The organism is Amycolatopsis sp. w19 (assembly GCF_051373225.1).
GTDB classification, from domain to species: domain Bacteria; phylum Actinomycetota; class Actinomycetes; order Mycobacteriales; family Pseudonocardiaceae; genus Amycolatopsis; species Amycolatopsis japonica.
The window spans coordinates 230,687-668,567 of the sequence record NZ_JBPQFM010000002.1 but is presented as its reverse complement, the minus strand read 5'-3'; the positions used below and the strand labels follow the sequence as shown (position 1 = coordinate 668,567).

Genomic DNA, 437,881 nt, shown 5'->3' with positions numbered 1-437,881 from the left:
GCACCGAGTACAGCCCCGGACAGGCGGGCTCCGGAACAGGCCGTCCCTCCGCCGCCCCCCGCGCCGCAGCGGCGGTCCCCCCAGCCGGGTGACCGGGGTATTGGCATGCCCGCCTACGCCCAGGACGAGACCCCCCGTCCCGGCCGCCGCAGGCGCCGCGAGGACGACGGTCCGCTTCCGGACGAGCGGCCGACCGACGTCCTCCCCGCGATCCAGGAGGCGCCGCTGGCCCGGCGCCCCGGCGCGGCTCCTTCTTCGCCGCCTCAAGGCAGCGAAGAGGAATACAACGAGATCTTCGGCGACGACGCGTATGACGACTATGACGAGTACGACGACTACGAAGATTACGAAGATTACGAGGAATACGACGACGAGGACCGTGCCGAACCGGAACGCATCGAGGACGAGCGCCCGGAACGTCAGGGGCCGCCGCCCAAGAAGCGCAAGAAGAAGCGCGCGCTGGGCTGGATCGCCGCGCTGACGGTGCTCGTCCTGCTCGCCGGCGGCGCCTACTACGGCTTCACCGAGATCTTCGGCTACGACGACTACGAGGGCACCGGCGAGAGCGACGTCCTCGTCCAGGTGGAGAAGGGCGACTCGACGTCGGCGATCGGCAACCGGCTGCAGGCGGCCGGGGTGGTCGCCAGCGGCAAGGCGTTCGTGAAGGCGGGCGAGGACAACACCGCCGTCTCGCGGCTCCAGCAGGGCTACTACGTCATGAAGACGAAGATGTCCGGGGCCAGCGCGGTCGAGAAGATGATCGCCCCCGCGTCGAAGGTCGGCCAGGTCGAAATCCGGCCGTACACCCAGTTCCACGACATCACCCAGCCCGACGGCAAGGTGACGCCCGGGGTGTACACGTTGCTGTCCAAGGCTTCCTGCGCCGACCTGAACGGCACGAGCACCTGTGTGCCGGTCGAGGAACTGCGCAAGACGATCGAGAACGCGGACCTGGTGAAACTGGGCGTCCCGGCGTGGGCCATCGAGCCCGCGACGAAGGCCGAGCACAAGGACCGCCGCCTCGAAGGACTGATCGCCCCGGGTATCTACGACATCAAGCCCGGCTGGACGGCCGAAGAACTGCTCACCTACGTCGTGAAGACGTCGGCGGACCGCATCCTCAACGCCGGGCTGAGCGAGCAGTCGAAGGGCGAGGGGAAAACGCCGTACGAGACGCTCGTCATCGCGTCGATCATCGAACGCGAGGCGGTGAAGGCCGACTTCGGGAAGATCTCGCGGGTCATCTACAACCGGATCGACGAGAAGATGCGGCTCGAGATGGACTCGACGATCAACTACGTCCTCGACCGGCCGACCCTGCTCACCAAACCCGAAGAACGGGAAAAAGCGGGCGCCTACAACACCTACAAGTCGGTCGGCCTGACCCCGACACCGATCGCGGTCCCGAGCGCGGAGGCCATCCAAGCCGCGCTGAAGCCGACGGCGGGGGAGTGGCTGTTCTTCGTCAAATGCGAGAAGAACGGGCTTTCCTGCTTCACGGTGACGAACGACGAGCACAACAAGGCCAAGCTGGACGCACAGAGGCGCGGTGTCTACTAAGCGCAAGGCCGCGATCCTCGGGAAACCGGTCGAACACTCGCTCTCGCCCGTGCTGCACGGTGCCGCGTTCCGCGCGCTGGGCCTGGACGGCTGGACCTACGAGCGGGTCGAGATGGACGGTCCCGGGCTGCCCGCGTTCGTCGACGGCCTCGGTCCGGAGTGGACCGGGCTCTCGGTGACGATGCCCGGGAAACGGGCCGCGCTGGACCACGCCGACGAGGTCACGCCACGCGCGGCGGCGGTCGGCGCGGCGAACACGCTGGTGCGCCGGGAAACCGGCTGGCTGGCGGACTGTACCGACGTCGACGGCGTCACCGAGGCGTTGCGGATCGCGGGGGAGTACTCGCCCGGCCCGGACGACGCCGGTGTCGTTCTCGGTGCCGGCGGGACGGCCGCCGCGGCCGTCGTCGGACTGGCTTCGCTCGGCGTGCGCACGGTCCGGCTCGTCGTGCGGGATCCGGCGCGGGCGACGGAAACTGTCGAGGCGGCTCAGCGGGCCGGGCTCGACGTCGAGGTCCTGCGCTGGGCCGAAGCCGACTTCGGGAAGCTCGCGGCGGATTCGGCGGTGCTGGTGAACACCGTGCCCCCGGACGCCGTCCGGCCGCATCTGGCGGAGCTGTCCGGGATCGCGTGCGTCCTCGACGTCATCTACCACCCCTGGCCGACCGCGCTCGCCGAAGCCGTCGCCGAGCGGGGCGGGCGGCTCGCGACCGGGCTGGACATGTTGCTGCATCAGGCTTTCGGGCAGTCCGAGTACTTCACCGGACGGCCCGCGCCGCGGGCGGAGATGCGGGACGCGCTGCGTGAGGCGACCGGCGGGATCCTCTCCCTGCCGATCGGCTGAGCGGACCACGGGAACCAGGTCGCACGGCTCGGCGGGTGGTGAAGGCCTCCTTGAGGGACTTTGGATTCGTTGATGAAGGATTGGGGACAGTGAACGTCCCCAATCCTTCATCGACAACGCTCCACCCGGTCTGGAACGGAGCGAATCCCGCCCCCGCGCACAGGCGTTGCGAGCGGGTCACGTTTGCGCAGGTAGCGGGCGAGGTGTCGGCCCGTCGTGAGTGATTTGGGTCGTTCTAACGACCGAAATCACTCACGACTCCCACGACCCGGACGGCTGGGGTACATGAAGGCCCCCTTCCTTGCGCTAGACGCAAGGAAGGGGGCCTTCATGTACCCCAGAACAGGACCGGTGAGCGGAACCTTCTTCGGTGAAAGCGCCTGACAAGATCGCCTGGGTTCGATAATCTGGCCGACTGCCTTGAGGAAGGAACAAGGGGTCGATGCCTAAACCAGATCGAGACCACTACACCGAAGAAGACATCAACAACTCGTGGGTCGATGAGGCTCCGGTCATGAATTCCACCGTCACCCTGGCCGAGTACGACCCGGAGTGGCCTGAGCTGTTCGACCGGGAAGCCAAGCGCATCAGGGGGATCCTGGGGGAACGCGCGCTGGTCCTGGAGCATGTCGGCTCCACGTCGGTGCCGGGACTGTGCGCGAAACCGATCATCGACATCATGCTGATCGTCGCGGATTCGGACGAGGAGGAAACCTATGTGCCGCAGCTGGAGGCCGAGGGCTACAAACTCGTCATCCGCGAGCCGGAGTGGGAGAAGCACCGCTGCTTCAAAGGGCCGGACACGAACATCAACCTGCATGTCTACTCGCCGGACAACGGCCAGACCGAGCGCTACCGCCTCTTCCGCGACCGGCTCATCGCGCACGAGGACGAGCGGAAGCTCTACGAGGCCAAGAAACGCGAACTGGCGTCGCGCACCTGGAAGTACATCCAGCACTACGCCGACGCCAAGAACGACGTGGTCGACGCGATCATCGAGCGGGCTCGCGCGGCCCAGTACGACGGGTTCGCGCGGCTCTACGCGGCGCACGCCGAGACCAGTAGCACCAACGCCCACTACGACCGTCCCGCCATCGTGGAGCTGGCCGGGGACGTGGCGGGCAAGCGGGTGCTGGACGTCGGCAGCGCGGCGGGACACTTGAGCGCCCTGCTCGCCGAGAAGGGCGCGGACGTCCTCGGCGTCGACGCCAGCTCGGGCATGGTCGCCGTCGCCAGGGAGAAGTTCGGGCACGTCGCGAAATTCGAGACGGCGGACGTTTCGCGGCCGATGCCCTTCGTGGAGGACGCCTCGATCGACGTCATCACGGCGTCGCTGGTGCTGCATTACCTGAAGGAGTGGGCGCCGGCGCTGGCGGAGTTCCGGCGGGTGCTCAAACCGGGTGGGCTCCTGGTGTTCTCGGTGCATCATCCGGGCGAGGACTGGCGGTGGTTCGAAAAGCGGAACTACTTCCAGCTCGAACTCCTGGAAGACGAGTTCCCGGCGGGGCAACAGGTCCGCTTCTACCGGCGGCCGTTGAGCTGGACGTTCGGCGCGGTGCGGGACGCCGGGTTCGCCGTCGACAGGCTGGTCGAGCCGATGCCGGACGAGGCGATCGCCGAATCGGACCCGCGGTGGTACGCGAAACTGCGGACCGAACCGCGGTTCCTGTACTTCCGGACCGTCCGGGAGTCCTGACCCCACGCCGCGTTTAGTCCTCTGGATGCGGTTTTCCCTATCGCATTCAGAGGACTAAATGCGTGTCAGGCGACGTCGTCCCGCTTCGACAGGTCCCTGATCAGCGAAACGATCTCCCGGCTGACCGGCCGCAGCACCCGCAACCGCGAAAGCCCCACCAGCCGCGCGATCAGCGGCACCGTCCGTTCCACCAGGATCCGGCTGCGTTTCTGCCCGGCGGACCGGTCGTGGACCCAGAACAGCACGACCCCCATCTGGTACAGCCACAGGAGATCGGGCAGGTCGTCGCGCAGATCCGGGTCGAGTTTGACGTCGGAGTCGGCGATGACGTCGCGCATCAGGCCGACGGAGGCGTCCCGCGCCGGCGAAGACTCCTCGCTGAACGGGCTCAGCGGCGAGTCCGGGTCGGCGGCGTTGACGAAGAACTGGGTGCCGAAGCGGTGGTACGGCTCGGCGACGTCGAGCCAGGTGAGCAGGACGGTCTTGAGGCGGGCGCTGAAGTCCCGCTCACCTTCGATCGCCTGGCGCGCGTCCGTCAGGTGCGCCTTCGCGATCTCGTCGTAGAAACCCTGGATCAGCTGGTCTTTCGAGGCGAAGTAGTAGTAGGCGTTCCCGACCGACACGCCCGCTTCGGCGGCGATGGCCCGCATGGTCGTGCGGTCGTAGCCGTTCTCCGCGAACAGCCGCAACGCGGTCGCCACGATCAGTGACCTGGTTTCCTCACTCTTCGCCACCACTGCACGTTATCCGGTCAGGGCGCCGGGTGCGGAGCGGGCGCCGGGTAGCCGGGGTAGGGCGGCGGCACCGGCGCGGGCCGTTCGGTGGCGTGGCTGAGGTGCTTGCGCCGGATCCCGTTGAACACCAGCACGTTCCCGACGTGCATCACGCCGAGCACGAGTGCCACGGTGCCGACCTTGACCGACAGCATCTCGAAGACGTCGCGTGCGTCGAGGACGGTGTCGTCGCTGGTCAGGAACAGGGTCACGAAACCCAGGCTGACCAGGTAGAACCCGACGACGAGCAGCTGGTTCACCGAATGCGCCAGCGCTTGTTTGTCCTGGAAGACGTCTTCCAGGAACGTCTTGCCGTGCCTGCTCAGCGTGCGCGCGACCAGCACGGTCAGCGGCACGGTGATGACCAGGTAGAGCGCGTAGGCCATGACTACGGGTTGCATGGGGGCCTCCTTTTGAACGTGTTCAAGAAGAACCGTAGCCCAGATTTTGAACGTGTTCAAGAGGCGCTGTTCACCTGAACCTCACCCCACCGGTCACGACGGATGCGTAAGGTCGCCTCGAACTCTGGGAGGTAAGGAACGTGAAACGCATCGCCGCCGTGCTCACCTCGGGCGCCGTGCTCGCCGGGACGCTGCTGGCCGCCACACCGGCGGAAGCCGCCGCCGGGCAGAACGTCCGCTTCGCGACGTACAACGCTTCGCTCAACCGCGGGGCCCCCGGTCAGCTCGTGACCGACCTGTCGCAGCCGGGCAACGCGCAGGCGAACGAGGTCGCCGAGGTGATCCAGCGCAACCGGCCCGACGTGCTGCTGATCAACGAATTCGACTACGTGCCCGGCAACCGCGCCGCGGACCTGTTCCGCGAGAACTACCTGATGCGCGGCCAGAACGGCGCCGCCCCGATCGATTACCCGTACGCCTTCACCGCGCCCTCGAACACCGGCGTCGCGACCGGTTTCGACCTCGACCGCGACGGCAAGGTCGGCGGCGGCAACGACGCGCACGGCTTCGGCCTCTTCGAGGGCCAGTACGGCATGCTCGTGCTGTCGAAGTACCCGATCGACACCAAGAGCGTGCGGACGTTCCAGAAGTTCCTCTGGAAGGACATGCCGGGCGCGCTGCTGCCCGACGACCCGGCCACCCCCGCGCCGAACGACTGGTACTCGCCGCAGGCACTCGACGTGCTGCGCCTGTCGTCGAAGTCCCATTGGGACGTTCCGATCCGGGTCGGCCGCTCGACCGTGCACTTCCTTGCCGCGCACCCGACGCCGCCCACCTTCGACGGTCCCGAAGACCGCAACGGCACCCGCAACAACGACGAGATCCGCTTCTGGGCGGACTACGTGACCCCGGGCAAGGGCCGCTACATCCACGACGACCGCGGCCGCCGCGGCGGGCTGGGCGCGCACGAGAAGTTCGTCATCGCCGGCGACCACAACTCCGACCCGCTCGACGGCGACAGCGTCCCAGGCGCCATCTCACGCCTGCTGAACGCGCCGCGCGTCATCGAGACCCGGCCGGGGAGCGAAGGCGGCGTACGGGCCGCTCAGGACCAGGCGGGCGCCAACATCGGCCAGAAGGGCGACCCGTACTTCGACACCGGCGACTTCAACGACAAGGCGCCGGGGAACCTGCGGATCGACTACGTCCTGCCGTCGAAGGGCCTGATCCCCTGGCGTGCCGAGGTCTTCTGGCCGCTGCCCGATTCACCGCTGGCCCGGCTCAACGACGCCTCGGACCACCACCTGGTGCGCGTCGACGTGTTCGTCCCGCGCCGGTAGGGCTCAGCGGGCGCCGAGCAGCGCCGCGCCCGGGCCGGTCAGGGTGGCCAGCCCGGTGCTCCGGCCACTCACGGACAGCAGCAGGTCGACGAGCGGGCCCCGGACCTCCTCGGGGCCCGTTCCGCCGGTCCAGTCGGCGTCCGTGGCGATCAGCCGGAGATCCTTGCAACGTTTCTTCGCGCCCCAGAACGGACTGACGAGCAGGTGCTCCAGTGCCGCGATGGCGGGTTTCTCCGGCATCGGGCGCGCGATACCGAGCGGGCGGGCGACGTCCTGGCCGTGGATGAGCACGTCGGCGAGCGGGTCGATCGGTTTGGCGCCGGGCGAGCGGCGGGCCGATCCGGCGTCCTCGCGGATCTGGGCGACGAGTTCGGCGGGGGAGAACCGGGCGGCGTAGGCGATGGCCTGGCCGGTGTTCATCCGGTCCCAGTTCCCCTTGGCCTTCACGATGCCGGTGAGGGTGTCCTTGAGCCGGTTCCTGGTGGTCTGCGCGAGATGTCCCGCCATCGCGTGGACCGTCCACTCCGGACAGAGTGTCTTGGTGGACCAGTCCTTGTCGTCGAGCCCCTCCAGCAGTTCGGCGAAGCTCAGCCGCTCCGCTTCGGTCCAGGCCAGGATCCCGCCCTCGTGCATCCCGTTCCTCCGGTCACCGTTGTCCGAGCGCCTTGACCGCCTCTTCGGAGGTCTCCATGACGATCGTGTGGTAGCTCTCGATCCGCGAGACGATCGCCTCGCGCGGGCCCGTCAGCCAGGCCTCACTGCCATAGAACTCGCGTTCCTGCCGTTCGTGTTCTTCGAGAGAGCCGAATGCGCGGATCAGGTAGGCCTCCTCGTTTCCGTCCTCGGCGACCAGCGACCGTCCGAAGTCGACGACCCGCAGCCCCGCGCGCTCCAGCAGGGGAACGGACTCGTCGCGCATCACGCGGAGGAATTCCCCGCTCGTCCCGGGTTTCAACCGGTAGGTGCGGACTTCCAGGATCATGGTGGCCTCCCCGGGCATGGTTCCGGCGCCGACTCTAGCCTGGGGAGCATGAAGATCGCGATTCTCGACGACTACCAGGAAGTGGCGCTCGGTTTCGGGGACTGGGACTCCCTCGGCGCCCAGATCGAGGTGTTCACGAAGCCGTTCGCGGATCCCGCCGACGTGGTGGGCCGCCTGCGTGACTTCGAGGTCGTGGTGGCGATGCGCGAACGCACCCGCTTCCCCGCCGAAGTCCTCGACCGGCTGCCCGCGCTCAGGCTGCTGGTGAGCACCGGCCACCGCAACGCCGCGATCGACGTGGCCGCCGCCCGGCGCAACGGCGTGGTCGTCTCGTCCACCGGGTACATCGCGGCCCCCGCGGCCGAGCACACCTGGGCGCTGATCCTCGCCGCCGCGCGGAACGTGCCGGTGGAGTCGCGGAACATGCGCGAGGGCGGCTGGCAGACCACCGTCGGCACGATCCTGGCCGGCAAGACGCTCGGGCTGCTCGGGCTCGGCAGGCTCGGCGCCGGCGCGGCCAAGATCGGCCAGGCGTTCGGCATGGAGACCATCGCGTGGAGCCAGAACCTCACCCAGGAGAAGGCCGACCCGCACGGGGTGACCGCGGTGTCGAAGGACGAACTGTTCGCCCGCGCGGACGTCCTGTCCGTCCATCTGGTGCTCAGCGGCCGCAGCCGCGGGCTGGTCGGCGCGGCCGAACTCGCCGCGATGAAGCCGACGGCGATGCTGGTCAACACCTCGCGCGGACCGATCGTGGACGAAGCCGCACTAGTGGACGCTTTGCGCCGCAAGGAGATCGCGGTCGCCGCACTGGACGTCTACGACGTGGAGCCGCTGCCGTCTGAGCATCCGTTGCGGACGCTGGACAACGTCGTGCTCACCCCGCACATCGGCTACGTCACCCGGGAGGCCTACGAGATCTTCTACCGCGACGCGGTCGAGGACATCGCGGCCTTCCAGGCGGGTTCGCCGATCCGTGTCATGGAGTAGAGCCGCGCAGCTCCGCCAGCACGGCGTCGGTGTAGGGCGGCCAGACCTCGGCCGCCCACGGGCCGAAGGCGCGGTCGGTGAGCGCGACGCAGGCCGCGCCGGCGTCGGGGTCGACCCAGAGGAAGGTGCCGGACTGCCCGAAGTGGCCGAAGGTCCGCGGCGAGCTCGACGAACCGGTCCAATGTGGACTCTTGTGGTCGCGGATCTCGAAGCCGAGGCCCCAGTCGTTCGGCTTCTGGTGGCCGAAGCCGGGCAGGACACCGGAAAGGCCGGGGAAGGTCACGGAAGTCGCCTCGCGCACCGTTTCGGCGGCGATGAGCTTCGGGGCCTGCAGTTCGGCGGCGAACGCGACCAGGTCGTCCACAGTGGACTCCGCGCCCGAAGCGGGGGAGCCGGTCAGCTTGGTCGCCGTCATGCCCAGCGGCTGGAAGAGCGCCTCCGCCTGATAGTCGGCGAAGGGGATGCCGGAATGCTCGGTGAGCGCGTCGGCGAGCTGTTCGAAGCCGGCGTTGGAGTACAGGCGCCGGTTGCCGGGCGCGGCCATCGCCTTGTGCTCGTTGAAGGCCAGGCCCGAGGTGTGCGCGAGCAGATGCCGGATCGTGGAGCCCTCCGGCCCGGCGGGGGTGTCGAGTTCGACGACGCCCTCTTCGATGGCGATCAGCGCGGCGTAGGCCGTGAGCGGTTTGGTCACCGACGCCAGCCGGTACACCTTCGTCGGGTCGCCGTGCGTGCCCAGCACGTCACCGGCGGCGGTCACCACGGCCGTGGCGGCGTTGTCCACCGGCCACTGTTCGATCCTGCGCACGCTTTCCATGCCAACACCCTACGAAGCCCGGGCCGGTCGGGGCGGCCCGGGCTTCGCAGGGATGGGATCAGGCGTCGAGGTCGGTCGCCACCAGCTCGGCGATGGCGTCGACGGCCGCCTCGGCCCCCTCACCCTCGGCACTGATGATGACCTCGTCGCCGTGACCGGCGGCGAGCGTCATCAGGTTCAGCACGCTGCCGGCCGCGACCGGGTCACCGCCCGCCTTGGCGATGTGCACCGCGACGGGCTGCGCCGCGGCCGCCTTGGCGACCGTCGCCGCGGGCCTGGCGTGCAGGCCCACCTTGCTGGCCACGGTGACGCGTTTCTCCGGCATGTTCTTTCCCTTTCGTGCCTTTGGTTCTGCTGAGCTGAAACTACTTGACGGGCTTCGCCGCGGTGGCTTCGAGATCCGCCTCGATGGCGTCGTCCTCGCGGCCGGGGGTCCGCAGGTTCCACTTCTTGATCACGAACCGGAAGATCACGTAGTAGACGACCGCGTAGGCGAGACCGATCGGGATGAGCAGCCAGACGTTGCCGCTCGCCGCCGGGAGACCGCTGTTGAGCGCGAAGTCGATCGCACCGGCCGAGAAACCGAAGCCGAGGTGGATGTCGAGCGCGTTCACCAGTGCCAGCGACGTACCGGTCAGGACCGCGTGGATCAGGTACAGCGGCCACGCGACGAACATGAACGAGAACTCGATCGGCTCGGTGATACCGGTCAGGAACGAGGTCAGCGCACCGGCGATCATCACACCGCCGACGATCTTCTTCTGGCTGGGCTTGGCGCTCTGCCAGATCGCCAGCGCCGCGGCGGGGATGGCGAACATGAAGATCGGGAAGAACCCGGTCATGAAGGTGCCGCGGGTCGGGTCGCCCTCGAAGAACTTCGTGAGGTCACCGCCGTCGAAGATGAACCACACCGGCACGTTCAGCAGCTGGTGCAGACCGACCGGGATCAGCAGGCGGTTGAGCACACCGTAGATACCGCCACCGACCACCGGGGCGCCGGTGACCGCTTCGCCCGCGGCCTGGATGCCGTCGTTGACCCAGTGGAAGACCAGGCCCAGCGGCACCGCGAGGACCATCAGGGTCACCGCGGTGATGATCGGCACGAACCGGCGGCCGCCGAAGAAGGCCAGGTACGGCGGCAGCTTGATGCGGTAGAACTTCTGCCACAGCAGGGCGGTGACCAGGCCGACGATCACACCGGCCAGCACGCTGTAGGGCCACTTCATCGGGTTGAGCATCAGGCCCGCGGGCTTCTCGGGGTTCCAGCCGGGCAGCTCGGAGAACGGCGCGAAGACCTGGAGGACGCTGGTGAACACGAAGAAGCCGACCACGGCGGCCAGCCCGGTCGCGCCGTCGCTCTTCCGGGCGAAGCCGACGGCGATACCCACCGCGAACAGGAGCGGGAGCCAGCTGAACAGCGAGTTGCCCGCCGCGCCGAGCACTTCGGCGACCTTGTCCCAGCCGAGGCCGTCCTTGCCGAGGAGGTCGGGTTGGCCGAACCTGTTCAGGAGCGCGGCGGCGGGCAGGGCGGCGATGGGGAGCATGAGGCTACGGCCGAAGCGCTGAAGCCCGGCCAGTCCCTTGCCTTTGCCCTTCGCCCCCTCCGCGGTGGTGGAGCTCATCGGGTACCTCCGTAGTGAGGATGGTGACCGGAATCCGGGGTGTTCCGGTCCAGCTGCATGGTGACCTGGTAGTGATCGCCCCGGTACCAGGAAGTCATGTCTTCGATCGGTTCCCCGTTGACGCTGGAGACCCGGCGGAAGACAAGAAGCGGACTGCCGGCGCGCATGCCGAGCAGGCGTGCCGTTTCGCGGTCCGCGGATTCGGCCCAGACCGTCTGCCACGCGTGATCCGGGCGCAGGTCGTACGACTGGGCGAGTTGGACGTACAACGATCGGGTGAGATCGAGGTCGAGCAGACCGGGCATCCGGCCCGCGTGATACCAGCCGCGTTCGACCGCCAGTGGCACGCCGTCGGCACGGCGGAGCCGGACCAGGTGGTGCGCCGGGGTCCCGGCGGCCAGGCCGAGGGCGTGCGCCGAGGGGGCGGGCGGGACCTCGGTGGCGGTCTTGACGACCTCCGTGGTCGGCGTCATCCCGCGACGGCGCATGTCCTCGGTGAAGGACATCAGGTAGAGCTGCAGTTCCATCCGCCTCGCGGCGGTGAACGTCCCCTTGCCGCGCACCCGCGACAAGAGCCCTTCTTCGACCAGCTTGCCGATCGCCGAGCGGACCGTGAGCCTCGACACCTGGTAGGTCTCGGCGAGGTCACGTTCCGAGGGGATCGGCGAGCCGGGGGGTAGCTCACGCTCCACCGTGCGGCGCAGAATCTCCCGCAGCTGGGCGTGCTTGGGCGTCGGTCCGTTGATCACACGGTCGGACGGCGGCAGCTGCGCCGAAGCGCTCATGACGGTCACCGTCCTTTCGGGCCGGTCTGTTCGGGTAACCCGTACTCGCATCTGGTCCGGAAGATTGGTACGTTCCGGTCTAGACCAATGATCCGATGGGGCAGGATGCTCCGTCGCACGAGCGGGTGTCAACCACCGTTACGCGTTCGTGGCCAGGGATCGGGTGCGAGTCGGCGAACGGCGTAGTACAGCTGGTTCGCATGTGGGAAACCGACAGGGAACAGGGAGACCGCGATGGCGGATGACAGGGCGGAAAAGATCCTCGCGGGGCTCGGCGGTGCCGAGAACGTCATCGAGGTCGAGGGGTGCATCACCCGGCTCCGGTGTGAGCTCGAAGACATGAGCCTGCTCGACGAAGCGGCGCTGAAGGCCGCCGGCGCGATGGGCGTCGTGCGCATGGGGGCCGGTGTCCAGGTCATCGTGGGCCCCGAGGCCGACAACATCGCCAGTGAGATCGAGGATCTGCTGTGAGTCTCGAGATCCTCAGCCCGGTGAGCGGCAAGACGACCGCTATGACCGAAGTGCCCGATCCGGTCTTCGCGCAGGCGATGGTCGGCCCCGGCATCGCGGTCCTGCCCTCGGGCGGGCGCCAGGACGCGGTCGCCCCGGTGGACGGGACGGTCGTCACGCTGCACCCGCACGCGTTCGTGGTGGCCACCGAGGACGGCCGCGGCGTGCTGGTCCACCTGGGGATCGACACGGTGAAGCAGAAGGGCGAGGGGTTCACCCTCCACGTCGTCAAGGGCGAGGCCGTCCGTGCCGGGCAGCCGGTCGTCGGCTGGGACCCCGACGCGGTCAAGGCCGCGGGCTACTCGCCGATCGTGCCCGTGGTGGCGCTCGACGCGAAGGCGGAAGTCCTTTCCGGACTGCTCACCGGCGGTGACGTCGAGGCGGGCGACCCGATTTTCACCTGGGACAGCTGAAAGCTCACGAAAAGGGTCCCTTTAGGACGGTGACAACGTCCTAAAGGGACCCTTTTTCGTGTTTTAGGCCGTGACGACCTGGCCGTTGGTGACCTTGACCGCGATCGAGGGCAGCGGCTGGTCCGCAGGTCCCTTTTTGACCGCGCCGGTCGCGGCGTCGAAGATCGAGTTGTGGCAGGGACATTTCAGCTCCGCGCCCTCGGGGACGACCGCGCACCCCTGGTGCGTGCAGATCGCGCTGAACGCGGCCGCCGTGCCTTCGGCGGTCCTGGTGACGATGACGTCCTTGCCGTCGGCCGTCTTGGCGGCCTTCGCCTGGCCGACCTGGAGGTCGGAGAGCGCGGTCAAGGTCTCGCCCGGCGCCGCGGCGGGCGGTGCGGCGGTCGAACCGGACGGCGTGCTGTCGCTTCCGCAGGCCGTGAGGGCCACGGCCCCGGCGGCGGCACCGGCGACGGCGGCGCCGGTGGTCAGGACCTTGCGGCGGGAATGGAGTTCGGCAGTCATGCCCATACACACGGTCCGGGCACCCATCCGGTTCAATTTCGTCGGCCATCGGGTGCCGGATTGAACCGCGAGGCCCTCTTTTCCGTGTTCAAAGGCATAGGGGAACCGAACACGCGGGAAAGAGATACGGACATGATCCGGTGGTTGTTACGGGCGGTGGTGGCGGCTGGCCTCCTCGGCTCGGCGTGGGTGCATTACGTCGTATGGCAGGACTGGGCCTCGGAAACGGCTGTGGTCGGCCCGCTCTTCCTGGTGAACGTCGTGGCGGGCGTGGTCATCGCGATCGCCGTCCTGGTCTGGCACCACTGGCTTCCCGCGCTCGCGGCGGTCGGCTTCGGCCTGGCCACGCTGGGCGCGTACGTGCTCTCGCTGACCACAGGGTTCTTCGGCGTCTCGGAACGCTTCACCACCCAGGCCGAGCTCTGGGGCCTGATCACCGAAGTGGCTTGTGTGGTCTTCGCCCTCCCGCTGCTCCTCAACCGCGAAAGCACGGATCGGTGAAGGAATTCGCGGAGGACCGGCTGATGCGGGCTCTGCACGACGAGCACGCGGCGGCACTCTGGTCCTACGCACTGCACCTCACCAGCGGCGACCGGGTCCGCGCGGAGGACGTCGTCCAGGAGACCCTGCTGCGGGCCTGGCGCAACGCCAAGGTGCTCGACCAGACCGAGGGCTCGGCGCGGGGCTGGCTGTTCACCGTGGCGAGACGGATCGCCATCGACGACTGGCGGGCCGCCGAGGCGCATCCGGAGGTGGTGACCGGCCAACCGCCCGAAACGGCGGTCACGGACGGCACGGAACGGGCGGTCCAGGGCTGGCTGGTCGCCGAAGCGCTCGGTGAGCTCTCGCCGAGGCACCGGGACGTCCTGGTCCTGTGCTATTTCCAGGGTTACTCCGTCGCCGACGCTGCGAAGCGGCTGGGTGTGGCCGAAGGGACGATCAAGTCGCGGACGCATTACGCGTTGCGGGCGCTGCGGCTGATATTGGAGGAAAGAGGGGTGACTCAATGACCGACCCCTTCGCCACCTACGACGCGGCCTACGTGCTCGGTGCGTTGTCCCCGGAAGACCGGTTCGCCTACGAGAAACACCTTCGCGTCTGTGACCGGTGCGCGGCGTCCGTGCGCGACCTGGCCGGGATCCCCGGGCTGCTCGCCCAGGCGGGCGCTCCCGCCCTGCTGGAGGACGAACCGGCGCCCTCGCCGGAGCTGCTGCCGACCGTGCTCAAACGGGTCCGCCGGGGAAGGCGGATCCAACGGGCGATCACCACCACCGCGGCCGGGTTGGCCGTGGCCGCCGGCGTCGCGCTCGTGGTCGTCCTGACCGGGCCGATGGCGGAGGCGGGCGACCCGATGACCCCGCTCGGCGACTACCCGGTGACCGCCGAAGTCGCCATGTCCGCCACGGACACCGGCACGAAGGTCGACATGACGTGCAGCTACGGCGGCAACCGCACCGGGGACTACATCCTGGTCGCCGTCGGCGCCGACGGCGGCACCAGCGAGCTCGCGTCCTGGCGCGCGATGCCCCAGGACACCGCGCATATCGTGGTCGGCACCGCGATGCGGACCGGGGACATCAAGGCGCTCGAGATCCGCACGCCCTCGGGTCTGCCGCTGCTGCGGATGAACCCCTGATCCCGGTGTCATGACAGGTCTTCGGTGCCGGGCGCGGGATGGATTGCCGCTCGCGCGGAAACTTCGGGCGCCCGGTACCGCTTCGGTCTCCCAAGTACATGAAGGCCCCCATCCTTGCGCCTGGGTACATGAAGGGGGCCTTCACGTACCCAGGCGAACGGCCGCTCCGCGCGCTGCCGTCGGCCGGGCTGAAGGACGCTTCCCCGCATCCCATGCGACGAAAGCTCCCTTCACCGCGTGAGACGCCGTGAAAGCTCCCTTCGGCCCACCCTCCCGCATCCGTGCGTGAACGGTCCGTTCATGACTTCCGCACCCTCGCCCCACCTGTCGAAAGTGCGTGAAAGTCCCTGTCACGAAAAGAAAATCTTGCCGCCCGCGCACCACCGGACGCACTCTTGATCTCGTGTTCACGCCGATCGCCTTCGCAGTGGCGGGCGCCGGATCGGCGCTCGTCACACGCTCCTGCCTGCGCCGGGCCGGAGCGCCGATCACGGCGTGGGCCGCCGCCCTCACCGCCGTGGCGCTCGTCGCGGTCTGCCTCAGGTACCAGTCGGGAGCCTGGCCGTCGTGGTGGCTCGCGGTCCCCGCCGTGCTGACCGTCTTCGCGGTCCCGCTCGCGCTCGCCGACCTCAAGTACCGCCGCCTGCCCGACATCCTCACCTTGCCCGCGTACCCGGCACTGGCCGCCGCGCTGGCGATCGCCGCGCACGGGGGAGGGGCCGCCATCGCGTGGCGGGCGGTGCTGGGCGCGCTGGTGTTCGGCGGGGCGCACGCGCTCGTGCACGCGGTGTCGCCACGCTCGCTCGGCGCCGGGGACGTGAAGCTCGCCGGGAGTCTCGGCGCGGTCCTCGCCGCGACGGGCTGGCCGTCGATCGTGCTCGGTGCCGTCGCCGCCGCGTTACTGAGCGTGGCGCTCGCGGTGGGCGGGCCCCGGCATCCGACGGTGCCGCACGGGCCCGGTCTCCTGGTCGCGGCGTGGGCGCTCGCCGTCTTCGCCGGACCGGGTCCTGGATAGCCCGGCCTGTACCGGGACTTCGGAGGAGGTTGTGACAGGATCTGTCAGGTGTTGCGCTGGATAACCGCAGGGGAATCGCACGGACCCGCCCTCGCCGCCATCCTGGAAGGGATGCCCGCCGGGGTCGAGGTCACCACCGCCGAAGTGGGCGAGCAGCTCGCGCGCCGGAGGCTCGGCTTCGGCCGCAGCCCCCGGATGGGCTTCGAGACCGACCACATCGAGTTCACCGGCGGTGTCCGGCACGGGCTCACCCAGGGCGGCCCCGTCGCGGTCCAGATCGAGAACGCCGAGTGGCCCAAGTGGGAGAAGGTCATGTCGGCCGATCCCGTGCCCGCCGAGGAGCTGGAAGGCCTCGCGCGCAACGAGCCGCTGACGCGTCCCCGGCCCGGCCACGCCGATCTGCCCGGCATGCAGAAGTACGGCTTCCCCGAGGCCCGTCCGGTGCTGGAGCGCGCGAGCGCCCGCGAGACGGCGTCCCGCACGGCGCTCGGCACGGTGGCCCGTGCGTACCTCAAGCAGCTGCTCGGGGTCGAGATCCTCAGCCACGTCGTGTCCATCGGCGGCGCCTCGGCGCCCGAGGGGCCGCTCCCGGTGCCGTCGGACCTCCCGGCCATCGACGAGAGCCCGGTCCGCGCCTTCGGCCAGGAGGGGACCGACGCGATGGTCGCCGAGGTCGACGCCGTGCGGAAGGCGGGTGACACCGTCGGCGGCGTGATCGAGGTGATCGCCTACGGTCTGCCGCCGGGCCTCGGCTCGCACGTCCACTGGGACCGCAGGCTCGACGCCCGCCTCGCCGGCGCGCTCATGGGCGTCCAGGCGATGAAGGGCGTGGAGGTCGGCGACGGCTTCACCACGGCCAAGCGCTGGGGCAGCCAGGCGCACGACGAGATCGACCGCGGCACCGGCCCGGTCGGGGTGACCCGCCGGTCCAACCGCGCGGGCGGGCTCGAAGGCGGCATCACCAACGGCGAGCCGCTGCGCGTGCGGGTCGCCATGAAGCCGATCTCGACCGTCCCCAAAGCACTGTCCACTGTGGATGTCACTACCGGCGAACCCGCGGTGGCCATCCACCAGCGTTCCGACGTCTGCGCGGTACCCCGCGCCGGGGTCGTGCTGGAGTCGGTGGTCGCGCTCGTGCTCGCGGACGCCGCGCTGGAGAAGTTCGGCGGCGACTCGCTGATCGAGGGCAAGCGCAACGTCGAGGCCTACCTGAAGGCGCTCGAGGAGCGCTGGTGACCCCTCGCGCGGTGATCATCGGGCCACCGGGCTCGGGCAAGAGCACGGTCGGCCCGGCGCTCGCCGCCCGGCTCGGTCTCGCCTTCCGCGACAGCGACGACGACATCGTCGCGAGCGCGGGCAAGCCCATCACCGACATCTTCGCCGAGGAGGGCGAGCCCGCCTTCCGCGCGCTGGAGGAGGAGATGGTCGCGAAGGCGCTGGCCGAACACGAAGGCGTCCTCTCCCTGGGCGGGGGAGCGCCGATTACGCCGGGCACCCGGGAACGGCTGGCCGGGCACACCGTGATCTTCCTGAACGTCGGGATGGCCGCGGGTGTCCAGCGCGCCGGGCTCTCGACCGCGCGCCCGCTGCTGGCCGGGGTGAACCCCCGCGCCACCTACAAGGCGCTCCTCGACGCGCGCCTGCCGGTGTACCGCGAGGTGGCCACGTTCGAGATCGAGACCGACCGGCTGACCGCCGACGAGGTCGTCGAGGCCGCCCTCATCGGGCTGACCGAGATCAGCAAGGAACGAGCATGAAACGCACCATCGCCGGTGTCCTGCTCGCCGTCGTGGCCTTGAGCCTGACCGCGTGCGGCGAGGAGAAGCAGCCTGCGGGCGCCGACGTCGTCCAGACCGGCGCGGCCACCAGCCCCGCGCCGGAGACGGATGTCGCCGCCGACGTCAAGGTCACCAAATGCGACAGCGACAGCTACACCCCGAAGATCACCATCGAGGTCACCAACAGCACGGGTGAGGACGCGCGGTACGCCGTCACCATCGCGATCAAGGACGCCGAGGGCAAGGCCGCCGGTGAGGCGCTGTTCGCGAAGAACCGGATGACGCCCGGCCAGAAGGTGACCGAAGAGATCCCGGGGGACACCCCGGTCAAGGGCAAGATCACCTGCGAGGTCGCGAGGGCCAAGCGGCTTCCGCCGAAGTGAGGGGAACGATGACCGAGCCGGTCCGCATCACCGTCAACACCGCCAAGCCCTACGACGTCGTCATCGGTCGCGGCCTGCTCGGCGAGCTCACCGAGCAGCTCGCCGACGCCTCCAAGGTCGCGCTGATCCACCCGCCGACGCTGACGACCACCGCCGAGGCCATCCGCGACGAGCTGGCCGAGGCCGGGATCGACGCGCACCGGGTCGAGATCCCCGACGCCGAGGACGGCAAGGCGCTCACCGTCGCCAGCTTCTGCTGGGAGGTCCTCGGCCGCATCGGCCTCGACCGCCAGGGCGTGGTCGTCGGGCTCGGCGGCGGCGCCGTGACCGACCTGGCCGGTTTCGTCGCCGCCACCTGGATGCGCGGCGTCCGGCTGGTCAACGTGCCCACCACGCTGCTGGGCATGGTCGACGCGTCCCTCGGCGGGAAGACCGGCATCAACACCGAGGCAGGCAAGAACCTGGTCGGCGTCTTCCACGAGCCGAGCGCGGTCCTCGTCGACCTCGCGACGCTGGAAACGTTGCCCCCCAACGAACTCGTCGCCGGAATGGCCGAGGTGGTCAAGGCAGGCTTCATCGCCGACCCGCGGATCGTCGAACTCGTCGAGCAGGATCCCGCCGCGGCGCTGGACACCACCGGCGAGGTCCTCGGCGAGCTGGTCCGCCGCTCGATCCAGGTCAAGGCCGACGTCGTCGCCGCGGATCTGCGCGAATCGGATCTGCGCGAGATCCTGAACTACGGGCACACGCTCGCCCACGCCATCGAACGCCGTGAGCGGTACCGGTGGCGTCACGGCGCGGCGGTCAGTGTCGGCCTGGTGTTCGCCGCCGAGCTGGCGCGGCTGGCCGGCCGTCTCGACGACGCCACCGCCGAGCGGCACTCCAGGGTGCTCAAGCTGCTGGGCCTGCCGACCACCTACGACCCCGACGCGCTCCCGCAGCTGCTGGAGACGATGAAGGGCGACAAGAAGACCCGTTCGGGCGTGCTGCGGTTCGTCGTCCTCGACGGGCTCGCGAAGCCCGGCAGGCTGGAAGGCCCGGACCCGTCGCTGCTCGCCGCGGCGTACTCGGTGGTGGCGGGGGACGCTCCCAAGCCCGGCGGGAGTGTGCTGCTGTGAAGGTGCTCGTCCTCAACGGCCCCAACCTCGGCAGGCTCGGGCTGCGCGAACCCGGCATCTACGGTTCGGCCACGCACGCGGATCTGGCCGCCACCTGCGTCGAAACCGGCAAGGAACTGGGGATCGACGTCGAGGTCCGGCAGACCGACCACGAGGGCGAGATGGTCGGCTGGCTGCACGAAGCCGCCGACGCGGGCTGGCCGGTGGTGCTCAACGCCGCCGCGTGGACGCACTACTCGATCGCCGTCCGCGACGCCGCCGCCCAGCTCAAGGCGCCGCTGATCGAACTGCACATCTCCAACGTGCACAAACGCGAGGCGTTCCGGCACCACAGCGTGCTGTCGGACATCGCCACCGCGGTGATCGCCGGGCTCGGGGTCGACGGCTACCCGCTGGCCCTGCGCTGGATGGCCGCGAACGCGGCGTGAACAACCCTCCCGAGCTCAAGACCACGAGGCTGCGGCTGCGCGCGCTGACCGAGGCCGACACCGACGCGATCATCGGGCTTTTCGCCGACCCGGCGATGAGCGCGCATTTCGCGGTGCCGCTCACCGAGCCGGACCGCGTTCGCGAAATGGTCGGCCGCAGGCTGTCCTACGAAGGCCCGGCGGGCATGGGGCACTGGGCGATCGAACGCGACGGCGAAGTGATCGGGCTCGCGCATCTGCGGCCGTCGCAAGAACTTCCCGGCGACGTTCCGGAGCTCGGGTACTACCTGTCGCGGGCGCACGGCGGGCAAGGTCTGGCGACCGAGGCCGCCAAGGCGCTGCTGGAGCACGGACTCGTCGGGCTCGGCCTGTCGTCGGTGTGGGCGCTGGTCGGAGAGTCCAATGTGGCCAGTCAGAATCTGGTACGGCGCTTGGGTTTCCTCGATGTCGGCGGCGGTGACCACTACGGCAGCGGGCCGCATCGCGTCTTCGTCGCGCTGCCTTCGGACCACGGCCGCGCGCACCACATCGAGCTGTGGGTACCCGATCTCGGCCGCGCGGAGGAGAGCTGGGGCTGGCTGCTGGGCGAACTCGGCTGGCGGGAGTTCCAGCATTGGCCCGTCGGGGTCAGCTGGAAGCACGGCGCGACCTACCTCGTCGTCGAGCGTTCTCCGGCCCTCAGCGGGGAAAAGCACGACCGCACCGCGCCGGGCCTGAACCACCTCGCCCTGCATGTCGAGTCACGCGATCGGGTGGATGAACTGGCTTCGAAAGCCGTCGAACACGGCTGGTCGCCGATGTTCGCGGACCGCTATCCGAATGCGGGCGGTGACCATCACTACGCCGCCTACCTCGAAAACGCCGACGGCTTCGAAGTGGAATTGGTCGCCCTCCCGGGTACTGACGTCACCCGGCTGGGTTAAGCCTCGCTACACTCGGCCATCATGCGCCTTTTTCGTGGGGGTCGGCGACCCGCCCGTGCCGTGGTGGCCGTCGTCGCGGCGGGCGCGGTCCTCGCGGCGTGCAGCGACGGGAACGTGCAGTCCCAGGCCGACGGCAAGGGCGGCGGGATCGGCGGGGCACAGCAGGCGCCCCAGGAGAAGCCGCGGCCGATGGACGTCGTACTCGCGACGAGCGATCCCCGGGCCAGCGGAGGCGTGGTCGCCGCGGGCGAGCAGGACGCGGTCTACAACTACAGCCCGACCGTGATGCGGGACGGCGGCAAACTCAAGATGTGGTGGTGCAGCCAGTACGGCAGCGCCCAGCCGCCCGGTGACGACGTCCTCTACGCGCAGTCGCCCTCGCTCGACGGCCCCTTCACCGGCCCGTCCGGTGGCGGCCCGGCGGCGGTGTTCTCCGGCGCGCCCGGCGGTTTCGACGGCATGCACACCTGCGACCCGTCGGTGATCAAGGTCGGCTCGACCTACTACATGTATTACACCGGCGCGGCGGGCGATCACGCGCTCGGCAACTCGATCGGCCTCGCGACCAGCCCCGACGGGCTCACCTGGACCCGTGCGGCGGGCGGGCGGCCGATCATCGGACCGGCGCACGACGTCCACCGCGCCAACGTCTACGGCGCGGGACAGCCCTCGGCGGTGTACCTCGACGGCTGGTTCTACGTGCTCTTCACCGACACCACGGCCAAGGCCGCCGGGTGGAACGGCGCCGGGCAGTTCCTGCTCCGCGCCAAGGACGCGGCGTTCACCCGGGGCGTGGAGACGCTGGGGGAGCAGGGCTTCGTCGCCAAGCCCACGACGATCTCGCCGCGCACCCGCTCACTGGTCGACGGATTCAGCACCGACCTCATGTGGGTCGGTTCGCTCGACGCCTTCGTGATCGCGCACGAGACCGACGCCGGCACCACGCTCACCTTCTGGACCAGGGACTTCACCGCGCAGCCGTACCGGCCGGCGCTCATCCCCGGCGCGTGGAAGGAAGGCCCCGGCCTGGTCCGGCGGCCCGACGGGCACGCGCCGCTCACGTCGGGCGACGTCTGCGATCGGGTGCCCTTCGACGTCGTCCGCGCCACGATCATCGGCGGCGCGGGGGCGCCGACCGACCTCAAGCATTTCGGTCTGGACGTCCGCGGTTCGCGGGCGTGCGACGGCGACGCCCGGCTCCGGACCTCGTTCGAAGGCGTCGCGATGCCGTCGCCGCAGCGGACCATCGACCTGGTCGCCGACGGCAAGCTGGTGCGGGTCGATCGGCGCTCGGTGGCGGCGGCGCTCGCGGGCGAGGTGCTGGACCAACGGCTCAAGGTCGTCGACAAGTTCCCGCAGGCCGCGCGGCTGAGCGCCGGCGCGAAGACGGTGCACGCGCCCGGTCGCGGGTACGGCGTGGTGCTCGACGGCAAGCTGTACGCGGTGCCGGACGCGGGGACGGCGGCGCTGAACGACTCGGCCGTCGAAGAGATCGGCGATCAGGCCTGGGACGGCTTCCCGGCCGGTTTCTCGCTCGCCGGCTGATCCTCGTCGTCGCCGGTCCTGGTGATGCGGCCACCGACGAACAGGCCGATCCCGGCCGGGATGAGCACCAGCAGGGCCGAGAAGGCGGCGCCGCCGGTGAGCGCGCCGCCGAGTTCCGAAGCTCCGGTCTGGTCGACGAACACCGCGCGGCCGATCACGTACAGCACGCCCGAGACCGGGCCGGCGATGAGCGCCGCGATGAACCAGTTCTTGCCGCGTTCGGGCCTGCCCTGCCAGGCGTCCACGGCGCCCCAGCCCGCCGCCGCGCCGACCAGGACGGCGAGGGCGAGGGAGGTGACGAGGGTCTTGTCGGTGGGGTTGAAGACCTCGTACTTGGCCAGCACGGTGACGGCCGCGCCGTGCAGCAGCGCCATCACGAGTCCACGAGTCAGCCACGGTGCCATTGGAGAAGCTTAACTCGCCAGTAGCGACCCACGCGCCCACGTGCCGGTGGGTGTTCGGTCCTCCGGTCCGTGAAGGCCTCCTTGCCTACCCTGAAGGTAGTAAAAGGAGGCCTTCACGGACTGGACGACCGCCACATTCGCCCCAGATACACCAGTAGCCACGATGAATGCGCGTGAAGGCCTCCTTCCCTCGGCTCAGCCGCGTGAAGGGGGCCTTCACGCGACGATGCTGTGACTGGTGCCGGTGGGACGTGCGTGGCGGGCCGCAAGTCCGTGAAGGCCTCCTTGGTGAACCCGTATTTGCTGACCCGCTGGTGTGGCCGGGGCCGAGTGGGGAAGATTCCGGCCGTCCAACGTCCGGGATCTTCCCCACTCGGTCGTCCGCCCCACGGCGTGACCGGCACGATCAACGTTCAAAGACCAGGACGACCACCGCGACGACAACCGGACTCTCGCTCCCACGCAGGTCGGACGTAGGTACACAAATGAAGGCCTCCTTGAGGGACCCAGAGTCCCTCAAGGAGGCCTTCACGGACCGGTATTCGGTGATCTACGTCCGAACTGGGCGTGAGCGGGATTCGTTCCAGACAGGGGCGAGCGTTGTTGATGAAGGATTTGGGACGTTCACCGTCCCAAATCCTTCATCAACGAATCCCTGTGTGGAGGAGTCAGGACGTTCGACGTCCCGAACCGCTCAGGCTCGGCCCGAACCCGTGGTCAAGTAAAAGGAGGCCCTCACGGACCACCGCACCCCACAGCGAACGCAAGCAGCAGGCGAAACGCGTGCCGCGGGCGGCCCACCCCCTAAACTCCATGACGTGCGTGAATACTTCTCTCGCCGCCGCGCGGCGCTGCGTTCCCTGCTGGCCGACTCCGGAGTGGACGCGCTGCTGGTCACGGACCTGCTCAACATCAGGTACCTGACCGGCTTCACCGGGTCCAACGCCGCCCTCCTCGTCCACGGGAGCGGCGACGACAAGACGATCTTCTGCACCGACGGCCGCTACCAGGTCCAGTCGGCGACGGAGGTGCCCGACCTCGAACGGGTGCTGGACCGCGCGAGCGCGGCGAAGCTGGCCGATCTGGCGGCAGAGAAGAAGCTCGGCAAGACCGGCTTCGAGAGCCAGCACGTGAGCGTCGAGCAGCACGAGGACCTCAAGGTCCGCTTCGACCGCGTCGAGCTGGTCCGGACGCCCGGGCTCGTCGAGCAGCTGCGGCTGGTCAAGGACGAGCAGGAGATCGAGGCGCTGCGCCAGGCGTGCGCGGCGGCCGACCGGGCGCTGGAGGATCTGGTGTCCGCCGGCGGGCTCCGCCCGGGCCGCACCGAGCTCGACGTCGCCCGCGACCTCGAGAATCGCATGCTCGGCCACGGGTCGACCGGGCCGTCGTTCGACACCATCGTCGCGGCGGGCGCGAACTCCGCGATCCCGCACCACCGGCCCACCTCGGCCGTGCTCGCGACCGGCGGGTTCGTCAAGATCGACTTCGGCGCCACGGTCGACGGCTACCACTCCGACATGACGCGCACGTTCGTCATCGGCAAGCCCGCGGCGTGGCAGGAGGAGATCTACGAGCTGGTCCAGCGCGCGCAGGCGGCGGGCTGCGACGCCGTACTGCCCGGCGCCGAAGTGTCCGAAGTGGACAAAACGGCCCGTGGCGTGATCGTCGAGGCGGGGCGCGGCGAGGAGTTCGGCCACGGCCTCGGGCACGGCGTCGGACTGCAGGTGCACGAGGCGCCCAGCCTCGCCACCACCGGCGTCGGTACACTGTCCGCCGGTATGGCCGTCACCGTCGAGCCTGGTGTGTATCTGCCCGGACGCGGAGGCGTGCGCATCGAGGACACGCTGGTCGTGCGGGAAGGTACGCCCGAACTCCTCACGCTGAGCACCAAGGAACTCGTGGTCGTCTGACGACGGCCCGGAAGATCGACACAGGAGACTGCACACTCGTGGCCACCACCAACGACCTGAAGAACGGGCTCGTCCTCAACCTCGACGGCCAGCTCTGGACCGTCACCGCGTTCCAGCACGTCAAGCCGGGCAAGGGCGGCGCGTTCGTCCGCACCACGCTCAAGCACGTGCTCACCGGCAAGGTCGTCGACAAGACCTTCAACGCGGGGACGAAGGTCGACACGGCCACCGTCGACCGCCGCAACATGACGTACCTGTACAAGGACGGCGCGGACTTCGTGTTCATGGACGCGGAGACCTACGACCAGATCACCGTCCTGGCCGAGACCGTCGGCGACAACGCGAACTACCTGCTCGAGAACTTCGAGGTCCAGGTCGCGGTGCACGAGGGCACGCCGCTGTACATCGAGCTGCCGACCTCGGTCGAGCTCATCGTCCAGCACACCGACCCCGGCCTGCAGGGCGATCGCTCCACCGGTGGCACCAAGCCCGCCACCCTGGAGACCGGCGCCGAGATCCAGGTGCCGCTGTTCCTCACCACCGGCGAGAAGATCAAGGTCGACACCCGTGACGGCCGCTACCTGGGCCGCGTTTCCAGCTGATGGCCGACTCAGCCAAATCGGGCAAGTCGCCGAACCGCGGCGGGCCGATCAGCCGTCGTCAGGCCCGTAAGCGTGCCGTCGAGATGATGTACGAGGCCGCCCAGCGTGGCGCCGACGCGGTGACGCTGCTGGCGGACAGGGTCGGTTCGGTCGAGGTCGACCCGATCGCGGACTACACGATCTCGCTGGTCGAGGGCGTCACCGGCCGCAAGACCCAGATCGACGAGCTGCTCTCGGAGCATGCTCAGGGCTGGACGCTGGACCGGATGCCGCCGGTGGACCTGGCGGTGCTGCGGGTCGGCGTCTACGAGCTGCTGTGGGCCGAGGACGTGCCGGACCCGGTCGCCATCGACGAGGCCGTCGGGCTGGCGAAGGAGCTGTCGACCGACGATTCGCCGCGTTTCGTCAACGGCGTGCTCGGCCGGATCGGCACGATCGCCGACAGGCTCCGCGCGGTCCTCTAGAAGACGTACGACAACGGGCCGTGTCCTCTGCCGAGGGCACGGCCCGTTCTCGTGCTCGGTGGTGCCGGTTGGCGTTTCCGGTCCCCCCGGACCGAAAACGTCGCCATCTCTAGTCCTCTTTGGACGGTCGAGCCTCGGGCGGCAGCACACCCCAGTCGATCAGCTGCTCGGTGAGCTCACCGGGGGTCATGTCGTAGATGATCGCCAGCGAACGCAGGTCCTCGGTGCGGATGGAGAGCACCTTGCCGTTGTAGTCGCCGCGCTGGCTCTGGATGGTGGCGGCGTAGCGGGCGAGCGGCCCGACCTTCTCCGCCGGGAGCTGCTGGAGCCGCTCCAGGTTGATGACGATCTTCGTGGCGGGCTCGGCGCCCGACGGCACCCGGCCCTCCGGCAGCAGCTCGACCACCGGGACGCCGTAGAAATCGGCGAGCTCGGCGAGCTTCTGCACGGTGACGGCGCGGTCGCCGCGCTCGTACGAACCGACGACGACGGCCTTCCAGCGGCCTCCGGACTTCTGCTCGACCCCGTGCAGGGACAGGCCCTGCTGCTGGCGGATCCCGCGGAGCTTGGCCCCGAGCGCCTTGGCGTAATCGCCCATCTGGTGGTTCTCCGTTTCCTCACCCCCAACCGGTCGGGGTGACCGGTCCAGGGGACTCCTAGAGTCGAATACTCAGAGTAATGGTTACGCATAGTTGTCACCAGGTCAAGCGGGTGCTTTCGGGAGGCCTTCGTCACCTGGGGCGCGCCACTCGTAAGAATGAGCCATCGCTCCTGCTAGTGTCGGGGGGATTTCCTCGCTACGCAGGAAGTCGACGTCCTTTAAGGACCCGTCCAGAGAGGCGGGGAAGGAGGTCCGCCTTGTCGTCACGCCCGCGTGGCGCGGCGGAACCGGCGGGAGAGCGCGAGCTGCTCTCGTCCGGCGATGTCGCGCGCACGATCGCCCGAATGGCCCACCAGGTCATCGAGAAGACCGCTCTCGGTGCCGGTGGCTCGACTCCGCCCGTGTTGCTGGGCATCCCCACCAGGGGAACGCCGCTCGCCCTGCGGCTCGCGGACAAGATCGCCGAGTTCTCCGGCATCCGTCCGCCGACCGGCGCGCTGGACATCACGCTCTACCGTGATGATCTCCGCCGCCGCCCGCCCCGCGCGCTCGAACATTCGCAGCTGCCGCCGACCGGTATCGACGACGCGGTGGTGATCCTGGTCGACGACGTGCTGTTCTCCGGCCGCACCATCCGCGCCGCCCTCGACGCCCTGCGCGACCACGGCCGCCCGCGCGCGGTCCAGCTGGCCGTGCTGGTCGACCGCGGTCACCGCGAACTGCCGATCCGCGCCGACTACGTGGGCAAGAACGTGCCCACCTCGCGCGCCGAGGGGATCGAGGTCCTGCTGTCCGAAGTGGACGGACGGGACACGGTTCTGCTTCGCGCGCAACCAGAAGGAGATCGATCGTGAAGCACCTGCTCGCCACCGACGGGCTCGACCCGGCGCTCGCGACAGCCGTGCTGGACACCGCCGAAGAGCTCAAGCACACCTTGCTGGGCCGCGAGGTCCGCAAACTGCCGACGTTGCGCGGCCGCACCGTCATCACGCTGTTCTACGAGAACTCCACCCGCACCCGCGTCTCGTTCGAGATCGCGGGGAAGTGGATGAGCGCCGACGTGATCAACGTCTCCGCGTCCAGTTCCTCGGTCAACAAGGGCGAATCGCTACGGGACACCGCGCTGACGCTGGCCGCGGCCGGCGCCGACTGCGTGATCATCCGGCACCCCGCCTCCGGTGCGGCGCAGCGGCTTTCGGGCTGGCTCGCCGAAGCGGGGACGGCGGTCGTCAACGCCGGGGACGGCACCCACGAACACCCGACGCAGGCGCTGCTCGACGCGGCCACGTTGCGGGAGCGCCTCGGTTCGTTCGAGGGCCGCCGCATCGGGATCGTCGGCGACGTCCTGCACAGCCGGGTCGCGCGGTCGAACATCCACCTGCTGTCGGCGCTGGGCGCGGAGGTGGTGCTCGTCGCGCCGCCGACGCTGCTGCCTGCAGGCGTGGAGAGCCTGCCGGTGACGGTGTCGCACGAACTCGACGCCGAACTGCCCGCGCTCGACGCGGTCATGATGCTGCGGGTCCAGGCGGAGCGCATGCACGGGGGCTTTTTCCCGAGCGCGCGCGAGTACTCGATCGCCTACGGCCTCAACGAACGGCGGATGAAGCTCCTGCCCGAGCACGCCGTCGTCCTGCACCCCGGCCCGATGCTGCGCGGGATGGAGATCGCCTCGGCGGTCGCCGACTCCCCGGCCTCGGCCATCACCGAACAGGTCCGCAACGGCGTCCACGTGCGCATGGCGGTCCTTTACCACTTGCTCGCCAGCGAAGGAGCCGCCGCGTGACCACCGTCCTGATCAAGGGCGCCCGCCCCTACGGCGAGGGCGATCCGGTCGACGTGCTCGTCGAGGACGGGGTCATCACCGACATCGGTTCGCTCGACGTTCCTGACGACGCCGAAGTGATCGAAGCGGGCGGCCAGGTGCTGCTCCCCGGTTTCGTCGACCTCCACACCCACCTGCGCGAACCCGGCCGCGAGGACACCGAGACCATCGCCACCGGTTCGGCCGCGGCCGCGCTCGGCGGCTACACCGCGGTGTTCGCCATGGCCAACACCGATCCGGTGGCCGACAACGCGGTGATCGTCGACCACGTGTGGCGCCGCGGCCAGGAGGCCGGGCTGGTCGACGTGCACCCGGTCGGCGCGGTCACCGTGGGTCTCAAGGGCGAGAAGCTCGCCGAACTGGGCACCATGGCGAAGTCCGAAGCCCAGGTGAAGGTGTTCTCCGACGACGGCCTCTGCGTCGCGGACCCGCTGCTCATGCGCCGCGCGCTGGAGTACTCGACGGCGCTGGGCGTGGTCATCGCGCAGCACGCCGAGGAGCCGCGGCTGACCGTCGGCGCGCAGGCGCACGAAGGCGAGCAGGCCGCCCGCCTGGGCTACACCGGCTGGCCCGCCTCGGCCGAGGAGTCGATCGTCGCCCGCGACTGCCTGCTCGCCGAGCACGCGAACGCGCGGCTGCACGTCTGCCACGTTTCGACCTCGGGCACCGCGGACATCCTGAAGTGGGCCAAGGACCGCGGTACCAAGGTCTCGGCCGAGGTCACCCCGCACCATCTGCTGCTGACCGACGAGCGGCTCGCGACCTACGACCCGGTCAACAAGGTCAACCCGCCGCTGCGCACGGAATCCGACGCCGAGAAGCTGCGTACCGCGCTGGCCGAGGGCGTCATCGACTGCGTCGCCACCGACCACGCGCCGCACGCGGTCCAGGACAAGGACTGCGAGTGGAGTTCGGCCCGCCCCGGCATGCTCGGGCTGCAGACCGCGCTGTCGATCGTGGTCGAGACCATGGTCCGCACCGGCCTGCTGGACTGGCGGGGCGTCGCCAGGGTGATGAGCGAGCGGCCCGCCGAGATCGGGAACCTGACCGACCACGGCCGCCCGATCGAGGTCGGCGAACCCGCCAACCTGACGCTGGTGGACCCGGACACCGAATGGACCGTGCGAGGCGCCGAGTTCGCGAGTATCGCGGCCAACACCCCGTACGAAGGAATGCGGCTCCCCGGCGTGGTGACGGCGACGTTGCTGCGCGGGCGGATCACCGCGCGGGAAGGGAAGATCACGCAATGAGTGACCGGATCCTGCTGACCCTGGCGGTCTTCGCCTTCTTCCTCTTCTGCGTGTTCCTGATGTGGCGCGGCTGGCGGCGGAAGTCACGGGCGCAGAGCGTCCAGGTCCCGCCGTTCGCCGAAATCCCTGCCGAACCCGGCGAGGCGTCGCTCGAATCGACCGGTCTCTACGTCAGCACGACCACCGCCGGGCACTGGCAGGACCGCGTCGTCACGCGCGGCGCCGGTCTGCGCACCGGCGCGGTCTGGCGCCTGCACGAAGACGGTATCGCCATCGAACGCGGCGGTGCCCCGGACTTCTGGATCCCGCGCGCCTCGGTCACCGGCGTCCGCAAGGACAAGGGGATGGCCGGGAAGGTGATGGGCATCGACGCGCTGCTCGTCATCACCTGGCTGGCCGGCGACGCCGAGCTGGACACCGGCTTCCGCGGCGACGACGTCGACGACTATCCACAGTGGATCGAAGCTTTGCAAGACATTCCCAACGACATCAAGGGAGGTGCCTGATGAGCACCGCGAACGGCATTAGGACCCCCGCGGCACTGGTCCTCGAAGACGGCAGGGTGTTCCGCGGTTCCGCGTACGGCGCCCGCGGCCGCAGCTTGGGTGAGGCGGTGTTCTGCACCGGGATGACCGGCTACCAGGAGACGCTGACCGACCCCTCCTACCACCGGCAGATCGTGGTCCAGACCGCGCCGCAGATCGGCAACACCGGCTGGAACGACGAGGACGACGAGTCCTCGCGCATCTGGGTCTCGGGCTACGTCGTCCGCGACCCCGCGCGCACCCCGTCCAACTGGCGCTCGAAGCGCACGCTGGACGAGGAACTGGAGCGCCAGGGCGTCGTCGGGATCTCCGAGGTGGACACCCGCACGCTGACCCGGCACCTGCGCGAGCAGGGCGCCATGCGGTCCGGCGTGTTCTCCGGTGACGCGCTGGGCACCGACGAGGAGATGCTCGCCGAGGTGAAGGCCAGCCCGCAGATGAAGGGCGCCGACCTCGCCGGCGAGGTCACCACGAAGCAGCCGTACGTCGTCGAGGCGCAGGGCGAGCGGAAGTTCCGCGTGGCCGCGCTGGACCTGGGCATCAAGTCCAACACCCCGCGCCTGATGGCCGCGCGCGGCATCGAGGTGCACGTGCTGCCCTCGTCGTCCACTGTGGACGATCTGCTCGCGGTCGAGGCGGACGGCGTGTTCCTGTCCAACGGTCCCGGCGACCCGGCGACCACCGCGCACGCCACCGAGCTGACGAAATCGGTGCTGCAGCGGGAGATCCCGCTGTTCGGCATCTGCTTCGGCAACCAGATCCTCGGCCGCGCGCTGGGGCTGGGCACGTACAAGATGCGCTACGGCCACCGCGGGATCAACATCCCGGTGATCGACGTGGCCACCAAACGGGTCGCGATCACCGCGCAGAACCACGGTTTCGCCCTCGAAGGCGAGCCGGGCCAGCGGTTCGAGACGCCGTTCGGCGCCGCGCAGATCTCGCACTACTGCCCGAACGACGACACCGTCGAAGGTGTCCGCGCGTTCGACGTCCCCGCGTTCTCGGTGCAGTACCACCCCGAGGCCGCCGCCGGCCCGCACGACGCGGCCCCCCTGTTCGATGAGTTCGTGAGTTTGATGAGCAAGAGCGCGGGGCGGGGAAATGGCTGACCAGGTGACCGGCCACGACGGCGCGCACCGGCCGAAGGCCTCGCGAACGCGGAGGCGGGCCGCCTTCAGTGCGGACTGCAACGGAATTCAAGAACTCACGGCCCGGCTACGCGTTCGTCGACCGCGCGCCATGATCAACACGGAGAAGGCGAAGTAATGCCGAAGAGGACAGACATCCAGCACGTGCTGGTGATCGGCTCCGGGCCGATCGTGATCGGCCAGGCGGCGGAGTTCGACTACTCCGGCACCCAGGCCTGCCGCGTACTCCGCGAAGAGGGACTGCGCGTCTCGCTGGTGAACTCGAACCCGGCGACCATCATGACCGACCCCGAGTTCGCCGACTCGACCTACATCGAGCCGGTCACCCCGGAATTCGTCGAGAAGGTCATCGCCGAGGAGCGCCCCGACGCGATCCTCGCGACGCTGGGCGGACAGACGGCGCTGAACTGCGCCGTCGCCCTGCACGACCGGGGTGTCCTGGAGAAGTACGGCGTCGAGCTGATCGGCGCCGACGTCGACGCCATCCAGCGCGGCGAGGACCGGCAGAAGTTCAAGGACATCGTCCGCACGATCGGCGCCGAGGTGCCGCGTTCGCGGGTCTGCCACGACATGGACGAGGTCCGCGCGACCGTCGCCGAGGTCGGCCTCCCGGTGGTCATCCGGCCGTCGTTCACCATGGGCGGGCTCGGCTCGGGCATGGCGCACACCGACGAGGAGCTGGAGCGGCTCGCTTCCACCGGTCTCGACGAGTCGCCGGTCACCGAGGTGCTCATCGAGGAGAGCGTCCTCGGCTGGAAGGAGTTCGAACTCGAGCTCATGCGCGACCGGCACGACAACGTGGTGGTCGTCTGCTCGATCGAGAACATCGACGCGATGGGCGTGCACACCGGCGACTCGGTCACCGTCGCGCCCGCGATGACCCTGACCGACCGCGAGTACCAGCACATGCGCGACGTCGGCATCGCCGTGCTGCGCGAGGTCGGCGTCGACACCGGCGGCTGCAACATCCAGTTCGCGATCAACCCCGAGGACGGCCGCATGGTCGTCATCGAGATGAACCCGCGTGTGTCCCGCTCCAGCGCGCTGGCGTCGAAGGCGACCGGGTTCCCGATCGCCAAGATCGCCGCGAAGCTCGCCATCGGCTACACCCTCGACGAGATCCGCAACGACATCACAGGCGAGACCCCGGCGGCCTTCGAGCCGACGCTGGACTACGTCGTGGTGAAGGTGCCGCGGTTCGCCTTCGAGAAGTTCCCGGGTGCCGACCCGACGCTGACCACGACGATGAAGAGCGTCGGCGAGGCGATGTCGTTCGGCCGCAGCTTCCCCGAGGCGCTCGGCAAGGCGCTGCGGTCCATCGACACCAAGGCCACCGGCTTCTGGACCCGCCCCGACCCCGAGGGCGCGACGCTGGAATCCGTGCTGGAGGCACTGCGCACCCCGCACGACGGGCGTCTCTACGAGGTGGAGCGCGCGCTGCGGTTCGGCGCCACCGTCCAGCAGGTGCACGAGGCCTCGGGCATCGACCCCTGGTTCATCGACCAGATCGCCCTCATCGGCGAGGTCGGCGCCGAGGTCCGCGACGCCCAGGTGCTCGACGAGCCGCTGCTGCGGCGCGCCAAGCGGATCGGCCTCTCCGACCGCCAGATCGCCTCGCTGCGGCCGGAACTGGCGGGGGAGGACGGCGTCCGCGCGCTGCGCCGCCGTCTCGGGGTGCGGCCGGTGTACAAGACCGTCGACACCTGCGCGGCCGAGTTCGCGGCCAAGACGCCGTACCACTACTCGGCCTACGAGACCGACCCCGCGGCGCAGTCGGAGATCACCGCGCAGACCGAGAAGCCGAAGGTGCTGATCCTCGGCTCCGGGCCGAACCGCATCGGGCAGGGCATCGAGTTCGACTACTCGTGCGTGCACGCCGCGATCGCCTTGCGCGAGGCCGGTTTCGAGGCCGTCATGGTCAACTGCAACCCCGAGACCGTCTCCACCGACTACGACACCTCGGACCGGCTCTACTTCGAGCCGCTGTCGTTCGAGGACGTCCTCGAAGTGGTCAACGCCGAGCAGGAGTCGGGCACCGTCGCCGGGGTCATCGTGCAGCTGGGCGGCCAGACGCCGCTCTCGCTCGCGAAGCGTCTCGCCGACGCCGGTGTGCCGGTGATCGGCACCTCCCCGGACGCGATCCACCTCGCCGAGGACCGCGGCGCGTTCGGCGAGGTCCTCACCGACGCCGGGCTGCCCGCGCCGAAGTACGGCACGGCGACCTCGTTCGAGGGCGCGAAGCGGATCGCCGACCAGATCGGCTACCCGGTCCTCGTGCGGCCGTCCTACGTGCTCGGCGGGCGCGGCATGGAGATCGTCTACGACGAGGAATCCCTCGCCGGCTACATCCACCGCGCCACCGAGGTCACCCCCGAGCACCCGGTGCTCGTGGACCGGTTCCTCGACGACGCCATCGAGATCGACGTCGACGCGCTGTTCGACGGCGACGAGCTCTTCCTCGGCGGCGTCATGGAGCACATCGAGGAGGCCGGGATCCACTCCGGCGACTCCTCGTGCGCGCTGCCGCCGATCACGCTGGGCCGGACCGACATCGAGACGGTGCGCCGCTCGACCGAGGCCATCGCGCGCGGCGTCGGCGTCCGCGGGCTCCTGAACGTCCAGTACGCGCTCAAGGACGACGTCCTGTACGTCCTGGAGGCCAACCCGCGCGCGTCGCGGACGGTGCCGTTCGTGTCGAAGGCGACCGCGGTGCCGCTGGCGAAGGCCGCGGCGCTGATCATGACCGGCTCGTCGATCAAGGACCTGCGCGAGTCCGGCGTCCTCCCGGCCGAGGGTGACGGCGGCCACATGCCCGCCGATTCGCCGGTCGCGGTCAAGGAGGCGGTCCTGCCGTTCCACCGCTTCCGCACCCCCGAGGGCCACGGCGTCGACTCGCTGCTCGGCCCGGAGATGAAGTCCACCGGCGAGGTCATGGGCGTGGACGTCTCCTTCGGCAAGGCGTTCGCCAAATCGCAGGCCGGTGCCTACGGTTCGCTGCCGACTTCCGGCAAGGTGTTCGTCTCCGTCGCCAACCGCGACAAGCGTTCGCTGGTCTTCCCGGTGAAGCGGCTGGCGGATCTCGGGTTCGAGATCCTCGCCACCTCGGGTACCGCGGAAGTGTTGCGGCGCAACGGGATCGGCTGCACCGTCGTGCGCAAGCACTACGAGGGTTCGGCCGAGGGGGAGCAGAACGTCGTCGACGTCATCCTCAGCGGTGAGGTGCAGATGGTGATCAACACCCCGTACGGCAACAGCGGTCCGCGTATCGACGGCTACGAGATCCGCACCGCCGCGGTGTCGCGGGACATCCCCTGCATCACCACGGTGCAGGGCGCGGCGGCGGCCGTGCACGGGATAGAGGCCGTCATCAAGGGCGACATCGGCGTGCGGTCGCTGCAGAGCCTGCAGGCGGCGCTGAAGGCCAAGGCATGAGCGAGCGGTTCGGGGCGAGGCTGGCGCGGGCGGTCGCGGAGAAGGGACCGCTCTGCGCCGGGATCGACCCCCATCCCGGGTTGCTCGAAGCGTGGGGTCTGCCGGCGGACGCGGGCGGACTGGAGAAGTTCGCCCTCACGGCCGCTGAGACGCTCGCGCCCGAGGTCGCGGTGATCAAGCCCCAGTCGGCCTTTTTCGAGGCCTACGGGCCTCCTGGGGTCGCCGTTCTGGCCAAGACGATGAAGGTGTGCCGGGAAGCGGGCGCGCTCGTCCTGCTGGACGTCAAACGCGGCGACATCGGTTCGACGATGGCGGCGTACACGGCGGCGTTCCTGCCCGCCGGCGCGGAACTCGAGGCGGACGCGATCACGGTGTCGCCCTACCTCGGTTTCGGTTCGCTGGCCCCCGCGCTGGAGGTCGCGCAGGCGCAGGGCAAGGGTCTGTTCGTCCTCGCGCGCACCTCCAACCCGGAGGCGCAGGGATTGCAGAACGCCTTGCTGCCCAACGGAAAGACCGTCGCGCAGGACATCGTCGACACGGCGGCCGGGTACAACGCGGGCGTCGGCCCCCTGGGTGACATCGGTGTCGTCGTCGGCGCCACCATCGCGCCGGGACAGCTCGACCTGAGCGGGTTGAACGGTCCTGTCCTGGCACCCGGTTTCGGGGCACAGGGGGCCACTCCGGCCGATCTGCGGGCCCTTTTCGGCCCGGGACTGCCGGGTGTGCTCCCCGCGTCGTCCCGCGACGTCCTCAGGCACGGGCCGGACCCCGAAGCGTTGCGTGCGGCCGTTCGGCGGACCCGGGATTCCCTCGGTCCCCTGGAAAAAGGCCAATAGCAGGCCCGGGAATCCGTCATGACCGGCCACCCCCGCATTGTGGGCCGAGGTAACGGGTGGGTACCGTCGCCACACCCACCCAGATTTGAGAACTACCGGAGGAAAACGTGGCACTTCCCCAGCTGACAGAGGAACAGCGCGCTGCGGCGCTGGAGAAGGCCGCCGCCGCCCGCCGCATCCGTGCTGAGCTGAAGGAGCGGCTGAAGCGGGGCGGTACCACTCTGGTCGACGTGTTGAAGCAGGCCGAGGAGAACGAAGTCCTCGGCAAGATGAAGGTCTCGGCTCTGCTCGAGGCTCTTCCGGGCGTCGGCAAGGTCCGTGCCCAGCAGACCATGGAACGACTGGAGATCGCACCCAGCCGTCGTCTTCGCGGCCTCGGCGACCGGCAGCGCAAGGCGCTGCTGGCCGAATTCAGCGGCGAGTGAGCGGCACCGGTCAGGACCACCCGGTGAACCCGGGCGCTGACCGCGGCGGTGAGCCGGTGGCGGGAGTCGAATCCCGGCACCGGCTCACGGTCGTCTCGGGGCCTTCGGGGGTCGGGAAGTCGAGCGTGGCGGGGGAGCTGCGCAAGCTGGATCCGAAGATCTATTTCAGCGTCTCGGTGACCACCAGGAAGCCGAGGCCGGGTGAGGTGGACGGCGAGCACTACCACTTCATCGACCGGGCCGAGTTCGACCGCATGGTCGCCGACGGCGAACTGCTCGAACACGCCGAGTTCGCGGGCAACTGCTACGGCACCCCGCGCGGGCCCGTGGAGCGGGTGCTGGCCGAGGGCCGCAACGCGATCCTGGAGATCGAACTCCAGGGCGCGCGGCAGGTCCGCAAGGCGATGCCGGAGGCCCGGCTGGTGATGCTGATGCCGCCGTCGTGGGACGAACTGGTCGGCAGGCTGACCGGTCGCGGCACCGAGAACGAGGCCGCCGTGAAGGCCAGGCTGGCCGAGGCCGAACGCGAACTCGCCGCCGCCGGGGAGTTCGACGAGCGCGTCGTCAACGCCGACGTGCGAGAGGCCGCCGAGCAGTTGCTAAACTTGATAACCGGCGACAAAGTAAACCGAAGATTCGGAGCACCACGAGTGACGACTCAGGCCACGCTGCACGAAGAGCTCGAAGGCATCACCAACCCGCCCATCGACGACCTCCTCGAGAAGGTCAGCTCGAAGTACGCGCTGGTGATCTACTCGGCCAAGCGCGCTCGCCAGATCAACGACTACTACGCCCAGCTGGGCGAGGGTCTCCTGGAGTACGTCGGCCCGCTGGTCGAGCCGGGCCCGCGCGAGAAGCCGCTGTCCATCGCCCTGCGCGAGATCCACGGCGGCCTGCTCGAGCACACCGAGGGTGAGTAAACCCAGGGTTGTTCTGGGCGTAGGGGGCGGGATCGCCGCCTACAAGGCCTGTGAGGTCCTGCGCGGGCTGACCGAATCCGGTCACGACGTCCGCGTGGTCCCCACCGAAGCCGCGCTGAACTTCGTCGGCGCGGCCACCTTCGAGGCACTCTCCGGGAACCCGGTGCACACCGGCGTGTTCACCGAAGTGCCCGAGGTCCAGCACGTCCGCGTCGGCAAGGAAGCCGACCTGGTGATCGTCGTGCCCGCCACGGCGAACCTGCTCGCCAAGGCCGCGCACGGCATCGCGGACGATCTGCTGACGAACACCCTGCTCACCGCCCGGTGCCCGGTCGCCTTCTTCCCGGCGATGCACACCGAGATGTGGGAGCACCCGGCCACCCGCGACAACGTGGCGCTGCTGCGGTCGCGCGGCCTGGTCGTCGCCGAACCCGCCGCCGGCAGGCTGACCGGCAAGGACACCGGCAAGGGACGGCTCGCCGACCCGGCCGAGATCGTCGACCTCGCCCGGCTCCTGCTCGCCGTGCCGAAGGCCCTCACGCGTGACCTCGAAGGCGTGCGCGTGGCCATTTCGGCGGGCGGCACCCGTGAGCCGCTGGATCCGGTCCGGTATCTGGGCAACCGTTCGTCGGGCAAGCAGGGTTACGCGCTGGCCCGCGTCGCCGCCCAGCGTGGCGCCGAGGTCACCCTGGTCACCGCGCACACCGTCGCGCTGCCGGAGCCCGCGGGCGCGAAGGTCGTCCACGTGTCGACCGCCGAGGAGATGCGCCAGGCCATGCACGCCGAGGCCGCCTCCGCCGACGTCCTCGTGATGGCCGCCGCCGTCGCCGACTTCCGGCCTTCGAACCGGGCCGATCACAAGATCAAGAAGTCCGACGACGCGCCGGATCCCGTCGTCGAACTCGCGCGCAACGCGGACATCCTGGCCGAACTGGTGCGGAATCGGACCCCTGGCCAGGTGGTCGTCGGGTTCGCCGCCGAAACAGGGGACGATAAGGGTGGCGTCCTCGACCACGCCAGGGTCAAACTCAAGCGCAAGGGCGCGGATCTGCTGGTGGTGAACGCCGTCGGTGAAGGGAAGGCCTTCGGCACCGAGGACAACTCGGGCTGGCTGCTCGGGGCCGACGGCGCCGAAATCCCGATCCCGCTCGGCGCCAAGGCCGAACTCGCGTCCACATTGTGGGATGCTGTTGTGACCTTGATGAAGCGTTGAGAGCCCCCAAAGCGATAGTCAGTAGGCTTGAGTTCAAGCTGAGGGGTGCCTAACTTTCTAGGCATCAGACGTCTAGGTGAGGGAGTGACGGGCACCGTGACCGCGTCCACGAGCAGACTGTTCACATCGGAATCGGTGACTGAAGGTCATCCCGACAAAATTTGCGATGCCATCAGCGACTCGATCCTGGACGGCCTGCTGGCCAAGGACCCGCGCAGCCGGGTGGCGGTCGAAACCCTCATCACCACCGGGCAGGTGCACGTCGCCGGCGAGGTGACCACCGAGGCCTACGCGGACATCCCGACCATCGTCCGCGACGTGATCCTGAAGATCGGCTACGACTCGTCGGCCAAGGGTTTCGACGGCAACTCGTGCGGCGTCAACGTCGCGATCGGCTCCCAGTCGCCGGACATCGCGCAGGGTGTCGACACCGCGTACGAGTCCCGTGTGGAATCCGACGAGGACGAGATCAACCGCCAGGGCGCCGGCGACCAGGGCCTGATGTTCGGCTACGCCTGCTCGGACACCCCCGAGCTGATGCCGCTGCCGATCGCGCTGGCGCACCGGCTCTCGCAGCGGCTGACCCGGGTCCGCAAGGAAGGCGTGCTGCCGTACCTGCGCCCGGACGGCAAGACCCAGGTCACCATCGAGTACGCCGGCGACCAGCCGGTGCGGCTCGACACGGTGGTCGTGTCCACCCAGCACGCGGACGGCATCGACCTGGAGCAGATGCTCGGCGTCGACGTCCGTGAGCACGTGGTCGCCCCGGAGATCGCCGAGCTCGGGCTCGACACCTCCGACGTGCGGCTGCTGGTCAACCCGACCGGCCGCTTCGTCATCGGCGGACCGATGGGCGACGCGGGCCTGACCGGCCGCAAGATCATCGTCGACACCTACGGCGGCATGGCCCGTCACGGTGGCGGCGCGTTCTCGGGCAAGGACCCCTCCAAGGTGGACCGCTCGGCCGCGTACGCGATGCGCTGGGTGGCGAAGAACGTCGTCGCCGCCGGGCTCGCTTCCCGCGCCGAGGTCCAGGTCGCGTACGCGATCGGCAAGGCGGCCCCGGTGGGCCTCTTCGTCGAGACCTTCGGCACCGAGACGGTCGACCCGTCGAAGATCCAGGCCGCCATCACGGAGGTCTTCGACCTGCGTCCGGCCGCGATCATCCGCGACCTCGACCTGCTTCGCCCGATCTACGCGCCGACGGCCGCGTACGGCCACTTCGGCCGTCCCGAGCTGGCGCTCCCGTGGGAGAGCACGGCGCGGGCCGCGGACCTGAAGTCGGCCGCGGGCGCCTGATCCGTCGTTGCGTTCCGTTCCGTGAAGGCCTCCTTGCCTACCTTGAGGGTAGGGAAGGAGGCCTTCACGGCGTTTGGGGTCGGAGCCAGGTTGCGCGTGTGCCGTCCATCCAGTCACGCGTGTCGTCCGCCGGATCACGCGTGTCGTCCGTTCGATCACGCGAGGCCGCCAGGTTGAGACCCCGGCGTGCGTGGTGCTGGCGCGTCGCTGCTTGCCGGAGGTACATGAAGGGGTCCTTCCTGTACCTAGGCGCAAGGAAGGGGGCCTTCATGTACTCGGGAGGCCTTCACGGCACTCCACAGCGAGATGGCTCCAGCAGCCGTGCAATGAAAGGTCCTTTCCTTGCAAATTTCGCAAGCAACGGACCGTTCATTGCACGCGGTGACGGGCACTGGCGACAGCGTCTGGTAGAGATCACCGGGTGAGCAGCAGTCCCGAACCGACCCCTCTGTGGGACCTTCCGGAGCCGAAGGCCGAGCCCGCGCGGAAGGCCAAACCGGCGCGCGCGAAAACGGCCAGCCGTCGTGGGGCACAGAACCCCGCGCCCGAGAACCCGGTCGCGCGGATCGTCGTGGACATCCCGCTCACCCATCTCGACCGCACCTTCGACTACCGGATCCCCGAGAAACTGCACGAAACCGCCGTCCCCGGCTGCCGGGTGCGGGTCCGGTTCGCGGGCCAGCTCGTCGACGGGTACCTGGTCGAGCGCGCCGACACCACGGAGTTCACCGGGAAGCTCGCGTACATCGACAGGGTGACTTCCAGCGAGCCCGTGCTGCCCCCGGCGCTGCTCACGCTCTGCCGGTCCGTCGCGGACCGCTACGGCGGCACGCTCAGCGACGTCCTGCGGCTCGCGATCCCGTCCAGGCACGCGAAGGCCGAGGGCGAACCGCCCGCCGAGCCCGCGCCGACGCCGGAACCGCCCGAAACCACCGCCTGGGAGAAGTACCAGAGCGGTCCGGCGTTCCTGGAGGCCGTCGCGGAACGGCGCCCGGCCAACGCGGTCTGGCAGGCGCTGCCGGGGGAGGACTGGCCGCGCCGCCTCGCCGAAGCGGCCGCCGTCGCGGCTTCCGCGGGCCGGGGTGTGGTCATGGTCGTGCCCGACCATCGTGACCTGACCCGGCTGCACGACGCGTGCGTTTCCTTGCTGGGCGCCGATTCCGTGGTCGCGTTGATCGCGGGGCTCGGCCCCGCCGAGCGGTACCGCCGCTGGCTCGCGGTGCTGCGCGGCGCGGTGCGCGTCGTCGTCGGCACGCGCGCGGCGATGTTCGCGCCGGTCGCCGATCCCGGTCTGTTCGTGGTGTGGGACGACGGCGACGACGTCCACCTCGACCAGCACGCGCCGTATCCGCACGTCCGTGACGTGCTGATGGATCGCGCGCACGCCGCGAAGGGCTCCATGCTCGTCGCCGGTTTCGCGCGCACCGCCGAAGCGCAGTTCCTGGTGGAATCGGGCTGGGCGCAGCCTCTCGTGGCCGCCCGGCCGGAACTGCGGGCGGCGGCGCCAAGGGTCACGCCGGTCGGCGAGGACTTCGACGTCGCGCGGGACGAAGCGGCCAAGGCCGCGCGGCTCCCGTCGGTCGCCTTCGAGGCGGCCAGGCAGTCGCTGGCGGGCGGATTCCCCGTGCTGGTGCAGGTTCCGCGTCGCGGGTACGTCCCGGGACTCGCGTGCGGCAACTGCCGGACGTCGGCGCACTGCCGTCGGTGCGCCGGTCCGCTTTCCTTGCCGGGCGGGCTGATCGACGGCGCGCCGAGGCCGCCCGCCTGCCGGTGGTGTGGCGTCCCCGAGACGAACTTCCATTGCGTGGCTTGCGGTTCGGTGCGGTTGCGGGCGGTCGTCGTCGGGTCGAAGCGCACCGCGGAGGAACTGGGCCGCGCGTTCTCCGGCTTCCCCGTGCGGACGTCGGGCGCGACGGAGGTTTTGGATTCGGTGCCCGGAAAACCGGCGCTGGTCGTGTGCACGCCGGGCGCCGAGCCGGTCGCGGAAGGCGGCTACGGCGCAGCGCTGCTGCTGGACGGCTGGGCGCTGCTGGGGCGGCAGGACCTGCGCGCGGGGGAGGAGACCCTGCGGCGCTGGATGGCGGCGGCGGCCCTGGTGCGGCCGGGGACCGAAGGCGGTCGCGTGTTCGTCGGCGCGGAAGCGGGCCTTTCCGTGGTGCAGGCGCTGGTGCGCTGGGACCCGGGCTGGCACGCGAGCCTCGAACTGGCCGAGCGGCGCGAACTCGGTTTCCCGCCCGCGATGCGGATGGCGAGTATCGAAGGCACGCCGGACGCGGTCGGCGGACTGCTCGACGACCTCGCTCTCCCGGAGACCGGCGAAGTGCTGGGCCCGGTGCCGCTCGGCGAGGTCGACGAGGACGGCAACGCCGAACGGGAGCGGGCCCTGGTGCGCGTCGCGCGTCCGGACGGGAAGGCGCTCGCCGCCGCCGTCCACGCCGCGGCCGCGCGCCGGGACGCGCGCAAGGCGTCCGAGCCCATCCGGATCCAGCTGGACCCGCTGGAACTCATCTAGCGCCCCCGCGTTTCGTCCTCTGAATGCGGTGGTTCGACAGCGAACCATCGCATCCAGAGGACGAAATGCGTGGGGTTAGAGGGTCGTGCCGGGGGTCGCGAGGACGTCGGCGCGGGCCGAGGCGCCCGGAGCGGGCGAAGCGGCCTTCGTGGCGGAGCCACCCAAAGCGGCCGTGAGCAGCGTGACGATCTGCGACGAGATCGCCGCCCGCCGCGCCTCGAAGTCGGCGTCGGTCAGGGCCGAAGGATCGGTGGGTGTGCCGAGGACGGGCGTGTGCAGGTGCCCGCCCGCGATCCCGGTCAGGCCGAGGCCCGTCCGGAGCCGATTGCTGCGATACATGGACTCGTTGCTCAGGTAGTTGCCGCCGCCACCGGAAGCGGCGACCTCACCGGGCTTCGGCGCGTCCGTCCGGCACACCGCGGTCCCCGTCCCCGGTTTCGTACTGTCCGGCCAGACGCAGAACGCCTCGTTGTACAGCACCTGATACGCGCCGGCGGGCGCGGCGAGCATCTTTTCGTACGGCAGCGTGGTTTCGATGAACTGGACGTCCGGCTGCGGCCAGCCGTCGGCGGGCGGGACCGGACCGCGGACGGGCTCGTCGAGGTTGTCCGGCGAACCGCCGCGCCACGCACCCGCCCACCGCTCGATGTCGAAGCGGCCGGGACGACCCTGACTGATCGTCATGATCAGCTCCGGACGGCGGAACCGGTCCTTGAACGCCTGGCCGTAGGCGGCCTCGACGATTCCGGCGTCGAAGTAGCGCCACACCACCGGGAACGACACGGCCTGCACCAGCGCGGGCCCGGTCGGCGTCTGGATGGTCTTGCCGTCGAGATGCAGCGCCGCCGCGCCCGACGGGTTCGCGATGCGGACGCCCGCGCCGTTGAGGGTGAACGGATCGAACCCGCTCACCAGCACCCGGCGCAGCTTCGGGCCGGCGGGGAAGCGGGAATCGTCGAGTCCGCGCGCGCCGAAGTCGAACGTCTTCAGCAGTTTTGCCCGGGCGGGCGCGGACAAGGGGAAACGCGGCGTCCATTGCCGCAACGCCTTGCTCATCTGGAGGCGGGTCCAGTAGAGCGGCCGGTCGTCGGCCTTGTCGATGCTGCCGAGATCCGGACGGCGGCCCTGCGCGCGGTCGACCGCGGTGCGCCAGAGCCCTTCACCGGCGGTCTCGGCGAGCTTCTCGGCCCGCAAAGCGGTCTTCGTGGCGCAGAGACGCGTCGTGAAGTCGGAGACGAGCTTGTCGAATCCGGCGAGCCGGATGAGTTCCGGGCCGACCGCCGGACCACCCGAAGGCATGGTCGCGGTGAGCCGCTTCTCCTCGACGGTGATCGCGGCGGAGTCGTCGAAGCAGGCGCTCGCGCCTTCTGCCTGCGCGACACCGGGGACAGCGAGGACGGGAAGTGCGATGAGCAGCGGGAGGAAGGCGCCCCACCGCCTGCCGGGAGTCTTCATGGCCCGCATTCTGCTCATCCCGCCACGGCCGCACCACCGACGAACGCAGGTCTCGGCGGGTCTTGTCCGGGGTGGACAGGCGGGGCAGACTCGCGCCATGGCCGCGCACAGAAGCATTCCGGTACGCATCACCGCAGTCACCGCGATCGCCGTCCTGGTCGGCACCGCCGCGCCGGGGATGGCGGCGGCAGCGCCACCGACACCCAAATCGCCCACCGCCGTCGGCTATCTGGGCGCGGTGTCGAGTATCGACGCGGACGCGACCGCGATCGGCACGAAGATCCTGCGCGAGGGCGGCAACGCCGTCGACGCCGCCGTCGCGACCGCCGCCGCGCTCGGCGTCACCGACCCGTTCTCCGCCGGATTCGGCGGTGGCGGCTTCTTCGTCTACTACGACGCGCGCTCCGGCAAGGTGCACACCCTCGACGGCCGCGAGACCGCCCCGTCGACCGCGAACGAGAACCTCTTCGTCGAGAACGGCAAGGCGATCCCGTTCGCCGAGGCCGTCACCAGCGGACTGGGCGTCGGCGTCCCCGGCACGCCCGCCACCTGGCAGGAAGCCCTGCGCAAGTGGGGGACCAAGTCGCTGGCGAAGGCGGTCAAACCCGCCGAAGACCTCGCCCGCAAGGGTTTCACCGTCGACCAGACCTTCAACACCCAGATCGCGAACAACGCCGCCCGGTTCTCGGCGTTCCCGTCCACCCGGTCGCTGTACCTGCCCGGTGGCGCGCCGCCCGCGGTCGGCACGACGTTCAAGAACCCGGACCTCGCGGGCACGTACGCGCAGCTCGCCGCGAAGGGCACCGACGTGCTCTACCGCGGCCCGATCGGCGCGGACGTCGTCGACACCGTGCGGAAGCCGCCGGTCGACCCCGCGTCGACGCTGAAGGTGCGCCCCGGTGACATGACCGCGGCCGACCTCGCTAAGTACCGCGTCGTTGAGCGGAAGCCGACGAAGACCCGGTACCGCGGTCTCGACGTGTACGGCATGCCCGCGCCCTCGTCCGGCGGGCTGACCGTCGGCGAGGCGCTGAACATCCTCGAGAACACGAAGCTCTCGAAGCTGGAGAAGGCCGACTACCTGCACTACTTCCTGGAGTCGACCCGGTACGCCTTCGCCGACCGCAACCGGTGGATCGGCGACCCGGCCTTCGTCGACGTCCCGGCGAAGGAACTGATCAGCCAGAAGTTCGCCGACAGCCGCGCGTGCCTGATCGACGCCGCGAAGGCCGGGACCAGTCCGGTCGCGCCGGCGGACCCGCGCAAGCCCACCCCGTGCGTGGCCGGGACGAACCCCGCGCCGACCCCGTACGAGGGCGAGAACACCACGCATCTCACGGTCGCCGACCGGTGGGGCAACGTCGTCGCCTACACGCTGACCATCGAGCAGGAGGGCGGGAGCGGCATCGTCGTCCCGGGCCGCGGCTTCCTGCTCAACAACGAACTGACCGACTTCTCCTTCACCCCGGTGACGCCGGGCGTGCCCGACCCGAACCTGCCGGGCCCGGCGAAGCGGCCGCGTTCGTCGATGGCGCCGACCATCGTGCTCGACCATGGCAAGCCGTTCCTCGCCGTCGGCTCGCCCGGTGGCGCGTCGATCATCACCACGGTGCTGCAGATCCTCACCGGCCGGATCGATCGCGGGCTGAAGCTGGTCGACGCGATCGCCGAACCGCGCGCCTCGCAGCGGAACTCCGCGGCCGCGCAGGTGGAGCAGGCGTTCCTGGACCAGACCGAGGTGCTCAAGGTGCTGAAGGCCAAGGGGCAGGGCTTCTCGACGACACCCGCGGAGATCGGGGCGGCGACCGGCGTCGAACGGCTGCGGGACGGCCGGTGGCTCGCCGCGGCCGAACCGACGCGCAGGGGAGGCGGCTCGGCGGCCGTCGTGCTGCCCTGGCCGCCGCGTTAGGGACGGCCTCGCTCGCGAAGGCCTCTTCGCCTCTCTCGCGCGCTAGGAACGGTCCTTTCCTTGCAAATTTCGCAAGGAAAGGACCGTTCATTGCAGCCGCCGCACCGCAGAGGGAGAGCGAGCGCGCCGGGGTGGTGAGCTCCTTCTAGACTGAGCGGCGATGTTCGCCCAGTCAGAGGTACCCGTCCCCCCGGCGGAGGTGCGTTGATGCGCCTCGTCTTCGCCGGCACCCCCGAACCCGCGGTCCCGTCGCTGCGCGCGTTCCTCGCGTCCGAGCAGCACGAGGTCGTCGCCGTCGTGACCCGTCCGGACGCCCAGGCCGGCCGCGGCCGCCGGGTCGTCCGGTCGCCGATCGGCGCGCTGGCCGACGAGCACGGGATCGAGGTGCTGACCCCGCCGAAGGCGAGCGACCCCGCGTTCCTCGCCCGGCTCGCGGAGATCGCGCCCGACGCGTGCCCGGTGGTCGCGTACGGGGCGTTGCTGCCCCAGGCCGCGCTGGACATCCCGGTGCACGGCTGGGTCAACCTGCACTTCTCGCTGCTGCCCGCGTGGCGCGGCGCCGCGCCGGTCCAGGCCGCGATCCGCGCCGGGGACGAGATCACCGGCGCCTCGACGTTCCGCATCGTCAAGGAGCTCGACGCGGGCCCGGTCTACGGCGTGGTCACCGAGCAGATCGCCGCCACCGACACGGCCGGGGAACTGCTCGGCAGGCTGGCGGAGTCCGGGGCGAAACTGCTCGTGTCCACGATGGACGGAATCGCCGACGGTTCGCTGCGCGCGGTCGAGCAGACCGGCGACGGCGTGAGCTACGCGCCCAAGGTGACCGTCGAGGACGCGCGCGTGTCGTTCGCCGACCCGGCCGCCGCGGTCGACCGGCAGATCCGCGCGGTCACGCCGGAGCCGGGCGCGTGGGCGGAGTTCCGGGGCGAGCGGCTGAAACTCGGCCCGGTGACGGTCGTGGACGAGCCGGGGCCCCCGCCCGGCGAACTCGTCGTGGAGCGCAAGCGGGTGCTGGTCGGCACGGCGTCGAAGCCGGTGCGGCTGGGCGAGGTGCAGGCGCAGGGGAAGAAGCGGATGGCGGCCACCGACTGGGCGCGCGGTACGAGGATCGAACAAGGAGAGCGCCTGCAGTGAACGAGCGTAGGGAACGCCGGCCGTCGAGGCCGCAGCGAGGCCGTCCGGCCCCGCGCAAGGAAGGGCCCAGCCGCCCGCCGCAGATCGACCCGGCCCGGCAGGTCGCCTTCGACGTCCTGCGCGCGGTCCGCGAAGACGACGCGTACGCGAACCTGGTGCTGCCGCAACTGCTGCGCAACCGCCGGATCTCCGGCCGCGACGCGGCGCTGGCCACCGAACTGACTTACGGCACCTGCCGCGCGGTCGGCATGCTGGACGCCGTCATCGCGGCCTGCCTGGACCGCCCGCTGGAGAAGGTCGACGCCATCGTGCTGGACGGCCTCCGTCTCGGCGCGTACCAGCTGCTGCGCACCCGCATCCCCCAGCACGCCGCCGTCGGGTCCACTGTGGACCTCGTCCGCGCCGAAGTCGGTTCCTGGATCGCGGGTTTCGTGAACGCCGTGCTGCGTTCGGTGTCCGAAAAGGACGAAGAGACCTGGCTGAACGAGCTGGCCCCCGACGAGGCCGCCGACCCGATCGGCGCCTACGCCCTGAGGACGGCGCATCCGCGCTGGGTCGCGCGGTCGTTCGCGGAAGCCTTGGGGGACAAGGGTGCGGAGCTGAAGGCGGCCCTGGAGGCCGACGACGACCGTCCCGACGTCCATCTGGTCGCCCGGCCCGGCGAAATCAGCGCCGAGGAGCTGGCCGCCATCACCGGTGGCGACGTCGCGCCGTACTCGCCCTACGGCGTCCGGCTGCCCGCGGGCTCCGGCGACCCCGGCGACCTCGACCCGATCAAGGAAAAGCTGGCCGCGGTGCAGGACGAGGGCAGCCAGCTGTGCGCCTACGCCGTCACGAGGGTCCCGGTCTCGGGCTCCGACGTGCGGTGGCTGGACCTGTGCGCCGGTCCGGGCGGCAAGGCGGCGCTGCTCGGCGCGCTGGCCGTGGCCGCCGGTGCGACCGTCGACGCCGTCGAGAAGGCCCCGCACCGAGCGAAGCTGATCGAGAAGGCGGTCCAGGACCTGCCGGTGACCGTGCACGTCGCCGACGGCCGCGAGACCGGTCTCGAACCGGGCTACGACCGCGTCCTCGTCGACGCGCCGTGCAGCGGTCTCGGCTCGCTGCGGCGCCGCCCCGAGGCACGCTGGCGCCGTCAGCCCAGCGACATCTCGGACCTGACGAAACTGCAGGGGCAGCTGATCACCGCGGCACTGGACCTGGTCCGGCCCGGCGGCATCGTCACCTACGTCGTCTGCTCGCCGCATCTGGCCGAGACCGAAGGCGTCGTGGGGGAGACCGCGCGCCGCGCCGGTGCCCAGATCGTCGACGCGCGGGAGTTCTTCCCCGGTGTCCCGCAGCTCGGCAACGGCCCGTACGTCCAGCTGTGGCCGCACCGCCACGGCACGGACGCGATGTTCTGCGCCGTCCTGCGGAAGCCGGACACCGCCGGGTGAGCAGGGTCCTCGGCCTGGTCGCGAGCTCGTGCGGCGGACTGGACACCCGGTTCGCCGCGCAGCTCGCGAAACCGGCCGCGGACCGCGGCTGGGAGCTCGCGATCACGCTGACCCCCACCGCGGCCCGCTGGCTGGAGACGACCGGCGGGCTCGGCGACCTGGAAAAGTGCACCGAGCTGCCGGTCCGCAGCACCTCCCGGCTACCGGGCGAACCCCGCCCGCATCCGGATCCGGCGGTGTTCCTGTTCGCGCCCGCCTCCGCCAACTCCGTGGCGAAACTGGCGCTGGGCATCGCCGACAACCAGGCGCTGACCCTGCTCGGCGACGTCCTCGGCACGCCGGGCATCACGATCGTGCTGGGCTACCAGATCCAGGACACGCGGGTGCACCATCCGGCGTGGCGGCGCCATCTCGACACGCTCGCCTCCGCCGGGGTCATGACCACGAGGCTCACCCCGGAAACCGCGTGGACCTCGGTGCTGGACCTGCTCCCGGCGGTCTAGCGGGCGCAGAACGCCGTGTCGACCGCGGCCACGAGATGCGCCGACGCCCCGTCCGGCAGCGGGTCCTGGTTGACCACGACGTTCACCTTCTTCCCGTGCGGGACCGCCCCCGAGATGTTCGCGAAGCCGCGGAGGTTCCCGCCGTGGCCCCAGAACCTCCCGCCGCAGGACAGCGGCACCGACGCGATCCCGAGACCGTATTCCGCGCCGGGGATGCCCAGGCCCGCCGGCACGGTCCGCTGCATCTCCGTCAGCTGTGCCCGGTGCAGGAGGCGGCCGTCGACGAGCTCTCCGTAGAAGCGGTTCAGCTCCGCGCCGGTCGAAACGATCCCGCCGGAGGCCCCGGCGAGCGAGGGATCCAGTTCGGTGTAGTCGACGAGACCCGGCGCGTAGCCCCTGGCGTGCGGAAGCGGCAGGCGCTCGTCGCCGCGCGACGGCAGGTAGGTGTGGCGCAGGCCGAGCGGCTCGGCGATCCTCTTCCGGATCTCGGTGGAGACCGAGCGGCCGGTGAGCTTCTCGATGAGCATGCCCGCGATGACGTAGTTCGTGTTGGAGTACTTCCAGTTCGTGCCCGGAGCGAAGTCCGGCGGATGCGCCAGGCCGACCGCCAGCAGCTCCCCGGGTTCGGCGCCGCGATGCCGCCACTCGTCGATGTCGAGATCGCGGACGTAGTTGTACAGCCCGCTCGTGTGCTGCAGCAGCTGCCGGACGGTGATCTTGGTGCCGTCGTTGCCGTTCCCGTGGACGAGACCGGGCAGGTAGCGGTCGATCGGCGCGTCCAGCCGCACCGTTCCCTCGGCGACCAGCTGCAGGACCACGACCGCGACGAAGGTCTTGGTGATACTGGCCGCCCGGAACTTCGAGTCGTGCGGGAACGGTGTCCCGGTCTCGGCGTTCCCGACGCCCTCACGCTCCGACCACGACCGCCCGGATGGGCTCGTCACGGTCGCCTGCGCGCCGGGGACGCCGTCCTGCACCAGTGTTTTCAGCGCTTTGTCGACTTCGTCCCGCGGGTGGGTCACGGCCAGCGCCGGGGTGGCGGTCGTCGCGGCGAGCAGCGCGACCAGTGAACCGACGGCGACGATCTTCTTGCCTGGCAAGGATTTTCGCATGGATTCCACGCTAGGGAGGCTCGGGCGCGGTGGCCATGGGGTGAACCCCCACGCCTTACTGAGGTTTGCCCCACCATGCCGCTCAGCGCAGGCTGTGCCCTGGCGCGACGACGCCGGTCTCGTAGGCGAACACCACCGCCTGGCTCCGGTTGGCCGCGCCCAGTTTCCCGAAGATGTTGCCCACATGGGTCTTGACGGTTTCGAGGCTGATGACCAGCTCGGCCGCTATGTCCACATTGGACTTACCGGTGGCGATGAGCCGCAGCACCTCGGTCTCCCGTTTCGTCAGCGACGACGGGCGGGGAGCGAGGCCGGACGGCGCCGGGCGCGCGGTGACCATCCGGCGGATCGCGTCGGGGAACAGCAGCGTCTCCCCGGCGGCGATCGTCCGGATGGCGTGCGCGAACTCCTCCTTGCGCGCCCGCTTCAGCAGGAATCCGCTCGCCCCGGCCAGCAGGGCGTCGTAGACGTAGTCGTCGTTGTCGAACGTCGTGATCACGAGGACCTTCGGTGGGTCGGGGATTTCGGCGAGCACCCGCCGGGTCGCCTCGATCCCGTCCACGCCGGGCATACGCACGTCCATCAGGACCACGTCGGGGTGTGTCCGCCGCACCAGATCGACCACTTCGCCGCCGTCGCCCGCCTCGCCGACCACGGTCAGATCCGGCTGGTTGTCCAGCAGGGAACGCAAACCGGCTCGCAGCAAGGGTTCGTCGTCGACGATCAGGACGCGCAGTGTCATGAGCGCGACCGTAGCGGGATCGTGGTCACCAGCCGCCACAACGGTTCCCCGTCGACGGCGGGTCCCGCGACGAGCTCCCCGCGCAGGGCCTCGACGCGTTCGGTGAGCCCCGGCAGCCCGTTGCCGCCGCGGCCGGAGGCGGCCGCGTGCTCCATGAGCGGGTTCACGATCTCGATCCGCAGCGCGTCGGCGAGTACCGCGACCCGCACGCTCACCGGGCCGGGATGGGCGTGCCGCAACGCGTTCGTCAGTCCTTCTTGGACGATCCGGTACGCCTCCCGCGAAAGGGTCGTCGGCAGTTCGGCGGCGGGGCCGGTGAGTTCGTAGTCGATCTCCGCGCCGCCCGCGCGGGCCCGTTCGGCCAGCGTCCCGGCCTCGATGAGCCGCCGTTCGGGCTCGCGGGACGACCGGTCGTCCCGCAGCAGGCCGAGTACGTGGTCGAGGTCTTCGAGCGCCGCCCTCGAAGACTCCTCGATGGTGCCCAGCGCCCGGCGCACCAGCTGCGGTTCGGAATCGACCAGTTCGGCGGCCGCGGCGGCCTGGATGGTCGACGTCGTCAGCGTGTGCCCGATCGAGTCGTGCAGTTCGCGGGCCAGCCGGTTGCGCTGCTCGAAGTGGTTCGCGCGGACCTCCGCCGCGGCGACGCGCTCGGCGGCGGACGGGCCCAGCAGGGCGACCGCGGCGTACTGGAACAGCTTGCTGAAACCGGCGAGGACATAGGCGATGACGACGAGCGTGACCAGCGCGATCGGCAGCGTCCACAGCCCGCCGATGCCCGATTCGATCGTCACCCGCTCCCCGAAGAACTCGATGGGGCTGCCGCCGCCTCCCGCCCACACGATGGCGAACACGAAGCCGAGCATCAGGAAACAGCCGAGGCCGAACAGCACCCAGCCGAGCGAGGTGTGCACGAGCAGCCAGGCCGCCGAGCGCCGGCGCTCGGCCCAGGCGACCTTCGTGTGCTGCGGAGGCTGCGCGATCCGGGCGTCCAGCATCTGGTTGGCGAACCAGATACCGGCCCGGCGCATCGGTCCGGGCAAACCGGCGAGCACGACCAGCACGCCCATGGCGAGCACGCCGTAGGCCATCTTCGCCCACACGTCACCCGGGACGAGGACGGCGGGAATGAGCGCGATGGGGAACGGGATCGCCGTCATCGCCATGCCGAGGAGTCCGAACGGGACGCTGCGGTAGCTGCCGATCCGCACGAGGGGCTTGAGTGGGTTGACCATGAGGGGAACGCTATTCGGCGGCGCGTGCGCGCACCTCCCACTGCGGTGCCATTTCGCGTCATACTCCAGACCGGGTCGACGGTCACAGCCGGTTAGCGGGTGTTAGCGGCGTCCTCCTACACTCGGGCGCGTGGCTCACCGACCTTTGATCGCACCCAGCATCCTCTCCGCGGACTTCGCCCGGCTCGGCGACGAGATCCGTGCCGTCGCGGGGGAGGGCGACACCCGCGCGGACTGGGTCCACGTCGACGTCATGGACGCGCACTTCGTGCCGAACCTGACCCTGGGCCTGCCCGTGGTGCAGTCGCTGCTCAAGGCCACCGACGTCCCCATCGACTGCCACCTGATGATCGAGAACCCCGACAAGTGGGCCATCGGGTACGCCGAAGCGGGCGCTTACAACGTCACCGTGCACGTCGAGGCCGCGCACGACCCGATCGCGCTGGCGAAGAACCTGCGCGCCGCCGGGGCGAAGGCCGGCCTGTCGATCAAGCCGAACACGCCGATCGAGGACCACCTCGAGACCCTCAAGCACTACGACACGCTCCTGGTGATGTCGGTCGAGCCCGGTTTCGGCGGCCAGTCGTTCATCGAGGGCGTCCTCGACAAGGTCCGCACCGCGCGGCGCCTGGTCGACACCGGCCACCTCAAGCTCGTCGTCGAGATCGACGGCGGGATCAACGCCGACACCATCGAGCAGGCCGCCGAAGCCGGAGTGGACTGCTTCGTCGCCGGTTCCGCCGTCTACGGCGCCGAAGACCCTGGTAAGGCCGTCGCGGCGCTTCGCGAGCAGGCGGCCCGCGTCCGCGGCTGATCCCGCCTCGTGATCCGCCGTCGGGTCAGGAGAAGGAATCGGCCGCGAGGGGTGTTGGATGAGGGGAGCACCGTTCCCAGCGGCGGTGCGAGCCAGGAGGAGGGCAGCAGGAGTGTTCACCGGCATTGTCGAGGAACTCGGCGAGGTCACCGCGGTCGAGCAGGTCCCGAACGCCGCGAGACTGACCGTTCGGGGGCCGCTGGTGACCAGCGACGCCGGGCACGGCGACTCCATCGCGGTGAGTGGCGTGTGCCTCACCGTGGTCGCGGTGGCGGGCGGTGAGTTTACCGTCGATGTCGTGCACGAGACCCTGCAGCGCTCCAGCCTCGCGAAGGTGCAGGTCGGCGACGTCGTCAACCTCGAACGCGCGACGCCGGCGGGCGGCAGGCTCGGCGGGCACATCATGCAGGGCCATGTCGACGGCACCGGCGTCTTCCTCAAACGCGACGAGCAGGGACTCACCACGTTCGCGCTGCCGAAGAAGCTGTCCCGGTACGTCGTCGAGAAGGGGTCGATCGCGGTCGACGGCGTCTCCCTCACGGTCGCTTCGGTGACCGACGAGGAGTTCTCCGTCGCCCTGATCCCGACCACCCTCGAACTCACCACGCTCGGCCGGAACACCCCGGGTGACCTGGTGAATCTCGAGGTGGACGTGGTCGCCAAGTACGTCGAGAAGCTGGCCATGCCGCACCTGCGCGCGCAGGGGGACAATGGCGGTACGGAGGAGCGGGCGTGAGCGAGACGAGTGCGATTCCGGGGTCGGCCGATCTGACCCCCTGTGCGGGCGGGGTGGTGGCAGTGAACGCCGATGCCATCGAGGCGGCGATCGCCGACATCAAGGCGGGCCGTCCGGTCGTCGTGGTGGACGACGAGGACCGCGAGAACGAGGGCGACCTGATCTTCGCGGCGGAGAAGGCCACGCCGGAACTGATGGCCTTCATGGTGCGCTACACCTCGGGTTACGTCTGTGTGGCGCTGACCGAGGCCGAGGCGGACCGGCTCGACCTGCCGCCGATGTACCACACGAACCAGGACCAGCGCGGCACCGCGTACAGCGTCACGGTCGACGCCGCCGAGGGCATCACCACCGGCATCTCCGCGGCCGACCGGTCGCATACCGTCCGGCTGCTCGCCGACCCGGCGTCCAAGGCGTCGGACTTCCGGCGGCCCGGCCACGTGGTCCCGCTGCGCGCCAAGCAGGGCGGCGTCCTGCGGCGCCCGGGGCACACCGAAGCCTCCGTCGACCTGGCCCGGCTGGCCGGCCTTTCGCCGTCCGGTGTGCTCTGCGAGATCGTGTCGCAGAAGGACGAGGGCGACATGGCCCGCCGCGACGAACTCGAGGTCTTCGCCGCGGATCACGACCTCAAGATGATCACCATCGCCGACCTGATCGCGTACCGGCGGCGCACCGAGAAGCAGGTCGAGCGGGTCGCCGAGGCGCGGATCCCGCTTTCGGCGGGTACGTTCCGCGCGGTCGGCTACGACAGCCTGCTCGACGGCATCGAGCACATCGCGTTCGTCTACGGCGAGATCGGTGACGGCGAGGACATCCTGGTCCGCGTGCACTCCGAGTGCCTGACCGGCGACGTCTTCGGCTCGCTGCGCTGCGACTGCGGCCCGCAGCTGGAGGCCGCGCTGGAGGCGGTGGCCAAGGAAGGCCGCGGCGTCGTGCTCTACATCCGCGGCCACGAGGGCCGCGGCATCGGGCTGCTGCACAAACTGCAGGCCTACCAGCTGCAGGACGCCGGCGCGGACACCGTCGACGCGAACCTGCAGCTCGGCGTCCCCGCCGACGCGCGGGACTACGGCACCGGCGCGCAGATCCTGTGCGACCTCGGCGTCCGCTCGATGCGGCTGCTGACGAACAACCCGGCCAAACGTGTCGGGCTGGAGGGCTACGGCCTGCGGGTCACCGGGCGGGTCGCGCTGCCGATCTCGCCGAACCCGGAGAACCTGCGCTACCTCAAGACCAAACGGGACCGGATGGGGCACGACCTGTCCCAGCTGGAGCATTTCGACCAGGTCGGCGCCGAGGTCGACCAGGGCAACGGAGGTGGCACGCGGTGAGCGGCGAAGGCCGTCCGGACGTCGAACTCGACCTGTCCGACTGTAAGAACATCCGGCTCGGGATCGTGGCCACACGCTGGCACACGAAGATCACGAGCGCCCTGCTGGACCGCGCGCTCGAGGCGGCCAAGGCCGCCGACCTGGAAGAGGAGCCGACGGTCGTACGCGTCGCGGGCGCCGTCGAACTGCCCGTCGCCGCGCAGGCGCTGGCCCGCACGCACGACGCGGTGGTCGCGCTGGGCGTGGTCATCCGGGGCGGGACGCCGCATTTCGAGTACGTCTGCGACGCGGTCACCGCGGGCCTGACCAGGGTCGCGCTCGACGAGAGCACCCCGGTCGGCAACGGCGTCCTCACCTGCGACACCGAGCAGCAGGCCCTCGACCGGTCGGGTCTGCCCGGCTCCGTCGAGGACAAGGGCTACGAAGCGACGGTCGCCGCGCTGGACGCGGCGCACGCGCTGCGGAACCTGCGCCAGCCGTGGACCGAGCGGGGATTCGTGTGAGCGTCGAGGCGGATGTGATGACGGAGTCCGAGGTCGTGGTGGTGCGGCCCCGCCGCGCCCTGGTGATGTGCTCCGTGCTGGCGGTGATCCTGCTGGCGACGTTCGTGGTCGTCGCGGTGCTGCTGCGCGGCTCGGACACCGGCGTGATCTTCCAGCCGTCCGACCAGGCGGCGATGATCGGCATCGGCGTCCTGCTCGCCGCGGGCACGATGCTGTTCGCGACCGCGCGCGTGAAGGCCGACGCGGACGGCATCGAGGTCCGGAACGTGCTGATGACCAAGAAGTTCGCGTGGAGCGAGGTGCTCTCGGTGAGCTTCCCGGACGGCGCCTCGTGGGCCCGGCTGGAGCTGCCGGAGGACGAGTACTACTCGGTCATGGCCGTGCAGGCCGTCGATCGGGAACGTGCGGTGGCGGCGGTGCGGGCGCTGCGGCGGCTGCACAAGGCGGCCTGGGAGGGCTGACCGCCTTTTCCCGACCGACCGCGTTTCGTCCTCTGAATGCGATCCTTAGGGTGTGCAAGTACATGAAGGCCCCCTTCCTTGCGCTAGACGCAAGGAAGGGGGCCTTCATGTACTTGAGCCGGAGGCTGACGCCGCGCTCTCCGGGCGCACTCAAGTGTCATGAAAGGGTCGTTCAGGACGAAAAACGTCCTGAACGACCCTTTCATGTCATCCGGCACCCGAAGCGCGCGTTCAGAGCGAAAGATCCACCACGATCGGAGCGTGGTCCGAGGGCCCCTTCCCCTTCCGCGCCTCACGGTCCACATAGGAATCCGTCACCGCGCCGGCCACGACGGCGTCGGCGTACACCAGGTCGATCCGCATTCCCTTGTTGTTCGGGAAGTTCCCGGCCCGGTAGTCCCAGTACGTGAACGGGTGGTCGTACTTCAGCGGCCGAGGGAACACGTCGGACAGCCCGAGGTCCCGCAGCGCGGCGAGCGCCTTCCGCTCCGGTTCGGTCACGTGCGTCGATTCGGCGAACACGCAGATGTCCCAGACGTCCGCGTCGGTCGGCGCGATGTTGAAGTCGCCGAGCACCGCGAACGGCAGTCCGCGCGCCTGCTCCTCCCGCACCGTCGCCTCCAGCGCGGAGAGCCAGGCGAGTTTGTAGCCGTAGTGCGGGTTCTCCAGGTCGCGCCCGTTGGGCACGTACACCGACCACAGCCGCAGCCCGCCGCAGGTGGCGCCGATGGCCCGCGCGTCGGTCTTGTCCTCGAAGGTGGGCTCGCCGGTCAGCCCGCGTGTCACGTCTTCCAGCCCGACGCGCGACAGGATCGCGACGCCGTTCCAGCGTCCGATGCCGTACGCCGCCGTCTCATAGCCCAGTTCCTTCACCGCGTCGAAAGGGAAGGCGTCGGTGCCGCATTTGAGTTCCTGCAGGCACAGCACGTCCGGCTGAGCCGAACCGAGCCACTCCAGCACCCTCGGCAGCCGGGGCCCGATCGAGTTCACGTTCCAGGTCGCGATCCGCATGCCCGCGAGCGTCCCACACCCCACCGACACACCGACGTGAAAGGGGCCCCTGCCGGGACGGGTCACGTCACGACAGGGGCCCCGGCCGGGGTGGAGGTCAGACCCCGGTGGTCGAGCGGATCCAGGAGCGGGCCGAAGCGACGCTGCCGTAGTTGTTGGTGCCGCGGATGTTCGAGCCGCTCTGGTTCTGCACGGTCGAAGCGACACCGACCTGGACGCCGTTGGAGACCTGGGGGCCGCCCGAGTCGCCCTTCCACGCGGAGCCGTTGATGCCGACGCTCTGGATGGCCGGGCCACCGTAGGCGTCGGTCGAGCTGCCCGAGACGCGCACGTTGGCGACCTTCAGCGCCGAGGCGGGCGGGCCGGTCGGGGTCTCGCGGCCCCAGCCGTAGAGCTGGTTGGTGCTGCCGACCGACGGGTTCGAGCTCGCCAGGGTGATCGGCGTGACGCCGGCGTCGGAGGCCAGGTGCAGCAGCGAGATGTCGGAGCCGGCGGGCGAGGACACCTTGCGGTCGACGGCGATCTCACGGCCGCCCTGGAGCTGGTTGCTGCCGACGCGGACCCGCATGCCGGTGCCGTCGGAGTCGAGGCAGTGCTTGGCGGTCAGGACCCAGCGCTGGGCGATGACGCTGCCGGAGCAGTTGAACCCGTCCCACTGACGGCCCGGGGTGTTGACGTAGACCTGGGCGCCCCAGCTCACGGTGGGGGCGGTGCCGCCGCCCACGATGTTGGGCTGGACACCGGTGGGGGTGCCCGCGGAGGCGACCGCGCCCGCGGTCATGGTGAGGGCTGCGGCGGCGAGGGTGGCGGCGCCCAGCGTACGAAGACGGCTCACGGTGCAGGAGTCCTTTCGAGCGTCATCTGACGAAGAACCGAATGAAGTGGAACTGGGACGGAAAGTAATCAACCGATTCACCCGCTAGGAACCAACGAACGTCGGTTACGACGGAAGACCCGACTTAGGTCGGTATGCGTGGTGAAAGACGGACCGGATGGTGGGAATGGCCACTCGAAGGGTTGACCGGACCGCGCCTAAGGACGGGGCCTCGTAAGACTGTCGGTGGTGCCCCATAGGCTTGTCGACGTGGCTGACCCGACCACCTACCGTCCCTCGCCGGGGAGCATCCCGGACGCCCCTGGCGTGTACAAATTTCGTGACGCCACGAAGAGGGTCATCTATGTCGGCAAGGCGAAAAGCCTCCGAAGCAGGCTGAACTCGTACTTCGCCGACATCACGGGCTTGCACCCGCGCACCCGCCAGATGGTGACGACGGCGGCGAGCGTCGAGTGGACCGTCGTGGGCACCGAGGTCGAGGCGCTCCAGCTCGAATACAACTGGATCAAGGAGTTCGACCCGCGGTTCAACGTCCGGTACCGCGACGACAAGAGCTACCCGGTTCTCGCCGTCACGATGAACGAGGAGTACCCGCGCCTGCACGTCTATCGCGGCGCGCGGAAGAAGGGCGTGCGGTACTTCGGGCCGTACGCGCACGCTTGGGCCATCCGCGAAACGCTCGACCTGCTGCTCCGCGTCTTCCCGGCGCGCACCTGCTCGGCGGGCGTTTTCAAACGGCACGGCCAGATCGGCAGGCCGTGCCTGCTCGGCTACATCGGGAAATGCTCCGCGCCGTGCGTCGGCAAGGTCTCCGCCGACGAGCACCGCGAGATCGTCGAGGACTTCTGCGACTTCCTCGCCGGCCGCACCGACGCGCTGATCCGCCGTCTGGAACAGGAAATGGCGGCAGCATCCGAAGAGCTGGAGTTCGAGCGCGCCGCGCGGCTGCGTGACGATCTCGGCGCGCTGCGGCGCGCGATGGAGAAGCAGGCGGTCGTGCTCGGCGACGGCACCGACGCGGACGTCGTCGCCTTCGCCCACGACGAGCTCGAAGCCGCGGTCCAGGTCTTCCACGTGCGCGGCGGCCGGGTCCGCGGGCAGCGCGGCTGGGTGATCGACAAGGCCGAAGAGATGGACGTGAAGGATCTCGTCGACCACTTCATCACGCAGTTCTACGGCGAACAGGCCGAACGCGCGGACGATCCCGACGGCGGCTCGCCGGTGCCGCGCGAGGTGCTCGTCCCCGAGCTGCCCGCCGACGCGGAAGCCCTGGGCGAATGGCTTTCCGGGCTGCGAGGGTCGAGGGTGAGCCTGCGGGTGCCGCAGCGCGGCGACAAACGCGCGCTCGCCGAAACCGTGACACGCAACGCAGGAGAGGCGTTCACTCAGCACAAACTGCGCCGCGCGGGCGACCTCACCGCGCGCTCGGCCGCGCTGGCGGAACTGCAGGACTACCTGGCGCTGGAAACCGCGCCACTGCGTATCGAATGCGTCGACATCAGCCATATCCAGGGCAGCGACGTGGTCGCCTCGCTCGTGGTGTTCGAGGACGGGATACCGCGCAAGTCCGAGTACCGGCGCTTCGCCCTGCGTGAGGCCGCGGAAGAAGGCGACGTCGCGTCGATCGCCGAAGTCGTCCGCCGCCGGTTTTCCCGGTATCTCAAGGAAAACGCCGAAGGGGTCGATCCGGACCGCCCGGGCATCGACCCGGAGACCGGCAAACCGCGCAAGTTCGCCTACGCGCCGAACCTGCTCGTCGTCGACGGCGCGGGCCCGCAGGCCACCGCCGCCGCGGACGTGCTCTCCGAACTCGGCGTCACCGACATCGCCGTGGTCGGCTTGGCGAAGCGGCTGGAGGAGGTGTGGCTCCCGGGCGATCCCGATCCGGTGATCCTGCCGCGCACCTCCGACGCGTTGTATCTGTTGCAGCGGCTGCGCGACGAGGCGCACCGGTTCGCCATCCGGTACCACCGCGAGAAGCGGTCCAAGCGGATGCAGGTGTCCGCATTGGACGGTGTGCCGGGGCTGGGGCAGGCTCGTCGTACCGCGCTGATCAAGCATTTCGGCTCGGTGAAGAAACTCCGCGAAGCGCGGATAGAGGAGATCGAGGCGGTGCCCGGCTTCGGCAGGCGCACCGCCGAAGCGGTCGTCGCGGCACTCGCAGGGGAGACAGCCGCGGCGGCGGGGGAGTCCAGTACGTGATCGGTGAAGGGACCATTGTGAGTGCGCAAGAAGAAGGCCGCGGTTCCGGGATGGAGGTCGCGGTCGTTTCCGGTCTGTCCGGCGCCGGCCGCAGCACCGCCGCGAAATGCCTGGAGGACCTGGGCTGGTTCGTGGTGGACAACCTGCCGCCCGAGCTGATCGCGACCATGGTCGAGCTCGGCGCGCAGGCGCGGGGCGCGATCACCAAGGTCGCCGTGGTGATGGACGTGCGTTCGCGCGCGTTCACCGACGACCTGGCTTCGGTCATCAAGGACCTCGACGCCCGCGGGTACAAGCCGCGCGTCCTGTTCCTGGAGGCCACCGACGCGGTGCTGGTGCGCCGGTTCGAGGCCGTCCGCCGCGGCCACCCGATGCAGGGCGACGGCAGGCTCGCCGACGGCATCACCGCCGAGCGCACGCTGCTGGAGCCGCTGCGGGAAGAGGCCGACCTCGTGCTCGACACGTCGTCGCTTTCGGTGCACGATCTGCGCGCCAAGATCGAGGACGCCTTCGGTTCCGAGGCGAGCACGCAGACCAGGGTCACCGTGCTGTCGTTCGGCTACAAGTACGGCCTGCCGATGGACGCCGACCTGGTGATGGACGTCCGCTTCCTGCCGAACCCGTTCTGGATCCCGGAACTGCGCGACCACACCGGTCTCGAGGGCGAGGTCCGCAACTACGTGCTCAGCCAGGAAGGCGCGGACGAGTTCCTCGACCGCTACCACCAGTTGCTGCGCCTGATCGGCGCGGGCTACAAACGCGAGGGCAAGCGGTATCTGACGCTGGCCGTCGGCTGCACCGGTGGAAAGCACCGCAGCGTCGCCATCTCCGAGGAGCTCGCCCAGCGTCTGTCCAATGAGGACGGTATGGCCGTGAAGGTGGTGCACCGCGACCTTGGCCGCGAGTAGCGCACCGCGCGCGGTGGCACTGGGCGGCGGGCACGGCCTGCACGCCACCCTCACTGCCTTGCGCCGGGTGACCTCGCAGGTCACCGCCGTGGTCACCGTCGCGGACGACGGGGGCTCGTCCGGCAGGCTGCGCCGGGAACTGGGGCTGCTGCCGCCGGGCGACCTGCGGCAGGCCTTCGCCGCGTTCGCCGCCGAAGACGGCGGGACGTTGTGGGCGGAGGTGTTCCAGCACCGCTTCGGCGGTGACGGCGCGCTCGCCGGGCACGCGGTCGGGAACCTGTTGCTGGCCGGGTTGTTCGAGGTGCTCGGGGATCCGGTCGCCGCGCTCGACGAGGCGAGCAGGCTCATGGGCATCTCCGGCCGGGTCCTGCCGATGTCACCCGAACCGCTGGAGATCCAAGGCGAGGTTTCGGGGCTGGACGCCGAGAATCCCGAGGCGCTGCGGCGGATCCGCGGTCAGGTGGCGGTGGCGACGACGCCGGGGCAGGTGCACCGGATCAGTCTTCACCCGACCGGGCAGGCCGACCGCCCGCCGCGTGGCTGTGCCGAGGCGATCGAGGCCGTGCTCGACGCGGACGTGGTGTTCCTCGGTCCGGGCTCGTGGTTCACGAGTGTGCTGCCCCATCTGCTGGTGCCGGATCTGCACGACGCGTTGCTCCGAACGGACGCCACGAAGGTCGTGATCCTCAACCTGATCCCCCAACCGGGGGAGACGGCGGGGTTCTCGCCGGAGAAGCATTTGGACGTACTCTTCGAACACGCCCCGGAATTACGGGTGGACGCGGTCATCGCGGACCGGGACTCGGTGCCCTCACCAGCCCGGTTGCGGGACGCGGCCGGGAGACTGGGCGCGCGGGCGTTGCTGGGGGCGGTGGCTGACCCGGTCGTGACGGGGCGGCATGATCCTGATGCGCTCGCGGGCTGTATGCGAGACGCTCTCGGTCTCACCGGGGGAGGAGCTGAAGGTATGGAGGGGCAGCGATGGCGATGACCGCCGCCGTGAAGGACGAGCTGAGCCGGCTGGAGATCACCAAGATCGGCCCGCGCCGCGCGGAGGTCGCGTCGATGCTGCGATTCGCGGGCGGGCTGCACATCGTGGCCGGCCGCGTCGTGGTGGAGGCCGAACTCGACACCGGTTCGGTGGCGAGGCGGCTGCGCAAGGAGATCCACGAACTGTACGGACACCAGTCCGACGTGCACGTCATTTCCTCCAGCGGCTTGCGCAAGGGCACGCGGTACGTCGTCCGGGTGGTCAAGGACGGCGAGGGGCTCGCCCGGCAGACCGGCCTGATCGACCAGCGCGGCCGCCCGGTGCGCGGGCTGCCCGCCGCCGTCGTGTCCGGTGGCGTCGCCGACGCGGAAGCCGCCTGGCGCGGCGCGTTCCTGGCGCACGGTTCGCTCACCGAACCCGGTCGTTCGTCGTCGCTCGAGGTCACCTGTCCCGGTCCCGAGGCCGCGCTGGCGCTCGTCGGCGCCGCCCGGCGGATGGGCATCCAGGCCAAGTCGCGCGAGGTCCGCGGCGCGGACCGGGTCGTGGTGCGCGACGGCGACGCGATCGGTGCCCTGCTGACCCGGCTCGGCGCGCATACGAGCGTGCTCGCCTGGGAAGAGCGGCGGATGCGCCGCGAGGTGCGAGCCACCGCGAACCGGCTCGCGAACTTCGACGACGCCAACCTGCGGCGTTCGGCCCGCGCGGCCGTCGCGGCGGCGGCCAGGGTGGAGCGCGCGCTGGACATCCTCGGCGAATCCGCCCCGGAGCACCTGCTCGCCGCGGGCAAGCTGCGGCTGTCGAACCGGCAGGCCTCGCTGGAGGAACTGGGCCAGCTGTCCGATCCGCAGATGACCAAGGACGCCGTCGCCGGCCGGATCCGCCGCCTGCTGGCGATGGCCGACAAAAAGGCGAAGGAACAAGGCATTCCGGACACCGAATCGGCCGTCACCCCGGACATGCTGGAAGAAGACGAGGCCTGACCCACCCGCGTTTAGTCCTCTGAATGCGGTACTTGCGTGTGCAAGGACCGCATCCAGAGGACTAAACGCGGTGTTCGCCGAAGACGTCGCACGTGGCCGGGTCGCCGTCGAGGGCGGCGGTCGCGAGGAGGACCGCGCCCGAGGTCCACGTGGTGCGCTCGTCGGGCCAGAATTCCTCGTCCACGAACTGGTAGCCGGTCCAGTACGAGCCGTCGTCGTGGCGTAGCCGGATGAGGCACGCGAGGAGTTCACCCGCGCGGGCACGGTCGCCGCGAGTGGCGAGGGTGAGCGCCAGTTCGGCCGTCTCGCCGCCGGTCGCCCACGGCTCGTGGTGCACGCACCGCACCCCGAGCCCGGGCTCGACGAACCGGTCCCAGCCCGCCGCGAGCCGCTCCGCCGCGTCGGCGCCGGTGATGACGGAGCCCAGAACCGGGTAGTACCAATCCATCGCGTGCGGTTTCGCGGCGAACAGCCCCGGCTCGCCGAGCAAGGCGGAACGCAGCCGGTGCGCCGCGACCCGCCATTGTGGACGGTCCAGCCCCCGCACGGTGGCGAGCGCCAGTGCCTGGGTCAGCGCGTGGTGGATGCTGGCGCAGCCCGCGACCAGCCGGACCTCGGGATCGTCGCGCCAGGAGATGGCGCCTGACGGCTGCTGCCGCCGCAGGACGGCGTCGACGGCCTTGTCCACGACCGGCCACATCCGGTCCAGCCAGGCGTGATCCCCGGTCCGCAGGAAGTGGTGCCGGGTCCCGACCGCGACGTACGCGGTGAAGTTCGTGTCCATGGTGGACAAGTCGACGCGGCCGTCGCGGTACCGGGCCGCCCAGGATCCGTCAGGGCGCTGGTTGCGGAGCAGCCACTCGTACGCGGCTTCGGCTTCCGCGTGCAGCCCGGCGACGTCCAGTCCCATAGCGGCTTCGAGGTGATTCCACGGATCGAGGTGCCCGCCGGGCTCCCAGGGGATCCCGCCGTCCCGCCACTGCACGGCCGCGATGGTGGCGGCGGTGGCCTTCATGGTTTGCGCGCGTAGACGACGAGGCTCTTGCCGAGCACCGGATTCAGCGCCCATTCGGCGAACCGCACCGGCCGGGGACTCCGCATGATGTCCCAGACCAGGAACCGGTGGTACAGAGCGCAAAGCCGGTGCTCCTCGTCGGGGCCGACAGCGCATTTCAGCCACCAGTACGGCGAATGCAGGGCGTGCGCGTGATGGCCGCCGGTCGGCCGCAACCCGGCCTCGGTGAGCTTGCCGAGCAGTTCGCGGCGCCGGTAGATCCGGATGTGCCCGCCTTCGACCTCGTGATACGCGTCCGAGAGCAGCCAGCAGATCCGCTCCGGCCACCAGCGCGGCACGGTCGCCACCAACCGTCCGCCCGGCGCCAGCACGCGGCTCGCCTCCGCGAGCGCCGCGCGGTCGGCATGGATGTGTTCCAAGGTCTCGGCGACGATCACCCGGGTGAACGAGCCGCTCGGGAACGGCAACCGGAGAGCGTCCGCGTGGACGGCCAGCGCCGAAGCCGTGTCGGGCGCTTCGCCCGCCTCTGCCAGGTTGGCGAACATGTCCCGCACATGTTTGAGCGCGGTGTCGTCGAGGTCGGCGGCGACCACGTCCGCACCGCGTTTGTAGGCCTCGTAGGCGTGGCGGCCGTCCCCGCAGCCGAGGTCGAGCACCCGGTCGCCGGGGCCGACGGGGAACCGGTCGAAATCGACGGTCAGCACTCCGCACGCTCCCGGCCGAGGACGCGCCGGTAGTACGCCGCGGTCTCCTCGGCGGTGCGCCGCCAGCTCAGCGCGCCCGCCGTCGCCAGCCCCCGGGCCGCGAGGTCGGCGCGCAGGTGTTCGTCGCCGAGGACCTTGGTGAGCGCTTCCGCGAGCGCCGGTACATCGCCCGGTGGCACCAGGATCCCCGCGTCACCCACGACTTCGGGCAGTGCGCCGCCGGTCGTCGCGACGACCGGTGTCCCGCAGGCCATGGCCTCGGCCGCCGGCAGCGAGAACCCTTCGAACAGTGAAGGGATACAAGCGATTTCGGCCGAACACAGCAGCCGCGCGAGTTCTTCGTCGGTCAGCCCGCTGACGAAGCGGATGCCGGCGCCGGGACCGAGCCGGGCGAGTGCCCGCGCCGCCGGGCCGTCCGGCTTCGGTTTGCCGACGATCACCAGTTCACCTTCGATCCGGTCCCACGCCGCCAGCAGATGTTCGAGCCCCTTCAACGGTTCGTCCGCGCTGGCGGTGGCCACGACCCGGCCGGGGACGCGCGGGATTTCGGGCCGCGGCCGGAAGATCCGGGTGTCCGCGGCGAGCGGGACGACGTGGATCCGGTCGTCCGGAACACCCATCTCCCGGCCGATGGCCGCGCGGGAAGCCTGCGACACGGTCAGCGCGGGCAGCCGCCGTGCGACGCGATGCTGCATCTCCACGAAGCCGTACCACCGCGCGACCCGAGCCGCCTCCCGTCCGGTGACGGTGGCGAGTTTCAGTGCCCGGTCCACGGCGATGGGATGGTGGATCGTGGCGAGTGTCGGCAGTCCACTGTGGAGCATCCCGTAGCCGAGTCCCTGGTTGTCGTGGACGATGTCGAACTCGCCCCGGCGCTTCGCGAGATGGCGCGCGGCACGCAGGGAGAACGCGAGGGGCTCGGGGAAGCCGCCGCGGCGCATGCCGAGGAACTCGACCCACGACGGCAGGTCGCGCAGCTCGTGTGGCCGCGGGGTCCGGAAGGGGTTCGGCTCCGCGAACAGGTCGAGGCCCGGGATCTTCGTCAGCCGCACGCCCTCATCGACCTCCGGATAGGGAGGCCCGGACAGCACCTCGACGCGATGCCCCAGCGCGGCGAGTTCGCGGCTCAGATGCCGGACGTACACGCCCTGACCGCCGCTGCGCGGGTTTCCGCGGTAGGTCAGGAGCGCGATGCGCAGGGCGCTCACCGCTCACTCCCGCGCGCCCCAGTGATCGAGCTGCTCGCGGATCTTCCGGGTTTCGTCGTGCCGTTCGCCGCGAACCTCGACGGAATCGGCGAGCAGCAGGGTCCAGGTCGAGAGCGCCTCGGTGATCTGGCCCGCCTTGGCGAGGGCCCGCGCGAGCCCGAAACGGAGGTCGAGGACGTTGGGATGCCGTTCACTCAGCCGTCCCCGCTCCTCGTCGAGGAGCCGTCGATACTCCAAAACGGCGGGGGGGGGGTGCTCGATTTCGGCGCTCCAGAACGCGACGTTGTGCCGCACGTGGCTGACGATCTCGTCGTCGCCCAGCGCCTGTTTCGCCTGCGGCAGCAGCTCCCGGGAGAGGCGGAGGGACTCCTCCCCGTTCCCGGTCTTGCCCGTCGCCACCGCGAGTAAGTGCCGGGCATGCAGCGTCTCGCGATGATCGGCTCCGAGAGCGTGGGTGGCGTCCCGGACCAGGGCTTCGAACGCCGCCCGGGACTCTTCGAAGCGGCCGAGGTCCATGAGGAGGTAACCGATGTTGTGGCGAATGCTCAAGACCTCTTCGTCGCCACTCGACAGGGCGGCCGTGGCGATCGGCAGCAGGTCTTCGAACCGGGCGAGCGCTCCGGCCGCGTCGCCCGCCTTGCCGGTCCACGTCGCGTGCCGCGCCTTGCAGCGCAAGGTGATCCGGTCGGTGTCGCCGAGCTCCCGAGCCGTGCGGTTCGCCCACGCGGCCCAGCGTTCCCGGTTCTCGACGGGGATGTGGGACGCCCGTCGCTCCAACGCGGCGAAGGCGTCTTCGTGGAGCCCGGCGAGCCAGAAGTGCTCGGCCTCGTTGGCCGCCGCGTAGCTCTGTTCCAGCGTCGGTTCGTCGTCTCCGGCCACGAGTGGCACCTCCGAGGTCGCCGCCGCCAGCCGGGCGCGCAGCCGGGCTGCTGTGTCGGGGGAGAGAACGGGCGGCTCTCCGGTCCACAGGACGGTTTCATCGTCGAGACCCGCCCGCGTCCGGCTGACCGAGTCGCCGAGTCCGGCCAGGAAATCGCGGACGCGCACCCGCCGGTCCGGGCCGCCCGCCGCCGCGCTCGCCGCGGTGAGGATCGCGATCGGGATGGGCCCGCGGGAGGCGGCGAGACCCAGCAGTTCCAGCAGGACGGCGTGACCGGGCCGCGGCGAGGCCACGGCACCGGTGCTCTGGTCGACGTCGGCCTCCTCCTGCGCGACGCTGATGAAGGTGACCGTCGAATCGCCGAGCCGGAGCATGTCACCGTGCCTCAACCCGGCGCTCGGCACCCGCTGTCCGTTGACGAAGGTCCCGTTGGCGGAGTCGAGGTCCGTCAGCCACGCGTCCGTGCCGTCCCAGCGGATCTTGCAGTGGAGCCGGGACACCCGCGAGTCCCCGAGCCGGATCGCGGCGTTCCTGCTGCGGCCGAGCGTCGTGAGCCCGAAGGACAGTTCGTGGTGCGCGGGCGGCTGTCCGGGGACGTCGATGATCAGCGTGGCGGGGGTGATCCTCGGCGAGGTGGGCGACCCCGTGTCCTCCGGTTCCTGCACCACGGGAGCCGGGTCGACGGCAGGCCGTCCCCAGCCGTCGGGCGGCTCGAAACCGCCCGCCATCACCAGGCAGACCTCGACCGCGGGCGGAAGCCGCGCCGGATCCCGCGTGGTCGCGACCGTCTTGATCAGCGCCAGCTCCGGTGCCGTCGACAGGCTCCGGAGAAGACCGCACAGCCGGTCCCGGACATCGGGATCGAGGTCGTCGAGCCCGTCGATCGCGATCCGCACGGGGGCTCCGGTCCACTGTGGAGCGAGGGTTCGCAGCGGACCGAGCAGCGCCAGATCGAAAGCGCTCGCGCCGCTCCGGCCGGCGTCGTCGAGACCGGCGCGGTGCGCCTGCTCGGCGTCGGCGAAACCGGGCACGGTGCGCCGCAACTGGCGGGCGAGTTCGCTCGCGAGCCGCTCGGCCGTGTCGCCGCGGCTCGCGAACAGCACGGCGTGCAGGAAGTCGGGCGGCACATAGGATCCGGCCACCGACGGCCGGGCGAGCGCGGCGAGCATGGTCGACTTCCCCGCCCCCTCCTCGCCGGTGATCGCGACCAGCCGGGCGCCGGTGAGCAGATGCCCGACGGTCTCGCCGAGTTTCGGATCCGGCTGGTAATGCGCGGTCAGCCGTTCGATCGTGGGCGCGGCCGGGTTGCCCGCCAGCGGCGAACGCCGCCAGGCGGGGGAGGAGTTCAGCGCGAGCCACAGGCCCTGATCTGCCTCGGCCACCTCTCGGGTGCCGTCGAAACCCAGGTGGACGGCGGTCTGCGCCGGGCAGAGGCCGGTGATCACCCGTTTGAGATCCGCGCACCGGACGCGCTCGCCGAACTCCGCGTGCCCAGTCCGCAGGACCGAGACCAGCGACCGGCTGAAACACCCGTTCGCGGCGACACGGTCGTCCGAGGCGGTGAGCAGGTCGAACCGTTTGCCCGCCTCGCCGACGATCCGCAGCCAGCGCTGACCCGCCTGCCTCGCCCCGATACCGGCGTGGCAGGTGTCGAGCAGGATCACCAGCCCGTCGAGCATCGAGTAGCGGCCGAGGAGTTCTTTGATCCGCTGCGCGAACAGGAAGGAGCGGCGGCTGTCCACCGGCAAACCGGTGTCCTTGGTGAGGAAGTAGAAGTCGTCGTCGGCGTATTCGCCGTGCCCGACGAGCGAGAGGAAGAGCGTCGCCTCGTCTTCCGACGCGCGCTCGAAGGCTTCCACCAGCGCGTCGTCCAGCTCGACCATCGTCGGGTCGACGAGCAGGCCGCGACCGTCTTCGAGGGCGGGGACGCAGCCGCCGATCTCGGGGTCGAGCAGGGCCGTCGAGACCTGATGGCCCGCGTCGGGGAGGAACGAGAGAAGGTTCAGCGAGTCGCATTGCGACGCGACCACCAACGACCTCCGCTCTCCCACGGAGATCACTTTGTCTCATCGGGCGGCCACCGGCAAGGGCGGCCCGCGATACTGTGCGCCATGGCTCGGATCGTTCTGGTGCACGGCATCGCCCAGGAACAGAAGTCCGCGGACACGCTCGAGGCGGAATGGCTGCCGAGCCTGGCGGGCGGGGTCCGGCTCGCCGGTGACGCCGCACTGGCCGACACCCTGTGGCGCGACGCCCGGCCCGGCGACGCGCGGATGGCCTTCTACGGTGACCTTTTCCGGAAGGACGGCCAGCAGGGCGGCGCGGACGAACTCACCCCGGACGAGTGGGCGCTCGCCGAAGCGCTGGCGGCGGAATGGCTCCGGAACGCGGCTTCTTCGGCGTCCCGCGAGGCGGACCGGAACCGGGCGAAGGCCGAGCTGGACCTGCTCGGCGGCGCGGCGGGGGAGACCCAGGGCGTGCGCGCGGCCGCCCGCCCGGTGCTGAACGCGCTGGTGCGGCTGAAACCGTTCGCGCGGCTCGGGGTGGCGTTCGCCGAACGAGTGGTGGTCAAGGCACTCAAGCAGGTGACGCTGTACCTCACCGACGAGATGATCCGGGAACGCGTGCAGGCCCGCGTCGCCGAGCACATCGGGCCGGAGACCGAGGCGATCATCGGGCATTCCCTAGGTTCCGTCGTCGCTTATGAGGCCGCCCATCTGCACGGCCGCCCGCTGCCGCTGCTGCTCACCCTCGGCTCGCCGCTGGGCCTGCGCACGGTGGTCTACGAACGGACCCGCCCGCAGCCGCCGTCCGTCCCGCCCGGCGTCGCGAGCTGGGTGAACCTGGCCGACCGGGACGACCTCGTCGCCGCCCGGCCCGACCTCAGCGGGCTGTTCCCCGGCGCCGACGGGGTCCTGGACAGCGGCTACACGGTCGACAACGGGGCGAAGCCGCACGAGGCGGCGTTCTATCTCGCCAAACGACGGACGGGTGAGGTCCTCTCCCGGGCGTTAACCTCCGGCGGGCAGGCGTAACGCGGCGGTTTCCGCGGCGACGACGGATGGAAACAGCTTCCCTCGAAGCTCACCGGTGAGGTGATCTTCGAGGGAAGGGGAAGCCATGCGGGTATCGGCGGAGGTCGGCACGTGGCTCGCGCGGCGCAGCAGCCGGGCGGGTGACTGGTGGGCGGCGGAGCTGGTCGCCGCCAAACGCGGGACGCGGGTTTCGGTGGTGATCCCGGCTCGCGACGAGGCGGAGACGGTGGGCGCGATCGTCGGCACCATCCGGCGCGAACTCGTCGAACGCTTCCCCTTGGTGGACGAGATCCTGGTGGTGGACAGCCATTCCACGGACGCGACCGCCGAGGTCGCCGCGGCGGCCGGGGCGGACGTCGTCGCGCAGGACGCGGTGTTCCCGGAACTGGGAAGCCTGACGGGCAAGGGGGAAGCGCTCTGGAAGGGCGTCGCCGAAACCAGCGGGGACCTCGTCGTCTTCGTCGACGGCGACCTCCGCGATTTCACCGCGGACTACGTGACCGGACTGCTCGGGCCATTGCTGACCGACCCGGCGATCGCCTACGTCAAAGGGTTCTACCACCGTCCGCTCGCCGGGGCGGCGGGTGTCGAACCCGACGGCGGCGGCCGGGTCACCGAACTCGTCGCCCGCCCGCTGCTCAACATGTACTGGCCGGAACTGGCCGGTTTCGTCCAGCCGCTCGCCGGCGAGTACGCGGGACGGCGCGAAGTGCTCGAAGGCATCCCGTTCGTCACGCATTACGGCGTCGAGGTCGGCCACCTGATCGACCTGCTCGAACTGCACGGGCTCGACGCGCTCGCGCAGGTCGACCTCGGCCACCGGACCCACCGGCACCAGGGCACGCAGGCACTCGGCCGGATGGCCGCGCAGATCATGCTGACCCTGATGGACCGGCTGGAGCGCGGTGGCCGGGTGATCTCCGCGGCGGCGCCGTCGACGTCGCTCGCCCAGTTCCGGCGCGGCGCGGGGGAGGCCGTCGAGCGGGAACTCGTGCTCACCGACGTGACCCTCACCCAGCGGCCGCCGCTGGAGAGCCTCCCGCCGGAGATCCGCCCGGAGAACTCACCCGCGTTGCGCAGGAGCGCTTAGCGCCTCCTTGGGCTGCCAACCGGGCGGGCCGAACACGTAACCGAGTTTGTCCCGCCACGATCCGGCCGCGCGGACGTCGCGCAGGATCGAGCCGTACTCGTGGAAGCCGACCTTGAGCAGGTTGTAGGACTCGACGTTCTTGGTCAGCCCGTAGGTCGGGCGCTTGCCCTCCGGCACGAAACTGCCGAACATCCGGTCCCAGATGATCAGGATGCCGCCGTAGTTCGCGTCCAGGTACTCCTGGTCGCTGCCGTGGTGCACCCGATGGTGTGAAGGCGTGTTGAACACGTACTCGAACCAGCGCGGCAGCTTCCGGATCTTCTCGGTGTGCACGAAGAACTGGTAGACGAGGTCGATCGACAGGCCGGTGAGGATCATCCACGGCGGGATGCCCGCCAGGGCGAGGATCGACCAGAACGGCAGCTGGAAGTACGGGGTCCACTTCTGCCGCAACGCCGTCGAGAAGTTGTAGTGCTCGCTCGAATGGTGCACCTGGTGGCCCGCCCACATGAGCCGGACGCGGTGGCTCGCCCGGTGGTAGGCGTAGAAGACGATCTCCTGGCCCAGCAGCATCAGGACCCAGGTCCACCAGTCGTGCGGGCTGAACTTCACCGGCGCGAGTTCGTACAGCGCGGCGAACACGAACAGCATGGCGATGCGGAAGACACCGTTGATCACCACCGCCACCGCGCCCATGGACATGCTGGTGCGGGTGTCCTTGACGCTGTAGCCGATGACGTTGTCGTCGTGCCCCAGCACGTGCAGCGCGAGGATCTCGATCGCGACGAACAGCAGGAACACCGGCGTCGCCATCAGCACCGGGTCACTCAGATGGGCAAGAAAATCCGCCACCGCACCTCTCCCTGTCTCGCCCCCGGTTATCTGACCATCAGGTAACTTACCCTAGGGTCATTTACCTCAGGGTAAGATAACCGCCGTGACAGAAGCAAGGGCCGTCGGCACGAAGGGGGTGCCCCGCGAGGAGCGGGAGTCCCAGATCGTGCGCGCCGGGACGGAGGAGTTCGGCAAGAACGGGTACGCCGGGGCGTCGATGGTGGAGATCGCCCGCCGGGTCGGCGTCACGAAACCCTTGCTGTATCAGTACTTCGGCTCGAAGGACGGGCTGTACCTCGCCTGCCTGCACCGGGCGGGGGACAGGCTGACCGAAGGGGTCGCCGAGACGATGGCGGAGGAGGGTGAGCCGCCGGAGCGGATGCCGCTCGCGGTGCTCTCGGCCATCTTCGAGACGTTCGACAACGACCGGTACGCCTGGAAGCTGCTGCGCGACCCGACGGTGCCCTCGACCGGTGAGATCGCCGGTGTCGCGGTCGACTACCGCTACCGGCTCGACGGGTTCGCGCTGGTCGGCGCCGCTCAGTTGATGCACTCGCGCGGACTGGACGACGATCGCGACATCGAGGCGATCGCCCAGGTGTGGACCGGTGTGGTCGACTCGCTGATCAGCTGGTGGATCGACCAGCCGGATCAGGACGCCGCGGCGATGACCGAGCGTTGCTCTCGGATCATGCGGAACCTGTTCGGCTGGTGAGCGATCGCGGTCTCGACTGTCCACAAGGGACGTTGATCCTGCTGTGATCGTGTCGCGAAAGCCACTTTCGGGACATCACACGTCGCGAAAGTGGCTTTCGCGACACGCGCCGGACCGCCGACGGTGTCCCGAGTGCCCTGGTGAAGCCGCATGCGGGCGCCGAAGCCTATTGGCCGCACGAAAACGCCACCCCGCCGGGAAATCCCGGACGGGGTGGCGTTCCTCCAGTCACACTGGATACGGTCGGGGTGCCCGGCGCCGCTCCGGACACCCCGGCCGTGCTCAGGACGCGGCGCTGGATTTGCCGCGCAGCTTGACGTTGGCCGTCGAAGCGTTCTTGATGGCCGTTTCGATCTGCGCCATCGTCGAGGACGAGGACAAGCCCGGCACCGTCGCCGACTTCAGCGCGTAGAGCGTGAACGTGTAGGGATGGCTGGAGCCGCCGGGGCAGGGGCCGAAGTACTTCTGCGAGTTCGCCCCGCTGCCCATGGCCTTCTGCTTGGCGCCGTTCTGGTTCGGGACTGTGAACCCCGACCCCAGTCCTTCCGGCAGCGAAGCCGCGGAGGCCGGGATGTCCCAGATCGCCCAGTGCAGTTTGTTGCCGTTGTTGGCCACGTCGGCGAAGACGATCGCGTACCCCTTGGCGCCCGTCGTCCCGGCACTCCACGCCAGCGGCGGCGAGGTGTCCTGTCCCGCGGTGCCGTCACCGGCGCAGGTGAACTTGTCCGGGATGGACGCGTTGTCGGCGAACGCGGAACTGGTCAGCTTGAACGCTCCCGGCTGCGAGCCACCGGGGAACTTCAGCCGCACCACCACGTTGTCGATCACGCTCGGTGTGCCGCCGTTCTTGTCCGCGTTGGTCGAGGTGACCCACAGCCCGCCGTCCGGTGTCTTGGTGACCGAGCGGAGCCTGCCCCAGCGGCCGGAGAACAGCGACTGCACCGAACCGACGCCGTTGCCCGCCGCGTTGATCTGCGTGGCGAAGAGCTGCTGGCTGGTGACCGCCGCGACGTAGATCCAGTCGTTGACGATCTCGATCCCGCTGGGCCCGCCGGAACTGGTCGGCCACGTCTTCTTCGGCGCGACCGTGCCGCCGCAGGATCCTTCGGTGCCTTCGCACTGGGGCCAGCCGAAGTTGCCGCCCTTCTGGATCAGGTTGAGCTCGTCGAGCTTGCCGTCGCCGAACTCCGATGCCCACAGCTGACCGCGCGAATCCCAGGCCAGGCCCTGCGGGTTGCGGTGCCCGAAGCTCCAGACGTAGCGGGCGTTGCCACCGGTGGAGAAGAACGGATTGTCGCTCGGCGCCGAACCGTCGGGGTTGACCCGCAGGATCTTCCCGTTGAGCGAGCCCTTGTTCTGCGCGGTGTCCTTGTTCTGCCCGTCGCCGACGGTGGCGTAGAGCTTGCCGTCCGGGCCGAACCGCAGCCTTCCGCCGTTGTGGTAACGGTTCTTGGCGATCCCGGTGAGCACCGGCGTCGACGACGAAGACAGCTTTCCGTTGTCGTAGGTCATCTTCACGATCCGGTTGTCGCCGGACGCAGTGTGGTACAGGTAGATCGCGTGATCGGCGGCGTAGTTCGGCGAGATCGCGATGCCGAGCAGGCCGCCCTCGCCGTTGGTGCCGACCGCGCCGGGGACCTTGCCGACCGTCGTCTTCTCGCCCGACGGCGTGATCCGCAGGATCTCGAACCGGTCGCGTTCGGTCGCCAGCGCCGTGCCGTCCGGCAGGAAGTCGACGGACCAGGCGAGGTCCGCCTTCGTGATGTCCTTGTCGTACTCGGGAATCCCGCCGCCCGCGGCGCCGCTCGTCCTCGCGGTCAGCGCGTCGCTCGCGGCCGAAGCGTTGCCGTCGAGGTCACGGGCCTTCACCGTGAACGTGTACGACGTGTTCGCCGTCAGGCCGGTGACGGTGGCTTCGAGAGACGGCGTCGTCGCGACCTTCGTGGTGCCCTGGTACACGTCGTAACCGGCGATGGTGCCGCTGTCGTCCGTGGAAGCGTTCCAAGCCAAGGAAACGCTGTTCGCGGTCACCGACGTCGAGCGTAGATTCCCCGGCACCGTCGGGGGCGTGGTGTCCCCGCTGGACGGCGTGGTGAACTGGACGACATTGCTTTGCTGCGAAGGGTTCCCGGCCGCGTCGAAGGCGCCGACCGAGATGTCGTAGGCGGTGTTCGGCTGCAGGTTGTCGACGGTCGTGGTGAGCGTGTTCCCGTCGACGGATTTGAGGACGTTGCCGCCGCGCATCACGTCGTAGCGGACCACGCCGACGTTGTCGGTCGCGGCTTCCCAGGTGAACGTGGCGCTGCGGGCCTTGATGTCCTTGGCGGCCAGGTTCTTCGGCGGCGTCGGCGCTTCGGCGTCGGTCACTCCGCTCGCGGTGAGCTTGTCCGCGTTGGGGCCGCCGTTCGCGGTGATGGCGGTGGTGCGGATCTTGTTGGCCCCGGCGGCCAGCGCGACGTCCTTCGTGACGGTCTTCCAGGTGGTCCACGCGCCGGTTCCGGGGAACGACAGCGTCCCGGCCGCGGTGCCGTTGACACTGAGGGAGACCGGCCGGTCGATCGTGGTTCCGTTGGCGTAGCGGAAGGTCAGCGTCTGGGTTCCGGCCTGCGCGGCGTTCACCGTGTACTCGACATAGCTGCCGACGACGTTGTCGAAGTTCACGAACCCGGTGCCGGAGTAGCCCGCGTGGTTCTTTTCGACGGCGCCTTGGGAGATCGTGGCGGCTTCGGATTCGTGATCGGTCGGTGCCGCGCCGGCGGGCGTAGCCGGCAGGACGGCGATGGTCATCGCCGTCGCGGCGGCACACGTGAGCAGCGCGCGCCACGGTGGTCGGGGTGCCACTGGAGCCTCCATACGTGAAGTTCGGGGGTCGGGAGGTACAACGGCGGACCGGGCGGGGCCCGGCGGGGATTGGAGTTTTAGTTAGGAAACTTTCCTATCTATGGTTCAGATCACACACCAGTGGGTGCTTCGTGTCAATACTTGACCAACATCAACACGGAGGGTCACGTCCCTGAACGCATTCAGTCCTCTGGATGCGGTACTTGCACACGCAAGGACCGCATCCAGAGGACTGAATGCGAGAGAGGGGGAAGGAGTCAGCCGGCGATGTCGGCGCGGGCGATCACCTTCGTGATCCGCGCGCGTACCAAGGACTCCTCCGGTACGGCGTTGCGCTTGCCGTAGGCCTCGGCCTTGTCCTCACCCATGTACCGGCCACCGAGCCTGGTCGCCCATTCGAGCATCTCGTCGAGGTCGTCGTGCAACACGGCTTCGGCGGTGAACTGCACATACGAGTACGGCGGCTTCTGGTCGTCGACGGCGAGGGAAAGCCGCGGGTCGCGCCGCAGCGCCTTGCCCTTGAGCGTGTCGGTGCCGGTGGTGAAGATCAGTTCGTCCCCGTCGGGGCCCTCGTTCAGCAGGAACCACACCGGCGTCACGATCGCCGCCCCGTTGGCGCGGACCAGGCCGAGCATGCCCGTCCGCGTGCCCTCGCTCGCGAAGGCCCACCATTCGTCCCGGCTCATTTCACGCATGGTCCCGACGGTACCGGGACACCCCGGCGGTGAGCAGCCCCGGTCACCCGGGGGTGGTGCTGCCCGGACCCCCGGTCGCCGGGCAGCACCCCACCTCGGCTACCGGCAGGCGAGCCGGGTGATCTTGACGACCTCGTCGTCGTGGATGCGGTGCCAGGTGCCCGACGCGTACGCGGCGCCGCCGTCGTAGTCCTCGCCGCCCCACCGGTTGACGATCGTGCGCAGATGCGCGGTGCAGCCGACCGGGATCCGCACGCCGTCGATGTCCCGGTTCGGCCCGGTCCGCCCGCCGGCGCTGAGCGGCAGCAGATCGGTGTAGTTCCGGCCGTCGAAGTTCCCGGCCACCGTGACGACGCGCGGAGTGTCGTTGAAGACCCCGCCGCACCAGTGCACGACCGGGGTGCAGTTGCCCTCTTCCGCCGCGGAAGCCCGTGTGCAGGCCGCACCCGAGATGAGCAAGGCGGCGGCCGCGGCCACCGGAACGAGTGAACGTTTCATGGTGAATTCCTCCCTGATCGGTTGTCCGACACGTCCACGACAGCAGCATCACGTGGCGCTGACCAGGGAAAACGATGTCGCGGCGTGTCGCGGTTCGTCCCGCGACACCGTGACCGGCTGCGACACAATGGCGATGGGGAGGGGATGGACCATGTCCACTGCGAAGGACTTCGGCGCGCAGTTGCGCGAGGTGCGCGGAAGGCTCACTCAGGAATGCGTCGCCAAGCGCTCCTTGCTCGGCCAGGACGCGCTGACCCGGCAACGGGTGTCCAACATCGAGAACGGCCTGCTGCCGACGGCGGGGCAGTTGCGCTGCTATCTGCACGGCTGCGGGAAGCCCGAACTGTTCGAGCGCTTCGACCGGATCCGGGGCGAGGTGAAAACGAGCCCGCCCGCCGGACCGTGGCGAAGACGCGTGCTCCGGGTGGGCTCGGCGGTGGCCGCCGGGCTCGCCGCCACCGCCGTGGTGCTCGTGCTGGCTTCGGATCGCTCCGGCTCCGCTCCGGCGGCCACGGTCGTCCCGGAGTGCGCGGAAGGTTTCCTCTGTTTCTGGCCCGAACCCGGTTACGGCGGGGCCAAGGTGCAGCTGCCGCCGGATTGGGCGAGTGACGGACGTCAGTGCGCCGCGTTGCCGTTCCCGGCGAGGTCGATGGTGAACCGCAGCGCGGAGCGGCACTGGGGCTACGCCGGACGGGACTGCGCGGGCGGGGACCGGACGATTCTGCAGCACCGAGGCGGCGCCGAAACCTCGATCCTGATCCAGTCCTACGTCCACACCTGAGCTCCACCCGGTCACCCGTGCGGGGTGAAGGGGACGGCGACTAGCCTGGCCTGCTGTGCGAGACGACGAGCTGACCGGGATGGGGCTGGCCGACGAGGGGCTGACGCGCCGCCTCAAGGCGCTGGCCTGCACAGCGCCCTTGCACGACCTCGACGCGCGCAAGTCGAAGCTGGACTGGGCGGACGCCACGATCTACCAGATGGCCGAGATCGCCCTGCACACGATCGACCAGGTCACCGTGTCGATGGACTTCGACACCGGCGCCGACCACGATCAGGTGATCGCGCGCCTGCTGCCGTTCGTCGCGCTCCAGGCGCCGGGCCGGACGCCGGACGAACACGCCAAGGTCGCCCGGTGGGTGCTCGACAACCTGATCAACGTCGGCACCACCGATCGCGGGTTCCGCCGCGTCTACGGCTCCATCGGCCCCGGCGGCGGCTACCAGCGCCGCCAGTTCGACTTCAAGCTGCTCGTCGAGCTGGCCGCGCCCGACGGCGAGGTCTACCTGCGCGCCACCGACGAGGCGATCAACGTGCTCGTCGGCGCGCTGGACACCGACGTCGAGTCCGCCCAGATCGCGGCCGAGGTCAAACTTGAGAACCTGATCAACCGCGGCCGCCTCGCCGACGCGAAGCTCGCCGCCGAACAGGCCCGCTACCGCACTGTCCAGTACGGCGAGACGCTGCGCGCCAAACTCGACGCCACCCGCCGCGACGTGCGCGCGGTCGACTGGGAGCGCGAGGTCCCGGATCTGCTGGATCAGGCGTTGTCCCATATCGAGTCCCGGTTCCGCGCCGAGAACGCGATCCTCAAGAACATCACCGCGTCGCGGGACGAGACCGAGGACCTCGACCGCAAACGCCGCGCCGCGGAGCTCGTCGACATCGTCGGCGACTGCATCCGCCGCCACACGCGGCTCCAGTCCCGGCTCGCCGACGCCGGTGCGGTGTTCCGCGCCGAACAGGACCGCCAGCAGTTCTCCGGACCGCCGCAGCGTGCCACGATCGACCTGTTCGGCCAGCTCCTGATGCCGACGCTGCGCCTGCCGATCGCCCAGGCCGTCGCGCCGGCCGAGTCGTTCTTCCACGCCGGTGCCGGGATCTCGCCGCCGACCGTGCCGTCGCTGTCCTCGCTGGTGTCGCTGCTGTTGCGGCCCGCCCCCGAACGCGATCAGCTCGTCGGCGAGATCCCCGAGCCCGAGCTGATGCCCGCCGACGTCACCGACAAGTTCGGCGACGAGCAGTGGCGCCTCGCCGACGACCTGCTCGACCTGCCGGAGGTGCCGCGACGGCTGTCCGGGCTGCTCGAAGAGGCCCGCCGGATCGATCCCGCGTTACCCGCCCTGGTCGCCCTGCGGGCGGTGCACGCCTACAGTCCCGAGGTCGGCGCGGCGCTCCGGCTGGGGGAGCGTCAGGTGCTGCTGGCCGTGGACGACGGCACGCTGCTCGAAGATCCCGAGTTCGGCGGAGCGGATCTGCTGCTCTCGTCGGCCACGGTCGATCGCCACGAAGAAGAGGAGGAGGTCGCGTGACGACCAACGGGGACGTCGAATCCGCGGCCCGGCTCGTCTCGTTCGGCATGCGCCCGAAGCAGCTGCCGTCGCGGGACGTCGTGTACGGCGACCTGGTCCGGCGCTACGGCGAGGACAGGGCGTTCAAACAGCTCACGCACGCGGTCGCGGCCGGGCTGGGGCTGATGGTGCTGGAGGTCAACCTCCAGGCCGGTGCCGTGCTGGCGGCGACCGACGAATCCGTCTTCGAGATCAAGATGGACAGCTACGCGCGGCAGAGCAAGATCCGCGAACGCCGCGAGACCGAGAAGGTCCTGCACGGGCTCGTCCACCTGGCCACCGCCGCGCTCGGCTACCCGCGCCCGGACGATCTCGCCAACGACACCTACATCGGTCGCGTCAGTGTCGAGCAGGTGGACGCGATGGTGCGCGAGGCCTGCCGGATCCTCGACGAACGCGCGGCGGAGGCCGAAGCGAACAACGACCCGCTGGCCGACGCGCCCGAACTCGAACAGGCGTGGCGCGCCTACGCCCGGCGTCCGGCGGCCGCCGCGACCAAGGACGGCAGGCTGTCGTCGGACACCACGCGCGGCATGGTCGCGCGGGCCCTGCGGTTCCTCGCCGATCAGGGCTTTCTCGTCCAGGTCAGCGGGGAACAGGGCGGGACCTACCGGACGACACCGCGCTATCAGGTGCAGGTGCGGGAACTCGCCGCCGACGCGGCCTTCGACGATCTGCTCGAGCTGAACGTGGTGTCGGTGGCCAACGGCGGCGGGACGTTGCGCGCGGCCGCTTCGGACACGCTTTAACAAGGGGAGTCGATGTACGAGCTTTCGCGGGTTCGCCTGCACTCGGTGGGCCCGGCAGGCGCGCGGTACCAGGACGTCGTGCTGGACTTCAGCGGCGTCGGCGCCGCCATCACCGCGCCCAAACAGGACGCGTTGTTCAGCGCGGGCATCCATCTGGCGGGGGAGGGGCCGCCGCGGCGCCCGTCGCCGGCGAGCGTGCTGTTCCTGGAGAACGGCGGCGGTAAATCCGTCCTGATCAAGCTGATCTTCTCGGTCATGCTGCCCGGCCGCCGCCAGGTCGTCGGCACGACGAACACCAAGGTGCTGGAGAAGTTCGTCGCCGCCAAGGACGTTTCGCACGTCGTGCTGGAGTGGCTGCAGGTCGAGACCGGTCACCGGGTGATCACCGGCAAGGTGTCGGAATGGCGCGGGCACGTGGTGTCGGCGGACTCGGAGAACCTCGTCGATTCCTGGTACTGCTTCCGGCCGACGCCCTCGCTCGATCTGGACTCGCTGCCGCTGACGTCGGACGGCAGGCTGCTGACGATGTCCGGTTTCCACGACCAGCTCGACAAGGTGCACGGCGGCGAGCCGGAACTGGAGCTGTTCTGGACCCGGCGGCACCACGAATGGACGTCGCGGCTCGATGGTCTCGGCCTCGACACCGAGCTTTTCCGGTACCAGCGCGCGATGAACGCAGGGGAGGGCGAGGCGGCCGACGCGTTCGCCTTCAGCACCGACGAAGCGTTCGTCGAGTTCCTGTTGCGCGCGGTGCTTTCGGAGGAGGAGCCGAAGGATCTCGCCGAGGTCGTCGCGACGTACGCGCACAACCTCGCCCAGCGCGGGGATCTGTTGTCGGAGCGGGACTTCGTCGCGGGCGCGCTCGACCTGCTCACGCCGCTGGCGGACGAGGAAGGCGTCGCCGCCGCGTCACGGAAGCTCGCCGACGCGGCCCGTGCCGAGATGCGGACACTGGCCGGTCAGGTCGCCGCCCGCGACAAGCTGGAGAACGAGCGGCTGAGCGGGCTCGAACAGCACGTCGACGAGGTGAAGTCCGCGGAGAAACTGGCCGAGGGCGACCACCGCCGTCTCACCGCCGGGGTCACCGAACTCCGCCGCCTGGTCGGGAAACTGCGGCTCGACGAGGCGCAGGAGAGCAAGAAGCGGATCGACGGCGAACTGGCCGAGGCCAAGACCGCGGCCGAGGCCTGGCGTGAATGCGCCACCGTGCTCAACCACCTCAACGCCGCCCGTAAGGCCCGCGATTTCCGGGAACTGGTGGGCAATCGCGAGCAGAAGGCGCAACCGGCGCTGCAGGCGCGCAACGCCGCCGCGGGCGCGCTCGCCAGGGGACTGCTGGGGCTGGCCAAGAACGCCACCGAGCAGGCGGCGAAGGCCGAAGCCCATGTGGGCGCCCTGCGGGCCGAAGCGGAGAAGGCGCAGGCGGAACGCGACGAGTCGGCGAACCTCGCGGCCTCACGCCGGGCGGAGGCTCGCGGGCTGGGGACGCGGATCGCCGAAATCCGGGAGGAGATCGCGGAAACCGTCCGCTCCGGCGCGCTCAAGGCCGGGGCGGACGTCGCCGAAGCGGCGCGCGCGGCCAGGGCCGAGGCCGAGACGACCGCCGCGGAACTCGTCCGCCGGGAACAGGAACTCGAGCGTGTCGCCGAGGACCTGCGTGCCGCGCAGGCCACGGTCAACGACGCGCACCGGCTCGCGGGGTCCACAAAGGACCGATTGGAACGCGCCGCCGACGAACTCGACCGCGCCAACCGGCGCACCGACGCGCTCGCCGTCGAGCCCCGGCTGAGCGAACTCCTCGGCGCGGACGACGTCTCGCTGGAGACGGATCTCCCGGTGCTGCTGGAACGGCTCCGCGAGGCGGGTTCGGCCGCGGAGAAGGAACAGACCGCGCTGCGGATGGAGGAATCCGTCGACGAGCGCGCGCTGCACGCGCTCGGTTCCGGCGGCCTCCTGCCCGCTCCCGAAGAGGTCCAGGCCGCGCTCGACGCGCTGGAGGCCGCCGGGATGAACGCGTGGTCCGGCTGGCGCTATCTGTCCACTTTGGACAAGAAGCGGCGGGCGGCCGTGCTGGCCCGCGCGCCCCAGCTGGTCTCGGGGATCCTGCTGAACGAACCGGAACAGGTCCGGCTCGCCGAGAAGGTCCTGGCGGAGCGGCGGCTGCTGCCCAGCACGATCATCCCGGTCGCCACCACCGAGGCCACCACGACCGACCGGCTGCCGGGTGAGGCCGGGATCGAGTTCCTCGTGCCGCCCAATCCGGCGATGTACGACGAGGAGGCCGCCGACGCCGAGCGTGAGGCCATCGCGCTCCGGCACGCGGAACGCCAGCGACGGCTGGAGGCGCTGGCGACGTCGCTGGCCGACGACAGCGCGCTGTCGTGGAAGCTCAAGACCTGGCGCGAGGACTACCCGCCCGGCAGCATCGCGACGCTCGCCGAGCAGCTCCAGAACGCGCGCACCGCGCACGAGACCGCTCGGACCGCCTTGGAGCAGGCCGAAAAGGAGTTCCAGCGGCTCGGCGAGAAGGCGACCGGGCTGCGGGAGCGGATCCCCGAACTTCGCACGGCTTCGGCCGAGGCGGGGGAGCGCGTTCGCGGGCTGGAAGCACTCGCCACGCGTGCCGCGAAGATCCCCGAGTGGACGGACGACGTCGAACGCGCCACCGAGATCGCCGAGCGAGCCGAGGCCACGGCGTCCGAAGCCGCGGTGAAGGCTTCGCGGCTGCGCGAGCAGGCGGGCGAGGAACAACGCACCGCCGACGGGCACCGGCGTACGGCGACGACCGCGAAGGCGGAACTGGCCGAGGTGCCGGGATCGAGCGACGTCACCGAGGACGACACCGTGCCCGCCGAACCGGTGGACGCGTTGCGGCGCACCTTCGCGTCGGCTTCCGAGGCGTACGCGAAGGTGGAGGTCGGCAGCGATCTCCGGGCCGAACTTGACCAGGCCGAGAGCGTCGAGGCGTCCGCGCGGGCGGCACTGGAGGCGTTGGACGACGTCGTCCGCGAGCGGGCTTCGGCACTGCTGGAGACGCCGGACGGCTCCGACGCTTCGGCGCGGGCCGCGGCGCAGGCGCGGGCGAACCGGGCCGTCGCGGTGCTGGAGGAGGAGCGCACCGAGATCGTCGGGCTCGTCGCGACCCGCAAGGCGGAACTGGGCCAGCTGCCGGAACAGCCGTCGGCGCTCGCCCTCGACGCGCGGCCGAAGGACATCGAACACGGCCTGGAGCTGATCGACGAAGCCGGCCTCGAAGTGTCCGCCGCCGCGAGGAAATGGGAGGAACTGCAGGAGCGCCGCGCCGCGGCCGAAGCGACGTTGGAGTCCGCGAAGACGTCCGCGTCCGGCTTCGGTCTGCTCGCCGAATCGATGGCACACCTGTTGTCCAAAGAGGACGACGAGGTGGCCTTCGACGGCGACGTCGAATCCGCGCGAGCCAAGCATTCCCGGCTCAACACCGCGCTCACCGAGGCGCAGGACTCGGCCGACGCGGGCGACCGCCGGGTGCGGGCCGCGGCCGACCAGCTGGCGCAGTACGCCACGGACAAGCGGTTCGAAAAGCTCAGCACACCGGTGCGGCAGCAGGTGATCTCGGTCCGCCGCGACCAGCTGCCCGCCCACGCCGCGGAATGGGCGGAGGCGCTGCGGCCCCGGTTGCGCACGCTCACCGACGATCTCGCGCAGATCGACCGGCACCGCGGCGGCATCATCACCCGCCTGCAGGGCATGGTCGACGGCGCGCTGCGCACCCTCCGTGCGGCGCAACGGGTTTCGCGGCTGCCCGACGGTCTCGGCGACTGGTCTGGCCAGGAGTTCCTGCGGATCCGCTTCACCGAACTCGAAGAGAACGTGCTCGCCGAGAAGCTGGGCGAGGTCGTCGACGAGGCCGCGGTGGGGAAGACCTCCGACGGCCGGGACGTCAAACGGGACGGGCTTTCGCTCGTGCTGCGCGGCGTGCAAGCCGCCGCTCCCAAGGGTTTCCGGGTCGACATGCTGAAGCCGGACTCGGTGCTGCGGACCGAACGGCAGCGGGTCTCCGAGATCCGGGACGTGTTCTCCGGCGGGCAGCAGCTGACCGCGGCGATCATCCTGTACTGCACCCTGGCGGCGCTGCGGGCGAACAACCGCGGCAAGGCCCGCAACCGGCATTCCGGCGTGCTGTTCCTCGACAATCCGATCGGCCGCGCGTCGGCGGGCTACCTGCTGGAACTGCAGCGCGCGGTCGCGGAGGCGCTGGGTGTCCAGCTGATCTACACCACGGGCCTGTTCGACGCCGGCGCGCTGAGCGAGTTCCCGCTGATCGTGCGGCTGCGCAACGACGCGGACCTGCGGGCGGGGCGCAAGTACCTGTCCGTCGACGCGACGATCCGGAACGCGACCGACGAACTCGGCGAGCCGGACGGTGTGGCGCGGCTGTCGGCGACACGCCTGTTCACGCGGCCGTCGGAGGAGCCTGAGCAGGAGGAGACGGCGTGAGCCACAGGGTGGCACGATCTTCGGAACCGGTCCGGCGAGATCATGACGCGGTCGAGCAGAGCGAAACCTTCACCCTGACCCGTGACCGGTTCGCCGCCGGCTCGGCGAACGCTCCGCTGATCGACCTGGACAGGTTCCGTGCGGATCTCGACGACGCTTTCGCCGGGGAAGCGGACGATCGACCGGTCCGGTAGCCCGTGAGTGATTCGGCGCACTCGCTCGCGTGTACATGAAGGCCCCCTTCCTGTACCTAGGCGCAAGGAAGGGGGCCTTCATGTACTGGGGACTCACGCGACAGGCGCGGCCGGTCTGAGACTTTTCCGCGTCGACGTCCGGTACTGCCCGGGCGCTTGGTCGCGGGCGCGCCGGAAGGCCCGGCTGAACGCGTACACCGACGTGTAGCCGACCGAGCGCGCGATGGTGTCCACCGTGTCGTCGGTGTCGCGCAGCCGGACCGCGGCCAGGTCCATCCGCCACAGGGTCAGGTAGTCGCCGGGCGTCCGGCCGGTGGTTTCGCGGAACCGGCGGGTCAGTGTGCTGCGTGAGGTCGCCAGTTCCGCCGCGAGCAGGTCGGTGGTCCAGGGTTTCGCCGGGTCCTCGTGGATCTTGGCCAGCGCCACGCCGATCAGCGGATCGCCGAGGATGCCGAGCCAGGTTCCCCGCGTCTCGGCCGGTTTCTCGGTCCGCCAAGCGCGGAGCAGCTGGACCAGGAGGATGTCGACGAGCCGGTTGAGGACGAAGTCGGTGGCGATCTGCGGGCTCGCCAGTTCCCGCGACAGCAGCCGCACGGTGTCGTCCAGCCCGTCGCGGCCGCGGTTCGCGCGGATGTGCACCAGTTCCGGCAGGGTGGCGAGCACCTGGGTGGACACCGCCGGGTCGTAGTCGTAGGACGCGCCGAGGACATGGGTCTCGACCTCCCCGGAGCCCAGGCGCAGCACGCCGCCGCAGTCCCGTGCCTTTTCCGCCGCGGTGCACAGATTGGGAATGATCGCGACGTCCGGGGCGCTGCGCAGGGTGTGCTCCGGCCCGTTCGGCAGCAGGACGACGTCGCCGGGCATGAGCTGCCGCGGCGGGTGCCCGGCCAGTTCCAGCCAGGCCGTCCCGCAGGTGATCGCGTAGAAGGCGGCGCGGGAGATGCCGTGCCAGAGGATGCCCCACGGCCCGGACGCCTCGATACGTGCTCCGGCGGTGCCCCGGACACCGCCCACGGCGAGCACTTCGGCCAAGAGGTCCATAGCGGCGATGGTAGTGCGACAGACGGATATGTTCATGGCCTTTTCGAGCATCGATACGGTCACTCGGTGCGCCATACGATCGAGGCATGACAGACACCTTCGACTTCGACAAGATCAACCGAAGCGTGATCGCCGAGTTCCGCGAAACGGGCGGCAAGGCGGGCGGCATGTTCGAGGGCTACCCGCTCGTCCTCGTCCACCACACCGGCGCGAAGTCCGGTACCGAGCGGATCGCGCCGCTCGTCCCGCTCCTAGACGACGACCGGATCTACATCTTCGCGAGCAAGGGCGGCGCCGACGACAACCCGGCGTGGTTCCACAACCTGGTGGCCAATCCGGACACCAAGGTCGAGCTCGGCACCGAGACCTTCCCGGTCCGCGCGCGGGTGCTCGCCGGCTCCGAGCGCGACGAGGTCTACGCCAGGCAGTCGGCCCTCATGCCGCAGTTCGCCGAGTACCAGAGCAAGACCAGCCGGGTCATCCCGGTTTTCGAGCTGGAGCGCGTCTAACCCCGCGTGAGACCCGCACTCGCGTGATCGAAGGCGGAACTCGCGTGATCAGAGGCGGAACACCCGAGTCGTGATCAGAGGCGGAACACCCGAGTGCGGCCTCCGATCACGCGAGTCACGTCTCTGATCACGCGAGTCACGCCTCCGCTCGCGGCTCAGTTCGAGGTGATGAGGTAACCGATCACGGCGGCCTCCAAGACGATCACCAGCATCACGATCACCACGAGGCCCAGGTTGCGCTCCCGGCGTGAACGATCCGACTCGGTCACTGTGGGTCGCTCCTTCCGCGCTCTTGGTTCCGGCATCGGTACTTTCTCACCAGAAGTATCGGTATCCCGCACGGACCCCGGCAAGGCCCCGGTAACCTCCCGCGCATGGCGGGCTCCGAAGACTCCCAGCGGTTGATCGGATGGACCGGCGAGCGGTGTGTGCCGTGGGCCGGGGATATCCAGATGATCTACGAGCACTACCACCGATACGCGCTCGCCGCCCGGTTCGTCGCGGGCAAGCGCGTCCTCGATCTCGCCAGTGGCGAAGGATACGGCGCGGCGCTGCTGGCCACGACCGCCGCCGAGGTCGTCGGCGTCGACATCGACGAGCCGGCCGTCGCGCACGCGCGAGCCACCTACGCCGGGCGGAAGAACCTCAGCTTCGTGCAGGGCTCGATCATCGACCAGGGGCTGCTCTCCGACGCCGGCCGGTTCGACGTGATCACCTGTTTCGAAGCCATCGAACACGTCGTCGAGCACGACGATCTGCTGAGCCTGGTCCGGGTCCGGCTCGCCCCCGGCGGGATCTTCCTCGGCAGCACCCCCGACATCCGGGTCTACAGCCACGAACACGGCAACGACAATCCCTTCCACGTCAAGGAGTTGACCGAGGAGGAGTTCCGTGCGCTCCTCGGCGGCCATTTCGGGAACGTGGCCGTGCTGAGGCAGAACGTCGCGGTGGGTTCGCTGCTGGCCGCCGTCCCCGGCGAGCCGCACGCGAGCGGACCGGCGCTGAACCAGAGCCTGACCGGGAACGCCGAGGACGGCTGGACGGTCACCGACGGCAGCCCGCACACGTACCTGATCGGGATCGCCTCCGACGGCCCGCTGGACGCCGTCCCGGCCGTCAGCACCCTGCTCGATCCCCGGCTCTCGTTGCTGGGGGAGATGCGGGACCAGGGTGCGGCGGGGCAGGCCGAGGCGGCGGCGGAGCTGGCCCGGCTGAAGGAGGAACGCGACCGGCTCACGGCCGAGGTCGCCGAACTCCGCCGGGAGGCGGAACTGGACGCGGCGCGGCTCGCGTGGCGGACCGAAACCGCCGAGCGGTACAGCGCCGAGGCGGCCCGCCTCGCCGAGGAGAACGCGGTACTGAGCGACGGGCACTCGGCCGCGGTGAACCGGCTCGTCAAGAAGTACCGGGGCGCCGTCGAGAAGTACGCGCCGAGGGGCAGTGCGGTCCGGGGCGCTTACGAGCGCGTGCTCGGGCGCACCGACGAGGTCCCGCCGGAAGGACACGGGCTCACCCCGGTGGCCGTGAGCACCAGTGCCGAACCGCTGGTCAGCATCGTCATCCCGGTCCACGGTCACTGGGACCACACGCGGCAGTGCCTGGAATCGATCGAGGCGGGACGGCCACGGATCCCGTTCGAGGTGATCGTCGTCGACGACGATTCGCCCGACGCGTCCGCGCGGGTGCTCGCCGAATGTCCCGGCGTGCGGCTGGTCCGCACCGGCACCAACGTCGGTTTCCTCAAGGCCGCCAACCTCGGCGCCGCCGAGGCCCGTGGCGAACTGCTGGTCCTGCTGAACAACGACACCGAACCGAAGCCGGGATGGCTCGACTCGCTGGCCGAGGCGGTCTACCGCGACGACCGGATCGGCATGGCCGGCGCGAAACTGCTCTACCCGGACGGCACCCTGCAGGAATGCGGCGGGATCGTGTGGGCGGACGCCGGTGCGGCGAACTACGGCCACGGTGACGACCCGGACGACGCCCGCTACGCCTCGGTCCGCGACGTCGACTACTGCTCCGGCGCGGCGATCATGATCCGCCGCGAACTCTTCGAACGGCTCGGCCGGTTCGACGAGCGCTACGCGCCCGCGTACTACGAGGACACCGACCTGGCGTTCGCGGTGCGGGCCGCCGGTTTCCGGACCGTGGTCGAGCCTGCCGCGGTCGTGGTGCACCACGAGGGCGTCTCGCACGGCACGGATCCGGACTCGGGCCACAAACGGTTCCAGACGATCAACCGGCCGGTGTTCGCCGAGAAGTGGGCGGACGCGCTCGCCGGGCAGATCGCCGGGCCGAGCCCGGCGGGGCTGTGGCTCGGTCGGCAGCGGATGCCGGGGAAAGCACCACGTGACACCGGAATCGTGCTGATCGCCGATCTCCGGGTGCCCACCCCGGACAAGGATTCCGGCTCGGTCCGGATGCGCAGGGTCGTGGACGAGCTGCTCGCGCTCGGGCAGCGGGTGGTGTTCTGTCCGATGGACGACGGGCAGCCGCCGGAATACGCCGAAGACCTCAGGCGCGCCGGCGTCACCGTTCTCCTCGACCCGGCCGACCGCGAGAAGTTCCTCGACGAGGCGGGCAGCGCCTTGAGCCTGGTGCTGCTGTCCCGGCCGACGGTCGCCTGGCATATGGCCGAGCGGATCCAGATCTGCGCGCCGCAGGCGCCTCTGGTCTACGACACGGTCGATCTGCACTTCGTCCGGCTCGGCAGGGAAGCCGATCTCGTCGAGCGGATCGGTGATCCGGCGATCGCGGTGATGCTGCGGCGGCGGGCCGAGCTGTACCGCGAGCTGGAGCTGGCGCTGGTCCGGTCCGCCGATCGCACGCTGGTGGTGTCCGAGGCCGAACGGGACCTGCTCGCCGAACTCGTGCCGTCGGCCAAGGTCGACGTGCTGTCCAATGTGCACCCGTTCAGCAGCGAACCCGCCGCCCCCGAAGGCCGGTCGGGCGCGATCTTCGTCGGCAGTTTCGAACACGGCCCGAACCGGGACGCCGCGTACTGGCTGGCCGGGGAGATCTGGCCCGCCGTGCGGCGGAAATGCCCGTCGGCCGAGCTGGAGCTCGTCGGCGCCGATCCCACCGGCGAGCTCCAAGCGCTCGCCGGTGACGGTGTCGTCGTCCGAGGCTGGGTCGCCGACCTCGGACCGGGTTACGCCGCGGCGCGGCTGGCCGTGGCGCCGCTGCGATTCGGCTCCGGGGTCAAGGGAAAAGTGGGCGAGAGCCTCGCCTTCGGGGTGCCGGTGGTCGGTACCCCGCTGGCCTTCGAGGGTATGCGGCTGCGCGACGGCGAAGAGGTGCTGACCGGTGAGACGGCCGAGGAGATCGCCGAGAAGATCGTTACCCTGCTCACCGATGACGCCTTGTGGCAACGGCTTTCGGACTCGGGCCGGGTCGCCGTCGCGGACCAGTTCGGGCCAGGGGTGGCTCGCGCGACCCTGAGCGGACTGCTCGCCCCGGTGGTCCATGAGTAGCCGGGGCGCGAAGACCTACGCGAAACCGGACACCGGATTCGCCTGGCTGCGGATGTTCGGGGCGATCCTGGTCGTCTTCGAGCACTGTTTCCCGATCATCGAACCGACCCGGATCACCAGCCTGCCGTCGAGCTGGAACATCTCGCTGGGGTACTTCGCGCTCATGGGCTTCTTCGCCATGAGCGGCTACCAGATCGCGGACAGCTGGCGACGTGACTCCTCGTGGTGGCGCTACCTGCTCAAACGGGTGCTGCGGATCTGGCCGCCGCTGCTGTTCGTGGTCATGGTGACGGCGTTCGTGATCGGGCCGCTGGTGACGGTGCTCAGCCCGCGCGAGTACTGGGGCAACCCCGACACCTGGGGTTACGTCGTGCACAACGCGATGCTGTACCCGTTGCAGCACCTGCTGCCGGGGGTGTTCACGGAGAATCCGTACCCGTATTCGGCGAACGGTTCGATCTGGACGCTCCCGATGGAGACCACCGGGTATCTGATCGTGCTCGTGGTCGGCCTGGTGGGCGGCCTCGCCCGCGGCCGGATCGTCCTGTTCCCGCTGCTGCTGGGGTTCATGGTGGCGGACGGGATCATGGGGGCCTCGGTGGGCTTCCAGGGCGACGCGGGCACCTTGTTCAGCGTGCCGCTGGGGTCGATGGTGGCGTTCCTGGTGGCGTTCGTCCTCGGGATGCTGCTGCACGCCTACCGGGACCTGATCCCGTTGCGCCCGGCCGTCGCGTACGCACTGGTGGCGCTCTACCTCGTCGCGAACTTCACCCCGCCCATCGAACCCGCGACGCGCTTCATCCTGCCCATCGCCGCGGGTTACGGCGCGATCACCTGGGCCTACCACTGGCCGCGCCGGCTGGAGGGCTACGACCAGTGGGTGTATCCCAGTTACGGGATGTACGTGTGGGGAATGCCGGTGCAGCAGCTGTACACCCTCGCCGGGGTGCGCGACTCGTATCTGCTGATCGTGCTCGCGGTGCCCACCGCGTACCTCTGCGGGCTGGTGTCCTGGCGGCTGATCGAACGGCCGACCCAGAAGCTGCGCGTCTACCTCCGGGTGCCGGACGAACGCCGGTCGGGCGACGGAGACCGCGCGCCGAATCCGGACAACGAGATCACCCAGGTGATTCCGGCCGTCCCGCCCGCGTTCCCGACTCGCCCGGGCGTCGGCTCGGGCGGCTGACGGCCGATCCGGCGGTTTTGTCGGGCCCCGGTGATAGAACCGATCCCGTGACCCCCAAGATCGACACCGCGCAGCGCCGCGCCCGGCTCGCGACGCGTCATCGCCTCACCACGCCCGCCGAGTCGGTGCTCGCCGCCGCGGACGCGGTCGTCGCGCTGCACGCCACGGATCCGGCGTCGGTGCACCTTTCGGCGTGGGCGCGCGTGAAGGGCGACGGCGTCGCCGAACTGGAGAGCGCGCTCTACGAAGAACGCACGCTGATCCGGATGCTCGGCATGCGCCGCACGGTCTTCGTCCTCGGGCACGAGAACGCGGCCCTCGTGCAGGCCGCGTGTTCCGCCGACATCGCCAAGAAGCAGCGCCGCCTGCTCGAACAGCATCTCGGCACGCAGGGACATCCGGAGAACGTGCCGGAGCCGGCGCGCTGGCTGGCCGAGGTCGAGGACGCGACGGAGCGCGCGCTGAAGGCCCGCGGTTCCGCCACGGCGCAGGAGCTTTCCCAGGACGAGCCGCGCCTGAAGCAGCAACTCCTGATGGCGAAGGGAAAGCCGTACGAGGCGATCGCCAACGTCACCAGCCGGGTCCTGTTCCAGCTCGCGGTCGACGGCCGGATCGTGCGCGGCCGCCCGCGCGGCAGCTGGATCAGCAGCCAGTACTACTGGGCCCCGATGGAGGGCTGGCTGCCGCAGGGCCTCGACGGCTGGGACGCCGACGCCGCCAGGGTCGAGCTGGCCCGGAGGTGGCTCTATGCCTACGGGCCGGCCCCGATCGCGGACCTCCGCTGGTGGACGGGCTGGACGGTCGGCCAGACGAAGAAGGCGCTCGCGGAGATTCAGCCGGTCGAGGTCGATCTAGACGGCGTCCCCGGCGTGGTGCTCGCCGACGATCTGGAGCCGGTCGCGGAGCCCGAGCCCTGGGTCGCCCTGCTCCCGTCCCTCGACCCGGCGGCGATGGGGTGGATCGAGCGCGACTGGTACCTCGGACCGCACAAGGCGCCGCTGTTCGACGGCACCGGCAACATCGGGCCGACCGTCTGGGCCGACGGCCGCATCGTCGGCGGCTGGGCGCAGCGGCCGGACGGCGAGGTCGTCCATCACCTCCTGGAGGACGTGGGCGCGGACGTCGAACGGGCCGTCGAGGCGGAGGCGAACCACCTGGCCGAGTGGTTCGGAGAGGTGCGAGTCACGCCACGGATGCGCACACCGCTGGAGCGACGACTAGCACAGTGAAGCTGAGAGTTTTCCCAAGACGTCCTGGTAGCGACGCACTTAATCGATTCTTGACCTGACCCACCGAGTGGTGGAAGTCTCGTCAGGGCAAAGAGGGCCGCCCGAGCACGCACGCTAGGGTTGCGCCCGAGTAAAGGACGTCTTACCGGGGCGATCCCGGACGAGTCTCAAGGGAGTGGCAGCAGTGACGGTTCGCGTAGGTGTCAACGGCTTCGGCCGCATCGGCCGCAACTTCTTCCGGGCCGTGCAGGCCGCCGGTCACGACATCGAGGTGGTCGCGTTCAACGACCTCGGCGACGTCGCCACCATGGCCCACCTGCTGAAGTACGACTCCATCCTCGGCCGCTTCCCGGGCGAGGTCAGCGTCAGCGACGAGGGCATCGTCGTCGACGGCAAGACGATCAAGGCCCTCGCCGAGCGCGACCCGGCCAACCTGCCCTGGGGCGACCTGGGCGTGGACGTCGTCGTCGAGTCGACCGGCTTCTTCACCAACGGCGACGCCGCCAAGGCACACATCGCCGGTGGCGCCAAGAAGGTCATCATCTCCGCGCCCGCCAAGGGCGAGGACCTGACCGTGGTGCTGGGCGTCAACGACGACAAGTACGACGGTTCGCAGACCATCATCTCGAACGCGTCCTGCACCACCAACTGCCTCGGCCCGCTGGCCAAGGTCCTCAACGACGCCTTCGGCATCGAGCAGGGCCTGATGACCACGATCCACGCGTACACGCAGGACCAGAACCTGCAGGACGCGCCGCACAAGGACCTGCGCCGCGCCCGCGCCGCCGCGCTGTCCATGGTCCCGACCTCGACCGGTGCCGCCAAGGCCATCGGCCTGGTCCTGCCGGAGCTCAACGGCAAGCTCGACGGCTACGCGGTCCGCGTCCCGGTCCCGACCGGTTCGGCCACCGACCTCACCGTCACGCTGACCAAGAGCGCGACCCTCGAGGAGATCAACGCCGCGTACAAGGCCGCCGCCGAGGGCCCCCTGGCCGGCATCCTGCGCTACAGCGACGACCCGATCGTCTCGGCCGACATCGTCACCGACCCGGCGTCCTGCATCTACGACGCGCCGCTGACCAAGGTCATCGGCAACCAGGTCAAGGTCGTCGGCTGGTACGACAACGAGTGGGGCTACTCCAACCGCCTCGCCGACCTCGTCAAGCTCGTCGGCACCAAGCTCTCCTGAGCCATGGCGCTGAAGAACCTCGAAGACCTGCTGGGCGAGGACGTCTCAGGCCGGTACGTGCTCGTGCGTTCCGACCTGAACGTCCCGCTCGACGGGGACAAGATCACCGACGACGGCCGCGTCCGCGCGGCCCTGCCGACCCTCAAGCGCCTCGCAGAGGCGGGCGCGAAGGTGGTCGTCACGGCGCACCTCGGCCGTCCCAAGGGCGAGCCGGACCCGAAGTTCTCGCTCGCGCCCGTCGCCGCGAAGCTCACCGAGCTGCTCGGCGTCGACGTCCCGCTGGCGGGTGACCTGGTCGGCGAGTCCGCCAAGGCCACCGTCGCCGGTCTGACCGACGGCCAGGTGGCCCTGCTGGAGAACGTGCGTTTCGACGCGCGCGAGACCAGCAAGGTCGAGGCCGAGCGTCAGGAGCTGGCCGCCGAGCTGGCCGCGCTCGTCCCCGGCGGCGCGTTCGTCTCCGACGGTTTCGGTGTCGTGCACCGCAAGCAGGCCTCGGTCTACGAGATCGCGCGGGCGCTCCCGGCGTACGCGGGCGGCCTCGTGCTGGCCGAGGTCGACGTCCTCAAGAAGCTCACCGAGGACCTCGCGCGGCCGTACGTCGTCGTCCTCGGCGGCGCGAAGGTGTCGGACAAGCTGGGCGTCATCGCCAACCTGCTGACCAAGGTCGACAGGCTGCTCATCGGCGGCGGCATGGCGTACACCTTCCTCAAGGCCCAGGGCCACGAGGTCGGGAACTCGCTGCTGCAGGAGGACCAGCTGGACCAGGTCCGCGGCTTCCTCGCCGAGGCGGAGAAACGCGGCGTCGAGCTGATCCTGCCGGTGGACGTCCTCGCCGCGACGGGCTTCGCGGCCGACGCGGAGTTCGACGTCGTCGACGCGACGGCCATCCCGGCCGGCCGCATGGGTCTCGACATCGGCCCGAAGTCGCGTGAGCTGTTCGCGGGCAAGCTGGCCGACGCGGCGACCGTGTTCTGGAACGGCCCGATGGGCGTGTTCGAGTTCGAGTCCTTCGCCGGCGGCACCCGTGCCGTGGCCGAGGCGCTGGTCGAGAGCGACGCCTTCACCGTGGTCGGCGGTGGCGACTCCGCCGCGGCCGTGCGGCAGCTCGGCCTGCCGGAGGACGGCTTCTCGCACATCTCGACCGGCGGCGGCGCGTCGCTGGAGTACCTGGAGGGCAAGGAACTGCCCGGAGTCGCTGTGCTGGGAGAGAACGACTAGTGGCGCGCAAACCGCTCATCGCCGGCAACTGGAAGATGAACCAGAACCACCTCGAAGCCATCGCGCTGGTTCAGAAGATCGCCTTCGCCCTGCCGGAGAAGTACTACGCGAAGGTCGACGTCGCGGTCCTGCCGCCGTTCACCGACATCCGCAGCGTCCAGACGCTGACCGACGGCGACAAGCTGTCGCTCACCTACGGCGCCCAGGACCTGTCGCCGCACGACTCCGGTGCCTACACCGGTGACGTGTCGGGCCCGATGCTGGCGAAGCTGGGCTGCAGCTTCGTCACCGTCGGGCACTCGGAGCGGCGTGAGTACCACGGCGAATCCGACGAACTGGTGAACAAGAAGGTCAAGGCCGCGCTCAAGCACGGCATCACGCCGATCCTGTGCGTGGGGGAGAAGCTCGAGGTCCGCGAGGCCGGGGAGCACATCGCCCACACCACGACCCAGCTGGTCGAGGGCCTCAAGGGGCTCAAGGCCGAGCAGGTCAAGGACGTCGTCGTCGCCTACGAGCCGGTCTGGGCGATCGGGACCGGCAAGGTCGCGACCCCGCAGGACGCCGAGGAGGTGTGCGGAGCCATCCGCGCCACCCTCGCCGAGAAGTACGGTGCCGAGGTCGCGTCCTCGGTCCGGGTGCTCTACGGCGGCTCGGCCAAGGCCAACAACATCAGTGACCTCGTCGCCTGCGAGAACATCGATGGTGCGCTCGTCGGTGGTGCCAGCCTGGATGGTGACGAGTTCACCAAACTCTGCGCACTCGCCGCGGGCGGGCCCCTGCCCTGATCGGGGCACCTACCGGGTAACCTGGGTATCCGGTCCGTCACACAGCAGTGGACGAGTCCAGGAGTACGGTGTGTCCTGGTGGCCAAGAGCCGCCTGTGCACACCGTTTTCCTGCATTCTCCAAGAGCGCAGAGGATGACATGAAGCTGTTCCTGCAAATCCTGTTGATCGCCTCCAGCGTGCTGCTGGTGGTCGCCGTGTTGCTGCACCGCGGCCGTGGTGGCGGTCTGTCTTCGCTGTTCGGTGGCGGTATGCAGTCGAGCCTCTCCGGCTCGAGCGTGGCCGAGAAGAACCTCGACCGGATCACGCTGCTGCTGGGCGCGGTGTGGCTGATCAGCATCATCGGCCTCGGGCTCCTGCTCAAGGTCTGATCGATCCAGGTGTTTCGGCGTGCCTATGGGGGGCGCGCCGCCGATCCCTATAGGTGTGAGGATTCATGGTTGGCGGTAACGCGATTCGGGGCACCCGTGTGGGTGCCGGGCCTTCGGGCGAATCGGAGCGGGGTGAGTCGGCGCCGCGGCGCCGTATTTCCTACTGGTGCGCCAACGGGCACGAGGCACAGCCCTCGTTCTCGATGGACGCCGAGATTCCCGACGAGTGGGACTGCCCGCGTTGCGGGCTCCCCGGTGGGCAGGACGAGAAGAACCCTCCTGCCGCGCCGCGGACCGAGCCTTACAAGACTCACCTCGCGTATGTGAAGGAACGGCGTTCCGACGCCGACGGCGAGGCCATCCTCGCCGAGGCGCTGGAGCGGTTGCGCCAGCGCCGGGAGATCTAGCAGCCGCTCACCGGTCGAGCGGGTACCGGGCACGCACCCGGAACCCGCCGTCCTCGGTGTCGGCGGTTTCGAAGCTCCCACCCAGCAGTCGAGCGCGTTCGGCCAGCCCGGTCAGCCCGTGCCCTCCCGAGGGCAGGGCCGCACCGGGGGTCCGAGCGCGCTCGTTGCGTATTTCGACCTTGAGCGAACCGTGCTCGCCCTGGATCCGGATGGTCGCGGTGGCGCCCGGTGCGTGTTTGTGCACGTTGGTCAGGCATTCCTGCACGGTCCGATAGGCCGCCGCCGAAACCTGGCTGGGCAGCAGATCGGGGATCCGCTCCACGGTGAGGTGCACCGGGACGTCCGAACCGCGGATCAGCCGGTCGAGTTCGTTGATGCCCGGCCGGGGCCCGTCGTCTTCGGAGCCCGAGCGGAGCACGCTCACGAGTGAGCGCAGTTCTTCGAGGGTCTTGGTGCTCAGCTTCCGGATGACCTGCGCGGTTTCGAGCGACCGGGCGTCGGTGGTCTGCGCCTGCAGTGCGCCGGCCTGCATCGCGATCAGCGTGATCTGGTGCGAGACGACGTCGTGCATCTCCCGCGCGAGGCGGGCGCGCTCCTCCGCGCGGACGGCGTCGGCGTGGAAGCGGCGTTCGCGGTCGCGGCTGGCGGCGAGTTCGGAGAGCTTCTGCGAGATCTCGGTCCGCGCTCCGATGAGCAGGCCGATGGCCACCGGCATACCGGCGACGATGACGCCGTAGATACCGTCCAGGACGTGTTCGCGCCAGCTGAGCTCGACGAAGTCGGCCAGCGGCCACTGCACGAACCGGCAGGTGAAGACGAGCGCGAACCCGGTCCAGGTCTGCCAGTGCATCTGTTTGCGGGTGGCGAGGAAACCGAGCGCGATCATCGCGGCCAGCTGCGACCACCCCGCCAGGAAGCCGGGGACGGTGACGATCACCGCGAGGAACGGCAGCTTGCGCCGGAAGGCGAGACCGAGGCACGCGGCGCCGGACAGGTAGATCGAGTACGGCTGGGCCTTCTCGGGGATCACCAGCCAGACGTCGAGCGCGGCCAGGAAGATCGCGAGCGTGTCGATGCCCAGCGCGACCAGCGCCGGACGTTTGATCTTGGCGAACGACATGACCCCGGCGGCACGGCGCATCCGGTCGGCGGCGTCCGCTCCGGAGCCGCCCACCGAGATACCTGGCATCGAGAGACCCTCTGTGCTCATCGCTGGCGACCTCACTCGTCTTGTGGACTTGGATGGTGAGACGTGTTCTTCGCCCGATCGGGACGCGCAGGAACGAACAAATGTGCGGATGCTAACGGGTGGATGTACAAGGGCGGTAAGTTTCCCCCAGTCGGGCTAGCGACTGGGCGGTCACTGTCCGTTCTGCGGACAAGTGCATGAACGTTCGGTCGGTCGAATCCACACCGGACCACCCGGGCTCGGTGGTCCGCTGATCATTTCGACGCGCGAACAAGTCCTCCCTGATGCCGAAGTCCGGGGAAGTTGATCTATGTCACGTTTCGTGCTCGCGCGGTGACCCTGCCGCGCGAGTTCCGTGAAGGCCTCCTTCACTACCTTCAGGGTAGGGAAGGAGGCCTTCACGGACTTCCGCCATGAGGGTGTCAGACCCGGATGCGCGCGAAGGCCCCCTTCCCTCGGCTCAGCCGAGGAAAGGGGGCCTTCACGCGCGAAACGTCAGCCCGTAGGCGGCTGATAGACCTTCGTGAGTTTCGAGGCGGAGCCTCGGTCCAGCAGCCAGAGCGTGCGGCGCGAGCCGCGTGCCCCGGCCACCGGGATCTCGACCTCGCCCGCACCGGCCAGGGCCTGCGCGACGGCGTCGGCCTTGGCGTCGCCGCCGGTGACCAGCCAGATGTCCTGCGCGCGACGGATCGCGGGCAGGGTCAGCGAGATCCGGGTCGGCGGCGGCTTCGGGCAGTCGCGCACCGCGACGACCGAGCGTTCCTTCTCGTGCACCGCCGGGCTGTCCGGGAAGATCGAGGCGGTGTGCCCCTCCCCGCCGAGGCCCAGCAGCATGATGTCGAACGCCGGGACGTCGGCGGTCAGGATCTCCGCGTACGCGGCGGCCGCGGCATCGACGTCGTCGCCGAACTCGCCGTCCGAAGGTGCCATGGCGTGCACCCGCTTCGGGTCGAGCGGGACGTGGTCGAGCAGCGCCTCACGGGCCTGCTTCTCGTTGCGTTCGTCCGAATCCGCCGGGACGAAGCGCTCGTCTCCCCAGTAGACGTCCAGCCGCGACCAGTCGATCGCGTCGCGGGCACTGGAGTCACGAAGCTCCCGCAGGATCGCGATCCCGGTGCCACCGCCGGTGAGCACCACCGAAGCGGAACCCTTGGCGGCTTGGACGTCCACGATCCGGGTGACCAGCCTGGCCGCCGCGGCGGCGGCCAGGAGGTCCGGGTTCTCGTAGACGACGACCTCGGTCTTGCTCATGAGGCGCTCTTCGCGGTCGGAGCCTTCTTGGCGGCCGGAGCCTTTTTCGCCGCCGGAGCCGCCTTCTTCGCCGGAGCGGCCTTGGCCGCGGTGCCCGTCGAGATCTTGCCGAGCCCGTTCAGCGAAGCCTCGTAGACCTCGTCCGGGTCGAGCCGCCGCAGCTCCTCGATCAGGCAGTCCTTGTTGTCCCGCCGCTGCAGGGCGATCCGGCGCGTCGGCTGGCCAGGCTGGGTCAGCATGCCGACCCGCCCGTCCGGCCGGTGCAGTTCCACCGGGCCGGAACGCCGGTCCAGCGTCACCGAGATGATGCCCGCCGCGCCACTGCTCTTGACCCGCTTCACCGGCACCTTGAGGTACTCGGCCAGCCAGCCGGCGAGCAGTTCGGTCGACGGCGAGTCGGCCTCGCCGGTCACCGTCGCGCCGGTGACCTTCTCGTACGGCGGAAGGTCCAAAGCGGACACCAGCTGCGCACGCCACCGGGTCAGCCGGGTCCACGCCAGGTCGGTGTCACCCTCCACATAGGACTTCGCCCGCGTGGTGAGTGCCCTTATGGGCGCCTTTTCCGCCGCCGAGTCGGTGATCCGGCGCTGCGCCAGCTCACCGAGCGGGTCCTTGGCCGGAGCCTTCGGACCGGTGCCGGGCCACCAGGTGACGATCGGCGCGTCCGGCAGCAGCAGCGGCACGACCGCGCTCTGCCCCTGCGAGGCCAGCGGACCGTAGAGCCGCAGGACGATGACCTCGCTCGCGCCGGCGTCGCCGCCGACCCGGATCTGGCCGTCGATCCGCGGCGCGGCGGTCCGCGCGCCCTTGGCCACCACGATCACCCGCGAGGGGTGTTCGCGGCTGGCCTCGTTGGCGGCTTCGATCGCCTCTTCGAGCCGATCGTCGTCGTCGGCCACTATGACCAGCGTCAGCACGCGGCCGAGCGCGACCTGCCCGCCCTGTTCACGGATCTCGACGAGTTTCTTGTTCAGCTGCGACGTCGTGGTCGACGGCAGGTCGATGATCACGGACGCCTCCAGTTCCGGCCGGTACGTTCCAGCATCTCATCGGCGGACGGCGGTCCCCACGAACCGGGCGGGTACGCCTCGGGCGCGCCCTTCTTGGCCCAATGGTCGAGGATCGGGTCCAGGATCTCCCAGGACAGCTCGACCTCTTCGTTCACCGGGAACAGCGACGGTTCGCCGAGCAGCACGTCCAGGATGAGCCGCTCGTAGGCCTCCGGGGACGACTCGGTGAAGGCGTGCCCGTAACCGAAGTCCATCGTGACGTCGCGGACCTCCATCGTGGTCCCCGGCACCTTCGACCCGAACCGCAGCGTGATGCCCTCGTCGGGCTGCACCCGGATCACCAGGGCGTTCTGGCCCAGCTCCTCGGTCGAGGTCGAGTCGAACGGCAGATGCGGCGCCCGCTTGAACACCACGGCGATCTCGGTGACCCGGCGGCCCAGCCGCTTGCCGGTGCGCAGGTAGAACGGCACGCCCGCCCAGCGGCGGTTCTGCACCTCCAGCGTCACCGCGGCGTAGGTCTCGGTGGTCGAGTCCTTCGCGAAACCGCCTTCCTGCAGCAGACCCGGCACCTTCATGCCGCCCTGCCAGCCGCCCGCGTACTGCCCGCGCGCGGTGGTCTCGTCGAGCGGACCCAGGGGCTTCGTCGCCGAAAGCACCTTGACCTTCTCCGCGCGGAGGGCGCGCGGAGCGAACGACACCGGCTCCTCCATCGCGGTCAGCGCGAGGAGCTGCAACAGGTGGTTCTGGATGACGTCGCGTGCGGCGCCGATGCCGTCGTAGTAGCCCGCGCGGCCGCCGAGGCCGATGTCCTCGGCCATGGTGATCTGCACGTGGTCGACGTAGTTGGCGTTCCAGATCGGCTCGAACAGCTGGTTCGCGAAACGCAGCGCCAGCAGGTTCTGCACCGTCTCCTTGCCGAGGTAGTGGTCGATGCGGAACACCGACTCCTCGGGGAAGACGTCGTTCACGATCTCGTTGAGCTCCTTGGCGCTCTTGAGATCGCGGCCGAACGGCTTCTCGATGACGACGCGGCGCCAGGTGTCCTCGCTCGCGTCGGCGAGGCCGGAGCGGGCGAGCTGCTTGGTCACCACCGGGAACGCGCTCGGCGGGATCGACAGGTAGAACGCGGTGTTGCCACCGGTGCCACGCTCGGCGTCGAGGTCCTTGACCGTCTGCGCGAGCCGGTCGAAGGCGTCGTCGTCGTCGAAAGTGCCCTGGACGAATCGGATGCCTTCGGCGAGCCGGTTCCACACCGACTCCTTGAACGGCGTCCGCGCGTGCTCCTTGACCGAGTCGTGCACGAGCTCGCCGAAGTCCTGGTGCTCCCAGTCCCGGCGGGCGAATCCGACCAGCGAGAACCCGGCGGGCAGCAGCCCGCGGTGGGCGAGGTCGTAGATCGCCGGCATCAGCTTCTTGCGGGCGAGGTCACCGGTCACGCCGAAGATGACCAGGCTGGACGGTCCGGCGATCCGCGGCAGCCGCTTGTCGCGCGGGTCGCGCAGCGGGTTGTTCCAGGCTCGTGTCACTCGCCGGCCTCCTGTACCGCGCGGACCAGTTCGGCCAGGCCGGCGGCCCGGTCGGTGAGGTGCAGGCGCAGCACCGGACGACCGTGCTCGGCGAGCACCTGGCCGTCACCCAGCGCCTGCGCGTGCTGCAGGACGCCGAGGGTGTACGGCCGGTCCGGGACGTCGAGATCGTCCTCGACGGCGCCGGTGATCTGCAGGAAGACACCGTTCTGGTGCCCGCCCTTGTGGTACTGCCCGGTCGAGTGCAGGAACCGCGGCCCCCACCCGAAGGTGGTCTGGCGGCCGGTCCGCTTGGCGATCTCGCCGCGCAGGACGGCCGTCGACGCGTCGTCGAGCCGGTCGAGGTACGCCTGCACCGCGATGTAGCCGGTTTCCGGTGCGGAATCGAAGAAAGCCCGCAGGATGTCCGCGAGCTTCCCGTCCGTGGCAACGCCTTCCGAGCCGAACACCTCGACCGCGCCGTCCACAGTGGACGGCTCTTCGCCGCCCTTGAGCTTGTCCGGGTTGTCGAGCAGCGAACGCGCGGCCTTCTTGGCGGCCTCGACGTCGGGCTGGTCGAACGGGTTGATCCCGAGCAGCCGTCCGGCGAGCGCGGTGGCGAACTCCCACAGCAGGAACTGCGCGCCGAGCGAGCCGGTCACGGAGATCTTCGCCGCGCCTTCCGCCTGGCCGACGGCCACCGGGGTGGCGTCGCCCTTGGCGTCGGCGAAACCGGGGGAGTCCGGGCCCTCGACGGCGACCGGCAGGAGACCGGTGCCCTGCTTGCCGGTGGACTCGGCGATGAGCTGCTCCGCCCAGTCGGCGAAGCCCTTGATGCCCGATCCGGTATCGGCGATGACGACCTTCTCGGCGCCCTTTTCGTGCGCCGCGCCCCAGGCCGCCGCGAGCTTGACCGCGGGGTTGTCGACGGAGTCGGCGGCCAGCTCGTCGGCCACCGAAGCGGCCTGGTCGAGCAGGCGGGCGACGTCCGCGCCGGCGAGACCGGCCGGGACGAGCCCGAACGCGGTCAGCGCCGAGTAGCGGCCGCCGACGTTCGGGTCGGCGAGGAAGACCTTGCGGTAACCCTCCTTTTCGGACAGTTCCGCGAACGGGGAGCCGGGGTCGGTGACGACCACGATCCGCCGGGCCGCGTCGATGCCCGCGTCGGCGAAGGCCTTCGCGAAGATCCGCCGGTGGCTGTCGGTCTCGACGGTGCCGCCGGATTTCGACGACACGACGATGACCGTCCGCTCCAGGTCACCGGCGAGCGCGTCGGCGACCTGACCGGGGTCGGTGGTGTCGAGGACCGTCAGCGGGACGCCGTCGGTCGCGGTGATGACCTCGGGGGCCAGCGACGAACCGCCCATGCCCGCGAGGACGACGCGGTCGACGCCCTCGGAACGCAGGTCGGTCCGCAGTGCCTCGATCTCGCCGATCAACGGCCGCGAGGACTTGTGCAGCGTCGTCCACGAGAGACGGATCGACGCTTCGGACTCGGCTTCGGGACCCCACAGTGTGGCGTCCTGGGACGCCAGTTTCGATGCGACCTGGTCGGCGACGAGCCGCTCCGCGAACGGAGCGGCTTCGCCGGCCAGGGCGGCGTCGACGATTTCGACGCCGGTCGTTTCCCCTGCCATGGTCCAGATCAGTCCTTTGCCTTGTCCAGCTGCCCGGTGACGGTCTCGAGAAGCTCGGTCCACGACTTCTCGAACTTCTCCACGCCCTCGTCCTCGAGGACCTTGAACACGTCGTCGATGTCGATGCCGACCACACGCAGCTTGTCGAAGACGACCTGTGCGTCCGGACCCTTGCCGGTCACCGTGTCGCCGGTGATCTCGGCGTGGTCGCCCGCGGCGTCGAGGGTCTTCTCCGGCATCGTGTTGACCGTGTCCTTGACGACGAGCTGGTCCACGTAGCGGGTGTCGGAGTACTGCGGGTCCTTCACGCCGGTGGAGGCCCACAGCGGACGCTGCGCGTTCGCGCCGGCCTCGGCGAGCGCCTTCCAGCGGTCCGAAGCGAACAGCTCCTCGAATGCCGCGTACGCGAGCCGCGCGTTGGCGATGGCGGCCTCACCGCGCAGGGCGGTGGCCGCGTCGGTGCCGATCGCGTCGAGGCGCTTGTCGATCTCGGTGTCCACACGGGACACGAAGAACGACGCGACCGAGTGGATGCCCTTGAGGTCGTGGCCGTTGGCCTTCGCCTGCTCGAGGCCGGCGAAGTAGGCCTCGATGACCGCCCGGTACCGCTCGACCGAGAAGATCAGCGTGACGTTGACGCTGATGCCCTCGGCCAGGGTCTTGGTGATCGCCGGGAGACCCTCTTCGGTGGCCGGGATCTTGATCAGCACGTTCGGCCGGTCCACGGTCTTCCACAGGTCCTGCGCCTCGGCCACCGTCTTGTCGGAGTCCTTGGCCAGCCGCGGGTCCACCTCGATGGACACCCGGCCGTCGACCCCGTTCGTGGCGGTGTAGACGTCGCGGAACAGGTCCGCGGCGTTGCGCACGTCGGTGGTGGTCAGCTCACGGATGGTGGCCTCGACGTCGGCGCCGCGGGCGGCGAGCTCCTTGGTCTGCTCGTCGTACGCCTCGCCCTTCGACATCGCGTTGGCGAAGATCGTCGGGTTGGTCGTCACGCCCACGACGTGCTTGTCGCGGATCAGGTCGGCGAGATTGCCGGTGTTCAGGCGCTCACGGGACAGGTCGTCGAGCCAGATCGACACCCCGGCCTCGGACAGCTGCGCGAGCTTGTCGTTGCTCATCTGCTGTGTCATCCCCTTCAGTTCTCGGTGTTGGCGATCGAGCGACGGGCGGCTTCGACGACTGCCTCCGCGGTGAAACCGAACTCACGGAACAGTGTGGCGGCGTCGGCCGACGCACCGAAGTGCTCGATCGAAACGTTCACCCCGGCGTCACCGGTGAAGCGGTGCCACGACTGGGCGATACCGGCTTCGACGGAGACGCGTGCCTTGACCGACGGCGGGATGACCGAGTCCTTGTAGGACTGGTCCTGCGCGTCGAACCACTCGACACACGGCATCGAGACGACGCTCGCCGGGATACCGTCGGCTTCGAGGGTCTTGCGGGCCTCGACGGCCAGCTGGACCTCGGAGCCGGTCGCGATCAGCACGACCTCGGGGCTGCCGTTGGACGCCTCGGCGAGGACGTAACCGCCCCGCTTGACGCCTTCGGCGCTGGTGCCCTCCAGCACCGGCACGTTCTGCCGGGTGAGCGCGAGACCCGACGGGTGGTGGACGTCCTCCAGGACGGCCTTCCACGCGTACGCGGTCTCGTTGGCGTCCGCCGGGCGGACGACGTTGAGGCCGGGGATCGCGCGCAGCGAGGAGAGCTGCTCGATCGGCTGGTGGGTGGGGCCGTCCTCGCCCAGGCCGATCGAGTCGTGCGTCCACACGTAGGTGACCGGCGCCTTCATCAGCGCGGCCAGCCGGACGGGCGGGCGCATGTAGTCGGAGAAGATCAGGAACGTCGCGCCGTAGGGGCGGGTGCCGCCGTGCAGCGCGATGCCGTTGAGGATCGAGCCCATCGCGTGCTCGCGGATGCCGAAGTGCAGCGTCCGGCCGTACGGGCTGGTCTTCCACATGTCGGTGGAAGCCTTCTCCGGGCCGAACGAGTCGGCCCCCTTCATGGTGGTGTTGTTGCTCTCCGCGAGGTCCGCGGAACCGCCCCACAGCTCGGGAAGCGGCTCGGCGAGCGCGTTGAGCACCTCACCGGAGGCCTTGCGGGTCGCGATGCCCTTGGCGTCCGGCTCCCACGTCGGCAGGTTGTCCGCGAAGCCCTCGGGCAGCGAGCGGGTGGCCATCCGGTCCGCGATCTTCTTGCGCTCCGGGTTGGCGGCGCCCCACGCCTCGAACTTCTCCTGCCATTCGGCGCGGGCGGTCTTGCCGCGGTCGACGGCCTGGCGGGTGTGCGCGATGACCTCGTCGTCGACCTGGAAGGTCCGCTCCGGGTCGAAGCCGAGGATCTCCTTGACCGCCGCGACCTCTTCGGCGCCGAGCGCGGCGCCGTGGGCCTTGCCGGTGCCCATCTTCTTCGGTGCCGGGTACCCGATGACGGTCTTCAGCGCGATGAACGACGGGCGCTCGGTCTCGGCCTTCGCGGCCTTGATGGCCTCTTCGATCGCGACGACGTCCTCGCCACCCTCGACGACCTGGGTGTGCCACCCGTAGGCCTCGTAGCGCTTCACGACGTCCTCGGAGAGGGCGATCTTGGTGTCGTCCTCGATCGAGATCTCGTTGTCGTCCCAGAAGACGATCAGGTTGCCCAGCTCCTGGCGGCCGGCGATCGACGAGGCCTCGGCGGTGACGCCCTCTTCGATGTCACCGTCGGAGGCGATCACGTAGACGTAGTGGTCGAAGATGCTCTCGCCCTGCGGGGCGTCCGGGTCCAGCAGACCGCGCTCGCGGCGGGCCGCCATCGCCATGCCGACCGCGTTGGCCAGGCCTTGGCCGAGCGGGCCGGTGGTGGTCTCGACGCCCTTGGTGTGGCGGTACTCCGGGTGACCCGGGGTCTTCGAGTCCCACTTGCGCAGCTGCTTCAGGTCTTCCAGCTCCAGGCCGAACCCGGCGAGGTACAGCTGGATGTAGAGGGTGAGGCTCGAGTGACCGGCGGAGAGGATGAAGCGGTCACGGGCGGGCCACTCGGGGTCCGCCGGGTCATGACGCAGCGTCCGCTGGAAGAGCGTGTACGCGAGCGGCGCCAGGCTCATCGCGGTGCCGGGGTGACCGCTGCCGCAGTTCTCGACCGCGTCCGCGGCGAGCACCCGAACGGTGTCGACGGCCCGCGTGTCGTTCTCGGTCCAGTCGGCGGGCACGTTGCGCCGGAGGAGTGGGTTCTTCTCGCTGGTAGAGGCGGTTTCGGACACTGAACTCGAACTCCCCGTCATCAGGTTGTGGCTTCTCTTCCCTCGTGGATAACCCACGTGTACCGCTACTAATCTCAATCGATCCGGAAGGGACGATATTCCTGCTCCGGGCCGTTCGCAGGGGCACGCCGCGAGCTACCGCGGCCAGCCTAATGGTTCGGCCGGTCGAGGACCCGCGATCACCCTCTGGAAACAGCACGTCTAACATCGGGGAAGGGTTCAGAACACGGGATCCGGGGCCGCCACATCACCCGGAAGCCTGGTGGGCCCCGCCCCGAAAACTGACGCAGGGAGTGAAATGTCGTTGGTGAACGCTGCGCACGGACGCAGTGACAGCACCAGCGCCGTACATCCGACCGGTGAACGACCGCACGGTGGCCGGCGAACAATCCGCCAGGTCGTCGGCGCGTACGCCGCCCTCGCGAAGCCCAGGGTGATCGAGCTCCTCCTCGTCACCACGATTCCCGCGATGTTCCTGGCGGGCCGGGAGATCCCGTCCCCGTGGCTGGTTCTCGCGACGCTCGTGGGCGGCACCATGGCCGCCGGCAGTGCCAACGCCTTGAACTGCGTCATCGACGCGGACATCGACAAGGTGATGAACCGCACGAAGCGCCGGCCGCTGGTGAAGGAATCCGTTCCCCGGCGCGGCGCGCTGATCTTCGGTCTCGTGCTCGGCGTCCTGTCGTTCGTCGTGCTCTATTTCACGGTGAACCTGCTCTCGGCGATCCTCGCGATCGTGACGATTCTCTTCTACATCTTCGTCTACACGCTGGTGTTGAAGCGGCGTACGTCACAGAACGTGGTCTGGGGCGGCGCGGCGGGCTGCATGCCGGTCGTCATCGGCTGGGCCGCCGTCACCGGCACCGTCGAGTGGCCCGCGTTCGTGATGTTCGGCGTCATCTTCTTCTGGACCCCGCCGCACACCTGGGCGCTGGGCATGAAGTACCGCGACGACTACGAGCGCGCCGGCGTGCCGATGCTGCCGGTGGTCGCCACTCCGCAGCACGTGGCGCGGCAGATCGTCATCTACTCGTGGGTGATGGTCGCGTGGACGCTGCTGCTGGTCCCGGTGACGAGCTGGATCTACACGACGTTCGCCATCCTGGCGGGCGGCTGGTTCCTCTTCTACGCGCACAGCCTGAACGCGGCGGTGCGGCGCGGCGAGGAGACCAAGCCGATGTCGCTGTTCCACCGGTCGAACACGTACCTGATGATCGTGTTCGTCGCGTTGGCGGTGGACTCGGCGATCGGGTTGCCCGCCATCGGGCTGCCTTTCTGATCTTGTAGCGCGTGAAGGCCCCCTTCCCGCGGCTGAGCTGAGCGAACTCCACCTTCCCAAGTACATGAAGGCCCCCTTCCTTGCGTCTAGCGCAAGGAAGGGGGCCTTCATGTACGTCAAGTGAGCAAGGCGGCGGTGGCGTGGTGGGGCGCGTCTCGTGACCAGAAGACCCACCGCAACCCGGCTTCCCACCTGCTGGCGCGCGTTGCCCAGCCGGGTTACCCGTCAGTACCGTCCGGCGGAGTGACTAGCACGACCGAGCGCCCCGCCCCCGTCCGAGCCGGGCGCGCGACCATGGCGGTCGCCTGCCTGATCGTCTTCACGGCCCAGATGGCGACGACGATCTACCTCCCGTCCCTCCCGATGATCGAGCGCGACTTCGCGGTGTCGCGCAGCTTCGCGGCGCTCTCGGTGTCGCTGTTCGTCGTCGGCGCGGCGGCTCCGGTGGTGCTGTGGGGCCGGGCGGCCGACCGGCTCGGGCGGCGGGCGGCGATGCTGGCGGCACTCGGCCTCTTCGTCGCGTCCAGCGCGGTCCTGATCGTGAACACCTCCCCGGCGTGGCTGCTCGTTCTCCGTTCCCTGCAAGGCATCGGCGCAGGGGGCGCGGCCATCATCGCCCGTATCGTCGTGCGGGACCTCGGCGACGGCGACGCGCTCGCCAAACGGCTTTCGGTGCTGTCCATCGCGTTCGTCACCGCACTCGGCGGCGGGCAGTTCGCCGGCGGGCTGATCGGCGGGTGGCAGGGCGGGTTCGTGGTGCTGACGGCGGCGGGCGTGCTGTGCGTCCTGGGCACGCTGACGATTCCGCTCGGCAAAGGCCGGTCCGAGAAGACCGGCATGGTCCGCATCTACCTCCGGATCCTCACCGTTCCGGCGTTCCTGCGGCCGACGATCGCGGCGGGGCTCGGCTTCGCGACGATCGTGCTGCTCCAGGAGGTCGCGCCGTTCGTGTTCCAGCAGCACTTCGGGCTGAGCGCGGACCAGTACGGCGGTCTCGGGCTCCTGTTCGGGCTCGCGTACTTCGCCGGTGCGCTGCTGGTGAACCGGCTGGCCGGGCGCAAGGGGTCGCCGTGGCTGATGCGCGCCGGTGCGCTGGTCATGACGGGCGCGGGCCTGTTGACGATCGTCTTGTGGCTCATACCCGCGATCCCGCTCACGGCCGCTTTCGTGACGTTCGTCGCGCTCTACTGCGGGACCACCTTCGGCCAGGCCGCTCTCTTCCCGAGCAGCATGGCCGTCGCGGTGAGCGAGGTTCCCGGAAACGGCGCGTACGCCGTCGCGCTGTGCGGGTTCGTCGCGCAGTCCATCGCGGGGATCGCGGCCACGTTCGCCGTCTTGCTCCACGAGAACGTCGTGTGGGCGAGTGTGGCGACCGTCCTGTCCCTGTCGGCCTTCCTCCTGGTCCGGGTGAGCGTGCGGGAATGAGATGATGGAGGGCGCCGTTGTACTTCGTTCGGCCCCTGTCCCACCTCTCGAAAGCAGGCTGCTTTTGTCCGTGTCCCCGGACCGGGAACTCGACGCGCTCGAGCAGGACGTCGCGCTCGAGCAGCAGTACGTCACCACCCTCTACCGCAAGCTCGACACCGAACGCGTCGACGCGCAGCGCAGGCTCGACGAGACGCTGCGCCTGACCGGCGGCACCCCGCAGGCGCGCACCGAACGCGACGTCGCCACGACGCTCTACACCGACAGGCTGTCCCAGCTGAGCTCCGTCGAGCAGGGCCTGTGCTTCGGCCGCCTCGACTTCCTGCCGGACCACGCGGAGGAGACCACCTACATCGGGCGGCTCGGGCTGTTCGACGAGGACGACGACTACCGTCCGCTGCTCGTCGACTGGCGCGCGCCGGTCGCGCGGCCCTTCTACCTCGCCACCGCGGCCTCGCCCGAAGGTGTCCGGCGGCGTCGCCACATCCGGTCGCTGAGCCGGAAGGTCGTCGGCGTCGACGACGAGATCCTCGACCTCTCCGCCGCCGACCAGGGCCAGGACCTCGGGCTCGCGGGCGAGGCGGCTCTGCTGGCCGCGCTGGAGCGCCGCCGCACCGGCGAGATGAGCGACATCGTCGCCACCATCCAGGCCGAGCAGGACCGCATCATCCGCGCGTCGCCGAACGGCGTCCTCGTGGTCCAGGGCGGGCCGGGCACCGGCAAGACCGCCGTCGCACTGCACCGCGCGGCGTACCTGCTCTACACGCATCGCCAGCAGCTCACCACGCGCGGCGTGCTCGTGGTCGGACCGAACAGCACGTTCCTCCGCTACATCGGGCAGGTCCTGCCGTCGCTGGGCGAGACCGGGGTGCTGCTAGCCACGATCGGGCAGCTGTACCCGGGGCTGGACGCCGCCGGGCCGGTCACGCGCGAAGCGGCCGAGATCAAGGGGCGCCCGGTGATGGCCGACGTGCTCGCCAACGCGGTCCGGGATCGTCAGCAGGTGCCGGAGCCGGTGCTGGAGATCGAGTTCGAACGCGAGATCCTCATGCTCGACCGCAAGACCTGCACCGAGGCGCGGACGCGGGCGCGGCGGTCGCGCCGTCCGCACAACCTCGCGCGGCGGATCTTCGTCTCGGACCTGCTCGACGCGCTGACCCGGCAGGCCGCCCGGAAACTGGGGGAGGACCTGCTCGACGCGCGCGACGTCCAGGACATCCGGGCCGAGGTCGCCGCGGACAAGAACGTGGCCGCCGCGATCAACGGGCTGTGGCCCAAACTCACCCCGGAGATCGTGCTCGACGAGCTGTTCGCCGACCGCGAACGGCTACGCAGCGCGGCGGGGAAAGCCTTGTCGGACACCGATCGTGAGCATCTCTACAGCCCGACGGACGCGAAGTGGAGCCCGTCGGACGTCCCGTTGCTCGACGAGCTCGCCGAGCTGCTCGGCGAGGACGACACCGAAGCCCGCGCCGAGGCCGCCCGCCGCGAGCGGGAGGACCGCGCCTACGCGGAAGGCGTGCTCGACATCCTCGAACAGGACGAGGAGATCGTCGACGAGGAACTGCTGCGGGTGGGCGACGTCCTCGACGCCGAACTGTTCGCCGAACGTCAGCAGCGCCGCAGCGAGATGACCGCGGCACAGCGGGCCGCCCAGGACCGGACCTGGACCTTCGGGCACGTGATCGTCGACGAGGCGCAGGAACTGACCGCTATGGACTGGCGGCTGCTGATGCGCCGGTCGCCGAACCGGTCGATGACACTGGTCGGGGATGTCGCCCAGACCGGCGCGGCCGGTGGGGCGAAGTCGTGGGGAGAGGCGCTTTCGCCGTACGTCGCCGACCGCTGGCGGCTCGAAGAACTGACCGTCAACTACCGGACCCCGGCGGAGATCATGGCCGTCGCGTCGCGGGTGCTCGCCGACGTCAACCCGGAGCTGGAGGCGCCGGTTTCGGTGCGGGAGACGGGTTGCGAGCCTTGGCTGCGTGCGGTGGACCCGGCGGAGCTCACCGCGGAACTGCCCGGTCTCGTCGACGCCGAACTGTCCGCTGTGGATGGTGGGACGGTCGCGGTGCTGTGCCCGTCGTCCTTGGTCCCGGCCCTGTCGGAGACGCTCGGCGAGTCGGGGGACCGGGTGTCGGTGATGCCGGTCGAGCGGGCGAAGGGGCTGGAGTTCGATTCGGTCCTGCTGGTCGCCCCGGACGAGGTCGTCGCCGAGTCGCCACGTGGGCTCAACGATCTTTATGTGGCCCTGACCAGGGCGACCCGTCGGATGGGTGTAGTGCAGACCGGTGACCTTGTTCCCGCGCTGGAGGGTCTTGGCTAAGGTCGGCCGCATGCGCACATTCGGCAAGATCGTGGTCATCGGCGCGGGCGTCCTCGCCCTGGCGGCCTGTGGCGAGAAACAGAACACCGCAGGTTCGGCCCAGACCTCCGGCGCGGCGCCCGCGTCGGCGTCGTCGTCGGCTCCGGCCGCCCCGAAGGGCAAGGAATGCACAGCCGAGGACGTGAAGACCACCGGGAAGTTCGGCGAGGCGCCGACCATCACCATCCCGGACGACTGCGACCCGCCGAAGAAGCTCATCACCAAGGACCTCGAGCCCGGCACCGGCGAGGGCGCCAAGGCGGGCGCGAAGCTGAAGATGAACTACTCACTGGTCACCTGGTCCAACAAGCAGAAGCTGGACAGCTCGTTCGACCGCGGCGAGCCGTTCGACCTGGCCCTCGGCGCCGGTGACGTCATCAAGGGCTGGGACCAGGGCCTCGAAGGGATCAAGCAGGGCGCGCGGCGGCTGCTGATCATCCCGCCGGACCTCGGCTACGGCCAGGGCGGGAACGGCATCGAGCCGAACGAGACGCTGGTCTTCGTGACCGACGCGGTGAGCGTCCCGACCGACAAGGGCTGAGTAGCGCCGAGGTCGAGCTGAAGTTCCGTGAAGGCCTCCTTGAGGGACTCTGGGTCCCTCAAGGAGGCCTTCACGGACTTTCACATCAGCCGGCGTACTCCCAGGTGAGCAGGCTGATCTCCAGTCCCTTCTCGACCTTGGGCTCGGGAGGCGCGTCGGTCAGGGCGTAGCCGACGCGGCGGGCGACGGCCGCGCTGGCGGCGTTCTCGGCGTCGATCTTCAACTGGAGCGGCCCGAGCCCGAGGTCCAGCGCGTGCGCGGTGAGCACCCGCAGCGACCGCGCCGCCAGATCCCGCCCGCGGTGCGCGGGACCGACGGCGTACCCGAGTTCCGCCGCATCCTCCTTCAGGAACAGCACCACCTCGCCGAGCGGCTCGCCACCGTCGGCCGTGATGGCCAGCCGCACCCCGTTGCCTTCCGCGCGGCGAGCGACGGACTTCGCGTAGTGCGCCTTCGCCGCCGCCTCGTCGAACGGCGAAGGCAGCGGCGTGAACCGCGCGACGGCCGGGTTGTCGAACAGCCCCGGCATGAACGCGACGTCGTCTTCGACCCACTCCCGCAGGACGAGCCCTTCACCGGTGAGCCGGACTTCCTCCGGCCAGAGCGTCGTCACGGGATCAGCAGGAGCTTGCCGGTGGTGCGGCGGCCCTGGAGGTCTTCGTGCGCCTGGCGGGCGTCGGCCAGCGGGTAGCGGCCGCCGATCCGGATGGTCAGCGAGCCGTCCTGCACGGCGGCGAACAGTTCGTTCACCCGCCACTCCAGTTCCTCGCGCGTGAGCACGTAGTGCGCGGAGGTCGGGCGGGTGAGGTACACCGAGCCGCTGCGGTTGAGCAGCTGCGGGTCGATCGGCGGCACCGGACCGCTGGCCGCGCCGTAGAGGGCGAGCAGGCCGCGGATCTTCAGGCTCGCCAGGCTGCCGTCCACAGTGGACTTGCCGACGCCGTCGTAGACCACGTCGACACCCTTGCCGCCGGTGAGGTCGCGGGTGGCCTTGGCGAAGTCGACCTGGTCGTAGCGGATGACGTCGTCCGCGCCCGCCTGCTTGGCGAGTTCGGCCTTCTCGTCGGTCGAGACGGTGCCGATGACCCGGGCGCCGCGCGCCTTGGCCAGCTGGACCAGTAGCAGGCCCATCCCACCCGCCGCGGCGTGGATCAGCACGTCGTCACCGGCCTTGACCTCGTAGGTCGAGGCGATCAGCGCGTGCGCGGTGATGCCCTGGAGCATCGTGGCGGCGGCGGTCTCCTCGGAAACGCCTTCCGGGATCTTCACCGCGATCGTCGCCGGAACCAGACGACGCTGGGCATAGCTGCCCAGCGAACCCTGCCAGGCGACCCGGTCGCCGACGGCGAAACCGGTCACGTCCGCGCCGACCGCGGCCACCGTGCCCGCGCCCTCCATGCCCAGGACGAACGGGGTGTCGACCGGGTAGATGCCCTCGCGGTGATAGGTGTCGATGTAGTTGACGCCCGCCGCCGCGACGTCCACGAGCAGGTCACCGGAACCGGGTTCGCCGACCTCGACTTCGGACAGTTCAAGGACTTCGGGGCCACCGGTTCGCCGGATCTGCACTGCCGCGGGCATACATCCTCCTCGTTCAAGGTCGTTCCGACCGGCACAACTATGGCCGACGCCACGGTTATTCCGCGTCCCGGGCCTTTCGCGGTTAAGCTCGGCGCGTGGCTGAGACCGAAGAGAAGACCGAGACCGCCGCCCCCACGTCGCGCCAGGTCGCGGCCGCCCGCGACTTCGTGAAGCGGCACGGGAAGCCGTCGCGCGCGGTGGTGGAGAACATCGGCCGGATCGGCGCGCGGGTCGTGCTCGTGGGTGCCGACGGCGCGCTCGGCGACGTCGTCGTCACCTCCGTGGAGGCAGGCGAGGCGCTGGTCGAGGCCGTCGAAGACCTCGAACCCGCCGAATGGGACAGCGAGACCGTGAAGGCCACCAAGATCGGCGCCGAGCACCGCCGCCGGATGGCGGGGAAGTGAGCGGGTCCGCGATCTTCGTCGCCTGCTCCACGCTGCCGGAAGGCGACGGCGACGAGCACGCCGTTCCCGAGGCGCTGGCCGACCTCGGCTTCAAGACCCGCTGGGCCGCCTGGGACGACACGACGGTCGACTTCGGCGCCGCGGACATCGTCGTGCTGCGCGCCACCTGGGACTACGCCGAGCGCCACGACGAGTTCCTGTCCTGGACCGAATCCGTGCCGTCGCTGTCCAATTCGGCCGAAGTCGTGCGCTGGAACACCGACAAGTCCTATCTGGCCGAACTCGGCGACGCCGGGGTCGCGGTCGTGCCGACGACCCTGATCGCGCCGGACGACAAGGCCCCGAGCTGGCCCAAGGGCGAGTTCGTGCTGAAGCCCGCCATCGGCGCCGGTTCACGCGGTGCCGGCCGGTTCACCGCGGGCGACGCGGCCGCCGCGCACCTGTCCGGGTTGCAGGCGGACGGGAACACCGTGCTGCTCCAGCCGTACCAGTCCAGTGTGGACAGTGACGGCGAGATCGCGTTGGTGTACTTCGGCGGCGTGTACTCGCACGCGTTCTCGAAGGCCGCGATGCTGGGCCGGGAACTCGACGAATCCGGGCTGTACGTGACGGAGAAACTCGCGCCGGTGCAGCCGGCCGCGGGATTCCGCGCGCTGGCCGAAGACGCTCTGGACGCGACGGCGGCGCTGCTGGGCATCCTGCGCGCGGAGCTGCTCTATGCCCGCGTGGACCTCGTCGCCGGGCCGGACGGCAGGCCGCTCCTGCTGGAACTGGAGCTCGTCGAACCCTCACTCGGATTCCGGCAGACCGAGCCCGCCGCGGCCTGGCGTTTCGCCTCCGCCGTCCGGCAGCAACTCGCCTGACACTCCCCGCGTTTCGTCCTCTGAATGCGATCCTTGCGTGTGCAACTACCGCATTCAGAGGACGAAACGCGATCGGGGGTCAGGCGGGTTTGACGAGTTTCGCGGCCAGGCGTTCGGGCTTCGGCCACCGCACGTCCCGTGCCCAGCCGAACTTCTCGAACAGCCAGATCACCCGCGCCGACACGTCGACCTGTCCACGCAGGACACCGTGCCGCGCGCAGGTCGGGTCGGCGTGGTGGGAGTTGTGCCACGACTCGCCCATGGACAGGATCGCCAGCGGCCAGAAGTTCGCCGCCTTGTCCCGGCTGGCGAACGGGCGCTCGCCGACCAGGTGGCAGATCGAGTTCACCGACCAGGTGACGTGGTGCAGGAACGCGATCCGGACCAGCCCGGCCCAGAAGAACCCGGTCACCACGCCCCACCACGACCAGCTGATCAGCCCGCCGAGCACCGCGGGCAGCGCGAGACTCAGCGTGATCCACAGCCAGAAGTAGCGGTTCACCACCCGGAGATCCTTGTCCGCCACCAGGTCCGGCGCGAACCGGTCGTAGTTGGTCACCTCGCGGCTGAACATCCAGCCCATGTGCGCGTGCCAGAAGCCGCGCAGCAACGCCCCGGGTGACGTCCCGAACAGCCAGGGGGAGTGCGGGTCGCCTTCACGGTCGGCGAAGGCGTGGTGGCGACGGTGGCTGGCCACCCAGAAGATCACCGAACCCTGCACCGCGAAACTCCCGGCGATGGCGAGCGCGACCCGCAGCGGCCGTCCGGCCTTGAAGGCGCCGTGGGTGAAGTAGCGGTGATAGCCGACGGTCACCCCGAGCGTCCCGAGGGTGTAGAACACCGCCGCCAGCCCGAGGTCGACCCAGGTCATGCCCCAGCCCCACACGATCGGCACGGCGGCGAGCAGCGCGACGAACGGGACCAGCAGGAAGGTCTTGAGTATCAGCATCTCGCCGGAACCCCGGCGGTGGGAGATCAGGGGTTTGGACGGACTGGCCGGTGCGTCCGGCTCGGTGCTGGCGGTCATGCGACACCTCGTGCCTCGACTCGGTGGTGACCCCCGAGTGGGGCACCTAGCGAAGCGTAAGGGCAGTGTCTGGCGAGCACGCCGCCTGGGGGTTACGTCCGGTTCAGTTCGAGATGGCGAGTTCGCGTTCCGGCGCGTTCGCCGAGGGCACGGGGCCGCGGTCGCGCGAACTGCACCACAGCGCCGCCGTCGAGATGATCACCAGCGCGGAGCCGAGGACGTGGAACGAGACCAGCGCCTCCGGGACACCGAGGCCGTACTGCACCGAGCCCACGACGCCCTGGAGGACCGCGACGATCCACACGATGGCGTACCGCTGCCACAGCTGCTTCGGCGTCTCGCCCCGCATCAGCTGGAGCCCGAAGACCGCCAGCACGATCAGGTAGACCACCAGCAGTCCACCGTGGATCTGGGTGAGCGTCTCGATCGGGGCCTGGAGGCGGTGGGTGCCGGGGTCGCCGCCGTGCGGGCCCGCGCCGGTCACCACGGTGCCCGCGACGAGGACGGCCCACATGGCCGCGGCGAGGACGATCAGCGTCTTGCGGCCCGCGTCCGGGATCAGCCAGCGGGCGGACTCGTCACCCTCCTTGAACGCCCGCAGCAGCAGCACCGCGAGCCAGACCAGGGGGGTGGAGGCGAGGAAGTGGAGCGCGACGGTCCACCATTCGAGTTTGGCGAGCACCGTGATCCCGCCGACGACGGCCTGCAGCATCACGCCGGCGGGCATCGTCCAGGCCAGCTTCACCAGACGACGGCGGCTCGGGTGCTCGATCTGCACGCGCCACGCGGTGATCACGCACAGCGCGGCGACCAGGATGACCACCCCGGTCAGCATCCGGTTGCTGAATTCGATCCACTGGGTGAGCGCGTCGAATTCGGGGTGCGCGACCGGCACGATGCTGCCTTCGACGCACTGCGGCCAAGTCGGGCAGCCGAGACCCGAACCTGTCACCCGGACGACCGATCCGGTGACGCCGATTCCGGCCTGGGCGATCACCGCCGCTATCGCGACCGCTCGCTGGACCGCGAACGAGGGATACGGCAGACGCGCTACAAGGCTCTGGAACGGCACCGTCCGATGCTAGAACGCCCTTCCTGAGAGCCTTCCACCGGCCGCACCGGCTGTGTCGGCCGCCTCAGGTGAGCTTGGTCGTCTTGCTCGCCAGCGCGCCCGCGACGACGCCCCAGCCGACGAGCACCGCGAACGGGCCCCAGCCGAACGAACCGTCCAGCAGCACCGACCGCAGGCCTTCGGCGAGCGCCCCCGAGGGCAGCAGTTCGACGATCCACGCCACGCCGGACGGCATCGTCGACGGCGCCAGCAGGATCCCGCCCGCGAGCAGCAGCACGAACCAGACGATGTTCGCCAGCGCCAGCACGGCTTCCGCGCGCAGCGCCCCGCCGAGCAGCAGGCCCAGCGCGCCGAACGCGAGCGTGCCGACGATCAGGAACGGGATCGCGCCGAGGATCCCGCCGAGCGACGGCGACCAGCCCAGCAGCGCGGCGACGACACCGAGGACGACCGCCTGCAGCGCGACCACCACGAGCGCGGCGGCGACCCGGCCCGCGACGAGCAGCCAGCGGGGCAGCGCGGTCGCGGAAAGCCGTTTGAGGACGCCATAACGACGGTCGAAGCCCAGTGCGATGGCCTGTCCGGTGAACGCGGACGACATCACCGCCAGCGCGAGGATCCTCGGCGTGATCCAGTCCACTTTGGACGAATCGCCGAGTTGCGACGACGGCAGGATGTCCAGCAGCGACAGGCCGATCAGCAGCGCGAGCGGGATGAGCAGGGTCAGCAGGATCTGCTCGCCGTGGCGCAGCGTCAGGCTCGCCTCGACCTTCGCGTGCGTGCGGAGCATCTTGCCGAGCGAACCTCGACCGGGGGCGGGGGTGAACGTGCCCGCGGCGAACCGTGGCGTGGGCGTCGTCGTCATGCGCGCAGTTCCCGTCCCGTCAGCTCCAGGAAGACCTCTTCCAGCGTGCGCCTGCCGACCTGCAGTTCCTCCGGCATGACCCCCTGCTGCGCGCACCACGCCGTCACCGTCGACACCACCTGCGGATCGATCGCGCCCTCGACGAGATACGTGCCCGGCGCCGATTCGTGGACGAGGTGCCCCTCGGGCAGTGCCGCGGTCAGCAGCGCGGTGTCGAGCCGCGTGCGGGCCTTGAACCGCAACTGCGCCGTCTCGCCCGCTTCGACGGTCAGCGACTGCGGGGAGCCCTCGACGACGACCTTGCCGTGGTCCACGATCACCACGGTGTCGGCCAGCGTTTCGGCCTCCTCCATCAGATGCGTGGTGAGCAGCACGCTGACCCCGTCGGCGCGCAGCGCTTCGAGCAGCTCCCAGACCAGGCGGCGGGCCTGCGGGTCCATCCCCGCCGTCGGCTCGTCGAGGAAGAGCAGCTCCGGCCGTCCGACGAGCGCGCAGGCGAGCGAGAGCCGTTGCTGCTGCCCGCCGGAAAGCCGTTTGAACGGCGTCTTCCTCGCTCCCGAAAGACCGAGGACGTCCAGCAGCCAGGCCGGATCGAGCGGATTCGCCGCGCACGCGGCGACCAGGCCGAGCATCTCGTCGGCGCGGACGCCGGGATACGCGCCGCCGCCCTGGGGCATCACACCGATCCGCGGCCGCAGTGCCGAACCGTCCCGCGACGGATCCAGGCCAAGGACCCGGACTTCGCCGTCGTCAGGCCGCAGGAAGCCTTCGCAGATCTCGACGGTGGTGGTCTTGCCGGCCCCGTTCGGGCCGAGCAGAGCGAGCAGGGTGCCACGTTCCATCCGCAGGTCGAGTCCATCGACGGCGGTGGTGGATCCGTAGCGCTTCACCAGCCCGGTGATCTCGACGGCGGGGGCGTTCACGACAGGTCACGATACGGCCTCACGCCGGGACCGAATGCTCCGGGGACGGTCTGGACAGCAGCAGTGGTGAGAGGCGGTGGACGATGAACAGCCCCAGAAGCGTGACGACCCCGGCGGCCGCCCACGCGAACGGCAGGACGAAACCGCGGCCCTCGAAGGTGCTCCCCGTCGTCGGCAGGAGGAACGGCAGGACGGCGGTGACGATCGTCGCGGCGATGCGGAACCGCGAGGTCCCCGCCGCCGCGGCGAGCGGGATGATCGCCCACAGCAGGTACCAGGGCTGCAGCGCGACGTGCAGCACCATCACCGCGCCGAGGGAGACACCGAGCCCGATGATCGGCCGGTAGCGCCATTTGAAGCTGTCCCAGAGGAACTTGACCGTCACCGCGCCCGCGACGAGATAGCCGAGCGAGCCCAGGATCGGCACCATCGCGTTGGTGTGGTTGCCGAGGCCGAGCGCGATGCCGAGGACGCCGCCGAGCGCGGCGAGTTCCGACGTCGGCGAGATCCACGAGCGGACCAGCCCCGGCGTCCCGAGCGCGCCGACCCAGCCGAAGCCGAGGCCGGTGCCGTAACAGACCGCCACGAGGGTCACCCCGAACAGCAACGCCATCGGCACCGCCGCCGTGACCAGGTCCTTGATCCGGCCGTGCCAGCGTCTGGCCACCATCACCGTGAAGAACGGCAAGGCCAGGATCGCGTTGATCTTCACCGCGACACCGAGGGTGATGAGCACCACCCCGAGCCCGATGTACAGCAGTTCGCCCTTGGCCAGCGGCGGCGGTTCGTCGTTCTTGAACCGCACCGGCATCCGCTGGAGGCCGACCTCAAGCCCGGCCACCATGAGCCCGATGGCGAGCGCGTCGTTGTGGGCGCCGGCGACGAAGTGGAAGATCAGCAGCGGGTTCGCCGCGCCGAGCCACAACGCGGTGGCGGGCTGCACGCCGAACCGCCGGGCCAGCCGGGGCAGCGCCCAGATGATCAGGATGACGCCGATCAGCGCGAGCCCGCGCTGCAGCAACACGCCGGTGACGATGTTGCCGCTGCTCAGCGGGGCGAGCCAGCCGCCCAGACGCAGCAGCAGCGGGCCGTAGGGCGCCGGGGTCTCGCGCCACATGTTGGAGACGCCCGAGGTCAGCGGGTCGGAGACGCCGAGCGCTTCGGCCGGGCCGAGGGAGTACGGATCCATCCCGCGCGCGACGATCTCGCTCTGCGCGAGATAGCTGTAGACGTCGCGCGAGAACAGCGGCGGGATGAACAGCAGCGGCGCGCACCAGAGCGCGATGGTGCGCGCGAGCTGGCCCTGGGTGGCGAGGCGGCGGCGCGCGGGCTGCGCGAACCGGCCGAGCAGCAGCCAGCTGAGCACGATGATCGCCATCCCGGCCAGGCCCATCGCGAGCGAGACCATCGGGATCCGGGTGAACAGCCGCAGGACCGGGATCTCCTGCACCGGGTTGATGACCGGGGCGGCACCCGCGCCGAGCGAGCCGAGGGCGAGGAACAGGGAGCCGACCGCGCCGAACCGGCGGACCACGTTCAGCCCGCGCAGTTCCTTGTCGTCCAGCGGTTCCGGATCGTGCGGGCGCCCGGGCACGAGCGTCGCCACCGACCCCGCCGCCCGGTCTTCGTCCTTGTCCCGCTGTGCCGGGTGATCGCCCACTACCACGCACGAAGGGTAGCGATCCCGGGAACAGACCGGGCGGGTACGTGGTTACCGAGGGCTGAAAGGGCCCTTCGCCGCGTGCGATGCGGTGAAGGACGCTTTCGTCTCATCGCATGCGGGGAAAGCGTCCTTCAGCCGCTCCGACGTGACCCACGCCACTCCGTGAGGCACCCCTCTTTGCCGTCTCCCCGGAAATACGTCACACTTGTGTTGTGAAAAAGACGGGGACGCAGGACGAGGCCGGTGGCGACATGCCCCGCGCCGAGGTCCAGCCTGTCCCCGTGCAGGTCGGCCCCGAGGGCCGGACCAGGCACGAAGTGGCCCGTTTGCTGCTGGAACAGGGTCCGATGACCGCCGTCGTGGTGGCCGAGCAGCTGGGTATCAGCGCCGCCGCCGTCCGCCGTCATCTCGACGCGCTGCTCGCCGACGGCGAGGCCGAAACCCGGGACGCGCCCCGCCGGGGCCCTCGCGGACGAGGCCGTCCCGCCAAGAACTTCCTCCTCACCGAAGCCGGCCGCGCCCGCTTCGGGCACGCCTACGACGACCTCGCGTCCTCGGCCATCCGCTTCCTCGCCGAACACGCCGGCGAAGACGCCGTGAAGGCCTTCGCGGAGGCTCGGGTCGCTTCGCTGGTCGGTCCGCACCAGGACGCGATCACCAAGCACACGGACCCGGCCACCCGTGCCGAGGCTCTCGCTGCGGCGCTGACCAGGGAGGGCTACGCTGCGTCGACCCGTCAGGTCGGTGTCGGCGAACAGCTCTGCCAGCACCATTGCCCGGTCGCCCACGTCGCCGCGGAGTTCCCTCAGTTGTGTGAAGCCGAGACAGAGGCTTTCGCGGAACTTCTGGGTACTCACGTGCAGCGGCTGGCGACCATCGCACGCGGTGACAACGCGTGCACCACACACGTACCCGTCGTTCCGGCGGGTCACCCGGCCACACCCGCGCCGGGAAGCACGGCGCCCTCCCCAGGGCGCACAGCACGGATCCCGAATGGAGGGAAACCCGCATGACTGCCGCTGCCGAGCAGCGCACTCCCACCACCGCGCCCATGAGCCAGGAAGAGACCATCGAGTCCCTTGGCAAGTACGCGTTCGGCTGGGCGGACTCCGACGAGGCGGGCTCTACTGCCCGTCGCGGACTGAACGAGGACGTCGTCACCGACATCTCCTCGAAGAAGTCCGAGCCGGAGTGGATGCGCGAAGCGCGACTCAAGGCGCTCAAGCTCTTCGACTTGAAGCCGATGCCCAACTGGGGTGCGGACCTCTCCGGGATCGACTTCGACAACATCAAGTACTTCGTGCGGTCCACGGAGAAGCAGGCCACCTCCTGGGAAGACCTGCCCGAGGACATCAAGAACACGTACGACCGGCTCGGCATCCCCGAGGCGGAGAAGCAGCGCCTCGTCGCCGGTGTCGCCGCGCAGTACGAGTCCGAGGTCGTCTACCACCAGATCCGCGAGGACCTGGAGGCGCAGGGCGTCCTGTTCCTGGACACCGACACCGCGCTCAAGGAGCACCCGGAGATCTTCAAGGAGTACTTCGGCTCCGTGATCCCGGCCGGGGACAACAAGTTCTCCGCGCTGAACACCGCGGTGTGGTCCGGCGGTTCGTTCATCTACGTGCCCAAGGGCGTCAAGGTGGACATCCCGCTGCAGGCGTACTTCCGCATCAACACCGAGAACATGGGTCAGTTCGAGCGGACCCTGATCATCGTCGACGAAGACGCCTACGTGCACTACGTCGAGGGTTGCACCGCGCCGATCTACCAGTCCGACTCGCTGCACTCGGCGGTCGTGGAGATCATCGTGAAGAAGGGCGCCCGCTGCCGCTACACGACCATCCAGAACTGGTCGAACAACGTCTACAACCTGGTCACCAAGCGCGCCAAGTGCGAAGAGGGCGCGACCATGGAGTGGATCGACGGCAACATCGGCTCCAAGGTGACGATGAAGTACCCGTCCGTGTTCCTCATGGGCGAGCACGCCAAGGGCGAGGTCCTCTCGGTCGCGTTCGCGGGCGAAGGCCAGCACCAGGACGCCGGCGCGAAGATGGAGCACCTGGCGCCGCACACCTCCTCGACCATCGTGTCGAAGTCGGTGGCGCGCGGCGGTGGCCGCACCTCGTACCGCGGGCTGGTCAAGGTCGCGAAGCGGGCGCACCACTCGCGGTCCAGCGTCGTCTGTGACGCGCTGCTCGTCGACACGATCTCGCGGTCGGACACGTACCCGTACGTCGACATCCGCAACGACGAGGTCTCCATGGGCCACGAGGCGACCGTCTCGAAGGTCAGCGAAGACCAGATGTTCTACCTCATGTCGCGCGGTCTCGACGAGGCCGAGGCCATGGCGATGATCGTGCGCGGGTTCGTCGAGCCCATCGCGCGTGAGCTGCCGATGGAGTACGCGCTCGAGCTGAACCGCCTGATCGAGCTTCAGATGGAAGGGTCCGTCGGCTAGTCATGTCGGTTACCGAGAACAACGTTTCCGAAGCGATGCGCGAGGGCGTGGTCATCCCGGCCACGTCCCGCGCGGAGCGCTTCACCTCCTACGACGTCGAGGCCTTCGAGGTCCCCGGCGGTCGTGAGGAGAACTGGCGTTTCACTCCGATGAAGCGGCTGCGCGGCCTGCACGACGGGTCCGCCGCCGCTTCGGGTTCGGCCACCGTGGACGCCGACGCCGCACCCGAACTGAAGATCGAGACGGTCGGCCGGGACGACGAGCGCCTCGGCGCCGCGGGTGTCCCGAGCGACCGGATCGCCGCGCAGGCGTACTCCTCGTTCACCGAGGCCACCGTCATCACGGTGCCCAAGGAGACGAAGACCTCGAAGCCGTCGACGGTGAAGATCACCGGCCCCGGCGAGGGCAAGGTCGCCTACGGGCACGTGCAGGTGCGCGCCGAGCAGTTCTCCGAGGCCGTCATCGTCCTCGACCACGCCGGCTCCGGCACCTACGCCGACAACGTCGAGTTCGTCATCGGCGATTCGGCGAACGTCACCGTCGTCAGCGTCCAGGACTGGGCCGACGACGCGGTGCACGTCTCCGAGCAGCACCTCAAGCTCGGCCGCGACGCCACGCTCAAGCACATCGTCATCACCCTGGGCGGCGACCTCGTCCGCGTCTCGCCGACGGCGACGTTCGCCGACAAGGGCGGCGACGTCGAGATGCTCGGCCTGTACTTCGCGGACGAAGCGCAGCACCAGGAGCACCGTCTCTTCGTCGACCACGCGGTGCCGAACTGCAAGTCGCGGGTGATGTACAAGGGCGCGCTGCAGGGCGATGGCGCGCACACCGTGTGGGTCGGCGACGTGCTGATCCGGGCGGCCGCCGAGGCCACCGACACCTACGAGCTCAACCGCAACCTGGTGCTGACGCCGGGCGCGCGGGCGGACTCGATCCCGAACCTGGAGATCGAGACCGGCGAGATCGAAGGCGCGGGCCACGCGAGCGCGACGGGAAGGTTCGACGACGAGCAGTTGTTCTACCTCCAGTCGCGCGGTATCGGCGAAGACGCCGCGCGCCGCCTGGTCGTACGCGGGTTCTTCCACGAGATCCTGGTCAAGATCGGCGTTCCCGAGGTGCGCGAGCGTCTCGAGGCCGCGATCGAAGCCGAGCTCGAAGCCGTGGGCGTCTAAGCCCTCGTCCGTCCACATCAGACTTTTAGGAAAGAAATGCCTACGCTGGAAATCAAGGATCTGCACGCCTCGGTCACGACCGAGGAGGGCCCCAAGGAGATCCTCAAGGGCGTCAACCTGACCATCAAGTCGGGCGAGACCCACGCGATCATGGGCCCCAACGGTTCGGGCAAGTCCACGCTGTCCTACGCCATCGCCGGCCACCCCAAGTACGAAGTCACCTCCGGGCAGGTCCTGCTCGACGGTGAGGACGTGCTGGAGATGAGCGTCGACGAGCGTGCCCGCGCGGGCCTGTTCCTCGCCATGCAGTACCCGGTCGAGGTTCCGGGCGTGTCCATGTCCAACTTCCTCCGGACCGCGGCCACCGCGGTCCGTGGCGAGGCTCCCAAGCTTCGTCACTGGGTCAAGGAGGTCAAGGAGGAGATGGGCAAGCTGGAGATCTCGTCCGAGTTCGCCGAGCGTTCGGTGAACGAGGGCTTCTCCGGCGGCGAGAAGAAGCGCCACGAGATCCTGCAGCTGGCGCTGCTCAAGCCGAAGATCGCCATCCTCGACGAGACCGACTCCGGCCTCGACGTCGACGCGCTGCGCGTCGTGTCCGAGGGCGTCAACGAGTTCAAGGCCAACAACGACGCCGGCGTCATGCTGATCACGCACTACACGCGGATCCTGCGGCACATCACGCCCGACTTCGTGCACGTCTTCGCGGGCGGCAAGATCGTCGAGTCCGGTGGCCGTGAACTCGCGGACGAGCTCGAGGAGAACGGGTACGTCAAGTACACCGGCTCCGCCGAGACCGCCGCCGTCTGATCACTGAACTTCACGACTACACCGAGAGGAGTTGGCCCGATGACCACCACCACGGCTAACTCTGTTCCGCTGGACGTAGCGGCCATCAGGGCCGACTTCCCGATCCTGACCCGCACGGTCCGGGACGGGAAACCCTTGGTGTATCTGGATTCCGGTGCGACGTCCCAGAAGCCGGCGCAGGTGCTCGAAGCCGAGCGCCGGTTCCTGGAGACCTCGAACGCCGCGGTGCACCGCGGCGCGCACCAGCTCGCCGAGGAGGCGACCGACGCCTACGAGTCCGCCCGCGTGCGGATCGCGGAGTTCGTCGGCGCCTCCCCACACGAGCTGGTGTTCACCAAGAACGCCACCGAGGGCATCAACCTCGTCGCCTACGCGATGAGCAACGCCGCCACGGCCGGTCCCGGGGCCGAGCGGTTCAAGATCGGTCCCGGCGACGAGATCGTCATCACCGAGATGGAGCACCACGCGAACCTGGTGCCGTGGCAGCAGCTCTGCCAGCGCACCGGCGCGACGCTGAAGTGGTTCTCCGTCACCGCGGACGGCCGCCTCGACCTGTCCAATGTGGACGAGCTGATCACCGAGCGGACCAAGGTGCTCGCGTTCACGCACCAGTCCAACGTGCTCGGCACGATCAACCCGGTCGAGTTCCTGGTGAAGAAGGCCCGCAAGGTCGGCGCGCTGGTCGTGCTGGACGCCTGCCAGTCGGTGCCGCACTTCCCGGTCGACCTCCACGCGCTGGACGTCGACTTCGCCGCCTTCGCCGGGCACAAGATGGTCGGCCCGTACGGTATCGGTGTCCTTTATGGACGCCGCGAGCTGCTCGAAGCGATGCCGCCGTTCCTGACCGGTGGCTCGATGATCGAGCTGGTCCGCATGGAGGAGACCACGTTCGCCGCGCCGCCGCAGCGGTTCGAGGCGGGTACCCCGATGACGTCGCAGGCCGTCGGCCTCGGCGCGGCCGCCGACTACCTGTCGGCGATCGGCATGGACCGGGTCGCCGCGCACGAACACCTCCTCACCGAGGCTGCGCTGGCCGGGCTCGGCGAGATCCCGGGCGTGCGGATCATCGGCCCCACCGACATGACCGACCGCGGCGGACTGGTGTCGTTCGTCATCGACGGCGTCCACCCGCACGACTCGGGGCAGGTGCTGGACAGCCTCGGCGTCGCCGTCCGCGTCGGGCACCACTGCGCGTGGCCGCTGCACCGGGCCTGCTCGGTGCCCGCGACCGTGCGCGCGTCGTTCTACGTCTACAACACCCTGTCCGAAGTGGACGCTTTGGTGAACGGTGTGCGTGAGGCGCAGAAGTTCTTCGGGGTGGCGTGATGAACCTGGAGAGCATGTACCAGGAGATCATCCTGGACCACTACAAGAACCCGCACGGCCGCGGTCTGCGCGAGCCGTTCGACGCCGAGTCGTTCCAGGTCAACCCGACCTGCGGCGACGAGGTGACGCTGCGGGTGAAGGTCGACGACGGGAAGGTCACCGACGTCTCCTACGAGGGACAGGGCTGCTCGATCAGCCAGGCGTCCACGTCGGTCTTGACGGATCTCGTCGTCGGGCACACCGTGGAGGAGGCGTTCACCACCATGGACGCCTTCGTCGAGCTGATGCAGGGCAAGGGACAGATCGAGCCGGACGAGGACGTGCTGGAGGACGGCATCGCCTTCGCCGGCGTGGCCAAGTACCCGGCCCGCGTGAAATGCGCCCTGCTCGGATGGATGGCGTTCAAGGACGCCGTCGCCCGCACGACCAACGGAGTTGAGACGGCATGACCGAACAGCAGACCGAAACCCGCGAGGGCCGCACGGCCGCCGACCTCGACGCCGAGACCGCCGCCGCCCCGGACAGCGCCGACGTGGCGAAGGTCGAGGACGTCGAAGAGGCGATGCGCGACGTCGTCGACCCTGAGCTCGGCATCAACGTCGTCGACCTCGGGCTCGTTTACGACATCCGCGTCGAGGCGGACAACACCGCCACCATCGACATGACCCTGACGTCGGCGGCCTGCCCGCTGACCGACGTCATCGAGGACCAGACCGGTGCCGCGCTCGTCGGCGGGGGAACGGGGCTGGTCAAGGACTTCCGGATCAACTGGGTCTGGATGCCGCCGTGGGGTCCGGAGAAGATCACCGACGACGGCCGCGAACAGCTGCGGGCGCTCGGCTTCACCGTCTGACGCACGCTTCGCTCCTTTCGACTGCTAGGAACGGTCCTTTCCTTGCGAAATTCGCAAGGAAAGGACCGTTCATTGCATTCGGGGGGCGGGTAGAGGGCGCCGAGCGTATAACGGCCTATACCGCGTCCCGTAGGCTGCGGGGATGATCTTCCGGTCCATCGCGCTCTTCGCGCTCGCAGCCCTCCTGGAGATCGGCGGTGCCTGGCTGATCTGGCAAGGCGTCCGGGAGCACCGCGGCTACCTTTGGATCGGCGCCGGCGTAGTCGCGCTGGGCCTTTACGGCTTCGTCGCGACCTTGCAACCCGACGCGAACTTCGGCCGCATCCTCGCCGCGTACGGCGGGGTGTTCGTCGCGGGTTCGCTGGCGTGGGGCATGGTCGCCGACGGCTACCGGCCGGACCGCTACGACGTGATCGGCGCGTTGATCTGCCTGGCCGGGGTCGGGGTCATCATGTACGCGCCCCGAGGTTGAGTGGCGCTACTCTGCGCTGTGACCGAAACGGACTTTCCCGCGCCGCCCGCCGACAGACCCGGGCCGAAGCGAAGATTCTCCCCGCTCCTGTTCGTGATGATCCTGCTGGCGGTCGTCGGCGTGGGCGCCGGCGGATACGGGTTCTGGACCCTGATGAGTTACCGGATGGCGAGTGTCGCCACCCCCGCGATGAGCCCGACACTCAAGCCAGGGGTGATCGTGCTCCACCACCCCTTAGGTGTGGCGGAGATTCCCCGTGGCGCGGTGGTCCTCATGGATCTGAGCGCGTTCCCGGGTTCGGCCCCCGGGGAGCTGACCATCAAACGAGTGATCGGTATCGGTGGTGACCAGGTCGTCTGCTGCACGAAGGACAACTTGATCATGGTCAACGGGACGCCGGTCAAGGAACCCTATACCGACTACGAAGGCGGCATCGGAAGGCCATTCAGCGCCAAGGTGCCGCCGGAGGCGCTGTTCGTGGCAGGCGACCAGCGGAATAATTCCGTCGACTCGCAGCTCTTCGCGGGTTCCCCGGGAGACGGTGCCGTTCCTGCGGACAAGGTCTACGGGGTCATCGTCGGGCTGGGGAGTGTCCTCGCCGCCGACCCCTTCCCGCAGACCACCGCGTTCATCGAGGCCGGATTGCCCGGCGATCCGGTGTCCGACACCGGATTCCGTACTTCGCGCAACCTCGCGCTCGGCGGGGCGGGGCTGGTCGCCGTCGGGGTCATCGGGGCGATCGTGATCGTTGTCCGCTCCGCCGGAAAACGACGAAGAGCAGCCGCAATCCCACCAATGCGCTGACCACCAGCAGGTTGTAGCCGAACATCTGGTGCAGCGTGACCCCGGCCAGCACCTCCGGGCCGGTCGCGCTGCCCAGCAGCAGTACGGCCATCAGCCCGGTGGCCACACCGACGAACGCCAGCAGGATCTCGTGCACCAGACCGGTGACCACGTCGCGGTCGCGTTCGTCGGAGAACAGCCGGACGTTGACCGAAAGCCTGCCCTGCTCCAGCGCGTCGCCGATCCGGTCGACGCGGCGGGGCAGTCGTCGCAGCACCGGCAGGAGCGCCATCAGTTCGTTGGTGGCCGTGGACCGCAACGATTCCGGGCGCAGGCCGGCACCGACCTGCTCGGCGGCGTAGGCGCGGGATTCGACGACGATGTTGAATCCCGGTGCCAGCGCGGCCAGCGTCCCCTCCAAGGTGGCCAGGGCGCGGAACACCGCGGCGATCGGCGGGGGCACGCTGAGCTTGAAGTCGGCGATCACCCGGAACAGGTCGGTGAACATGTCGAGATCCGGGGCCTGGCCGTGGTTGAAATGCTTGGCCACCAAGGCACCCAGCGCCCGCTCCAGCCGGCGCTCCTCGATCTCGTCCGGCCGGTCGACGATCTCCAGCAGGCCGTCGCGCAACGCGGCCGGGTCGCCGCGGTCCAGCGCGAGGATCAGGTTCTGCAGACCGCCGCGCAGACCCGAGTCGAGCCTCCCGACGGAGCCGAAGTCGAGCAGGCCGAGCCTGCCGTCGGCGAGCAGCAGGACGTTGCCGGGATGCGGGTCGGCGTGGAAGACGCCGCTGCCCATCACCTGGCCGAGCACGCACCGCAGCATCGACCGCGCGAGTTTCGCCCGTTCCGCGACCGGAACCTGCTCCTTGGCGGCGGCGAGCGGTTTGCCGTCGAGACGCCGCATCACCAGGACACGTTCGGTGGACAGTTCTTTGTGGACGGTCGGAAGGGCGACCTCGGTACCGGGGGAGGCGGCGGTGACCGCTTCGATGTTCCTGGCCTCGGTGCGGAAGTCGAGTTCCTCGACCAGCGCGTCGGCGAATCCTTCGGCGAGGTCGACGACGCCGAGCGAGCGTGCCCAGCCCGCGCGCACGTCCAGTGCGGCCGCCACCCGGCGGACGATGTCGAGGTCCCGCTCGACCAAGGCCTGCACACCGGGCCGCTGCACCTTGACGACCACGTCCTGACCGCCGCGCAGCTTCGCCCGGTAGACCTGCGCGATCGACGCGGCCGCGATCGGTTCCGGGTCGAATTCGGCGAAGATCTCGGCCGGGTCGCCGCCCAGTTCCTCTCGCAGCACCGTCGCCACCTCGTCGGTGTCGGCGAAGGCGACCTGGTCCTGGAGTTTGCTGAGTTCGTCGACGAAAACCGGCGGGAGCAGATCGGACCGGGTCGAGAGCAGTTGGCCGAGTTTCACGAACGTCACGCCGCCCTCCTCCAGCGCGCGCCGCAGTGAGCGCGCCAGTTTGGCGTGCCGGACCTGGGCGAGGCCGGGTTCGCGGCGGCCGGTGAGGTAGCGGCCGAGGCCGTGTTTGATCGCGATCCGGGTGATCTGCGAGTAGCGCCGGGTCCTTGCCGCGCGGCGGCGCATCGACCGGATCCTGCCGATCAGCCCGAGCCCCGAACCGGCGGGGAGCGCGAGTTCCGCGACGAACAGGAAGATCAGCGTGGCCAGGAAAGCGCTGCCCGCCACCGGGATGACCAGCCCGGCGAAGGCGTTCCCCGCGTACATCGCCTGCGGGAACGCGGTGAGGATGCCGCCTGCGACGAGCCAGCCGAATCCGGCGGCGCAGCCCGCGCGGATCAGGCCGATCCGCACCCCCAGCACGCGGCGGGCGCCGACCACGAGCGGCCACAGCATGAGCGCGTAGACGGGCAGGGTGAGCAGGCCGAGCAGCAGGTTCATGCCGAAGAGGACATCACGCGCAGCCCACGCTTGATTCCCGCTGGGGCGGGACAGTGCTCACCCTTGCGAGGGAGCGGAGCCCGAAGTTGTACGTAGTGGTCGCTTCCTTGGGTGCGAACAGGACGCCGAGAACGGCGATCGCCGCCGCCGCGAGGAAGCCGGCGCGAAGATCGAAAAGATCACCCAGGAGACCGATGAGCGGTGCTCCGGCGGCCTGTCCGAGGGCCAGCATCAGGAACGCCACACCGACACCGAACGCGGGCGCCGTCGGGTAAGCCCTGGTGCCCCAGAGGATCAGCACACCGGTCAGTCCGATGTAGACGGCTCCGAAGAGCGCCGCCGCGATGACGAGTGCCGGGAGCGAGCGGGTGGCGAGGGCGAAGAGGGCCGTGGCGGCGGCGAACAGGAGCATGCCCACCGACCAGGCGCGGCGCAGTCCCGCGCGGGAGGTCAGTTCGGCGGTGAACGCGCCCGCCAGGCCGACCGCGCCGAGCACGATCCACACCACCGTCGAGGCGGTCTCGTCGAGTCCGCCGACGCTCACGGCGATGTCCCGGCCGAACGTCCAGATCGCCGCGCTGGCCAGGCCGAGGGTCGCGGCGGCGGGCAGCAGCCGTCCGGTGGCCGGCGGGAACAGCGGCGACGGCAGCCCCCGCGCGCGGTCGTCCTTCGCCGGCGGCACGACACGGGCGATCCACAAGGTCACCAGAGCCGAGGCCGCGGCGAAGGCCCACCAAGCCATTCGCCAGTCGCCGACCGCGAGCAGGGAGACCGGGCCCGAGACGAGCACGCCGAGTCCGGTCCCGGCGTTCACCACGGCCTGGGCACGGTCCCGGCGCGTCACGCGGACGACGCGGGAGACCGCGTCGGCGAGTGAGGGGGAAGCGAGGCCGGTGCCGGCTCCGGCGAGGACGACGCCGAGCGCGAGGACGCCCGCGTTCGGCGCGGCCGCGATCAGGGACGTTCCCGCGGTGGCCGTCGCCCCGGCGGCGAGCGCACCCGCCCGCGCGCCCCAGCGGGTCGTCACGGCGGTGGAAGCGATGACCGCGAGGCAGTACGCGACGTAGCTTCCCGCCGCGATGGCGCCGAGCATGCTGCCGTCGAGGCCGAACTCTGTACGGAGCGTCGGGGCGAAGAGGCCGTACGCGTACCTCGCGAGTCCGTACGAGACCGCGATCAGCGACAACCCGGCCGCGGTGAACGTCAACTCGCGTTTGTACGAAGAAACCATCAGCTCTCCTCCAGAGGTATACCGAGCAGTATACCTCTGGAGTGTTCCCGCATTTCGCGCTCGGGTCAACCGATCGGTATAGTCGAGGCATGCTGACACCGGCGGGCGAGCGTGTCCTGAGCGCCGCGAGCGAGCTCTTCTACCAGGAGGGCCTGAACGCCGTGGGCGTCGCGGCCATCGCCGAGGCCGCTGGCGTCACGAAGAAGACGCTGTACGCGTCCTTCGGGTCGAAGACGGAGCTGACGGTCGCGTACCTGCGAAGCCGTCACGACATCTGGTGGGCGTACCTCGAAGAGCGGCTGGCGGAGGCCGAAGTGCCCCGGGCGCTGACGGTCTTCGACGCCTACGTCGATCATCCCAAGCTGGGAAGCGACCGGGGTTGCGCGTTCCTCAACGCGGCCGCCGAACTGCCCGCCGGGCATCCCGGCCTCGACGTGATCCGGCGGCACAAGGCGGCGGTGCGGGCGAAGTTCGCCGAACTCCTCCGCGAGGACGCGCCGGGCGCGGCCGATCCGGAGCGGCTCGCGGAGCAGCTCTTCCTCCTGCTCGAAGGCGCCGTCGCGCATACCGGCATCGACGGGGACGCGCACCGGGTCACCCTCGCGAGGGAGATCGCGGAGATACTGATGAGGGATCCGCGCGAAGCCGGCACACGCTAGAAAGACCCCATGCGACTTTTCGGCCCGCTCCTGGATCGGGCGACCTACCGCAGGTGGGTCTACTTCATCCTCGGTGGCGCGCTGAGCGTGCCGTATGTGCTCTTCGCCGCCATCATGGTGCCGTCGCTGCTGCCTCTCGTCGTGACGTTGGAACGCGGGACCGTGATCGGGCTGATCACCGTCGTCGTGGTGATGATCGCGTCGTCGTTCATCCCCGCCGTCCGCGTGCTGGAAGGCGCGGCCGTGCGGGAACTGCTGGACGATCCCGTGCCGGGAGTCGTGTTCGGGCCCGCGGGGAGCTGGCCCGTCCGCCTGCGTTCGACCGCGATGTTCCTGCTGCACGTGAGTACCGGTTGCGTCATCAGCCTGGTGAGCCTGTTCGTCCCGGTCGCGTTCGGCTTCACGATCGCCGCCCCGTTCAGTGGCAAGATCGCCCTGACCGCCGAGAGCGCGATCGAGGTGCCGAAAGGCTGGGCGAGCGCGTGGATCCCGGTGGCGTGCCTGCTCGGCGTCGTCGTGCTGGCCTACGTCGTGTGGGGTGCGGGCGCGGTGCTGACCCGCTGCGCCAAGAGCCTGCTGGGGATCTCGGCCGCGGAGCGGATCGCCCAGCTGGAGAAGCGCACCGAACAGCTCGCCGAACGCAACCGGCTCGCGCGCGAACTGCACGACTCGGTCGGGCACGCGCTGAGCGTGGTGACCATTCAGGCCGGTGCGGCGCGGCGCACCCTGAGGTCCGATCCGGAGTTCACCGAGCAGGCGCTCACCGCGATCGAGGATTCGGCCCGCGCAGCCCTGGACGATCTCGACCACGTGCTCGGCCTGCTGCGTGACGAGGCGTCGTCGCGGGCGCCGCAATCAGGGCTGGCGGAGCTGCCCGCGCTGGTCGAGGCCACGCGGCTGGCGGGCGCCGAGGTGTCGGCGGAGATGCGCGGTGATCCGTCCGCGGTGCCGCCGGTCGTCTCCCGTGAGGCGTACCGGATCTTGCAGGAATGCCTGACGAACGCGTTGCGGCACGCCGGTAAGGTGCCGGTGGCGGTCCTCGTCGACGCCGGGGCGGAGCTGTTGCGGGTGCGGGTGTCCAATCCGCTCGGCGACGCGCCGCCGTCACGGGACGGGGGCGGCCGGGGGCTGAGGGGAATGACGGAACGGGTGGAAGTGCTCGGGGGCACGATCACCGCGGGCCGCGCGGACGGATTCTGGAAGGTCGAGGTGGCGGTGCCATGGGGGGAACGGCGATGAGCATCGGGGTGCTGCTGGTCGACGACGAACAGCTCATCCGAGCCGGGTTGCGGGCGATCGTCGCCTCGGAGCCCGACCTGGAGGTCGTCGGCGAAGCGTCCGACGGTGCCGAGGTGCCCGGCCTGGTGTCGCGGTTCCGGCCCGACGTCGTGCTGATGGACGTCCGGATGCCTTCGGTCGACGGGATCCGCGCGACGACCCATCTGATGTCCACTATGGACAATCCGCCGAAGGTGATCGTCGTGACCACCTTCGAGAACGACGACTACGTCTACGACGCCTTGCTCGCGGGGGCGAGCGGCTTCCTGCTGAAGCGGGCCCGGCCCGAGGAGATCGTCGCGGCGATCCGCACTGTGGCGGCGGGGGAGTCGCTGCTGTTCCCGGCCGCGATCCGGCGGCTGGCCGCGCAGCAGGCGAACCGGGGGCCGCTGGACGGCTTGTCCGGAGCCGGGCTCACCGAACGCGAAAGCGAGGTGCTGCGGCTGATGGCGGGCGGACTGTCCAATGTGGAGATCGCGGGCGAGCTGTACCTCGGTGTGCAGACGGTCAAGACGCATGTCGGGAACGTGCTCGCGAAACTCGGCGCGCGGGACCGGACGCAAGCGGTGATCAAGGCCTACGACACCGGATTCGTCACACCGGCGGGCTGAACACGGTAGGGTTCCGGGGTGGATACCAACGTCAATCGTCGTCGCCTGCTGGGGCTGGGCACGGTCGCCGCCGCGGGCGCGGTGCTCGGGACGGCGCAGGTCGCCCAAGCCGCCGAAGAGTCCGATCAGGACATCGCCGCCGTCGACGCCGCGTCCGCCGCGCGCCGGATTTCCCAGGTCTACGCCCGTGAAACCGCGAAGGCGGGCGGCACCTGGTCTTCCTACGTCAGTGTCGCGGATTCCGCCGGGAACCTGGTCCCCGCCGTCTCCGAGCGGGCCGACGAGGTGGTCGAGGCGTACAGCGTCAACAAGATCGCCGTCGCCACAGCGGTGCTCGACAAGATCGACCGCGGACTGCTCACTTTGGACCAGCGTGTCGACGTCACGGCCGACATCGTCATCAAGGACACCGACGGCATCTTCGCCCTCGACGGCGCGTACCCGAGTTCGGTGACCCTCGGGCACGCGATGGCCGCGCTGCTGACGCTGTCCGACAACACCGCCGTCCGCCTGTGCGGGCTGGTCTGTCCCGCCGCGGAACTCAACGAGATCCTGCGCGGCAAGGGTTTCGTGCACACCCAGGTCGTGCCGGTGGCGAACCCGAACCGGTTCTTCCTCGGCAAGACGACCCCGGCCGAAACGCATACGCTGCTGCGGAAACTGGTCGGCGGGACCCTGCTTTCGGCGAAGTCCACCGAGTACCTGCTGAACATCCTGCGGTCGCTGAGCGCGTTCACCGACGGCGTGCGGCTCGACCTGACCTCGGCCGAGCGGCTGCGGGTCGCGACGAAGGCGGGCTGGTTCAACGACGGCCGTAACGAGGCCGGAGTGATGTTCAGCGCGGACGGCAAGCCGATCCTCACTTATTCGCTGTTCGCCTCCGGCGAGTTCGCCGGCGATCCGGCGGTGAACAAGGACGACTACGCGGCGACGCATCCGGCGTTGCGGGCGCGGGCGAAGCTCGGCAGGACGATGTTCCGTTCGGTCGAGAAGCTGACGGCCGCCACCGCCCGCACCTACGCGGCCGCTCCGTACCGGGCGACCAACGGCGGCTGACCGTCAGTCGAGCGCGGCGAGGATCAGCGCGGCCATCGCGGCGGGATCCCCGTTTTCGGGGCGCAGCACCAGATCCGGGCTCTCGGGTTGCTCGTAGGGAGCATCCACCCCGGTGAACCCGCTGATCTCGCCCGCCCTCGCCTTCGCGTACATCCCCTTGGGGTCGCGGTCTTCGCAGACCTCCAGCGGGGTGTCGACGAAGATCTCGAGGAACGGCAGCCCGGCGGCCTCGTGCGTGGCGCGGGCGAGTTCGCGGTCGGCCCGGTACGGGCTGATCAAGGAGACCACCGACACCACACCGGCGTCGGCGAACAGCTTCGCGACCTCGGCGACGCGGCGGACGTTCTCGGCGCGATCGGCGGGGCTGAAACCGAGGTTCCCGTTCAGCCCGTGCCGCAGGTTGTCGCCGTCCAGCAGGTACGCGGGCCTGCCCGACGCCACCAGCCGCCGCTCCAGTTCCACGGCCACACTCGATTTCCCGGACGCGGAAAGCCCGGTGAGCCAGACGGTGAGCCCGCGTGTCGCGCGTTCCGCCCTGGTGACCGCGGCGGTGTGCCAGACGACGTTCGACGCGGTCACGCTCGGCCCGGTGATCATGCCCGCCGCGACCGTCGCGCCGGAATGCTCGTCGACGAGCAGGAAACCTCCGGTGGAGCGGTTGCGGCGGTAGGAATCGAACAGCAGCGGCTGCCGGGAACGCAGCCGGATCCGGCCGATTTCGTTGAGGAACAACGACTTCGCTGTCTCGTCGCGGTGCAGGGTGGTGACGTCGAGCCGGTAGTCCAGGTCGCGGATCTCGGCCTTGGTCTCCCGGGTGGTGTGCCGCACGAGGAAGGTATTCCCTGCTTTCAAAGCTCCTTGTTCGGAGAACCAGCACACCATCGCGTCGACGTCCCGGCTCGTGTGGGGACGGTTGCCGGGGCGGCAGATCAGGTCGCCGCGGCCTAGGTCGAGGTCGTCTTCGAGTTCGATCGTGACGGCCTGCGAAGCGAAGGCCTCGGTGACCGTGGTGCCGCCCGGGCCCCAGATCGCGCGCACCGTGGTCGTGAAACCGGAGGGCAGGACGGCGACCTCGTCACCGGGTTTGAACACCCCGCCCGCGACGGTGCCCGCGTAGCCGCGGAAGTCGCGGCTGTGCTCGCGGATCACGTACTGCACGGGGAATCGCGCGTCGATGAGGTTGCGATCCGAGGCCACGTGCACCTGTTCGAGATGATGCAGCAGGGAAGTCCCTTCGTACCAAGGCATACTGGCGCCCCGGTGCACGACGTTGTCGCCGTGCAACGCCGACATCGGCACGAAGGTGAGGTCGTGCACCTGAAGTTTCATGGCGAACCGGCGGAACTCCTCGCGGATCTCTTCGAAGCGTTCCTGCGACCAGTCGACCAGGTCCATCTTGTTGACGCACAGCACCAGATGCGGGATCCCCAGCAGGCTGGCCAGGAACGCGTGCCGCCGCGACTGTTCGAGCACGCCCTTGCGGGCGTCGATCAGGATCAGCGCGAGATCCGCCGTGGACGCGCCGGTGACCATGTTGCGGGTGTACTGCACGTGTCCCGGCGTGTCGGCGATGATGAACTTCCGCCGTGGGGTGGCGAAATAGCGATGGGCGACGTCGATCGTGATGCCCTGTTCGCGTTCGGCGCGGAGACCGTCGGTCAGCAGCGCGAGGTTCGGGTACGCCTCACCGCGGTCGCGGCTGGTGCGTTCGATGGCTTCGAGCTGGTCGGTGAACACCGTCTTCGAATCGAACAGCAGGCGGCCGATCAGCGTCGACTTCCCGTCGTCGACGCTGCCCGCGGTCGCGAGGCGGACCAAGGAAGCGCTCATCAGAAGTAACCTTCCTTCTTCCGGTCTTCCATGCCCGCCTCGGAGATCCGGTCGTCGGCGCGGGTGGCGCCGCGTTCGGTGAGCCTGCTGACCGCCACTTCGGCGACCACTTCGCCCGGTGACGTCGCCGTCGACTCGACACAACCGGTGCAGGTCGCGTCGCCGACGGTGCGGAAGCGAACCGTTGCCTCGTAAGGACTTTCGCCTTCGTTCAAGGTGAGGAAGCGCGTGTGCGCGAGCAGCATGCCGTCCCGCTGGACGACCGGACGCCGGTGCGAGTAGTAGATCGACGGCAGGTCGACGTTCTCCGCCTCGATGTACTGCCAGATGTCGAGCTCGGTCCAGTTCGACAGCGGGAAGACGCGGATGTGCTCACCCTTGCGATGCCTGCCGTTGTACAGATCCCACAGCTCCGGCCGCTGGTTGCGCGGATCCCACTGGCCGAACTCGTCGCGGAAGCTGAACACCCGTTCCTTCGCGCGCGCCTTCTCCTCGTCGCGCCGGGCGCCGCCGAAGACCGCGTCGAAGGAATGCTCGCGGATGCCGCGCAGCAGGGCGGCGGTCTGGAGCCGGTTGCGGCCGGCCTTCGGGTCTTCGACGACGCGCCCCGCGTCGATGTCGTCCTGGACGCTGGAGACGACGAGCCGGAGCCCGTACCTGCCGACCGTGCGATCCCGGAACTCGATGACCTCGTCGAAGTTGTGCCCGGTGTCGACGTGCATCACCGGGAACGGGGGCGGCGACGGCCAGAAGGCCTTGGCCGCGAGGTGGAGCATCACCATCGAGTCCTTGCCGCCGGAGAACAGCAGCACGGGCCGTTCGAAGGTCGCCGCGACCTCGCGGAAGATGTGCACGGCTTCGGCTTCGAGTGCTTCGAGATGGGTGAGCTCGTAGGCCGGGGACGCCATCGTGACCTCCGTCGTTCGAGATCAGAAAAGTAGAACAAGTTCTTGTGCTTGGTCAAGGGGAGGAGGACGCTGTCGGCATGGACCTGGTCGCGCTTGAAGAGATCCGCCGCCTGAAAGCCCGCTACCTCCGCTGCCTCGACCTCAAGCTGTGGGACGAGATGGCCGGGACCCTGACCGCCGACGTGCACGCGCGGTACGGAACGCCGTCGTACGGCAAACCGCTGACCTTCGAAGGCCGCGAAGCGATCGTCGAGTTCTTCCGGAACGCTGTCGGTCCCGGTGTCACCACGGTGCATTTCGCCGGGCAGCCGGAGATCGACGTCGACGGCGACACCGCGACGGGCACCTGGCTGATGCGGGACAAGGTGATCGTGCCCGAGCACCGGGTGATCATCGAGGGCGCGGCGTACTACGAGGACACCTACCGGCGGGTGGACGGCGTGTGGCTGACCGCGTCCACGCAGTACGACCGGCTGTACGAAACGATGATGTCGATGGACGACGTGCCGAGCCTGAAGCTCACCGCGAACCGGTGGTCCTCCTGACCCGCGTTTAGTCCTCTAAATGCGGTCCCGGCGCGGACAACTGCCGCATTTAGAGGACTAAACGCGCGTGGGGTGGAGGCCACCGGATTCGGCCGTGACGGCATCGGCGGCCGCGACCAGCGCGGCGCCCCGTCGCGCGATTTCGGCGCCGGTGACCGGCTCGCCGACCGAGAGCGTGAGCACCAGCTCCTGCCGTCCCGAAGCGTCGAACGTCGGGGCGGCCAGCAGGCTCACCGCGTGCTTGCGCCGCGGCTCCAGATCGGCGCCGAGATAGACACGCTCGCCGAGGCTCGAGACGAGTTCTCCCACCAGGCCTCGCACCTCCGGCGGCAGTTCCTCCGCGCCGACGCCCGCCATCAGCGCGTAGAGCCGCCGCCCCGCGGAAGTCAGGCTCTCCACCAGATAGCCGTGCTCCCGGCATTCGGCGACGACGCGGCGAAGGTGCGCTTCATCCAGTCGAACGGGCACCGCCGGGGGTTTGGCGAGCCACGCGTCGAACGCCGCGTCGGAGTCCCAAAGCACGTACATCAGGCCGACCGGCGGCGCGAACGGATACGTCTCACCCAGTTTGACGCGGCCCGGCCCGGCGCTCTGCAGCATCAGGATCCGATCGCCGACCACGGCCGACGCCGTGCACGTCGCGCCATAGCGCCTGCTCAAGTCCTCCAGATGACGTCGCGCGACCTCACTCGCGCCGAAGCCTTCGCTCGCGACGCGGCCGGCGGCGATCATCGCGGGCCCGAGCCGGTAGGTGACTGGCTGAGGGTCGCGGACCAGGTAGCCGCCCGCCGTCAGCTCGGTGACGATGCCGAGGCAGGTCGGTTTCGCCAGGTCGAGCTCGCGCGCGAGTTCCGAAAGCCCGAAGCGCCGGCCGGGGTGCGCGGCGAAGAAGTCGAGCAGCCTCACGACTCGCTCGGTGGGCGGGGAATGCCGGGCCATTGACCCATCCTTAGAACGCGTTCTAGTCTGATGATGCGAAGAACGTACCAAGTCGGTACATATGTGTACCAGTATGGGGAGTCGCCGGTGCTCACTCAACCGTTGGCGGACGCGATCGCCGAAGCCGAGAAGGTCATCGCGGAGGCGCCGCACATCCGCACCGAACAGGATCTGGTCGAGGGGTACGACTACCTCGCCGGCAGCATCCGCGCCTCCCTGCAGATGGCGTGGGCCTACGAACGCGACTACCCGTTCTTCACCCAGTCCACCGGGCCGTATACGAAGATGGGCCTGGACAACCCGGACACGCTGTACTTCAACGCGAACATCCGCGAGGACCGCGAGTACGTCGTCACCGGGACGCGGGGGAGCACGGCCGACGTCAGTTTCCAGGTCCTCAACGGCGACTACTCGCCCGTCGAGGTGCCGGACAGCCTCGCCGCCTTCGACGATCGCGAGATCGAGATCGCCGACGACGGCTCGTTCGAGCTCCGCTTCGGTCCGGCGAAACCCGACCCCGGCCCCAACTATTTCGTCCTCGGCCCGGGTTCGTCGATGCTCGTGGTGCGCGAGGTCTACAGCGACTGGGCCACCGAACGCCGCGGCACGATCCAGATCCAGTGCGCCGACACCGCGGGGGGCGCGCCCGCGCCGCTCACCCGCGACGGGCTGGCCAAGCGGTACGGCGTCACCGGCAAGATCCTGCTGAGCAGGCTGCGTACGTTCCTCGCCTTCCCGAAGTGGTTCTACCTGAACCTGCCGGTGAACACGATGACCGAGCCGCGTCCCACACCGGGCGGGCTGACCACGCAGTACTCGTCGGCCGGGCACTACGAACTCGGCGACGAAGAGGTCATGATCGTGACGGTGCCGCGTTCGGACGCGCCCTATCAGGGCATCCAGCTCGGCAGCGTCTGGTACCTCTCGCTCGACTACATCAACCATCAGACGAGCCTCACCGCCGACCAGGCGCGGGTCGACCCGGACGGCAAGATCCGTTTCGTGATCAGCGAACGCGACCCGGGCCTGGCCAACTGGCTCGAACGCACCGGTCACGACCGCGGGTACGTCCAGATCCGCTGGCAGCGCCTTTCCCGTGCGCTCGGCGAGGCCGACGGTCCCGAGGTCGAGGTGGTGAAGTTCGGCGAACTCGCCGACCGGCTGCCGTTCTACGACGAAGCGCAGGTGACCCCGGGGGAATGGGCGGATCGGATATCGGCCCGTCAGACCGCCGTCGCGGCGAGGATGCTGGGATGACGGATCTGTTGCGGGACAAGGTGGTCGTGGTCTCCGGCGTCGGTCCGGGACTCGGCCGGTCCATCGCCACCCGCTGCGCCGCGGCGGGCGCCGACGTCGTCCTCGCGGCCCGTACCGAATCGCGGCTCGCCGAGGTCGCGAAGGAGGTCGACGCACTTGGCCGCCGCGCGGTCACCGTGCCCACCGACATCACCGACGACGCTTCGGCCACGAATCTCACCGAAACCGCCTTGAAGGCGTTCGGCCGGGTGGATGCCTTGGTGAACAACGCTTTCGCCATCCCGCCGATCATGGACCTCGCCGACGTCGACCTGGCCGACGTGCGGGCGGGGTTCGAGACCAACGTGCTCGCCGCCCTGCGGCTCACGCGGCTGTTCACGTCTTCGCTCGCGGAGAGCGGCGGCTCGGTGGTGATGATCAATTCGGCCGTACTGAGGCATTCCCGGCGGACGTTCGGCGCGTACAAAATGGCGAAGGCGAGCCTGCTCGCGCTCGCGCAAAGTCTCGCCTCGGAACTCGGGCCGCGGGGGATCCGCGTCAATTCGGTCGCGCCCGGCTACATCTGGGCGGACTCGCTGAAATGGTATTTCGCTTATCTGGCCAAGGAACGCGGCGTGCCGCCGGAGCAGGTGTACGCCGAGACGGCGGAGACGATCGACCTGCGCCGCCTGCCGCAGCCGGACGAGATCGCCGACACCGTCGTGTTCCTCGCCTCGTCGCTCGCCCGGTGCGTCACCGGCCAGTGTCTCGACGTCAACGCCGGCGAATACCACCACTGAGCCTGTTGGCGGAGCTGCAGAAGGATTCGAAAGGCGGCTAGACGCGTGAACCCGCCCCGGCCGAAGGCCCCGCTATCGCGGTGGCAGGGCGCCTTGTCCGCCATCGTGAGGTAGATGACCAGGCAGCGCCCTGCCGACGTCGATCACGGATGCGGGTTCACCAACAGATACTGAGAGGGAGAACATGCTGCCAGGGCGGGAAAACGTCGGCACCGTGGAAGATCTGCACGCGTCGGCGGCGAAGCTCACCGGGTTGGACGACTTCGGTGGCGAAGACCATCTCGAAGGTCTCCGTGTGCTGCTGGATTCGTACGCCGGCGAGGCGGGTTTGACCCCGTACGGCAACAAGATCCATCGCGCCTTTCTGCGCGGAGCCCTGGTGGCGAGGTCGCTGAGCGAGGCCTCGTGGAAGCAGAACCCGGAGTACGCGGACGTTCCGGTCGAGCGGCCCATCTTCGTCACCGGGCTGCCGCGCACCGGGACCACGGCGCTGCACCGGCTGCTCACCGAGGATCCGGCGCATCAAGGGCTGGAGGTCTGGCTGACCGAAGTGCCGCAACCGCGCCCGCCGCGCAAGACGTGGGCGGAAAACCCGGTCTTCCAAGGGATCCAGGCGGGTTACGAGAAGCACCACGTCGAGCATCCCGAGTTCATGGGACTGCACCACATGTCCGCCGACCAGGTCGAGGAATGCTGGCAGCTGTTGCGGCAGTCCCTGAAATCGGTGTCCTACGAATGCCTCGCGCACGTGCCGTCGTACTCGCGCTGGCTGGACGGGCAGAGCTGGACCGACGCCTATCGCAGGCACCGGCGGAACCTGCAGCTCATCGGCCTGCCCGACGCCGGGCGCCGTTGGGTGCTCAAGAATCCGAGCCATCTTTTCGCGCTCGACGCGCTACTGGAGGTGTACCCCGACGCGCTGATCGTCCAGACCCATCGCGCGCCGAGCACGATCGTCGCGTCGGTGTGCAGCCTGAACGAGCAGGCTTCGGAGGGCTGGTCCGACGTCTTCCGCGGCGACGTGATCGGCCGGAGCCAGCTGGATCTCTGGGCGCGGGGTGCGGAAAAGTCCTTGGCGGCGAGGAAACGGCATGATCCCGCGCAGTTCTGCGATGTCCGGTACGAGGATTTCGTCGCCGACCCGATCGGCACGGTCGAGGGCGTGTACCGGCATTTCGGTCTCCCGCTGAGCGATGCCGCGCGGGACGCGATGACCGTCGTGCATGCCGAGAGCCGTTCCGGGGAAAGGAAACCCGTGCACCGGTACGACCTCGCGGACTTCGGGCTCACCGCCGGCGAGGTCGACGAACGCTTCTCGGCCTACCGCGCCGCCTACGACCTCTGACTTCCCGCATTTCGTCCTCTGAATGCGGTAGTTGCACGCGCAAGGAACGCATTCAGAGGACGAAATGCGGGGAGGGGTCAGAAGCCGGCGACGCGTTGCGAGGGCAGGCCGCGCGTCGTGATCCCGCGCAGCACCTCGACGCGGTCCGAGCCCGGTCGCCCGAGTACCCAGCTCGACCCGGGGACCTCCTTGGCCTGCTTCTTCAACGGCGCCAGCAGCCGGGAAGCGTCCTTGTAGGACCGGATGGCGCCGTTCCCGCACACCAGGGTCGCCAGCGAGACCGTCACCGGGAGCCCGTCGGCCGACCATGGCGTGTCCAGCAGCGCGGTGGCGACCGTGCCGATCTCGTCGACGTCGCAGGCGATCAGGAAATCGTCCCCGCCCACATGGCTGACGCGCATCCGGCGGAGCCGGGCCTCCAGATCGGTGAGCGTCCGGCCGAGCGTGCGGATCAGGTCGTCGCCCGCCGCGAACCCGGCGGTGTCGTTGACCGTCTTGAACGAATCGACGTCCAGCCAGGCCGCGACGAACGGCTCCCGCGCGTTGATCCGGCGGTCGACGTCCCTCGCGACCGCGTCGCTGCCGGGCAGGCGGGTCAGCGGGCTCAGCGAGACCGCCTCCTCGACCTTCGCTTCCGCGACCCCGCGGACGACCTCGTTCACCAGCACCACACCGACACATCGGCCGCGGTCGTCGACCACGACGACGTCGTCGCCGGTCCGGCCCCAGTCCGCGTCGGTGACCAGTTCGAGGAATTCGAGCGCGCTCGCGTCGGCGTGGATCGTGTGCGGCCGGTCGGCGAGCCTCGACGCCGGCCGTTTGGCGTGCAGGGCGTGGCCGTACAACCCGGTGACCGCGACCAGGAACCGGGTCCGGTCGATCGACCACTGTGGACGGTGGCGGTCGTCGATGCCGACGATGCCGCTCGGGCCGTCGGCGGCGGCCAGCACCTCGCGTACGTCGTCGCAGGTCGCGTCTTCCGGCAGCGTGGTCGCGGGCCGGAGGAAGTCGCCGACGCGGCGGGCGCGGGCGGTGCCGGGGATGAACGGCCCCGGCGCGTCCGGTGCGGGCAGCGGCGCGTGGTCGCCGTCCGGCGGGGCGAGCAGGTTGCCCTGCGCGATCCGTACCCCGAGCCGCCGTGCGGATTCCAGCTGCTCCGTGGTCTCCAGCCCGGTCGCGACCAGGCGGTTGTCGGTGCGCGACGCGAAGTGCAGCACCGCTTCGACCACCGCGACGGCGGCCGGGTCGTGCGGCAGGCCTCGCAGCACGCTGCGGTCCAGTTTCACCAGGTCGACGGGCGCCGAAGCGAGCAGCGTCAGCGGGAGGTCGCCGCGGCCGAGGCCGTCGAGCGCGAGCCGGAAACCGAGTTCGGTGAGCCGTCGCATACCGGTCAGCAGCAGGTCGGCGGGGATCTGCGTGAACGGCGGCCCGATCTCCAGCACCACGTCCCTGGTCCGGCGGCCGGCCAGGCTGAGCGCGTCGGTCAGCGGATCGAACTGCGACGGCGGCGCGGCCACCGTCCGCGCGGACAGGTTCAGGTGCAGGGGGAGGGCGGCCTGCGGTTCGCGCAGCTGCCGGACGGCCTCGGCGGCCAGCCCGACGTCGACCTCGGCCAGCCTGCCGTTGCGCCGGGCGTCGGCGAGCAACTCGTGGGCGGTCCCACGGCCCGGCCGCGCCAAGGCTTCGAACGCGACGACGCCACCGGTGTGCAGGCTGTACAACGGCTGGTAAGCGAAGCGGACAGCGATCTGCAACGTCACAAGCGCATATTCGCCGGTGACGGCGCGAAACAAAACACGTGTCAACTGATGTTCATCGCGAAGGCACCTGGGTTACCTAGAACGGCGTAACGCACGCCACCCGATCAGGTGTTTTCTTACTTGCCACGGTGACAATCGGAAAAGTGCCGACATCGCTTCGGTCGTACCCGAAACATCTTCGCGACCGCTCGTGAAAGCGCGCTGGAGCTCCGTGGGCAACGTGAAGAACAGATCGAAGAACACCGGGACCAGTTCGGGCGGCATCCCGCACAACGCGCGCAATCCATGCCGTCGCAATCCGTGCACGGTGCGTGCCGAGGACGGCCACAGCGCCCGATGCGCGGCCGCCGCCACCGCGGCGGGACCTCGATCCCAAGCCTCGACGACGGCGTCCGCGACCGGCTCCGCGAGCCGCACCGACGTCGCGACGCTGTACCCGGTGGCCGGATGCACCAGCGCTCCGGCGGCCCCGAACGGCACCGTCCGGCCGCGCCGGGGCGCGGGCAGATCGAGCACGATCCGCACCCGTTCCTCGCGCCCGCGCGACGTCAGGCCGACGGCCCGGAGCCGGGTGCGCAGCCGAGCCACCAGGACATCCAGGGGCAGTCCGGGTTTGCGGGCGAGCGAGGTCTCCTCGACCAGGACGGTGCCGTCGCCGAGCGGTAGTACATAGAGGAATCCGGACTCCGTGTCCCGCCAGTCCATGAACACGGCGGTGTCCGGGCGGTCGGCCAGGCGCAGCGCGTCCTCGGCGGGGAGGACGACGCCGAACGCCGTCTGTTCGTACCGGTTCCCCCGGGGCCGGGCGCCGGTGGCGTCCACGTACAGACCTGTCGCGAGGACCCGGCCGTCCTTCAGGCGCACTGAGGAACCTTGCCGCCCGTGGTCCACGCCGGACACCGTCCCGGCGACGACGTCGTAGCCCTCGTCCAGCCACCGGCGCAGGCCGTCGTTGTCCACCACCAGGTAGCGGCGGTCGAGGACGTGCGGTCCGGTCCCGAAGGCGAGCGTGGCCGACGGCGCGCACGCGACGGCGCTCGTCGGCAGCGCGGGCAGCTCGTCGGCCCACAGCCCGTAGGTCGCCCGCCAGCGCCTGCCCGGCGCCGGGTCGATCAGGACCGTCGCCAGGCCGCGCCGGGCGCAGGCACGCGCGAGCGCCCGGCCCGCCGGGCCGCCACCCGCGATCACCACGTCCGCCACCTTCGTATCTCATCACGCCGCCCCGACGGATACGGTGTTGCGCATGGAACAGACGGACCCGAGGACGTGGCGGCGCGATCCGGCGAGCGAGAGCGCCGGGTTCACCGACCTCGCCACGAGCCCGTTCCGGATCGACCGGGACCGGATCGCCGCGTCGCCCTTCTTCGCGCGGCTCGGCGGGGTGACGCAGGTGGTCAGCGCCGGCGGTTCCGGGCTCCTGCACAACCGCCTCACCCACAGCCTCAAGGTCGCGCAGGTCGCCCGCGCGATCGCCGAGCGGATCAATTCCGCCAGCGATTCCGCCGAACTCGCCGCGAAGCTGGGCGGCTGCGACCCGGACGTCGCCGAGGCCGCCTCGCTCGCGCACGATCTGGGGCATCCGCCGTTCGGGCATCTCGGCGAGCAGACCCTGGACCGGATCGCCCGGCACCGGTTCGGCCTCGCCGACGGTTTCGAAGGCAACGCGCAGTCGTTCCGGATCATCACCACGACCGACGTGCGCGGCCCGTCCGCCTCCGGTCTGGACCTCACCACGGCGGTGCGCGCCGCGGTGCTGAAATACCCGTGGGCGCGGTTGCACGTGCCCGATCCGCATCCGACGTCGATGGACGTCCAGCCACGCGGCGCGGCCGAACCGGCCGACGCCCCCGGCACCGGCGCGAGCAAGTTCTCCGCCTACAGCACCGAACTTGACGACTTCACCCAGGCGCGGGCCCCGTTCGCCGGCCGGATCGAACCTTGGCAGCAGACCGTCGAAGCGTCCGTGATGGACACCGCCGACGACATCGCGTACGCCATCCACGATCTCCAGGACTTCCACCGGATCGGTGTCCTGCAGCACGCCCCGGTCGCCGCCGAGTTCACCGGCTGGGCCGACCACGCGGCGGAACTGGCCGCGCTGGACGAGGCGACCTTGACCGCCGAACGGCGGCTGCCCGGCCGTTCGCTGGAACGGCTGCGCCGCCGGATGCACGCCAAGGACGGGTGGATCGTCGACGACGACGCCTTCACCAGCGCCGTCGCCCGTGTGCGCGACGAACTCGTCGACGGTCTGCTCGCCACCGGGTTCGACGGTTCCATCGAGGCCGAACAGGCCACCGCCGCCTTCTCCGCGAAATGGACCGCGCGACTCGTCGACGGCGTCCAGGTGGTGGCGTCGCCCTCCACCCGGACAGGGCATCTCACGCTGCGTCCCGCGCAGTGGCACGAGGTGCAGGTGCTGAAGTTCGTACACCGGCGGTTCGTCCTGTTGCGCCCGGAACTCGCGCTGCACCAACGCGGGCAGGCGAGTCTGGTGACCACCTTGGTCGACGCACTGGACGCGTGGCTGCTCGACCGCGACGAGTTCTACCGTCTCCCGCGACGGCTGCACGATCTGGTGGAACTGGCGCAGTCCGAGTTCTCCGCGTTGGCGCGGACGTCGCCGGAGCTGCTCATCGGAGCGACCGGGGAACCGGTCACCGGCGCGGACGCCGTCCGGGGCCTGGCGCGGGGGAGGGCGGTCGTCGACTTCGTGGCGTCGCTGACGGACAAACAGGCGGTGACCCTTTTGGACGGCTTGTCGGGCCGTGCTTCGCAGCCTTGGTCGGACTCGTTCGTCCTGTAACGACACGATTACCCTGAACGGCCCACGACCTGCGGCCGAATCCGGAAATTCTCCATCCGACGTCACCCGAACGGCTCCTGCCGCCGGTGCACGCCCGGTACTTAGCTTGATCCAGCCGGTGATCGCCGGCGTCGGTCAGCGTGAGTCGGGGCACGCGCCTAGGAATCGGAGGCGCACGTGCGTCCAACCCGTTCTAGTCGGAGAAGAAGAACGATCCTGACCGCGGGCACCGCGGCCCTCGTCACCGCGCTCGGCCTGGTGAGCCCGCCCGTCGCGATGGCGGAGACCACGCAGTCGCCGGACGCGTTCTCGGAGAACACCGTCCGGCAGATCGAGGCACTGCAGTCGATCAAGAAGAGCCAGAACGCCGGCGAGTCCAAAGTGGACAGCCGACTGCTCGTCGAACAGAAACTCCGCGCGCAGCGGATGTCGGCCTCCGCGGTTCCCGCACTGGGGTCTGGGGCGAATGTCTCCGCGGCCGGCACCGTACTCGTGGACATCCGTGGCCAGGTCTCGGAAGAACTCCTCAAGGGACTGCGTGAATCCGGTGCGGGGATCCGCGCGGTCTCCGAGCGGTACGGCAGTGTCCGCGCCGAGGTGCCGCTGAACGCGGTGCCGGCGATCGCGGCCCGCGCCGACGTCAAGAAGGTCGAGACCGCCAACGAGGCGTTCACGGCCCGCCAGCTCGCCGAGCCCGCCACTGCGGGCAAGCGGGAGAGCAAGGAGGAGAAGGCCGCCCGGATCGCGGACGAGCTGAAGAAGGCCGTCGAGGCCAAGGGACAGGTCGGTATCGCGGCAGGGCCGACCAACAGCGAAGGCGACCGCGCGCACAACGCCGACACCGCCCGCCAGCAGTTCGGCGTGACCGGGGTCGGCACCAAGATCTGCGCGTTGTCCGACGGCATCGACTCGCTCGCGACCTCGCAGGCACGCGGCGAACTCCCGGCGGGCGTCGACGTGATCCCCGGCCAGGAAGGCGACGGCGACGAGGGCACCGCGATGCTCGAGATCATCCACGATCTCGCGCCGAACGCGGCACTCGGTTTCGCCAGCGCGTTCAACTCCGACGCCAGTTTCGCCGACAACATCCGCAAACTGCGTTTCGACGCGCACTGCGACGTCATCGTCGACGATGTCCTGTACTTCAAGGAATCCCCGTTCCAAGACTGGATCATCGCGCAGGCCGTGAACGACGTGACCGCGAACGGCGCGCTGTACTTCTCCTCGGCCGGTAACGAGGGCAACGTCGCCGACGGCACTTCGGGCCACTGGGAAGGCGACTTCGTCGACTCCGGCAAGAGCATCGGCAAATACGCCGGTACCGCGCACAACTTCGCCGGTGCCGCGGGCAACCAGATCTTCCAGCCGATCTCGAGCGCGTCGGGCCGGGTACCGGTCACGTTGTTCTGGTCGGACCCGCTGGGCCGCTCGAACAACGACTACGACCTGTACCTGCTGAACGCGGCGGGCAACGTCGTCGACTTCAGCCAGGACGTCCAGACCGGCACCCAGGACGCCTACGAACGAGTGGACACCACGGGTGTCGCCGGGCTGCGGCTGGCCATCGTCAAGTTCTCCGGTGAGGGCCGCTACCTTTCGCTGTCCGCGCTGCGTGGCCGGTTCACCGATTCGGCCGACGGCCTCAAGGCCTACACCAAACCCGGCGTGACCGTGGGCCACTCGGCCGCGCGGGACGCGTTCAGTGTCGCGGCGGCCCCCGCCGCCAAGGCGTTCCCCCGTGCCCTCGAACCGGGCGACCCGGCCAACCCGGCGGGCCCGTTCCCGGCGGCGTTCGGCCCGGGCTCGAAGGTCGAACGGTTCACTTCGGACGGTCCGCGGCGGATGTTCTACCAGGCCGACGGCACCCCGATCACCCCGGGCAACGTGTCCGGGACCGGTGGCGAGGTCCGGAACAAGCCGGACATCACCGCGGCCGACGGCGTCTCCACCAGCGTCACCGGCTTCACCACGTTCTACGGCACGTCGGCCGCCGCGCCGCACGCCGCCGCGATCGCGGGCCTGGTGCTCTCGGGCAACCCGGGGCTGCCCCCGGCCGAGGTGCGTGAAGCGCTGATCAACACCGCCGTCGACATCCTGGCCCCCGGCCGCGACAACTCCAGCGGCGCGGGCGTCATCCTCGCCGACAAGGTGCTCGCCTACACCGGCGCCAGCCCGCAGCCGCTCGCGTCCGCGGGCCAGCCGACGGTCACCCCGGCCGACGGCGGATCCGCGCTCGACCCGGGTGACACCGCCAAGGTCACCCTGCCGGTGACCAACCGCGGCGACGGTACCGCGACGTCCACCAGTGTCGTGCTCTCCAGCCCGACCCCCGGTGTCACGGTGGCGCCGCGATCGAAGTCCTACGGCACGATCAGCCCCGGGCAGACCGGCGTGAACGACTTCACCATCACCGTTCCCGCCACGCAGGAGCTCGGGGTGCCGGTGGTGCTGAACGCGCGCGTGACCTTCGCGGGTTCGTACTCGCCGACGACGTCCACGTTCTCGCTGCCGGTCGGCACCCCGTCGCCGGTGACGCAGAACTTCGCCTACGCCGGTGACGCGGTGGCGATCCCGGACAGCGATCCGACCGGCGTGACCGTGCCGATCACGGTGAGTGGCGTCGGGCGCGCGTCGAAGCTGACGTTCTCGGTGGACGGCGCGACCTGCAACACCGACCAGACCTCGGCGACCGTGGGCATCAACCACTCGTACGTCGGTGACCTGGTCGGCACGCTGACGTCGCCCGCGGGCGCGAAGGCGACCGTGTTCCAGCGCAGCGGCGGCTCGGGCAACAACCTGTGCCAGGTCGTCTTCGCCGACAACGCGGCCGCCGCGTTCAGTTCGGTGACCGCGGCGAACGCGCCGTTCACCGGCACCTACAAGCCGGCGCAGGCGCTCGGCGGCCTGGCCGGTGCGGCGGCCGACGGCACGTGGAAGTTCACCGCGGTCGACGTCGCCGGTGGCGACACCGGTTCGATCCGCTCGATCTCCTTGCACATCAACGGTTTCGTGCAGCCCGGCGTGGCCGAGCGGCCCGCGGGTGTCGGGAAGTCGGTGGGGAAGGGGCCGGTGAAGCCGGTCTAGTCCTCTGGCCATGCGCGTGAAGGCCTCCTTCCCTCGGCTCAGTCGAGGGAAGGAGGCCTTCACGCGCGTAAGCGGAGGCGTGGCTCGCGTGATTGGACACGTAACTCGCGTGATTGGTGGCCGCACTCGCGAGTGCGGGGAACGGCAGCGCGGGTATCCGGCGGGCAGTCGATGTTGCGAAAGCCACTTTCGCAACCTTCAACGTTGCGAAAGTGGCTTTCGCAACGCCTGCCGACGCCAGGCCCCGTACGTTGGACCCATGGCGAGGGAGCGGCAGGTGGCGGGCGGGGGCCGGGCGGTCGAAGTCGCCCCGGATCGCCTCGAAGGCTGGTACGCGCGCTTCGCCGTCCGCAACGAAGGCGTCCGCTCGACCGAACTGAAGCCGGACACCGTCACGGTCGTCGCGGACAACGGCGTCGTCGCCGTCGCGACCGTCCCTTTCGGACCATTGAAGGCGGAAGGAACGGTGACGGGGCTGGCCGTCGGCCCGCTCGTCGAGCACGCGCTGATCTCGCGGAGGATCGCGCTCTTGCTGGTCCGCCGCGGCGGGCACAGTGTTGGGATCGCGCGCGGGGGAGTGGTCGTCCAGTCCAGGACGGACCGTCATCTCGTCCAGGGCCGGTCCGCGGCGGGCGGGTGGTCGCAGCAGCGGTTCGCGCGGCGCAGGGAAGGGCAAGTCCGCACAGCGCTACGGGCCGCCGCGGAAGACGCCTTCGAAGTGCTCGTCCCTCAACTGTCCGAAGTGGACGCAGTCGTCCTCGGCGGTGACCGCCGCGCCTTGGAAACCCTGCGCGAGGACAGGCGGCTGGCGCCGTTGTTCGAGCGTGCCGAACCCCGCGTTCTCGACATCCCCGAACCGCGCCGCACGGTGCTCGAAGACGCGGCGGAGCGGGCCGTCGCGGTCGAAATCACCCTCGCCGGGCCGTGACGTCGGGCACGGTCGGATAAAACCGTTCGACACCGGCCCGTACACTGATCGCGTGGACATCCTCTTGGAGTAGCTCCTCGCCGGCCCGTCGGCCGGCGAGTCGAAGCTGTCCGCTCATCCACCCCTTGTACCGGGAGTTCCCGTGATCACGGCCTCTGGCCTGCAGCTGCGCGCTGGTTCGCGCATCCTGCTCGACGACACCAACGTCCGCATCCAGCAGGGCGACCGCATCGGCCTGGTCGGCCGCAACGGCGCCGGCAAGACCACCTCGCTCAAGGTGCTGGCGGGGGAGGGCGAGCCGTACGCGGGCGAAGTCCGCCGCAGCGGCGAGCTCGGCTATCTCCCGCAGGACCCGCGCGAGGGCGACCTGTCCGTCACCGCGAAGGACCGTGTGCTCTCCGCGCGCGGCCTCGACTCCTTGCTGCGCAACATGGAAAAAGCGCAGAACGCGATGTCGGAGCTGGTGGACGAGAAGGAACGCGACAAGGCGGTCAACCGCTACAGCCGTCTCGAAGAGCGCTTCGCCTCTCTCGGTGGGTACGCCGCCGAGAGTGAGGCCGCGCGGATCTGTTCCAACCTCGGCCTCGCCGACCGGGTGCTCGCGCAGACGCTGCAGACGCTCTCGGGTGGTCAGCGCCGCCGCGTGGAGCTGGCCCGGATCCTGTTCGCCGCCGCCGAAGCGGGCGCCGGCGGCAAATCCGAGACCATCCTGCTGCTCGACGAGCCCACCAACCACCTCGACGCCGACTCCATCAACTGGCTTCGCGGCTTCCTGAAGCAGCACGACGGCGGTCTCGTGGTCATCAGCCACGACGTCGAACTGCTCGCGGACGTGGTCAACAAGGTCTGGTTCCTCGACGCGACCCGCGGCGAGCTCGACCTCTACAACATGGGCTGGCAGCGGTATCTCGACGCGCGCGCCACCGACGAGAAGCGCCGCCGCCGCGAGCGTGCGAACGCCGAGAAGAAGGCGTCCGCGCTGCAGCAGCAGGCCGCCAAACTGGGTGCCAAGGCGACGAAGGCCGTGGCCGCCAAGAACATGGCCCGCCGCGCCGAGCAGATGCTGTCCGCGCTCGACGAGACCCGGCAGGCCGACAAGGTCGCCCGGATCAAGTTCCCCGAGCCCGCCCCGTGCGGCCGGACCCCGCTCACCGCGGAGGGGCTCTCGAAGTCCTACGGTTCGCTCGAGATCTTCACCGGGGTCGACCTCGCCATCGACCGTGGTTCGAAGGTCGTCGTGCTCGGATTGAACGGTGCCGGAAAGACGACTCTGCTCCGCCTGCTCGGCGGAATGGAAACTCCGGATACCGGCGAGACCATTCCAGGTCACGGATTGCGTTTGGGCTATTACGCACAGGAACACGAAACGCTCGACCACGATGCGTCCGTGTGGGAAAATATCCGTCACCTCGCACCGGACACCGGCGCGCAGGAGTTGCGGAACCTCCTCGGCTCGTTCCTGTTCACCGGCGAGCAGCTCGATCAGCCCGCCGGCACGCTCTCCGGCGGTGAGAAGACGCGGCTCGCGCTCGCCGGTCTGGTGTCCAGCGCTGCCAACGTTTTGCTGCTCGACGAGCCGACGAACAACCTGGACCCGGCCAGTCGCGCCCAGGTCCTGGACGCTTTGCGCAGCTTCGCCGGCGCGGTCGTCCTGGTGACGCACGACCCGGGCGCGGTCGAGGCGCTGGAGCCGGAACGCGTGATCCTCCTGCCGGACGGAACCGAGGACCATTGGTCGGCGGATTATCTGGAACTTGTCCAGCTTGCGTGAGGCCTGCGTCCGTTCGGGTGCTTGATCGATGCCATCCGGCCACTGAAATGGCCCAATGTGATCGCGGTTTCAGCAGTTTTGCGCTCGTCGTCTGGCATTCCGGCGCTCAGTGTTCGATCATTGCGGCGACAGGGGCCGTTATGTGGCCCAGAACACTCTCGGCGGGAAGGCGATCGACGTGGCTGATCTCAAGAAAGGCGCGCGGATCACCGGCAACACGCGTGACAAGCTGGCCGCTGACCTGAAGAAGAAATACGAGAAGGGCTCGAGCATCCGCGCTCTCGCGGAGTCCACGGGTCGCTCGTACGGGTTCGTGCACCGGGTCCTCTCGGAGTCCGGCGTCCAGCTGCGCGGCCGTGGCGGTGCCACCAGGGTCAAGAAGAAGTAGTCACGAGGAAGTAGCGGACTGCTGCGCGGGGGGCGCAGTTCCCTTTCCAGGGACCGCTGTTTCACGGGTTTCCGCGGCGAGGAAGGCCAGCCTGGCACCGAGCAGGACCAGTGGATACACCAGGTAGCCGTACCGTGTCGCTGGAGTGAGCATGATCAGCGCGACCAGCCCGACGGCCATGCGCAGCAACGCGTCCGAACCGGTCGCGGGCGGGCGTCGCAGCAGCCAGACCAGGATCGCGACGGCCGCTATCCCGAGCAGGGCGAAGGAAACCGCCGTGCCCACCGGGCCGAGCGAGGCGATGAGGTGGCCGGGCAACGGGCTCGCCGCCGGTGACTTGATCACGCCGATTCCCATCGGGAACCGGAAGACGTGCTCGACGAACGCCTTGGGGTCCACCAGATAGACGGGTACGTGCAGGACGAGGGTCGTCACCACGAGTGCCGCGGCGAATCCGCCCAGTGCGCGATGACCACGCCGCGTGATCAACAGGACACCCAGCACCACGATCGCCGGCGCGACGATGAGTTTCGCGCTGACCACCAGTGCCAGCACCAGACCCGACAGGACCGCGCGGCCCGTCGAGGCCAGCGCGAAGGACAGCACCAGCAGCCCGACGATGGCCAGATCCGGGCCGGCGACCGCCCAGGTCAGCGCGGTCAGCGGGCAGGCGAGGGCGAGTTGTGCCGCGCTGACCGGGATTTTCGGCCGCTTCAGCAGCCGCAGTGTCAGCAGTACACATGCGACGGCCGCCAGCGCGAACATCCAGCGCGCGTCGGTGAGGGCGTTCGCGACCGGCCCGCCGCCCAGCAAGGCGCGCGGCAGACCGAAGACGGTCATCACGGGACCGTATGGTGTGTAATCGTTTACTTCCACCGCGCGACCGAGTGCGGTGACGTCGACGTACGGGGTTCCGTTCTCCAGAAGGAGTTTCGCCGAGCGTTCGATGACCCAGACCTCGGGCTGCGCGGCCCACGAGTTCGGCGTGACGAGCCAGTCCACTCCGGTCAGACGGCGAATGACGAGCATTCCCAACGGAAGGATCATGGCGAACAATCCGATGGCGCCGATACCCACCCACCGCGAGCCGAGCGCGCCGGGCAGCGCCTTGCCGCGCCGCGCGGCGATCGTCAGCCAGCCGGTGTGGACCACGGCGAGGCCGTAACCCGCGACGGCGAAGTTCGCCCACACGCGATAGCCGTAGAATTCCGCGACCGCCGTGTTCGCGACGGCGAAGATCAGGCAGCCCGTGTAGAAGACCAGATCGATGGTCAGTCGTCGCCGGTCGGGGTCCTTGGTCACCGGCCCAGGCTACCGACGTGGCCACCTGCGCCGGAAAGAGGACGCGGAAACCGGGAAGCATCCGGTGTGCTCCGGTGTTGGTCATGCTTATATCCGGGAAAACTCTCGACTAATATCGAGGTTTTGGGGGCGAAGAGAGGGTTCTCATGGACAACACGTGGACGCTGATGAACTCGGCGATGAAGTCGGCCGACGTTCCGAAGGGGCTGCACAAGGGCACGCTCCGCCGCGTCGCACGGTTCGCCAGGCCGCACTGGCGGAGGTTGCTGATATTCCTGGTGCTCACCGTCGTCTCGGCGGTACTGGCGGTGAGCACACCGGTGCTGGCCGGGAAGGTGGTCGACGCGATCGTCGGCGGGCACGACGTCGAGCTGGTGGTGTGGCTCGCCGTGGTGATCGCGGCGCTGGCGCTGATCGACGCCGGGCTCGGTCTGGCCGAACGGGCGCAGTCGTCGAGGATCGGCGAGGGGATCATCCTCGACCTGCGGCTCGCGGTGTACCGCCACGTGCAGCGGATGCCGGTCGCGTTCTTCACGCGCACCCGCACCGGCGCGCTGGTGAGCAGGCTCAACAACGACGTCATCGGCGCGCAGCGCACGTTCACCGCCACGCTGTCGGGGCTCGTCACCAACGTGATCCAGCTGGCGCTGTCGCTGGTGGTCATGGTGACGCTGTCCTGGCAGGTCACCCTGCTGGCATTGGTGCTGCTGCCGGTGTTCATCCTGCCGACGCGGCGGCTCGGGCGGCGGATGGCCGCGCTGCAGCGGGAGGCCGGCGGGCTCAACGCGTCGATGACCACGCAGATGACCGAACGGTTCTCCGCACCGGGCGCGACGCTGGTGAAGCTGTTCGGAGACCCGGAGCGTGAAGCGGGCGAGTTCGGCGCGCGGGCCGGGCGGGTGCGCGACATCGGCGTTCGCACGGCGATGCTGACGCGCTGGTTCCTGACCAGCCTGACCACGGTCTCCGCGCTCGCGCAGGCGCTGGTCTACGGGCTGGGTGGCTACCTGGCGCTGACCGGGGCGCTCGCGCCGGGCACCGTCGTGGCCTTGGCGTTGCTGCTGACCAGGCTGTACTCGCCGCTGACCGCGCTGGCGAACGTCCGGGTGGACGTGATGACCGCGCTGGTTTCGTTCGAGCGGGTTTTCGAGGTGCTCGACCTCAAGCCGATGATCGAGGAGAAGCCGGACGCGCGACGCGTTCCCGAAGGCCCGGTTTCGGTGGAGTTCTCCGATGTCCGGTTCGGCTACCCGGCGGCGGACCGGTACTCGCTGGCTTCGCTGGAGGACGTGTCCACTTTGGATCACCGGGGTGGTGAGGAGGTGTTGCACGGCATCAGCTTCCGCGCCGAACCCGGGCAGATGGTGGCACTGGTGGGATCGTCGGGCGCCGGCAAGTCGACGATCGCCTCGCTGCTGCCGAGGCTGTACGACGTCGACGCCGGTTCGGTGCGTTTGTCCGATGTGGACGTTCGAGAGCTGAGTTTCGCCTCGCTGCGGGAAACCGTCGGCGTGGTGACCCAGGACGGGCACCTCTTCCACGACACCATCCGCGCGAACCTCGAGTACGCGCGGCCCGGGGTCGCCGACGACGAGATCTGGTCGGCGCTGGAGAAGGCGCGCCTTGCCGAGTTGATCCGGGAGCTGCCGGACGGGCTGGAGACCGTGGTGGGGGAGCGGGGGTACCGGCTTTCCGGTGGCGAACGGCAGCGGCTGACCATCGCCCGGCTCCTGCTGGCGCAGCCGAAGGTCGTCGTCCTCGACGAGGCGACCGCGCATCTGGACTCGCAGTCCGAAGCGGCCGTCGGCGAGGCGCTGACCGACGCGCTGGACGGGCGGACCGCGCTGGTCATCGCGCACCGGTTGTCGACGGTGCGGGCGGCGGACCAGATCTTGGTGGTCGAGCACGGGGAGATCGTCGAGCGGGGGACGCACGAAGAGCTTCTCGCGCGCGAAGGTCGCTACGCGTCGCTGTACCTGACGCAGTTCTCGGAGGAGCCTGCGGCCGCGTGACCCTCAGATGGCTCGTGAGTGGTGAGGACGGTTAGAACCGTCCTCACCACTCACGAGGGCGGGGGAGGCGAAGGTCGCGTTCACCAGCGCCATCTTCCGCGGATCGTCCCGCATCAGCGGCCCCATCCGGTTCATCGTGTAGCCGAAGGCGATCCCGCTCTCCGGATCGGCGCCGCCGGACGAGCCGCCGAGCCCGTCGTGCCCGAAAGCGCGCGGGTTCGGGCCGAAGCCGCGTTCCTCGCTGCCGAGGTAGAACCCCAGCGCCCATTCGTTGCCCAGCCCGCCGACGACGTCGGCCTCCCGGCCCTGCCCTTCGCGGGCCGTCGCGAGCGCTTCGGCCGAGAGCAGCCGCCCGGAGGCGACCGCGCCGTAGATGGTCGCGATGGCCCGGGCGGTGCCGTGTCCGTTCAAGGCGGGCAGGATCGCGCGCCGCCAGGCGGGATCGTTGGCGTCGCGGCCTTGGACGCGCGGGTTCGCCAGCGCCGCGAGGGCGGCCGGGCCGGCGTTGGCGAACGCCTCGGTCAGGGCGGTTTTCATCTCGTCGCTGAGCACGGGCTCGACGAGGATGGAGCAGCGCGCCAGATCGTCGTCGGAATCCAGGCCGATCCGGAAGTCCGCGTCCAGCGGACCGGCGATGTGCTCGGCGAAGTACGCGCGGACGTCCTGGCCGCTCGCCCGGCGGATCACCTCGCCGACGAGGAAACCGAACGACAACGCGTGATAGCCGCTGGCCGTGCCCGGTTCGAAGAGCGGCGGCTGCGCGGCGAGCAGTCCGGTGATGTGGTCCCAGTCGTAGAGTTCCTCGACCTTCACCGGCCGGTCGACGCCGATCCCGGTCACCCCGGAGCGGTGCGAGAGCAGCCATCGCACGGGGATGTCCTGTTTGCCCGCGGCCGCGAACTCCGGCCAGTACTTCGCGACGGGCGCGTCGACGTCGAGCGCGCCGGCGTCGGCGAGGTGGTGCGCGCAGAGCGCGGTCATGCCCTTGGTGGTCGACCAGACGTTGGTGAGCGTGTCCGCGCGCCACGGCGTCGTCCGGTCCGGATCGGCCCAGCCCGCCCAGAGATCGACCACGGTCTCGCCGTGCCGGGTCACCGAGAACGCGGCGCCGATCTCACCGCGTCCGGCGAAGTTCTCCTCGAAGGCGGCCCGGACGGGTTCGAAGCCCGCCGCGCAGTCACCGTGGATCTCGGTCATGGCGCTGACCTCCCGTGGGGACACCGACCGGTCGGTATGTGACCGTAGAAGCGTCGCGGGGACGAGTCAAGAGGCCCGTCCCCGCGAATCGCTACCGCAGTGCCGGGACCCGCGCGCCGTACTTGGCCAGCAGCGCGGCGTTGGCCTCGTCGCCACCGTCCACGTTGGAGCTGCGCCACAGCGGGATGTCGACGCCCTGCGCCGCACCCAGGTCCACGACCTCGGCGAGCACGAGGTTCCAGAGGAACGCGTTGATCACTGTGGACAGTGGCGCGGTCCGCGGCGCCTCCGGCGGGTAGCTCGAGTCGCCGGGACGGACGTGCGAGTCGAGCACGATGTTCGCCTCTTCGATCAGCGTCGTGGCCGCGCGCTTGGGCGCCGCGGCCACGGAGGCGGCCGAACTCACCGCGATGACCGACGCCCCGCGTTTGCGCGCCCCGGCGGCCAGTTCGACCGGGTACGGGTTGACGCCCGACGTCGAGAACACCACGAGCAGATCGTCCGGACCGGGGGCGCGCTCGGCGAGCACCTCTTCGGCGAGCCCGGAGCGGCGCTCGGTCTTGGTGCTGTGCTGCGCGCCGTGCAGCGGCAGCAGTTCGGGGTGGTAGACCGGGTAGACGCAGGCGAGCCCGCCGGCCCGGTAGAAGGTCTCGGCGACCGCGGCCAGCGAATGCCCCGCCCCGGCGGTGAACACCAGGGCGTCGGCCCGGATGACCCCCAGGATCAGCTCGGCCGACTTCCGGATCTGCTCCGCGTTACCCCGTTCGGCCTCCGCGAGCCGTTCGGCGACGTCTGCACAACGTTCGGTGGTGCTCACCACATCCGCCCTTCCGTCTGGAGATCAGCGACGAATGTATCGCGTGGACCAATCGCCGAAGTGGAATACATGGGGTCATGATCGAGGTTGACCCGATCACTGCGGCCGGGGTTTCGGAGACTGGAGGGTCCAGGGTGAGCGAGGCTGATCCCGCGGTGCGGACTTGGCGGGCACGCGGCCAGGTGAAAGCCGTGGTGCTGGTACTGCACGGCGGCGCGGAGCACAGTCATGCCCGCGTGGCGCCGTGGCGGCTGGCGTACCAGCGGATGGTGCCGCTGGCGAAGGACGTGCACCGGGCGGGCCGGGGGCACGGGGTCGAGGTGCGGCTGCTGCGCAACCGGATCTACGGCTGGAACGACCACGGCACCGACGCGCTCGCCGACGCGCGCTGGGCCTTGGCGCGGATCCGCGACGATCACCCCGGCGTGCCGGTGATCCTCGTCGGCCACTCGATGGGGGGACGGGTCGGCCTGCGCGTGGCCGACGATCCGGCCGTCATCGGGGTCTGCGCGCTGGCACCGTGGACACCGCCGGGTGAACCCATCGACGCCGTCGGCGGCCGCGCGGTGCTGATCGCGCACGGGACCAAGGACCGGATGACGGATCCGGTGGCATCACACGCTTTCGCCGAACGCGCCGAAAAGGTGACATCGCGGTCGGCGCGGTTTGAAATCGGTGGCGAGGGGCACGCGATGCTGCGAAGGTCTCGGGTCTGGAACCGTCTGGTACGGGCATTCGCGCTCGAGCTGATCGAAGCCGGGGGCACTGACGAAACGCTGAGCGGAGCCTGGGATCGGCCGAGCTCGGAGCGGCTGCGGATCCCGGTCTAGACCGGGCGGGAGGGAGTACCCATGTCCACGTCGAGCGTCGATCGGACGGCAGGTTCGGCCGGCCTTCCCGGTCCCGACGAAACCCGGTGGCCGGGATTGGCCACCCCGCCGCATTCCCCGTTCCGGGCGCGGATCGCCGAACAGTTGTTCCGGCACGCGGTGCGCCCGCTGAACGTCCGTGTGCGGATGCCCGACGGCTCGCAGCTGGGCGCGGGCGGCCCGGACGCGCCCGAGATACGGCTCAACCGTCCCGCCGCCTTCTTCCACCGCCTCGGGGTGGACGCGAAGATCGGCTTCGGCGAGGCGTACATGGTCGGCGACTGGACGAGCGACGCGCTCGCCGAGGTGCTGACCCCGTTCGCGGAGCGGATGGCGACGCTCATCCCGCCGTTGCTGCAGCGGTTCCGCCGCTTCGTCGACCGCGGCCACCCGGTCGGCGAGGAGAACACCGTCGAGGGCGCGCGGGCGAACATCCATCGTCACTACGACCTGTCGAACGATCTGTTCGGCGCGTTCCTGGACCCGTCGATGATGTACTCGTCGGCGTTGTTCGGCCCGGACGACGACCTCACCGCCGCCCAGCACCGCAAGATCGACAGCGTCCTCGACTACGCCGGCGTCCGCGAAGGCAGCACGGTGCTCGAAATCGGCACCGGCTGGGGCGAACTCTCGATCCGGGCCGCCGCGCGCGGGGCGACGGTCACGTCGCTGACCATCTCCGAGGAGCAGGCGAAGCTGGCGACCGAACGCATCGCGGCGGCGGGTTTCGCCGACCGCGTCGACGTCCGGCTGTGCGATTACCGCGACTCCTCCGGTGAGTACGACGCGGTGGTGAGTGTCGAGATGATCGAAGCGGTCGGGGAGGCGTACTGGCCGACGTTCTTCGAGACCATCGGGAAGCGGCTGAAGCCGGGCGGCAGACTGGGGCTCCAGGCCATCACCATGGACCACGAGCGCATGCTCGCCGCGGCCCGTTCGTACACCTGGATGCACAAGTACATCTTCCCCGGCGGGCTCATCCCGTCGACCACCTCCGTCGAACAGGGCCTGCTGGAGCACGCGCGGTTGAGGCTGGAGGGGGTGCGCGAGTTCGGTCACGACTACGCCCGCACGTTGCGGCTGTGGCGGGAGAGGTTCACCCAGCGGTGGGACGAGATCACCGAACTGGGCTTCGACGACGTCTTCAAACGGATGTGGGAGTTCTACCTGGCGTACTCCGAAGCGGGGTTCCGGTCGGGGTATCTCAAGGTCCACCAGTTCGGATTCGCCGAAACCGGAAGGTGAGCACCACCCAACCGATGCGGGGTGCCGGACGTCCTTCACCTAGGGTCTGCGGTTGACTGGGCCCCACACGCGAGATCGGGACGGGTGATTCGGCATGACGTATGGAGGCGACGACCGAGGGCGACGGCTGCCGCCACAACGGCCGCCGTCCGGCCGCCCCCGGCGGCACCAGCCCGCGCAGATGATGCCGCTGCCGGGCCGGGGGAGCAGCCCGTACGACGAGCGGACGACGCCCATGGGGCACGGAGGCCAGGAACGCCCTGCCGGCCCGCCTCCGCGCCGTCCAGGCCCGCCGCAGCCCCCTCCAGGGCGTCCGATGGACGACGCGCGCCCGCCGCGGCGGCGTAAGCGCTGGGGCTTCGGCAAGGTGCTGCTCACGTTGCTGACCGTGTTCGTGGTGTTCCTCGCCGGTGTGTGGGTGTACCTGGAGTTCTCGATCAACCGCGTCGACGCGCTGGCCGACTACTCCGGCCGCCCCGTCGCGGCCGAGGGCACCAACTGGCTGATCGTGGGCTCCGACAGCCGGGACGGGCTCACGCCCGAAGAGCAGGAGAAGCTGGTCACCGGTGACTCCAAGGCCGCGGGCGGCGGCAAGCGGACCGACACCATCATGATCGCGCACGTCCCGTCCAACAGCGTCAAACCGACGCTGCTGAGCCTCCCGCGCGACTCGCAGGTGAGCATTCCCGGGCACGGCAAGAACAAGATCAACGCGGCGTTCTCGATCGGGGGCCCGACGCTGCTCGCGCAGACCGTCGAAGGCGCCACCGGCCTGCGCATCGACCACTACGCCGAGATCGGCTTCGGCGGCTTCGCGAAGATCGTCGACGCGATCGGCGGGGTGCACATGTGCGTCGAGAAGCCGATGGAGGACACCCTCACCAAGATCAAGATCCCCGCGGGCTGCCAGGACCTCCAGGGGCCGCAGGCGCTCGGATTCGTCCGCATGCGGCACAGCGAGGCGACCCCGCGTTCGGACCTCGACCGCGTCGCCAACCAGCGGAAGTTCATCGGCGCGCTGGTCAGCGAGATCGGCAGCCCCGGCACGCTGCTGAACCCGTTCACGCTGTTCCCGCTGCTGTCGACCGCGCCGGACGCGCTGACCATGGATTCGGGCGACCACGTGCACAACCTGGTCGGGCTGGCGCTGGCGATGCGCGGGATCTCGTCGGGCGGCGTCGTCACCACGACGGTGCCGGTGACCAACGGCTCGGCGGAGAACTGGGACAAGACGAAGTCGAAGCTGCTGTTCGACGCGTTGAAGAACGACACGGAGATCCCGGACAGCGCGATTCTGACCTGATCCTCGGGGTCGCTTCAGGCGCTATGAAAGGTCCTTTCCTTGCAAATTTTGCAAGGAAAGGACCTTTCATAGCGTTCGGGGCCTTCGTGTGCTCCGGGCGTCCGCTGCCTCCGACCGGGTGTCATGAAAGGGCCGTTCAGGACGAAAGATGTCCTGAACGGCCCTTTCATGACACCCGCGAAACCCGTTCGGCGCCGAAAACCGGAGGCGCCCGGAGCCGAGGCACGTCACCATGGGCGGATGGAAGCGCCCGCCGAAACCCTCGCCGACGACGTCGTAACCCTGCGCCGCTGGAAGCCCGAGCAGCTCGAAACCCTCGCCGCCGTCGCGGGCGACTCCGCCGAGCACCTCGGCGCCTGGATGATCTGGGCCACCTACGGTTACGGCCGCCGTGAAGCCGCCGACTTCCTGGAGCGGTCCGCGAAGAACTGGGCCGACGGCAAGACCTACGACTTCGCGATCCTCGCCGGGGAAGACCTCGTCGGCGGCGCGGGCATGATCACGCATCCGGACCGGATCGAGATCGGCTACTGGCTCGGTCGCCACCACACCGGCCGCGGTTACGTGACCAGGGCCGCGAAACTGTTGGCCGACGAGGCCTTCCGGCTCGGCGCGCCGGAGGTCGAGATCCGGCACGACGAGAAGAACCTCGCGAGCGGCGCCGTGCCCGCGCGGCTGGGGTTCACGATGATCGGCGAGGAGCCCGCCGAGCCGCCGCACGCCCCCGCCTGCGCGGGCGTCGACCGGTTCTGGCGGCTCAAGCGTCCTTAGTCTTGCGCTCGCGCAGGGCCGCGAGCGCCTTGTCGGCGTGCACGGTGAACTTCAGCTCGCTCTTGATCACTTCGAGCACCTTGCGGTCGGTGTCGATGACGAAGGTGTGCCGTTTGGCGTGCAGCGGGCTGAATTTGCGCCAGACGCCGAACTGTTTCGCCACCACACCGTCCACATCGGACAGCAGGGGATAGTCGAAGCCGTGTTTGGCGGAGAACTCCTGCTGTTTGGCGACGTCGTCCGGGCTGATGCCGACGCGGTGCGCGCCCACTTCGGCGAACTCCGCGGCCAGGTCGCGGAAATGGCAGCTTTCCGCGGTGCAGCCGCTGGTCATCGCGGCGGGGTAGAAGAACAGCACCACCGGGCCGGACGAGAGGAAGTCCGACAGCGTGCGGTCTTCGCCCTTGTCGTCGGGCAGCGTGAAGTCCGGGGCGAGGTCACCTTGGTCCATGGACGGATCCTGTCATGTCAGTAGGCGGAGCTGAGGGGTGGCCGGGAAGTGACCGGACGCTTGAACCCGCCCGGCCGAAGGCCCCGCTATCGCGGTGGCAGGGCGCCCTGCCCACCGATCTGAGGTGGAAGGCCGAACGGCGTCCTGCCGACGTCGATCGCGGTCGCGGGTTCACCGGAGAAACACACGTCAGTGGGCGTGCCGTTCGATCAGCTCGTCGACCTCGTCCCCGGTCGCGGAATCCGCGATGAACGAACCCCGCGCCGCGAGGACGCCGTACCGCCGCAGCCGTTCGGCCTGCTCGTGGCTGTGGACGCCTTCCGCGCCGATGCGCAGTTTCAGCTCCTTGGCCCTGGCGACCAGCTGGCACAGATGGCGGACGTCGGCGTCGTTCTCGCCGTCGGCCAGCGCGTCGACGACCGGGCCGGACAGGATCACGTGGCGGACGGGCAGCCCGTGCCGCGGGATGAGCTCCAGATCGTCCGAACCGGAGATGGTCAGCACCAGCTGTGCGCCCAGATCGGCCAGTACGGCGAAGGAGTCGAGCACCTCGCCGCTCGCGTCGAGCACGGAATCGCGGTCCGTGCACAGCCGCAGCGCCTGGGCGGGCAGGTTGTGCCGGTCGAGCTGTTCCTTGACCAGCAGGACCAGATCGGGCTCGATGGCCAGCCGGGTCGGCAGCCGCACGCAGACGTCGGGGGCGGCGTCGCCGAACCTGCTCCGCCATCGCGCGGTGGCGGCGAGCGATTCGGCCAGCAGCCACCGGCCGAGCGGGATGGTCATCCCGGTGATCTGTGCCAGCGGATAGAACTCGTCGGAGTCCAGTTCGCCCTTCTCCGGGTGGCTCCAGCGCAGCCCGGCGTTGACGGCCGCCAGCTGGTCGGGATTCGCGAGCTTCACCGTCGGCTGATAGATCAGCGAGAATTCGCCGTTCTCCAGCGCGCCCGCGATGACCGCGCCGAGCTGGTAGCGGCCACGGTCACGCGCGTCGAGCTCCGGGTCGAACAGCATCCACTGCGCCTTGCCCGCCTCCTTGGCACGGTGCAGGGCGATTTCCGCGGCCCGCAACAGGTCTTCGGAGCCGCCGTCGGCGACCGGGCGGACGACGATGCCCGCGCTCGCGCTGACCCCGATCCCGTGCCCGCCGAGGTAGATCGGCTCGGCGAGTTCCTCCAGCGCCTGCTCGACCAGGGCGATCACCTGCGGCGGCGTGAAATCGCCGCGCAGCAGGACGGCGAACCCGTCGCCGGACAGCCGGGCGACGGAACCCTCGTGCCTGCCGGCGAACACGGACCTGAGCTTCGTCGCGACCCCGCGCAGCACCTGGTCACCGATGCCGGCGCCGAGCCCGTCGTTGATCACCTTGAAGCCGTCGATGTCGAGATAGACGAGGGCGACCTGCTCGCCGCCGGAACCGGCGAGCGCGGTTTCGAGGGCGTTGCCGAACGCGGTGGCGTTGGGCAGGCCGGTCAGCACGTCGTGCACGTTCTGGTGCCGCAGTTGTTCCTGCAGCAGGTGGATCTCGTTGGCGTCGGCGACCATCAGCACCGGATAGGTCGTACCGGGCCGGTCACCGGGGAGGTCGGTCAGGGTCACGTCGCCCCAGAGCGGGCCTTCCTCGCTGTGGGTCAGCAGCAGGCGTTCCTGCTGGGTCGGCCGGCCGTGCGTCATGAGCTGCGTGAGCGCGTTCCGCAGGCGGGCGACGTCGTGTTCGGCGGAGCCGAGGTCGGGGATCTCCCGGCCGCGAAGCGAGGCGGGACGACAGCCGAGGAGACGGCCGAGCGCGGCATTCGCCTCCACGATGGTGCCGTTGGCGTCGGCGAGGGCGATCCCGATGGGAGAGGCGGAGTAGAGCTTGGAGAAGCGCAGCAGCGCCGGCTGATGCTCGGGCTCGGCACGGACGGCGTCCTGGGCGACGCCGAGCAGGAACCGTTCGAGTTGCTCCTTGGGAAGCGATACTCCTTTAGTGTCAGCGAGCGTCTCGGCCCATCTCCGGGCCACGTCCACCAACCCTGGCGCGGAACCAGGTTCGGGCACACTTCACCTCTTCATGCGCGGTTGATGGCCAGCTCAGACCGGGTGCCCGAGCCCACGGACCCACACTAGGTATGAGCCGACCGGGTGTAGTGCCACGGCACCATGCGCGATCCGGGGTGTCTACCGGCTGAAAGGGTGATCGCTGCTACACGAGTGGTGACCGGAAGTTACCAAGAGTGCTCGATCGTGGACATGGGTTCACCGAGGCGTCAGGTGGATCGGCAGGCCGTCCGCCGGCACGGGCAGCGACACGTAGTCCCAGCGCGCGGTGTAGCCCTCCGGGACCGACCAGCGATACGCCCGCAGCATCTCGTGCAGCAGCGCCTTCACCTCGAACGTCCCGAAATGCAGGCCGATGCATTTGTGCGCCCCGCCGCCGAACGGCATCCACGCGTAGCGATGCGACTTGTCCTCGCGGCGGTCCTCGCCGAAGCGGTCCGGGTCGAACCGCATCGGATCCGTCCAGTGCTCCGGGGAGAAATGGTTGACGGTCGGGGAAATCCCGACGAGTGTCCCTTCGGGAATGAAATGCCCGAGAACCTCGGTGTCCTTAACGGTTTTCCTGGTCAGGGAAGGAACCGGGGCCACCAGGCGCAGGGCTTCCTTGATCACCAGGTCCAGCGTCGTCAGGGTCTCCAGCGCTTCGATGTCGGGTACGTCGTCGCCGAGCGCGAGCGACTCCCGGCGCGCGCGTTCCTGCCACTCCGGGTGCTTGGCGAGGTGGTAGACGGCGGCGGCGCTGGTGATCGTCGACGTGTCGTGCGCGGCCATCATCAGGAAGATCATGTGGTTGACGACGTCGGCGTCGGTGAAGCGGTCGCCGTCCTCGGTGGTGGCGTGGCACAACGCGGTGAAGAGGTCGTCGCCGTCGCTCGCCCGTTTCGCGGGCAGGTTCGCCGAAAAGTGGCGTTCGAGGACCTTGCGGCCGTGCAGTCCCGCCGCCCAGCGGCCACCGGGGACGGGGAACCGCACGATGGCCGTGCCCGCGCGCACGGAATTCACGAACGCGCGGTTGATCGCGGCCGCGTCGTCGCCGGAACTCATGCCCATGAACACACGGGTCGCGACGTCGAGCGTGAGTTGCTTGAGGGACCAGTAGATCCGCGGGTTCGGCCGGTCGGCCCACGCGGCGATACCGTCGCGCAGGGCCGGGCCCATCTGGTCGACGTAACCGGTGAGCCGCTGCCGGGTGAAGGCCGCCTGCATGATCCGGCGGTGCAGATGGTGCTCGCCGAAGTCGAGCAGCATCAGGCCGCGGTCGAAGAACTGCTCGATGAAGAACTTCCAGCCTTCCTGGGAGAAGGCCTTGTCCTTGTTCACCAACGCGATCTGGGTGGCCTCCGGGCCGGTGAGCGCGACGATGCGGCGCCCGAACGCGCCCATCCACGACACCGGTCCGTAGGTCTCGTAGCGTTTGAGGCCGAACTCGATGCCGAAACGCATGAAGTCCAGCGCGTGCCCGATGACCGGCGGGCCCTCGTCGCCGAGGACGGGTTTGAGACCCGGCGGGGCGGGCGCGAGTTCGCGGACCGGCCAGGTCGCGCCGAGCCAGCGCTGGTCGACCGAACGCGGCAGGGGGATCGAAGTGAGCGGCGGAACCCGCTCGCGCAGCGCCCCGGTGACCTTTTCGACGGCGTTCGCCATGGTGACCATCTCCCCGCTGAGACCGGTTACCGCTCCACCATCGCACCCTTATTGACGCCTTGACAATACCTCGATGGAAGTTCCGTGAAGGCCTCCTTCACTACCTTGAGGGTAGGGAAGGAGGCCTTCACGGACCGGTCAGGCCAGTTCGGAGCGGACCGTGTGGGCGGCCGCGACCAGGTTCCGCAGGGCCGGTTCGACCTCCGCGTAGCCGCGGGTCTTCAGGCCGCAGTCCGGGTTGACCCAGATCCGCTCGGCGGGCACGGCGCCGACGGCGGTCCGCAGCAGGCCGCTGACCTCGTCCACGCCGGGGACACGCGGCGAGTGGATGTCGTAGACACCCGGCCCGACGCCGCGGCCGAAGCCCGCCGCGCCGAGATCGGTGACGACCTCCATCTTCGACCGCGCGGCCTCGATGCTGGTGACGTCGGCGTCGAGCGCGTCGATCGCCTTGACCACCTCACCGAATTCCGAATAGCACATATGTGTGTGGATCTGCGTGGCGTCGTCGATCCCGGAAGTCGCCAGCCGGAACGAAGAAACCGCCCACGCGAAGTACGCCTCGTGCGCCGCCGCGCGCAGCGGGAGCAGCTCCCGCAACGCCGGCTCGTCCACCTGGATGACGCGGATGCCCGCCTCCTGCAGGTCGTGCACCTCGTCGCGGATGGCCAGCGCCACCTGACGGGCGGTCTCGCCCAGCGGCTGATCGTCGCGGACGAACGACCACGCCAGGATCGTCACCGGTCCGGTCAGCATGCCCTTGACGGGTTTGCCGGTCAGACCCTGCGCGTAGCGAGCCCACTCGACGGTCATCGGCTCCGGACGCGAGACGTCGCCGTACAAGATCGGCGGCCGGACGCAGCGCGAACCGTAGGACTGCACCCAGCCGAAGTCGGTGGCCGCGAACCCGGCCAGCCGCTCGGCGAAGTACTGCACCATGTCGTTGCGCTCGGGCTCACCGTGCACCAGCACGTCGAGGCCGAGGTCCTCCTGCAGCCGGACGACACGCTCGATCTCCGCCTTCATCGCGGCTTCGTAGCCCGCGTCGTCCAGCGAACCCGCCTTGTGCGCGGCCCGCGCCTTGCGGACGTCGGTGGTCTGCGGGAACGAGCCGATCGTCGTGCTCGGCAACGGCGGCAGCTTCAACGCGGCCTGCTGAGCCGCCGCCCGCCGGGCATAGGGGGAGCGGACGGTGTCCTCCGGCCGCAGCGCCTCCAGCCGGGCGCGGACCCCGCTGTCGGCCAGGTCGGCCGCCGTCGCGCGATCCGTGGCCGCGGCGCGGGCGGCGGAGAGGTCGACGCCCTCTTCCTTCAACGCACGCCCGAGCAGGACGACCTCGTCGACCTTCTGCCTGGCGAAAGCGAGCCAGCCCTTCAGCCGCGGGTGAAGCCCGTCCTCTCGTTCGACGTCGTAGGGCACGTGCAGCAGCGAACAGGACGTCGACACGCTGACCGACTTCGCGGTGCCCAGCACCGTCGCCGCCCGGCTGAGCGCGCGGGTCGGATCCGTGCGCCAGACGTTGCGCCCGTCCACGACACCGGCCAAGACCTCCTTGTCCCGTAAGGCGGGCTCGGCGGCGACGGCGTCCACAAAGGACTCATCGGACACGAGATCGACGGCGATGGCGTCGATCGGGGAACGGGCGAGCACGCCGAGTCCGCGTCCGAGCCCGCCGAAGTATCCGGCGACCAGGATCTTCGGCCGCGCGGTCTCCTTCGCGAGCCGGTGGTAGGCGCGGATGAGCGCGTTGAGTTCCCGTTCGCTGCGATCCGCGGCGAAGGCGGGCTCGTCGAACTGGACCCACTCGACGCCTTCGTCGTGCAGACGGCGCAGTAGTTCGACGTAGGCGTCGAGAAGGTTGTCGAGCAGCTCCAGCGGGCGGAAGCCTTCCGGAGCCGTCTCGGCCGGTTTCGCGAGCAGCAGGAACGTCACCGGGCCCACCAGCACCGGCCGGGTCTCGACGCCGATCGCGCGGGCTTCGCGGTACTCGTCCAGCGGTTTGGTGCCGGTGAGCGAGAACGTCGTGTCCGGGCCGAGTTCGGGGACGATGTAGTGGTAGTTCGTGTCGAACCACTTCGTCATCTCCATCGCCGGCGCGTCCTGCACCCCGCGCGCGGCGGCGAAGTAGGTGTCGAGCGGCGAGAGGCCGAGCGTGGTGAAGCGCTCCGGCAGCGCTCCGAACAGCTCGGTGGTGTCGAGCACCTGGTCGTAATGGGAGAACGTGTTGGAGGGGACGGAATCCAGTCCCGCGTCCTTGAGTTCCCGCCAGGCGCGGGTGCGCAGTGCGCGGCCGGTGCCGAGCAGTTCGGCCTCGCCGATCCTGCCCGCCCAGTAGCGTTCGAGTGAACGCTTGAGTTCCCGGTCCGGTCCGATCCGGGGGTAGCCCAGCACTGTCGTGCCGATTTCGGTCACAGCTCTCTCCTCGCGAGCTTGTCGTCGGAGCCCGGGGCGCGCAGGAGTGACCGCCGTTCGGTCGTGCCCATCCCACGAGGCCCGGACTCACGCACGCCGTCGGCGCGCGTACCACGGGCAGGTCTTCGGACTCGTGGGCGACTCGCTCGCTCCTACCGGCCGTCGCTTCCCGGGGCGCCATGTCCCAGTGCTTTACCGTGTCTCGCACGGTGACGGCTTTCGTTCCCACATACCGCTGCGGGGCAGTCCCGGATTCGCACCGGGTTCCCTGTTACCTCGACCGGCCTGGGAGGCCGGGCGAACCAGTAGCACTCCGGAGCGTACCGCGAAGGAGAAGTACATGAAGGCCCCCTTCCTGTACCTAGGCGCAAGGAAGGGGGCCTTCATGTACTACGTGTCGGTGATCAGTCCCAGTCGAGGGCGCCACCGGACTGGTACTCGATGACGCGGGTCTCGAAGAAGTTCTTCTCCTTCTTGAGGTCCATCGCCTCCGACATCCACGGGAACGGGTTCTCGGTCTCGCCGAAGATCGGCGCGAGGCCGATCTGCTGCGCCCGGCGGTCGGTGATGAAGTGCATGTACTGCTCGATCAGCTCGGCCGAGAGCCCGAGCATGCCGCGCGGCATGGTGTCGCGGGCGTAGGCGACCTCGAGTTCGCACGCTTCGGTCAGCATCGTCCGGATCTCCGCCTGGAACTCCTCGGTCCACAGGTGCGGGTTCTCGATCTTGATCTGGTTGATGCAGTCGATGCCGAAGTTCAGGTGGATCGACTCGTCGCGCAGGATGTACTGGTACTGCTCGGCGATGCCGATCATCTTGTTCCGGCGGCCGAGCGAGAGGATCTGCGCGAAACCGGTGTAGAACCACATGCCCTCGAAGATCACGTAGAACGCGACGAGGTCACGCAGGAAGTTCTGGTCGGCTTCCGGGGTGCCGGTCTCGAAGTCCGGGTTCTCCAGGTTCTGCGTGTACTTCAGCGCCCACGCGTCCTTGTCCGAAATGGACGGGACCTCGCGGTACATGTTGAACAGCTCGCCCTCGACCAGGCCGAGGCTTTCGCAGATGTACTGGAAGGTGTGCGTGTGCACGGCCTCCTCGAACGCCTGGCGCAGCAGGTACTGGCGGCATTCGGGGTTGGTGATCTGCCGGTACACCGCGAGCACGATGTTGTTGGCCACCAGGGATTCCGCGGTGGCGAAGAAGCCGAGGTTGCGCTTGAGCATGGTGCGCTCGTCCTCGGTGAGGCCGTCGGGCGACTTCCACAGCGCGATGTCGGCCTGCATGGCGACCTCGGTCGGCATCCAGTGGTTGTTGCAGCCGGCGAGGTACTTCTCCCACGCCCAGGTGTACTTCATCGGCAGCAGCTGGTTGACGTCGGCGCGGGCGTTGATCATCCGCTTGTCGTCGACGTTGATGCGGGCGGCGCCGACTTCGATCTCACCGAGGCCCGTGGCGTCGGCGGAGGCGTCAAAGGTGGTCATGAAAGCTCACTTCACGAGTCGGGGGTCGTGAGTGGCGATTCGGGTCAGAACCCGAATCGCCACTCACGACGATGTCTTACTGGCAGGCTTCGCAGTCGGGGTCGTCGATCCGGCAGGCGGCGCCTTCGGTGGCGACGAAGTCGACGTCCGAGACCTTCGGCATCTCCTTCGGCTCCGGCTTGGCGGCCGGGGCAGGAGCGGTCACCGGCACGGCCGGAACCGCGGCGGAAGCCGACGGCGCGGGCGAGGCGGCGGGAGCCGGGGCGGCGGCGGGCTTCGGCGAAGCGGGTGCGGCGGGGGCCGGGGTGGCCGAGACCGCGTTCAGCTTGCCGTCGGTGCCGCGCAGGGTGCTCTTCTCCACGTGCGTCGCGGACCGGGCCCGCAGGTAGTACGTGGTCTTGAGGCCCTTGTGCCAGGCGTAGCGGTACAGCTCGTCGAGCTTGCGGCCGCTGGGCGCCGCGATGTACAGGTTCAGCGACTGGGCCTGGTCGATCCACTTCTGGCGCCGCGAACCCGCGTCCACCAGCCACTTGGACTCGATCTCGAACGCGGTCGCGTACAGCGCCTTCAGGTCGTCCGGCACGCGGTCGATCTGGCCGAGGCTGCCGTCGAAGTACTTCAGGTCCGAAACCATGACCTCGTCCCACAGCCCGCGCTCCTTGAGCGAGCGGACCAGGTGCGGGTTCACCACGGTGAAGTCGCCGGACATGTTCGACTTGACGAACAGGTTCTGGAACAGCGGCTCGATCGACTGCCCGACGCCGCAGATGTTGGAGATCGTCGCGGTCGGCGCGATCGCCATCACGTTGGAGTTGCGCATGCCGACGGTCTTGACCCGCTCACGCAGCGGCGCCCAGTCCAAAGTGGACGAAGTGTCGACGTCGAGCGCGTCGCCCTGGCGGGCGTCGATGAGCAGCTGCATCGAGTCGATCGGCAGGATTCCCTTGCTCCACAAGGAACCCTCGAACGTCTGGTACTGGCCGCGCTCCTCCGCGAGGTCGGTCGAGGCCGAGATCGCGTAGTAGCTGATGTGCTCCATGCTCGTGTCCGCGAACTGCACGGCCTCGTCCGAGGACAGCGGGACACCGATCTCGAACAGCGCGTCCTGGAAGCCCATCAGGCCGAGGCCGATCGGGCGGTGACGCAGGTTGGAGCGGCGCGCCTCCGGGATCGTGTAGAAGTTGATGTCGATCACGTTGTCGAGCATGCGGACCGCGGTGCGCACGGTCTTCTCGAGGCGCTGGGTGTCCAGGCCCTCGGGGGTGACGTGCTTGAGCAGGTTCACCGAGCCGAGGTTGCAGACCGCGACCTCGTCGGTGGTGGTGTTCAGGGTGATCTCGGTGCACAGGTTGGACGAGTGCACGACACCCACGTGCTGCTGCGGCGAACGCAGGTTGCACGGGTCCTTGAAGGTGATCCACGGGTGGCCGGTCTCGAACAGCATGGTCAGCATGCGGCGCCACAGGTCGACCGCGCGGACCTTGCGGAACACCTTCAGCTCACCGCGTTCGGCGGCGGCCTCGTACTCGCGGTAGCGCTCGGCGAACGCGTTGCCGTAGAGGTCGTGCAGGTCCGGGGTCTCGTTCGGCGAGAACAGCGTCCACTGCGCGTCGGCCTCGACGCGGCGCAGGAACTCGTCCGGCACCCAGTTCGCGGTGTTCATGTCGTGCGTACGACGACGGTCGTCACCGGTGTTCTTGCGCAGGTCGAGGAATTCCTCGATGTCCACGTGCCAGGTCTCGAGGTACGCGCAGGCCGCGCCCTTGCGCTTGCCGCCCTGGTTCACCGCGACCGCGGTGTCGTTGGCGATCTTGAGGAACGGCACGACACCCTGCGACTGGCCGTTGGTGCCCTTGATGTGCGCGCCGAGGCCGCGGACCGGGGTCCAGTCGTTGCCGAGACCGCCCGAGTACTTCGCCAGCAGCGCGTTGTTCTTGTACGCCTGGAAGATCGAGTCCAGGTCGTCGTCGACCGTGGTCAGGAAGCAGGACGACAGCTGCGGACGCGTGGTGCCCGAGTTGAACAGCGTCGGGGTGGACGCCATGAAGTGGAACGTCGAGAGCAGCTCGTAGAACTCGATGGCACGAGCCTCACGGTCGTCCTCGCGGATCGCCAGGCCCATCGCGACGCGCATGAAGAACGCCTGCGGCAGCTCGAAGCGGACCCCGTCGTGGTGCTGGAAGTACCGGTCGTACAGGGTCTGCAGGCCGAGGAAGCCGAAGTCGAGGTCGCGTTCGGCGTGGATGGCCGCGGTGATCTTGTCCAGATCGAAGGTCTGCAGCTCGGCGTTGACCAGCTCCAGCTCGATGGCGCGCTTGAGGTAGTCCCGGAAGTACTGCGGGTACCGGGTGGCCATCTCGTCCTGGCTGGCCTGCTGCGGCACGCCCGCGAGGTAGCTGAGCGCCTCGCCGCGGAGCTTGTCCGCGAGCAGCCGGGCGCTGACGTAGGAGTAGTTCGGCTCCTGCTCGACGAGCACGCGCGCGGCCATGATCTGCGCGAGGGCGAGCTCGTCGGCGCTGATGCCGTCGTAGAGGTTGCGCTTGGCCTCGGCCAGCACCGGCTCCGCTGAGACGTCCTCGAGACCGGCGACGGCCTCTCCGACGACGTGCGAGACGCGGGCCCAGTCGAGCGGGCGGAGCGAGCCGTCGGCCGCCTTGACGCTGATGGCGACGTCCGACGACGCGGGCTTCTCGGCCTCGCGGGCCTTCGCGCGCTCCTCGCGGTACAGGACGTACGCGCGGGCGACCTTGTGGTGCTCGCCGCGCATGAGCGCGAGCTCGACGATGTCCTGGATCTGCTCGATGTGCAGCGCGGTCTCGGGACCGGCGTGGCGGAGCAGGGTGGTCTCGATCTGCTCGGTCAGTTCCTTGACCAGGTGGTGGATCCGCGACGAAGCGGCCGCGTCACCGCCCTCGACGGCGAGGAAGGCCTTGGTCACGGCGACCGAGATCTTGTTCGCGTCGAAGGGGGACACGCTGCCGTCCCGCCGGATGACTCGCACGGTCGCGGGCGTGGTGTCCGAGGACGAGGGCGGCCGCTGACCGGTTTCCACTGACATGCGTCACTCCAATAAGGGCGCGTTGAAGCACCACAAGGCCTCACAAGGCCGTGCGCTGCAGGTTCACAAAGCTGTCCGACCACCGCTCCCGAGCGGTCTCCCCGTCGCTGGGCGGTGCCGGTTCCCAGAGACTACATGTAGGGGTCGGAGGCTGCACGTGCCCCAATGGGTGGCGTGTCGTCGGCTCACCCTGGCGGGTTAGACGATCACGCTGAGCGGCTGGTCAACCGCCGAAGACGATCTTGAAATCGCGCAGGCAGGTGCTCAGGACGGGCCGCTGACCGGCCAGGAAGCCGAACGGCCCGGACTCGTTGATCCGCCAGTCCGCGGCCGCCGGACAAGGCCTCGCCTTCGCCCGGACGGGGCTCCTTTTGAGACGGCCGTCCAGTATTTGGACGACGTCGAAGGCCGCGGGCATCCGCACCGGGAGGCTCGGGCGAGGCGTGAAGGCCGCCGTCGCGATCCAGTCTTCCTGGGTGGCCGCCGAGGCGGTGAAGGTCCGCCCGTGGGCGAAGTCGAGCGCGGCGAGATCCTTGGGGATGCCCCACAGTGCCCGCCCGCCGGCGAGCGAGACCTCGCTGTCGACCCAGATGTCGGTGATGGAGCTGGAGAGGCGCTCGCCGCGGACCGCCACCGTCGCCAGCAGCTCGTGATATTGGAGCTGCCCGGGTTCCTGATAGTCGATCCAGGCGGTGAACACCTGGGCGCGGCCGCCGACCACGATCGGCTCGACACCGCCGGGCAGTGCGGGCAGTTCGCTCACCGGGACACGCCAGATCGACAGATACGCCTGACCGGCCAGGTTCCAGGGTTCCGGGGGATAGGCGGTCACTTGTTCAGCCACGGCAGGTAGGCGGGCTGGTCGGTGTCGACGCGCATGGAGAACTCCGGTGGTCGTTTCTGCAGGAAGGACACGACCCCCTCGACCGCGTCCGGGCTGGAGCCCAGGCCGCCGATCAGCCGGGAGTCGAGCTCGTGCACGGGGAACGGCGATTCCGCGCTCGCCATCCGGTACAGCAGCTGGCGGGTCACGGCGACCGAGACCGGCGACGTGGTCGCGGCGATCTCGCGAGCGAGTTCGCGCGCCTTGCCGAGCACTTCTTCGGGCTCGTGGACACTGTGGACCAGCCCGGCGGTCTTCGCCTCCTCGGCGCCGAAGACGCGGCCGCTGATCATCCAGTCGAGTGCCGTGCCCATCCCGACGAGCCGGGGGAGGAACCACGCGGACGCGCCTTCGGGGTAGATCCCGCGGCGGACGAACACGAAGCCGAACCGGGAGTCCGTGGACGCGAGGCGGTAGTCGCACGACAGGGTGATCGTGACGCCGCCGCCGACGGCCGCGCCCCGCAGGGCGGCGATCACCGGCTTGTTCATCGTGAAGATCCGCTTCGAGCAGCGTCCCGCCGGCTCCTGCCACGCCGCGTCCGGCCCGGTCTCCGGATCGAAGTCGAAACCGCCCTGCGTGAGATCGGCGCCCACCGAGAAATCCTTGCCGTTGCCGGTCAGGATCACCACCCGGACGTCCTCGTCGCGGTCGGCGCGGTCCATCGCGTCGCCGAGTTCGTCGGCCATGCGGATGGTGTAGCCGTTGCGGGCCTCGGGCCGGTTGAGCGTGACCGTCGCGATGCGGTCTTCGACCTCGTAGGTGATTTCGGCATACGCGCTCATGACGTGAAAGTAAGCCAGTGTTGACAAGGTGTCAACAAGACTCATTCGACGTCGTCCAGATGGTCCGCGTAGTACTCGACCGCTCGCCGGTATCGCCGGACGCCGTCGTCCGTGCTGGTCGCCGCCAGCACCTTCAACAGGGTTCCCGCCGCCTCGCGCGCCTCGCCGGTGTTGTAGAGCGCCATCGCGAGGAACGTCCTCAGCGCCGCGTCGTCCGGGAACTCGCCGAGACCGCGCCGCAAGGTCGCGAGCGACTCCTCGTACCGGCCGAGGACGCGGTACGTGCTGCCGAGTCCGACGAACACCCCGTGCCTGTCCTCTGTGGACAGACCTTCGCCCGCGAGCGCCTGCTCGTAGAACGGGGCCGCTTCGGCTTCCAAACCGGCCGAATCGTGGGCCCACGCGGTTTGGTAGGCGATCACGGCGTCCCGTGGATTCCTCTCGGCCAGCTCGATCAGCCGCAGGCGTGCCTCGTCGGTGCCTTGCTCCCGTAGTCGGATCGCCTCGTTCACGCGGCGGTCCCGTCGAACGGCGGATAGGTCTCGGCGCCGACCCGCTCGGCCACGACGATGTACTCGGCCAGCGCGTCACGCGACCGGTTCAGCTTGGCCAGCTGCTCGTCCAGGCGGCCGAGCCGCTCGCGCATCGCGGCCAGCAGCTCGGGACAGCCGATCAGCTCCGGTTCCTCGCCGATCGCGCAGGGGAGCAGGTACGCGATGTCCTCGGACGACAGGCCGGCGGCGAGCAGGTGACGGATCTGCCTCACCCGCAGCAACGCCGTCTCGTCGTACTCGCGGTAGCCGTTCGTGCCGCGGCTCGCCTCCAGGAGGCCCTGCGCCTCGTAGTAGCGCAGCTGATGGGCGTTGACGCCCGTCCGGTGACTCAGTTCACCGATCTTCATCGCTTTCCCCACTTGACCTTCATACCGGTATCAACGTTGACGATCGTGCCATGACAGACAAAACGAACACCCCGATTTCGGTCGTCGGCCTCGGCCTGATGGGCACCGCGCTCGCCCGCGCGTTCCTGAAGGCCGGGCATCCCACGACCGTGTGGAACCGGACGGCCGCCAAGGCGGACGCGCTCGTGGCCGAAGGCGCCCGGCTCGCGCCCACGATCGGTGACGCGCTCGGCGGCGTGACGATCGTGTGCCTCACCGACTATTCCGCCGTTCGCGAACTGCTCGGCGACGCCCGGCTCGATGGCACGACACTGGTCAATCTCACCTCGGGCGACTCCGCGCAGGCGCGGGAAACCGCCGCCTGGGCCGAAAAACACGGCGCCCGCTACCTGGACGGCGCGATCATGGCCATCCCGTCGTCGATCGGAACCGACGAGGCGGTGATCCTGCTGAGCGGACCGCGGCCGGACTTCGACCTCGGCGCGCTCGGCACGGTCAGTCATCTGGGCGAGGACCCCGGCCTCGCGTCCCTCTACGACGTCGCCGGTCTGACGATGATGTGGAGTGTCCTGAACGCGTGGCTCCAGGGCACCGCGATGCTCAAGACGGCCGGTGTCGACGCCGCGACGTACGCCCCCTTCGCGCGGCAGATCGCCGCCGGGGTGGCGGACTGGCTGCCCGGCTACGCGGAGCAGATCGACAAGGGTTCGTTCCCCGCCGAGGTGTCGGCGTTGGAGACCGACGCGCGCGCGATGGCGCACATGGTCGAGGAGAGCGAGGCGCTGGGCGTGAACGCCGAACTGCCGAAGCTGATCAAGGCGATGGCCGACCGCGCGATCGCCGCCGGGCACGGGGGTGAGCAGTATCCGGTGCTGATCCGGGAATTCGAGCGGCCGGGGAGCTGAGCTGCCTCGCTGTCCGTGAAGGCCTTCTTGAGGGACCTCTGTTATTGAGGGGTAAGTCGGACATGGCGTGATCGAACCCCTGCCGCGCGGGATTCCGGAATGACTCGTGGGGATGACCCCGGCGCGAGGTGTCCACAACGGACACCTGTCGCAGTCAGTGCGCCCGATTGATGTCATGATGTCCGGTTCCGCGCGGGGGTCGTGAGTGGTAAAGAGGGCTAGAACGACCATCGCCACTCACGACCCCGGGCAATACTGCGCAAAGTGCGTAAATCGGACGTCTTGGGTCTCGAAAAGTGTCCTTTTTGGACAGTCTGAGGGGGCATGCTGGGCTGCGGTGGTGTCGCGCGGAGGTCGTGGGAGATGGGATTCAGTGTCCCCAATGCCACATTGGAGACATCTGGGCTGCGATGAGGATCGGGTTCCCTCGATGCCCGACCGGCCTCGGACAGGTCGCCGAACTGGTCCCCGCTGTCCGTGAAGGCCTCCTTGAGAGACCCAGAGTCCCTCAAGGAGGCCTTCACGGAACGTCGATCGAGAAAAACAATCAGGCGCGCTTGATTTTTCCGCCACCGAGTGTCAGCCTGGGGGAGACGCGAGGAGGCGGGCATGGCTGACCTGGGCGTGATCCTTGGGGATCTCGCGGCGGAATCGCAGGCCATCGACGACGTGGTGGCGGATCTGCCCGCGTCGGACTGGGCGCGGCAGACCCCGGCCGAAGGCTGGACGATCGCCCATCAGATAGCCCATCTGGCCTGGACGGACAAGAAGGCGCTGATCGCGGCGCGCGGATCCGAGGCCGAGTGGCAGGCCGAGATCGAAGGGCTGCTCGCGACGGGCGAGTCCTACGTCGACGACGGCGCCGCCGAGGGCGCGAAGACGCCGCCCCGTGAACTGCTGGAGGAGTGGCGCGCCGGTCGCGCGGAACTCGCCGAAGCGCTCGCCGCGGTGCCCGACGGGCAGAAGATCCCCTGGTACGGCCCGCCGATGAGTGCCGCGTCCATGGTGACGGCGCGCCTCATGGAGACCTGGGCGCACGGTCAGGACATCTTCGACGCGCTCGGCGTGGCGCGCGAGAGCACCGCCCGGATCTGGCACATCGCCCGGTTCGGCACCCGCACGCGCGACTTCGCCTACAAGCTCAACGCGCTCGCCCCGCCCCACGAGGAATTCCGCGTCGAGCTGACCGCGCCCAACGGCACCACCTGGGCTTTCGGCCCCGAGGACGCCGGACAGCGGCTCACCGGGAGCGCGGTCGACTTCTGCCTCGTGATCACCCAGCGCCGTCACCCCGCCGACACCGATCTGGTCGCCACCGGCAAGGACGTCGAGGAATGGCTCGGGATCGCACAGGCCTTCGCCGGACCTCCCGGAGCCGGCCGGAAGCCGGGGCAGTTCGCGTGACCCCGGCCCCGATCCGCATCGGCAACGCCTCTGGGTTCTACGGCGACCGGTTCTCCGCGGTCCACGAGATGCTCACCGGCGGCCCGCTCGACGTGCTGACCGGCGACTACCTGGCCGAGCTGACCATGCTCATCCTCGGCCGCGACCGGATGAAGGACCCGAACCGCGGTTACGCCAAGACGTTCCTGCGCCAGATGGAGCAGAATCTCGCGCTGGCCAAGGAAAAAGGCGTCAAGATCGTCGCGAACGCCGGCGGGCTCAACCCTGCCGGGCTCGCGGACGCGCTCCGTGAACTGGCCGCGAAGCTCGGCATCGACGTCGCGATCGCGCACGTCGAGGGCGACGACCTCATCCAGCGAGCGGAAGAGCTCGGCTTCGGCAAGACGTTGACCGCCAACGCTTATCTCGGCGCGTGGGGGATCACGGAATGCCTGAACGCGGGCGCCGACATCGTGGTGACCGGCCGCGTCACCGACGCTTCGGTGATCGTCGGCCCCGCCGCCGCGCACTTCGGCTGGGCGCGCGACGACTACGACGCGCTGGCAGGCGCGGTCGCGGCCGGGCACGTGATCGAATGCGGGACGCAGGCCACCGGCGGCAACTACGCCTTCTTCACCGAGCACGAGATCGGCGTCCCGGGGTTCCCGATCGCCGAGATCTCCGCCGACGGCTCCAGCATGATCACCAAACACCCCGGTACGGGCGGTGTCGTGAACGCCGGAACCGTGACGGCGCAACTGCTCTACGAGATCACCGGCGCCCGTTACGCCGGGCCGGACGTCACGACCCGGTTCGACACGCTGACTCTCACCGAGGTCGGCCCGGACCGCGTCCGGATCAGCGGCGTCACGGGTGAGCCGCCGCCTCCGACACTCAAGGTCTGTCTGAACGGGCTCGGCGGTTTCCGCAACGAGACGACGTTCGTCCTCACCGGACTCGACATCGAGGCGAAAGCCGCTCTGGTCAAGGAACAACTCGAAGGCGCGCTCAAGGCCCGGCCGCCCGCCGACGTCCGGTGGACCCTGGCCCGCACCGACCGGCCCGACGCCGAAACCGAGCAGCAGGCGAGCGCGCTGCTGCACGTCGCGGTGAAGGACGCCGATCCGGAGGTCGCGGGGCGCGCGTTCAGCGGCGCGGCGATCGAGCTCGCGCTGGCGAGCTACCCCGGGTTCCACGTCACCGCGCCGCCTGCGGCCGCCTCGCCCTACGGCGTCTATCGTGCCGCTTTCGTTGAAGCGAAAGAGGTACCACACGTCGCCGTCCTGCCGGACGGAACGCGTCGCGACATCGCGCCCGCCGCCGACACCCTGCCTCTGTCCGAAGTGGACGAATCCGCTCTGCCCGCGCCGTTCACCCAGGCCGAAGTCCGCAGGGTGCCGCTCGGCAAGGTGGTCGGCGCCCGCAGCGGCGACAAGGGCGGCAACGCGAACGTCGGCGTCTGGGCGCGTTCCGACGAGGCGTGGCGCTGGCTCGCGCACCGGCTGACCGTCACCGAGTTCAAACTGCTGCTCCCGGATACCGCGGACCTCGAGGTCCGGCGGCATCTGCTGCCGAACCTGCGGGCGGTCAACTTCGTCGTCGAAGGCATCCTCGGCGAGGGCGTCGCGTCGCAGGCGCGGTTCGACCCGCAGGCGAAGGCGCTCGGGGAATGGCTGCGCTCCCGCGAGATCGACATCCCGGAGGCCCTCCTGTGACCGATCCCTTCGCCACGCCGGAACGCGCCGAACTGCGCAAGACCGTCCGGCGGTTCGCCGAAACCGAGATCCTGCCGTACCTCGACGAGTGGGAGCGCGAGGGCGAACTGCCCCGCGATCTGCACCGCAAGGCCGGGGAACTCGGGTTGCTCGGCGTCGGCTTCCCCGAGGAGGTCGGCGGTGGAGGTGGCGACTACCTCGACGCCGTAGTCATCGCCGAGGAACTGCACTACGCGGGCGGATCCGGTGGCCTCTTCGCCTCGCTGTTCACCTGCGGCATCGCCGTCCCGCATATCGCGGCGGCCGGGGATCCGGTGCAGATCGAACGCTGGGTCAGGCCGACACTGGAAGGCGCCAAGATCGGCTCGCTCGCGGTCACCGAACCCGACGGCGGTTCCGACGTCGCCGGGATCCGCACGACGGCGGTACGCGAGGGCGACGAGTACGTCATCAACGGCGCCAAGACCTTCATCACCTCGGGCTGCCGCGCCGATTTCGTGACCACCGTGGTCCGCACCGGGGAAGCCGGCGCCCACGGGATCTCGCTCATCGTGGTCGAACGCGGCACGCCGGGTTTCACCGTCTCCCGCAAGCTGGAGAAGATGGGCTGGCTCTGCTCGGACACCGCCGAGCTGTCCTATGTGGACGTCCGCGTGCCGGCGGAGAACCTGATCGGCGCCGAGAACAGCGGCTTCGCGCAGGTCGCCACGCAGTTCGTCACCGAACGGGTCTCGCTGGCCGTGCAGGGCTACGCGCACGCGCAGCGGGCACTCGACCTGACCTTGGACTGGTGCCGCCTGCGCGAGACCTTCGGCCGTCCGCTGATCTCCCGTCAGCTGGTGCAGCACAAGCTCACCGAGATGGCCCGCAAGATCGACGTCGCCCGCACCTATACCCGCCAGGTCGCGCAGCGGCACGTCGCGGGCGAAGAGGTCATCGCCGAAGCCTGTTTCGCGAAGAACACCGCCGTCGAGACCGCCGAATGGGTGGTCAACGAGGCCGTGCAGCTGCACGGCGGACTCGGCTACATGCGGGAGTCCGAAGTGGAGCGTCACTACCGTGACGTGCGCATCCTCGGCATCGGCGGCGGGACCAACGAGATCCTCACCGGCTTGGCCGCGAAGCGATTGGGATACACCGCATGAGCACGATACGGTCCACTGTGGACACGCGGAGCGAGGAGTTCGCGGAGAATCGCGAATCCATGCTCGGCAAACTCGCCGAGATCGACGGCGAGCACGCCAAGGCGATCGCGGGTGGCGGTGAGAAGTACGTCTCCCGGCATCGCAAACGCGGCAAGCTGCTGGCCCGCGAGCGGATCGAGCTCCTCCTCGACGAGGACTCGCCGTTCCTGGAGCTTTCGCCGCTGGCGGCCTGGGGTTCGGACTACCAGGTCGGCGCCAGCGTGATCACCGGCATCGGCGTCGTCGAAGGCGTCGAGTGCATGATCTCCGCCAGCGACCCGACGGTCAAAGGCGGGGCGAGCAACCCGTGGACGGCCAAGAAGAGCTACCGCGCCGCGGACATCGCCGCACAGAACCGGCTGCCGGTGATCAACCTCGTCGAGTCCGGCGGGGCGGATCTGCCGACGCAGAAGGAGATCTTCATCCCCGGCGGCCGGATCTTCCGTGACCTCACGCGGTCCTCGGCGGCGAAGGTGCCCACGATCGCGCTGGTGTTCGGAAACTCGACCGCGGGTGGCGCGTACCTGCCCGGCATGTCGGACTACGTCGTGATGGTCAAGGAACGCGCGAAGGTGTTCCTCGGCGGCCCGCCGCTGGTCAAGATGGCGACCGGCGAGGAATCCGACGACGAATCGCTCGGCGGCGCCGAAATGCACGCCCGCACCTCGGGCCTCGCCGACTACCTCGCGGCGGACGAAGAGGACGCGATCCGGCTCGGGCGCAGTATCGTCAAACGGCTCAACTGGACCAAACAGGGCCCGACGCCGAAGCCGGACTACGCCGAGCCGCTGTACTCCGCCGAAGACCTGCTCGGCATCGTGCCCACCGATCTCAAGGTGCCGTTCGATCCGCGCGAGGTGATCGCCAGGGTCGCCGACGGTTCGGACTTCGACGAGTTCAAACCCCTGTACGGCAGCAGTCTCGCCACCGGCTGGGCGAGTATCCACGGTTACCCGGTCGGCATCCTCGCCAACGCCCAAGGTGTGCTGTTCGGCGAGGAGTCGCAGAAGGCCGCGCAGTTCATCCAGCTGGCCAACCAGATCGACACACCGCTGGTCTTCCTGCACAACACCACCGGCTACATGGTCGGCAAGGAGTACGAGCAGAGCGGCATCATCAAACACGGCGCGATGATGATCAACGCCGTGTCGAACTCGAAGGTGCCGCATCTTTCGGTGCTCATGGGCGCCTCGTACGGCGCCGGGCACTACGGGATGTGCGGCCGCGCCTACGATCCCCGGTTCCTATTCGCTTGGCCCAGTGCGAAATCCGCGGTCATGGGCCCGCAGCAGCTCGCGGGTGTGCTGTCCATCGTGGCCAGGGCCGCGGCCGCGTCGCGCGGGCAGGAGTACAACGAGGAGCACGACGCCGCCATGCGCGCCATGGTGGAAGGGCAGATCGAGGCCGAGTCGATGCCGATGTTCCTCTCCGGGATGCTTTACGACGACGGGATCATCGATCCCCGCGACACCCGCACGGTGCTCGGGCTCAGCCTGTCCGTGATCCACAATGGACCAGTGAAGGGCGCCGAAGGCTTCGGCGTCTTCCGGATGTAGGGGCCGAAAGTGATCGAGAAACTTCTGGTCGCCAACCGCGGTGAGATCGCCCGCCGCGTGTTCCGCACCTGCCGCGACGCCGGGATCGGCACGGTCGCGGTGTTCTCCGACGCGGACGCCGACGCGCCGCACACCGCCGAGGCGGACGTCGCCGTCCGCCTGCCGGGCAACGCGCCCGCCGACACGTACCTGCGGGCCGAGCTGCTGATCAAGGCGGCCGTGGAGACCGGCGCCGACGCGATCCACCCCGGCTACGGGTTCCTGTCCGAGAACGCCGGGTTCGCGCGCGCCGTGCTCGACGCGGGACTCACTTGGGTCGGCCCGCCGCCGGAAGCCATCGAGAGCATGGGATCCAAGGTCGAGTCCAAGCGGATGATGGCCGAGGCCGGTGTCCCGATCCTGTCCGAATTGGACCCGGCCGAGGTCACCGAAGCCGACCTTCCGTTGCTGGTCAAGGCCTCCGCCGGAGGTGGTGGACGCGGTATGCGTGTCGTGCGCACGCTCGGCGAACTCGCCGAGGCCGTCGAAGGCGCGAGCGCGGAGGCCGCGTCGGCGTTCGGCGACCCGACCGTGTTCTGCGAGCGGTACCTGGAGACCGGAAGGCATATCGAGGTCCAGGTGCTCGCCGACACCCACGGCACGGTGTGGGCGGTGGGGGAGCGCGAGTGCTCGATCCAGCGCCGTCACCAGAAGGTCGTGGAAGAGGCGCCGTCGCCGTTCGTCGACGAAGCCATGCGGGAGGCGCTGTTCGACGCTGCCCGCAAGGCCGCGCAGGCGATCGACTACGTCGGCGCCGGGACGGTCGAGTTCCTCGCCGGACCGGACGGGCGGTTCTACTTCCTGGAGATGAACACCCGGCTCCAGGTCGAGCATCCGGTCACCGAGGCCACGACCGGCCTCGACCTCGTCTCGCTGCAGCTGCGGATCGCGGAGGGCGAGCACCTCCCGATCGATGAGCCGGAAACGCGGGGGCACGCCATCGAGGTCCGGCTCTACGCCGAAGACCCCGCCGCGGGCTGGCAGCCGCAGAGCGGCACCTTGCATCGTTTCGAGCTTCCTGCGGCACAGCGGGAATTCGAAGTCGGCCCGGGTGTCCGGCTCGACTCCGGTTTCGTCAGCGGCCAGACCGTCGGCGTGCACTACGACCCGATGCTCGCCAAAGTCATCGCGTACGCCCCGGATCGCCGGAGCGCGGCGCGGGCGCTGGCCGGAGCCTTGGCGGGCGCGGAGATCCACGGTGTGGTGACCAACCGCGACCTGCTGGTGAACGTGTTGCGCCACGAGGCTTTCCTCGCCGGCGAGACCGACACGGCGTTCTTCGACCGGCACGGGCTCGAAACCCTGGCGGCCCCACTGGCCACTGTGGACATCGTACGGATTTCCGCGCTGGCCGCGGCTTTGGCCGGTGCGGCCACGAATCGCTCGGAGGCCCGGGTCCAGCGCCGGCTGCCGAGCGGCTGGCGCAACGTCCGTTCCCAAGGGCAGCGCAAACGTTTTCGTCACGGCGACGACGAGATCGAAGTCGGCTACGGCCTCGGCCGGGACGGTCTGCGCGCCGACGGATTCGAAGGCGTCGAACTGGTTTCCGCCGAGAGCGGCGACGTGGTCCTTGAGGTCTCCGGGGTACGGCGGAAGTTCGCCGTCGCCCGGTATGGCGACACGGTGTACGTCGATTCGCCGGACGGCTCCGTCGAGCTGGGCGTGGTGCCGCGGTACACCGATCCGGACGCGGCGCTCGCCGCCGGCTCGCTCGTGGCGCCGATGCCGGGCACGGTCGTCCGGCTCGCGGTCGAGGCGGGCGACACCGTGAAGACCGGCGATCCGTTGCTGTGGCTCGAAGCGATGAAGATGGAACACCGGATCGCGGCGCCCGCCGACGGCGTCGTGACCGAACTCCCGGTGGTGGTCGGACAACAGGTCGAAGTGGGCACGATCCTCGCGGTGGTAGGAGACGAAGAATGAACGCGATGAACTTCACCGAGCCCGAGGAGCGCGTGGCGCTGCGGGCCGCGGTCGCCGAACTCGGCAAGAAATACGGGTACGAGTACTACGCCAAGCAGGCGCGTGCCGGGCTCAAAACCGAGGAACTGTGGGCCGAGGCCGGACGGCTGGGCTACCTCGGCGTGAACCTGCCCGAGGAGTACGGCGGCGGGGGAGCGGGGATCGCGGATCTCGCCGCGGTGCTCGAAGAACTCGCCGCGGCGGGCTCCCCGCTGCTGCTCATGGTCGTCTCGCCGGCGATCTGCGGCACGGTCATCTCGCGTTTCGGCACCGACGAGCAGAAGAAGCGCTGGCTGCCCGGCATCGCCGACGGCAGCAGGCGGATGGTCTTCGCGATCACCGAACCGGACGCCGGGTCGAACTCGCACAAGATCACCACCACCGCGAAGCGGGACGCCGACGGTTGGGTCCTCAGTGGACGGAAGGTCTACATCTCCGGCGTCGACGAGGCGGACGCCGTCCTGGTCGTCGGCCGCACCGAGGACGCGAAGACCGGCAAGCTCAAGCCCGCGCTGTTCACCGTCCCGACCGACACGCCCGGCTTCGAGTACAAGCAGATCGACATGGACATCGTCTCGCCGGAGAAACAGTTCGGCCTGTTCCTCGACGACGTCCACCTGCCGGCCGACGCGCTGGTGGGCGAGGAGGACGCGGCGATCGCGCAGCTGTTCGCCGGGCTCAACCCCGAACGCATCATGGGCGCGTCGTTCTCGCTCGGCATCGCGCGCTACGCGCTGGGGAAAGCCGTCGCCTATGCCAACGAACGCAAGGTGTGGGGCGCGCCGATCGGCACCCACCAGGGGCTCGCGCATCCGCTGGCCGAGATCAAGATCGAGCTGGAACTGGCCAAGCTCATGACGCAGAAGGCGGCGTCGCTCTACGACTCCGGCGACGACTTCGGCGCGGGCGAGTCGGCGAACATGGCGAAGTACGCCGCCGCCGAGGTCGCCATCCGCGCGGTCGACCAGGCCGTGCAGACCCACGGCGGTAACGGGCTGGCCAGCGAATACGGGCTGGGCACGCTGGTCACGGCCGTCCGCCTCGGCCGGATCGCGCCGGTGAGCCGAGAGATGGTGCTCAACTTCGTCGGCCAGCACAGCCTCGGCCTGCCCCGCTCCTACTGAGAGGTGGACGTATGAGCACGCTCCACGGCAAGACGATCATCATCTCCGGCGGCAGCCGCGGGATCGGCGAGGCCATCGCGGTCCGCGCCGCCCGCGACGGGGCGAACATCGCCCTGCTGGCCAAGACCGCCGAGCCGCATCCGAAGCTGCCGGGCACGCTGTACACCGCGGCCAAGGCGATCGAGGACGCCGGCGGGCAGGCGCTGCCGATCGTCGGCGACGTCCGCGACGACACGTCGGTCGAGGCCGCGATCGCGCGGACCGCGGAGCAGTTCGGCGGGATCGACATCGTGCTGAACAACGCGAGCGCGATCGACCTGACGCCGACCGAATCCGTCAGCATGAAACGCTACGACCTGATGCAGGACATCAACGCGCGCGGGTCGTTCCTGCTGTCGAAGCTCGCCATCCCGTATTTGAAGCTCGCGGAGAACGCGCACATTTTGACGCTGTCGCCGCCGATCAGCCTGGACGAGAAGTGGTTCCAGGCCGGGCATCTCGCGTACAGCATCGCGAAGTATTCGATGAGCCTGGTGACCGTCGGGCTCGCCGCGGAACTGCGGCAGTACGGCATCGCGGCGAACTCGCTGTGGCCGCGCACGACGATCGACACCGCGGCGATCCGCAACGTCGTCGGCGCGGAGCTGGCGGCCAAATCGCGGACGCCGGAGATCATGGCCGACGCCGCGCACGCGATCCTCACCAAACCGAGCACCGAGGCGACGGGGAATTTCTACCTCGACGACGAGGTGCTGGCCGCCGAGGGCGTCACCGACTTCGCGAAGTACCGCGTCGGCGGGCGGGAGGAAGACCTGCAGCTCGATTTCTGGGTCGAAAGCCGCACCCCGTGATCCGCGAACCGCAGCAGGAGCGCAGCCGCACGACCCGGCGGCGGCTGGTCGAGGCCGCCGTCGAGACGATCGGGGAGCTGGGCTGGCACGGGACCACCGTCGCGGTCATCGCCGAACGCGCCGGGGTTTCGCGCGGCGCCGCTCAGCACCACTTCCCGACCAGGGAGGACCTGGTCGCGGCCGCGGTCGAGCACGTCGGCGAGATCCAGATCGTGGAACTGCGGGCCCGCGCGGCGGAACTGCCGTCGGGCCGGTCGCGGATCGAGCGGGCCGTCGACATGGTGCTCAACCTCTACAGCGGGCCGCTGTTCCGTGCCGCGCTCCACCTGTGGGTCGCGGCATCGACCGACGACTCGCTCCGGGCGACCCTGGTGCCGCTGGAGGCCAGGGTCGGCCGGGAAGCACACCGGGTGACCGTCGAGCTGCTCGGCGTGGACGAGTCCCACCAGGGCGTTCGCGAGCTGGTCCAGGCCACTCTCGATCTCGCCCGCGGCCTGGGCCTGGCGAACCTGCTGACCGACGACACGAAGCGGCGCAAGCAGATCGTCGCGCAGTGGGCGCGGGTCCTGGAACCGACCTTGGCGTCGGCGAAGATCTGACGGAACCGAAAAGTCACCGTCGACGTCTGAGATCTTGTTAACACTGATGGAGCAGCGGCCGATAACACGGTGTAAGTGCTGCTGATTCAGGTGGCTGATCGAGAGAGGTCCAGTCCGGTGTCCGGTTCAGAGGTCGAACTGTCCCATCGCGCGATGGCGATGCTGCGAGCGGTCGCGGCGCGCCGTGCCCAGATGTCGTGCAGCTGCGAGCCGGATCTCTTCATCGACGGGTTCGCCTGCTGCGACCAGATGACCGCGCACGCGCTGGCCCACGGCGGGTACATCCGCCCCGCCGAGTCCTCCGGACCCTCCGCCGTCACCGGCCGGGTGCCCGCCGAGCTGACCGAGGCGGGCGAAGCCGCGATCGCGGTCACCGCCGCGGCCTGACCTTTCACCGCATCGTCTGTCCGCAGTGGACGACGACCGTTTACAAGCACCTCCCACGTTCCTAGGATCCACCCCGGGATGAGGCCGTCGCCGGGCGACGGACCGGGTTGGGAGGTGCCGATGGCACGCACGGCTCGCCGCGATACCGGTGAGGACGCCCTGAACCCGCTGTGTCGATCGCGGACGCGGGTTCATCAACAGACACTGAGCACGTTGATGCGGGAAGCCGGCGCGACACCCCGTCGCCGGGGACCGCGCGGGCCGAAGCACCGGGCTCCGGAAGCCGCTCCGGGCACCGGCAGGATCCGGTGGATCTCGGCGCTTTCGGCGGGTGGCGTGCTCGTCGGCGGGCTGTTGGCCGTCGTGCTCATTCCGGCCGACCCGGCCGACGTCGTCCCCGGCACCCCGCTCCTGCCGCCGTCGCTGACCATCGCGCCGCAGGCGATCGACGTCCCGGCCGACGCGGCCTCGTCACCCGTCCCGTCGGGACCCTCGGGCGGCAGCGTCGCACCCCCGCCGCCGATGACCGCGTCGATGCACGGCTCGGAGACGCCGTCCCCGACACCCACGCCGGAACCCGAAGAGCGGCCGGATCCGCGCGCCGGCCACCACGATTTCGACCAGTACTACGACTGGTATTACGGCGGCGGTCATCAAGGCGGTCGCTGGCCGCAATGGGGCCGGTAGCGCCGATCGGGTGATCGGCGTCGTCGCTCACCGTCGACCGAGAATCACGATTCATCCCCGATTTCGTCCATTCGTGTCTGGTGTCATTTTTCCTGTGCCCCGCCTTCGGCCGGATACCTACGATGGTTCGCACTCTCCATTCCTCCCGGAGCACGGCTAGGGGCTGAACAGGAAAATGAGTGTGGACCGACATTCTCCGGCGGTGCAGTTCGCCCGGAGAATGCTGATCAACCGCGAGACGGGGAATCCGTCGCGCCCGCAGCCGGTGACGCTGCTGCTCGGACCGGTCGGTTCGGGGAAGACCACGGCACTGGAAGCGATCCGCCGCGACCTGGGCTGGGGTGTCGTCCACGCCGGATTCGATTTCGGGCAAGGCGGCAGGGCGGGCACGATCGACGTGCTCACGAAACTGGCCTATTCGTTTTCGAGAAAATGGCGAAATCGACCGAAACCGCAGTTCATTCGTTTCACGATTGCGCTGATCGCAGTCCAGGCGGAGCTTTCCGGTCGAAATCGCGACGACGACCTGGCGCAACTGAAGTCGCTGCTCGGCAGTCTCGACCGGATCATCTGGACACCGGCGATGGACAGCACGCTCGACACGCTGACCGAGACGGCGAAGGCGACCGGTCTCGTCGAGCCCCCGTACGCGGATCTGTTCCGCCAGACGTTCCCGCATCTGGTCCGGAACATCCGCCCCCGGCTCGGAAAGGCGCTGCGGTCGCTGGCGGACTTCCCCCACGCCGAGGGGAGATCCCCGTTCGACGCGCTGCTCGAACTCAACCGGCTCGCGCACGGCAGCGCCCGTGACGCCAAGGCGGTCACCGAATGGCTGATGGCGGCGTTCCTCGGCGACGTCCGGGAGAACCATCCCCGGATGGCCAAGCCGGAGGAGAAGAGCCCCTGTACCTGCGACATCTCTCTGCAGCGCAGGCACTGGCACAACTGGGTGGTAGTACTCGACGACGTCGACCACCCCGGCGGGACCGAGTTCCTCGCCGATCTGATCGCGGCCAGGGAACGGCATGCCGTCCAGCATCCGAACGACCGCGAGGCACACGACGCGCTGCTGGTGATCGCCACCAGCGGGCGGTGGCACGACGACTGGGGCACCGCCTGGCTGGCGCCGTGGAAACCCGCGTCCGGCGCCCCGCCCGCCGTCCGGCCGATGGTGGACTGCGAGGAGGCTTCCTACGACGACTGGGCGAACCCGGCCAACGGCGCGCTCGACTCGGCCTATTACCCGGTCCGGATCTCGCCGCAGTCGATCGGGCGGATCGCGCGGATCCTCGATTCCGGCGCGCGGACGCCGAAGGTCACGCTCGCGCACCGGGCGACCGGCGGGCTGCCGTCGGCGGTCGAGCAGCTCACCGGGCGATTGCGGGGGAGCGACGCGCGCGAGGGCGATCGAGACCTGCTCACCACCGACCCGCGTGGCGAGCAGGATCCGTGCTACCGCAGGTTGACCGAGCTCGCCTTGACCGAACATCTCGACGACGTCCACGTCGACGACTTCGTGACCGCGGCCCCGTTCGCGACCGCGCCCTGGCTGATCCCGGACGCCGCGCAGAGCCGGATCGACCAGCCGCACGTCGGCCGGATCCTGACCGAACTGCGCACCTCGTTGTGGGTGACGGCCAGGAACTCGCCCGGTTCGACCGACGACCAGGCCGCCCTGCATCCGTGGATCGCGGCGAACCTGGTGTCCGCGCTGGCCCGCCGCGGCGACGGGGACGGGCCGACCTACACCGACCAGTTCAAGGCGCTGCGCGACGATCCGGACACCGCTCAGGATCCGGTGCGCCTGGCCTACTGCAATCTCGCGCTGGGCGACATCGGCGAAGTGGTCACGTTCTTCGAGCGCGAGTTCAACCGGATCCCGCACGCGGAGTGGATCGCGAAGCTCGAACTGGTGCTGAACGCGCCGGACGATCTGCCGCCCGAGCGGGATCACGCGGAACTGTACGAAGAACTCGTCAACCTCGACAACGCGCAATGCCCGGCCGGCCGGTCCGAGATCCGGAACAACGTCGCCCGGCTCATCGCGGCGGGCTGGCTGACCGCCAACCCCTTCGCGGTCCGCGGGCAGGCTCAGCACCAGGTGATCGCGAACGCCTTCGCCGCGCTGGCCACCACTTCGCACCAGCCCGACGTCGGCGCGCTCGTGTCGGCCAAGGAAGCCGCCCGTCGCGGCGAATTCCCCTGACCCGGAACGGAACTCCGTCATGTCCTGGCTCGATTCGTTGAGAACACGTATGTCCGCGGCCCGTGAACGCGCGGCGACGGGACCACCGGTGCGGCCGCGCGGCTGGGCGCACCGCCACCGGGTGCTGCTGATCGCGATCGTCGTCGTGCTGCTGGGCGCCGCGCTGGTGTCGATCAGTCCGTGGGAGTCCTGCGGTCCCGGCCTGCGCGCGGTGGACGCGGACGAGGAGTCGATCGGCACGTCGTACGTCTGTGTCGGGCTGAACCTCGACTCGGGCCCGATGCGGGAGGACGATCCGCTCGATCCGTTGGAGAAACTCATCAAGGGCCGCAACGAGCTGGCGGGCGAGAACTTCAAGACCATCGTGGTGCTGGAGAACCTCGCGCCCGATCCGAAGGTCGACAGCCAGCCGTTCCCGTTCGTCCGGCGGGAGATCCAGGGCGCGATCACCGCCGCGTGGCCGAAGAACGGGCCGCCGGGGATCAAGCTCCTGCTGGCCAACTACGGGAGCAACGCCGAGCACTGGCAGGTCGTCGCCGACGAGATCGTCGCCGCGGCCGCCGCCCAGCGCATCGTGGCGGTCACCGACATCGGCATCAGCACGGAGAGCAGCCGGGCGCTGGTGGCCGAACTTTCCCGGCACGGGATCGCCACGATCGGCGCGACCGTCACCGCGGACAACATGAACACCGACCCGAAGGGCGTACGGATCGACAACTTCTTCCGCGTCGGCCCGACCAACACCGACGAGGCCCGCGCCGCGGCCGGATACATCGCCGCGCACGGTTTCAAGCGCGTGATGATGATCCAGGGCGTCAGCAAGGAGGACACCTACGCGACCACGCTCGCCGAAGCCTTCCAGAGTTCCTCGAAGGTTCCGGTGATCTTCACGAAGACCTACGACGTCAAACCGCTCACCGACACCTCACGTGAGGCGTATCTGCGAGGGCTGTTCAGCAGGTGGCACAACGACATCTGCGGTGCGAGACCCGACCTGATCTACTTCGCCGGCCGTGGACTGGACCTCGGTGCCCTCGTGGCGGCGCTGGCGGGCGACGGCGCCTGCGAAGGGCTCGACACGGTGACCGTGATGACCGGCGACGACGCGAGCACGCTCGCCGGGAAACCCTTGCCGCTGAACAAGGACATCAGCGTCCGGCTCCGCTACACGGCGCTCGCGTATCCCGACCAGTGGGATATGTTCACCGCCGATCCGGCGCATCCGACGTACAAGAAGAATTACGACAACTTCGTCGCCGAATTCACCGGTACCCACGGTTTTCCCCAGGCGGAACTGTGGGACGGTGCCGCGATGATCGAGCACGACGCGGTCGCGGCGGCCGTCGAAGCCGCGGTGCAGAACGTGTCGTCGGATCCCGTTTCGGTGCCGGACGTGTTGCGCAGTATCGACTGCAACTCCCCGGTGCCCGGCGCGACCGGGTTCGTCGCGTTCGATCAGGCGACGGGGAACCAGCTCGACAAGGCGCTGCCGATCCTGTCGATCGATCCGGACGGTTCGGTGCATCCGGTCGATCTGGTGTGGTCACGGGGACGGCCGCTGAACACGAACGCGGACTGCGGTCGCTGAGGTTCTCAGCCTGAAAGTCGTGAGGGCCTCCTTCCCTACCTTGAGAGTAGGGAAGGAGGCCTTCACGGACTGACACCGGTGGGGAACGGAAGTCAGCCGGTGTAACCCGCGACGATCTTGGTGTAGTCGTACTTGCCCTGCGAGATCCCCGCGCAGTTGTTGCAGTCGCGGTTCACCGCCCAGAACGACAGCCGGGCGAGATGCTTGCTCGCCGCGTAGTCGCGGATCGCGCGGAAGTCGGCGACGCTGACGGTTTCGCCCGCCACGTCGGTCTTCCCGTTCATCGACGAAAGCCCGCTGCGCCGGTAGGCCGCGTCGTCGCTCAGGCCGAAGGTGGACTTCACGACGTTCTTCAGCCCGTCCACGGCACTGCGGGTCTTGCCGGCCATGTCGCCGCCGCTGGAGAAGTCGAACGGCATGACCGACCACGCGTCGACCCCCGCGCCGAGCGCCTTCGACTGGTTGATCAGCCGCTTGCCGTGCGAGTTGGGGCCGCCCACCTCGGTCGGGATGGTGATGACCACGCGCAGGCCGGGGTTCTTCTGCTTCGTGATCTTGACGGCGTTCAGGATCCGGTCCTGGACGGTGTAGTTCTCGAACTCGTCGGTGTTCTCGATGTCGAGGTCGATCGCCTTGAGCTTGTAGGCGTCGATGACCTTCTGATACGCGCCGGCGAGTGCCGCGGCGGTGCCGCATTTCGGGCCGAGCTTCATCCCGGACCAGCCACCGAACGACGGGATGACGTCGCCGCCCTTGGCTCGGATGTTGTCGATCAGCGTGGCGTCGGAGCCGGTGAGGGAACGGCTGCCGTCCCATTTCGGGTTGCAACCGCCGTCGGAGAGGACGAACGCGAGAGTGAAGGCCTTGACCCCGGTGGCGTTCATCGCGGCGATCGGGTCCGTCTGTCCCGACCACTGGTACAGATAGGGCGAGGCGAGCACCGGATCCGGGGCAGCCGAGGCGACGGGGGCGAGGCCGACGGTCGTGGCGAGAGCGGCGCCCGCGGCGGTGGCCAGTGTCGCCCAGCGTCGTAGCGATTTCATAGGTCCTCCAACTGGTACGCGCGCGGCGAGGCGCGCAGGTGTGGAGCACCTCCGTCTTGACGCGGCGTATCAACCGGGAGGTCACCGTGTGCTCACTCACAGTGGACTAGACCATTGAGGACTGTCAAGAATTCACCGGGAATCCCGGCGGAAACGACCGACCTTAGTAGGGGGGTGATGACCCGGAAAGCGGATCGACACCATCGCGATTACCGGCTAGTTTGCCGAAATGGTGGGGGACTCCCTGATGGCGACCGGAAGCCGCGGCCGGAGAGACCGGCTCGCCGCGCCGCGGCGGATACTGGGGTCCTGGAGCCTGTGGGAACTACCCAGGCGGGGCCTGATCGGGTACCTGCTCCTCGTCGACTTCGCCGCTTTCGCCGCCACCACCTACCTCTTCGTGTTGCGGCCGCCCGCGCCGTCGTCCTTGCTCCCGTTTTCGGCTCTGCTGGCGGGAATGATCCTCAGTGCGGAGCTTTCGCGGCCCGTCGAGCGGTCCCGTGCCGACACCCGGCTCGGCGCCGGACTGGACGCGGCCTGGATTTTCGCGGGTGCTTTGCTGCTGCCGCCCGCGTTGGCCGCGGTGCTCGTCGCCGCTTCGGCGGGCTACCGCTGGTTCCGGATCCGGCGCGGGATTCCGCACCGCCAGGCGTTCGCGGCCTCCGCCACCATGCTTTCGGCGCTCGGTGCCTCGATCATCCCGGTCCTGCTCGGCGCGCCGCCGTTCGCCGACGCGGCAAGGGATTTCGAGAGTTTCGCCCTGGTTTTCGCCACGGGGCTGATTTTCCTGTCCGTCGACGCCGCTTTGGCCGCGCCTGCGGCCGAATTCGGGGCGGAGCCGTCGGGGTTCGCCTTCGACGCGGCGATGGTCGCGTTCGGCTTGCTGCTCGCGTGGTCGGCGGCGGAATGGCCGTATGCCACCGTGGTACTCGCGGGGGCGCTCGTGGTACTTCACCGGGCCGGGACGATGCGCGCCCTGCGCGGCCACGCGGGTACGGATTCCGGCACCGGGCTGCTCACCGCGTCGTCCTGGTTGGACGGTGCGCGCACCCAGTTCGATCTGCTTCGGGGCCGTGGCGCGGATCTTTCGCTGCTGATGCTCGATCTCGACCACTTCGCCCGGCTCAACGACCGGCACGGCAGGCAAGTCGGGGACGACGTCCTCCGTGCCGTGGCGGACACTTTGCGTGCCGAGGTCCGCGCGGCGGACCTGGTCGGCCGGTTCGGCGGCGAGGAATTCGTCGTCCTGCTGCCCGGCACGAGCCGGTTCGACGCGCACGCGATCGCCGAACGCATCCGGCTGCGGATCTCCTCGACGTTCGTCTCATTGGGTGGGACGTTCGCCGGGGCGACGGTCTCGATCGGAGTGTCGTCGCATCCCGCCGGCGGCGAGACGCTCGACCGGCTCGTCGGCGCGGCGGATCAGGCGATGCGCGCGGCGAAGGGGGCCGGGCGCAACCGGACCGTCGTCTTCGAGGCCGAAAACTAGTCCGCGGTGGGGACGCCGATGTCCTCGAACCACAACTCCGGGTGATCCCGGATGAACTCGGTCATCAACGCGGTGCAGGCCGGATCGTCGAGCAGGGTGATCTCGACGCCGTTCTCCTCGAGCCAGCCGTGCCCGCCCTCGAACGTGGTGGCCTCGCCGATGATCACCCGGCCGATGCCGAACTGGCGCACCAGCCCGCTGCAGTACCAGCAGGGGGAGAGGGTGGTGACCATGATCGTGTCCCGGTAGTGCGGCCGCCTGCCCGCGTTCCGGAACGCGGAGGTCTCGGCGTGCATCGACGGGTCGCCGTCCTGGACCCGGCGGTTGTGGCCGCGGCCGAGCAGGGCGCCGGTGGTGTCGAAGAGGGCGGCGCCGATCGGGACCCCGCCCTCGGCCTTGCCGAGTTCGGCCTCTTCGCGGGCGACGGACAGCAGCTGCGCGGGATCGATCATCCGGTCACCTTACGGCTTGTGCCCACCACGTCACCGCGGCCAAGGGGCGTGAGTGATTTGGGGCGTTAGAGCCAAGGGTGTGTCTTAAGTGTCTGCTGGCTTTTTGGTGCGGCTTGAGCGCATGCCCGGTCCGTGAAGGCCTCCTTGCCTACTTTGAAGGTAGTGAAGGAGGCCTTCACAGACTCCCTAAGTACATGAAGGCCCCCTTCCTTGCGCCAGGCGCAAGGAAGGGGGCCTTCATGTACCTCAGCTGCCCAACCCGAGCCGCGAGCACAATGCGGACCGGACCTGTCCTGAATGTCTGCCAGACTCCCTCCCATGAAGCGAGCGAACCGATGACCACGGGCACGTCGGCACGGCTGCTGAGGCTCCTCTCCCTGCTGCAGGCGCGGCGCGACTGGCCGGGCGCCGATCTGGCCGACCGGCTGCAGGTGGACGTCCGCACGGTCCGGCGCGACGTCGAGCGGCTGCGGGAGCTGGGCTACCCGGTGCACGCCACGCCCGGGGTCGCGGGCGGCTATCGGCTCGGCGCGGGGGCCGCGCTGCCGCCCTTGCTGCTGGACGACGACGAAGCGGTCGCGGTCGCCGTCGGGCTCCGCACGGCCGCGAACGGGACGGTGTCGGGGATCGAGGAGACCTCGGTACGCGCGCTCACGAAACTGGAGCAGGTGCTGCCCGCCCGGCTCCGGCACCGGGTGACCGCGCTGAACACTGCGATGATCCCGCTCGGCGGCGTCGTCCCGGTCATCGACGCGGCGGCGCTGACGGTCATCGCGTCCGCGTGCCGCGACCATCAGCGGCTCCGGTTCGGTTACCGCAGCCACAGCGGCGACGTCACCGAGCGCTACATCGAGCCGTTGCGCCTGGTGCACACCGGGCGCCGGTGGTACCTGGTCGCCTTCGATCTCGATCGGGACGACTGGCGGACCTTCCGCGTCGACCGGATCGACGGCGTCCCGGCGACCAGCTTCCGGTTCACGCCGAGGGAACCGCCCGCCGAGGACCTCGCGGCCTACGTCTCCCGCGGGATCACGTCGTCGCCGTATCCGCACCAGATGGTGCTGCGGGTCAGCGCCTCGGCGGAGGCGCTCGCCGAGTACGTGTCACCGACCGCCGGGACGATCGAGGCCATCGACGAGCGCACCTGCCGGGTCAGGGTCGGTTCCAACGACCTCTCCGTGATGCCCTACTACCTCGCCCACTGGGATGTGGACTTCGTCGTGGAGGAGGCTCCGGACGAGGTCAAGGAGCGGCTACGACTGGTCGCCGACCGCTTCGCGCGCGCGGTCGTGTGAGTCCGAAGTGGACCGTGCGCGTTTGGCGAGCAGGCCGATGGAACCGAGCGAGATCAGGGCCAGCACGATGATGTAGAGCGAAACCGACATCGACGTCCCGGTGGATTCCAGCAGCAGCACCATGATGAACGGCGCGAGCCCGCCGCCGACGACCGCGCTGATCTGATAGCCGAGCGAGGCGCCGGTGTAGCGCATCTCGGCGGTGAACAGTTCGGCGAACAGCGCCGCCTGCGGGCCGTACATGATGCCGAGGAACAGCGACCCGACGAACGAGGCGATCACGAACAGCGGCAGCGACGCCGTGTCGATCAGCAGGAACATCGGGATCGCCCAGAGCGCGACCCCCGCCGCGCCGAAGGTGTAGATCTTGAGCCTGCCGATCCGGTCGGACAGTTTCGCCGACAGCGGGATGATCGCCAGCTGCAGCGTGCTGATCAGCAGGGTCGCCACGAGCACGGTGGTCCGCGACATGCCCAGATGGCGGGTGGCGTAGTCGAGGACGCCGTTCAGCAGGATGTAGAAGGTGGCGGTGTTGACCATGAACGAACCGCCGGCCAGCAGCACCGTGCCCTTGTGGTGACGCAGGACGTCACGCAGCGGCGACTTGGCCCGGCCGCGTTCCTCGGCGGCGAGTTTCGCTTCCGCGCGGCGGTATTCGGGCGTCTCGTCGATCTTGACGTGCATGTACCAGGCCAGCCCGAGCACGAGGACGCCGACCAGGAACGGGATCCGCCAAGCCCACACGAGGAAATCCGACGGCGGCGCCACCTGCGCGGCGACCAGGAACACCGTGTTCGCCAGCACCACCCCGATCGGGACGCCGAGCTGGACGAGACTGCCGTAGAGACCGCGTTTGCCAGGCGGCGCGTACTCGGTGGCGAGCAGCATCGCGCCACCCCACTGGGCGCCGACCGCGACCCCCTGCACGAGCCGGAGCAGCACCAGGAGGATCGGCGCGGCGATCCCGATCGAGTCGTAGGTCGGCAGCAGGCCGATCAGCGTGGTCGCCGCGCCCATCAGCGCGATCGCCAGCACCAGCACGGGTTTCCGGCCGCGTTTGTCGCCGAGGCTGCCGGCGATGATCCCGCCGAGCGGCCTGGCGAGGAAGCCGACCGCGAAGGTGGCGAACGAGGCGAGGACGCCGGCCGCCGCGTTGGTGGTGGGGAAGAAGGTCTTCCCGAACACCAGGGCGGCGGCGATCCCGAAGACGAAGTAGTCGTACCACTCGACGGATGAGGCGAGTGCCGCCGCGGTCGCGGCCCTCCTGCGCTGGGACACGGTGATCGTCGGTTCGGCGGCGGTTCCGGGGGCGTTCGGTGCGGTGTCGGCCATCTGGATGCCCTTCGCTCGGCGCTGCTGCGGCGATGCAGTCCGGGCAAGTTAACAACCGCTTAGTATGTGGTCAACGTCTCTACGGGTAATTCTAGATACCGACCAGTTGGTATGTCACTCTGGTGGCGGTATCGCCGGGAAAGGCCGATCAGTACTGGTCAGGAGAGTTTCGTGCCGAGCATGCGCAGCACCAGCTCGCTGTACTCCTGGCCCAGCTTCTTGGGCGTCTGGCGGGCACGTTCGCTGTACCAGCGGGAGACGTCGACGCCGAGCGAGAGCACGGCACGGGCCGCGGTGTGCGGGTCGCCGACGGTGAACACGCCCGCCTGGGCGCCTTCGGTGACGACCTCGCGCACGACCTGCTCGATGCGGCGGCGCAGTTTCGCGACGATCTCGAACTCCTCGTCGGGCAGTGCCTGCAGTTCGTACTGCACCACGCGGGCCACGGTGTGCCTCCGCGCGTGCCAGGCCACGAAGTCCTCCACCAGCAGCCGGATCCGCTCGACCGGGTCGGTCTCCCGTGCCACGACGCTCTCGACGAGGGAGAGTGTCTGCTCGTGGCCGTACTTCGAGATCGCGAACAGCAGCGCGGCCTTGGACGGGAAGTGCACGTACAGTGCCGCGGGGCTCATTCCCGCCGCCGAGGCGATGTCCCTGGTGGTGGTCGCGTGATAGCCGCGCCGCGCGAAGGATTCGACCCCGGCCAGCATCAGGCGCCGTGCCGTCTCCGGCTGGACGTCGGGCCACAGTTCGGCCGACAGCGACATGGTCATCCGCAGATCCTCCCAGACGCTCGAACCGGAGAGTGGGCTTGACAGCGCCTCCGGACCTTCCCATTGTAAGTGAGCGCTCGCTTAGTGAATGCGCTCGCTAGTGAACACAGAGGAGATCGACAGAGTGAACCACTCCTTCAAGGATCGCGTCGCGATCGTCACCGGGGCCAGCCGGGGTATCGGCCTCGGGATCGCCAAGGACCTCGTCGAGCGCGGCGCGAAGGTGTGCATCACCGCGCGCAAGCCGGAGCCGCTGGCCGAGGCGGTCGCCGAACTGGGCGGCGAGGCGGTCGCCATCGCCGTTCCCGGCAAGGCCGACGACGACGAACACCAGGCCGAGGCCGTCGCCAAGACCATCGAGACGTTCGGACGGCTCGACATGCTGGTCAACAACACCGGTATCAACCCGGTGTTCGGGCCGATGCTGGACGTCGACCCCGCCGCCGCCGCGAAGATCTTCGCCGTCAACGTGCTCGCCCCGCTTTCGTGGACCCGCCGGGCGCGGGACGCGTGGATGGGGGAGCACGGCGGCGCGGTGGTGAACGTCGCGTCCATCGCCGGGCTCGGCGCGTCGCCCGGGATCGGCATGTACGGCGTCAGCAAGGCCGCGCTGATCCGGCTCACCAAGGAACTCGGTTTCGAACTGGGCCCGAAGATCCGCGTCAACGCCGTCGCGCCGGCCGTGGTCAAGACCAAGTTCGCGACCGCGCTGTACGAAGGCCGCGAAGAAGAGGTCTCGGAGCCGTACCCGATGAAGCGCCTCGGCGTGCCGGCGGACATCGCGAGCGCCGTGTCGTTCCTGCTTTCGGAAGAGGCGGGCTGGATCACCGGGCAGACGATGGTCCTCGACGGCGGCGTGACGCTGGCCGGTGGCCTGTGACCCCGTCCTTCACCGGATCCGGTGTCGTCGTCACCGGCGGGGGCGGCGGGATCGGTGCCGTCCTCGCCCGCCGGTTCGCCGCCGAGGGCGCGCGCGTGGTCGTCGGCGACCTGAACGGGGACGCCGCGGCCGAGGTCGCGAAGGAGATCGGCGGGACCGCCGTCGCCGGTGACGCCGCGAGCGAAGCGGGTGTCGCGTCGCTGATCGAGGCGGCCCGCGAAACCCTCGGCGAGATCGACGTCTTCTGTGCCAACGCGGGGATCGCGCCGATGGGCGGCGTGGACGCGCCCGAGGAGGACTGGGCGCGGATCTGGGACGTCAACGTCATGGCGCACGTGCGCGCCGCGCGGCTGCTGCTGCCGCCGTGGCTCGAACGCGGCCGCGGGCACTTCATCTCGACGGTGTCGGCCGCGGGATTGCTGACCAGCCTCGGTTCGGCGTCGTACTCGGTGACCAAACACGGCGCGCTCGCCTTCTCCGAATGGCTGTCGGCGACGTACCGGCACCGCGGGCTCACCGTGCAGGCCATCTGCCCGCAGGGCGTGCGGACGGCGATGCTGGAGAACACCGGCCCCGCGGGTGAACTGCTGATGGGCGCGTCGGCGATCCAGCCGGAACAGGTCGCGGACGCGTTGTTCGAGGCCATCGCCGCCGACCGTTTCCTGGTGCTGCCGCATCCCGAGGTCGCGGACTACTACGCCGCGCGGGCCACGCAGACCGACCGCTGGCTCGGCGGGATGAACAAGCTGCAGCGCAAGGTGGAGCAGGTCACCGGGGAGTGAGCCCGCCCGCCGACGCACTTGATCTTCGTCGGCGGATCGGCCAGTGTGGTGAGGGGTCTTGCTCGCGGTAAGGAAAGCACAATGGACAAGCGCTTCGTGCTCCGTGGCGCCGTTCTCGCCGCCACCCTCGCCGGGTCGATGCTGACCGCGGGATCGGCGATGGCGAGCACCGCGGAACCGTGCGCGGCCGGGGCGTCGGGAGACGTCGCGGCGGCTTCCTGTACGCCGTATCGCAAGGTGAGTGAGGGCTGGAGCAGCAAAACCGCCTGCAACCGCGCCGGCAACGAGGGCGCGCAGGCGGGACGCTGGACCGGCTGGAACTGCAACCAGGCGCTGCGCGGCTGGGAGCTGTGGGTGCGCACCTGCACCGCTTTGGCGGCGGAGAAGGACGCGGTGACCACGCGCGAAACCGTCTGATTCGCCTCTGTCGCCCCGGACGCGTGTCCGGGGCGACCTAAACTCCTTGGTACGGCGGGAAATCCGGCGGACGGCGTTCGTTCCAGCTCGCCAGGCCTTCGGGAAGTTCCGGGTGGCCGAAGGATTCGAGCATCAGAGCGGTGGCTTCGCGGGCTGAATCCTCCAGGGTGAGCCCGGCTTCGCGAAGGACCTGCCGCTTGATGAGCGCCATGGAGCGTGGCGCGCTGTACGTCGCGAGTTCGGTGGCATAGGCCATCGCCCGCGCTGAAAGCTCTTCCGGCGGCACGATTTCCTGCACCAGGCCGTACTCGTACGCCTCTTCGGCGGTGAAGGTCCGCCCGGAGAGCAGCAGATCGAGCGCCCGGCCGCGGCCGACGAGTTCGGGCAGCAGTTTCGCCACCCCGTATTCGGCGATGAGGCCCCGCCGAGCGAACGCGGTGGTGAACTTCGCGCCCGCGGCGGCGAACCGGACGTCGGCGGCACAGGCGATCACGAAGCCGAGCCCGGCGCAGCCGCCGTTGATCGCCGCGACCACCGGCACGTCGGCATACGCGGCGGCGAGGACGTCGCGGAACCCTTCTCGTTCCGGCGTGCCCGTGCCGCTGACGGAGATGTTCTCCAGCAGTCCCAGGTCCGCGCCAGGGCAGAAGGAGCGGCCGCTGCCGGTGACGACGACGGCACGGACCCCGGGATCGGCCGACGCCTCGCCCAGCAGCCGGCCGTAGCGGATCTGCATCGGCTGGTCCATCGCGTTGCCGCGGCCGGGTTTGTCGAAGGTGATCGTGGCGACGGCGCCGTCCACGGCGTACCGGACCGTGTCCGCAGTGTCCACTTCGGACGGTGAGAGCTGATCGGTCACGTCGACCTCCTTGCGTCCTCGACATACTAAGCGGATGCTTACGGGATCGTCGAGACTTGTCAGGGAGGAAACCTGCATGAGCCGGTACGAAGCGAAGCCATGGCTGGCCGCCTACGAGGATCGGATGAAGGCGGCGGAGACACCGAAAGCGACCACGGTCCTGGCGTCTTTCCGGCGGGCGGTCCACCGCTCTCCGCAGGCCACGGCGATCGCCTACTTCGACGCCACGATGAGCTACCGCGACGTCGACGAGCTCTCCGACGGCGTCGCGCGTCATCTGCTGGCCTCCGGTTTCGCGCCGGGCGACCGGCTCGCCCTGGTTCTGCAGAACATCCCGCAGTTCGTGCTGGCGTTGCTCGGCGCGTGGAAGGCGGGCGGGATCGTCGTCCCGGTCAACCCGATGTACCGCGAGCGGGAACTCCAGCACGTCTTCGGCGACGCGGGGGTGCGCGCGGTCGTCTGCTCGCAGAGCGGATGGAACCGCCGCATCCGCCCGCTCGTGCCCGGCAGCGGCGTGACCATCGCGCTGACCACCAGTGAACTCGACCTGCAGGGCCGCGACGATCCGCGCGTGTTCGGCAAGACCGTGAGGGAACCGACTCCCGGCGCCGCCGATCTGCTGACGGTGGCGCGGGCCGCGGCGGGGGATCCGCCAGCCGACCCCGGACTCGGCCTCGACGACGTCGCGCTGATCAGCTACACCTCGGGCACCAGCGGGACACCGAAGGGGGCGATGAACACCCACGGCAACCTCGGCGCGAACGCGGCCGTGCTCAGCACGTTCAGCGGTCTCGGCGAGGGTGCCACGCTGTTCGGTCTCGCCCCGCTGTTCCACATCACCGGCATGGTCTGCGAGATCGCCTCCGCGATCGACATCGGCGGCACGCTCGCGCTCGCGTACCGGTTCGAGCCCGGCGTGGTGCTCGACGCCTTCCTGGAGCACAAGCCCGTGTACACGGTCGGCCCGTCCACGGCGTACATGGCGTTGATGGCGCACCCCGACGTGCGCCGCGAGCACTTCGACTCCTTCGAGTTGCTGTACTCCGGCGGCGCCGCGCTGCCGCCCGCCGTGGTCGGCATGTTCCGGGAACGGTTCGGCCACTACATCCACAACGGCTACGGGCTCACCGAGACGACCGCGGGCTGCATCGTCGTCCCGAGCAGTCTCGAAGCGCCCATCGACGAAGCGTCCGGCACGATCTCGATCGGCCTGCCCGTGCCGGGGACCATCGTGCGCATCCTCGGGGAGAACGGCGAGGAACAGCCGTTCGGGACGGCGGGTGAGATCGCCGTCGAAGGTCCGATGGTGATCCCCGGCTACTGGAACCGGCCCGAGGCGACCGAAGCCGCGCTGCCCGGCGGCAGGCTTCTGACCGGAGACATCGGCTTCATGGAGCCGAGCGGCTGGGTCTACGTCGTCGACCGCAAGAAGGACATGATCAACGCCTCCGGGTTCAAGGTCTGGCCGCGTGAGGTCGAGGACGTCCTGTACACGCATCCGGCGGTGCGTGAAGCGGCCGTCGTCGGCGTTCCGGACGCATACCGCGGCGAGACCGTGAAGGCCTACATCAGCCCGGCGCCGGGCACTACGCCCGATCCCCAGGACCTCGTCGCGTACTGCAAGGAACGCCTCGCCGCGTACAAGTACCCGCGCGAGATCGAGGTGCTCGACGAACTGCCGAAGACGGTGAGCGGCAAGATCCTCCGCCGCGAACTGCGGGAGAGGGGCTGAGCGGCATGGCACAGGTCGAAACCGTCCGAGGGCCCGTCGACACCGGCGAGCTGGGCCGGGTGCTCATGCACGAGCACCTGTTCGTGCTCAGTCCCGAGTTCATGGCGAACCATCCCGAACACGACGGATTCCGCGAAGACGAACACGTCGCCGACGCGATCCGGCGGCTCGACGAACTCAAGGCCGCCGGGATCGACACCATCGTCGACCCCACCGTGATCGGGCTCGGCCGCTACATCCCGCGCGTTCAGCGGGTCGCGGCCGAAACCGATCTCCGGATCATCGTCGCGACCGGGCTCTACACCTACAACGACGTCCCGCACTACCTCCACCATCGCGGACCGGGGCTCATCTTCGACGACGGCGAGGATCCGCTGGTCGGTCTCTTCACCGGCGACATCGTGGACGGGATCGCCGGCACCGGGGTGAAGGCGGCCCTGCTGAAATGCGCGACCGACGAACCCGGCGTCACCCCCGGCGTCGAACGCGTCCTGCGCGCGGTCGCGAAGGCGCACCGGGAGACCGGCGCGCCGATCATGACCCACACGCACGCGCCAACCCGGCGCGGCCTCGAACAGCAGGCCGTCTTCGCCTCCGAAGGCGTCGACTTGAGCAGGGTCCTCATCGGCCACAGCGGCGACACCACCGACCTCGACTACCTCACCGAGATCGCCGACAAGGGATCGCTGCTGGGGATGGACCGGTTCGGGCTCGACCCGCTGCTGTCGTTCGACGAACGGGTCGCCACGGTCGCGGCGCTGTGCGAGCGCGGCTACGCCGAAAGCATGGTCCTCTCCCATGACGCCTCCTGTTTCATCGACTGGTTCGAGCAGGACAAGATGGCCGCCGTGGCGCCCAACTGGCATTTCCTCCACATCACCCGTGATGTGCTGCCCGCTTTGCGGGAGTCGGGGGTTTCCGAAAAGGACATAACGACGATGCTGGTCGACAATCCGCGGCGGTTCTTCGAGCACGGGGGCGCGTATTGACCCTCGTTGTTCTTCGCTCGCAGCTGAAGTACGTGAAGGCCCCCTTCACTGCGCTAGACGCAATGAAGGGGGCCTTCACGTACTTGGGAAGGTAGGGAAGGGGGCCTTCACGGACCTGCGCGGCACCGCACTCGCGTGATCGAAGCCGGAACTCGCGTGATCCGGGGCGGAACACCGAGTGCGGCATCCAATCACGCGAGTCACGTGCCTGATCACGCGAGCTTGAGTCCCCTTTTCCCGTGCGTCGACAAACCGGCCGGTATGCTGAGTGTCCGCACGAGAAGGAGCCGGTCATGACACGAGCGACCACCCGGAAGGCCGAGGCAGGCGGCGAAGACCAGGCCGCCGTCCCGCGCCGTCTGCTGTCGCACGCCACGAAGCTCTTCGCGAAGAAGGGTTTCGACCGCACCTCCGTGCAGGAGATCGTCGAGGCGGCCGGGGTCACCAAGGGCGCGATGTACCACTACTTCGGCTCCAAGGACGACCTGCTCTACGAGATCTACGCCCGGGTGCTGCGCTCGCAGACCGAGCAGCTGGAAAAGGTGGCCTCGAGCGAGGCGCCGCTGCGGGAGCGGCTGCGTTCCGCCGCCTCGGACGTCATCGTCAGCACGATCGACAACCTCGACGACAACACGATCTTCATGCAGTCCATGCACCAGCTCAGCGTCGAGAAGCAGAAGGCCGTCCGCGCGGAACGCCGCAAGTACCACGAGCGGTTCCGCACGCTGATCGAGGAAGGCCAGGAGTCCGGCGAATTCCGCGGGGACAAACCGGCCGACGTGATCGTCGACTTCTTCTTCGGCTCGGTGCACCACCTCGGTTCGTGGTACCGGCGTGGCGGCGCGCTTTCGGCCCGCCAGATCGGTGACCACTTCGCCGACTTGCTGCTGGCCGCGCTGCGGCCGGAGTAGCGCCCAGCCGCTCGGCGGGGTCCGACAGTTTCCGGGCGGACCCCGCCGAGCGGATCAGGCGGGCAGGTCGATCAGCGGCGCGAGAGCCGCGCGATGCCGCCCAGGAGTGCCCAAGGCGATCTCGTCGCTCTTCGCGCGCTTCAGGTACAGGTGCGCGGGGTGCTCCCAGGTCATGCCGATCCCGCCGTGCAGCTGGATCGCCTCTTCGGCCGCGTGGACGGCGATGGGGGAGTTGCGGGCCTGCGCCACCGCGACGGCGATCGCGATGTCGTCACCGGAGGCCAGGCAGTCGGCGGCGTACCGCGCGGTCGCCCTGGCGTTGACCAGATCCGTGTACAGGTTCGCCAGCCGGTGCTTCAGCGACTGGAAGGACCCGACCTGACGGCCGAACTGGTAGCGCTCCTTGAGATAGCGCACCGTTTCGGTCAGCGCCCACTCGGCGATCCCGAGTTGTTCCGAGGCGAGCAGTCCCGCCGCGGTGACGAGTGCCGTGTCGAGCGCGGACGCCGCCGTCGAGGAGTCGGCGACGCGTTTCGCGGCCGCGTTCTCCAAGGTCACGTCGGCGATGCGCCGGGTGAGGTCGAGGGAGATCGCCTCGGTGACCGTCACACCCGCCGACGCCGCGTCGACCGTGTACAGGCCGGGGCCGTCGGGTCCCACCGCCGGGACGACGAGCAGTTCGGCCACCGAAGCGTCGACGACGCTGCGGATCTGACCGCTGAGCGTGCCGTCGGCCGCCGCGGTGACCGCCGAGGGGAACTCGGCGCCGGGCGCGGTCGACAGCGGCACGGCCAGCGCGCCGATGAGCGTGCCCGCGGCCAGTTTCCCGAGCCGTTCGGCCACTTCCGCCTGCGCCGTGTCGGTCGCCAGCAGGGCCGACGTCGCCAGGACGGCGCTGCCGAGATAGGGGACCGGGGCGACGCTGCGCCCGAGTTCCTCCATCACGACGGCGACTTCCCGCGCCGACGCACCGTGTCCGCCCAGCGCCTCCGGGACGGCGAGACCCGCAGCGCCGAGGTCGGCGGCGAGCGTGCGCCACAGGTTCAGGTCGTACGGTTCCGCCGTCTCGGTCCTGGTGATCAGGGCCGCCGGTTCCGCGCGGTCCTTGAACAGGTCGCGGACGCTCGCGCGAAGGTCCTCTTCGACCTCGGAGTACAGCAGGTCGCTCATCGGGGCAGGTCCTTCCAGGCGACGTCCTTGTCGATCCGCGGCTCGGACGGCAGCCCCAGCACACGCTCGGCGATGATGTTGCGCAGGACCTCCGAGGTGCCGCCCTCGATGGAGTTCCCCTTCGCGCGCAGATAGCGATAGCCGGCTTCGCGGCCGAGGAAGTTCACGCCGTCGGGACGGCGCATCGTCCAGTCGTCGTAGCGCAGACCCTCGTCGCCGAGCAGTTCGATCTCCAGCCCGGACGCGGCCTGGTTCAGTTCGGAGAACGCGACCTTCACCGCGGAACCCTCCGGCCCCGGGGCGCCCGCGGCGAGCTGCTGCCGCAGCCGCGAACTCACCAGGCGCAGGCTTTCGCCTTCCACCCACAGTTTCAACAGCCTGTCGTGCAGTTCGGACGTCCGCAGCTCCGGGCGCTCCCGCCAGACTTCCGTGACGACGCCGACCATGCCGCCGTCCCGCGGGAACTCGGTCCCGCCGATCGCGACCCGCTCGTTCATCAGCGTGGTCTGCGCGACCTTCCAGCCCTCACCGACCGCGCCGAGGCGGTGCGCGTCGGGAATGCGGACCTCGCTGAGGAAGACCTCGTTGAATTCGGCCTCCCCGGTGATCTGCCGCAGCGGCCGGACCTCGACGCCCGGCGCGGTCATGTCGCACAGGAAGTACGTCATGCCACGGTGTTTCGGCACGTCGGGATCGGTGCGGGTGACCAGGATGGCCCATTGCGACTTGTGCGCGCCCGACGTCCAGACCTTCTGGCCCGTGACCACCCAGTCGTCGCCGTCGCGTACCGCGCGGGTGCCCAGCGCGGCCAGGTCGGATCCGGCGCCGGGCTCGCTGAACAGCTGGCACCACACCTCGCGTTCGGTCCACAGTGGACGCAGGAAGCGCTGGTGCTGTTCGGGCGTGCCGAAGGCGAGGATGGTCGGCGCCGCCATGCCTAGGCCGATGCCGATCCGCCGTTTGTCGTTGTCCGGCGCGCCCGCCGCGGCGAGCTCTTTGTCGACAACGGACTGCAGGGAGCGGGGCGCGTTCAGCCCGCCAAGGCCCTCGGGGAAGTGGATCCACGCCAGCCCGGCGTCGAACCGCGCGTCGAGGAAGTCCTGGCGCGGCGTGCTTTCCGGCGGATACGCGGCCAGCAGCTCGGCCACGCGCCGCTTGAGATCGTCCACAGTGGTCACTTCGAAGCCTCCCCGCGATATTTCTTCAGCTCACGGTGCGCCAGCGAACGCTTGTGCACCTCGTCCGGGCCGTCGGCCAGGCGCAGCGTCCGCACCTGCGCCCACATCTCGGCGACCGGGAAGTCCTGGCTGACCCCGCCCGCGCCGAACAGCTGCACGGCCTTGTCGAGGATCCATTCGACGGTGATCGGGGTGGAGATCTTGATCGCCTGGATCTCGGTGTGCGCGCCCTGGTTGCCGACCGTGTCCATCAGCCACGCGGTCTTCAGCACCAGCAGCCGCTGCTGCTCGATCTTGACCCGCGCCTCGGCGATCCAGTCCTGCACCACGCCCTGTTCGGCGATCGGCTTGCCGAAGGTCTCGCGCGAGAGCGCCCGGCGGCACATCAGTTCCAGCGCGCGTTCGGCCATCCCGATGGCGCGCATGCAGTGGTGGATCCGGCCCGGCCCGAGGCGTGCCTGCGCGATGGCGAACCCGTCGCCCTCGCCGGCGATGAGGTTCTCCGCCGGTACGCGGACGTCCTCGAAGAGCACTTCGGCGTGGCCACCGTGGTCCCCGTCGGTGTAGCCGAACACGTGCATACCACGTTTCACGGTCATGCCGGGGGTGTCGCGGGGGACCAGGATCATGCTCTGCTGCTTGTGCGCGGGCGCGTCCGGATCGGTTTTGCCCATCACGATGAAGATCTTGCAGTTCGGGTTCATCGCGCCGGAGATGTACCACTTGCGGCCGTTGATGACGTATTCGTCGCCGTCACGCCGGATGCTGGTGGCGATGTTGCGCGCGTCGGAAGAGGCGACGTCGGGCTCGGTCATCGCGAACGCGGACCGGATCTCGCCGTCCAGCAACGGTTGCAGCCACTGCTTCTTCTGCTGGTCGGTGCCGAACATGGTGAGCACTTCCATGTTCCCGGTGTCCGGTGCCGCGCAGTTCACCGCGGTCGGCGCGAGCCGGAGACTGCGACCGGTGATCTCGGCCAGCGGCGCGTACTGCAGGTTCGTCAGGCCCGCGCCGTGGTCACCGGGGAGGAAGAAGTTCCACAGCCCGCGTTTGCGGGCTTCGGCCTTGAGTTCCTCGACGATCGGCGGCTGCGACCACTCGCTGTCGCGCTCGGCCAGCTGCCGCTCGAAGACGGCCTCGGCCGGATAGATGTGCGAATCCATGAACTCGAGGAGTTTTCCCCGCAGTTCCTCGGTTTTCGCGTCGAAGGCGAAGTCCATCTCTATCCCTCTTCCTTGAGCGTTTCGATGCCGTGCGCGATCAGGGGAACGACGCCCGAGCCGATGCCGTCGAACCCGGCCCCGACGGTCTGCCCCTTGCTGTAGCGGAGGTGGATGCCTTCCAGGATCACCGCGAGCTTGAAGAACGCGAAGCTCACGTACCAGTTGAGGCGGGAGACGTCGCGGCCGGAGCGCTCGGCGTACCGCGCGATGACCTCGTCGTTGCGCGGATAGCCCGGCGCCGAACTGGCATTGGACACGAACTGCAGGGACACCTTGTCGCGTTCGGCGTAGGCCACCAGCAGCGCGAGGTCGGTCAGCGGGTCGCCGAGGGTGGACATCTCCCAGTCCAGCACCGCGGTGATCCGGTCGTCGGCGTCCACCAGCACGTTGTCCAGCCGGTAGTCGCCGTGGACGATCGACGGTTCGCCCGATTCCGGCACCGACGAGGCGAGCCGGTCGTGCAGTTCGTCGACGCCCGGCAGGTCGCGGCTGCGGTTGCCGTCGAGCTGCTTCTTCCAGCGCCGCAACTGGCGTTCCAGGAAGCCCTCGGGACGGCCGAAATCGCCCAGTCCCACCGATTCCGGCTCGACGGCGTGCAGCGCGACCAGGGTGTCGACCAGCTCGTCCGCGATCGCCTTGGTGCGAGCGGGACCCAGCGCGGCCAGCTCGGTGTCCGAGCGGAACGGCGTGCCCTCCACGAACTCCATCACGTAGAACCGCGAGCCGATGACGTCGGTGTCTTCGCACAGCAGCACGGTTTCCGGCACCGGGACGGCCGTGCCGTGCAGGCCGGAGATCACCCGGTACTCGCGGCCCATGTCGTGCGCCGTCGGCAGGACGTGGCCCAGCGGCGGGCGGCGGACCACCCAGCGGGACCGGCCGTCACCCACGATGTAGGTGAGGTTCGACCGGCCCCCTTCCACGACCTGGCCGCTCAGGTCGCCCTGGACGAGACCCGGCCGGTGCTCGTCCAGGTGGGCCTTGAGCCTGGCCAGGTCGAGGCCCGGCAGGTCGGACTGGTTCATGGTGCCTCCAGCGTCTCGCTTTCCGGTTACAGTACCGACCAGTCGGTATGTCAGGTAGGGCTGGTCCGGCGAGGTGCCGGAGGTCACTCTCTCAGGCGATCAGGCGGACGACCATTTCCGCGACGCACGCCGGTTTGGGCTCGCCGTCGATCTCGATCGTCCACCGGACGACGGCCTGCTTGCCGCCGGCGACGTCGGTGACCTCGACCAGTTCGGCACCCGCCCGGATCTTCGCGCCGACCTTGACCGGCTGGGGGAACCGGACCTTGTTCAGGCCGTAGTTGATGCCCATCTTGAGCCCGTCGACCCGGTAGAGCTTGCCGACGAAGCCCGAAATGAGCGACAGCGTCAGGAAACCGTGGGCGATCGGCGCCCCGAACGGACCTTCGGCGGCCTTCTCGACGTCGACGTGGATCCACTGGTGGTCGTCGGTGGCGTCGGCGAACAGGTTCACCCGTTCCTGGGTGAGCGTCAGCCAGTCGCTGTAGCCGAAATGCTCGCCGACGGCGTTCTCGAACTCCTGCAGGGAGGCGAATTCGCGCATGGCTCAGTCCTTCGGTCCGCCGGCGACGTAGATGACCTGGCCGGAGATGAATCCGGCGCCGTCGCTCACCAGGAACGACGCGAGGTTGGCGATGTCGTCGGGGGTGCCGACGCGCTGCACCGGGATCTGCGACGCGGCCGCCGCCTTGAAGTCCTCGAACGACATGCCGATCCGCTCGGCGGTCGCCGCGGTCATGTCGGTGGCGATGAACCCGGGGGCGATGGCGTTCGCGGTGACGTTGAACTTGCCCAGTTCGATCGCGAGGGTCTTGGTGAAGCCCTGCATTCCGGCCTTGGCGGCGGAGTAGTTGACCTGGCCGCGGTTGCCCAGCGCCGAGGTGCTGGACAGGTTGACGATGCGGCCCCACTTCTCCTGGGTCTGGTACTTCTGCACCTCGCGGGTCATCAGGAACGAGCCCTTCAGGTGCACGCCCAGCACCGAGTCCCAGTCCTGTTCGGTCATCTTGAACAGCAGGTTGTCGCGGGTGATGCCGGCGTTGTTGATCAGCACGGTCGGCGCGCCGAGTTCCTCGGCCACCCGGGTCACCGCGGCTTCGACCTGCGCGGCGTCGTTGACGTCCAGCGCGACACCGACGGCCTTGCCGCCCTCGGCGACGATCGCTTCCGCCCCTTGCTTGACGCCGGCCTCGTCGAGGTCCAGCAGGCCGACGGCGAATCCGTCGGAAGCGAGCCGCTTGGCCACGGCCGCCCCGATGCCGCGGCCGGCGCCGGTGACGATCGCTACACGGGAGGGGTGTTCGGTCACGGGTGTTCTCCTCGTCGTCGAGTGGAAGTGTCGTCGAGTCTGCCGTACTAAGCGGTCGGTCTGTAGAGATGTCAGGCCAGAAGTCTCGCTGTGATCGTAATCACGGGTGCCCGAACGGCCACTCCCGGCGAGCTGATCGTCCCGACGTCTAGCGCCCCCACCTGCACTTCCGCAAGCCTCGGCTCACCGAGAAGAGCGCACACGGAGGTGCCACATGCGCCGAAGAGCCCATGTCCTGACCGGTCTGCTCCTGGTGACCGTGCTCGGAGTGACCGGCGTGCAAGTCGCGTCGGCCGCTCCCGGACAGCCGCCGGACCAGGCCGCCCTGCCCGCGCCGCGCACCCTCACGCTGATCACCGGAGACCGGCTCACCGTGCAGGAGCGGCCGGGTGGCGTGCCCGCCCTCGCCGTCCAACCGGGGCCGGGGCGCGAACGGATGGGGTTCCGGCGCAGCCAGGACAAGAACGGCTGGTCGGTCTACCCGGCCGACGCCTTGCCGCTCGTGGCGAACGGGGTGCTCGACGAGCGGCTGTTCCGGATCGACCGGCTGCTCGCCGACGGATACGACGACGGCGCGCGATCGACGCTTCCGCTGATCGTGCGGCACGAAGGCCCGGTGGCCACCGCGGGGCGGCGGCTCGACAGTATCGGCGCCACCGCTTTCGCCCAGCCCAAGGAACGCGCGGGTGAGTTCTGGTCCTCGTTGACCGGTCCCGGTGCCGCTTCGGTGCGGAAGGTGTGGCTGGACCGGAGGGTCAAGGCGAACCTCGACCGCAGCGTGCCGCAGATCGGCGCGCCGGAGGCCTGGCGGAGCGGGTTCACCGGCAAGGGCGTCAAGGTCGCCGTGCTGGACACCGGAGTCGACGCCCGCCACCCGGATCTGGCGGGCAAAGTGGTCGCGGCCAAGGACTTCTCCGGCGGTGGGGATCCCACGGACCGGCATGGCCACGGCACCCACGTCGCCTCGACGATCCTCGGGTCCGGCGGACGGTTCCAGGGTGTCGCGCCCGACTCCGGGCTGCTCGCGGGCAAGGTGCTCGGCGACGACGGCAGCGGCGGCTGGTCGGAGATCATCAGCGGGATGGAGTGGGCGGTCGCCGAGGGCGCCAAGGTGATCAACCTGAGTCTCGGCGGCGAGGACGGCGCGGACATCGACCCGCTGGAAGCCGCGGTGAACCGGCTCACCAAGGAACACGGCGTGCTGTTCGTGATCGCCGTGGGCAACGAAGGGGAACGCGGGGCGGGCACGGTGGGGTCGCCGGGCAGCGCCGACGCGGCGCTCACCGTCGGCGCGGTGGACCGGGCCGACGCGCCGGCGCCGTTCTCCAGCAGGGGGCCGCGGCGCGGCGACAACGCGGTCAAACCGGAGATCACCGCGCCGGGAGTGGCGATCGTCGCGGCCAAGGCGGGCGGCGAACACCAGCCGATGTCGGGCACCTCGATGGCGACACCGCACGTGGCCGGCGCGGCCGCGCTGCTCGTCCAGCAGCATCCGGATTGGGGCCCCGAGCGGATCAAGGCCGGGCTCACGGGCACCGCGAAGCCGACCGACGGGCTGACCGTCTTCCAGCAGGGAACGGGCCGGGTCGACGTCGCCAAGGCGGTCGGGCAGCGCGTGAACTCCGACGTCACCACGCTGGCCTTCGGCACCATCCCGGTGGCTGATCCGAAACCGCTGACCCGGGAGATCACCTACCGCAACAGCGGTGCCGCCCCGGTCGATCTGGATCTGCGGCTCGACGTTCGCGACGAGGGCGGGAAACCGGCGGCCGACGGGCTGTTCTCGGTGGACCGGCCGAGGATCACGGTGCCCGCCGGCGGAACCGCGACCGCGGTGGTCACGGTGAACCCCGGGCAAAAGCCGCGCGGTACCTATGGCGGCACCCTGCTGGCCACGGCCGCCGGAGTGGAGGTACGCGGCCTTGTCGGGGCCGACCTCCAGCGTGAGATGTTCTCGGCCGACATCAAACTCATCGACCGCAAGGGCGGCAAGGCGAACGGCTTCGTGTTCGTGACCAATTTGGACAGTGGTGAGGGGAAGGTCCTGTCCGCGGTGGACGGCGGCGGCCCGGTCCGGCTGCCGCAAGGCCGGTACCTGTTCGTCTCGGAGATCTCCGAGACGTCAGGGGCGAGCCTGGTCAGCGAACCGGGGTTCGTGCTCGATCGCGACCGGGAAGTCGTACTGGACGGGCGGTTGGCGAAACCGGTGACGGTGCGGACCGATCGCCGGGACGCCGGTTCGAACGGTCAGATCGTCGCCTTCTCCGAACGCGTCGCAGGCCGGGGGAGCACGAGTTATCAGTGGTACCAGCCGAGGCTCTTCCACGACGAGCAGTACGCCTACGTCGCGCCGACCCGCACCGCCGTGCCCGACTTCGACTTCCTCGTCACGACCATGCTGAGCAAGCAGACGAGCGAAGGCAGGTCGGAGAACAGTCCCTACGTCTACAACCTGCAGTTCCCGAGCAACGGCCGCGTTCCCGACGTTTCGGCGTACCGGGTGCGCGACCACGAGCTGGCCAAGGTGTCCGCCACCTACGCCGCGACCGGTGAGCAATGGGGCAACCTGCACGTGCTGCCTTCGCCGTACGACAACGAAAACGACCTCGGCAACGCCTGGTTCCTGGCCGCTCAGGCCACATTGCCCGCGACACGGGAGGAGTTCTACAGCACCGGGAAGATCCGCTGGCTGAAGCGGCTCCTCGTGGAGCGGCTTCCCGCCAACGGAGTCTGGAGCGGCACGCAGGAAACCGCGGAGGGCGTCGAATACCGTGCGGGGCAACGGGTCCAGGAGGAGTGGAATCGCGCCGTCGTCGGGCCGACGTCGGCGAAACTGACCAAGATGGTGCGCGACGGCGACACACTCAGTGTCCTGCTGCCGCTGCTCGCGGCGCGCGGCGATCACGTCAGCGTGTCGGCGGTGGAGGGCACCACCCGGCTGCTGCGGAACGGGAAGGAGATCGGCTCCGTGCCTAAGGTTCCGGGCCATCTCTGGCCGGTCTCGGGCCCGGTGACGTTCACCGTGCCGCCGGAAGCGGGCGAGTACACGCTGACCGTCGACGCGAAACGGCCGGACGGCGGCAACGCCGAGTTGTCGGGCAATGTGGTGGTGTCGTGGAACTTCCGTTCGCAGCGGACGGCCGTCGAGACGCCGCTACCGCTGATGACGCTGCGGGCCACACCGTCGCTGGGCCTGGCCAACGACGCCTGGCGGTTGCTCCCGCTCGCCGTCCCGATCGAGGTCGAGCGGCCGACGGGAAGCGTCCGGCAGGTCACCGCCGAAGCGTCTTTCGACGGTGGTAAGACCTGGCACCGGCAGGTCGTTATCGGGAGCGGTTCGCACCGGCAAGCCTTTGTGGCGGCGCCGCCGTTCGGTTCCACGCGGTTCGTCTCCCTGCGGCTGTCCGCGACGGATTCCGGTGGGAACTCGGTGACTCAGACGGGATGAACGCTTATCGGCTGCGGTAGGTGCCGTGAGTCGGTCCGTGAAGGCCTCCACGGTCGACCCCGTTGGTGAGGGAGGCGGGGCAGCAAAGCTGATGCCGGCTGTCGTCTTGGGCGAGCGGGGAAGATTCCGGCCGTCCAACGTCCAGGATCCTCCCCGCTCGGTCGTCGCTCCCACGCAGGTCGGACGTAAGTACACAAATGCTGGTTCGCCTTGAGGGGCTCAGAGTCCCTCAAGAAGGCCTTCACGCCTTCCAAGTACATGAAGGCCCCCTTCCTTGCGCTAGACGCAAGGAAGGGGGCCTTCATGTACTTCAAAGCGAGCGATGGCGGCGGTGGCGCGGATCAGCTCGCCCGCTTGCCCAGCACCTCGGTGATCAGCCGCGGCAGCTCGCCACCGTGCCACGAACTGGGCGAGAACCGCTCCTGCGCGATCCCTTCCCAAGGCTCGCCGTCGTCCAGCGAAATGCCTTCCTCGCGGGGAACGAGCACGCCGATCTCCTGCGCCGCGACACCTTCACCGGCGAGGGTCTTCTTGGTGAGCTCGATGTCCTCCGGCCGCACGGCGACCACGAGCGTCCAGTCGCCCCAAGCCTGCGCGAGCTCGAACCGGCCGAGTCCCGACTGCGCGCAGACGTCGGCGAGCGGCTCGTCCAGCCGGATGGCCGTCGTGATCCGCGCGCCGAGGCCGTTGGCCCCGCAGAGCGTCCGCACGGTCGGGAAAAGACCGTCCGAGACGTCCATCGCGGCACGTGCCAGCCCCGCCGTGGCGAGCGCGTTCCCGGCGGCCACCTGCGCAATCGGCTTACAGGCACGCTCGCGGATCTCGGCGACGACCGGATCGGAGAGCCGCGCCTGTTGTTCGACGAGCAACGCGTACGACCACAGGTAACCGGGCGAACCGACCAGCAGCAGACGGTCGTCGGCCTCGGCACCGAACCGCCCGAGCCTGCCGCCGGGGACACAGCGGCCGATCGCGGTGGCGGTGAGCTGCCGGACCGGACCGTCCCGGAGATCGCCACCGACGACCTTGGTCCCGTGCCTCTTCGTGCAGTCGTCCACGCCGTCGAGAAGCCGCCGGAATTCGCCCGCGGTGGTCGTCTTCGGCAGGGTGTAGTTGACGACCAGGCCGAGTGGCGTGGCGCCCGCCGCCGCCAGATCGGACAGGTTGATCGTCGCCAGCAGCCATCCGGCGTGGTACGGATCCGTTTCGCCCAGGATGGTGACCAGCGGCGTGGGGCAGCTGTCGGTGGTGGCGACCAGGTCGCCGCGAAGCCCCTCTTCGGCGTCGAGGACGGCGCAGTCGTCACCGAACCCGCGGACACCGCCGTAACGCGGTCGCAGGATGTGCTCCAGGATCGCGTGCTCGCCGAGGTCGCCGAGGCGGACGTCGTCGCCGACCGGCGAGAGTTCAGTTACGGCCGACATGATCCGCCAATCGGGACGGGGCCACGTTGTGGTCGCTGGAATAGTTGTGCGGCAGCGTGCCGTAGGGCTGTTCGCTTCCGGTGGAGGCGAACAGCATCAGGTTGCAGATCCGCGCTCCGGGGTGCAGCAGTACCGGATGCCGCAGATGGTTCACGATCTCCAAGGTCAGCACGGCGCCCTTCTCGTTGCCGAAACCGGGGCTGACCTGTCCACAAAGGACGACACTGATGCCGAGCCGCGCGTAGTCGCTCGTGCCGTCGACGAGCCCGGCGAGCCGCTCCGAAAGCCCGATCTTCTCCAGCGTCGGTGCGAGGACGACCTCGCCGGGGTCGACGCACAGCCGTCCTTCGGCGTCGGGTTCCTTCGGCCGGAGTTCCGGATACGTGCTCCGGTCGGCGATGTCGACGGTCCCCGTCGATTCCAGCGCGAACGCCTCGTGCCCGAGCCGCAGGCTGATCGCGGCGGGGCGGACGAGGGTGGGTTCGAACGGGGTGATCGTGAGTTCCCCGCTGCGGTGCGCACGTCTGATGGCCCTGTCGGTCAGGATGCCGCGGCGTGGCGCGGGCCAGCTCAGCGGCATGACGCCACCGCTTCCGCGACGGCGCCGACCAGGCCGCGGAAATCGGCCTCGGTCAGTTCGCCGTTGGGCTGGTCGTCGGACTCGCCCGGCTCGCAGTAGACGACGGTGGTGCTGGTGCGATGCGGCCCCTGGATCACCACCGTCGCGGTCAATCCGGCCGCGATCGGCCGTACGGTGTGCACGATTCCGGTGTCGCACGAGTAGACCTCGCCGAGCCGGACGTGCGGGGTCTTGTCCACTTCGAGGCGGGCTTCGCCGTCCGCGAGCAACGCGGCCGGGTTCGCCGGGTCGGCGCCGTAGCGGTACCGGGCATACGGCTTCCCACCCTCGGCCGTTTCGTGGAACTCGACCATGTGCAGGCCCTCGCCCGCGACGATGGTCGAGGCGAATTCCCACCGATGACTGTGCGGATTGGATTCGCCGCGTGACGGTTCCGCGGATTCCGGCCAGACGTGGAGCCGGATCCGGAAATCGGGCGAGGCGTGGAGCACCATCTTGGCGAATCCGTTGGGATGCCAGTAGGAACGCTTCGCCGCGGCGCGGACGGCTTCTTCGTCACCGAGGATTTCTTCAAGCCACGAAAGGAAAACGTCGGGGGATTCCTGGACCCGGTGTGCGACCGTGCGCAGCCAGGGAAGGTCGGCGTCACCGTCCGCCGGAACGGCGGCGAGGGTCGATGGCGGGGTGTCGATCATGGAGTTGTACCTGGAGTTCCTGGAGGGCTGAGCGGGGGCGCCGCGGCGGCGAAGGCGGCCGCGCGGAGCGCGGTGACTGCGTCCAAGGTCTGCCAAATCGGTAGATCTCCGCTCTCCCACGCCCAGAGCCCTTGATCGGCGTCGTAGCGCTCCCAAAGGGTTCCGAGCGCCCGGTTGAGCCGGGGGAGTGGCAGGAAGGGGGCGGTGGCGAGCGCTTGGACGACCCAGGCGGAGGTGAAGTGCCGGATGATGATCCGGGTCGTTCCTTCACCGTCGGGGCGAGGCCTCTCTAGATCCTCTGCCACGCCATCGTCCGAATGGGATCGGTCGATGAGCCATTGTGTGGCTTCGTCGGCCGCCTCACGGACGTCGGTGCGATCTTCACGGCTGCGCAGGACGTCCCGCAGGGCGACGACCGACCGCGCGGTGTGCACGACCGAAGCCTCCGGGGCGACGAGCCCTGCCTCGTTCTTCTCCGGCCACAGGAGTGAGCCGTCGAAGTCGAGCCGGGCCGCCAGGAGGGCGTCGATCAGCCGGTCGGTCAGCGGGGCGTCCGGCCGCAGCCGGACCGCCGTGTGCAACACGGCGGACAACAGGTACGGACGGGTCCGGCTGTACGGGTCGAGCTCGTCTCCGATCAGGAGCGACCCTTCGAGTTGTTCCAATCCGTCGTCCGCGGACATGGTGCTGGTGCGGAAAAGCGCGTCCACCACCGACGCGGTGGTCTCCGGCCGCCTGCCGCCCGCGCGGCCCCTCCAGCCGTGCGCCGACTGGAGCCGGTAGAGATCTTCGGCGAGCGTATGTAGGTCGATGTAGGGATCGCCTACCACCAGCATGGTGTTGATCCCGTAGGCGGTGCTGAGCGCCTTCGGCCCGGTGCTCTTCTGCAGATTGTGCCGCCAGCCCAGCGGTTTCCCGTGCTCGTCGCGGATCAGGCGCTCGGCGAGTTTGGCGCCGACGGTGTGGAACACCTGCAGCAGCGACCGCGAAGTGTCGACGACGCCGGCGTCGCCGACGAGGGGCGGGGCGGTGTGCTCCTGCGGCGAACGGGCCGTTTCGACCAGGGTGAACAGCGCGTTCGCGGCGCGGAAGTGGTCGTCGAGCTGGCGGGCGTTATGTGTCGACGGCAGGTATTTGCCGGTCTCCCATTGGGTCAGGTTCGCCCTGGTCACCCCAATGATCTTGGCGGTTTCCGCCTGGGTTTCCCCGGCGGCCTTGCGCAGCCGCCGCAGCTCACGTCCGACTCCCGACGCGGTAACGGTTTCCGCATCGGGGCTTACCGGCTGCCGTCCGGCCGATGTAGGCTTTATGTAGGCACTAGACACAGGCTTACCTACCTTTAGTAGGCAAAGTAGGGCGGTGACTGAACGTGCACACAACGGGGAGAGTACAGCAAGCGAATCGGACCGCGCTGGCGCGTCGGTCAATGTCGTGTCACAACGTGCGAGTAGCCGAATCCGGGCCTGTTCTACCTGGTCCTGGGGTTCGCGATCCACCCGGCCGTGAGACATGGGCCGAACAGGGCACGACCGAAGAGTGGATGCTGTCAGCCATCTGATCGTAACGCTGTGCATCCGATTCGGTTCGCGTCGCCTGCGGGTCACACGAATGCCGGAGTAGGCGTCGTGTGTGCCGACCCGAGTCAGTGCTTCGCCGCATCGGGGGTGAACCTCATGTCCCACCACGAGAACCACACGGCAGCGCCCCGATCTTGGTTCGATCGACTTCTCGAACGCTTCCACGAATGGCTTTTCGCGTCCGGCGAGGACTCGAGAGCGGCCGCTCGTGGCTGGCAGGTGACCCGGGTGCCGAACAGCAGGCGCCGCGTCTACCGCGATCCCCGCTGGGACACCGTGCACGCGTGCGAACCGTGCGGAGGCACGGGGTGGTGGCCCTACGAGGACGCCGTTTGCCCGGACTGCGCCGGTGCCGGTGTCGTCCGCTCCATTCCCGCGGCGGCCGCGGCCGCCGAGCAAACCGCCGGACGGACAGGAGGAAGGTCATGAGCCGTTGGCAGGAACCCCAGGCGATCGCCGAGCTGGCCAGGGAGATCACGGTGGTCAGGAGGCCCAACCCGATCACCGCCCTTTACCACTGGCGGTACGAGATCGGCGCGCTCCTCGTCGTCCCGTACGCGCTGTTCTCGCTGTTCCAGGCGGCCGGCCCGATCTGGGGTGCGGTCGTGCTGTTCGGCGTCGCGAATTGGCTGTTCTACTGGAAATCGGCGCGGAGGTTCGTCCGCGACCGGCTTCGCTCGGTCGTCGTGCAGCACCGGCTGCGGACCGGGTTCGCCCGTGCCCGGGTGTGCACCCTCGACGGCAAGCTGCCGGTGATCCTGTGGACCAAACCGAGCGGCGACGAGGTCGAGGTCACCGTGTTCTGCCCGGCGGGGGTCGGCTACGAGCGCATCGAGCAGCGGCGGGCGCTGCTGGCCGCGGCGTGCTTCGCCACCGACGTCCACGTGTACCGCCACCACAAGCGTGCCAACGTGGTGCACTTGTCGGTATGCACGGCGCGGTTGCGCAAGGACGCCGACGACGACGCCGTCGAGGTCACGCCCGCGCCGCGCTATGCCGGGCAGACGGACGGCGCCGCCATTCCCCTTCCGGCGCCCTTCGTGGGAATTCCTCGCGCGGCACGGCGGTGAAGAAGCGGTCAGGACGCGATCTCCAGGGCTTCGGCCTGCTCGGTCACCGGCGCGGTGACCGAGCGCGCGGGGATGAGCAGTGACGCCAGCGCGACCAGCCCGGTCAGCGCCATCGCGCGTTCGACCAGGCCGAGCGGGATCGCCCGCCACCAGGGCTCGCCGCCGTTCATCGAGACCACGATCGCCCCGAGGATCACGCCGAACCAGGCCAGGGCCGCCACCGCGAGCACCCGGGTCACGGCGCGCCGCGCGGGGGAGGAGGGGAATACGGCCTTCGCCGCGAACCACACGGCCAGCGGCAGGCAGACGAAGGCGACGACGCTCGCGATCCGGTGTACCGTCCCGCCGGTGCTCGGCCCGATCGCCCAGTTGTTCTTGGGGAACGCCACGATCACCACCAGGCTCACCGTCCAGAGCGCGCAGAAGACCGATGCCGCGGACAGCGCGGGAAGGTGCTTGCGGCGGATCAGCGCGCCGAAGCCGATCGCCGAGCCGAACGCGACCAGCAGGACCGCGACGTCGAAGATCCACTTGTTCTCGCTGAGCGCGTACTCGCTGATGGTGCGGCGGACCGGGCTGATGTCGCTGGTGGCGGGAAGGACCTGCAGCAACAGGATCAGCAGCGCTCCGCCGGCGACGGAGACCACGGCGGCCAGCAGGGCCAAGGGTGACCTGGCGGTGACCTGGGGCGTCGTCATGGTTGAAAGGTAACCACCCAACCTGAAGGTTTTCTTAGGCCGACCTGTCGGAATCGACAGGAAAGTCCCATTCTACGGCGCGCGTGCCGGTGATCGTTCCGGCACGGACGGTGAGATCGTTGGGCCGAAAGAGGTGTAGGCGACTTGTGGCGGGTCCCTCCGGCGGGGTCGCGGGTCTAGGGTCTCGCTACCGGTGACCTCACCCGGTCACCGGACTGTCCAAGGAGGTCAGTCTGTGGGGTATTCACCAAACCGGCGAAGAGCGGGATGGACCGCGGCGACCCTGGTACTCGCCGGGGCCTTCGTGGCACTTCCGTCGGCCACGACGGCGGGGGCCGCGGACAACGTGGTGCGGGCCGACCAGGCCGTGCCGCGTTCCTGTTTCGCCGCGCTGCAGAAGCCGGGTACGCCCGGCACCGATCGGCGCGAGTTCACGTCCACAGTAGACGGTCTGCTGCAGGCGCGCCTGGCGCCGCGCGGCGGCACCGAGGGAGACTGGGACCTCGCGGTCTTCGACAAGGCCACCGGCGCCGTGGTCGCCGCGTCCGCCGCGTTGCGCAGCCACGAGCTCGCCGAAGGCTTCGTGAAGAAGGACCAGAAACTGGTCGTGCAGACCTGCCGGTACGACGGCCGGACACGCGACGCGGTACTGGGGGTCGACTTCCTCGCGCTCACGCCGCAGGGGACCCCGACCGGCGCCGCGCCCGCGCCGCAGCGCGCCGAACTGGTCCGGGTCGAGACGCCCGCCAAGCAGGACAAGGACAAACTCCTCCGGCTCGGGCTGGACGTCACGGAGAAGGCCGACGCCACCGGCGTCGAGGTCGTCCTCGCCAACGACGCCGACCGCAAGACGCTGGCGGACAACGGCTTCAAAGCGAAGGTGGTCGACGGCGACCTTTCGGCGCGGTCGATCCAGAACGCCAAGACCGACCGCGAGTACGCCGCGAAGACGCCGGGCTCCACCCTGCCCTCCGGGCGCACGAGCTACCGGCACCTCTACGACTACCAGTTCGAGGTCAAGGAACTGGCCCGCAAGAATCCCAAGATCGCCACGGCGTTCACGTTGCCGCAGCCGACCTGGGAAGGCCGTGACGTCGTCGGCCTCGAGATCGCGACCGACGTCAAGAACATCGCCGACGGCAAACCCGTCAACTTCACCATGGGCGTGCACCACGCCCGTGAGTGGCCGGCGGGCGAGCACGCCATGGAATGGGCCCACGAACTGGTCAAGGGCTACACCGGCAACAACCCCGAGATCCGCGGTCTGGTCGGCCGGACGCGCAACATCATCGTGCCGATCGTCAACCCCGACGGCTTCGAAATCTCCCGTGAGGCCGAGCCCAAGGGCGACTTCTCGCGTTTCGACTACGAGATGAAGCGCAAGAACTGCAACGTCAACGACTCGCCCAAGGAGTTCGCGACCGGCGTCTGCAAGGCCAACCCCGGCGGCCGTGAACGCGGCACCGACCCGAACCGCAACTACGCGGGCTTCTGGGGCGGCGCCGGCGCGTCGACCCTCTGGCGCAGCGACACGTTCCGCGGCTCCGGCCCGTTCTCCGAGCCCGAGACGCAGAACATCCGCTCGATCGTGTCGAACCGCCAGGTGACCAACCTGATCACGCTGCACACCTTCTCGAACCTGGTGCTGCGTGTCCCGGGTGTCGCCGCCGTCCGCCCGCCGCTCGACGAGCCGGCGTACAAGGCGCTCGGCGACAAGCTGGCCTCGCGCAACGGATACACCAGCCAGCCGTCGTGGGCGCTCTACGACACGACCGGCTCGACCGAGGACTGGTCGTACTGGGCCACCGGTGGCTGGGGCTTCACCTTCGAGATCGGCAACACGGAGTTCCACCCGCCGTTCGAGACCGGTGTCGTCGCCGAATACACCGGCGTCGCTCCCGCGGCCGGTGCCGGCAAGGGCGGTAACCGCGCGGCCTTCATCGACATGATGGCCAACGCCGCCGACCCGGCGGCGCACTCGACGCTGATCGGCACGGCGCCGAAGGGCTACCAGCTGAAGCTGCACAAGACCTTCCAGACGCCGACCTCCCCGGTGGTGCAGCCGGACGGCTCGACGAAGCCGCCGATCTACGTGACCGACGACCTGAACTCGTCGTTGTCGTCGACCGGTGGCCGGTTCGCGTGGTCGATCAACCCGTCGACCCGTCCCTACGTCGCGGGCCGCTACGGCCGCGAGCCGCAGGGACCGGCGCAGGCGGCGATCCAGGTCGCCAACCCGCCCGGGGTCCCGGCGATCAACACGAACTACCCGACCGACCCGGCTTCGGAGAGCTTCACCTTCCACGTGGACGGGCTCCCCAAGGTCGACAACGGGAAGTTCAGCGTCGACGTCAAGTGGGCCAGCCAGGACACCGACTGGGACCTGTACGTCTTCGACGCCGCGGGCAACATGGTGTCGTCGTCGGCGAACGGCGGGACCACGGAAGAGCACGCGATCCTGTACGACCCGCCCGCCGGGGACTACCGGGCCGTGCTGGTCAACTACTCGCAGGCGAACCCGTCCACTGTGGACGATTGGACCGGCGGTGTGTCGTTCCAGTCGCCGATCCCGCCGACCTACGGTCCCAAGGAGGCGTACCAGCTGACCTGTACGTCGCCGAAGGGCAAGCTCGTCGGGCTGGCGGACGTCTACATCGACCGCGGCCAGACGGTCGACGTCGGTGAGGTCTGCACCCGGTCGGCGCGCGCCAAGAAGGAGCGCTCGGGCCGGTAGTTCCTCGTATTGCGCGTGAAGGTCCCCTTCCCTCGGCTCAGCCGAGGGAAGGGGGCCTTCACGCGCGTACGCGTTTAGAGGACGAAATGCGGCGGCCTAGGGCGTGTCTCCTGATTCGGTGTTCGGTACAGCGTGTCTCGCCTGGCGCTGGGGGCTGAAGGGGTCCTTCACCGCGTCTCACGCGGTGAAGGACGCTTTCGCGGCATCGCATGCGGTGAAGGTCCCCTTCAGCCCGTCTCTAGGGCGCGTCTCCCAGTTCGGCCCACTCTCCGCATGCCGTGAAGGCCTCCTTCCCCACCCTGACGGTAGGCAAGGAGGCCTTCACGGCATGGTCGCGACCCTCAGCGAATCAAGAGACACGCCCTAGACGGTGCCGACCACTCGGTCCCGTACCACCCGCATAGTCGCCGTGTCCACAGTGGACGGCTCCGCCGCCAGCCAGCCGCCGATCTCGTGCAGGAACTGCTCCGGCGTCATCGGCGGCGCGGGGGAGGGGTCGTCGGGATCCGTGGTGATCTCACCGGTCCGGCTCGGGTACACGACCATCGCCCCGCGCAGCGTGACGCCGGGCAGGACCCGCCGGAACTCGGCGAGGCTTTCGGTCAGCCTGCTCCCGCCGCCGCGGAAGGCGCGGCCGTTGCGCAGCAGGCGGTCGTCGTCCCCGGTTTCGTAGTGCCCCGGCAGCCACAGCTTCGATTCCACCAGCACGAGCCGCTTCCCGCACAGCACCGCGTGGTCGACGTCGGCGAACACCGAGTCCGGCCACGAGAGGCCGTGGAAGATCCGCGCGCCGGGCAGCCGGGTCAGGTAGCGCTCGAGCATGTCGGCGGTGAGGCGCTCGGCGAGCTCGTCGGTCTCGACGCCGGGAGTGCCGAACACGCGTTTCCCGCCGAACTCGGCGGCGAACCGGTTCCTGGCGCGAGAGGCGGCCAGATAGCCGCGCGCGAGCCGTTGCACCAGCAGGGCGGTTCCGGCGGTCAGGATCAGCCAGACGATCAGCGTGGGGGCCGAGAAGCCGACGCCGGTCAGCACCGGTAGCAGGACCAGCACCATCCCGCCGACCGCCGCCACCACGGGGGTGTGCCCGGGGCCGCGACGGCGGCCGTGGCGCACGCGCTCGTCCTGTGCGGCGAATTCCCACCATTCGAGGTCGTCCGGATCGATCACGACCGGCTCGGGCTCGTAGCCCGGTTCTTCGCCGAAGCGGCGCCGCGGCCGCGGCCGGATCGGGGCGCGCACCGAGCGCCCGCCCGCGTCGTAGCCCGCGCGCCGCATCGGATCGCTGAGCGTGTCGTAAGCCTCGCGGACCAGCTGGAACGTGAGGGCGGATCCGCCGGTGTCCGGGTGATGCGACTTCGCCAGCCGCCGGTACGCGGTCTTGATCTCGTTGACCGAGGCGGCCTTGCCCACGCCGAGCACCTCGTAATAGTCGACGTCGGGCACGGGCGGTTCACCTCCAAAGGGCCGGGCCGCAACACTATTCGGCCGCCGCCGCTGGGTCACAACCACCTCCGCGGCGCGTCGGGGTGACGTCGCGGGCATACTGTTTCGCTTGTGGCGGAACGAGGTCCGTCTCCGCCGCGTCCTGGATATCGTGGAGATCGACAGCACACGAGGAAGGATCGCGGTGGGAGAACCGGTCACGGGCACGGCCGCTGGGGTGCCGTTCACCGTCTTGCCGCCATCTGCCGAGGTCAGCGGACCCGCGCCGGTGGTGGTCGCCTGGCACATGATCGACGCGCCCCGCTCCGACGCGGCGTTCGCGGCCGCGTTGCCGCTGGCCGGGGTGCCGGCATGGCGGGTGTATCTCGGAATGCCGTTGTGCGGCGCGAGAATGGTCGACGGCGGCATGGACGCCGTGGTCGAACGGGCCCGGCGTGACGCGATGCTCGCCTACGTCGACCCGTTCGTCCGCCAGGCGGCGCTGGAATTCCCCGCCGCGCTGGCCGAACTGCGCGAACGCTTCGGCTTCGACACCTCCCGCACGGCGGTCGTCGGCGGGTCGCTCGGTGGTGCGGTGGCGCTGACGATCCTGGCCACGCGGGAGATCCCGGTCCGCGCGGCGGCCCTGATCAACCCGGCCGTGCGGGCGCGCTCGGTGGTCGGCTTGGTGGAAGGCCTGCTGGGCCGGCCGTATCCGTGGAACGACGAGGCGGAACAGGCCGCGGATCAGCTCGACTTCGTCGCACGATCGGGTGAAATGTCGGCGCGGGAAACCCAAGTTCCGCTGCTGCTCGTCTCCGGCGAGGAAGACCATCCGTCGTTGCGCACCGACGCCGACGATCTGGTCGCCGCGCTGCGCGAGCGGTACGCCCGGCCGGACGACGTCCAGTTGGCCAGGGTTCCCGGTCTCGCCCATCCGCTGGCCGAAGAACCGGGCATCGAGCCCGCGCCACAGCTGCCGATCGCGAAACTGGTGGACGACACGGTCGCCGAGTGGCTGACGCGCCACCTGGGCTGACGCACGTCAGCAGCCGGGTGGCGGCACCGAGCGGGGCGGGCCGAATTCGAGGCGCAGCTTGTCGGTTTTCGGGATCACGAACGCGACGCCGGTCGAGGCCCGCCAGTTCGCCGGGAGGAAGACGTACTGGCCGCTGGACTGGAGCAGCAGCTTCAGCCCGGTGTACCGGTACTTGTAGGCCGATTCGGGGTCGGCGCATTTCACCTGCAGGACACCGTTCGCGGTGAGGTTGAGGCTTTCCGCGCTGTACAGGGTCGCGGCCGGTCTGGTCGCGATCACCCCGGAGGCCTCGAAGGCGCGGCTCGTGCCGACGGCTCCCGAGTAGTCGCCGACCGCCCAGAAGAGGCCGATGCTCACCAGGACGTAGCCGGTGACCAGTTCCGCGACGCTCGACCGGGTGCTTCCCGTTCTGTGCGCGGTCCAGTGACGCCAGGAGAACAGCACCATCAGGACCCCGATCGCGAAGCCGATCCCCGGCGCGCCGGGCCGGTCGCGGAACGGCTCCGGGTCGAGGGCGATCGCGGTCGTGACGGCGAGCAGCGCGAGGCCGAGGACGCCCGCGACGGGGGAGCAGATCCGCAGCAGTCGCGCCCAGGAACCCTCGCCGAGGCGGATCTTCAGGAACCGGGTCAGGACGAGGAAGAGCAACGCGGCGCCCGCGGCGGCGGTCAGGGGCAGCAGCACCCCGTCGACGCCGCGCCCGAAGATCTCGTCCGGTGTCTGGCCGAGCAGGGTGTAGTGCACGCGGAAGTAGATGAAGTACGTCTGCGTGTAGACGAGCCCGAAGTAGTAGAGCAACGCGGTGAGCAGGGTCGTGTTGGCCAGCACGGTGCCGACCAGCCTGAGCGCGTGCGACGGGCCCGCCGCGGATTCGGGCTCCGGCGGCGTGGGGGCGCGCAGCCCCCGGCGTAGTGGCCGCCGGGTGCTCATCCGCCGGTGGTTTCGCTCGGCTGCGAGCTTTCCGACTTCGGCGGCGCCGAGCTTTCCTCCGTGGTCTCGGTTTCGCAGGCCCTCGCCCGGATCGTGATCGTCTTGCCGGGGTAGACCGGATTCGGGCCGATGCTGCGGATGCAGTTCCCCTCGCCTACGACCACGACCGAGACCCCGCATCGCCGGGAGCTCTTGCAAAGACGTTCGAGGTTCTGCTCGATGGCGTCCTTGGCGGTGGCGGGGTCGGTGCCGAGCAGGTCGCTGTTGTACCTGATCGGGCTTCCGGGCACGACGCCGGGCGGAGGGGAGTCCTTCGTCGGGCCCGGTCCCGTCGGCGGTGCGTCGGAAGACGCCGTCGGAGCCGTCTCCGTGGTGATCCCGCTGTCGGTCGTCAGATCGCCCGGCGCCGTGTCGCGGGGCGCGGACGTCCCGCCGCAGGCGGTCGCGAACCCGAGTGCGGCGATCGCCATCGCCGCGCTGAACAGCCGTTTCATGGACCTCACCGTCCTTGAGGAAGACGTCCTTCTGGGTAAGGACGCGGAACGAGGAGCCCCTGATACGTCCCGCGCTGGTCCATTCGGGCGTATTACCCGCGATTCCGCCCTTTCGGGCAATCCCGGGTAGACCGGTGCGCGACAACTTCGCCGCGTGGCCTTCCGACACGCCCGAAATTATGTTAAGAAACTTTACTAACTAACAGGGAGGCGCGTTTTGAGTTCATCCCCGCGGCCGGGGCTCGAGCGGAAGATCGGGCCGCTCCAGGCGACCGCCATCAACATGACCCAGATGTGCGGCATCGGCCCGTTCGTCACCATCCCCGCGATGGTGGTGACCCTCGGCGGCCCGCAGGCCATGTTCGGCTGGCTCATCGGCGCGGTCATCGCGCTGGCCGACGGCCTCATCTGGGCGGAACTCGGTGCCGCCCTCCCCGGCGCCGGCGGCACCTACGTCTACCTGCGCGAGGCGTTCGGCGTCCGTACCGGCAGGCTCATGCCGTTCCTCTTCGCCTGGAGCGCGGTGCTGTTCATCCCGCTGATCATGTCCACCGGCATCATCGGCCTCGTCCAGTACCTCGGGTACCTGATCCCCGGGGTCGCCGACGACGGCGGGACGACGACGCTCGGCAAGGTGATCGGTCTCGGGGTCATCGCCCTGATCGTGCTGGCGTTGTTCCGCAAGATCGGCGAGATCGGGAAGCTGACCACCGTCCTGTTCGGGATCATGCTGTTCGCCGCGCTCTCGGTGATCGTCGCGGCCTTCACGCATTTCGACGGCGCGCAAGCGTTCGCCTTCACGCCGGGCGCGTTCTCGTTCGACGGCGGCGCGTTCTGGGCCGGGCTCGGCGCGGGCCTGATCATCGCCATCTACGACTACCTCGGCTACAACACCAGCGCCTATCTCGGCGGCGAGGTGCGCGACCCGGGCCGGACGCTGCCGCGCTCGATCATCCTCTCGATCCTCGGCATCATGAGCCTGTACTTCCTGCTGCAGCTCGGTGTCCTCGGCTCGGTCCCGCTGGAAGAGCTGAAGCACGCCACGTCGGTCGCCTCCACCGTGCTCGAACAGGCGTGGGGCACGGGCGCGGCCAAGGTCATCACCGTCTTCATCGTGATCGCCGCGATCGGTTCGGTGTTCGCGGGCCTGCTCGGCGGTTCGCGGGTCCCGTTCGAAGCCGCGCGCGACAAGGTGTTCCTGCCGGTGTTCGCCAAACTGCACCCGAAACTGAACCTGCCGACCGCCGGTGTGCTGACGATGGGCGCCATCGCCGCGATCGGCTCGCTGTTCACCTTGACCGCGGTGATCAACGCGGCGGTGACGGTGCTGGTGCTCATCCAGTCGCTCGCGCAGGTCGCGGCGATCGTGGTGCTGCGGCGGCGACGGCCGGAGCTGGAGCGGCCGTACCGACAATGGCTCTATCCGATCCCGACGATCATCGCGTTGCTCGGCTGGGTCTACATCTACTTCTCCGCCACCTGGCTGTCGATCGGGCTTTCGGTGGGCTGGATCGTGCTGGGCGTGGCGGCGTTCCTCGCCTACGCGAAGGCGGAGCGCGTGTGGCCGTTCGGGCCCAAGGGGATTCAGGAATCGTTCGCGGGGGCGACAGAGGGGAACGGGCAGTGACGGGGGAAGAACTGATCCTGGGGATCGACTTCGGCGGGACGAAGGTCGCGATCGGGCTGGCGGACAGAGCCGGGAGCCTGCTGGTCACCCGGAGGCTCGACACCGACGCGCAGGCGGGCGCCGAACAGGTGGTGAGCCGCGCGCTCGCCGCGGCGCGGAAATTGCTCGCCGACGAAGGCGCCGCGGACCGGCTCGCCGCGATCGGCGTCGTCAGCCCGGGCATCGTGCTGGAGGACCGCATCCTGCTCGCGCCGAACGTGCCGGGCTGGGAGGAACTGCGGCTGCGTGAACTCGTCGCCGCCGAGTTCGAAGGCGTCCCGATCGAGGTGGGCACCGACGCCAAGGCGGCGGCGCTCGCGGAATGGCGTTGGGGGGCACTGGCGGACACCGATCCGGCGGTGTTCCTCTCGCTGGGGACCGGGATCGCCGCGGCGGTCCTGGTCGGCGGCCGGCTGCTGGCCGGCGCCAACGGCGCTGCGGGAGAGATCGGGTACAACCTCCTCTCGCCGCAGGACGCCGACGGTTTCGCCAGCGGAGCGGCGCCGCTGGAGGAGGCCGTCGGTGGGCGTGGGCTGGGCGGCCGGGCGAGTGTGCTGCTCGGCCGCCCGGTAACCGCGGGCGAACTGTTCGGCCTCGCCAGGGAGAACGCGCAGGCGAAGGAACTCGTCGGCGCGGCGCTCGACGAACTGTCGATGCACGTCGCGAATCTCGCCATCGCGCTCGACCCGCAGCGCATCGCCGTCGGCGGGGGACTGGTGCGCTCGGCCGACATCCTGCTGCCCGCGTTGCGCGAGCGCCTGGCGCGGGCCGTGCCGTTCCCGCCGGAACTGGTGTCGGCGAAATTCGACCAGGACGCGTCCCTGCTGGGCGCGATCGCGATCGCGCTGGACGCGTAGCGAGATCACCGACCGAAGCCGCCGGGCTTCCGCTAGATCCGATCTAGCGGAAGCCCGGCGGCTTTCTCGCGCCTGAGGGGTGAGGCGAGAGGAGGTCGGTCATGGACGTCAGTCCGCTGCGGGTCGCGGTGATCGTCGGCAGCACCCGTGAAGGGCGGGTGGGGGACACCGTCGGCAAGTGGTTCACCGGCCAGGCGGAACACCGGGAAGACCTCGTCACCGACGTGCTCGACCTGGTCGACTTCGACCTGCCCTCCGGGCTGCCGGAGCATCCGACGCACGACATGAAGCGGTTCGCGCGGCTGGTCGACGAGGCGGAGGCGTTCGTCGTCGTCACCCCCGAGTACAACCGCAGTTTCCCCGCGTCGCTCAAGCAGGCGATCGACTGCGCCTACGACGAGTGGCGCGCGAAACCGGTCGGCTTCGTCTCCTACGGCTACCGCTCGCAAGGGCTCTACGCCGTGGAGCAGCTGCGCACGATCTTCACCGAGCTGCACACGGTGACCATGCGCGACACGGTGGCCTTCAACCTCCTCGACGGCACCCTCTTCGACTCCGAGGGGCAAGCGCAGGCCGTGACCACCTTGCTCGACGCGCTCGCCTGGTGGGGCCTCGCCCTGCGCGACGCGCGTGCCGCCCGCCCATATGTCTGCTGAAAGCTTCTGAAAGGAAAAGGAAAATGAGTGAACTGGCCATCGAAGCCTCGGGGCTGGTCAAGGTGTTCGGCGAGAATCGGGCGGTCGACGGGATCGATCTGAAGGTCCCGGCAGGCACCGTGTACGGCGTCCTCGGGCCGAACGGCGCCGGCAAGACCACCGCGGTGAAGATGCTCGCGACCCTGCTCCGCCCCGACGGCGGTGAAGCGCGCATCTTCGGCAAGGACGTCGTCCGCGACGCCGACGCGGTCCGGTCCATGGTGAGCCTGACCGGGCAGTACGCCTCGGTCGACGAAGACCTGACCGGCACCGAGAACCTGGTGCTGATCGGCAGGCTGACCGGGCACCGCAAACCGGCCGCCCGCGCACGGGCGGCGGAACTGCTGGAGGCGTTCGGCCTCACCGAGGCCGCGGGACGGCAGGTGAAGAACTACTCCGGCGGGATGCGGCGGCGGATCGACATCGCCGCGAGCATCCTCAACACCCCGGACGTGCTCTTCCTCGACGAACCGACGACCGGGCTGGATCCCCGCAGCCGCAACCAGGTCTGGGACATCGTGCGCGCGATCGTGAAGCACGGCACCACCGTCCTGCTGACCACGCAGTACCTCGACGAGGCCGACCAGTTGGCCTCGCGGATCGCGGTCATCGACCACGGCAAGGTGATCGCCGAAGGTACCAAGGGGCAGCTGAAGGCGTCGGTCGGCGCGGGCGCCGTCCACGTCCGCCTGCGCGAGGCCGACCAGCGGCCCGCGGCTGAGTCGCTGCTCGTCAGCACCCTGGAGGCGCAGGTGCTCCTGGAGGCGGATCCCGTCGCGCTGACCGCCCGGCTTTCGGGCGAGAGCACCGAACAGGGTGCCGCCGAGCACGCCGCGCGCGCACTGGCCGAACTCGCCCGCGCCGGCATCGTCGTCGACACCTTCTCCCTCGGCCAGCCGAGCCTCGACGAGGTCTTTCTGGCCCTCACCGACCGCACCGCAACGCCTGAGGAGAGTGCAGCTTGAGCACGGAGTTCAAACCGCCATTCGAACCTTCGGTGACCGAAGAGCGCGCGACGGCCATGCCCCGCTATCGGGGCGGCAGGGCGCCTGGCCACTCGGACAGAACACTCATTTCATACGTGCGCCCTGGCGACCCGATCGCGGACGCGCGCGGCAAAGAGGAGGGATCAGCTTGAGCACCACGGCAGTCAAAGACAACGAACCCGTTCTCGCGGCACCGAAGGCGGAGGATCTCGCCGCCGTCCTGATCGCGAAGAACCGTCCCCAGCGCCCCAGCGCGCTGTCGGCATCGATCACCTTCGGGTGGCGCGCGATGCTGAAGATCAAGCACGTGCCCGAGCAGTTGTTCGACGTCACGGCGTTCCCGATCATGATGACGCTGATGTTCACGTACCTGTTCGGCGGCGCGCTGTCCGGCTCGCCGACGGAGTACCTGCAGTTCGTGCTGCCGGGCATCATGGCGAGCAGCATCCTGATGATCACCATGTACACCGGGATTTCGGTCAACACCGACATCGAAAAGGGCGTCTTCGACCGGTTCCGCACGCTGCCGATCTGGCGGCCGTCGGCGATGGTCGGCTACCTGCTCGGCGACATGCTGCGCTACCTCATCGCCTCGCTGGTGATCCTCGGTGTCGGGCTGATCATGGGCTTCCGTCCCGCCGGGGGAGTCGGGGGCGTGGCCGCCGCGATCCTCCTGCTGCTGGCGTTCTCGTTCGCGTTCTCGTGGATCTGGACGATGTTCGGTCTGCTGCTGCGCAGCGAGAAGTCGGTGATGGGCGTCAGCATGATGGTGCTGTTCCCGCTGACCTTCCTCAGCAACATCTACGTCAATCCGGAGACGATGCCGGGCTGGCTGCAGGCCTTCGTCGAAGTGAACCCGGTGACCCACGTGGTCGCGGCGGTGCGCTCGATGATGGACGGGAACTGGGACGGCGGCGAGATCACCTGGGTGCTGGTCGCCGGCGCGATCATCCTCGCGGTCTTCGGCACCTTGACGATGCGGCTCTACAACCGCAAGTGAACCGGGGATAGGTCCCTTGGCGGCTCACAGCCGCCAAGGGACCTTGTCCTCGGGCGCGTAACGGCACGAAGAACCGGTGGTGACCGACGCGCGCAGGTGCGCGGCCAGCGCCGGATGCTGCTCGTCGAGTTTGCGCAGGGTGTCCCGGATCCGGGCGGTCACCGTCTTGCGGGCGCGTTCGGCCTCGTCGCCGAGCCGCCGCGTGCGGCCGCCGAGCCCGGCCGCGGACCGCAGCTCGGCGAGCAGCGCGTCCCGTTCCCGGTCCAGCGCGGCGGCGCGCGCGTCCTGGCCGAGCCCGGTCGCGGTGTCGATCAGTTCGTCGAGTTCCTCCAGCCGCGCGCGGTACCGGGCCTTCGCCTCGTCGTCGAGGACAGCGTCCCCGCCGAGACTCTTCGCGGCGACGACCACCTCGCCTCCTTCGGGATCGAGCAACCGCACCGCCGTCACCTCCGAGCCCGGCCTGCCGAGCAGGAAATGCAGATCCCGCAAGCCTTTCGAGTCCGGAAGGTGGGTGGTGATGCCGTCGAAGCGCAAGGTCCACACGCTTTCGTCGCGGCGGAACTCGGCCGTCGGCGCCGCCGGCGTCCGTGCGTCCTCGCGCGCCCGCGTCACCCTGGCCACGACCTGTCGCATACCCAGTGCGGTGGCCTCTTCGTCCACTTCGGACAGCAGGGCCGTCGCTGCCGTCGCGTCGCCGTCGAGGTTGCGGCCGAGGAGGGCGATCGCCAGCCAGGACTTGGCTTCGGTCGCCCAGACCGTCGCCCTGAGGCGATCCGCGGAGAGCACGGCACCGCGCAGCCGGTCCACCGCTTCGTGCCACCGTTCCTGCGCGAGATCGAGCCTGCCGAGCCAGAGGTCGACCGGGCCGGAGATCTCGCAGCCGTAGAGGGAGACCAGCCACTCCCCGCTGTACGGCAGAAGGAGCGCGCGGGCCGCTTCACACCGTTCGGGATCGCGTGAGATCGCCGCCGTATGCGCCTGACAGCGCAACCACAACGCTTCCAGGTCACGCGGGTACGGCTTCACGTCGGCCGCGAGATCGGTGAGCCGGACGGCCTCCCCGACATCCTCGCGCTGGGCCGCGGTGATCGCCTCCAGCAACCGGCTGTAGGCGTACCCGCCGCGGGAGATCTCGCGGTGCAACCCGGCGAGCTCGCCGAACCGCCCCTCCAGGCACCACCGGGCCCACCGCTGCAACTGGTTCAGGTCGCCGAAATGCGGATGCTCGTCCCCCTCGTGGCGCGAGATCACCTGCTGGATGAACGCCTCGGCTTCGGCGAACCGGCCCTGGAGCGTGGCGATGATGCTCTGGTCGATCCGGGACGCCAGCTGCGAACTCGGCGCCCTGCCGGTGGCCGCCAGGGCGAGGAACTCCTGGTATTGCTCGAAATACCGGGGATCGCCCTGTTCGAGCAGCGCCACCCACTTGAACGACGCCGCGTAATGCTCCAATTCCGGGTTCGACGTGCGGCGGCCGACGAGGACCAGTTCGTCGGTGAGCCGCTCGCGTTCCGCGGCGCTGCCCGGGCCCCAGATCGCGTCGTGCCGGGCCCACAGACCGAACAACAGGGCGGAATCGTCCTGGTCGTCGCGGGCGGTGATCATGATGTGCGCGGTCAGTTCCTGCGTCATCTCCTCGACGGTGACGTCCCGGCCGGGCTCACGGCCGCACAGCCGTCCGTGCGCTTCGGTGAGCACCTTGACCGTCTCGTCGACCCGCAGGCCTTTGTGGTCGGCGCGGATCAGGGTCAAGGCCAGCCGGGCGAGGAGATCGTCGTCGTCGAGTTCACGGATGAGCACGGAGACGTCGTCGAGGACTTGCCTGCCCTCCTCGGTTTCCTGGTGGCGGGTCAGATGCGCGCCCAGCTCGAGCGCGATGACCGCTTGCCGCCGCCGGTCGTCGACGATCTCCATCGCCCGCCGGTAATGCGTGGTCGTCTCCTCGATCGCCATCCGGCCGGTGGCGTCGATCGCGGCGGCGAGCAGCAGGTCGACGGCCTTGTCCGGATCGAGTTCCCGGCCCGCGAGCAGCGCGTGGCGGGCCATGTCCGCGGGGAAGAGCCGGTCCGACGACGACGGCGCCTCGCGGGCCGCCGCGACGACGGCGGCGTGATGCCTGCGACGGTCCGCTTCGGACAGGCTCGCGTACAGCGTCTCGCGGACGAGGTCGTGGGCGAAGGCGAACCGGCCCTGCCCGTGCACCACGACCAGTCGCGCCGCGACGGCCTGGTCGAGCAGCCGGTCCACCTGGGGTACGGGCGCCGACGCCACCCCCGCGAGCAGCCGCCGGTGGAATTCCCTGCCGAGCACGGACGCGGTGGTCAGCAGGGCGAGGACCGGCTGGGGGAGCAGGGAAAGCCGTCTCTGCAGGGCGTCGGCCACGCCTGGAGCGATGGTCTCCGCGGAACCGCCGCTGTGCCACAGCCGCGCCGTCTGCTCGACGAAGAACGGATTCCCGCCGGTGCGGCGGTGGACCTCGGCGACCAGTGCGTCGTCGGGCTCCGCGCCCGCCGTCCTGGCCATGAGCGTGCCGACCTCGTCCGGTTCGAGGCCGGTGAGAGTGACCGAGGTGGCTTTCGCGAGCAACGGCAGCATGAGTGAGCGAAGCGGATGGTCGGTCGCTTCGACCTCGACGTCCCGGTACGTGCCGATCAGCAGCAGCCGTTCGAACCAGGTGTGCTGGGCGGCGAACTCCAGCAGCCGCAGCGACGCGGCGTCGGCCCAATGGAGGTCGTCGAGCACCACGACGACCGGCTGGTCCTGGGAAGCGGCCACCAGCACACTCGTCACCGCGTCGTACAAGCGGAACCCGTCGGCCGCGCCGTCGCCGCGTGCCTCGCCGAGCAGGACGTCCAACGCGCTGTCGGCCATCGCGGCCCAGCAGCGCTCGCCGACCGCGCGCCGCAGCCCGCGGACCACCTGTGTCCACGGCCAGTAGCCCGGAGCGCTCGCGGAGTCCCAGCAGGATCCGTTGAGCACGAGGGCGCCGAGACGCTTCGCCTCGTCGGCGGCGCCGGTGACGAGCGTGGTCTTGCCGATTCCGGCTTCCCCGGTGACCAGCACCAGCCCGCCGTGGCTTTCGGTGGCGCGGGCGATCTCCGCGCGGAGCACCCCCGCGGGATGGTCACGTCCGATGAGGGCGGCTGACATGTCCGAATCCTCCCAGTAGGGTCCGACAATCTCACGACGCGCGTCCGCTGTCAGGCGTTACCTCCCGTCCATCGTGACCGACGGTGACCGACGTCTCCCGGTCGCCGGGAACCCCCGACGGGGGAAATCCGACTTTCTGGACGTGAGCAATCGTGTGGGACGGCGGGTGAACAGCCGTCGAAATTCCGGTCGGGCTGGGCGAAGGCGGCCTGTTGTGCCAGGTCAGGTGGTCGCGGGCTGGAGTAGGGTGCAAAGTATGGGGAGCATTCGCTCGCGCGTGCTGGCTTGGATCGGCCGCCGTTACCTCGCGCGTCAGCAGAAGAACGGTTTCGACCTGTCCAAGATGTCGGTCATCCCGGACAACGCGCTGCTGCCGCTCAAGCGCGACGGTCTCGATCCGGTGGCCGAGCTGGGCCGGATCCGCGCGGCGGAGCCGATCAGCAAGCTCGACCTGCCGTTCGGGATGAACGGCTGGCTGGTCACCGGCTACGACGAGGCCAAGGCCGTGCTGGGCAAGGTCGGCGAGTTCAGCAGTGACTTCACGAACCTGGTCGGGAACGCCGGCGTGACCGAGGACCAGAACCCCGGCGGGCTCGGATTCGCCGATCCTCCCGTGCACACCCGGCTGCGGCGGCTGCTCACGCCGGAGTTCACCATGCGGCGGCTGTCGCGCCTGACGCCGCGGATCGACGAGATCGTCGCCGAGCAGCTCGACGCGATGGAGAAGGCGGACGCCCCCGTCGATCTGTGGGAGGCCTTCGCGCTGCCGATCCCGTCGCTGACGATCTGTGAGCTGCTGGGCGTCCCGTACGAGGATCGCGACGACTTCCAGCGGCTCAGCACCGCGCGGTTCGATCTCTTCGGTGGCGCGGGGGCGTCACTCGGTGCGATGACCGAGTCACTGTCCTATCTGGACGAGATCGTCAAGAAGCAGCGCGCGAAGCCGGGCGACGGTCTGCTCGGCATGCTCATCAAGGAGCACGGCGACGAGATCGACGACCGCGAGCTGGCGGGCCTCGCCGACGGCGTGCTCACCGGCGGGCTGGAGACCACGGCGAGCATGCTCGCGCTCGGCGCGCTCGTGCTGCTCAAGGACCGCGAGCTGTTCGAAACCGTCCGCGGCGACGACGATGCCGTCCACAAGTTCGTCGAGGAACTGCTGCGGTACCTGACCGTGGTGCAGATGGCCTTCCCTCGGTTCGCCAAGGAGGACATGGAGATCGCCGGGGTCCGGATCGCGAAGGGCGACATCGTGCTGGTGTCGCTCAGCGTCGCGAACCGCGACGGCGTCCTCGGCGAGGACATGGAGAAGTTCGACGCGACCCGCGAGCCGACGTCGCATCTCGCCTTCGGCTGGGGCATCCACCGCTGCATCGGTGCCGAACTGGCCAGGATGGAACTGCGCACCGCGTATCCCGCGCTGATCCGCCGGTTCCCGGAGATGCGGCTGGCGGTCGAACCGGAAGAGGTCGGCTTCCGGAAGGTCTCCATCGTCTACGGCGTCGACGCGTTGCCCGTGCTGCTGGACTGATCTTTCAGGCGACTCCTCTCGGGCGGAACTGGATGCTGATCCTCGGGCCGACCGGTTTGGCGGTCTTGGGGACGGCGTGTTCCCAGGTGCGCTGGCAGCTGCCGCCCATGACGATCAGGTCGCCGTGGCCGAGGGCGTGCCGGACCGTCTCGCCTCCGCCACGCGGGCGCAGCGCCAGCTGGCGGGCGGCGCCGACCGAGACGATCGCGACCATGGTGTCCTCGGTGCGGGAGCGGCCGGTGTCGTCGCCGTGCCAGGCGACACTGTCGCGCCCGTCCCGGTAGAAACACAGACCGGAGGTCACGAACGGCTCGCCGAGCTCGTCCGCGTAGTGCGCCGAGAGCGTCTCCCGCGCCTCCGTGAGGATCGGGTGGGGGAGCGGCATGCCTTCGCGGTAGTAGCTCAGTAGCCGGGGAACGGCGACGACGCGGTCGTACATCTGCCGTCGTTCGGCCTGCCACGGCACGTCTTCGGCGAGCCGGGTGAACAGTTCGTCGGCGCCGGAGAGCCAGCCGGGCAGCACGTCGATCCAGGCGCCGCGGGTCAGCTCGGTGCGCCGGAGCCCGTCGAGCGAGCCGAGCCCGAGCGCGGCGCACTCGTCGAACAGCGAGGCTTGAAGGGCGGGGGTCATGGCATCCGAACCTACCCCGGTTCCGATCATTTGTCGAACGGGTGTTCGAGTGGGCGTAAATGACCTGATTCTGTCGGTGGGGTCGGGCACGATGGTCCGCATGATCCACATAGCGACGTCCGCGGACGGAACGCCGATCGCGTTCGAACGACGCGGCGAGGGGCAGGCGCTGGTCGTCGTCGCGGGCGCGGGCAACGACCGGCACGGTGACGAACCGCTGGTCGCGGAGCTGACAGCCGAGTTCTCCGTGGTGACCTACGACCGCCGGGGCCGGGGTGACAGCGGCGACACCGCGCCGTACGCGGTCGAGCGGGAGATCGAGGACCTGGCCGCGGTGGTCGCCGCGCTCGGTGAGCCGGTGATCGTGCACGGCATCTCCTCGGGCGGCGCGCTGGCGCTGCTCGCGGCCGCGGCGGGAGTGCCGATGGCGCGCCTGTCGGTCTTCGAGCCGCCTTATCGCGGCGAGACGGAAGAAGTCCCCGAGGGGTATGCCGACGAGATGCGCGAGCTGGTCGCGGCGGACCGGTGGGACGACGCCGTCGCGCTGTTCACGATGTCCGCGGTCGGCGCTCCGGCGGAGGCCGTCACCGCGGCCAAGGCGACGCCGATGTGGGCGGAGCTGCGCTCGTTCGCGCCAACGCTCGTCTACGACGCCTTCGTGATGAGGGATTCCAAGGTGCCGGGCGAACTGGCGTCGATCGCGACGCCCGTGCTCGTGGTGAACAGCAACGGCAGCACCGACTGGTTGAAGGCCGCCGCTCTCGCCGCGGCGAAGATGGTCCCGGGGGCGCGGCAGGTCGAGCTGGACGGGGAGTTCCACAGTGTCGCGCCGGAGCGGCTCGCGCCTGAGCTCAGCGCGTTCTACCGGGATCCTCGGTGAGGCGCAGGTAGGCCGCGCCGCGAGGGGAGATCCGGTAGCCGACTTCGAGGCTGAGTGTCAGGCCCAGGTTCTTCAGCTTGCGGATGTCGATCTTCAACGGTTCCTTCTCGCGGCCGAGGAGGTCGGCGAGATCCTGCGCGCGGCGGCCGGGATTTTCGGCGACGAGCCGCAGGGTCTCGTGCGTCCACGGGCGGCGTCCGTCCATCTTGGACAAGCGCTTGGCGATGGCCTCGACGTCCTTTTCGGACAGTTCGGCGTCCGCGCTGAGGGCGTGCCGGGGATCAGGGCCGACGTAGCGCAGCCGGATCCGGTACACCGGGGCGTCCGCGGGGCCGCGCAGTGTCCCGCGGACCGCGTTCGCGGACTCCGCGCCGGAACGACGGGCTTCGGCCTCGGTGATGTGGTCGGGGTCGACGATCTCGACCGAGACGACCTCGATCACCCCGGCCTCCAGCCGCATGACGTCGCCGGCCCGGACGTTCTGTTTCGACCAGCGCCGGAAGGTCAGGTCGATCGTCCCGGCCGCCAGTCCTTCGAGGACCGTCAAGGAGAGGATCACCGTCGTTACCCAATCAGCGGGACGCCGGGGCGTCAACGTCTTGTCCGATGACGGTTCGTGCTCGTACAGTCGCAGCCTGGTCCTGGTCTGGACCACCACCGCCGCCCTGAATGTGCAGGAGGCAGGATGCGGAGACGACTTCGGACCGCCGGGGTGGCCGCGACGGCCGTCCTCGGCCTGATCGCGTCGGCGATGCCGGCGAACGCCCAGGTCGGAACGGGGCCGTGGACGGCGGAGAACCCCTCGTTCACCGTGCAGGAACGCGGATGCGGCCAGGTCGACGGGCTGAACTTCGAGCTGACCTGCTCCACCGGAAGCGGGGACCAACGGGCGGAACGACGCTACGTGACCTACACCGGCGGCACCCGGCAGTTCGAGGGGTCGTTCCGGATCACCAGCATGGCGGGCAGCCGGATCAGCCTGAAGCAGACCTTCCGCGACGCGCCGACCGCCGGCCCGTACTTCATGCTCGCGGTCGAACGCGGCGGGCGGCTCTACGCCGTGCACGGCGGGGACACCCTGGGAAGCGGCGCGACCGTCGGGACGTCGGTGCGGGTCAACACCGTGCACCAGGTCGGGAGCACGCACAAGGTGTACATCAACGGTTCGCTGAAGCAGACCGTGAGCAGCAGCGGCGGGAGCTATTACGACAAGTTCGGCGCCTACCGGACGGCCAGTGGTGCCGGGCCGGTCAAGGTGACCTGGAGCGGGATCAAGTTCTGGCGGAAGTGAGCCGGGGTCGCCTCGTGGTGGCGAGGACGGTTCTAACCGTCCTCGCCACTCACGAGGCTCGGGCCGCGGCGCCATGCGTCGAGATCCGTCCATGCCTGGAGCGTCCGCCTGCTCTCGAACCGGCGGCGTTCCCCGGTGACCGGATCGGTGAACTCGAGGACCTTCGCCAGCAGCTGCAAGGGTTCGGTGAAGTCGTCGAGCGGGGTTTCGGTCAGCTCCGGGTAGAAGTCGTCGCCGAGAATCGGCAACCCGAGGCCGCTCATGTGCAGTCTGAGCTGGTGGGTGCGGCCGGTCGCGGGGATCAGCCGGTAGCGGCCGAGACCGTCGCGGTGCTCGATCAGTTCGGCGCGGGTCTCGGCGTTGGGTGGTCCGTCGATCTCCTGCGCGGCGATCACCCCGCGTTCCTTGACGATACGGCTGCTGATCTCGCGTGGCATCGCGACGGCAGGATCGTGGCGCGCGATCGCCTCGTATTCCTTGTGCACCAAGCGGTCTCGGAACATCGTCTGGTATTTGCCGCGGACTTCGGGGGTGATCACGAACAGGATGAGCCCCGCGGTGACCCGGTCGAGCCGGTGCGCGGGGGTGAGCCGCGGGAGATCGAGGTCGCGGCGCAGCCGGACCAGCGCGGTCTGCAGGATGTGCCGTCCACGCGGGATCGTCGCGAGGAAATGCGGTTTGTCGGCGATGAGGAAATGCTCGTCGCGGTGCAGCACGGAAACCTCGAACGGCACCTCGACCTCGTCGGGCAGGTCGCGATGGAACCAGATGAACGAGTCCGGCACGAACGGCGAATCGACGCCCAACGGCCCATCGAGCCCGACGATGCGTTCCTCGCGGAGCATCTCCTCGATCCGTTCGGGCGCGACGCGGGGAAGCCGCTCGACGAGGTGCTCGCGCAACGTCGTCCACGGCCCCTCGGCGGGCATCTTGAGCCTCGCGGGATCGAGCCCGTGGCGGGGCGGGAGCGGCGGGCGGAGCTTGCGTCTCATCACCGCGCACTCTAGCCGCGCTCCTGGTCGCGGCAGTCCGCCGTGGTCTTCCGCGGGCTACTCCGGGTGTTGCGAAAGCCACTTTCGCAACGTTGAAGGTTGCGAAAGTGGCTTTCGCAACGCCCAAGAGTTGTCCACAGTGGGGCTGGTGTGGCGAGTTGTCCACAGGCCTGCGGAAAGGCGCTGGTGCGCGATCGATTCCGGCCCGACGATCTTGGGGTGAAGACCGGAGACTGGGCCCGTGACCCCGAAGGGCTCTATCAACACAGCCGTGGTGGCGTGGTCACCGTCGCCCGGCTCGGGGAACTCGGCGTTCCGTCCATGACCTGCTATCGACGGTGCCGCCCCGGGAAACCTTGGCAACGGCTGCTACCGGGTGTCGTGCTGTTGAGTTCCGGAACGCCGACGCGGCGGCAGTTGGTCGATGCCGCGCTCCTGTACGCGGGGCCGGACGCCGTGGTGACCGGGGCCGTCGCCTGTCGGCGGCAGAGGCTGCGGGGCCTGCCGGACCATCCCTTCGCTGTCCACTTGCTCGTGCCCCTCGAACATAAGGTAGGTAGCTCGGGGCATGTGATCATCGAACGGACGACCCGGCTGCCGCAGGCGATCATGATCGACGGAGTGCCGCTGGCGCCGTTGAGCAGGGCGGTCCTCGATGAATGTCGTCGGCTCGGCTCGAGACGAGAGGTTTCCGCTCTGCTGGCCGAGGCGGTGCAGCGGGGTGTGAACCTCGCGGAGTTGTTCGCCGAACTCGACGCCGGGAGCAGCCGCGGCACGGCGATTCCGCGCGAGGCGCTGCATCGGATCGCCGACGGAGCACGGTCGGCAGCGGAGGTCGACGCGATGAAGGTGTGGCGGCTGACCGGCTTGCCGGAACCCTTGTGGAATCACGAGTTGCGCGATGAGAACGGCGAATACATCGCGACCGCCGATGGCTACTTCGTGTCGGCCGGTCTTGCCTGGGAGATCGATTCGTACGACTTCCATTTCGGCAAGCAGCAGTACGCCGCGACGGTGGCGAGAAACGCCAGATACGCGGCCGCCGGCATCGTGGTTCTTCAGACCTTGCCCAGTCGCTTGCGAACGGAGCCCAAGCGTGTCGCCGCGGAACTCGTCGCGGCCCATCGAGCCGCCATGGCCCGTAGTCAGGCCGCCTGACCGCCCCGTTCGGCGTTGCGAAAGCCACTTTCGCAACCTTCAACGTTGCGAAAGTGGCTTTCGCAACGGCCAGATCGGTGGCGGGCAGCTAGACGACTGGCGGCGGAGCCAAAGGCGGTCAGGAGTTCGGCTGGTCCCGGTACCGCGCGAGGTACCGCTCGGTCACCTCGGCCTCCGCGACCGCAGCGGCCTCCGCGCGGGTCTGGCGCCCGATGCCCGGCGGGAAGCCGTTCTTGGCGAGCCGGTGCTCGATGCTCTCCTCCATGTAGGCCATCGAGTAGAAGTACGCCACGAGCGCGGCCATGAGCACGATCGCCAGCCGCAGGGTGAGCGGGCCGGGCAGGAGCAGCCACACCGCGCAGAGCGGGGCGATCATCACCGTGCTGCGGGCGACGTGCCGCCAGCGCCAGCTTCCGGTGGTCGCGTCGTGGAGGATCCAGTCGTGGTAGCGCTCGGGCAGCCTGCCGCCGAGTGAGTACCACAGCCAGCGGAACACGTCCGGGCGCTTGCGGGGCATCGGGCGACTCCTTCCTTCGATGCCGTCACAGTACACTAATCATTAGCACGCTAAACATTAGCGTCACGCGCTAGGATCGGCGGCATGAACTCGGAGGGGCGCCAGATGAAGTCGATCGATCTGGGCGAGGACCCGCTCGCCCTGGAGCGTCAGGTGTGTTTCGCGCTGTCGGTCGCGTCGCGCAGCGTCATCGCCATCTACCGTCCGCTGCTGGAACCCCATGGGCTCACCCATCCGCAGTATCTGGTCATGCTGGCGCTGTGGGAGCGGGGCCCGCAGGCGGTCAAGGACCTGAGCGTCGCCTTGCGCGCCGAACCCGCGACGCTATCACCGCTGCTCAAACGGCTGGAGACGATCGGTTACGTCACTCGCCGGCGCAATGCCGAGGACGAGCGGCTGCTCACCGTCGAGCTGACGGAATCCGGTCGCGCGTTGCGTGCGGAGGCGGAGAAGATCCCGTATCGCGTCGTGGAGAAGCTCGGAATGGAGGTCTCCGAGCTGGAAGCGCTGCACAAGGCACTCACCCGGGTCATCGAAGCCACGGCTTGAGCGAACCGAAACCGGGGTGTGACGAAATGAGGGTGTGAAGCCGCTCCGGGGTGGGTAATTCCCGTCACGCCAACTCAAAGTGACAGGAAGATGAGGGACCGTGACCACCTCGACCCCCGCGCCCACGGAAGCAGGTCTGGAGCTCATGACCAGGCTGAACGCCTACCTGGAGGACGTGGCCGCGGCACTGGGGATACGGCGGGATTCGGGCACGGTCGACCTCACCGGTCCGGTCACCGCCCAGCTGAGGCTCAACTGGCGCCTCCCCGGCTTCCCCGAGCGCGACGTCGACCTGATGTGGCACGAGGAGCACGGCTGGTCGGCAGCCGTGGCGACGCATTCGGACGACGATCACCACGTCGTCGTCGCCTACCTCGGCGGCCGCACGGTGGCGTCGCATCCGCGTCTGGTCGCCAGGTTCGCCGAGACCCTGCGGACCGGCGACCACCAGGACTGCTGGCCCGGTCCGCCGGCGTTGCGCACCGCCGCCGGACCTTCCTCGCTCGCCAAGGAACTCGCCGCCTGGGCCTGATCACCCCGGCGGGGCGAGGACCACGTCGAGCGCGATCGTGATCTCCCTGCCGATCAGGAATCTCGGCGCCCGGAGGCCGATCGCGCGCCGGTCGAAGACGGCGGCGGCGAGCACCCGCCAGGTGCCGTCGCCGTTGTCCTCAGGCCCGGTCGCGGTCACCGTGAGGGGACAGGACTCGCCACGCGCGCCGAGAGTGCCTTCGACAGACCACCCGTCCGGGCCCTCGTCGACCCGGTCCGCCGCGAAGGTCAGCACGGGCTGCGCGTCGATCGCGAGCAGACCGGGTTTACGCAGGTCGGCGTCGCGTTTGGCGTTGCCGGTGTCGATCTTGTCGAGGTCCAGTGCCGCTTCGACGCCGACCACGCCGTCGGCGGAGACCCGCACCGAGCCCAGGCTGACCGGGATCGAGCCGTGGACCACGCGGAACCCGAAGTTCCGGACGGTGAACGTGGCCGAGGTCCGGCCGGCGAGCACGGTCCAGGTGCCGAGCCGCGCGGACGTCCCGGCGGTCATCGCGGCTCACCCACCAGGCCGAGCGAGGGCAGGGACGTGTGGAGCACGCGGTGGACGTCGACCCGGTCCGGGCCCGGCAGCAGCGCGGGATCCTCACCGGGCAGCAACTCCGTGCCCATGACCGTCTTCTGGACGGCTTCCATCGCGTCGATCGACTCGGTGAAGCCGAGAATGAGGCTGGACCGGTCCTCGGCGGTCAGGATGTAGAAGCCGCCGACGCCGTCGAGCCCCCGTACGGCGGGCCAGATCCGCTCGCGCCCGCCGAACCGGGCGGCGTCGGCCTGTGCCGGGGTGAGCGGCCGGTCGAACCAGGTCGCCTGCGCGATCCTGGGTTCGGCCGCGCCGCCTTCGACGTCGGCGACCTCGTAGACGCGGGCGTCGAAGACACCGGAAACGCGGCGGTCGGCGGCGGCGAGCGCGGACCCGCGGTCGCGCCACAACGCGACGACGAGCCCGGTCAGGCCGCCGACCTGGGCGAGGGTGCAGGTGCCCGGCGACCCGGTGCCGGGATGGAGTTCGGCGGCGAGGGCGTGGCCCCAGCCCGCGGACTCGTCGGCGTGCGAACGCCGGAACTGGTGGACGGTGGCGTACATGGGCTTTCCTTCCCGTCGGACGTGCCGACTCTGCGCTCCCGGCGGGCGCCGGACATCAGTGCCAGTACGCAGGGCGGTACGGAATCGGGCCCGCGGGGCGATACTCCTTGCGTGAACCGGGAACCGTTCGTGGGCCGGGAGGGCGAACTGGCGAGTCTGCGCGGCAGGCTCGCCGACGCCGCCGCGGGATCCGGCGGGCTCGTGCTCGTCTCCGGTCCACCCGGGATCGGCAAGACCCGGCTGGTCGAGGAGGCGACGGCCGCCGCGTCCGCCGTCGTGTGGGGCCGGTGCGCCGACGATCCCGGTGCGCCGCCGCTGTGGCCGTGGCGCCGCGTCGTCGAGGCGCTGCCGTCGGTCGATTCGGCCGTGAAGGCCGCTTTCGCCGAGACCGACGGGGCGGGCGACGTCCAGGCGGCGCGGTTCCGGTTGGTGGCCGCCGCGGCGGACGCGCTGGTGGCCGCTGCGGAACCGGCGGGCCTGGTCGTCGTCCTCGAAGACCTGCACTGGGCCGATGAGGCGTCGTTACGGCTGTTGCGCCATCTGGCGGGGGAGCTACGGCGCTCGAAGCTGGCCGTGGTCGCGACGCACCGGGACACCGGGCACACTCCCGCGCTGGACGCGGCCCTGCCGGATCTCCTCCGCCGTCCTGGCGCGCGGAGCATCACGCTGCCGCCCTTGGCCGAGTCCGACGCGCGGGCGCTGCTCACCGGACTGACGGAAGAGGACGTACGCGAAGCCTATCGCCGCTCCGGCGGGAATCCGCTCTATCTCGGCGCGATCGCGCGTTCGGCCGGTGGAGCGGAACTCGGCCACCTCGTGCGGACCGCGGTGGCCACCCTCGCGCCGGAAGTACGGCGGCTGCTCGCCATCGCGGCGGTGCTCGGCGAGGACGTCGACGCCGCCCTGCTCGCGGAGGTGTCCGGCCTGTCGCCCGGCGAGGTCGCCGACGGGCTCGATCAGGCCGAAGAGGCCGGGGTGCTGGGATCCGGCAGGTTCGCGCACGCCGTCGTCCGCGACGGGATCTACGCGGATCTCGGCCAAGCCGAACGGGAAACGTCGCACGGCCGCGCCGCCGCCGCGCTCGAGGAACACGCCCGGCGTGAACCTTCGCTCGCCGGAACGGTCGCCGGGCATTGGCTGCGTTCGGCGACCGCGCCGGAGAAGACGGCGGAGTGGGCGGCGCTCGCGGCCGCGGAAGCGAACCGGGCATTGGCCTTCGACGAAGCGGCGCGGTTCCTCGCGATGGCGCTCGACGCCCGCGCGAAAGCTGGACTGTCCGAAGTGGACCGTGCCGGGCTGCTGCTCGACCTCGCCGTCGCCGAATACCGGACGGGCAGGTTCGCGCGAAGTCTCGACCATGCCCGGCGTGCCGCCGACGCGGGGCTGACCGCCCGCGCGGCGCTGGTGGTCCGCGACGTCGCGGCGCCGGATCTTCTGCCCGGTATTCGCGACCTCGCCGTCCGCGCGCTCGCCGCCGAAGGGGTCGACCGGACGACGCGGGCACGCCTGCTGGCGCACAGCGCCTCGGTGGAAGCCGATTACGGCCGGTTCGCCGATGCGGAAAAGCTCGCCGACGAAGCCTTCGCGCTCGCCGACGAATCAGGCGATCCGGAGGCGCTGGTCGACGCCGTCCGCGCCCGGATGAAGGTCGCCCCGGACAAGCTGCCGCTGTCCGAACGGCTGCGGCTCGGCGCGCTGGCGGCCGAGCTGGGCTCGCGCACCCGGCAGCCGCTGGTTTCCTTGTGGGGCCACAAATGGCGGATCGACGCGGCCTTGGCGGACGGGCGGATGGCGCTCGTCGACGACGAACTCGTCGCGGTGACCACGCTGGCGCGGCTGACGAGGCTGCCGCTGGTGCGCTGGCACGACCTGCGGCTGCGCAGTTCGGTGCTGGCGTTGCGCGGAGACCTGGCCGAGGCGCGCGAGCTCGATCTCGCGGCGGAGGAACTGGCGGACACCGAACTCGCGGACGACTTCTCCGCGAAAGGGATGTCCTACGCGTTCCGCACCCAGCTCGTGCTGCTCACGGGTGATCCCGGTGACCTGCGAAAGGACTACGCGGGTTTGCTGGACCGGGCGCCGCATCTGCCGGTCACCTTGGTCTCGCGCCCGTTGCTGAGCCTGCTCGCGGGCGACCTCGACGAGGCGAGGGTCCGGTACGAGCAGCTGGTTCCGCTGGTCCGGAGCCCGGAGTTCGCGCTGCACGCCACCGGAGCGCTGCCGAACCTCGTGCCGCTGGTCGAGGCCTTCCGTGACGTCGAGATGGCGGAATACCTGTTGCGGCGCCTCGAAGAGGTGCGTCCGATCGTGTCCGGTGGCGCGGGTGTCTTCTGCACCGGATCGAGCCTGGAGCACCCCGCGCGGCTCAACGCCCTGCTGGGCCGCCACGACGAGGCGGTGCGGCTGTCCGAGCAGGCCATCGCGGTCAACGAAGGCATCGGCGCGCGACCCGGTGTCGCCCAGGTGAGGTTGCTGCTCGCCGAAGTCCTGGTCTCCAGGGGCGATTTCGTTCGTGCGCAAGGGATCGCGCGCGAGGCCCTCGACGAGTTCCGGCGGCTGGCCATGCCGGGACCGCTCGCGCGGGCCGCGGCATTGCTCGACCGGGTCCGCACCGAACGCCGCGCCGCGGACCCGCTCACCGGGCGGGAACGCGAGATCGTCACCCTGCTCGCCGACGCGCTCAGCAACCGCCGGATCGCCGAGAAACTGGTGCTTTCCGAACGTACGGTGGAAAGCCACGTCCGGAGCATCCTGGCGAAACTGGGCCTGGCGAACCGGACCGAGGTCGTCGCGTGGGCGAGCAGGGAAAGTCTCAGGGACTGACGGTCAGCTTGCCGAGGATGCGCGCGGCGACGGCGTCCAGGTTGTCGTCGAGGAAGAAATGCCCGCCTGGGAACACTTCCAGCTCGAAGGAGCCGCTGGTGTGTTCGGCCCAGTTCTCGGTGTCCGGCACTTCCAGGACAGGGTCGGCGTCGCCCGCGAGCGCCACGATCGGGCAGCTCACGTCGGGGCCGGGCCGGTACCGATAGGTCTCGACGGCCTTGTAATCGCCGCGCAGCGCGGGCAACGCGAGCGCGCGGATGTCCGGGTCGTCGAAGATCGTGGGATCCGTGCCACCGAGACGGCTGACCTCGTTGAGGAAGGTGTCGTCGTCGGCGAGGTGGTGCGCGTTCTCCTTCTGGATGTCCGGGCCGCGGCGGGCCGAGACGAACAACGCCGCCGGCACGATGCCGCGCGCTTCGAGCCGCCGCGCGACCTCGAACGCGGCGATGGCGCCCATGCTGTGGCCGAAGAGGGCGAAGGGTTTCGGGAACGCGGCGACGACGTCCACCAGCTGCTCGGCGAGGACGTGCAGGTCGTCGACGACCGGCTCGCCCATCCGGTCCTGCCGCCCCGGGTACTGGGCGGTGTGCACCTCGACGGTGGGTGAGAGGGCGGCCGAAAACGAGCGGTACGCGCTGGCGGATCCACCGGCGTGCGGGAAGGCGATGAGCCGCATCCCTGCCGACGGCGCCGGATGGAAGCAGCGCGTCCAACTGCTCAGAACCTGTCCTGCCATTCGAAAATCCCCCAATCCGCGCGGGAACGACCCGCACGACACTGGAATGTACGGGGGAATCGCGGAATGAGTCCATGCTTGTGCGGGGTTGTTCACGCTGGGAACCCAGGACACCTGGGCTCGGCGGATGGGAGCGGATGTGGCGGAGGACCTGAAGATCAGGGTCGGTGCGGGGCTGGGGACCGGGACGGCGCCCGAGGAGTTCGGCGCCGCGGTCGATCTGCTGGAGCGGGCGGGTGTCGACTCGCTCTGGCTGCCCGAGGCGGTGTACTCGCCCAGGATCGATCCGGTCGTCGGGCTGACGCACGCGCTCGCCCGCACCACGAAACTGAAGGTCGGCACCGGGGTGATGGTGCTACCCGGCCGCGATCCGGTGCTGGTCGCCAAACAACTCGCTTCCCTCGCCGCGCTCGCGCCGAAAAGGGTGCTTCCGGTCTTCGGCCTCAAGCCCGCGCGCGACGCGGAACTGCCCTTGTTCCCGGTGCCGCAAGGCCGCCGCGCCGCGGTGTTCGACGAGTCGTTGCGGCTGATCAGGGCCCTGTTGGAACAGGAGGACGTGACCTTCGAGGGCGAGTTCTTCCGCGTCGAGGGGAAGGGGCTCGGCCTCACCCCGCTCAAACGGCTCGACCTCTGGCTCGGCGGGAAGGCACCCGGCGCGCTGCGGCGGGTCGGCAGGCTCGCGGACGGCTGGCTGGCCAGTTTCCTCACGCCGGAAGAGGCGCGGGCAGGCCGCGAGGCGATCCAGGAGGCCGCCGCCGAGGCGGACCGGGAAGTCGAGGCCGACCACTTCGGGATCAGTCTCCTCGTCGCCGAGGACGGGATCCCGGACGCGCTCGCCGCTTCGGTCGCCGCACGGTCCGGCGCGGATCCGGCGCGGCTGGTCGCGGACGGCTGGAGCGCCGCCCGCGACCTGATCGCCGAGCACATCGACGCGGGGCTGAGCAAGTTCGTGCTGTACCCGGCCGGGCCGGAGCCGATCGAGCGGTTCGTGGAGAACTTCGTCGAGCACGCCGTCCCGCTGCAGAATTAAGGCGCTCAGTCGAACTTCAGTTCTTCGGTCCGCCGCGGCATCAGCAGCAGCGCGCCGACGCTGAGCACGGCGACCACCAGCATCGCCAGGAAGACGTGGTGCGTGGCGTCCGCGAGGGCGCCCCGAACGAACGTCGTCGTCGCGGTTTCCGGACCATTGCCCTCCAGGACGACACTGGTCGCGTCGACGCCGGACGGCAGTCCGGTGACCCCGGCCGGCGGGTTGGCGAAGCGGTTCGCCAGGGTCGCGTTCGCGATCGCGCCGAAGATCGCCACACCGACCGCGCTGCCCAGCGAACGGCTGAACATGTTGGTCGCGGTGACGACGCCGCGGCGTTCCCAGCCGATGGTGGACTGCACGGCGATCAGCGTCGGGCTCGACGCCAGCCCCAGTCCCAGCCCGAGGACGAACGCGGCCGCGGCCGCCAGCCAGATCGACGAACCCGCCGCGAGGAACACCGTGAGCGCCGCCCCCGCGATGACCGCCCCGCTGCCGATCAGCGCGGTGTCCCGGAACCCGATCCGCATGTAGATCCGGCCCGCCAGCGACGCCGAGATCGGCCACCCGACGGTCAGCGCGGCCAGCGCGAATCCGGCGACGAGCGCGCCGGTGCCGAGGACACCCTGCGAGAAGGTCGGCAGATACGACGTCAGTCCCATCAGCAGCATGCCGACGACGACGGCGACCAGGTTGCCGCCGATCAGGGTCCGTTTGGTGAAGATCCACAGTGGCAGCACCGGTTCTTCGGCCTTGCGCTCCACGAACACGAACGCCACCAGCAGCACCGCCGCGGCGGCGAAGATCCCCAGGCTCGGCGCGGACGCCCAGCCCCAGGCGACCCCGCCCTCCAGCAGGCCGAGGATCAGCAGCGAGCAGCCGAGGGTGAGCAGGGTGGCGCCGAGGTAGTCGATGCGGTGCGAGCGGCGTTCGACGCGCTCGCGGAAGTTCCGGAACAGCATCCACGCCGCCAGCGCGCCGAGCGGCAGGTTGATGAAGAAGATCCAGCGCCAGTCGAGGTACTCGGCGAACACGCCGCCCAGCGTCGGCCCGACCACCGACGAGATGGCCCACACGCTGGCGAGATAGCCCTGCACCCTGGCGCGTTCCTCGACGGTGTACATGTCGCCGACCATGGTCAGCGCGATCGGCTGGATGGCGCCCGCGCCGATGCCCTGCACCGCGCGGGCGGCGATCAGCACCGGCATGCTCCAGGCCGCGCCGCACAGCACCGAGCCCAGCAGGAACGCCGCGATCCCGAAGAACATCACCGGACGCCTGCCGAGCACGTCGGCGAACTTGCCGTACAGCGGGACAGTGACCGCCTGGGTCAGCAGATAGATCGAGAACAGCCACGGGAACTGCGAGAACCCGCCCAGATCGGCGACCACCGAGGGCACCGCCGTGGCGATGATGGTCGAGTCCAGCGCGATCAGGCCGGAACACAGCATCACGGCGATCAGGACGGGACCGCGTTCGGACCGGAAACCGACCCCTTCCTTCGCGGTGACCGGGGCCGGGGTGGTCATCTGTGACGGTCTCCTCAGGCTCATGAACGACGTCAACTACTTCGCATGGGTAAGCATTCCACGGAGACACCCGGTCATGGGACCGATTTTTTCCGTGAGCTATCCCGCAAAATGGGTCGGATGAGCACTTGGATCCGCCCGATCGACCGTGGCTGGGTAGTCCGCGACACCGTCCCGGGGCCCGACGTCGACGAGTTCGCCGACCCGGACCGGGTGGCCGCCGCGCTCGCCGGGGCCCGCGGCGACAGCCTGCTGGCGGTCCAGCATCCGGCGAGAACACCGGCCGCGCTGGCGGGCGGGCTTGCGATCGAGGCCGCGTTGCCGCAGGCCAGGGCGACGTTCGAGCGGATCCGGGAGCGGCACTATCGCCCGGTCTCCGCCGTGGTCGCGCCGTATCGCATCGACGGGCCGGACGGCGTCGCGCTCGGCGTGCTCTGCCTCGTCGATCCCGCCGCGGTCCGCGACGACGGCGTGACCCGGGTCCGGCACACCGAGGACGTCTATCCGGACGTCGTCGCGGAACGGGCCGCGATGCTCGCCGGACTCGGTGTCGCGACGAGCGCCGCGATGCTGGTCCCCGCGACCGGTGGCCGCGATCTGACCGCGCTGATCGAACGGGTCTGCCGCGGCCGGGTCCCCAGCCTGTCCACAGTGGACGGCGCGGGCCGCAAGCACGAACTGTGGCTCACCGGCCCCGGCGAAGACCAGGACGAACTGCTGGCGACCCTGGACGGTCTGGATCTCCTGGTCGCGGACGGCAACCACCGCGTCGCGGCCGCGGCGGCTTCCGGGCGCGGCGCGTTGCTGGCGCTGGTCACCGGCGGGCCCGGGCTGCGGATCGGGCCCATTCACCGGGTGCTCGCCGGCACCGGTCTCGACGTGGACACCCTGGTCCGGCGCTGGACGGAGGCGGGGTACGACGTCCGCCCCGGTCCGGCGGATCCGCCGTCCGAGGCGGGCGAGGTGACCGTCGTGGCGGGGACGGAGGCTTTCCGGGTATCGCTCGGCAAGGCGGGCGGCGACCACGCGGTGGTCGAGCAGGAACTGCTGCGCGGGGCGCTCGGCGTCGATCCGGAAGGCCCGAACGTGCGCCCGTTGCTGCCCGGCGTGCCGGTGCCCGCTGACGCGGACGCAGTGCTGCTGCTGGCCCCGGTCCCGTACGCGGAGGTGCTCGCCGTGCACGCGGCCGGGGCGCGGATGCCGAGGAAGGCCACCTATTTCACGCCGAAACCACGCAGCGGGCTCCTCCTGGCCGAGCTCTGACGTCGCGCTTTTGTCGGTGGCGCGGCTTAGGATCGCCTCGTGGAACTGCCCGTGATGCCGCCCGTGAAGCCGATGCTGGCCAAGGCCGTGCACGAACTGCCGCGCACGCCTGGGCTGCTGTACGAGCCGAAATGGGACGGCTTCCGCTGCGTGGTCTTCCGCGACGGCGACGAGGTCGTGCTGGGCTCGCGTAACGACAGGCCGCTGACGAGGTACTTCCCCGAGCTGGTCGAGCTGCTCAAGGAAGCGCTGCCCGAGCGCTGCGTCGTCGACGGCGAGATCGTGCTGGTCACCGAGGGCGGGCTCGATTTCGAGGCGCTCCAGCTGCGCCTGCATCCGGCGGCGTCCCGGGTGAAGATGCTGGCCGAGGAGACGCCGTCCAGTTTCGTCGTGTTCGACCTGCTCGCCCTGGACGAGCGGGATCTCACGCCGGAACCGTTCGGGCAGCGGCGGAAGCTGCTCGAAAGCGTGGTCGACACGCAGTTCGCCCGGGTGCACCTCACCCCGCTTTCCGAGGATCCCGACGTCGCGCAGGACTGGTTCACCCGCTTCGAGGGCGCGGGCTTCGACGGCGTGATGGCCAAACCCGCCGACGCGCCGTACGAGCAGGACAAGCGCGTGATGTGGAAGGTCAAGCACCAGCGCACCGCGGACTGCGTCGTCGCCGGATTCCGGTGGCACAAGGACGGGGTGGGGATCGGGTCGCTGCTGCTCGGCCTCTACGACGACGATGGCGTCCTGAACCATGTGGGCGTGGCCAGCAGTTTCACCGCCGCGAGGCGCCGTGAGCTGGTGGACGAGCTCGCGCCGCTGCGCGAGAACGCGCTGGAGGACCATCCGTGGCGCGAGTGGGCCGCGGCCCACGAGGAGGCGGGCGGCCGGATGCCGGGGGCGGGCAGCCGGTGGGCACCGAACAAGGACCTGAGCTGGGAGCCGGTCCGCATAGAATGGGTCGCCGAGGTCCGCTACGAACACGTCGAGGGCACCCGGTTCCGTCACGGCGGGAGGCTCGTGCGCTTCCGTCCCGACCGCGAGCCCGCCTCGTGCACGTACGCGCAGCTCGAAGAGGTCCCGCCCGCCGAGCTGGCCACCTTGTTCACGGAGTTGGGGGAAACATGAAAGCGGAGCCGGTCACGCTGGATCTCGACGGCGTCGAGTTCACGGTGTCCAATCCGGGCAAGGTCTACTTCCCGGAGCGCGGCGAGACCAAATTGGACCTCGTCGAGTACTACCGCGCGGTCTCGGTCCCGCTGCTGGCGCAGCTCGGCGGCAGGCCCCTGTTGCTGGAACGCTATCCCGACGGGGCCGGCGGGAAATCGTGGTACCAGAAGCGGGTCCCGAAGAACGCTCCCGGCTGGCTGACCACGACGGTGGTGTCCACTCCGAACGGGACCACCGCGGACGCTCTCGTGGCGAAGGACCTCGCGCACCTCATCTGGGCGGTCAACCAAGGTTGCCTCGGTTTCCACGTCTGGCCGAACCGGGCCGACACTCCGGACATCAGCGACCAGTTGCGCATCGACCTCGACCCGTCGCCGGGGATCGGGTTCCCCGAGTTGCGGCACGGTGCCGTCCTCACGAAGGCGTTGCTCGAAGAGCTGGGCATCACGGCGCAGCTGAAGACCTCGGGTTCGCGCGGCCTCCATCTTTACGTGCCACTGGAACCGAAATGGGACGGCTACGAGGTCCGCGCGGCCGCCGTCGCGCTCGCCCGCGAACTCGAACGCCGCCACCCGGAGGAGATGACGGCGCAGTGGTGGAAGGAAGAACGCGGCTCCCGCGTGTTCGTCGACTTCAACCAGAACGCGCCGCACAAGACGGTGTTCGGCGCGTGGTGCGTGCGGCCGCGGGTCGGCGGGCAGGTGTCGACGCCGATCGGCTGGGACGAACTGGAGACCATCGAGCCGGACAAGCTCACTCTGTCCACTGTGCCCGCCCGCCTCGCCGAACGCGGAGACCCTTGGGCGGCAACGGAACCACAGTCGATCGAGCCGCTGCTGGAAATGTCCAGGAAGGACATGGCGAACGGGCTCATGGACGCGCCTTGGCCGCCCGTCTACCCGAAGATGCCGAACGAGCCGCCCCGGGTCGCGCCGAGCAGGGCGAAGAAAGAAGACATTTAGTCCTCTGAATGCGGTCCTTGCGCGCGCAACCATCGCATCCAGAGGACGAAACGCGGGTCAGAGCGGCAGGTCGAAAGCGAGTTGCGTGTTCACGGCGGGTTCGGCCTTCCGGCCGGACCGGTGACCGGGCAGGGTCGCGGCGCAGCGCGGGCACGGGGCGACGTCGGTGGTCGTGAGGTCCACCGGCGTCCACAGGCGGGATTCCTTGTCTCCGCAGGCGGAACGCCGGTACCGGAGGTCTTCGGAGCGGGTCATCAGATGCGCGGCGGGGGAGTCCTCCGGCAGCGCGCCGACCAGGTACCAGCGTCCGGCGGTGTTCGTCATGGAACTGTCCTCCCGATACAGGTGGTCCAGCTCGAGATTCCTTCCGCAAAACAGTGTCAAGGAGACGCGCCGCGATTCCCGGTATTTCGGCCTTCGGCGTGTCTCGACCCGATTCAGTCCTGAATGAACCGCAGCACGCGCAGCATGCCGCGTTCGTCGACGACCTCGGGATCGTCCGCGACACAGGCTTCGAGGCGCGCGGTGACGGCCTCGGTGTCGATCCCCGAACCGATCAGCACCAGTTCGCTCCGGCGCGGGAGGCCGGATGGCCACGCCGACCGGTCCAGCTGGATGAACGAGCCGACCGTGTGCAGGCCGAAGCGGGACCGCGCACCGTTCGGGCCGAAGTCGAGGAAACCCTTGATCCGGTAGAGCCCGCCAGGGCGCTGTTCGAGGAAATCCATCAGCCGTCGCGGGTCCAGCGGGCGTTCGGTGGTGAAGGCGACGCTGTCGTAGGCGGTGTGGAAGTGGTGCTCGTGGTCGTGCTCCTCCTCGCGGAGGTCGTCGAACGACATCTGGCCTGCCCGTTCGCGCGGCCGGGCGTCGAAGAACAGGGTGGGGTCGATCCGGCCGTGGGAGGTCGCGATCACCGGCGTGCCGGGCGCGATCTCGTCGATCGTGCCGCGCAGTTTGGCCAGGGTCTCCTCGTCGGCCCGGTCGGTCTTGTTGAGGACGACCAGGTCGGCGAACCCGAGGTGCTCGTCCAGTTCCGGGTGCCGCTTCCTGGTCGACTCGAACTCGGCGGCGTCGACGAGCTCGACCAGTCCGCCGTAGGCGATGACGGGGTTCTCGCTGGCGATCATCAGGCGGATGAGGTCACGCGGTTCGGCGAGCCCGCTGGCCTCGATCACGATGACGTCGATCCCCGCCTCGGCCTCGGAAAGCTTCGCGAGCATGGCGTCGAGGCCGCTCGCGTCGACGGCGCAGCACAGGCAGCCGTTGCCGAACGACATCATGGTGTCGACCTGGCCGGAGACGGCCATCGCGTCGACCGCGATGCTGCCGAAGTCGTTGACCACTACCCCGATCCGCGCACCCTGCCGGTTGGCCAGCAGGTGGTTGAGCAGGGTGGTCTTGCCGGAGCCGAGGAAGCCCGCGACCAGGATGACCGGAATCCGCCTGTCGACCACGATTTTCCTTTCTCCTCGGAGCTCCCCGCACTCTAGCGACGGTGGAGGCGGGTCAATACACCGGCAGGGGGAAAGAGTAGAAGAGTCAGGGAGCGAATACGCTCGAAAGAGTGATAAATGACGATCATAAAGTGATCTTGGGTTCGTGTGATCGTTTTGTTCGAGGAAATTCGGTGAATATCCCGCGAAGTCTTACTCAATTCCAAATATTGTCGTCGGCAAGCTTTCTGCCTGCCGAAATGTCATCGCGGTCGAAGCTTCTGCCATTTGGTGGATCGTGGCCGTCTTTCTGTGGGGTATCGTCTTTCGTCTGGTCCGGACCCGGCCAGCTCGCCGATCAGGCATGAGCCTCCGGGCATTTCCGAGTGCAGGAGGAATGGTGATCGTTCCCGCCGCCGGTGCCGGCGTCGAATTCGGAGAGTGGGAGGCCGAGGTGGCGACGGCGTCCATGCGGGTGACGGATATCCCTCGCTTGCCTCCGGAGGTACGGCCGCGGGAACGGAGCGTGGACGTGGCGGAGGTCGAAGACTTCCTCCGGCTCTTCCATGCCGAAACGGACGGCGGGCAAGCGCGGCTTCACGCCCGGCTCGACCGGGTCCGTGCCGAGATCGACGCGACCGGCACCTACCGGCACACCACGGCCGAGCTCGAATTCGGTGCCAGGGTGGCCTGGCGGAACTCCGCCCGGTGCATCGGCAGGCTGTACTGGCAGGGGCTGAAGGTGCGAGACCGCCGCGACGTCGAGGGCGCCGCCGCCATCGCCGACGAGTGCGTCACCCATTTGCGAGAGGCGACCAGGGGCGGCCGGATCCGCTCGACCATCACCGTGTTCGCGCCGGACGGCCCGGCGGGGCCCGGTCCGAAGATCCACAACGATCAGCTCGTCCGGTACGCGGGCTACCGGCTCGGCGACGGCTCGGTGCTGGGCGATCCGCGCCACGCCGACTTCACCGAGACGGTCCGGGAGCACGGCTGGCGGCCGCCCGAACGGAAGGGTTCCTTCGACGTCCTCCCGCTCCTCATCGAGACCGAGCCGGGGGAGCGGAGCCTGTTCCGGCTGCCGCCGGACGCGGTACTGGAGGTCCCGTTGTCGCATCCCGACCACCGGTGGTTCGCCGGGCTCGGCCTGCGCTGGCACGCGGTACCGGCGATCAGCAACATGCGGCTGGTCATCGGCGGGCTCACCTACCCCGCGGCGCCGTTCAACGGCTGGTACCTCGCCACCGAGGTCGGCGCGCGCAACCTCGCCGACGCCGACCGCTACGACCTGCTGCCGGTGATCGCCGATCTGATGGGCCTGTCGACGAAGTCGGAACGCACCCTGTGGCGCGACCGCGCGCTGGTGGAACTGACGCTGGCCGTGCAGCACTCCTTCGACGCGGCGGGCGTGACCGTCGCCGACCACCACACCGAATCGCGGCGGTTCCTCACGCATATCGCCAAGGAGGAACGCGCGGGACGCCGTTGCCAGGCCGAGTGGAGCTGGATCGTCCCTCCGTTGTCCGGCGGCCAGACCGCCGTGTTCCACCGCTACTACGACGAACCCGATCCGGCCGCGAGGCCGGCGTTCCTGCCTCCCGGGTAGGGCCCCGACGGGTGAAGAGGTGAGCCGAATGCGGCGTGTCGATGGGCTGAACGGTGGCACGGGTTGCGGCCGCGCGGACAATGGGGACATGACCGCAGTGCTCGTCGTCCACGCCGGCCGATCCGGCGGGACCAGGGAGATCGCCGAGGTGATCGCCGCCGAGCTGCGGGAAGGCGGGCTGACGGCCGATCTGCTGGACGCGGCCGAAGTCGAGGACGTCGAGCCGTACGGCGCGGTGATCGTGGGAAGCGCGCTGTATCACCGGCGCTGGCGCCCGGAGGCGGTCCGCCTGCTCACCGAGCACGAGGAGGCGCTGCGGAACCGCCCCGTCTGGTTGTTCCACAGCGGGCCGTGCGGGCCGCTCGCCGCGGGCAAACGGGTGAGCCTGCCCGCCGGGGTCGCCCTGCTGGCCGCGAGGATCGACGCCGAACGCACGGCCACCTTCGGCGGAAGGCTCACTCCGGACACCGCGAGCGGGCTGTTCTGGAAGATCATGGCGGCGGGCCCGTGGGCCGGCGATTTCCGCGACTGGCCGTCGATCCGGGCCTGGGCCCGCGACGTCGGCCGCCGCGTGCGCATCCGGGTCACCCTCTGAATGTCTGTTTTCGTCGGTGCCCTGTCGTAGGGTTGATCCATGGAGGAAACACAGTTCACCGCGAAGCTGCTCAAGAGCCCGGAGAAGGGCGGCTGGACGTACGTGACCATGCCCGGCTCCGCCGAGTTCTTCGGCACCAGGGGACTGGTCAAGGTACGCGGGACGATCGACGGGCATCCGTTCCGGAGTTCGTTCATGGCGCTGGGGGACGGCACCCACAAGCTGCCGGTGAAGGCCGACCTGCGCAAGGCGATCGGCAAGGAGGAGGGCGACACCGTCGACGTCGTCCTGCTCGAAAGGCTCGAGGGCTGAGTGGCCACCGCATGGAAGCCGTCCCCGGTCATCAAGATCTACGAGGCGCTCGGCGCGGTGGCCGACGGGCGGGTCGAGATCGACGGCGACACGGCACGCGTCGCGTCGTCGGACAAGGCCAAGACCTACGACGTCCGCCACGATCCGGCCGCGGGATCGATCACGGCCAACGACAACGGGTCCTACTGGCAGGGATATCTCGGCTACCCGGGCATCGCGTACCTGATGGAGCGCGGCGTGCTCGCCTACGACGGCGGCCTCACCGCCGGGCTGGCCGGTGTGCCGTGGAAGGAACTCGCCACCCGGTACCGCAACGACTGGGCGAAGGTGGAGAAGCACGTTCGCGAAGACCTGTCCGAGAAGGGGGTGGATCTGGACCGGTTCGACGCCGGGCTCGCGGAGATCTCGAGCCGGCTGGAGGAATTGGCGCTCACCAAGCTTTCCCCGCGGCTGCGGCCGCCGAAGTGATCGAGGTGTTCTTCGCTTGACCTTGACTTAAGTCGAGGTCTTAGCGTGAGCCGGGTCAAGATCCCCGGGCACGTGAGGAGAACATCCCGATGGCTGTTTCGCTGGAACGGCGGGCGGACACCGCCCCGCCGCCGGACAAGGTTCCGGCCGAGGCCTGGCGGATGGCCTGGGTGATCGTGCTCGGCGCGTTCATGACCATGCTGGACACCACGGTCCTCGCGGTCGGGGCCGAGACGCTCACCCGTGAGCTCGGCGCCGGAATCGCTTCCGTGCAATGGGTTTTCACCGCGTACCTGGTCGCGCTGGCGGTCGCGTTGCCGTTGTGCGGCTGGCTCAGCCGCCGCTTCGGCGCGGGCCGGGTCTGGCTGGTGTCGCTGGCGGCGTTCACTGTGGCGTCGGTGCTGTGCGCGCTCGCCGGGAACGTCGGCTGGCTGATCGGGCTGCGGGTGCTGCAGGGCCTCGCCGCCGGCCTGCTCCTGCCCGCCGGGCAGACGGTGCTCGGCCAGGCGGTCGGTCCCGCCCGGCTCGGGCGTCTCATGGGGACGCTGGGCATCGTGATGAGCGTCGGCCCGACGTTCGGCCCGGTTCTCGGCGGGGTCCTGCTGCGCGGTCTCTCCTGGGAATGGCTGTTCCTGATCAACATCCCGGTCGGCGTGATCGCGTTGGTACTCGGGCTGCGTTTGGTGCCTCGCGGTACGAAGGGCGCGGCGACCCGGCCCGACTGGCTCGGCTTCGTCCTGGTGAGCGCGGGAATCCCGGCGCTGTTGTACGGGCTCACCGCCTGGGGTGAGGGTGGCGAGGAGTTCGGCGCGGGAGTGCTGGTGCCGCTCGTCGCCGGGGTCGTGCTGCTGGCGTTGTTCGTCCGGCGGTCGTGGGGCCGGGAGAACCCGGTCATGGACCTGACGTTGTTCCGGGGCCGCGTCTACACCGCGGCGGTCGCGTTGTCCTTCTTCGCCGCGCCCGCGTTGTTCGGCGCGCTTTTCCTGCTGCCGCTGTACTTCCAGGTGCTGGGTGGAAACGGGGTCGTCGAGACGGGGCTGCTGCTGATGGGGCTCGGGCTGGGTTCGGCGATCGCGTTGCCGATCTCCGGCAAGCTCACCGACCGCTACGGCGCGGGCCTGGTCGCCGCTTGGGGGAGCGTCGCGACGCTCGCCACCACCGTGCCCTTCGCCATCGGCGGTTTCCCGCCGGACGGTGTCGTCGTGCAGATCCTGTTGCTGGCCAGGGGAATCGCCGTGGCCTTCCTGCTGATGCCCGCGACGACGGCCGGATACGCGGCCGTCACCAAGGACCAGCTGCCCGACGCCGCCGCGCAGATCAACATCGTCAGCCGGGTCGGCGGAGCCGCCGGGACGGCTTTGTTCGCCGTCGTACTGGCGAATCTGTTGCCCTCGGGCGCGGAGGCGGCCTTCCGCGCGACGTTCTGGTGGCTCACCGCCGCGGCCGCGGTCGCCGCGCTGCTGGGCGCGAGGCTCTGGTGGGCGACGCGCCGCGCGTGACCTCGTGAGTGGCAAGTACGGTCCTTGCCACTCACGAGACCCAGTGCTCAGCCGCAGTGTTCGGACGGGCTGTCGTACTTGATCCCGCCCGCGGAACCGCCCCATTTCACGCATTTGCCCGCCGCGGCCGCCCGCACCGGACCGGCGAACCACGAGAACGAGCCGGAGTCGGTGATCCGGGACGACCCCGACACCTCGAGGTAGGCCGACGTCGCGGTCGCGGTGCCCGCCGCTTCGCTCTTCATCGTGCTGACACAGTTCTGTCCGTTGGAAGCGTTGTAGGACAGGTAAACCGTGCCGGCCGTCCCGAGCGGCGCCGAGTCGATCACGCCGTATCCGCCGCCGCAGACCGGGGCGCCGAGGGTCGTCTCGGTGACGGTCGAGAAGCGGATGGTCTCGTTGGCGTTGCCTGCCGGGCCCGCTTCGTACAGCACGCCGACCGAGCCCGACGAAAGCTGGACCATGTCGGAGTACGCGGCGTCACCGCTCCACACCAGGGTTCCGGCGGAGTTGCCCTGCCAGTTCGCGCCCTCGTCGAACGACGACCGCACGACGAGTTCCTTGCGGCGGTCGCAGACCGACGGCGCGGCGAACAGGATCCGGTTGTACTTGCCCGCCTTGTCGGTCGCGGTCATCCGCGCGGTCGAGGCCTGCACCACCGGCGTGATCAAGTCCTCCTCGAAGGTGAACTTGGTGGAGAAGCTCGCCCCGCCGTCGGAACTGATGGCGTAGGCACGGTTCTTCGCGCCGCCACTCAGGCATTTGTTGTCGTTGTTGGCCTGGTTGCGCGCCGCGGCGTAGACGCGCCCGTCGAGCAGTTCGGTGACGCTGATCTCCTGCGGGTTGAGCCCGGCCGTCGTCGCCGGGGTGTCCGTGGCGCCGCGCTTCCACGTGACACCCTGGTCGTCGCTGTAGACGAGCGCGCCGCTGTTCTTGCCGTCGATGGTGTAACTCATCCCGGCGACGATCCGGCCGGCGTGCGCGCCGCGCGTCAGCACGATGCCGTGCGACGGGCCGGTCGCGAGCCAGCCCGGCGCGGTGTCGAACCCGAGCTGTGTGGTGAGCACCTTCGGCGCGGTCCACGTCTTGCCGTGGTCGTCGCTGATCGAGACGCGCGGAATCCGGTTGCAGTCCGGGTTCTTGACGCATTCCATCACCGACAGCAGCACGATCCGCCCGGTGGACGGGATCACGATGGGTGTCGGGTTTCCTTTGGTGTCACCGAAACCTTCGATGACGACCTTCGGGGCGCTCCAGGTCTTGCCGTTGTCGGCGGAGCGTTTCACGACGAGATCGATGTCGCCGCGGTCGTTGCAGAAGCTGGCGCCGCCGTTGCGTCCTTCGGCGAACGCGAGCAGCTCGCCGTTGTTCGCCTTGACGATCGCGGGGATTCTGAAGCAGTCGTAACCTTCTGTTTTCTGTTTGTACACCAACGTGTTCCCGACGGCGGCGGCCGAAATCCGGTCGCCGGTGGCCGGTGTGGCGAGGGAGGTGGCCGGGGCTGCGCCGACCGCCGCGGTGGCGACGAGGGCCGCGAACAGACCCTGTGCGACGCGGGAGATCTTCACGGGAGTGACTCCGTCCTGGATTCGGTTCCGGGTGACGGGACGTCAGAGTCCTTCCGGCTCGTACAGCCGTCGTACAAGAGCCGTACAACCGGTTTCGCCGTTTGTGTCAGGTGACGCAGAACGGCGGCGTCGTTCCTGCCAAACTCGTTCTCGTCGGACACGGCGCGAGATCGGCGGGGGAGGCCGATGAAGGTGATCGATCCGGAGAGGGTGAGGGACGGTCGATCGCCGGTTCGCGTCGTGGCGCCGGTGGGTCCGGTGTTCGGGACCCGCCGGCGGTCCCCGGCTCAGTGGTCGTCGGGGGCCAGTTGCCTGAGGTCGTTCAGGCTCCGGACGACCAGCCGCTGGCGGCCGGTGCTGAGCAGGCCGTCGGTGCGCAAGGTCCGCAGGGTCCGCGCGACGGCTTCCCGTGACGCGGACGCGAGTCCCGCCAGGTCGCGTTGGTTGATCTTCAGCGCGATCAGGGTGCCTTCGGCGACGGGCACGCCGTAGCGCTCGGCGAGGTCGACGAGGATGGCGGCGATGCGCTCGGCGGCGGTGCTGTCCCCGAATTCGGTCCGGCGCGAGTTGGCGTAGCGCAGACGTGAGGTGATGATCCGGAGCAGGACCACGGAGATGCCGGGATGTTCGCGGAGCACGGAGTTGAACGCCCGCGCGGACAGCCACAGTCCGGTGACCGGCTCGACGGCGATCGCCGTGGCCGAGCGCAGGCTGCCGTCCATCGACGCCATCTCGCCGATGATGTCGCCCGGATCCCGCACGGCGAGCACGGCGTCGTAACCGCCGGTGGACACCGACGTGATCTTGACCCGTCCGGTCATCAGGATCAGCACCCAGTCCGAGCGGTCGCCCTCGCGGATGATCACCGTTCCCGCCGGGTACCGGCGCAGTTCGGCCTCGGCCCGCAGCGCCTTGCGCTGGCCGTCGTCGAGCAGCTCCCAGAGCCTGCCGGGTGCATCGTGCGGCTCCGCCGCCGGCTGAGTCATGCCTTCTCGTCGCCTCCGTGCGCGATCGTACGAGACGTCAACCGGGGAGCTCCTGGTACGCCTGGGAAAGGCGTTGGATCCCGTCGCGCAGCTGCGCGCCCGTCGCGGCGCTGACGTAGCTCAGGCGCAGATAGGGCCCCGGCGCCTCGGCCGCGAAGTACATCCTGCCGGGGGTGACCGCTACTCCCGCGCGGAAAGCGGCACTGGTCAGCGCTACTTCGTCGACGAAGCCGGGGAGCGGCTGCCACAGGTGGTAACCCCCGGTCGGGACCGGGACGGCCTGCCAGGACGGCAGGAACTCCCGCAACGCCGAGACGGCCACGTCGCGGCGTTCCCGCAACGAGGCCGCGAGAGTCCGCAGGTGCCGGGACCACGCCGGGGAACTCACCAGTTCGAGCGCGGTTTCCTGTAGCGGCCGCGGCACGAAGAAGCTCTCGACGGCGTGGAGACCGCGCAGCCGTTCCAGCGCCGGGCCGCGGGCGGCCAGTGCGCTGATCCGCAGGCTCGGCGACGCCGGTTTCGTGAGCGAGCGGATGTGCACCACGACCCCGTCGGGATCGTCGGCCACCAGCGGCGGCGGGGGAGCCGGGCTGCCGGGATGCGCCATCAGCCGGGCGAAATCGTCCTCGATCACGAAAGCACCCGCGGCACGGGCGATCCGCAGCACCTCGGCGCGGCGTTCGGCGCACAGCACCGCGCCGGTCGGGTTCTGGAACGCGGGCTGGCAGACGAACAACCGGGCGCCGGTCTCGCGGAAGGCGTCCGCGAGCAGTCCGGGCCGGACGCCGTCGCGGTCGATCGGCACCGGGACCGGCCGCAGCCCGGACGCCCGCGCGATCGCCAGCATCCCCGGGTACGTCGGGGATTCCACCAGTACCGGCGCGCCGGGAGCGCCGAGCGCGCGCAATGCCGTGGTCAGCGCGCTCTGCCCGCCTGAGGTGACCAGCACGTTCTCGACGTTCACCGGGCTGCCGATGTCGCGCGCGAACCAGGCCCGCAGTTCGGGCAGGCCGCAGATCGGCGGCCGCGTCCACGCGCCGGGACGGCGGCCGGCGCGGGCCGACGCCGCGGCGAGTTCGCGTTCCGGCTGGAGGCTCGGATGCGTGTACCCGCCGTTGAGGTCGATGACGCCCGAGGGCGGGTCGCTCAGCGCGGTGAGCACGCCGCTCGCGTCGATCGCGCGGGTGCCGGACTGCGAGCTCAGCGCCACCTCCTGCCACGACACGTCGCCGGACACCGCCGCTTCACGAGGCGGCGGCGCGCGGAAGACGCCGGCACCGGGGCGGGTGATCACCAGTCCTTCGGCGGCCAGCGCGGCGATGGCGCGCGACACCGTCACCGGGCTCACCTTCAGCTCCCGGACCAGCGCCCGGCTGGACGGCAGCTTTCCATCGATCGGATAGCGATCCAAAGTGGACCGCAGCTGTATGACCAGGCTGGTGACGCTGCTACCATCGGACATGAGACTGGATGATAGCGCTATCGCGGACCGGGCAGTAGCGGTCCGCTCCGGGACCGCGCTGGCGGCGCTGGGTGTCCTCGCCTTCTCGTTCACGTTCCCCGCCACCGTGTGGGCGCTCAAGGGCTTCGATCCGTGGACCGCCACCGGGCTGCGCAGTGTCCTGGCCGCACTGGTCGCCGGTACCTGTCTCCGGGTCTTCCGGGTGCCGCTGCCGAGGCGCGACCAATGGCGGGGCCTGGCCGTGGTCTCCCTCGGCTGTGTCCTCGCCTTCCCGATCCTGACCACGCTCGCGCTCAAGACGTCGTCGACGGCGCATTCCGCGGTGGTGATCGGGCTGCTGCCGCTGGCCACCGCCGTCATCTCCTCGAAGCTGACCGGGAACCGGCCGTCCCGCCGGTTCTGGCTCGCCGCCGCGGTCGGCGCGAGCGCGGTCGGGGTGTTCACCGTCGCGCAGAGCGGCGGCGGACTGTCCACAGCGGACCTGTTCCTGTTCGGCGCGCTCGTGCTGTGCGCGTTCGGGTACGCCGAGGGCGGCAGGCTGGCCAGTGAAATGCCCGGCTGGCAGGTGATCGCGTGGGGGCTGGTCCTCGCGCTCCCGGTCACCGCTTCGTTCGCCGTCTTCGGGCTCGCGACCGAGCCGCTGCACGTCACCGGCGAGGGGATCGCCGGTCTGCTCTACATCGCGCTCGTCTCGCAGTTCGGCGGATTCCTGGCCTGGTACCGGGGAATGGCCGAGATCGGCGTCGCGCGGGCGAGCCAGTTGCAACTCGCGCAGCCGCTGCTGACGCTGGTCTGGGCGGTCCTGCTGCTCGGTGAGCATCTCCCGGCCGCCGCACCGGTCACCGCGCTGATCGTCGTCGCCTGCATCGTCGTGACCCAGCGGTCCCGCACCTAGACCCGTGGGCTGAAGGGGCCCATCGCCGCATGCGACGCGGTGAAGGACGCTTTCGTCGCATGTGACGCGGGGAAAGTCCCCTTCAGCCCCCGCACCTAGATCGACGTCGCGAATCCGCCAGACCGCGGTGCCCGCGCGGTGATGGGCTGGAGCACATGACCGCTTCGACCCTCGACACCTCCGCGCGGACCCCGCTGAAGGGATGGCTCGCCGTCCTCGCGGTGACGCTCGGGATCTTCTCCCTCGTCACCACGGAGATCCTGCCGATCGGCCTCCTGACCCCGATCGGCGAGGACTTCCGGATCACGCCGGGGACGGCGGGCCTGACCATGACCCTGCCGGGCTTCCTCGCCGCGCTCGCGGCCCCGGCCGTCACCGTCGCCGCCGGACGGCTCGACCGCCGGATCCTGCTGTGCGCGCTGATGGTGGTGCTGGCGCTGTCCGACGTCCTCGCGGCGACGGCGCACGCGTACTGGGCGGTGCTGGTCTCGCGAGTCCTCGTCGGGCTGGTGATCGGAGCCTTCTGGGCGATCGGGTCCGGGCTCGCCGCCCGGCTCGTCGGCCCGGAACGCGCGGGCACGGCGACGGCGGTGATCTTCTCCGCCGTCCCGCTCGGCTCCGTGCTGGGCGTGCCCGCGGGGACCTTCCTCGGCGAACTTTTCGGCTGGCGGGCGGCTTTCGCCGTGATGGCGGTGTTCACGGCCGGTGTCCTCGCGGCGCTGGCGTTGGCCTTGCCGCCCTTGCCGTCGGCGGGCGCGACCCGGCTCGGCGTCCTGCGCGAGATGACCCGTCAGCGGGCGACCCGGCTCGGGCTGCTCGTCACGGTGCTGGTCGTGCTCGCCCATTTCGGGACCTACACCTACGTCACGCCGCTCCTGCGCGAGGTGACGCAGGTGAGCCCGGAGCTGATCACCGTCTTCCTGTTCGTTTACGGCACCGCCGGGATCGCCGGCAACTTCGTGGCCGGGGCGGCGATCGCGCGCGACCTCCGGCTGACCTTCCTCGCCGCGGCGGGCCTGATCGGCGTGGTGACGTGCGCGTTGCCGTTCCTCGGCGACACGGAACCTGGCGCGCTCGCGCTGCTGGTGGTCTGGGGTTTCGCCTACGGTGCCGTCCCGGTCTGTTCGGGAACGTGGTTCGCGAGGGCGGCTCCGCAGGCGCCCGAGGCGGCGTCGGTGCTGTTCACCTCGTCGTTCCAGGCGACCCTTTCGGCGGGCGCGCTGCTCGGCGGGCTGGTCGTCGACGCGGTGTCCGTCCCGGCCGTGATGGTCACCGGTGGCGTGGTCGCGCTGCTCGCGGTCGCGGTCCTCAGCCGAGCACGGTCAGCGTGACCAGCGCGGTGGTCCCGACCAGCAGGGTGGAGAGCAGCCCGAGCATCAGCGCGCGGCCGCCGGTGCGGACGAGCGTGCCGATCCGGACCGCGCAGCCCAGCCCGAACAGCGCTCCGGCCAGCAGCAGCGTGCAGGCGATCTTGGCGACGTCGAGCGCGAGACCCGGCACGATCCCGGTGCTGCGCAGCGCGGCCATCGCCAGGAAGCCGATAACGAACAACGGGACGAGCGGCGGCCGCTTGCCGTCGACGGGACGGTTCCGTTCGTGCACGCCGACCGCGGCGACCATCGGGGCGAGCAGGACCACCCGGCTGAGCTTGATCACGATCGCGACCGCGATGGCGGCACCGCCCGCGGGGGTGGCCGCGGCGACGACCTGCGCGACCTCGTGCACGCTGAGCCCGGCCCATTCACCGACGCGGGCCGCGTCGAGCCGCAGCCAGCCGCCGATCAACGGGACCGCGGCGATGGCCAGCCCGCCGTAGAAGGTGACCAGCGCGACGGCGGTCGCGACGTCCGAGTCCTCGCGTTTCACCACGCCTTCCATCGCGGCGATGGCGGACGCGCCGCAGATCGAGAATCCGGTCGCGACCAGCATCGCCAGGCCGCGTGGCACGCCGAGGAGCCTGCCGAGGCCGATGGTGCCGAGGAAGGTGATGCCGACCGTGAGCACGACGGCGAGCAGGGTCCCGGGGCCCAGCGCGAGGACGGCCGGGAGCGAGAGCTGGAGACCGAGCAGTACGACGCCGGCGCGAAGCAGCTTCTTGGTGATCCTGGCGATGGCCTTCCGGGTCTCCTCCGACACCGACGACAGCGAACCGGTGAGGATGCCGAGCACGACGGCGATGGTGAGCGCGCTGACGACCGGGAAAGCGGTGCCGACCAGGTACGCGGCGGCCACTCCGGCGCCGGTGACGGCCAAGGCCGTGAGGTAGGGCTTCGTCGGTCTCGCGTGCGTGGTGCTCATGGTTCGAGCTTCGCCCGGCCGGCGCGGCCTCGGTAGCCGGGAATACCGGGGGTAGGTCATACACTTGGGCTATGACCACACCCGATCTGGACTCCCTGCGCCTGCTCGTGCTCGTGGACGAGCTCGGCAGTATCGGACAGGCCGCGGCCAGTCTCGGGATCGCGCAGCCGTCCGCGAGCAAACGACTGTCCACAGTCGAGCGACGGCTGGGGCTGGTACTGGTCGACCGTACGCGGCGCGGCTCCGCGCTCACCCCCGACGGCCGGGTCATCGCGGGCTGGGCGCATCGCGTGCTGTCCGAACTCGACGGTCTGCTCGACGGCGCCGAGGCGCTGCGCACCCAGCACGAGGCGCATCTGCGGGTCGCCGCGAGCATGACGCTGGCCGAGTACCTGGTGCCGGGCTGGATCGGCGAGCTCAAACGCGGCGACCCCGGGCTGTACCTCGGGCTGGAGGTCACCAACTCCGACCAGGCCGCCGAAATGGCGCGCGAGGGCAAGGTCGATCTCGGCTTCGTCGAATCGCCCGGTTCGCTGCCCGGTCTCTCGTCCCGTCGGGTGGCGACCGACCGTCTCGTCCTCGTCGTGCCCGCGAGCCATCCGTGGGCGCGCAAACGCCGCCCGGTGACCGCGGCCGAGCTGGCGATCACGCCGCTCGTGGTACGTGAACTCGGTTCCGGGACCAGGGAGACGGTGGACGCCGCACTGCGCAAGGCCGGGGTCGGCCCGGCGAAACCGTTGCTGGAACTGGGTTCCGCCTCCGCCGTCCGCAACGCGGTGATCGCGGGCGCCGGACCGGCGGTGATCAGCGAACTCGCCATCGCCCGGGACGTCGCCGACCGGCGGCTCGTCGCGGTCGCGGTGGACGGCGTCGACTTCGGCCGGGAGCTGCGCGCGGTGTGGCCAGCCGGGCGGCGGCTCGCCGGTCCGGCCGCGGAACTACTGGGCATCGCCGTCCGGAATGCGAAACCCCGCTGATTCCCTTCATGTTTCCGCGCGTGATACCGAAACTCCCGGCGCCGGGCTACCGACGATAGGGCGAAAGGGAGTCGATTTCCGGAAATGGGTACGGACCACTGATTCCGCTGGTCCGACGAAAGTGGAATGGTGAACTCCGGGTAACAGGCCGGATGGCGTATCGGACGTTGGGACACCTGGTCGTTGACTGTTCTTTCCTGTAGGGGCAGGGAAAACCCGGCTTCGCGGAAGTCCCGTGTGTATCCGGGACGCTAAATTCTCGCGACGGACTTCGCGTTTCACAAGGTCGGCGTACCGCCATCCGGTTCCTGTGAGCGGAAACCCTACTGTCGAGTATTGACGTGAAGCCTCGCCTGCGTTTAAGTACGCCCGGTAACCAAGTCACTCTTCCGTGTGCCGGAGGCTTCCCGTGGGTAAGTCGATTCGTGGCGCCGATGCCTCAATGTTGACCGGTACGGCGGATCTGCTCATCGCGATGCACCCTCATCGTGTGCCGTCCGCGCGGTTCACCGCGGCTGCGACGCGGGCCGGTGCGCTCGGTGTCCTGGACCTGACCAGCGGAAACCGGACGGCCCGCGAAGAACTCGACCTGGCGGAGGACTGGCTCGCGACCGGCTTCGGTGTCCGCGTCGCGGGACCGGTCGACCTTCCTTCTGTGGTGCACACGGTTCTGCTCGCCGCAGGCACGCCGCTGTCCACTGTGGACTTGGCGAGCCGTCGGACGCTCGTCGAAGTCACGAGCAGGGATGAAGCCGTGCGAGCCGTCGCCGCCAGTGCGGACGGGCTCGTCGCCCGCGGCCACGAGGCGGGCGGCAGGGTCGGCGAACTCGGCACCTTCGTGTTCCTGCAGCAGTTGCTGGCCGATCCGGCGATCGGCGTCCCGGTCTGGGCGTACGGCGGGATCGGCGCGCACACCGCGGCCGCCGCCGTGGCCGGAGGCGCCGCCGGTGTCGTCCTCGACACGGCGTTCGCGCTGCTCCCCGAAGCGGAGCTTCCGTCGGACGTCACGAGGGCACTGGAAGGCCTCGACGGTTCCGAGACCATTGTGGACGGTGGAGTGCGGCGGCTTCGCCGACGGCCGCTGGAAGCCGGTCAGGACGCCTTCCTGCCCGAGCGGTTCCGCGACCGTTGGGGAACCCTCCCGGCCGCGATCCACGGTGTTCGCGCGTCGATCGCCGAGGGGCTCGCCGCTTCCGGCGACCCGTTGCCGCTCGCGCAGGGACCGATGACCCGGGTGAGCGACCAGCCGGAATTCGCGCGGGCCGTCGCCGCCGGGGGAGCGCTGCCGTTTCTGGCACTGGCGTTGTCCGGGCCCGCGCGGACCCGCGAGATGCTCGAAGCGACCAAGTCGGCGTTGGGTGACGCGCCCTGGGGCGTCGGCGTGCTCGGGTTCGCGGCCGAGGACGTCCGTGCCGCACAGCTCGAGGTGATCCGCGAGATCCGGCCGAGCCACGCCATCATCGCCGGCGGCCGTCCGGCACAGGCGAAGGCGCTGGAAGAGGCAGGTATCTCGACGTTCCTGCACGTCCCGTCGCCGGGATTGCTGCGTCAGTTCCTCGAAGCGGGCGCGCGCAAGTTCGTCTTCGAAGGTGCCGAATGCGGTGGGCACGTCGGGCCGAGGGCGAGCTTTCCCTTGTGGGAAGCCCAGATCGACGTGCTTCGCGAGTACGCGGCAGAGGTCGAGGTGTACTTCGCCGGTGGCGTCCACGACGAGCGCTCGGCCGCGATGGTCACCGCCGCCGCGGCCCCGCTGACCCGGCTCGGCGCGACGGTCGGCCTGCTGATGGGCACCGCGTACCTGTTCACCGAGGAGGCCGTCCGGGCGGGCGCCGTCCTGCCGTTGTTCCAGCGTCAGGTCGTCGAAGCCACGCGCACCGACCTGCTGGAGACCGCCCCGGGACACGCGACACGGTGCGTGCGTTCGGCGTTCACCACCGAATACGCGGAACTCAAACGCGCGCTGAAGGACGTGCCCGATCGCGAGGCCTGGGAACGGCTGGAGAAGCTCAACGTCGGACGGCTTCGCCTGGCGAGCAAGGGAATCGAGCGGGTCGGGGACGCGCTCAACCCGGTCGGTGAGGATCGGCAGCTCGCCGAAGGCATGTTCATGGCGGGCGATGTCGCCGTGCTGCGGTCCGAGGTCACGACGATCGCCCGGTTGCACGAGGCCGTCGGCCCCGGGGCCCAGGCGTTCCTCGCCGCCCGCGCCGCCGAACTGCTGAGCGTCCCGGCCGACGAGCCCGTGCCGGCACCGCTCGACATCGCCATCGTGGGGATGGCCGGGGTCTTCCCGCAGGCCGGAGATCTCGCCGCGTTCTGGGCGAACATCCTGTCCGGAGCGGACTCCGTCACCGAGGTCCCGGCCCGGCGCTGGGATCCGGCGCTCTACTACGCGCCCGGCGGCGACGGCGAGAAGACGCCGTCACGCTGGGGCGGTTTCCTGCCGGAGATCCCGTTCGACCCGCTCGACCACGGCATCCCGCCCGCGTCGCTCGCGAGTATCGAACCCGTCCAGCTGCTGGCGCTGGAAGTGTCGCGGCGGGCGCTCGCCGACGCCGGATACGCGGAACGCGACTTCGACCGGTCCCGCACGTCGGTGGTCTTCGGCGCGGAAGCCGGGAGCGACCTGTCCAGTGCGATGACCCTGCGGACCGTGCTCCCGTCCTACCTCGGCGAACTCCCGCCCGACCTCGACCGCCAGTTGCCGCGCCTCACCGAGGACTCGTTCCCCGGCGTGCTCGCGAACGTCATCGCGGGCCGGGTCGCGAACCGGCTCGACCTCGGCGGCGCGAACTACACGGTCGACGCGGCGTGCGCCTCGTCGCTGACCGCCGTCGACGTCGCCTGCAAGGAACTCGTCACCGGCACGAGCGACCTCGTTCTGTGCGGCGGCGCCGACCTGCACAACGGCATCAACGACTACCTGCTGTTCTCCTCGGTCCACGCGCTTTCGCCGTCCGGCCGCTCGGCCACCTTCGACAGCGACGCGGACGGGATCGCGCTGGGCGAGGGCGTCGCGTGCGTCGTCCTGAAACGGCTGGCGGACGCCGAACGCGACGGCGACCGTGTCTACGCCGTCATCAAGGGCGTCGGCAGCGCCAGCGACGGCCGGGCGCTCGGGCTCACCGCGCCCCGGCCGGAGGGGCAGCACAACGCGCTGACCAGGGCGTACCGCAACGCCGGGATCTCTCCGTCGCGGGTCGGGCTCGTCGAAGCCCACGGCACCGGCACCGTCGTCGGCGACCGCACCGAACTCACCACCCTGACCGGGGTGTTCACCGAAGCGGGCGCCGAACCCGGCCGGTGCGCGCTCGGTTCGGTGAAATCCCAGATCGGGCACACGAAATGCGCCGCCGGGCTGGCCGGGTTGATCAAGGCGAGCCTCGCGCTGCACACCGGCGTCAAACCGCCGACGCTGCACCTGGCGAAGCCGAATCCGGCGTGGGACCCGGCGACCAGCCCGTTCGCGTTCCACACCGAGGCCCGGCCGTGGGCCGAGACCGAACGCGTCGCCGGAGTGAGCGCGTTCGGGTTCGGCGGCACGAACTTCCACGTCGTCCTCGCCGCGCACGAAGGTGCCGTCCCACCCGCGAAAACCCTCGATGATTGGCCTGCCGAGCTCTTCCTGTTCGCGGGAGACAAGGACGCGCAGGATCTCCTGGCCGCCACGGGACAGGGCTGGCGGCTGCGTGATCTGGCGTTCGCCGCGTCCCGTCGGGCGGAAACCCGGGACGGACGGCCGAGGTTCGCCATTCTGGCGTCCACTGTGGACGAACTGGCCGGGTTGCTCCGCCGCGCCATCGCGGGGGAGCGGGACGAGGACGCGGGTATCTTCGCCGCCGACGACGACGCGCCGGTGGGCGAGATCGCGTTCCTCTTCCCCGGGCAGGGCGGCCAGCGGCCGGGGATGTTCGCGGAGCTGTTCGTCGCGTTCCCCGAACTGCGGCGCTACCTCGCGCGCGCCGGGACCACGGTCGACGTCCTGTTCCCGCCCACCGCGTTCGACGAGGCCGGACGCGAGGCCCAACGTGCCCGGCTGACCGACACCCGGGCCGCGCAACCCGCGCTCGGCATCGTGGGGCTCGCCGCGCACCACCTGCTGGGCATGGCCGGGGTCCGGCCCTCGATGGTGGCAGGTCACAGCTACGGCGAACTCGTCGCGCTGACCGTCGCCGGTGCGTTGAGTTCGGCTTCGCTGCTGGACCTCAGCCGCGCGCGGGCGGAGGCGATCCTCGGCGCGACCGGCACCGGCGACCCGGGAACGATGGCGGCCGTCGCCGCGAATCCGGCCGACGTCGAAGAGGTGCTCGCCGCCGAGGGCCTGACCGGGACCGTCGTCACCGCCAACCGGAATTCGCCGAAACAGGCGGTGATCTCCGGGCCGACGGACGCCGTCGGTGTGGCGGTGGACCGGCTACGCGACCGCGGGATCGGGGCGAAATCCCTCCCGGTCGCGTGCGCGTTCCACAGCCCGTTGGTCGCCCCGGCGGAGCCGGAGTTCGCCCGAGTGCTCGGCACCGTCGCGGTCAGGGCACCGGAGATCCCGGTGTGGGCCAACGCGACCGCCGCGCCCTACCCGTCCACTCCGGACGGGATCCGCGCCGGGCTGGCCGCGCAGATCGGCGCACCGGTGCGGTTCGCCGACCAGATCGAGGCCATGTACGCGGCGGGCGCCCGGACGTTCGTCGAAGCGGGCCCCGGCTCGATCCTCACCCGGCTCGTCGATGCCGTACTCGACGGCCGTCCACATCGGACGGTCACTCTCGAAGGCGGCCGCCGCACCGGGATCCCCGGCTTCCTCGCCGCGTTGGCGAGGCTGGCGGTCGCCGGCGCGGACATCCGCACCGGCCGGTTGTTCACCGGCCGCGCGGGTACGGACGCGCTATCCACGCGGCCGCCGAAGAAGGCGGGATGGACCGTCGACGGGCACCTCGTCCGCACCGCCGACGGCGAGATCCCCGCCACCGCCCTGCATCCAGCCCAGCGAATCCCCACGGAGGCGATCGTGACTTCCCGGCCCGGCACCGACGGCGGTGAGGCGCTCATTTCGGAGTTCCTCCGCACCAGCCGCGAGATGATCGCCGCGCAACGGGACGTCCTGCTCGGCTACTTCGGCACCGATCCCGGTGTGCCGCCGCCCGCGCCCGTCGTCGTTCCTTCGGTACCCGAGCCCGTGCGCGTCGAGGTCGCGCCCGAACGCTCGATCTTCGACACCGTCGTCGAGGTGATCGGCGAGCGGACCGGCTATCCGGTGGACATGATCGAGCCGGATCTGGACCTCGAAGCCGATCTGAGCGTCGATTCGATCAAACGGGCCGAGATCGCCGGGGAACTCGCGACCCGGCTGGGCCTGACCGACGGCGACCCCGAAGTTCTCGCCAAGGCTCGGACAGCGGCCGAACTCGCCGATCTGCTAGGCGGCGTTCCCGCCGGTGACCAGCCCGCCGAAGAGAGCGGTGCCGTCGTGGTGGCGCCGAAGCGTTACCTGATGCGGGAATTCGATCTCGCCGGCGCCGCTCCCGCCGACGAGGAACTCGCCGGGCTCCGTTTCGCCGTCGTCGGCGAAGGTCAGGTCGCCGAGATGCTCACCGCCCGGCTCGCGGGGTACGGAGCCGAAACCGAACTGGTCCAAGGCGTACCGGAGCACGGCGCGGACGGTGTGTTCCACCTGTCACCGTCGTTCCCCGACGACTTTCCTTTGTACCAAGCGGTTTTGGCGCGAGGTCCGCGCTGGCTCATCGCGAACGGCCCCGCCGACGGTGCCCGCGGTTTCTTCCGTACGGTGGCCAGGGAGTATCCGGACACGGTCGCCCGCGTGGTGGAGCAGCATCCGGAATCCACTGTGGACGAACAGGTGGAGACCCTGCTCGCCGAGCTGTCCGCCGGGGACTGGGAGCCGGTCGTCGTCCGCCGCGGTGACGCGCGGCGTGGTCTGCGGATGACCGAGGAGGGCCTCGGTCTGCTCGGCAGCACGGGCGCCGGCCCGGCCGGAGACGGCACGGCCGAGGCCGAAGCGCTCGGCCTGGACCGGGACTCGGTCGTCCTCCTTGTCGGCGGGGCGAAGGGCATCACCGCCCGGCTGGCCACCACGCTGGCCTCGGCGTCGCGGTGCCGCATCGAACTGTTCGGCCGCACCGCCGTGCCCATCGACGGCGAGGAACCGGAAATCGCGACCGCGACGACGACGGAAGGGCTGCGTGCCGCCCTGATCGGGAGCGGACTGACCAAACCGGCGGAGATCGAGCGGACCATCCGGCTCATCGAGTCCGAACGCGAGGTCCGCGGAACGCTGCGGCGGATCGGCGACCTCGGCAGCCCGGTGCGGTACCACTCGGTGGACATGCTCGACGCGGAGGCCGTGCACCGCGCGGTCAAGGAGATCCACGCCGAACACGGCAGGCTCGACGGCATCGTCTACGCGGCGGGCGTCATCGAGGACAAGCTGATCGCCGAGAAGGACCCGGCGTCCTTCGACCGGGTCTTCGCCACCAAGGTCGAAGGGGCGAGCACCCTGCTCGCGGCGGCCGGTGAGCTGCCGGAGGCGCCGAAGTTCGCCGTCCTCTTCGGCAGTATCGCCGCGACACTGGGAAACCGTGGCCAGTCCGACTACGCGGCCGCGAACGACGCGCTGGAGACGCTCGGTCATCGCTGGTCCACTGTGTACGGACGTCGTGGGCTCACCGTCCATTGGGGACCGTGGGCGCCCACCGGGGTGAACAACGGGATGGTCACCCCGGACCTGATGCGGGCCTACGCCCGGCGCGGGATCGAACTGATCGACCCCGAGGAAGGCACCTTGAGCCTGCTGCGCGAGCTGGCGTGGGGCGACGCGGGCCTCACGGCCGTCACCTATACCGCGTCGGGGTGGTGACCGGTGGCCGAAACCTCCCCGATCGCGATCGTCGGGATGTCGGTGCTCTTCCCCGGCGCCCCCGATCTCGACACCTACTGGCGCAACATCGTCGACGGCGTCGACGCGATCACCGAAGTCCCGGCCGACCGCTGGGATCCGGGGTTCTACCAGCCCGACGCCGAACCACGGGCGGACCGGATCTACTGCCATCGCGGTGGTTTCGTCGGTGAACTGGCCGAAGTGGACGTCACCGGCTTCGGCGTGATGCCGTCGTCGGTCCCCGGCACCGAACCCGACCAGCTGATCGCGCTGCGGGTGGCCGCGCAGGCCATCGCCGACGCGGGCGGGGAGCACCGGCTGCCCGCCGACCGGCAGCGGACCGGCGTCATCCTCGGCCGCGGCGGCTATCTGACGCCCGGTCTGGTTCGGCTCGACCAGCGGGTGCGCACGGCCACCCAGGTCGTCCGCACCCTGGGCGAACTGATGCCCGAACTCGGCGGCGAGCGGCTGGAGGAACTCCGCCGGGCCTTCACCGACCGGCTCGGTCCCGAAGCCCCCGACGCCGCGATCGGGCTCGTGCCCAACCTCGCCGCGTCGCGGCTGGCGAACCGGCTCGACCTGCGCGGACCCGCGTACACCGTGGATGCCGCTTGCGCCTCCTCGCTCGTCGCTATCGACCACGCCGTTCGCGAACTGGCGACCGGGCGATGCGACGTCGTGCTGGCCGGTGGCGTGCACCATTGCCACGATGTCACCTTCTGGAGCGTGTTCTCCCAGCTTGGCGCGCTGTCGCGAAGCCAGCGGATCCGGCCGTTCCACGAGGACGCGGACGGGGTGCTGATCGGCGAGGGCACCGGGATCGTCGTGCTCAAACGGCTCGCGGACGCCGAACGGGACGGCGACCGGGTCTACGCCGTCGTCACCGGGACCGGCGTGGCCAGCGACGGCCGGACCGCCGGACTGTCCACTCCGGACACCGCCGGTCAGGTCCGCGCGGTGCGGCAGGCCTGGAACGCGGCGGGGATCGATCCCGCCACGATCGGCCTGCTCGAAGCGCACGGGACCGCCACCCCGGCGGGCGACGCGGCCGAACTGGCGACGATCGCGGAGGTCTTCGGGCAGAGGGACGAGCCGACGGCGGTGCTCGGTTCGGTCAAGTCGATGATCGGGCACACCATGCCCGCGGCGGGCGTCGCCGGGCTGGTCAAGGCCGCTTTGGCCGTGTACCACGGAGTGCTGCCGCCGACCCTGCACTGCGAGAACCCGCATCCGGCTCTGGCGGCCACCCGGTTCGAGACGCTCGGCGCCGCGAAGGTCTGGGAGACCGACGACCGGCGGCCGGTGCGGCGGGCCGGGGTCAACGCGTTCGGCTTCGGCGGGATCAACGCCCACGTGGTCCTGGAGCAGGCCGCGACCAGGCCCGCCGTCGAGGTCTCCGAGCCCGAACGGGTTCTGCGGCTCTCGGCACCGACCGTCGCCGAGATGGGCTGCCTGCTCGATCACGACGACGTTCTGAGCGAGAGCGACACGGGTCGCGGCCAGGTCCGGCTCGGGCTCGTCGACCCGACACCCAAGCGGCTGAACCTGGCCAGGAAAGTGGTCGCGAAGGGCAGCCCCTGGCGCGGCCGCAACGACCTCTGGTTCGTCCCGCAACCGCTGCTCGGCACGGGCGGGGGCAAGCTCGCGTTCGTCTTCCCCGGGCTGGAGAACGAATTCGATGCCGACGCCGACGACATCGCCCGGCATTTCGGTATCCGCTGGGAAACGCCGGACGTCACCATCGGCGACGTCGGCAGGCACGGCAAGGGCGTGTTCCAGCTGGGCAGGCTGCTCGACACGGCGTTGCGCACACTGCGCGTCACCCCGGACGCGCTCGCCGGGCACAGCCTGGGGGAGTGGACCGCCATGGCCGTCGCCGGGATCCATGCCGACACCGAGGTGGACGCCTTCCTGGCGGGTTTCGATCCTGACGCGCTCAAGGTGCCGGGTCTGACCTTCGCGGTGATCGGCGCGGCCGCGTCCGTGGTCGCTGATGTCCTCAAAGGACAGTCCGAAGCGGTCCTTTCTCACGACAACGCGCCCAATCAGGCGATGATCTGCGGGCCGGCGGAGGTCGTCGACGGGTTCGTGCGCGGGTTCCGCGCGGACGGCGTGATCGCCCAGGTGCTGCCGTTCCGGTCCGGCTTCCACACTCCGATGCTCGCCCCGTATCTCGGCCCGATCCGTGAGGCCGCCGAACGCTACACGCTGCATCCGGCGAAACTCCCGGTCTGGTCCGCCACGACCGGAAAGCCCTATCCGGCGGCCGCCGCGGAAGTACGGGACCTGTTCGTGCGGCATCTCCTGGAGCCGGTGCGGTTCCGCGGTCTCGTGGAGAACCTGTACGCGGCCGGCTTCCGCGCGTTCGTGCAGACGGGCGCCGGGCAGCTCGGGTCGCTGATCGGGAACACCTTGCACGACCGCGAACATCTCGTCGTCGCCGCGCATTCCGCGCATCGGCCCGGTCTTCCGCAACTGCTGCGGACCGCGACGGCCTTGTGGGCCGACGGCGCCGATCCGGCGTTCGAACTCCTGCCTGGTCAACGCGGCGCGAAACGCGGCCGGACGATCCGGCTCGACCTCGGCGGCGGGCTCGTGTCGCTCGACGAACGTGTCCGGCACGGGTTCCGCCCGTCGGGAGCCGGTACGTCCACTTTGGACAAGATCGGGCAACGGAACCCGCTGGCAGCCGAATTCTCCGGGTTGCTGGCCGACACCGCCGGCCTGGCGGCCGAACTGTTCGCCGCCAGGTCGGCACCCCGGATCCGGCCGTCGCGCACCGAACTCCGCGTCTCCGTCGAGACGATGCCGTATCTGCTCGATCACTGCTTCTTCAAGCAGCCGCCCGGCGCGGATCCTGCCGACTCGTGGCCGGTCGTCCCCGCGACCACGGTGATCGGGCACCTGATGGACTTTGCCGAGCAGGCCGCGCCGGGCCGTCGCGCGGTCGCGCTGGAGGACGTCCGGCTGAACCAGTGGATCGCCGCGATCCCCGCGCTGGACGTACCGGTGACCGTGGTGCCGCAAGGCCCTTCCCGGGTCGGGGTCTCCCTCGGCGATTACTCCAGGGCCGTCATCGATCTGGACGCCGCGTTCCCCGCCGATCCGCCCGGGCCGTGGACGTTCCCGGCCGCGCGGGAACGGAAGCCGGACTTGCGCGCCGAGCAGCTCTACACCGAGCGCTGGATGTTCCACGGGCCGAGGTTCCAGGGCGTCGAGGAACTGGTCGCGGTCGGGGATCGCCACGTGCGCGGAGTGCTGCGGACCCCGGACGCGCCGGGGGCGCTGCTGGACAACGCGGGGCAGCTGCTCGGGTATTGGATCATGTCGCGGCTGCCCGCCAGGACCACGGTCTTCCCGGTGGGGATGCGGCGGATCCGGTTCTACGGCGAACATCCGTTGCCGGGGGACCGGGTCGACTGCGTCGTCCGCATCGTGTCGGTGACCGACGCGGAACTCGAAGCGGACGTCCAGCTGATCCACGGTGGCCGGGTATGGGCCGAGGTCGAGGGCTGGCGCGATCGCCGGTTCGACAGCAACCCGGTGATCCGGGCGATGGATCGGCGGCCCGAGCGGGCCACGCTGTCCGAAGCACGCCCCGGCGGCTGGGCGCTGGTCCGCGAGCAGTGGCCGGATCTCGCCACGCGCGAGCTGATCATGCGGAACGTGCTGGCCGGGGAGGAAAGACAGGCGTACGCAGGCCAGTCGCCGCGCCGGAGACGGGCCTGGCTGCTCGGCCGGATCGCGGCGAAGGACGCCGTCCGGCGTCTCTTGTGGACAGACGGTGCGGGTGACATCTTCCCGGCCGAACTGCGGATCGGGAACGACTCGTCGGGGGCGCCGACCGTCTCGGGCGCCTACGGGAGAAGCCTGCCGGAGCTCACCGTCTCGATCGCCCACCGGGACGCGCTCGGTGTCGCCATCGCCCGGAGAGGGCCCTGCGGGATCGACATCGAAGCCGTCGAAGACCGGCCGGAGAGCACGGTCGCCGCTGCTCTCGGCCCGGCGGAACGTGCCCTGCTCGGCGAGCCGGAAGCGGTGTGGTTCACCAGATTCTGGGCCGCCAAGGAGGCCGTCGCGAAACGGCTCCGCACCGGCCTGCGCGGTGATCCGCGTGCTTTCGCCGTCGTCGGCGCGGACGACGGGCGGCTCACCGTGGAGGTGGGCGGTGCCCGGTATCCGGTGTGGCACACCACGATCACCACACCGCTGACGGATTACGTCGTGGCTTGGACGGAGAACGAAGAATGACCACCGAAACCGCGGCGGCCGAGACCGTGCTGGCCGACCTCACCGTGATGCTGCGTGAACTGCTCGAGGAGTACGGGCTGGACGACGCCGAGATCGGCCGGGACACGAAGTTCCACGACGACCTCGAGCTGGAGAGCATCGACCTCGTGACGCTGTCCGGGCGGCTGCGTGACCACTACGGCGACAAGGTCAACTTCGCCGAGTTCATCGCGGAACGCGAACTGGACGAGATCATCGCGCTGACCGTCGGCGAACTGGTCGACCACGTGGTCGCGTCCCTGGCGGGGAAGGCCTGAGCATGGCGAAGGTCAAGGTCGGCGACCTCGACGTCCACGTACAGCGGCTGGGTCCGCCGGACGGCACGGCGCCGGTGGTGGTGTTCGTCCACGGCCTCCTCACCGACAGCCTGGCGAGCTACTACTTCACACTCGGGCCCGCCTTCGCCGCGCAAGGCATCGACGTCGTCATGTACGACCTTCGCGGGCACGGCCGCACGACGCGGCCCGCCACCGGCTACCGGCTGGAGGAGTTCGTCGCCGATCTGGACGGCCTGCTGACCGCGCTCGGGATCGACCGGCCGGTGCACGTGGCCGGGAACTCCTTCGGCGGCTCGATCGCCTTCGGGCTCGCGGCATCGCGTCCCGAGCGCGTCGCCAGCGTCGTCGCCATCGAAGCGGAGCCACCGGTACGGGCGTGGGCCGGGCACATGGCCGAAGGGCTCGCCGACGCGAAGGACCGGCTTGCGCACGACGAGGTGATCGGCTGGATCGCCGAGAACCACGGCGCGCACACAGCGAGGCTGTCGAAATCCGCGTACAAGATCCTCGCGGCCACGACGCTGGCGGAGGACATCCCGCTGAGCCGGACCATCGACGACGACCTCGGGGCCGTCCGCTGCCCGGTGTTCGCGCTGTTCGGCGACCGGTCGGGGCTCTCGGCGCAGGTCCCGGACCTGGAGGCGAACCTCGGCCGCTGCCGCACCGTCGTCCTGCCGGACCAGGGACATTCGGTGCTCGTCGAGCGCACCGCGGAGACGTCGGAACTGATCCTGGGCTGGGTCCGCGAACACTCGTGTGAAACGGCGGCCTGAGTGGGCAGATTCCTCTTCGTCACCCCACCGCTGACCGGGCATGTGAACCCCGCTGTCGGGGTCGCGGCCGCCCTCACCGCGCGCGGGCACGAGGTCGCCTGGGCGGGGCGGCCGGAGGTCATCCGGCGGCTCGCCGGCGACGGCGCCAAGGTGTTCCCGTGCGCCGTCCCGCGTCGCCTGCCCGAACGCGACGCCAGCCTCAAGGGGCCGGCGGCGTTCCGGTTCCTGTGGGAGGAGTTCCTGATCCCGCTGGCCGAGGCGATGGCGCCCGGGGTCCGCGCCGCGATCGGCCGGTTCCGCCCGCAGGTGGTGGTCGCCGACCAGCAGGCCATCGCGGGCGGTCTCGTCGCCGACGGGCTCGGCCTGCCGTGGGTCACCTCCGCGACGACGTCCGCGGAACTCGTCGATCCCCTGGCCGGGCTCCCCAAGGTGGCGGCCTGGCTCGACGATCTCCTCGACGGCCTGCGCGCGCGGATCGACGGCGGTCCCGCCGACCCCCGGATGTCGCCGCACGGCGTGCTCGCGTTCACCACCCGGGAACTGCTCGGCCCGGCCGCGCTGCCGAGCCGGGTCCGGCTGGTCGGACCGTCCATCGGCGGGCGCGCGCCCACCGGCGGCTTCCCGTGGGACCGGCTCGACCCGGCGGTGCCCGCCGTGTTCGTCACGCTCGGCACCGCGAACGCCGATGCCGCCGGGAACTTCCTCCGCGCGGCCGCCCGGGGACTCTCCGACGTCGACGGGATCCAGACCGTCATCGCCGATCCGAGCGGTGCAGTGGGACCGGTGGGGGACACGGTGCTCGTGGTGCCTCAGGTGCCCCAGATGGCACTTCTGGCCCGCGTGGACGCCGTCGTCTGCCATGGCGGGCACAACACCGTCTGCGAAAGCCTGTGGCACGGGGTGCCGCTCGTGGTCGCGCCGATCCGGGACGACCAGCCGATCATCGCCGGCCAGGTCGTCGACGCGGGCGCCGGCGTCCGGCTGCGGTTCGGCAAGGCGAAACCCGACCGGATCGCGGCCGCCGTGACGAAGGTGCTGGGCGATCCGGGGTACCGGTCGGCCGCCGAGAAGGTGGGCGCCTCGTTCCGGGAGGCGGGCGGGGCCGCGACGGCGGCGGACCACCTGGAGGCTCTACTCGGCTAGCCCCTTGAAAAGCCCGCGTGTAGGGACTCTCCTGGAGGGGTACCAGCCTTCAGAAGGTGTGTCCTCGTGCTGGGAGTCGCCATGACCGCCGTGAAGCCCTCTCCGCGTCCGGAGGCCGTCCGCTTCGGCGGGCGGATCCGTGCCCCCAAGGGGAGTGTCTTCCTCAGCGTCGTCCGCACCACCGACCACAAGACGATCGGCGTGCTCTACCTGAGCACCTCGTTCGCGTTCTTCCTCATCGGCGGCTTCATGGCGCTGCTGATGCGCGGCGAACTGGGCAGGCCGGGGATGCAGTTCCTGTCGCAGGAGCAGTACAATCAGCTGTTCACCATGCACGGCCTGATCATGCTGCTGCTGTACGCGACCCCGAACCTCTTCGCCTTCGCCAACTACATTCTCCCGCTGCAGATCGGGTCGCCGGACGTCGCCTTCCCGCGGCTGAACGCGTTCTCCTACTGGCTTTACTTCTTCGGCGGGCTGATGGTGCTCAGCTCGTTCCTGACGCCGAGCGGCGCGCCCGACTTCGGGTGGACGATGTACACGCCGCTGTCCAACGCCGCGCACACGCCGGGCGTCGGCGCCGATCTGGTGATCATGGGCCTGATCGTGTCCGGGCTCGGGACGATCCTCGGCGCGGTCAACATGGTCACCACGATCCTCTGCCTGCGCGCGCCCGGGATGACCATGTGGCGGCTGCCGCTGTTCACCTGGAACATCCTGTTCACCACGATCCTGATCCTGGCGGTCTTCCCGATCCTCACCGCGGCGCTGTTCGGGCTGGAGGCGGACCGGCGGCTCGGCGCGCACGTCTTCGATCCGGCCAACGGCGGGGCGATCCTGTTCCAGCACCTGTTCTGGTTCTTCGGGCATCCCGAGGTGTACATCGTCGCGTTGCCGTATTTCGGCATCATCACCGAGATCGTTCCGGTGTTCAGCCGGAAACCGTTGTTCGGCTACAAACTCATGGTGTTCGCGACGATCGCGATCACCGCGCTGTCGTTCGCCGTGTGGGCGCACCACATGTTCGCCACCGGCGCGGTACTGCTGCCGTTCTTCTCCATCATGACCTTCCTGATCGCGGTGCCGACCGGCATCAAGTTCTTCAACTGGATCGGCACCATGTGGAAGGGGCAGCTCACCTTCGAGTCGCCGATGCTGTGGTCGATCGGGTTCATGGTGACGTTCCTGCTCGGCGGGCTGACCGGGATCATCCTCGCCGCGCCACCGCTGGACTTCCACATCCACGACACCTATTTCGTGGTGGCGCACTTCCATTACGTGCTGTTCGGCACCATCGTGTTCGCCACCTTCGCCGGGATCTACTTCTGGTTCCCCAAGATGACCGGGCGGATGCTCGACGAGCGGCTCGCGAAGCTCCATTTCTGGACCACGTTCATCGGTTTCCACATGACGTTCCTCGTCCAGCACTGGCTCGGCAACGAAGGAATGCCGCGCCGCTACGCCGACTACCTGAGCACGGACGGTTTCACCGTGCTGCACACCATTTCCACGATCGGCGCGTTCCTGCTGGGCGCGTCGGTGCTGCCGTTCCTCTGGAACGTCGTCCGCGGCTACCGGTTCGGGGAGGTCGTCGAAGTCGACGACCCGTGGGGACACGGGAACTCCCTGGAGTGGGCGACGACCTGTCCGCCGCCTCGGCACAACTTCTTCGATCTGCCGAGGATCCGGTCGGAACGGCCGGCGTTCGAACTCCACTACCCGCACATGGTTCCCCGGCTGCGCGCCGAGGGAAAGGTGAGCCGACCCAGGGAATGAGGTACCGCGCATGATTTCGATGGACGTCGAGGGGATGGCTGTCCTGGCCCCGGAAGCGGCACCGGTGATGTTGCTGCGGGAACGGGAGGGCGAACGCCGCTGGCTGGCGATCACGATCGGCGGCCCGGAGGCCAGCGCGGTGGCGCTCGCGCAGGAACGGATCCGGCTGCCCCGCCCCGGCACGATCGAGCTGATCGGCCAGGTGGTCGAGTCGTTCGGGCACCGGGTCACCGGAGTCCAGGTCACCGCGCTGCGGGACGGCATCTTCTTCGCCGACCTGGTACTCGATTCCGGCATCCGCGTTTCGGCCCGGCCGAGCGACGCGGTCGCGATCGGTTTGCGGGCCGGGGTCGGGATCGAGGTGGCGGACGCGGTGCTGGAGGTCGCTTCGGTGCGGGTCGAGATCGTGGGGTCCGGGCCGGACGCGGAACTGCCGACGGCGCCGTCCGACCCGGTCGAGCAGGAACGGGAGGTCGAGGAGTTCCGAGCGGCACTGGACAAGATCGTGCCCGAGGACTTCGGGGACCGGCCACCCGACCCGTGAGATGAAGGGGTCTTTCATCGCAAATTTTGCGATGAAAGACCCCTTCATCTCACTTGGGACGCTACTGCTTCTGCTTCGCCAGGCCCGCTTCGATCGCTTCGATGATGCGCGGCCGCATCTCGGCGGCGCTGATGATCGCGTCCACCGAACCGACCTTCACCGCGCGCTCGATGCTGTGCACGCCGTCGAACTCGGACGCGACCGCGCCCAGCTTCTCGGCCCGCACCGACGACTGGACCTCGGCCAGCTCCGCGGCCAGGGCGGCACGTTCGGCACCCACCGCGCCGCTGAGCTTCTCGGTGAGCGACCGCACCCGCTGATCCGCCGCGGTCCGCGCGTTGACCTCACCGGCGAACACGACCGCCGCGGCGGGCGCCCCGCCGAGCACCGAGGCGAACGAGCCTTCCAGCGCCAGCACCGTCATGTTCGGGTTCAGCGCCTTCGAGAAGACCACGAACGCCCCGCCGTGGTACCGCGAGATCACGGTGAACACGATCGGGCCCTCGAAGTTGACGATCGCCCGGCCGATCTCCGCGCCGTACTCCAGCTGCAGCTTCCGCATCGACTCCGGCGAACCGTCGAAGCCGGACAGGTTCGCCAGCACCACCAGCGGCCGGTTGCCACTGGCCGCGTTGATCGCCCGCGCCGCCTTCTTCGACGACCGCGGGAACAGCGTGCCCGCGGTGTAGGTGTCCGGGCCGTCGGTGGGCGGGAAGCCGCGGCGCGGCACCGAACGCGACTCGATACCGAGCAGGCACACCGGCCGTCCGCCGAGGTGCACGTCCTGCACGGCCGCGGTCTCCGCGTCGGCCATACCCGGCCAGCGCTCCAGCACCGGGTGGTCCTGATCCGACAGCGCGCGCATCACGGTGCGGATGTCGAACGGCTTCTTGCGGTCCGGGTTGGCCTCCCGCGAGAAGATCTGGCCGACCGTGGTGAAGTCGCTGTCGACGGCCGCGTGCGGGAACGACGAGATGTCCCGGTCGATCGGGTCGTTCGTGACCGCCTTGCGCGGGCCGGACTCGTCCGGTGCCACGTAGGTGTGGTCGTAATGCGACATCAGCACGTCGCGCGCCGCGGCGAGGTTCGGCGCCCAGTACTGCGCCTGGCCGTTCGGGCCCATGACACGGTCGTAGCCGCCGATGCCGAAGTTGTCCTCGGCCGAGACGCCACCGGAGAAGTCGAGGGACTGCTTACCGGTCAGCACCATCGCGGAATCCGGTGTCATCACCAGGATTCCCTTGGTGTGCATGAGCATCGTCGCTTCGGCGTTCCAGTACGGCTGGGCGCCGACGTTGATCCCGGCGACCACGATGTTGATCTCGCCGCCGTCCTGGGTGAAGTGCACGATCCGCTTGAGCGCGGCCGCGACCCAGTCCATGTTCTCGGTACCGGACTCCATCGAGATCCGGGCGCCCGCCGAGAGCGCGTACCACTCCAGCGGGACCCGCAGCCGCTCGGCGAGGTCCAGCGCCGCGATCACCCGCGAGCACTCCGGCTCCGACAGCGCGCCGAGCGCCTTCGTCGGGTCGCCCAGCAGCACCACGCGTTTGACGCCCTCGGGGTGGCGCTCGGTCGGCGTGGTGACCACACCGGCGACGATCGCCGCCTTGTTGCGGCCCTTCTTCCGGTCGACCGGGACGAGGGTGTTCGTGTCGTCCATGTCGTACTCGGTGAACGAACCGAGCATCTCGGTCAGCTCGTACGGGTACACGGTGTCGCGGCGACGGGCGCGCAACACGTTCTGGCGGTAGTCGTCGAGCGGGAGGATCGGCTCGGTGGTGGGCTCGGACAGCGACATCTGCACGCCGCCGCTCACGTCGTAGCCGATGCGCACGGCGACCTCTTTGACCTCGCCGGTCGCGCGATCGCGCTGCCTGCCGAGGAACTGGACCTCTTCGAGACCCGCGCCCGCCGTCGACGGCTGCACGCGCTGGGCGACCGTGTCGAGCTCTTCGCCGGTGAGCTCACTGGTCGGCCAGACGTACAGCATGATCCGGTTGGTGTCGAAGCGTTTCTTCGGCGGAAGCTTCGCCTGCACCTCGCGGATCGCGTCGAGGCAGCCCGCCAGCGTGCCTTCGACCGCGGGCAGGGCCAGCAGCTTGCCGTCGTTGTCCCGCAACGGGGTCAGGTCGCGGACCTGGGCGAGCGCGACCAGCCGCTGATCCGACGGGTTCATCGGCGAGACGCATTTGAACAGGTAGACGTCCTCGTCACCCGACGGCAGTCGCGTGAGGTCGAAGTTCGCCAGCCGCTGCAACTGCATCCGCTGGGCGATCAGCGGGTGCAGACCGCGGATCAGCCGCTCCTCGCTGAACCCGGTCGAGGACGGGCGGAAGGTGAAGTGGTGGTGCATCACCGCGCCGCCGTGCCCGGCGACCGTGGTGGTGATGCGCCGGATCCGGCTCGGCAACGCCCCGGAGGTGAGGACCTCGCGCAGCCCCGCGGCCATCGCGTCGTCGTCGGCCGACTCGTCGTCCCACGTCAGGTAGAGGTCCGCCTCGACGTCGGTGTCGGCGGGCAGCTGGGCGGCGAGATCGGCGACCGCCTTGATCGCCCCGGGCAGCCCGGCGCGGTCGACGGCGGTGGTGACCATGTGGAAGCGCTCGTTCGCGTCGGCGTAGTCACCGGTGACGAAGGTGCATCCGCCGACGGTCACCTGCTGGACGCCGGTGAGCGCGCGGTTGCCGTAGTAGCGGCGGCTCAGCACCTCCAGCAGGGGGCTGTGATCGGTGCCAGGGCGGCCGATCCGCTGCCCGAGCAGGCGGACCAGCGGCTGGGCGCTGGCCAGCATGCTCGCGATCCGCTCGGCGCGGTCCGGCGAATCCGGGTTCAGGTCGAGGTGCCGCAGGTGTTTGCGGACCTCGCTGTACGCCTCGGCGCGGGTGCGGCGCAGCAGCGGCTGGGCGAACCAGCGGAACACGACGCTGCGGGCCAGGTCGCCGACGACCGGGAAGCGGAGCTGGGTGGCGGCGATGAGCTGCTCCAGCGCCTTGCCCGCCGGCTCGCGCATCGACTCGAACGGCTGCGGCTCGGTGAGCCACTGCCGCAGCAGCGCGGTGACGATCGCGACGTCGGACGAGGTCCGCTGCTGGGCGAGGAAGATGCGGAAGACCGCTTCCTCCAGTTCCGGCGTGCGCTCCAGATCCTTGATGCCGTAATGCGCCAGCACCTTCTTGAGCTTGTTCTGGAACGACTCCGACAGCCCGGCGCGTTCGACGTCGAGGCTCTGCAGGTAGGTGTGGAAGAACTCGCGGGCGCTGTGCACCCGGGTGTCCGCCTTGGCGTCCTCGCGCATCGGCTTGTTGCGCATCAGCTCGGACAGGTCGGCGAACACGGTCAGCAGTTCGACCTCGCCCTCCAGCGGGCGGTCGCCGTTGCCCTCCAGTTCGGCGCGGGCGGCCAGGTACGCGCTGAGCGTGCGGCGCTCGTCGTGCGGGTCGACGTCGAAACCGAGCAGGAGACTGCGCAGATCCTGCTGTCCCCGCGTGATCCGCTGGACCGCCGACGTGCCGTCCGGCTCCGCGGGCAGCTCGATTTCGACGCTGCCGGTGTCCTCGGCGACCTCTTCGCCTTCCTCCGCCACCGGTTCGAGCCGCAGGAGGGGAGCGCCGGTCTCGACCTGGCTTCCGACCGAGACGACGCATTCACGCAGCTTCGCGCGGAACGGCGCGCGGAGCACCGTCTCCATCTTCATGCTTTCCAGCACCAGCACGGGTGCGCCGGCCTCGACCTCGGCGCCGACCTCCAGCGGGGTCGCGACGACGAGCGCCGGCGCGGGGGAGCGGACGACGCCGCCCTCGTCGCGGCTGATGCGGTGGGTGACGCCGTCGACCTCGACCAGGTGGATCGGGCCGTGGGTGCCGGTGACCAGGCGGAACCGGGTGCCGTTGACGGTGATCTGGCCGGTGTGCTCGTCGAACCGGTCGACCTCGACGTCGGCGGGGTGGATGTCGCCGCCGCCCGCCGAGACGCCGACGCGGAACCGGCGGTGACCGATCCTGGCGACGCTCACGCGGTACGCGGCGCCGCGCAGCTTGAGGTCGAGCGGTCGGCCGCTCTCGTGCTGGACCTGCGGACGGCCACCGTGTGCGGTGGAGAGGAGCCGCTGACGCTCGACGGCTTCCTCGTCCTCGTAGGCCTCGATCGCGGCGGCCGCGAGCGCGATCGCCGAATGGCGGTGGGTGACCAGCTTGCCTTCGCCGCGGACGCGGTCGATCCAGCCGGTGTCGGCGCTGCCGTCGATCACCTCGGGCTGGTCGAGCAGGTCGAGGACGAAGCTCTTGTTGGTCGCGCCGCCCTCGATGATGACCGTGGTCTGCGCCATCGCGCGGCGCAGACGGCCGAGCGCCTCGTCACGGTCGCGGCCGTAGGCGATGATCTTCGCGATCATCGAGTCGAAGTCTGCCGGGATGGTGTCGCCTTCGCTGACCCCGGTGTCGACCCGGATACCGGGGCCGGCGGGCAGATCCAGGCGGGCGATGCGGCCCGGGGACGGCGCGAAGTCGCGGTCCGGGTCCTCGGCGTTGAGCCGCGCCTCGACGGCGTGACCGAACTCGGCGGGCTGGACGCCGTCGAGCTTGCCACCGGAAGCGACGTGCAGCTGGGCCTTGACCAGGTCCATGCCGGTGGTCAGCTCGGTGATCGGGTGCTCGACCTGCAGGCGGGTGTTCACCTCGAGGAACGCGAACAGCTTGTCGCCGGGGTGGTAGAGGAACTCGACCGTTCCGGCGCCGCGGTACTCGACCGCGAGCGCGAGCCGCTCGGCGGACCGCTTGAGTTCGTCGGCCTGCTCGGGGCTCAGGACCGGGGAGGCGGACTCCTCGATGATCTTCTGGTTGCGGCGCTGCACCGAACAGTCGCGGACGCCGAGGGCCCACGCGGTGCCCTGGCCGTCGGCGATGACCTGGACCTCGACGTGCCGGGCGCCGGTGACCAGGCGCTCCAGGAAGACGACGCCACTGCCGAAGGCGCGCTCGGCCTCCAGGCTGGTGCGCTCGTAGGCGTCCTTGAGCTCGTCGGCGGAGGTGATGACGCGGATACCGCGACCGCCGCCGCCGGCGGTCGCCTTGAGCATCAGCGGATAACCGATCTCGGCGGCGGCCTTGATGGCGGCGTCGAGATCCGCGACGGCGCCGCGGCTCCACGGAGCGACGGGCACGCCGACCTCTTCGGCGATCAGCTTCGCGCCGATCTTGTCGCCGAGTTTGCGCATCGCGTCCGCGCTCGGACCGATGAAGGTGACGCCCAGCCGCTCACACAGCTCCGCGAAGGCCGGATCCTCGGCCACGAAACCCCAGCCGACCCAGGCCGCGTCGGCCCCGGTCTCGGTCAAGGCCCGCTCCAGCACGGCGAAATCGAGATACGGGCGCGCCGACGCGGGCCCGAGGTTGTAGCTGATGTCGGCTTCCCGCACGAACGTCGCCGACCGGTCCGCGTCCGTGAAGAGCGCGACGGTCTCGATCCGCCGTCCGGTCTCCGCCGAAAGCTCGCGGACGGCGTGGATGAGCCGCATCGCGGCTTCTCCGCGGTTGACGATGGCGACACGACTGAACACCGACTGAGCCTCCCAAGTGAGCGGCGCCGTCCCGCTGGATCACGCGCGGGACAGTCTCCTGATACCTGTCTAACAGCCTGCCTCTTACCGGCCGGTACGAGAATGTCGCCGGTGGCGCATGCCGGGGGCCGGGGATTGTAGGAACCCGCCAAAAAGTGTCGTGGAACACCTAGGGGTGGGGCCGGATGACGTCATGAAGTGGACAACTGGCGGCTGGGGTCGCCGATAGGGGTCGGGAGGTGTCACCGGGTGTTCACGCCGGTTTCACCGGGACGGCCGGGGGTGCTTGGGGTTGGTGTGGCGTTGGTGCCGGGTGTTGGGGTGGTCTGGCGGGGGAGTGGCCGTTGTTCGGCGACGGCCGGCAGGGTGTGGTGGCGCTGGTCGGCTCTGCGGGCCTGGTCGTTTTTCGGCAACGAGACTTGACGGTTGTCGGCCGGGTGAGCGGAGGGCGGGTTCGAGGCGCGGTCCCGTGCCGTGGTCGTTTTTCGGCGACTCGGCCAGTGCTGATCGCGCGCTCGGTGCTGTCGTCGCTATGCGGCGACGGGGGCCGATGGGGCTCGGGCAGGGAGGCGGTCGGGTTCGCGCTGCCGTGTCGTGCCGTTGCCGTTTTCCGGCGACGCCTCAGAACGGTGGTGGTTCCTCGCTGCGGGGTTCGTGCAGTGGCGGAGGCGAGCTGTCGTAACTCCGCCCCGTAGGCGTCGTGATCGTCAGAGTCCCATCAGAACCCAACCGGTAGTTCCAGCCCGGTTCGTCCTTCAACCGATGATCACGGCGGCACAGATCGATCAGCTCGGTATCCGCGGTATGGCCACCGTGTTGCCACGGCAGCGAATGATCGAGGTCGCAGGCCTGCGCCACACGATGACACCCGGGTCTTCGGCACTCACGGTCCCGCACCCGCACGAACTCGTCCAGACCGGCGCTGGGCCGGTAGCGGTCGCGGCCGAGGTCGAGAACCTGCCCCGAGAGCGGGTCGGTGATGATCCGCCGCAACACCGTATTCGACCCACCGGCGATCTCCCGCGCCAACGACGCCGGGATATGCCCATGCCCGGCCATCTCCGCCGGATCATCGTTCAACCCGAGGTAGGTGTTCAAGTCCATGTAGAGGAACACCTCCGACCGTTCGCTCTTCCCGCCCTGACCACCCAACAAGAGATCAAGGGCGACATCGGCACGTAGCTGGTCCAGGGTGCGCGTCTCCCCACCCGCCCGCAGCGCCCGAGCCTCACGGTCGATCCGCGTATAGGCGGCAGCCACCTTCTCGACGGGACCATCCTCGACCTCGATGGACGCCACCCCGGTCTCACCCTGTCGGATCGATAGGCGACGCCCGCCACGATTCCGCTCCACACGACGAGCCACCCCATCACGGTCGGCCATCATCGCCGCGTGATTGGCCGCTTTCCGGATCTGATCCGAGTTCCGGTCCGGGATCCGATCCTCCAGCACCGCGTCCACCGCGCGAGCATCCTCGTCCGAGAGCCAGGCGGTGGCCGTGGCGACTTTCATCGCCCCGTACCCACCCACCTTCCCGGCATCCAACAAACCCAACGTGCGCGGCAGACGGGTCGTCAACGCCTCAGCCGTGGAGACCAGCCCAGCAGCATGACCGTCCACAACGGACAGAGCGAACGCGACCTCCTGCACTACACTCGACGCACCATCACGGTGACGACTCAGCCGACCCAAAGCACGGAACCGAACAGCCTCCAGCCGCGCGATCCCTTCCGAAGCCGCGACGGCGACATCCACGGCATCGTTGTCCCCCAACGAATCCAGTGAAGCATTGACCTCCCGCAAAACTTCCGACGACGTGATTTCCTTCAAGAGCGCCACAGTGGCGTTGAGTGTGTCCACACGCAGAACGTACAACCGACCACCGACAGTTCCGGCTCAGTAGTAGCGCCGCAACTCGCCCCAAAAGTACATCCCAAGGCCGAGAAGTCCCATCACACAAGGAAATCCGCACTCCTTGCTCGTCGTTCTCCACCCCGAGCCCATTGTCGTGCACCGCGGCCTCGCGACACCCTGCGAACCACGTCGGAAGATACGGCCCCACCACGACCACGGGTCCCGAAGCCGTACCAGGAGGCGGCCCCCAGTCCGCATAGGACATATGCCCCGAGTACACCCCGGGAAGCCCGTAGTACTCCAGAGCTCCCGCCTGTCCGTAGTTCCGCGTGAAGATCACCGCGGTCGACCGCCGCTCAGCCGGGATCTGCTCCCAGACCCGGGTGACCGAAGAAGCCAGCTCGGGCCAGCCCGCCTGCTCACCTTGTTCCTTGTTCACCACCAAAACCGGCGCCAGTGCGGACACCGGCAGCAGAGGCAGTCCGACGATGAGAGAGACCGCGGCACCGAGCACGGCCGACACCGCCGCCCATACGCGACGCGATACCCGGTCCAGTGATCGCAGACAAGGCTCGGCGCCGGCCGCCGTGAGCAGCAACAGAAACGGCGCCGAGTAGTACGGCTTTCCACCCGATATCAGCAAAAGAACGCACAGCACCGGATAAGCCGGCGCCAGGGAACGGGCCCAGCGCAGCTCCGGATCACGCCAGAGCCGAAGGCCGCCCGCGATCCAGATCGGCACGACCACGGGCGACAGATAGAGGAACTGCATCGGCACGAACAGGATCCGGTTCTCCGCGCCGTCGTCCTCGCTGATCCCGGAAGCCACGGTCAGCAAAGGGAAATCGTGCGCCGCCTGCCAGATCAGGCCTGGGGCGGCCAGCGCGAGCGCGAGCAGGATCCCGGCGGCGAGCCAGCCGCTGCGGAACACGGTCCGCGGGCCGACGGCGAGTACCGAAAGGCCGATCGACGCGACCATCAGCAGGACAAGCCACTTGGCCTCCAGCCCGATGCCGACGACGGCGCCGATCGCGAGCCACCACCGTCCGTCGCCGGTGCGGAACAGGCGCAGGACCACCAGGCCCAGCGCGCTCCAGATCAGCAGATCGACGGTGGCCGTCGACAGCATGTGCCCGTCCACCACGACGAACGCCGCCAGCGCGGTCGTCGCGGCGGCGCAGAGTGTCGCGGCCACGCGCAGGCCGGCGGGAGTGGCGCCGAAGAGGTCGGTGGAGATCCTCGCGAGCAAGGGCGTCAGGGACGGCTGGTCGACATATCCCCACGCGAGCCGTTTCCCTGCGGCGAGGAAGTAGAGCTCCTCCCCAGACGCGGCGAATCCTACTGCGCGGGCGGTGCCAGTTCGACCCTGTTGCGGCCACCCTGCTTCGCCCGGTAGAGCGCGGTGTCGGTGGCGACGAGGAGGTCGTCGACGCTGGTGATGTTGGCCGCCGGGTACAACGCGCCGCCGATCGACACCGTCAGATCGGTCAGCACGGTGTCGCGATCGGGCAGCGCGACCGAGACCACCGCCACCTGGTGCCGGATCCGTTCGGCCACCTGGCGCAGCGTCTCCTCGCCGTGGATGTCCGGGATGACGATCGCGAACTCCTCACCGCCCCACCGCCCGCAGATGTCCTGTTCGCGGACCTCGGCGAGCAGGGCGTCGCCGACCGCGCGCAGGACGAGGTCGCCGTTGGGATGGCCGTAGGTGTCGTTGATCGTCTTGAAGTTGTCGAGGTCGAGGAACAGCACGCCGAGTTTGCGGCCGGCGCGGGTGCGGCCCAGCTGTTCCTCCGCCAGCTGACGCCAGCGGCGTTTCGTGACGAGACCGGTGGTGGCGTCGGTGTGCGCGTCACGCCGGTACTGCGTCAGCAGCAGCCCGCGGTGCAGCGCGACCAGCGCGATGACGACGCCGACCAGCACCAGCGGGTTGGCCTGGACGAGGACGACGGCCGTCACGAGGCCGAGGCCGAGCGCGCCCGCTTCGAGGATCTGGTCGCCGAACCCGGAGAACAGTTCGCCGATCGACTTCGGCGGCGACGAAAGCGCGATCGCGACCATCACCAGCACGGTGTTGATCGCCCAGCGCAGGGCCGCGGCCACGATGATGACGGCGAGGTCGCCCAGCCCGGCGAGCAGACCGGAGTCGGGCGCGCCTGGGTAATGACGCATGCCGAGGCTGAGGACGACGACGGCGGCCTGCGTGCCGCAGAGCACCGTCGCGGCGGAGAAGATCCACCGATGGGGGAGGACCGGCCGTTGGTGTGGCCAGATCCGCAGCCATGCGATGGTGTAGGTCACCACGACCATCGCGGCGGCGAGCACCGGAGGCAGCGCGATGACGGCGGCGACGCTCCAGACCGCCTTGGTGTCGACGTAGGCGACTGACGGGGCTCTGTCGTACTCCCGTTGGCGTTCGATCTGCCGGGTGCCCTCGATCGCGATGGCCGCGCACAGCGTCAAGACGCCGAACCGGACGAGATCGGTACCGGTCACCGGGACCAGCCGGGCCGTGGCGGCGGTCGAGAGGACTGCGATGAGATTCACGACCAGGACGTAGGAACGCACAGGTCGCGGCAGGCTCCACAGGTGCCAGGCCTTGAGCCGCCGTCGCGCGCCGCCGAGTCGTCCGTCCACGCACCCTCTTCCGTCGGTGATCTACACCGTAATCGAACCGGGACTGCGACGACCGTCGTTGTCCGGACGATGAGAGTCGTGGCCCCGAATTCCCCCGGACAGCCCAACCGAAACGAGGGAGGTGCACCGATGCAGGACAACAACTGGTGAGTGTTTTGCCGGATAGATCGCTATTTCGAGGGAGGTGAACGACATGCGGGACAACAACTGGACCACTCGGCGTGACAACAACTGGACCTGAGTGATCTCGCCCACGAGTGCGGCTTTCGCGAAGGGAGGTGAACGTAGTGCGTGACAACAACTGGACGACCCGTCGGGACAACAACTGGACGTGATGTGTCAGGAACCGTGTTCGCCAACGGGTGTCGTCCCGCCGACCGGCCCCATGGGATCTTCGGATTCCTCAGGGCCGCGGCGGGACGACACCGCCCGTGACCAGCCCACCCCGGCGACGAAGGCGACCACCACACCGGCGATCGCCGCGACGGTGACCACGGTGGTCGGCGCGACGATCTGGGCCAGCAGCCCGGCCGCCGCGATTCCCGCCGCCTGAGCCGCCCGCAGCGCCGCGATCGCGACCCCGATCACCTGGCCGCGATGGGCGGGCGGCGCGGCGAGGCTGTACTGCGTCTGCGTGATCATGTCGTGCGCGGAGAACACCCCCGAGATCGTCCACAGCACGACGATCGTGACCAGTCCCGGAGCCCAGCCGGTCGGGATCAGCACCAGGCTGCTCGCCACCGTCAGCGCGCCCAGCACCCGGATCTGCCGCTCACGCGGGATCCGGCTCAGGAGGATTCCGCCGAGCACCGAGCCGACCGGGTTCGCGGCCAGCAGCCACGGCAACGCGCCCGCGCCGCCCAGTTCGGCGGCGACCGGGACGGCGAGGCCCTCGGGCACGACGTAGAAACCGCAGCAGCAGGCGATGAGCAGCAGCCAGCGCAGCTTGCGGTCGCGTGCCACCAGACGGCAGCCCTCGAGCAACGACGGGCGTTCGTGATGGGCGGGTGCCGAGGGCGGGAAGCGTTCGAGCCCGAAGCGCAGCATGAGCGCCGAAAGCGCGAACGTTCCCGCGTCGATCAGCAGTGCCCCGGGAACACCGAGGCCGGTGACGACGGCGGCGCCCGCGCCGAAGCCCACCACGAGCCCGGCCTGATACGTGGACGAGATGACCGCCTGGCCGACGACCAGCCGGTCCGGATCGAGCAGATCCGGCAGCATCGCCTGGCGGGCCGCGTGGAACGGCCCGGCCATGAGCTGGACGAGGAACAACAGCGCGGCCGCGGCGGGCAGCGGGAGGCCGGGCACCGCCATCAGCGCGATCAGGACCGCGCGGCCGACGTCGGTCACCACCATCACGGTGCGTCGCGAGAACCGGTCCGCGACCCCGCCCAGCGCGCCGCCGAGGAGGTCGGGCACGAAGGTCAGCGCGTACGCCGCCGAAGCCCAGCCCGCCGACGAGGTCCGGTCGAACACCAGCACCGTGAGCGCGACCCTGGCCAGCTGGTCGCCGGCGACCGAGAGCAGATGCGCGAGCCAGATCCGGCGGAATCCGGCGACCGCGAAGACACTGCGGAACGACGCCGCTCGGGCTGGCATGCGCTTCAGGCTGTCGTGAAGCGGCCACTTTGCGCAACCCTCGGAAAAATCACTTCGCCATGTCGAACCGCGGCGGGCCCGTTCGACGTGTCTGTAGAGAAGGAACGGAGAAGCCGATGTCGCATTCACTGGGCCCGCTGGCGAACAACCTCGCCGCCTACGCCATCTACTCGACCGCGCAGACCGAGATGCGCCACGCCTACAAGCTCATCGAGGCGGGCGACTACCTCGGCGCCGCCGCGGAGATCGAGTCCGCCGCGCACGCCGCCGAGGTGCTCGCCCGAGCCACCTCCGATCTGGACGCCGAGCGTTCCGAACGATGGCTCAGAGTCGTTGTCGCGCGAAGGCGGTTCGCCGACCAGGCCCGGGCGCGGGCTTCGGACACCGTTCTGACCCTTGCCGCTTAACGGAAAGCGCGTCGATAGGTGCCCGGGCTGACGCCGGTCGTGCGCTTGAACCGGTCGCGGAACGAGGTGGGCGAACCGAAACCGACTTCGGCGCCGATCCGCTCGACGGCGTATTCGGTGGTCTCCAGCAGATGCTGCGCCTGCCGGACGCGGGTCCGGTGCAGCCACTGCAACGGCGTCGTCCCGGTCTGCTCGCGGAAGTGCCGGATCAGCGTGCGCGTGCTCATCCCGGCGCGCGTGGCGATATCGGCCAGTGTGAGCTCGCGCGCGAGATTTTCCTGCATCCACAACAGAGTCGGCTCCAGCGTCGCGCCACGGGGAGCGGGTGGATGCCGCAACGCGATGAACTGCGCCTGGCCGCCCTCGCGTTCGAGCGCCATGACCGAGAGACGGGCGGCGTCGGCCGCGATCGCGGAGCCGTGGTCCCGCCGGATCAGGTGCAGGCACAGATCCAGGCCCGCGGCGGCGCCCGCGGACGTCAGGATCTGCCCGTTGTCGACATAGAGGACGTCCGGGTCGACGTCGACTTCCGGGTACGCCGCGGCCAGTGCGTCGGCGGCGACCCAATGCGTCGTGGCGCGAAGGCCGTCGAGCAGGCCCGCGGCGGCGAGGATGAAGGTGCCGGAACAGATCGAGGCGATCCGCGTGCCCCTCGCGGCGGCCGAGTTCAGCGCGGCGTGGACGGATTCCGGCAACGGCCGGGTCGGCTCGGCGGTGCCGGGGACGATGATCGTGTCCGCCTCGCGCAGCGCGTCCAGCCCCCGCGGCGCGCGCAGGGTGAAGTGCCCGGCGTCGACCTCTGGGTGTTCCGCGCAGACGACCACGCGATAGCCCGCGCTTCCGTCCGCGAGCCGGGTCCTGGTGAAGACCTCGATCGGCGTCGAGAGATCGAACGGGATCACCTTGTCCAGCGCGAGGACGGCGACGGTGTGCATGAACCGCAACGTACCCGCCCGATGGCGAGATCCCGTTGGAAGGCGTCGTTCGCGCCACTGGGAGCGGGCGTCGTCCGGTTCTAGCGTCGAACCATGATGATCATCGCGCCGATTCTCGTCGGCCTCGGCTATGTCGTCCTGATGTCGTTGATCCACGAGCCGCACCGCCGCCGCTTCAACGCGGTCATGATCGCCGGCGCGGGCGCGGCCTACGCCAGCGGCGGCGGGCTCGGCATCTGGGAACTCGTCTTCACCGCACTGATGGCCTATGTGGCGTACCGCGGGCTCGAATCGTGGACGTTCATCGGGATCGGCTGGCTGCTGCACACGGCTTGGGACGTCGTGCACCACCTGAAGGGCGCTCCTATCATCCCGTTCCTGGACGATTCGTCGTTCGGCTGCGCGATCTGCGACCCGGTGATCGCGATCTGGTGTTTCGCCGGCGGACGATCGGTGACGGATTTCTTCCGCGCCCGTGTCGGTTCGCGTCGTCCGCGTTCGTCGGTGGGGTGAACCGACCGGACGAAGGGAGTTCGAAATGACGGTGATCGTGGCGGGAAAGGTGTACGTCGACCCGGAGAAGCGGGACCGCTATGTCGAGGGGCACCAGGTGATCGTCGAGAAGGCGCGGGCCCATCCCGGCTGCCTCGACGTGGTGATCTCGGCGGACACGCTCGAACCGGGCCGGGTGAACATCTTCGAGTACTGGGAGTCGGAAGAGGTGCTGAACGCCTGGCGCGCGATCTCGCCGAGGCCGACGTACTCCGCCGAGATCCGGGACGGCGAGGTGTTCAAGCACCGGGTCTCGTACTCCGGACCCCCGTTCGACTGATCGCGGTGGAGCGCCGGGCTTGACCTTGACATCGTGACAAGGTCTTCACTGGAGCGCAGGAGGTGATCCCCATCAACACGACACAGAGGACTTCACCGGACCTGCGCGTGCTCGACGCGCTCGGTGCCGAGAGCTCGTCGACGCGGCTCCAGGCGGCGCTGGCGGCCGGGACGCATCCGGACGCCGGGTTCGTCGGCCCGCTCGTGGCGCGGTGCGCGATCGAGCCGGATTTCTACGTCCGGGACATGCTGACCTGGGCGCTGACGCGGCTGCCCGCGGAGAACACGGTGCCGGTGCTCCTGGCCGAGCTCGGTTCGGAGGTCGCCCAGGCCCGGAGTCAGGCCCTGCACACGCTGTCCAAGATCGGGGACCGCGCCGCGTGGCCCGCGATCACGCGGTCGCTGCTGCACGACGCCGACGACGAGGTCGCCCGGAGCGCGTGGCGGGCCGCGGTCGTCCTCGTCCCCGACGGGGAGCGGGCCCGGCTGGCCCGTGACCTGGCCGACCAGTTCGGCCGGGGCGACCGGACGGTGCGGCTGAGTCTCAGCAGGGCGCTCGTCGCGCTCGGACCCGTGATCGAGCCCGTCCTGCGGGCGGGCTCGGCGAGTACCGACCTGGCGGTGCGGGCGCACGCCCACGCCACGGAGCGGCTCCTGCGCGACCCGGACGCCGGTTTCGACGAGTCGAAACGGATCGTCGCGCTGGGACCGGAGGGAGCCTGATGCTGATCGGTGAGGTGGCGCGCCGCTCGGGGGTGAGCAGCCGGATGCTCCGGCATTACGACTCCCTCGGGCTGGTGCGGCCGACCGGCCGCACCTTCGGCGGCTACCGCGAGTACTCCGACGAGGACATCCGCCGGATCTTCCACGTGGAGTGCCTGCGGTCCCTCGGTCTCTCGCTGCGCGAGATCGGACGCGCTTTGGAGGATCCGGCCTTCGAACCGTCCGATCTCGTCCGCGATCTCATCCGGCGGACCGAGGAGCGCCTGAACCGGGAACAGGAGCTGCTCGACCGGCTCCGCGCGGTCGACGGTTCGGCACCCACGGGCTGGGAGGGGGTCCTGCGCATCGTCGAGCTGTTGCACGGGCTCAATTCGCCTCACGCGGCTCGACGGCAGCAGACCGCCCTGGCCCCGGCCGAGGTACCCGCCGAACTGCTGGCCGGAGCGGTCCTCACCGAAGCCGATCCGAACGTCGCCGGGGCTCTGCGGTGGGCTCTCGCGAGGGCGGGCGGTGACGGCGTGGCGAGCCTGGCGTCCGGCGCGCGTTCGGCGGACGTCGACGTCCGGCGGCGCGCGGTCCTCGCGATCGCCGGGATGCCCGGTGACGAGGCGACCGCGGCGCTGACGGACGTACTCGGCGACCCGGATCCGGCGGTCCGCGCCCGCGCCGCGCTGGCGCTGGGGTCGCGCGGGGAGAGCGCGGCCGTGCCGGAGCTCGTCCGCATGGTGGTCGAGGGTACGACCGACGTCGAGGCGGCCGAGGTCCTCGGCACCTTGGCGCGGGACGACGGCGCCGCGGACCGGATCATGAGCGCGTTGACCGGCGAGCTCGCCACCGCGGACCCCGCGGCGCGGATCCGCCTCACCCAGGCCCTCGTCGAGATGCCGCCCGCCCGCGCGCTAACCGTGCTGCGTGACCTGGCCGAAGACGACGATCGCACCGTCGCCCTCCTCGCTTCGGCCCTGGCGGGAGTGCTCGGCTCCCCTGGGTGAGGTGGCTTGGCCACTGGGCCGTTTGATGCGAACATATGTTCTATGACGACCGAGGGTCCCATCCTGCACGCCGACCTGGATTCGTTCTACGCGTCGGTCGAGCAGCGTGACGACCCGAAGCTCCGCGGGCGGCCGGTCATCGTCGGCGGCGGGGTGGTGCTGGCGGCCAGCTACGAGGCGAAGGCGTACGGCGTGCGCACGGCGATGGGCGGCGGCCAGGCGCGGCGGCTGTGCCCGGACGCGATCGTGGTCCCGCCCCGGATGCGCGCGTATTCGGCGGCCAGCAAGGCGGTCTTCGAGGTCTTCGGCAACACGACGCCGCTCGTGGAAGGCATTTCGATCGACGAAGCCTTCCTCGACGTCGGCGGGCTGCTGAAGATCGCGGGCACGCCGAGCCGAATCGCCGCGAAACTGCGGAAGGACGTCTTGGAACAGGTCGGGCTGCCGATCACGGTCGGCGTCGCCAGGACGAAGTTCCTCGCGAAGGTGGCCAGCGGGGTCGCGAAACCCGACGGCCTGCTCGTCGTGCCGCACGACAAGGAGCTGGAGTTCCTGCATCCGCTCCCCGTCGAGCGGCTGTGGGGAGTGGGCAAGGTGACGGCGCGGAAGCTCCGCGAGCGCGGGGTGACGACGGTCGGGCAGATGGAGGGGTTCGGGGAGAAGGAACTCGTCCGGATGCTCGGCCGCGGCGTCGGCGCCCATCTGCACGCGTTGTCCCACAACGACGACCCGCGCCGCGTGCAGACCGGGCGACGCCGCCGGTCGATCGGGGCGCAGCGCGCGCTCGGCGGCAGGCCGCGTTCGCCCGCCGAGCTCGACGCGACGCTGCTGACGCTCGCCGATCGGCTCGCCCGTCGCCTGCGTGCGGCGCAGCGGGTGTGCCGCACCGTCGTGCTGCGGATGCGGTTCGCCGATTTCACCAAGGCGACGCGTTCGCACACCCTCTTGGAGGCGACCGAGCAGACCGGCGCGATCGTCGCGGCGGCACGGGGCCTGCTCGCGACGGCGAGACCGCTGATCGACGAACGCGGTCTCACGCTGATCGGGCTCGCGCTCACGAATCTGTCGAAGGACGACTCGATCCAGCTCGCCCTGCCGTTCGGGGCGAAACCGAGGGACGCGCTCGACTCGACGCTCGACACCGTCCGGGACCGGTTCGGTGCGAAGTCCATCACGCGCGCGGTGCACCTGGGGCAGGTCGAGGAGCCGTGGGTGCCGCTCCTGCCGGACTGAGCCTCGTCGCTAGGGTGTTCGGGTGGCGGAAGTCGAGATCTACACCGATGGCGCGTGCAGCGGGAACCCCGGCCCGGGAGGCTGGGGCGCGGTGCTGCGGTACGGCACCGTCGAGAAGGAGATCTACGGCGGGGATGCCGGGCCGACCACGAACAACCGGATGGAGCTGACCGCGCCGATCGAGGCGCTGGAAAGCCTGAAGCGCCGGGTCACGGTGGACATCTACACCGACAGCACCTACGTCCGGAACGGCATCACCAGCTGGGTGCGGAACTGGAAGAACAACGGCTGGATGACGTCGGCGAAGACGCCGGTCAAGAACGCCGATCTGTGGCGCCGTCTCGACGAAGCCGCTTCACGGCACGAGGTCGAGTGGCATTGGGTCAAAGGTCACGCGGGGCATCCGGAGAACGAGCGAGCGGACCGGCTCGCCGTCAAAGGCGTGGAAGAGGTCGTGGGCCGACCCGTTGTCCAGCCCGGCGAGCGGTCCGCTCGGAATCGTTGAGAGACGTCGTCAGCAGCTGACGTTCACCTTCGCGCTCTTGGCGAAGGAGACGTGGACGTGGTCCATGTGGTTGGCGGTCGCGCCGCCGCGGTCCTCCATGGTGTCCCAGCCGCTGCCGTCGTTGTAGCGCTGGCGCCAGATGACGTACGTGATACCGAAGTCCTTCTGGTTGGCCAGGAGGTACTCGGCGATGGCGTTGCCGGTGGCGGTGTCCACCATGAAGTCCAGCGCGAGGCCGGAGGGGTGGTCGCTGGCGTTCGCCCGGCCGGCGACGCCGCCGACGTTCTTCACGCCGAACTTGGCCTTCACGTGGTTGCCGACCTGGGCCACGTGCGGCTTGGTGCCGGCGAGGCTGGTCGAGCACGCCGTCGCGGCGGGAACGGTCTTCTTCACCGGGGCGGGGGCCTTGGTCGACGTCGTCGGCTTCGGGGGAGCCGAGGAGGTCGACGGGGGCGGGGTACTTGTGCTGGAGGGCGGGGTGCTGCTGCTAGACGGCGGGGGAGTCACGCTGGAGACCGGGGGAGCCTTCAACGCGAGCGCGGCGCTGGCCGCTTCGACGTCAGGGGAACCTGCGGAGGTCAGCCACATCGACGCCGGGAGCGCCGTGGCGACCGCTGCCGCGATACCCGCGGGGAGCTTCCACTGCGGAGCCTTGATCTTGCGATGTCTGCCGGCCATTTCTCTGATCACTCACCACTTCGGGGACGGGAACTCGCGTCGGGGGCCGCGAGCTCCGGGCAACATTACGAAAAGGACACGGCAATGTCACGCCCGAGTGTGTTCGCCCACAGTTACCTTGATCGTTGAACCAAAAGAGGCTCACGCTCGTACTGATACGAGAAGTGCTTTTATGTGAGCACGGTGAGTGACGAATTCAGTTCGGCTGGCAGGATTGGAAGTACACGTCCTCGTTCGGCGAGATCACGTTCACGCCCTTGGACTGTGGCGCCCGGCCGGTGGCCGCGGAGGCCGCGATCACGGTGCAGACCAGCTGATTGATGGCCTGATCGGACAATTTGCGCATCGAGTACGGCAGCGCGAGACTCGACGGGTCGCCCGGGTAGACCCGGAGCTTGCCCAGCTCCGGCGGGACGAACGTGGTGAGCCCCTGCGCGGCTTCCCGTTCCGTCGGCCCCTGCAGCAGCAGCGTGACCGCGCCCTCAGGGGAGATGAACCCTTCGGTGGGCCGGGTCACCGGGATGACCCGGCCGTCGGAGACGAAGTACAGCGTCAGACCGCCGAGGACGTTCGGCCCCGTGGTGGCGCGGATCGACGGCCCCGGTCCGGCCGGGACGACACCGGTCGGCTGGACACCGCAGGCGGCCAGAAGCGCCGCGGCCGCAAGGATGAGCAGTACGCGAGGCTTCCTCATCGCGCCCCTCCTGCGGGCAGGTGCGGCAGGCGCAGCACGAACCGGGCGCCGTGCCCGGTGTCGGCCGCGGTGATGTCGCCGCCGTGCAGGCGGGCGTTCTCCAGCGCGATCGCCAGGCCCAGCCCGCTGCCCTCGGAACGGGCGCGGGCGGTGTCGGCCTTGGTGAACCGGTCGAACACATGCGGCAGGACCTGTGGATCGATCCCGGGTCCGCGGTCCTCGACCGCCAGGGTGACGCCGTCGCCGTCGGCGCGCAGCCGGACCTGGACCGGGGCCGCGCCGTGCCGGAACGCGTTGCCGACGAGGTTGGCCACGATCAGGTCGAGCCGCCGCCGGTCCACGCGGGCGAGAACGCCCTCCGGCAGGTCGGTGACCAGGTCTTCGCCGTCGCGCCAGCCTCGGGCGTCGAGACTGTCCCGGATCGCCGTCGCGAGATCCCATTCGTCGAGCACGAGTTCGGCGCGGCCCGCGTCGAACCGGGAGATCTCGACCAGGTCCTGCACCAGCCGCGTCAGCCTCCGGGTCTCACCGGAGACCAGCCGCGCCGCGACGGCGGTGTCCGGCGGCAGCGCCTCCGCGTCCTCGTCGAGCACGTCGGTGACCGCGTTCATCGCCGCCAGCGGCGTGCGGAGCTCGTGCGAGACGTCGGCCACGAACCGGCGGGCGTCGGCCTCCATCGCTCTCAGCTCACCGACCGTGCGCTCCAGTTCGGCGGCGGTGTTGTTGAAGGTCGTGACCAGTTCGGCCAGCTCGTCGGAACCCTTGGCGGGCAGCCGGACATCGAGCCTGCCTTCGCCGAGCTGGGCGGCGGCGGTGTTGAGCGCCCGGACCGGCCGGAGCACCTGTCTCGCCGCGAGCAGGGCGAGCGCCGCGGCCAGCGGGAGGACCAGCGCGGCCGTCTGCCAGGCGGACTTCGCGAGTTCGTCGATGGCCTGTTGCTGCTGCACGAGCGAGGTGAGCGAGTACACCTCGACGCCGCTGTTCCTCATCGCCCCGTCGGGTTGCCGGGCCAGCACCGGCAAGCCGACCAGCAGTTCCGGAATGCTTCCGCGGTCGACGCGCTGGAACTGGATGCGGAAGTCGTTCGCGACGGTCTGGCGCAACTCGGGGGAGAACGTGGCGAGATCCGGGCCGTTGGCCGATCGGAGGTCGCGGTAGACCGCGACGGCGTTCAACCGCAGGCTGCCGGCGAAATCGTTGAGCTGATCCTGGGTCGGCGGCGTGGACAACGGGCGGCTGTAGGCGCTGACCCGGTCCTTCAGCTGGTTCATCGCCGCGTCCTGCACCGCTTCGAGGATCGCGTTCCGGGCCGAGACGTAACTGGCCCCCGCCGCGGCCGCCGCCCCGATGATCGTCATCGCCGCGAACGCCAGGATGAGCCGCGGCCGCAGCCCGGAAAGCCACCTCATGAACGGCCGAACCGGTACCCGAAGCCGCGGACGGTCTGGACGTGTTCGGGTTTCGCGGGGACGTCTTCGATCTTCGCGCGCAGCCGCTGGACACAGGCGTCGACGAGCCGGGAGTCGCCGAGGTAGTCGTGATCCCAGACGGCGGAGAGGATCTGCTGGCGGCTGTAGACCTGGCCGGGCGTACGCGACAGCTCCAGCAGCAGCTTCAGCTCGGTCGGGGTCAGCGAGACCGGCTCGCCGTTCTTCGTGACCACCAGCCCGGCCCGGTCGATGACCAGGCCGCCGTGCCGTTCCCCGGCGGCGGCGTCGTCGCTCGCGGGCTTCTCGCTCACCGCGCGCCGCAGCACCGCCCGGATCCGGGCGTCGAGCACGCGGGGCTCGATCGGCTTGGTGACGTAGTCGTCGGCACCCGCCTCCAGCCCGGCCACGATGTCGAAGTCGTCGCTGCGGGCGGTGAGCATGATGATCGGCACCTCGCCCGCCGAGCGGATGCGGCGGCAGGTCTCGAAGCCGTCGATACCGGGGAGCATCAGGTCCAGTACGACGATGTCGGGCTGGAACACCCGCAGTTTCTCCAGCCCGAGCTCACCGCTCTCGGCGGTGTACACGGTGTGCGCCTGCCGTCGCAGCGCGAGTTCCAGCCCCTCCCGCACGGACGCGTCGTCTTCGATCACAAGGACACTTGCCACGCCGCCATTATTCGGATGTCTCCGCGCGTGTGCGACTCGGCTCGATCTTGTAGCAGAACCATGACATTGTCCGGACCTCACGGCGAAACGGCGTGGGGACAGTGGGACCCATGGCCCTACTCATCCACGAAGCGAAGCCGACCCCCGCCCGCCGTCCGCTGCCGGGACGGCACGCCGAGACCAGGCGGACCCTGTCCAGGGCCGTGTTCCAGCTCGCCACCGGACTGGGACTGGCCGTCGCGTTCGTCGTGACCTACGTGCTGTTCGTGCACACGTCGGCCGGGCAGCTCGCGGAGAACGGCGTCGTCCGGAGCGCCCAGTCCGGTCAGTGGTCCACAATGGACTGGGCGGGACCGCTGCGTGACCAGGACATGGTGCTGGTGATCGGCGCCGCCGGGATCGGGCTCGTCGTCCTGGCGCTGCTCCGGCGGAAACCCGGACTCCTGATCCCCGCGCTGAGCGTCCTCGTGCTCCCGCTCGTCGCCGCGCAACTGCTCAAGCTCTACGTCCTCGTCCGGCCCGAACTGCCCGACGGCGGCCGCGGGCCGGGACACAACAGCTTCCCCAGCGGTCACGTCAGTGCCGCCATGGCCATCCTGATGGCGCTCGCTTTCGTGCTGCCCCAACGGTTCCGTCCGGCGATCATCGGGATCGGCGGCGTCGCCGTCGCCTGGGTCGCGTCGTCGACCATCGCGCTGGGCTGGCACCGGCTCAGCGACACAGCGGGCGCTTGCCTGCTCGGGGCGTCGTTCGCCTGCCTGCTCGCCGCCTGGCTGACCACCCGCCGTCGCGACCTGCGCCGCACGCCCGCCTTCCTGGTGGCGCTGGCCGCCGTGCTGCCGACCGGCATCGTCCTGATCGGCTTCGCGGTGCTGAGCACGGCGACCGACGGCGCCGCCCAGTTCGTCGCCGCGCTGGTGCTGGCCGCGCTGTCCGCGGTGGGTGTCGTGCTGGTCGCGCTGTGGCCGCTGAGCGGGTCCGCGTTCGAACGGCGGACCGGTGTGGAGACCCGGGTGGTCGACGATCTGCTCGAGACCCGCCTCGTGACCCGTCGCTGACGCTCGGGTTTTCGGAGGCGCTCCGGAATGTCACGTATGGGACCGTTCGGGTCCCGTACGTGACATCGGTGCTTCGCTACGCGTGGTGTGTTGCGAAAGCCACTTTCGCAACCTTCAACGTTGCGAAAGTGGCTTTCGCAACACGCACGCGCGCCTTGAGCAAGGGACCGGCCTCCGCCGGCGAACGCATTCAGAGGACTAAACGCGTCAATCGCGGCGCGAGTCGCCGGCCCGGCTCAGGGGTGACGTCGGCGTCCGGGGCGAAGGCGGAACCGCGGAGGGTGCCACGACCACGCGATTCCGCCCGCTCCGTTTCGCTTGGTACATGGCCGCGTCCGCGGCGCGGAAGAGCTCGCCGTAGTCCGTCGAGTGCTCCGGCGACAGCCCGACGCCGATCGACACGGTGCAGCCGTGGATCGGCCCCACCGCGCGGGGTTCGTTGGTGGCGTGCCCGCTGGCGAGTTCGGTCAAGCCGGTGATCGCGGTCTTCGCGACGGCCGCCCGGATCCGCTCGGCGATCCGCATCGCCTCCTCGCGGGTGGTGTCCGGCAGCAGCACCGAGAACTCCTCGCCGCCCCACCGCCCGACGACGTCCGTGGAGCGGGTGTTCTGCCGCAGCACGGCACTGACACAGCCGAGCACGATGTCGCCGCCGGAATGCCCGTACTTGTCGTTCCACTGCTTGAAGTGGTCGAGATCCAGCATCAGGAACGCCGTCGGGCGCCGCCCGGTCTGGTCTTCGAGCAGCCGGAGCGCGGCGGGTGCGTGGAAGGAGTCTTCGGTCAGCAGCCCGGTCTTCCGGTCGCGCTGGCTGCGCGCGATCGTGTCCGCCAGCGCCTGCGAGAGCCGGGTCGAGCGCAGCGCGATCCCGATCATCACCAGTGGCACCAGCGCGATGTTGACCGCGCCGAGGATCGTCGTGCACGCGGCGAGTTGCAGCGCGTAGACGAAGTCCGCGTTGTCGGCCCAGCTGCCGATCAGCTTCTGCCGCCGCCAGCCACCCCACGCCAGACCGCGCGCGATGCTGATCAACAGCGTCTGCGACGCGAAATACCAGAGCGCGGCGCCCAGCAGCGCGACGGCGGCGACCGCGATGTCGCCGGGCCGCTGGGGGAGCGTGCCCGATTCGAGCCAGCCGTGCAGTGACGTCAGCCGGGTGATCGTGTGCACACCGAGGATGGAGGCGGCGTGCGCGGCGGTGGTGAAGAGGAAGGTCGTCATCGCCTTGTGCGCGATGGAGTAGCGCTGCACGCGCACCATCAGCAGCAGCGCGAGCGACAACGTGGGCGGCAGCAGGACGGCCGCGCCGCCCAGCCAGACGGCGGTCTGGTCGATGTGCTCACCGCGCCGGTCGTCGGCCCGGCGCTGCTCCTCCGGATGCTGCGTCTGGACGAGGTACCAGATCGTGCAGCCCGCGATCACGCCGAAGCGGACGAGATCCGTCGTCGTGGCGGAGGCCTGGAAACCGCTGTAGAGCGCCCAGAACGCGACCGCGATCTCGGTGCCGAGCATCCAGAAGACCGCCGCGGGCGGCAGGCGCCACAGCTCCCACCCCGCCGGATGACGCAGGGTGTTCCAGGCGCGGCCACGCAGCCGCCAGACGCGGGCGGAGGCGAGGCCGACGGTGTCGGCGAAACCCCGGAGCGAACCGCGCGGCCGCGCCGAGACCGCGTCACGGTCGTGCTTGCCGAACTCGCTGACGAGGGTCACCTCCAACCCGTTACGCACCGCACCCGCTTCGATCTTGCTGGGTCACCACAAGAGGGTGACAGGGGGATCGCGTTGACGATCGCGTGAGACAGCCCGATACCCGCGTTCGCCGGACGCGATTCCGCCGACGGCTGGCATGGTGGCTCGTATGCCTGACGCCGCATACGATGCCGCCGCGGTCCCCGTGATGTTCGGCCCGGACTTCGACAGGGATCCCTCGCCCGCCTACGAATGGCTTCGGAGCAACGCGCCGGCGTTCCGGCTCCCGCTCCCCGGCGACACCTGGACCTGGTTGCTGACCCGGCACGCGGACGTCGTTTCCGCGATGGCCGACCCCCGGCTGTCCAAATGCCCGTCCGTCGCCGCGGAGCACTGGCGCAAGGCCAACCTCGGGCTGCCCGCCGACCATCGGCCGACGCTCATCGGGCATATGAACAACGTCGAAGGCGAGGAACACGCGCGGCTGCGCAAAGCGTGCGCCGGGGCGTTCGGCCCGCGGCGGCTGCAGCATATGCGCGACCGCACGCATCGGCTCGCGAACGAACTGCTCGACCCGATCCTGGACCGCGGCGAAGGCGACCTCGTCGAGGATTTCGCGTACCCCTTGGGAATCCGGTCGATCTGCGAGCTGATCGGCATCCCGGAAAGCCTGCTCGACGAGGTCCGCCCGCCCGCGCTGGTGGTCGCCGCGGGCGACGTGACGGACATGGCGTCGATGCTCAAGGCGACCGACGATCTGGACGCGCTCCTCGCCGACGTCGTCGCCCGCAAACGCGCCGAACCGGGGGCGGACCTGATCAGCGATCTGCTCAGCCAGGAGGCCGCCGGGAAGCTGACCGACGACGAGGTCGCCGCGACGGCGTTCCTCTCCCTGATCGCCGGGCACGAGACGACGATCAGTCTCATCGCGTCCACCGCGCTGACCCTCATCACGCATCCGGAGGAAGCGGCCCGCGCCCGCGCCGACGGTGCGCATCTGACCCTCGTCATCGAAGAGGTCCTGCGCCGCGACACCCCGCTGCAGAACACGAGCTGGCGGTTCGTCACCGAACCGATGGAACTCGCCGGGCAGCGGATGGAGGCGGGCGATCCGATCCTGTTGTCGTTGCTGGCGGCCAATCGCGATCCGGAAGTGCACCCCGAACCGCTCGCCTTCCGCCCTGGCGAGCGGCCGGTGCGGCACGTCGCCTTCGGTGTCGGCCCGCATATCTGCATCGGCGCGGCGCTCGCGCGGATGCAGGCGTCCGCGGCACTGGAGACGCTGTTCGACCGCGCGCCGTCGATGACGCTGACCGTGCCGGAGGACCGGCTCGTGTGGTGGCCGAGCGCGATCACGCGCGGCCTGCACAACCTGCCGGTGAAGCTCTAGACGGCGCCTTCGAGGCGGCCCCGCAGCACGTTCGCCTTCCGGTCGTCGAGGTCCATGACGAGCTGGAGCGCGTCGCGCCAGACGGCCATGGCCTCGTCGGTGTGCCCCTGGGCGGCCAGCGCGCAGCCGCGTTCGTCGAGCGCGTCGGCCTGTCCCCAGACGTCGCCGCAGTTGCGGTAGGCGGTCAGCGCCTGCTCGCAGTACCCGAGCGCCTGGTCCAGATCGCCGAACCGGCGGCAGGTCCTGGCGAGCGGCACCAGCGCGAAGCCCATTCCGTGCTGGTCGGCGTCCTTCGCGTAGGCGTCGAAGGCGCGCAGACCGTGGTCGAGGGCCAGGTCCCGTTCGCCGAGGTCACGGTAGGCGCGGCCGAGATGAACCCGTGCGGTCGCTTCGCCGAGCTGGTACCCGATCCGCGCGTTGACCTCGACGCTCTGCTCGGCGAGCCGGACGGCTTCGGCGTAGTCCTCGCGTTCGTGCGCGATGTTGCCGAGCCCGACCAGCGCCCAGCCGAGGCTCGGGTTCTCGCCGATCTCCTCGGAGATCTCGACGGCCTGGCCGAACAGATCGCGCGCGCGGTCGAGGTCGCCGCGCCGCCGGTGCGCCTCGGCGAGGTTGATCGCCGACCACGCCAGCCCGCCGAGGTCACCGCCCGCCTTCGCGGACTCGATCGCCACCTCGTGACTGGAGATCCAGGTCTGCCACGGCCTGCCGAGCAGGTGGTAGTCGAACAACTCCACCGGCAGCCGCCAGCCGACCTCGTACAGCCCGTGGTCCAGTGCCAGCCGGGCGACGCCGGTGATGCTCGGCATCTCCGACGCGCACCAGATGTAGGCCTCGTCGAACGTGGCGAACCGGAGCGGCTCGACACCGTCGGGTGCGGGACCGAGATCGATGTGGTGATCACGCGCGGGGGTCAGCGTCCAGCTCGCGGCGTTGGCCGCGTACAGATACCAGTGGGTCAGCCGGGAGACCGCCGCCTGACGCTCGTCCCGCCATCGCTCGGCGTTGGCCTCTTCGGCGGCGTACACGCGGAGCAGATCGTGGAACCGGTAGTACTCGGCGCCGACCTGCTGGACGAGATGCGCCTGCACGAGCCGGTCGAGCAACTGTCGCGCGTCGTGCCCGGGCAGCCCGGCGAGCGCGGCCGCCGCGCCCGAGGTGAAGCGCGGACCGGGATGGAGACCGAGCAGCCGGAACATCCGGGCGGTGTCCGCCTCGAGCGCTCGGTACGACCAGCTGAAGGCGGCCCTGACGCCGACGGTGTCGTCGTCGACCGCGAGCAGTTCCAGCCGCCGCCCCTCGGCGACGAGTTCGCGGGCGAGGTCGCCGACGCTCTGATGGGGATGGGTGGCGACCCGTTCGGCGGCGATGTTCACCGCGAGCGGCAATGCCGCGCACAGCCGGACGAGGCTGCCGACGCCTTCGGGATCGCCCGCCGCGCGTTCGTCGCCGATGAGGTCGGCCATGAGCCGGGTCGCTTCGAGTTCTTGCAGTGGCTCCAAGGAAACCTGGACCGCGCCGCTGCCGACGACCAACCCGGACAGCCGTCGCCTGCTGGTGATCAGCACGGTGGTGTCCGGGGTGCCGGGCAGCACCGGCCGCACCTGGGGCGAGTCGAGGGCGTTGTCCAGTACGACGAGGGTGCGCTGGCCGCGCAACAGGCCGCGCAGGAGCGCGAGCCGCATGTGCTCCTCGGCGGGCACCCGATCGGGACGGACGCCGACGCAACGCAGGAGGTCGTCGAGGATGTCGGCGGGTTGCGCGGGCGACCCCGCCGCATAGCCGCGCAGATCCGACCAGAGGACGCAATCGAACTCTTCTTGGCGCCGGTTCGCCCAATTCAGCACGAGCGCGGTCTTCCCGACCCCGGGCGGACCGGCGACGAAGACCACTTTCGCCGTTTCGGTGAACACTTTTTCGTCCAGCAGAGCCAAATGGTCTTCGCGGCCGACGAAATGATCAGGCGGCGGGGGAAGATGCACATACGGTTCCGCGCGGGCGGCCTCGGCGAGCACGATCAGCGTCCCGCCCGCGCCCAGTGCGCGATCACAGGCTTCGGCGAATTCCGCGCTCGGCGGGGTGAGCCCGCGTTCGACCCGGCTGATCAGACTTTTGTCGACATAGGCGAGTTTCTGAAGCTCGCGCAACGCCAGCCCGCGGGCCTGACGGCGTTGCCGCAAGGCGCGGCCGAACGTCGACGCGGCCGTCGAAACCGGCCTCGGTTCCGCGCGTGCTTTCCCGGTCTCCCCGGATCTGGCCGAACCGGAATTCTCGGTCACCAGAAGCACCTTTCTCCCCGCTTCGCGGCAGATCGTGCCACAACCTTCCCATTACCTGGGTCACAACACGGCCACCGGGTGTGCGCAGGTGCGAAGTCTGCCCCCAAACTGTGCGAGAACGCGCCCGTTCCCCACCGGTGCGCCGGGCGAAAGGGAGGTGGATCATGCGCGACCGCGAAATGTGAGCAGGCCCTGTTCCGCCTTGCGAACACCGGGCGAGTGCTGATCTCCTCGGAAACCGGTCGTGGCCGTCGCTTCCGGCGGCCACGACCGGGACCCTTTCGGAACATGTAGGACCGCTTAACGTCGGTGTAGATCTTTTCACTTGTCCTGACGAGTCGCCCGAGGCAGCTTGGGAGAGGTATCGAGCGGCCCGGCGAAAGGAACGAAGTGAGCATCGGCGCACCGGGAACCCTGGTCCGGATGGGCGTTCTCGCCCTGTTGTGGGGATCGGGGTTCCTGTGGATCAAGCTCGCGCTGACCGGGCTGCCGCCCGTTCAGGTGACCGTCATCCGCTGCGCCCTCGGCGCGGCCGTCCTTCTCGTGCTGAGCCGCTGGGCCGGGCAACGACTCCCGCGCGGCCGCCGGATCTGGGGCAGGCTCCTCGTCGCCGCCTTCTTCTGCAACGCCTTGCCGTTCGCGTTGTTCAGCATCGGTGAACTGACCGTCGATTCCGGCGTCGCGGGGGTGATGAACGCGACGACCCCGCTGTGGTCGTTGCTGATCGGTATCGGGATCGGCACCGAACGACGGCTGACGGTGGTCCGCGTGGGCGGGCTGATCCTCGGTTTCGCCGGCATCCTGCTGATCTTCGCGCCCTGGCAGAAGAGCGGCCTGCTGGGCTGGGGGACGCTGGCCCTGCTCGGCGCCGGCCTCAGCTACGCGGTCGCTTTCGCTTACATGGGAAGGAAACTCGTCGGCGAAGGCGGTCCGATCGCGATCTCCGCCGCACAGTTGCTGACCGCGACCGGGCTCAGCGCGCTCGCGCTGCCCTTCGACGCCGCACCGGCCGGACCGCTGAACGTGACCGCGGTGCTCGCCGTCGTCGTCCTCGGGATCTTCGGCACCGGGGTCACCTTCTACCTCAACTACCGGCTCATCGCCGACGAAGGCGCGACCTCCGCGGCGACCGTCGGCTACCTGCTGCCGGTCGTCTCGGTCGCGCTGGGCGCCATCGTGCTCGGCGAGGACCTCGGCCCGCGGGTGCTCGCCGGGATGGCCGTGGTGCTGCTCGGAGTCGCGCTGACGCGCTACGTGAGGTCTTCGGCGAGCAGGTCCATCAGCAATCCGTCGTGCCAGCCGTCGCCGTCGGTGTCGCGCTCGTAACCGCGCATCACGCCTACTTCGCGGAAGCCGACGGCCTTGTAGCAGCGGATGGCGGCGTCGTTGTCCACGGCGGGATCGATCACCAGCCGATGGTGCCCGCGATCGTGCAGGAGATGCCGCGCCATCGTGCGCACGGTGTCCGTGCCCAGGCCCCGGCCGTGTGCCGCCGGGTCGAGGAAGAGATCGACCGACGCGTGCCGGTACATCGGGTCCTCCTCTTCGCCGTACTGGACGAAGCCTCGGACGACGCTCCCTTCGAGGACCGTGAAACAGGCCGTCGTGGGGTCGTCGAACGGCCAGGTGGGGGAGTCGTCGACCGAACCCCAGCGTGCCCCGACCTCGGCCGTGCCGCGGATGCGTCGCAGGTCCGGGACGTGGGCCTCGGTGACCGGGGTCAGGGTCACGATCTCCCCGCGCAACTCGGTGGTCAGTTCCCGCTCCGTCCGCTCGTCCGAATGGCGCCAGTCTAGGGAGAAACCGGCCGTGGCGCCGCCGGACCGCACGAACGCGGGGGCTTTCCCGGCCGGAATCCGGTATCAACGAAAGGGACGACGGAGGTGGGTCATGGGGAACCCGTTCGAGGAATTGCGTCCGGTGGAGGAATTGGTCGACGGCGGGGCGACGGCCGTGCGGGCGGCGGTGTTGCGCAAGGCGACCGAAGCGGTGGTCGCGAACGCCCGCGACGCGACGGACTGCCGGATGCTGCTGGAGATGCTGGGGCTGCACTCGGAACCCTCGGTCCGGACTGAGGACGAAGCCGCCTGAGGCCGCATCGGTCTCGTGAGTGTTGAGGACGGTTCTAACCGTCCTCAACACTCACGAGACCCAGCGGCGCAGGAGGGTCAGCGCCGCGGCAGCACGCAGAATTCGTTCTCTTCCGGATCGGCCATGACGACCCAGTCGTCCGACTCGGGGTCTTCGATGATCCTGGCGCCGAGCGACACGAGCCGGGCGACCTCTTCGCGCTGCTCGAGTTCGGTGGGCGCGAGGTCGAGGTGCAGCCGGTTCTTGCCCGACTTCCCCTCGGGGACCGGCTGGAAGAGCAGACTCGGCACGTCGGGGCTCTTCAACTCGACGTAGGTCACGCCATGGCCGTCGGTCCACCGCTCGGTCTCGGGGTAGCCGAGTGCTTCCTTCCAGAACGCGGCCAGTGCTTCGGCCTCACGGCAGTCGACGGCGACGGCGAGCATCCGGGTTCGCATGGATCCACGGTGGCACGGAACGGCGAGGTTTGCCGGATGCGCGGGCGGGCATCCGGCGGGGAGCAGAGCCACTCGCCGAAGGGAGCACCATGAAGGCCGTCACCTGGCACGGCAAACGCGATGTCCGGGTCGACACCGTCCCGGATCCGAAACTGGTCGAACCGACCGACGCCGTCGTGCGGATCACCTCGACCGGTATCTGCGGGTCCGACCTGCACCTTTACGAGGTCCTCGGTGCCTTCATCGACGAGGGCGACATCCTCGGGCACGAGCCCATGGGCGTCGTCGAAGAGGTCGGTTCCGGGGTGACGAACCTGAAACCCGGCGATCGCGTCGTCGTTCCCTTCAACATCTCCTGCGGCCACTGCTTCATGTGCGATCGCGGCCTGCAGTCCCAATGCGAGACCACGCAGGTCACCGATCGCGGCAAGGGCGCGGCGCTGCTCGGCTACACCAAGCTCTACGGGCAGGTCCCGGGCGGCCAGGCCGAATACCTGCGGGTCCCGCAGGCCCAGTACGGCCCGATCAAGGTGCCGGACGGCCCGCCGGACGAGCGTTTCGTGTACCTCTCCGACGTCGTGCCCACGGCTTGGCAGGCCGTCGACTACGCGAACATCCCCGAAGGCGGCACGGTCGTGGTGTTCGGGCTGGGCCCGATCGGGCAGTTCTGCTGCCGGATCGCGAAACACCGGGGCGCGGGGAAGGTGATCGGCATCGACCTGGTGCCGGAACGGCTCGCGAAGGCCGCCGCGGCCGGCGTCGTCACCTACGACACGCGTGAGCACAAGTACCTCGGCGACCTCATCCGCGAGACGACCGGCGGCAGGGGAGCGGATTCGGTGATCGACGCCGTCGGGATGGAGGCGCACGGGGCCCCGATCGGGCGAATGGCGCAGAACCTGGTCGCCTTGCTGCCCGACCCGATCGGCGCGAAGATCACCGAGAAGGCCGCCATCGACCGGCTCAGCGTGCTGTACGCGGCCATCGACTGCGTCCGGCGCGGCGGCACGATCTCGCTGAGCGGCGTCTACGGCGGCATGGTCGACCCGCTGCCGATGATGGACCTGTTCGACAAGCAGATCACCCTGCGGATGGGACAGGCCAACGTCCGGCGCTGGATCGACGACATCATGCCGCTGATCACCGATTCCGCCGATCCGCTCGGTGTCGAGGGCTTCGCGACGCACAAGATGCCGCTGACGGACGCGCCCCACGCCTACGAGATCTTCCAGAAGAAGCAGGACGGCGCCGTCAAGATCCTTCTGGAGCCGTCGGCGGCTTGAGGTGTCGGCCCGGGGATGCCTCGACGCGGCCAAGAAGATGGCCGCAGGTCCGGCGCCGGCCGGTGATCGACGGGCACAAGCTCGTCGGCATCGTGGCGCAGGCCGACGTGGCCAAGGCCCTGTCCAACCCGGACAGCGGTGAACTGGTGGAAGCCCTGTCCTACGACTGACGGCATACTCGCTCGGTGGCGTTCTTCGACATCGAGGGTTACGAACCGGTGTGGCTTTCCGGACTCCAGGAGATCCGGAAGGCGCACGGGGATCGTTTGCGCGCGCTGGTGGGCAAGCGGCTGCGGCAGGTCCACCTCACCTGGTTCGTCGAGTACGCCGAGTGGCTCTCCGACACGCCCGTCGTGGTCGACTTCGGCGACGAGCGGCTGGAGATCACGCACTGGAAGTTCGACGAACTTTCCCTGACCTGGAACACGATCGACCCGGTCGGGAAGTCCTCATGGGACTGGGGTGACCCGGCCGAGCCCAGCCCGCTCCGGTGGCGGCAGGACGTCTTCCCGGAACTGTCCGCTTTGGAGGGTCAGGTGCTCCGAGACGTCGAGCTGCTCGACTGCGCGACGCGGGACATGGCGAACGGCATGGTCGCGCTCGGTTTCGTCTTCCCGCGCGGCCGGTTCACCGTGTTCAACGCGCTCGACGAGAACGGCCTCGAATACACCGAGCCCGACTCGTCCTATCGGCGACATTCCTTGGCAGGCTGAAAACGGAGTGCGGCGGTCGTCGATCTTGGCGATACTTCCCGGCATGTCCCGGATCAAGCTGGCCGAAGCGCTCGCTCTGCGCGCCGACGCGACCAAGAAGGTGGAGGCGTTGCGCTCCCGGATCGTCGACAACGCGCGGCACCAGGAGGGCGAGGAACCGTCGGAAGACGCCTCCGCCCTGCTCGTCGAAGCCGAAACCGCGCTGGACGAACTGGAATCGCTGATCCAGCGGATCAACCGGACCAACGCCGCGACCCCGCTCGGGGAGGGCACGATCACCGACGCGATCGCGCGCCGCGACGTCCTCCGGCTCAGGCACGGAGTCCTGACCGCGGCCGCCGACGCCGCGGCCGGGCGCAACCAGGGCGGCTACGGCCGTCAGCTCCGTTCGGAACTCCGGTATCTCTCCGCGTTGCCGGTCGCGGAACTGCGGTCCCGCGCGGACCGGGTCGCGGGGGAGATCCGGCTGGTCGACGTCGAGATCCAGCGCACCAACTGGGAGACCGACCTCCTGGACTGAACGTGGAAAGCAGGTAGCCCACCGGGAAGCGGGCACAAGCCGAGGGCCGGCGGTATTCCGGTCCGCCTCCTGGCACGTGGCGGGCAGCGTGGGGTTCGACTCCCCGATCACAACTCCGCCCAGCACGGCGCACAGGTGACGGCGCAAACGGCACAGTTCATCACCACGTGCCGGTCCCGGAGGGTGAGGGCGGGTACGGGGTCTTTCCACGCATTCCCGGTGTCACAGTGGTGTTCCCGACATCCTCAGCCCGCCGAGGCATGGGCGCGGCTGATCCACTCTGTGCCAAGGTGAAGGGCGGAACAACCCATGAGTCCAGGTGGTGACCCCGGATGGCACTGAAGATCGGTTACAAGGCGTCGGCCGAGCAGTTCGGCCCGCGCGACCTCGTCGAGTACTCCGTGCTCGCCGAGCAGGTCGGGCTGGACAGCGTGATGGTCAGCGACCATTTCCAGCCCTGGCGGCATCAGGGCGGGCACGCGCCGTTCTCCTTCGCGTGGATGGCGGCGGTCGGCGAGCGCACCGAGAGGGTGGTCCTCGGCACCAGCGTGCTGACCGCGACCTTCCGCTACAACCCGGCCGTCGTCGCGCAGGCGTTCGGCACGCTCGGCAGCCTGTACCCGGGCCGTGTGCTGCTCGGCGTCGGCAGCGGTGAGGCCCTCAACGAGGTCGCGGTCGCCCGTATCGAGTGGCCCGCGTTCAAGGAGCGGTTCGCGCGGCTGCGCGAGGCGATCGACCTGATGCGCAAGCTGTGGTCCGAGGAGCGCGTCACGTTCGAGGGCGAGTACTTCCAGACCACCGACGCCACCGTGTACGACCGGCCCGAGGGCGGGGTGCCGATCTACATCGCGGCCGGCGGCCCGGTGATGGCGAAGTACGTCGGCAAGCAGGGTGACGGTTTCATCTGCACCAGCGGCAAGGGGATGGAGCTCTACACCGAGAAGCTGCTGCCCGCGGTCGCGGAAGGCGCGGAGCAGGTGGGCCGCAGCACCGGCGACATCGACAAGATGATCGAGATCAAGCTGTCCTACGACCCGGATCCGGCGCAGGCGCTGGAGAACACCCGGTTCTGGGCGCCGCTCTCGCTGACGCCGGAGCAGAAGGCGGGTATCGAGGACCCGGCCGAAATGGAGAAGGCCGCGGACGCGTTGCCGATCGAGCAGGTCGCCCGCCGCTGGATCGTGACCTCCGACCCGGCCGACGCCGTCGAGCAGATCAAGCCGTATGTCGAGGCGGGCTTCAACCACCTCGTCTTCCACGGTCCCGGCCACGACCAGGAGCGGTTCCTGCGGTCGTTCTCCGAGCAGGTCGTCCCGGGGTTGCGCGAACTCGCCTGACCCGATGTCGGCGGGCGGCACCGCGCGAGCGGTGCCGCCACCGGCCGTCAGGACTCGGTGACGAGCTTGCCGATCTCCTGGTCGAAGTCGAACCATTCCGGCTCGGACCCGGCGGGGACGACGTCGTAGGTGCGGTCGAGGAATTCGGCCAGCTCCTGCGCGGGGGCTTCGAGCACCGCGCAGCCGTCGGGCGCGCTGAGCGCGAAAATCACGATCGAGGTGTCGTCGGCCGGGCTGATGATCACGTCGCCCTCACCCGATGGAGTGAGCAGTCCGTCCGCGAGGAGATCACGGCCGAACATCCAGCGGACCGTCCCGCCGCCCGAGTGGTAGGCCACCACGACGGCGTAGGGGTCTTCGGGGTCGTATTCGAGATCGGCCTGGACGGGGAGCGGGTCCGCACCGAAAGTGCGCAGGCCGAAGACGATCGTCCCCCGGATGAGGTCGCTTTCCTTGTCCAACGCTTCAGCCCCTTACGTTCGGTTGCTGTTGATCTTCAGCTATTGATAACGCAATGTGAAGCCTTTTCGTGACCCGACTTGACAAGGTTCACACGTTCGGCTGAGAGCTGCGTCTCACGTGCTCACGGACGGTTCCCGGCGGGCACGTGCGGTGAGCGGCCGGAAAAGGTGATCAGCCGTGCAAAAGAAAGAGACTTCGCACGTGCATATTCCGGTGAATGAGAATAGCCAGCCGTTCGGCGGAGTGAATCGCTATTCCTCGTGGTTAACATCATTGTGCGTCGTTCACGTATTCCAGGAGATCGGCGTGGCTCCGTCCTGGCCCCCGGCGAGCATGGTCGTTGAGGATAGGGAAAGGAGCGGTAATGGGCGTACGCATCACCGTCGCCATTTCCAGGCTGGACGCCGCGCAGCGGAACGCGGTTCGCGGGCCGCGCGGCCGGGTGATCCCGAGATCCGCGCCGCCCTCGCCGGGTGTGGTGACCGCACCGGCGGTGCCCCGTGTCCAGGAGCGTCGCCGTGATTGAGCGGCTCCCGATGCGGGTCGGGCAGGCCGACATCGACCGGCTCGAGGGTGTCATCGGAGCACTCCGGGCACGCGACTACCGGGAAGGCGGCGGATCCTGCCGGGAACTGCTGCGCGTGCTGGAGCCATACGGCGCCGCGCTGCGGCGGGGGATGATGTCCGAGCCGCTGGCCAGGCGGCTGGCGGGAGTGGTCGCCGATCTGCACAACCTCAGGGGCTGGACGGAATTCGATTCCGGCCGCCCCGTGCGGGCCGAGCGGCACTTCCGTCGTGCGCTCGAACTCGCGACGGAGGCCGGCGCCGACGATCTCCTCGCCAACATCCGTTACCGGCTCGGCCGGATGTATCTGCATCACCGCACGCCGGCGGAGGCGCTCGAGCAATTCCGGCAGGGACAGCTCGCGGCGCGCCGCGGGGGACGGCCGCTGTCGCAGGCGATCCTGTCGGCGAACGAGGCGTGGGCCTACGCGCTGCTCGGTGACGTCCGCCAAGCGCTGGACAAGCTTTCCCTTGCCCCGGAACAGTTCGCGGACTCCGTCGGCGACGCCGTGCCCTCGTGGTCGGCCTTCTTCACGGCCAACGACCTGGCCGCGATGATCGGCACGGTGCGCACCGAACTCGCCAGGCTCGTCGACGTCCGTCATTGCCGGGAGGCGATTCCCGCGCTCACCGAGGCCATCGACGGGTACGGCCCGGACATGATGCGCAGCCGGTCGCTGACGATGATCTGGCTCGCCGTCGACCACGCGCTGGAGGGTGACATGGACCGGGCCGCGGAGGTCGGTCTCGCCGCGATGGAGATCGCGGACGGGATCCGTTCCGCGCGGACGCGAGATCGTTTGAAGCCCCTGTCGGAAAGCGTGCGGAAGCGAGTCGGCAATATTAGTGCGCGAGATATTCTTGACCGGATCGCAACATTTCGAGCCAGTGCCTGAGCGCCGGGGAATAGGTGGAGGAATGACCGGATCAATTTCACCGGGCGTAGGCTCGCGGGTATGAAACGGACTTCGTTCGCGCAATGGCCGTGTTCGATCGCGCGCACCATGGACCTGCTCGGTGACTGGTGGACGCCGCTGGTCCTGCGCGAGGCGTTCTACGGGATCCGCAGGTTCGACGAGTTCCAGCAGGAGCTCGGCATCGCGCGGAACACCCTGGCCGACCGGCTGCGCCGCCTGGTCGGGGAGGGGTTGCTGGAAAAGCGCGCCTACCAGGCCGACCCGGTCCGTTACGACTACGTCCTGACCGAGAAGGGCACGGATTTCTACGGTGTGCTCGCCGCGATGTCGCGCTGGGGCGACCGCTGGCTCTCCGGAGAGGCCGGGCCGCCCGTCACCCTGCATCACGAGACCTGCGGTCAGGACACGCACGCGGAGGTCGTCTGCGCGCGGTGCTCCGGGCCGTTGACCGGGGAGAACACCCGCGCGCGGCTCGGGCCGGGGTACCCGCCGAAGCTCGCGGATCGTCCCGACGTGGTGCGCCGCTTCGCCGCGCAGGAGGTTTGACAACGTAAGTCCATCTACGCAACTATCGAGGTCACGAGCATGGGAGGCGGGCCACGATGGAGTGGACGGGCGCCAAGTACGCCGACAAGCCGACGGTCGAGGTCGAGGCGTGGGTCGACGCCGTCCCGGAACGGGTCTGGTCGATCGTCTCCGACGTACGCCTGATGCCGGAGATGAGCCAGGAACTCCAGGCCGCGGAATGGTGTGACGGCGCGGAAGGCGCGGCCGCGGTCGGCAGGCGGTTCGTCGGCCGTAGCAGGCACGACGCGCTCGGGGAATGGGAGACCACGTCGCACGTCGTCGAATGCGACGAGCCGCGCGTGTTCACCTGGGCCGTGCACGACGCCGAGACGCCCACGGCGCTGTGGCGCTTCACCCTGGAACCCGAGAACGGCGGGACAAAACTCCGGCAATGGATGCAGCTGGGGCCGGGGCGGTCGGGTCTCTCGCTGGCCATCGACCAGATGCCGGACAAAGAGGAGAAGATCGTCTTCGTCCGGCTGCGCGAGTTCGAGAAGGCGATGACAGGGACCCTCGCCGCGATCAAGGAGCGGGCCGAGGCGGACGGCGCGTGATGCGGACGGCGACCACGGTCGAGGCCTCCCGTGGCCCGCGGGAGACGCTGGATTTCGTGCTGGAGGCGGAAAAGCTCGGCCTCGACGAGTGCTGGGTCGCCGAGGCTTGGGGATCGGACGCGCCGTCCGTGCTCGGCTATCTCGCGGCGCGGACGGAGCGGATCCGGCTCGGCTCGGGCATCATCCAGCTCGGCACCCGGACCCCGGTGGCGATCGCGCAGGCCGCGCTGACGCTGTCGGAGCTTTCCGAGGGAAGGTTCGTGCTCGGGCTCGGTGCTTCGGGGCCGCAGGTGATCGAGGGGCTCCACGGCGTTCCGTTCGCCCGGCCGCTGAGCCGGATGCGGGAAACGGTCGCGATCATCCGTCAGGCGTTCGCCGGGGAGAAGATCGCGTTCTCCGGCAAGGAGTTCGAGATCCCGCTGCCGGGCGAGAGCAGGCCGATGCGGCTGTCGACGGCGCCGAATCCGGACATCCCGATCCATCTGGCCACGCTTTCGCCGAAGCTGCTGGAGCTGACCGGGGAGATCGCGGACGGCTGGCTGGGGACCAGCTTCGTGCCGGAAGGGGCACAGGCCTATTTCTCGCATCTCGACGCCGGTCTCGCGAAGGCGGGCCGAACGCGGGCGGACCTCGAAGTCTGCCAAGGCGCCGAAGTCGCGTTCGCGAAGGACGAGGACGAACTGCGCGGGATGGTCGCGAGCCGTAAGGCCGAACTGGCGTTCAGTCTCGGCGGGATGGGCTCGGCGAAGACGAACTTCTACAACAACGCCTACAGCAGGCAAGGCTGGGCCGAGGCCGCCGCGGCGGTGCGGGAGCGCTGGCAGGCGGGCGACCGGGAGGGCGCGGCCGCGCTGGTGACCGACGAGATGGTGCTCGGCACGACGCTGATCGGCACCGAACCGATGGTGGCGCGACGCCTGCGGGTCTGGCAGGACGCCGGCGTCGACACGGTCCGGCTGTATCCGGCGGGCGAGACGGTCGCCGGCCGGCTCACCACCCTGGGGCGTGCGCTGGACCTGGTCCGGGCGCTGGGCTGAATGCCCGCGCCGGTTGAGGTGACCGGCCGAGCGCGGCGGTAGCCGCTTGCTCCAAGCGGGTAGAACTTGTTTCACTTTTGCCCACCGTCTGGAGAACATGACCTCGCTCGATCCCCCACGCGAGGAGGATTCATGGGTCCCGATCTCCGCCTGTCCCGCCGTCAGGTCCTGCGTGGCACCGGGCTCGCGCTCGCTTCGGGACTGCCGTTGGCGGGGACGGCATCGGCGGGCTCGGCGCTGCTCGGCGAGTACGACGTCGTCGTGGTCGGCGCGGGTGCGGCGGGAATGACCGCCGCGCTGACGGCGGCCAAGCGGGGGCTCAGCTGCGTGGTGCTGGAGAAGGCGGCGAAATTCGGCGGCTCCGCCGCCCGGTCGGGCGCGGGGATCTGGATCCCGTGCAACCCGGTACTGGCGCAGGCCGGTGTCCGCGACACCCCGGAACAGGCCGCACGGTATCTGTCCGCCGTGGTCGGTCCGTCGATCCCCGCCTCGCGGCAGGAAGCGTTCCTCGCCAACGGTCCGGAGATGCTGTCCTTCGTGATGGCCAACAGTCCGCTGCGGTTCCGGTGGATGGAGGGCTACAGCGACTACTACCCGGAACTGCCGGGCGGGATGCCGGACGGCCGCTCGATCGAACCCGACCAGCTGGACGGGAACATCCTCGGCGCCGAACTGGCCAACCTGAACCCGCCGTATCTCGCCACGCCCGCGGGCATGGTCGTCTTCAGCGCGGACTACAAATGGCTTGCGCTGGCCGCGGTCAACCCGAAGGGCGCCGCGGTGGCGGCTGCCTGCCTCGCCCGCGGCACGGCCGCCGCGCTCGCCGGGCAGAAACCGCTCACCATGGGGCAATCGCTGGCCGCGGGACTGCGGGCCGGGCTGCAGCGCGCCGGTGTCCCGGTCTGGCTGAACACGCCGCTGACCGATCTCGTCATCGAGAACGGGAAGGTCACCGGTGTGGCCGTCGCGGCGGGTGTGGTGAAAGCGCGGCGAGGTGTCATCGTCGGTTCCGGCGGGTTCGAGCACAACGCCGCCATGCGGGCCGAGTATCAGCGTCAGCCGATCGGTACACAATGGACTGTCGGCGCGCGGTCGAACACCGGCGACGGGATCCTGGCCGGAAAGCGCGCCGGGGCGGCTTTGGACCTGATGGACGACGCCTGGTGGGGCCCGGCGATCCCGCTACCCGGCGAACCGTACTTCTGTCTCGCCGAACGGACCCTGCCCGGCGGGCTGATGGTGGACGCCGCGGGCAAGCGGTTCGTGAACGAAGCGGCGCCGTACAGCGACGTCGTGCACACGATGTACGACCGCCATCCGACGTCGCCCACCATTCCCGCGTGGCTGGTCGTCGATCAGCACTACCGCGACCGGTATCTCTTCCGCGACGTCGCGCCGCTGCTGCCGCTTCCCGACGAGTGGTACTCGGCGGGCGCGGTCAAGAAGGCATGGACCGTGGAGTCGCTCGGCACCGCGATCGGTGTCCCGTCGCAGGCGTTGCGCGCCACCGTCAACCGGTTCAACGGGCAGGCACTGTCCGGTGTGGACAGTGACTTCCATCGGGGCGACAGCGCTTACGACCATTACTACACCGATCCGTACGTCTTGCCGAACTCGTGCCTCGCCCCGCTCTGGGAACCGCCGTTCTACGCGTTCAAGATCGTGCCGGGAGACCTCGGCACCAAGGGTGGGATGCGCACCGACGCGCGGGCGCGGGTGCTGCGGGCGGACGGTTCGGTCATTCCCGGGCTGTACGCCGCCGGGAACGCGAGTGCGGCGGTGATGGGCAACAGTTACGCGGGCGCGGGGTCGACGATCGGGCCGGCGATGACCTTCGGGTACGTCGCGGCGAACGACCTCGCCGATCAGGCTTCGAGCTGACGGGTCACTCGTCTTCGAACGGCTTGTGTGGGTGAAGTTGTGCGGGGAGAAAGGGAACGCCGTCCAAGGTGGAGTCGGTGAACCTGATGTCACCGCTGAACGTGGCGCCGTCGAACGTGGTGTAGCTGCTGAAGGTCACTTGGTTGAACCAGGCGTCACCCGCGAACGCGGCTTCGGTGAAGTAGGACCGGTGTGCGAACGTCACGCCGGGCAGGTAGGCGTCTTCAAAGAACGTGGCGTCATCGAAGGTCGCGCTGTCGGTGAAGGTGGCTTTGCTGAACACCACGCTCCCGGTGAACGTCGTGTTCGTGAACCGTGCTTCGCGCAGAAACGAGGCAGCGCGAAAGGTGGCGGTTCCTTTGAAGGTGGCCGCATCGAATCTGGCCATGGCCTCGAAGGTCGCGTGATCGAACCGGACGTTGCCGGTGAACCGTGCGTCCGAGAACCATGAGTCACCAGTGAACGTGACGCCGTCGAACCTGGTTTCCCCGTCGAAGTGGATGCCTATCAGCAAAGTGTCGCCGCAGAACCGGGCGTTCGAGAAGCGGGCGTTGTTGAGCCTGCAGTCGCGGAACATGACGTCGATCAGCAGCGCGCCGCTGAGATCCAGGTCGATGTCCGGCCAGAACCTTTTCCCGTCCTGGTAGTTCGGGTCGAGATGGTCGGCAAGGATGCGCTGGGCCGTCGTTCGTACCTCACGTTCTTGAACGTCACTCCGGTATTCGTCGTGGGCTTCCTTCTCTGCGCCAGTATCGGGAGGCTTGTCGGGTAGTTCGTAGGGCATGCGTAGATAGGCGCTGATCACATTGACGATCGTCTGACGCTGTGAGGGATTGTCCTGCGCCAGGCGATCGAGAGCGTACAACCCGGCCAGCCGGACGGGTGCTTTGTCCGCACCGAGTTGCTCGACCGCCTTCAGGTACAGGTCGCTGATCCGCCGCTCCGCAGCATCGTGGCGAGCATCGTCATTGGCCCGCTCGCGTAGTTGAAGGTCATGACGTTTGGTGAGAAGGTCCTGCTCCGCGGTCTGCTGGCGCCGGGCGGCCAGGAGCAGCGCGATGGCGCCGCCCGCGCCGAGCACGATCGTGCCGACGGTGCGTACACCTTCTAGTCGGGCTTTGTCGGCGTCGGTTCCTTTTCCGTAGAGAACGAACAGCACCCAGCAGGCTGTGATGGAGAAAGCGAGTAGAAGTCCGGCGCACAGGGCGATGGTGCGATTCGACAAGGTCCGGTGTTTTCCGTTGGAGAGCGAGACAGGCCGGGTTTTGGGCTTCTCCGGAGAGTGCGAATCGTCGACCATCGAACCATGATCGCAGTGTGGGAGAGGGTTTCGAATCTGGCGAATACGTGACAGTGCCGCGCGGGCTGGCCTTCCGGCGGGTTATCGCGTCGGGGCGAAGGCGGGGGCCGGGAGCTTGAGTCGTGAGACGACGATGACGAGCGCGAAAGCGGTGAGGGCCGCGACGGTCCGGATGACGTTGTAGGTCTCCCAGCGATCGAGGATCGCCGCGTGGTCGGCGGGTGCGGTGGTGACGGCCCAGACCTTGATCCGGCCGTTGATCGGGACGTTGCCGAAGCGGGTGACCAGGAACGACGTCACGACCAGGCCCGCGGCCACGCCGGCCAGCCATCGCGGCCGCCCTCGGCTCAGCAGGGCGAGCGCGAGGGAGCTGATCGCCGCGAGCGCCATCGCGGTCTGCATGACGACGCCGTTGCGCTGCATCAGCGCCGTGTGGAAGGTCAGCCGCACGTCGAGCGGGACGACGTCGAACGTGGCGGCGACGTTGACCGCGCCGTAGCCGAACGCCCCGGCGAGCAGGCCCGTCGACAGGAAGGCGACGCCGGTGACGAGATCCGACCTGAACTTTGACATGGCGTCAAACTTAGCGGGCGTGGGTAAATCTGACAACGTGTCGGAGTTAGCGTGGGTGGGCGTCGGCGCAGGTGGTCGAGCGGCTCGTCACCGAGACCCAGCGCCGTGCGCCCTCGGGCTGTCCAAAAAGGACATTTTTCGAGATCAAGGCGTCCGATTTGAGTACTTTGCGCAGTATTGCCCGGGGGTCGTGAGTGGCGATGGTCGTTCTAACCCTCTTTATCACTCACGATCCCACGTGAAACCGGACTTAAAGACACAAAGCGGGCGCATGCTGCCTGGAAAGTGACCCCTGTGGACACCAATACCTCAGGCGGCCCAACGCGCCACCTTTGACTTACCTCTCAATAGCCCGAAACGCCACTCGCGACCCACGCGAGACCGTGCTCGCGTGATCGAAGCCGGAACTCGCGTGATCAGAGGCGGAACACCGAGTGCGGTCTCCAATCACGCGAGTCACGTCCCTGATCACGCGAGTCACGCCTCCGCGCACGCCGCGAGCGGCCACCTTCGCGTTCCCGCCAGTTGTCGCGTGTGCACCCGTTAAGGTGAGGCGTTCACGTGGCATCAAGGGCTGGGGGGTCCGCCATGATCAACAAACGTGCCTATCACCACGGGGATCTCCGTCGTGCGCTTGTCCTCGCCGCACGGGAGCTCCTCGTCGAACGAGGTCCGGAGGGGGTGAGTCTGCGCGCGGCGGTCGCGAAAGTGGGTGCGTCCACCGCGGCGCCGTATCGGCATTTCCGCGACAAGGACGCGCTGCTGGTGGCGGTCGCGCTGGAAGGGCATGCCGAGTTGCAGGGGTGCTTGCAGGGTTGCGGCGACGGGACGGTGACCGCGCTCGGGCACTCGTACCTCGGCTTCGCTCTGGAGAATCCCGCGTTGTACCGCTTGATGGCGGGTGCCGGGATCGGTGACCGTGCCGCGTATCCGGAACTGGCGGAGGCGCACCGGGCGACCTGTGCGCTGCTGGCCGATCGGGTGGGGGAGCGGAACGATCCGGGCGGTTTCGCCGTCACGCTCTGGTGCCTGCTCCACGGGCTCGCCACGCTCGTGATCGACGGTCACGTCGAGCGCGATTCCGCCGTGGCGGAGGCCGAGCGCAGTCTGGGGCTCCTTGTTCATTAGGCGACGCGCAACGTATGGATTTCGGGGCGTTGGATGACCAGAAATCCACACAGTCCGCGCGTGACCGGTCGTGAGTGATCCGGGCCGTTCCGACGACCCGGATCACTCACGACCCCGCACTCAGCCGATCGACGGGATGTAGGTCGGCAACCGCCGGACCTTCGTGTCCTGTTCGAAGGCGTACGCGATCGCCAGCAGCGACGGTTCGCTGAACCGCCCGCCCATGATCGACAGTCCCAGCGGCAACGGCCCGGCGTACGCCATCGGAACGGTCATGTTGGCGTAGCCCGAAACGGCCGCCGGGCCGGACGAGTCGATCAGCAGCGCGCCGTCGCCGACGCCGAGTTGCGTCTTCCACGCGGCGTTGTTCGTCGGCGCGACGATCGCGTCGAGTTTCGCACCGCGCAGCGTCTCGTCGAGGCCCCGCCGGGCGGCGCTCGTCGCGGCTTCCCGCATCGCGCGGTACGCCGGATCGTTCAGATCACCGGTGGTGGCCTGTGAGCGGTCCCAGAGGTTGTGGGTCCAGTACGGCATTTCGACCGCCGCGTGGTCCAGGTTGTACTGGATCAGCCCCGCCAGATCGGCGGGATGCTTGCCGCCGGTGGAGGCGAGGTAGGCGTTGATGTCGTGTTTGAACTCGGTCCTGATCGCGGGGAACTCGTTGGCCGCGATGACGTCCAGGTACGGGATGGTGATCTCGACCGTGGTCGCGCCGAGCTTCCGCAGCCTGGTCAACGCCTGCTCGAACGCCGCCTTCGTCGTGTCGTCCGGGGTGTAGACCTCGCGCCAGACGCCTATCCGCTTCCCGTGCAAAGCGTTGGGGCGCAGGAACTTCGTGTAGTCGTCGAGGGACTGCCTCGCGGCGTCGACGGTGATCGGGTCGCGACGGTCGGCGCCGTTGAGCGCCGCGAGCAGGATCGCGGCGTCCACCACGTTGCGCGCCATCGGGCCCGCGGTGTCCTGTTGCTTCGACACCGGCACGATCCCGCTGCGGCTGACGAGCCCGAGGCTCGGCTTGACGCCCACGATGCCGTTGGCGCCGGACGGGCAGCTGATCGAACCGTCCGTTTCGGTCCCGACGGCGACGGTCGCCAGGTGCGCCGCGACGGCGACCCCCGGGCCGGACGACGAACCGCACGGGTTGCGGTCGAGGACATAGGGGTTCGCGGTCTGGCCGGCGAGCGGGCTCCAGCCGTTCGACGAGCTGGTGGAGCGGTAGCTCGACCACTCCGAAAGATTGGCCTTGCCGAGGATGACCGCCCCGGCCTCGCGCAGGTTCTCGACCACGCCGGCGTCACGGTAGGGGCGCGATTCCAGCAGCGCGGTCGAGCCCGCGGTGGTCGGCTGCCGGTCCGCGGTGTCGATGTTGTCCTTGAGCAGCACCGGAATGCCGTCCATAGGGCCCTTCGACCGGTGCCGGTGCCGTCGCACGTCACTCTCCGCGGCGAGCCGCAGCGCGTCCGGGTTGGTGGAGAGCACGGCGTGCAGTGTCGGGTTCAGCTTGCGGATCCGCTGCAGGTAGAAGGCGGTCAGCTCGACCGAGGACAGCCGTCCGGAGCGCATCGCCCGCTGCAGGTCGGGGATCGTCGCCCGCTCCAGGTCGATCCCGGCCACGACGGGACGGCCGGACCGTTCCGCGGCCCACGCCGGGACGGCCGTGGTGACGGACGCAACGGACACCATGACGAGGAACGCCGCCACGGCCGCGCCACGTCTTTTCAAGGAATGTCTTGTCAAGGAATTCCCTCCTTGGTCGAAAGAATTCCTGAACAGTACGTGCGCGGCTCCGTTTCGGAAGTGCCCGGAAAAAGCCGTGAATGGTGATTTAATCGCCGCGCGAACACCTCGTCCGGTAGGCGACCGGTCACGCAAACGGCCTGTGGTGGGCGGGTTTCCTCGATTTCTGCACGGGGTGGCACCGGTCGCGGACACACGGTGAGGCGATTTCCGGGATTTCGTCGGAAATATTCCGCCCGCATTCATGTGGTCGCCCGCTTGCCGCGTTGGTCGGGGATTGTTCGGGGATCGCCGATCATCCGGCGCGGTTTCGCCCGGTGCTTTCGGCGAGCGCGGTACCGAAGGAGCGGGCGCTGCTCGCCAGCGCGGTGACCGCGGAAACCGGGTCGCGGTGGACGGGGAGGACGGCGGCGAGTGCCGCGCCGACCCGGCCGTCCGGGGTCCGGACGGCGACGGCGGCGCAACCGAGTCCCTCGGCGATCGTCTCCGACTCCGCCGCGAACCCGTTCGCGCGGATCTCCAGTGCGTCGGTGTCCGGTTCGGCGAGCGCCGGGTGATGGGCGGCGAGGAGCCGCCCGGCGGCGGTCCCGGGCGGAAGCGGGCTGCCCGGCCACACGGGGACGTCGTCGGCGGGGAGGACCGCCCCGGCCGCGACGAGCGCGCGCCCTTCCCTCGGCACCACGAGCACCAGGCTCGCGCGCATCCGCGCCGAAAGCACCGGCAGCCATTCCTTGGCCAGGTCCCGGAGTTCGGGCTGCCAGCGCCGCCCGAGCCGGAACACCCGCGAACCGATCCGGTAGCCGCGGCCCGCCCGTTCCACCGCGCCCAAGTCGGCCAGCTGGTCCAGAAGCCGGTGCACGGTGGTCTTCGGGAGCCCGGTGGTCCGCACGAGCTGGGTCAGCCCGGCCTGCCCGCCGTGCTCGTCGAGTGCTTCCAGCAACGTGAACGCTCCTTCGAGCACGCCGCGTCCGCCAATGGTCTCCCGCATCGCCGCCCTTTCCCGGAAACAGGCCACACCGGAGAAGTAAAGTGCGCCTCCGGCCTGCCGGGATACGAACTTCCGGGCAGCCGATGGGGCGGGGTTCCGCTGAACGGCCCATTCGCCGACGTGACCGACACCGCGCCGCGAACCACCCTGCCGGGTCCGGCGTCCCGGCGCGTTCCTGGCATGCTGGCAAGGTTCGCGCGAACACCACAGCTCCAGGGGGACGTCGATAATGGAGGAGATCCGCCGCCTCGCCGATCGGTTCGATCTCATCGAGCCCGTCGGCGGTGGCTCCATGGGCACCGTGTGGCGGGCGCGCGACGAGAACCTGGAGCGCACGGTCGCGGTCAAGGAACTCCTTCTGCCGCACGGCGCAGGGGAGGAGAAGGCCGACGAGGCCAAGAACCGCGCGCTGCGCGAGGCCAGGATCGCCGCCCGGCTGGTGCATCCGCACGCCATCACCGTCTTCGGCGTGATCGACGAGCAGGACCGCCCGTGGATCATCATGGAGTACCTGCCCTCCACCAGCCTCGCGGAGAAGCTGCGCGAAGGGCCGATGGAGGTCGACGACGTCATCCGTCTCGGCATCCAGCTCTGCTCGGCGCTGGCGGCCGCGCACCGGGCGGGCATCGTCCACCGCGACATCAAGCCCGGCAACGTCCTGCTGGGTGACGACGACACCGTCAAGATCACCGACTTCGGGATCTCGCGGGCGATGGGCGACGTCCAGCTCACCGCGACCGGCGAGATCTCCGGGACGCCGGCGTTCCTGGCGCCCGAGGTGGCCCGCGGCGAGGACGCCACGTCCGCTTCCGACGTGTTCTCGCTCGGCGCGACGCTGTACACCGCGCTCGAAGGCGGCACGCCGTACGGCACGGCCGAGAATCCGATCGCGTTGCTGTACCGCGCGTCGAGCGGTGAGATCACCCCGCCGACCAGGTCCGGGATCCTGACGCCGCTGCTGAACCGGCTGCTCGACGTCCGGCCGGACAGCAGGCCGACGATGTCGGAGACCGAGCGGGAGTTGCGTGCGCTCGCGGCGGGGGAGCCGACGACGCTCGTCGCGGAGGAGCCGCCGCCGAAGGCGCGCAAGGGAATGCTGATCGGCGTGCTCGCGGTGTTCCTCGTGCTCGCGGCGGCCGCCGCCGCGGCCGTGGTCGTGGTGCTCAACCGCGATGACGATGCCTCGACGGGTCAGGCCCCGCCGCCGGCTTCCCAGTCGCAGTCCGCGGTCCCGACGACTTCGGAGCCGGTCGCGCCGCCGCCTTCGCCGTCCTCAGTGCCGCCTTCGACGCCGCCTCCGTCCTCGTCGTCCTCGGTCGCGCCGCCGCCCGCGCAGACTCCGGGACAGGCGCTCGCGGCCTACTACTCCCTCATCCCGGGGAATCTCCAGGCGGGATTCGCGACGCTCAGCGACAACTTCAAGCAGACCAGGAACCAGAGCTTCGAGCGGTACTCGAACTACTGGCGGCAGTACAGCTCGGTGACCGTGTCGAACGTGACCGAATCCGGCACCACGGTGACGGCGACGCTCACTTACGTCAAGGCGTCGGGCGGGACCACGACGGGGCGGGAGACCTTCGTCCTGGTCCAGAAGGACGGCCGCTACCTCATCGACTCCCAGCACTGAGGCCGAGTTTCCCGGCGAGGCGCTGAAGCCAGGCCTCGACCTCCTCGGGTGCGCGGTCAGGGAGACCGAAGATCGTCTCGGTGACCCCGGCCGCTTCCAGTTCGGCCAGCTTTTCCGGATCCGGGCGGACACCGAGCGCGGAGATCTCCGGCTCTCCGGCGCGGCCCTCTTCGTGCCAGATCTCGCGCAGCCGCCGCGCTTTGTCCTCGATGTCCGTGTCGCCGGGCGTGGTGAGCCATCCGTCGGCGGACTTCGCGATCCAGCGGAACGTCTTCTCCGTCGCGCCCGCGCCGACGATCACCGGGATATGCGCTTGGGCCGGTTTCGGCCACGCCCAGCTGGCTCCGAACGAGACGAACTCGCCCGCGTACGAGGCTTCGTCCTGCGTCCAGAGCGCGCGCATCGCTTCCAGGTACTCGCGCAGCACCGTCCGGCGTTTGCCGCCGGGGACGCCGTGATCGGCCAGTTCGTCGACGTTCCAGCCGAAGCCGACGCCGAGCGTGACCCGCCCGGCCGAGAGGTGGTCGAGGCTGGCGATGGTCTTCGCCAGCGTGATCGGATCGCTCTCGACCGGGAGGGCCACCGCCGTCGCGAGCCGGATCCGCGTGGTCACCGAGGCCGCCGTGGCCAGGGCGACCCACGGGTCCAGCGTGCGCAGGTAGCGGTCGTCGGGGAGTGACGAGTCGCCGGTGCGCGGATGCGGAGCCTCCCGTTTGACCGGGATATGCGTGTGTTCGGGCACGTGGAAGGCGTCGAAGCCCGCCGCTTCGGCCGCCCGCGCGGCCGCCGCCGGACTGATGCCCCGGTCACTGGTGAACAGCACGATCCCGTATCTCACAGGCGGTCACGCTATTAGAACGTGTTTCAATTTGCAACCGTGGCATGCAGCGTGACCGGCAGCGCGTTCAGCCGCCAGGTGCCCGGGTCCGGGATCCGCAGGAGCCCGTCGGCGAGCGCGAGATCGGGGAACCGGCGCAGCAGAGCGGTGAGTGCGACCTCGACCTGAACCCTGGCCAGTGAAGCGCCGAGGCAGAAGTGCGGCCCGTGGGCGAAGGCGAGATGCCATGCCGGTCCCGCCGCGCGCCGGATGTCGAAGACGTCCGGGTCGGGGAACGCCCTCGGGTCCCGGTTCGCCGCGGCGATCGCGACGGTAACAGGTTCTCCTTCGGGGATGAGGACGTCGCCGATCCGGACGTCCGTGGTGGCGAACCGGGGGAGGGTCAGCAACTGCGGGCTCTGCCAGCGCATCACCTCCTCGACCGCGCCGGGCATGAGCGCCGGATCGTCACGGAGTTCGGCCAGCTGTTCGGGGTGGGAAAGCAGGGTTTCGACCGCGTTGGCGATGAGATTGCCGGGCACCTGGCCGCCCAGTACGAGTTGCCAGACCAGTGCGACCAGTTCGGTTTCGCTCAGCCTGTCGCCGTCTTCGGCCTGGATCCTCAGCAGTTGCGAGAGGACGTCCTCGGCCGGTTCGAGCTTCCGCTTCGCGATGGCGGCGAGTGCGCCCTCGACGATCCCGGGGACCGCTTTCGCGAGCCCTGCCCCGTCGCCGGCCGACACCAGGGCGCCGTATTCGCGCCAACGCGGACGGTCGGCTTCGGGGATGCCGACCAGTGCGCAGATCACGTCCACCGGCAGCGGGCGTGCGAACGCGGTGACCAGGTCGATCCGGTCTTCTCCGGCGAGTTCGTCGAGGAGGGTGTCCACGAGCCGTCCCATCCCCTCGCGGAGCGCCGCGGCCTTGCGTGGGGTGAACGCGGGGGCGACCAGCCGTCGGAGCCGCAGGTGTTCCGGGCCCTCGACCTCCTGCATCGTCCGCATGTACGGGCGGCAGTGGTCGGGGATGTCCATGCGCTGATAGCTGTTCGGGCTCAGGGCGAAACGCGGGTCGCTCAGCATCTTCCGTGCTTCTTCGTGGCGCAGGACCGCCCACATCGAGAACCCCGGCGCGGAGAGTTTGGCGATCGGGGAGCGCTCGCGGACGGGGCCGTAGGCGGTGAACGGGTCGCGCAGGACCTCGGGGTCGGTCAGCAGGATCTCGGGAACTTCGGACAAGGCGGCTCTCCCAGTCTGGATGTTCAAATCAGATGTTCTCATCATCTGAATGGTCAAGGTATCTTGATCCGGGTTCGAGAGCAATCGTGCTGGCTGACGGGAGGCCGATGGTCCGGCTTAGCAGGGCGGAGACGCAGGAGCGCAATCGCGCGAAGGTGCTGGCCGCCGCGCGCGACGAGTTCGCGGAGCAAGGCTTCCGCGACGCCAAGATCGACGTCATCGCCGAACGGGCGGAACTCACCCGCGGGGCGGTGTACTCGAACTTCCCGGGGAAACGAGCGCTGTACTTCGCCGTCCTCGCCGAGCTGGCCGAACGATCCGCTGGCGCGCCGCACTCCGTGCCCGGCGAGACGCTCGAAGGTGCGCTGGGCGCGCTGGCCAGGGCTCGGGTGGCGGCGCTTCCCCTGGACGACGATCAGGCGGGTCTGGCCCGCGACCTGATGCCCGAGGTCCTCGCGGACGAGCACGTCCGGCGCCCGTTCGCCCAGCTGGTGAAGCTCAACGGGCTCCTGCTCGGGCTCGCGCTGGAGCGCCTCGACCCGCCGGAGCGGACAGCGGGATCGCCGATCCCGCGCCGGGTCCGGCTCGCGGAGACCGTGCTGACCACGCTGCACGGCGCCGGCCAGCTGGCGGCCACCGCGCCGGGGCTCGTCGAGCCCTTCGATGTCGTGAGCGCGTGCGAACGGCTGGCGGGGCTGGCCTTCAACGACTGGTGGGCGCCGCCGGTGATCGCGCCCACGGCGCAGGCCGCCGACCGGCCGTGGTCACCGCCCGGTGCCGTCGACCTCGTCCGCGCCGAATCCTTCGTCCCCGGCGACGGCGTGGTCGTCGTCCTGGGTACTCACCGGCTGGCCGCGGCGGAAGAGGCCGTCCGGGCCTCTGGCGGCGAGGTCACCGTCGTCGCCGTGACGAGTGACCCCGACGAGCTGGTGCCGCTGACCCGGCTGAGCATCGCGGAAGTGTGCGGCGGCCTGCGGCAGGCCTTCCCGGAATCGTCGTGGCCGGGGGTGCGCGTGGTGTGCGACGCGACGGGAACACTGGCGGCCGCGGCGGGGGTGCTGGCGGTCAGCGACGAGACCGAGGCCGCGATCCGGGTCGAACGGGGCCGCATCGTCGCCACGGCGGACGGGCGCGGTGCGGGGCACGCGGTCTCGGGCGAAGTGTCCCGTGTGGACAGTGTCTAGATCGTGTCGGTGTGCCGGATCCGGTACACCTGCAGGCGAAGCCCGTAGTACTTGTCGGTTTCCCCGACCCAGACCATGCCGAGCCGTTTCGCGGTCGCGATGGCACGCGTGTTGTTCGGGCGGGCGACGGCGAAGAGTTCGTCCGTGTCCTGGGTGAACGCCCAGCCGATCAGCGCGCGGGCGGCCTCGGAGGCGTAGCCCTCGCCCCAGGCGTCCGGGTGCAGCTGCCAGCTGATCTCAAGGTCCTCTTCGAACGGTGGCAGCAGATGGATGCCCAGCCCGCCGACGACCACGCCGTCTTCCTTGCGCTGCACCGCCCATCTTCCGCGCGGCGGCACGAGATTCGGCTGCGCCTGCTGCCAGGCCTGCAGAACCGAACGCATGGCCGCCGCGTCGGTCACCCGGTCCATCGCCGGGGTGAGCCAACGGGTCACGTCGGTGGTGCCGTAGATCGCCAGCGCGGCTTCGGCGTCGTCCTCGGACCAATCACGGACGACGAGCCTTTCGGTGGTCAAGTCCATAACAGAACGTTACGCGCACAGGTGGGGTCACGGGGTGTCCGGATCATGACAACTCGGCAACCCGCGTACCTTGGCCTCATGCGCGCCGACGCCTCGACCACACCCGACCAGGCCTGCCCGATCGCCCCGGTGGTCGACCTCGTCTTCAGCCGCTGGACCACGCCGATCCTGTGGGCGCTCAACGAATTCGGCAGGCAGCGGTTCGTCGAACTCGAGCGGCGCATCGGCACGATCACGCCGAAGGTGCTGACGCAACGGCTGCGGCAACTGGAACGCGACGGTCTGATCACCCGGACCTATCACGCCGAGGTGCCGCCCCGGGTCGAGTACGAGATCAGCGACCTCGGGCGGAGCCTGGCGCCGCTGTTCGCGACTCTTGCCGACTGGTCGACGGAGAACCTGCCGAAGGTGGAAGAGGCGCGGTCGGCTTACGACGCCGGTAGTTGAGCGGCTTCCCGCGGGCTCGGCTTCGAGGTCGGCGCGAAGGTTGCGAAAGCCACTTTCGCAACCTTCAACGTTGCGAAAGTGGCTTTCGCAACGCGTCCCGTCCGGGGGCCCTTGAAAGACGCGCGAAGGACAGCCCAGGCCTCGTGAGTGGTGAGGACGGTTCAGGCAAAGGTGTCGAGCTTGTCAGCGCGCTGAAGGGGCTTTCGCTGCGTCTCCGGGCGGTTTCGCGTGACCACAGGAACGACACACGTGATCAGGCGGACGACTCGTGGCGAACTCGCTTATTTGACCGATCGGTCCAGATGTGGTTAAGCTCCTGTCATGTCCCGGGTGAAGGAATTCGACGTCGACGCGGCCTGCGAAGCCGCACTGGAGCTGTTCTGGCGGCAAGGCTATGAAGCCACCTCCGTCACTGACCTGGTCGCCGAGCTCGGCATCGGCAAGGCGAGTCTGTACGCGACCTTCGGCACCAAACACGAGCTGTACCTGACGGCCTTGAATCGCTACATCGCCCGGGGCAACGAGCGGTTCGTCGAGGACTTCGCCGGGCCGGGGCCGGCGCTGGCGGGAGTGCGACGGCTCATCGACCGCTATCTCGCCGAAATCCTGGGCGAATCGGGTCGCAAAGGCTGTTTCGTGGTCAATGCCGCCATGGAGATGATGCCCAAGGATCCCGAGGTCGTGCGGGTGATCGAGCGCAGCTGGGACGCGCTCGAACTGGCGGTGCGGATGGCGTTGAGCCGCGCGAAGTCGCAGGGCGAACTCCACGCCTCCGCCGACCCGGAAGAACTGGCCGGCTTCCTGCTCACCGTCCTGCAGGGCATGCGGGTGCTGAGCAAGGGGCCGGATCCCGCGGCGCGGGCCAAGGCGACGGCGAGGCAGGCCATCGCGGTTCTCGAAGCCGCTCGCAAACACTGATAATGGAACGATCGGACCAGAAAGTGGTAACCACTGTGGGGAAGCGATTCAACGGCAAGGTCGTCCTGGTCACCGGCGGAGGATCCGGGATCGGGCGCGCCACGGCGGCGGCCTTCGCGCGCGAAGGCGCTCAGGTCGTCGTTTCCGGGCGAGACGGCGAGAAGCTGCGTCAGACCGTGAAGGAGATCGAGGCGGACGGCGGAACGGCCGACGCGGTGACCGCGGACGTGAGTGTCGGCTCCGAGGTCGAGCGTCTCGTGGCCGAGACCGTGCGGAGGCACGGCAAACTCGACATCGCGTTCAACAACGCCGGCGTCCTCGGCAGCCCCGCGCCGACGGCGGATCTCGACGAAGACGGCTTCGACGCCGTCGTGCGGACGAATCTCACAGGCACCTGGCTGTCCATGAAGCACGAGATCGCCCAGATGCGTAAGGGCGGCGGGGGAGCCATCGTCAACATGTCGTCCAACGTCGGCTCGCACCACCGTCTACCGGGCATGGCCGCGTACGCCGCGTCGAAGGCCGCCGTGGACGTGCTGACCCGGACCGCCGCCCGCGACCATATCGCCGAGGGCATCCGGATCAACGCGGTCAGCCCCGGCGCCACCGACACCGGTATGTCTTTCCGGCCCGGCGAGTCCGAGGCCGACCGCGCCGCCCGGCTCGGCGCGGTCATCCCGCTCGGCCGGATCGGCGCGGTCGAGGAGATCGCCGCGGCGGTCCTCTGGCTGGCTTCCGACGAGTCCGCGTACGTCGTGGGGCACGACATCGTCCTCGACGGCGGCGCCAGCGCGTGAACCTCAGCGGCGCGAGGGCAGCAGTTCCTGCATCTTCGTCTTGATGCCCTGCGTCAGCAGGTGCCAGGCATCGGGTTCGCCCTTGAGGACGGCTTCGGTCATCGACTTCACCTGCTCGAAGGTGGCGTGCGGCGGAATCGGCGGCACCTCGGGATCGCAGCGGACGTCGAGCACGGTCGGCACGTCGGTCGACAGCGCGACGTCCCACGCCTCGCCGAGCCGGGCGGGATCGTCGACGGCGATCCCGCCCAGGCCGATCTCCAGCGCGAAGTCCGAATAGGACACTTCCGGCAAGGTCTGCGACGGCTCGAACTTCGGCGCGCCGCCCATGGCGCGCAGTTCCCAGGTGACCTGGTTCAGATCACCGTTGTGGAACACGCAGATGACGCACCGCGGATCCGTCCACAGTTCGCGGTACCGGGCGATGGTCAGCAGTTCCGCCATCCCGTTCATCTGCATCGCGCCGTCGCCGACCAGCGCGATCACCGGCCGGTCGGGATGGGCGAACTTCGCGCCGATCGCGTAGGGGACACCGGAACCCATCGTCGCGAGTGTGCCGGACAGCGTGCCCCGCATGCGGCCGCGCATCCGGAGGTTCCTGGCGTACCAGTTGGTGGCCGAACCGGAGTCGGCGGTGACGATGGCGTCCTCGGGGATCCGCTCGGAAAGTTCGTGCACGATCCGCATCGGGTTGACCGGTTCCGCCTCCAGCATCGCCTGCCGGGTCAGCGTCTCCTGCCATTCGCCGACGTTCTTCTCGATCCGCTCGCGCCAGCCGCGCTCGGTTTTCCCTTGCAGCAACGGGATCAGCCGCTGCAAGGTGCCTTTCGCGTCGCCAAGCAGGTTGACCTCGGTCGGGTAGCGCAGCCCGAGGAACCGGGGATCGATGTCGATCTGGACGGCCCGCGCCTGGCCGAATTCCGGCAGGAACTGCGCGTACGGCAGGTTCGAGCCGACGATCAGGAGCGTGTCGCAGTCCCGCATCATCTCGTACGTCGGCCGTGTGCCGAGCAGCCCGATGGAGCCGGTGACGTAGGGCAGGTCGTCGGGCAGGACATCCTTGCCCAGCAACGCTTTCGCCACTCCGGCGCCGGTGAGCCCGGCCACCTCGCGTACCTCGGTGACGGCGTTGCGCGCGCCCTGCCCGAGCAGGATCGCGACCTTATCGCCCGCGTTCAGCACCTCGGCCGCGCGGGCGACCTCGTCCGACGGCGGGATGACACTGGCCCGCGGGTGATCGGGCGGGGAGGACGGCACGTGCTTGAACTCGTGCTGCGGCGGTTGATAGGTCTCCTCCTGCAGATCCGCCGGGATGATCAGCGCCGTGGGCGCGCGCTGGGCGATGGCCGTGCGGAGGGCGCGGTCGAGGGCGTTCGGCAGTTGCTCGGGGACGTTCACCTCGACGAGGTATTCGCTCGCGACGTCCTTGAACAGCGCCTGCAGGTCCACCTCCTGCTGGTAGCTGCCGCCCATCGCGCTGCGCGCGGTCTGCCCGACGATCGCCACCACCGGCACGTGGTCGAGTTTGGCGTCTTAGAGGCCGTTGAGCAGGTGGATCGCCCCGGGGCCGGACGTCGCCATGCAGACACCGGGCCGCCCGCTCAGCTTCGCGTATCCGACGGCGGCGAACGCCGCCATCTCCTCGTGGCGCGTCTGCACGAAACGTGGCTTGTTCTCCGCCGTGCCGAACGCGGTCACCAGCCCGTTGATACCGTCGCCGGGATAGGCGAAGACCTGCTCCACGTCCCATTCGCGCAGCCTGGTCAGAACATGGTCCGCAACGGTTTCGCTCATGGGCGCCGGATACCGCCCCGTCCCGGCGGCTAAACGTCCTCGAGGATCTTGGTGACCCCCGCGACGACGTCGGGATGCCCGAGCGGCAGCGGCGGCGGGATCCGGTTGTACGGCTCGCCGGTGCTGTGGGGCAGCACGTCCACCGCGGTCCCGCCGGAGCGCACCCGTTCGGCCAGTTCGGAGGATTCGTCCGGTACCGGGTCGACCAGCAGGACATGGGACGCGGCGCCGGGATGGCGTTCGGCCAGCCGCAGCGCGTCCGCGGCCGAGTCGCCGGCGGCCACCACGTCGATCGGCGGGCCGCCGGGTTCCGCGTCGCCGAGGACGTCTTCGGCCTGGCTGAGCGCGCCGTCGACGGGCAGCCTGCACCAGATGACCTGACGCCGGGCCGCGAGCGGCCGCCACGTGGCCGGGAGTTCACCGTGCTTCCCCTCGCCCGCGGGGTCGAGGACCAGCAGTTTGGCCGCTTCGTCACCGCCCTCGGTGACCACGGAGGGTCCTTCGGCGCGGACGGGATCGGATTCGGCGGTCATGGGCGTCTCCTCTAGCAGTTCGTGCGGGGGAGTTCGGGGGAATCCGTGTCCAGCGGCACCGAACCCGATCGGACCAGTCCTAATTGGACGGTCTGCCGTTTCGTCACCGCGTCCAAGGCCCAGTCGGTGGCGGTCCGCAGCCGGTTGCCCGGCATGGCCAGCAGGTGGTAGCCGCGGGTGACCGCCTTCGCGGCGAGCCCGGAAAGCGGGATGTGCAAGGGATTCGCGGCCGCCTGGTGGGCGCCGAGGTCGACGACGAAGCCGAGGTCGTGGTGCCGGTAGGTACCGTGCGACCCGTGTCCGAGTGACGCCGCCACGTTCTTGCCGGCGAGCTTGCCCTGCCGTTCGGCGTGCTGGGCCGTCATCGGCGTGTACTCGCCGGGCCTGGTCAGGTCGGGTACGGCCGCCGCGTCCCCGCACGCGTAGACGTCGCGCCGCCCGGGGACGTTCAGCTGCGCCGTCACGACCAGCCTGCCCTTGGCGGTCTTCAGCCCCAGATCCGCGATGAGCGGATCCGGCCGGACGCCGACGCACCACACCAGGGTGTGGGTCGGCACGGATTCACCGGAGGTCAGGGTGACCCCGTCTTGCCCGGCGTCCTCGATCGACGTCTTCATCAGCACCTCGACACCGCGTGCGCGCAACACCTCGTCCGCGGTGGTGCCGAGCCGCCGGTCGAGTTCCGGCAGGACCCGGACGGCCAGATCCAGCAGCAGCCACCGGATCTTCTGATCCTTCAGTTCGGGGTGCCGGGCGGCGAGCGCGGCGGTGAACGCCGGCCCCTGCGCGGCGACCTCGGTCCCGGTGTACCCGGCGCCGACCACGACGAACGTGCAGCGCGCGTCGCGCTCGGCCGGATCCTTCGCGGAAGCGGCGAGCTCTATCTGCCGGGTGACGTGGTCCCGCAGGTACAGGGCTTCGGGCAGGCCACGGAAACCGTGGGCGTATTCCGGCACGCCGGGGATCGGCAGCAGTTTGTTGACACTCCCCGCGGCGAGCACCAGGCGGTCGTAGCCGAGGTGGTGTTCGCGGTCTTCCGGGTCGGTGTAGGCCACGGTGCGGCCCTCGAAGTCGACGGAGGTCGCCGTGCCGAGCACGAGGCGCACCCCGCGCAGCGTGCCCGGGATGGACACCGAGATCCGCCGCGGTTCCAAGATCCCGGCGGCGACTTCGGGGAGCAAGGGGAGATAGAGGAAGTAGTCGGTCGGGTTCAGCACCACGATCTCGGTGTCGTCGCCGACCGATTTGAGCAGGGTCTTCGCCGCGTTGTACCCGGCGAAACCGCCTCCGATGATCACGACGCGCATCGTCAGTCCTCCGTGGGCCAGTCGCCGGTCGCCTTGCGGTAGCCGACCGCGCCCGCCCGTTCGGTGGCGGCCTTCACCGCACCGAAGATCGCGCCCTGCGCGGCGGCCGCGACGATCACCTGGGTCCAAGTGAAGTCCCGGTCCGTGGCGTTCGGCGCGTCTTCCTCACCGCTCACGCGTTTCCAGATCTGTTTGAACGCGATCCCGGCGAGGACACCGCCCGCGGCGCTCACGACCATGTTCAGCGGTTTGTAGAGAACCTTGTTCACGACGAAGACCTCTTTCGCAGGATCAGCCGGATCGTGACGAGCAACGCGAGCACGCCGGCGAAGATCGGCAGGGGATTGGCACGGACGATTTCGGTGCCCTGGCGGAACTTGTCGGCCGCGGGCTCGGAAACCTTGTCGGAGATCTTCGCGCTGGCTTGATCGACCTTCGCGTCGAGGGTGTCGTTCACCCTCGTTTTGACGTCCATCTTCTTGCCCAGCGCGTCGAGGGTCTCGGTGAGTTCTTCGCGCGTCACGTCACGATCGGCGCGGGCTTCTTCGGCGTTCTTGGGGAAATCGCTCATGAGCGGACTCCTTGCTTGACGGTGTCGACATCGGCGCGGACACCCTCGATGGCTTCTTCCGGCACCGGCGGGGTCGCGCTCGTGACCTCCTTCTTGCCGACGAGCGCGGAAAGACCGCCGATCAGCAGAAGCGCCGCGCCCGTCACCACGGCCGCCAGCCACGCGGGCATGACCAGGGCGAGGGCCAGCACCACGGCGGTGATCAGCGTCGCCAGGCCGAAGAGCGCGAAAATGCCCGCCGCGCCGAACAATCCGGCGCCGACCCCCATTTTCTTGCCCTTGCCCTGCAACTCGAACACGGCGAGCCGCATCTCGTCGCGGACCAGGTGTTTGACCTCGTCACCGAGATCGGAAACCAGCTCGCCGACCGACCTTTCCTCGGGCGGCTTCCGGTGGGTCTCTTCGATCATGGGGCACCTCCTCGGAGCGTTCTGCCCGCCGGGTACCCGGCCGCCCGGCGGGTCAATCACAGCGTGTTTCGCTCCACTGAGCGCCGGGTAGCCGGGGAGTGCCGGCTCGAAAAGCACCCAACCGACAGGAGGATGCATGAGCACGATCACCGAAATGGTGGACGTCGAAGTCCCGGTGAAGACCGCGTACAACCAGTGGACTCAGTTCGAGAGCTTCCCGCAGTTCATGGAAGGTGTCGAAGAGATCCGTCAGATCGACGCGACCCACACCCACTGGGTGACCAAATTCGGTGGGGTGAGCCGGGAATTCGACGCGACGATCACCGAACAACATCCCGACGAACGTGTCGCGTGGACCTCGGACTCCGGTCCCGACCACGCGGGCGTCATCACCTTCCATCGCCTCGACGACAACAAGACCCGTGTCACGGCGCAGATGGAGATCGACCCGGAAGGCTTCGCCGAGAACGTCGCCGACAAACTCGGCGTACTCGACCGCCGCATCAAGGGCGACATGAAGCGGTTCAAGGACTTCATCGAAAGCCGCGGCCGCGAGTCGGGCGCGTGGCGCGGTGACGTGGACCGCCCCGGCAGCTGACCATCACCCGGGACCTCCCCCTGGAAAACGGCGTTTTCCAGGGGGAGGTCCCGGGTATCTCATGGGGTGAGGTCCATTACGAAGGGAGCGTTCCGGCATGACTACCAACGCATACGTGGCCTTCCTCGTCATCGGGGTGGCGCTGGTCATGCTCGACGGTCTGATCATCTACCAGAGCGGTAAGCGCTACCTGCGGGGTTCCCACGGGGATCCGGCCGCGGGCGCGTCCATGACCTGGCTCGTGACGGTGTTGTTCCACCTCGCGACGTTGGGTGTCTTGGCGCTGCTGTCGACCATCGACATCGGGGGCAGCGACCTGCCCGGTGTGGTGGGCAGGCTCGGTGTCCTGCTGCTGGTACTGGCCATCGCCCACGCGATCACGCTCAGCGTGCTCTCGCGGATCCGTGGTGAGCAGGAGGCCGAAGCGGTCATCAACCGTCCCCGGCAGCGCGTCGAGCCCGAACAGCAGGGCACGACCGTGACGCCGGTGCCCGGGCAGGACGGCCGTTACCCGGCGGCGAGCCCGTCGATCGAACACCAGGCGCCGTACACGACGCCGTAGAAGTCGAGTGCTGGCAGGAGGTTTCGCCGTGCACGAGATCGATGACGAACTGTGGGAAGAATTCCATCGCGTGGTCAACATGACCTCGCGGGAACTGGTCGACTGGCTGCGTACGCGGTCGGCCGACGACGAAGACGAAGTACTGCCGGACCAGGCGGGGACGCCGACCGGGCGGCATGTGCTGGGCATCCTCGGCAAGCGCCGGACCGACCTCACCGCCGAGGACGAGCGGGTGATGCGCTCGGTCGTCCGCCGGGTGACGGACGAACGGCGCGACGACCTGGAACCGGTCGCGGGCCAGGCGCACTGGCGGCACAAGCTGATGTCAGTGGGGCACGATCCGCTGAAACCCGCGTAGGTCTTTTCCCGTGAAGGCCCCCTTCACTGCGCTGGACGCAGTGAAGGGGGTCGGCAAAGTCGGTGGATGACAGGAGGTTCACCTGTTTCCGTCCACAAAGGACGCCACCGGGCGGATAAATGTCCGTTTGATTCGTATTTGTACGGTTTCTGAGTGGGGTCGTGAGTGGCGATTGTCGTTAGAACGACCAAAAACACTCACGACCACCCCGGAAAACGCCCAAATCGGGGCAGGACCGCCTTGGCGGTGTCCCCTGTGGACGGTCGAGCGATGTGTGGGGATCAGCGTGACGAGCTTCCCTTGGTCACCGCTTGACCAGCGCTTATGCGACTTTGCCGGGGCCTGGCGCTGGACGCGGTGAAGGGGCCTTCACGTGTGCTTGGAGCCGGAACACACGTGATTGGGGGCGGAACTCGCTGTTTCCGCCCCCAATCACGAGCGATCGTCGTTCCGCGCTACTCCGAGAGCTTGCCGCGCAGCTGTTCCAGCGTCTGCGACAGGAGCCGCGAAACGTGCATCTGCGAGATGCCGATGCGTTCCGCGATCTGCGTCTGGGTGTAGCCACCGAAGAACCGCATGACGAGGATCGCGCGTTCGCGCTTCGGGAGTTCCCGCAGCAGCGGTTGCAGCGCCTCGTGGGTCTCCACCAACGCCATCTCGTGGTCCTCCTCGCCGATCGTGTCGGCGAGCGAGAGGGCCTCGGTGGCGTTGTCGTGGACCGGTTTGTCGACCGACAACGTCTGGTACGCCTGGCCGGCCAGCAGTCCTTCGCGGACGTCGTTGACCTCGAGCCCGAGGTATTCGGCGAGTTCGGTCGGCGTCGGCGCGCGGCCGAGCCGCTGCGACAGCGCCGCCGTGCCCTGGCTGAGCGAGACGTGGAGTTCCTTGAGCCGCCGCGGTACCCGGACCGACCAGCCGGTGTCCCGGAAGTGACGCCGGACCTCACCCATCACCGTGGGCACGGCGAACGAGAGGAAGTCGTGCCCACGGCCGGGATCGAACCGGTCGACCGCGTTGATCAGACCGATCCGCGCCACCTGCACCAGATCCTCGCGGGGTTCGCCCCGGCCGGAGAACCGGGTGGCGATGTGCTCGGCGAGCGGCAGGAGCTCGGTGACGAGCCGGGCACGCAGATCTTGGCGGCGCGGAGAGTCCTCCGGCAGCGACGACAACTCCTCGAAGAGGGGTTCGCAGTGGGCGTAGTCGTCCGCCTGCCGGGTGAGTGTCTTGCGCTCGCCACTCACCCGTCGCTCGTTCCCGGGGCCAGGACGAGCTCGATCGTCGTCGTGCCCCCCAGTTCGCCGGGGATCGGTTCGCAGCGCGCGGTCACCGACCCGGTCAAGGTCGTCAAGACGTGCCAGCCGAAGGTCGTCTCGCTCGGCAGGTAGGGCTTGCTCGTCCGCGTCGAGATGGAGACGGCGATTCCTTCCGGTATCTCGTGAAAGACGCAACAAAGAACGGCTCCCAGTTCCGCGGGCTGGACAAGTTGGGAACAGGCTTCGTCGACGGCCATCTTCGCGTCTGAAATGGCGTCCAAGCCGAAGTCCGCACGGGCCACCACACCGTGGGTGAGCGTGCGGACGAGAGGGATCTGCTCCGCCTCGGCGGGCAGTCGGAGTTCGACCCGGTCGGACTGACCGTTCGACTGTGGCCTGGTCTGCGGGGTCAGTCCGCCCCGCCCATATGCGTCCATTATGAAATCCATCCGTCCTTGGCCGTGGGATGACCGCGACGGGGATCCGCCGCGTGACGCGTGCTCAACGGCCCAGAGCTCGTTGGAGCTCCTTTTTGGACATCTTCGACCTGCCCTTGACGTTGCGCTGCTTCGCTTCGTTGTAGAGCTGGTCCTTCGTCGGCCCGTTCGGGCCCAGCCGGTTGCCGGACCGCTTGCCACCTCGCCGCTGCGGTGACATGTCCTCCAGGGACGTCCGGCCGGCCTCGCGTGACTCGCCCGCCTGCGCGCGGTTCTTGTTGACCGTCCGCGCGGCGATCTCCTCGGCCCGGCCGGTGCTCGCGCCCCGGTCCTTCACCGAATCCTTGATGTGCTCGTACTGACGTTCTCGTTTGTCGCTCCAAGCCTGCTGGGGCATCGCGGCTCCTCTCCTTCTGCGGATCAGGTACCCCGTTCGATTCGCTGGATAAACGTCCGGTTGATACCGGGAACGGGCGGGTACGCGGTGGTCGACGCGAAGGAGGCTTCGATGCGCATCGGCTACACACTCATGACCGAACAGGCCGGACCGAAGGACCTGGTGGGACACGCCGCCGGAGGCGAGAAGGCGGGGTTCGACTTCGAGGTGATGAGCGACCACTATTCGCCGTGGCTCGACGAGCAGGGGCATTCGCCGTACGCGTGGAGCGTGCTGGGAGCGGTCACCCAGAGCACCGAACGGGTCGAACTGATGACCTTCGTGACCTGCCCGACCATGCGCTATCACCCGGCGGTGGTGGCGCAGAAGGCGGCGACCGTCCAGGCGTTGTCGGACGGCCGGTTCACCCTCGGGCTCGGCGCGGGGGAGAACCTCAACGAGCACGTCGTCGGCCGCGGCTGGCCACCGGCGAACGTCCGCCACGAGATGCTGGGCGAAGCGGTCCAGATCATCGGCGGGCTCTTCGACGGCGGCTACTTCAACTACAAGGGTGACCACTTCCGGGTGAACTCGGCGAAACTCTGGGACCTGCCCGAGCAGCGCGTCCCGCTCGCGGTCGCGGTGTCCGGGTCGCAGTCGGTGACCCGGTTCGCGCCGATCGCGGACGCGATGATCGCGGTGGAGCCGGACGAATCCCTGAGCCGGGAGTGGGACGCCACCAAAGTCGGCCCGCCCACCAGGAAGATCGCGCAGCTGCCGGTGTCCTGGGGCGAGGATCGCGACGCCGCGATCCAGCGGGCGCACGAGCAGTTCCGCTGGTTCGGCGGTGGGTGGAAGGTCAACGCCGAACTGCCGGGGCCCGCAGGATTCGCCGGGGCCACCCAGTTCGTCACGCCGGACGACGTCGCCGCGGCGATCCCGTGCGGGCCCGACGTGGACGGGATCGTGAAGCGGGCGGGTGAATTCGAGGCGGCGGGGTTCACCGATCTGGCGTTGATCCAGATCGGCGGCGACCAGCAAGAAGGCTTCCTGCGCTTCGCCGAAGACACCCTGCTCCCGGCGCTGCGGAGCTGATTCACACGGACGGAGCAGTCGCTCTGTGTCTCTGCGCACCCGAACGGGGACACCTGTGTTCAAACCCGCGAACGCGGGTACCAAGCAGTCACGTCATCCTTCAGCCAAGGGGGAACCGATGCACAACGAACTAGGACTTCATCCGGTGCCGGACCTGCTGCCGGAAGGCCAGGACACACCGGAGCAGGAGGCCATCCGTCGGAGGGCGGCCCTCGCCGTGGCTTCGCGGGCCAAGAGCCCCGAAGACTGTGCGACCCTGCTGGACATGCTCGGCCTGCACGACAGCGGCAGCAGCTCCGAAGTGGCTTGATTCAGCGGTCGCGCAGGACCGCGGACGGATGCACCGTGGCGACCGCGGTGGTGGCGAACTCGGGGAGGTCGATCCGCTCGCCGCGGCTGCGCGTGATGCGGAAGTCGTCGCCCAGCAGCGCCTTCGCCGCCGTCGCGCCGAGGGAGATCAGCAGCTCCGGGTGGATCGCCGCCAGTTCGGCGTGCAGCCACGGACGGCAGGCGACGATCTCGGTCTTCGACGGAGTCTTGTGGATCCGCCGCTTGCCGCGTTCGTCGCGGTCGAACTTGAAGTGCTTGACCGCGTTGGTGACGTAGACCTTCCGGCGGTCGAAACCCGCCCCGCGGGTCCCACGAACGGGGCGCCCTGCCGATCCTCCTGGTCACCCGGTTGTTCGCCGACCACCATGACCCAGGTCGGCGGTCTCGGGCGGATCCGCCCTGGGTGCCTTGGTCGCCACGGAGGCCGGATGCCCCGCCCGGCCGTGGGACAAACCGATTACGCGCGCGCCGGAAAGACGGGAACTGGGCGTACGCGCACCCTCGGCGCGACCGGCTCCACGACCAGTTCCGCACCCGGCTCGTCGGCCATCTCGAACGGGCGGAGCCGGGCAGCCTCGCCGAAGCCATCGCGGCGGCGGGCCCGGCGGGCGAACGGACGATGGAGGTCGTCGCCGACCAGGTCGCCCACTGGCTCTTCGCGTTCGACGCCGCCGGGATCGTCACCTTCCGCGCGCTCGCGCTGCTGGCCACCCACCCGGCTGCCCGGGAACGCGCCGACGACGAGGTCGCGGACGCCGGCCTGACCGTGCCCGGTCAGTTCCCGTACCTGCGCGCCTGCGTCCTCGAATCGGTCCGGCTGTGGCCGACCACCCCCGCACTGCTGCGCGAGAGCACGGCCGAGACGGCGTGGGGACCCGCCGGGACCACGGTGCTGATCTTCACCCCGTTCTTCCACCGCGATCCCGAATCGCTGCCCTGCGCCGACCGGTTCGAACCCGGGATCTGGCTGGACGGCAGCGCGGCGGCGAATCCCGCGCTGGTCCCGTTCAGTGCCGGTCCCGCCATCTGCCCCGGCCGGGATCTGGTGCTGTTCTGCGCGAGCACGATGCTGGCGTGGCTGATCAAGGATCGCCGTTTCGAACTGACCTCCGGTGCCGTCCTCGGACCGGAGCGGCCGTTGCCGGCGACGCTGGACAACTTCCACCTGAAGTTCTCGGCGGCCTAAGACTCGTCTGGGACCCACTCGAGCAGGTCACCGGGCTGGCATTCGAGCACCCGGCACATCGCTTCGAGCGTGCTGAACCGGACGGCCTTGGCACGGCCGTTCTTCAGCACCGCGACGTTCGCCGGGGTGAGCCCGACGAGTTCGGCGAACTCGCCGACGCTCAGCTTGCGCTTGGCCAGTTCGACGTCGATGCGGACGACGATCGGCATCAGATCACCTGTTCGAGGTCGGAGCGCAGGGTGGTGGCCTGCCGCAGCAGCGTACGCATCACGATCATGAGCAAGCCCAGCACGGCGACGCCGATCAACGCCAGGAACAACAGCAGCGGCAGGCCGGGGTCGTCGGCGTTGAAGCCGACGTAGAGGAACACGCCCGCCAGCACGACCCAGCCCGCGAGGATCGCCCAGACGATGGCGTCCACCCAGCGCAAGGACGCCTCGGTGAAGATGCGGTCCTTCTTGACCAGGGAGAGCAGTTGCCAGGTGGCGACGACCACGACCTGGACGCACAGCACCCAGAAGACGGAGACCGCCGTCGCGGGCCAGCGCAGGTACGCCATTTCCGGATCCTGCCGTGCCATGTGCGCGAACTGGCCCGGCAGGGACATGGTCTGGAAGAGGACCAGGATCCCGAAGAGCAGCACGAGGAACACCCGGAGGGGCGCGACCGCCCGTTGACCTGTGATCATGCATCGAGTTTCGCGCGTTATCTATCGAAAGTCAATCGTTAGTTATCGGAGAGCGGTCGACTGTGAGGGTCGGAACCGCGGTGGGCTGAAGGCGCCCTTCGCCGCGTCCGATGCGGTGAAGGGCCCCTTCGCTCGTGGAGGCGCCGCTCAAGAGCGCAGGTCCAGCCGCATCAGCCAGCGCGGCTTCCGGTCCGACCGCGCCTTGGTCTCTTCGACGAGCTCGAACCCCGCGGCCGCGAACAGTCCGATGGTCCCCACGTGCGCCGCGGAGGAGTTGATCCGCCCTTCGCCGGGATCGACGGGATAGCCCTCGATGACCGGGGCGCCGTGCGAACGCGCGTACGAGACGGCCCCGTCCAGCAGTGCGTGCGCCACACCCTTCCGGCGATGACCGGAGCGGACGACGAAACAGACGACCGTCCACGCCGGGACGTCGTCGATCGGCGGCATCGTGCGGGAACGCGTCATCCGGTGCAGGTGCGCGCGCGGGCCGACGCCGCACCAGCCGACCGGGGTGGCGCCGTCGTAGGCGAGCACGCCGGGCGCCGGGTCCGCCGCGCACAGGGCGCGGACGTGTTCGGCGCGTTCGTCGCCGCGCAACCGGCTGTAGTCCGCGGGTTTCGCGCGGTAGGCGAGACACCAGCAGGCGCGGTCGTTCCCGTTCGGATTGAGGATGGTCGCGACGTCGCCGAACCGGTCGGCCGTCGCGGGGTGGATCCGGAACGCGGGCATGTGCCGACATTAAAGCGGCATTCGGGAAATCGCTCACGAATTCGGTGAACGGCGTTGAATTTTCGTTGCGCGAAGGATTCACCCGGCCGTAGTCCAGCCGTTGTCGCGTCGGGAGGCGTCTGCCAGGATGCTCGTGACCCGACCAGAAGGAGCGTTCCAGTGGCTTCTCGTCTCAATCCCTACATCAGCTTCGCCGGCGACGCCCGGCAGGCCATGGAGTTCTACAAGTCGGTGTTCGGCGGCGAACTGACGCTGAATACGTTCGGTGAGTCCGGTATGGCGGGAACGCCGGCGGAGGATCAGATCATGCACAGCCAGCTCGATTCCCCGAGCGGCTACACGATCATGGCGTCGGACACGCCGCCGGGAATGGAGCACAAACCGGGCACCAACCTGTCGGTCAGCCTCAGCGGCGACGACGGTGAGGAATTGCGCGGATACTGGGAGAAACTCTCCGCCGAAGGTACCGTTTCGGTTCCCTTCGAAAAGCAGATGTGGGGTGACGAATTCGGTGCCTGCACCGACAAGTTCGGCATCTCGTGGATGGTGAACGTCATACAATCCTAGGGCCTTCCGGCCCTGCCCGGTCCGTGCCGAAGCGCCCGACTTCCGGGGACTTGCGGCTCCGATCGCGCGAAACCCGTTATGTCACCGGTGAAACCGCCGTTCTCCCTCGCGTGAGGATTCGGCGGTTCCACCGGGAGGCAAGAGGATGAACAGGATGGTCGCGGCACTGCTGGTATCGGCGGGTGCCGTCGCGGCACTGGGCGGGTGCGGGACGACGACGGCCGGGACACCGGTCACCGTGGTGCGGGAGATCGTGCCGCCGCCCGCCACGACCACCGCCGTCGTCGCGCCGCCCGCCACCTCGGTGGTCGTGGTCGAGCCGCCGGTGACGGTCACCCGGGCGCCTTCGCTCACGTCGTGCCAGCGCCTGTTCGCCGACGGAGTCTCCTACACGTACGCGTACAACGCCTGGGTGAACGCGGGGCGCCCGCTGAGCTGGGACGCCGACCGTGACGGGTACCCGTGCGAGCAGTCGTACGGCAACCGGAACTAAGCCGGCCGGAACCGCACGTCGATCAACCCCAAGGCGAGCAACTGGCGGCCGATGTCCGGGGAGAACACTCCGAGGTTCTTCCCGTCCGCGGTCCGCGGGTTCGAGCATCACGGCCTCCTGACGGTTCATTCCTCGTAGCACCCGCGCCCTCACCACGCATCTCGTTGATTGTTCTTCCCGAATCAAGGGTTCCGGTCAACCCGCCCCCGGGATGTAGTAGCCCGCGACGAAGTGACGGGCTGGTGGGGAGAGGGAATGAGCTCAGCGGAGGGTGTTGTCCTGGTGATCGGCTGCGGGATGCGGCCGTACCGGGAGTACCTGTTGGCGTCGGCCGGGCACCGGCATCCCTTGTGGTTGTTCAACGGGACCGAACCGACCTGGCAGGAGCGCTACATCACCGGCGCGACCGTGCTGGACACGCAGGACCAGGACGCCGTGCTGGCCGCGGCCCGCGCGCTCCACGCCACCACGCCGGTGCTCGGCGTGGTGTGCTGGGACGAGGCGCTGATCGTGGCGGCGGCGCATGTCGCGGACGAACTCGGCGTCCCGGGCGCCGGGGTCTCCGCGATCGAAGGCTGCCGTGACAAGTGGTTCAGCCGGCGGACGCTCACCGCGGCCGGTGTCGCGCAGCCCGATTTCGGGTTCGTGCACGACGACGACCAGGCGGTCCGCGTGGCGGAGCGGATCGGGTATCCGGTCGTCGTCAAACCGCGCGGCGGCGGGGCCAGCATCGGCGTCAGTCTCGCGGAAGACGCCGAGGCGGTGCGGAAGGCGTTCCGGACCGCGGAGGACGCCAGCTTCAACGGCTCTCCCGCCTACAAGGGCGGGGCGCTGGTCGAGGAGTACCTGAGCGGCCCGGAGATCAGTGTGGACGGCGCCGTCGTCGACGGCGAGTACACGCCGATGTTCGTGGCGCGCAAGACGGTCGGCATGCATCCGTACTTCGAGGAGCTCGGCCATCTGGTCAGTTCCGCGGACGAACTGCTCGCCGACCCGGCCCTGCGCTCGACGCTGGCCCGCGCGCACGGCGCGATCGACTTCCGGTACGGCATCACCCACACCGAGCTCAAGCTCACCGAACGCGGGCCGGTGATCGTGGAGATCAACGGCAGGCTAGGCGGCGACCTGATCCCGTTGCTCGCCAAGTTCGCGACCGGGATCGACCCCGGCGCGGCCGCGGTCGACGTCGCGCTCGGCATGCGCCCCCACATCCCGCACGAGGCCGAGCCCCGGTGGGTCGGCGTCCGGTTCGGCTACCCGAAACAGGACTGTGTCGTCGAGTCCGTGTCCGTGCCGGATTCCTTGCGGAACAACGGGATCCTCGCCGCGGACAGGCTCGTCGAGCCGGGTTCGCGCCTGCGGCTGCCGCCGGCGGAGTTCATCTCGCGCCACGCGTACGTGATCTGCGCGGGCGTCGATCCCGACGACTGCGAGGCGGTGCTGGACAAGGCCATGGCCCAGGTCCGGTTGACCGCGCACCCCCTGCTGCCCTCGGTGGCCGCCGGTGGCTGACCGCGCACCGGAACCACAGAACACCTTCCCAGCACTCACAAAGATGGCGGAGCGAACAAATGGCGAACCGTGATGTCGAGCTGCTCGCAGTCGGAGCAGGACCGTCGAACCTGGCCTTGGCCGTGGCGCTGGAAGAGCTCGCGCCCGGACTGGCCCGCGAATCGGTCCTGCTCGAACGCGACGAAGAGGTCTCCTGGCAGCGGGGGATGCTCCTGCCCGAGGCCCTCTCGCAGGTCTCGTTCCTCAAGGATCTGGTGACCCTGCGCAATCCGCGCAGCCGCTTCTCGTTCCTCAACTACCTGCACGCCACCGATCGGCTCAACGAGTTCGTGAACATGGGCAGTTTCGTCCCGTACCGGGTGGAGCTCGCTGACTATCTCAAGTGGACGGCCGACTCGCTTTCCCTGGTGGACCTGCAGCGCGGCCGCGAGTGCCTCGAAATCACTCCCGTGTGGACGGACGGCACGCTCACCGGCTGGGACACCCACGTCGCCGACGGCGAGACCATCCGCAGCCGGTACCTGGTGGTCGGCGCGGGCCGCGATGCGCGGATCCCCGACCGGCTCCGGACGGTGAACCAGGACCGCGTCATCCACAGCACGCAGTACCTGCCGAGGATCGCCAAGCTGCGCAAGGATCTCCCGTACCGCGTCGCGGTGATCGGCGCCGGGCAGAGCGCGGCGGAACTGTTCAGCGCGGTGCAGAAGGACCTGCCCGAATGCAAGCCGACCATGGTGATGCGTTCGATCGGCCTGAACTACTACGAGAGCAGCAAGTTCAACAACGAGCTTTTCTTCCCGTCCCATGTGGACAAGTTCTTCGAGGCGCGGCCCGAAGCGCGCGAGCAGATGCTCAAGGAGATGCACCACACGAACTACTCCGGGCTCGCCCCGGGCACGATGGACGCGCTCTACCGCTCGATCTACCTGGACCGCCTCTCCGGCCGTTCGCGGCTGACGATGATCACGATGAGCGACATCACCGACGCCCGCGACGAGGGCGACGAGATCGTGCTGGAACTGACGGACCGGCGTACCGGCGAGGTCCAGGAACTGCGCACCGATCTCGTGCTGCTCGGCACCGGCTTCTCCCCGGAGATGCCGAGGATGGTTCAGGAGATCGCGAAGTCGATCGGGCTGTCGGAGATCAAGGTGACCCGCGACTACCGGCTGGAGATCGAGCAGCCCGCCACCGCGGCCGTCTACCTCCAGGGCGTCAACGAGGCGACGCACGGGATCGCGGACTCGCTGCTGAGCGTCCTCGCCCCGCGTGCCAACGACATCCTGCAGGACATCCTCGCCCACCGCGGTGAGAACCCCTCGGTGCCGCCGCAGCCGACGTCGGAAACCGCCCCCATCGTCGCCACCCGCTGACCCACGAAGGAAGAGGAAGTCATGGAGATCCGTCCGCTCGAGCGGGAAAAGATGGTCTTCGAAAACGGTGCCTACGGCCAGCGGCTGCTGCCGTGGGCGGCGCTGAACGCGCCGTTCGAAGGCGCCTGGGTGACGGTGCCCGCGCACGGCGCGACGGGTGCGCATTCCCACCACGAGTACGAGATCTTCATCGCCGTCAGCGGCGAGGCGGTCGTCGAGTCCGGGGGCGAGCGCCGCGCCTTCCGCCCCGGCGACATCGAGTTCCACAAGCCCGGCACCGAGCACCGCATCCTCAACGACGGTGCCGAGGACTTCGAGATGTACGCGATCTGGTGGGACTCCGACATGACGGTGAAGTTCGCCGCCCGGCACGAGGCGGAGGCGTGAGGATGACCGACGAGCGACCGGTCGTGATCATCGGCGGCCCCCCGACGTCCAACGGCGACCTGCACATCGGGCATATCGCCGGCCCGTACCTCGGTGCCGACGTGCACCGCCGGTACCTGCGCGCGGCCGGCCGCGAGGCCGTGTTCGCCTCCTGCACCGACGACAGCCAGACCTACCTCGTCACCAGCGCGGCCAGGGTCGGGCTGACGCCCCCCGAACTGGTGGAGCAGTCGACCGAGAACATCCAGCGCACGTTCACCGCGATGGGGGTCGAGGTCGACGGCTTCTCGCCGACCGACGACGGCTACAAGGCGCTCGTCCACGACTACGTCAAGCGCTTGTACGACAAGGGAAAGCTGCGTCTGCGCAAGGTGCGGCTGCCCTACAGCGAGAGCAAGGGCGAGTTCCTGGTCGAGGGTTTCGTCGGCGGTGGCTGCCCGACGTGCCTCGCCGACAGCCGCGGCGGATTCTGCGAGGGCTGCGGGCATCCGATCGACTTCGACGCGCTCATCGAGCCGTACTCGGTGCTCGACCCGGCCGACGAGGTGACCTACCGCGAGACCGAGATCATGGTCTTCCCGGTCTCGGAGTACCGCGAACAACTCCTGGCCTACTACGAGGAGCGCGGTCCCGCGTGGCGGCCGCACGTGCTCGGGCTGATGCGGGAACTGCTGTCCGGGCCGTTGCCCGACTTCGCGATCACGTACCCGGTGAAATGGGGCCTGCCGGCGCCGTTCCTCCAGACGCCGGGGCAACGGCTCAACGCGTGGGTCGAGGGGATGCCCGCCTCGATGTACTGCACCGAGTACGCGTTGCGGCGCAACGGGAAACCGAAGGCCGCCGACGACGACGCCTGGCTCGCGGAGAACGACGCGCGGGTCGTCGTGTTCATGGGATTCGACCCCCTGTTCACCTGGGGCGTCGTCCACATCGCCGAGCTGATCGCCCTCGAAGGGCGCTACGTCCTCCCGGACACCTTGCTGGTCAACGAGTTCTACGAGCTGGAGAACGAGAAGTTCTCCACCAGCAAGGGACACGTGGTCTGGGCCCGTGAACTGGCGGCCGAGGTGCCCCGCGACATCGCGCGGTTCCACCTCAACCTCACCGCCCCCGAGTTCGCGCGGACCAACTTCTCCCGTGCCGCGCTGGAAAAGGTCGCGGGGGAGCGGCTCGTCACGCCCTGGAACGAGCTCGCCGAGACCTTGGCCAAGCTCACCGCCGAGGTCGGCGGCGAGAACGGCTCGCTCCCGGTGTCGACCGAAGCCACGGAACGGGCCGCCGCGATGGTCTCCCGGTTCGCCCTGAACTACGAGCTGGAGGACTTCAGCCTCAGCCGGGCCGCCGATCTGATCGTGCAGCACGTCGAACGCCTGCGGGCGGCGACGGAACGCACCCTGAAGGGCAACCTCGACCAGGAGATGCTCCGCGCACGGCTCGGTGACCTCTTCCTCGAACTGCGCGCGTTGATCGGCTGTGCCTCACCGATCCTGATCGACCTCGCCGAACGTGCCGCCGCGGCGGGCGGGTTCGCCCTCCGGATCACCGCGGCCGCGTTCGACGTCACGCACACCACGGCCTTCCCCGTGCCCTCACTGGAATTCCCCCCGACGAGCGAGGTCTGACCCACCATGTCACTCGACAGCACCCCATCCACCGACGCAGCCCGGAGTTCCCGGCTCGCCGAACGCCTGCTGGTCCCGGCGGGATTCGTCACCACGGCGGGCAACGCGTTCCAGATCACCGCCGCCGCGATCCTGGTCTTCCACGCCGAGCAGACCACCCTCGCGGTCGGCTGGCTGTTCATCGCGGTGTCCATCCCGCAGGTCGCGCTCGCGGTCCTGTTCGGGAAGCTGGTCGACAAGGTCGACCGCCGGATGCTGTGCGTGGCGGCGGACCTCGTGAGCGCGATGACCGCGTTCGCGCTGCCGGTGTGGCTGTGGCTCGGCGGCCCGGCGAACCTCGGTTCCTATATAGCGAACTTCATGCTCGCCTGCACCGCGGCGTTGTTCATGCCCGCCAGCAACGGCCTCATCAAGGAACGGATCCGCGACGAGCGGCTCGGGAAGTTCAACTCGCATTTCGAGATGGCGAGCAACGCCGGCATGCTGCTGGCGTCTTCGCTGGCGGGCTTCCTGGTGATCTGGTTCGGTGCCACGCCGTTGTTCGTGTTCAACTCGCTGAGCTTCATCCTCTCGGCCGTGCTGGTCTACGCGATCGGCCGCAAGCCCGCCAAGGCACCCGTGGCCGAGGAGGCCGCGGCGACCGACCCGTCGGCGCCGGTCGAAGCCCCGGTGCGCCAGCCGATCAAGCGGCTCGCGCTGCTGTACGCCAACGGCAACATCGGCCTGATGGTCGCCAACGTCATCCTGACGACGCTGATCCTGCAGACCTTCGACCAGGGCGCGTGGATGATCGGCGTGGTCGACGCGCTGGCGGGTGTCGGCTTCATCGTCGGCGCGGCGGCGTACGGCAAGGTCAGCAAACGGTTCAAGGGCATCCATCTGGCCGTGTTCGGCACCCTCGGCAACCTGATCTGCCTGGCGATCCAGCCACTGCACTACATCGCGCTGATGGCGGCGATCCCGTTCGCCGGCTTCTGTTTCGCGCAGGGCCGGATCGCGGCGCGCACGCTGCTGATGCGGGCCAGCCCGGAGGAGCGGGTCGGCCGGATCTTCGGCAGCACCCAGGCACTCGGGCTCGGGCTCGGTGTCGGGGCGACGGTCGGGCTGTCCGCGCTGGCGGACGCGACCACCGTGCCCTACGCGTTCTGGGGGCTGGCGATCCTGCAGGGCGCGATCGTGATCGGCACCTACTTCAGTCTGGCGAAACCGTTGTCGGCGCAGGAGAAGCAGCGACCGGCCGAGGTTCTCGAGGCGACCGCCGCGTAAGTGGTCACCATCGGAAGTCCTCCGGAGGTCTCGACGGCCCAGCTTCCCGCTGGACGCACGGCCGCGAGGCCCGAGTACAACCCCGGTACGAGGACCTCACGACCGCACGCCCAGCGGAAACCTGGATCCGCCGAATACCCCCGAAGGACATCCGATGGCAACCACTAAGCGCGGCCGAACTGCGGAGGAAGCGAAAGTCATGACGGACAAGCCGATCAAGGGCGGCGTGGCGACCTGGGCCTGCCTGCCCGGGTTCCCGCCCGCGGTGATCTTCCCCTTCACCCCGGGCGAGCGCTTCGGCGTGCGGAGCCTCTACGAGTTCCAGATGCTGATGTACCGGCCGCTGTACTGGCTGGGCCGGGACGGCGCGCCGGAGATCGACTGGGACCTCAGCGTCGGTGAAGAGCCGGTGTGGGACGAGACCGGACGCACCTGCGTGGTCCGGATCAAACCGTGGAAGTGGTCCAACGGCGAGACGGTCTGCGCGGACAACGTCATCTTCTGGATGAACATGCTGAAGGTGAAGGGGCCGAGGTTCGGCGCCTACTCCGAGGGCTACTTCCCGGACAACCTGGTGTCGTTCGAGAAGGTCGCCGAGGACAAGGTGAGCTTCACCTTCGACAAGGCGTACTCGAAGAACTGGGTGCTGCTGAACCAGCTCACCATGATCACGCCGATGCCGAAGGCGTGGGACCGCACCGCGGACGGCCCGGCCGACGCGACGCACGACATCGAGCAGGCCGAAGCGGTCTACGAGTTCCTCATGGCGGAGAACGGCGACGTCGTCGAGGAGGACAACTCGCATCGCACACGCTGGGCCGACAGTCCGGTGTGGAGTGTCGTGAACGGACCGTGGCGGCTCAAGAGCTACACCGAGGAAGGCGTCGTCACCTTCGTCCCGAACGAGCACTACAGCGGGCCCAATCCGGCGCATCTCGACGAGCTGCGCCAGGTCTCGACGACGTCGGACGAGCAGCAGTACGAGCTGCTGCGGTCCGGCGACGTCCAGGTCGGTTTCCTGCCGCCGGGGATGGGCGTCCAGCCCGACGGCGACCCGACGAAGGGCGGGCCGAACCCGCTGGGCGACGGGTTCCAGCTGGAGCCGCAGATCCTGTTCAACATCAACTTCATGGCGGTCAACTTCAGCAACCCGACCGTCGCGGGGAACATGATCAGGCAGCCCTATGTCCGGCAGGCCCTGCAGAGCTGCTTCGACCAGGAGTACGGCGCCCGCGAGGTCTACCAGGGTTACGGCTGGAGCCAGACGGGGTCGATCCCGGTGCTGCCCAAGAGCGACCTGGTCTCGCCGAAGATCGCCGAGCGCGGCGGATTCTGGCCGTTCGACCTGGAGAAGGCGCGGCAGCTGCTCGCCGACAACGGCTGGGACGTCACCACCTCACCCGCGGTGTGCGTCCGGCCCGGCACCGGCCCCGGTGAGGCCGGCGAGGGTATCCCCGCCGGCACCGAACTGAGCTTCTCCTTGCGCTACTGGGAAGGCAGGCCGTCGCTGGCGCGGCTCATGGCGCAGTTCCGGGACGACGCGGCCAAGGCCGGGATCGAGATCCGCCTCGAAGAGGTGATGGGGTCGGTCCTGGTGGCGGAGGACGGTCCCGGCGAGAAGCGGATGTGGCAGCTGTCCTGCTGGGGCGGCGGCTGGGTCTACAACTACCCGACCGGCGAGAACCTCTTCCAGAGCGGCGCCGCCTGCAACTTCAGCAACTGGCGCGACGCCAAGGCGGACGAGCTCATCGCGAAGACCGTCACCACGGACTCGCTCGAAGCGCTGTACGAGTACCAGGAGTACATCGCCGAGCAGGCGCCGGTGATCTTCATGCCGACGTTCCCGCGGCGGCTGTTCGAGGTCGCGGGCAACCTGCGCGGATTCTCGCCGATCAACCCGTACGGGCTGATCAACCCCGAGAACTGGTACTACGTCGAGGAGGGGGCATGACGCGCCCGGTGGTGCTGGTCGGGTTCGTGGCCGCGGCGCTGGGTTCGTCCATCAAGGACTTCCAGCCGGACGGCTCGGTCATCTTCGTCGAAGAGCCCGACGTCGTCCGCAAACGCGACGCGCGGAAGACGGTGGCCGGTTCGGCGCTGGTGCGCGAGCTCATCGAATGGGAGTTCCACCTGCCCGGCAAGGCGGACGAGTTCTACCACGTCCACCACGACCTCGACCCGGCCGCGGTGGTCCCGCTGACCGAGTACGCGACTCCGTTCGCGGCCCGGCTCGCCGAACGCTACGGCCTGCCGGGCGCGGGCTTCGGCGCGGCGCAGATCCTGCGGGACAAGGCGGTGCTGCGCCTGGTCAGCCGGGCGGCGGGGATCGCGAACCCGGCGTCGGCGCGGGTCGAAAGCCCGGAGCAGGTCCGTGAGTTCATGGCGCGGCATCCGGGGAAGACCGTGCTGAAGCCGTCGAACCGGCAGGCGTCGGTGGGGACGCAGGTGCTCACCGACCCGGCCGAGGCCGAGCAGGCGTGGACGAACTGCGTCGTGCAGGACGAGGGGATCTTCGTCCCGGACCGCGCGATGGAACTGAAGATGCTCGCCGAGAGCTTCGTCGAGGGAGACGAGTTCAGCGTCGAGATGCTGCTGCGCGACGGCGAGCCGCTGTTCGCCAACGTCACCGGCAAACGGCTGTTCCCCGGTCCGCGGCCGATCGAACTCGCGCATATCGTCCCCGCCGACATCCCGGACGAGCTCACCGCGACGCTGACCGAGGAGACGCGGCTGCTCACCGCCGCGACCGGCTTCCGCACCGGGATCGTCCACTGCGAGTGGATCGTCTCGGACGGCGTCCCGTACCTGGTCGAATGCGCCGGCCGGTTCGCGGGCGACGGCATCATCGAGCTGATCCAGCGCGCCTATCCGGTGGAGCTCAACCGCGCCTACTTCTCGGTGATGAAGGACGAGCCGGTCGTGGACCTGTTGCCGCGCAAGGCCGAACGCGGCGCCGCGGTCCGGTTCCTGTCGATCGAGCCCGGCCTCATCGAGGACGTGCGCGGGGTGGAGAAGGCGGCGCAGTCCGAAGGCGTGTTCCTGTGCGACGTCAGCGTCTCGGCGGGCGACCGGTTCGACGGGCTGCGCAGTTCGTGGGACCGCGTCGGCGATCTGATGGTGACCGCGGACAGCCCGGCGGAGGCTTCGCGCCTGGCCGAAGAGGCGGTCGCGCTGATCGAGATCGACGTGCGGCCGGACCGAGGAGAGAGGGAGAACGCCGCACCATGACCATCGAAGCCGTCCAGCCCACGCTCCCGGACGCCGGTCTCGACGTGATCGTCACCGGGCTCTCGTCCGACGCGCACACCTGGAACCTGGTGTACCTGGAGCTGTTGCTGGAGGAACTGGGCTGCCGGGTCACCAACCTCGGCGCCTGCGTCCCGGACGCGACCATCGTGCGCGAATGCGTCACCCGGCGGCCGGATCTGCTGGTGATCAGCAGCCTCAACGGGCACGGCCGTCAGGACGGCGTCCGGCTGATGGAAGCCTTCCGCGCCCGGGCGGAGCTGGTCACGACGCCGGTCGTCATCGGCGGGAAGCTCGACGTCACGGGCGGCAGCAACGCGGCCCGGCTGCTGGAGGCCGGCTTCGACGCGGTGTTCGAGGACTCCGCCGGGCTGACCCCGTTCCGTACGTTCCTCCGCACCTTGTCCGTCCGCGCCCCCGGTGTCCCGCTGGGCGCGGGATGAACGTGCTCGCCCCGCGGCGGGGACTTTCGTTCGGCGAGGTGGTCGCACGCCACCACGCGCAGGGGGAGCTGGTCGTCCAGCCCCGGATGGGGTTCGCCGATCCGGGGCGGATGACCAGGGGGCTGCTGGCGACCCGGTCGGCGCGGGCCGCGACGGTCGGCACGATCACGATCGACAGCTACACCAGGGTCGGCGACCACGAGGCGGCGCGCGCGGCGTTGGCGGCGGGCGCCGATCTCAACGGGTACCCGCTCGTCGACCACGATCCCGTGACGACGGCGGCGTTGCTCGACGGCGTGCTGACCGGGGACTTCCCGGTGCAGGTGCGGCACGGTTCGGCGGATCCCCGCCGGATCGTGCGGGCGCTGCTGGACTTCGGGTTGCACGCGACCGAGGGCGGACCGGTGTCGTATTGCCTGCCGTACAGCCGGATGCCGCTCTCGGCGGCCGTCGACAACTGGCGGCGCTCGTGCGAAACGCTGGCCGAGGCCCGCGGTCCCGAACTGGAGCCGCATCTGGAGACCTTCGGCGGCTGCATGATGGGCCAGCTGTGCCCGCCGGCGCTGCTGGTCGCGCTGAGCGTGCTGGAGGGGATGTTCTTCTGGCGGCACGGGATCCGCTGCCTGTCCTTCAGCTACGCGCAACAGACCCACGCCGGGCAGGACGAGGAGGCCGTCGCCGCGCTGCACGCGCTGATCGGGGAATACGTGCCGCACGCGCGGACGCATGTGGTGATCTACGGCTACATGGGCGTCCACCCGAGGACACCGGGCGGCGCGCTGGAGCTGATCGCGGAGTCCGCGCGGCTGGCCGCCCGCACCGGGGCGAGCAGGCTGATCGTCAAGACCACCGCCGAAGCCCACCGGCTGCCGACCGTGGCGGAGAACGTCACCGCGCTGGAACACGCCGCCGGGGCCGCGCGGGGTGTGTCCCGGATCGGCAGGCTCGGCGACACCGGGATCCACGCGCAGGCGAAAGCGTTGGTGGACAACGTTCTTTCGCTCCATACCGACCTCGGCAGGGCGCTGGTCACCGCGTTCGCGCGAGGTCAGCTGGACGTCCCGTTCTGCCTGCACCCGGACAACGCGGGCCGCGCGCGCGGACGGCTGGACGCCGGCGGCCGCCTGGAGTGGCAGCGGATCGGCGCGATGCCGCTGGGCGACCTCGTCGACCTGCCCGCGGAACGGCGGATGACCTCGGGCGATCTGCTGGACGCGCTCCGCTACGTCGAGCGGTCGTTCGACGAGAAGTACGGGCTGCCGGGAATCGAGCCCGTGAACCGACTGACACAGGGGAGTAGGACATGACCGCACCATCGGCCGCGGCGCTGCCGCCGGGCACCCGCGAGCATCTGACGTCGCCGGTGACGCAGGCGGCGTTGCGCATCCAGAACAGCATCACCGCGGGCACCCGCGAGTACCTCGGCATGAACGGGTTCGTGGAACTGCAACCGCCGCTGATCGGGCCGGTCACCGACCCGGGATGCCGCGGCGCCAAGCAGGTCGACGTCGACTACTACGGGCACAAGTACAAGATGATGACCAGCGTCATCCTGTACAAGCAGGCCTCGCTGCTCGCGTTCGACAAGATCTTCTACGTCGCCCCGAACGTGCGGCTGGAGCCGCTGGAGACCTCGACCACCGGACGGCATCTGGTCGAGTTCACCCAGATCGACGTCGAGGTGGCGCGGGCGAGCCGCGAGGAGGTCCTCGACGTCGCTCAGGGCCTGCTCCGGCACGTGGTCGCCCACACGCTGCGAGAGTCCAAAGTGGACCTCGCCACGCTCGGGCGAGATCCGGAATCGTTCACGGCGCTGCTGGAAGAGGATTTCGAGCGGATGACGCACCGCGAGGCGGTGTCGCGGCTGCAAGGCCTGCAGCACGGGCAGAGCGCCGACGCGGAGATCGACTGGCAGGGCGAGCGGATCATCTCGGAGCAGACGAACCGCCCGTTCTTCATCGTCGACTACCCCAAGGGCTCGCGCGGGTTCACCGACGGCGAGTCCAGCACCGAACCGGGGGTGCTGCGGAACTTCGACCTCATCGCCTCCGACGGGTTCGGCGAGCTTTGCAGCGGCGGCGAACGCACGCACGAGTACCGGCGGCTGATCGAGCGGATGCGGGAGACGGGGGAGAATCCGGCGAAGTACGCCTGGTACCTCGACCTCGCGCGCGAGGGACTGCCGCCGAGCGCCGGGTTCGGGATGGGGCTGGAGCGGGTGACGCGCTACATCGCCGGGCTGGACGCGATCTGGCAGGCGAACGCGTATCCGAAGCTGCCCGGGATCGCGACGCCGTGATCACCGCGCGGCAGCTCCCGGAGGACGCGATCCGGGCCAGGGCACGGGAAGGCAGCGCGGCGATCTTCCCCGACGTCGCGGGATATGGCCGGTCGCTGTTCGGGGCGGACGTCGACTCGGGTATCGATGAACTCGACCGCGCGCGGATCGTGCCGCCGGTGTTCGTCCCACGACGTCTGGAGAAGATGTTCGACCTCGCCCGAGAACCGGTGTACGGCGACGTCGGGCTGTCGACCGTGCTCGGCGGGTTCACCGCGCCGTCGCCGGTGTTCCTGTGCGCGTTCGGGTCCACGCAGGTCGCGGGCAGCGGGCTCGGGATCGCCGCGAGCGAGCAGGCCGGCAGGCTCGGGATGCCGATGGTGATCGGCGAGAACGTCGTGCCGATGCACGGTTACGGCCGGATGGGCGAGAGCGTCGAGGACGGTCTGCTCGGCCGGATCCGCGCGTACGCCGATGCCGTACCGGACGGGCTGGGCGGCGTCGTCGTCCAGCAGAGCACCGAAGACGCCGACGCTGAGGTGTGGAACCTCGTCTACAGCGACCCGTCCGCGACGAAACTGCTGGAGACCGGGCGGCTGGCGTTCGAGCTCAAGGTCGGTCAGGGCGCCAAACCGGGGCTCGGCGGGATGACCGTGCTCTCGCGCACGGCCGCCGGCGAGATCGCCGAACAGTACACAGTGGACGAAGCCTTCGGCAGGGATCAGGCCATGGTGCTGCGGTCCAGCAGCCCCGGCACGTTCACCGGCGAGATCCTGCGCCAGCAGATCCACCTGATGCGCAACAACTACCCGCGTGCCCGCGCCTGGGTGAAGCTGCACCCAGGCCGCGACGTCGGCGAGGCGGCGCGGGTCGCGTGGGCGGCGGGAGCGGACGCCGTCACCGTGGACGGCGCGGAGGGCGGCACCGGCTGGGCGCCGTCGGTCTTCCTCGACCAGGTGGGCCTGCCGCTGGTGGAGTGCCTGCGGCGGGTCGGCAAACACGACGCGTCGCTGCTGGTGTCGGGGCGGATCTGGGAAGGCGCCCGCGCGCTGAAGTGCCTGGCGATGGGGGCTTCCGCGGTCGGCCTCGGCCGGGCGGCGCTGCTCGCCGTCGACGAGGACGCGACCGATGGGCTCGTGCGGCTGGTGCGGTGTCTGGAGCTCGAACTGCGGCTGCTCGCCAGCGCGCTCGGGAAGTACGACCTCGCGGATCTCACCGCGGACGACCTCTGGTTCCCCGGTTCATCGGCACGGACGGAGCAGGACGGATGATCAACTACGACGGGAAACGGTTCCGCAAGGTCAGCACCGACCCGGACGCGCCGGTCACCCTGTACCGGCAGAAGGACGATCTGGTGTGGGCCGAGCTGAGCGGCGGTGGGGTGCGGCTCGGCTCGCTGACCGGGAAATGCGGCGAGGACGGGACGATCGACATGGCCTACACGATGGTGCTGGCCAGCGGTCAGGTGATTTCGGGGCACAGCACGAACACCCCGGAGTTCCTGCCGGACGGGCGGATCCGCCTGAACGAGGTCTGGGAGCGGTACGGGAACCCCGGCTTCCGCGGCACCTCGGCGATCGAAGAGGTCGCGGAGTAGCCCCTTTCGCGCGTGAAGGCCCCTTCCCTCGGCTCAGCCGAGGGAAGGGGCCTTCACGCGTGCTTGGCCCCGGAACTCGCGTGATCAGACGGACGACACGCGTGACTGGAGGGACGACACGCGTGACTGGAGGGACGACACGCGTGACTGGAGGGACGACACGCGTGACTGGAGGGACGACACGCGTGACTGGACGGAGTTCGCGTGTGTCGTCCATCTGATCACGCGTGTCGTCCTTGCCGACACGTGTGTCGTCCGTTCAATCACGCGAACCCGCAATTCACGGGACCGAAAAGGGCAATCGAGGGGGCTGAACGGCGCACGCCGAAAGGAGCAGTTCAGCTCGGGTTCTTTTCGAGGTATTCGGCCCAGACCTTCTTCGGGACGCACATTCGCCACGAGTCGACGATCAGCTCTCGTAACTCTTCGTAATCGAGCGCGGACAGGCGGGCGCGGACCCACTGATAGCGCATATCGGAGGGAATCGGCATCATGAACTTGTCCGGCTCGCCCGCCACCAGCGCTTCCCGCTCTTCTTTGGGATAGCCGAATCCCATCACGGTTTCGTCGGGTGAGAGCGAAAGGAAGACGATTCGCCCCACGCGGAACTTCGCCCGGTCCCGGACCAGCGCCTCATAGGCGCGGGGCAGCCCCGAAACGATCTCTCTGACGTCATCCCCGGTTACCATTTTTCCACCATTCTCCGCTGTCCGTGCCCCAGTCACCCTTGGCGCCCATGGTGAAGGCGACGTAGAGGTACTCGTCGAGGATCTTCGCCAGTGACACGGGCCTGCCCATCAGGGCGGGGATCTCCGCCCCGCCGTCTCCCGCCTCCGCGGTCACCGCGGCGGCCCACGCGCGGCCGAGTCGCAGATGCCTTCCGAACGCGGCGCCGTCACGCGCGCCGTGGAGGGTCGCCGCGATGGCGGCGTCCCACGGCATGATCGTGTTGGGCCGCAACGCATACAGTGCCTTGGCCGCGGCGGTCGGGCCCAGCGTACGCCTCGTCCGTCCCGCTGAGACGGCGACACCCGCGAGGTCCGCGTACGCCTTCGCGGCGGTGTCGATCCCCTCGTCGGTCAGGTCGACGAGGTCGGCGGTGGGCAGCGTGGCGCTCCAGGTCTCCCACCAGGCCAGGACCCCGTCGTCGAACGGCGCGGGCTCGCCTTCCCGCGGGTACCGGATCCGGCATCCCCACGAGTTGAGCCAGCGAAGAAGAATTGTGCGATGTGCGGGCTGTGACAGGTCGATCGCGGACTGCGTTTCTTCCACGAGTCGAAGCCATGAGGCGTCCACATTCGTGAAGCCGTTGAACACTTCGGCGGCTCGCCGGAGTTCGGCGAGTGGCGGCAGGGGGTCAGACATGGGCGAACCCTATCCGGTGCCACCAAGGGGGTGAATTTCCGCGTCCAACTATTGGACTTTGTACATTGAGTCACCTATTTGTATCTGCTGCATCGTTCATTGGTCCTTTAGGGTTGTGGCCAGGAAGGCTGCAAGGATGACGGTCACGCAGCGCGATTGCGTTACCCCATCCAGGGGAGGAGTTGGCATGGGCAGACCCGAGCGACCGTTGGACGGCTCCACTGGTCCGATCGCCGCATTCGCTCACGATCTGCGCGTTTTGAGGAACCGGGCGGGAAACCCGAGTTACCGGGAACTCGCCAGGACGGCACTGTTCGCACCTTCCGTGCTGTCCAGCGCGGCGAGTGGCCACCGGTTGCCCACGCTCGCCGTGACGTTGGCGTTCGTCTCCGCGTGCGGTGGGGATCGCGCGGCGTGGGAACGGCGTTGGCGGAGCGTCGCGGGACAGACGGGTGGCGGCGCGGAGGTGCGCGAGGAACGCGCGTCCGTGCCACAGCAGGCCGAAGCACCGCCGGATGGCGTGCACGCGTTGGCATCCGGCGTCATCCGGCTCGCCCGTCCGGCCCAGCTGCCGATGGGATCGAGGACTTTCGTCGGCAGGGAAGGGGATCTGGCCGACGCCGCGGAGATGATCGGCGCGAGCGGCCCGGTCAAGGTGCCGTTGCTCGTCAGTGGTCCGATCGGGGTGGGGAAGACGGCTTTCGCCTTGCGGCTGGCGGAAGAGGTGGCGGCGGACTTCCCGGACGGGCAGCTCTACGCCGATCTGGGCGGCAGCGGAACCGGCGGCCGGTCGGCCAACGGGATCGTGCGCGGATTCCTGCGCGCGCTCGGCGTGCCGGCGCATCTCGTGCCCGACGACCCGATGCAGCGGATCGGGCTGTACCGATCCCTGCTGGCGGAACGCAGGTTGTTCGTGCTCCTGGCCGGGGTCCGGGACGAGGGCCAGGTGCGGCCGCTGCTGGGCCAGGCCCCGCACAGCCAGGTCGTGGTGACCAGCCGCGCCCGGCTGCTCGGGCTGGAGGACACGAACCGTGTCGAGCTGGATACGTTTTCCCGCAAGGAATCCCTGGCCTTGATCGGCCGGATCGCCGGGCCGGCCCGGGTGCGGGCGGAGCACGACGCCACCGACATGATCGCCGAACTGTGCGGGGACCTCCCGCTGGCGATCAACATCGTCGGCCGCAAGATCGCCGCCCGCCCGGAGTGGGCGATCGCGTACACGGCGGGCCAGCTCGCCGATCGCGAACGGCTCATGGACAGCCTCTGCGTCGGTGACGTCAACGTGCGGGACCGGTTCATCGCGGCGTACGAACAGCTTTCGCCCACCGAACGGGAGGCCATCCACCACTTCGGGCAGAGCGGGGCGGGCTGGACGACGTCGATCGGCATCGCCGCGGCGATGGGCATCATGATCGAGACCGCCGACGAACTCCTCGAGTCCGTGGTGGACGCCGGACTTCTCCAGCGCGCCAACGTCGCCGGCCGGTACGCGGTCTCCCGGTTGGTCAGTGCGTTCGCCTCCGAACGGCAACGGGAGCCGGGCTCGTTCGCCGCCGCCGTCCCGATGGCCGGTCACCGGGCACGGAAGAACGCGTTCGAATCGCTGCGCCACGAGGCCGTGCGCACCTTGCCGGGTGGCTCGTCCGAAGGTTGATTGTTCTCCCCGCGCCGAGCTTCCGGTCAACGGGCCGCGCGGCTTGAATGAGTCGACGAATGAAGGCGAGCGAAATTCGGTGACACAATGCTGATTCTGTCGATGAAGGAGGGCCACGATGGCGGGATCGTGGCGATCGAGGACGGCAAGCTGCTGTTCGCGCTGGAGTCGGAAAAGGACAACTACCCGCGCTACGACCGGATCACCGGCGAGCTGATGGCGCGTGCGGCGGGCATGCTCGACAAGCAGCCCGACGTGGTCGCGCTCGGCGGCTGGGTCAAGGGGGAGTTCTCGGTGGAACCGCCGTCCCGCACCGGATACTTCGGTGTCGGCGAGGGCGCGATCTCCGACGAGGCGGGCAAGTTCTTCGGCAAGGACGTGCGGTACTTCTCCTCCACCCACGAGCGCTCGCATATCTACACCTCCCTCGGGATGGCCCCCGCGGCACCCGGCCAGGCGTACTACTCCCTGGTGTGGGAAGGGAACATCGGTGACTTCTACCGGATCGACGAGCGCGGCGAGGCCACCCACCTGCAGCACGTCCTGACCGACCCCGGCGCGAAGTACGCGTATCTCTTCGCGCTGGCGGACCCGGGTTTCCCGCTGGGCAAGGGGAAGTTCCGGTTCAACGACGCCGGCAAGCAGATGGCGCTGACCGGGTTCGCCGAGCCGGGTCCGCTCACGCCGGACGAGCAGAAGACCATCGACTTCATCCTCGACCGCGACGGCATCATCCTCGGTCTGTCCAAAGAGGAGATGTCCTGGTCCCATCTGTACAACGCCGGAGTGTGGTCGCAGGAATACCGCAACGCGGCGGCGAAGCACTCGCAGGCGATCTTCAACCGGTTCTACGACTACGCGGCGAAGAACCTGACCGAAGGCCTGCCGCTGCTGATCTCCGGCGGCTGCGGCCTGAACTGCGACTGGAACCGGTTGTGGCGGGAGAGCGGCCTGTTCTCCTCGGTTTTCGTGCCGCCTTGCCCCAACGACAGCGGTTCCGCGCTGGGCACGGCGATCGACGCGCAATGGTTCTACACCGGACAGGCGACCATCGAGTGGGACGTCTACGCGGGGGAGAACTTCGTCGAGGACGTCGTCCCGGATCCCGCGAAGTACGAGACGCGGCCGCTCGTGGCGAGCGAGGTCGCGAAGTACATCAAGGACGGCAACATCATCGGCTGGGCACGCGGCCGGTACGAAATGGGCCCGCGGGCGCTGGGTAACCGGTCGATCCTCGCCGCGCCGTTCACCGTGGACACCACCGTGCGGCTCAACAAGATCAAGCGTCGTGAGGACTACCGCCCGATCGCCCCGATCGCGCTGGAGTCCGACGCTCCGAAGTGGTTCGTCGGCTCGGTGCAGGACCCGTACATGCTGTACTTCAACCACGTCACCTCCGACGAGTTGAAGGCCATCACGCACGTCGACGGGACCGCCCGCACCCAGACGGTGACGCGGGAACGCAACGCCGGCATCACCGACCTGCTCGAGGCGTTCCGCGAGCAGACCGGGTTCAGCGTGCTGTGCAACACCTCGCTGAACAACAACGGGCGCGGTTTCCTCAACCGCACCAGCGATCTCATCGAGTACGGGGAGACGTACGGCCTCGACGGCTACGTCATCAACGACACGTTCGTGACCCCGCGCGCCTCCTGAATCCTTGCCCAACGAGGGTAAGGCCCGGATGCCACTCCCAGCTGTGGCATCCGGGTACCTCGTGGCGCCCGAACGAACGGGGAAGACCATGCGAGTCGTGCTCGCGGGCGGTGGCGTCATCGCGCTGCTGACGGCGCTGGAATGCGTGTCGGCCGGGCACGAAGTGGCGCTCGCCGACCAGGCGGACATCCCGTTCTCCGGCGCGACCTCGTTCGACCGCCACCGCGTGCTGCGCGCGTTGCATCCCGGTGACCTCGCGGCCACGGCGGCCGCGGTCGCCGCGCATCACGCGTGGCTCGGACTGGAGCATTCGTTGTCCACGTCGTTCTACGAACAGGTCGGCGCGCTCACCGCGATGACGGCGGACGAGGCGGCGGCCGCGCGGGATCTGCTGGCCACGGCGGGATCCAAGGCCGAAGTGCTCGGCGTGGACGAACTCGCCGCGGAGTTCCCGCACGCCGGGTTCGTGCCGGGGACGGGCGCGGTCTTCGAAGCGCACGCGGGGGTCCTGCTCGCCGATCGGGTGCTGACGGCGTGCGCCACCCGTCTGCGGTGGCACGCGAACGCGGAACTCCACCCGCACCGCAAGGTGATCGGGATCGACGCCGACCGGGCCGAAGTCCGGCTGGCCGACGGCGGCATCCTCCGTGGCGACGCCGTCCTGGTGGCGGCGGGCCCGTGGTCCCGGGAGCTGCTGGCTCCCGCGCTGTCCAGGGAACTCGTGCTGCACCGGCAGACGATGCTCTACTGCGACGTCCCGCCCACCGACGCCGCCGCGTGGGCCGCCACCCCGGCGATCACGTCGCTCGGCTCGGCGGGGGGCGCGTGGCTCGTGCCGCCCGTCGCCGGGACGCCGTTGAAGCTCAGCGCCGCGAGCGCGTGCCGGGTCGTCGACGAGGTCGGCGGTGCCACCGTGCCTTCGTGGTGGCGTGAGCACCTGATCGACACGTTCGCCGCGCTGATCCCCGGTTTCCGCCGGGATTGGCTGGTCGACACCCGGGACTGCCATTACCTGGCCCGGCGCTCCACCCTCGGCCCGATGCTCGCCGTCCTCGGCGACCGGGTCCTGTCCTACGCGGCGTGCGGCGGCTCGTCGTTCAAGTTCGCCCCGCTGATCGCCCGGTCCCTGGCCGCGCGCCTGACCGGCGCCGACCCGGTCCAGACCGGACTCGAACCGCTCGACCGGCCGCTCGTGCGAGCGGGCGGTGTCCACCCGATCCGTCCTGCCCTACGAGGTGTGTCGTGAAACTGCTCGCGCTGGAAGCCAGCCAGAACTCCTACTACTACCTGCCCCGGTACCAGCAGATCGAGGACTTCGGCGGGGTGCTGTACGTGCTCAACGGGGTCGGCACCGAGGATCTCTGGCCGTCCGAGCGCTACCGGATCGCCGGCAGCAACCACATCGACGACCTGATCCGGCACGCGAAGGCCTGGCACGCGGAAGAATCCTTCGACGGTGTGCTCACCTTCTCCGAGTCCGGCGTCGTCCTGGTCGCCGCGGTCGCCGAGGCGCTCGGCCTGCCCGGGATCGGCGTGGACGCGGCGCGGACCAGCCGGAACAAGCTGATCATGCGGCAGGCGCACGAAAAGGGCGGGGCCGCGCATCCGGACTTCCGGTTCGTCGAAGACCTCGACGCGGCCCTGCAGGCGGCCGAGGACTTCGGCTATCCGGTGATCCTCAAGCCGACCCTGGGTGCCGCCAGCAACTTCGTCTTCCGGGTCGACGACGAAGAGAAGATGCGGGAACGCTACGCGCAGGCACGCGAAGGCATCGACGGGATGACCTGGTACAACATGGAGGCCGAAGGGCTGGACCTCGGCCCGCACGGCCTGCTCGTCGAGTCCTTTCTGGACGGTCACGAGCATCTCATCGAAGCCGTCGCCTGGGACGACGAGGTCTACCTCGGTTCCATTGTGGACAGAGTCACTTCGGAAGGCGAGACCTTCGACGACGACGTGCACCACGCGCCCACGTCGCTCACTGCCGAGCAGGTGGCCGAGGTGCACGCGGTGGTGGCCGCCGGCGTGCGGGCCCAGGGCCTCACCCGCGGCGCGCTGCACGCCGAAGTCCGGTTCCACCAGGGCAAACCGTTCCTGCTGGAGATCGCCGTGCGCCCTGGCGGCGGGGGACTCGACCATATGGCACGGCTTTCGGCCGGGTACGACCCGATCCGGGGACTCATGGACGTCTCCCGCGGTGTCCGGCCGGATGTCCACCACTTCAGCCCGACCGGGCTGCACACCGCCGCGATGTGCCTGATCTGCCCCGGCGGGGTGATCGCCTCGATCGACGTCCCTCCCGCGGTGAACGAATCGGAGGCCTTGTACTACCTCAAGATCTTCGCCAAGCCGGGTGACCTGATCAAGCGCCCGCCGCTCGGCAACAACATCTTCGGCGGCATCGGCGCACTCGGCGCGTCCTTCGACGAAGCCATGCGCAACGCGAACGACCTGGCCGGGAAGATCGAGGTCAAACTCTCCGAAACCCAGAAGTAGCACCGGATCCTGTTCGACGAAACCGGGCCCTCACCCAGGGCCCGGTGGCGAAAGACGCCCAAAACCGCGTGGAGGAAGCGTGTCACGGACTGCCACCCAACGGCACTACCTGATGGTCAGACCGACGTATTTCGACGTCGAGTACTCGATCAATCCCTGGATGGACCCGAAGAAGCCGACGGACACCGAGCTGGCCATCGCGCAGTGGGAGTGGCTGCGTGATCTGTACGTCGACCTGGGACATCGGGTCGAGCTGCTGGATCCGCTGCCCGGTCTGCCCGACATGGTGTTCGCGGCCAACGGCGCCACCGTGGTCGACGGGCAGGTGCTCGTCGCGCGGTTCCACCACGTGCAGCGGGCAGGGGAGTCCGACGCGTATCTCAAGTGGTTCCGCGACAACGGATACCGCTACGTGCGGCAGGCGCAGTGGGTCAACGAGGGGGAGGGCGACTACCTCGTCGCCGGGAAGGCCATCCTCGCGGGGACCGGGTTCCGCACGAATCCGGAGGCGCACAACGAATCCCGCGAGTTCTTCGGCCGCCCGGTGACCAAGCTGACGCTGATCGACCCGCGCTACTACCACCTCGACACCGCGCTCGCCGTCCTCGACGACGACACGGTCATGTACTACCCAGGGGCGTTTTCCGAGGAAAGCCGTCTGCTGCTGAAAGAGCTGTACCCCGACGCGATCCTGGCGTCCGAAGCCGACGCGTCCGTGTTCGGCCTCAACGCGGTCTCCGACGGCAAGCACGTCGTGCTCCCGCAGGCGGCCACCGAGCTCACCGCGCAGCTTCGGGAGCACGGCTTCGAACCGATCGGCGCCGACCTGTCCGAATTGCTCAAGGCGGGCGGCAGCGTCAAATGCTGCACGCTGGAACTGCGCGCCGCTCAAGGAGAATAGATGGAATCGGCTGTACAGGAGCGGAGCGGGCGTACCGCGCTGCGCCGGATCCTCGTCGGGGCCGCGTTGATCGCGGTCCCGGCGGCGGTCGTCGTCGTGGTGCTCGGACTGGGGTCGGCCTACGCGCCCGTCGCGAGCACCGGGGCCAAGGCCGCGGGCGGCGGGCCCGACACCTACGCGCGCCTGCTGGTCGCGCTCCCGGTGATCCTGGGCGCCTGCCACCTGGCGGGTGTCCTGGCCCGGCGGCTCGGCCAGCCCGCGGTGATCGGCGAGATCGTCGCCGGCATCCTCCTGGGACCGTCGCTGTTCGGGATCGTCTGGCCTGCCGCGTTCGGCTGGCTGTTCCCCGGCGGGGTGGTCTCGGCGATCAACATCCTGTCGCAGCTGGGTTTGATCTTCTTCATGTACCTGGTCGGCTCCGAGATCGACCTCGACGCGGTACGGCGGCGCGGGTTCACCGCGGTGACCGTCAGCCAGGTCAGCATCGCGCTGCCGATGGTCTGCGGCATCGTGCTCGCGCTCGGCATGTACCCGGCCTTTGGCGGTGACGTCGGCTTCCTCGCCTTCGGCCTGTTCATCGCGGTCTCCATGAGCGTGACGGCGTTCCCCGTGCTGGCGAGAATCCTGACCGACCGCGGCATCGCGAAGACGCCGCTGGGCGCGCTCGCGCTCACCTGCGCCGCCGTCGACGACGTCGCCGCCTGGTGCCTGCTGGCCGTGGTGGTCGCCGTCAGCCAGGGCGGGACGCCGTCGGAGGTCTTCCTGACCGTCGGGCTCACCCTGGCGTTCGTCCTGGCGATGGTCTACGTCGTCCGGCCGCTGCTGGCCAAGGTGCTCGCGCGCGTGCCGGAGTCCGCGGTGCTCGCGATCTTGCTCGGCGGGATCATGCTGTCGGCGCTGGCCACCAACGAGATCGGCATCCACGCGATCTTCGGTGCCTTCCTGTTCGGGGTGATCGCGCCGAGGAAGGATCCGGTCGTCGCCCGCGCCGCCGGGAAGCTCGGCAGCGTGACCCTGACGTTGCTGCTGCCGCTCTTCTTCGCCTACACCGGCCTGCACACCGAGTTCAGCCTGCTCGGCTCCGGCTCGCTATGGCTCTGGACCGTGCTGATCACCGCGGTGGCGGTGTTCGGCAAATGGGCGGGCAGCACGACGGCGGCGCGGCTGACCGGTGTCGGCTGGCGCGAATCGCTTTCGCTCGGGGCGCTGATGAACTGCCGCGGGCTGACGGAACTGGTGGTGCTCAACGTCGGCCTCCAGCTGAAGGTGATCAGCCCGGCGGTGTTCGCGATGCTCGTGATCATGACGCTGGTGTCGACGATCGCGACCGCCCCCGCGCTCACTCTCATTTCCAGGTTCAAGACGAGACCGCCGGTCCAGCGGCGGCGGAAAGTGGATAGGACACCATGACCAGCAAGGAAACCCTAGTCAGCACCTTCGCCGAAGTCGTCCTCGACGACGAGGTCCGGGACACCGTCGGGAGCGACCTGCGGTCCTTCCCGAACCCCGTCGACGACATCGACCGTTCGCTGGCGATGCTCCGTGTCACGTTCTCGAAGCTGCCGATCGATCAGCTGCAGACGATCCTGGACTTCGGCAGGCACGTCGACACCCCCGGCGTCGCGTTCGTGCGCAACCTGCCGGTGGACCCGGAACTGCCGGAGACGCCGATCGACGGGGAACCCAGCAAGGACAAGAAGACGTTCGTCGCCGAGACCGTCCTTTTGGGACTGAGTCAGCTGCTCGGCGAGCCCGTCGGTTTCACCACCGAGAAGAGCGGACGGCTCGTGCACGACGTCGTCCCGGTGTCGGCGGGTGCGCGGAGCCAGACGAACCAGAGTTCGCACGTGTTCCTCAACTTCCACAACGACATCGTGCACGACGAGGTCGGCCGCTACGACGTGTCCAATCCGGACTTCCTGGTGCTGAACTGCGTCCGCCAGGACGGCAACAAGGAAGCCGTCACCTACTACGCCGACGGCAGGGACATCTCGGCCGCGCTGGACCCGGAGGTGCTCGACGTCCTGCGCCGTCCGCTGTTCCGGCTCAACGCGCCCGGCAGCTACGTGCGTGACGTGGCCAAGGGGGCCGACGTGCTCTCCGACCTGGTGCCGGTGATCTCCGGTCCGGCGGAATCGCCCGAAGTGGCGGTCTCGGCCAACGGAGTGGTGGGGGAGACCGTCGAGGCGGAGCAGGCGCTGGAGGAGCTGCAGCGGGTCTGCCGTGAGGTCGCGCATCAGGTCAAGCTCGAGCCGGGGACGGCGCTGCTGATCAACAACCGGAAGGGGCTGCACGCGCGGTCGCAGTTCTTCGCGCGGCACAACGGGCGGGATCGGTGGCTGCAGCGCACTTACCTCCGGCGGAGCTTGTGGACGATCCGGTACCGGGGGGTTGACGGAGATCGGCGGGTGCACTGAGGTTTCGGCTTCTGGTACGTGAAGGCCCCCTTCATTGCGCTAGACGCGGTGAAGGGGGCCTTCACGGACAGCCCTGCCGTAGGTGGTTGCGAAAGCCACTTTCGCAACCTTGAACGTTGTGAAAGCCACTTTCGCAACACCCCACGCGCCGCCTCCAGCCGCCGCAAGGGCCATGTTCAGGCGAGCTGCCATCCGGGTAACCCTCCCCGAAAGCACCCGACGGGAGGGAACCCGATGGCAGAGAAACTCCGGCCGCCGCAGCAGCAGGAACCGCCGGGCGTGACGTCGAAGATGGACCCGCCGCCTCGTGACTCCATGGAGGACTACGAGGGCCGCGAGCTGCTGGCCGGCAAGCGTGCCTTGATCACCGGCGGCGACTCCGGGATCGGCCGCGCGGTCGCCATCGCCTTCGCGAAAGAAGGCGCCGACGTGGCGATCGCGTATCTCAACGAGCACGAGGACGCGAAGTACACAGAGGAACGCGTTCGCGCCGAAGGGCGTGAGTGCCTCCTTCTTCCGGGTGATCTCGCTGAAGCGGCGCAGTGCCGCGAGATCGTGGACCGGACGGTGAAGGAGCTCGGCGGGCTGGACATCCTGGTCAACAACGTCGCCACGCAATGGCCGGTCGACTCCCCCGAGGAGCTCACCGACGAGCAGTGGACGCATACCTTCGACGTCAACATCCACAGCTTCTTCCGGGTGACGAACGCCGCCTTGCCCCATCTTGCCGAGGGCTCGGTCATCATCAACACCGGCTCGGTGAACGGCTTGCGGGGCAACAAATCGCTGATCGACTACTCGGCGACCAAGGGAGCCGTGCACGCTTGGACGTACGCGATGGCGCAGGCGCTGGCCGATCGCGGCGTGCGGATCAACTGTGTCGCGCCCGGTCCGGTGTGGACACCACTGATCCCGTCGACGTTCCCGCCGGAGAAGGTGGAGAAGTTCGGCCTCCAGGTCCCGTTCGAGCGCGCCGCTCATCCGGACGACCTCGCGCCGTCGTACGTCTTCCTGGCGTCCAACCGGCTTTCGTCGTATTACAGCGGTGAGGTCATCGCCGCGCTGGGCGGCGAGACCACGCCCGGCTGAGGCGCGCCACGGCGGCGGCGACGGCTTCGGGCGCGACGCGGTCCAGGCACGGATGGCCGGGCACGGGGCAGACCCGGGCCCGGCTGTCCCGGCACGCCGCGTGCTGGTCGCCGAGCACTTCGGACGGCACCCCGTACGGCGCCCAGCGCGACGACGGCACGACAGGGGCGAACAACGAGACCACCGAGGTGCCGACGGCGGCCGCGAGGTGGGCGGGGCCGGTGTTGGGTGCCACCACCACGTCGGCCGCGGCCAGTACGGACGCCAGTTCGGGCAGGTCCGTACGGCCGCCCAGATCGAGCGCGTCCCCGGCGACCTGGCTGGTCAGTGCGCTTTCCGACGGCGAGCCGGTCACGACGACACGGCGTCCGGCGGCCTGCAGTGCCCGCACGATCGCGGCCGAGCGGTCGGCAGATGGTTGCCTCGCCGGGACCGACGCGGCGGGGTGGACGACCACGTAGTCCTCGTCGCCGACCAGCCTCTCCACCGGCGGCAGTGGCCCGCGGATCGCGAGCCCGCCGTCGTCGCCGGGCGGCAACGAGAAGCCCGCCGCCTTGGCCAGGGAAAGCATCCGCACCGGTTCCGGCGGGTCACCGGGCACCCGGTACCGCAGATCCAGCAGCGATCCGGGGTAGTCCTCGCTGATCGCGCCGATCCAGGGCACGCCCGCCATCCTCAGCAGCAGGGCCAGCGGGAGCGGGGACTGGTGGAACGACGTCAGCACGAGCGCCGCGTCGAAGGAGTATTCGCGCAGACGCCGGACCAGCGCTTCGGTCTCGTCCCGGGCGACCGGCGGCGGCTCGGGGTCGATCCACGGCGCGCACCAGGTGACGACCTCGTCCACGCCGGGCAACAGTTCGCCCGCGGCGCGACCACGGGGACCGGCCAGCAGGACCACCCGTTCGGCACCCGCCGCGACCGCGCGGACACACGGACCGGCCAGCAGGACGTCGCCGAGGTTGTCCATCCTCGCGACCAGGACGTTCACCGGGACCCCGCGACGGCCAGGTGGACGGCTTCGGCGAGGTCGCGGGCGACGGTCGCCCGGCGGCGGGCGCGATCGATCTCCTCCGGCCGGGTCCGCGCGGTCGGGATGAGGATTCCGCGTGCCCCGGCGGCGAGGGCGGCATCGACGTCGGCTCCGGTGTCGCCGATGACCACGCAGCGCCGGACGTCCACGCAGAGTGCCTCCGCGGCCTGCCGCACCAGCCCGGGCGCGGGTTTCCGGCAGGCGCAGCCGTCGCCGTCGTCGTGCACGCAGACCTGCCAGGTGCCGAACGGGCCGAGCATCTCTTCGACGCGGGCGTTCACCGCGGCCAGCCGGTCCGGGGTGATCAGGCCTTTGGCCACCCCGGACTGATTGCTGACCACGCCGATCCTGATCCCCGCCGCACGCACCCCGTGCAGGAGTTCTCCGGCGCCGGGAACGGGACGGACACCGTCGGGGTCGTCGAGGTAGGGGACGTCGACGATGAGGGTGTCGTCGCGGTCGAACAGCAAGGCCTGCGGCCGCCGCGACAGCCGGTGCGTCACCTCCCCGCGCAGCCGGTGGTAGCAGGCCGCGGGCGGGATGAGCACGCTGGTCAGCAGCATCCGCCCGACCTCGCCGGGCGTGAGCGGCCCCGGGGCGATCCGGCGCGCCGCGAACTCGGCGGTCAGCCCGGCCCACAGTCCGGCCGCCGCGGCGGCGGCCTTGCGGCGTCCCAGCGCGAACAACGCCACGGCGCCGGCCGCGCTCACGGTGGCCATTGCGTGCCGTTCGAGCCGTCCGTGCCCGGCCCCGGTCTGCCGCCGCCAGAGGACACCGTGCTCGCGCCGCATGAGCGCGTCGTCGGCGTTGCCCCGCTGGGCGCGCAGGCTGGCCAGCGGGCCCGATCGTTTGGGCGGATGGACGGTGACGCGTTCGCCGCGCGCGATGAGATGGCCGGCCCTGGCGACCTTCAAGGCCAGGTCCGAGTCTTCCCGGTAGGCACGGGGAAAGCGTTCGTCGAACCCGCCGACCTCGGCGAGCACGGACCGGCGGTAGGCCATGTCGGCGGTGATCCACCGGGCCGTCTCCAGCCCGGCCGTCCCGCGCTCGTCGTCGGTCGGGCGGCGGTCCGGCGGCAGCGGTACGACGAGGCGGGCCTGCGACGCCGCCGTCTCCCGGCCGAGGGAGAGCAGATCTTCGGCGAGTTTCCGCGGCCAGTCCGAGCCGATCAGCACGTCGTCGTCCAGGAAGGCGATCCATTCGGACTTCGCGTGCCGCCAGCCGGCGTTGCGGGCCGCCGCCGGACCGCGCCCGCCGGACCGGACGACTTCGACGTCCACGGTGGACGGGGGAAGCCGTAGGTCGTCGCCGCCAGGACGGTCGTCGGCGACGACGATCCGCGCCGGCCTTGGCTCTCCGGCCGCTTCGATCCCGGCCAGGAGCGTGCGGAGGTTCTCCCGGCCGGTCGTCGGAATCACGATCGTGTAGTCGAGGTCGGTCACCCTCTTCCGGTACCCCGGAGCCACGGCGGCAAACTCACGCGGGGATCGCGCCGGTCTTCCGCAGCCACGAGCGATGTTCGCCGAGTTGCGCGGTGAACGAGGCGAAGAAGCCGTCGGGGAGGGTCGCCTCGGCCGCCGTGGTGGTCACCACGCCCTGGTCGATGAGGGTTTCGCTGTCGTCGGCCAGTTTCGAGGTCACCCCGGCCCGGCGCAGCAGGTCCAGACCCGAGCCGAACGCGGCCACCGGCTTGCCGTGTTTGTAGGCCTCGGCGACGAAATGCACCGCGTAACCGTCGTGTTCGAGGATGTTGATCGCGCTCGGGCCGCACGGGACGACGACGGCGTCGTAAAGCACCGACGCCACGGTGTTGAGCTGCCTGTCCGGCCGCAGCGGATCCCCTTCCCCGCCCGGCCGGAGTTCGGCCTCGGTGGGAGCAAGAACCTCGACGATCGCACCCTGCTCGGTCAGCGCCTCGGCCAAGCGGCCGACACCGATCGTGTCGACGCCATCGGCCGCGAGCACTGCGACCTTCCGGCTGGTCGGCGCCACGGAAGGCTGGTTCAGCTGGGAAAGCGCGGGGGAGGTGCGGTCGTGGTGCGGGGTGGCGGGAGCGGCGGGCACGCTCACCCCGATCCCCTCGGCGACTTCGGCGGCCAGATCGTGGTCGACGTTGTTGAGCTCGGCGACCGTCCGCGCCCGGACCTCCCGGTCCTCGACCTTGCCGAGTTCGAACCGGAACGCCGCGACGATGTGCTCACGTTCGATCGGCGACATGCTGTTCCAGAACAGCGTCGCCTGGCTGTAGAAGTCCTTGAAACTCTCGCTGCGGTCCCGGATCTTGTGGCCCGCGACGGCTTCGGTGTAGTGCCGGAAGACGCCGGAATCGGCGATCGCCGGGCAGCCGCCGCCGCGCGAGTTCGGGAAGTAGCTCGTCCGTCCCTTGTGGACGTTCTGCTGGCCGTACCCGTCACGCTGGTTCGTGTGCACCGGCGCGATCGGCCGGTTCACCGGGAGCTGCGAGAAGTTGGGGCCGCCGAGCCGGATCAGCTGCGTGTCGAGGTAGGAGAAGTTCCGGGCCTGCAGCAGCGGATCATTGGTGAAGTCGATACCGGGCACGATGTTCGCGGTGTGGAAGGCGATCTGTTCGGTCTCGGCGAAGAAGTCCTCGGGGTCGCGGTCCAGGACCATCCGCCCGACCGGGCGCACGGGCACCTGCTCCTCGGGGATGATCTTCGTGGCGTCCAGCAGGTCGAAGTCGAAGTCGTGCTCGGAGTCCTCGTCCACCAGCTGCACGCCCAGCTCCCATTCCGGGTACTGGCCGGACTCGATCGCGTCCCACAGGTCACGCCGGTTGAAGTCGGGATCCTTGCCCGCGATCTTCTGGCATTCGTCCCACACCAGGGAATGCGTGCCGAGGACGGGCTTCCAGTGGAACTTCACGAAGGTGCCCTTGCCCTCGGCGTTGACCAGCCGGAAGGTGTGCACACCGAATCCCTGCATCATCCGGTAGCTGCGCGGCAGCGCGCGATCGGACATCAGCCAGAGCACCATGTGCAGGCTCTCCGGCTGGAGCGAGACGAAATCCCAGAAGGTGTCGTGCGCCGACTGGGCCTGCGGGATCTCGTTGTGCGGCTCGGGTTTCACCGCGTGCACGAAATCGGGGAACTTGATGCCGTCCTGGATGAAGAACACCGGCATGTTGTTGCCCACGAGGTCGTAATTGCCTTGGCGGGTGTAGAACTTCGTCGCGAAGCCGCGGACGTCGCGCACGGTGTCGGCCGAACCGCGGGAACCGGCGACGGTGGAGAACCGCACGAACACGGGGATCTTCTCGCCGCTGGTGAGGAATTCGGCGACCGTGTAGTCGGCCAGCGCGTCGTCATAGGCCTCGAAGAAGCCGTAGGCGCCCGCGCCGCGAGCGTGGACGACCCGTTCGGGGATGCGCTCGTGGTCGAAATGGGTGATCTTCTCGCGGGCGTGGAAGTCTTCGAGCAGCGTCGACCCCCGGCTGCCCGCGGTCAACGAGTCGTCCGTGTGGTCGACCCGGACTCCCTGCTGTGTCGTCAGCACGGACTTCTCCGGATCCACCCGGCTTCCGTCCAGCTGCTCGTTCTTCGCGTCCTCTCGATGCTGTGCCACAGGTCTCGCCCCTTCGCGGTGGTGGGTTCTCTCGCGGCTACCCCGGCACCGTTTCGGCAAAACGACAGCGGGTAACCGGCGCGCAGAAAACTTCGAGGAGGTGCGAATGACGACGGTGGACCGGCCTGCCGTACTGGAGATCCGCGACCCCGCCGACGACAGTCTCGTCGGCAGCGTCAAAGCGGCGACGACCGAAGGCGTTCGGACGGCGATCGCCGCGGCGAAGCGGCGGGCCCCGGGCTGGGCCGCCACACCGGCGGCCGAACGCGGGATCGCGCTGAAGGACGCGGCGAGGTCGCTCCGGGCGCGGGCGGGCGAACTCGCCGTCCTCATCGAGAGCGAGACGGGCAAACCCCGCGACGAGGCCGAAGAGGGTGTCCTGGCCGGAGCCGGGACCTTGGAGCAGTACGCCGAACTGGGACCGGTGCACCGCGGCCGGTCCCTGCTGGGTGACCCGTCGGCCACCGACCTGATGGTGCCCGAACCCCGGGGCGTGGTCGTCGCGCTGACATCGTGGAACGACCCCGTCGCGGTGGCCTGCGGGCTGCTGGGCGCGGCACTGGTCACGGGGAACACGGTGGTGCACAAGCCGAGCGAACGCTGCCCGCACACCGGCGCCTGGCTGGGGAACGTGCTGGCGCAGGCCCTTCCCGGCGACGTGCTCCAGACCGTGCAGGGCGACGGAAGCGTCGGCGCCGAACTCGCGGCCCATCCGGACGTCGACGTCGTCGCTCATGTCGGCGGCACGGCCGCGGGCCGCTCGATCGCGGTGAGCGCGGCGCGGACCGGCGCGAAGGCCTTGCTGGAGAACGGCGGGAACGACCCGCTCGTCGTCGACGCCGGCGTGGACCCGGTCTGGGCGGCCGAGCAGGCGGCGATCGGGGCCTTCGCCAACTCCGGGCAGATCTGCGTCTCGGTCGAACGGATCCATGTACACCAGGACGTCGCGGACGCCTTCCTCACCGCGCTGGTCGCCGAGGCGGGCCACCGGAAATTGGCCCCGCTCGTCGACCGGCGCCACCGTGACGGGGTGCACGCTCAGGTCGCGGAAGCGATCGCGCAGGGCGCCGATCCGCTCACCGGAGGGTTCGTTCCCGACGGCCCCGGTGCTCATTACCCGGCGACCGTCCTCGCCGGATGCACACCGGGGATGCGGGTCCTGACCGAAGAGACGTTCGGCCCGGTCGCGCCGGTGACCGTGGCGGCCGACTTCGATCAGGCACTCGAACAGGCGGCCGCCGGCGAGTACGGCCTCGCGGCCACCGTGCTCACCGCCTCGATGGCCCACGCGCAGCGTGCCTGGCGCGAACTCCCCGCCGGGACCGTGAAGATCAACAACGTCTTCGGTGGCGCGCCCGGCGGGGCCGCCCATCCGCGGGGCGCCAGCGGCAGCGGCTACGGCTACGGGCCGGAGCTGCTCGACGAAATGACGCAGACCAAGGTCGTCCACCTGGGTCCGCCGGGTCCGTGATGGGTGGGAAGACGCCGTTCGGCTGGGTCGCCCGGGCGTTCCGGGTGCCGGGGGAAGAACGCCGGAGCCTCGTCCAGACCGCGAAGGCCACGGCCGCGGCGGTGATCGCGTGGATCGTCGCGACGGCGGTCCTGCGGCTGCCCCAGCCCTTCCTGGCGCCGTACGCGGCGGTGTTCCTGGTGCAGGCCACCGTCTACCGGTCGCTGCGCGGCTGGGCACAGCAGGTCGGCGCCGTCAGCGTGGGGGTGCTGCTCGCGGCGGGCGCCGGTCAGGTCATTCCTTCGGTGACGGTGGCGCTCGGGCTGGTCATCTTCATCGGCTTGCTGATCGGCTCGTGGCGGGGCTTCGGCGATTCGGGGGTGTGGGTCGGGATCACCGGCATGCTGCTGATCTCCTATGGCAACGCGACCGAACCCGTCCTGCTCGCCGACCGGCTGCTGGAAACCGCGCTGGGGGCGGGGATCGGCGCCGTGCTCAACGCGGTGATCCTGCCGCCGCTGCACGGCGAGCGCCTGCGGGCGGCGACTTCCCGGCTGGCATCGGCGATCGCATACGTCCTCGACAAGACCGCGGAACTGGTCCGCGGCGGCGAGACGACCGACGGCCTGGACGATCGCATGGAGGATGTCCGCAGCCTGGTCGCGGAGGCGGAGGACGCGATCGGCTGGACCCGGGAGGGCCGGTACCTGAACCTCCGTGGACGGCGTGAGACCCGCGAGGAACCGTTGGCGAACCTCGTCTCCCTGTGGCATCCGCTCGCCCAGCTGATCGACGCCGTGAGCGAGGCCGCCCGCAGCGAGCAGCCGTTCCGGCATCCCGGCGAACACGCGCGCGGGGTGGTCGGCGACCTGCTCGAAGCCCTCGCCGAGGTGGCCCGTTCGGGTGATCCGGCCAAACTCGATCGATGCCGCGACCTGGTCGGCGAGATCGACCACCTGCTCGTGACCCCCACGGACGAGGTCACCACCTCGATCGGGCTCGGGGCGATGGCGCTGCCCGCCCGGCGGCTCGTTCAGCGGCTCCGCGCCGATTAAGGCGAGGCGACGGTGGGTAACCGTACCCATGAGCGGTAAGCGGATCGTCGTGACCGGCGCCACCGGCAATGTCGGGACGGCGGTGGTCCGCGCGCTGGGCGCGGACCCCGAGGTCGGCTCGATCGTCGGCGTGGCGAGGCGCCCGAGCCGGTGGGAGAGCCCGAAGACCGAGTTCGTCACCGCGGACGTCGCCCGCGACGACCTCCGTGCCGTGTTCGACGGCGCCGACGTGGTGATCCACCTGGCCTGGCTCTTCCAGCCCACCCGCCGGCCCGAGATCACCTGGCGCTCCAATGTGCTGGGTTCGATCCGGGTGTTCGAAACCGTGCAGGCCATGCACGTGCCGTCGCTGGTGTACGCGTCGTCGATCGGGGCTTACTCGCCGAGGGACGACGACCATCCGGTGACCGAGGAATGGCCGACCCACGGGTCGCCGAAGGCGGCGTACACGCGCGAAAAGGCTTACGTGGAAAGGGTTCTCGAAGCGTTCGACCGGAGTCATCCGCGGCTGCGGGTGGTCCGGGTACGGCCGGGATTCCTCTTCCAGAAGGCGGCGGCGCCCGAGCAGCGCCGGCTGTTCGGCAGGCCGTTCGTCCCGGGCAAGCTCGTCCGTCCGTCGCTGATCCCGGTGCTCCCCGACATCCCGCAACTGCGGATCCAGACCGCGCACACCGAGGACGTGGCCGACGCCTATCGCCGCTGTGCGCTGCAGGATGTCAAGGGAGCCTTCAACATCGCCGCCGATCCGGTGCTGGACACCCGCGCGCTGGCGCGGATCTTCGGCGCCAAACCGGTGAAGGTCCCGGCACCGTTCGTCCGTCGAGCGCTGGCCGCGGCCTGGTCTTTGCACCTGATCCCGGCGACGCCGGGGCTTTTCGACGCTGTCCTGCATCTGCCGGTGATGGACTGCACGCGCGCGAGGGAAGAGCTGGGCTGGACGCCGCGATACTCGTCGGAGGACGCCATCGAAGCCTTCCTCAAAGGACTGCGGGAAGGTGAGGGATGCCCGACCGAACCGTTGAAACCGGACGTCGGCAGGGCACACGAACCGGCCACCGGGGTGGGGGAGCGACCGTGAACGAGAAGGAACTGCTGCACACGCTGACCAGGGTCGTGTCCACTTTGGACCAGACCGCCGTGCGATTCGCCGTCGCGGGCGGCCTCGCCGTCTACGCGCGGGGCGGGCCGCCGTCCGATCACGACGTCGACCTCTTCCTGAAGGAGGAGGACATCGAGGAGGCTGCGGAGGCCCTGGAAGCGGCGGGGCTGAGACGGGAGCACCCGCCGGAGGACTGGCTCACCAAGGTCTACGACGGCGACTGCCTCGTCGACCTGATCTTCCGGCCCAACCATCGGCCGGTCACCGACGAGATGCTCGACCGAGCCTCGTCGATGAGGGTCGGGGCGACCGCCGCGCCCGTGCTCAACGGGACCGATCTGCTCGTCGACAAGGTCCTCGTGCTCAGCCCGCACCGGTGCGATTTCGCGCCGCTGCTGCGGATCGCGCGCGACCTCCGCGAACAGGTCGACTGGCACCGGGTGGCCGAAGAGACCGCCGAATCGCCGTACGCGTGGTCGTTCCTGACCCTGCTCGCGGCACTGTCCATCATCGACGGAAAGGAGCTTCCGATGCCCGAGGAAGCGCCCCAGTACCTGGTCGCCAGGCTGACCAAGGCGCTGGCGGAAGACCCGAGGACCGCCGAACTCGGCGTGCACGTCACCGTGCGCGGCGACCAGGTCCGGCTCAGCGGCGAGGTCCCGTGCGCCAACCGCAAGGCCGACATCGAGGCGGTCGTCTGCGAACACATCGCGGCCGAGCTGGTGCACAACGACGTCCGGCTGGCCGACGTCCGGGAGCCGTCGCACGCCGAGGAGATCCGGTGATCCGGGTCGCCGCGGTCGGGGACGTCCACCTCGGGGAGGACAACCGAGGCCTGCTGCGGCCGGCACTGGACAACATCGCCGAACACGCCGACGTGCTGTTGCTCGCGGGCGATCTCACCCGGCACGGCAGCGTCGACGAGGCCAGGGTGGTGGCCGACGAGTTCGCCGGACTCCCCGTCCCGGTGATATCGGTGCTGGGCAACCACGACTATCACTCGGACGAGGCGGAGGCGGTCAGCGGGCTGCTGGAGGAAAGCGGGATCACCGTCCTCGAGGGTTCGGCGACCACAGTGGACCTGGAGGGCGGGAAGCTCGGCGTCGCCGGGGTCAAGGGCTTCGGCGGCGGGTTCGCGGGCAAATGCGCGAGCCGGTTCGGCGAACGCGAGATGAAGGATTTCGTCGAGCACACCATGGCGGCGGCCAAACGGTTGCGCACCGCGCTGGAAGGGCTCGAACACGAGCAACCCGACGTGACCGTCGCGCTGACCCACTACTCGCCGATTCCCGGCACCCTGCACGGCGAACCGCCGGAGATCCACCCGTTTTTGGGGTCGTACCTGCTGTGCGAGCCGATCGACGACGCCCAGGTGGCCCTCGCCGTGCACGGGCACGCGCACTACGGCAGCGAACAAGGCGTCAGCCCCGGCGGGGTCCCGGTCCGCAACGTCGCCCAACCGGTGATCCGCGCGGCGTACGCGACGTATGTCCTCGAACCTGCGAAAGTGCTCACATGAGGGAACGATTCCACGGTCAGCTGAGCGTTCTCGGCGAGCTCCTGTCGAGTATGTGCGGCATGGCCTGCGAAGAACTGCACCTGGCGAACCGGGTCTTCCTCGACCGGGACGTCGAAGCCGCCGCCGAACTGGCGACGGTCGAGGCGAGACTGAACGCGGCACGGACCCGATGCGAGGAGTCCGCGCAGAAGCTGCTCGCCCTGCAGGCGCCGGTGGCCGGCGACCTGCGGACCGTGCTCGCGGCGGTGTACTGCGCCGACCGGCTGGAGCGGATGGGCGACCTCGCCCAGCACATCGCCGACCAGGCCCTGCGAGCGCCGGAATTCGCCGTCCCCGACGCACTCACCGGCCGTTTCGGCGAGATGGCCGGACTCGTCGGCTCGATGGCGGAAGACCTCGGCGCCGCGATCGAAGGGTCGACGGCGGAGGTCTTCCACTCGCTGGCCCGGTCCGATCAGCGGGTCGACGCGCTGCACGAGGAGCTGATGACCCTGGTGACCGAACCGGACTGGTCCGACGGCGTCGCGCCCGCGATCTCGGTGGCGCTGCTGGCGCGGTTCTACGAGCGGTTCGCGGACCAGGTGGTGTCGGTGGCGCGGCGGGTGGATTTCGCGCTCACCGGGGAATTGCCGGAGTCCTCCGTGCGGGATGCGCCTGCTGAGCTTTGAGCTCGCGCTGGGCCATCGTCGCGTGTCGCGAAAGCCACTTTCGGGACATCTAACGTCGCGAAAGTGGCTTTCGCGACATGCGTTTGGTGACGGAGCCGAGTTCGATGCCCAACCCCACCAGCGCGGTCCGCGTGAAGGCCTCCTTCCCTCGGCTCAGCCGAGGGAAGGAGGCCTTCACGCGCTGGGCCTCGTGGCTGGAGCAGCGATGCCTCTCGCCAAGGTTGCGAAAGCCACTTTCGCAACCTTCAGCGTTGCGAAAGTGGCTTTCGCAACCTCTTGGCGAGCGGCCCCGACGCACTCACCAGGCTCGAAGTCCGTGAAGGCCTCCTTGAGGGACCCAGAGTCCCCCAAGGAGGCCTTCACGGACTTGACCGACGCGTGAGTGACCAACGCGTGAGCGCCCGGCGGGGGTCAGGTCGAGCGGTCCGTCAGCGCGTCCCGGATCTTGTCGATGAACGCCGTCCCCGGCGCCAGGATCCGGTTCGCCGGCGGCCGGTCCGGAGCGGCGGGATGCGGCCTGGTCGGCGCGATCTCCTTGGCCCGCAACACCTTCTCGCCCAGCTCCCGTAGGTCTTCCGGCGAACAGGCGGCCTGGAGCTTCGGCAGCAGGTCGCCTTCCTCCTCTTCGATGTGGTGCCGGACGTCCTCGATCAGCTTGCCGACCAGTTCGTCGAACCGTTCGTCCGTCGGTTCCAGGCCGATGAGGTCGCTCATCACCCGTTCGGCTTCGGCGTGCTCCTCGATCTCGTGGTCGGCGACCTCGTCGCCGTCGGGGAGGTGCTTCCGCGCGGCGGGATACATGTGCTGTTCTTCGGCGATCGAATGCCGCACGAGTTCGGCGATCAGGTGGTCCGCGAGGTCCTTGCGGTGCTGATCACCGCCCTTGCCGGACTCCAGTTCCTTGAAGATCCGTTCGAAGGCACGGTGATCTTCGGTGATCACCGTGACGAGGTCGTGTTCCGTGGTGGTGGTCATGGACACTCCTGTCCGTGGTCGTCAGTCCGACGCAGGACGGATACCCGTTCCCCGCGGTCCAATCACCCGGATTCGTCGGTGGCCCGGTGCGGCGCGCCGACGGGTTTGGATTCCGGGGAGCCGCGCTGGCGCAGGTACACGCTGAACACCGCCATCGAGCCGATGGCGAGGAATTCCGACTGCCAGTTCTGCAGCGTGCGGTTCCAGAAATCCGACGACGCCAGATAGCCGAACCACGACACCGGATCACCGAATTCGGTGAGCTGTTCGGCGTTGTAGGCGCTCATCCCGGCCACGGACTGGGCGAGCCAGGACAGCAGGAACAGCCCCAGCATCACCAGTCCGAGTGACATCGAGAAGATTCCCGTGCGCCAGCCGCCCGCCCTCACCCATTTCGGTGAATCGGCCGTCGCGTGGCGTCCGACCTGCTGCTCCTCGTCCGTTTCCAGCCCTTCCCGGCCGGCCGGTTTCGATTCGGGAGAGCCTCGTTGCAGCAGCCACACGGTCGCGAAGACGTAAAGGAAGAACTGCAGGTATTCAGATTGCCAGTTTTCGGCGACGTCGACGGCGAAGTCCGCGGACGCCAGGTAGTCGAGCAGGCCGACCGGTTCGGCGGCGTGGCTGAGCCGCCCGTCGTTGTAGTCCGCGAGCCCGGAGAACGCCTGTCCCGCGAGACTCAGCAGGAACAGCAGCCCGAAGCCCAGCGAAAGGGCGTTGTCACGAAGAAGGCGCCGCATCATCCGCCCCTTCACCGGTGCAGCAGGCCCAGCAGGACGCAATAGCCGAGGACGGCCACGACGAAGACGAGGTAAACGGTGAACACCGGACGCGCTTTCATGGGCCACCCACCGCGCAGTCGTAGACCTGTTCGTTGCGGTGGCGGCAGCCTGCTCCCGTGATCACCCAGCCGGTGGACGACTCGTGCAGGAAGAGCGTGTCGCGGGCGGTCTTCACCTGGGCTTCTTCACTCCAGATCGAGACCGTCTCCGGCGTGCCGTCCGGGACGTTCGCACCGGACAGGCCGCGCTCGCAGCTTTCCGGTGCCCAGGATTCCCTCGCCCGGGGCGCGAGCAGCGCGCACGCCGAGCGGTGATCACCCGACGCGAGCGCGTCGAGGAACCGCCCGGCTGCCTCTCTCGCCGGCTCTTGCCCGCTCGCTCCCGCGCAACCGGCGAGCAGCAGGCATGCGCCGAACGCCAGCGTTTTGACGATCACGGAAGACGGGTACCCGGCCCGGCCGGCGGCTACACCTCGGGGTCAGGACGCGGGGTACTGGCGCTCGCGCAGCAGGTTCGCGAGGTGTATCGCATTGAGTGCCGGGGTCGAGTTGGTCGATTCGACCGCTTCGGGTGTTTCGTCGAGGTCGTTGTAGTCCCCGCCCTTCATCGCCTCGCCGTTCCAGTAGGTCCCGCCCTGTGCGGGCACGGTGAACCCGATGTCGTTGAGGGCCTGGAAGAGATCGGCGGTGATCTTGTGCGCGCCGTCCTCGTTGCCGACGACGGCGGTGACGCCGACCTTGCCGAACATCGCGGGCCTGCCCTCGTCGTCCGTTTCGGACAGTTCGGCGTCGAGCCGTTCCAGCACTCGTTGCGCCACGCTGGACATGTGGCCGACCCAGGTCGGCGTCGAGATCAGCAGAATGTCGGCGGCGGCGATCTTGCGGCGGATCTCCGGCCAGGCGTCGCCGTCGCCCATGTCGCCCTCCACGCCCGGTTTGACGTCGTGGTCGACCACGCGCACGAGTTCGCCGGTGGCGCCGTGCCCGGCCAGTTCGTCCAGAAGCTGCTGCGCGATCAGCGCGCTGCTCGACGGGGCGGGCGACGGTTTGAGCGAGCACACGAGTGCGAGGGCCTTCAACGGCTGGGTCATCCTGTCCTCCTGTTCGGGTCGGTGCCGAGTCCCGTGTGGACGAAGCCCGCTTCGCCGACGGTCGCCGGGTCCAGGAGATTCCGGGCGTCGACGACGACGGCGCGTTCGGTGGCGGCGGCGAGCCGGTCCCAGTCGAGTTCGCGGAACTCGGGCCACTCGGTGAGCACGACCAGCGCCGCCGCGTCCTTCGCCACCAGGTACGGGTCGTCGACGACCTGGACGGTGTCCGGTTCGACGGCTTCGACGCCGGGGTCGTACGCGGTCAGCACCGCGCCGCTCCTGGCGAGTTCCCGCGCGACCGCGAGAGCGGGGGAATCGCGCAGATCCCCGGTTCCCGCCTTGAACGCCAGTCCGAGCAACCCGATACGGATGCCCGAGAGCGAGCCGTCCGAAACCCCGGTGATCGCGCGGCGGATCTTCCGCACCACGGCCGCCCGCTGACGGGCGTTGGCCTTCATGGCGTCACGGAGGATGCCGAAGTCGACGCCCGCGTGTTCGGCGGTCCGCAGCAGCGCGGCGGTGTCCTTGGGCAGGCACGAGCCGCCCCAGCCGGGGCCGGGGACCAGAAAGGCGGGCCCGATCCGGGAATCGAGCCCCATGAGCCGCCCGACATCGCGGATGTCGGCGCCGTAGTGCTCGCAGAGTTCGGCGAGGACGTTCACATAGGACACTTTCAGCGCCAGGAACGCGTTGCTGGCGTACTTCGCGAGCTCGGCGCTCGCCGGATCGGTGAACCACACCGGCGCGTTCGTCTCCCCGTACAACGCGGCGACGCGCTCCGCGGCCGTCCTGTTCCCGGGGACCGAACCGAAGACGACCCGGTCGGGCTGCAAGAAGTCTTCGACGGCGTGCCCCTCGCGGAGGAATTCGGGATTGCCCACCACGGGCAGATCCGGTCCGAGCGATTCCGTCAGCCGGGTCCCGGTGCCGACCGGCACGGTCGACTTGGTGACGACGACGCAGCCGGGCGCCAGTAGTCCGGGCAGCGTGGCCACGACCTCGTCCAGCGTCCGGACGTCGGCGTCGCCGTTCTCCCCTTTCGGCGTGGGCAGGCAGAGCAGTACGAAGTCCACATCGGACAGTTCTTCCGGCGCGCCGGTGAAGCGGAGCCGTCCGCAGCCCAGCCCGTCGCGGACCAGCTCCGTGAGCCCCGGTTCGGCGATGGTGACCTCGCCCCGGTTCAGTTCATCCACTTTGGACAGATCGTTGTCGACGCAGACCACCTGATGCCCCAGACGTGTGAAGCACGCCGCGCTGGTGAGCCCGACGTACCCGGCGCCGATCACTCCCACTCGCTCAACCACGGGAGGCTCCCGTCCGGAGCAGGTCTTCGGCCGCGGTGAGGACGCGTTCCTCACGCAACAGCAGCAGCCCCGGGTCCGGGGTCCCGCCGTGCGGGTCGCCGACGTCGCCCACCCAGAGGACCGTATGCCGCCGGTCTCCGGCAGGCGGGCCCCAGAGCCGCGGCGGGGTCGGCCCGAACAGCAGCACCGACGGCGTCCCGTACGCGGTGGCGAGGTGGCCGACACCGGTGTCGCCGCAGATCACCAGCCGTGCCTCGGCCACTGTGGCGGCCAGTTCGGCGAGGCCGCCGCCCACGAGAGCCGCGTCGCCGGGAAGCCCGGCCTCCTCGACGATCGCGCGGACGAGAGGCGCTTCCGGCGCGCTTCCCGTGACGACCACCCGATGCCGGGCGGAGAGCTCCCGCGCCACCCGCGCGTACCGGTCCGGCGGCCAGCGCCGGGCGGCGAAGGCGGCACCGGGGTGGATCACCACCGCGTCCGACGCCGGGCTGGGGCCGGGTGGCGGGGGCAGCGCGAGGTCGTCGCGGTCGGCCGGGATGCGCGCGGCCTCGAGCAGACGGCACCAGCGGTCGACTTCGTGCGTCTCCGCGGGCCAGTCGGGGCCGTCGACGCCGGGGAAGTCCGGATGCCGGTGGGTGATCAGTTCCAGCGGATCCTGGGCGAGCAGGTCGTGGATGCTCTCCGGGCCGCGGCCGTGCAGGTTCACCGCCAGCCGCGGCGGCTCGCCGGGCCAGGACAGTTCGCCGAGCCCGGCCGTCGGGAGCAGTTCGTCCACGGCGTCGATCAGCTCGACGAGATCGCGCAGGTTCTCCGGCGCGGCGAGGACGAGCCGTTCGTCGGCGAAGGCGCGGCGCAGGGCGCGCAGGGCGGGGACCGCGGTGAGCAGGTCCCCCAGGCCGAGGGCGCGCAGCACGAGGATGCCACCGGTCACGGCCAGGACCCCTCTTCCGAAGCGCACACCACGAGTTCGCGGACTTCGCAGCCGGGCGGCTGGGAGAGGGCGAAGACCACCGAGGCCGCGACGTGCTCGGGCTGGTTGAGTTTCGCGTCCGGCGGCGGCTTGTACTGCTCGGCCCGGTCGTCGAAGAACGCCGTGTGCATCCCGCCGGGGACGAGCAGCGTCACCCCGACCCGGCCCGCGAGCTCGATGGCGAGTGCCCTGGTGAAGCCGACGACGCCGAATTTCGACGCGCAGTAGGCACTCGCGTCTCCGGCGACCCGCAGCCCCAGCGTCGACGCGCAGGTCACCACCGTGCCGTGGCTCAGCCGGAGATGGGGGAGCGCCGCACGGACGACCGCGGCGGTGCCGAGCAGGTTGACCCGGATCACGCGCTCCCAGTCCTCAGTGGACACCTCGTCGAGCGGGCCGCACGCGTCGGTGCCCGCCGCGGTGAAGACGCCGTCGATCCCGCCCGCCCGTTCGGCGAGTTCGTCCACGGCGCGCGCGGCCGCGGTGGAATCGGCCAGGTCGGCCCGGACGAACGCGACGTCGCCCGCCGGTTCGGCGCGATCGACGACCAGAGGGGTGCCGCCCGCCTCGCGGACGGCTTCGACGGTCGCGGCACCGAGGCCGGAGGCGCCGCCGGTGATCAGGACGTTGCCGAGAGAGCGCATCATGCTCCTTCCGCCGCGGCCACCAGCCGGGAGGTGGAATAGCCGCGGATGGTCGGGATCAGGACGATTTCGCCGCCGTGCCGGCGCACCACGGCGCTTTCGGGGAGTTCGGTGTCGGCGTAGTCGCCGCCCTTGACCCAGACGTCCGGGCGCAGGCGGTCCAGCACAGCGGCCGGATCGGGTTCGTCGAACACCACGACGGCGTCGACCGAGGCGAGCTCGGTGAGCAGCCGGGCGCGGTCGCGGGCGGTCACGATCGGCCTGCCCGGCCCTTTCAGGCCACGCACCGAGGCATCGGAATTGAGGCAGACGACGAGGGCGTCGCCGAGGGCACGCGCCTGTCGCAGCAGGGCGGCGTGGCCGGGGTGCAGCAGATCGAAACAACCACCCGTGGCCACGAGCCTGCCGCCTCGTGCACGGACACGTGCCGCGAAGTCGAACGCCGACGTGCCGTGGTGGTGGGCTTCCGGTTCGGGTGAGTCGTCCACTGTGGACAGCGTGGCGGCGCCGCCGGTCGCGACGAACCGGGCCGCCGTCTCGACGCCGGCCGCCACGGCGTCGGCGGTGGACGCACCGTCGAGCAACGCCGCGGTGACCGCGGACGCGAAGCGATCACCGGCGCCGCAAGTGTCTTTGGCGTCGACTCCCGACGGCGGCCGGAACGTCGTGCACTGCCCGCCCTCGGTCAGCACCGCGCCGTGCGCGCCCGTGGTGACGCTGACCGCGTCGGCCTTCCACAGTGCGTGCACCCGTTTCGCCAGCTCTCCGGGATCGGCGCGGGTCTCGGTGAGCTGCTCGGCTTCGGCGAGATTCGGGGTGGCCAGCCGGACTCCCGCGACGGGCCTGCTCCCGCGGGGATGCGGATCCCAGACGACGGGGATCGTGCCCGCCAGTTCGGCGAGCAGCGCGCGGATCTCCGGATGACCGGTCACGCCACGGCCGTAGTCGGCGACGAGGATCGCGCCCGCCGACCGCAGCGCCGCCCGGACGCCGGAGGTGAGCGGCGAGAACGCGGCCCTGCCGTCACCACTGTCCAGCCGGACCAGTGACTGCCCCGCGACGCGCACCCGCTTCTTGGTGACGGTGGTGCCGTGCAACGACATCGGCACCACGCGGACTTCGTGCTCCAGCAGCCCGGTCAGGGCCCGTCCCGCCTGATCGTCACCCAGCGGGGTGACCAGCACGACCTCGGCGGTGGACCGGGCCGCGAGCAACGCGGCCAGCCCGGCACCGCCCGGCCGCCGCCATTCCCGGACCAGGTCGACCACCGGGACCGGCGCGTCCGGGCAGAGCCGGTCCGACGTGCCGTCGACGTCGACGTCCAGCAAGGCGTCGCCCAGCACGACCAGCGTCCTCACGTGGGCACCCCGAGCGCGTCGTCCAGCGCGGTGCACAGGGCGTGCACCAGTGCGAGGTGGACCTCCTGCACGGTCGCCATCGACGGTGCCTCCACCGGGATCGCGTCGGTGCACAGCGCGGCCAGCGGATTGGGGGAGGGGCCGGTGATCGCCCAGGTGGTGACGCCGAGTTCGTGGGCGGCCTTCGCGGCCGCGACGACGTTCTGGCTGCCGCCGCTGGTGGAAAGGCAGACGAGGATGTCGCCGGGGCGGCCGTGCGCCCGCACCTGCCGGGCGAACACGTCGTGCTCGCCGTAGTCGTTGACGATCGCCGTCACGGCCGAGGTGTCCGCGTGCAGGGCGATCGCCGAGAACGGCTGCCGATCGTTGCGGAACCGGCCGACCAGCTCACCGGTGAGATGCTGCGCTTCGGCCGCGCTCCCGCCGTTGCCGCACGCGAGCAACCGTCCGCCGGAGGACAGCACGGCGGCCAGCTGGTCACCCCAGCCACGGATCTTCGGCGACCAGGAAGCGGACTTCCCGGCGGCCTCGCTCAAAGCCGCGAAGTGTTCTTCGATCACGACACTCCTCCAAAGGTCAGGGACGGCGGACCACGAACGGTCCGAGGGCGAGCAGGTCGATGGGGGCCGAACCGAAGCACTCCAAGGCGTCCCTGGGGGAATCGACCATCGGCCTGCCGGCGGTGTTGAGACTGGTGTTGACCACGGCGGGGACGCCGGTACGGCGTTCGAACGCGCCGAGCATCCGGGCCACGAGCGGCTCGTCGTCCGCGTCGACCGTCTGTACCCTGGCCGTTCCGTCGACATGGGTGACGGCCGGGATCCTGTCCCTCCATTGTGGAGCGACGTCGTGCACGAAGAGCATGTAGGGACTGGGAAGCGGGCCACGGGAGAAGATCTCGCCCGCACGGTCGGCGAGCACCATCGGGGCGACCGGACGGAACTGTTCGCGGCCCTTGACGTCGTTCAGCCGTTCCAGATTGGCTTCGTGTCCGGGATGCGCGAGCAGCGACCGATGGCCGAGCGCACGCGGGCCGAACTCGGACCGGCCCTGGAACCAGGCCACGATCCGGTTTCCGGCCAGTGCTTCGGCGACGGCCTCGGCGACGTCGTCCGGCCGCTCGTGGCGCACGTTCGCCGTCTTGAGCGCGTTCTCCAGCTGGTCGTCGGTCCAGCCGCGGCCGAGATCCGCGCCGGTCATCGGGCCGCCGCGATCGCCGAATTCCGCGGCGAGCTCCAAGGCCGCGCCGAGCGCGGTGCCGGCGTCACCGGCGGCGGGCTGGACCCAGATCCGGTCGAACGGTCCCTCGGCGTGGAGCCGGGTGTTGGCGACGCAGTTGAGCGCGATCCCGCCGGCCAGCGCGAGATCGGTGTGTCCGGTGTGCTCGTGGAGCTTGGTCGTCAGGTCGAGAAGGACGTCCTCCAGGCACCGCTGCACGCTCGCGGTCAGGTCGGCGTGGACCTGCCCCGGTTCCTGCCCGGGCTCGACGGCGGGAGCGAACGACGCCCAGTCGATCTCGTCGGTGCGGAACCCCATCCCGTTGGTGTGCACGCTTTCCGCGATCCGGTCGAGGAAGCGGGGCTTGCCATAGGAGGCGAGAGCCATCACCTTGTACTCGTCACTGGACCGGGCGAAACCGAGGTGCTCGGTCAGGTCCTCGTACATCAGCCCGAGGGAATGGGGGAGGCGTTGCTCGGCGAGCTCCTCGAACTTGCCGTCGCGATACTCGCCCGCGAGATAGGACGTGCCCTCGCCACGGCCGTCGGCGACCAGCACCGCGCAGTCGTCGAACGGCGCGGCGAGCGCGGCCGAGGCGGCGTGCGCGACGTGGTGCCGGACGAAGCGGACGGTCGCGGGATCCAGCCCGGGCAAGGACGCCTTGAGGAACGCGGGAGCCCGGCGGGCGAAGTCGGTGCGGAGACATTCGTTCTTCCCGTCATGCCCCGCCATGCCCGGTTCGACGAACGCCGGATCGTAGGAATAGCCGACGGCGTCGAGATCCTGAGCGGAGATCCCGGCCTCGGCCAGGCACCACGCGGCGGCCTCGACGGGTTGTTCCCAAGCGGAGAACGGCACCGGTCGTTTGCCGTGTTTGCGACGGCTGAACCGTTCTTCCTCCGCCGCCGCCACGATTTCGCCATCGACGACCAGGGCCGCGGCCGGGTCGTGGAAGACGGCGTTGACACCGAGTATGCGCACCGGGCCACCTCTCCGGTCGGGGCCGCGGGCCGTGACCCGCGCTTACTCCCGTAGCGCTACCCGGTGCGTTCGGGGATAAACGATGCGGCGCAAAAGCCCAGGACGTCGCTACTGAGCGAAGCGTCTCTCGGGGGATTCGAGTGAGACGACGCGCGTGATCAGAGGGACGACACACGCCTGGCCCGGAACCTGCCCCGAGCCGTCCGCCTGGACACGTGTGTCGTCCGTTTGATCACGCGTGTCGGCCATCCAGTCACGCGCCGACGGCCGGGTACGGGCCCGACCCCTGCCGCGTGAACCACGCGACGGTGCGCGGAAGTCCTTCCGCCAGAACGATCTCCGGCTCCCAGCCGAGTTCGCGGCGGGCGCGGGAGATGTCCGGGCACCGGCGGGCCGGATCGTCGACGGCGGCGTCGACGTATTCGATCCGGGACGCGCTGCCGGTGACGGCCAGGATCTCCTCCGCGATCCGCAGCACGGTGAGTTCGTGCGGGTTGCCGAGGTTCACCGGGCCGGGTACGTCGGACGCGGCAAGCGCGATCAGGCCGCGGACGGTGTCGTCGACGTAGCAGAGCGAACGGGTCTGGCCGCCGGTGCCGGTCACGGTGAGCGGCGCGCCCGCGAGCGCCTGCCCGATGAACGTCGGGATCATGCGGCCGTCGTCGGGACGCATACGAGGACCGTAGGTGTTGAAGATCCGCGCTATACCGGTGTTCACGTCCCGCTCCCGGCGCATGGCCGAAGTGAGCGCCTCGGCGTACCGCTTGGCTTCGTCGTAGACGCTGCGCGGGCCGATCGGGTTCACGTGCCCCCAGTATTCCTCGCGCTGCGGATGCTCCCGCGGATCGCCGTAGACCTCGCTCGTCGACGCGAGGACGAACCGGGCGCCGTCGCGTTCGGCGATGTCCAGCGCCCGTTCGGTGCCGTACGAGCCCGCGCGCAGCGTCTCCAGCGGAAGGCGGAGGTAGTCACGCGGCGAGGCGGCGGACGCCAGGTGGAAGACGACGTCGAACGGGCCCGGCGCGGTCATCGGCCCGGTGACGTCACGGGAGAGGAGCCGGAATCCCGGACGGTCGAGCAGATGCGCCACGTTGACCGTGGCGGCGGTCGCGAAGTTGTCGGCCGCGACGACCTCCGTGCCCGCCTCCAGCAGACGTTCGCACAGATGCGAACCGACGAAACCCGCGCCCCCGGTCACCAGCGCTCTGTCCATGGCGACGGGCTACCCGGCACGGGCCCGGAAAAAACCGTGTGAACGCGGACAAGCCGGGTAAGTCTCCGATATGCGTGCATTGGTTATCGGCTGGGCCAGCTTCCGCCGCGGCGAGGCGACCGCGGGAGACGTGCTCAGCATGCGCAGGGTCGACGAGGCGTTGTCCACCATGGGGATGGAACACGATCTGGCGTGGAGCCCGGTCTACCGGCCCGGGGACGTCAACTACGAAGAGGTGGATCCGGCCCGGTACAGCCACGTCGTCTTCGTGTGCGGGCCGGCGCACGGTTGGCAGATCCGGGAGGTGCACCGGCGCTTCGCCCATTGCCACCGGATCGCGGTCGGGGTGTCGGTGATCGACCCGGAGGATGACACGGTCACGGGCTTCGACCAGGTTTTCCCACGGGATCAGGGGAAGGTCGGCACGCCGGATCTCTCCCTAGGTGTGCCGACCGACCAGGTACTGGTGACCGGCGTGATCCTGGCACCGCCGCAACGGGAGTACGGCGAGTCCGGTCGCCATGCGGAGGCGCACGCGTCGGTGCGCGAGTGGATCGCCGGGGTGGACTGCGCCCGGGTGCCGCTCGACACGCGGCTGGCGGCGTCGGATTGGGAACGCTGCGAGACACCGGATCAGTTCACGTCGATCCTGTCTCATCTGGATGTCGTGGTCACGACGCGGCTGCACGGCTTGGTGCTGAGCCTTCAGGCCGGGGTGCCGGCACTGGCCGTCGACCCGGTCGCGGGCGGCGGCAAGGTCAGCGCCCAGGCCGACGCGCTCGGCTGGCCGGCCCTCGTCCCGGCCGAAGAAGCGGGGGATCGGGACGTGCTCGACTCCTGGTGGCGCTGGTGTTCTTCGGTGCAGGGCCGGGCGGTGGCCGCGCTTCGTGCGCTGCCCGCGGACAACGGGCTCATGCGGGACATGGTGAAGGCGCTCAAGACCAGGCCGGTGCGATGAGCGCCGCCTCGACGACGGTGGTGATCGCCACCCGCGATCGGGCACCGGAACTGGAACGGACGTTGCGAGAGCTGACCGCGTTGCGTCCGCCACCGCCGATCGTGGTGGTGGACAACGGTTCGTCCGACGGCACGGCGGCCAGGGCGGCGGCGTTCCCCGGGGTGCGGGTGGTCCGGCTGCCGCGCAACATCGGCGTGGCGGCGCGGAATCTCGGGGTCGCGGTGGCTCGGACGCCGTATGTCGCGTTCAGCGACGACGATTCCTGGTGGGCCGAAGGCGCGCTCGCCGAGGCGGAACGGATCCTCGACACCCACGACGACGTCGGTTTGGTGGCCGCGAAAACCCTGGTGGGCGAGGAAGAACGAGAGGATCCGGTCGTCTCGATGATGGCCGCGAGCCCGCTCGGCAGGCCCGAGGGGCTTCCCGGACCGGCCGTCCTCGGTTTTCTCGCCTGTTCCGCGATCGTCCGGCGGACCGCGTATCTGCAGGCCGCGGGCTTCCATCCGCTGCTGCATTTCGGTGCCGAGGAGCGTTTGCTGTCCTACGACCTCGCGGCGCGCGGCTGGTGGCTCTGTTACGCGGAGGAAGTGCGCGCGCACCATCATCCGTCCCCGGTGCGGCCGTCGTCGTCCTGGCGGGAGCGTGCCGAACTCCGCAACCGCATGCTGATCACGGTGATGAGACGGCCTGTACGCCGATGCCTCGCCGAGGCTTTCCGCACATTGGCCAGGGCGCCGAGAGAGCCACGTGTGCTCGGCGCGCTCGCCGGGGTGGTGCGGCGCCTGCCGTGGGCGCTCGCCGACAGGCAACGGCTGCCCGCTTCGGTGGAACGCCGGATCCGGGTACTGGAACACGCCCATGGAGGATGAAGTGAAGGACCGGATCACGGTCGTGGTGATCACGCACAACCGTCGGGCGCAGCTGCTGGAGACGCTCGCGTCGATGACCGCGCTGCCCGACGCGGCACCGATCGTGGTGGTGGACAACGCTTCCACCGACGGCACCGCGGACGCCGTCGAAAAACGGTTCCCCTCGACCCGGCTGATCCGCGCGCCGCGGAATCTCGGCGCCGTCGCGCGCAATCTCGCCGTCCGCGCAGTGGAGACGCCGTACGTCGCCTTCTGCGACGACGACACCCGATGGCAGCCCGGATCCCTGCGCCGCGCCGCCGACCGGCTCGACGCGTTTCCCGGGCTGGGCGTGGTGACCGGCCGGTGCCTGGTGGAGCCGTCCTTGAGCGAAGACCCGATCACCCCGGAACTGCGCCATTCACCGGTCCCCGGCCCGGAATGGCTGCCCGGTCCCGCTCTGCTGGGTGTCATGGCGGGGCTTTCGGCCGTCCGCGTCCGCGCGTTCCACGACGTCGGCGGGTTCTCCGACCGGATGTGGCTCGGGGGAGAGGAGGAGCTGTTCGCCCTCGACCTCGCGAGCAAGGGCTGGTGGATGTGCTGGGACGAGGAGATGGTGATCCATCACGCTCCCTCGCCCGTCCGTGATCCGCGACGGCGCCGACAGCTCGGCATCCGCAACACGCTGTGGACGTTGTGGCTGCGGCGCCCGCTCGGCAGTGTCCTGCGCCGGATGGTCGCGGTACTGCGTTCGGCGCCCCTCGATCGGGCGACGTTCGCGGCGGTGGCGGAAGCGGTACGGGGGATTCCGTGGGTGGTGCGGGAACGGGCGGTCGTCCCGGCGGCGGTCGAGCGGGGGCTGGTCCTGCTGGAGGAATCGCAGCGGAACTCGGTCGCGCGCCGGTACGTCGGGTGACGCCCGGCGCTTCTCGCGGGGCCAGGCAGGTTGCGAAAGCCACTTTCGCAACCTTCAACGTTGCGAAAGTGGCTTTCGCAACGTCGGCGAAGACAGGAGCGGGCTGGCTGAAGCGGCGAGGGAACCTTTCGCGACACAGCTGTGGAACGACTGGACGTCAGGAAGGTGAAGCGGCCGCCGCTACTTCCGTCTCCCCGGCCGGAACACGCCCGTAAGTGCGCAAGCAATCCGAAGCGACCCTGTCCCACGAGTACCGGGCCCGCACCCGATCGGCTCCGGCGAGTCCGAACGACTCGCACAACGAAGCGTCACCGAGGAGGCGCCGCAACGCCGCCGCCAGCTCCCCGGGGTTGCGCGGCGGGACCAGCATCCCGGTGACCCCGTCGACGACCGTGTCGGTCAGCCCGCCGACGGCCGTCGCCACGACCGGGACACCGCAGGCCATCGCCTCCAGCGGCACGATGCCGAACGGTTCGTACCAAGGCGTGCAGACCACCGCGTCGGCGGAACGCAGGAGCGCGGGCATCTGCTCGCGCGGTACGAGCCCGGGCAGGTGTACGCGGTCGCCGACGCCGGCCCGGTCGGCGATCGCCCGCAACCGTCGCACCTCCGGCGCCTTGTCGATCGGTCCCGCGTCCGGGCCGCCCACGATGACCAGTTCCGTGTCCGGGAGCGACGGCAGCGCGGCGATGGCGAGGTCGAAACCCTTGCGCGGGACCAGCCTGCCGACGCTGACGATCCGGCGTCGAGCCGTCCGGTCGGCCACGCCACCATCCGGGGTGAATGTCGTCAGGTCGACTCCACACGGGACGACCGAAGCACGCGAACGCGGCAGCCCCATCCGAACGAGTTCGAAGACCTCGTCCGAGCAGGTCGCGATCACGCGGTCGGCCTGTTTGGCGATCATCCGCTCGAGCCGGATCCGGTCGGGCGAGCTCGTGTCGTTCTTGCCCTGATAGCGGCGCTTCACCACACCCAGCGCGTGAAAGGTCTGTGCCACCGGGATTCCGAGATCTTTCGCCGCGAGAATCGAAGCCAGGCCGGACATCCAGAAATGCGCGTGGACGACGTCGGGCCGGCCCTTGGCCCAGCGGGACCGCAGCACCCGGCCGAACTCGCCCATATATGGCAGCAGCTCGTCCTTCGGCAGCTTTTTGGCCGGTCCCGCGGGAACGTGAACGACGCGGTACCCGTCCGGCGTCTCGACGGTCGCGGCGACACGGCGGTTGTCGCGGCGCGTGTAGACGGTGACGTCGTGTCCCTGCCTGCTCAGCGCCGAGGAAAGCGCCGCGACGTGGACGTTCTGACCCCCGGCGTCGGCTCCGCCCATCGCGGCGAGCGGGCTCGCGTGCTCGGAAACCATCGCGATCCTCATCGGGCTCCTTCCCTCCGCCTGCGGCGGAATCAAGCGGTCACTTCGGCCAGCAGGGCGTCCCAGCGGCTGAGGAACGCGTCGAGCCCGTAATGGCTCAACGCGAACTCCCGCGCGGTTTTCCCCGCCAGCACGGCGAAATCGGGTTCGTGGATGAGCTCGCGGTACGCTTTCGCCAGCGCCTTGACGTCCGTCGAGACGGCGCCGGCGTCCGGCGGGACCGCGAGTACCGCTTCGGTGGTCGCCAGTGCCACGACCGGCATGCCCAGATGCATCGCTTCGAGCAGCGAAAGGCCCAGCGACGTCCACCTCGCGGTGTGGAGGTAGACGCGGCGCCGGGCCACTTCGTCGTGCAGCTCCCGGCTCCGCAGATCGCCGCCGGGGCGTACCGCGGGGTGTCTGCCGTCGAGTTCTTCCGCGCCGATCCCGTACACGTCGACCGGCGCGATCTCCGCGAAGGCGGGGAGCAGATCGGTTCCGGTGATCCGGCCCCGTCGCGCGGGTTCGTTGATCAGGGCCGCGCCGTGGGGCAGTTCTCCGGTGTACCGCTCGCCGGGATCGGGGATCCCGTGCGGCACGACCACCGTGGGCGCGAGGCCGGAGTCCCACATCAGTTCGTTGAAATGGGTCACATGGACCAGCGGGATGTCGTCGCGGTCGGCCAGCGGATGCCGCGTGGTGGCGGCGTGCTCCCGGGGCGTGTTGTGCTCGACGTAGACGGCGGGCACTTCCTTGCCGGGACGACGGCGCAGCCACCGCGCCGCCAGGTGGATCTCTTCAGGCTGTTGGAGAATCACGACATCGACGTCGAGATCCTTCAGTTCGTCGACGGGAACCTCTTGGGCGGAGGGCCAGTCACGGCCGCTGAGTCCGCGACCCCACGGTCCGCCCTCGTCGAGGAGCGGCAGGAAACAGTGGTGGCCACCGCGGACGAAGGCCTCGGTCCAGGAACCGTGCACGTGCCACAGGAGAATCCGGAGCGGGGCCGATTTCGTCATATCCGCCAAGTTGCCCGTTGTGGACGGACTAAACGTCTTCCGTTGTCTTACTTTGCTTCCGCTGGGAAACGCGAGTGGACGCGACGCCCACCACGAGCGCCATGAGTGCGGTCACCCCGTGCAGGACGTTGTCGGCCCAGTTGAGGTTGACGGCGTCACCGGCGGAATCGGTCCCCGCCGAGAGAACACCGAAAGCGGTCAAACCCGTGAACGCGACGAAGACCAGCCAGCTGTAGGCCGGGATCGCGGACGGTTTGACCACGGCGACCAGGCCGACGACGCCGGTCACGGTGCGGATGACGTCGAGCATGCCTGTCGCGCTGAAGATCCACAGCGTGTTTTCGCCGACCTCGTTCGCCTCGGGGAGGAAGAAGAAGCCGAGCACACCCAAGACGAGGTGGACCAGCGCGATGACCAGCACCACCGGTCGCAGCAGGAAGCCCGTCGTACGTAGGTTCATCGGAAAGCCTCCGTTTCGCCGCAAGCCGATCGGGTACCCCGTGGTGCGGCCGCGAAACGCGTTCGACGGCGCGACTCATTCACCGGACTGCGGGTCGGTGTCGTCGTGCGGGTCGCCGGACGACGTGCCCTGCTCGCCGCGGGTCTCTTCGCGGTCTTCCTGGTCCAGTTTCTCGCTGTCGGTGGAATCGCCCTTGGCGGGTCCGGTGTCCATGAGGGTCTCCTTCGTTCGGTTTCCTCGCGATTACCCGCTTTCTCGCGTTCTAGTGATCGGTGAAGGCGTGACTCGCGTGATCAGGCACGGAACTCGCGTGACTGGAGGCTCCACTCGGTGTTCCGCCGCTGATCACGTGAGTTACGGCCTCGATCACTCGAGTGCGGTCCGTGAAGGCCTCCTTGAGGGACCCAGAGTCCCTCAAGGAGGCCTTCACGGACTTGCGGGGCACCCCACTCGCCCTAGCCGTCACACCAGCTGTATGTGAAGGCCCCCTTCACTGCGTCTAGCGCAATGAAGGGGGCCTTCACGTACCTCAAGCGGGGCAAGGAACCGGAATCGATGAGCGGTCCAGTTGGTCGTGAGTGGCGTTTCGGGTTAGAACCCGAAACGCCACTCACGACCGGGCCGACCACTGTGGACGTTTCGCGCCATACGGCCGGGGTAGCCGTGAGCGACTACGGCGAACCGGAGGGGAAATGACCGCGATCTCCCAGGCAGCAACGATTCCACTCGCCCCGGCGCGGCCATGGCTGCTGCGGCCGCCGGGGGTCTACCGCCCGCAACACGACACGTGGCTGCTGGCGAGCGCGTTGAGCGCGTCGGGAATGCCGCGCGAAGCGAGAGTTCTCGACCTCTGCACCGGCACCGGCGCCCTCGCGCTGACGGCCGCGGCGCACGGTGCGAGATCGGTGACCGCCGTGGACATCTCCCGGCGGGCGCTGGCCGCGGTGTGGGTCAACGCGCGGCTACGCGGCCTCCCGGTCCGGCCGCTTCGTGGCGGCTTGGCCGAGGCGGCTCACGGTGGCCCGTTCGACGTCGTGCTGGCGAACCCGCCGTACGTTCCTTCGCCGATACCCGCCACCGGGGCCGCGCGGGCGTGGGACGCGGGGCCGGACGGCCGGATCGTGCTCGACCAGGTCTGTGCCCAGGCGGCCACCTTGGTGGCGCCGGGCGGCTACCTGATGATGGTCCACTCCGCGGTCTCCGGCCCCGACACGTCGTTGACGCAGTTGCGGGCGGCGGGTTTGACACCGTCGGTGGTCGCCACCCGGTCGATCCCCTTCGGACCGGTCATGCGGGCACGGGCGGCCTTCCTCGAAGCGGCGGGCCTGATCGAGGCCGAGCAGTGTCACGAGGATCTGGTGGTGATCCGTGCCGACCGGCCGTAGGACCAGGGTCCGGATCGAACCCGGCGGGCCCCTCCTGGTGGAGGGGCCGGTCGAGATCGTCACGGACGACGGCGAGACGGTGACCTCGGATCGCTTCGTGGTCGCGCTCTGCGCCTGCCGCCGCAGCAAGCGGTACCCGTTCTGCGACACGAGCCACCGCCGCCGGTCACGGCAGGGGATGCAGCGGCCTGAGGAGTGAGGTCTCCCCGGCTGACCAAGCGCCGAGCAGGTGCTCGGTCAGCCGGGTTTCCAGCAGGTCGGTGGCCTGGATGCCCAGCGCGACGTCCGCCGCCAGTCCGGGTTCCCGGTCGAGCAGATCGCCGACGACGTCGTGCCGCAGCACCTGTTCGTGCACCGCGTCGGCCTCGATGTGCTCGGTGTAGAAGTAACGGCATTCCCGTGCCGCGCCAAGACGTTCCAATGCCTGGTCCATGCGCCGGGCGGCGGGCGCGGTGGTGATCTCGGCGGCGGCGAAGTGCCCGACGAGCGCGCCACGCAGGCCCCGGTGCAGGCCGAACAGTGACATCATGTTCACCGTCGCGAGCGTGCGGGCGGGGACGTGATCGAGGTAGGCGAGGTAGCCGTCCGACAGGCCGGCGGCGGTCAGCAGATCCCCGAACAACCGCGAGTGCGCCTGATCGGCCCGCCCGCCGCCGAACTCGTCGAACTCCACGGCGACCAGCGCGGCCTTGGCCCTGCCCCGCAGGCGCGGGATCACCCACGCGTGGGGATCGGCCTCCTTCAGGTGGTAGATCGACCGCTGCGCGAAGTACTCCTCGACGTGCCACCATTCGCCCTCGTCACGCAGGAAGTGGGAAACGCCGCCACCTTCGACCGGTTCGACGAGCAACTCGTCCAGCAGCCCGCCGACGTCGTCCCCGCCGGGCACGGCGGCGCGGATGCCGTCGAGGAACACGTGCTCCAGAACGGATCGGAAGGCGAGCAGCCGCGAGTCCCACTCCCACTCCGAGCCGACACCGTCGAAGCCCTGGTAGTGGAGTTCGTAGCAGACGTGCAGCGCCAGCTGGAGGTCTTCACCGAACGGGTCGGCGCCGGTCGCCACGTCGGGGTCGAAATCGTCACGGCGTCCGCCCGCCAGGGTGTCCACCACGGCGGCCGAAAGCGGGCCGCGGATTTCAGGCAGCCTCGCGGCCACGTCACGGTCGATCGTCGTCATGTCGCGCGAGTACCCGATCTAGGCGTGCGGAACCGTCTCTTCGGTCAGCATCCGCAACACCGCGATATCTCCGTCGGCGGCGGCCCGGCGCTGCCGTTCGGCGCCGGTGCCCTCCCGTTCCAGACGGCCGAGCAGGGTGCGGACGAGGTCCGCGTCGCCCGTGTCCTCCAACGCCTGTCGTGTACGCGCCAGCAGTGCGGCGACCCGGTCGCCCGCCGGGACCGGCTTTCCCGCCACCGGGTCGACGGCGGGTCCCGAAAGCCCGTGACGCGCGGCCGACCACACGGCCGCGGCGGCGATCTGCGGATCGAGCGGCGCGGCTTCCACGCCGTGGTCCAGGTCGGCGAGGGCGGTGCGCACCAGCGCGCGGGTCAGCAATCCCTGCAGGACGGCTTCGTCCACGGTGGACGCGGTGTCGGCGGCGCGGACCTCGACCGTCGGCCACCGCGCCGACGGCCTCGCGAGCCAGAAGGTCTGGTTCTCGTCCACCAGGACCCCGCAGTCCACGAGCTTCCCGACCTGTTCCTCGTAAGCGGCGGCATCGACGAAGTACGGGGCGATACCCGAGCCGGGGAACCGGCTCTGCTCCACCATCCGCCAGCTCTCGTAACCGGTGTCGCGGCCGCCTTCGAAGGGCGAGTTGCCCGACAAGGCCAGCAGCGTGGGCAGCCATTCACCCAGATGGTTCACCACGGCGACCGCGGTCTCCCGGTCGGGCACGCCGACGTGCACGTGGCATCCGCAGGCCTCGTAGGCCTTGACCACGCCGGCGTACAGCGCGTCGACCTTGCCGAACCGGTCGACGGCGTCGTGGTCGCGGTCGGGCGAGGGACGCGGGGGAGTGCCGGCGGCGATGATGGCGCAGTCCTCGCCCGCGGCCGCCTCGGCGAGCGTGCGGCGTCCCGCGGTCAGGTGCTCGTACAGCTCGTCCGCCGTGTCGCAGACGCCGGTGGCGGCCTCGATCTGGGTCGGCCGCAGTTCCCGGTGGACCGCCGCGCCGTCCGGCAGCGGACAGCAGATCCGGTGCCGTTCGAGCACCGCTTCGGCCCGGGGGCAGCTCACCCCGGTCCTGGGATCGACCAGCAGGAACTCTTCTTCGATGCCGATCCCGGTCATCACCACTCCCGCTTCTTCGGTAGCGCGCGCACGGCCGGCCCCTGGATCACCGACCCGTCCAGCCCGAACCTCGAACCGTGGCACGGGCAGTCCCAGGTCTTCTCCGCGTTGTTGAACGCGACGAGGCAGCCGAGATGGGTGCAGTGGGCGCCGACGGCGTGCAGTTCGCCACCCGGATCGCGGTAGGCGGCGACGAGTTCGCCGCCGTCCCGGGTCACCTTCGCCTCGCCGGGCACGAGCTCGTCGAGGGAAGCGGGTTTGCGCAACGCGCTGAGATGGTCGCCCACCAGGAATTTCGCCACGGTGGCGTTGTTCTCCACGGTCGAAATCGCCGACCGGAGGTCGAAGCGGTTCGGGTCGTACAGGCCCGCCGACGGATTGTCGCGTCCGGTCAGCAGATCCGCGAGCAGCAGCCCGGCCGCGGTGCCGCCCGTCATGCCCCACTGGCCGAAGCCGGTGGCGACCCAGACGTGACGGCTGGCCGGGTGATAGCGCCCGGCATACGGCACGGAGTCCAAAGTGGACAGGTCGTGCGCGGACCACCGATGGGTGACCCGGTGCACACCGGCGTGCTCGCGCGCCCACGTGGCCAGCCGCTCGTAGCGGCTCTCGACGTCGACGGAGTCACCGACCCGGTAATGCTCGCCGCCCACGACCGCGTACGGCACACCGTCGTTGAGGTAGCTCCGCACGGAGTGGTGGGTGTCGGCGTCCAGGTACATCCCCTCGGGTGGGTGACTTCCCGCGACGGGTCCGGCGACCACCAGATCGCGGACCGGATCGAGCCGGGCGAAGAACAGGCCTCGGTCGAACACGGGGTAATGGGTCGCGACCACGACCTCACCGGCGCGCACGTCACCCGAGCTGGTGCGCACCTTGGTCCCGCCGAGTTCGTCGAGACCTTCCGCGCGGACCCCTTCGACGATCGTCCCGCCCGCGCGTTCGATTTCGGCGGCCAGCGCGAGCAGCCAGCGGCGCGGATGGAAATGCGCCTGCGACGCGAATTTGACCGCCCCGAGGGCGGGCACGTCGAGGTCGACCTCGGTGACGTAGGAGGCCGGAAGACCCGCTTCGGCGGCCGCTTCCGCCTCCCGTTCGAGGCTCTCGACGGTCTCGGGCATGGTCGTGTAAACGAAGCTGTCGGCGCGGGTGAACCCGCAGTCGATGCCGAGTTCGGCCGTGGCCGCGGCGATCCAGTCGAGGGCTGCCGCTTGTGTGTACGCGTACATCGCGGCGGCTTCGGTGCCCTTGGCCTTGGCCAGCGTGGCGTACTTGAGCCCGTGCTGGGCGCTGATCTTGGCGGTGGTGTGGCCGGAAACCCCGGCGGCGACACGGCCGGCCTCCAGCACGAGGACCGAACGCCCGGCCCTCGCCAGCCGGTACGCCGTAGTGAGCCCGGCGATGCCTCCGCCGAGGACCGCGACGTCGACCTGCGGCGGCAACGGCGTGCCGGTGCGATCGGGAGCGGGAGCCGTGTCGAGCCACAATGAACGCGTTCCGGGCAACTCCGTCATGCGGCCCGGATTCCCTCGGGGCGGAGCGGGCAAACCCTGGTTTTCCGGCCCACTCGAGCGGGTAGCACTGGCCTATGACCACATCCTCCAGGCCCCCAGAGGAAAAGAACATCTTCGTCATCGGTCTCGACGACGCGAACGACGAGGTGCTGAGACGAATTCCCGGCGCCGACCGGTACCGCTTCCACGCGTTGCTCTCACCGGAGGAACTGCAGCACGGCGAGATCCCGATCGTCGAGCTCGTGGAGAAGGCGGAGGCGCATTTGGACGCCTTCTCCGAGCCGATCGACGCGATCGTCAGCTATTGGGACTTCCCGTCCTCGACGATGGTGGCGATGCTGTGCGAGAAGTACGGGCTTCCGGGAGTTTCCCTCGAGGCGGTGCTGAAATGCGAGCACAAGTACTGGAGCCGCCTCGAACAGGCGAAGGTGATCGACGAGGTGCCGTCGTTCGGCATCGTCGATCTGGACGAGGACGACCCGCGACCGCCCGAGGGCGTCGACTACCCCATGTGGCTCAAACCGGTGAAGTCGTTCTCCTCGGAACTGGCCTTCCACGTCGCCGACGACGACGAGTTCGACAAGGCGGTCGCCGAGATCCGGGCGGGTGTCGACAGGGTCGGCAAACCCTTCGAGCGCGTGCTGGCCACGGTCGACCTTCCCGAAGAAGTGGCGAACGCCGGTGGGGCCGCGTGCCTCGCCGAAGGAGAGCTCAACGGCGTGCAGGCCGCGACCGAAGGCTACGTCTACAAAGGACAGGTCACGGTCTACGGGGTGCTTGATTCGATCAACTACCCCGATTCGACGTCCTTCCTGCGGCATCAGTACCCGTCGCAGCTGCCCGCGGACGCCGTCGAGCGGATGAAGGAGATCTCCGTCCGTGTGATGGAGCAGATCGGCTTCGACAACGCGACGTTCAGCATCGAGTTCTTCTGTCACCCCGAATCCGGGCAGGCCTGCCTGCTGGAGATCAACCCGCGGCATTCGCAGTCGCACGCGGAGCTGTTCGAGTACGTGGACGGGGTGGCGAACCACCAGATCATGGTCCGGCTGGGCCTGGGACGGGATCCCGGAGCGCGACGGAACCGGGGCGACTACCGGATCGCGGGCAAGTGGTACTACCGCCGTTTCCGCGACGCGCTGGTCACCCGGGTGCCCACCCGCGCCGAGATCGCCGACCTGGAGGCGGAGATCCCCGGGGTGAAGATCGAACTGGTGGCCGAAAAGGACACCCGGCTGTCCGACCTGCCCGAACAGGACAGCTACAGCTACGAACTCGCGCACATCTTCGTGGCGGCGCAGACCGAACGGGAGATGGAGAGCAAGTACCGCCGGTGCACCGAGGCGCTGCGGTTCGACTTCGAGGAGGGATAGCCCATGCGGACGGTGGCTTCGCTGCCGTACGAGATCACCGAGGAGGACCATGTCTGGATCCCGGTTTCCGACGGCGTCCGGCTGTCGGCCCGTATCTGGCGGCCGGTCGCTTCGGACGGCGAGCCGGTTCCGGCGATCCTGGAGTACATCCCCTATCGGCACCGTGATCTGACGTCGGTGCGGGACTCGGTGCACCATCCATATCTCGCGGGGCACGGTTACGCGTGCGTCCGCGTCGACATCCGCGGTTCGGGGGAGTCGGAGGGAGTCCTCGCCGACGAGTACCTCGAACGGGAGCAACTCGACGCCGAGGACGTCCTCGAATGGATCGCCGCGCAGCCATGGTGTTCCGGCCGGACCGGCATGATGGGCATCTCCTGGGGCGGGTTCGCCGCCCTGCAAGTGGCGGCGCGCAAACCGCCGAGCCTGACCGCGATCGCGATCTCGTCGTTCACCGATGACCGGTACTCCGACGACATGCACTACATGGGTGGCTGCCTGCTCTCGGACAATGTCGCCGAAGCGTCCACGATGTTCGCCTACGCCACGTTGCCGCCCGATCCCGCGTTGGCGGGGGAGCGGTGGCGCGACCTGTGGCACGAACGGCTGGAGAACTGCGGTCTCTGGGTGGGCGAATGGCTGAGCCACCAGCGGCGCGACGAATACTGGCGGCACGCTTCGGTCTGTGAGAACTACAGCGACGTCCAGGTGCCGGTCCTCGCGTCCAGCGGCTGGGCGGACGGGTACTCGAACGCGGTCTCGCGGCTGCTGGCCAATCTCGACGTGCCGCGGCGCGGGCTGATCGGGCCGTGGTCGCACAAGTACCCGCATCTCGGACGGCCCGGCCCCGCCATCGGGTATCTGCAGGAACTGGTCCGCTGGTGGGATCACTGGCTCAAGGATGTCGAAAACGGCGTCATGGACGGGCCGATGCTGCAGACCTGGATGCAGGACAGCGTGCCGCCGTCGACCTCGTACGAAGATCGCCCCGGCCGCTGGGTGGGGGAGCCGTCCTGGCCTTCGCCGCATGTGCGTCCGTCGGAGCATCGGCTCGCCCGGCACCGGATCGCGCGGCCCGGCGAGGAGGTCCCGGCGGAGGACCTGCCGGTGGAATCGCCGCTTTCGGTCGGCCAGTTCGCCGGCAAGTGGGCTTCCTACAGCGCTCCGCCGGATCTGCCGTACGACCAGCGGGAAGAGGACGGCGGCTCGCTCGTCTTCGACACCGACGAGCTCGCCGAGCCGTGTGAGATCCTCGGTTCGCCGGTGGTGGATCTGGAGGTCTCGGCGGACAAGCCGGTCGCGCAGGTCGCCGTCCGGCTGTCCGACGTCGCGCCGGACGGCAGGGCCACGCGAGTGACCTACGGCCTGCTGAACCTGACCCACCGGGACGGGCACGACGACCCGGAGCCGCTCGAACCGGGTACGCGATACCGGGTGCGCGTCGAGCTCAACGCCGTCGCGCAGGCTTTCCCCGCCGGGCACCGGATCCGGCTGTCGATCTCGTCGTCGTACTGGCCGCTGGCGTGGCCTCCGCCGGAACCGGCGAGGGTGACCGTCCACACCGGACAGAGCGCGCTGACGCTGCCGGTACGGCCGATGGCCGAAGCGGACGAGGTCCCGGCTCGGCCGTTCGGTGAACCCGAAGGCGCGGAACCACTTCCGGCGACCCAGGTCGAACCCGGCGAGCAGCGCTGGACCGTCTCCCGCGACTTGATCGACTACCACTCCGCGCTCGACATCGTGAAGAACGAGGGCAAGGTCCGGTTCGAGGACATCGACCTCGACGTCACGAGGAACGTCTTCGAGCGGTATTCGTGGGTGGCAGACGACTTCTGTTCCCCGGTGGCGGAGACGGCGTGGTCGATGACGTTCGCCCGCGGGGACTGGTCCGCGAGGTCCGAGACCCGGACCCGGGTTTCGTGCACTCCCACCGAGTTCGTGATCGACGCGCAACTCGACGCCTTCGAAGGCGAGCGACGGACGTTCTCCCGCAACTGGCATCGGACGGTTCCCCGTGATCAGGTCTAAGACGAGTCTCACGGCGAAGTCGCTGCTCGCGTGGCTGCGCCTCACCAAACGGAAGCGCACGTATGCCGAGCTCGACCGATTCCGCCGGAGCATCGAAAGCAGCCAGGCGAAGGGCGACCGAGGGCCGATCCGCTCGATCCGGCACCGGTTCGCCGTCGAGCGGTCCGAAGTGGACGGACGGCCCTGCTACACGATCCGCCCGCGCCGCGGCGGGGCCGCCAAGCACGTGCTGTACTTCCACGGTGGTGCTTACGTGCACCAGATCCAGCACGACCACTGGCGGTTCTTCGGACGGCTGATCGACCGCACCGGCTGCTCGGTCACCGTGCCGATCTACCCGCTGGCCCCGGACCATCAATGCCCGGAGACCATCGCGTTCGTCCGACGCGCCTACGACGAGTTCGCCGCTGCTACCGAGCCGGAGGACCGGATCGTGATGGGGGATTCCGCCGGCGCGGGAATCGCGCTGGCGCTCACCAAGGCGTTGCGGGACGAAGGCAGGCCGGTGCCGAAGGAGACCGTCCTGCTGTCGCCGTGGCTGGACCTGACCATGAGCCATCCGGCGCAACCCGCGCTGGACGAGCGCGACCCGTATCTCGCGCTCACCGGCCTGAACGAGGCGGCGAGGCTCTACAGTGGACGATTGCCCCGCACCGATCCCAGGCTCAGCCCGCTGTCCGGCGATCTTTCCGGGCTCGGGGCGCTGACCGTCTACATCGGAACCAAGGACGTCCTGCTCGCCGACGCCCGGCGTCTTCACACGCTGTGCACCGAGCAAGGCGTGCCGCTGAGCTATCACGAGTACGAGGGCATGATCCACGCGTGGATGCTGGCCTCGATCCCGGAAGCGAAGCTGGTGTTGGAGGAGATCGCTCATCTCGTGGATCGATCGCTCGTGAAATCGGTGTAGACGCGTGACGAGTGGGTAACCGGAAGACAACGGCCGGCGTAGCGAGGTTGTACGTCCACCGGCCGTGAGGTGGACCGGCGTGGGCAGCCCCGGCGGAGCAGGGACGCCGGCGCGCCGGTCACCGTGTCCATTTTCCGGCTGGAGTGCTCGATGGAACGGTTGGAGTCACTGGGGGATCTCGCCGTGCTGGTCAGGAGGCGGGAAGGACTGTACGTGCGGTGGGCGCCGACTCCCGAGCATCGCCCCGGCATGAGCCGGGACGAACTCACCGGTGTGGAACTGCCGGGGCTTTCGGTGAACCCCCTCGATCCCGAACCCTGGTGGCGGGATCAGCCGCTCGAACTCTGGCTGGCCCGGCGGCTCTACGACTACTGCCACCTCAGCCACGAACGCCGTCGTGACACCAAGCCGTGGGTGCTGGCGGGCCGGATCGTGGGATCGGGTCCGGACAACGAGCCGCTGCTGACCGACCCCGAACCGGTCGGCAGGATCTCCACCGCGGTGCTCGGGGAGGCCCGGGATCTGTTGCGGGACCGGGCGCGACACGACGCGGACTGGGGTCCGTTGCGCCGCCCGCCGGAACTCGGCCGGGCTTGAAGCCGTAAGACGCGTGCTTGGGGCCGTAACTCGCGTGATTGGAGCCGTAAGTCACGAGATACGGCTCCAATCACGCGAGTTACGCTTTCGAGCACGGGAGTTACGGCTTCAATCACGGGCGGGCCGGACGGCGAGCAGGTCCACGACGTCGTCCGCCACACCACGCTTCTCGAACCGCGCCCGTTGCCGATCGGCCCCGCCGCCCTCGGCGGCCAGCCGCGCACACCCGTCGCGGACGAAGTCGAGATCACCGGTTTCGGCCAACGCTCCCGACGCGAACGTGACGACGTCGTCGAGCACGTCGCTCGCCGGGGCGAGATCGCCGGTCCGGAAATGCGGGCAGCGCCCGGAGAGTCCTTCCCGCGACGCCCGCCAGATCTGCGCGCGCAGAACCTCGTTGGACAACTTCGACGGCCGTTCCTCCGAGGCGAGGATCGTGCCGACCAGGCCGCGGATCAGCACCCCGTAGAGGACCGCTTCGCCGACGGTGGCCGCGACGTCGCCGAGCCGGAACTCCACCGTCGGCTGTTTCTCGGAAAGCCTTACGTCCCAATAGACCATCGCGCGATCGAGGATGGCGCCCGCCCGGAGCCAGGCATCGACGATGCTCTCGTAGTGGTCCAGCGAGCCGAACCGCGGCGGCGCGCCCGCCGAGGGCCAGCGGTTCCATTGCTGGTAACGCCAGCTGGCGTACCCCGTGTCGTATCCGTCGCAGATCGCGGAATTGGCGGTCACGGTCAGCAGCGCGGGCAGGAACGGCCGCACGCGGTCGATCACCCGGATCCCGGTTTCCCGGTCCGGGACGGCGATGTGCACGTGACAGCCGCAGGTGTGCGACGTCCGCGCGGTCGCCCCGAAATGTTCGGACATCCGCTCGTAACGCGGATTCGGGGTGATGGCGGGCAAAGCCGTTTCCGTGAGCGGTGCGCTGCCACTGGGCAGCAGGCGGCGGCCCCGCCGTGCGGCGGCTTCGGCCAGGTTGGTCCGCAGGATCGTCAGCTGCCGCTCGGCCTCGTCGCGGGTCGTGCAGATACCGGTGGCCGATTCGGCCTGGGAGCGGGTGAGCTCCTGCTGGAGTTCACCCTCGTCTTCGTCCGCGGCGTCCACGACGGCGCCGCCCACCGGGGAAAGATGACCGGTCCGGTCCACCACGAAGAATTCTTCCTCCACCCCGAAGGTGAGTACGTCGCTGTTCACAACCGCTGATACCCCTGGCCTGCTCGGCACAAACGTGTTTTCGCAGGTCGCGGACGGGGTATTTCAGGGCAATGAGTCCGAAGTCGCAGGAGCCTCCGTATCTGCTGGCCGCACAGGCCGGATCAGTCGTGCGCCACCTGCACAGCAGCCTGCGGGCGGGTGAATCCGCTTCGCCCGCCGACCTGTGCCGGACCATCGGGGCGTTGCAGCAGCTCGCCGACGACCTCATCCAGGTCCTGCCCGGTCTGCAGGGCCAGCTCGAAGAATGCCTGCTGGCCGGCAAGGTCGGCGCGGGCGACACGGCGGCCGAGGCCTGGGACAAGGTCGCCGACGTCGGTTACGCGCTCGCCCAGGCCCGCACGGGCGGCCTCCTGCTGGCCGCGGAACTCCGCGTTTCGCGACGCACGCTCGGAGAACTCGCTTCTTCGTGAGACGCCGGGCTCAGCCGACCGGCTGGGCCCGGACCACCGCGACCGGGCAATGCGCGTGGTGCAGCGCGTCGTCGCTGACCGAACCCAGCAGGAGACGCCGGAGATCGCCGTGATCGCTCCGGCCGAGCACCAGCAGCGCGGCCTCACTCGATTGCACGGTCAACGCCTGCGCGGCGGGCCCCACCCCGTGCACCATCTCCACGGCGACGTCCGGATAGCGCTCCCGCCACGGCTTGAGCTGCCGCGCGACGAGTTCGTCGGCCACCTCCTGGGGGATACCGGGCGCCGGATCCAGCACCGGCCCGCCGAGCAGCGGCTCGCTCGCGGGACCCCAGAGCGGCATCCGCGCGACGTGCACCGCGTGCACGGTGAGCCCGTGCCGGGCGGCGAAATCGAAGGCGAACCCGGCCGCCTGCGAGCTCTGCTCCGAACCGTCGGTACCGAGGATCACCGGCCCGCCGGGCGGTGGCTCGTCCCCGCGCACGACCACGACGGGACGGCCGGCGGTCCTGGTCACGCCGGATTCCGTCGAGCCGAGGACGGCCCTGGTGAACAACCCCGCGTGGGATTCGCCGAGCACGATCATCGCCGCGTCCGTCTCGTCGGCGACCGAGGTCAGGACCTGCTCCGGAACGCCTCCGCGCACGACCGTGCGGACATCGAGGTCCGCGTCGGAGCGTTTCAGCGCTTCGGCCATCGAGGCGAGCTGCCGCCGGGCGGGTTCCACTTCCGCGGCTTCGTCGGCGGCCTGGGGGACCGCTTCGTTCAGCGGTGTCGCGACAGGGTCCGATCCGGGCGGGGGAAGCCGATCGTGGGTGCAGTACGCGAGGACCAGGCCGAGGCCGCGGGTCTTCGCCTCGGCGACCGCCCAGCGGACGGCGCGGCGGGCCTCGGGCGAGCCGTCGAAACCGGTCACCACCGGCCCGCGGCCGTTGTGTTCAGCGGACATGGGACATCACCTCCGACGTGCTGGTGATACCCGCTTTCCGGGGGCTTCAAGCGGACGGCCGGTTTCGCCGCACCGTATGCCTGGGTACTTCCACACATGACTTCCCTGTCGACGCCCCGCGCGCTTGACAAGAAGCGCGCCTTCACCGTGTCCTCCGAGCCGCGGGCACTCGAAGAATCGCGGGGACGTCTCCGTCTGCACGTGAGCAGGCCGATCAAGGGGACCACCGTCGTCAAGATGAACGGCGAGGTCGACCTCGGGACCGCGCCGCGCCTGTGGGAGATGCTCGACCAGCGGCTCCACGGCAGCGGAACCACGGTGATCGTCAACCTGTCCGAGCTCGAGTTCTTCGGGGTGACGGGCATCCGGACGCTCGAACGCGCGCAGCTGCTCGCAGACGAAACAGGGACGGATCTGCTCGTCTTCGCGGGCGAGTGCCGCTCCGCCTGCCGCTTGCTCGGCCTGTGCGAGAGCGGGACCCTCCACGTGCTGTGACGCGTCACAAGGGCTTGCGCCGGGTGGCGGCGCGAGCCGAAAGGGCCGCGTTCAACAGGGCGATGTGTTCGAGCCGGGTGGGGTCCAACCCGGTGAGGTCGGCGATCCGGCGCAGCCGGTAGTCGACCGTGTTGGGGTGGACGTGCAGGGCCGCGGCCGTCTGACGGCGCCCGCCTCGGTTGAGGAAGGTCTCCAGCGTCTGCAGGAGTTCCTCGTTGCCGTCCAGCGGCATCAGGCGGGTGGCCAGCCGGTCGAGTGCCGGGCCCGGACGCGAAAGCTGGTATTCGAGCAGGACGTCGTCGAGCCGGTACAGCCCGGGCGGCCGCCCGGTTCCGGTGGCGACCGCGAGCACGTCCTGCGCGAGCTTCGCCGCGGCGGGCACACCGGACGGCTCGGTCGCGGCGGTCCCGGCGATGACCTCGGCGCCCGCCGTCCTGGCGACGTCGGCGAGGACGCGTTCCAGCCGCGCCCAGTCCCGTGTGGACAGTTCGTCGGCCGCGGTTTCGTGCGGTAGCAAGGCGAGCCCGCCGTCCGGCGTGAGCGAAGTCAGGACGGTGCCCCGGATCTGGCGCTCCAGCTCGACCCGCAGCCGCCGGAGCTTCCGCCGCCCGGCGACCAGCGGGTCGACCCCGTCGACCTCCTCGTCCGGATGCGCTCCGACCGACGCCGCGAGGACGATGTAGCACGGCGGCAGCCGCAGGCCCGCCTGCCCCGCCGCGACTTCCGCGGGTTCGCCGTCGAGCAGCGCGGAGAGCACCGTGTGCCGCGCCGACCGTTCGTCGTCGAACATCGTGCGGCGTTCGTCGAGATATCCGGCGCCGACCGCGGGCGTGACCACCTCCAGGTAACGCAGGGTCAGCGCGTTGACGGCCAGGACGTCGTCGATCTCATCCGGGCGCGCGTCCTGCATCAGCGACGCGCAGACCGCCTGGACGCCGATGTGGTATGCGGTGAGCACGATGTCGATCGGGAGGCCCTCTTCCGCGCGCCTCGCCGCCGATTCGCGGAGGAAGTCGAGCTCTCGCCGCGTCGGCGTGGCCACGGTGCGCAGAGTGTCGATGAAGGACCGCAGGTTCTGCTCGATCACATGCGTGATGTCGCCGCTGAGCTCCTCGGCGGGCAGCAGGCCGTACTCCGGGATCCGGAGGACGATCTCGGAGAGCACCGTCTTCGCGAGCGAAGGCAGGACTTCGGTCAGCCGTCCCGCCACTGGACGTCCGCCGATACGGAAGCCTGGATCCTTGTCACCCGTCACAACCGTCCATCATGACAGCTGGTCAGTGCGTGAGCATGTCCCGTGCCGAATCGAGCGTCGGATGCACGGTGAGGACCGCGTCGAGGCCGAGCAGCGACATCGGGCGAAGCAGGGCCCGCTCCTGGGTGACCAGGATGAACGGAACACCGGCTTCTTCGGCGTTCGCGCGGGTCTGCACGAAGACGGTGAAGCCGGACGAATCACAGAAAGTGACCGCGGACAGATCGGCGATCAGTACCGACGGCTTGAACCGGAGCTCCTCGTCCAACGCCTTGCGCAGGTCGTCGGAGACGCCGAGATCGATTTCGCCGGCGACGGTGACCACCGTGTCGGTGGCGGAAGCCGTGATCGAGATGTCGAGGGAAGAGACGAATCTCCGTGTCGGACGGGGGAGTTCGGAAGCGGGAGCGCGGTAGTCGGTCAAGTTGACTCCTTGCCGGTACGGTGGCCCGGCTGCTGCCCATGGGCAGGCCGGACCCGGAAAAGGGACCCGGCGGCTGGTGTCTGAACCGCGACAGACCCACCGTAGCAGCCTCGCGGCCCGTTACGCCGGTTGAGCGATGCCGGACACCTCCGACCTCGGCCGTCACACCATCCGTACGCGGGCTTCGCCGACCATCACCTGATCGAGGCCCGGGTGGATCTCGTCGGCTCGATCCCACAGTTCGGCCGCCAGTTCGGCGGAGCCTTCAGCGGCCGCGACATTGCCGAGCCCGGTGTAGGCGCGCGCGGTTTCGTACCGGCTCCCGCAGGCCTCCGCCCGGTTCGCGGCGGCACGATAGGCCGAGGCGGCCAGGTCGTGGCGCTCCGCGTGGTACCAGGCCCAGCCCTGGCAATTGAGCGCCATGGCGGCGTCGAGATCCAGCCCCAGTTCGTCGAAGACGGCCAGCGTCCGGCCGGCGATCGCGGCGGCGTCTTCGGATCGCCCCAGCGCGGTCAGCACCAGCGCGATCCCGCGGTCGGTGATCGCGGCGTTGCGGCGATTGCCGTCACGGACGTAGAACGCGTGCGCTTGCCGGAGATCCCGCAAGGCGTCGTCGTGGTTGCCCCGATAGTGCTCCGCCCAGCCGTTGTGCGCGAGGGTGGTGGTCTCGCCGTGCCCGTCACCGATCCGCCGGAACAGTGCGAGCGCTTCGCCGTAGTACGCCGAAGCTTCGTCCAGGTCGCCGCGATCGACGTGCGCGACCCCGAGGTTGGCGGTGGTGGTGGCCAGCGCCCACGTGTCGCCGAGCGCTTCGGCGGACGAGCGCGCCCACCGGTGCGTCTCCAGCCACGGGTCCCAGAGTTTGGCCACGAAGAAGAAGTCGCGCAGGAAGAAGGCGAGCTGCCAGCATCGTTCGTGTTCGCCGCGTTCGCCCGCCGTCCGGCACAGGGCCACCAGGCCGGGCCATTCGGCGCGGAACCAGGACATCGCCATCTCGCTGTCGTCCAGTCTGGCCGGTTCCGGGACGCCGGGGTCGAAGGCGATCTCCGGGAAGTAGCGGTGCGGGGTGATTTCCCGGTCGGCCAGCGCGGCGGTCCGCACCGCGAAATCGGTGAGCCTGCTGAAGGCCTTCATGCCGTCCTCCGCGTCGGTGAGCACGAATTCGGTGGCGAACGCGCGCAACAGGTCGTGGAATCCGTATCGGTCGGAGTCCGGTTGGGTGAGCAGATGGGCTTCGTGCAAACGGTCCAGCAGCCGATCGGCCTCCCGGAACGGAAGCGCGCTCAACGCGCTCGCGGTATGGACGTCGACGTCGGTTCCGGGATGGACGGTGAGCAGCCCGAAGAGTCTCGCCTCGGCGGTGCTCAACTGCTGGACGGACAGCCGGAACGCGGCGGCGAGCGAACGTTCGCCGTCGTCCAGTTCGCCGAGGCGGGCCGATTCGTCCGCCAGCCGCCGGTCGAGTTCCGCGACGTCCCACGCGGCATGTGCGCGAAGCCGCGCCGCGGCGATCCGGATCGCGAGGGGGAGCCGGGCGCAGCGCCGGACCACCCGGGTGACGGCGGGTCCGGCGGGAACGCCGGTGATCGCGGTGAAGAGGTCGACCGCCGCGTCGAGCGGGAGCATGTCCAAGGAGACGTGCGTGGCGTCGTCGAGCGCGCTCAGCCTGGACCTCGATGTGATCAGCACACGGCACTTCGGTTCGGCGGGAAGTAACGGACGCACCTGCGCCGCGCTCACCGCGTTGTCGAGTACGAGAAGCAGGCTGCGGCCGCGAAGCCGCGATCGGTACAGCGCCGCGCGATCGGCGGGCTCGGCCGGGATGCCGTCCGCAGGGACACCGAGCACGCGAAGCAGCCTGTCGTGCACCGCGGCGGGTTCACCGGCTTCGTCGCGCAGGTCGACGAACAGGCAGCCGTCGGCGAATCCGGATTCCAGCCGGTGCGCGCATCGCACCGCGAGTTCCGTCTTGCCGACACCGCCCATGCCGGACACGACGCAGACACCTCCGTCGGCTTCGAGCGCCGCGCGGACCGCCCGCAGTTCGGCCGCCCGGCCGGTGAAGGACGAGGTCGCCGGTGGCAGGCCGGACGGTCTGACGTCCGGCCGCGTCCGGCGCCGCACGGGTTCGCCGGGCAGCAGCGGTTTCAACTCTCCTTCCGCGCCGAGTTCCGTTTCGCACAACTCCGCCAGTGCTGGATTCGGCGCGGAAATCCCGGTCTCGACTTTACTGAGGTAACCCTTGCTGTAGTGAGTGCGGGCGGCGAGTTCGGTGAGCGAAAGGCCCGCCGCTTTACGGCGGCGACGCAACTCCGCTCCGAACGTTGCTCTCTCGTTCATCGGCACCCATCCTCGTCGGAGGATCAGTATGGCCGTGTGGACGATGTTCCGGCAGTGGCTTCCGTCCGGCGGCCGGATCCGCGGATCCGGCCGCCGGACGCGGGTGTGTTTCATACCGTGTCCTCAGCCGAACACGATGCCGAGCAGGGCCAGGATCAGGCCGATGGCGTGGGTCTGCATGGTCAGTCCACCTCCTTTCCGTGTGTGGCGACCACGGGAGAGACCGGGTTCGCGGGCGCGGTCCCCGCCGCGCTGCCGAGCGCCACCCCGATGAGGAGCGCGACCACCCACAGCCAGAAAGCGATCCGTAAGAGCAGCGAAAGCGAGCACTTGACGGTCATTCCGACTCCTTCGGTGAGCGCATGAGGGCAGCACTCGGCAACGCGGGAAAACCGCTGGTCGAGGTGTTATCGCCGCGAATTGGGGCGGCTCACCAAGAATGCGTCGCCGGTCCGGGGGCGACAAGGAGTTTCCTGTTTCCCGTATGAGCGGGAAACGAAAACCCAAAATAACGATCGGCGATACACGGCCGCCACCGGCTGGACACGGGCCGCCGGGCTGGCGACTATTGACGACCGTGCTTGAACCACTAGGGGAGGACTGGTGACCGTCAGCGCTGCGGATCTGGCCGGCGAATTGAAGTTGCTTCGGAGGGGCCGGGGAATCGCGGCCCCTCAGCTGGCCGAACGGGCGGGACCCGCGTTACGCGGGGTCTGCGGCATGGCCGAAGGCGAGGGGAACGCGGCGATCCGGAAGACACTCGGTGAATGCCTGTCCGGATGGGCGCGTTCGCTGCCCGAGGACCTGTGCACCGCAGTGCTGGCCGCGCTCGGGCTGCATCCGGAGGCGGCGCACCCCTTCTATCAGGATCGGGTGCGCTGGCTGGCCAGGCATCTGCAGCGCGACGACCGGACCGCCCGCCGCCGGATCGACGACGGCATCCATCAGCTCGCCGAGGTCGCCGTCGCGTCCACAAGCGAATCCGACGAGACCGAAGCGGCTCAGCCCAGCCGGAGATGGCACACGGAGGAACTGCGCGTCGCGGTGGCGCTCGACCAGCCGGTGCCGGAGGTCCTCGAATCCCGCCGGATCGTCGCCGATGCCGACGACATCGCCGAACTGGACCTGGCCCTCACCCTGACCGACTCGGTCTACCGGGGCGAGGCCATCGGCAGTGAAGATCTCCGCGTGGACGTGTTCCACGGTGGACGGCTGACCGGACGGGTGATGGAGTCCACCGATCGCGTCGGGCTGGCGTTGCGGTTGCCCAGCCCGCTCAAGCGGCTGAGCAAACACGAGATCGCCTTGCGGTTCCGGGCGGAATTCAGGCATCCGCATTTCGTCTGCGTCCCGCGGCATCCGGTCGATCTGTTCGATCTGCACGTCCGGTTCGCCCTGCCGATCCCGGTGGAAGTCGTCCTGCTGGAACGGGTCTTCCAGGACGACGCGAGCGACGAGGCGGCGCGCGGGTTCTCCCTGACGCCGGACGCGTCGGGCGAGGTTCATGTCCAGTTTCGGCATCTGACACCGGGTTTCGCCTACGGAGTGCGCTGGCGGCCGTCGGAGAACTGACTCGCTGTGCCCCGCAGCACCCGTTTCGCCGCGATCGCCTTCTCGGACAGTTCGGTCGCGGGGCCGAGCGTCGCGACGATGTCGTCGGCGGCGCCGTCGACCAGTTCGGTGGCCCGCCGGTACTGGTCGCGTCCGCTGAAGGCCAGTGCGAGGCCGAGGTCGAGCCGGCTTTCGAGGGTTTCCGGATGAGTCGCGCCCAGCAAGCGGATCTGTGGCTGGAGGATCTCCTCGAGGAGTTCGGCCTGGCGGCCGAAGTCGCGCGACTGTCCGTGCGCCAGGGCCATGCCGTGCCTGATCCGGTACCGCAAGCGGTTCTCGCCGCCGAAGACGCGGAGGACGGTCCGCTCGGTCGCGCTCAGCGCCTGCAGAGCCTGTTCCGGCCGCCCCCGCAGCAGGAGCGCGCGGCCGGCCAGGGCCGCGGCGGTCAAGGCCGCCGGGCTCTCCGTGCCGTGGCGCCGTCCATATCGGCTTTCGAGCTCGCGCAGGGCGGCGACGGACCGGTCCGGGTGAAGGTCTTGGAGGTCGAGGGTGACCGTCGCCTCGGCCCACAGCAATTCGGCGTCGGTGCACCGGAAATGCCGCACTCTGCCGGTGGCGTGGAACGCCGCGATCACCTCCGCCGCGACTTCGCGTGCCCGCCGCGGCCGGTCGTCGAGCAGCAGGGCGCGGGAGTATTCCAGCAATGCCGACGGCAGGAGGTCGCCGGATGGCGAGTCGTGAAGCTCCGGCAGGACCGTGTCGAGCGAGGCGATGGCCTCCCTGGCCCGGCCCCGGAGACGCAGTGCCTGTGCGCTCGCCACGACCGCGGACAGCCGGGCTTCACCCCGCCAGGGAAGCTCGTGCCAGAAAGCCCGTTCGCCGGCGCCGTAGTCGCCCTGACAGTCGAATGCCTGCGCGGCGACCAGTTTGGCCGCGTATCGCTCCTCGTCGTCGGCCGCGGACAGCAGCGCGTGCCGGGCGTGTCGCACGGCTTCCGGATACAGCCCGCAGGCGATCTCCACCCGTGCGGCCGTCACGAAGTCCGTGCTCGTGGCGCCTTCGGTGGACAGGATCACGGCGTGGACCTCACCGGCGGCGAAGAAATCCCGGTGCCGTTCGTGAGCGGCCGCGACCGGACGCAGCAGCCGGATCCGGAGCGCCGCGGACGTGCGCTCGGCCAGGGCGCGGGCATGCTGCAGGAGGAAGTCCCGGTACTCGGCGCGTTCGTCGGAAAGCAGTCGTAGCAAGGACTTCGCCGAGGAAGCGGGCAGGTCGCCGGGATCGAGCCCCGCCCTGGCCACCTCGGCGACGAGGGGTTGCAGCCGCAATCCGCCGTCCACAAGCGAGGCGAGACCTTGTTCTTCCAGTTCGCCGACGGCTTCCACGGAACCGTCTCCGAGCACGTCACGGGCGATGCCGAGTGGAAAGGGGACCGGCGCCAGCAGTCCGCCGAGGCGGATGATCCCGGCGGCGACCGGACCGCAACCGGCGAGCAGACCGCGGATCGCCGGCGGTGCCGTGTCCGGACAGGACGCGAGCGGTTCGCCCTGGCGTCGCACCGCCAAAGCGTTGGCGCGCAGTGTGATCGGATGTCCGCCACAGTGGTCGACGAGACGGAGCACCGCTTCCTGCTCGGTGTCGTCGGCCGGTGCGCGGTAGTCGCTGAACAGCCTGAGCCCTTCGGCCGGTGACAACCCGGCGAGGTCCAGCGTGGCGACGTCCCACGGAGAATTCCCCACCCGGCTCACGAGCACTGTGGACACCGTGGAGGTAGGGAGGAGCAGCCGTTCGAGGACGTCCGGAGGGAGCCCCGGCGGCACGTCGTCGATGAGGACGAGAACGCGGCGCCCGTCGGCGCCGATCCGTTCGGCGACGTGGTCGCGCAGCCGGTCGAAGCCGATGCCGGACAGATCGGCGCCCAGCCGGTCGCCGGCCGCGCGGGCCAGCGCGAGGTGGAACTGGGACAGGACCTCTTCCGGCGCGTGTTGCCCGAACGGGCCCAGCCGCAGGACACCGCCGTCGAAGGTGTCCTGGAAGAGGCGGGCGTACTGTTCGGTCAACACGGTTTTGCCGACACCCGGCAGGCCTCGCACCATCAGGACCGAGTGTGCGTGCAGGCCACGGTGGAGCGCCAGAAGCTCGCGATACCGCCCGACCGTCCGGGCCGGGCGTCCGCGGCGGGCGTCGGCCACCTTGCGCCGGACGAGCCAGACGAAGGCGGGCAGATCCCGCGGATCGACGGCCTGTTCGCCGTCCGCCCCCGGATCGACCACCAGGGCCCGGTCGGCACGGGAGCACAGGACCAGCACGAGACGGGAGTTCGCGAGCGCGTCGGCGAACTCGTCGACGGCGGTGTCCCGGAGAACACGGAGCCCCGCGTCGCGAAGAGCCGCTTCCGGCCCGTCCACCGGAGCCGCGCCGTCCGGAGTGAAACACAACAAGACATCGAAACGATCCGTCATCCGTGCTCTCTCCCCGTGATCGTGGCGATTCGACAGCGCAGGGATCGATCCAGGGGCCGGTTTCGCTACCGATGATCGAGCCTTGGCGAAAGCTGTCCTTGATCTGCCCGCTTTCCGGCGAACGGCAACGGACAAAATCAGGACAACAAACTCCGGCGCGCAACGCCGTCCGCGATTTCCTCGATTATCGGGCATTCGGACCGCGAACGCCCGGGAGAGAACATGGGAATCGCCCTTGACACCACGACCGAGGGAAACGGCACGTCCGGTGTGCTGATCCTCGTCGTGATCGCCGTCGTGTACCTGGGCTACATCGCCTTCAAGAGACACGGATTCCGGCCACGGCGCGTGGAAACCACCCTGACCGGGCAGCAGTTGCGGCAGGTCTTCAAGAAGAAGATCGCGAGGAAGGGCTGGTCCGTCGCGGACGACGGCAACCCGATGATCGCCCGGTCCGCGGAATCCGACGGAATCCGGCAAGGGATCTCGCTCAAGATCTCCGAGGCGGACGGACGCACCGTCGGGGAACTGGCCGCGATCCTCCACAAGAAGAAGGTCTTCGGCGACACGGCGAAGGCGTACAGCCTGCGGTGGCGGATGAACGCCTTCATCGCGCAGGTGCGGCGGCTCGATTCCACCGCGAAAGTGATGGGCTGAGCCGATGCCGACCATCGACACCCACCCGATCGACGGCGAAGTCCGGGGTTACCGCACCCTGGACACCCTCCCGCGCCCATCGGGCCGGCTGACCAAAGAGATGCTCGATCCGCTCGTCATGGCGGCGAAGGCCGGTGACGAGGATGCCGTCGACAGGCTGCTCGCCGTCGTCAAGCCGATGCTGGTGCGCTATTGCCGCGCGCGGATGGGCGGGCGCGATCTCTCCTACCTGTCGGCCGACGACGTCGCGCAAGAGGTGTGCCTCGCGGTCTTCAAAATGCTGCCGGTGTACGAGGATCGCGGCGGCTCGTTCCTCTATCTCGTGCGGGCGATCGCGGCCAACAAGGTCGCCGACGCCTTCCGCGCGGTGTCCCGCGACCGGTCCGATCCCGTACCCGAACTGCCGGAGGCCGGGCCGATCCGCAACGAGCCGGAAAGTCACATGCTCGACGTCGACCTCGGCGCGCGGTTGGGCAGGCTCGTCGCCCGGCTGCCGAAACTGCAGCGGGAGGTGCTCACCTTGCGGATCGTCGTCGGGCTGAGCGCCACCGAGACCGCGGCCGCGCTCGGGCTGTCGCCGGGGAACGTCCGGGTGAAACAGCACCGGGGGCTGGTGAAGCTGCGGGAGCTGGTGCAGGAGGAGGCCGACTTCTCTTGAGGGGCAAGGGGGACGTGGGTGTCGCACCTGAATGTGGGTGGCTTTTGGCCGCCGGTCCGTGAAGGCCTCCTTCCCTACTCTGAAGGTAGGGAAGGAGGCCTTCACGGAAGACACGATCGCCACCCGCGGCTCTGCAACACCACCAGCCCCAGTAGTCACAGCGGATGCGCGTGAAGGCCCCCCGTCACTGCATCTAATGTGGCGAAGGGAGCCTTCGACCACGCCACGTTTGCCCTACCCCTCAACAGAACCGTCCTCGCCACCCATGGCCCCGCGCGAAGCGCCCAAACCGGACGCCACAACGAGAACTGCTGTCCCTTTTGGACAATTGACTCTTCGCCGGCTCCTCCTGGGCAAGTCTGACGCACTTCCTCAAGTACATGATGGCCCCCTTCCTTGCGCTAGACGCAAGGAAGGGGGCCATCATGTACTGGTGCGCAGCCGCTGTGGCTGGAGGTTGGGCGAACGTGGCGACCGGGCCTGCCACGCCGATCGGGAGCGACACCGGCCCTACTCCAGCACGGGATCGCCCCACGCCAGTTCCGGCAGCCACCTGCTTTCCGTCGTGCCCGGACGGTGGAACTCCAGCCGGAGCCTCAGCACACCGGTGACGCCGACATCGATCTTCGCCGGTTTTCCCAACGCCACCTTGACCTCCGGTGACGGCCGTCCGTCGAGGAGGACGCGGAAGTGTCCGACCTGGAAGGGTTCGGCGGCGTCGTCGAGGACGCCGGCCATCGCGGTGAATCTCCGGTAGGCCATGCCGAGGTCCACTTCGACGTAGGCGAGCCGCTCCGCCGCCCGCAAGACGATGCTGTCCGCGTAGTGCACGCCGTTGATCCGCGCGCCTTCGGTCCGGATGCCGTCGCTGCACGCCCGCCATTCCAGGCAGGTCGCGACCGAGGTCTTGCCGGGGCCCGCCGCGCTCACCGCGCCGCCACGCCACTGGCCGCGTTCGGGGCGCTGGTGCCGGGCCCTGCCGGTGATCGCGGCCAGAAGATCTTCCACACCCTCCTCGGTGAACACGTCGACCGGATATCTCGTGGTGGAGTGCGGGTTGAGGAAGTTCGGGATGTCGTCGACGGACTGCTGGGGGAACACGACCGGCAGGATCCGTTTGATCTCACCGCCGAGATCCCTGGTCAGGCGATCGCGGATCCGTGCCGCCTCGAACTGGGAGCCGCGTCCTTCGTCGAACGCCGCGTTTCCCTCGGCGCGGCGTTTGTAGTCGGGTGAGGCGATGACGACCACGAAATTCGCCGTGTCGAGGTGCTTCAACGCCCACAAAGACCAGTCGCGACGTTCGCCGTCGTCCCATTGATCAAGGTGCACTTCGAGACCGATCCGGCCGTGCAGGAAATCCGCGAAGTGGCGGACCCGTTCCTTGTGCTCCGGTGAATCATGTGCGTAAGTGACGAACACATGCGGTGGCTCGTTGTCGGCCATCGAAACTCCTGTCAGTGAAGGGTGCCGGGTGGTCGCATTCTCGGCGATCGGACGCGCGCGGGGCACCCATTGTCTCCCGCTTGTCATCTTTCTGTCTTTCGCGGACTCGTAGGCGGCTCCGTGTCCAGTTTTTGTCGTGTTTTTGTACCTTTTTGAGAGTGTCTTCGGCCCCTACGATCGGTGCTGTCAAACGGATCCGGGTGCGAAGGGGCGATGGCGCTCGTGTACGAGTACGACGTGTTCATCAGCTATCGCCGAGGCGGAGGCGACGCCCCGGACTGGGTGCGGAATCACTTCCACCCTCGGCTGCAGAGACTTCTGGACGACAATGTCGACTATGACGTCAAGATATTTCTCGAAGACAGTGTCGCCGTCGGCGGGAACTGGCCCCGGGAAGTCCGTGAGGCGTTGCAGCGTGCCCGGATCCTGATTCCGGTCTGCTCCCCGAAGTACTTTCGCGACGAGCGGTGCCTCGCCGAATGGCACACGATGGCGAAGCGGGAGGAAATCGTCGCGCGGGACGGCGTGACGAAGGCGGGCCGGTTGATCTATCCGGTGATCTTCAGCGACTCGGATTACTACCCCGCCTGGGCGCACGAACGCCGGATGCGCAGTTTCCGGGACTGGAACAAACCGCATCCGCAGTACCAGAAGACCCCCGAGTACATCGAGTTCGAAGACGAGCTGGGGCGGATGGTGGAGGAACTGGTGGAGATCATCGAGCAGGCACCGCCGTGGTCTCCGGAGTGGCCGATCGAAACACCGCCGCCCGATCCGCCGCGACCGTCGAAGCTGCCGAGGTTCTGACCCATGCCGGGAACCGTGGTCACCTTCTACTCCTACAAGGGCGGCGTCGGGCGGAGCTTCACCCTGGCCAACATCGCCGTTCTCTTGGCACGCTGGGGATATCGGGTGTTGTGTTTGGACTGGGACCTCGAAGCGCCAGGCCTGGACACCTACTTCCGGCCGATGATGAGCGCGCCCCCGTCAGGTGGCGTCGTGGACCTGATCGACGACTTCCGTGAGGGCAGGCTGGCTCCGGGCGCGCATACGACCCGGCTGACCGGGAAGGTGAAACTCGACGTCATCACCGCCGGCCGCGGGGACGACGCCTACGTCCGGCGAGTGCAGGATCTCGACTGGGAAGGCTTGTACGAACAGGGTTTCGGCGACTACCTCGAACAATGCCGTGAACAGTGGACGGCCGCCTACGACTACGTCCTCATCGACAGCCGCACGGGCATCTCCGACATCGGGGGTATCTGCACCGCCCATCTTCCGGACCGGCTCGTCGTCCTCTTCACGGCGAACGTGCAGAGCATGCGGGGCGCGGTCGACATCGCCGAACGCGCCAACGCCGCGCGCGACCGCATGCCTTATGACCGTCCACAGCTCACCGTCCTTCCGGTGCTGTCCAGATTCGACGCTCGTGAGGAGTACGCGCGCTCGGAGGAGTGGCGGCGCATCTGTCTCGAAGAGACCAAGGATCTGTTCCGCAGCTGGCTCGACCGCGAGGTCTCGCCGGACGTGATGTCGCGTCATCTGACGCTGCCGTACGTCTCCTTCTGGACCTTCGGCGAACAGCTCCCGGTGATGACGGAGATCAGCCCGACCGCCGACCAGATCAGTTTCGCGCTGGAAACGGTCGCGGCGGTCGTCGCGCACGACTTCGACCGGACGGATCTGCTCGCGGAGAACCGCGACGCCTACGTCGCCGCGGTCCGGGCGGAGAAGCGCACCTTCTCCCACGACGTCCGGGTCAGCACGACCAGGCCGACGATGTACCTCGCCGAAGAACTCATGAAGTACCTGGTGGAACTCGGTGTCCGGCCGGTGCTGTCGTTGTCCGGGGAACGGTCGCTGCTCGAAAAGACCGCGGACGACGCGAAACATCTGTGCCTGATCGTCGACCGCGAGGTGAGCCGCTGGCAGTCGGCCGAGGTCGAACTGTTCCTGCACCGGACCCTCGGGCAGGACCGCCGCGTCGTCCCGGTGCTCACCAAGGGAACCGAGCCGAACAGCCTGCCGGGGTACGTCGGCAATCTGCGGCATCTCCGGTTCGGCCCGTCGCGTGGACCGATGGAGATCGCCCAGAACCTCGTCGACCAGCTCAGAGGGACGACGGCACTCGTCGAACCGGGCGACCTCGACGTCGCCGGCGTGCTCCGGCAAACCGCGCACGCCCGGCTGCGGCCGCTCATGTGGGGCTTCGTGGACGAGATCGTCGCCGAGCTGCAGATCGCGATCGGCGCGGGGGACCGGGAACGGGTCCAGGACCTCGCCGAGGAGCTCATGTCGGCGACACGGGTCCGCGCGACCGACGCGGTACCGGGACATCGCGTGCTCGCCCCGCCGGAGACGCGGGAGGCGATCGAATGGGCCGTGCGCACCTCGGAGGCCAGGGTGACACGCCACGGATTCAGCGGATTTCTCGATCAGCGCTAATCACGTACGGAAGGATCACGGATGACGGATCGATTGGGACAGAAGCAGACCGCGGCGATGCTGGCGCTGATGGTGGTCGCCCGCGAGGTGTCGAACCCGGAGCTGCGCGAGATCGTCGGCTTCGCACTCGACGGCAAGGAACGCCGTCAGCTCAACGGCCTCGATCTGGTCGCCAGCGAACAACGCGGCCGTCCCTTCTACCACGAGCTGACCGAGCGCGGCTGGGCTTGGTGCGAGGAGGAACTGAGCCAGGAAGAGGCGCCGCCGCCCCGGGGCAGCCTGGGCAGTGCTCTGTACGTCGTGCTCGGTGGGCTCGGCAGACACCTCCGGCGCGAGAAGCTCCGGCTCGCCGACCTCTTCATGCCCGAGGTCGACCTGACGGTGGAGGAGATCGAGTCCCGGATCCGGATCGCCTACCGCAAACTGTCCCGTTCGCCGCGCGACTGGGTCTCGTTGGTGGAGCTGCGGCCGATGCTCGGCGAAGCGTCCACTGTGGACGTCGACGCGGTCTTGAAGGAGCTCAGCCGGTCGGGACAGGCGCATCTGGTGCCGGAATCGAATCGCAAGGCGCTCACCGCCGCCGATCACGAGGCGGCGATCCGCATCGGCGGTGAGGACAACCATCTGCTCTCGATCGAGGCGCCGTGATGGACGAGCTGAGCGCGCTCGCGGCCCTGCGGTTCGACTGGGCCGACACCCCCGATCACGTGTGGCGTGATTCGCCGTACCACGTCGACGGCTTGCACACCGGCGTGCTGAAGCAGGTCAGCTCGGGGATCAAGGAGGCCGTCGCCAGCGACGGCCCGAGCCCGATCGGACTGGTCCTCCAAGGAAAGAAGGGTGTGGGCAAGACCCACCTGCTCGGCCTCGTCCGGAAACAGGCCCACGACGCCCGCGGCTACTTCTTCCTCAACGACCTCACGGCGGGCGACGCGTTCTGGGAGAACACCGCCGAGGCGATGCGCCGGGGGCTTTCGCGGCTCGACGGCTCCGGCGTCCCTCAGCTCACCAGTTTCCTCCGCCGCGTCTGCCTTCGCGCGAGCATCGACGCGAACGTCACCAAGAAGATCCTGGACGGGCGTGGCCTGTCGAGGGCCGACGTCGACACGTTCGTCGACGGTCTGCGCGGCCTCGATCGGGACGTCGCCAGGGAATGCGCCGACACGGCACGGGCGCTGGTGCTCTACGCGAGCGAAGACCCGAGCAAGAACTACGTCGGGGACGACTACCTCGGCGTGTTCCCGGAGTCGAAATCCGGTGACCGTCGCAAATGGGGGATCCGGTCGGACCCGAAATCCGCGAAGACGCAGGTCAGGAACATCACGCGGCTGCTCGCACTCACCGGGCCGATCGTCATAGCCGTCGATCAGCTCGACACCCTGGTGGCCCGGTCCGCCGTCGGCCAGCGGCAAGTGCGGGACAGCGACGAACAGGACCTGCTCGTCGCCCAGATCGCGGACGGGCTGATGGGCCTGAGGGAGGTGACCAGAAGGACCATGACGGTCCTCGCGTGCCTCCCCGGCACCTGGGAGCTGCTCAAGGAGAAGGCCACCGACACCGTCCCGGATCGCTTCCGGGAAGCCTTGATCCTCGGCCGGGTCACCGATGCCGAAGTCGGCAGGGCCTTGGTCGAGAAACGCCTCGGAGTCGCGTACGAGACGATGAAGTTCGTTCCTCCCTGTCCCACGTGGCCGGTGGCCCCGTCGGCCTTCGACGGGGAATGGGAGGAGATGTCGCCGCGAGACGTCCTGAAACGGATCGGCGCGCATATCGACGCCTGCGTCCGGGCGGGCCGGGTGATCGAGCTGACCACGTTCGACGAAGGCGGTGTGCGCTCGGCTGGACCGCCGCGTCCGGCGATGGCCGCCGATCGGTTCGCGGAACTGGACAAGCGGTTCGAGGAACTTCGCTCGGAGGCCGACCCGTCGGCCTTGCTGGATCCGAAGGCCGAGGACAAGGTGATGCCCCGGCTGCTGTCGGCCGCGATCCGGGGATGGATCACCGAGGTCGGCAACGACAACATGGAATGGGTCCATGGCGCGAAGAGCGACCGGAACGAGCTGCACGCCTGGCTCACCCGAACGGTGGACGAAGCGTCGGACCTGGAGGAACACTGGGCGTTCCGGGCCATCGCGGCGTCGCATCACATCGCCGCGCTGCACCGGTTCCGCAAGGCGCGATCGGCGGCCGGGGTCCGGAAGGGCGCGGAGAACCGGCATCTGGTGCTGCTGCGCAACCCGGCGTGGTCGCCAGGGGTGAAGACCCAGGCGGAACTCAAGGAATTCTTCAAGCAGGGCGGTAAATCCCGGGGAATGTCCGATGCGGACATCCGCACGTTCTGGGCGCTGGACAAGATGTTCGCCGAGGGAAGCCGCGAACTGCACGAGTGGCTCGTCGACCGGCGGCCCGCCGGCCGGTCGGAACTCCTGTCGGAAGTCCTGCCGGAACCGTTGCCCCGGGCGGTGTCCACCGAGACGCCCCCGATGGCGGAAGGGGAGATCACCCTCGGCGCCGTGTCAGGCAGCGGGAAACCGGTCCGGATCGAACTGGCGGCCCTGCGCAAGCACGCCGCGGTGTTCGCGGGTTCGGGTTCCGGGAAAACGGTGCTGCTGCGACGGATCGTGGAGGAGTGCGCGCTGCAGGGCGTTTCCGCGATCGTGCTGGACCCGAACAACGACCTCGCCCGCCTCGGCGACGCCTGGCCGGAGCCGCCCGAGGCCTGGGGAGCGGACGACGCCGGGCTCGCCGAGCGCTATCTGGCCGAGACCGACGTCGTCGTGTGGACACCGGGGCGGGCCGGTGGCAGGCCGCTCGCGTTCCAGCCGTTGCCCGATTTCGCCGGTGTCCTCGACGACGAGGACGAGTTCAACGCGGCCGTCGAGGTCGCGGTGGCGACACTCGCACCTCAGGTGAAACTGACCGGCAGCACGGGAAAGGCCACCGTCGGGCTCGCGGTGCTGCGGCAGGCCGTCGTACACCACGCCCGGACCGGATCACGGAGCCTGCCCGCGCTCATCGAAGTGCTCGAAGACCTGCCCGACGGGGTGAGCACGTTGAACGACGGGCGAAAGCTGGCGGCCGAGCTGGCCGAACTGCTGAAGGCCTCCATGGTCAACGACCCCCTCCTGGCGGGTGGCGGCGAGCCCGTCGACCCGGCGCTCCTGCTCGCTCCCGGGGAAGGCAAGCGGGCACGGGTTTCGGTGATCAGCTTCATCGGGCTGCCTTCGGAGAAGCAGCGGCAGAACTTCGTCAATCAGCTCCAGATGGAACTCTTCGCCTGGGCCAAGCGGAATCCGGCCGGTGACCGGCCGCTCGGCGCCCTCTTCGTCATGGACGAGGCGCAGATGCTCGCCGCGTCGGGGACGCTCACGGCGAGCACCCGCAGCACCATCGTGCTCGCCTCGCAGGCGCGGAAATACGGCCTGGGACTGCTGTTCGCGACACAGGCACCGAAGGGCTTGCACAACCAGGTCGTCGGCAACGCGATGACGCAGTTCTTCGGCAGGCTCAACAGCCCGGCGCAGATCGCCGCCGCGAACGAACTGGCCAGGGCCAAGGGCAGCCCCGTCGACGACATCTCGCGGCTGGAACGCGCCCAGTTCTACGTGTCGGGGGAGGCCTTCGGCTTCCAGCGGGTGACCACCCCGCTGTGCCTCACCCACCATCCGGCCAGCCCGCTCAGCGTCGAGGAGGTGCTCGCCCGCGCCCGCGGCGAAGCCGAGTGAAACCACAGCCCGTACGCATCGACAACTGTGCTCGCTGGAAAGGATTTCGCACCATGGCAGGAATCTTCATCACCGTCCGAGCCGGTGACGGCCAGGACCGGCTCCGCGGTCTCGACCGGAGTCTCGGTCACGTGTTCGGAAAGGACCGGATCGTCCGGTCCGGCGACGCCGCGTCCGTCCTCGTGGTGCCGATCGGCACCGAAGGGCTCGACGACGCGGTCCAGGAGGAGATCGCCGAGGCCTCGCGGCTCGGGAAGAAAGTCGTCGCCGTTCTGGTTGGCGACGCCGCCGTGCCAGGGGAAATCATCGCTGATTCCCACCGGCGGATCGGCAGACGCACGGCGGAGCAGGACATCGCGGGCCTGATCACCGAACTGACCCGCGTCGCCCCGGAACTGGGCATCGGGGTCGTCCCAGGCCTCGAAGACCTGGCGGAGTGGCTCGAGTCCTGGCGGGACGAAACGCGTCCCGTCCTGCCCGAGAGCCTCCCGATGCTCGGCCGCGCCCGCGAAATGGACCGGCTGTGCGACTGGCTGGACGCCGAGCCGTCGGTCCTCCCCGCGTACGCCGGCAGCCGGACCGAGGCGGCGGCGTTCGTCGCGACCGCGTTGGCGGCCCACCGTCCGGGGCTCCGGGCCGTCCGGGTGTCGAGCCCGGAGGCTTGGCGTCAGTGCCGCGACCTGGACGGGCCGTTCGTCGCCGTGGTGGACGGCGTCGACGTGGGGGAGGAGACGATCGGCGGCCATGTCGTCGTGGTGCGGAGCACGCCGGACCGTGACGGTGCCGAGGTCCTGGTACTGCCCCGGATTCCGCGCGACGAGGCGGCGGAGGCGTTCGCGGCGGCCGGTGTCCCATCCGCCGCCGCGACCGCCTACGCGGACCTCGCCCGGCGGAGTGTCGGTGCCCTGCGCCGCAAGCTCGCCGTCGCCGGTGACCTTCCGAAATGGGTGAACCCGCTGGAGCGCGATCTCGCCGCGCCGCTGCTGCTGATCGGCCGGTGGTCGGCCGGGTCGCGGCATGATCTGGAGGAGATCGCCGCGATCGCCGGCCGGGAGATCGACGAGCTCACGCGCTTCTTCGCCAGGGCCGAGACCGGCGACGACCCCCTGCTCGCCCGCTCGGGCGACGTCGTACGGCTGGCGGATCCGCACGATGCCTGGACGCTTCTCCACGGCAGGCTGAGCGCGCAGGATCTGCGGCGCTGGCACGAAGAAGCCGTCAAGGTGCTCACCGAGCGGGAGCCGGGCCGGAAATGGTCGGCGGAAATGCGGCAGGGGCTGGCGCGGAGCGCGGCGCTTCTGGCCGCCGAGGGGGACACGACGCTGTCCGGCGGCATCTCGGGCGCCGACCACGCCACGCGATTCGTCCGCGAAGTGCTCGGCCGGGCCAACGAAGACGGGGACGGAGTGCTCTGGCGCTCGCTCGCCGACGTGCTGCCCTTGCTCGCCGAAGCCGCTCCTCACGAGTTCCTCAGTGCCGTCGACCACGCGCTGACCAGCGATCCGTCGCCGCTGAGCGGCACCTCCGAGGGGCTGATCGCGGCGCTGGAAACGGTCGGCTGGTCCGACGACGCGTTGCCGATGGTGGTGTCCCTGCTGGCCGAGCTGACGCGGCCGGGGCGGGAGGCCGGCGACCGGCCGCTCGAATCCCTGATCACCCTCGTGCAGCCGTGGTACCCCTACCTCGACCTGCCCGGCGGGCAGCGGACGGAACTGGTCAAGGCGATCGGCCGTCGCTCGCCGGAAGCGGGCTGGCGGCTGGCTCTCGCCCTGCTGCGCGGTCCGCGTGGACATCTGCTCGCGAGCCCGAGGCGGCCCCAGGTCCGTCTCGAATGGACGGTCCCGGCGGCACCGGTCGCCGTCGCCGACGGACCGGAATTCGAGGACGAGCTGGTCGCCTCGGCGTTGTCGGCGCTGGCGGAACGGCCGTATCGATGGTGCGAATTCTTCGAACGGCTGCCCGAGCTGAACGCCGCGCAATGGGACCGCGTCGTGGAGGCCTTCACGCGGCTGGACACCGAACGGCTCTCGGCGGACGAACGTCTTCGCCTGTGGGGCCTGCTCACCGGGGTGACCGCCGAGCACCGGCATCACGCCGGCGCCGGCTGGACACTGCCGGAGGAATTGCTGCAATGGCTGGAATCCTGCGCCGAGCTGATCGAGCCCGCGGTCAATCCCGGACGGCACGGCCTGTTGTTCGGCCGGAATCCGTACCTGGACGGCGGCGAATCCCTCGAACCGGAGGCGCGTGAAGCGGAGATCGGGCGCCTTCGACGCGACGCCGTCGGAGGTGTCCTGCGCGAACACGGTGCCGCCGGGCTGAGCGCGCTCGCCGCCGAGAGCGCCCTGCCCAGGCTGGTCGGCGTGGTCGCGGCCCATGTCGCCGCGGACGACCTCCGGGAAGACGCGCTCGCGGAGCTGGGGCGCGAGGACTGGGCGGCGGGCTGGGCGGGCGAGATGGCCCGATCCCAGGGCGGCGAATGGCGGCAGGAGGTCGCGATCCAGCTCAAGGAGCAGGACCGGCTGGTCGACTATCTCCTGGCCATCCCGGTGGACCACGCGCTGGAGCTCTTCGAGTCCGCCGACGAAGCGGTTCTCGAGGGCTACTGGACGCACGTCGGTCCGTGGCCGCTTCCCGAAGGACAGGAGTCGTTCTTCGTCACGCAGCTCGCGCGGCGCCGGCCGTGGGCCGCGGTCAAGGCGCTCGCGGCGGGGGTGCGCGACGGGGCGGCCCTGCCCGCGTCCCTGATCGAGGAAGTGCTGCTCCAGGCGTCCGCCGACGGTGTCGAGGCCCCCGACCGCAAGGCCGTCGCGAACGTCGGCCCGCTGCTGGACCAGCTGGCCGAGGCCGGCGATGCGGACGTCGCGGTCGCCCGGCTGGAGCTGCGGTTCCACGCGGCGCTCAAACACCACCGGAAACCGCGGAGCCTGCAGCGGATCCTCGCCGAGAACCCCGGCGCGTTCGTCGAGCTCTGCACCCGGATCCAGCCCGCGGACGACGGCGCTCCGAGCGTGGAACTGGTCGGCGCGTGGCTGACGATCTTCGAGACGCGCACCATGCCGGGGACGACCGATTCCGGTCTCGACGGTGCCGCGCTCAAGGCGTGGGTTTCGCGTGCCCGCACGGAGTTCGCCGAACGGGGACGGGCCGAGTTCGGGGACCGGGCGATCGGCACCCTGCTGGCGAGCGGTTCCCCCTTGCCCGACGACGGGTGGCCGCCGGAGCCGGTCCGGGACGTCCTCGATGTCGCCGACGGCGGGTACCTCCGGGAGGGCTTCGCCACCGGATTGACCGTCCAAGACGGTGACGCGGGGGATCTCGCGCAGCGTCATCGCGGCTGGGCCCGGCGGATCAACGTCGGCTGGCCGCGGGTCGCCGCGCTCCTGCGTGAGCACGCCGACGACCTGGCACGACGCGGATAGTGGTCAAGGCGCTCCGGGTGGCTCCTCCACCCGGAGCGCCTCGTAGGCTGGACGGGTGACCGGGACGACGACGGCCGAGGTGCTGGCCGAACTGGCCGAGCTCGAGGATCCGCGCGCACGCCAGGTGAACGAGAAGCACGGCGACGACCACGGGGTGAACCTCGGCAAGCTACGCGCGCTCGCCAAGCGGCTGAAAACCCAGCAAGACCTCGCGCTGGAACTCTGGGCGACGGACGACACCGCCGCGAAGCTGCTCGCGCTCCTCATCTGCCGCCCGAAGGCGTTCGGGCGCGACGAGCTGGACCGTATGGTGCGCGAGGCTCGCACCCCGAAGGTGCACGACTGGCTCGTGAATTACGTGGTCAAGAAGAATTCACACGCCGAAGAGCTGCGCGTGGTGTGGTCCGCCGATCCGGATCCCGTCGTCGCGAGCGCCGGTTGGGCGCTGACCACCGAACGAGTGGCGAAGAAGCCCGAGGGCCTCGATCTCACCGGGCTGCTCGACGTCATCGAGGCGGAGATGAAGACCGCGCCGGATCGGCTGCAGTGGGCGATGAACCACTGCCTGGCGCAGATCGGCATCGAGCACGCGGAGCACCGGGCCAGGGCGATCGGCATCGGGGAGCGCCTGGAAGTGCTCAAGGACTATCCGACTCCGCCGAACTGCACGTCGCCGTTCGCGCCCGTCTGGATCACGGAGATGGTGCGGCGGCAGGACGCCGGCCCCCATTGACGTTGCGAAAGCCACGTTCGCAACCTTCAACGTTGCGAAAGTGGCTCTCGTGACACCGCCGCTGGGGCTTGTCCAGTTCCGGTGTGCCGCTGACGGACGACACTCGTGATCAGACGGACGACACGCGTGTCTGGACGGACGACTCGCGGCGGACCTGGCCGCGCACGCGTGTCGTCCATCGAGTCACGCGTGTCGTCCGTCTGATCACACGCGCCGTCCGGCCAGTCACGCGTGCCGTCTCGCTCAGCCGAGCGCGTCCGCCTTGATGGCCTCGAACTGGGCACCCATGCGCCCCGCGAGCGCCTCGGCCGCCCGCAGCGGCCGGACCATCACCTTGAAGTCGATGATCTTGCCCTGGGCATCGAAGGTCAGCAGGTCGCAGCCGTTGATCTGAAGCCCGTCGACGGTCGCTTCGAACTCGTACACGTGATGCGCGCCGTCCTGGATCTCGCGGACATAGCGGAAGTCCTCGAACACCCGCAGGACCCCGCGCAGGATCGCCGCCGTGATCGCCTTCCCCTGGTAGGGCTTGAACGCCACCGGGCTGGTGAAGACGACGTCGTCGGCGAGCAACGCCTCGATCGCGACGGCGTCCTTCGCTTCGACTGCTTCACGGAACGTGGGCATGGCGATCTCCTCATAGTCAACTTGTTGAGTAGATGCCGCCGAGCGTAGGTGATCACCGCTCCGCTGTCCATCAAAGTGTCTAATCAACTTTGCGACTACTCGTGGCGATGCTTATCATCGCGCCATGGCGCTGCGGAACGCGATCCTCGCGACGCTCCTGGACGGCGAGTCCTCGGGCTACGACCTGGCGAAGAGCTTCAACGCGTCGGTCGCCAACTTCTGGACCGCGACACCGCAGCAGCTCTACCGCGAGCTGGACAAGATGGAATCGCAGGGCCTCGTGGTGGCCCGGGTGGTCGAGCAGGAGCGGCGTCCCAACAAGCGCCTCTTCTCCTTGACCGACGCCGGCGCGGCCGAACTCGCCGACTTCACCACGCGGGCGCCGAAGCCGACCGCGATCCGCGACGAACTGCTGGTGCAGGTCCAGGCGGTCGAGGCGGGCGACGACGCGGCGATCCGGCGCGCCGTCACGGATCGGATGGCCGTCGCCGAGACGAAGCTCAAACGGTTCGAGCGTCTTCGGGAGCGGTTGCTCGGCGACTCCGCCGAGGCGGAGTTCCTCGCCACCGCGCCCCGCGTCGGGCCGTACCTGACCCTGGCCCGTGGGATCATGTTCGAACAGGAGAACATTCGCTGGTGCGAGCAGGTTCTCGCGGTGCTCGAACAGAGGTGAACGGCTTGGTCGAGCGGAAAAAGGGTCCGAAGTTCCGCCAGGTGGTGCTGGACTGCACCGACGTCCGCGCGCTGGCGGAGTTCTACCGGCGCCTGCTGGTCTGGGACTACCGTCCCGGCGACGAAGCGCCCCAGCCTGGCGACGAGGACAAGGACTGGCTGGTGCTGCGGAACCCGGACGGCGGGGCGCAACTCGCCTTCCAGCAGGTCGAGCGGCTGGAAGAGGCGAGCTGGCCGGATCCGGAACCCGTGCCTCAGCAACTGCACCTTGACCTGACCGTGGACTCGGTCGAGGAACTCGACGAGCAGCACGCCCGCGTCCTCGAACTCGGCGGGCGGCTCCGGTACGACCGCAGCGACGACCCGGAAGAACCGCTGCGCGTCTACGCGGATCCGGCGGGGCATCCGTTCTGCGTTTTCGTCGCCTGAGCGCGCTCAGGCACGGCAGAGCATCGCGTCCGGAGTGCGATTCGAGCCGACACGGCCGGTGTACGCGACGCCGGCGACGTATTCGCCCGGAGCGCATTGCCCCTTGTAGTGGCCCGAGGCGAAGTCACCGCCGGGATTCCCGGACGGCCGGTTGTCGCCGCGGTCGAACCAGACCGTCCGGCCGGCGCCGCCCAGCGGGGTGGCGGACCGGCCGCACAGGAGCGCGGAGAACGCCGCGCCGGTGACGCTGTAGCCGACCGCGGCGTGCTCTGGCGGGCATTGCACCTTGGTGTAGCCGGACGCCCAGTCGGTGTCCACATAGGACTCATCGCGGACCACGGCATATCTCGCCGGCGCGGCGAGCGTGCCGGTGCACAGGCCCCGGTTGCCGGTATGGGAAAGGCCGCTGAGCCGCTGGCCGTCGGGGCAGGCGCCCTTGCGAGCGCCCGGGTTCCAGTCCGCCATGGCGCGAACCCCGCGCGAGGCCTGGAAATCGGCGTAGTCGAGGTTCAGCATCGACCAGCGCTCGGCGTCGGGGATCCGGCCGGTGCGGGACGGCGCGTCCACCAGCCGTCGCCAAGCCGGGCCACGCCAGTCCGCGCCGTCGAGCACGTCGACGCGCCTGCCGCCGGTGTCCCAGGAGAGCAACGACCAGCCGTTGCCCGTTCCGCCTTCGTGGAAACCGACCGCCGGCCAGTAGGCGAAGTCCGTGTCGGTCTCGGCGAGGTAGCCGACGAAGTTCTCGAACCAGGCACGGCTCGCCGCGTCGGTCGTGTGACGGCCTTCGCCGAACTCGCTGATCCAGAGCGGTGCGGTGTAGTGCTTGCCGGTCTCCGCCGAGACGAAGAACGCTTGCCGGTAAAGGACATCGCGTAGTTCCTGAGGTGACAGGTCACGGTAGCGCGGGTCGTGGGTCTCGCCGGTGCCGGTCGCCCCGGAATGGTTCGGGCCGGTGTAGCCGTAGAAATGCGCGGCGTAGACCAGTTTTCCGGAGTCCACGAGCGTATGCGAGAGCGTGCGGGCCGGCTCCAGCGTGGGCCTTCCGTGGGGCAGGCCGTCGACGGGCACGCCGGTCCAGTTGATGCCCTCGACGATGAGCAGCAGATCGGGATTGGCCTCGGTCTGGATGCGGTCGGCCACCCGCTGGCTCGCGCGTTGCCAGTCCGTGCCGTTTCCCCAGCCCCAGTTGGGATCGTCGAAGACATCGCGCCGGACCTCGTTGTACAGATCGGCGCCGACGACGCGCTTGTTCGCGGCGTAGCGGCGGGCCATGAACAGCCAGTCGTCCTGCCAGTGCTGCTCGGTCTGCGCGGTGTTCCAGCGCTCGTTGCCGTCGAGACCGCAACACCAGCGGGAGGTCGTGGTGTGGTTGTTGAGGATCACCGCGAACCCGCGCGCGGTCAGCCGCGCGACGACGCGATCGTAGACCTGCAACGGGGTCAGGCCGCGCAGTTCCGGGTTCGCCGGGAGATCGGGGACGGGCTTGGTGTCGTGGATCATCGCGTTGGAGAAAGGCAGCCGGACACTGTTCAGGCCCAGTTCCGCGAGCCCGTCGATGACGGTGTCGATCGACGCGCGGTCCAGCCCGAGCGGGGTC

General features: G+C 69.5%; 394 protein-coding genes, 5 pseudogenes and 1 riboswitch (1 of these 400 only partly in view). Of the genes and pseudogenes, 237 read left to right on the top strand and 162 right to left on the bottom strand.

Annotated elements, in window-relative coordinates; all coding sequences use genetic code 11:
- Positions 1-105 precede the first annotated feature (105 nt).
- The 3 genes from mltG to ACSMFO_RS07545 all read left to right on the top strand — a co-directional run bounded on the left by mltG (position 106) and on the right by ACSMFO_RS07545 (position 4,100).
- Positions 106-1,560: an endolytic transglycosylase MltG gene (mltG, locus tag ACSMFO_RS07555; RefSeq protein WP_436457622.1), complete on the top strand. Its 1,455-nt coding sequence runs from the start codon at positions 106-108 to the stop codon at positions 1,558-1,560.
- Between the two features lie 13 nt (positions 1,561-1,573).
- Positions 1,574-2,404, top strand: a complete 831-nt coding sequence (locus ACSMFO_RS07550; RefSeq protein WP_436457658.1) for a shikimate dehydrogenase — start codon at positions 1,574-1,576, stop codon at positions 2,402-2,404.
- A 442-nt stretch (positions 2,405-2,846) separates the two neighbouring features.
- Positions 2,847-4,100: a GrpB family protein gene (locus ACSMFO_RS07545; protein ID WP_436457620.1), complete on the top strand. Its 1,254-nt coding sequence runs from the start codon at positions 2,847-2,849 to the stop codon at positions 4,098-4,100.
- 65 nt (positions 4,101-4,165) lie between these two features.
- Here ACSMFO_RS07545 and ACSMFO_RS07540 read toward each other — a convergent pair whose 3' ends face one another.
- The gene (locus ACSMFO_RS07540; protein WP_038523833.1) at positions 4,166-4,834 is read right to left on the bottom strand and encodes a TetR/AcrR family transcriptional regulator; all 669 of its coding nucleotides are present in this window, start codon (positions 4,832-4,834) and stop codon (positions 4,166-4,168) included.
- Positions 4,835-4,851: 17 nt separating this feature from the next.
- Complete coding sequence (locus ACSMFO_RS07535; protein WP_038515630.1) at positions 4,852-5,274, bottom strand: hypothetical protein; 423 nt, start codon at positions 5,272-5,274, stop codon at positions 4,852-4,854.
- Positions 5,275-5,414: 140 nt separating this feature from the next.
- On the opposite strand from ACSMFO_RS07535, the gene ACSMFO_RS07530 reads away from it, so the two are divergent.
- The gene (locus ACSMFO_RS07530; RefSeq protein ID WP_436457617.1) at positions 5,415-6,614 is read left to right on the top strand and encodes an endonuclease/exonuclease/phosphatase family protein; all 1,200 of its coding nucleotides are present in this window, start codon (positions 5,415-5,417) and stop codon (positions 6,612-6,614) included.
- Between the two features lie 3 nt (positions 6,615-6,617).
- On the opposite strand, the gene ACSMFO_RS07525 is transcribed toward ACSMFO_RS07530, so the two are convergent.
- On the bottom strand, positions 6,618-7,247 hold the full coding sequence (locus tag ACSMFO_RS07525; RefSeq protein WP_436457615.1) for a maleylpyruvate isomerase family mycothiol-dependent enzyme: 630 nt from the start codon (positions 7,245-7,247) through the stop codon (positions 6,618-6,620).
- Positions 7,248-7,260: 13 nt separating this feature from the next.
- The gene (locus tag ACSMFO_RS07520; RefSeq protein WP_436457614.1) at positions 7,261-7,596 is read right to left on the bottom strand and encodes an NIPSNAP family protein; all 336 of its coding nucleotides are present in this window, start codon (positions 7,594-7,596) and stop codon (positions 7,261-7,263) included.
- Positions 7,597-7,644: 48 nt separating this feature from the next.
- On the opposite strand from ACSMFO_RS07520, the gene ACSMFO_RS07515 reads away from it, so the two are divergent.
- Positions 7,645-8,586 carry a D-2-hydroxyacid dehydrogenase family protein gene (locus ACSMFO_RS07515; RefSeq protein ID WP_436457613.1) on the top strand — a complete coding sequence of 314 codons (942 nt, stop codon included), beginning with the start codon at positions 7,645-7,647 and terminating at the stop codon, positions 8,584-8,586.
- On the opposite strand, the gene ACSMFO_RS07510 is transcribed toward ACSMFO_RS07515, so the two are convergent.
- From ACSMFO_RS07510 to ACSMFO_RS07495, 4 genes are read right to left on the bottom strand one after another with little or no spacing between them, the layout of a single operon-like run.
- A complete protein-coding gene (locus ACSMFO_RS07510; protein ID WP_436457611.1) occupies positions 8,576-9,400 on the bottom strand; it encodes a serine hydrolase domain-containing protein in 825 nt (274 codons plus the stop codon). The two genes, ACSMFO_RS07515 and ACSMFO_RS07510, sit on opposite strands and share 11 nt — an antisense overlap.
- A gap of 58 nt (positions 9,401-9,458) precedes the next feature.
- A complete protein-coding gene (locus ACSMFO_RS07505) occupies positions 9,459-9,725 on the bottom strand; it encodes an HPr family phosphocarrier protein (RefSeq protein WP_350574560.1) in 267 nt (88 codons plus the stop codon).
- Between the two features lie 40 nt (positions 9,726-9,765).
- A complete protein-coding gene (locus tag ACSMFO_RS07500) occupies positions 9,766-11,022 on the bottom strand; it encodes a PTS transporter subunit EIIC (RefSeq protein WP_037343920.1) in 1,257 nt (418 codons plus the stop codon).
- Complete coding sequence (locus ACSMFO_RS07495) at positions 11,019-11,807, bottom strand: GntR family transcriptional regulator (protein ID WP_037344522.1); 789 nt, start codon at positions 11,805-11,807, stop codon at positions 11,019-11,021. Before ACSMFO_RS07495 ends, ACSMFO_RS07500 begins: the two co-directional genes overlap by 4 nt.
- A gap of 225 nt (positions 11,808-12,032) precedes the next feature.
- Here ACSMFO_RS07495 and ACSMFO_RS07490 point away from each other — a divergent pair.
- Positions 12,033-12,278 (top strand): annotated as a pseudogene (locus ACSMFO_RS07490) (glucose PTS transporter subunit EIIB); the annotation flags it as partial.
- Positions 12,275-12,730, top strand: a complete 456-nt coding sequence (locus ACSMFO_RS07485; RefSeq protein ID WP_016333082.1) for a PTS sugar transporter subunit IIA — start codon at positions 12,275-12,277, stop codon at positions 12,728-12,730. The pseudogene ACSMFO_RS07490 and the gene ACSMFO_RS07485, both read left to right, overlap by 4 nt.
- A gap of 63 nt (positions 12,731-12,793) precedes the next feature.
- Here the strand turns inward: ACSMFO_RS07485 and ACSMFO_RS07480 are convergent, their stop codons facing one another.
- Complete coding sequence (locus ACSMFO_RS07480) at positions 12,794-13,234, bottom strand: ubiquinol-cytochrome c reductase iron-sulfur subunit (RefSeq protein WP_360091706.1); 441 nt, start codon at positions 13,232-13,234, stop codon at positions 12,794-12,796.
- A gap of 132 nt (positions 13,235-13,366) precedes the next feature.
- On the opposite strand from ACSMFO_RS07480, the gene ACSMFO_RS07475 reads away from it, so the two are divergent.
- The 11 genes from ACSMFO_RS07475 to ACSMFO_RS07425 all read left to right on the top strand — a co-directional run bounded on the left by ACSMFO_RS07475 (position 13,367) and on the right by ACSMFO_RS07425 (position 22,060).
- Positions 13,367-13,735 (top strand): hypothetical protein, encoded by a 369-nt coding sequence (locus tag ACSMFO_RS07475; RefSeq protein WP_038515616.1) that lies wholly within the window; start codon positions 13,367-13,369, stop codon positions 13,733-13,735.
- Entirely contained in the window at positions 13,732-14,244 is a 513-nt protein-coding gene (locus ACSMFO_RS07470) for a sigma-70 family RNA polymerase sigma factor (RefSeq protein ID WP_073846967.1), read from the top strand. The genes ACSMFO_RS07475 and ACSMFO_RS07470 overlap by 4 nt, the downstream gene beginning before the upstream one ends.
- Positions 14,241-14,870 carry an anti-sigma factor family protein gene (locus ACSMFO_RS07465; RefSeq protein ID WP_436457608.1) on the top strand — a complete coding sequence of 210 codons (630 nt, stop codon included), beginning with the start codon at positions 14,241-14,243 and terminating at the stop codon, positions 14,868-14,870. Before ACSMFO_RS07470 ends, ACSMFO_RS07465 begins: the two co-directional genes overlap by 4 nt.
- A 403-nt stretch (positions 14,871-15,273) precedes the next feature.
- Positions 15,274-15,885 (top strand): prepilin peptidase, encoded by a 612-nt coding sequence (locus ACSMFO_RS07460; RefSeq protein ID WP_436457606.1) that lies wholly within the window; start codon positions 15,274-15,276, stop codon positions 15,883-15,885.
- Positions 15,886-15,933: 48 nt separating this feature from the next.
- Positions 15,934-17,121 carry a chorismate synthase gene (gene aroC, locus ACSMFO_RS07455; RefSeq protein ID WP_037343929.1) on the top strand — a complete coding sequence of 396 codons (1,188 nt, stop codon included), beginning with the start codon at positions 15,934-15,936 and terminating at the stop codon, positions 17,119-17,121.
- Entirely contained in the window at positions 17,118-17,642 is a 525-nt protein-coding gene (locus tag ACSMFO_RS07450) for a shikimate kinase (protein ID WP_084098334.1), read from the top strand. Before aroC ends, ACSMFO_RS07450 begins: the two co-directional genes overlap by 4 nt.
- The gene (locus ACSMFO_RS07445) at positions 17,639-18,046 is read left to right on the top strand and encodes a hypothetical protein (protein WP_436457604.1); all 408 of its coding nucleotides are present in this window, start codon (positions 17,639-17,641) and stop codon (positions 18,044-18,046) included. The genes ACSMFO_RS07450 and ACSMFO_RS07445 overlap by 4 nt, the downstream gene beginning before the upstream one ends.
- Before the next feature lie 8 nt (positions 18,047-18,054).
- Positions 18,055-19,164 carry a 3-dehydroquinate synthase gene (gene aroB / locus ACSMFO_RS07440; protein WP_038515608.1) on the top strand — a complete coding sequence of 370 codons (1,110 nt, stop codon included), beginning with the start codon at positions 18,055-18,057 and terminating at the stop codon, positions 19,162-19,164.
- Positions 19,161-19,592: a type II 3-dehydroquinate dehydratase gene (gene aroQ, locus ACSMFO_RS07435; RefSeq protein ID WP_038515606.1), complete on the top strand. Its 432-nt coding sequence runs from the start codon at positions 19,161-19,163 to the stop codon at positions 19,590-19,592. The genes aroB and aroQ overlap by 4 nt, the downstream gene beginning before the upstream one ends.
- Positions 19,589-20,515, top strand: coding sequence for a GNAT family N-acetyltransferase (locus ACSMFO_RS07430; protein ID WP_436457601.1), 927 nt, complete (start codon positions 19,589-19,591; stop codon positions 20,513-20,515). Before aroQ ends, ACSMFO_RS07430 begins: the two co-directional genes overlap by 4 nt.
- A gap of 60 nt (positions 20,516-20,575) precedes the next feature.
- Positions 20,576-22,060: a beta-xylosidase gene (locus ACSMFO_RS07425; protein WP_436457657.1), complete on the top strand. Its 1,485-nt coding sequence runs from the start codon at positions 20,576-20,578 to the stop codon at positions 22,058-22,060.
- On the opposite strand, the gene ACSMFO_RS07420 is transcribed toward ACSMFO_RS07425, so the two are convergent.
- A complete protein-coding gene (locus ACSMFO_RS07420; RefSeq protein WP_436457655.1) occupies positions 22,015-22,434 on the bottom strand; it encodes a B-4DMT family transporter in 420 nt (139 codons plus the stop codon). The two genes, ACSMFO_RS07425 and ACSMFO_RS07420, sit on opposite strands and share 46 nt — an antisense overlap.
- A gap of 848 nt (positions 22,435-23,282) precedes the next feature.
- On the opposite strand from ACSMFO_RS07420, the gene ACSMFO_RS07415 reads away from it, so the two are divergent.
- The 3 genes from ACSMFO_RS07415 to nusB are packed head-to-tail and all read left to right on the top strand — an operon-like array spanning position 23,283 to position 25,440.
- The gene (locus tag ACSMFO_RS07415; protein ID WP_436457599.1) at positions 23,283-24,374 is read left to right on the top strand and encodes a M24 family metallopeptidase; all 1,092 of its coding nucleotides are present in this window, start codon (positions 23,283-23,285) and stop codon (positions 24,372-24,374) included.
- 38 nt (positions 24,375-24,412) lie between these two features.
- Positions 24,413-24,976: an elongation factor P gene (efp, locus tag ACSMFO_RS07410; protein WP_038515597.1), complete on the top strand. Its 564-nt coding sequence runs from the start codon at positions 24,413-24,415 to the stop codon at positions 24,974-24,976.
- Complete coding sequence (nusB, locus tag ACSMFO_RS07405) at positions 24,976-25,440, top strand: transcription antitermination factor NusB (RefSeq protein WP_063274190.1); 465 nt, start codon at positions 24,976-24,978, stop codon at positions 25,438-25,440. The genes efp and nusB overlap by 1 nt, the downstream gene beginning before the upstream one ends.
- 109 nt (positions 25,441-25,549) lie before the next feature.
- Here nusB and bldD read toward each other — a convergent pair whose 3' ends face one another.
- Positions 25,550-26,038, bottom strand: coding sequence for a transcriptional regulator BldD (gene bldD, locus ACSMFO_RS07400; protein ID WP_003096372.1), 489 nt, complete (start codon positions 26,036-26,038; stop codon positions 25,550-25,552).
- 260 nt (positions 26,039-26,298) lie between these two features.
- On the opposite strand from bldD, the gene pyrR reads away from it, so the two are divergent.
- The 13 genes and pseudogenes from pyrR (at position 26,299) to ACSMFO_RS07335 (ending at position 41,443) form a co-directional block, all read left to right on the top strand.
- Entirely contained in the window at positions 26,299-26,895 is a 597-nt protein-coding gene (gene pyrR / locus ACSMFO_RS07395; RefSeq protein WP_016333099.1) for a bifunctional pyr operon transcriptional regulator/uracil phosphoribosyltransferase PyrR, read from the top strand.
- Entirely contained in the window at positions 26,892-27,824 is a 933-nt protein-coding gene (locus tag ACSMFO_RS07390) for an aspartate carbamoyltransferase catalytic subunit (RefSeq protein ID WP_016333100.1), read from the top strand. The genes pyrR and ACSMFO_RS07390 overlap by 4 nt, the downstream gene beginning before the upstream one ends.
- Positions 27,821-29,113 carry a dihydroorotase gene (locus tag ACSMFO_RS07385; protein WP_436457596.1) on the top strand — a complete coding sequence of 431 codons (1,293 nt, stop codon included), beginning with the start codon at positions 27,821-27,823 and terminating at the stop codon, positions 29,111-29,113. Before ACSMFO_RS07390 ends, ACSMFO_RS07385 begins: the two co-directional genes overlap by 4 nt.
- Entirely contained in the window at positions 29,110-29,619 is a 510-nt protein-coding gene (locus tag ACSMFO_RS07380; protein ID WP_436457595.1) for a transporter, read from the top strand. The genes ACSMFO_RS07385 and ACSMFO_RS07380 overlap by 4 nt, the downstream gene beginning before the upstream one ends.
- A complete protein-coding gene (carA, locus tag ACSMFO_RS07375; RefSeq protein ID WP_436457593.1) occupies positions 29,619-30,767 on the top strand; it encodes a glutamine-hydrolyzing carbamoyl-phosphate synthase small subunit in 1,149 nt (382 codons plus the stop codon). Before ACSMFO_RS07380 ends, carA begins: the two co-directional genes overlap by 1 nt.
- Positions 30,768-30,923: 156 nt before the next feature.
- A complete protein-coding gene (gene carB / locus ACSMFO_RS07370; protein WP_038515589.1) occupies positions 30,924-34,238 on the top strand; it encodes a carbamoyl-phosphate synthase large subunit in 3,315 nt (1,104 codons plus the stop codon).
- Positions 34,235-35,074: an orotidine-5'-phosphate decarboxylase gene (gene pyrF, locus ACSMFO_RS07365; RefSeq protein ID WP_436457591.1), complete on the top strand. Its 840-nt coding sequence runs from the start codon at positions 34,235-34,237 to the stop codon at positions 35,072-35,074. The genes carB and pyrF overlap by 4 nt, the downstream gene beginning before the upstream one ends.
- Positions 35,075-35,181: 107 nt before the next feature.
- Positions 35,182-35,499 (top strand): integration host factor, actinobacterial type, encoded by a 318-nt coding sequence (gene mihF / locus ACSMFO_RS07360; RefSeq protein WP_003096398.1) that lies wholly within the window; start codon positions 35,182-35,184, stop codon positions 35,497-35,499.
- A pseudogene (gene gmk / locus ACSMFO_RS07355) lies at positions 35,496-36,153 on the top strand (guanylate kinase). The gene mihF and the pseudogene gmk overlap by 4 nt, the downstream one beginning before the upstream one ends.
- The gene (gene rpoZ, locus ACSMFO_RS07350; RefSeq protein WP_005152353.1) at positions 36,150-36,419 is read left to right on the top strand and encodes a DNA-directed RNA polymerase subunit omega; all 270 of its coding nucleotides are present in this window, start codon (positions 36,150-36,152) and stop codon (positions 36,417-36,419) included. Before gmk ends, rpoZ begins: the two are co-directional and overlap by 4 nt.
- Entirely contained in the window at positions 36,412-37,632 is a 1,221-nt protein-coding gene (gene coaBC / locus ACSMFO_RS07345; protein ID WP_436457588.1) for a bifunctional phosphopantothenoylcysteine decarboxylase/phosphopantothenate--cysteine ligase CoaBC, read from the top strand. The genes rpoZ and coaBC overlap by 8 nt, the downstream gene beginning before the upstream one ends.
- Positions 37,633-37,728: 96 nt before the next feature.
- Complete coding sequence (metK, locus tag ACSMFO_RS07340) at positions 37,729-38,931, top strand: methionine adenosyltransferase (protein WP_395863509.1); 1,203 nt, start codon at positions 37,729-37,731, stop codon at positions 38,929-38,931.
- A 421-nt stretch (positions 38,932-39,352) separates the two neighbouring features.
- Positions 39,353-41,443 carry a primosomal protein N' gene (locus tag ACSMFO_RS07335; RefSeq protein ID WP_436457587.1) on the top strand — a complete coding sequence of 697 codons (2,091 nt, stop codon included), beginning with the start codon at positions 39,353-39,355 and terminating at the stop codon, positions 41,441-41,443.
- 75 nt (positions 41,444-41,518) lie between these two features.
- On the opposite strand, the gene ACSMFO_RS07330 is transcribed toward ACSMFO_RS07335, so the two are convergent.
- Positions 41,519-42,898, bottom strand: coding sequence for a hypothetical protein (locus ACSMFO_RS07330; protein ID WP_436457585.1), 1,380 nt, complete (start codon positions 42,896-42,898; stop codon positions 41,519-41,521).
- A gap of 97 nt (positions 42,899-42,995) precedes the next feature.
- Between ACSMFO_RS07330 and ggt the strand changes: the two genes are divergently transcribed.
- The 4 genes from ggt (at position 42,996) to ACSMFO_RS07310 (ending at position 47,877) form a co-directional block, all read left to right on the top strand.
- Positions 42,996-44,807, top strand: a complete 1,812-nt coding sequence (ggt, locus tag ACSMFO_RS07325) for a gamma-glutamyltransferase (RefSeq protein WP_436457584.1) — start codon at positions 42,996-42,998, stop codon at positions 44,805-44,807.
- Between the two features lie 207 nt (positions 44,808-45,014).
- Positions 45,015-45,941: a methionyl-tRNA formyltransferase gene (gene fmt, locus ACSMFO_RS07320; RefSeq protein ID WP_436457583.1), complete on the top strand. Its 927-nt coding sequence runs from the start codon at positions 45,015-45,017 to the stop codon at positions 45,939-45,941.
- The gene (locus tag ACSMFO_RS07315) at positions 45,938-47,374 is read left to right on the top strand and encodes an RsmB/NOP family class I SAM-dependent RNA methyltransferase (RefSeq protein WP_436457581.1); all 1,437 of its coding nucleotides are present in this window, start codon (positions 45,938-45,940) and stop codon (positions 47,372-47,374) included. Before fmt ends, ACSMFO_RS07315 begins: the two co-directional genes overlap by 4 nt.
- Positions 47,371-47,877, top strand: a complete 507-nt coding sequence (locus ACSMFO_RS07310) for a flavoprotein (RefSeq protein WP_436457580.1) — start codon at positions 47,371-47,373, stop codon at positions 47,875-47,877. The genes ACSMFO_RS07315 and ACSMFO_RS07310 overlap by 4 nt, the downstream gene beginning before the upstream one ends.
- Here the strand turns inward: ACSMFO_RS07310 and ACSMFO_RS07305 are convergent.
- From ACSMFO_RS07305 to ACSMFO_RS07295, 3 genes are all read right to left on the bottom strand, one after another.
- Positions 47,874-48,989, bottom strand: coding sequence for a serine hydrolase domain-containing protein (locus ACSMFO_RS07305; protein WP_436457578.1), 1,116 nt, complete (start codon positions 48,987-48,989; stop codon positions 47,874-47,876). The two genes, ACSMFO_RS07310 and ACSMFO_RS07305, sit on opposite strands and share 4 nt — an antisense overlap.
- 82 nt (positions 48,990-49,071) lie before the next feature.
- Positions 49,072-49,731, bottom strand: a complete 660-nt coding sequence (locus ACSMFO_RS07300) for a response regulator transcription factor (protein WP_038515574.1) — start codon at positions 49,729-49,731, stop codon at positions 49,072-49,074.
- Positions 49,728-50,963, bottom strand: coding sequence for a sensor histidine kinase (locus ACSMFO_RS07295; protein ID WP_436457576.1), 1,236 nt, complete (start codon positions 50,961-50,963; stop codon positions 49,728-49,730). Before ACSMFO_RS07295 ends, ACSMFO_RS07300 begins: the two co-directional genes overlap by 4 nt.
- Before the next feature lie 145 nt (positions 50,964-51,108).
- On the opposite strand from ACSMFO_RS07295, the gene rpe reads away from it, so the two are divergent.
- From rpe to ACSMFO_RS07270, 5 genes are all read left to right on the top strand, one after another.
- Positions 51,109-51,777, top strand: a complete 669-nt coding sequence (gene rpe, locus ACSMFO_RS07290; protein WP_007029650.1) for a ribulose-phosphate 3-epimerase — start codon at positions 51,109-51,111, stop codon at positions 51,775-51,777.
- Between the two features lie 112 nt (positions 51,778-51,889).
- Positions 51,890-52,513: a riboflavin synthase gene (locus ACSMFO_RS07285; RefSeq protein ID WP_016333119.1), complete on the top strand. Its 624-nt coding sequence runs from the start codon at positions 51,890-51,892 to the stop codon at positions 52,511-52,513.
- Positions 52,514-52,569: 56 nt separating this feature from the next.
- Positions 52,570-53,844 carry a bifunctional 3,4-dihydroxy-2-butanone-4-phosphate synthase/GTP cyclohydrolase II gene (locus ACSMFO_RS07280; protein ID WP_174492104.1) on the top strand — a complete coding sequence of 425 codons (1,275 nt, stop codon included), beginning with the start codon at positions 52,570-52,572 and terminating at the stop codon, positions 53,842-53,844.
- The gene (gene ribH, locus ACSMFO_RS07275; RefSeq protein WP_037343973.1) at positions 53,841-54,347 is read left to right on the top strand and encodes a 6,7-dimethyl-8-ribityllumazine synthase; all 507 of its coding nucleotides are present in this window, start codon (positions 53,841-53,843) and stop codon (positions 54,345-54,347) included. The genes ACSMFO_RS07280 and ribH overlap by 4 nt, the downstream gene beginning before the upstream one ends.
- Before the next feature lie 17 nt (positions 54,348-54,364).
- Positions 54,365-54,808 (top strand): PH domain-containing protein, encoded by a 444-nt coding sequence (locus ACSMFO_RS07270; RefSeq protein WP_037344534.1) that lies wholly within the window; start codon positions 54,365-54,367, stop codon positions 54,806-54,808.
- 231 nt (positions 54,809-55,039) lie between these two features.
- Here the strand turns inward: ACSMFO_RS07270 and ACSMFO_RS07265 are convergent, their stop codons facing one another.
- Together ACSMFO_RS07265 and ACSMFO_RS07260 are read right to left on the bottom strand one after the other, a co-directional pair.
- A complete protein-coding gene (locus tag ACSMFO_RS07265; protein ID WP_436457575.1) occupies positions 55,040-55,819 on the bottom strand; it encodes an exodeoxyribonuclease III in 780 nt (259 codons plus the stop codon).
- Positions 55,820-55,916: 97 nt separating this feature from the next.
- Positions 55,917-56,654, bottom strand: coding sequence for a S1 family peptidase (locus tag ACSMFO_RS07260; RefSeq protein ID WP_038515567.1), 738 nt, complete (start codon positions 56,652-56,654; stop codon positions 55,917-55,919).
- A gap of 249 nt (positions 56,655-56,903) precedes the next feature.
- Between ACSMFO_RS07260 and uvrC the strand changes: the two genes are divergently transcribed.
- Genes uvrC through whiA form a run of 4 tightly spaced genes read left to right on the top strand, consistent with a single transcriptional unit; the run spans position 56,904 to position 61,735 of the window.
- Complete coding sequence (uvrC, locus tag ACSMFO_RS07255) at positions 56,904-58,856, top strand: excinuclease ABC subunit UvrC (RefSeq protein ID WP_073846985.1); 1,953 nt, start codon at positions 56,904-56,906, stop codon at positions 58,854-58,856.
- 50 nt (positions 58,857-58,906) lie between these two features.
- Positions 58,907-59,764 (top strand): RNase adapter RapZ, encoded by an 858-nt coding sequence (gene rapZ, locus ACSMFO_RS07250; RefSeq protein ID WP_034311885.1) that lies wholly within the window; start codon positions 58,907-58,909, stop codon positions 59,762-59,764.
- Entirely contained in the window at positions 59,751-60,755 is a 1,005-nt protein-coding gene (locus ACSMFO_RS07245) for a gluconeogenesis factor YvcK family protein (RefSeq protein ID WP_051972587.1), read from the top strand. Before rapZ ends, ACSMFO_RS07245 begins: the two co-directional genes overlap by 14 nt.
- Positions 60,746-61,735 carry a DNA-binding protein WhiA gene (gene whiA / locus ACSMFO_RS07240; RefSeq protein WP_005152315.1) on the top strand — a complete coding sequence of 330 codons (990 nt, stop codon included), beginning with the start codon at positions 60,746-60,748 and terminating at the stop codon, positions 61,733-61,735. Before ACSMFO_RS07245 ends, whiA begins: the two co-directional genes overlap by 10 nt.
- Before the next feature lie 61 nt (positions 61,736-61,796).
- Here the strand turns inward: whiA and ACSMFO_RS07235 are convergent, their stop codons facing one another.
- From ACSMFO_RS07235 to ACSMFO_RS07220, 4 genes are read right to left on the bottom strand one after another with little or no spacing between them, the layout of a single operon-like run.
- Positions 61,797-62,750, bottom strand: coding sequence for a prenyltransferase (locus ACSMFO_RS07235; protein WP_436457572.1), 954 nt, complete (start codon positions 62,748-62,750; stop codon positions 61,797-61,799).
- Positions 62,747-63,454: a class I SAM-dependent methyltransferase gene (locus ACSMFO_RS07230; RefSeq protein WP_436457570.1), complete on the bottom strand. Its 708-nt coding sequence runs from the start codon at positions 63,452-63,454 to the stop codon at positions 62,747-62,749. The genes ACSMFO_RS07235 and ACSMFO_RS07230 overlap by 4 nt, the downstream gene beginning before the upstream one ends.
- Positions 63,448-64,662, bottom strand: coding sequence for a glycosyltransferase family 4 protein (locus tag ACSMFO_RS07225; RefSeq protein WP_436457569.1), 1,215 nt, complete (start codon positions 64,660-64,662; stop codon positions 63,448-63,450). Before ACSMFO_RS07225 ends, ACSMFO_RS07230 begins: the two co-directional genes overlap by 7 nt.
- Before the next feature lie 3 nt (positions 64,663-64,665).
- Positions 64,666-67,593 carry an FHA domain-containing protein gene (locus ACSMFO_RS07220; RefSeq protein ID WP_436457568.1) on the bottom strand — a complete coding sequence of 976 codons (2,928 nt, stop codon included), beginning with the start codon at positions 67,591-67,593 and terminating at the stop codon, positions 64,666-64,668.
- Positions 67,594-67,653: 60 nt separating this feature from the next.
- Between ACSMFO_RS07220 and ACSMFO_RS07215 the strand changes: the two genes are divergently transcribed.
- Both ACSMFO_RS07215 and ACSMFO_RS07210 read left to right on the top strand, forming a co-directional pair.
- The gene (locus tag ACSMFO_RS07215; RefSeq protein ID WP_436457567.1) at positions 67,654-68,577 is read left to right on the top strand and encodes a hypothetical protein; all 924 of its coding nucleotides are present in this window, start codon (positions 67,654-67,656) and stop codon (positions 68,575-68,577) included.
- Positions 68,578-68,662: 85 nt separating this feature from the next.
- On the top strand, positions 68,663-69,667 hold the full coding sequence (locus ACSMFO_RS07210; RefSeq protein WP_436457566.1) for a glucosyl-3-phosphoglycerate synthase: 1,005 nt from the start codon (positions 68,663-68,665) through the stop codon (positions 69,665-69,667).
- Here ACSMFO_RS07210 and ACSMFO_RS07205 read toward each other — a convergent pair.
- Positions 69,641-70,519: a sterol desaturase family protein gene (locus ACSMFO_RS07205; protein ID WP_360130806.1), complete on the bottom strand. Its 879-nt coding sequence runs from the start codon at positions 70,517-70,519 to the stop codon at positions 69,641-69,643. The two genes, ACSMFO_RS07210 and ACSMFO_RS07205, sit on opposite strands and share 27 nt — an antisense overlap.
- Positions 70,520-70,604: 85 nt before the next feature.
- Between ACSMFO_RS07205 and ACSMFO_RS07200 the strand changes: the two genes are divergently transcribed.
- Positions 70,605-71,216, top strand: a complete 612-nt coding sequence (locus tag ACSMFO_RS07200; protein WP_235213386.1) for a TetR/AcrR family transcriptional regulator — start codon at positions 70,605-70,607, stop codon at positions 71,214-71,216.
- A gap of 282 nt (positions 71,217-71,498) precedes the next feature.
- Here the strand turns inward: ACSMFO_RS07200 and ACSMFO_RS07195 are convergent, their stop codons facing one another.
- From ACSMFO_RS07195 to ACSMFO_RS07185, 3 genes are all read right to left on the bottom strand, one after another.
- Positions 71,499-74,003, bottom strand: a complete 2,505-nt coding sequence (locus tag ACSMFO_RS07195) for a PQQ-dependent sugar dehydrogenase (RefSeq protein WP_436457654.1) — start codon at positions 74,001-74,003, stop codon at positions 71,499-71,501.
- A 311-nt stretch (positions 74,004-74,314) separates the two neighbouring features.
- Positions 74,315-74,752, bottom strand: a complete 438-nt coding sequence (locus tag ACSMFO_RS07190; RefSeq protein WP_360130803.1) for a PPOX class F420-dependent oxidoreductase — start codon at positions 74,750-74,752, stop codon at positions 74,315-74,317.
- A gap of 99 nt (positions 74,753-74,851) precedes the next feature.
- The gene (locus tag ACSMFO_RS07185) at positions 74,852-75,250 is read right to left on the bottom strand and encodes a hypothetical protein (protein WP_436457565.1); all 399 of its coding nucleotides are present in this window, start codon (positions 75,248-75,250) and stop codon (positions 74,852-74,854) included.
- Positions 75,251-75,401: 151 nt separating this feature from the next.
- On the opposite strand from ACSMFO_RS07185, the gene ACSMFO_RS07180 reads away from it, so the two are divergent.
- From ACSMFO_RS07180 to ACSMFO_RS07160, 5 genes are all read left to right on the top strand, one after another.
- Complete coding sequence (locus tag ACSMFO_RS07180) at positions 75,402-76,031, top strand: peptidase inhibitor family I36 protein (RefSeq protein WP_436457564.1); 630 nt, start codon at positions 75,402-75,404, stop codon at positions 76,029-76,031.
- A gap of 79 nt (positions 76,032-76,110) precedes the next feature.
- Positions 76,111-77,562, top strand: coding sequence for a hypothetical protein (locus ACSMFO_RS07175; RefSeq protein WP_436457652.1), 1,452 nt, complete (start codon positions 76,111-76,113; stop codon positions 77,560-77,562).
- 47 nt (positions 77,563-77,609) lie between these two features.
- Positions 77,610-78,350 carry a hypothetical protein gene (locus ACSMFO_RS07170; RefSeq protein WP_051071906.1) on the top strand — a complete coding sequence of 247 codons (741 nt, stop codon included), beginning with the start codon at positions 77,610-77,612 and terminating at the stop codon, positions 78,348-78,350.
- A gap of 12 nt (positions 78,351-78,362) precedes the next feature.
- Positions 78,363-82,826 carry a hypothetical protein gene (locus ACSMFO_RS07165; protein ID WP_436457563.1) on the top strand — a complete coding sequence of 1,488 codons (4,464 nt, stop codon included), beginning with the start codon at positions 78,363-78,365 and terminating at the stop codon, positions 82,824-82,826.
- A complete protein-coding gene (locus ACSMFO_RS07160; protein WP_436457561.1) occupies positions 82,823-83,020 on the top strand; it encodes a hypothetical protein in 198 nt (65 codons plus the stop codon). The genes ACSMFO_RS07165 and ACSMFO_RS07160 overlap by 4 nt, the downstream gene beginning before the upstream one ends.
- A gap of 93 nt (positions 83,021-83,113) precedes the next feature.
- Here the strand turns inward: ACSMFO_RS07160 and ACSMFO_RS07155 are convergent, their stop codons facing one another.
- Positions 83,114-84,061, bottom strand: a complete 948-nt coding sequence (locus tag ACSMFO_RS07155; RefSeq protein ID WP_436457560.1) for an AraC family transcriptional regulator — start codon at positions 84,059-84,061, stop codon at positions 83,114-83,116.
- A gap of 86 nt (positions 84,062-84,147) precedes the next feature.
- Here ACSMFO_RS07155 and ACSMFO_RS07150 point away from each other — a divergent pair, with 86 nt between their 5' ends.
- The 9 genes from ACSMFO_RS07150 to ACSMFO_RS07110 all read left to right on the top strand — a co-directional run bounded on the left by ACSMFO_RS07150 (position 84,148) and on the right by ACSMFO_RS07110 (position 94,427).
- Positions 84,148-84,570, top strand: a complete 423-nt coding sequence (locus ACSMFO_RS07150; protein WP_038515539.1) for a nitroreductase family deazaflavin-dependent oxidoreductase — start codon at positions 84,148-84,150, stop codon at positions 84,568-84,570.
- Between the two features lie 374 nt (positions 84,571-84,944).
- The gene (locus ACSMFO_RS07145; protein WP_436457558.1) at positions 84,945-88,043 is read left to right on the top strand and encodes a glycosyltransferase; all 3,099 of its coding nucleotides are present in this window, start codon (positions 84,945-84,947) and stop codon (positions 88,041-88,043) included.
- Positions 88,036-89,229, top strand: coding sequence for an acyltransferase family protein (locus ACSMFO_RS07140; RefSeq protein WP_436457557.1), 1,194 nt, complete (start codon positions 88,036-88,038; stop codon positions 89,227-89,229). The genes ACSMFO_RS07145 and ACSMFO_RS07140 overlap by 8 nt, the downstream gene beginning before the upstream one ends.
- 47 nt (positions 89,230-89,276) lie before the next feature.
- Entirely contained in the window at positions 89,277-90,458 is a 1,182-nt protein-coding gene (locus ACSMFO_RS07135; protein ID WP_436457556.1) for a winged helix DNA-binding domain-containing protein, read from the top strand.
- A 184-nt stretch (positions 90,459-90,642) separates the two neighbouring features.
- The gene (gap, locus tag ACSMFO_RS07130; protein ID WP_038515534.1) at positions 90,643-91,647 is read left to right on the top strand and encodes a type I glyceraldehyde-3-phosphate dehydrogenase; all 1,005 of its coding nucleotides are present in this window, start codon (positions 90,643-90,645) and stop codon (positions 91,645-91,647) included.
- A 9-nt stretch (positions 91,648-91,656) separates the two neighbouring features.
- A complete protein-coding gene (locus ACSMFO_RS07125; RefSeq protein ID WP_436457650.1) occupies positions 91,657-92,865 on the top strand; it encodes a phosphoglycerate kinase in 1,209 nt (402 codons plus the stop codon).
- On the top strand, positions 92,865-93,650 hold the full coding sequence (gene tpiA, locus ACSMFO_RS07120) for a triose-phosphate isomerase (RefSeq protein ID WP_034311753.1): 786 nt from the start codon (positions 92,865-92,867) through the stop codon (positions 93,648-93,650). Before ACSMFO_RS07125 ends, tpiA begins: the two co-directional genes overlap by 1 nt.
- A 139-nt stretch (positions 93,651-93,789) precedes the next feature.
- Complete coding sequence (gene secG, locus ACSMFO_RS07115; protein ID WP_016333144.1) at positions 93,790-94,020, top strand: preprotein translocase subunit SecG; 231 nt, start codon at positions 93,790-93,792, stop codon at positions 94,018-94,020.
- Positions 94,021-94,085: 65 nt separating this feature from the next.
- Positions 94,086-94,427 carry an RNA polymerase-binding protein RbpA gene (locus ACSMFO_RS07110; RefSeq protein WP_034311760.1) on the top strand — a complete coding sequence of 114 codons (342 nt, stop codon included), beginning with the start codon at positions 94,086-94,088 and terminating at the stop codon, positions 94,425-94,427.
- Positions 94,428-94,434: 7 nt separating this feature from the next.
- Here the strand turns inward: ACSMFO_RS07110 and ACSMFO_RS07105 are convergent, their stop codons facing one another.
- The 7 genes from ACSMFO_RS07105 to tkt form a co-directional block, all read right to left on the bottom strand.
- The gene (locus ACSMFO_RS07105) at positions 94,435-95,637 is read right to left on the bottom strand and encodes a sensor histidine kinase (protein ID WP_073847003.1); all 1,203 of its coding nucleotides are present in this window, start codon (positions 95,635-95,637) and stop codon (positions 94,435-94,437) included.
- Between the two features lie 474 nt (positions 95,638-96,111).
- Positions 96,112-96,867 carry a 6-phosphogluconolactonase gene (pgl, locus tag ACSMFO_RS07100; RefSeq protein ID WP_436457553.1) on the bottom strand — a complete coding sequence of 252 codons (756 nt, stop codon included), beginning with the start codon at positions 96,865-96,867 and terminating at the stop codon, positions 96,112-96,114.
- Entirely contained in the window at positions 96,864-97,877 is a 1,014-nt protein-coding gene (gene opcA, locus ACSMFO_RS07095) for a glucose-6-phosphate dehydrogenase assembly protein OpcA (protein WP_436457552.1), read from the bottom strand. Before opcA ends, pgl begins: the two co-directional genes overlap by 4 nt.
- Positions 97,874-99,403: a glucose-6-phosphate dehydrogenase gene (gene zwf / locus ACSMFO_RS07090; RefSeq protein WP_038515523.1), complete on the bottom strand. Its 1,530-nt coding sequence runs from the start codon at positions 99,401-99,403 to the stop codon at positions 97,874-97,876. The genes opcA and zwf overlap by 4 nt, the downstream gene beginning before the upstream one ends.
- Positions 99,400-101,019 (bottom strand): glucose-6-phosphate isomerase, encoded by a 1,620-nt coding sequence (locus ACSMFO_RS07085; RefSeq protein ID WP_436457550.1) that lies wholly within the window; start codon positions 101,017-101,019, stop codon positions 99,400-99,402. The genes zwf and ACSMFO_RS07085 overlap by 4 nt, the downstream gene beginning before the upstream one ends.
- A gap of 8 nt (positions 101,020-101,027) precedes the next feature.
- Positions 101,028-102,140 carry a transaldolase gene (gene tal / locus ACSMFO_RS07080; RefSeq protein ID WP_436457548.1) on the bottom strand — a complete coding sequence of 371 codons (1,113 nt, stop codon included), beginning with the start codon at positions 102,138-102,140 and terminating at the stop codon, positions 101,028-101,030.
- 17 nt (positions 102,141-102,157) lie between these two features.
- On the bottom strand, positions 102,158-104,260 hold the full coding sequence (gene tkt, locus ACSMFO_RS07075; RefSeq protein WP_360096316.1) for a transketolase: 2,103 nt from the start codon (positions 104,258-104,260) through the stop codon (positions 102,158-102,160).
- Between the two features lie 298 nt (positions 104,261-104,558).
- On the opposite strand from tkt, the gene ACSMFO_RS07070 reads away from it, so the two are divergent.
- The 4 genes from ACSMFO_RS07070 to ACSMFO_RS07055 all read left to right on the top strand — a co-directional run bounded on the left by ACSMFO_RS07070 (position 104,559) and on the right by ACSMFO_RS07055 (position 109,870).
- Positions 104,559-105,539, top strand: coding sequence for a heme o synthase (locus ACSMFO_RS07070; RefSeq protein WP_037344026.1), 981 nt, complete (start codon positions 104,559-104,561; stop codon positions 105,537-105,539).
- A gap of 243 nt (positions 105,540-105,782) precedes the next feature.
- Entirely contained in the window at positions 105,783-106,964 is a 1,182-nt protein-coding gene (locus ACSMFO_RS07065; RefSeq protein WP_436457546.1) for an MFS transporter, read from the top strand.
- Positions 106,965-107,034: 70 nt separating this feature from the next.
- Positions 107,035-109,290 carry a HelD family protein gene (locus tag ACSMFO_RS07060; RefSeq protein WP_436457649.1) on the top strand — a complete coding sequence of 752 codons (2,256 nt, stop codon included), beginning with the start codon at positions 107,035-107,037 and terminating at the stop codon, positions 109,288-109,290.
- Between the two features lie 10 nt (positions 109,291-109,300).
- Positions 109,301-109,870, top strand: a complete 570-nt coding sequence (locus ACSMFO_RS07055) for an FKBP-type peptidyl-prolyl cis-trans isomerase (RefSeq protein WP_436457545.1) — start codon at positions 109,301-109,303, stop codon at positions 109,868-109,870.
- Between the two features lie 85 nt (positions 109,871-109,955).
- Here the strand turns inward: ACSMFO_RS07055 and ACSMFO_RS07050 are convergent, their stop codons facing one another.
- Positions 109,956-110,483, bottom strand: coding sequence for a GNAT family N-acetyltransferase (locus ACSMFO_RS07050; RefSeq protein WP_436457544.1), 528 nt, complete (start codon positions 110,481-110,483; stop codon positions 109,956-109,958).
- On the bottom strand, positions 110,480-111,451 hold the full coding sequence (locus ACSMFO_RS07045; RefSeq protein ID WP_436457542.1) for a quinone oxidoreductase family protein: 972 nt from the start codon (positions 111,449-111,451) through the stop codon (positions 110,480-110,482). The genes ACSMFO_RS07050 and ACSMFO_RS07045 overlap by 4 nt, the downstream gene beginning before the upstream one ends.
- Before the next feature lie 95 nt (positions 111,452-111,546).
- On the opposite strand from ACSMFO_RS07045, the gene ACSMFO_RS07040 reads away from it, so the two are divergent.
- Together ACSMFO_RS07040 and ACSMFO_RS07035 are read left to right on the top strand one after the other, a co-directional pair.
- On the top strand, positions 111,547-111,855 hold the full coding sequence (locus ACSMFO_RS07040) for a hypothetical protein (RefSeq protein ID WP_125674936.1): 309 nt from the start codon (positions 111,547-111,549) through the stop codon (positions 111,853-111,855).
- On the top strand, positions 111,852-112,718 hold the full coding sequence (locus tag ACSMFO_RS07035) for an ATP-grasp domain-containing protein (protein WP_038515506.1): 867 nt from the start codon (positions 111,852-111,854) through the stop codon (positions 112,716-112,718). The genes ACSMFO_RS07040 and ACSMFO_RS07035 overlap by 4 nt, the downstream gene beginning before the upstream one ends.
- 79 nt (positions 112,719-112,797) lie before the next feature.
- Here the strand turns inward: ACSMFO_RS07035 and ACSMFO_RS07030 are convergent, their stop codons facing one another.
- The 5 genes from ACSMFO_RS07030 to mptB form a co-directional block, all read right to left on the bottom strand.
- Entirely contained in the window at positions 112,798-113,745 is a 948-nt protein-coding gene (locus ACSMFO_RS07030; protein WP_073847011.1) for an acyl-CoA desaturase, read from the bottom strand.
- A gap of 103 nt (positions 113,746-113,848) precedes the next feature.
- Positions 113,849-114,817 carry a COX15/CtaA family protein gene (locus tag ACSMFO_RS07025; RefSeq protein WP_436457539.1) on the bottom strand — a complete coding sequence of 323 codons (969 nt, stop codon included), beginning with the start codon at positions 114,815-114,817 and terminating at the stop codon, positions 113,849-113,851.
- A gap of 64 nt (positions 114,818-114,881) precedes the next feature.
- Positions 114,882-115,682 (bottom strand): ABC transporter permease, encoded by an 801-nt coding sequence (locus ACSMFO_RS07020; RefSeq protein WP_436457538.1) that lies wholly within the window; start codon positions 115,680-115,682, stop codon positions 114,882-114,884.
- Positions 115,679-116,605, bottom strand: coding sequence for an ABC transporter ATP-binding protein (locus tag ACSMFO_RS07015; protein ID WP_436457536.1), 927 nt, complete (start codon positions 116,603-116,605; stop codon positions 115,679-115,681). The genes ACSMFO_RS07020 and ACSMFO_RS07015 overlap by 4 nt, the downstream gene beginning before the upstream one ends.
- Before the next feature lie 19 nt (positions 116,606-116,624).
- Positions 116,625-118,211, bottom strand: coding sequence for a polyprenol phosphomannose-dependent alpha 1,6 mannosyltransferase MptB (gene mptB, locus ACSMFO_RS07010; protein WP_394362426.1), 1,587 nt, complete (start codon positions 118,209-118,211; stop codon positions 116,625-116,627).
- 269 nt (positions 118,212-118,480) lie between these two features.
- On the opposite strand from mptB, the gene ACSMFO_RS07005 reads away from it, so the two are divergent.
- From ACSMFO_RS07005 to lepB, 9 genes are all read left to right on the top strand, one after another.
- On the top strand, positions 118,481-119,281 hold the full coding sequence (locus ACSMFO_RS07005) for a helix-turn-helix transcriptional regulator (protein WP_436457534.1): 801 nt from the start codon (positions 118,481-118,483) through the stop codon (positions 119,279-119,281).
- The gene (gene sufB / locus ACSMFO_RS07000) at positions 119,278-120,726 is read left to right on the top strand and encodes a Fe-S cluster assembly protein SufB (RefSeq protein WP_034311804.1); all 1,449 of its coding nucleotides are present in this window, start codon (positions 119,278-119,280) and stop codon (positions 120,724-120,726) included. The genes ACSMFO_RS07005 and sufB overlap by 4 nt, the downstream gene beginning before the upstream one ends.
- A 2-nt stretch (positions 120,727-120,728) precedes the next feature.
- Positions 120,729-121,901 carry a Fe-S cluster assembly protein SufD gene (gene sufD, locus ACSMFO_RS06995; protein WP_436457533.1) on the top strand — a complete coding sequence of 391 codons (1,173 nt, stop codon included), beginning with the start codon at positions 120,729-120,731 and terminating at the stop codon, positions 121,899-121,901.
- A gap of 36 nt (positions 121,902-121,937) precedes the next feature.
- Positions 121,938-122,708, top strand: coding sequence for a Fe-S cluster assembly ATPase SufC (gene sufC, locus ACSMFO_RS06990; RefSeq protein WP_007029703.1), 771 nt, complete (start codon positions 121,938-121,940; stop codon positions 122,706-122,708).
- Positions 122,709-122,747: 39 nt separating this feature from the next.
- A complete protein-coding gene (locus ACSMFO_RS06985; protein WP_436457530.1) occupies positions 122,748-124,034 on the top strand; it encodes a cysteine desulfurase in 1,287 nt (428 codons plus the stop codon).
- Positions 124,034-124,483 carry a Fe-S cluster assembly sulfur transfer protein SufU gene (gene sufU / locus ACSMFO_RS06980; RefSeq protein ID WP_436457528.1) on the top strand — a complete coding sequence of 150 codons (450 nt, stop codon included), beginning with the start codon at positions 124,034-124,036 and terminating at the stop codon, positions 124,481-124,483. The genes ACSMFO_RS06985 and sufU overlap by 1 nt, the downstream gene beginning before the upstream one ends.
- Complete coding sequence (locus tag ACSMFO_RS06975) at positions 124,480-124,887, top strand: metal-sulfur cluster assembly factor (RefSeq protein ID WP_016333171.1); 408 nt, start codon at positions 124,480-124,482, stop codon at positions 124,885-124,887. The genes sufU and ACSMFO_RS06975 overlap by 4 nt, the downstream gene beginning before the upstream one ends.
- 142 nt (positions 124,888-125,029) lie before the next feature.
- Positions 125,030-125,359: a YnfA family protein gene (locus ACSMFO_RS06970; protein ID WP_037344048.1), complete on the top strand. Its 330-nt coding sequence runs from the start codon at positions 125,030-125,032 to the stop codon at positions 125,357-125,359.
- Positions 125,360-125,377: 18 nt separating this feature from the next.
- A complete protein-coding gene (gene lepB, locus ACSMFO_RS06965) occupies positions 125,378-126,163 on the top strand; it encodes a signal peptidase I (protein WP_436457527.1) in 786 nt (261 codons plus the stop codon).
- Here lepB and ACSMFO_RS06960 read toward each other — a convergent pair.
- Entirely contained in the window at positions 126,087-128,051 is a 1,965-nt protein-coding gene (locus ACSMFO_RS06960; RefSeq protein WP_436457526.1) for an ABC1 kinase family protein, read from the bottom strand. The genes lepB and ACSMFO_RS06960 overlap by 77 nt on opposite strands.
- A 13-nt stretch (positions 128,052-128,064) precedes the next feature.
- A complete protein-coding gene (locus ACSMFO_RS06955; protein WP_436457524.1) occupies positions 128,065-129,282 on the bottom strand; it encodes an MFS transporter in 1,218 nt (405 codons plus the stop codon).
- An 89-nt stretch (positions 129,283-129,371) separates the two neighbouring features.
- Between ACSMFO_RS06955 and ACSMFO_RS06950 the strand changes: the two genes are divergently transcribed.
- The 4 genes from ACSMFO_RS06950 to ACSMFO_RS06935 are packed head-to-tail and all read left to right on the top strand — an operon-like array spanning position 129,372 to position 132,886.
- Positions 129,372-129,941, top strand: a complete 570-nt coding sequence (locus tag ACSMFO_RS06950) for a TetR/AcrR family transcriptional regulator (RefSeq protein WP_436457522.1) — start codon at positions 129,372-129,374, stop codon at positions 129,939-129,941.
- Positions 129,942-129,950: 9 nt separating this feature from the next.
- Positions 129,951-131,180: a sensor histidine kinase gene (locus tag ACSMFO_RS06945; RefSeq protein ID WP_436457520.1), complete on the top strand. Its 1,230-nt coding sequence runs from the start codon at positions 129,951-129,953 to the stop codon at positions 131,178-131,180.
- The gene (locus tag ACSMFO_RS06940; protein ID WP_037344054.1) at positions 131,177-131,830 is read left to right on the top strand and encodes a response regulator; all 654 of its coding nucleotides are present in this window, start codon (positions 131,177-131,179) and stop codon (positions 131,828-131,830) included. Before ACSMFO_RS06945 ends, ACSMFO_RS06940 begins: the two co-directional genes overlap by 4 nt.
- An 18-nt stretch (positions 131,831-131,848) precedes the next feature.
- Positions 131,849-132,886 carry a serine hydrolase gene (locus ACSMFO_RS06935; RefSeq protein WP_436457518.1) on the top strand — a complete coding sequence of 346 codons (1,038 nt, stop codon included), beginning with the start codon at positions 131,849-131,851 and terminating at the stop codon, positions 132,884-132,886.
- 3 nt (positions 132,887-132,889) lie between these two features.
- Here ACSMFO_RS06935 and cysC read toward each other — a convergent pair whose 3' ends face one another.
- Both cysC and cysD read right to left on the bottom strand, forming a co-directional pair.
- The gene (gene cysC / locus ACSMFO_RS06930; RefSeq protein ID WP_436457517.1) at positions 132,890-134,716 is read right to left on the bottom strand and encodes an adenylyl-sulfate kinase; all 1,827 of its coding nucleotides are present in this window, start codon (positions 134,714-134,716) and stop codon (positions 132,890-132,892) included.
- Positions 134,716-135,624, bottom strand: coding sequence for a sulfate adenylyltransferase subunit CysD (cysD, locus tag ACSMFO_RS06925; protein ID WP_400562973.1), 909 nt, complete (start codon positions 135,622-135,624; stop codon positions 134,716-134,718). Before cysD ends, cysC begins: the two co-directional genes overlap by 1 nt.
- Positions 135,625-135,701: 77 nt before the next feature.
- Here cysD and ACSMFO_RS06920 point away from each other — a divergent pair, with 77 nt between their 5' ends.
- Positions 135,702-136,169, top strand: coding sequence for a nuclear transport factor 2 family protein (locus ACSMFO_RS06920; RefSeq protein WP_016333182.1), 468 nt, complete (start codon positions 135,702-135,704; stop codon positions 136,167-136,169).
- Between the two features lie 57 nt (positions 136,170-136,226).
- Here ACSMFO_RS06920 and ACSMFO_RS06915 read toward each other — a convergent pair whose 3' ends face one another.
- Positions 136,227-137,108, bottom strand: a complete 882-nt coding sequence (locus ACSMFO_RS06915) for a helix-turn-helix domain-containing protein (protein WP_436457515.1) — start codon at positions 137,106-137,108, stop codon at positions 136,227-136,229.
- A gap of 87 nt (positions 137,109-137,195) precedes the next feature.
- On the opposite strand from ACSMFO_RS06915, the gene ACSMFO_RS06910 reads away from it, so the two are divergent.
- The 3 genes from ACSMFO_RS06910 (at position 137,196) to ACSMFO_RS06900 (ending at position 140,489) form a co-directional block, all read left to right on the top strand.
- Positions 137,196-138,365, top strand: coding sequence for a hypothetical protein (locus tag ACSMFO_RS06910; protein ID WP_436457514.1), 1,170 nt, complete (start codon positions 137,196-137,198; stop codon positions 138,363-138,365).
- Entirely contained in the window at positions 138,362-139,144 is a 783-nt protein-coding gene (locus ACSMFO_RS06905; RefSeq protein ID WP_436457512.1) for an SDR family oxidoreductase, read from the top strand. Before ACSMFO_RS06910 ends, ACSMFO_RS06905 begins: the two co-directional genes overlap by 4 nt.
- A gap of 184 nt (positions 139,145-139,328) precedes the next feature.
- Positions 139,329-140,489, top strand: a complete 1,161-nt coding sequence (locus ACSMFO_RS06900; protein WP_436457510.1) for a sulfotransferase family protein — start codon at positions 139,329-139,331, stop codon at positions 140,487-140,489.
- A 77-nt stretch (positions 140,490-140,566) separates the two neighbouring features.
- On the opposite strand, the gene ACSMFO_RS06895 is transcribed toward ACSMFO_RS06900, so the two are convergent.
- Positions 140,567-142,249: a GGDEF domain-containing protein gene (locus tag ACSMFO_RS06895; RefSeq protein WP_037344064.1), complete on the bottom strand. Its 1,683-nt coding sequence runs from the start codon at positions 142,247-142,249 to the stop codon at positions 140,567-140,569.
- A 72-nt stretch (positions 142,250-142,321) separates the two neighbouring features.
- A complete protein-coding gene (locus ACSMFO_RS06890) occupies positions 142,322-143,449 on the bottom strand; it encodes a lycopene cyclase family protein (RefSeq protein ID WP_436457509.1) in 1,128 nt (375 codons plus the stop codon).
- A gap of 43 nt (positions 143,450-143,492) precedes the next feature.
- On the opposite strand from ACSMFO_RS06890, the gene ACSMFO_RS06885 reads away from it, so the two are divergent.
- The 5 genes from ACSMFO_RS06885 to ACSMFO_RS06865 all read left to right on the top strand — a co-directional run bounded on the left by ACSMFO_RS06885 (position 143,493) and on the right by ACSMFO_RS06865 (position 151,226).
- Positions 143,493-145,055 carry a deoxyguanosinetriphosphate triphosphohydrolase family protein gene (locus ACSMFO_RS06885; RefSeq protein ID WP_125736338.1) on the top strand — a complete coding sequence of 521 codons (1,563 nt, stop codon included), beginning with the start codon at positions 143,493-143,495 and terminating at the stop codon, positions 145,053-145,055.
- Positions 145,056-145,268: 213 nt separating this feature from the next.
- Positions 145,269-148,139 carry a S8 family serine peptidase gene (locus ACSMFO_RS06880; RefSeq protein WP_436457647.1) on the top strand — a complete coding sequence of 957 codons (2,871 nt, stop codon included), beginning with the start codon at positions 145,269-145,271 and terminating at the stop codon, positions 148,137-148,139.
- Between the two features lie 259 nt (positions 148,140-148,398).
- The gene (locus ACSMFO_RS06875; RefSeq protein WP_436457507.1) at positions 148,399-149,067 is read left to right on the top strand and encodes an acVLRF1 family peptidyl-tRNA hydrolase; all 669 of its coding nucleotides are present in this window, start codon (positions 148,399-148,401) and stop codon (positions 149,065-149,067) included.
- A 142-nt stretch (positions 149,068-149,209) separates the two neighbouring features.
- Positions 149,210-150,838, top strand: coding sequence for an ABC-F family ATP-binding cassette domain-containing protein (locus ACSMFO_RS06870; RefSeq protein ID WP_038515461.1), 1,629 nt, complete (start codon positions 149,210-149,212; stop codon positions 150,836-150,838).
- A 178-nt stretch (positions 150,839-151,016) separates the two neighbouring features.
- Positions 151,017-151,226, top strand: a complete 210-nt coding sequence (locus tag ACSMFO_RS06865; protein WP_003071237.1) for a helix-turn-helix domain-containing protein — start codon at positions 151,017-151,019, stop codon at positions 151,224-151,226.
- Here ACSMFO_RS06865 and ACSMFO_RS06860 read toward each other — a convergent pair whose 3' ends face one another.
- Positions 151,227-152,528, bottom strand: a complete 1,302-nt coding sequence (locus tag ACSMFO_RS06860; protein ID WP_436457504.1) for a glycosyltransferase family 87 protein — start codon at positions 152,526-152,528, stop codon at positions 151,227-151,229. It lies immediately after the preceding gene.
- 146 nt (positions 152,529-152,674) lie between these two features.
- Here ACSMFO_RS06860 and ACSMFO_RS06855 point away from each other — a divergent pair, with 146 nt between their 5' ends.
- Positions 152,675-154,540 carry an ABC transporter ATP-binding protein gene (locus ACSMFO_RS06855; RefSeq protein WP_436457502.1) on the top strand — a complete coding sequence of 622 codons (1,866 nt, stop codon included), beginning with the start codon at positions 152,675-152,677 and terminating at the stop codon, positions 154,538-154,540.
- Between the two features lie 3 nt (positions 154,541-154,543).
- On the opposite strand, the gene ACSMFO_RS06850 is transcribed toward ACSMFO_RS06855, so the two are convergent.
- Positions 154,544-155,737 carry a serine hydrolase domain-containing protein gene (locus ACSMFO_RS06850; RefSeq protein WP_436457501.1) on the bottom strand — a complete coding sequence of 398 codons (1,194 nt, stop codon included), beginning with the start codon at positions 155,735-155,737 and terminating at the stop codon, positions 154,544-154,546.
- A gap of 91 nt (positions 155,738-155,828) precedes the next feature.
- Entirely contained in the window at positions 155,829-156,557 is a 729-nt protein-coding gene (locus tag ACSMFO_RS06845) for an SIS domain-containing protein (RefSeq protein WP_037344077.1), read from the bottom strand.
- A gap of 131 nt (positions 156,558-156,688) precedes the next feature.
- Between ACSMFO_RS06845 and ACSMFO_RS06840 the strand changes: the two genes are divergently transcribed.
- From ACSMFO_RS06840 to ACSMFO_RS06825, 4 genes are all read left to right on the top strand, one after another.
- Positions 156,689-157,384, top strand: coding sequence for an alpha/beta hydrolase (locus ACSMFO_RS06840; protein ID WP_038515454.1), 696 nt, complete (start codon positions 156,689-156,691; stop codon positions 157,382-157,384).
- Positions 157,385-157,405: 21 nt separating this feature from the next.
- Positions 157,406-158,668 (top strand): class I SAM-dependent methyltransferase, encoded by a 1,263-nt coding sequence (locus ACSMFO_RS06835; RefSeq protein ID WP_436457499.1) that lies wholly within the window; start codon positions 157,406-157,408, stop codon positions 158,666-158,668.
- 94 nt (positions 158,669-158,762) lie between these two features.
- On the top strand, positions 158,763-159,971 hold the full coding sequence (locus tag ACSMFO_RS06830) for an LCP family protein (protein WP_436457497.1): 1,209 nt from the start codon (positions 158,763-158,765) through the stop codon (positions 159,969-159,971).
- 240 nt (positions 159,972-160,211) lie between these two features.
- Positions 160,212-160,742 carry a GNAT family N-acetyltransferase gene (locus ACSMFO_RS06825; RefSeq protein WP_436457495.1) on the top strand — a complete coding sequence of 177 codons (531 nt, stop codon included), beginning with the start codon at positions 160,212-160,214 and terminating at the stop codon, positions 160,740-160,742.
- On the opposite strand, the gene ACSMFO_RS06820 is transcribed toward ACSMFO_RS06825, so the two are convergent.
- From ACSMFO_RS06820 to ACSMFO_RS06775, 10 genes are all read right to left on the bottom strand, one after another.
- Positions 160,729-161,193, bottom strand: coding sequence for a peroxiredoxin (locus tag ACSMFO_RS06820; protein WP_436457493.1), 465 nt, complete (start codon positions 161,191-161,193; stop codon positions 160,729-160,731). The two genes, ACSMFO_RS06825 and ACSMFO_RS06820, sit on opposite strands and share 14 nt — an antisense overlap.
- Before the next feature lie 189 nt (positions 161,194-161,382).
- Positions 161,383-163,194, bottom strand: a complete 1,812-nt coding sequence (locus ACSMFO_RS06815) for a putative bifunctional diguanylate cyclase/phosphodiesterase (protein ID WP_436457491.1) — start codon at positions 163,192-163,194, stop codon at positions 161,383-161,385.
- A gap of 234 nt (positions 163,195-163,428) precedes the next feature.
- Entirely contained in the window at positions 163,429-164,874 is a 1,446-nt protein-coding gene (locus tag ACSMFO_RS06810) for a cytochrome P450 (protein ID WP_436457490.1), read from the bottom strand.
- A gap of 138 nt (positions 164,875-165,012) precedes the next feature.
- A complete protein-coding gene (gene metE, locus ACSMFO_RS06805; RefSeq protein WP_436457488.1) occupies positions 165,013-167,286 on the bottom strand; it encodes a 5-methyltetrahydropteroyltriglutamate--homocysteine S-methyltransferase in 2,274 nt (757 codons plus the stop codon).
- 99 nt (positions 167,287-167,385) lie between these two features.
- Positions 167,386-167,608, bottom strand: a riboswitch (cobalamin riboswitch).
- 82 nt (positions 167,609-167,690) lie between these two features.
- Positions 167,691-168,767 carry a ribonucleotide-diphosphate reductase subunit beta gene (locus ACSMFO_RS06800; RefSeq protein ID WP_037344090.1) on the bottom strand — a complete coding sequence of 359 codons (1,077 nt, stop codon included), beginning with the start codon at positions 168,765-168,767 and terminating at the stop codon, positions 167,691-167,693.
- Between the two features lie 76 nt (positions 168,768-168,843).
- Positions 168,844-171,825, bottom strand: a complete 2,982-nt coding sequence (locus ACSMFO_RS06795; RefSeq protein ID WP_436457486.1) for a ribonucleoside-diphosphate reductase subunit alpha — start codon at positions 171,823-171,825, stop codon at positions 168,844-168,846.
- A gap of 223 nt (positions 171,826-172,048) precedes the next feature.
- Positions 172,049-172,657 (bottom strand): acetoacetate decarboxylase family protein, encoded by a 609-nt coding sequence (locus ACSMFO_RS06790; protein WP_436457645.1) that lies wholly within the window; start codon positions 172,655-172,657, stop codon positions 172,049-172,051.
- A complete protein-coding gene (locus tag ACSMFO_RS06785) occupies positions 172,654-173,493 on the bottom strand; it encodes an enoyl-CoA hydratase-related protein (RefSeq protein ID WP_038515439.1) in 840 nt (279 codons plus the stop codon). Before ACSMFO_RS06785 ends, ACSMFO_RS06790 begins: the two co-directional genes overlap by 4 nt.
- A 41-nt stretch (positions 173,494-173,534) precedes the next feature.
- Positions 173,535-174,005 (bottom strand): tetratricopeptide repeat protein, encoded by a 471-nt coding sequence (locus ACSMFO_RS06780; protein WP_436457484.1) that lies wholly within the window; start codon positions 174,003-174,005, stop codon positions 173,535-173,537.
- Positions 174,002-174,394 carry a MerR family transcriptional regulator gene (locus ACSMFO_RS06775; protein WP_038523787.1) on the bottom strand — a complete coding sequence of 131 codons (393 nt, stop codon included), beginning with the start codon at positions 174,392-174,394 and terminating at the stop codon, positions 174,002-174,004. The genes ACSMFO_RS06780 and ACSMFO_RS06775 overlap by 4 nt, the downstream gene beginning before the upstream one ends.
- A gap of 50 nt (positions 174,395-174,444) precedes the next feature.
- Here ACSMFO_RS06775 and ACSMFO_RS06770 point away from each other — a divergent pair, with 50 nt between their 5' ends.
- From ACSMFO_RS06770 to ACSMFO_RS06710, 13 genes are all read left to right on the top strand, one after another.
- Positions 174,445-175,299 carry an NAD(P)-dependent oxidoreductase gene (locus tag ACSMFO_RS06770; protein ID WP_436457482.1) on the top strand — a complete coding sequence of 285 codons (855 nt, stop codon included), beginning with the start codon at positions 174,445-174,447 and terminating at the stop codon, positions 175,297-175,299.
- 609 nt (positions 175,300-175,908) lie between these two features.
- A complete protein-coding gene (locus ACSMFO_RS06765) occupies positions 175,909-176,703 on the top strand; it encodes a TIGR03084 family metal-binding protein (protein WP_436457481.1) in 795 nt (264 codons plus the stop codon).
- A complete protein-coding gene (locus ACSMFO_RS06760; RefSeq protein WP_436457479.1) occupies positions 176,700-178,397 on the top strand; it encodes an acyclic terpene utilization AtuA family protein in 1,698 nt (565 codons plus the stop codon). The genes ACSMFO_RS06765 and ACSMFO_RS06760 overlap by 4 nt, the downstream gene beginning before the upstream one ends.
- On the top strand, positions 178,394-179,542 hold the full coding sequence (locus ACSMFO_RS06755; RefSeq protein WP_038515431.1) for an acyl-CoA dehydrogenase family protein: 1,149 nt from the start codon (positions 178,394-178,396) through the stop codon (positions 179,540-179,542). The genes ACSMFO_RS06760 and ACSMFO_RS06755 overlap by 4 nt, the downstream gene beginning before the upstream one ends.
- Positions 179,539-181,137, top strand: coding sequence for an acyl-CoA carboxylase subunit beta (locus ACSMFO_RS06750; RefSeq protein ID WP_051972583.1), 1,599 nt, complete (start codon positions 179,539-179,541; stop codon positions 181,135-181,137). The genes ACSMFO_RS06755 and ACSMFO_RS06750 overlap by 4 nt, the downstream gene beginning before the upstream one ends.
- Positions 181,138-181,146: 9 nt before the next feature.
- Positions 181,147-183,099, top strand: a complete 1,953-nt coding sequence (locus ACSMFO_RS06745) for a biotin carboxylase N-terminal domain-containing protein (protein ID WP_436457476.1) — start codon at positions 181,147-181,149, stop codon at positions 183,097-183,099.
- Positions 183,096-184,262 (top strand): acyl-CoA dehydrogenase family protein, encoded by a 1,167-nt coding sequence (locus ACSMFO_RS06740; RefSeq protein WP_081975951.1) that lies wholly within the window; start codon positions 183,096-183,098, stop codon positions 184,260-184,262. The genes ACSMFO_RS06745 and ACSMFO_RS06740 overlap by 4 nt, the downstream gene beginning before the upstream one ends.
- Positions 184,263-184,273: 11 nt before the next feature.
- Complete coding sequence (locus ACSMFO_RS06735) at positions 184,274-185,113, top strand: SDR family oxidoreductase (protein WP_436457474.1); 840 nt, start codon at positions 184,274-184,276, stop codon at positions 185,111-185,113.
- A complete protein-coding gene (locus ACSMFO_RS06730) occupies positions 185,110-185,712 on the top strand; it encodes a TetR/AcrR family transcriptional regulator (RefSeq protein WP_037344111.1) in 603 nt (200 codons plus the stop codon). The genes ACSMFO_RS06735 and ACSMFO_RS06730 overlap by 4 nt, the downstream gene beginning before the upstream one ends.
- Positions 185,713-185,829: 117 nt before the next feature.
- Positions 185,830-186,099, top strand: coding sequence for a hypothetical protein (locus ACSMFO_RS06725; RefSeq protein WP_038515421.1), 270 nt, complete (start codon positions 185,830-185,832; stop codon positions 186,097-186,099).
- Positions 186,100-186,315: 216 nt separating this feature from the next.
- Complete coding sequence (locus ACSMFO_RS06720) at positions 186,316-186,786, top strand: hypothetical protein (protein ID WP_436457643.1); 471 nt, start codon at positions 186,316-186,318, stop codon at positions 186,784-186,786.
- Positions 186,787-186,967: 181 nt separating this feature from the next.
- Positions 186,968-188,992: a hypothetical protein gene (locus ACSMFO_RS06715; protein WP_360132383.1), complete on the top strand. Its 2,025-nt coding sequence runs from the start codon at positions 186,968-186,970 to the stop codon at positions 188,990-188,992.
- Positions 188,993-189,011: 19 nt separating this feature from the next.
- Positions 189,012-190,580: an ABC transporter substrate-binding protein gene (locus ACSMFO_RS06710; protein ID WP_436457473.1), complete on the top strand. Its 1,569-nt coding sequence runs from the start codon at positions 189,012-189,014 to the stop codon at positions 190,578-190,580.
- 92 nt (positions 190,581-190,672) lie between these two features.
- On the opposite strand, the gene ACSMFO_RS06705 is transcribed toward ACSMFO_RS06710, so the two are convergent.
- A complete protein-coding gene (locus ACSMFO_RS06705; protein ID WP_436457472.1) occupies positions 190,673-191,623 on the bottom strand; it encodes a chitinase in 951 nt (316 codons plus the stop codon).
- A gap of 229 nt (positions 191,624-191,852) precedes the next feature.
- On the opposite strand from ACSMFO_RS06705, the gene ACSMFO_RS06700 reads away from it, so the two are divergent.
- A complete protein-coding gene (locus ACSMFO_RS06700) occupies positions 191,853-193,112 on the top strand; it encodes a GGDEF domain-containing protein (RefSeq protein WP_051972582.1) in 1,260 nt (419 codons plus the stop codon).
- Here ACSMFO_RS06700 and ACSMFO_RS06695 read toward each other — a convergent pair.
- The gene (locus ACSMFO_RS06695; RefSeq protein WP_125736318.1) at positions 193,109-193,564 is read right to left on the bottom strand and encodes a nucleoside deaminase; all 456 of its coding nucleotides are present in this window, start codon (positions 193,562-193,564) and stop codon (positions 193,109-193,111) included. The genes ACSMFO_RS06700 and ACSMFO_RS06695 overlap by 4 nt on opposite strands.
- A gap of 335 nt (positions 193,565-193,899) precedes the next feature.
- Between ACSMFO_RS06695 and ACSMFO_RS06690 the strand changes: the two genes are divergently transcribed.
- Positions 193,900-194,859: a helix-turn-helix transcriptional regulator gene (locus ACSMFO_RS06690; protein WP_038515408.1), complete on the top strand. Its 960-nt coding sequence runs from the start codon at positions 193,900-193,902 to the stop codon at positions 194,857-194,859.
- Here ACSMFO_RS06690 and ACSMFO_RS06685 read toward each other — a convergent pair.
- Together ACSMFO_RS06685 and ACSMFO_RS06680 are read right to left on the bottom strand one after the other, a co-directional pair.
- On the bottom strand, positions 194,818-196,191 hold the full coding sequence (locus ACSMFO_RS06685) for an MFS transporter (protein ID WP_436457469.1): 1,374 nt from the start codon (positions 196,189-196,191) through the stop codon (positions 194,818-194,820). The genes ACSMFO_RS06690 and ACSMFO_RS06685 overlap by 42 nt on opposite strands.
- Positions 196,192-196,349: 158 nt before the next feature.
- Positions 196,350-196,964, bottom strand: a complete 615-nt coding sequence (locus ACSMFO_RS06680) for a TetR/AcrR family transcriptional regulator (protein WP_038515406.1) — start codon at positions 196,962-196,964, stop codon at positions 196,350-196,352.
- Between the two features lie 124 nt (positions 196,965-197,088).
- Between ACSMFO_RS06680 and ACSMFO_RS06675 the strand changes: the two genes are divergently transcribed.
- From ACSMFO_RS06675 to ACSMFO_RS06665, 3 genes are all read left to right on the top strand, one after another.
- Complete coding sequence (locus ACSMFO_RS06675; protein WP_436457467.1) at positions 197,089-197,844, top strand: SDR family oxidoreductase; 756 nt, start codon at positions 197,089-197,091, stop codon at positions 197,842-197,844.
- The gene (locus ACSMFO_RS06670; RefSeq protein WP_038515402.1) at positions 197,841-198,626 is read left to right on the top strand and encodes an SDR family oxidoreductase; all 786 of its coding nucleotides are present in this window, start codon (positions 197,841-197,843) and stop codon (positions 198,624-198,626) included. Before ACSMFO_RS06675 ends, ACSMFO_RS06670 begins: the two co-directional genes overlap by 4 nt.
- Positions 198,627-198,707: 81 nt before the next feature.
- On the top strand, positions 198,708-199,043 hold the full coding sequence (locus tag ACSMFO_RS06665; RefSeq protein WP_436457465.1) for a hypothetical protein: 336 nt from the start codon (positions 198,708-198,710) through the stop codon (positions 199,041-199,043).
- A gap of 37 nt (positions 199,044-199,080) precedes the next feature.
- On the opposite strand, the gene ACSMFO_RS06660 is transcribed toward ACSMFO_RS06665, so the two are convergent.
- Positions 199,081-199,902 carry an enoyl-CoA hydratase-related protein gene (locus ACSMFO_RS06660; protein ID WP_436457464.1) on the bottom strand — a complete coding sequence of 274 codons (822 nt, stop codon included), beginning with the start codon at positions 199,900-199,902 and terminating at the stop codon, positions 199,081-199,083.
- A gap of 76 nt (positions 199,903-199,978) precedes the next feature.
- On the opposite strand from ACSMFO_RS06660, the gene ACSMFO_RS06655 reads away from it, so the two are divergent.
- The 3 genes from ACSMFO_RS06655 to ACSMFO_RS06645 all read left to right on the top strand — a co-directional run bounded on the left by ACSMFO_RS06655 (position 199,979) and on the right by ACSMFO_RS06645 (position 203,534).
- Positions 199,979-201,634 (top strand): AMP-binding protein, encoded by a 1,656-nt coding sequence (locus tag ACSMFO_RS06655; protein WP_436457462.1) that lies wholly within the window; start codon positions 199,979-199,981, stop codon positions 201,632-201,634.
- Positions 201,635-201,639: 5 nt separating this feature from the next.
- Complete coding sequence (locus ACSMFO_RS06650; RefSeq protein ID WP_038515396.1) at positions 201,640-202,623, top strand: phosphotriesterase family protein; 984 nt, start codon at positions 201,640-201,642, stop codon at positions 202,621-202,623.
- 293 nt (positions 202,624-202,916) lie between these two features.
- Positions 202,917-203,534 carry a TetR/AcrR family transcriptional regulator gene (locus ACSMFO_RS06645; RefSeq protein ID WP_016333237.1) on the top strand — a complete coding sequence of 206 codons (618 nt, stop codon included), beginning with the start codon at positions 202,917-202,919 and terminating at the stop codon, positions 203,532-203,534.
- A 54-nt stretch (positions 203,535-203,588) separates the two neighbouring features.
- Here ACSMFO_RS06645 and ACSMFO_RS06640 read toward each other — a convergent pair whose 3' ends face one another.
- From ACSMFO_RS06640 to fabG, 6 genes are all read right to left on the bottom strand, one after another.
- A complete protein-coding gene (locus tag ACSMFO_RS06640) occupies positions 203,589-204,704 on the bottom strand; it encodes an acyl-CoA dehydrogenase family protein (RefSeq protein WP_436457460.1) in 1,116 nt (371 codons plus the stop codon).
- Positions 204,701-205,882 carry an acyl-CoA dehydrogenase family protein gene (locus ACSMFO_RS06635; RefSeq protein WP_125736310.1) on the bottom strand — a complete coding sequence of 394 codons (1,182 nt, stop codon included), beginning with the start codon at positions 205,880-205,882 and terminating at the stop codon, positions 204,701-204,703. The genes ACSMFO_RS06640 and ACSMFO_RS06635 overlap by 4 nt, the downstream gene beginning before the upstream one ends.
- Positions 205,879-207,102: an acyl-CoA dehydrogenase family protein gene (locus ACSMFO_RS06630; RefSeq protein WP_016333240.1), complete on the bottom strand. Its 1,224-nt coding sequence runs from the start codon at positions 207,100-207,102 to the stop codon at positions 205,879-205,881. The genes ACSMFO_RS06635 and ACSMFO_RS06630 overlap by 4 nt, the downstream gene beginning before the upstream one ends.
- Positions 207,103-207,104: 2 nt before the next feature.
- Positions 207,105-208,130, bottom strand: coding sequence for a phosphotransferase family protein (locus tag ACSMFO_RS06625; protein WP_436457459.1), 1,026 nt, complete (start codon positions 208,128-208,130; stop codon positions 207,105-207,107).
- A gap of 91 nt (positions 208,131-208,221) precedes the next feature.
- A complete protein-coding gene (locus tag ACSMFO_RS06620) occupies positions 208,222-208,674 on the bottom strand; it encodes a MaoC family dehydratase (protein ID WP_038515372.1) in 453 nt (150 codons plus the stop codon).
- A gap of 3 nt (positions 208,675-208,677) precedes the next feature.
- The gene (gene fabG / locus ACSMFO_RS06615) at positions 208,678-209,439 is read right to left on the bottom strand and encodes a 3-oxoacyl-ACP reductase FabG (RefSeq protein ID WP_020637045.1); all 762 of its coding nucleotides are present in this window, start codon (positions 209,437-209,439) and stop codon (positions 208,678-208,680) included.
- Between the two features lie 214 nt (positions 209,440-209,653).
- Here fabG and ACSMFO_RS06610 point away from each other — a divergent pair, with 214 nt between their 5' ends.
- On the top strand, positions 209,654-212,887 hold the full coding sequence (locus ACSMFO_RS06610; protein ID WP_436457458.1) for a S8 family peptidase: 3,234 nt from the start codon (positions 209,654-209,656) through the stop codon (positions 212,885-212,887).
- Between the two features lie 341 nt (positions 212,888-213,228).
- Here the strand turns inward: ACSMFO_RS06610 and ACSMFO_RS06605 are convergent, their stop codons facing one another.
- The 4 genes from ACSMFO_RS06605 to ACSMFO_RS06590 are packed head-to-tail and all read right to left on the bottom strand — an operon-like array spanning position 213,229 to position 216,896.
- On the bottom strand, positions 213,229-214,311 hold the full coding sequence (locus ACSMFO_RS06605; RefSeq protein ID WP_436457457.1) for a thiamine-phosphate kinase: 1,083 nt from the start codon (positions 214,309-214,311) through the stop codon (positions 213,229-213,231).
- On the bottom strand, positions 214,295-214,891 hold the full coding sequence (gene dcd / locus ACSMFO_RS06600; RefSeq protein WP_038523765.1) for a dCTP deaminase: 597 nt from the start codon (positions 214,889-214,891) through the stop codon (positions 214,295-214,297). The genes ACSMFO_RS06605 and dcd overlap by 17 nt, the downstream gene beginning before the upstream one ends.
- A complete protein-coding gene (locus ACSMFO_RS06595; RefSeq protein ID WP_038515366.1) occupies positions 214,882-215,586 on the bottom strand; it encodes a hypothetical protein in 705 nt (234 codons plus the stop codon). The genes dcd and ACSMFO_RS06595 overlap by 10 nt, the downstream gene beginning before the upstream one ends.
- On the bottom strand, positions 215,583-216,896 hold the full coding sequence (locus ACSMFO_RS06590; protein WP_436457641.1) for a helix-turn-helix transcriptional regulator: 1,314 nt from the start codon (positions 216,894-216,896) through the stop codon (positions 215,583-215,585). The genes ACSMFO_RS06595 and ACSMFO_RS06590 overlap by 4 nt, the downstream gene beginning before the upstream one ends.
- Positions 216,897-217,588: 692 nt before the next feature.
- On the opposite strand from ACSMFO_RS06590, the gene ACSMFO_RS06585 reads away from it, so the two are divergent.
- The gene (locus tag ACSMFO_RS06585; RefSeq protein WP_073847059.1) at positions 217,589-218,233 is read left to right on the top strand and encodes a hypothetical protein; all 645 of its coding nucleotides are present in this window, start codon (positions 217,589-217,591) and stop codon (positions 218,231-218,233) included.
- 8 nt (positions 218,234-218,241) lie between these two features.
- On the opposite strand, the gene ACSMFO_RS06580 is transcribed toward ACSMFO_RS06585, so the two are convergent.
- Positions 218,242-218,931 carry a DUF998 domain-containing protein gene (locus ACSMFO_RS06580; RefSeq protein WP_038515362.1) on the bottom strand — a complete coding sequence of 230 codons (690 nt, stop codon included), beginning with the start codon at positions 218,929-218,931 and terminating at the stop codon, positions 218,242-218,244.
- Between the two features lie 235 nt (positions 218,932-219,166).
- On the opposite strand from ACSMFO_RS06580, the gene ACSMFO_RS06575 reads away from it, so the two are divergent.
- Complete coding sequence (locus ACSMFO_RS06575) at positions 219,167-221,665, top strand: M14 family zinc carboxypeptidase (RefSeq protein ID WP_436457455.1); 2,499 nt, start codon at positions 219,167-219,169, stop codon at positions 221,663-221,665.
- A gap of 363 nt (positions 221,666-222,028) precedes the next feature.
- Here the strand turns inward: ACSMFO_RS06575 and ACSMFO_RS06570 are convergent, their stop codons facing one another.
- Complete coding sequence (locus ACSMFO_RS06570; protein ID WP_436457454.1) at positions 222,029-223,108, bottom strand: J domain-containing protein; 1,080 nt, start codon at positions 223,106-223,108, stop codon at positions 222,029-222,031.
- Between the two features lie 184 nt (positions 223,109-223,292).
- Here ACSMFO_RS06570 and ACSMFO_RS06565 point away from each other — a divergent pair, with 184 nt between their 5' ends.
- Positions 223,293-224,126, top strand: coding sequence for an alpha/beta hydrolase family protein (locus ACSMFO_RS06565; protein WP_436457452.1), 834 nt, complete (start codon positions 223,293-223,295; stop codon positions 224,124-224,126).
- Positions 224,127-224,132: 6 nt separating this feature from the next.
- Here the strand turns inward: ACSMFO_RS06565 and ACSMFO_RS06560 are convergent, their stop codons facing one another.
- Complete coding sequence (locus tag ACSMFO_RS06560) at positions 224,133-225,056, bottom strand: hypothetical protein (protein ID WP_436457450.1); 924 nt, start codon at positions 225,054-225,056, stop codon at positions 224,133-224,135.
- Positions 225,053-225,550: a hypothetical protein gene (locus ACSMFO_RS06555; protein WP_436457449.1), complete on the bottom strand. Its 498-nt coding sequence runs from the start codon at positions 225,548-225,550 to the stop codon at positions 225,053-225,055. Before ACSMFO_RS06555 ends, ACSMFO_RS06560 begins: the two co-directional genes overlap by 4 nt.
- A 217-nt stretch (positions 225,551-225,767) precedes the next feature.
- Here ACSMFO_RS06555 and ACSMFO_RS06550 point away from each other — a divergent pair, with 217 nt between their 5' ends.
- From ACSMFO_RS06550 to ACSMFO_RS06530, 5 genes are all read left to right on the top strand, one after another.
- Complete coding sequence (locus tag ACSMFO_RS06550) at positions 225,768-227,177, top strand: APC family permease (RefSeq protein WP_436457448.1); 1,410 nt, start codon at positions 225,768-225,770, stop codon at positions 227,175-227,177.
- Complete coding sequence (locus tag ACSMFO_RS06545) at positions 227,174-228,073, top strand: ROK family protein (RefSeq protein WP_436457446.1); 900 nt, start codon at positions 227,174-227,176, stop codon at positions 228,071-228,073. The genes ACSMFO_RS06550 and ACSMFO_RS06545 overlap by 4 nt, the downstream gene beginning before the upstream one ends.
- Positions 228,074-228,174: 101 nt before the next feature.
- Entirely contained in the window at positions 228,175-228,729 is a 555-nt protein-coding gene (locus ACSMFO_RS06540; RefSeq protein WP_436457445.1) for an NADPH-dependent FMN reductase, read from the top strand.
- 23 nt (positions 228,730-228,752) lie between these two features.
- Complete coding sequence (locus ACSMFO_RS06535; RefSeq protein WP_073847065.1) at positions 228,753-229,733, top strand: ATP-binding cassette domain-containing protein; 981 nt, start codon at positions 228,753-228,755, stop codon at positions 229,731-229,733.
- Between the two features lie 169 nt (positions 229,734-229,902).
- Positions 229,903-230,754 carry an ABC transporter permease gene (locus ACSMFO_RS06530; RefSeq protein ID WP_378417644.1) on the top strand — a complete coding sequence of 284 codons (852 nt, stop codon included), beginning with the start codon at positions 229,903-229,905 and terminating at the stop codon, positions 230,752-230,754.
- Positions 230,755-230,778: 24 nt separating this feature from the next.
- Here the strand turns inward: ACSMFO_RS06530 and ACSMFO_RS06525 are convergent, their stop codons facing one another.
- Positions 230,779-233,904, bottom strand: coding sequence for an ATP-binding protein (locus ACSMFO_RS06525; protein ID WP_436457443.1), 3,126 nt, complete (start codon positions 233,902-233,904; stop codon positions 230,779-230,781).
- A 256-nt stretch (positions 233,905-234,160) separates the two neighbouring features.
- Between ACSMFO_RS06525 and ACSMFO_RS06520 the strand changes: the two genes are divergently transcribed.
- Complete coding sequence (locus tag ACSMFO_RS06520; RefSeq protein WP_436457441.1) at positions 234,161-235,435, top strand: cytochrome P450; 1,275 nt, start codon at positions 234,161-234,163, stop codon at positions 235,433-235,435.
- 4 nt (positions 235,436-235,439) lie between these two features.
- On the opposite strand, the gene ACSMFO_RS06515 is transcribed toward ACSMFO_RS06520, so the two are convergent.
- Positions 235,440-236,066: an alpha-ketoglutarate-dependent dioxygenase AlkB gene (locus ACSMFO_RS06515; protein WP_350579890.1), complete on the bottom strand. Its 627-nt coding sequence runs from the start codon at positions 236,064-236,066 to the stop codon at positions 235,440-235,442.
- A gap of 100 nt (positions 236,067-236,166) precedes the next feature.
- Here ACSMFO_RS06515 and ACSMFO_RS06510 point away from each other — a divergent pair, with 100 nt between their 5' ends.
- The gene (locus ACSMFO_RS06510) at positions 236,167-236,946 is read left to right on the top strand and encodes an alpha/beta fold hydrolase (RefSeq protein ID WP_436457439.1); all 780 of its coding nucleotides are present in this window, start codon (positions 236,167-236,169) and stop codon (positions 236,944-236,946) included.
- Here ACSMFO_RS06510 and ACSMFO_RS06505 read toward each other — a convergent pair.
- Positions 236,918-237,505, bottom strand: a complete 588-nt coding sequence (locus ACSMFO_RS06505; protein ID WP_436457437.1) for a hypothetical protein — start codon at positions 237,503-237,505, stop codon at positions 236,918-236,920. The two genes, ACSMFO_RS06510 and ACSMFO_RS06505, sit on opposite strands and share 29 nt — an antisense overlap.
- 126 nt (positions 237,506-237,631) lie before the next feature.
- Here ACSMFO_RS06505 and ACSMFO_RS06500 point away from each other — a divergent pair, with 126 nt between their 5' ends.
- Positions 237,632-238,237: a hypothetical protein gene (locus ACSMFO_RS06500; RefSeq protein ID WP_360097430.1), complete on the top strand. Its 606-nt coding sequence runs from the start codon at positions 237,632-237,634 to the stop codon at positions 238,235-238,237.
- A gap of 32 nt (positions 238,238-238,269) precedes the next feature.
- On the opposite strand, the gene ACSMFO_RS06495 is transcribed toward ACSMFO_RS06500, so the two are convergent.
- The gene (locus tag ACSMFO_RS06495; RefSeq protein WP_436457435.1) at positions 238,270-239,229 is read right to left on the bottom strand and encodes a pseudouridine synthase; all 960 of its coding nucleotides are present in this window, start codon (positions 239,227-239,229) and stop codon (positions 238,270-238,272) included.
- A gap of 186 nt (positions 239,230-239,415) precedes the next feature.
- Here ACSMFO_RS06495 and ACSMFO_RS06490 point away from each other — a divergent pair, with 186 nt between their 5' ends.
- Positions 239,416-240,387, top strand: coding sequence for a hypothetical protein (locus tag ACSMFO_RS06490; protein WP_436457434.1), 972 nt, complete (start codon positions 239,416-239,418; stop codon positions 240,385-240,387).
- A 118-nt stretch (positions 240,388-240,505) separates the two neighbouring features.
- On the opposite strand, the gene ACSMFO_RS06485 is transcribed toward ACSMFO_RS06490, so the two are convergent.
- Positions 240,506-240,904 (bottom strand): DUF5313 domain-containing protein, encoded by a 399-nt coding sequence (locus tag ACSMFO_RS06485; RefSeq protein ID WP_037344172.1) that lies wholly within the window; start codon positions 240,902-240,904, stop codon positions 240,506-240,508.
- Between the two features lie 105 nt (positions 240,905-241,009).
- Here ACSMFO_RS06485 and ACSMFO_RS06480 point away from each other — a divergent pair, with 105 nt between their 5' ends.
- Positions 241,010-241,453, top strand: coding sequence for a MarR family winged helix-turn-helix transcriptional regulator (locus tag ACSMFO_RS06480; protein ID WP_436457639.1), 444 nt, complete (start codon positions 241,010-241,012; stop codon positions 241,451-241,453).
- 100 nt (positions 241,454-241,553) lie between these two features.
- Positions 241,554-241,985: a DUF6292 family protein gene (locus tag ACSMFO_RS06475; RefSeq protein WP_038515331.1), complete on the top strand. Its 432-nt coding sequence runs from the start codon at positions 241,554-241,556 to the stop codon at positions 241,983-241,985.
- Here the strand turns inward: ACSMFO_RS06475 and ACSMFO_RS06470 are convergent, their stop codons facing one another.
- Together ACSMFO_RS06470 and ACSMFO_RS06465 are read right to left on the bottom strand one after the other, a co-directional pair.
- Positions 241,986-242,498, bottom strand: a complete 513-nt coding sequence (locus ACSMFO_RS06470; RefSeq protein ID WP_436457433.1) for a YceI family protein — start codon at positions 242,496-242,498, stop codon at positions 241,986-241,988.
- Positions 242,495-243,091 (bottom strand): hypothetical protein, encoded by a 597-nt coding sequence (locus tag ACSMFO_RS06465; protein WP_436457431.1) that lies wholly within the window; start codon positions 243,089-243,091, stop codon positions 242,495-242,497. The genes ACSMFO_RS06470 and ACSMFO_RS06465 overlap by 4 nt, the downstream gene beginning before the upstream one ends.
- A gap of 111 nt (positions 243,092-243,202) precedes the next feature.
- Between ACSMFO_RS06465 and ACSMFO_RS06460 the strand changes: the two genes are divergently transcribed.
- On the top strand, positions 243,203-245,914 hold the full coding sequence (locus tag ACSMFO_RS06460) for an ATP-binding protein (protein ID WP_436457430.1): 2,712 nt from the start codon (positions 243,203-243,205) through the stop codon (positions 245,912-245,914).
- Here the strand turns inward: ACSMFO_RS06460 and ACSMFO_RS06455 are convergent.
- Positions 245,904-246,650, bottom strand: coding sequence for a thioesterase II family protein (locus ACSMFO_RS06455; protein ID WP_436457428.1), 747 nt, complete (start codon positions 246,648-246,650; stop codon positions 245,904-245,906). The genes ACSMFO_RS06460 and ACSMFO_RS06455 overlap by 11 nt on opposite strands.
- 139 nt (positions 246,651-246,789) lie before the next feature.
- On the opposite strand from ACSMFO_RS06455, the gene ACSMFO_RS06450 reads away from it, so the two are divergent.
- The gene (locus ACSMFO_RS06450; protein ID WP_436457426.1) at positions 246,790-247,680 is read left to right on the top strand and encodes a TIGR03854 family LLM class F420-dependent oxidoreductase; all 891 of its coding nucleotides are present in this window, start codon (positions 246,790-246,792) and stop codon (positions 247,678-247,680) included.
- Between the two features lie 5 nt (positions 247,681-247,685).
- On the opposite strand, the gene ACSMFO_RS06445 is transcribed toward ACSMFO_RS06450, so the two are convergent.
- Positions 247,686-249,206, bottom strand: coding sequence for an MDR family MFS transporter (locus ACSMFO_RS06445; RefSeq protein ID WP_038515321.1), 1,521 nt, complete (start codon positions 249,204-249,206; stop codon positions 247,686-247,688).
- A 111-nt stretch (positions 249,207-249,317) separates the two neighbouring features.
- Between ACSMFO_RS06445 and ACSMFO_RS06440 the strand changes: the two genes are divergently transcribed.
- Genes ACSMFO_RS06440 through ligD form a run of 3 tightly spaced genes read left to right on the top strand, consistent with a single transcriptional unit; the run spans position 249,318 to position 252,592 of the window.
- On the top strand, positions 249,318-250,469 hold the full coding sequence (locus tag ACSMFO_RS06440; RefSeq protein ID WP_436457424.1) for a DUF1015 family protein: 1,152 nt from the start codon (positions 249,318-249,320) through the stop codon (positions 250,467-250,469).
- 39 nt (positions 250,470-250,508) lie between these two features.
- The gene (locus ACSMFO_RS06435) at positions 250,509-251,588 is read left to right on the top strand and encodes an ATP-dependent DNA ligase (protein WP_360092275.1); all 1,080 of its coding nucleotides are present in this window, start codon (positions 250,509-250,511) and stop codon (positions 251,586-251,588) included.
- On the top strand, positions 251,585-252,592 hold the full coding sequence (gene ligD / locus ACSMFO_RS06430) for a non-homologous end-joining DNA ligase (protein ID WP_436457422.1): 1,008 nt from the start codon (positions 251,585-251,587) through the stop codon (positions 252,590-252,592). The genes ACSMFO_RS06435 and ligD overlap by 4 nt, the downstream gene beginning before the upstream one ends.
- A gap of 57 nt (positions 252,593-252,649) precedes the next feature.
- On the opposite strand, the gene ACSMFO_RS06425 is transcribed toward ligD, so the two are convergent.
- Together ACSMFO_RS06425 and ACSMFO_RS06420 are read right to left on the bottom strand one after the other, a co-directional pair.
- Positions 252,650-252,916, bottom strand: coding sequence for a hypothetical protein (locus ACSMFO_RS06425; protein ID WP_038515319.1), 267 nt, complete (start codon positions 252,914-252,916; stop codon positions 252,650-252,652).
- Between the two features lie 113 nt (positions 252,917-253,029).
- Positions 253,030-254,046, bottom strand: a complete 1,017-nt coding sequence (locus tag ACSMFO_RS06420; RefSeq protein WP_038515318.1) for a CobW family GTP-binding protein — start codon at positions 254,044-254,046, stop codon at positions 253,030-253,032.
- A gap of 376 nt (positions 254,047-254,422) precedes the next feature.
- Between ACSMFO_RS06420 and ACSMFO_RS06415 the strand changes: the two genes are divergently transcribed.
- The 5 genes from ACSMFO_RS06415 (at position 254,423) to ACSMFO_RS06395 (ending at position 258,505) form a co-directional block, all read left to right on the top strand.
- On the top strand, positions 254,423-255,631 hold the full coding sequence (locus ACSMFO_RS06415; RefSeq protein ID WP_436457420.1) for a nitric oxide synthase oxygenase: 1,209 nt from the start codon (positions 254,423-254,425) through the stop codon (positions 255,629-255,631).
- Positions 255,632-255,719: 88 nt separating this feature from the next.
- Positions 255,720-256,226 carry a flavodoxin domain-containing protein gene (locus ACSMFO_RS06410; protein WP_395869670.1) on the top strand — a complete coding sequence of 169 codons (507 nt, stop codon included), beginning with the start codon at positions 255,720-255,722 and terminating at the stop codon, positions 256,224-256,226.
- A gap of 39 nt (positions 256,227-256,265) precedes the next feature.
- Positions 256,266-256,538, top strand: a complete 273-nt coding sequence (locus ACSMFO_RS06405; RefSeq protein WP_395869672.1) for a DUF1905 domain-containing protein — start codon at positions 256,266-256,268, stop codon at positions 256,536-256,538.
- Complete coding sequence (locus tag ACSMFO_RS06400; protein ID WP_038515314.1) at positions 256,539-257,006, top strand: hypothetical protein; 468 nt, start codon at positions 256,539-256,541, stop codon at positions 257,004-257,006.
- Between the two features lie 89 nt (positions 257,007-257,095).
- The gene (locus tag ACSMFO_RS06395) at positions 257,096-258,505 is read left to right on the top strand and encodes a DHA2 family efflux MFS transporter permease subunit (RefSeq protein ID WP_436457417.1); all 1,410 of its coding nucleotides are present in this window, start codon (positions 257,096-257,098) and stop codon (positions 258,503-258,505) included.
- Between the two features lie 47 nt (positions 258,506-258,552).
- Here ACSMFO_RS06395 and ACSMFO_RS06390 read toward each other — a convergent pair whose 3' ends face one another.
- From ACSMFO_RS06390 to ACSMFO_RS06380, 3 genes are all read right to left on the bottom strand, one after another.
- Positions 258,553-260,073 carry a sialidase family protein gene (locus ACSMFO_RS06390; RefSeq protein ID WP_436457415.1) on the bottom strand — a complete coding sequence of 507 codons (1,521 nt, stop codon included), beginning with the start codon at positions 260,071-260,073 and terminating at the stop codon, positions 258,553-258,555.
- A gap of 287 nt (positions 260,074-260,360) precedes the next feature.
- Positions 260,361-261,059: a Crp/Fnr family transcriptional regulator gene (locus tag ACSMFO_RS06385; protein WP_051972572.1), complete on the bottom strand. Its 699-nt coding sequence runs from the start codon at positions 261,057-261,059 to the stop codon at positions 260,361-260,363.
- A 37-nt stretch (positions 261,060-261,096) separates the two neighbouring features.
- Positions 261,097-262,521 carry a PLP-dependent aminotransferase family protein gene (locus ACSMFO_RS06380; RefSeq protein WP_436457414.1) on the bottom strand — a complete coding sequence of 475 codons (1,425 nt, stop codon included), beginning with the start codon at positions 262,519-262,521 and terminating at the stop codon, positions 261,097-261,099.
- On the opposite strand from ACSMFO_RS06380, the gene ACSMFO_RS06375 reads away from it, so the two are divergent.
- Positions 262,520-263,416 (top strand): DMT family transporter, encoded by an 897-nt coding sequence (locus tag ACSMFO_RS06375; protein ID WP_436457413.1) that lies wholly within the window; start codon positions 262,520-262,522, stop codon positions 263,414-263,416. The two genes, ACSMFO_RS06380 and ACSMFO_RS06375, sit on opposite strands and share 2 nt — an antisense overlap.
- Before the next feature lie 155 nt (positions 263,417-263,571).
- Positions 263,572-264,747 carry an MFS transporter gene (locus tag ACSMFO_RS06370; RefSeq protein ID WP_436457412.1) on the top strand — a complete coding sequence of 392 codons (1,176 nt, stop codon included), beginning with the start codon at positions 263,572-263,574 and terminating at the stop codon, positions 264,745-264,747.
- Here ACSMFO_RS06370 and ACSMFO_RS06365 read toward each other — a convergent pair.
- Positions 264,725-265,714: a YeiH family protein gene (locus tag ACSMFO_RS06365; protein ID WP_436457410.1), complete on the bottom strand. Its 990-nt coding sequence runs from the start codon at positions 265,712-265,714 to the stop codon at positions 264,725-264,727. The genes ACSMFO_RS06370 and ACSMFO_RS06365 overlap by 23 nt on opposite strands.
- A 71-nt stretch (positions 265,715-265,785) precedes the next feature.
- Between ACSMFO_RS06365 and ACSMFO_RS06360 the strand changes: the two genes are divergently transcribed.
- The 8 genes from ACSMFO_RS06360 (at position 265,786) to ACSMFO_RS06325 (ending at position 282,387) form a co-directional block, all read left to right on the top strand.
- The gene (locus ACSMFO_RS06360) at positions 265,786-266,691 is read left to right on the top strand and encodes a LysR family transcriptional regulator (protein WP_436457408.1); all 906 of its coding nucleotides are present in this window, start codon (positions 265,786-265,788) and stop codon (positions 266,689-266,691) included.
- Positions 266,692-267,133: 442 nt separating this feature from the next.
- The gene (locus tag ACSMFO_RS06355; protein WP_436457407.1) at positions 267,134-273,562 is read left to right on the top strand and encodes an SDR family oxidoreductase; all 6,429 of its coding nucleotides are present in this window, start codon (positions 267,134-267,136) and stop codon (positions 273,560-273,562) included.
- A gap of 36 nt (positions 273,563-273,598) precedes the next feature.
- The gene (locus ACSMFO_RS06350) at positions 273,599-277,834 is read left to right on the top strand and encodes a beta-ketoacyl synthase N-terminal-like domain-containing protein (RefSeq protein ID WP_436457637.1); all 4,236 of its coding nucleotides are present in this window, start codon (positions 273,599-273,601) and stop codon (positions 277,832-277,834) included.
- Positions 277,831-278,130: an acyl carrier protein gene (locus ACSMFO_RS06345; protein WP_436457405.1), complete on the top strand. Its 300-nt coding sequence runs from the start codon at positions 277,831-277,833 to the stop codon at positions 278,128-278,130. Before ACSMFO_RS06350 ends, ACSMFO_RS06345 begins: the two co-directional genes overlap by 4 nt.
- Positions 278,131-278,132: 2 nt before the next feature.
- Positions 278,133-278,924 (top strand): alpha/beta fold hydrolase, encoded by a 792-nt coding sequence (locus tag ACSMFO_RS06340; protein WP_436457403.1) that lies wholly within the window; start codon positions 278,133-278,135, stop codon positions 278,922-278,924.
- A complete protein-coding gene (locus ACSMFO_RS06335) occupies positions 278,925-280,067 on the top strand; it encodes a glycosyltransferase (protein WP_436457402.1) in 1,143 nt (380 codons plus the stop codon).
- A gap of 81 nt (positions 280,068-280,148) precedes the next feature.
- A complete protein-coding gene (ctaD, locus tag ACSMFO_RS06330; RefSeq protein ID WP_436457401.1) occupies positions 280,149-281,843 on the top strand; it encodes an aa3-type cytochrome oxidase subunit I in 1,695 nt (564 codons plus the stop codon).
- Between the two features lie 10 nt (positions 281,844-281,853).
- Positions 281,854-282,387, top strand: a complete 534-nt coding sequence (locus ACSMFO_RS06325) for a bifunctional nuclease family protein (RefSeq protein ID WP_436457400.1) — start codon at positions 281,854-281,856, stop codon at positions 282,385-282,387.
- Between the two features lie 61 nt (positions 282,388-282,448).
- Here the strand turns inward: ACSMFO_RS06325 and ACSMFO_RS06320 are convergent, their stop codons facing one another.
- The 5 genes from ACSMFO_RS06320 to ACSMFO_RS06300 all read right to left on the bottom strand — a co-directional run bounded on the left by ACSMFO_RS06320 (position 282,449) and on the right by ACSMFO_RS06300 (position 294,034).
- Complete coding sequence (locus ACSMFO_RS06320; RefSeq protein WP_436457398.1) at positions 282,449-287,944, bottom strand: carboxyl transferase domain-containing protein; 5,496 nt, start codon at positions 287,942-287,944, stop codon at positions 282,449-282,451.
- A 621-nt stretch (positions 287,945-288,565) separates the two neighbouring features.
- Complete coding sequence (locus ACSMFO_RS06315; RefSeq protein WP_436457635.1) at positions 288,566-289,726, bottom strand: DUF222 domain-containing protein; 1,161 nt, start codon at positions 289,724-289,726, stop codon at positions 288,566-288,568.
- Positions 289,611-290,993 (bottom strand): glycosyltransferase family 39 protein, encoded by a 1,383-nt coding sequence (locus tag ACSMFO_RS06310; RefSeq protein WP_436457396.1) that lies wholly within the window; start codon positions 290,991-290,993, stop codon positions 289,611-289,613. The genes ACSMFO_RS06315 and ACSMFO_RS06310 overlap by 116 nt, the downstream gene beginning before the upstream one ends.
- 143 nt (positions 290,994-291,136) lie before the next feature.
- Positions 291,137-292,435 (bottom strand): GGDEF domain-containing protein, encoded by a 1,299-nt coding sequence (locus ACSMFO_RS06305; RefSeq protein WP_378414624.1) that lies wholly within the window; start codon positions 292,433-292,435, stop codon positions 291,137-291,139.
- 339 nt (positions 292,436-292,774) lie between these two features.
- Entirely contained in the window at positions 292,775-294,034 is a 1,260-nt protein-coding gene (locus ACSMFO_RS06300; protein ID WP_038515300.1) for an MFS transporter, read from the bottom strand.
- 116 nt (positions 294,035-294,150) lie between these two features.
- Here ACSMFO_RS06300 and ACSMFO_RS06295 point away from each other — a divergent pair, with 116 nt between their 5' ends.
- The gene (locus tag ACSMFO_RS06295) at positions 294,151-294,441 is read left to right on the top strand and encodes a hypothetical protein (protein ID WP_038515299.1); all 291 of its coding nucleotides are present in this window, start codon (positions 294,151-294,153) and stop codon (positions 294,439-294,441) included.
- On the opposite strand, the gene ACSMFO_RS06290 is transcribed toward ACSMFO_RS06295, so the two are convergent.
- A complete protein-coding gene (locus tag ACSMFO_RS06290) occupies positions 294,438-295,376 on the bottom strand; it encodes a GlxA family transcriptional regulator (RefSeq protein ID WP_436457395.1) in 939 nt (312 codons plus the stop codon). The two genes, ACSMFO_RS06295 and ACSMFO_RS06290, sit on opposite strands and share 4 nt — an antisense overlap.
- A gap of 93 nt (positions 295,377-295,469) precedes the next feature.
- Here ACSMFO_RS06290 and ACSMFO_RS06285 point away from each other — a divergent pair, with 93 nt between their 5' ends.
- From ACSMFO_RS06285 to rnhA, 6 genes are all read left to right on the top strand, one after another.
- The gene (locus ACSMFO_RS06285; RefSeq protein ID WP_037344213.1) at positions 295,470-295,889 is read left to right on the top strand and encodes a DUF6010 family protein; all 420 of its coding nucleotides are present in this window, start codon (positions 295,470-295,472) and stop codon (positions 295,887-295,889) included.
- Between the two features lie 25 nt (positions 295,890-295,914).
- Positions 295,915-296,208 (top strand): putative quinol monooxygenase, encoded by a 294-nt coding sequence (locus ACSMFO_RS06280; RefSeq protein ID WP_038515297.1) that lies wholly within the window; start codon positions 295,915-295,917, stop codon positions 296,206-296,208.
- 62 nt (positions 296,209-296,270) lie between these two features.
- Positions 296,271-296,930: a HEAT repeat domain-containing protein gene (locus ACSMFO_RS06275; RefSeq protein WP_436457392.1), complete on the top strand. Its 660-nt coding sequence runs from the start codon at positions 296,271-296,273 to the stop codon at positions 296,928-296,930.
- Entirely contained in the window at positions 296,930-297,922 is a 993-nt protein-coding gene (locus ACSMFO_RS06270; protein ID WP_436457390.1) for a HEAT repeat domain-containing protein, read from the top strand. The genes ACSMFO_RS06275 and ACSMFO_RS06270 overlap by 1 nt, the downstream gene beginning before the upstream one ends.
- Positions 297,923-297,964: 42 nt before the next feature.
- The gene (gene dinB / locus ACSMFO_RS06265; RefSeq protein WP_436457389.1) at positions 297,965-299,155 is read left to right on the top strand and encodes a DNA polymerase IV; all 1,191 of its coding nucleotides are present in this window, start codon (positions 297,965-297,967) and stop codon (positions 299,153-299,155) included.
- 22 nt (positions 299,156-299,177) lie between these two features.
- Positions 299,178-299,660: a ribonuclease HI gene (gene rnhA / locus ACSMFO_RS06260; protein WP_360092359.1), complete on the top strand. Its 483-nt coding sequence runs from the start codon at positions 299,178-299,180 to the stop codon at positions 299,658-299,660.
- A gap of 9 nt (positions 299,661-299,669) precedes the next feature.
- Here rnhA and ACSMFO_RS06255 read toward each other — a convergent pair whose 3' ends face one another.
- The 4 genes from ACSMFO_RS06255 to ACSMFO_RS06240 all read right to left on the bottom strand — a co-directional run bounded on the left by ACSMFO_RS06255 (position 299,670) and on the right by ACSMFO_RS06240 (position 303,130).
- Positions 299,670-300,338, bottom strand: coding sequence for a hypothetical protein (locus tag ACSMFO_RS06255; protein WP_436457387.1), 669 nt, complete (start codon positions 300,336-300,338; stop codon positions 299,670-299,672).
- A 196-nt stretch (positions 300,339-300,534) separates the two neighbouring features.
- A complete protein-coding gene (locus ACSMFO_RS06250; protein WP_436457385.1) occupies positions 300,535-301,032 on the bottom strand; it encodes a hypothetical protein in 498 nt (165 codons plus the stop codon).
- Entirely contained in the window at positions 301,029-302,441 is a 1,413-nt protein-coding gene (locus tag ACSMFO_RS06245) for an ATP-binding protein (protein ID WP_436457384.1), read from the bottom strand. The genes ACSMFO_RS06250 and ACSMFO_RS06245 overlap by 4 nt, the downstream gene beginning before the upstream one ends.
- Entirely contained in the window at positions 302,438-303,130 is a 693-nt protein-coding gene (locus ACSMFO_RS06240) for a response regulator transcription factor (RefSeq protein ID WP_360092371.1), read from the bottom strand. Before ACSMFO_RS06240 ends, ACSMFO_RS06245 begins: the two co-directional genes overlap by 4 nt.
- Before the next feature lie 110 nt (positions 303,131-303,240).
- Between ACSMFO_RS06240 and ACSMFO_RS06235 the strand changes: the two genes are divergently transcribed.
- Positions 303,241-304,188, top strand: a complete 948-nt coding sequence (locus ACSMFO_RS06235; RefSeq protein WP_378414644.1) for a phosphatase PAP2 family protein — start codon at positions 303,241-303,243, stop codon at positions 304,186-304,188.
- Positions 304,189-304,395: 207 nt separating this feature from the next.
- Here the strand turns inward: ACSMFO_RS06235 and ACSMFO_RS06230 are convergent, their stop codons facing one another.
- On the bottom strand, positions 304,396-305,916 hold the full coding sequence (locus ACSMFO_RS06230; RefSeq protein ID WP_436457382.1) for a diguanylate cyclase: 1,521 nt from the start codon (positions 305,914-305,916) through the stop codon (positions 304,396-304,398).
- 130 nt (positions 305,917-306,046) lie between these two features.
- On the opposite strand from ACSMFO_RS06230, the gene ACSMFO_RS06225 reads away from it, so the two are divergent.
- Complete coding sequence (locus ACSMFO_RS06225) at positions 306,047-307,267, top strand: cytochrome P450 family protein (RefSeq protein ID WP_436457381.1); 1,221 nt, start codon at positions 306,047-306,049, stop codon at positions 307,265-307,267.
- Here ACSMFO_RS06225 and ACSMFO_RS06220 read toward each other — a convergent pair.
- Complete coding sequence (locus ACSMFO_RS06220; protein WP_436457379.1) at positions 307,264-309,546, bottom strand: ATP-binding protein; 2,283 nt, start codon at positions 309,544-309,546, stop codon at positions 307,264-307,266. The two genes, ACSMFO_RS06225 and ACSMFO_RS06220, sit on opposite strands and share 4 nt — an antisense overlap.
- Before the next feature lie 390 nt (positions 309,547-309,936).
- On the opposite strand from ACSMFO_RS06220, the gene ACSMFO_RS06215 reads away from it, so the two are divergent.
- On the top strand, positions 309,937-310,872 hold the full coding sequence (locus ACSMFO_RS06215) for a DMT family transporter (RefSeq protein ID WP_436457378.1): 936 nt from the start codon (positions 309,937-309,939) through the stop codon (positions 310,870-310,872).
- On the opposite strand, the gene ACSMFO_RS06210 is transcribed toward ACSMFO_RS06215, so the two are convergent.
- Positions 310,797-311,303: a GNAT family N-acetyltransferase gene (locus ACSMFO_RS06210; RefSeq protein WP_073847202.1), complete on the bottom strand. Its 507-nt coding sequence runs from the start codon at positions 311,301-311,303 to the stop codon at positions 310,797-310,799. The genes ACSMFO_RS06215 and ACSMFO_RS06210 overlap by 76 nt on opposite strands.
- 133 nt (positions 311,304-311,436) lie before the next feature.
- On the opposite strand from ACSMFO_RS06210, the gene ACSMFO_RS06205 reads away from it, so the two are divergent.
- On the top strand, positions 311,437-311,637 hold the full coding sequence (locus ACSMFO_RS06205) for a hypothetical protein (RefSeq protein WP_038515283.1): 201 nt from the start codon (positions 311,437-311,439) through the stop codon (positions 311,635-311,637).
- 77 nt (positions 311,638-311,714) lie between these two features.
- Here ACSMFO_RS06205 and ACSMFO_RS06200 read toward each other — a convergent pair whose 3' ends face one another.
- Positions 311,715-312,074, bottom strand: coding sequence for a VOC family protein (locus ACSMFO_RS06200; RefSeq protein WP_038515282.1), 360 nt, complete (start codon positions 312,072-312,074; stop codon positions 311,715-311,717).
- A gap of 89 nt (positions 312,075-312,163) precedes the next feature.
- Between ACSMFO_RS06200 and ACSMFO_RS06195 the strand changes: the two genes are divergently transcribed.
- The 5 genes and pseudogenes from ACSMFO_RS06195 to fgd all read left to right on the top strand — a co-directional run bounded on the left by ACSMFO_RS06195 (position 312,164) and on the right by fgd (position 315,927).
- Positions 312,164-313,357, top strand: a complete 1,194-nt coding sequence (locus ACSMFO_RS06195) for a zinc-dependent alcohol dehydrogenase (RefSeq protein ID WP_436457375.1) — start codon at positions 312,164-312,166, stop codon at positions 313,355-313,357.
- A gap of 44 nt (positions 313,358-313,401) precedes the next feature.
- Positions 313,402-313,527 (top strand): annotated as a pseudogene (locus ACSMFO_RS06190) (CBS domain-containing protein); the annotation flags it as partial.
- 15 nt (positions 313,528-313,542) lie between these two features.
- Positions 313,543-314,070 (top strand): hypothetical protein, encoded by a 528-nt coding sequence (locus ACSMFO_RS06185; protein ID WP_436457373.1) that lies wholly within the window; start codon positions 313,543-313,545, stop codon positions 314,068-314,070.
- A gap of 43 nt (positions 314,071-314,113) precedes the next feature.
- The gene (locus ACSMFO_RS06180; protein ID WP_350597016.1) at positions 314,114-314,590 is read left to right on the top strand and encodes a DIP1984 family protein; all 477 of its coding nucleotides are present in this window, start codon (positions 314,114-314,116) and stop codon (positions 314,588-314,590) included.
- 332 nt (positions 314,591-314,922) lie between these two features.
- Entirely contained in the window at positions 314,923-315,927 is a 1,005-nt protein-coding gene (gene fgd / locus ACSMFO_RS06175) for a glucose-6-phosphate dehydrogenase (coenzyme-F420) (RefSeq protein ID WP_037344247.1), read from the top strand.
- A gap of 47 nt (positions 315,928-315,974) precedes the next feature.
- On the opposite strand, the gene ACSMFO_RS06170 is transcribed toward fgd, so the two are convergent.
- A complete protein-coding gene (locus tag ACSMFO_RS06170) occupies positions 315,975-316,388 on the bottom strand; it encodes an SsgA family sporulation/cell division regulator (protein ID WP_038515280.1) in 414 nt (137 codons plus the stop codon).
- Positions 316,389-316,753: 365 nt separating this feature from the next.
- Here ACSMFO_RS06170 and ACSMFO_RS06165 point away from each other — a divergent pair, with 365 nt between their 5' ends.
- From ACSMFO_RS06165 to kstD, 6 genes are all read left to right on the top strand, one after another.
- Positions 316,754-316,915: a hypothetical protein gene (locus ACSMFO_RS06165; RefSeq protein WP_436457370.1), complete on the top strand. Its 162-nt coding sequence runs from the start codon at positions 316,754-316,756 to the stop codon at positions 316,913-316,915.
- A 10-nt stretch (positions 316,916-316,925) separates the two neighbouring features.
- Positions 316,926-317,849 (top strand): tetratricopeptide repeat protein, encoded by a 924-nt coding sequence (locus ACSMFO_RS06160; protein WP_436457633.1) that lies wholly within the window; start codon positions 316,926-316,928, stop codon positions 317,847-317,849.
- A gap of 60 nt (positions 317,850-317,909) precedes the next feature.
- Complete coding sequence (locus ACSMFO_RS06155) at positions 317,910-318,416, top strand: winged helix-turn-helix transcriptional regulator (protein ID WP_360132285.1); 507 nt, start codon at positions 317,910-317,912, stop codon at positions 318,414-318,416.
- 56 nt (positions 318,417-318,472) lie between these two features.
- On the top strand, positions 318,473-318,991 hold the full coding sequence (locus ACSMFO_RS06150) for an SRPBCC family protein (RefSeq protein ID WP_360095646.1): 519 nt from the start codon (positions 318,473-318,475) through the stop codon (positions 318,989-318,991).
- Positions 318,991-320,028 (top strand): LLM class flavin-dependent oxidoreductase, encoded by a 1,038-nt coding sequence (locus tag ACSMFO_RS06145; RefSeq protein ID WP_436457369.1) that lies wholly within the window; start codon positions 318,991-318,993, stop codon positions 320,026-320,028. The genes ACSMFO_RS06150 and ACSMFO_RS06145 overlap by 1 nt, the downstream gene beginning before the upstream one ends.
- A gap of 132 nt (positions 320,029-320,160) precedes the next feature.
- On the top strand, positions 320,161-321,909 hold the full coding sequence (gene kstD, locus ACSMFO_RS06140) for a 3-oxosteroid 1-dehydrogenase (protein ID WP_436457367.1): 1,749 nt from the start codon (positions 320,161-320,163) through the stop codon (positions 321,907-321,909).
- A 4-nt stretch (positions 321,910-321,913) separates the two neighbouring features.
- On the opposite strand, the gene ACSMFO_RS06135 is transcribed toward kstD, so the two are convergent.
- Both ACSMFO_RS06135 and ACSMFO_RS06130 read right to left on the bottom strand, forming a co-directional pair.
- Entirely contained in the window at positions 321,914-323,209 is a 1,296-nt protein-coding gene (locus tag ACSMFO_RS06135; RefSeq protein ID WP_436457366.1) for a pentapeptide repeat-containing protein, read from the bottom strand.
- Between the two features lie 81 nt (positions 323,210-323,290).
- Positions 323,291-323,782: an anthrone oxygenase family protein gene (locus ACSMFO_RS06130; RefSeq protein WP_436457364.1), complete on the bottom strand. Its 492-nt coding sequence runs from the start codon at positions 323,780-323,782 to the stop codon at positions 323,291-323,293.
- A 588-nt stretch (positions 323,783-324,370) separates the two neighbouring features.
- Between ACSMFO_RS06130 and ACSMFO_RS06125 the strand changes: the two genes are divergently transcribed.
- Positions 324,371-324,910: a TetR/AcrR family transcriptional regulator gene (locus tag ACSMFO_RS06125; RefSeq protein WP_436457363.1), complete on the top strand. Its 540-nt coding sequence runs from the start codon at positions 324,371-324,373 to the stop codon at positions 324,908-324,910.
- Positions 324,911-325,030: 120 nt separating this feature from the next.
- Here ACSMFO_RS06125 and ACSMFO_RS06120 read toward each other — a convergent pair whose 3' ends face one another.
- Entirely contained in the window at positions 325,031-326,593 is a 1,563-nt protein-coding gene (locus ACSMFO_RS06120; protein ID WP_436457631.1) for an amidase, read from the bottom strand.
- Between the two features lie 349 nt (positions 326,594-326,942).
- On the bottom strand, positions 326,943-327,635 hold the full coding sequence (locus ACSMFO_RS06115) for an IclR family transcriptional regulator (RefSeq protein ID WP_436457362.1): 693 nt from the start codon (positions 327,633-327,635) through the stop codon (positions 326,943-326,945).
- A gap of 229 nt (positions 327,636-327,864) precedes the next feature.
- Between ACSMFO_RS06115 and ACSMFO_RS06110 the strand changes: the two genes are divergently transcribed.
- Positions 327,865-329,262, top strand: a complete 1,398-nt coding sequence (locus ACSMFO_RS06110; RefSeq protein WP_436457361.1) for a protein kinase domain-containing protein — start codon at positions 327,865-327,867, stop codon at positions 329,260-329,262.
- Here the strand turns inward: ACSMFO_RS06110 and ACSMFO_RS06105 are convergent.
- Together ACSMFO_RS06105 and ACSMFO_RS06100 are read right to left on the bottom strand one after the other, a co-directional pair.
- Positions 329,243-330,100: an LLM class F420-dependent oxidoreductase gene (locus ACSMFO_RS06105; RefSeq protein ID WP_436457359.1), complete on the bottom strand. Its 858-nt coding sequence runs from the start codon at positions 330,098-330,100 to the stop codon at positions 329,243-329,245. The two genes, ACSMFO_RS06110 and ACSMFO_RS06105, sit on opposite strands and share 20 nt — an antisense overlap.
- A 26-nt stretch (positions 330,101-330,126) precedes the next feature.
- A complete protein-coding gene (locus ACSMFO_RS06100) occupies positions 330,127-331,317 on the bottom strand; it encodes a cytochrome P450 family protein (RefSeq protein WP_436457357.1) in 1,191 nt (396 codons plus the stop codon).
- 107 nt (positions 331,318-331,424) lie between these two features.
- Between ACSMFO_RS06100 and ACSMFO_RS06095 the strand changes: the two genes are divergently transcribed.
- The gene (locus ACSMFO_RS06095; RefSeq protein WP_436457356.1) at positions 331,425-332,501 is read left to right on the top strand and encodes a TetR/AcrR family transcriptional regulator; all 1,077 of its coding nucleotides are present in this window, start codon (positions 331,425-331,427) and stop codon (positions 332,499-332,501) included.
- Here ACSMFO_RS06095 and ACSMFO_RS06090 read toward each other — a convergent pair.
- The gene (locus tag ACSMFO_RS06090) at positions 332,498-333,022 is read right to left on the bottom strand and encodes a GNAT family N-acetyltransferase (RefSeq protein WP_436457354.1); all 525 of its coding nucleotides are present in this window, start codon (positions 333,020-333,022) and stop codon (positions 332,498-332,500) included. The two genes, ACSMFO_RS06095 and ACSMFO_RS06090, sit on opposite strands and share 4 nt — an antisense overlap.
- A 78-nt stretch (positions 333,023-333,100) precedes the next feature.
- On the opposite strand from ACSMFO_RS06090, the gene ACSMFO_RS06085 reads away from it, so the two are divergent.
- The 3 genes from ACSMFO_RS06085 to ACSMFO_RS06075 all read left to right on the top strand — a co-directional run bounded on the left by ACSMFO_RS06085 (position 333,101) and on the right by ACSMFO_RS06075 (position 335,184).
- Positions 333,101-333,469, top strand: coding sequence for a winged helix-turn-helix transcriptional regulator (locus tag ACSMFO_RS06085; RefSeq protein WP_037344271.1), 369 nt, complete (start codon positions 333,101-333,103; stop codon positions 333,467-333,469).
- Positions 333,470-333,790: 321 nt separating this feature from the next.
- Positions 333,791-334,387 (top strand): TetR/AcrR family transcriptional regulator, encoded by a 597-nt coding sequence (locus ACSMFO_RS06080; protein WP_436457352.1) that lies wholly within the window; start codon positions 333,791-333,793, stop codon positions 334,385-334,387.
- Between the two features lie 35 nt (positions 334,388-334,422).
- Entirely contained in the window at positions 334,423-335,184 is a 762-nt protein-coding gene (locus ACSMFO_RS06075) for a glucose 1-dehydrogenase (protein ID WP_073847113.1), read from the top strand.
- A 3-nt stretch (positions 335,185-335,187) separates the two neighbouring features.
- Here ACSMFO_RS06075 and ACSMFO_RS06070 read toward each other — a convergent pair.
- From ACSMFO_RS06070 to ACSMFO_RS06045, 6 genes and pseudogenes are all read right to left on the bottom strand, one after another.
- Positions 335,188-336,978: pseudogene (locus ACSMFO_RS06070) on the bottom strand (thiamine pyrophosphate-requiring protein).
- Positions 336,979-337,007: 29 nt separating this feature from the next.
- On the bottom strand, positions 337,008-337,511 hold the full coding sequence (locus tag ACSMFO_RS06065) for a hypothetical protein (RefSeq protein ID WP_436457351.1): 504 nt from the start codon (positions 337,509-337,511) through the stop codon (positions 337,008-337,010).
- An 11-nt stretch (positions 337,512-337,522) separates the two neighbouring features.
- On the bottom strand, positions 337,523-338,818 hold the full coding sequence (locus ACSMFO_RS06060; protein WP_436457349.1) for an NAD(P)/FAD-dependent oxidoreductase: 1,296 nt from the start codon (positions 338,816-338,818) through the stop codon (positions 337,523-337,525).
- 2 nt (positions 338,819-338,820) lie between these two features.
- Positions 338,821-339,087 (bottom strand): DUF4235 domain-containing protein, encoded by a 267-nt coding sequence (locus ACSMFO_RS06055; protein WP_007030245.1) that lies wholly within the window; start codon positions 339,085-339,087, stop codon positions 338,821-338,823.
- The gene (locus ACSMFO_RS06050) at positions 339,084-339,389 is read right to left on the bottom strand and encodes a DUF3618 domain-containing protein (protein ID WP_436457347.1); all 306 of its coding nucleotides are present in this window, start codon (positions 339,387-339,389) and stop codon (positions 339,084-339,086) included. Before ACSMFO_RS06050 ends, ACSMFO_RS06055 begins: the two co-directional genes overlap by 4 nt.
- On the bottom strand, positions 339,386-339,799 hold the full coding sequence (locus ACSMFO_RS06045) for a phage holin family protein (RefSeq protein ID WP_436457345.1): 414 nt from the start codon (positions 339,797-339,799) through the stop codon (positions 339,386-339,388). The genes ACSMFO_RS06050 and ACSMFO_RS06045 overlap by 4 nt, the downstream gene beginning before the upstream one ends.
- Before the next feature lie 136 nt (positions 339,800-339,935).
- On the opposite strand from ACSMFO_RS06045, the gene ACSMFO_RS06040 reads away from it, so the two are divergent.
- The 3 genes from ACSMFO_RS06040 (at position 339,936) to ACSMFO_RS06030 (ending at position 341,317) form a co-directional block, all read left to right on the top strand.
- Positions 339,936-340,397, top strand: a complete 462-nt coding sequence (locus ACSMFO_RS06040) for an SRPBCC family protein (RefSeq protein WP_038515258.1) — start codon at positions 339,936-339,938, stop codon at positions 340,395-340,397.
- A gap of 97 nt (positions 340,398-340,494) precedes the next feature.
- A complete protein-coding gene (locus tag ACSMFO_RS06035) occupies positions 340,495-340,959 on the top strand; it encodes a hypothetical protein (RefSeq protein ID WP_037344284.1) in 465 nt (154 codons plus the stop codon).
- A 28-nt stretch (positions 340,960-340,987) separates the two neighbouring features.
- Entirely contained in the window at positions 340,988-341,317 is a 330-nt protein-coding gene (locus ACSMFO_RS06030; RefSeq protein WP_436457343.1) for a DUF3140 domain-containing protein, read from the top strand.
- 455 nt (positions 341,318-341,772) lie between these two features.
- Here the strand turns inward: ACSMFO_RS06030 and ACSMFO_RS06025 are convergent, their stop codons facing one another.
- From ACSMFO_RS06025 to ACSMFO_RS06015, 3 genes are all read right to left on the bottom strand, one after another.
- Positions 341,773-342,561, bottom strand: coding sequence for a SigB/SigF/SigG family RNA polymerase sigma factor (locus ACSMFO_RS06025; protein WP_016333486.1), 789 nt, complete (start codon positions 342,559-342,561; stop codon positions 341,773-341,775).
- On the bottom strand, positions 342,558-343,010 hold the full coding sequence (locus ACSMFO_RS06020; RefSeq protein WP_360132336.1) for an anti-sigma factor: 453 nt from the start codon (positions 343,008-343,010) through the stop codon (positions 342,558-342,560). Before ACSMFO_RS06020 ends, ACSMFO_RS06025 begins: the two co-directional genes overlap by 4 nt.
- 64 nt (positions 343,011-343,074) lie before the next feature.
- On the bottom strand, positions 343,075-343,407 hold the full coding sequence (locus ACSMFO_RS06015; protein WP_436457341.1) for a plasmid stabilization protein: 333 nt from the start codon (positions 343,405-343,407) through the stop codon (positions 343,075-343,077).
- Positions 343,408-343,518: 111 nt separating this feature from the next.
- On the opposite strand from ACSMFO_RS06015, the gene ACSMFO_RS06010 reads away from it, so the two are divergent.
- Together ACSMFO_RS06010 and ACSMFO_RS06005 are read left to right on the top strand one after the other, a co-directional pair.
- Complete coding sequence (locus ACSMFO_RS06010; protein ID WP_436457339.1) at positions 343,519-344,481, top strand: TIGR03557 family F420-dependent LLM class oxidoreductase; 963 nt, start codon at positions 343,519-343,521, stop codon at positions 344,479-344,481.
- Between the two features lie 118 nt (positions 344,482-344,599).
- Complete coding sequence (locus ACSMFO_RS06005) at positions 344,600-344,791, top strand: hypothetical protein (RefSeq protein ID WP_073847206.1); 192 nt, start codon at positions 344,600-344,602, stop codon at positions 344,789-344,791.
- 1 nt (position 344,792) lies between these two features.
- Here the strand turns inward: ACSMFO_RS06005 and ACSMFO_RS06000 are convergent.
- A pseudogene (locus tag ACSMFO_RS06000) lies at positions 344,793-345,230 on the bottom strand (uracil-DNA glycosylase family protein).
- On the opposite strand from ACSMFO_RS06000, the gene ACSMFO_RS05995 reads away from it, so the two are divergent.
- A complete protein-coding gene (locus ACSMFO_RS05995) occupies positions 345,215-345,997 on the top strand; it encodes a cytochrome P450 (protein WP_436457338.1) in 783 nt (260 codons plus the stop codon). The pseudogene ACSMFO_RS06000 and the gene ACSMFO_RS05995 overlap by 16 nt on opposite strands.
- On the opposite strand, the gene ACSMFO_RS05990 is transcribed toward ACSMFO_RS05995, so the two are convergent.
- The 3 genes from ACSMFO_RS05990 to ACSMFO_RS05980 form a co-directional block, all read right to left on the bottom strand.
- Positions 345,994-346,206, bottom strand: coding sequence for a helix-turn-helix domain-containing protein (locus tag ACSMFO_RS05990; RefSeq protein WP_436457336.1), 213 nt, complete (start codon positions 346,204-346,206; stop codon positions 345,994-345,996). The genes ACSMFO_RS05995 and ACSMFO_RS05990 overlap by 4 nt on opposite strands.
- Positions 346,206-346,685: a DUF2975 domain-containing protein gene (locus ACSMFO_RS05985; protein WP_360132348.1), complete on the bottom strand. Its 480-nt coding sequence runs from the start codon at positions 346,683-346,685 to the stop codon at positions 346,206-346,208. Before ACSMFO_RS05985 ends, ACSMFO_RS05990 begins: the two co-directional genes overlap by 1 nt.
- Positions 346,686-346,832: 147 nt before the next feature.
- Positions 346,833-347,417 carry an N-acetyltransferase family protein gene (locus tag ACSMFO_RS05980; RefSeq protein WP_436457334.1) on the bottom strand — a complete coding sequence of 195 codons (585 nt, stop codon included), beginning with the start codon at positions 347,415-347,417 and terminating at the stop codon, positions 346,833-346,835.
- Positions 347,418-347,576: 159 nt separating this feature from the next.
- Between ACSMFO_RS05980 and ACSMFO_RS05975 the strand changes: the two genes are divergently transcribed.
- The 14 genes from ACSMFO_RS05975 to ACSMFO_RS05910 all read left to right on the top strand — a co-directional run bounded on the left by ACSMFO_RS05975 (position 347,577) and on the right by ACSMFO_RS05910 (position 362,201).
- A complete protein-coding gene (locus ACSMFO_RS05975) occupies positions 347,577-347,984 on the top strand; it encodes a VOC family protein (RefSeq protein WP_038515242.1) in 408 nt (135 codons plus the stop codon).
- 145 nt (positions 347,985-348,129) lie between these two features.
- Positions 348,130-348,477 carry a hypothetical protein gene (locus ACSMFO_RS05970; RefSeq protein WP_360097632.1) on the top strand — a complete coding sequence of 116 codons (348 nt, stop codon included), beginning with the start codon at positions 348,130-348,132 and terminating at the stop codon, positions 348,475-348,477.
- 255 nt (positions 348,478-348,732) lie between these two features.
- Entirely contained in the window at positions 348,733-349,989 is a 1,257-nt protein-coding gene (locus ACSMFO_RS05965) for an ATP-grasp domain-containing protein (RefSeq protein WP_436457332.1), read from the top strand.
- 59 nt (positions 349,990-350,048) lie between these two features.
- Entirely contained in the window at positions 350,049-351,362 is a 1,314-nt protein-coding gene (locus ACSMFO_RS05960) for a lysine N(6)-hydroxylase/L-ornithine N(5)-oxygenase family protein (protein ID WP_038515235.1), read from the top strand.
- Between the two features lie 21 nt (positions 351,363-351,383).
- Positions 351,384-351,749, top strand: a complete 366-nt coding sequence (locus ACSMFO_RS05955; protein ID WP_037344297.1) for a cupin domain-containing protein — start codon at positions 351,384-351,386, stop codon at positions 351,747-351,749.
- Positions 351,750-351,751: 2 nt separating this feature from the next.
- Positions 351,752-353,371: a class I tRNA ligase family protein gene (locus ACSMFO_RS05950; protein WP_436457329.1), complete on the top strand. Its 1,620-nt coding sequence runs from the start codon at positions 351,752-351,754 to the stop codon at positions 353,369-353,371.
- A gap of 6 nt (positions 353,372-353,377) precedes the next feature.
- Positions 353,378-354,637 carry an MFS transporter gene (locus ACSMFO_RS05945; RefSeq protein ID WP_436457328.1) on the top strand — a complete coding sequence of 420 codons (1,260 nt, stop codon included), beginning with the start codon at positions 353,378-353,380 and terminating at the stop codon, positions 354,635-354,637.
- 199 nt (positions 354,638-354,836) lie between these two features.
- Positions 354,837-356,588: an ABC transporter substrate-binding protein gene (locus tag ACSMFO_RS05940; protein WP_436457326.1), complete on the top strand. Its 1,752-nt coding sequence runs from the start codon at positions 354,837-354,839 to the stop codon at positions 356,586-356,588.
- The gene (locus ACSMFO_RS05935; protein ID WP_436457325.1) at positions 356,585-357,865 is read left to right on the top strand and encodes an ATP-grasp domain-containing protein; all 1,281 of its coding nucleotides are present in this window, start codon (positions 356,585-356,587) and stop codon (positions 357,863-357,865) included. Before ACSMFO_RS05940 ends, ACSMFO_RS05935 begins: the two co-directional genes overlap by 4 nt.
- Positions 357,862-358,326, top strand: a complete 465-nt coding sequence (locus tag ACSMFO_RS05930) for a cobalamin B12-binding domain-containing protein (protein ID WP_038515224.1) — start codon at positions 357,862-357,864, stop codon at positions 358,324-358,326. Before ACSMFO_RS05935 ends, ACSMFO_RS05930 begins: the two co-directional genes overlap by 4 nt.
- Complete coding sequence (locus ACSMFO_RS05925; RefSeq protein ID WP_436457324.1) at positions 358,323-359,633, top strand: methylaspartate mutase; 1,311 nt, start codon at positions 358,323-358,325, stop codon at positions 359,631-359,633. The genes ACSMFO_RS05930 and ACSMFO_RS05925 overlap by 4 nt, the downstream gene beginning before the upstream one ends.
- Positions 359,630-360,625: an asparagine synthetase A gene (locus ACSMFO_RS05920; protein ID WP_436457323.1), complete on the top strand. Its 996-nt coding sequence runs from the start codon at positions 359,630-359,632 to the stop codon at positions 360,623-360,625. The genes ACSMFO_RS05925 and ACSMFO_RS05920 overlap by 4 nt, the downstream gene beginning before the upstream one ends.
- Entirely contained in the window at positions 360,622-361,875 is a 1,254-nt protein-coding gene (locus tag ACSMFO_RS05915; protein ID WP_436457321.1) for a glutamate synthase-related protein, read from the top strand. Before ACSMFO_RS05920 ends, ACSMFO_RS05915 begins: the two co-directional genes overlap by 4 nt.
- Positions 361,872-362,201: a hypothetical protein gene (locus tag ACSMFO_RS05910; RefSeq protein ID WP_436457319.1), complete on the top strand. Its 330-nt coding sequence runs from the start codon at positions 361,872-361,874 to the stop codon at positions 362,199-362,201. Before ACSMFO_RS05915 ends, ACSMFO_RS05910 begins: the two co-directional genes overlap by 4 nt.
- 338 nt (positions 362,202-362,539) lie before the next feature.
- On the opposite strand, the gene ACSMFO_RS05905 is transcribed toward ACSMFO_RS05910, so the two are convergent.
- Together ACSMFO_RS05905 and ACSMFO_RS05900 are read right to left on the bottom strand one after the other, a co-directional pair.
- Positions 362,540-362,890 carry an MmcQ/YjbR family DNA-binding protein gene (locus tag ACSMFO_RS05905; protein ID WP_037344315.1) on the bottom strand — a complete coding sequence of 117 codons (351 nt, stop codon included), beginning with the start codon at positions 362,888-362,890 and terminating at the stop codon, positions 362,540-362,542.
- Entirely contained in the window at positions 362,874-363,566 is a 693-nt protein-coding gene (locus tag ACSMFO_RS05900; RefSeq protein ID WP_436457318.1) for a hypothetical protein, read from the bottom strand. The genes ACSMFO_RS05905 and ACSMFO_RS05900 overlap by 17 nt, the downstream gene beginning before the upstream one ends.
- Positions 363,567-363,753: 187 nt before the next feature.
- Here ACSMFO_RS05900 and ACSMFO_RS05895 point away from each other — a divergent pair, with 187 nt between their 5' ends.
- From ACSMFO_RS05895 to ACSMFO_RS05860, 8 genes are all read left to right on the top strand, one after another.
- The gene (locus ACSMFO_RS05895; protein WP_038515216.1) at positions 363,754-365,220 is read left to right on the top strand and encodes an NB-ARC domain-containing protein; all 1,467 of its coding nucleotides are present in this window, start codon (positions 363,754-363,756) and stop codon (positions 365,218-365,220) included.
- 87 nt (positions 365,221-365,307) lie between these two features.
- The gene (locus ACSMFO_RS05890) at positions 365,308-366,876 is read left to right on the top strand and encodes a carbamoyltransferase C-terminal domain-containing protein (RefSeq protein ID WP_436457316.1); all 1,569 of its coding nucleotides are present in this window, start codon (positions 365,308-365,310) and stop codon (positions 366,874-366,876) included.
- Between the two features lie 88 nt (positions 366,877-366,964).
- Positions 366,965-368,122 (top strand): NAD(P)/FAD-dependent oxidoreductase, encoded by a 1,158-nt coding sequence (locus tag ACSMFO_RS05885; protein WP_436457314.1) that lies wholly within the window; start codon positions 366,965-366,967, stop codon positions 368,120-368,122.
- Complete coding sequence (locus ACSMFO_RS05880) at positions 368,119-369,372, top strand: ATP-grasp domain-containing protein (RefSeq protein WP_037344324.1); 1,254 nt, start codon at positions 368,119-368,121, stop codon at positions 369,370-369,372. The genes ACSMFO_RS05885 and ACSMFO_RS05880 overlap by 4 nt, the downstream gene beginning before the upstream one ends.
- Positions 369,373-369,451: 79 nt before the next feature.
- Entirely contained in the window at positions 369,452-370,273 is an 822-nt protein-coding gene (gene ddaH, locus ACSMFO_RS05875; protein WP_436457312.1) for a dimethylargininase, read from the top strand.
- The gene (locus tag ACSMFO_RS05870) at positions 370,274-371,683 is read left to right on the top strand and encodes a cation:proton antiporter domain-containing protein (protein WP_436457310.1); all 1,410 of its coding nucleotides are present in this window, start codon (positions 370,274-370,276) and stop codon (positions 371,681-371,683) included.
- On the top strand, positions 371,680-372,690 hold the full coding sequence (locus tag ACSMFO_RS05865) for a TauD/TfdA family dioxygenase (protein WP_436457308.1): 1,011 nt from the start codon (positions 371,680-371,682) through the stop codon (positions 372,688-372,690). Before ACSMFO_RS05870 ends, ACSMFO_RS05865 begins: the two co-directional genes overlap by 4 nt.
- 234 nt (positions 372,691-372,924) lie before the next feature.
- Positions 372,925-373,779 carry an SDR family oxidoreductase gene (locus ACSMFO_RS05860; protein ID WP_360096946.1) on the top strand — a complete coding sequence of 285 codons (855 nt, stop codon included), beginning with the start codon at positions 372,925-372,927 and terminating at the stop codon, positions 373,777-373,779.
- Here ACSMFO_RS05860 and ACSMFO_RS05855 read toward each other — a convergent pair.
- From ACSMFO_RS05855 to ACSMFO_RS05845, 3 genes are read right to left on the bottom strand one after another with little or no spacing between them, the layout of a single operon-like run.
- Positions 373,742-374,746, bottom strand: a complete 1,005-nt coding sequence (locus ACSMFO_RS05855) for a glycosyltransferase family 9 protein (RefSeq protein WP_436457629.1) — start codon at positions 374,744-374,746, stop codon at positions 373,742-373,744. The two genes, ACSMFO_RS05860 and ACSMFO_RS05855, sit on opposite strands and share 38 nt — an antisense overlap.
- A 17-nt stretch (positions 374,747-374,763) precedes the next feature.
- Positions 374,764-376,251, bottom strand: coding sequence for an HAD-IIIA family hydrolase (locus ACSMFO_RS05850; RefSeq protein WP_436457306.1), 1,488 nt, complete (start codon positions 376,249-376,251; stop codon positions 374,764-374,766).
- Positions 376,252-376,285: 34 nt separating this feature from the next.
- Positions 376,286-378,391, bottom strand: a complete 2,106-nt coding sequence (locus tag ACSMFO_RS05845) for a catalase (RefSeq protein WP_436457304.1) — start codon at positions 378,389-378,391, stop codon at positions 376,286-376,288.
- A 106-nt stretch (positions 378,392-378,497) separates the two neighbouring features.
- Here ACSMFO_RS05845 and ACSMFO_RS05840 point away from each other — a divergent pair, with 106 nt between their 5' ends.
- The 6 genes from ACSMFO_RS05840 to ACSMFO_RS05815 are packed head-to-tail and all read left to right on the top strand — an operon-like array spanning position 378,498 to position 384,182.
- Positions 378,498-379,862 carry an aldehyde dehydrogenase family protein gene (locus tag ACSMFO_RS05840; RefSeq protein WP_436457302.1) on the top strand — a complete coding sequence of 455 codons (1,365 nt, stop codon included), beginning with the start codon at positions 378,498-378,500 and terminating at the stop codon, positions 379,860-379,862.
- A complete protein-coding gene (locus ACSMFO_RS05835) occupies positions 379,862-380,896 on the top strand; it encodes an FUSC family protein (protein ID WP_436457301.1) in 1,035 nt (344 codons plus the stop codon). Before ACSMFO_RS05840 ends, ACSMFO_RS05835 begins: the two co-directional genes overlap by 1 nt.
- A gap of 28 nt (positions 380,897-380,924) precedes the next feature.
- Complete coding sequence (locus ACSMFO_RS05830) at positions 380,925-381,974, top strand: NAD-dependent epimerase/dehydratase family protein (RefSeq protein WP_436457299.1); 1,050 nt, start codon at positions 380,925-380,927, stop codon at positions 381,972-381,974.
- Positions 381,971-382,780 (top strand): nucleotidyltransferase, encoded by an 810-nt coding sequence (locus tag ACSMFO_RS05825; RefSeq protein WP_436457297.1) that lies wholly within the window; start codon positions 381,971-381,973, stop codon positions 382,778-382,780. Before ACSMFO_RS05830 ends, ACSMFO_RS05825 begins: the two co-directional genes overlap by 4 nt.
- A complete protein-coding gene (locus ACSMFO_RS05820) occupies positions 382,777-383,514 on the top strand; it encodes a metallophosphoesterase family protein (protein ID WP_125737715.1) in 738 nt (245 codons plus the stop codon). Before ACSMFO_RS05825 ends, ACSMFO_RS05820 begins: the two co-directional genes overlap by 4 nt.
- Complete coding sequence (locus ACSMFO_RS05815; RefSeq protein WP_436457296.1) at positions 383,511-384,182, top strand: phosphate signaling complex PhoU family protein; 672 nt, start codon at positions 383,511-383,513, stop codon at positions 384,180-384,182. Before ACSMFO_RS05820 ends, ACSMFO_RS05815 begins: the two co-directional genes overlap by 4 nt.
- Positions 384,183-384,593: 411 nt before the next feature.
- Here the strand turns inward: ACSMFO_RS05815 and ACSMFO_RS05810 are convergent, their stop codons facing one another.
- The 11 genes from ACSMFO_RS05810 to ACSMFO_RS05760 form a co-directional block, all read right to left on the bottom strand.
- On the bottom strand, positions 384,594-385,157 hold the full coding sequence (locus ACSMFO_RS05810; protein WP_436457295.1) for a hemerythrin domain-containing protein: 564 nt from the start codon (positions 385,155-385,157) through the stop codon (positions 384,594-384,596).
- A gap of 62 nt (positions 385,158-385,219) precedes the next feature.
- On the bottom strand, positions 385,220-385,894 hold the full coding sequence (locus tag ACSMFO_RS05805; RefSeq protein WP_436457292.1) for a DUF6766 family protein: 675 nt from the start codon (positions 385,892-385,894) through the stop codon (positions 385,220-385,222).
- A gap of 97 nt (positions 385,895-385,991) precedes the next feature.
- Positions 385,992-386,372, bottom strand: a complete 381-nt coding sequence (locus tag ACSMFO_RS05800; RefSeq protein WP_436457291.1) for a hypothetical protein — start codon at positions 386,370-386,372, stop codon at positions 385,992-385,994.
- Between the two features lie 42 nt (positions 386,373-386,414).
- Complete coding sequence (locus ACSMFO_RS05795; RefSeq protein ID WP_436457289.1) at positions 386,415-387,026, bottom strand: flavodoxin family protein; 612 nt, start codon at positions 387,024-387,026, stop codon at positions 386,415-386,417.
- Complete coding sequence (locus ACSMFO_RS05790; protein ID WP_436457287.1) at positions 387,023-388,330, bottom strand: UDP-glucose dehydrogenase family protein; 1,308 nt, start codon at positions 388,328-388,330, stop codon at positions 387,023-387,025. Before ACSMFO_RS05790 ends, ACSMFO_RS05795 begins: the two co-directional genes overlap by 4 nt.
- A complete protein-coding gene (locus ACSMFO_RS05785) occupies positions 388,323-389,261 on the bottom strand; it encodes a glycosyltransferase family 9 protein (protein ID WP_436457285.1) in 939 nt (312 codons plus the stop codon). Before ACSMFO_RS05785 ends, ACSMFO_RS05790 begins: the two co-directional genes overlap by 8 nt.
- Complete coding sequence (locus tag ACSMFO_RS05780) at positions 389,258-389,944, bottom strand: SDR family oxidoreductase (RefSeq protein WP_436457627.1); 687 nt, start codon at positions 389,942-389,944, stop codon at positions 389,258-389,260. Before ACSMFO_RS05780 ends, ACSMFO_RS05785 begins: the two co-directional genes overlap by 4 nt.
- Complete coding sequence (locus tag ACSMFO_RS05775; protein WP_436457284.1) at positions 389,944-391,302, bottom strand: PfkB family carbohydrate kinase; 1,359 nt, start codon at positions 391,300-391,302, stop codon at positions 389,944-389,946. Before ACSMFO_RS05775 ends, ACSMFO_RS05780 begins: the two co-directional genes overlap by 1 nt.
- Positions 391,299-391,862, bottom strand: a complete 564-nt coding sequence (locus ACSMFO_RS05770; protein WP_378418313.1) for a D-sedoheptulose-7-phosphate isomerase — start codon at positions 391,860-391,862, stop codon at positions 391,299-391,301. Before ACSMFO_RS05770 ends, ACSMFO_RS05775 begins: the two co-directional genes overlap by 4 nt.
- A gap of 16 nt (positions 391,863-391,878) precedes the next feature.
- Positions 391,879-393,501, bottom strand: a complete 1,623-nt coding sequence (locus ACSMFO_RS05765; protein WP_436457282.1) for a carbamoyltransferase family protein — start codon at positions 393,499-393,501, stop codon at positions 391,879-391,881.
- A gap of 253 nt (positions 393,502-393,754) precedes the next feature.
- Positions 393,755-394,714 carry an NAD-dependent epimerase/dehydratase family protein gene (locus tag ACSMFO_RS05760; protein WP_436457280.1) on the bottom strand — a complete coding sequence of 320 codons (960 nt, stop codon included), beginning with the start codon at positions 394,712-394,714 and terminating at the stop codon, positions 393,755-393,757.
- A gap of 70 nt (positions 394,715-394,784) precedes the next feature.
- Between ACSMFO_RS05760 and ACSMFO_RS05755 the strand changes: the two genes are divergently transcribed.
- Genes ACSMFO_RS05755 through ACSMFO_RS05745 form a run of 3 tightly spaced genes read left to right on the top strand, consistent with a single transcriptional unit; the run spans position 394,785 to position 397,436 of the window.
- On the top strand, positions 394,785-395,672 hold the full coding sequence (locus ACSMFO_RS05755) for a polysaccharide pyruvyl transferase family protein (RefSeq protein WP_436457279.1): 888 nt from the start codon (positions 394,785-394,787) through the stop codon (positions 395,670-395,672).
- Complete coding sequence (locus ACSMFO_RS05750) at positions 395,669-396,541, top strand: glycosyltransferase family 2 protein (RefSeq protein WP_436457277.1); 873 nt, start codon at positions 395,669-395,671, stop codon at positions 396,539-396,541. Before ACSMFO_RS05755 ends, ACSMFO_RS05750 begins: the two co-directional genes overlap by 4 nt.
- Positions 396,531-397,436 carry a glycosyltransferase family 2 protein gene (locus ACSMFO_RS05745; RefSeq protein ID WP_436457275.1) on the top strand — a complete coding sequence of 302 codons (906 nt, stop codon included), beginning with the start codon at positions 396,531-396,533 and terminating at the stop codon, positions 397,434-397,436. The genes ACSMFO_RS05750 and ACSMFO_RS05745 overlap by 11 nt, the downstream gene beginning before the upstream one ends.
- 157 nt (positions 397,437-397,593) lie before the next feature.
- Here ACSMFO_RS05745 and ACSMFO_RS05740 read toward each other — a convergent pair whose 3' ends face one another.
- The 4 genes from ACSMFO_RS05740 to ACSMFO_RS05725 form a co-directional block, all read right to left on the bottom strand.
- The gene (locus ACSMFO_RS05740) at positions 397,594-398,811 is read right to left on the bottom strand and encodes a glycosyltransferase (protein ID WP_436457273.1); all 1,218 of its coding nucleotides are present in this window, start codon (positions 398,809-398,811) and stop codon (positions 397,594-397,596) included.
- A 29-nt stretch (positions 398,812-398,840) separates the two neighbouring features.
- Complete coding sequence (locus tag ACSMFO_RS05735) at positions 398,841-399,806, bottom strand: glycosyltransferase (protein ID WP_436457271.1); 966 nt, start codon at positions 399,804-399,806, stop codon at positions 398,841-398,843.
- Positions 399,807-399,834: 28 nt separating this feature from the next.
- Positions 399,835-400,266: a DUF4383 domain-containing protein gene (locus ACSMFO_RS05730; RefSeq protein WP_436457269.1), complete on the bottom strand. Its 432-nt coding sequence runs from the start codon at positions 400,264-400,266 to the stop codon at positions 399,835-399,837.
- Between the two features lie 75 nt (positions 400,267-400,341).
- On the bottom strand, positions 400,342-400,479 hold the full coding sequence (locus tag ACSMFO_RS05725) for a hypothetical protein (RefSeq protein ID WP_162836903.1): 138 nt from the start codon (positions 400,477-400,479) through the stop codon (positions 400,342-400,344).
- 479 nt (positions 400,480-400,958) lie between these two features.
- Here ACSMFO_RS05725 and ACSMFO_RS05720 point away from each other — a divergent pair, with 479 nt between their 5' ends.
- A complete protein-coding gene (locus ACSMFO_RS05720; RefSeq protein ID WP_436457267.1) occupies positions 400,959-401,651 on the top strand; it encodes a methyltransferase in 693 nt (230 codons plus the stop codon).
- Positions 401,635-401,850, top strand: coding sequence for a CDGSH iron-sulfur domain-containing protein (locus ACSMFO_RS05715; RefSeq protein ID WP_125737701.1), 216 nt, complete (start codon positions 401,635-401,637; stop codon positions 401,848-401,850). The genes ACSMFO_RS05720 and ACSMFO_RS05715 overlap by 17 nt, the downstream gene beginning before the upstream one ends.
- Here the strand turns inward: ACSMFO_RS05715 and ACSMFO_RS05710 are convergent.
- From ACSMFO_RS05710 to ACSMFO_RS05700, 3 genes are read right to left on the bottom strand one after another with little or no spacing between them, the layout of a single operon-like run.
- On the bottom strand, positions 401,818-402,828 hold the full coding sequence (locus tag ACSMFO_RS05710; protein ID WP_436457265.1) for an iron-containing redox enzyme family protein: 1,011 nt from the start codon (positions 402,826-402,828) through the stop codon (positions 401,818-401,820). The genes ACSMFO_RS05715 and ACSMFO_RS05710 overlap by 33 nt on opposite strands.
- Before the next feature lie 18 nt (positions 402,829-402,846).
- Positions 402,847-403,944 (bottom strand): carboxylate-amine ligase, encoded by a 1,098-nt coding sequence (locus tag ACSMFO_RS05705; RefSeq protein ID WP_436457263.1) that lies wholly within the window; start codon positions 403,942-403,944, stop codon positions 402,847-402,849.
- Positions 403,944-405,458 (bottom strand): FAD-dependent oxidoreductase, encoded by a 1,515-nt coding sequence (locus ACSMFO_RS05700; protein WP_436457262.1) that lies wholly within the window; start codon positions 405,456-405,458, stop codon positions 403,944-403,946. Before ACSMFO_RS05700 ends, ACSMFO_RS05705 begins: the two co-directional genes overlap by 1 nt.
- A 74-nt stretch (positions 405,459-405,532) precedes the next feature.
- Here ACSMFO_RS05700 and ACSMFO_RS05695 point away from each other — a divergent pair, with 74 nt between their 5' ends.
- From ACSMFO_RS05695 to ACSMFO_RS05680, 4 genes are all read left to right on the top strand, one after another.
- Complete coding sequence (locus ACSMFO_RS05695; protein ID WP_436457261.1) at positions 405,533-406,831, top strand: ATP-grasp domain-containing protein; 1,299 nt, start codon at positions 405,533-405,535, stop codon at positions 406,829-406,831.
- Between the two features lie 3 nt (positions 406,832-406,834).
- Positions 406,835-408,859 (top strand): CocE/NonD family hydrolase, encoded by a 2,025-nt coding sequence (locus ACSMFO_RS05690; RefSeq protein WP_436457259.1) that lies wholly within the window; start codon positions 406,835-406,837, stop codon positions 408,857-408,859.
- Entirely contained in the window at positions 408,846-409,769 is a 924-nt protein-coding gene (locus ACSMFO_RS05685; RefSeq protein ID WP_436457257.1) for an alpha/beta hydrolase, read from the top strand. Before ACSMFO_RS05690 ends, ACSMFO_RS05685 begins: the two co-directional genes overlap by 14 nt.
- Positions 409,770-409,919: 150 nt before the next feature.
- A complete protein-coding gene (locus ACSMFO_RS05680; RefSeq protein ID WP_436457255.1) occupies positions 409,920-410,366 on the top strand; it encodes a DUF6098 family protein in 447 nt (148 codons plus the stop codon).
- A gap of 108 nt (positions 410,367-410,474) precedes the next feature.
- On the opposite strand, the gene ACSMFO_RS05675 is transcribed toward ACSMFO_RS05680, so the two are convergent.
- Positions 410,475-411,563: a carboxylate-amine ligase gene (locus tag ACSMFO_RS05675; protein WP_436457253.1), complete on the bottom strand. Its 1,089-nt coding sequence runs from the start codon at positions 411,561-411,563 to the stop codon at positions 410,475-410,477.
- A gap of 71 nt (positions 411,564-411,634) precedes the next feature.
- Between ACSMFO_RS05675 and ACSMFO_RS05670 the strand changes: the two genes are divergently transcribed.
- A complete protein-coding gene (locus ACSMFO_RS05670) occupies positions 411,635-411,994 on the top strand; it encodes a hypothetical protein (protein ID WP_436457251.1) in 360 nt (119 codons plus the stop codon).
- 10 nt (positions 411,995-412,004) lie between these two features.
- Here the strand turns inward: ACSMFO_RS05670 and ACSMFO_RS05665 are convergent, their stop codons facing one another.
- Complete coding sequence (locus ACSMFO_RS05665) at positions 412,005-412,943, bottom strand: universal stress protein (RefSeq protein WP_436457249.1); 939 nt, start codon at positions 412,941-412,943, stop codon at positions 412,005-412,007.
- 96 nt (positions 412,944-413,039) lie between these two features.
- Here ACSMFO_RS05665 and ACSMFO_RS05660 point away from each other — a divergent pair, with 96 nt between their 5' ends.
- A complete protein-coding gene (locus ACSMFO_RS05660; protein WP_436457247.1) occupies positions 413,040-413,438 on the top strand; it encodes an STAS domain-containing protein in 399 nt (132 codons plus the stop codon).
- Between the two features lie 4 nt (positions 413,439-413,442).
- Here the strand turns inward: ACSMFO_RS05660 and ACSMFO_RS05655 are convergent, their stop codons facing one another.
- From ACSMFO_RS05655 to ACSMFO_RS05640, 4 genes are all read right to left on the bottom strand, one after another.
- Positions 413,443-414,693 carry a PucR family transcriptional regulator gene (locus tag ACSMFO_RS05655; protein ID WP_436457246.1) on the bottom strand — a complete coding sequence of 417 codons (1,251 nt, stop codon included), beginning with the start codon at positions 414,691-414,693 and terminating at the stop codon, positions 413,443-413,445.
- A 22-nt stretch (positions 414,694-414,715) separates the two neighbouring features.
- A complete protein-coding gene (locus tag ACSMFO_RS05650) occupies positions 414,716-415,117 on the bottom strand; it encodes an STAS domain-containing protein (RefSeq protein WP_436457245.1) in 402 nt (133 codons plus the stop codon).
- A gap of 162 nt (positions 415,118-415,279) precedes the next feature.
- Positions 415,280-417,457, bottom strand: coding sequence for an ATP-binding protein (locus tag ACSMFO_RS05645; RefSeq protein ID WP_436457244.1), 2,178 nt, complete (start codon positions 417,455-417,457; stop codon positions 415,280-415,282).
- A 182-nt stretch (positions 417,458-417,639) separates the two neighbouring features.
- Complete coding sequence (locus ACSMFO_RS05640; protein WP_158073266.1) at positions 417,640-417,798, bottom strand: hypothetical protein; 159 nt, start codon at positions 417,796-417,798, stop codon at positions 417,640-417,642.
- 262 nt (positions 417,799-418,060) lie between these two features.
- On the opposite strand from ACSMFO_RS05640, the gene ACSMFO_RS05635 reads away from it, so the two are divergent.
- A complete protein-coding gene (locus tag ACSMFO_RS05635; RefSeq protein ID WP_436457243.1) occupies positions 418,061-419,029 on the top strand; it encodes a hypothetical protein in 969 nt (322 codons plus the stop codon).
- Here ACSMFO_RS05635 and ACSMFO_RS05630 read toward each other — a convergent pair.
- Positions 418,996-421,470, bottom strand: a complete 2,475-nt coding sequence (locus ACSMFO_RS05630; protein WP_436457242.1) for a hypothetical protein — start codon at positions 421,468-421,470, stop codon at positions 418,996-418,998. The genes ACSMFO_RS05635 and ACSMFO_RS05630 overlap by 34 nt on opposite strands.
- Positions 421,471-421,692: 222 nt before the next feature.
- Between ACSMFO_RS05630 and ACSMFO_RS05625 the strand changes: the two genes are divergently transcribed.
- Both ACSMFO_RS05625 and shbA read left to right on the top strand, forming a co-directional pair.
- The gene (locus ACSMFO_RS05625; protein ID WP_400564273.1) at positions 421,693-422,127 is read left to right on the top strand and encodes a hypothetical protein; all 435 of its coding nucleotides are present in this window, start codon (positions 421,693-421,695) and stop codon (positions 422,125-422,127) included.
- 4 nt (positions 422,128-422,131) lie between these two features.
- Positions 422,132-422,785 carry an RNA polymerase sigma factor ShbA gene (shbA, locus tag ACSMFO_RS05620; RefSeq protein ID WP_436457241.1) on the top strand — a complete coding sequence of 218 codons (654 nt, stop codon included), beginning with the start codon at positions 422,132-422,134 and terminating at the stop codon, positions 422,783-422,785.
- Between the two features lie 510 nt (positions 422,786-423,295).
- On the opposite strand, the gene ACSMFO_RS05615 is transcribed toward shbA, so the two are convergent.
- A complete protein-coding gene (locus tag ACSMFO_RS05615) occupies positions 423,296-424,231 on the bottom strand; it encodes an SEFIR domain-containing protein (protein WP_436457240.1) in 936 nt (311 codons plus the stop codon).
- A gap of 213 nt (positions 424,232-424,444) precedes the next feature.
- Between ACSMFO_RS05615 and ACSMFO_RS05610 the strand changes: the two genes are divergently transcribed.
- Genes ACSMFO_RS05610 through ACSMFO_RS05585 form a run of 6 tightly spaced genes read left to right on the top strand, consistent with a single transcriptional unit; the run spans position 424,445 to position 434,556 of the window.
- A complete protein-coding gene (locus ACSMFO_RS05610) occupies positions 424,445-425,038 on the top strand; it encodes a TIR domain-containing protein (RefSeq protein ID WP_436457239.1) in 594 nt (197 codons plus the stop codon).
- A gap of 3 nt (positions 425,039-425,041) precedes the next feature.
- Positions 425,042-426,676 (top strand): CATRA system-associated protein, encoded by a 1,635-nt coding sequence (locus tag ACSMFO_RS05605; protein ID WP_436457238.1) that lies wholly within the window; start codon positions 425,042-425,044, stop codon positions 426,674-426,676.
- Positions 426,677-426,697: 21 nt separating this feature from the next.
- Positions 426,698-427,324 carry a hypothetical protein gene (locus ACSMFO_RS05600; protein WP_436457237.1) on the top strand — a complete coding sequence of 209 codons (627 nt, stop codon included), beginning with the start codon at positions 426,698-426,700 and terminating at the stop codon, positions 427,322-427,324.
- A complete protein-coding gene (locus tag ACSMFO_RS05595; RefSeq protein WP_436457236.1) occupies positions 427,324-430,401 on the top strand; it encodes an ATP-binding protein in 3,078 nt (1,025 codons plus the stop codon). Before ACSMFO_RS05600 ends, ACSMFO_RS05595 begins: the two co-directional genes overlap by 1 nt.
- Before the next feature lie 53 nt (positions 430,402-430,454).
- Positions 430,455-433,823, top strand: coding sequence for a hypothetical protein (locus ACSMFO_RS05590; RefSeq protein ID WP_436457235.1), 3,369 nt, complete (start codon positions 430,455-430,457; stop codon positions 433,821-433,823).
- Between the two features lie 55 nt (positions 433,824-433,878).
- A complete protein-coding gene (locus ACSMFO_RS05585) occupies positions 433,879-434,556 on the top strand; it encodes a DNA alkylation repair protein (RefSeq protein ID WP_436457234.1) in 678 nt (225 codons plus the stop codon).
- Positions 434,557-434,799: 243 nt separating this feature from the next.
- Here the strand turns inward: ACSMFO_RS05585 and ACSMFO_RS05580 are convergent, their stop codons facing one another.
- Positions 434,800-435,183, bottom strand: a complete 384-nt coding sequence (locus ACSMFO_RS05580) for a nuclear transport factor 2 family protein (RefSeq protein WP_436457233.1) — start codon at positions 435,181-435,183, stop codon at positions 434,800-434,802.
- A gap of 124 nt (positions 435,184-435,307) precedes the next feature.
- On the opposite strand from ACSMFO_RS05580, the gene ACSMFO_RS05575 reads away from it, so the two are divergent.
- Together ACSMFO_RS05575 and ACSMFO_RS05570 are read left to right on the top strand one after the other, a co-directional pair.
- Positions 435,308-435,856: a PadR family transcriptional regulator gene (locus tag ACSMFO_RS05575; RefSeq protein ID WP_436457232.1), complete on the top strand. Its 549-nt coding sequence runs from the start codon at positions 435,308-435,310 to the stop codon at positions 435,854-435,856.
- A gap of 5 nt (positions 435,857-435,861) precedes the next feature.
- On the top strand, positions 435,862-436,284 hold the full coding sequence (locus ACSMFO_RS05570) for a VOC family protein (RefSeq protein WP_436457231.1): 423 nt from the start codon (positions 435,862-435,864) through the stop codon (positions 436,282-436,284).
- A gap of 6 nt (positions 436,285-436,290) precedes the next feature.
- Here ACSMFO_RS05570 and ACSMFO_RS05565 read toward each other — a convergent pair whose 3' ends face one another.
- A protein-coding gene (locus tag ACSMFO_RS05565; protein ID WP_436457230.1) for a cellulase family glycosylhydrolase crosses the window boundary here: on the bottom strand, positions 436,291-437,881 show its 3' portion. 251 nt of this gene lie beyond the right edge of the window; only the last 1,591 of its 1,842 coding nucleotides appear in the window; its start codon lies beyond the right edge, outside the window; its stop codon occupies positions 436,291-436,293.

Bases quoted from the DNA above. Each gene is read 5' to 3' on its own strand.
- mltG (WP_436457622.1), top strand. From the start codon at position 106: ATGCCCGCCTACGCCCAGGACGAGACCCCCCGTCCCGGCCGCCGCAGG.
- ACSMFO_RS07545 (WP_436457620.1), top strand. From the start codon at position 2,847: ATGCCTAAACCAGATCGAGACCACTACACCGAAGAAGACATCAACAAC.
- ACSMFO_RS07535 (WP_038515630.1), bottom strand. From the start codon at position 5,274: ATGCAACCCGTAGTCATGGCCTACGCGCTCTACCTGGTCATCACCGTG.
- ACSMFO_RS07525 (WP_436457615.1), bottom strand. From the start codon at position 7,247: ATGCACGAGGGCGGGATCCTGGCCTGGACCGAAGCGGAGCGGCTGAGC.
- ACSMFO_RS07520 (WP_436457614.1), bottom strand. From the start codon at position 7,596: ATGATCCTGGAAGTCCGCACCTACCGGTTGAAACCCGGGACGAGCGGG.
- ACSMFO_RS07515 (WP_436457613.1), top strand. From the start codon at position 7,645: ATGAAGATCGCGATTCTCGACGACTACCAGGAAGTGGCGCTCGGTTTC.
- ACSMFO_RS07510 (WP_436457611.1), bottom strand. From the start codon at position 9,400: ATGGAAAGCGTGCGCAGGATCGAACAGTGGCCGGTGGACAACGCCGCC.
- ACSMFO_RS07505 (WP_350574560.1), bottom strand. From the start codon at position 9,725: ATGCCGGAGAAACGCGTCACCGTGGCCAGCAAGGTGGGCCTGCACGCC.
- ACSMFO_RS07500 (WP_037343920.1), bottom strand. From the start codon at position 11,022: ATGAGCTCCACCACCGCGGAGGGGGCGAAGGGCAAAGGCAAGGGACTG.
- ACSMFO_RS07495 (WP_037344522.1), bottom strand. From the start codon at position 11,807: ATGAGCGCTTCGGCGCAGCTGCCGCCGTCCGACCGTGTGATCAACGGA.
- ACSMFO_RS07480 (WP_360091706.1), bottom strand. From the start codon at position 13,234: ATGACTGCCGAACTCCATTCCCGCCGCAAGGTCCTGACCACCGGCGCC.
- ACSMFO_RS07475 (WP_038515616.1), top strand. From the start codon at position 13,367: ATGATCCGGTGGTTGTTACGGGCGGTGGTGGCGGCTGGCCTCCTCGGC.
- ACSMFO_RS07465 (WP_436457608.1), top strand. From the start codon at position 14,241: ATGACCGACCCCTTCGCCACCTACGACGCGGCCTACGTGCTCGGTGCG.
- ACSMFO_RS07445 (WP_436457604.1), top strand. From the start codon at position 17,639: ATGAAACGCACCATCGCCGGTGTCCTGCTCGCCGTCGTGGCCTTGAGC.
- aroB (WP_038515608.1), top strand. From the start codon at position 18,055: ATGACCGAGCCGGTCCGCATCACCGTCAACACCGCCAAGCCCTACGAC.
- ACSMFO_RS07420 (WP_436457655.1), bottom strand. From the start codon at position 22,434: ATGGCGCTGCTGCACGGCGCGGCCGTCACCGTGCTGGCCAAGTACGAG.
- nusB (WP_063274190.1), top strand. From the start codon at position 24,976: ATGGCCGACTCAGCCAAATCGGGCAAGTCGCCGAACCGCGGCGGGCCG.
- bldD (WP_003096372.1), bottom strand. From the start codon at position 26,038: ATGGGCGATTACGCCAAGGCGCTCGGGGCCAAGCTCCGCGGGATCCGC.
- ACSMFO_RS07380 (WP_436457595.1), top strand. From the start codon at position 29,110: ATGAGTGACCGGATCCTGCTGACCCTGGCGGTCTTCGCCTTCTTCCTC.
- carA (WP_436457593.1), top strand. From the start codon at position 29,619: ATGAGCACCGCGAACGGCATTAGGACCCCCGCGGCACTGGTCCTCGAA.
- carB (WP_038515589.1), top strand. From the start codon at position 30,924: ATGCCGAAGAGGACAGACATCCAGCACGTGCTGGTGATCGGCTCCGGG.
- pyrF (WP_436457591.1), top strand. From the start codon at position 34,235: ATGAGCGAGCGGTTCGGGGCGAGGCTGGCGCGGGCGGTCGCGGAGAAG.
- ACSMFO_RS07330 (WP_436457585.1), bottom strand. From the start codon at position 42,898: ATGAAGACTCCCGGCAGGCGGTGGGGCGCCTTCCTCCCGCTGCTCATC.
- ggt (WP_436457584.1), top strand. From the start codon at position 42,996: ATGGCCGCGCACAGAAGCATTCCGGTACGCATCACCGCAGTCACCGCG.
- fmt (WP_436457583.1), top strand. From the start codon at position 45,015: ATGCGCCTCGTCTTCGCCGGCACCCCCGAACCCGCGGTCCCGTCGCTG.
- ACSMFO_RS07305 (WP_436457578.1), bottom strand. From the start codon at position 48,989: ATGCGAAAATCCTTGCCAGGCAAGAAGATCGTCGCCGTCGGTTCACTG.
- ACSMFO_RS07300 (WP_038515574.1), bottom strand. From the start codon at position 49,731: ATGACACTGCGCGTCCTGATCGTCGACGACGAACCCTTGCTGCGAGCC.
- ACSMFO_RS07295 (WP_436457576.1), bottom strand. From the start codon at position 50,963: ATGGTCAACCCACTCAAGCCCCTCGTGCGGATCGGCAGCTACCGCAGC.
- ACSMFO_RS07270 (WP_037344534.1), top strand. From the start codon at position 54,365: ATGACGGAGTCCGAGGTCGTGGTGGTGCGGCCCCGCCGCGCCCTGGTG.
- ACSMFO_RS07265 (WP_436457575.1), bottom strand. From the start codon at position 55,819: ATGCGGATCGCGACCTGGAACGTGAACTCGATCGGGCCCCGGCTGCCG.
- rapZ (WP_034311885.1), top strand. From the start codon at position 58,907: ATGGAGGTCGCGGTCGTTTCCGGTCTGTCCGGCGCCGGCCGCAGCACC.
- whiA (WP_005152315.1), top strand. From the start codon at position 60,746: ATGGCGATGACCGCCGCCGTGAAGGACGAGCTGAGCCGGCTGGAGATC.
- ACSMFO_RS07235 (WP_436457572.1), bottom strand. From the start codon at position 62,750: ATGAAGGCCACCGCCGCCACCATCGCGGCCGTGCAGTGGCGGGACGGC.
- ACSMFO_RS07215 (WP_436457567.1), top strand. From the start codon at position 67,654: ATGGCTCGGATCGTTCTGGTGCACGGCATCGCCCAGGAACAGAAGTCC.
- ACSMFO_RS07210 (WP_436457566.1), top strand. From the start codon at position 68,663: ATGCGGGTATCGGCGGAGGTCGGCACGTGGCTCGCGCGGCGCAGCAGC.
- ACSMFO_RS07195 (WP_436457654.1), bottom strand. From the start codon at position 74,003: ATGACCATCGCCGTCCTGCCGGCTACGCCCGCCGGCGCGGCACCGACC.
- ACSMFO_RS07190 (WP_360130803.1), bottom strand. From the start codon at position 74,752: ATGCGTGAAATGAGCCGGGACGAATGGTGGGCCTTCGCGAGCGAGGGC.
- ACSMFO_RS07185 (WP_436457565.1), bottom strand. From the start codon at position 75,250: ATGAAACGTTCACTCGTTCCGGTGGCCGCGGCCGCCGCCTTGCTCATC.
- ACSMFO_RS07180 (WP_436457564.1), top strand. From the start codon at position 75,402: ATGTCCACTGCGAAGGACTTCGGCGCGCAGTTGCGCGAGGTGCGCGGA.
- ACSMFO_RS07175 (WP_436457652.1), top strand. From the start codon at position 76,111: ATGGGGCTGGCCGACGAGGGGCTGACGCGCCGCCTCAAGGCGCTGGCC.
- ACSMFO_RS07170 (WP_051071906.1), top strand. From the start codon at position 77,610: ATGCGCCCGAAGCAGCTGCCGTCGCGGGACGTCGTGTACGGCGACCTG.
- ACSMFO_RS07165 (WP_436457563.1), top strand. From the start codon at position 78,363: ATGTACGAGCTTTCGCGGGTTCGCCTGCACTCGGTGGGCCCGGCAGGC.
- ACSMFO_RS07155 (WP_436457560.1), bottom strand. From the start codon at position 84,061: ATGGACCTCTTGGCCGAAGTGCTCGCCGTGGGCGGTGTCCGGGGCACC.
- ACSMFO_RS07150 (WP_038515539.1), top strand. From the start codon at position 84,148: ATGACAGACACCTTCGACTTCGACAAGATCAACCGAAGCGTGATCGCC.
- ACSMFO_RS07145 (WP_436457558.1), top strand. From the start codon at position 84,945: ATGGCGGGCTCCGAAGACTCCCAGCGGTTGATCGGATGGACCGGCGAG.
- ACSMFO_RS07140 (WP_436457557.1), top strand. From the start codon at position 88,036: ATGAGTAGCCGGGGCGCGAAGACCTACGCGAAACCGGACACCGGATTC.
- secG (WP_016333144.1), top strand. From the start codon at position 93,790: ATGAAGCTGTTCCTGCAAATCCTGTTGATCGCCTCCAGCGTGCTGCTG.
- ACSMFO_RS07110 (WP_034311760.1), top strand. From the start codon at position 94,086: ATGGTTGGCGGTAACGCGATTCGGGGCACCCGTGTGGGTGCCGGGCCT.
- ACSMFO_RS07105 (WP_073847003.1), bottom strand. From the start codon at position 95,637: ATGAGCACAGAGGGTCTCTCGATGCCAGGTATCTCGGTGGGCGGCTCC.
- pgl (WP_436457553.1), bottom strand. From the start codon at position 96,867: ATGAGCAAGACCGAGGTCGTCGTCTACGAGAACCCGGACCTCCTGGCC.
- ACSMFO_RS07085 (WP_436457550.1), bottom strand. From the start codon at position 101,019: ATGGCAGGGGAAACGACCGGCGTCGAAATCGTCGACGCCGCCCTGGCC.
- tal (WP_436457548.1), bottom strand. From the start codon at position 102,140: ATGAGCAACGACAAGCTCGCGCAGCTGTCCGAGGCCGGGGTGTCGATC.
- ACSMFO_RS07070 (WP_037344026.1), top strand. From the start codon at position 104,559: ATGTCGTTGGTGAACGCTGCGCACGGACGCAGTGACAGCACCAGCGCC.
- ACSMFO_RS07055 (WP_436457545.1), top strand. From the start codon at position 109,301: ATGCGCACATTCGGCAAGATCGTGGTCATCGGCGCGGGCGTCCTCGCC.
- ACSMFO_RS07045 (WP_436457542.1), bottom strand. From the start codon at position 111,451: ATGCCCGCGGCAGTGCAGATCCGGCGAACCGGTGGCCCCGAAGTCCTT.
- ACSMFO_RS07030 (WP_073847011.1), bottom strand. From the start codon at position 113,745: ATGACCGCCAGCACCGAGCCGGACGCACCGGCCAGTCCGTCCAAACCC.
- ACSMFO_RS07020 (WP_436457538.1), bottom strand. From the start codon at position 115,682: ATGACGACGACGCCCACGCCACGGTTCGCCGCGGGCACGTTCACCCCC.
- sufB (WP_034311804.1), top strand. From the start codon at position 119,278: ATGACTGCCGCTGCCGAGCAGCGCACTCCCACCACCGCGCCCATGAGC.
- sufD (WP_436457533.1), top strand. From the start codon at position 120,729: ATGTCGGTTACCGAGAACAACGTTTCCGAAGCGATGCGCGAGGGCGTG.
- sufC (WP_007029703.1), top strand. From the start codon at position 121,938: ATGCCTACGCTGGAAATCAAGGATCTGCACGCCTCGGTCACGACCGAG.
- ACSMFO_RS06985 (WP_436457530.1), top strand. From the start codon at position 122,748: ATGACCACCACCACGGCTAACTCTGTTCCGCTGGACGTAGCGGCCATC.
- sufU (WP_436457528.1), top strand. From the start codon at position 124,034: ATGAACCTGGAGAGCATGTACCAGGAGATCATCCTGGACCACTACAAG.
- ACSMFO_RS06975 (WP_016333171.1), top strand. From the start codon at position 124,480: ATGACCGAACAGCAGACCGAAACCCGCGAGGGCCGCACGGCCGCCGAC.
- ACSMFO_RS06970 (WP_037344048.1), top strand. From the start codon at position 125,030: ATGATCTTCCGGTCCATCGCGCTCTTCGCGCTCGCAGCCCTCCTGGAG.
- ACSMFO_RS06960 (WP_436457526.1), bottom strand. From the start codon at position 128,051: ATGAACCTGCTGCTCGGCCTGCTCACCCTGCCCGTCTACGCGCTCATG.
- ACSMFO_RS06955 (WP_436457524.1), bottom strand. From the start codon at position 129,282: ATGGTTTCTTCGTACAAACGCGAGTTGACGTTCACCGCGGCCGGGTTG.
- ACSMFO_RS06950 (WP_436457522.1), top strand. From the start codon at position 129,372: ATGCTGACACCGGCGGGCGAGCGTGTCCTGAGCGCCGCGAGCGAGCTC.
- ACSMFO_RS06945 (WP_436457520.1), top strand. From the start codon at position 129,951: ATGCGACTTTTCGGCCCGCTCCTGGATCGGGCGACCTACCGCAGGTGG.
- ACSMFO_RS06940 (WP_037344054.1), top strand. From the start codon at position 131,177: ATGAGCATCGGGGTGCTGCTGGTCGACGACGAACAGCTCATCCGAGCC.
- cysC (WP_436457517.1), bottom strand. From the start codon at position 134,716: ATGAGCGCTTCCTTGGTCCGCCTCGCGACCGCGGGCAGCGTCGACGAC.
- cysD (WP_400562973.1), bottom strand. From the start codon at position 135,624: ATGGCGTCCCCGGCCTACGAGCTCACCCATCTCGAAGCACTCGAAGCC.
- ACSMFO_RS06920 (WP_016333182.1), top strand. From the start codon at position 135,702: ATGGACCTGGTCGCGCTTGAAGAGATCCGCCGCCTGAAAGCCCGCTAC.
- ACSMFO_RS06915 (WP_436457515.1), bottom strand. From the start codon at position 137,108: ATGGCCCGGCATTCCCCGCCCACCGAGCGAGTCGTGAGGCTGCTCGAC.
- ACSMFO_RS06905 (WP_436457512.1), top strand. From the start codon at position 138,362: ATGACGGATCTGTTGCGGGACAAGGTGGTCGTGGTCTCCGGCGTCGGT.
- ACSMFO_RS06900 (WP_436457510.1), top strand. From the start codon at position 139,329: ATGCTGCCAGGGCGGGAAAACGTCGGCACCGTGGAAGATCTGCACGCG.
- ACSMFO_RS06885 (WP_125736338.1), top strand. From the start codon at position 143,493: ATGGAACAGACGGACCCGAGGACGTGGCGGCGCGATCCGGCGAGCGAG.
- ACSMFO_RS06875 (WP_436457507.1), top strand. From the start codon at position 148,399: ATGGCGAGGGAGCGGCAGGTGGCGGGCGGGGGCCGGGCGGTCGAAGTC.
- ACSMFO_RS06855 (WP_436457502.1), top strand. From the start codon at position 152,675: ATGGACAACACGTGGACGCTGATGAACTCGGCGATGAAGTCGGCCGAC.
- ACSMFO_RS06850 (WP_436457501.1), bottom strand. From the start codon at position 155,737: ATGACCGAGATCCACGGTGACTGCGCGGCGGGCTTCGAACCCGTCCGG.
- ACSMFO_RS06835 (WP_436457499.1), top strand. From the start codon at position 157,406: ATGTCCACGTCGAGCGTCGATCGGACGGCAGGTTCGGCCGGCCTTCCC.
- ACSMFO_RS06830 (WP_436457497.1), top strand. From the start codon at position 158,763: ATGACGTATGGAGGCGACGACCGAGGGCGACGGCTGCCGCCACAACGG.
- ACSMFO_RS06825 (WP_436457495.1), top strand. From the start codon at position 160,212: ATGGAAGCGCCCGCCGAAACCCTCGCCGACGACGTCGTAACCCTGCGC.
- ACSMFO_RS06820 (WP_436457493.1), bottom strand. From the start codon at position 161,193: ATGGACCAAGGTGACCTCGCCCCGGACTTCACGCTGCCCGACGACAAG.
- ACSMFO_RS06810 (WP_436457490.1), bottom strand. From the start codon at position 164,874: ATGGCGAACGCCGTCGAAAAGGTCACCGGGGCGCTGCGCGAGCGGGTT.
- ACSMFO_RS06800 (WP_037344090.1), bottom strand. From the start codon at position 168,767: ATGACCACCTTTGACGCCTCCGCCGACGCCACGGGCCTCGGTGAGATC.
- ACSMFO_RS06795 (WP_436457486.1), bottom strand. From the start codon at position 171,825: ATGTCAGTGGAAACCGGTCAGCGGCCGCCCTCGTCCTCGGACACCACG.
- ACSMFO_RS06785 (WP_038515439.1), bottom strand. From the start codon at position 173,493: ATGAGCGCGTATGCCGAAATCACCTACGAGGTCGAAGACCGCATCGCG.
- ACSMFO_RS06775 (WP_038523787.1), bottom strand. From the start codon at position 174,394: ATGAAGATCGGTGAACTGAGTCACCGGACGGGCGTCAACGCCCATCAG.
- ACSMFO_RS06770 (WP_436457482.1), top strand. From the start codon at position 174,445: ATGACAGACAAAACGAACACCCCGATTTCGGTCGTCGGCCTCGGCCTG.
- ACSMFO_RS06765 (WP_436457481.1), top strand. From the start codon at position 175,909: ATGGCTGACCTGGGCGTGATCCTTGGGGATCTCGCGGCGGAATCGCAG.
- ACSMFO_RS06750 (WP_051972583.1), top strand. From the start codon at position 179,539: ATGAGCACGATACGGTCCACTGTGGACACGCGGAGCGAGGAGTTCGCG.
- ACSMFO_RS06740 (WP_081975951.1), top strand. From the start codon at position 183,096: ATGAACGCGATGAACTTCACCGAGCCCGAGGAGCGCGTGGCGCTGCGG.
- ACSMFO_RS06735 (WP_436457474.1), top strand. From the start codon at position 184,274: ATGAGCACGCTCCACGGCAAGACGATCATCATCTCCGGCGGCAGCCGC.
- ACSMFO_RS06720 (WP_436457643.1), top strand. From the start codon at position 186,316: ATGCGGGAAGCCGGCGCGACACCCCGTCGCCGGGGACCGCGCGGGCCG.
- ACSMFO_RS06710 (WP_436457473.1), top strand. From the start codon at position 189,012: ATGTCCTGGCTCGATTCGTTGAGAACACGTATGTCCGCGGCCCGTGAA.
- ACSMFO_RS06705 (WP_436457472.1), bottom strand. From the start codon at position 191,623: ATGAAATCGCTACGACGCTGGGCGACACTGGCCACCGCCGCGGGCGCC.
- ACSMFO_RS06700 (WP_051972582.1), top strand. From the start codon at position 191,853: ATGGTGGGGGACTCCCTGATGGCGACCGGAAGCCGCGGCCGGAGAGAC.
- ACSMFO_RS06695 (WP_125736318.1), bottom strand. From the start codon at position 193,564: ATGATCGATCCCGCGCAGCTGCTGTCCGTCGCCCGCGAAGAGGCCGAA.
- ACSMFO_RS06690 (WP_038515408.1), top strand. From the start codon at position 193,900: ATGACCACGGGCACGTCGGCACGGCTGCTGAGGCTCCTCTCCCTGCTG.
- ACSMFO_RS06685 (WP_436457469.1), bottom strand. From the start codon at position 196,191: ATGGCCGACACCGCACCGAACGCCCCCGGAACCGCCGCCGAACCGACG.
- ACSMFO_RS06680 (WP_038515406.1), bottom strand. From the start codon at position 196,964: ATGACCATGTCGCTGTCGGCCGAACTGTGGCCCGACGTCCAGCCGGAG.
- ACSMFO_RS06665 (WP_436457465.1), top strand. From the start codon at position 198,708: ATGGACAAGCGCTTCGTGCTCCGTGGCGCCGTTCTCGCCGCCACCCTC.
- ACSMFO_RS06655 (WP_436457462.1), top strand. From the start codon at position 199,979: ATGAGCCGGTACGAAGCGAAGCCATGGCTGGCCGCCTACGAGGATCGG.
- ACSMFO_RS06650 (WP_038515396.1), top strand. From the start codon at position 201,640: ATGGCACAGGTCGAAACCGTCCGAGGGCCCGTCGACACCGGCGAGCTG.
- ACSMFO_RS06645 (WP_016333237.1), top strand. From the start codon at position 202,917: ATGACACGAGCGACCACCCGGAAGGCCGAGGCAGGCGGCGAAGACCAG.
- ACSMFO_RS06640 (WP_436457460.1), bottom strand. From the start codon at position 204,704: ATGAGCGACCTGCTGTACTCCGAGGTCGAAGAGGACCTTCGCGCGAGC.
- ACSMFO_RS06630 (WP_016333240.1), bottom strand. From the start codon at position 207,102: ATGGACTTCGCCTTCGACGCGAAAACCGAGGAACTGCGGGGAAAACTC.
- ACSMFO_RS06625 (WP_436457459.1), bottom strand. From the start codon at position 208,130: ATGAACCAGTCCGACCTGCCGGGCCTCGACCTGGCCAGGCTCAAGGCC.
- ACSMFO_RS06620 (WP_038515372.1), bottom strand. From the start codon at position 208,674: ATGCGCGAATTCGCCTCCCTGCAGGAGTTCGAGAACGCCGTCGGCGAG.
- ACSMFO_RS06610 (WP_436457458.1), top strand. From the start codon at position 209,654: ATGCGCCGAAGAGCCCATGTCCTGACCGGTCTGCTCCTGGTGACCGTG.
- ACSMFO_RS06605 (WP_436457457.1), bottom strand. From the start codon at position 214,311: ATGTCGGCCGTAACTGAACTCTCGCCGGTCGGCGACGACGTCCGCCTC.
- dcd (WP_038523765.1), bottom strand. From the start codon at position 214,891: ATGCCGCTGAGCTGGCCCGCGCCACGCCGCGGCATCCTGACCGACAGG.
- ACSMFO_RS06595 (WP_038515366.1), bottom strand. From the start codon at position 215,586: ATGATCGACACCCCGCCATCGACCCTCGCCGCCGTTCCGGCGGACGGT.
- ACSMFO_RS06585 (WP_073847059.1), top strand. From the start codon at position 217,589: ATGAGCCGTTGGCAGGAACCCCAGGCGATCGCCGAGCTGGCCAGGGAG.
- ACSMFO_RS06580 (WP_038515362.1), bottom strand. From the start codon at position 218,931: ATGACGACGCCCCAGGTCACCGCCAGGTCACCCTTGGCCCTGCTGGCC.
- ACSMFO_RS06560 (WP_436457450.1), bottom strand. From the start codon at position 225,056: ATGAGCACCCGGCGGCCACTACGCCGGGGGCTGCGCGCCCCCACGCCG.
- ACSMFO_RS06555 (WP_436457449.1), bottom strand. From the start codon at position 225,550: ATGAAACGGCTGTTCAGCGCGGCGATGGCGATCGCCGCACTCGGGTTC.
- ACSMFO_RS06540 (WP_436457445.1), top strand. From the start codon at position 228,175: ATGGACGTCAGTCCGCTGCGGGTCGCGGTGATCGTCGGCAGCACCCGT.
- ACSMFO_RS06535 (WP_073847065.1), top strand. From the start codon at position 228,753: ATGAGTGAACTGGCCATCGAAGCCTCGGGGCTGGTCAAGGTGTTCGGC.
- ACSMFO_RS06525 (WP_436457443.1), bottom strand. From the start codon at position 233,904: ATGTCAGCCGCCCTCATCGGACGTGACCATCCCGCGGGGGTGCTCCGC.
- ACSMFO_RS06520 (WP_436457441.1), top strand. From the start codon at position 234,161: ATGGGGAGCATTCGCTCGCGCGTGCTGGCTTGGATCGGCCGCCGTTAC.
- ACSMFO_RS06515 (WP_350579890.1), bottom strand. From the start codon at position 236,066: ATGACCCCCGCCCTTCAAGCCTCGCTGTTCGACGAGTGCGCCGCGCTC.
- ACSMFO_RS06510 (WP_436457439.1), top strand. From the start codon at position 236,167: ATGATCCACATAGCGACGTCCGCGGACGGAACGCCGATCGCGTTCGAA.
- ACSMFO_RS06500 (WP_360097430.1), top strand. From the start codon at position 237,632: ATGCGGAGACGACTTCGGACCGCCGGGGTGGCCGCGACGGCCGTCCTC.
- ACSMFO_RS06495 (WP_436457435.1), bottom strand. From the start codon at position 239,229: ATGAGACGCAAGCTCCGCCCGCCGCTCCCGCCCCGCCACGGGCTCGAT.
- ACSMFO_RS06485 (WP_037344172.1), bottom strand. From the start codon at position 240,904: ATGCCCCGCAAGCGCCCGGACGTGTTCCGCTGGCTGTGGTACTCACTC.
- ACSMFO_RS06480 (WP_436457639.1), top strand. From the start codon at position 241,010: ATGAAGTCGATCGATCTGGGCGAGGACCCGCTCGCCCTGGAGCGTCAG.
- ACSMFO_RS06470 (WP_436457433.1), bottom strand. From the start codon at position 242,498: ATGACCGCCGGGACGTCCGCGCGGCTCGGCACCTGGACCGTGCTCGCC.
- ACSMFO_RS06465 (WP_436457431.1), bottom strand. From the start codon at position 243,091: ATGTACGCCACCGTCCACCAGTTCCGGCGTTCGCACGCCGACGAGTCC.
- ACSMFO_RS06455 (WP_436457428.1), bottom strand. From the start codon at position 246,650: ATGGCAGGACAGGTTCTGAGCAGTTGGACGCGCTGCTTCCATCCGGCG.
- ACSMFO_RS06445 (WP_038515321.1), bottom strand. From the start codon at position 249,206: ATGACCACCCCGGCCCCGGTCACCGCGAAGGAAGGGGTCGGTTTCCGG.
- ACSMFO_RS06440 (WP_436457424.1), top strand. From the start codon at position 249,318: ATGGGTCGGATGAGCACTTGGATCCGCCCGATCGACCGTGGCTGGGTA.
- ligD (WP_436457422.1), top strand. From the start codon at position 251,585: ATGAAAGCGGAGCCGGTCACGCTGGATCTCGACGGCGTCGAGTTCACG.
- ACSMFO_RS06425 (WP_038515319.1), bottom strand. From the start codon at position 252,916: ATGACGAACACCGCCGGACGCTGGTACCTGGTCGGCGCGCTGCCGGAG.
- ACSMFO_RS06415 (WP_436457420.1), top strand. From the start codon at position 254,423: ATGGTGATCGTTCCCGCCGCCGGTGCCGGCGTCGAATTCGGAGAGTGG.
- ACSMFO_RS06410 (WP_395869670.1), top strand. From the start codon at position 255,720: ATGACCGCAGTGCTCGTCGTCCACGCCGGCCGATCCGGCGGGACCAGG.
- ACSMFO_RS06405 (WP_395869672.1), top strand. From the start codon at position 256,266: ATGGAGGAAACACAGTTCACCGCGAAGCTGCTCAAGAGCCCGGAGAAG.
- ACSMFO_RS06395 (WP_436457417.1), top strand. From the start codon at position 257,096: ATGGCTGTTTCGCTGGAACGGCGGGCGGACACCGCCCCGCCGCCGGAC.
- ACSMFO_RS06385 (WP_051972572.1), bottom strand. From the start codon at position 261,059: ATGACTCAGCCGGCGGCGGAGCCGCACGATGCACCCGGCAGGCTCTGG.
- ACSMFO_RS06375 (WP_436457413.1), top strand. From the start codon at position 262,520: ATGAGACTGGATGATAGCGCTATCGCGGACCGGGCAGTAGCGGTCCGC.
- ACSMFO_RS06380 (WP_436457414.1), bottom strand. From the start codon at position 262,521: ATGTCCGATGGTAGCAGCGTCACCAGCCTGGTCATACAGCTGCGGTCC.
- ACSMFO_RS06370 (WP_436457412.1), top strand. From the start codon at position 263,572: ATGACCGCTTCGACCCTCGACACCTCCGCGCGGACCCCGCTGAAGGGA.
- ACSMFO_RS06365 (WP_436457410.1), bottom strand. From the start codon at position 265,714: ATGAGCACCACGCACGCGAGACCGACGAAGCCCTACCTCACGGCCTTG.
- ACSMFO_RS06360 (WP_436457408.1), top strand. From the start codon at position 265,786: ATGACCACACCCGATCTGGACTCCCTGCGCCTGCTCGTGCTCGTGGAC.
- ACSMFO_RS06355 (WP_436457407.1), top strand. From the start codon at position 267,134: ATGTTGACCGGTACGGCGGATCTGCTCATCGCGATGCACCCTCATCGT.
- ACSMFO_RS06350 (WP_436457637.1), top strand. From the start codon at position 273,599: ATGTCGGTGCTCTTCCCCGGCGCCCCCGATCTCGACACCTACTGGCGC.
- ACSMFO_RS06345 (WP_436457405.1), top strand. From the start codon at position 277,831: ATGACCACCGAAACCGCGGCGGCCGAGACCGTGCTGGCCGACCTCACC.
- ACSMFO_RS06340 (WP_436457403.1), top strand. From the start codon at position 278,133: ATGGCGAAGGTCAAGGTCGGCGACCTCGACGTCCACGTACAGCGGCTG.
- ctaD (WP_436457401.1), top strand. From the start codon at position 280,149: ATGACCGCCGTGAAGCCCTCTCCGCGTCCGGAGGCCGTCCGCTTCGGC.
- ACSMFO_RS06325 (WP_436457400.1), top strand. From the start codon at position 281,854: ATGATTTCGATGGACGTCGAGGGGATGGCTGTCCTGGCCCCGGAAGCG.
- ACSMFO_RS06300 (WP_038515300.1), bottom strand. From the start codon at position 294,034: ATGCCAGCCCGAGCGGCGTCGTTCCGCAGTGTCTTCGCGGTCGCCGGA.
- ACSMFO_RS06295 (WP_038515299.1), top strand. From the start codon at position 294,151: ATGTCGCATTCACTGGGCCCGCTGGCGAACAACCTCGCCGCCTACGCC.
- ACSMFO_RS06290 (WP_436457395.1), bottom strand. From the start codon at position 295,376: ATGCACACCGTCGCCGTCCTCGCGCTGGACAAGGTGATCCCGTTCGAT.
- ACSMFO_RS06285 (WP_037344213.1), top strand. From the start codon at position 295,470: ATGATGATCATCGCGCCGATTCTCGTCGGCCTCGGCTATGTCGTCCTG.
- ACSMFO_RS06280 (WP_038515297.1), top strand. From the start codon at position 295,915: ATGACGGTGATCGTGGCGGGAAAGGTGTACGTCGACCCGGAGAAGCGG.
- ACSMFO_RS06270 (WP_436457390.1), top strand. From the start codon at position 296,930: ATGCTGATCGGTGAGGTGGCGCGCCGCTCGGGGGTGAGCAGCCGGATG.
- dinB (WP_436457389.1), top strand. From the start codon at position 297,965: ATGACGACCGAGGGTCCCATCCTGCACGCCGACCTGGATTCGTTCTAC.
- ACSMFO_RS06255 (WP_436457387.1), bottom strand. From the start codon at position 300,338: ATGGCCGGCAGACATCGCAAGATCAAGGCTCCGCAGTGGAAGCTCCCC.
- ACSMFO_RS06250 (WP_436457385.1), bottom strand. From the start codon at position 301,032: ATGAGGAAGCCTCGCGTACTGCTCATCCTTGCGGCCGCGGCGCTTCTG.
- ACSMFO_RS06245 (WP_436457384.1), bottom strand. From the start codon at position 302,441: ATGAGGTGGCTTTCCGGGCTGCGGCCGCGGCTCATCCTGGCGTTCGCG.
- ACSMFO_RS06235 (WP_378414644.1), top strand. From the start codon at position 303,241: ATGGCCCTACTCATCCACGAAGCGAAGCCGACCCCCGCCCGCCGTCCG.
- ACSMFO_RS06225 (WP_436457381.1), top strand. From the start codon at position 306,047: ATGCCTGACGCCGCATACGATGCCGCCGCGGTCCCCGTGATGTTCGGC.
- ACSMFO_RS06205 (WP_038515283.1), top strand. From the start codon at position 311,437: ATGGGGAACCCGTTCGAGGAATTGCGTCCGGTGGAGGAATTGGTCGAC.
- ACSMFO_RS06200 (WP_038515282.1), bottom strand. From the start codon at position 312,074: ATGCGAACCCGGATGCTCGCCGTCGCCGTCGACTGCCGTGAGGCCGAA.
- ACSMFO_RS06195 (WP_436457375.1), top strand. From the start codon at position 312,164: ATGAAGGCCGTCACCTGGCACGGCAAACGCGATGTCCGGGTCGACACC.
- ACSMFO_RS06180 (WP_350597016.1), top strand. From the start codon at position 314,114: ATGTCCCGGATCAAGCTGGCCGAAGCGCTCGCTCTGCGCGCCGACGCG.
- fgd (WP_037344247.1), top strand. From the start codon at position 314,923: ATGGCACTGAAGATCGGTTACAAGGCGTCGGCCGAGCAGTTCGGCCCG.
- ACSMFO_RS06165 (WP_436457370.1), top strand. From the start codon at position 316,754: ATGGGCGTACGCATCACCGTCGCCATTTCCAGGCTGGACGCCGCGCAG.
- ACSMFO_RS06160 (WP_436457633.1), top strand. From the start codon at position 316,926: ATGCGGGTCGGGCAGGCCGACATCGACCGGCTCGAGGGTGTCATCGGA.
- ACSMFO_RS06155 (WP_360132285.1), top strand. From the start codon at position 317,910: ATGAAACGGACTTCGTTCGCGCAATGGCCGTGTTCGATCGCGCGCACC.
- ACSMFO_RS06150 (WP_360095646.1), top strand. From the start codon at position 318,473: ATGGAGTGGACGGGCGCCAAGTACGCCGACAAGCCGACGGTCGAGGTC.
- ACSMFO_RS06145 (WP_436457369.1), top strand. From the start codon at position 318,991: ATGCGGACGGCGACCACGGTCGAGGCCTCCCGTGGCCCGCGGGAGACG.
- kstD (WP_436457367.1), top strand. From the start codon at position 320,161: ATGGGTCCCGATCTCCGCCTGTCCCGCCGTCAGGTCCTGCGTGGCACC.
- ACSMFO_RS06135 (WP_436457366.1), bottom strand. From the start codon at position 323,209: ATGGTCGACGATTCGCACTCTCCGGAGAAGCCCAAAACCCGGCCTGTC.
- ACSMFO_RS06130 (WP_436457364.1), bottom strand. From the start codon at position 323,782: ATGTCAAAGTTCAGGTCGGATCTCGTCACCGGCGTCGCCTTCCTGTCG.
- ACSMFO_RS06125 (WP_436457363.1), top strand. From the start codon at position 324,371: ATGATCAACAAACGTGCCTATCACCACGGGGATCTCCGTCGTGCGCTT.
- ACSMFO_RS06120 (WP_436457631.1), bottom strand. From the start codon at position 326,593: ATGGTGTCCGTTGCGTCCGTCACCACGGCCGTCCCGGCGTGGGCCGCG.
- ACSMFO_RS06115 (WP_436457362.1), bottom strand. From the start codon at position 327,635: ATGCGGGAGACCATTGGCGGACGCGGCGTGCTCGAAGGAGCGTTCACG.
- ACSMFO_RS06110 (WP_436457361.1), top strand. From the start codon at position 327,865: ATGGAGGAGATCCGCCGCCTCGCCGATCGGTTCGATCTCATCGAGCCC.
- ACSMFO_RS06095 (WP_436457356.1), top strand. From the start codon at position 331,425: ATGGTCCGGCTTAGCAGGGCGGAGACGCAGGAGCGCAATCGCGCGAAG.
- ACSMFO_RS06090 (WP_436457354.1), bottom strand. From the start codon at position 333,022: ATGGACTTGACCACCGAAAGGCTCGTCGTCCGTGATTGGTCCGAGGAC.
- ACSMFO_RS06085 (WP_037344271.1), top strand. From the start codon at position 333,101: ATGCGCGCCGACGCCTCGACCACACCCGACCAGGCCTGCCCGATCGCC.
- ACSMFO_RS06080 (WP_436457352.1), top strand. From the start codon at position 333,791: ATGTCCCGGGTGAAGGAATTCGACGTCGACGCGGCCTGCGAAGCCGCA.
- ACSMFO_RS06065 (WP_436457351.1), bottom strand. From the start codon at position 337,511: ATGACCGCCGAATCCGATCCCGTCCGCGCCGAAGGACCCTCCGTGGTC.
- ACSMFO_RS06060 (WP_436457349.1), bottom strand. From the start codon at position 338,818: ATGCGCGTCGTGATCATCGGAGGCGGTTTCGCCGGGTACAACGCGGCG.
- ACSMFO_RS06050 (WP_436457347.1), bottom strand. From the start codon at position 339,389: ATGAGCGATTTCCCCAAGAACGCCGAAGAAGCCCGCGCCGATCGTGAC.
- ACSMFO_RS06045 (WP_436457345.1), bottom strand. From the start codon at position 339,799: ATGATCGAAGAGACCCACCGGAAGCCGCCCGAGGAAAGGTCGGTCGGC.
- ACSMFO_RS06040 (WP_038515258.1), top strand. From the start codon at position 339,936: ATGAGCACGATCACCGAAATGGTGGACGTCGAAGTCCCGGTGAAGACC.
- ACSMFO_RS06035 (WP_037344284.1), top strand. From the start codon at position 340,495: ATGACTACCAACGCATACGTGGCCTTCCTCGTCATCGGGGTGGCGCTG.
- ACSMFO_RS06020 (WP_360132336.1), bottom strand. From the start codon at position 343,010: ATGGACGCATATGGGCGGGGCGGACTGACCCCGCAGACCAGGCCACAG.
- ACSMFO_RS06015 (WP_436457341.1), bottom strand. From the start codon at position 343,407: ATGCCCCAGCAGGCTTGGAGCGACAAACGAGAACGTCAGTACGAGCAC.
- ACSMFO_RS06010 (WP_436457339.1), top strand. From the start codon at position 343,519: ATGCGCATCGGCTACACACTCATGACCGAACAGGCCGGACCGAAGGAC.
- ACSMFO_RS06005 (WP_073847206.1), top strand. From the start codon at position 344,600: ATGCACAACGAACTAGGACTTCATCCGGTGCCGGACCTGCTGCCGGAA.
- ACSMFO_RS05990 (WP_436457336.1), bottom strand. From the start codon at position 346,206: ATGCCGATCGTCGTCCGCATCGACGTCGAACTGGCCAAGCGCAAGCTG.
- ACSMFO_RS05985 (WP_360132348.1), bottom strand. From the start codon at position 346,685: ATGATCACAGGTCAACGGGCGGTCGCGCCCCTCCGGGTGTTCCTCGTG.
- ACSMFO_RS05980 (WP_436457334.1), bottom strand. From the start codon at position 347,417: ATGCCCGCGTTCCGGATCCACCCCGCGACGGCCGACCGGTTCGGCGAC.
- ACSMFO_RS05970 (WP_360097632.1), top strand. From the start codon at position 348,130: ATGAACAGGATGGTCGCGGCACTGCTGGTATCGGCGGGTGCCGTCGCG.
- ACSMFO_RS05965 (WP_436457332.1), top strand. From the start codon at position 348,733: ATGAGCTCAGCGGAGGGTGTTGTCCTGGTGATCGGCTGCGGGATGCGG.
- ACSMFO_RS05960 (WP_038515235.1), top strand. From the start codon at position 350,049: ATGGCGAACCGTGATGTCGAGCTGCTCGCAGTCGGAGCAGGACCGTCG.
- ACSMFO_RS05955 (WP_037344297.1), top strand. From the start codon at position 351,384: ATGGAGATCCGTCCGCTCGAGCGGGAAAAGATGGTCTTCGAAAACGGT.
- ACSMFO_RS05950 (WP_436457329.1), top strand. From the start codon at position 351,752: ATGACCGACGAGCGACCGGTCGTGATCATCGGCGGCCCCCCGACGTCC.
- ACSMFO_RS05945 (WP_436457328.1), top strand. From the start codon at position 353,378: ATGTCACTCGACAGCACCCCATCCACCGACGCAGCCCGGAGTTCCCGG.
- ACSMFO_RS05940 (WP_436457326.1), top strand. From the start codon at position 354,837: ATGACGGACAAGCCGATCAAGGGCGGCGTGGCGACCTGGGCCTGCCTG.
- ACSMFO_RS05935 (WP_436457325.1), top strand. From the start codon at position 356,585: ATGACGCGCCCGGTGGTGCTGGTCGGGTTCGTGGCCGCGGCGCTGGGT.
- ACSMFO_RS05930 (WP_038515224.1), top strand. From the start codon at position 357,862: ATGACCATCGAAGCCGTCCAGCCCACGCTCCCGGACGCCGGTCTCGAC.
- ACSMFO_RS05925 (WP_436457324.1), top strand. From the start codon at position 358,323: ATGAACGTGCTCGCCCCGCGGCGGGGACTTTCGTTCGGCGAGGTGGTC.
- ACSMFO_RS05920 (WP_436457323.1), top strand. From the start codon at position 359,630: ATGACCGCACCATCGGCCGCGGCGCTGCCGCCGGGCACCCGCGAGCAT.
- ACSMFO_RS05910 (WP_436457319.1), top strand. From the start codon at position 361,872: ATGATCAACTACGACGGGAAACGGTTCCGCAAGGTCAGCACCGACCCG.
- ACSMFO_RS05905 (WP_037344315.1), bottom strand. From the start codon at position 362,890: ATGGTAACCGGGGATGACGTCAGAGAGATCGTTTCGGGGCTGCCCCGC.
- ACSMFO_RS05900 (WP_436457318.1), bottom strand. From the start codon at position 363,566: ATGTCTGACCCCCTGCCGCCACTCGCCGAACTCCGGCGAGCCGCCGAA.
- ACSMFO_RS05895 (WP_038515216.1), top strand. From the start codon at position 363,754: ATGGGCAGACCCGAGCGACCGTTGGACGGCTCCACTGGTCCGATCGCC.
- ACSMFO_RS05890 (WP_436457316.1), top strand. From the start codon at position 365,308: ATGCTGATTCTGTCGATGAAGGAGGGCCACGATGGCGGGATCGTGGCG.
- ACSMFO_RS05885 (WP_436457314.1), top strand. From the start codon at position 366,965: ATGCGAGTCGTGCTCGCGGGCGGTGGCGTCATCGCGCTGCTGACGGCG.
- ACSMFO_RS05870 (WP_436457310.1), top strand. From the start codon at position 370,274: ATGGAATCGGCTGTACAGGAGCGGAGCGGGCGTACCGCGCTGCGCCGG.
- ACSMFO_RS05865 (WP_436457308.1), top strand. From the start codon at position 371,680: ATGACCAGCAAGGAAACCCTAGTCAGCACCTTCGCCGAAGTCGTCCTC.
- ACSMFO_RS05860 (WP_360096946.1), top strand. From the start codon at position 372,925: ATGGCAGAGAAACTCCGGCCGCCGCAGCAGCAGGAACCGCCGGGCGTG.
- ACSMFO_RS05855 (WP_436457629.1), bottom strand. From the start codon at position 374,746: ATGGACAACCTCGGCGACGTCCTGCTGGCCGGTCCGTGTGTCCGCGCG.
- ACSMFO_RS05840 (WP_436457302.1), top strand. From the start codon at position 378,498: ATGACGACGGTGGACCGGCCTGCCGTACTGGAGATCCGCGACCCCGCC.
- ACSMFO_RS05835 (WP_436457301.1), top strand. From the start codon at position 379,862: ATGGGTGGGAAGACGCCGTTCGGCTGGGTCGCCCGGGCGTTCCGGGTG.
- ACSMFO_RS05830 (WP_436457299.1), top strand. From the start codon at position 380,925: ATGAGCGGTAAGCGGATCGTCGTGACCGGCGCCACCGGCAATGTCGGG.
- ACSMFO_RS05815 (WP_436457296.1), top strand. From the start codon at position 383,511: ATGAGGGAACGATTCCACGGTCAGCTGAGCGTTCTCGGCGAGCTCCTG.
- ACSMFO_RS05810 (WP_436457295.1), bottom strand. From the start codon at position 385,157: ATGACCACCACCACGGAACACGACCTCGTCACGGTGATCACCGAAGAT.
- ACSMFO_RS05805 (WP_436457292.1), bottom strand. From the start codon at position 385,894: ATGCGGCGCCTTCTTCGTGACAACGCCCTTTCGCTGGGCTTCGGGCTG.
- ACSMFO_RS05795 (WP_436457289.1), bottom strand. From the start codon at position 387,026: ATGACCCAGCCGTTGAAGGCCCTCGCACTCGTGTGCTCGCTCAAACCG.
- ACSMFO_RS05780 (WP_436457627.1), bottom strand. From the start codon at position 389,944: ATGCGCTCTCTCGGCAACGTCCTGATCACCGGCGGCGCCTCCGGCCTC.
- ACSMFO_RS05760 (WP_436457280.1), bottom strand. From the start codon at position 394,714: ATGGACAGAGCGCTGGTGACCGGGGGCGCGGGTTTCGTCGGTTCGCAT.
- ACSMFO_RS05755 (WP_436457279.1), top strand. From the start codon at position 394,785: ATGCGTGCATTGGTTATCGGCTGGGCCAGCTTCCGCCGCGGCGAGGCG.
- ACSMFO_RS05750 (WP_436457277.1), top strand. From the start codon at position 395,669: ATGAGCGCCGCCTCGACGACGGTGGTGATCGCCACCCGCGATCGGGCA.
- ACSMFO_RS05745 (WP_436457275.1), top strand. From the start codon at position 396,531: ATGGAGGATGAAGTGAAGGACCGGATCACGGTCGTGGTGATCACGCAC.
- ACSMFO_RS05740 (WP_436457273.1), bottom strand. From the start codon at position 398,811: ATGAGGATCGCGATGGTTTCCGAGCACGCGAGCCCGCTCGCCGCGATG.
- ACSMFO_RS05735 (WP_436457271.1), bottom strand. From the start codon at position 399,806: ATGACGAAATCGGCCCCGCTCCGGATTCTCCTGTGGCACGTGCACGGT.
- ACSMFO_RS05730 (WP_436457269.1), bottom strand. From the start codon at position 400,266: ATGAACCTACGTACGACGGGCTTCCTGCTGCGACCGGTGGTGCTGGTC.
- ACSMFO_RS05725 (WP_162836903.1), bottom strand. From the start codon at position 400,479: ATGGACACCGGACCCGCCAAGGGCGATTCCACCGACAGCGAGAAACTG.
- ACSMFO_RS05720 (WP_436457267.1), top strand. From the start codon at position 400,959: ATGACCGCGATCTCCCAGGCAGCAACGATTCCACTCGCCCCGGCGCGG.
- ACSMFO_RS05710 (WP_436457265.1), bottom strand. From the start codon at position 402,828: ATGACGACGATCGACCGTGACGTGGCCGCGAGGCTGCCTGAAATCCGC.
- ACSMFO_RS05705 (WP_436457263.1), bottom strand. From the start codon at position 403,944: ATGACCGGGATCGGCATCGAAGAAGAGTTCCTGCTGGTCGATCCCAGG.
- ACSMFO_RS05700 (WP_436457262.1), bottom strand. From the start codon at position 405,458: ATGACGGAGTTGCCCGGAACGCGTTCATTGTGGCTCGACACGGCTCCC.
- ACSMFO_RS05695 (WP_436457261.1), top strand. From the start codon at position 405,533: ATGACCACATCCTCCAGGCCCCCAGAGGAAAAGAACATCTTCGTCATC.
- ACSMFO_RS05690 (WP_436457259.1), top strand. From the start codon at position 406,835: ATGCGGACGGTGGCTTCGCTGCCGTACGAGATCACCGAGGAGGACCAT.
- ACSMFO_RS05680 (WP_436457255.1), top strand. From the start codon at position 409,920: ATGGAACGGTTGGAGTCACTGGGGGATCTCGCCGTGCTGGTCAGGAGG.
- ACSMFO_RS05670 (WP_436457251.1), top strand. From the start codon at position 411,635: ATGAGTCCGAAGTCGCAGGAGCCTCCGTATCTGCTGGCCGCACAGGCC.
- ACSMFO_RS05665 (WP_436457249.1), bottom strand. From the start codon at position 412,943: ATGTCCGCTGAACACAACGGCCGCGGGCCGGTGGTGACCGGTTTCGAC.
- ACSMFO_RS05660 (WP_436457247.1), top strand. From the start codon at position 413,040: ATGACTTCCCTGTCGACGCCCCGCGCGCTTGACAAGAAGCGCGCCTTC.
- ACSMFO_RS05645 (WP_436457244.1), bottom strand. From the start codon at position 417,457: ATGAACGAGAGAGCAACGTTCGGAGCGGAGTTGCGTCGCCGCCGTAAA.
- ACSMFO_RS05640 (WP_158073266.1), bottom strand. From the start codon at position 417,798: ATGACCGTCAAGTGCTCGCTTTCGCTGCTCTTACGGATCGCTTTCTGG.
- ACSMFO_RS05630 (WP_436457242.1), bottom strand. From the start codon at position 421,470: ATGACGGATCGTTTCGATGTCTTGTTGTGTTTCACTCCGGACGGCGCG.
- ACSMFO_RS05625 (WP_400564273.1), top strand. From the start codon at position 421,693: ATGGGAATCGCCCTTGACACCACGACCGAGGGAAACGGCACGTCCGGT.
- shbA (WP_436457241.1), top strand. From the start codon at position 422,132: ATGCCGACCATCGACACCCACCCGATCGACGGCGAAGTCCGGGGTTAC.
- ACSMFO_RS05615 (WP_436457240.1), bottom strand. From the start codon at position 424,231: ATGGCCGACAACGAGCCACCGCATGTGTTCGTCACTTACGCACATGAT.
- ACSMFO_RS05610 (WP_436457239.1), top strand. From the start codon at position 424,445: ATGGCGCTCGTGTACGAGTACGACGTGTTCATCAGCTATCGCCGAGGC.
- ACSMFO_RS05605 (WP_436457238.1), top strand. From the start codon at position 425,042: ATGCCGGGAACCGTGGTCACCTTCTACTCCTACAAGGGCGGCGTCGGG.
- ACSMFO_RS05600 (WP_436457237.1), top strand. From the start codon at position 426,698: ATGACGGATCGATTGGGACAGAAGCAGACCGCGGCGATGCTGGCGCTG.
- ACSMFO_RS05595 (WP_436457236.1), top strand. From the start codon at position 427,324: ATGGACGAGCTGAGCGCGCTCGCGGCCCTGCGGTTCGACTGGGCCGAC.
- ACSMFO_RS05590 (WP_436457235.1), top strand. From the start codon at position 430,455: ATGGCAGGAATCTTCATCACCGTCCGAGCCGGTGACGGCCAGGACCGG.
- ACSMFO_RS05580 (WP_436457233.1), bottom strand. From the start codon at position 435,183: ATGCCCACGTTCCGTGAAGCAGTCGAAGCGAAGGACGCCGTCGCGATC.
- ACSMFO_RS05575 (WP_436457232.1), top strand. From the start codon at position 435,308: ATGGCGCTGCGGAACGCGATCCTCGCGACGCTCCTGGACGGCGAGTCC.